At 47.4% G+C, this 461,373-nt stretch carries 422 protein-coding genes, 2 tRNA genes, 2 other RNA genes, 14 pseudogenes, 1 CRISPR repeat array, 4 riboswitches and 2 other annotated features (2 of these 447 cut by a window edge); of the genes and pseudogenes, 368 read left to right on the forward strand and 72 right to left on the reverse strand.

What is annotated here, in order from left to right:
- Positions 1 to 899, forward strand: the 3' portion of a protein-coding gene (locus tag BQ7397_RS02670) for a catalase (RefSeq protein WP_077074642.1). 808 nt of this gene lie to the left of the window's left edge; 899 of the gene's 1,707 nt are visible here — the last part of the coding sequence; its start codon lies off the left edge, out of view; its stop codon occupies positions 897 to 899.
- Between the two features lie 65 nt (positions 900 to 964).
- Here BQ7397_RS02670 and BQ7397_RS02675 read toward each other — a convergent pair whose 3' ends face one another.
- Positions 965 to 1,846: an arginine deiminase-related protein gene (locus BQ7397_RS02675; protein ID WP_077074643.1), complete on the reverse strand. Its 882-nt coding sequence runs from the start codon at positions 1,844 to 1,846 to the stop codon at positions 965 to 967.
- Between the two features lie 58 nt (positions 1,847 to 1,904).
- Between BQ7397_RS02675 and BQ7397_RS02680 the strand changes: the two genes are divergently transcribed.
- The 4 genes from BQ7397_RS02680 to BQ7397_RS08970 all read left to right on the forward strand — a co-directional run bounded on the left by BQ7397_RS02680 (position 1,905) and on the right by BQ7397_RS08970 (position 5,833).
- Positions 1,905 to 2,174 carry a hypothetical protein gene (locus BQ7397_RS02680; protein WP_077074644.1) on the forward strand — a complete coding sequence of 90 codons (270 nt, stop codon included), beginning with the start codon at positions 1,905 to 1,907 and terminating at the stop codon, positions 2,172 to 2,174.
- A gap of 103 nt (positions 2,175 to 2,277) precedes the next feature.
- Complete coding sequence (gene gdhA, locus BQ7397_RS02685; protein ID WP_077074645.1) at positions 2,278 to 3,624, forward strand: NADP-specific glutamate dehydrogenase; 1,347 nt, start codon at positions 2,278 to 2,280, stop codon at positions 3,622 to 3,624.
- Positions 3,625 to 3,749: 125 nt separating this feature from the next.
- Positions 3,750 to 4,334 carry a hydrolase gene (locus BQ7397_RS02690; RefSeq protein WP_077074646.1) on the forward strand — a complete coding sequence of 195 codons (585 nt, stop codon included), beginning with the start codon at positions 3,750 to 3,752 and terminating at the stop codon, positions 4,332 to 4,334.
- 72 nt (positions 4,335 to 4,406) lie between these two features.
- Positions 4,407 to 5,833 (forward strand): IS3 family transposase gene (locus BQ7397_RS08970; RefSeq protein WP_417874995.1). Its coding sequence is split into 2 segments (ribosomal slippage): positions 4,407 to 4,977 and positions 4,977 to 5,833, totalling 1,428 coding nucleotides; the frame shifts between segments, so codons are not numbered across the junction.
- A 104-nt stretch (positions 5,834 to 5,937) separates the two neighbouring features.
- On the opposite strand, the gene BQ7397_RS02705 is transcribed toward BQ7397_RS08970, so the two are convergent.
- Positions 5,938 to 6,882 (reverse strand): AEC family transporter, encoded by a 945-nt coding sequence (locus BQ7397_RS02705; protein ID WP_077074647.1) that lies wholly within the window; start codon positions 6,880 to 6,882, stop codon positions 5,938 to 5,940.
- Positions 6,883 to 7,002: 120 nt separating this feature from the next.
- On the opposite strand from BQ7397_RS02705, the gene BQ7397_RS02710 reads away from it, so the two are divergent.
- The 13 genes from BQ7397_RS02710 to cas2 all read left to right on the forward strand — a co-directional run bounded on the left by BQ7397_RS02710 (position 7,003) and on the right by cas2 (position 20,049).
- Positions 7,003 to 8,226 (forward strand): MFS transporter, encoded by a 1,224-nt coding sequence (locus BQ7397_RS02710; RefSeq protein WP_083703390.1) that lies wholly within the window; start codon positions 7,003 to 7,005, stop codon positions 8,224 to 8,226.
- Positions 8,227 to 8,272: 46 nt separating this feature from the next.
- Complete coding sequence (locus tag BQ7397_RS02715; RefSeq protein WP_077074649.1) at positions 8,273 to 8,740, forward strand: PaaI family thioesterase; 468 nt, start codon at positions 8,273 to 8,275, stop codon at positions 8,738 to 8,740.
- Positions 8,741 to 8,752: 12 nt separating this feature from the next.
- A complete protein-coding gene (locus BQ7397_RS02720) occupies positions 8,753 to 9,319 on the forward strand; it encodes an isochorismatase family protein (protein ID WP_077074650.1) in 567 nt (188 codons plus the stop codon).
- On the forward strand, positions 9,316 to 9,732 hold the full coding sequence (locus BQ7397_RS02725) for a 2-thiouracil desulfurase family protein (RefSeq protein WP_077074651.1): 417 nt from the start codon (positions 9,316 to 9,318) through the stop codon (positions 9,730 to 9,732). The genes BQ7397_RS02720 and BQ7397_RS02725 overlap by 4 nt, the downstream gene beginning before the upstream one ends.
- A gap of 166 nt (positions 9,733 to 9,898) precedes the next feature.
- Positions 9,899 to 11,140, forward strand: coding sequence for a DUF819 family protein (locus BQ7397_RS02730; RefSeq protein WP_077074652.1), 1,242 nt, complete (start codon positions 9,899 to 9,901; stop codon positions 11,138 to 11,140).
- 14 nt (positions 11,141 to 11,154) lie between these two features.
- Entirely contained in the window at positions 11,155 to 11,862 is a 708-nt protein-coding gene (locus BQ7397_RS02735; protein WP_077074653.1) for a M15 family metallopeptidase, read from the forward strand.
- Positions 11,863 to 11,999: 137 nt separating this feature from the next.
- A complete protein-coding gene (locus BQ7397_RS02740) occupies positions 12,000 to 14,540 on the forward strand; it encodes a CRISPR-associated helicase/endonuclease Cas3 (protein ID WP_077074654.1) in 2,541 nt (846 codons plus the stop codon).
- A 69-nt stretch (positions 14,541 to 14,609) separates the two neighbouring features.
- Positions 14,610 to 15,314: a type I-C CRISPR-associated protein Cas5c gene (gene cas5c / locus BQ7397_RS02745; RefSeq protein WP_077074655.1), complete on the forward strand. Its 705-nt coding sequence runs from the start codon at positions 14,610 to 14,612 to the stop codon at positions 15,312 to 15,314.
- Between the two features lie 12 nt (positions 15,315 to 15,326).
- Positions 15,327 to 17,225: a type I-C CRISPR-associated protein Cas8c/Csd1 gene (gene cas8c, locus BQ7397_RS02750; protein WP_077074656.1), complete on the forward strand. Its 1,899-nt coding sequence runs from the start codon at positions 15,327 to 15,329 to the stop codon at positions 17,223 to 17,225.
- Positions 17,218 to 18,072 (forward strand): type I-C CRISPR-associated protein Cas7/Csd2, encoded by an 855-nt coding sequence (gene cas7c / locus BQ7397_RS02755; protein WP_077074657.1) that lies wholly within the window; start codon positions 17,218 to 17,220, stop codon positions 18,070 to 18,072. The genes cas8c and cas7c overlap by 8 nt, the downstream gene beginning before the upstream one ends.
- Position 18,073: 1 nt before the next feature.
- Entirely contained in the window at positions 18,074 to 18,727 is a 654-nt protein-coding gene (gene cas4, locus BQ7397_RS02760) for a CRISPR-associated protein Cas4 (protein WP_077074658.1), read from the forward strand.
- Positions 18,724 to 19,755, forward strand: coding sequence for a type I-C CRISPR-associated endonuclease Cas1c (gene cas1c, locus BQ7397_RS02765; protein ID WP_077074659.1), 1,032 nt, complete (start codon positions 18,724 to 18,726; stop codon positions 19,753 to 19,755). The genes cas4 and cas1c overlap by 4 nt, the downstream gene beginning before the upstream one ends.
- Entirely contained in the window at positions 19,756 to 20,049 is a 294-nt protein-coding gene (gene cas2 / locus BQ7397_RS02770) for a CRISPR-associated endonuclease Cas2 (RefSeq protein WP_077074660.1), read from the forward strand. It abuts the gene before it with no gap.
- A 122-nt stretch (positions 20,050 to 20,171) separates the two neighbouring features.
- Positions 20,172 to 27,565: a CRISPR direct-repeat array (repeat unit 32 nt; unit sequence GTCGCACCCCTCGCGGGTGCGTGGATTGAAAT).
- A 227-nt stretch (positions 27,566 to 27,792) separates the two neighbouring features.
- Here the strand turns inward: cas2 and BQ7397_RS02775 are convergent.
- The 3 genes from BQ7397_RS02775 to BQ7397_RS02785 all read right to left on the reverse strand — a co-directional run bounded on the left by BQ7397_RS02775 (position 27,793) and on the right by BQ7397_RS02785 (position 30,393).
- Entirely contained in the window at positions 27,793 to 28,041 is a 249-nt protein-coding gene (locus BQ7397_RS02775; RefSeq protein ID WP_077074661.1) for a hypothetical protein, read from the reverse strand.
- 132 nt (positions 28,042 to 28,173) lie between these two features.
- Positions 28,174 to 28,452 carry a hypothetical protein gene (locus BQ7397_RS02780; RefSeq protein ID WP_077074662.1) on the reverse strand — a complete coding sequence of 93 codons (279 nt, stop codon included), beginning with the start codon at positions 28,450 to 28,452 and terminating at the stop codon, positions 28,174 to 28,176.
- 36 nt (positions 28,453 to 28,488) lie between these two features.
- Positions 28,489 to 30,393 carry an ABC-F family ATP-binding cassette domain-containing protein gene (locus BQ7397_RS02785; protein WP_077074663.1) on the reverse strand — a complete coding sequence of 635 codons (1,905 nt, stop codon included), beginning with the start codon at positions 30,391 to 30,393 and terminating at the stop codon, positions 28,489 to 28,491.
- A 171-nt stretch (positions 30,394 to 30,564) separates the two neighbouring features.
- Between BQ7397_RS02785 and BQ7397_RS02790 the strand changes: the two genes are divergently transcribed.
- From BQ7397_RS02790 to BQ7397_RS02800, 3 genes are read left to right on the forward strand one after another with little or no spacing between them, the layout of a single operon-like run.
- Entirely contained in the window at positions 30,565 to 31,206 is a 642-nt protein-coding gene (locus BQ7397_RS02790; RefSeq protein ID WP_417875080.1) for a redox-sensing transcriptional repressor Rex, read from the forward strand.
- Positions 31,207 to 31,260: 54 nt separating this feature from the next.
- A complete protein-coding gene (locus BQ7397_RS02795) occupies positions 31,261 to 32,040 on the forward strand; it encodes a DNA-3-methyladenine glycosylase family protein (RefSeq protein WP_077074665.1) in 780 nt (259 codons plus the stop codon).
- The gene (locus BQ7397_RS02800) at positions 32,037 to 32,732 is read left to right on the forward strand and encodes a DUF554 domain-containing protein (protein WP_077074666.1); all 696 of its coding nucleotides are present in this window, start codon (positions 32,037 to 32,039) and stop codon (positions 32,730 to 32,732) included. The genes BQ7397_RS02795 and BQ7397_RS02800 overlap by 4 nt, the downstream gene beginning before the upstream one ends.
- Before the next feature lie 16 nt (positions 32,733 to 32,748).
- Here the strand turns inward: BQ7397_RS02800 and nrdG are convergent, their stop codons facing one another.
- Both nrdG and nrdD read right to left on the reverse strand, forming a co-directional pair.
- On the reverse strand, positions 32,749 to 33,255 hold the full coding sequence (gene nrdG / locus BQ7397_RS02805; protein ID WP_077074667.1) for an anaerobic ribonucleoside-triphosphate reductase activating protein: 507 nt from the start codon (positions 33,253 to 33,255) through the stop codon (positions 32,749 to 32,751).
- 1 nt (position 33,256) lies between these two features.
- Positions 33,257 to 35,416: an anaerobic ribonucleoside-triphosphate reductase gene (gene nrdD, locus BQ7397_RS02810; RefSeq protein ID WP_077074668.1), complete on the reverse strand. Its 2,160-nt coding sequence runs from the start codon at positions 35,414 to 35,416 to the stop codon at positions 33,257 to 33,259.
- Positions 35,417 to 35,723: 307 nt separating this feature from the next.
- On the opposite strand from nrdD, the gene BQ7397_RS02815 reads away from it, so the two are divergent.
- From BQ7397_RS02815 to BQ7397_RS02825, 3 genes are all read left to right on the forward strand, one after another.
- Entirely contained in the window at positions 35,724 to 36,005 is a 282-nt protein-coding gene (locus tag BQ7397_RS02815; protein ID WP_077074669.1) for a co-chaperone GroES, read from the forward strand.
- Between the two features lie 31 nt (positions 36,006 to 36,036).
- Positions 36,037 to 37,665, forward strand: coding sequence for a chaperonin GroEL (gene groL / locus BQ7397_RS02820; RefSeq protein ID WP_077074670.1), 1,629 nt, complete (start codon positions 36,037 to 36,039; stop codon positions 37,663 to 37,665).
- A 169-nt stretch (positions 37,666 to 37,834) separates the two neighbouring features.
- On the forward strand, positions 37,835 to 38,566 hold the full coding sequence (locus BQ7397_RS02825) for a TraX family protein (RefSeq protein ID WP_077074671.1): 732 nt from the start codon (positions 37,835 to 37,837) through the stop codon (positions 38,564 to 38,566).
- 13 nt (positions 38,567 to 38,579) lie between these two features.
- Here the strand turns inward: BQ7397_RS02825 and BQ7397_RS02830 are convergent, their stop codons facing one another.
- Positions 38,580 to 38,825, reverse strand: a complete 246-nt coding sequence (locus BQ7397_RS02830) for a type II toxin-antitoxin system Phd/YefM family antitoxin (protein ID WP_234970560.1) — start codon at positions 38,823 to 38,825, stop codon at positions 38,580 to 38,582.
- A gap of 115 nt (positions 38,826 to 38,940) precedes the next feature.
- Here BQ7397_RS02830 and BQ7397_RS02835 point away from each other — a divergent pair, with 115 nt between their 5' ends.
- The 11 genes from BQ7397_RS02835 (at position 38,941) to BQ7397_RS02885 (ending at position 49,404) form a co-directional block, all read left to right on the forward strand.
- The gene (locus BQ7397_RS02835) at positions 38,941 to 39,210 is read left to right on the forward strand and encodes a type II toxin-antitoxin system Phd/YefM family antitoxin (protein ID WP_077074672.1); all 270 of its coding nucleotides are present in this window, start codon (positions 38,941 to 38,943) and stop codon (positions 39,208 to 39,210) included.
- Positions 39,197 to 39,505 carry a type II toxin-antitoxin system RelE/ParE family toxin gene (locus BQ7397_RS02840; protein ID WP_077074673.1) on the forward strand — a complete coding sequence of 103 codons (309 nt, stop codon included), beginning with the start codon at positions 39,197 to 39,199 and terminating at the stop codon, positions 39,503 to 39,505. Before BQ7397_RS02835 ends, BQ7397_RS02840 begins: the two co-directional genes overlap by 14 nt.
- A 145-nt stretch (positions 39,506 to 39,650) precedes the next feature.
- Positions 39,651 to 39,810: riboswitch (cobalamin riboswitch) on the forward strand.
- A gap of 40 nt (positions 39,811 to 39,850) precedes the next feature.
- Positions 39,851 to 40,858 (forward strand): ABC transporter substrate-binding protein, encoded by a 1,008-nt coding sequence (locus BQ7397_RS02845; RefSeq protein ID WP_077074674.1) that lies wholly within the window; start codon positions 39,851 to 39,853, stop codon positions 40,856 to 40,858.
- Complete coding sequence (locus BQ7397_RS02850; RefSeq protein ID WP_077074675.1) at positions 40,855 to 41,871, forward strand: FecCD family ABC transporter permease; 1,017 nt, start codon at positions 40,855 to 40,857, stop codon at positions 41,869 to 41,871. Before BQ7397_RS02845 ends, BQ7397_RS02850 begins: the two co-directional genes overlap by 4 nt.
- Complete coding sequence (locus BQ7397_RS02855) at positions 41,868 to 42,617, forward strand: ABC transporter ATP-binding protein (protein ID WP_083703393.1); 750 nt, start codon at positions 41,868 to 41,870, stop codon at positions 42,615 to 42,617. The genes BQ7397_RS02850 and BQ7397_RS02855 overlap by 4 nt, the downstream gene beginning before the upstream one ends.
- Positions 42,618 to 42,726: 109 nt before the next feature.
- Entirely contained in the window at positions 42,727 to 43,089 is a 363-nt protein-coding gene (locus tag BQ7397_RS02860; RefSeq protein ID WP_077074677.1) for a hypothetical protein, read from the forward strand.
- 239 nt (positions 43,090 to 43,328) lie between these two features.
- Positions 43,329 to 45,116 carry an aminopeptidase P family protein gene (locus BQ7397_RS02865; protein WP_077074678.1) on the forward strand — a complete coding sequence of 596 codons (1,788 nt, stop codon included), beginning with the start codon at positions 43,329 to 43,331 and terminating at the stop codon, positions 45,114 to 45,116.
- A gap of 9 nt (positions 45,117 to 45,125) precedes the next feature.
- Positions 45,126 to 46,463 carry a peptide MFS transporter gene (locus BQ7397_RS02870; RefSeq protein ID WP_068455670.1) on the forward strand — a complete coding sequence of 446 codons (1,338 nt, stop codon included), beginning with the start codon at positions 45,126 to 45,128 and terminating at the stop codon, positions 46,461 to 46,463.
- A gap of 57 nt (positions 46,464 to 46,520) precedes the next feature.
- On the forward strand, positions 46,521 to 47,606 hold the full coding sequence (locus BQ7397_RS02875; protein WP_077074679.1) for a M24 family metallopeptidase: 1,086 nt from the start codon (positions 46,521 to 46,523) through the stop codon (positions 47,604 to 47,606).
- A gap of 1 nt (position 47,607) precedes the next feature.
- Complete coding sequence (pepI, locus tag BQ7397_RS02880; protein ID WP_077074680.1) at positions 47,608 to 48,495, forward strand: proline iminopeptidase; 888 nt, start codon at positions 47,608 to 47,610, stop codon at positions 48,493 to 48,495.
- A gap of 99 nt (positions 48,496 to 48,594) precedes the next feature.
- Positions 48,595 to 49,404: a hypothetical protein gene (locus tag BQ7397_RS02885; protein ID WP_077074681.1), complete on the forward strand. Its 810-nt coding sequence runs from the start codon at positions 48,595 to 48,597 to the stop codon at positions 49,402 to 49,404.
- Positions 49,405 to 49,459: 55 nt separating this feature from the next.
- On the opposite strand, the gene BQ7397_RS02890 is transcribed toward BQ7397_RS02885, so the two are convergent.
- The 4 genes from BQ7397_RS02890 to BQ7397_RS02905 form a co-directional block, all read right to left on the reverse strand.
- On the reverse strand, positions 49,460 to 50,662 hold the full coding sequence (locus BQ7397_RS02890) for an S-layer homology domain-containing protein (RefSeq protein ID WP_077074682.1): 1,203 nt from the start codon (positions 50,660 to 50,662) through the stop codon (positions 49,460 to 49,462).
- Positions 50,663 to 50,821: 159 nt separating this feature from the next.
- A complete protein-coding gene (locus tag BQ7397_RS02895) occupies positions 50,822 to 52,921 on the reverse strand; it encodes a stalk domain-containing protein (RefSeq protein WP_077074683.1) in 2,100 nt (699 codons plus the stop codon).
- Positions 52,922 to 52,984: 63 nt separating this feature from the next.
- Entirely contained in the window at positions 52,985 to 53,539 is a 555-nt protein-coding gene (locus BQ7397_RS02900) for an ImmA/IrrE family metallo-endopeptidase (protein WP_077074684.1), read from the reverse strand.
- Positions 53,523 to 53,936: a helix-turn-helix domain-containing protein gene (locus BQ7397_RS02905; protein ID WP_077074685.1), complete on the reverse strand. Its 414-nt coding sequence runs from the start codon at positions 53,934 to 53,936 to the stop codon at positions 53,523 to 53,525. The genes BQ7397_RS02900 and BQ7397_RS02905 overlap by 17 nt, the downstream gene beginning before the upstream one ends.
- Before the next feature lie 147 nt (positions 53,937 to 54,083).
- Here BQ7397_RS02905 and BQ7397_RS02910 point away from each other — a divergent pair, with 147 nt between their 5' ends.
- The 15 genes from BQ7397_RS02910 (at position 54,084) to BQ7397_RS02980 (ending at position 67,553) form a co-directional block, all read left to right on the forward strand.
- Positions 54,084 to 55,322, forward strand: a complete 1,239-nt coding sequence (locus BQ7397_RS02910) for a DNA polymerase Y family protein (RefSeq protein ID WP_077075025.1) — start codon at positions 54,084 to 54,086, stop codon at positions 55,320 to 55,322.
- Positions 55,323 to 55,415: 93 nt separating this feature from the next.
- Positions 55,416 to 55,616 (forward strand): AtpZ/AtpI family protein, encoded by a 201-nt coding sequence (locus BQ7397_RS02915; protein ID WP_234970561.1) that lies wholly within the window; start codon positions 55,416 to 55,418, stop codon positions 55,614 to 55,616.
- The gene (locus tag BQ7397_RS02920) at positions 55,613 to 55,999 is read left to right on the forward strand and encodes an ATP synthase subunit I (protein ID WP_077074687.1); all 387 of its coding nucleotides are present in this window, start codon (positions 55,613 to 55,615) and stop codon (positions 55,997 to 55,999) included. Before BQ7397_RS02915 ends, BQ7397_RS02920 begins: the two co-directional genes overlap by 4 nt.
- Entirely contained in the window at positions 55,996 to 56,721 is a 726-nt protein-coding gene (atpB, locus tag BQ7397_RS02925; RefSeq protein ID WP_234970562.1) for a F0F1 ATP synthase subunit A, read from the forward strand. The genes BQ7397_RS02920 and atpB overlap by 4 nt, the downstream gene beginning before the upstream one ends.
- Before the next feature lie 30 nt (positions 56,722 to 56,751).
- Positions 56,752 to 57,009 carry an ATP synthase F0 subunit C gene (atpE, locus tag BQ7397_RS02930; RefSeq protein ID WP_077074688.1) on the forward strand — a complete coding sequence of 86 codons (258 nt, stop codon included), beginning with the start codon at positions 56,752 to 56,754 and terminating at the stop codon, positions 57,007 to 57,009.
- A 33-nt stretch (positions 57,010 to 57,042) separates the two neighbouring features.
- On the forward strand, positions 57,043 to 57,543 hold the full coding sequence (gene atpF / locus BQ7397_RS02935; RefSeq protein WP_077074689.1) for a F0F1 ATP synthase subunit B: 501 nt from the start codon (positions 57,043 to 57,045) through the stop codon (positions 57,541 to 57,543).
- A complete protein-coding gene (gene atpH, locus BQ7397_RS02940) occupies positions 57,536 to 58,057 on the forward strand; it encodes an ATP synthase F1 subunit delta (protein WP_077074690.1) in 522 nt (173 codons plus the stop codon). The genes atpF and atpH overlap by 8 nt, the downstream gene beginning before the upstream one ends.
- A gap of 19 nt (positions 58,058 to 58,076) precedes the next feature.
- Entirely contained in the window at positions 58,077 to 59,576 is a 1,500-nt protein-coding gene (atpA, locus tag BQ7397_RS02945) for a F0F1 ATP synthase subunit alpha (RefSeq protein ID WP_077074691.1), read from the forward strand.
- A gap of 9 nt (positions 59,577 to 59,585) precedes the next feature.
- Positions 59,586 to 60,443, forward strand: coding sequence for an ATP synthase F1 subunit gamma (gene atpG / locus BQ7397_RS02950; protein WP_077074692.1), 858 nt, complete (start codon positions 59,586 to 59,588; stop codon positions 60,441 to 60,443).
- A gap of 14 nt (positions 60,444 to 60,457) precedes the next feature.
- Complete coding sequence (gene atpD / locus BQ7397_RS02955; protein ID WP_083703394.1) at positions 60,458 to 61,942, forward strand: F0F1 ATP synthase subunit beta; 1,485 nt, start codon at positions 60,458 to 60,460, stop codon at positions 61,940 to 61,942.
- On the forward strand, positions 61,939 to 62,346 hold the full coding sequence (gene atpC / locus BQ7397_RS02960) for an ATP synthase F1 subunit epsilon (protein WP_077074693.1): 408 nt from the start codon (positions 61,939 to 61,941) through the stop codon (positions 62,344 to 62,346). The genes atpD and atpC overlap by 4 nt, the downstream gene beginning before the upstream one ends.
- A gap of 122 nt (positions 62,347 to 62,468) precedes the next feature.
- Positions 62,469 to 63,323 (forward strand): copper amine oxidase N-terminal domain-containing protein, encoded by an 855-nt coding sequence (locus tag BQ7397_RS02965; RefSeq protein ID WP_077074694.1) that lies wholly within the window; start codon positions 62,469 to 62,471, stop codon positions 63,321 to 63,323.
- A gap of 135 nt (positions 63,324 to 63,458) precedes the next feature.
- Positions 63,459 to 65,051: a phospholipase D-like domain-containing protein gene (locus BQ7397_RS02970; protein ID WP_083703396.1), complete on the forward strand. Its 1,593-nt coding sequence runs from the start codon at positions 63,459 to 63,461 to the stop codon at positions 65,049 to 65,051.
- 9 nt (positions 65,052 to 65,060) lie between these two features.
- Positions 65,061 to 66,803 carry a DUF4153 domain-containing protein gene (locus tag BQ7397_RS02975; RefSeq protein ID WP_077074695.1) on the forward strand — a complete coding sequence of 581 codons (1,743 nt, stop codon included), beginning with the start codon at positions 65,061 to 65,063 and terminating at the stop codon, positions 66,801 to 66,803.
- Between the two features lie 30 nt (positions 66,804 to 66,833).
- Positions 66,834 to 67,553 carry a TMEM165/GDT1 family protein gene (locus tag BQ7397_RS02980; RefSeq protein WP_077074696.1) on the forward strand — a complete coding sequence of 240 codons (720 nt, stop codon included), beginning with the start codon at positions 66,834 to 66,836 and terminating at the stop codon, positions 67,551 to 67,553.
- A 106-nt stretch (positions 67,554 to 67,659) separates the two neighbouring features.
- Here the strand turns inward: BQ7397_RS02980 and BQ7397_RS08975 are convergent, their stop codons facing one another.
- Positions 67,660 to 72,609 carry an S-layer homology domain-containing protein gene (locus tag BQ7397_RS08975; protein ID WP_083703397.1) on the reverse strand — a complete coding sequence of 1,650 codons (4,950 nt, stop codon included), beginning with the start codon at positions 72,607 to 72,609 and terminating at the stop codon, positions 67,660 to 67,662.
- A 297-nt stretch (positions 72,610 to 72,906) separates the two neighbouring features.
- Here BQ7397_RS08975 and BQ7397_RS02990 point away from each other — a divergent pair, with 297 nt between their 5' ends.
- Genes BQ7397_RS02990 through BQ7397_RS03005 form a run of 4 tightly spaced genes read left to right on the forward strand, consistent with a single transcriptional unit; the run spans position 72,907 to position 77,159 of the window.
- Positions 72,907 to 73,575: a tRNA1(Val) (adenine(37)-N6)-methyltransferase gene (locus BQ7397_RS02990; protein ID WP_077074698.1), complete on the forward strand. Its 669-nt coding sequence runs from the start codon at positions 72,907 to 72,909 to the stop codon at positions 73,573 to 73,575.
- Complete coding sequence (gene rsmI / locus BQ7397_RS02995; RefSeq protein ID WP_077074699.1) at positions 73,565 to 74,377, forward strand: 16S rRNA (cytidine(1402)-2'-O)-methyltransferase; 813 nt, start codon at positions 73,565 to 73,567, stop codon at positions 74,375 to 74,377. The genes BQ7397_RS02990 and rsmI overlap by 11 nt, the downstream gene beginning before the upstream one ends.
- A complete protein-coding gene (locus BQ7397_RS03000; protein ID WP_083703398.1) occupies positions 74,374 to 75,324 on the forward strand; it encodes a DNA double-strand break repair nuclease NurA in 951 nt (316 codons plus the stop codon). The genes rsmI and BQ7397_RS03000 overlap by 4 nt, the downstream gene beginning before the upstream one ends.
- Positions 75,324 to 77,159: an ATP-binding protein gene (locus tag BQ7397_RS03005; RefSeq protein WP_144019958.1), complete on the forward strand. Its 1,836-nt coding sequence runs from the start codon at positions 75,324 to 75,326 to the stop codon at positions 77,157 to 77,159. Before BQ7397_RS03000 ends, BQ7397_RS03005 begins: the two co-directional genes overlap by 1 nt.
- An 89-nt stretch (positions 77,160 to 77,248) precedes the next feature.
- Here BQ7397_RS03005 and BQ7397_RS03010 read toward each other — a convergent pair whose 3' ends face one another.
- A complete protein-coding gene (locus BQ7397_RS03010) occupies positions 77,249 to 78,208 on the reverse strand; it encodes an L-lactate dehydrogenase (protein ID WP_083703421.1) in 960 nt (319 codons plus the stop codon).
- A gap of 560 nt (positions 78,209 to 78,768) precedes the next feature.
- Between BQ7397_RS03010 and BQ7397_RS03015 the strand changes: the two genes are divergently transcribed.
- On the forward strand, positions 78,769 to 80,700 hold the full coding sequence (locus tag BQ7397_RS03015) for an acyl-CoA dehydrogenase family protein (protein ID WP_077074701.1): 1,932 nt from the start codon (positions 78,769 to 78,771) through the stop codon (positions 80,698 to 80,700).
- Between the two features lie 17 nt (positions 80,701 to 80,717).
- The gene (locus tag BQ7397_RS03020) at positions 80,718 to 81,953 is read left to right on the forward strand and encodes an FprA family A-type flavoprotein (protein WP_077074702.1); all 1,236 of its coding nucleotides are present in this window, start codon (positions 80,718 to 80,720) and stop codon (positions 81,951 to 81,953) included.
- An 89-nt stretch (positions 81,954 to 82,042) separates the two neighbouring features.
- On the opposite strand, the gene BQ7397_RS03025 is transcribed toward BQ7397_RS03020, so the two are convergent.
- Entirely contained in the window at positions 82,043 to 82,534 is a 492-nt protein-coding gene (locus BQ7397_RS03025) for a hypothetical protein (protein WP_077074703.1), read from the reverse strand.
- A gap of 212 nt (positions 82,535 to 82,746) precedes the next feature.
- Between BQ7397_RS03025 and BQ7397_RS03030 the strand changes: the two genes are divergently transcribed.
- The 9 genes from BQ7397_RS03030 to BQ7397_RS03070 all read left to right on the forward strand — a co-directional run bounded on the left by BQ7397_RS03030 (position 82,747) and on the right by BQ7397_RS03070 (position 99,158).
- On the forward strand, positions 82,747 to 84,378 hold the full coding sequence (locus BQ7397_RS03030) for a putative manganese-dependent inorganic diphosphatase (protein WP_077074704.1): 1,632 nt from the start codon (positions 82,747 to 82,749) through the stop codon (positions 84,376 to 84,378).
- A 16-nt stretch (positions 84,379 to 84,394) separates the two neighbouring features.
- On the forward strand, positions 84,395 to 84,964 hold the full coding sequence (locus BQ7397_RS03035) for a TetR/AcrR family transcriptional regulator (RefSeq protein WP_144019959.1): 570 nt from the start codon (positions 84,395 to 84,397) through the stop codon (positions 84,962 to 84,964).
- Between the two features lie 119 nt (positions 84,965 to 85,083).
- Positions 85,084 to 85,623, forward strand: coding sequence for an HdeD family acid-resistance protein (locus BQ7397_RS03040; protein WP_077074706.1), 540 nt, complete (start codon positions 85,084 to 85,086; stop codon positions 85,621 to 85,623).
- A gap of 4 nt (positions 85,624 to 85,627) precedes the next feature.
- Positions 85,628 to 86,992: a radical SAM/SPASM domain-containing protein gene (locus tag BQ7397_RS03045; protein WP_077074707.1), complete on the forward strand. Its 1,365-nt coding sequence runs from the start codon at positions 85,628 to 85,630 to the stop codon at positions 86,990 to 86,992.
- 76 nt (positions 86,993 to 87,068) lie between these two features.
- The gene (locus BQ7397_RS09290; protein ID WP_234970563.1) at positions 87,069 to 87,413 is read left to right on the forward strand and encodes a hypothetical protein; all 345 of its coding nucleotides are present in this window, start codon (positions 87,069 to 87,071) and stop codon (positions 87,411 to 87,413) included.
- Positions 87,414 to 87,434: 21 nt separating this feature from the next.
- Positions 87,435 to 88,133: a TVP38/TMEM64 family protein gene (locus BQ7397_RS03055; RefSeq protein ID WP_077074708.1), complete on the forward strand. Its 699-nt coding sequence runs from the start codon at positions 87,435 to 87,437 to the stop codon at positions 88,131 to 88,133.
- Positions 88,134 to 88,153: 20 nt separating this feature from the next.
- On the forward strand, positions 88,154 to 89,023 hold the full coding sequence (locus tag BQ7397_RS03060) for a DegV family protein (protein ID WP_077074709.1): 870 nt from the start codon (positions 88,154 to 88,156) through the stop codon (positions 89,021 to 89,023).
- 122 nt (positions 89,024 to 89,145) lie between these two features.
- Entirely contained in the window at positions 89,146 to 93,390 is a 4,245-nt protein-coding gene (locus BQ7397_RS03065) for a 2-hydroxyacyl-CoA dehydratase (protein ID WP_077074710.1), read from the forward strand.
- A gap of 152 nt (positions 93,391 to 93,542) precedes the next feature.
- Entirely contained in the window at positions 93,543 to 99,158 is a 5,616-nt protein-coding gene (locus BQ7397_RS03070) for an S-layer homology domain-containing protein (protein WP_077074711.1), read from the forward strand.
- Between the two features lie 74 nt (positions 99,159 to 99,232).
- Here BQ7397_RS03070 and pdxS read toward each other — a convergent pair whose 3' ends face one another.
- Positions 99,233 to 100,090 (reverse strand): pyridoxal 5'-phosphate synthase lyase subunit PdxS, encoded by an 858-nt coding sequence (gene pdxS / locus BQ7397_RS03075; RefSeq protein WP_077074712.1) that lies wholly within the window; start codon positions 100,088 to 100,090, stop codon positions 99,233 to 99,235.
- 99 nt (positions 100,091 to 100,189) lie between these two features.
- Between pdxS and pdxR the strand changes: the two genes are divergently transcribed.
- Positions 100,190 to 101,572, forward strand: a complete 1,383-nt coding sequence (gene pdxR / locus BQ7397_RS03080) for a MocR-like pyridoxine biosynthesis transcription factor PdxR (RefSeq protein WP_077074713.1) — start codon at positions 100,190 to 100,192, stop codon at positions 101,570 to 101,572.
- Positions 101,573 to 101,621: 49 nt separating this feature from the next.
- Here pdxR and BQ7397_RS03085 read toward each other — a convergent pair whose 3' ends face one another.
- Positions 101,622 to 102,356 carry a hypothetical protein gene (locus BQ7397_RS03085; RefSeq protein ID WP_077074714.1) on the reverse strand — a complete coding sequence of 245 codons (735 nt, stop codon included), beginning with the start codon at positions 102,354 to 102,356 and terminating at the stop codon, positions 101,622 to 101,624.
- Positions 102,357 to 102,459: 103 nt separating this feature from the next.
- On the opposite strand from BQ7397_RS03085, the gene BQ7397_RS03090 reads away from it, so the two are divergent.
- From BQ7397_RS03090 to BQ7397_RS03150, 12 genes are all read left to right on the forward strand, one after another.
- Positions 102,460 to 103,821, forward strand: a complete 1,362-nt coding sequence (locus BQ7397_RS03090) for a CCA tRNA nucleotidyltransferase (protein WP_077074715.1) — start codon at positions 102,460 to 102,462, stop codon at positions 103,819 to 103,821.
- Positions 103,818 to 105,164 (forward strand): phosphoglucosamine mutase, encoded by a 1,347-nt coding sequence (gene glmM, locus BQ7397_RS03095; RefSeq protein ID WP_077074716.1) that lies wholly within the window; start codon positions 103,818 to 103,820, stop codon positions 105,162 to 105,164. Before BQ7397_RS03090 ends, glmM begins: the two co-directional genes overlap by 4 nt.
- Complete coding sequence (locus BQ7397_RS03100) at positions 105,161 to 106,003, forward strand: DegV family protein (protein ID WP_077074717.1); 843 nt, start codon at positions 105,161 to 105,163, stop codon at positions 106,001 to 106,003. The genes glmM and BQ7397_RS03100 overlap by 4 nt, the downstream gene beginning before the upstream one ends.
- 70 nt (positions 106,004 to 106,073) lie before the next feature.
- Entirely contained in the window at positions 106,074 to 107,267 is a 1,194-nt protein-coding gene (gene tuf, locus BQ7397_RS03105; RefSeq protein ID WP_077074718.1) for an elongation factor Tu, read from the forward strand.
- A 1,048-nt stretch (positions 107,268 to 108,315) separates the two neighbouring features.
- Positions 108,316 to 109,512 (forward strand): 3-phosphoshikimate 1-carboxyvinyltransferase, encoded by a 1,197-nt coding sequence (locus BQ7397_RS03110; protein WP_077074719.1) that lies wholly within the window; start codon positions 108,316 to 108,318, stop codon positions 109,510 to 109,512.
- 11 nt (positions 109,513 to 109,523) lie between these two features.
- Positions 109,524 to 110,537, forward strand: a complete 1,014-nt coding sequence (locus BQ7397_RS03115) for a chorismate synthase (protein WP_077074720.1) — start codon at positions 109,524 to 109,526, stop codon at positions 110,535 to 110,537.
- Positions 110,534 to 111,022: a shikimate kinase gene (locus BQ7397_RS03120; protein ID WP_077074721.1), complete on the forward strand. Its 489-nt coding sequence runs from the start codon at positions 110,534 to 110,536 to the stop codon at positions 111,020 to 111,022. Before BQ7397_RS03115 ends, BQ7397_RS03120 begins: the two co-directional genes overlap by 4 nt.
- A 219-nt stretch (positions 111,023 to 111,241) precedes the next feature.
- Positions 111,242 to 113,623 (forward strand): hypothetical protein, encoded by a 2,382-nt coding sequence (locus tag BQ7397_RS03125; protein ID WP_077074722.1) that lies wholly within the window; start codon positions 111,242 to 111,244, stop codon positions 113,621 to 113,623.
- 261 nt (positions 113,624 to 113,884) lie between these two features.
- The gene (locus BQ7397_RS03130) at positions 113,885 to 114,091 is read left to right on the forward strand and encodes a DUF1659 domain-containing protein (protein WP_077074723.1); all 207 of its coding nucleotides are present in this window, start codon (positions 113,885 to 113,887) and stop codon (positions 114,089 to 114,091) included.
- Between the two features lie 11 nt (positions 114,092 to 114,102).
- Positions 114,103 to 114,321, forward strand: a complete 219-nt coding sequence (locus tag BQ7397_RS03135) for a DUF2922 family protein (protein WP_077074724.1) — start codon at positions 114,103 to 114,105, stop codon at positions 114,319 to 114,321.
- Positions 114,322 to 114,330: 9 nt separating this feature from the next.
- The gene (locus BQ7397_RS03140; RefSeq protein ID WP_234970564.1) at positions 114,331 to 114,483 is read left to right on the forward strand and encodes a YvrJ family protein; all 153 of its coding nucleotides are present in this window, start codon (positions 114,331 to 114,333) and stop codon (positions 114,481 to 114,483) included.
- 286 nt (positions 114,484 to 114,769) lie between these two features.
- A protein-coding gene (locus BQ7397_RS03150; protein ID WP_144019960.1) for an IS3 family transposase occupies positions 114,770 to 115,923 on the forward strand; the annotation gives its coding sequence in 2 pieces (ribosomal slippage) (positions 114,770 to 115,051 and positions 115,054 to 115,923; 1,152 coding nt in all).
- 458 nt (positions 115,924 to 116,381) lie between these two features.
- Here BQ7397_RS03150 and BQ7397_RS09175 read toward each other — a convergent pair.
- A complete protein-coding gene (locus BQ7397_RS09175) occupies positions 116,382 to 116,558 on the reverse strand; it encodes a hypothetical protein (protein WP_159435155.1) in 177 nt (58 codons plus the stop codon).
- Positions 116,559 to 116,727: 169 nt separating this feature from the next.
- The gene (locus BQ7397_RS03155; protein WP_083703422.1) at positions 116,728 to 117,537 is read right to left on the reverse strand and encodes an Abi family protein; all 810 of its coding nucleotides are present in this window, start codon (positions 117,535 to 117,537) and stop codon (positions 116,728 to 116,730) included.
- Between the two features lie 411 nt (positions 117,538 to 117,948).
- Between BQ7397_RS03155 and BQ7397_RS03160 the strand changes: the two genes are divergently transcribed.
- The 3 genes from BQ7397_RS03160 to BQ7397_RS03170 all read left to right on the forward strand — a co-directional run bounded on the left by BQ7397_RS03160 (position 117,949) and on the right by BQ7397_RS03170 (position 120,591).
- Positions 117,949 to 119,280: an IS3 family transposase gene (locus BQ7397_RS03160; protein WP_077074726.1), complete on the forward strand. Its 1,332-nt coding sequence runs from the start codon at positions 117,949 to 117,951 to the stop codon at positions 119,278 to 119,280.
- Positions 119,281 to 119,591: 311 nt separating this feature from the next.
- Complete coding sequence (locus BQ7397_RS03165) at positions 119,592 to 120,149, forward strand: RNA polymerase sigma factor (protein WP_077074727.1); 558 nt, start codon at positions 119,592 to 119,594, stop codon at positions 120,147 to 120,149.
- Positions 120,118 to 120,591 (forward strand): peptidoglycan recognition protein family protein, encoded by a 474-nt coding sequence (locus tag BQ7397_RS03170; protein WP_077074728.1) that lies wholly within the window; start codon positions 120,118 to 120,120, stop codon positions 120,589 to 120,591. Before BQ7397_RS03165 ends, BQ7397_RS03170 begins: the two co-directional genes overlap by 32 nt.
- A 73-nt stretch (positions 120,592 to 120,664) precedes the next feature.
- Here BQ7397_RS03170 and BQ7397_RS03175 read toward each other — a convergent pair whose 3' ends face one another.
- Complete coding sequence (locus BQ7397_RS03175; RefSeq protein WP_144019961.1) at positions 120,665 to 121,111, reverse strand: C-GCAxxG-C-C family (seleno)protein; 447 nt, start codon at positions 121,109 to 121,111, stop codon at positions 120,665 to 120,667.
- Between the two features lie 167 nt (positions 121,112 to 121,278).
- Here BQ7397_RS03175 and BQ7397_RS03180 point away from each other — a divergent pair, with 167 nt between their 5' ends.
- The 3 genes from BQ7397_RS03180 (at position 121,279) to BQ7397_RS03190 (ending at position 124,133) form a co-directional block, all read left to right on the forward strand.
- Positions 121,279 to 122,358 carry an alpha/beta hydrolase family protein gene (locus tag BQ7397_RS03180; RefSeq protein WP_077074729.1) on the forward strand — a complete coding sequence of 360 codons (1,080 nt, stop codon included), beginning with the start codon at positions 121,279 to 121,281 and terminating at the stop codon, positions 122,356 to 122,358.
- Positions 122,359 to 122,422: 64 nt separating this feature from the next.
- Complete coding sequence (locus tag BQ7397_RS03185) at positions 122,423 to 123,535, forward strand: alpha/beta fold hydrolase (RefSeq protein WP_077074730.1); 1,113 nt, start codon at positions 122,423 to 122,425, stop codon at positions 123,533 to 123,535.
- 97 nt (positions 123,536 to 123,632) lie between these two features.
- On the forward strand, positions 123,633 to 124,133 hold the full coding sequence (locus BQ7397_RS03190; protein ID WP_077074731.1) for an ECF transporter S component: 501 nt from the start codon (positions 123,633 to 123,635) through the stop codon (positions 124,131 to 124,133).
- A gap of 61 nt (positions 124,134 to 124,194) precedes the next feature.
- Here the strand turns inward: BQ7397_RS03190 and yedF are convergent, their stop codons facing one another.
- The 3 genes from yedF to BQ7397_RS03205 all read right to left on the reverse strand — a co-directional run bounded on the left by yedF (position 124,195) and on the right by BQ7397_RS03205 (position 126,817).
- Positions 124,195 to 124,782 carry a sulfurtransferase-like selenium metabolism protein YedF gene (gene yedF, locus BQ7397_RS03195; protein WP_077074732.1) on the reverse strand — a complete coding sequence of 196 codons (588 nt, stop codon included), beginning with the start codon at positions 124,780 to 124,782 and terminating at the stop codon, positions 124,195 to 124,197.
- A 5-nt stretch (positions 124,783 to 124,787) separates the two neighbouring features.
- Positions 124,788 to 125,795: a selenide, water dikinase SelD gene (selD, locus tag BQ7397_RS03200; protein WP_077074733.1), complete on the reverse strand. Its 1,008-nt coding sequence runs from the start codon at positions 125,793 to 125,795 to the stop codon at positions 124,788 to 124,790.
- A 158-nt stretch (positions 125,796 to 125,953) separates the two neighbouring features.
- Positions 125,954 to 126,817 (reverse strand): ATP-grasp domain-containing protein, encoded by an 864-nt coding sequence (locus BQ7397_RS03205; protein ID WP_077074734.1) that lies wholly within the window; start codon positions 126,815 to 126,817, stop codon positions 125,954 to 125,956.
- Between the two features lie 18 nt (positions 126,818 to 126,835).
- Here BQ7397_RS03205 and BQ7397_RS03210 point away from each other — a divergent pair, with 18 nt between their 5' ends.
- From BQ7397_RS03210 to BQ7397_RS03235, 6 genes are all read left to right on the forward strand, one after another.
- Entirely contained in the window at positions 126,836 to 127,084 is a 249-nt protein-coding gene (locus BQ7397_RS03210) for a chorismate mutase (RefSeq protein ID WP_077074735.1), read from the forward strand.
- Positions 127,085 to 127,144: 60 nt separating this feature from the next.
- Positions 127,145 to 127,828 (forward strand): response regulator, encoded by a 684-nt coding sequence (locus BQ7397_RS03215; RefSeq protein ID WP_077074736.1) that lies wholly within the window; start codon positions 127,145 to 127,147, stop codon positions 127,826 to 127,828.
- The gene (locus tag BQ7397_RS03220; RefSeq protein WP_077074737.1) at positions 127,818 to 129,623 is read left to right on the forward strand and encodes an ATP-binding protein; all 1,806 of its coding nucleotides are present in this window, start codon (positions 127,818 to 127,820) and stop codon (positions 129,621 to 129,623) included. Before BQ7397_RS03215 ends, BQ7397_RS03220 begins: the two co-directional genes overlap by 11 nt.
- Entirely contained in the window at positions 129,620 to 130,957 is a 1,338-nt protein-coding gene (locus BQ7397_RS03225) for a hypothetical protein (RefSeq protein ID WP_077074738.1), read from the forward strand. The genes BQ7397_RS03220 and BQ7397_RS03225 overlap by 4 nt, the downstream gene beginning before the upstream one ends.
- Complete coding sequence (locus BQ7397_RS03230; protein WP_077074739.1) at positions 130,954 to 131,793, forward strand: two-component system regulatory protein YycI; 840 nt, start codon at positions 130,954 to 130,956, stop codon at positions 131,791 to 131,793. Before BQ7397_RS03225 ends, BQ7397_RS03230 begins: the two co-directional genes overlap by 4 nt.
- A gap of 156 nt (positions 131,794 to 131,949) precedes the next feature.
- Entirely contained in the window at positions 131,950 to 132,522 is a 573-nt protein-coding gene (locus BQ7397_RS03235; protein WP_077074740.1) for a hypothetical protein, read from the forward strand.
- An 80-nt stretch (positions 132,523 to 132,602) separates the two neighbouring features.
- Here the strand turns inward: BQ7397_RS03235 and BQ7397_RS03240 are convergent, their stop codons facing one another.
- The 3 genes from BQ7397_RS03240 to BQ7397_RS03250 all read right to left on the reverse strand — a co-directional run bounded on the left by BQ7397_RS03240 (position 132,603) and on the right by BQ7397_RS03250 (position 135,638).
- A complete protein-coding gene (locus BQ7397_RS03240) occupies positions 132,603 to 133,610 on the reverse strand; it encodes a uroporphyrinogen decarboxylase family protein (RefSeq protein WP_077074741.1) in 1,008 nt (335 codons plus the stop codon).
- A gap of 139 nt (positions 133,611 to 133,749) precedes the next feature.
- Positions 133,750 to 134,961, reverse strand: coding sequence for a carboxylate--amine ligase (locus BQ7397_RS03245; RefSeq protein WP_077074742.1), 1,212 nt, complete (start codon positions 134,959 to 134,961; stop codon positions 133,750 to 133,752).
- Positions 134,961 to 135,638, reverse strand: coding sequence for an aspartate/glutamate racemase family protein (locus tag BQ7397_RS03250; protein ID WP_077074743.1), 678 nt, complete (start codon positions 135,636 to 135,638; stop codon positions 134,961 to 134,963). Before BQ7397_RS03250 ends, BQ7397_RS03245 begins: the two co-directional genes overlap by 1 nt.
- Before the next feature lie 205 nt (positions 135,639 to 135,843).
- Between BQ7397_RS03250 and BQ7397_RS03255 the strand changes: the two genes are divergently transcribed.
- Positions 135,844 to 139,545, forward strand: coding sequence for a leucine-rich repeat protein (locus tag BQ7397_RS03255; protein WP_077074744.1), 3,702 nt, complete (start codon positions 135,844 to 135,846; stop codon positions 139,543 to 139,545).
- Positions 139,546 to 139,630: 85 nt separating this feature from the next.
- On the opposite strand, the gene BQ7397_RS03260 is transcribed toward BQ7397_RS03255, so the two are convergent.
- The gene (locus BQ7397_RS03260) at positions 139,631 to 141,031 is read right to left on the reverse strand and encodes a protein adenylyltransferase SelO (RefSeq protein WP_077074745.1); all 1,401 of its coding nucleotides are present in this window, start codon (positions 141,029 to 141,031) and stop codon (positions 139,631 to 139,633) included.
- An 81-nt stretch (positions 141,032 to 141,112) separates the two neighbouring features.
- On the opposite strand from BQ7397_RS03260, the gene rlmD reads away from it, so the two are divergent.
- From rlmD to BQ7397_RS03380, 25 genes and pseudogenes are all read left to right on the forward strand, one after another.
- Positions 141,113 to 142,720, forward strand: a complete 1,608-nt coding sequence (gene rlmD / locus BQ7397_RS03265; RefSeq protein WP_077074746.1) for a 23S rRNA (uracil(1939)-C(5))-methyltransferase RlmD — start codon at positions 141,113 to 141,115, stop codon at positions 142,718 to 142,720.
- Positions 142,721 to 142,736: 16 nt separating this feature from the next.
- Positions 142,737 to 143,018 (forward strand): CD1845 family protein, encoded by a 282-nt coding sequence (locus BQ7397_RS03270; protein WP_001267686.1) that lies wholly within the window; start codon positions 142,737 to 142,739, stop codon positions 143,016 to 143,018.
- A gap of 83 nt (positions 143,019 to 143,101) precedes the next feature.
- The gene (locus BQ7397_RS03275; protein ID WP_010247004.1) at positions 143,102 to 143,881 is read left to right on the forward strand and encodes a replication initiator protein A; all 780 of its coding nucleotides are present in this window, start codon (positions 143,102 to 143,104) and stop codon (positions 143,879 to 143,881) included.
- Positions 143,878 to 144,729: an ATP-binding protein gene (locus tag BQ7397_RS03280; protein WP_000817919.1), complete on the forward strand. Its 852-nt coding sequence runs from the start codon at positions 143,878 to 143,880 to the stop codon at positions 144,727 to 144,729. Before BQ7397_RS03275 ends, BQ7397_RS03280 begins: the two co-directional genes overlap by 4 nt.
- The gene (locus tag BQ7397_RS03285) at positions 144,726 to 145,211 is read left to right on the forward strand and encodes a PcfB family protein (RefSeq protein WP_000606570.1); all 486 of its coding nucleotides are present in this window, start codon (positions 144,726 to 144,728) and stop codon (positions 145,209 to 145,211) included. Before BQ7397_RS03280 ends, BQ7397_RS03285 begins: the two co-directional genes overlap by 4 nt.
- Positions 145,208 to 146,251 (forward strand): VirD4-like conjugal transfer protein, CD1115 family, encoded by a 1,044-nt coding sequence (locus BQ7397_RS03290; RefSeq protein ID WP_000570499.1) that lies wholly within the window; start codon positions 145,208 to 145,210, stop codon positions 146,249 to 146,251. The genes BQ7397_RS03285 and BQ7397_RS03290 overlap by 4 nt, the downstream gene beginning before the upstream one ends.
- A 39-nt stretch (positions 146,252 to 146,290) precedes the next feature.
- Complete coding sequence (locus BQ7397_RS03295) at positions 146,291 to 148,141, forward strand: recombinase family protein (protein ID WP_004825289.1); 1,851 nt, start codon at positions 146,291 to 146,293, stop codon at positions 148,139 to 148,141.
- Positions 148,142 to 148,271: 130 nt separating this feature from the next.
- Positions 148,272 to 148,547 (forward strand): autorepressor SdpR family transcription factor, encoded by a 276-nt coding sequence (locus BQ7397_RS03300; protein ID WP_004825167.1) that lies wholly within the window; start codon positions 148,272 to 148,274, stop codon positions 148,545 to 148,547.
- Positions 148,537 to 149,136 carry an SdpI family protein gene (locus tag BQ7397_RS03305; protein ID WP_004825214.1) on the forward strand — a complete coding sequence of 200 codons (600 nt, stop codon included), beginning with the start codon at positions 148,537 to 148,539 and terminating at the stop codon, positions 149,134 to 149,136. The genes BQ7397_RS03300 and BQ7397_RS03305 overlap by 11 nt, the downstream gene beginning before the upstream one ends.
- Entirely contained in the window at positions 149,117 to 149,425 is a 309-nt protein-coding gene (locus tag BQ7397_RS03310; protein WP_004825228.1) for a DUF1648 domain-containing protein, read from the forward strand. The genes BQ7397_RS03305 and BQ7397_RS03310 overlap by 20 nt, the downstream gene beginning before the upstream one ends.
- A 66-nt stretch (positions 149,426 to 149,491) precedes the next feature.
- Complete coding sequence (locus BQ7397_RS03315; RefSeq protein WP_004825159.1) at positions 149,492 to 150,202, forward strand: ABC transporter ATP-binding protein; 711 nt, start codon at positions 149,492 to 149,494, stop codon at positions 150,200 to 150,202.
- Positions 150,199 to 151,746, forward strand: coding sequence for a hypothetical protein (locus BQ7397_RS03320; protein WP_004825254.1), 1,548 nt, complete (start codon positions 150,199 to 150,201; stop codon positions 151,744 to 151,746). The genes BQ7397_RS03315 and BQ7397_RS03320 overlap by 4 nt, the downstream gene beginning before the upstream one ends.
- Positions 151,747 to 151,826: 80 nt before the next feature.
- Positions 151,827 to 152,075 carry a hypothetical protein gene (locus tag BQ7397_RS03325; RefSeq protein ID WP_438873585.1) on the forward strand — a complete coding sequence of 83 codons (249 nt, stop codon included), beginning with the start codon at positions 151,827 to 151,829 and terminating at the stop codon, positions 152,073 to 152,075.
- Between the two features lie 115 nt (positions 152,076 to 152,190).
- Positions 152,191 to 152,520: a DUF3847 domain-containing protein gene (locus BQ7397_RS03330; protein ID WP_004825205.1), complete on the forward strand. Its 330-nt coding sequence runs from the start codon at positions 152,191 to 152,193 to the stop codon at positions 152,518 to 152,520.
- 246 nt (positions 152,521 to 152,766) lie between these two features.
- A complete protein-coding gene (gene mobQ / locus BQ7397_RS03335) occupies positions 152,767 to 154,419 on the forward strand; it encodes a MobQ family relaxase (protein ID WP_077074747.1) in 1,653 nt (550 codons plus the stop codon).
- A gap of 2 nt (positions 154,420 to 154,421) precedes the next feature.
- Positions 154,422 to 155,174: pseudogene (locus BQ7397_RS03340) on the forward strand (phage replisome organizer N-terminal domain-containing protein).
- 173 nt (positions 155,175 to 155,347) lie between these two features.
- On the forward strand, positions 155,348 to 155,671 hold the full coding sequence (locus BQ7397_RS03345) for a hypothetical protein (protein ID WP_001222546.1): 324 nt from the start codon (positions 155,348 to 155,350) through the stop codon (positions 155,669 to 155,671).
- A 21-nt stretch (positions 155,672 to 155,692) separates the two neighbouring features.
- Positions 155,693 to 156,700 (forward strand): ORF6N domain-containing protein, encoded by a 1,008-nt coding sequence (locus tag BQ7397_RS03350; protein ID WP_000797006.1) that lies wholly within the window; start codon positions 155,693 to 155,695, stop codon positions 156,698 to 156,700.
- 103 nt (positions 156,701 to 156,803) lie between these two features.
- On the forward strand, positions 156,804 to 156,989 hold the full coding sequence (locus tag BQ7397_RS09295) for a transposon-encoded TnpW family protein (RefSeq protein ID WP_000545052.1): 186 nt from the start codon (positions 156,804 to 156,806) through the stop codon (positions 156,987 to 156,989).
- Between the two features lie 11 nt (positions 156,990 to 157,000).
- A pseudogene (locus tag BQ7397_RS03360) lies at positions 157,001 to 157,813 on the forward strand (VirD4-like conjugal transfer protein, CD1115 family); the annotation flags it as partial.
- A 53-nt stretch (positions 157,814 to 157,866) separates the two neighbouring features.
- Complete coding sequence (locus BQ7397_RS09435) at positions 157,867 to 157,998, forward strand: hypothetical protein (protein ID WP_019034762.1); 132 nt, start codon at positions 157,867 to 157,869, stop codon at positions 157,996 to 157,998.
- The gene (locus BQ7397_RS03365; RefSeq protein WP_000807037.1) at positions 157,979 to 158,290 is read left to right on the forward strand and encodes a hypothetical protein; all 312 of its coding nucleotides are present in this window, start codon (positions 157,979 to 157,981) and stop codon (positions 158,288 to 158,290) included. The genes BQ7397_RS09435 and BQ7397_RS03365 overlap by 20 nt, the downstream gene beginning before the upstream one ends.
- Positions 158,291 to 158,293: 3 nt before the next feature.
- Positions 158,294 to 158,452, forward strand: coding sequence for a Maff2 family mobile element protein (locus BQ7397_RS03370; RefSeq protein WP_004830098.1), 159 nt, complete (start codon positions 158,294 to 158,296; stop codon positions 158,450 to 158,452).
- 117 nt (positions 158,453 to 158,569) lie between these two features.
- Positions 158,570 to 158,797: a helix-turn-helix domain-containing protein gene (locus tag BQ7397_RS03375; protein WP_072469057.1), complete on the forward strand. Its 228-nt coding sequence runs from the start codon at positions 158,570 to 158,572 to the stop codon at positions 158,795 to 158,797.
- 27 nt (positions 158,798 to 158,824) lie between these two features.
- The gene (locus BQ7397_RS03380; protein ID WP_234970565.1) at positions 158,825 to 158,980 is read left to right on the forward strand and encodes a TetR/AcrR family transcriptional regulator; all 156 of its coding nucleotides are present in this window, start codon (positions 158,825 to 158,827) and stop codon (positions 158,978 to 158,980) included.
- 60 nt (positions 158,981 to 159,040) lie between these two features.
- Here the strand turns inward: BQ7397_RS03380 and BQ7397_RS08980 are convergent, their stop codons facing one another.
- Both BQ7397_RS08980 and BQ7397_RS09300 read right to left on the reverse strand, forming a co-directional pair.
- Positions 159,041 to 159,973, reverse strand: a complete 933-nt coding sequence (locus BQ7397_RS08980) for an IS3 family transposase (RefSeq protein WP_234970557.1) — start codon at positions 159,971 to 159,973, stop codon at positions 159,041 to 159,043.
- The gene (locus BQ7397_RS09300; protein WP_077074540.1) at positions 159,883 to 160,467 is read right to left on the reverse strand and encodes a helix-turn-helix domain-containing protein; all 585 of its coding nucleotides are present in this window, start codon (positions 160,465 to 160,467) and stop codon (positions 159,883 to 159,885) included. Before BQ7397_RS09300 ends, BQ7397_RS08980 begins: the two co-directional genes overlap by 91 nt.
- Before the next feature lie 99 nt (positions 160,468 to 160,566).
- On the opposite strand from BQ7397_RS09300, the gene BQ7397_RS03395 reads away from it, so the two are divergent.
- From BQ7397_RS03395 to BQ7397_RS03535, 31 genes are all read left to right on the forward strand, one after another.
- Positions 160,567 to 161,010: a TetR/AcrR family transcriptional regulator gene (locus BQ7397_RS03395; RefSeq protein WP_234970566.1), complete on the forward strand. Its 444-nt coding sequence runs from the start codon at positions 160,567 to 160,569 to the stop codon at positions 161,008 to 161,010.
- A gap of 83 nt (positions 161,011 to 161,093) precedes the next feature.
- On the forward strand, positions 161,094 to 161,975 hold the full coding sequence (locus tag BQ7397_RS03400; protein ID WP_000129976.1) for an ABC transporter ATP-binding protein: 882 nt from the start codon (positions 161,094 to 161,096) through the stop codon (positions 161,973 to 161,975).
- A gap of 25 nt (positions 161,976 to 162,000) precedes the next feature.
- The gene (locus tag BQ7397_RS03405) at positions 162,001 to 163,614 is read left to right on the forward strand and encodes an ABC transporter permease (protein WP_025194366.1); all 1,614 of its coding nucleotides are present in this window, start codon (positions 162,001 to 162,003) and stop codon (positions 163,612 to 163,614) included.
- Between the two features lie 616 nt (positions 163,615 to 164,230).
- Positions 164,231 to 164,290 (forward strand): erythromycin resistance leader peptide, encoded by a 60-nt coding sequence (locus BQ7397_RS09525; RefSeq protein ID WP_407816966.1) that lies wholly within the window; start codon positions 164,231 to 164,233, stop codon positions 164,288 to 164,290.
- A 57-nt stretch (positions 164,291 to 164,347) separates the two neighbouring features.
- Entirely contained in the window at positions 164,348 to 165,079 is a 732-nt protein-coding gene (gene erm(A) / locus BQ7397_RS03410) for a 23S rRNA (adenine(2058)-N(6))-methyltransferase Erm(A) (protein ID WP_000810833.1), read from the forward strand.
- 216 nt (positions 165,080 to 165,295) lie between these two features.
- Positions 165,296 to 165,820: a phosphotransferase gene (locus BQ7397_RS03415; RefSeq protein WP_001176020.1), complete on the forward strand. Its 525-nt coding sequence runs from the start codon at positions 165,296 to 165,298 to the stop codon at positions 165,818 to 165,820.
- A 619-nt stretch (positions 165,821 to 166,439) separates the two neighbouring features.
- The gene (locus BQ7397_RS03420; RefSeq protein WP_034544980.1) at positions 166,440 to 166,652 is read left to right on the forward strand and encodes a helix-turn-helix domain-containing protein; all 213 of its coding nucleotides are present in this window, start codon (positions 166,440 to 166,442) and stop codon (positions 166,650 to 166,652) included.
- A 3-nt stretch (positions 166,653 to 166,655) separates the two neighbouring features.
- Positions 166,656 to 167,165, forward strand: a complete 510-nt coding sequence (locus BQ7397_RS03425) for an RDD family protein (RefSeq protein ID WP_034544982.1) — start codon at positions 166,656 to 166,658, stop codon at positions 167,163 to 167,165.
- 107 nt (positions 167,166 to 167,272) lie between these two features.
- Positions 167,273 to 167,587, forward strand: a complete 315-nt coding sequence (locus tag BQ7397_RS03430; protein WP_034544984.1) for a hypothetical protein — start codon at positions 167,273 to 167,275, stop codon at positions 167,585 to 167,587.
- Between the two features lie 120 nt (positions 167,588 to 167,707).
- Positions 167,708 to 168,145, forward strand: coding sequence for a hypothetical protein (locus BQ7397_RS03435; RefSeq protein WP_034544985.1), 438 nt, complete (start codon positions 167,708 to 167,710; stop codon positions 168,143 to 168,145).
- A 103-nt stretch (positions 168,146 to 168,248) separates the two neighbouring features.
- Positions 168,249 to 168,539, forward strand: a complete 291-nt coding sequence (locus BQ7397_RS03440) for a DUF3847 domain-containing protein (RefSeq protein ID WP_034544987.1) — start codon at positions 168,249 to 168,251, stop codon at positions 168,537 to 168,539.
- A 332-nt stretch (positions 168,540 to 168,871) separates the two neighbouring features.
- On the forward strand, positions 168,872 to 170,512 hold the full coding sequence (gene mobQ, locus BQ7397_RS03445) for a MobQ family relaxase (RefSeq protein ID WP_077074748.1): 1,641 nt from the start codon (positions 168,872 to 168,874) through the stop codon (positions 170,510 to 170,512).
- Positions 170,513 to 170,585: 73 nt separating this feature from the next.
- Positions 170,586 to 170,759 (forward strand): hypothetical protein, encoded by a 174-nt coding sequence (locus BQ7397_RS09235; RefSeq protein WP_180371929.1) that lies wholly within the window; start codon positions 170,586 to 170,588, stop codon positions 170,757 to 170,759.
- A 184-nt stretch (positions 170,760 to 170,943) separates the two neighbouring features.
- A complete protein-coding gene (locus tag BQ7397_RS03450; protein ID WP_077074749.1) occupies positions 170,944 to 171,471 on the forward strand; it encodes a PcfB family protein in 528 nt (175 codons plus the stop codon).
- 431 nt (positions 171,472 to 171,902) lie between these two features.
- Positions 171,903 to 172,898, forward strand: a complete 996-nt coding sequence (locus tag BQ7397_RS03455) for an ORF6N domain-containing protein (protein WP_072469066.1) — start codon at positions 171,903 to 171,905, stop codon at positions 172,896 to 172,898.
- A gap of 87 nt (positions 172,899 to 172,985) precedes the next feature.
- Positions 172,986 to 173,687 carry a replisome organizer gene (locus BQ7397_RS03460; RefSeq protein ID WP_072469062.1) on the forward strand — a complete coding sequence of 234 codons (702 nt, stop codon included), beginning with the start codon at positions 172,986 to 172,988 and terminating at the stop codon, positions 173,685 to 173,687.
- A 153-nt stretch (positions 173,688 to 173,840) separates the two neighbouring features.
- On the forward strand, positions 173,841 to 174,065 hold the full coding sequence (locus BQ7397_RS03465; RefSeq protein ID WP_072469067.1) for a hypothetical protein: 225 nt from the start codon (positions 173,841 to 173,843) through the stop codon (positions 174,063 to 174,065).
- A 3-nt stretch (positions 174,066 to 174,068) separates the two neighbouring features.
- Positions 174,069 to 175,715, forward strand: coding sequence for a recombinase family protein (locus tag BQ7397_RS03470; RefSeq protein ID WP_072469621.1), 1,647 nt, complete (start codon positions 174,069 to 174,071; stop codon positions 175,713 to 175,715).
- A gap of 6 nt (positions 175,716 to 175,721) precedes the next feature.
- Positions 175,722 to 175,802, forward strand: coding sequence for a Maff2 family mobile element protein (locus BQ7397_RS03475; RefSeq protein WP_202947905.1), 81 nt, complete (start codon positions 175,722 to 175,724; stop codon positions 175,800 to 175,802).
- Positions 175,803 to 175,821: 19 nt separating this feature from the next.
- Positions 175,822 to 176,685: a VirB6/TrbL-like conjugal transfer protein, CD1112 family gene (locus tag BQ7397_RS03480; RefSeq protein WP_000466907.1), complete on the forward strand. Its 864-nt coding sequence runs from the start codon at positions 175,822 to 175,824 to the stop codon at positions 176,683 to 176,685.
- A 17-nt stretch (positions 176,686 to 176,702) separates the two neighbouring features.
- On the forward strand, positions 176,703 to 176,966 hold the full coding sequence (locus tag BQ7397_RS03485) for a hypothetical protein (RefSeq protein WP_000595841.1): 264 nt from the start codon (positions 176,703 to 176,705) through the stop codon (positions 176,964 to 176,966).
- Positions 176,967 to 176,969: 3 nt separating this feature from the next.
- Positions 176,970 to 177,359: a PrgI family protein gene (locus tag BQ7397_RS03490; RefSeq protein WP_000332203.1), complete on the forward strand. Its 390-nt coding sequence runs from the start codon at positions 176,970 to 176,972 to the stop codon at positions 177,357 to 177,359.
- Positions 177,271 to 179,700 carry a VirB4-like conjugal transfer ATPase, CD1110 family gene (locus BQ7397_RS03495; protein WP_000653488.1) on the forward strand — a complete coding sequence of 810 codons (2,430 nt, stop codon included), beginning with the start codon at positions 177,271 to 177,273 and terminating at the stop codon, positions 179,698 to 179,700. The genes BQ7397_RS03490 and BQ7397_RS03495 overlap by 89 nt, the downstream gene beginning before the upstream one ends.
- Positions 179,701 to 179,703: 3 nt before the next feature.
- Positions 179,704 to 181,836: a CHAP domain-containing protein gene (locus tag BQ7397_RS03500; protein WP_000516790.1), complete on the forward strand. Its 2,133-nt coding sequence runs from the start codon at positions 179,704 to 179,706 to the stop codon at positions 181,834 to 181,836.
- Positions 181,837 to 181,847: 11 nt separating this feature from the next.
- On the forward strand, positions 181,848 to 182,087 hold the full coding sequence (locus tag BQ7397_RS03505; protein ID WP_000817944.1) for a hypothetical protein: 240 nt from the start codon (positions 181,848 to 181,850) through the stop codon (positions 182,085 to 182,087).
- Complete coding sequence (locus BQ7397_RS03510) at positions 182,062 to 183,606, forward strand: CD1107 family mobile element protein (RefSeq protein ID WP_000858450.1); 1,545 nt, start codon at positions 182,062 to 182,064, stop codon at positions 183,604 to 183,606. The genes BQ7397_RS03505 and BQ7397_RS03510 overlap by 26 nt, the downstream gene beginning before the upstream one ends.
- A gap of 94 nt (positions 183,607 to 183,700) precedes the next feature.
- Positions 183,701 to 185,413, forward strand: a complete 1,713-nt coding sequence (locus BQ7397_RS03515; RefSeq protein WP_007391818.1) for a DNA topoisomerase 3 — start codon at positions 183,701 to 183,703, stop codon at positions 185,411 to 185,413.
- An 80-nt stretch (positions 185,414 to 185,493) separates the two neighbouring features.
- Positions 185,494 to 185,673 (forward strand): AbrB/MazE/SpoVT family DNA-binding domain-containing protein, encoded by a 180-nt coding sequence (locus BQ7397_RS03520; protein ID WP_000389423.1) that lies wholly within the window; start codon positions 185,494 to 185,496, stop codon positions 185,671 to 185,673.
- A 28-nt stretch (positions 185,674 to 185,701) separates the two neighbouring features.
- A complete protein-coding gene (locus BQ7397_RS03525; RefSeq protein ID WP_001030694.1) occupies positions 185,702 to 186,733 on the forward strand; it encodes a PDDEXK nuclease domain-containing protein in 1,032 nt (343 codons plus the stop codon).
- 81 nt (positions 186,734 to 186,814) lie between these two features.
- Positions 186,815 to 195,532, forward strand: coding sequence for a helicase-related protein (locus BQ7397_RS03530; protein ID WP_077074750.1), 8,718 nt, complete (start codon positions 186,815 to 186,817; stop codon positions 195,530 to 195,532).
- Between the two features lie 40 nt (positions 195,533 to 195,572).
- A complete protein-coding gene (locus BQ7397_RS03535) occupies positions 195,573 to 196,232 on the forward strand; it encodes a single-stranded DNA-binding protein (protein ID WP_000384996.1) in 660 nt (219 codons plus the stop codon).
- Between the two features lie 68 nt (positions 196,233 to 196,300).
- Here BQ7397_RS03535 and BQ7397_RS03540 read toward each other — a convergent pair whose 3' ends face one another.
- Positions 196,301 to 197,632 (reverse strand): relaxase/mobilization nuclease domain-containing protein, encoded by a 1,332-nt coding sequence (locus tag BQ7397_RS03540; RefSeq protein ID WP_077074751.1) that lies wholly within the window; start codon positions 197,630 to 197,632, stop codon positions 196,301 to 196,303.
- 2 nt (positions 197,633 to 197,634) lie between these two features.
- A pseudogene (locus BQ7397_RS03545) lies at positions 197,635 to 197,992 on the reverse strand (plasmid mobilization protein).
- 268 nt (positions 197,993 to 198,260) lie between these two features.
- Between BQ7397_RS03545 and BQ7397_RS03550 the strand changes: the two are divergent.
- The 11 genes and pseudogenes from BQ7397_RS03550 to BQ7397_RS03605 all read left to right on the forward strand — a co-directional run bounded on the left by BQ7397_RS03550 (position 198,261) and on the right by BQ7397_RS03605 (position 207,854).
- Positions 198,261 to 198,878, forward strand: coding sequence for a TetR/AcrR family transcriptional regulator (locus BQ7397_RS03550; RefSeq protein ID WP_077074752.1), 618 nt, complete (start codon positions 198,261 to 198,263; stop codon positions 198,876 to 198,878).
- A gap of 111 nt (positions 198,879 to 198,989) precedes the next feature.
- Complete coding sequence (locus BQ7397_RS03555; protein ID WP_077074753.1) at positions 198,990 to 199,718, forward strand: ABC transporter ATP-binding protein; 729 nt, start codon at positions 198,990 to 198,992, stop codon at positions 199,716 to 199,718.
- Positions 199,693 to 201,249, forward strand: a complete 1,557-nt coding sequence (locus tag BQ7397_RS03560) for a hypothetical protein (protein WP_077074754.1) — start codon at positions 199,693 to 199,695, stop codon at positions 201,247 to 201,249. Before BQ7397_RS03555 ends, BQ7397_RS03560 begins: the two co-directional genes overlap by 26 nt.
- A 19-nt stretch (positions 201,250 to 201,268) precedes the next feature.
- Positions 201,269 to 201,487, forward strand: a complete 219-nt coding sequence (locus tag BQ7397_RS03565) for a DUF1648 domain-containing protein (protein ID WP_050137118.1) — start codon at positions 201,269 to 201,271, stop codon at positions 201,485 to 201,487.
- 37 nt (positions 201,488 to 201,524) lie between these two features.
- Positions 201,525 to 201,836 carry a GntR family transcriptional regulator gene (locus BQ7397_RS03570; protein ID WP_234970567.1) on the forward strand — a complete coding sequence of 104 codons (312 nt, stop codon included), beginning with the start codon at positions 201,525 to 201,527 and terminating at the stop codon, positions 201,834 to 201,836.
- 309 nt (positions 201,837 to 202,145) lie between these two features.
- Positions 202,146 to 202,226: pseudogene (locus tag BQ7397_RS09085) on the forward strand (sigma-70 family RNA polymerase sigma factor); the annotation flags it as partial.
- 524 nt (positions 202,227 to 202,750) lie between these two features.
- Positions 202,751 to 203,338: a type IV toxin-antitoxin system AbiEi family antitoxin domain-containing protein gene (locus BQ7397_RS03585; protein WP_077074756.1), complete on the forward strand. Its 588-nt coding sequence runs from the start codon at positions 202,751 to 202,753 to the stop codon at positions 203,336 to 203,338.
- Positions 203,339 to 203,484: 146 nt separating this feature from the next.
- On the forward strand, positions 203,485 to 204,333 hold the full coding sequence (locus BQ7397_RS03590) for an AraC family transcriptional regulator (protein WP_077074757.1): 849 nt from the start codon (positions 203,485 to 203,487) through the stop codon (positions 204,331 to 204,333).
- A 75-nt stretch (positions 204,334 to 204,408) separates the two neighbouring features.
- Positions 204,409 to 204,864, forward strand: a pseudogene (locus tag BQ7397_RS03595) (nucleotidyl transferase AbiEii/AbiGii toxin family protein); the annotation flags it as partial.
- A 418-nt stretch (positions 204,865 to 205,282) separates the two neighbouring features.
- Complete coding sequence (locus BQ7397_RS03600; RefSeq protein WP_077074759.1) at positions 205,283 to 207,556, forward strand: ATP-binding cassette domain-containing protein; 2,274 nt, start codon at positions 205,283 to 205,285, stop codon at positions 207,554 to 207,556.
- A complete protein-coding gene (locus tag BQ7397_RS03605; protein WP_077074760.1) occupies positions 207,549 to 207,854 on the forward strand; it encodes a hypothetical protein in 306 nt (101 codons plus the stop codon). Before BQ7397_RS03600 ends, BQ7397_RS03605 begins: the two co-directional genes overlap by 8 nt.
- Before the next feature lie 117 nt (positions 207,855 to 207,971).
- Here BQ7397_RS03605 and BQ7397_RS09240 read toward each other — a convergent pair.
- A pseudogene (locus tag BQ7397_RS09240) lies at positions 207,972 to 208,181 on the reverse strand (relaxase/mobilization nuclease domain-containing protein); the annotation flags it as partial.
- Position 208,182: 1 nt separating this feature from the next.
- Positions 208,183 to 208,538: pseudogene (locus tag BQ7397_RS03610) on the reverse strand (plasmid mobilization protein).
- A gap of 549 nt (positions 208,539 to 209,087) precedes the next feature.
- On the opposite strand from BQ7397_RS03610, the pseudogene BQ7397_RS09530 reads away from it, so the two are divergent.
- The 13 genes and pseudogenes from BQ7397_RS09530 to BQ7397_RS03665 all read left to right on the forward strand — a co-directional run.
- Positions 209,088 to 209,210: pseudogene (locus BQ7397_RS09530) on the forward strand (TetR/AcrR family transcriptional regulator); the annotation flags it as partial.
- A gap of 60 nt (positions 209,211 to 209,270) precedes the next feature.
- Positions 209,271 to 209,669 carry a hypothetical protein gene (locus BQ7397_RS03620; RefSeq protein ID WP_223420581.1) on the forward strand — a complete coding sequence of 133 codons (399 nt, stop codon included), beginning with the start codon at positions 209,271 to 209,273 and terminating at the stop codon, positions 209,667 to 209,669.
- A gap of 171 nt (positions 209,670 to 209,840) precedes the next feature.
- The gene (locus tag BQ7397_RS03625; protein WP_077074763.1) at positions 209,841 to 210,434 is read left to right on the forward strand and encodes an MptD family putative ECF transporter S component; all 594 of its coding nucleotides are present in this window, start codon (positions 209,841 to 209,843) and stop codon (positions 210,432 to 210,434) included.
- Positions 210,435 to 211,121, forward strand: a complete 687-nt coding sequence (locus tag BQ7397_RS03630; protein WP_077074764.1) for an energy-coupling factor transporter transmembrane component T family protein — start codon at positions 210,435 to 210,437, stop codon at positions 211,119 to 211,121. It begins immediately after the preceding gene.
- Positions 211,122 to 211,133: 12 nt separating this feature from the next.
- Complete coding sequence (locus BQ7397_RS03635; RefSeq protein WP_077074765.1) at positions 211,134 to 212,549, forward strand: ABC transporter ATP-binding protein; 1,416 nt, start codon at positions 211,134 to 211,136, stop codon at positions 212,547 to 212,549.
- A gap of 3 nt (positions 212,550 to 212,552) precedes the next feature.
- A complete protein-coding gene (locus BQ7397_RS03640) occupies positions 212,553 to 214,265 on the forward strand; it encodes an ABC transporter ATP-binding protein (protein WP_077074766.1) in 1,713 nt (570 codons plus the stop codon).
- A 1-nt stretch (position 214,266) separates the two neighbouring features.
- On the forward strand, positions 214,267 to 216,009 hold the full coding sequence (locus BQ7397_RS03645) for an ABC transporter ATP-binding protein (protein WP_077074767.1): 1,743 nt from the start codon (positions 214,267 to 214,269) through the stop codon (positions 216,007 to 216,009).
- 592 nt (positions 216,010 to 216,601) lie between these two features.
- On the forward strand, positions 216,602 to 216,811 hold the full coding sequence (locus BQ7397_RS03650; protein WP_077074768.1) for an SHOCT domain-containing protein: 210 nt from the start codon (positions 216,602 to 216,604) through the stop codon (positions 216,809 to 216,811).
- A gap of 59 nt (positions 216,812 to 216,870) precedes the next feature.
- On the forward strand, positions 216,871 to 217,566 hold the full coding sequence (locus BQ7397_RS09585; RefSeq protein ID WP_234970568.1) for a recombinase family protein: 696 nt from the start codon (positions 216,871 to 216,873) through the stop codon (positions 217,564 to 217,566).
- Positions 217,524 to 217,919, forward strand: a pseudogene (locus BQ7397_RS09590) (recombinase family protein); the annotation flags it as partial. The gene BQ7397_RS09585 and the pseudogene BQ7397_RS09590, both read left to right, overlap by 43 nt.
- A gap of 9 nt (positions 217,920 to 217,928) precedes the next feature.
- On the forward strand, positions 217,929 to 218,432 hold the full coding sequence (locus BQ7397_RS09595; RefSeq protein ID WP_234970569.1) for a hypothetical protein: 504 nt from the start codon (positions 217,929 to 217,931) through the stop codon (positions 218,430 to 218,432).
- Positions 218,425 to 218,841: a recombinase family protein gene (locus BQ7397_RS03660; RefSeq protein ID WP_077074769.1), complete on the forward strand. Its 417-nt coding sequence runs from the start codon at positions 218,425 to 218,427 to the stop codon at positions 218,839 to 218,841. The genes BQ7397_RS09595 and BQ7397_RS03660 overlap by 8 nt, the downstream gene beginning before the upstream one ends.
- Positions 218,834 to 220,396, forward strand: a complete 1,563-nt coding sequence (locus BQ7397_RS03665) for a recombinase family protein (protein WP_077074770.1) — start codon at positions 218,834 to 218,836, stop codon at positions 220,394 to 220,396. The genes BQ7397_RS03660 and BQ7397_RS03665 overlap by 8 nt, the downstream gene beginning before the upstream one ends.
- A 180-nt stretch (positions 220,397 to 220,576) precedes the next feature.
- Here the strand turns inward: BQ7397_RS03665 and BQ7397_RS03670 are convergent, their stop codons facing one another.
- Positions 220,577 to 221,521 carry an Abi family protein gene (locus BQ7397_RS03670; protein WP_077074771.1) on the reverse strand — a complete coding sequence of 315 codons (945 nt, stop codon included), beginning with the start codon at positions 221,519 to 221,521 and terminating at the stop codon, positions 220,577 to 220,579.
- Between the two features lie 417 nt (positions 221,522 to 221,938).
- Between BQ7397_RS03670 and BQ7397_RS03675 the strand changes: the two genes are divergently transcribed.
- The 17 genes and pseudogenes from BQ7397_RS03675 to BQ7397_RS03745 all read left to right on the forward strand — a co-directional run bounded on the left by BQ7397_RS03675 (position 221,939) and on the right by BQ7397_RS03745 (position 235,846).
- Complete coding sequence (locus BQ7397_RS03675) at positions 221,939 to 222,589, forward strand: response regulator transcription factor (RefSeq protein WP_077074772.1); 651 nt, start codon at positions 221,939 to 221,941, stop codon at positions 222,587 to 222,589.
- Position 222,590: 1 nt separating this feature from the next.
- A complete protein-coding gene (locus tag BQ7397_RS03680; RefSeq protein ID WP_077074773.1) occupies positions 222,591 to 223,451 on the forward strand; it encodes a sensor histidine kinase in 861 nt (286 codons plus the stop codon).
- A gap of 52 nt (positions 223,452 to 223,503) precedes the next feature.
- Complete coding sequence (locus tag BQ7397_RS03685; protein WP_077074774.1) at positions 223,504 to 224,184, forward strand: ABC transporter ATP-binding protein; 681 nt, start codon at positions 223,504 to 223,506, stop codon at positions 224,182 to 224,184.
- On the forward strand, positions 224,177 to 226,645 hold the full coding sequence (locus tag BQ7397_RS03690; protein ID WP_077074775.1) for an ABC transporter permease: 2,469 nt from the start codon (positions 224,177 to 224,179) through the stop codon (positions 226,643 to 226,645). The genes BQ7397_RS03685 and BQ7397_RS03690 overlap by 8 nt, the downstream gene beginning before the upstream one ends.
- A gap of 16 nt (positions 226,646 to 226,661) precedes the next feature.
- Positions 226,662 to 226,808: pseudogene (locus BQ7397_RS09540) on the forward strand (sensor histidine kinase); the annotation flags it as partial.
- Positions 226,809 to 226,814: 6 nt separating this feature from the next.
- A pseudogene (locus BQ7397_RS09545) lies at positions 226,815 to 227,033 on the forward strand (hypothetical protein); the annotation flags it as partial.
- A gap of 20 nt (positions 227,034 to 227,053) precedes the next feature.
- Positions 227,054 to 227,311 carry a hypothetical protein gene (locus BQ7397_RS09335; RefSeq protein WP_077074776.1) on the forward strand — a complete coding sequence of 86 codons (258 nt, stop codon included), beginning with the start codon at positions 227,054 to 227,056 and terminating at the stop codon, positions 227,309 to 227,311.
- A gap of 188 nt (positions 227,312 to 227,499) precedes the next feature.
- The gene (locus BQ7397_RS03700; RefSeq protein WP_234970570.1) at positions 227,500 to 227,799 is read left to right on the forward strand and encodes a 23S rRNA methyltransferase; all 300 of its coding nucleotides are present in this window, start codon (positions 227,500 to 227,502) and stop codon (positions 227,797 to 227,799) included.
- A gap of 108 nt (positions 227,800 to 227,907) precedes the next feature.
- Positions 227,908 to 228,978 carry an HNH endonuclease signature motif containing protein gene (locus BQ7397_RS03705; RefSeq protein ID WP_077074777.1) on the forward strand — a complete coding sequence of 357 codons (1,071 nt, stop codon included), beginning with the start codon at positions 227,908 to 227,910 and terminating at the stop codon, positions 228,976 to 228,978.
- Entirely contained in the window at positions 228,965 to 229,267 is a 303-nt protein-coding gene (locus BQ7397_RS03710; RefSeq protein WP_083703400.1) for a hypothetical protein, read from the forward strand. The genes BQ7397_RS03705 and BQ7397_RS03710 overlap by 14 nt, the downstream gene beginning before the upstream one ends.
- A gap of 96 nt (positions 229,268 to 229,363) precedes the next feature.
- A complete protein-coding gene (locus BQ7397_RS03715) occupies positions 229,364 to 230,308 on the forward strand; it encodes a 2-keto-3-deoxygluconate permease (protein ID WP_077074779.1) in 945 nt (314 codons plus the stop codon).
- A gap of 16 nt (positions 230,309 to 230,324) precedes the next feature.
- Positions 230,325 to 231,494 (forward strand): M20 metallopeptidase family protein, encoded by a 1,170-nt coding sequence (locus BQ7397_RS03720; RefSeq protein WP_077074780.1) that lies wholly within the window; start codon positions 230,325 to 230,327, stop codon positions 231,492 to 231,494.
- 371 nt (positions 231,495 to 231,865) lie between these two features.
- Positions 231,866 to 232,207 carry a cyclic nucleotide-binding domain-containing protein gene (locus tag BQ7397_RS03725; protein WP_077074781.1) on the forward strand — a complete coding sequence of 114 codons (342 nt, stop codon included), beginning with the start codon at positions 231,866 to 231,868 and terminating at the stop codon, positions 232,205 to 232,207.
- 114 nt (positions 232,208 to 232,321) lie between these two features.
- Positions 232,322 to 232,531, forward strand: a complete 210-nt coding sequence (locus tag BQ7397_RS03730; protein WP_268801906.1) for a Crp/Fnr family transcriptional regulator — start codon at positions 232,322 to 232,324, stop codon at positions 232,529 to 232,531.
- Positions 232,532 to 232,739: 208 nt separating this feature from the next.
- Positions 232,740 to 233,483: an isochorismatase family protein gene (locus BQ7397_RS03735; RefSeq protein WP_077074783.1), complete on the forward strand. Its 744-nt coding sequence runs from the start codon at positions 232,740 to 232,742 to the stop codon at positions 233,481 to 233,483.
- Between the two features lie 86 nt (positions 233,484 to 233,569).
- Positions 233,570 to 234,973, forward strand: a complete 1,404-nt coding sequence (hydA, locus tag BQ7397_RS03740) for a dihydropyrimidinase (protein ID WP_077074784.1) — start codon at positions 233,570 to 233,572, stop codon at positions 234,971 to 234,973.
- 348 nt (positions 234,974 to 235,321) lie between these two features.
- The gene (locus BQ7397_RS03745; RefSeq protein WP_077074785.1) at positions 235,322 to 235,846 is read left to right on the forward strand and encodes a GNAT family N-acetyltransferase; all 525 of its coding nucleotides are present in this window, start codon (positions 235,322 to 235,324) and stop codon (positions 235,844 to 235,846) included.
- 48 nt (positions 235,847 to 235,894) lie between these two features.
- Here BQ7397_RS03745 and BQ7397_RS03750 read toward each other — a convergent pair whose 3' ends face one another.
- Positions 235,895 to 237,382, reverse strand: a complete 1,488-nt coding sequence (locus tag BQ7397_RS03750; protein WP_077074786.1) for a helicase HerA-like domain-containing protein — start codon at positions 237,380 to 237,382, stop codon at positions 235,895 to 235,897.
- 384 nt (positions 237,383 to 237,766) lie between these two features.
- Between BQ7397_RS03750 and BQ7397_RS03755 the strand changes: the two genes are divergently transcribed.
- From BQ7397_RS03755 to BQ7397_RS03795, 9 genes are all read left to right on the forward strand, one after another.
- Complete coding sequence (locus tag BQ7397_RS03755) at positions 237,767 to 238,459, forward strand: MgtC/SapB family protein (RefSeq protein ID WP_077074787.1); 693 nt, start codon at positions 237,767 to 237,769, stop codon at positions 238,457 to 238,459.
- Positions 238,460 to 238,823: 364 nt separating this feature from the next.
- A complete protein-coding gene (locus BQ7397_RS03760; protein ID WP_077074788.1) occupies positions 238,824 to 239,471 on the forward strand; it encodes a helix-turn-helix domain-containing protein in 648 nt (215 codons plus the stop codon).
- A 121-nt stretch (positions 239,472 to 239,592) separates the two neighbouring features.
- Positions 239,593 to 239,949, forward strand: coding sequence for a hypothetical protein (locus tag BQ7397_RS03765; RefSeq protein ID WP_077074789.1), 357 nt, complete (start codon positions 239,593 to 239,595; stop codon positions 239,947 to 239,949).
- 348 nt (positions 239,950 to 240,297) lie between these two features.
- A complete protein-coding gene (locus BQ7397_RS03770; RefSeq protein ID WP_077074790.1) occupies positions 240,298 to 240,936 on the forward strand; it encodes a DUF6796 family protein in 639 nt (212 codons plus the stop codon).
- Between the two features lie 51 nt (positions 240,937 to 240,987).
- On the forward strand, positions 240,988 to 241,815 hold the full coding sequence (locus BQ7397_RS03775; protein ID WP_077074791.1) for a class I SAM-dependent methyltransferase: 828 nt from the start codon (positions 240,988 to 240,990) through the stop codon (positions 241,813 to 241,815).
- A gap of 45 nt (positions 241,816 to 241,860) precedes the next feature.
- Complete coding sequence (locus BQ7397_RS03780) at positions 241,861 to 242,487, forward strand: L-2-amino-thiazoline-4-carboxylic acid hydrolase (protein WP_077074792.1); 627 nt, start codon at positions 241,861 to 241,863, stop codon at positions 242,485 to 242,487.
- Between the two features lie 48 nt (positions 242,488 to 242,535).
- Positions 242,536 to 243,471: an alpha/beta hydrolase gene (locus BQ7397_RS03785; protein ID WP_077074793.1), complete on the forward strand. Its 936-nt coding sequence runs from the start codon at positions 242,536 to 242,538 to the stop codon at positions 243,469 to 243,471.
- Between the two features lie 61 nt (positions 243,472 to 243,532).
- Positions 243,533 to 243,808 (forward strand): hypothetical protein, encoded by a 276-nt coding sequence (locus BQ7397_RS03790; RefSeq protein WP_077074794.1) that lies wholly within the window; start codon positions 243,533 to 243,535, stop codon positions 243,806 to 243,808.
- A gap of 77 nt (positions 243,809 to 243,885) precedes the next feature.
- Positions 243,886 to 245,376, forward strand: a complete 1,491-nt coding sequence (locus tag BQ7397_RS03795; protein ID WP_077074795.1) for a DUF438 domain-containing protein — start codon at positions 243,886 to 243,888, stop codon at positions 245,374 to 245,376.
- Between the two features lie 130 nt (positions 245,377 to 245,506).
- Here the strand turns inward: BQ7397_RS03795 and BQ7397_RS03800 are convergent, their stop codons facing one another.
- Positions 245,507 to 246,178 carry a Crp/Fnr family transcriptional regulator gene (locus tag BQ7397_RS03800; RefSeq protein WP_077074796.1) on the reverse strand — a complete coding sequence of 224 codons (672 nt, stop codon included), beginning with the start codon at positions 246,176 to 246,178 and terminating at the stop codon, positions 245,507 to 245,509.
- Positions 246,179 to 246,267: 89 nt separating this feature from the next.
- Here BQ7397_RS03800 and BQ7397_RS03805 point away from each other — a divergent pair, with 89 nt between their 5' ends.
- The 13 genes and pseudogenes from BQ7397_RS03805 to mcrC all read left to right on the forward strand — a co-directional run bounded on the left by BQ7397_RS03805 (position 246,268) and on the right by mcrC (position 260,240).
- Positions 246,268 to 246,939, forward strand: a complete 672-nt coding sequence (locus tag BQ7397_RS03805) for a cupin domain-containing protein (RefSeq protein WP_234970571.1) — start codon at positions 246,268 to 246,270, stop codon at positions 246,937 to 246,939.
- 22 nt (positions 246,940 to 246,961) lie between these two features.
- Entirely contained in the window at positions 246,962 to 248,173 is a 1,212-nt protein-coding gene (locus BQ7397_RS03810; RefSeq protein ID WP_077074797.1) for an oxygen-binding di-iron domain-containing protein, read from the forward strand.
- A 180-nt stretch (positions 248,174 to 248,353) separates the two neighbouring features.
- Positions 248,354 to 248,680 (forward strand): cupin domain-containing protein, encoded by a 327-nt coding sequence (locus BQ7397_RS03815; RefSeq protein WP_234970572.1) that lies wholly within the window; start codon positions 248,354 to 248,356, stop codon positions 248,678 to 248,680.
- Between the two features lie 70 nt (positions 248,681 to 248,750).
- Entirely contained in the window at positions 248,751 to 249,125 is a 375-nt protein-coding gene (locus BQ7397_RS03820; RefSeq protein WP_268801907.1) for an IS30 family transposase, read from the forward strand.
- 403 nt (positions 249,126 to 249,528) lie between these two features.
- Complete coding sequence (locus tag BQ7397_RS03825) at positions 249,529 to 249,915, forward strand: demethoxyubiquinone hydroxylase family protein (RefSeq protein ID WP_077074798.1); 387 nt, start codon at positions 249,529 to 249,531, stop codon at positions 249,913 to 249,915.
- A gap of 80 nt (positions 249,916 to 249,995) precedes the next feature.
- Entirely contained in the window at positions 249,996 to 250,127 is a 132-nt protein-coding gene (locus BQ7397_RS09445; protein ID WP_268801902.1) for a hypothetical protein, read from the forward strand.
- Positions 250,128 to 250,405: 278 nt separating this feature from the next.
- Complete coding sequence (locus tag BQ7397_RS03830) at positions 250,406 to 251,854, forward strand: hypothetical protein (protein WP_077074799.1); 1,449 nt, start codon at positions 250,406 to 250,408, stop codon at positions 251,852 to 251,854.
- Positions 251,855 to 252,147: 293 nt separating this feature from the next.
- The gene (locus BQ7397_RS03835) at positions 252,148 to 253,062 is read left to right on the forward strand and encodes a DMT family transporter (protein ID WP_077074800.1); all 915 of its coding nucleotides are present in this window, start codon (positions 252,148 to 252,150) and stop codon (positions 253,060 to 253,062) included.
- 190 nt (positions 253,063 to 253,252) lie between these two features.
- Positions 253,253 to 255,037: a serine hydrolase domain-containing protein gene (locus BQ7397_RS03840; RefSeq protein WP_077074801.1), complete on the forward strand. Its 1,785-nt coding sequence runs from the start codon at positions 253,253 to 253,255 to the stop codon at positions 255,035 to 255,037.
- Positions 255,038 to 255,118: 81 nt separating this feature from the next.
- Complete coding sequence (locus BQ7397_RS03845) at positions 255,119 to 255,703, forward strand: hypothetical protein (protein WP_077074802.1); 585 nt, start codon at positions 255,119 to 255,121, stop codon at positions 255,701 to 255,703.
- Between the two features lie 73 nt (positions 255,704 to 255,776).
- Positions 255,777 to 256,502, forward strand: coding sequence for a CPBP family intramembrane glutamic endopeptidase (locus BQ7397_RS03850; protein ID WP_077074803.1), 726 nt, complete (start codon positions 255,777 to 255,779; stop codon positions 256,500 to 256,502).
- 190 nt (positions 256,503 to 256,692) lie between these two features.
- On the forward strand, positions 256,693 to 259,194 hold the full coding sequence (locus BQ7397_RS03855) for an AAA family ATPase (RefSeq protein ID WP_077074804.1): 2,502 nt from the start codon (positions 256,693 to 256,695) through the stop codon (positions 259,192 to 259,194).
- Positions 259,191 to 260,240: pseudogene (gene mcrC, locus BQ7397_RS03860) on the forward strand (5-methylcytosine-specific restriction endonuclease system specificity protein McrC). Before BQ7397_RS03855 ends, mcrC begins: the two are co-directional and overlap by 4 nt.
- A gap of 45 nt (positions 260,241 to 260,285) precedes the next feature.
- On the opposite strand, the gene BQ7397_RS09550 reads toward mcrC, so the two are convergent.
- The gene (locus tag BQ7397_RS09550; RefSeq protein ID WP_144019964.1) at positions 260,286 to 260,489 is read right to left on the reverse strand and encodes a helix-turn-helix domain-containing protein; all 204 of its coding nucleotides are present in this window, start codon (positions 260,487 to 260,489) and stop codon (positions 260,286 to 260,288) included.
- 469 nt (positions 260,490 to 260,958) lie between these two features.
- Between BQ7397_RS09550 and BQ7397_RS03870 the strand changes: the two genes are divergently transcribed.
- The 7 genes from BQ7397_RS03870 (at position 260,959) to BQ7397_RS03905 (ending at position 266,397) form a co-directional block, all read left to right on the forward strand.
- Positions 260,959 to 262,602 (forward strand): DNA/RNA helicase domain-containing protein, encoded by a 1,644-nt coding sequence (locus tag BQ7397_RS03870; RefSeq protein ID WP_077074806.1) that lies wholly within the window; start codon positions 260,959 to 260,961, stop codon positions 262,600 to 262,602.
- Between the two features lie 350 nt (positions 262,603 to 262,952).
- The gene (locus BQ7397_RS03875) at positions 262,953 to 263,384 is read left to right on the forward strand and encodes a hypothetical protein (RefSeq protein ID WP_077074807.1); all 432 of its coding nucleotides are present in this window, start codon (positions 262,953 to 262,955) and stop codon (positions 263,382 to 263,384) included.
- 750 nt (positions 263,385 to 264,134) lie between these two features.
- Positions 264,135 to 264,347, forward strand: coding sequence for a helix-turn-helix transcriptional regulator (locus BQ7397_RS03885; RefSeq protein WP_077074808.1), 213 nt, complete (start codon positions 264,135 to 264,137; stop codon positions 264,345 to 264,347).
- Positions 264,337 to 264,777 carry a hypothetical protein gene (locus BQ7397_RS03890; protein ID WP_077074809.1) on the forward strand — a complete coding sequence of 147 codons (441 nt, stop codon included), beginning with the start codon at positions 264,337 to 264,339 and terminating at the stop codon, positions 264,775 to 264,777. Before BQ7397_RS03885 ends, BQ7397_RS03890 begins: the two co-directional genes overlap by 11 nt.
- A gap of 17 nt (positions 264,778 to 264,794) precedes the next feature.
- Positions 264,795 to 264,986 (forward strand): DUF1648 domain-containing protein, encoded by a 192-nt coding sequence (locus tag BQ7397_RS03895; RefSeq protein WP_234970573.1) that lies wholly within the window; start codon positions 264,795 to 264,797, stop codon positions 264,984 to 264,986.
- A 206-nt stretch (positions 264,987 to 265,192) separates the two neighbouring features.
- The gene (locus BQ7397_RS03900) at positions 265,193 to 265,999 is read left to right on the forward strand and encodes a hypothetical protein (RefSeq protein WP_077074810.1); all 807 of its coding nucleotides are present in this window, start codon (positions 265,193 to 265,195) and stop codon (positions 265,997 to 265,999) included.
- Positions 265,996 to 266,397: an HIRAN domain-containing protein gene (locus BQ7397_RS03905; protein WP_077074811.1), complete on the forward strand. Its 402-nt coding sequence runs from the start codon at positions 265,996 to 265,998 to the stop codon at positions 266,395 to 266,397. The genes BQ7397_RS03900 and BQ7397_RS03905 overlap by 4 nt, the downstream gene beginning before the upstream one ends.
- An 88-nt stretch (positions 266,398 to 266,485) precedes the next feature.
- Here the strand turns inward: BQ7397_RS03905 and BQ7397_RS03910 are convergent, their stop codons facing one another.
- Positions 266,486 to 267,499, reverse strand: coding sequence for a potassium channel family protein (locus BQ7397_RS03910; protein WP_077074812.1), 1,014 nt, complete (start codon positions 267,497 to 267,499; stop codon positions 266,486 to 266,488).
- 228 nt (positions 267,500 to 267,727) lie between these two features.
- Between BQ7397_RS03910 and BQ7397_RS03915 the strand changes: the two genes are divergently transcribed.
- Complete coding sequence (locus tag BQ7397_RS03915) at positions 267,728 to 268,018, forward strand: terminase TerL endonuclease subunit (RefSeq protein ID WP_083703401.1); 291 nt, start codon at positions 267,728 to 267,730, stop codon at positions 268,016 to 268,018.
- 86 nt (positions 268,019 to 268,104) lie between these two features.
- Positions 268,105 to 268,716: a class I SAM-dependent methyltransferase gene (locus BQ7397_RS03920; protein WP_077074813.1), complete on the forward strand. Its 612-nt coding sequence runs from the start codon at positions 268,105 to 268,107 to the stop codon at positions 268,714 to 268,716.
- A gap of 486 nt (positions 268,717 to 269,202) precedes the next feature.
- Here BQ7397_RS03920 and BQ7397_RS03930 read toward each other — a convergent pair whose 3' ends face one another.
- Positions 269,203 to 269,796, reverse strand: a complete 594-nt coding sequence (locus BQ7397_RS03930) for a Crp/Fnr family transcriptional regulator (RefSeq protein ID WP_077075036.1) — start codon at positions 269,794 to 269,796, stop codon at positions 269,203 to 269,205.
- Between the two features lie 95 nt (positions 269,797 to 269,891).
- Here BQ7397_RS03930 and BQ7397_RS03935 point away from each other — a divergent pair, with 95 nt between their 5' ends.
- The 6 genes from BQ7397_RS03935 to BQ7397_RS09340 all read left to right on the forward strand — a co-directional run bounded on the left by BQ7397_RS03935 (position 269,892) and on the right by BQ7397_RS09340 (position 274,310).
- Entirely contained in the window at positions 269,892 to 270,650 is a 759-nt protein-coding gene (locus BQ7397_RS03935) for a class I SAM-dependent methyltransferase (protein ID WP_077074814.1), read from the forward strand.
- Positions 270,651 to 270,916: 266 nt separating this feature from the next.
- Entirely contained in the window at positions 270,917 to 271,690 is a 774-nt protein-coding gene (locus tag BQ7397_RS03940; protein ID WP_234970574.1) for an ABC transporter substrate-binding protein, read from the forward strand.
- 125 nt (positions 271,691 to 271,815) lie between these two features.
- Positions 271,816 to 272,280 (forward strand): iron chelate uptake ABC transporter family permease subunit, encoded by a 465-nt coding sequence (locus tag BQ7397_RS03945; protein WP_077074815.1) that lies wholly within the window; start codon positions 271,816 to 271,818, stop codon positions 272,278 to 272,280.
- Positions 272,267 to 273,070, forward strand: coding sequence for an ABC transporter ATP-binding protein (locus tag BQ7397_RS03950; RefSeq protein ID WP_077074816.1), 804 nt, complete (start codon positions 272,267 to 272,269; stop codon positions 273,068 to 273,070). The genes BQ7397_RS03945 and BQ7397_RS03950 overlap by 14 nt, the downstream gene beginning before the upstream one ends.
- A gap of 1 nt (position 273,071) precedes the next feature.
- Positions 273,072 to 273,719, forward strand: a complete 648-nt coding sequence (locus tag BQ7397_RS03955; RefSeq protein ID WP_077074817.1) for a cupin domain-containing protein — start codon at positions 273,072 to 273,074, stop codon at positions 273,717 to 273,719.
- Between the two features lie 276 nt (positions 273,720 to 273,995).
- Complete coding sequence (locus BQ7397_RS09340) at positions 273,996 to 274,310, forward strand: hypothetical protein (RefSeq protein ID WP_234970575.1); 315 nt, start codon at positions 273,996 to 273,998, stop codon at positions 274,308 to 274,310.
- Between the two features lie 397 nt (positions 274,311 to 274,707).
- On the opposite strand, the gene BQ7397_RS03965 is transcribed toward BQ7397_RS09340, so the two are convergent.
- The gene (locus BQ7397_RS03965; RefSeq protein WP_077074818.1) at positions 274,708 to 275,604 is read right to left on the reverse strand and encodes a glycyl-radical enzyme activating protein; all 897 of its coding nucleotides are present in this window, start codon (positions 275,602 to 275,604) and stop codon (positions 274,708 to 274,710) included.
- A complete protein-coding gene (locus BQ7397_RS03970) occupies positions 275,604 to 277,976 on the reverse strand; it encodes a glycyl radical protein (RefSeq protein ID WP_077074819.1) in 2,373 nt (790 codons plus the stop codon). Before BQ7397_RS03970 ends, BQ7397_RS03965 begins: the two co-directional genes overlap by 1 nt.
- 254 nt (positions 277,977 to 278,230) lie before the next feature.
- On the opposite strand from BQ7397_RS03970, the gene BQ7397_RS03975 reads away from it, so the two are divergent.
- From BQ7397_RS03975 to BQ7397_RS03990, 5 genes are all read left to right on the forward strand, one after another.
- Complete coding sequence (locus BQ7397_RS03975) at positions 278,231 to 278,794, forward strand: helix-turn-helix domain-containing protein (protein ID WP_077074820.1); 564 nt, start codon at positions 278,231 to 278,233, stop codon at positions 278,792 to 278,794.
- 208 nt (positions 278,795 to 279,002) lie between these two features.
- Positions 279,003 to 280,316, forward strand: coding sequence for a DUF2254 family protein (locus BQ7397_RS03980; RefSeq protein WP_077074821.1), 1,314 nt, complete (start codon positions 279,003 to 279,005; stop codon positions 280,314 to 280,316).
- Positions 280,317 to 280,434: 118 nt separating this feature from the next.
- Positions 280,435 to 280,563: an LDCC motif putative metal-binding protein gene (locus BQ7397_RS09450; protein WP_268801903.1), complete on the forward strand. Its 129-nt coding sequence runs from the start codon at positions 280,435 to 280,437 to the stop codon at positions 280,561 to 280,563.
- Between the two features lie 144 nt (positions 280,564 to 280,707).
- The gene (locus tag BQ7397_RS03985) at positions 280,708 to 281,874 is read left to right on the forward strand and encodes an MFS transporter (RefSeq protein WP_200801197.1); all 1,167 of its coding nucleotides are present in this window, start codon (positions 280,708 to 280,710) and stop codon (positions 281,872 to 281,874) included.
- Positions 281,875 to 281,885: 11 nt separating this feature from the next.
- Positions 281,886 to 282,233, forward strand: coding sequence for an arsenate reductase family protein (locus tag BQ7397_RS03990; RefSeq protein WP_077074823.1), 348 nt, complete (start codon positions 281,886 to 281,888; stop codon positions 282,231 to 282,233).
- 838 nt (positions 282,234 to 283,071) lie between these two features.
- On the opposite strand, the gene BQ7397_RS03995 is transcribed toward BQ7397_RS03990, so the two are convergent.
- Positions 283,072 to 284,517, reverse strand: a complete 1,446-nt coding sequence (locus BQ7397_RS03995) for a nicotinate phosphoribosyltransferase (RefSeq protein WP_077074824.1) — start codon at positions 284,515 to 284,517, stop codon at positions 283,072 to 283,074.
- A 145-nt stretch (positions 284,518 to 284,662) separates the two neighbouring features.
- Here BQ7397_RS03995 and BQ7397_RS04000 point away from each other — a divergent pair, with 145 nt between their 5' ends.
- From BQ7397_RS04000 to BQ7397_RS04025, 6 genes are all read left to right on the forward strand, one after another.
- Positions 284,663 to 286,273: an ABC-F family ATP-binding cassette domain-containing protein gene (locus BQ7397_RS04000; RefSeq protein WP_077074825.1), complete on the forward strand. Its 1,611-nt coding sequence runs from the start codon at positions 284,663 to 284,665 to the stop codon at positions 286,271 to 286,273.
- Between the two features lie 47 nt (positions 286,274 to 286,320).
- A complete protein-coding gene (locus tag BQ7397_RS04005; protein WP_077074826.1) occupies positions 286,321 to 287,226 on the forward strand; it encodes a Ppx/GppA phosphatase family protein in 906 nt (301 codons plus the stop codon).
- Between the two features lie 2 nt (positions 287,227 to 287,228).
- Positions 287,229 to 289,373: a polyphosphate kinase 1 gene (gene ppk1, locus BQ7397_RS04010; RefSeq protein ID WP_077074827.1), complete on the forward strand. Its 2,145-nt coding sequence runs from the start codon at positions 287,229 to 287,231 to the stop codon at positions 289,371 to 289,373.
- Between the two features lie 119 nt (positions 289,374 to 289,492).
- The gene (locus BQ7397_RS04015; RefSeq protein ID WP_077074828.1) at positions 289,493 to 289,966 is read left to right on the forward strand and encodes a methylated-DNA--[protein]-cysteine S-methyltransferase; all 474 of its coding nucleotides are present in this window, start codon (positions 289,493 to 289,495) and stop codon (positions 289,964 to 289,966) included.
- Positions 289,963 to 291,597, forward strand: coding sequence for a potassium/proton antiporter (locus BQ7397_RS04020; protein WP_234970576.1), 1,635 nt, complete (start codon positions 289,963 to 289,965; stop codon positions 291,595 to 291,597). The genes BQ7397_RS04015 and BQ7397_RS04020 overlap by 4 nt, the downstream gene beginning before the upstream one ends.
- A gap of 76 nt (positions 291,598 to 291,673) precedes the next feature.
- Positions 291,674 to 291,749 (forward strand) — tRNA-Thr (locus BQ7397_RS04025).
- Between the two features lie 102 nt (positions 291,750 to 291,851).
- On the opposite strand, the gene BQ7397_RS04030 is transcribed toward BQ7397_RS04025, so the two are convergent.
- Entirely contained in the window at positions 291,852 to 292,571 is a 720-nt protein-coding gene (locus BQ7397_RS04030; protein WP_077074829.1) for an RDD family protein, read from the reverse strand.
- Entirely contained in the window at positions 292,571 to 293,584 is a 1,014-nt protein-coding gene (gene sppA, locus BQ7397_RS04035; RefSeq protein ID WP_200801198.1) for a signal peptide peptidase SppA, read from the reverse strand. Before sppA ends, BQ7397_RS04030 begins: the two co-directional genes overlap by 1 nt.
- A gap of 93 nt (positions 293,585 to 293,677) precedes the next feature.
- Between sppA and BQ7397_RS04040 the strand changes: the two genes are divergently transcribed.
- The 6 genes from BQ7397_RS04040 (at position 293,678) to ssrA (ending at position 299,678) form a co-directional block, all read left to right on the forward strand.
- A complete protein-coding gene (locus BQ7397_RS04040) occupies positions 293,678 to 294,235 on the forward strand; it encodes a DUF2140 family protein (RefSeq protein WP_077074830.1) in 558 nt (185 codons plus the stop codon).
- Positions 294,236 to 295,486, forward strand: coding sequence for a hemolysin family protein (locus BQ7397_RS04045; protein WP_077074831.1), 1,251 nt, complete (start codon positions 294,236 to 294,238; stop codon positions 295,484 to 295,486).
- A gap of 11 nt (positions 295,487 to 295,497) precedes the next feature.
- Positions 295,498 to 296,679, forward strand: a complete 1,182-nt coding sequence (locus tag BQ7397_RS04050; RefSeq protein ID WP_077074832.1) for a cation diffusion facilitator family transporter — start codon at positions 295,498 to 295,500, stop codon at positions 296,677 to 296,679.
- Positions 296,672 to 297,466: a TraX family protein gene (locus BQ7397_RS04055; RefSeq protein ID WP_077074833.1), complete on the forward strand. Its 795-nt coding sequence runs from the start codon at positions 296,672 to 296,674 to the stop codon at positions 297,464 to 297,466. The genes BQ7397_RS04050 and BQ7397_RS04055 overlap by 8 nt, the downstream gene beginning before the upstream one ends.
- Before the next feature lie 16 nt (positions 297,467 to 297,482).
- Complete coding sequence (locus tag BQ7397_RS04060) at positions 297,483 to 299,243, forward strand: ABC transporter ATP-binding protein (RefSeq protein ID WP_077074834.1); 1,761 nt, start codon at positions 297,483 to 297,485, stop codon at positions 299,241 to 299,243.
- Between the two features lie 83 nt (positions 299,244 to 299,326).
- Positions 299,327 to 299,678, forward strand: a transfer-messenger RNA (tmRNA) gene (gene ssrA, locus BQ7397_RS04065).
- Between the two features lie 303 nt (positions 299,679 to 299,981).
- On the opposite strand, the gene BQ7397_RS04070 is transcribed toward ssrA, so the two are convergent.
- The gene (locus tag BQ7397_RS04070) at positions 299,982 to 304,211 is read right to left on the reverse strand and encodes an S-layer homology domain-containing protein (protein ID WP_077074835.1); all 4,230 of its coding nucleotides are present in this window, start codon (positions 304,209 to 304,211) and stop codon (positions 299,982 to 299,984) included.
- 277 nt (positions 304,212 to 304,488) lie between these two features.
- Here BQ7397_RS04070 and serC point away from each other — a divergent pair, with 277 nt between their 5' ends.
- Genes serC through BQ7397_RS04085 form a run of 3 tightly spaced genes read left to right on the forward strand, consistent with a single transcriptional unit; the run spans position 304,489 to position 307,984 of the window.
- The gene (serC, locus tag BQ7397_RS04075; protein WP_077074836.1) at positions 304,489 to 305,574 is read left to right on the forward strand and encodes a 3-phosphoserine/phosphohydroxythreonine transaminase; all 1,086 of its coding nucleotides are present in this window, start codon (positions 304,489 to 304,491) and stop codon (positions 305,572 to 305,574) included.
- Positions 305,567 to 306,745, forward strand: a complete 1,179-nt coding sequence (locus BQ7397_RS04080) for a phosphoglycerate dehydrogenase (RefSeq protein ID WP_077074837.1) — start codon at positions 305,567 to 305,569, stop codon at positions 306,743 to 306,745. Before serC ends, BQ7397_RS04080 begins: the two co-directional genes overlap by 8 nt.
- A 9-nt stretch (positions 306,746 to 306,754) precedes the next feature.
- The gene (locus tag BQ7397_RS04085) at positions 306,755 to 307,984 is read left to right on the forward strand and encodes a DUF1015 domain-containing protein (RefSeq protein WP_077074838.1); all 1,230 of its coding nucleotides are present in this window, start codon (positions 306,755 to 306,757) and stop codon (positions 307,982 to 307,984) included.
- 76 nt (positions 307,985 to 308,060) lie between these two features.
- Here the strand turns inward: BQ7397_RS04085 and BQ7397_RS04090 are convergent, their stop codons facing one another.
- From BQ7397_RS04090 to BQ7397_RS04120, 7 genes are all read right to left on the reverse strand, one after another.
- Positions 308,061 to 308,813: a zinc-ribbon domain-containing protein gene (locus BQ7397_RS04090; RefSeq protein ID WP_077074839.1), complete on the reverse strand. Its 753-nt coding sequence runs from the start codon at positions 308,811 to 308,813 to the stop codon at positions 308,061 to 308,063.
- Between the two features lie 15 nt (positions 308,814 to 308,828).
- A complete protein-coding gene (locus BQ7397_RS04095) occupies positions 308,829 to 309,917 on the reverse strand; it encodes an AI-2E family transporter (RefSeq protein WP_077074840.1) in 1,089 nt (362 codons plus the stop codon).
- Positions 309,904 to 310,746 (reverse strand): hydrolase, encoded by an 843-nt coding sequence (locus BQ7397_RS04100; RefSeq protein WP_077074841.1) that lies wholly within the window; start codon positions 310,744 to 310,746, stop codon positions 309,904 to 309,906. Before BQ7397_RS04100 ends, BQ7397_RS04095 begins: the two co-directional genes overlap by 14 nt.
- Positions 310,747 to 310,867: 121 nt before the next feature.
- A complete protein-coding gene (locus BQ7397_RS04105; RefSeq protein WP_077074842.1) occupies positions 310,868 to 311,746 on the reverse strand; it encodes a MetQ/NlpA family ABC transporter substrate-binding protein in 879 nt (292 codons plus the stop codon).
- 162 nt (positions 311,747 to 311,908) lie between these two features.
- The gene (locus tag BQ7397_RS04110; RefSeq protein WP_077074843.1) at positions 311,909 to 312,832 is read right to left on the reverse strand and encodes a MetQ/NlpA family ABC transporter substrate-binding protein; all 924 of its coding nucleotides are present in this window, start codon (positions 312,830 to 312,832) and stop codon (positions 311,909 to 311,911) included.
- Positions 312,833 to 312,863: 31 nt separating this feature from the next.
- A complete protein-coding gene (locus BQ7397_RS04115) occupies positions 312,864 to 313,529 on the reverse strand; it encodes a methionine ABC transporter permease (RefSeq protein WP_077074844.1) in 666 nt (221 codons plus the stop codon).
- Complete coding sequence (locus BQ7397_RS04120) at positions 313,529 to 314,569, reverse strand: methionine ABC transporter ATP-binding protein (RefSeq protein WP_077074845.1); 1,041 nt, start codon at positions 314,567 to 314,569, stop codon at positions 313,529 to 313,531. The genes BQ7397_RS04115 and BQ7397_RS04120 overlap by 1 nt, the downstream gene beginning before the upstream one ends.
- A 54-nt stretch (positions 314,570 to 314,623) precedes the next feature.
- Positions 314,624 to 314,855 (reverse strand) — a binding site (T-box leader).
- A gap of 109 nt (positions 314,856 to 314,964) precedes the next feature.
- On the opposite strand from BQ7397_RS04120, the gene murB reads away from it, so the two are divergent.
- From murB to BQ7397_RS04190, 14 genes are all read left to right on the forward strand, one after another.
- Positions 314,965 to 315,852: a UDP-N-acetylmuramate dehydrogenase gene (murB, locus tag BQ7397_RS04125; protein ID WP_077074846.1), complete on the forward strand. Its 888-nt coding sequence runs from the start codon at positions 314,965 to 314,967 to the stop codon at positions 315,850 to 315,852.
- Entirely contained in the window at positions 315,849 to 316,685 is an 837-nt protein-coding gene (rapZ, locus tag BQ7397_RS04130; protein ID WP_077074847.1) for an RNase adapter RapZ, read from the forward strand. Before murB ends, rapZ begins: the two co-directional genes overlap by 4 nt.
- A 1-nt stretch (position 316,686) precedes the next feature.
- Positions 316,687 to 317,682 carry a gluconeogenesis factor YvcK family protein gene (locus BQ7397_RS04135; RefSeq protein ID WP_077074848.1) on the forward strand — a complete coding sequence of 332 codons (996 nt, stop codon included), beginning with the start codon at positions 316,687 to 316,689 and terminating at the stop codon, positions 317,680 to 317,682.
- Positions 317,683 to 317,724: 42 nt separating this feature from the next.
- Positions 317,725 to 318,669 carry a DNA-binding protein WhiA gene (gene whiA, locus BQ7397_RS04140; RefSeq protein ID WP_077074849.1) on the forward strand — a complete coding sequence of 315 codons (945 nt, stop codon included), beginning with the start codon at positions 317,725 to 317,727 and terminating at the stop codon, positions 318,667 to 318,669.
- Between the two features lies 1 nt (position 318,670).
- On the forward strand, positions 318,671 to 318,928 hold the full coding sequence (locus BQ7397_RS04145; RefSeq protein ID WP_077074850.1) for an HPr family phosphocarrier protein: 258 nt from the start codon (positions 318,671 to 318,673) through the stop codon (positions 318,926 to 318,928).
- A gap of 51 nt (positions 318,929 to 318,979) precedes the next feature.
- Entirely contained in the window at positions 318,980 to 322,414 is a 3,435-nt protein-coding gene (locus BQ7397_RS04150) for a DNA polymerase III subunit alpha (RefSeq protein ID WP_077074851.1), read from the forward strand.
- A gap of 4 nt (positions 322,415 to 322,418) precedes the next feature.
- On the forward strand, positions 322,419 to 323,378 hold the full coding sequence (locus BQ7397_RS04155) for an ATP-dependent 6-phosphofructokinase (RefSeq protein WP_144019966.1): 960 nt from the start codon (positions 322,419 to 322,421) through the stop codon (positions 323,376 to 323,378).
- Between the two features lie 8 nt (positions 323,379 to 323,386).
- Positions 323,387 to 325,132, forward strand: coding sequence for a pyruvate kinase (pyk, locus tag BQ7397_RS04160; protein WP_077074853.1), 1,746 nt, complete (start codon positions 323,387 to 323,389; stop codon positions 325,130 to 325,132).
- A 44-nt stretch (positions 325,133 to 325,176) separates the two neighbouring features.
- Positions 325,177 to 325,272: riboswitch (THF riboswitch) on the forward strand.
- 28 nt (positions 325,273 to 325,300) lie between these two features.
- Positions 325,301 to 325,813, forward strand: a complete 513-nt coding sequence (locus tag BQ7397_RS04165; protein ID WP_077074854.1) for a folate family ECF transporter S component — start codon at positions 325,301 to 325,303, stop codon at positions 325,811 to 325,813.
- 119 nt (positions 325,814 to 325,932) lie between these two features.
- Positions 325,933 to 326,730 carry a zinc transporter ZupT gene (zupT, locus tag BQ7397_RS04170; protein WP_077074855.1) on the forward strand — a complete coding sequence of 266 codons (798 nt, stop codon included), beginning with the start codon at positions 325,933 to 325,935 and terminating at the stop codon, positions 326,728 to 326,730.
- Positions 326,731 to 326,794: 64 nt separating this feature from the next.
- Positions 326,795 to 326,966: riboswitch (Lysine riboswitch) on the forward strand.
- 88 nt (positions 326,967 to 327,054) lie between these two features.
- A complete protein-coding gene (locus BQ7397_RS04175) occupies positions 327,055 to 328,668 on the forward strand; it encodes a Na+/H+ antiporter NhaC family protein (RefSeq protein ID WP_077074856.1) in 1,614 nt (537 codons plus the stop codon).
- A 130-nt stretch (positions 328,669 to 328,798) separates the two neighbouring features.
- Positions 328,799 to 329,164, forward strand: coding sequence for a metallopeptidase family protein (locus BQ7397_RS04180; RefSeq protein WP_077074857.1), 366 nt, complete (start codon positions 328,799 to 328,801; stop codon positions 329,162 to 329,164).
- Positions 329,157 to 329,948, forward strand: coding sequence for a J domain-containing protein (locus BQ7397_RS04185; RefSeq protein ID WP_077074858.1), 792 nt, complete (start codon positions 329,157 to 329,159; stop codon positions 329,946 to 329,948). The genes BQ7397_RS04180 and BQ7397_RS04185 overlap by 8 nt, the downstream gene beginning before the upstream one ends.
- A gap of 8 nt (positions 329,949 to 329,956) precedes the next feature.
- Positions 329,957 to 331,180 (forward strand): glycosyltransferase family 4 protein, encoded by a 1,224-nt coding sequence (locus BQ7397_RS04190; RefSeq protein WP_077074859.1) that lies wholly within the window; start codon positions 329,957 to 329,959, stop codon positions 331,178 to 331,180.
- Positions 331,181 to 331,234: 54 nt separating this feature from the next.
- On the opposite strand, the gene BQ7397_RS04195 is transcribed toward BQ7397_RS04190, so the two are convergent.
- Complete coding sequence (locus BQ7397_RS04195) at positions 331,235 to 332,035, reverse strand: NAD(+)/NADH kinase (protein WP_077074860.1); 801 nt, start codon at positions 332,033 to 332,035, stop codon at positions 331,235 to 331,237.
- A gap of 57 nt (positions 332,036 to 332,092) precedes the next feature.
- On the opposite strand from BQ7397_RS04195, the gene BQ7397_RS04200 reads away from it, so the two are divergent.
- The 24 genes from BQ7397_RS04200 to BQ7397_RS04315 all read left to right on the forward strand — a co-directional run bounded on the left by BQ7397_RS04200 (position 332,093) and on the right by BQ7397_RS04315 (position 355,282).
- On the forward strand, positions 332,093 to 332,950 hold the full coding sequence (locus tag BQ7397_RS04200; protein WP_077074861.1) for an RluA family pseudouridine synthase: 858 nt from the start codon (positions 332,093 to 332,095) through the stop codon (positions 332,948 to 332,950).
- A 257-nt stretch (positions 332,951 to 333,207) separates the two neighbouring features.
- Entirely contained in the window at positions 333,208 to 334,335 is a 1,128-nt protein-coding gene (locus tag BQ7397_RS04205; protein WP_077074862.1) for an acyl-CoA dehydrogenase family protein, read from the forward strand.
- A 324-nt stretch (positions 334,336 to 334,659) separates the two neighbouring features.
- On the forward strand, positions 334,660 to 335,787 hold the full coding sequence (locus BQ7397_RS04210; RefSeq protein WP_077074863.1) for an acyl-CoA dehydrogenase family protein: 1,128 nt from the start codon (positions 334,660 to 334,662) through the stop codon (positions 335,785 to 335,787).
- A 66-nt stretch (positions 335,788 to 335,853) separates the two neighbouring features.
- Positions 335,854 to 336,672, forward strand: a complete 819-nt coding sequence (locus tag BQ7397_RS04215) for a phosphate/phosphite/phosphonate ABC transporter substrate-binding protein (protein WP_077074864.1) — start codon at positions 335,854 to 335,856, stop codon at positions 336,670 to 336,672.
- Between the two features lie 92 nt (positions 336,673 to 336,764).
- Complete coding sequence (locus tag BQ7397_RS04220) at positions 336,765 to 337,928, forward strand: cobalamin-independent methionine synthase II family protein (protein ID WP_077074865.1); 1,164 nt, start codon at positions 336,765 to 336,767, stop codon at positions 337,926 to 337,928.
- On the forward strand, positions 337,921 to 338,433 hold the full coding sequence (locus BQ7397_RS04225) for an OsmC family protein (RefSeq protein ID WP_077074866.1): 513 nt from the start codon (positions 337,921 to 337,923) through the stop codon (positions 338,431 to 338,433). The genes BQ7397_RS04220 and BQ7397_RS04225 overlap by 8 nt, the downstream gene beginning before the upstream one ends.
- 55 nt (positions 338,434 to 338,488) lie before the next feature.
- A non-coding RNA gene (ssrS, locus tag BQ7397_RS04230) (6S RNA) lies at positions 338,489 to 338,668 on the forward strand.
- A gap of 215 nt (positions 338,669 to 338,883) precedes the next feature.
- On the forward strand, positions 338,884 to 339,543 hold the full coding sequence (locus BQ7397_RS04235) for a hypothetical protein (protein WP_077074867.1): 660 nt from the start codon (positions 338,884 to 338,886) through the stop codon (positions 339,541 to 339,543).
- Between the two features lie 220 nt (positions 339,544 to 339,763).
- Positions 339,764 to 340,684 (forward strand): aspartate carbamoyltransferase, encoded by a 921-nt coding sequence (pyrB, locus tag BQ7397_RS04240; RefSeq protein WP_077074868.1) that lies wholly within the window; start codon positions 339,764 to 339,766, stop codon positions 340,682 to 340,684.
- Entirely contained in the window at positions 340,668 to 341,345 is a 678-nt protein-coding gene (locus BQ7397_RS04245) for an iron-sulfur cluster-binding protein (RefSeq protein ID WP_077074869.1), read from the forward strand. Before pyrB ends, BQ7397_RS04245 begins: the two co-directional genes overlap by 17 nt.
- Positions 341,338 to 342,234: a dihydroorotate dehydrogenase gene (locus BQ7397_RS04250; RefSeq protein WP_077074870.1), complete on the forward strand. Its 897-nt coding sequence runs from the start codon at positions 341,338 to 341,340 to the stop codon at positions 342,232 to 342,234. Before BQ7397_RS04245 ends, BQ7397_RS04250 begins: the two co-directional genes overlap by 8 nt.
- Positions 342,235 to 342,244: 10 nt before the next feature.
- Complete coding sequence (locus BQ7397_RS04255; RefSeq protein WP_077074871.1) at positions 342,245 to 343,285, forward strand: carbamoyl phosphate synthase small subunit; 1,041 nt, start codon at positions 342,245 to 342,247, stop codon at positions 343,283 to 343,285.
- 8 nt (positions 343,286 to 343,293) lie between these two features.
- Positions 343,294 to 346,515 carry a carbamoyl-phosphate synthase large subunit gene (gene carB / locus BQ7397_RS04260; protein WP_077074872.1) on the forward strand — a complete coding sequence of 1,074 codons (3,222 nt, stop codon included), beginning with the start codon at positions 343,294 to 343,296 and terminating at the stop codon, positions 346,513 to 346,515.
- Positions 346,516 to 346,559: 44 nt separating this feature from the next.
- The gene (locus BQ7397_RS04265) at positions 346,560 to 347,897 is read left to right on the forward strand and encodes a D-alanine--D-alanine ligase family protein (protein ID WP_077074873.1); all 1,338 of its coding nucleotides are present in this window, start codon (positions 346,560 to 346,562) and stop codon (positions 347,895 to 347,897) included.
- Between the two features lie 54 nt (positions 347,898 to 347,951).
- Positions 347,952 to 348,188 (forward strand): glutaredoxin domain-containing protein, encoded by a 237-nt coding sequence (locus tag BQ7397_RS04270; protein ID WP_077074874.1) that lies wholly within the window; start codon positions 347,952 to 347,954, stop codon positions 348,186 to 348,188.
- Positions 348,189 to 348,265: 77 nt separating this feature from the next.
- Positions 348,266 to 348,494: a binding site (T-box leader), on the forward strand.
- Positions 348,495 to 348,533: 39 nt separating this feature from the next.
- Positions 348,534 to 349,040, forward strand: coding sequence for a tryptophan transporter (locus tag BQ7397_RS04275; protein WP_077074875.1), 507 nt, complete (start codon positions 348,534 to 348,536; stop codon positions 349,038 to 349,040).
- 99 nt (positions 349,041 to 349,139) lie between these two features.
- Positions 349,140 to 349,973, forward strand: a complete 834-nt coding sequence (locus BQ7397_RS04280) for an energy-coupling factor transporter ATPase (protein WP_077074876.1) — start codon at positions 349,140 to 349,142, stop codon at positions 349,971 to 349,973.
- Positions 349,946 to 350,806, forward strand: a complete 861-nt coding sequence (locus tag BQ7397_RS04285) for an energy-coupling factor transporter ATPase (protein ID WP_077074877.1) — start codon at positions 349,946 to 349,948, stop codon at positions 350,804 to 350,806. Before BQ7397_RS04280 ends, BQ7397_RS04285 begins: the two co-directional genes overlap by 28 nt.
- Positions 350,799 to 351,611 (forward strand): energy-coupling factor transporter transmembrane component T family protein, encoded by an 813-nt coding sequence (locus BQ7397_RS04290; protein ID WP_077074878.1) that lies wholly within the window; start codon positions 350,799 to 350,801, stop codon positions 351,609 to 351,611. Before BQ7397_RS04285 ends, BQ7397_RS04290 begins: the two co-directional genes overlap by 8 nt.
- Positions 351,608 to 352,351 carry a tRNA pseudouridine(38-40) synthase TruA gene (truA, locus tag BQ7397_RS04295; protein ID WP_077074879.1) on the forward strand — a complete coding sequence of 248 codons (744 nt, stop codon included), beginning with the start codon at positions 351,608 to 351,610 and terminating at the stop codon, positions 352,349 to 352,351. Before BQ7397_RS04290 ends, truA begins: the two co-directional genes overlap by 4 nt.
- Positions 352,352 to 352,431: 80 nt before the next feature.
- Positions 352,432 to 353,292 (forward strand): EamA family transporter RarD, encoded by an 861-nt coding sequence (gene rarD, locus BQ7397_RS04300; protein WP_077074880.1) that lies wholly within the window; start codon positions 352,432 to 352,434, stop codon positions 353,290 to 353,292.
- Positions 353,293 to 353,398: 106 nt separating this feature from the next.
- On the forward strand, positions 353,399 to 353,773 hold the full coding sequence (locus BQ7397_RS04305) for a GntR family transcriptional regulator (RefSeq protein ID WP_077074881.1): 375 nt from the start codon (positions 353,399 to 353,401) through the stop codon (positions 353,771 to 353,773).
- A complete protein-coding gene (locus tag BQ7397_RS04310; RefSeq protein ID WP_083703406.1) occupies positions 353,773 to 354,627 on the forward strand; it encodes an ABC transporter ATP-binding protein in 855 nt (284 codons plus the stop codon). The genes BQ7397_RS04305 and BQ7397_RS04310 overlap by 1 nt, the downstream gene beginning before the upstream one ends.
- Complete coding sequence (locus BQ7397_RS04315) at positions 354,620 to 355,282, forward strand: ABC-2 transporter permease (RefSeq protein ID WP_077074883.1); 663 nt, start codon at positions 354,620 to 354,622, stop codon at positions 355,280 to 355,282. Before BQ7397_RS04310 ends, BQ7397_RS04315 begins: the two co-directional genes overlap by 8 nt.
- Before the next feature lie 48 nt (positions 355,283 to 355,330).
- Here the strand turns inward: BQ7397_RS04315 and BQ7397_RS04320 are convergent.
- Positions 355,331 to 355,406: transfer RNA gene (locus tag BQ7397_RS04320), tRNA-Thr, on the reverse strand.
- Positions 355,407 to 355,573: 167 nt separating this feature from the next.
- Here BQ7397_RS04320 and BQ7397_RS04325 point away from each other — a divergent pair.
- The 3 genes from BQ7397_RS04325 (at position 355,574) to BQ7397_RS04335 (ending at position 358,438) form a co-directional block, all read left to right on the forward strand.
- Entirely contained in the window at positions 355,574 to 356,392 is an 819-nt protein-coding gene (locus BQ7397_RS04325) for a tRNA 2-thiocytidine biosynthesis TtcA family protein (protein WP_077074884.1), read from the forward strand.
- A gap of 1 nt (position 356,393) precedes the next feature.
- A complete protein-coding gene (locus tag BQ7397_RS04330; RefSeq protein ID WP_077074885.1) occupies positions 356,394 to 357,149 on the forward strand; it encodes an exodeoxyribonuclease III in 756 nt (251 codons plus the stop codon).
- A gap of 80 nt (positions 357,150 to 357,229) precedes the next feature.
- The gene (locus tag BQ7397_RS04335) at positions 357,230 to 358,438 is read left to right on the forward strand and encodes an FprA family A-type flavoprotein (RefSeq protein ID WP_077074886.1); all 1,209 of its coding nucleotides are present in this window, start codon (positions 357,230 to 357,232) and stop codon (positions 358,436 to 358,438) included.
- Between the two features lie 122 nt (positions 358,439 to 358,560).
- On the opposite strand, the gene BQ7397_RS09555 is transcribed toward BQ7397_RS04335, so the two are convergent.
- The 3 genes from BQ7397_RS09555 to BQ7397_RS04350 are packed head-to-tail and all read right to left on the reverse strand — an operon-like array spanning position 358,561 to position 359,531.
- Positions 358,561 to 358,671: a transposase gene (locus BQ7397_RS09555; protein WP_144019967.1), complete on the reverse strand. Its 111-nt coding sequence runs from the start codon at positions 358,669 to 358,671 to the stop codon at positions 358,561 to 358,563.
- Positions 358,638 to 359,057, reverse strand: coding sequence for a transposase (locus BQ7397_RS04345; protein WP_077074887.1), 420 nt, complete (start codon positions 359,055 to 359,057; stop codon positions 358,638 to 358,640). The genes BQ7397_RS09555 and BQ7397_RS04345 overlap by 34 nt, the downstream gene beginning before the upstream one ends.
- Before the next feature lie 21 nt (positions 359,058 to 359,078).
- Positions 359,079 to 359,531: a transposase family protein gene (locus BQ7397_RS04350; RefSeq protein ID WP_077074888.1), complete on the reverse strand. Its 453-nt coding sequence runs from the start codon at positions 359,529 to 359,531 to the stop codon at positions 359,079 to 359,081.
- A gap of 300 nt (positions 359,532 to 359,831) precedes the next feature.
- Here BQ7397_RS04350 and BQ7397_RS04355 point away from each other — a divergent pair, with 300 nt between their 5' ends.
- A complete protein-coding gene (locus BQ7397_RS04355) occupies positions 359,832 to 360,035 on the forward strand; it encodes a hypothetical protein (protein ID WP_077074889.1) in 204 nt (67 codons plus the stop codon).
- 247 nt (positions 360,036 to 360,282) lie between these two features.
- Entirely contained in the window at positions 360,283 to 361,062 is a 780-nt protein-coding gene (locus BQ7397_RS04360) for a copper amine oxidase N-terminal domain-containing protein (protein WP_077074890.1), read from the forward strand.
- A gap of 103 nt (positions 361,063 to 361,165) precedes the next feature.
- Here BQ7397_RS04360 and BQ7397_RS09560 read toward each other — a convergent pair whose 3' ends face one another.
- Positions 361,166 to 361,252 carry a hypothetical protein gene (locus tag BQ7397_RS09560; RefSeq protein WP_417875227.1) on the reverse strand — a complete coding sequence of 29 codons (87 nt, stop codon included), beginning with the start codon at positions 361,250 to 361,252 and terminating at the stop codon, positions 361,166 to 361,168.
- Positions 361,253 to 361,371: 119 nt separating this feature from the next.
- On the opposite strand from BQ7397_RS09560, the gene BQ7397_RS04370 reads away from it, so the two are divergent.
- The 16 genes and pseudogenes from BQ7397_RS04370 (at position 361,372) to BQ7397_RS04445 (ending at position 373,983) form a co-directional block, all read left to right on the forward strand.
- Positions 361,372 to 362,055, forward strand: a complete 684-nt coding sequence (locus BQ7397_RS04370) for a hypothetical protein (RefSeq protein ID WP_144019968.1) — start codon at positions 361,372 to 361,374, stop codon at positions 362,053 to 362,055.
- Between the two features lie 15 nt (positions 362,056 to 362,070).
- Positions 362,071 to 363,024, forward strand: a complete 954-nt coding sequence (locus tag BQ7397_RS04375) for a hypothetical protein (protein ID WP_077074892.1) — start codon at positions 362,071 to 362,073, stop codon at positions 363,022 to 363,024.
- Between the two features lie 108 nt (positions 363,025 to 363,132).
- Positions 363,133 to 363,402, forward strand: a complete 270-nt coding sequence (locus BQ7397_RS04380) for a hypothetical protein (RefSeq protein WP_077074893.1) — start codon at positions 363,133 to 363,135, stop codon at positions 363,400 to 363,402.
- A pseudogene (locus BQ7397_RS04385) lies at positions 363,353 to 363,832 on the forward strand (lysine--tRNA ligase); the annotation flags it as partial. The gene BQ7397_RS04380 and the pseudogene BQ7397_RS04385, both read left to right, overlap by 50 nt.
- Positions 363,833 to 363,895: 63 nt before the next feature.
- Positions 363,896 to 364,177, forward strand: a complete 282-nt coding sequence (locus tag BQ7397_RS04390) for a CD1845 family protein (RefSeq protein WP_077074895.1) — start codon at positions 363,896 to 363,898, stop codon at positions 364,175 to 364,177.
- 82 nt (positions 364,178 to 364,259) lie between these two features.
- A pseudogene (locus BQ7397_RS04395) lies at positions 364,260 to 364,364 on the forward strand (replication initiator protein A); the annotation flags it as partial.
- A gap of 293 nt (positions 364,365 to 364,657) precedes the next feature.
- Complete coding sequence (locus BQ7397_RS04400) at positions 364,658 to 365,053, forward strand: DUF4418 family protein (protein ID WP_077074897.1); 396 nt, start codon at positions 364,658 to 364,660, stop codon at positions 365,051 to 365,053.
- A complete protein-coding gene (locus tag BQ7397_RS04405) occupies positions 365,053 to 365,730 on the forward strand; it encodes an ABC transporter ATP-binding protein (protein WP_077074898.1) in 678 nt (225 codons plus the stop codon). The genes BQ7397_RS04400 and BQ7397_RS04405 overlap by 1 nt, the downstream gene beginning before the upstream one ends.
- A gap of 2 nt (positions 365,731 to 365,732) precedes the next feature.
- Positions 365,733 to 367,070 carry an FTR1 family iron permease gene (locus BQ7397_RS04410; protein WP_077074899.1) on the forward strand — a complete coding sequence of 446 codons (1,338 nt, stop codon included), beginning with the start codon at positions 365,733 to 365,735 and terminating at the stop codon, positions 367,068 to 367,070.
- 141 nt (positions 367,071 to 367,211) lie between these two features.
- A complete protein-coding gene (locus tag BQ7397_RS04415; RefSeq protein ID WP_077074900.1) occupies positions 367,212 to 367,877 on the forward strand; it encodes an iron transporter in 666 nt (221 codons plus the stop codon).
- 97 nt (positions 367,878 to 367,974) lie between these two features.
- On the forward strand, positions 367,975 to 369,198 hold the full coding sequence (locus BQ7397_RS04420) for a Fe-S-containing protein (protein WP_077075039.1): 1,224 nt from the start codon (positions 367,975 to 367,977) through the stop codon (positions 369,196 to 369,198).
- Positions 369,199 to 369,206: 8 nt separating this feature from the next.
- Positions 369,207 to 370,490, forward strand: coding sequence for an ABC transporter permease (locus BQ7397_RS04425; protein WP_077074901.1), 1,284 nt, complete (start codon positions 369,207 to 369,209; stop codon positions 370,488 to 370,490).
- On the forward strand, positions 370,480 to 371,628 hold the full coding sequence (locus BQ7397_RS04430) for an ABC transporter permease (RefSeq protein ID WP_077074902.1): 1,149 nt from the start codon (positions 370,480 to 370,482) through the stop codon (positions 371,626 to 371,628). Before BQ7397_RS04425 ends, BQ7397_RS04430 begins: the two co-directional genes overlap by 11 nt.
- An 11-nt stretch (positions 371,629 to 371,639) precedes the next feature.
- The gene (locus BQ7397_RS04435) at positions 371,640 to 372,359 is read left to right on the forward strand and encodes an ABC transporter ATP-binding protein (protein WP_002840489.1); all 720 of its coding nucleotides are present in this window, start codon (positions 371,640 to 371,642) and stop codon (positions 372,357 to 372,359) included.
- The gene (locus BQ7397_RS04440; RefSeq protein ID WP_077074903.1) at positions 372,356 to 372,781 is read left to right on the forward strand and encodes an FMN-binding protein; all 426 of its coding nucleotides are present in this window, start codon (positions 372,356 to 372,358) and stop codon (positions 372,779 to 372,781) included. The genes BQ7397_RS04435 and BQ7397_RS04440 overlap by 4 nt, the downstream gene beginning before the upstream one ends.
- Positions 372,781 to 373,983: an ABC transporter permease gene (locus BQ7397_RS04445; protein ID WP_077074904.1), complete on the forward strand. Its 1,203-nt coding sequence runs from the start codon at positions 372,781 to 372,783 to the stop codon at positions 373,981 to 373,983. The genes BQ7397_RS04440 and BQ7397_RS04445 overlap by 1 nt, the downstream gene beginning before the upstream one ends.
- Before the next feature lie 182 nt (positions 373,984 to 374,165).
- Here BQ7397_RS04445 and BQ7397_RS04450 read toward each other — a convergent pair whose 3' ends face one another.
- Complete coding sequence (locus BQ7397_RS04450; RefSeq protein WP_234970578.1) at positions 374,166 to 374,708, reverse strand: lantibiotic immunity ABC transporter MutE/EpiE family permease subunit; 543 nt, start codon at positions 374,706 to 374,708, stop codon at positions 374,166 to 374,168.
- Here BQ7397_RS04450 and BQ7397_RS09115 point away from each other — a divergent pair.
- A complete protein-coding gene (locus BQ7397_RS09115) occupies positions 374,593 to 374,841 on the forward strand; it encodes a zinc-ribbon domain-containing protein (RefSeq protein ID WP_077074905.1) in 249 nt (82 codons plus the stop codon). The genes BQ7397_RS04450 and BQ7397_RS09115 overlap by 116 nt on opposite strands.
- A 64-nt stretch (positions 374,842 to 374,905) precedes the next feature.
- Here the strand turns inward: BQ7397_RS09115 and BQ7397_RS09565 are convergent, their stop codons facing one another.
- Positions 374,906 to 374,992, reverse strand: coding sequence for a hypothetical protein (locus BQ7397_RS09565; RefSeq protein ID WP_417875227.1), 87 nt, complete (start codon positions 374,990 to 374,992; stop codon positions 374,906 to 374,908).
- A 288-nt stretch (positions 374,993 to 375,280) separates the two neighbouring features.
- On the opposite strand from BQ7397_RS09565, the gene BQ7397_RS04465 reads away from it, so the two are divergent.
- The 5 genes from BQ7397_RS04465 to BQ7397_RS04485 are packed head-to-tail and all read left to right on the forward strand — an operon-like array spanning position 375,281 to position 378,394.
- Positions 375,281 to 375,685, forward strand: coding sequence for a hypothetical protein (locus BQ7397_RS04465; protein ID WP_144019969.1), 405 nt, complete (start codon positions 375,281 to 375,283; stop codon positions 375,683 to 375,685).
- Between the two features lie 58 nt (positions 375,686 to 375,743).
- Entirely contained in the window at positions 375,744 to 376,520 is a 777-nt protein-coding gene (locus tag BQ7397_RS04470) for a hypothetical protein (protein WP_077074907.1), read from the forward strand.
- On the forward strand, positions 376,504 to 377,217 hold the full coding sequence (locus BQ7397_RS04475; protein ID WP_077074908.1) for a hypothetical protein: 714 nt from the start codon (positions 376,504 to 376,506) through the stop codon (positions 377,215 to 377,217). Before BQ7397_RS04470 ends, BQ7397_RS04475 begins: the two co-directional genes overlap by 17 nt.
- A 9-nt stretch (positions 377,218 to 377,226) precedes the next feature.
- Positions 377,227 to 377,865 carry an ATP-binding cassette domain-containing protein gene (locus tag BQ7397_RS04480; protein ID WP_077074909.1) on the forward strand — a complete coding sequence of 213 codons (639 nt, stop codon included), beginning with the start codon at positions 377,227 to 377,229 and terminating at the stop codon, positions 377,863 to 377,865.
- The gene (locus BQ7397_RS04485) at positions 377,849 to 378,394 is read left to right on the forward strand and encodes a hypothetical protein (RefSeq protein WP_077074910.1); all 546 of its coding nucleotides are present in this window, start codon (positions 377,849 to 377,851) and stop codon (positions 378,392 to 378,394) included. Before BQ7397_RS04480 ends, BQ7397_RS04485 begins: the two co-directional genes overlap by 17 nt.
- Positions 378,395 to 378,443: 49 nt before the next feature.
- Here BQ7397_RS04485 and gorA read toward each other — a convergent pair whose 3' ends face one another.
- Together gorA and BQ7397_RS04495 are read right to left on the reverse strand one after the other, a co-directional pair.
- Positions 378,444 to 379,793, reverse strand: a complete 1,350-nt coding sequence (gene gorA, locus BQ7397_RS04490) for a glutathione-disulfide reductase (protein ID WP_077074911.1) — start codon at positions 379,791 to 379,793, stop codon at positions 378,444 to 378,446.
- A 72-nt stretch (positions 379,794 to 379,865) separates the two neighbouring features.
- Positions 379,866 to 380,879 carry a YeiH family protein gene (locus BQ7397_RS04495; RefSeq protein ID WP_083703409.1) on the reverse strand — a complete coding sequence of 338 codons (1,014 nt, stop codon included), beginning with the start codon at positions 380,877 to 380,879 and terminating at the stop codon, positions 379,866 to 379,868.
- Positions 380,880 to 380,979: 100 nt separating this feature from the next.
- Between BQ7397_RS04495 and BQ7397_RS04500 the strand changes: the two genes are divergently transcribed.
- A complete protein-coding gene (locus BQ7397_RS04500) occupies positions 380,980 to 381,837 on the forward strand; it encodes a LysR family transcriptional regulator (protein ID WP_083703410.1) in 858 nt (285 codons plus the stop codon).
- 116 nt (positions 381,838 to 381,953) lie between these two features.
- Here BQ7397_RS04500 and BQ7397_RS04505 read toward each other — a convergent pair whose 3' ends face one another.
- Positions 381,954 to 383,336, reverse strand: a complete 1,383-nt coding sequence (locus tag BQ7397_RS04505; RefSeq protein WP_077074913.1) for an alanine/glycine:cation symporter family protein — start codon at positions 383,334 to 383,336, stop codon at positions 381,954 to 381,956.
- Between the two features lie 616 nt (positions 383,337 to 383,952).
- On the opposite strand from BQ7397_RS04505, the gene thiS reads away from it, so the two are divergent.
- The 12 genes from thiS (at position 383,953) to BQ7397_RS04570 (ending at position 393,191) form a co-directional block, all read left to right on the forward strand.
- A complete protein-coding gene (gene thiS, locus BQ7397_RS04515) occupies positions 383,953 to 384,147 on the forward strand; it encodes a sulfur carrier protein ThiS (RefSeq protein WP_077074915.1) in 195 nt (64 codons plus the stop codon).
- A complete protein-coding gene (locus BQ7397_RS04520; protein ID WP_159435157.1) occupies positions 384,137 to 384,736 on the forward strand; it encodes a ThiF family adenylyltransferase in 600 nt (199 codons plus the stop codon). Before thiS ends, BQ7397_RS04520 begins: the two co-directional genes overlap by 11 nt.
- On the forward strand, positions 384,727 to 385,497 hold the full coding sequence (locus BQ7397_RS04525; protein ID WP_417875229.1) for a thiazole synthase: 771 nt from the start codon (positions 384,727 to 384,729) through the stop codon (positions 385,495 to 385,497). The genes BQ7397_RS04520 and BQ7397_RS04525 overlap by 10 nt, the downstream gene beginning before the upstream one ends.
- 10 nt (positions 385,498 to 385,507) lie before the next feature.
- Complete coding sequence (gene thiH / locus BQ7397_RS04530) at positions 385,508 to 386,665, forward strand: 2-iminoacetate synthase ThiH (protein ID WP_077074918.1); 1,158 nt, start codon at positions 385,508 to 385,510, stop codon at positions 386,663 to 386,665.
- Positions 386,662 to 387,276, forward strand: a complete 615-nt coding sequence (gene thiE / locus BQ7397_RS04535) for a thiamine phosphate synthase (RefSeq protein WP_077074919.1) — start codon at positions 386,662 to 386,664, stop codon at positions 387,274 to 387,276. Before thiH ends, thiE begins: the two co-directional genes overlap by 4 nt.
- A gap of 30 nt (positions 387,277 to 387,306) precedes the next feature.
- A complete protein-coding gene (locus BQ7397_RS04540; RefSeq protein ID WP_077074920.1) occupies positions 387,307 to 388,071 on the forward strand; it encodes an EFR1 family ferrodoxin in 765 nt (254 codons plus the stop codon).
- Positions 388,049 to 388,528 carry a pyridoxamine 5'-phosphate oxidase family protein gene (locus BQ7397_RS04545; protein WP_077074921.1) on the forward strand — a complete coding sequence of 160 codons (480 nt, stop codon included), beginning with the start codon at positions 388,049 to 388,051 and terminating at the stop codon, positions 388,526 to 388,528. The genes BQ7397_RS04540 and BQ7397_RS04545 overlap by 23 nt, the downstream gene beginning before the upstream one ends.
- 292 nt (positions 388,529 to 388,820) lie before the next feature.
- Positions 388,821 to 389,636, forward strand: a complete 816-nt coding sequence (gene thiM, locus BQ7397_RS04550) for a hydroxyethylthiazole kinase (protein WP_077074922.1) — start codon at positions 388,821 to 388,823, stop codon at positions 389,634 to 389,636.
- The gene (locus BQ7397_RS04555) at positions 389,637 to 390,323 is read left to right on the forward strand and encodes a thiamine phosphate synthase (RefSeq protein ID WP_077074923.1); all 687 of its coding nucleotides are present in this window, start codon (positions 389,637 to 389,639) and stop codon (positions 390,321 to 390,323) included.
- Positions 390,320 to 391,099, forward strand: a complete 780-nt coding sequence (gene thiD / locus BQ7397_RS04560) for a bifunctional hydroxymethylpyrimidine kinase/phosphomethylpyrimidine kinase (RefSeq protein ID WP_077074924.1) — start codon at positions 390,320 to 390,322, stop codon at positions 391,097 to 391,099. Before BQ7397_RS04555 ends, thiD begins: the two co-directional genes overlap by 4 nt.
- Positions 391,099 to 392,400, forward strand: coding sequence for a phosphomethylpyrimidine synthase ThiC (thiC, locus tag BQ7397_RS04565; protein WP_077074925.1), 1,302 nt, complete (start codon positions 391,099 to 391,101; stop codon positions 392,398 to 392,400). Before thiD ends, thiC begins: the two co-directional genes overlap by 1 nt.
- 56 nt (positions 392,401 to 392,456) lie before the next feature.
- A complete protein-coding gene (locus BQ7397_RS04570) occupies positions 392,457 to 393,191 on the forward strand; it encodes a cyclase family protein (protein WP_200801199.1) in 735 nt (244 codons plus the stop codon).
- Between the two features lie 60 nt (positions 393,192 to 393,251).
- Here the strand turns inward: BQ7397_RS04570 and BQ7397_RS04575 are convergent, their stop codons facing one another.
- Positions 393,252 to 395,675, reverse strand: coding sequence for a transglycosylase domain-containing protein (locus BQ7397_RS04575; RefSeq protein WP_077074927.1), 2,424 nt, complete (start codon positions 395,673 to 395,675; stop codon positions 393,252 to 393,254).
- Positions 395,676 to 395,843: 168 nt separating this feature from the next.
- Between BQ7397_RS04575 and BQ7397_RS04580 the strand changes: the two genes are divergently transcribed.
- From BQ7397_RS04580 to lysS, 6 genes are all read left to right on the forward strand, one after another.
- Positions 395,844 to 396,761, forward strand: a complete 918-nt coding sequence (locus tag BQ7397_RS04580) for a P1 family peptidase (protein WP_077074928.1) — start codon at positions 395,844 to 395,846, stop codon at positions 396,759 to 396,761.
- A 52-nt stretch (positions 396,762 to 396,813) separates the two neighbouring features.
- Positions 396,814 to 397,575 carry an ECF transporter S component gene (locus BQ7397_RS04585; protein WP_077074929.1) on the forward strand — a complete coding sequence of 254 codons (762 nt, stop codon included), beginning with the start codon at positions 396,814 to 396,816 and terminating at the stop codon, positions 397,573 to 397,575.
- A 17-nt stretch (positions 397,576 to 397,592) separates the two neighbouring features.
- Complete coding sequence (locus BQ7397_RS04590) at positions 397,593 to 398,366, forward strand: type III pantothenate kinase (protein ID WP_077074930.1); 774 nt, start codon at positions 397,593 to 397,595, stop codon at positions 398,364 to 398,366.
- Complete coding sequence (dusB, locus tag BQ7397_RS04595) at positions 398,366 to 399,310, forward strand: tRNA dihydrouridine synthase DusB (protein WP_077074931.1); 945 nt, start codon at positions 398,366 to 398,368, stop codon at positions 399,308 to 399,310. Before BQ7397_RS04590 ends, dusB begins: the two co-directional genes overlap by 1 nt.
- A 105-nt stretch (positions 399,311 to 399,415) precedes the next feature.
- A complete protein-coding gene (gene greA, locus BQ7397_RS04600) occupies positions 399,416 to 399,895 on the forward strand; it encodes a transcription elongation factor GreA (RefSeq protein WP_077074932.1) in 480 nt (159 codons plus the stop codon).
- Positions 399,896 to 399,907: 12 nt separating this feature from the next.
- Positions 399,908 to 401,407 carry a lysine--tRNA ligase gene (gene lysS, locus BQ7397_RS04605; RefSeq protein ID WP_077074933.1) on the forward strand — a complete coding sequence of 500 codons (1,500 nt, stop codon included), beginning with the start codon at positions 399,908 to 399,910 and terminating at the stop codon, positions 401,405 to 401,407.
- An 82-nt stretch (positions 401,408 to 401,489) separates the two neighbouring features.
- Here lysS and BQ7397_RS04610 read toward each other — a convergent pair whose 3' ends face one another.
- Positions 401,490 to 402,413: a GTP-binding protein gene (locus tag BQ7397_RS04610; protein ID WP_077074934.1), complete on the reverse strand. Its 924-nt coding sequence runs from the start codon at positions 402,411 to 402,413 to the stop codon at positions 401,490 to 401,492.
- Positions 402,413 to 403,468 (reverse strand): NAD(P)-dependent alcohol dehydrogenase, encoded by a 1,056-nt coding sequence (locus BQ7397_RS04615; RefSeq protein WP_077074935.1) that lies wholly within the window; start codon positions 403,466 to 403,468, stop codon positions 402,413 to 402,415. Before BQ7397_RS04615 ends, BQ7397_RS04610 begins: the two co-directional genes overlap by 1 nt.
- Positions 403,469 to 403,902: 434 nt before the next feature.
- Here BQ7397_RS04615 and BQ7397_RS04620 point away from each other — a divergent pair, with 434 nt between their 5' ends.
- From BQ7397_RS04620 to BQ7397_RS04645, 6 genes are all read left to right on the forward strand, one after another.
- Positions 403,903 to 406,287 carry an S-layer homology domain-containing protein gene (locus tag BQ7397_RS04620; protein WP_077074936.1) on the forward strand — a complete coding sequence of 795 codons (2,385 nt, stop codon included), beginning with the start codon at positions 403,903 to 403,905 and terminating at the stop codon, positions 406,285 to 406,287.
- 169 nt (positions 406,288 to 406,456) lie between these two features.
- Entirely contained in the window at positions 406,457 to 407,797 is a 1,341-nt protein-coding gene (locus BQ7397_RS04625) for a butyryl-CoA:acetate CoA-transferase (protein ID WP_077074937.1), read from the forward strand.
- Between the two features lie 44 nt (positions 407,798 to 407,841).
- Positions 407,842 to 409,155 carry an acetyl-CoA hydrolase/transferase family protein gene (locus BQ7397_RS04630; RefSeq protein ID WP_077074938.1) on the forward strand — a complete coding sequence of 438 codons (1,314 nt, stop codon included), beginning with the start codon at positions 407,842 to 407,844 and terminating at the stop codon, positions 409,153 to 409,155.
- A gap of 49 nt (positions 409,156 to 409,204) precedes the next feature.
- A riboswitch (SAM riboswitch) is annotated at positions 409,205 to 409,302 on the forward strand.
- A gap of 52 nt (positions 409,303 to 409,354) precedes the next feature.
- A complete protein-coding gene (gene metK / locus BQ7397_RS04635) occupies positions 409,355 to 410,539 on the forward strand; it encodes a methionine adenosyltransferase (protein WP_077074939.1) in 1,185 nt (394 codons plus the stop codon).
- A gap of 7 nt (positions 410,540 to 410,546) precedes the next feature.
- Positions 410,547 to 412,733 carry an SF1B family DNA helicase RecD2 gene (recD2, locus tag BQ7397_RS04640; protein ID WP_077074940.1) on the forward strand — a complete coding sequence of 729 codons (2,187 nt, stop codon included), beginning with the start codon at positions 410,547 to 410,549 and terminating at the stop codon, positions 412,731 to 412,733.
- Positions 412,727 to 413,356 (forward strand): ComF family protein, encoded by a 630-nt coding sequence (locus BQ7397_RS04645; RefSeq protein ID WP_077074941.1) that lies wholly within the window; start codon positions 412,727 to 412,729, stop codon positions 413,354 to 413,356. The genes recD2 and BQ7397_RS04645 overlap by 7 nt, the downstream gene beginning before the upstream one ends.
- A 50-nt stretch (positions 413,357 to 413,406) precedes the next feature.
- Here the strand turns inward: BQ7397_RS04645 and BQ7397_RS04650 are convergent, their stop codons facing one another.
- Together BQ7397_RS04650 and BQ7397_RS04655 are read right to left on the reverse strand one after the other, a co-directional pair.
- Positions 413,407 to 414,183: a PhzF family phenazine biosynthesis protein gene (locus BQ7397_RS04650; RefSeq protein WP_077074942.1), complete on the reverse strand. Its 777-nt coding sequence runs from the start codon at positions 414,181 to 414,183 to the stop codon at positions 413,407 to 413,409.
- Positions 414,184 to 414,203: 20 nt separating this feature from the next.
- A complete protein-coding gene (locus BQ7397_RS04655) occupies positions 414,204 to 415,136 on the reverse strand; it encodes a YihY/virulence factor BrkB family protein (protein WP_077074943.1) in 933 nt (310 codons plus the stop codon).
- 72 nt (positions 415,137 to 415,208) lie between these two features.
- Here BQ7397_RS04655 and BQ7397_RS04660 point away from each other — a divergent pair, with 72 nt between their 5' ends.
- Both BQ7397_RS04660 and BQ7397_RS04665 read left to right on the forward strand, forming a co-directional pair.
- Complete coding sequence (locus tag BQ7397_RS04660) at positions 415,209 to 415,904, forward strand: response regulator transcription factor (RefSeq protein ID WP_077074944.1); 696 nt, start codon at positions 415,209 to 415,211, stop codon at positions 415,902 to 415,904.
- Positions 415,904 to 417,175: a sensor histidine kinase gene (locus tag BQ7397_RS04665; protein ID WP_077074945.1), complete on the forward strand. Its 1,272-nt coding sequence runs from the start codon at positions 415,904 to 415,906 to the stop codon at positions 417,173 to 417,175. Before BQ7397_RS04660 ends, BQ7397_RS04665 begins: the two co-directional genes overlap by 1 nt.
- A 42-nt stretch (positions 417,176 to 417,217) precedes the next feature.
- Here BQ7397_RS04665 and hpf read toward each other — a convergent pair whose 3' ends face one another.
- Entirely contained in the window at positions 417,218 to 417,757 is a 540-nt protein-coding gene (gene hpf, locus BQ7397_RS04670) for a ribosome hibernation-promoting factor, HPF/YfiA family (protein ID WP_077074946.1), read from the reverse strand.
- 127 nt (positions 417,758 to 417,884) lie between these two features.
- Between hpf and BQ7397_RS04675 the strand changes: the two genes are divergently transcribed.
- The 8 genes from BQ7397_RS04675 (at position 417,885) to serS (ending at position 428,748) form a co-directional block, all read left to right on the forward strand.
- A complete protein-coding gene (locus tag BQ7397_RS04675) occupies positions 417,885 to 418,805 on the forward strand; it encodes an FUSC family protein (RefSeq protein ID WP_077074947.1) in 921 nt (306 codons plus the stop codon).
- On the forward strand, positions 418,798 to 420,468 hold the full coding sequence (locus BQ7397_RS04680) for a hypothetical protein (RefSeq protein WP_077074948.1): 1,671 nt from the start codon (positions 418,798 to 418,800) through the stop codon (positions 420,466 to 420,468). The genes BQ7397_RS04675 and BQ7397_RS04680 overlap by 8 nt, the downstream gene beginning before the upstream one ends.
- Before the next feature lie 71 nt (positions 420,469 to 420,539).
- The gene (locus BQ7397_RS04685) at positions 420,540 to 421,934 is read left to right on the forward strand and encodes a hypothetical protein (protein ID WP_077074949.1); all 1,395 of its coding nucleotides are present in this window, start codon (positions 420,540 to 420,542) and stop codon (positions 421,932 to 421,934) included.
- A gap of 9 nt (positions 421,935 to 421,943) precedes the next feature.
- Entirely contained in the window at positions 421,944 to 422,960 is a 1,017-nt protein-coding gene (locus BQ7397_RS04690) for a polysaccharide deacetylase family protein (RefSeq protein WP_077074950.1), read from the forward strand.
- A 6-nt stretch (positions 422,961 to 422,966) separates the two neighbouring features.
- Positions 422,967 to 424,484, forward strand: coding sequence for a murein biosynthesis integral membrane protein MurJ (gene murJ / locus BQ7397_RS04695; protein ID WP_077074951.1), 1,518 nt, complete (start codon positions 422,967 to 422,969; stop codon positions 424,482 to 424,484).
- A gap of 63 nt (positions 424,485 to 424,547) precedes the next feature.
- Positions 424,548 to 425,456 (forward strand): AAA family ATPase, encoded by a 909-nt coding sequence (locus BQ7397_RS04700; protein ID WP_077075041.1) that lies wholly within the window; start codon positions 424,548 to 424,550, stop codon positions 425,454 to 425,456.
- A complete protein-coding gene (locus BQ7397_RS04705; protein WP_077074952.1) occupies positions 425,453 to 427,183 on the forward strand; it encodes a vWA domain-containing protein in 1,731 nt (576 codons plus the stop codon). The genes BQ7397_RS04700 and BQ7397_RS04705 overlap by 4 nt, the downstream gene beginning before the upstream one ends.
- A 272-nt stretch (positions 427,184 to 427,455) precedes the next feature.
- A complete protein-coding gene (gene serS / locus BQ7397_RS04710; RefSeq protein ID WP_077074953.1) occupies positions 427,456 to 428,748 on the forward strand; it encodes a serine--tRNA ligase in 1,293 nt (430 codons plus the stop codon).
- A 52-nt stretch (positions 428,749 to 428,800) separates the two neighbouring features.
- On the opposite strand, the gene BQ7397_RS04715 is transcribed toward serS, so the two are convergent.
- Positions 428,801 to 429,934, reverse strand: a complete 1,134-nt coding sequence (locus BQ7397_RS04715) for a stalk domain-containing protein (protein WP_077074954.1) — start codon at positions 429,932 to 429,934, stop codon at positions 428,801 to 428,803.
- A 298-nt stretch (positions 429,935 to 430,232) separates the two neighbouring features.
- Between BQ7397_RS04715 and BQ7397_RS04720 the strand changes: the two genes are divergently transcribed.
- The 8 genes from BQ7397_RS04720 (at position 430,233) to trxB (ending at position 441,329) form a co-directional block, all read left to right on the forward strand.
- On the forward strand, positions 430,233 to 432,953 hold the full coding sequence (locus tag BQ7397_RS04720) for a cation-translocating P-type ATPase (RefSeq protein WP_077074955.1): 2,721 nt from the start codon (positions 430,233 to 430,235) through the stop codon (positions 432,951 to 432,953).
- 361 nt (positions 432,954 to 433,314) lie between these two features.
- Complete coding sequence (locus BQ7397_RS04725; protein WP_077074956.1) at positions 433,315 to 433,968, forward strand: type I restriction-modification system subunit M N-terminal domain-containing protein; 654 nt, start codon at positions 433,315 to 433,317, stop codon at positions 433,966 to 433,968.
- 248 nt (positions 433,969 to 434,216) lie between these two features.
- Positions 434,217 to 434,873: a TetR/AcrR family transcriptional regulator gene (locus BQ7397_RS04730; RefSeq protein ID WP_200801200.1), complete on the forward strand. Its 657-nt coding sequence runs from the start codon at positions 434,217 to 434,219 to the stop codon at positions 434,871 to 434,873.
- A gap of 73 nt (positions 434,874 to 434,946) precedes the next feature.
- Entirely contained in the window at positions 434,947 to 436,665 is a 1,719-nt protein-coding gene (locus tag BQ7397_RS04735; RefSeq protein ID WP_077074957.1) for an ABC transporter ATP-binding protein, read from the forward strand.
- Positions 436,658 to 438,394 carry an ABC transporter ATP-binding protein gene (locus BQ7397_RS04740; RefSeq protein WP_077074958.1) on the forward strand — a complete coding sequence of 579 codons (1,737 nt, stop codon included), beginning with the start codon at positions 436,658 to 436,660 and terminating at the stop codon, positions 438,392 to 438,394. The genes BQ7397_RS04735 and BQ7397_RS04740 overlap by 8 nt, the downstream gene beginning before the upstream one ends.
- Before the next feature lie 64 nt (positions 438,395 to 438,458).
- Complete coding sequence (locus BQ7397_RS04745) at positions 438,459 to 439,067, forward strand: MptD family putative ECF transporter S component (protein ID WP_077074959.1); 609 nt, start codon at positions 438,459 to 438,461, stop codon at positions 439,065 to 439,067.
- Between the two features lie 312 nt (positions 439,068 to 439,379).
- On the forward strand, positions 439,380 to 440,396 hold the full coding sequence (fni, locus tag BQ7397_RS04755) for a type 2 isopentenyl-diphosphate Delta-isomerase (RefSeq protein ID WP_077074960.1): 1,017 nt from the start codon (positions 439,380 to 439,382) through the stop codon (positions 440,394 to 440,396).
- A 9-nt stretch (positions 440,397 to 440,405) separates the two neighbouring features.
- Positions 440,406 to 441,329 carry a thioredoxin-disulfide reductase gene (gene trxB / locus BQ7397_RS04760; RefSeq protein ID WP_077074961.1) on the forward strand — a complete coding sequence of 308 codons (924 nt, stop codon included), beginning with the start codon at positions 440,406 to 440,408 and terminating at the stop codon, positions 441,327 to 441,329.
- Between the two features lie 57 nt (positions 441,330 to 441,386).
- Here the strand turns inward: trxB and BQ7397_RS04765 are convergent, their stop codons facing one another.
- Positions 441,387 to 442,076, reverse strand: coding sequence for an endolytic transglycosylase MltG (locus BQ7397_RS04765; RefSeq protein WP_083703414.1), 690 nt, complete (start codon positions 442,074 to 442,076; stop codon positions 441,387 to 441,389).
- An 83-nt stretch (positions 442,077 to 442,159) separates the two neighbouring features.
- Between BQ7397_RS04765 and BQ7397_RS04775 the strand changes: the two genes are divergently transcribed.
- The 13 genes from BQ7397_RS04775 (at position 442,160) to BQ7397_RS04835 (ending at position 460,135) form a co-directional block, all read left to right on the forward strand.
- Entirely contained in the window at positions 442,160 to 443,095 is a 936-nt protein-coding gene (locus BQ7397_RS04775; protein WP_083703415.1) for an RluA family pseudouridine synthase, read from the forward strand.
- A gap of 57 nt (positions 443,096 to 443,152) precedes the next feature.
- On the forward strand, positions 443,153 to 445,594 hold the full coding sequence (locus BQ7397_RS04780) for a PD-(D/E)XK nuclease family protein (protein ID WP_077074964.1): 2,442 nt from the start codon (positions 443,153 to 443,155) through the stop codon (positions 445,592 to 445,594).
- Complete coding sequence (locus tag BQ7397_RS04785; RefSeq protein ID WP_077074965.1) at positions 445,581 to 448,397, forward strand: UvrD-helicase domain-containing protein; 2,817 nt, start codon at positions 445,581 to 445,583, stop codon at positions 448,395 to 448,397. The genes BQ7397_RS04780 and BQ7397_RS04785 overlap by 14 nt, the downstream gene beginning before the upstream one ends.
- 65 nt (positions 448,398 to 448,462) lie before the next feature.
- A complete protein-coding gene (locus BQ7397_RS04790; RefSeq protein WP_077074966.1) occupies positions 448,463 to 451,033 on the forward strand; it encodes a heavy metal translocating P-type ATPase in 2,571 nt (856 codons plus the stop codon).
- A gap of 40 nt (positions 451,034 to 451,073) precedes the next feature.
- Positions 451,074 to 451,283, forward strand: a complete 210-nt coding sequence (locus tag BQ7397_RS04795; RefSeq protein ID WP_077074967.1) for a YdbC family protein — start codon at positions 451,074 to 451,076, stop codon at positions 451,281 to 451,283.
- An 11-nt stretch (positions 451,284 to 451,294) separates the two neighbouring features.
- Positions 451,295 to 452,209: a lactate/malate family dehydrogenase gene (locus BQ7397_RS04800; RefSeq protein ID WP_077074968.1), complete on the forward strand. Its 915-nt coding sequence runs from the start codon at positions 451,295 to 451,297 to the stop codon at positions 452,207 to 452,209.
- Positions 452,206 to 452,598 (forward strand): hypothetical protein, encoded by a 393-nt coding sequence (locus tag BQ7397_RS04805; RefSeq protein WP_083703416.1) that lies wholly within the window; start codon positions 452,206 to 452,208, stop codon positions 452,596 to 452,598. Before BQ7397_RS04800 ends, BQ7397_RS04805 begins: the two co-directional genes overlap by 4 nt.
- A gap of 110 nt (positions 452,599 to 452,708) precedes the next feature.
- Positions 452,709 to 454,040 carry a trigger factor gene (gene tig, locus BQ7397_RS04810; protein ID WP_077074969.1) on the forward strand — a complete coding sequence of 444 codons (1,332 nt, stop codon included), beginning with the start codon at positions 452,709 to 452,711 and terminating at the stop codon, positions 454,038 to 454,040.
- Between the two features lie 35 nt (positions 454,041 to 454,075).
- Positions 454,076 to 454,660, forward strand: coding sequence for an ATP-dependent Clp endopeptidase proteolytic subunit ClpP (clpP, locus tag BQ7397_RS04815; protein WP_077074970.1), 585 nt, complete (start codon positions 454,076 to 454,078; stop codon positions 454,658 to 454,660).
- An 11-nt stretch (positions 454,661 to 454,671) separates the two neighbouring features.
- On the forward strand, positions 454,672 to 455,928 hold the full coding sequence (clpX, locus tag BQ7397_RS04820) for an ATP-dependent Clp protease ATP-binding subunit ClpX (protein WP_077074971.1): 1,257 nt from the start codon (positions 454,672 to 454,674) through the stop codon (positions 455,926 to 455,928).
- Positions 455,929 to 455,972: 44 nt separating this feature from the next.
- Positions 455,973 to 458,303 carry an endopeptidase La gene (gene lon, locus BQ7397_RS04825; protein ID WP_077074972.1) on the forward strand — a complete coding sequence of 777 codons (2,331 nt, stop codon included), beginning with the start codon at positions 455,973 to 455,975 and terminating at the stop codon, positions 458,301 to 458,303.
- Positions 458,284 to 458,886: a ribosome biogenesis GTP-binding protein YihA/YsxC gene (gene yihA, locus BQ7397_RS04830; protein ID WP_077074973.1), complete on the forward strand. Its 603-nt coding sequence runs from the start codon at positions 458,284 to 458,286 to the stop codon at positions 458,884 to 458,886. Before lon ends, yihA begins: the two co-directional genes overlap by 20 nt.
- Positions 458,887 to 458,977: 91 nt before the next feature.
- Complete coding sequence (locus BQ7397_RS04835) at positions 458,978 to 460,135, forward strand: cation diffusion facilitator family transporter (protein ID WP_077074974.1); 1,158 nt, start codon at positions 458,978 to 458,980, stop codon at positions 460,133 to 460,135.
- Positions 460,136 to 460,174: 39 nt separating this feature from the next.
- Here BQ7397_RS04835 and rd read toward each other — a convergent pair whose 3' ends face one another.
- Positions 460,175 to 460,336 carry a rubredoxin gene (gene rd / locus BQ7397_RS04840; protein WP_077074975.1) on the reverse strand — a complete coding sequence of 54 codons (162 nt, stop codon included), beginning with the start codon at positions 460,334 to 460,336 and terminating at the stop codon, positions 460,175 to 460,177.
- A 177-nt stretch (positions 460,337 to 460,513) separates the two neighbouring features.
- Here rd and BQ7397_RS04845 point away from each other — a divergent pair, with 177 nt between their 5' ends.
- Positions 460,514 to 460,909 (forward strand): ATP-binding protein, encoded by a 396-nt coding sequence (locus tag BQ7397_RS04845; protein ID WP_077074976.1) that lies wholly within the window; start codon positions 460,514 to 460,516, stop codon positions 460,907 to 460,909.
- 111 nt (positions 460,910 to 461,020) lie between these two features.
- Positions 461,021 to 461,373: the 5' end (the start) of a translational GTPase TypA gene (typA, locus tag BQ7397_RS04850; RefSeq protein ID WP_077074977.1), read on the forward strand. The gene runs 1,468 nt beyond the window's last position; 353 of the gene's 1,821 nt are visible here — the first part of the coding sequence; its start codon is at positions 461,021 to 461,023; its stop codon lies off the right edge, out of view.

Consider the following 461,373-nt stretch of genomic DNA (forward strand, 5'->3'; position numbering starts at 1 on the left):
AAAAAGGCGAATACCCGAAGTGGAAGATGTACATTCAAGTCATGACCGAAGAGCAGGCGAAAAACCATCCGCAGGATCCCTTCGACCTGACGAAAATGTGGCTGAAGGAAGACTATCCTTTGATTCCCGTGGGCGAATATGTCCTCAATAAAAACGCGGACAACTACTTCCAAGATGTGGAACAGGTGGCCTTCTCCCCGGCAAACATCGTGCCCGGTGTGGCCCTATCGCCCGACCGCATGCTTCAAGCCCGCACCTTCTTCTATTCCGACGCACAGCGCTACCGCCTGGGCGTCAACCATAATCAAATCCCCGTGAACTCACCGTTGGGCGTAGAACATCCCCACGACTTCCACCGCGACGGTCAAATGCGCGTAGACGGCAACAAGGGCTCGGAGCTGCACTACGGCCCCAACTCCTACGGCGCGTGGAAAGACGATCCTTCCCTTGAAATTCCCCACGACGAAGGCGGCGAAACCGCCCGCTACGATTACCGGGAAGATGACCACGACTACTACACCCAACCGGGCATGCTCTTTAACCGCATGACGCCGGAGCAACAACTGGTGCTCTTTGAAAACACGGCGCGGAACATGGGCGATTCCACCATGCAAATCAAGCATCGCAACATTCGCAACTGCTACGCCGCCGATCCCGCATACGGCGAAGGCGTGGCCGAGGCCATGGGCATCGACATCAAGGATGTGGATCTTGCGCCCAACGAATCCAAGTCCCGGGAAGAATGGGAAAAGGATCGGGCCAAGGATAAAGATTTGGACGTCCCCACGAAACCGGCGGAACCGGAATCGGCAAAGGATCTGCCGCCGGAAGGCCGCGACACCAACGTAGCTGATCCGAAAACTCTTTCCGATCCGGAAGACGACCCCTATTTACTTTAATGAAATACCTCGCTCGTATGAGGGCAAAAAAGCCCTCGCCGCTATAACAGCCGCGAGGGTTTTTCTCAGCAGAAATTTTCTGCGATCATACAGCGGGCGCTGCCGCCGCCTAATTGAGAGATCACGGGAAGGGGCACGTGGACGATCTTATCGTGCTTTTCGATCCGCGCGATTTTTTCCGGTGCCAAATGCTCGTAGGCCTCCTCGCTCATGACGAGAATCGGCTCACGGCCAATCAGCTCCAAGCAATTGCCGCAGAAGTGATCCACCTCGTCGGCGCTCAGGGGAATGATCTCCTTCCCCGTGGCCTTCAGGCGGGCGAGGACATCGTCCTTTCCTTCCACGATGAGCTCCTCGGCGATGAGGGCGAAGCGCTCCGCCACAGTCATGATCACATTGGTGTGATAGACCGCCGCCTCGTGGTGACGGGCGCGGAAGGGAACGGGCGCAAGGCCGTAGGCGTCGCAAAAGCGCATGAGCAGCTCTTCGTCGCAGCGGGCGGAGAGGGCGGCGTAGCAAATATCGTGGAAGCGGTCCAAGACCATGGCGCCGGTGCCCTCCAAGGCGGCGGGCTCATGGGAAAAGTCCAGGACCTCGAGCCGCGACAGATCAAGGAGCGCGTCGTATTGGGGCCGCAGCTTGGGAAATTCCTTTTTTCGATTGGCGCTGTACATGGGACAGATAAAAAGCTTTCCGGGAAAGGTGACGAAGGTATTGTTGGGGAAAATCGAATCCGGCGTGTCGTCTCCTTTATCCTGCAAAACCTCCACCACGACGCCGGCTTCTCTCAAGGCATTTACCAGGCCGGAAAATTCCTCCGCTGCCCGGGCCTGCACCTCGTCGAGGGAGAGACTGCGGTCGTTCACTTGATAGGCATTGTCCGCCGCGGTCTCCGCATTAAAGCGAAAGGCCGAGGGACGCACCATAATAATTTTTTCGGCGATCATATTGACTCCTTTAAGGTAATTTATTTCTTCACGCCTATTTTACAACAGGGGAAGGAAAATGCACAGCCTTGCAAAGCGGGAAAACGACGTAGCCCGGGAGGATGCGTGGCGCGCGGCGGGCTTCGACTTGCGCTTTTTGCTCCGCGGCAAAAAATCCGCGGCAAGAACGGTTAAAAAACGAGGAAGAAACGATTTATATTGTCTACGACGCTCTAAAGCCGTTGAAATTACAGGAGTTGAGGCAGAAGACGGAAATAAATTTTTAAAATCCACGTGGAAATTTCAATGCCTATGTGGTATGATGAATGCGTTGGAGCTGAGGCGTTAACACGCGGCGCAAGACGCGGCGTTTTTTATTTCCCGAAGGGGAAAGCCTTTGCTCTTTTAGTGAGGCTTTTAGCCAACTCATGTTCTTTAAGGAGGAATATTGTATGAGCTATCTTGAAAGTGTAATCGAAAGCGTAAAAGAAAGACACGCCAGCGAACCGGAATTTTGCCAAACCGTTGAAGAAGTCTTAAGTTCTTTAAAACCGGTTATCGACCAACATCCGGAATATGAACACGTCGACCTGTTGGGCCGCATGGTTGAACCGGAACGTTTATTCAGCTTCCGCGTCGTATGGCAAGATGACGAAGGTCAATTCCACACCAACATTGGTTACCGTGTACAATTTAACGGAGCCCTCGGGCCGTACAAGGGCGGCATTCGCTTCCACCCCACCGTAAACCAATCCGTTATTAAATTCCTCGGTTTCGAACAATGCTTCAAGAACTCCATGACCGGCCTCCCCATCGGCGGCGGCAAGGGCGGCAGTGACTTCGACCCCCGCGGAAAGAGCGACGACGAAATCATGCGTTTCTGCCAATCCTTTATCAGCACCCTTTACCACTACATCGGGCCCGACACCGACGTTCCCGCAGGTGACATGGGCGTAGGCGCAAGAGAAGTCGGCTTTATGTATGGTCAATATCGCCACTTAAAAGCTAAATTCGAAAACGGCACCTTCACCGGCAAGGGCTTCAGCTTCGGCGGATCCCGCGTACGTCCCGAAGCTACCGGCTACGGCGCAGTTTACTACCTCTTAAACGTATTGGAACACTTCGGCGAAGACATCAAAGACAAGAAGATCGCCGTTTCCGGTTTCGGTAACGTTGCTTGGGGTATCTGCAAGAAGGTTCAACAACTCGGCGGTAAAGTTGTTACCATCGCCGGTCCCGACGGATACATCTACGACAAAGACGGTATCAACACCGAAGAAAAGGTTGAATACATGCTCGAAATGCGTGCTTCCGGCCGCGACAAGGTTCAAGACTACGCAGACAAATTCGGCGTAGACTTCTTCCCCGGTGAAAAACCCTGGATCAACGCAGACTACGACATCGCTATGCCGGCTGCTTACCAAAACGAAATCACCATCGAAGAAGCAAAAGCCATGGTTGAAAAGGGCGTAGAATACTACATCGAAGTAGCTAACATGCCTACCACCAACGAAGCTTTGAACTACCTCATCGAAAACGTCAAGGTCGTTGCTCCCTCCAAGGCAGTTAACGCCGGCGGCGTTGCAGGCTCCGCTCTCGAAATGAGCCAAAACAGCGCTCGCTTGAGCTGGCCCGCAGAAGAAGTTGACAAACAACTTCACATGATCATGGACAACATCTACAAGATGTCCGTCGAAGCAGCTGAAAAATACGGCTTAGGCTACAACCTGGTAGCAGGCGCCAACATTGCCGGCTTCGTTCGCTTGGCAGATGCCATGATGGCACAAGGTGTATTCTAGAAATAAAGAGAAGCTCTCTTTTCGAAAAGAATAAAATGACTTTAAAAGACCGCATACGCTTGTATGTGGTCTTTTTTATTTGCAAAACCCTCCCGTGGGTATAATAAGGAAAAAGGAGGAAGAGTATGAACACGATAAATGAAAAAGACGCATTGGATTTACTGTTGAAATACAATTCCGACCGCTTTCACCTGCGCCACGCCATGACGGTGAAACACGTTATGGCGCACTTCGCCCGGGATCTCGGCTTTGAAGACGAGGCGGACTTTTGGGGATTAGTCGGGCTCCTGCACGACGTGGACTGGGAAAAGTATCCGGACGAGCACTGCCTGAAGGCGCCGGAGCTTTTGGCGGAAATCGACGCCCCCGACGAGCTCACACACGCCGTCGCAAGCCACGGCTGGGAGATCTGTTGCGACGTGGAGCCGGAGCACATGATGGAGAAGGTGCTTTACGCCACCGACGAGCTTACCGGCCTCATCTACGCCTACTCTCTCATGCGGCCCTCGGGTTCGGTACAGGACATGAAGCTCAAAAGCCTGAAGAAAAAATACAAGGACAAGAAATTTGCCGCCGGCGTCAACCGCGACATCGTCGAGCGAGGCGCCGCCATGCTCGACTGGGATATGGACACCCTCCTTACCCGCACCATGGAAGCCATGGCGGAAACGGAAGATGCCGTGGAAGAAGAACTGGCAGCTCTGGCGTAAAAAAAGAAGGCCCTTCGTATGCACTGACCCCCAAAAGTTGGACCAAGAAATCCAACCTTTGGGGGTTTTTTAATGGCAAAATACAGTTATGAATTGAAGAGGGAAATTATTGAGGAATATTTGAATGGACACGCAGGTCATAAAATCCTGGCTAAGAAATACCAAATAGGCGTCTCACAAATTGAACGCTGGGTCAACAATTACAAACATTTTGGCGATGAAGGCTTAATGCGCTCTAGAAATAAACGTGAGTACAGTGTAGAGTTTAAGTTAGAAGCCATTACACGCTACGAAACGAGCGAATGCAGCTACCAACAACTGGCCCTTGAACTCGGTTTGACGAATCCGTCCATCATCGCCAAATGGCGCAGTCAGTATCGAGAGGATGGTATTGAGGGGCTGCAATCACATAAGCGAGGGAGACCTGTGACGAAGAAAGACGCCTGCAATCAACCACCGAAGTCTGCAACTAAGAAGGAGCCCCTTGATGTATCTACACGGGAGGCATTGGAAAATCGCATCAAAGAATTAGAAGCGGAGAATGAAATACTCACCATTCAAAAGCTATACCTGGAGGAGCTAAGGAGTTTGGCGAGGGAAGAAGCAATGAACAAAAGGCGAGGATCGTCGCCAAACTCCGAGAACAATTCCAACTAAAAAAGATTCTTGCCGCCATCAACTTCCCAAAATCCACCTTCATGTATTGGCAAAAAAAATGGAGCGAAGAAGACAAGGACCAAGCGTTAAAAGATGAAATCTTGGCCATCCGGCGCGAACACAAAGACTATGGCTACCGAAGGATCCATCTGGAGCTGAAGAATCGGGAGTGGGTGGTGAACAAAAAGAAAGTTCAGCGACTGATTCAAGACATGGGCCTTCAAGTCCGCGCCTATGGCAGAAAGTACAAGAAGTACAACTCGTACAAAGGCGTCGTCGGGAAAATCAAGAAAAATCGAATCAACCGCCGATTCAACACCTGTATCCCCTACCAAAAAATTACTACCGACACCACGGAATTCAAATACTACATCGAAGATCAAACTGGGAAACTTCAAACAAAGAAACTCTACCTCGATCCGTACATGGACATGTACAATCTGGAAATCATCAGCTACGTCCTCTCCGACCAACCCAACGGCGTCACCATGCTACGAGGCTTAGAAGAAGCCATCGAGCGAACCAACGGCTGTCCCTACCGGCGCACCTTCCACTCCGATCGCGGTTGGGGATACCAAATGACCGCCTATCAAGCCATGCTGAAAAAACATCACATCTTCCAAAGCATGTCCAGAAAAGGCAACTGCTACGACAACGCACCCATGGAAAACTTCTTCAGTGTGCTGAAAAGAGAAATCTACGACGGCTACGTCTACCGAAGCCGGCAAGAACTTGTGCGGGCCATCGAACACTTTATACGCTACTACAACAACGATCGAATCAAAGAAAAGTTAGGAGGCATGAGTCCGAAGCAATACCGTGAACGAATGAACGCAGCATAGAAGGAATGCTATGTAAAACAAAATCGAGCAAGCGAAATGCTTACTCGATTAAGTCCAACTTTATGGGGTCACTCTAGTAGGAGGGGCCTTTTTGTGTGCAATTTTTACAGCAGTCCCGTGGCTTTCATCCAGCCTATGCCCACGGGGTAGGTGAGGATGGCGAGAAGGAAGCTCGCCGTAATGATCTTCGATGCCAGGCGGTAGTCCGAGCCCATTTCCCGCGTAAAGATAAAGCAGTTCACTGCACAGGGCGTGGCCCAAAAGACGTAGGCGATGCCCAGCTCCACCTTGCCCATGCCCATGGCCATGCCGAGAGGGATGAGGAGAAGGGGCACGACGATGTTTTTAATGCAGGCGGCGGAAAGGATCAGGGGCAGGTCGTCCTTCAGTGACGAAAAGTCCAGGCTGGCGCCGATGAGGATAAGGGACAGGGGCGTGGAGAGGCGGGCGAGGAGCTCCATACCGTCGGTGATGCCGCCATAGACGGGGACGCATAGGAAATGAAAGGCGAGGCCCGCCAGGATGCCGACGATCATGGGATTTTTCAGCACCTTAATGGCGATGGCCACAGGATCGATGCGGGTGCTGTTATCTTCGCCGTAGTATGTAAGGATGAAGATGGCCAAAATATTGTAGAGGGTGAGGCCGAAGGCGGTGACGATCATCACGTGCTCCGCCGACGGGGTACCGAAGAGGGCATCCAGAATGGGAAAGCCCACGTAGACGAAATTGGAGCGGTAGGCGCAGTGGACGAAGGCGGAAAGCTTTTTGCGGTCTTTAATAAAGAAGCGGGCGAAAAACCAGGTGCCGAAAAAGATGATGCAGATCCCCGAGAGGATGTAGATCACATAGGGCAGGTGCAGGGTGTGGATGTCCGCCGTGCGCATGTCGTTAAAGAGTTTGAAGGGCAGGGCGATGTAGAAGACGAGCCAGGTGGCCTTTTTCACGAAGGCGTCGTCTAAAAAGCCCTTTTCTTTGGCCGCGTAGCCTGCGAAAAGGACGAAGAATATGGGAAAGATAATGTTGATGCCGAGTAGTAAATGTGTCATAAGAACCCCCTTTCGATTATAGGAGAATCCCGGGGAAATGTAAAATCCCGGGGCACACCCTTGTTCCTCCCGGGGCCTTGTTCTATGATAGATGAAAGATCAGAGAAGGAAGGGTTTATTTTGAAAAAAAGTCGCAGGCTTTCGCCGGCCATGGTGTTCATTTTGATGTTCGGCATGGTCAGTTTGTTTTCGGACATGACACACGAGGGCGCCGCCAGTATGCGGGGGGCCTATCTCTCGTTTCTCGGGGCGTCGGCGGCCACCATCGGCTTCGTGTCGGGCCTGGGCGAGCTGGTGGGCTATGCCATGCGCTACGTCTTCGGCGCCCTTACGGACAGGACGGGGAAGTATTGGCCCATGGTGATGATCGGCTATGTGCTGGACATTCTCGCGGTGCCCGCCCTGGCCCTCGTCGGCGAGCACGGCTGGGTGGCGGCATCGGCGCTACTCATCGTGCAGCGCATGGGCAAGGCCATTAAAAAGCCGGCGAAGGATACGATCATGTCTTTTGCCGCGAGTCGTGAAGGGGCGGGGAAGAGCTTCGCCATTCAGGAGGCGCTGGATCAAATCGGGGCCTTCCTGGGGCCGGTGCTGCTCTTTGCCGTCATGAGCGCGAGGTCGGACATGCCCCGGGCCCGGCTTTATTCCGCGGCCTTCGCCGTTTTGGCCGTGCCCGGCGCCGTGACCTTGATTTTGCTTTTTGCCACGAAGCGCAAATTCCCCAATCCGGAAGAATTCGAAGGGGGCAAGACGGTTTACGAGCCCATAAAGATGAAGCGCTCCTTTAAAATTTACATGGCGGGGATCAGCCTTTTCGCTTTCGGCTTTATGGACTACGCTTTGATTCTGATGCACGTGACGAAGCACATGGGCCTTTACGGCGGCGCCATGACCACGGGCACCCTGCCCCTCATTTACGCCGGAGCCATGCTGGTGGATGCCGTATCGGCCCTCGTCTTCGGGAGTCTCTTCGACAAGAGGGGCGTGGGGGCCTTGGTGGTCGCCACGGTGGCGGCGTCGCCCTTCGCCGTCCTCGTCTTCTACGCGAACAGCCTGCCCGTGCTTTTAATCGGCGTCGCCCTTTGGGGCGTGGGCATGGGGGCCCAAGAATCGGTGCTGAAGGCCGCCGTGGCCACCATGGTGGACAAGTCCGCCCGGGCCACGGGCTACGGCCTCTTTGAATGTTCCTTTGGGATCTTTTGGTTTATGGGCAGCTGGCTCTTAGGCAGCCTCTACGACGTGAACCTGGAGCTGATGATCGCCGTTTCCGTGGCGGCTCAGCTGGCCGCCGCGCCCCTCTTTTATTTGGCCGGAAAAGCGATGGAACCTTCGGCGAAGGGGTAAAAAACAATAGATAAGGCAAAAAATTGCGAAGTGAAGGAGCGTAAATATGAATAAATTGGCCATTCAGGATACTTACGGCGAGCGGTTTCAACACTGCTGGGGTTGCGGCCCGAAAAACGACGCAGGTCTGCACTTGAAATCTTATCCCGCGGGGGAGGAGTGCATCTGCACCTTGACGCCGGATAAGGCATACACCGGCGGCGTGCCCCAAAATCTTTTCGGCGGCATGATCGCCATGCTCTTCGACTGCCACGGCACGGCATCGGCGGCGTACTTTAAGCATCGTGACAAGGGGCTGGAGCTCACGAAAGACACGGTCATCGGCCGCTTCATTACGGCGCATTTGGAGATCGACTTTAAAAAGCCCGTGCCTATGGAAAGCCCCGTCACCATTCGCGCCACGGCGGAGGAAATCGGCGAGCGGAAGGTGGTCGTGGCCATGGAAATGGAAGCGGCGGGAGAAGTCCGTGCCAAGGCGAAAATGGTGGCCGTGGCCGTGAAGGACAATATGTAAAGGGGACGAAGCATGAAAACATTGATTATCGTAGACGCACAGGTGGATTTTATTTCGGGCTCTCTGGCCTGCAAGGGGAGCGACGAGGCCCTCGCGCATTTAGTGGAGCTGGTGGAATCCGATCCTGAGATGAAGGTGGTTTACACGGCGGACTGGCACGGCCCCGCCAACGGAAGCTTTGAAAAAAACGGCGGCATCTGGCCCGTGCACTGCGTGGAAAATACGGAGGGCGCCAGTCTTTACGAGGGCTTCTATAAGCTTTCCCGAGAAGACGCCCGCCCGAACGGCACCAATGTCTTTAAAAAGGGCAAGCGGGACGATGTGGAAGAATACTCCGGTTGCAAGGGCACCAACGATGCCGGCGACGTGCTGGAAGATGCCGTGGACGGGGAGCTTTACGTGGCGGGCTTCGCCAGCGAATACTGCGTTCGGGAAACCTTGCTGGGCCTTCTGGAAAAGGGACACAAGGCCGCCCTCTACCTGCCCGGCGTCGCCTATGTGGACGAAAAAGACCACGAGAAAAACATCGCGGATTTAAGAGATAAGGGAATTGAAATCGCGGAAGGACGCGCCCTGTGATCATCGCCGTCAGCGCCTGTTTGCTGGGCGAAAATTGCAAGTACAATGGCGGAAACAATTATTCCGAAGCATTGCATGAATTTTTAAAGGGCCACACCGTGGTGCCCGTTTGCCCGGAAGTCATGGGCGGCCTACCCACGCCGCGGGATCCCGCCGAAATCGTAGACGGCGCGGTGCGGCAGAAAAGCGGCCGCTCCGTGGACGAGGCATTCAGAAAAGGCGCCCGGGCGGCCCTGAAAAAAGTGAAGGATGCCGGCGCGGAGCTCGTGATCCTTCAGTCCCGCAGCCCCTCTTGCGGCGTCAATGAAATCTACGACGGCACCTTCACGGGCAGGCGAGTGAAGGGAAAAGGCGTCTTCGCCCGGATGCTGGAAGAAGAAGGCATCAGGGCCGTGGATGTGGAAGATATATAATTTTGCGAATAAGACCTCCCGAGGCGGGACAAAAATTCCGTCTGCGGGAGGTTTATGTATATTGACGACAACTTACACTAGTGGTATTCTTATTTAAAGAGATAAAGTGTAGATGCATTGTTTTCACACCGAATCCTTTGAATCTAATAGAAAAGGAGAACGTCTTATGTTTAGCAGTTATTTTGAATCGACTCTGGGCAGAGCGAGCCTGATATCTCCCGAAGATGCCTGGTCTTTGCTATTTGTTCTGCTCGTGTCCGTCAGCGCGGCAATCTTTCTGGAACAAAAATACCACTGGGCTTCTAAAATTTCGGGAGCGATCATCGCCCTGATCATCGCCCTGGTTCTTTCCAATCTTGCCATTCTCCCTACGAATAGCGTCCTCTACGATGATATTATTTGGGGCTATGCGGTTCCCCTCGGGATCCCCCTCCTGCTCCTGCAATGTAATATGACCAAGATTTGGCGCGAAACGGGCCGCATGTTAGTGGTCTTTTTAATCGGCGCCGTGGGAACGGTAGTCGGGGCTCTCTTGGCCTTCACCTTATTGAAAGATGTGGTACCCGATGCCGCCGGCGTGGCGGCCATGATGACCGGTTCTTATATCGGCGGGGGCGTCAACTTTGCCGCCTTGGCAGGTCAATTCGACGTGCCTTCCCAAACCATCGGCGCCACCACCGTGGCCGACAACCTTTTGATGGCCATCTACTTCTTCGTCTTAATCAGCATTGCGGGCCTCGCCGTATTCCGCAGAAATTTTCCCCACCCCTATATTGAAAAGGTGGAATCCCAAGGTTTAGGCGATGCGCAAACACAGGCCTCGGCCTACTGGTCTCGCAAGGACATTTCCCTGAAAGACATTGCCATGAACCTGGCCTACTCCGTATCCGTGGTCTTTTTCTCCAAGCTCATCGGCGCGGGTCTGGGACACATTATTCCCACGGGCTCCTCGGCTCTCGGCATGCTTAACACCTTCCTTTCCTCGGAATATGTTTGGATTACGACCATCTCCATGTTGGTGGCCACCTATGCGGAAGACAAGGTACAAAAATTAAACGGCGCCCAAGAAATCGGCACCTACTTTATCTATCTCTTCCTCTTCGTCATCGGGGTACCCGCTTCCGTCATGCAAATCATCACCGAAGCGCCCGCCCTGTTCCTCTTTACCGCCCTTATGGTACTGGTCAATATGATCTTCTGCTTCCTCGGCGGCAAACTGTTGAAATTTGACTTGGAAGACTGCATCCTGGCATCCAACGCCAATATCGGCGGGCCGACCACGGCAGCCGGCATGGCCATCTCCCAAGGCTGGGCGGACCTCGTCGGCCCCACCATGCTCGTGGGCTCCTTGGGCTATGTGATCGGAACCTATGCCGGTGTTATTATCGGAAGTATCCTGGGCGCTTAGGAAAGAGGTAAAAAATGGAAAAATGGATCAATAAAAAAATCCCCGTCATCGACGATCCGCCGGTTTACGAGGAAAGAGACTTTATCGATTCCCCCCTGGTGGAAGTAAAAGCGGGAGAAAAGATCAAAATCGCCATGCAATATCCGGAGCTGGGCTTTAAAAACGGCGAAGCCCGCTGCTACTTGCGCAAAGAAGCGGCACAAAAGCTGCAAGAAGCGGCGGCCCTTTTGCCCGATGGCTACGCCTTTTGCGTGTGGGACGCCTGGCGCCCCTTCGCCCTTCAGGAAGAACTCTACTATGCCTATAGAGAACAAATCATCGAAGAATTTAATCTGAAGGATCTGCCTGAAGCGGAAAGAGAAGCGGCCATCGGCGCCTATGTGGCCAATCCCATCCCCAATCGTGACGTGCCCCCCTATCACACCACGGGTGGCGCCATCGACCTAACCGTCATCGATCCCAAAGGAGAGCTCTTGGAAATGGGTACGGGCTTCGACGATTTTACCGACAAGACCCGCACCACCTACTTCGAAGACGAAGAAGGCGATGAGGAAGAAACCATCCGCAACAATCGCCGCCTGCTCTACCACATCATGACCTCCGTGGGCTTCTGTAACCTTCCTTCGGAATGGTGGCACTACTCCTACGGCGATCGCTCCTGGGGCTACCAAAACAAGGTGCCGGCACAGTACAGAGGCATCTTCTCCCTGGACGAACAATAAAAAGAATAAAGCCTAAAAGGCGCGAAAGGACCCTGAATTTTCGGGGTTCTTTTTTTGAAAAAAATAAAACGAATGTATGTTTGGAAATAGGAATTGGGTGTATATATTGAATGCAGGAAAAATTCCGAGGAGGTCTTATGTTTAAGGATCTATATGCCCACATCGACCAAAAGGATCGGTCGAGAAAACAGACCCTTCACGATCATTTGTACCACACGTCAGTCCAGTGCAGCTCCATGGGCAAGGACGTGGCACTGGAAAAAATGCTTTTTTACGTGGGGCTGCTACACGATTGCGGAAAAATAAAGAGCTCTTTTCAGCAGAAAATTTTGACCGATTCCAATGAGCGCGTGGATCATTCCACTTACGGCGGGCTGCTGACTTTGTGCTTTTTAGACGAAGTGTATGATGGTCTCGATGGCGATGGAGACGAGGCATTTTCACCTATTTTGGAGAAGATTAACGAGGATGCCAATGTCCTTATCTACCTCAACGACTACGTTCATCTTCTGGTCTACGCCATTATGTCCCATCACGGCCCTTACGACATGGTGCGGCAAAACGAGGACAATCGCTACGTCTACACGTCCTTTGAACGGGCGGAAAGAGAAAAAGCCGGGGCTGAATTTAAAGACGATTTCGAGATCTTTTTAGCCCACTGGCAAAGCAGGGGCGTCGATTTAAAGCGGCTGTTTGTCGAAGGCTTTGATGAATACATAAAAGTCGCGGAAAAACTGGAAGTCCTCGCCCGGCGTACCAGTGACGACCGGAACGAAGCCATGTGCTTCTATCAAGGCATGCTCATGCGCTTGGTGGTGAGTATTTTAAAATCCGCCGACATTAAAGATACGATCAATTCCTATGAAACCGTCATCGAAGAGGAAGACGAGGCGACTCTGCGCGCTCTCGTCGACGATTTTGAAAAGCGGGTGCTCGCCACCTACGCAGGCTACGGCCCGCCGAAGGACGCCCTCGGCCGGGGGCGGGCTGCCATTGCCGATGCTATTTTGGTGCGGTCGAAAACCGACGACGGCGGGATCTATACTTTGGATTTGCCTACCGGCGCCGGCAAAACCCTGCTTTCTCTGCGCTACGGCGTGAACCAAATGAAATATAAAAAGAAGCGCCGCTTTTTCTACATCACCTCCTATCTTTCCATCTTGGAACAAAATGCGGCGACGATGAAAGGCATTCTTGGTCATGAGGATCAGGTGCTGGAGCACCATTCCAATGTGGTGGAGGATGAAGGAGGGGAGTCCTCCCGAGGTGGGACCGACGAAAAGCAGGACTCGATGGCTGCGGTGCAGCGCCAATTTTTACTGGGCGATTGGACCTCGCCGGTGGTACTTACCACCATGGTGCAATTTTTCAACACGCTGTTTAAGGGAAAATCCGCCAATATCACCCGCTTTAAATCCTTCGTAGACGCCGTCATCGTACTGGACGAATTGCAGTCCTTGCCGACGGATGTGCTCTACATGATGAATCTTGCATTGAATTTCATGAAGACGGTCATGAACACCACCGTGGTTTTGTCTACGGCGACTCAGCCCACCTACGGTTCCGCGAGCTTGAAACATCGACTGGATTACGGCGACGGAGATCAAAAAAATACCGCCATGGTGACGGTGACGGAGGAAGATAAGAAAAGTTTTGAGCGGGCGAAAGTGGCTCTCTTAGGAAAAATCGACGAGGAGCAGTCCCTCGACGACTTGGCGGCTTTCGTTCTTTCGAAAGAGGAGCAGTCTCGGCTGGTGATTTTAAATACCAAGGCGGCGGTGCGGGGGCTATACGATCGCCTCGCCGATTTCGTTCCGGAGAAGGATCTCTACTATCTTACGACGAACTTAACGGCGGCGGATCGCCTGGCGCGAATCGCCGAGATAAAGCATCGCCTTGAGACGGACGATCCCATTTGCGTCGTGAGCACCCAGCTCATCGAAGCGGGGGTGGACGCCGACTTTGCTCTGGTGGTTCGTTCCCTTACGGGCATCGACTCCATCGTGCAGGCCAGGGGCCGCTGCAATCGGGAGGGCAAGCGCAAAGATGCCTATACCTATGTGGTGAATATGGATCGCCGGGAAGAAAATATCGCGCCACTGAAAGGCATGGGTGAAAGAAAGCTGGCGAGCCGCTTGATATTAAGAAATGAAGAAGGAGAAATCGCCATTGAAGACTTTATTTCTCCCTACTTCGAAAAGCTCTATGCCAATTTAAAAGAGGACGGTCTGTCTCCCGTCTTCGATCTGCTTTCGAAGAATCCGTCGAAGAAAGATATATTGTTGAAATCCACGGGCGCGAGGCCGTTAAATGGCGGTATGCTACTGGAAGACGGCCGGGTCTTAAATTCCTTCCAATCCTTTAAAGAAGCTTACGAAGAATTTCAGCTCATCGACGACCGACAGGAAGTGGCCGTGGTTTTATGTGATCAAACGGAAGCGGCCATCAATCGGTTGCGGGACATGGAGCTAAGCTCCGCGCGCTTCGATCCCCAGGCGTTAAAAGAAGCCCGCTACCTGATTCGTTCCTTCGCTCGCCACACGGTGCCCGTATCGAAAAAAGCTGCAGATGTTTGCGAGTCGATTTTAGACGGCATGGTGCAGGTGCTGCCTAAGGAATTTTACGACAAGCGCTTCGGATTAAATTTGGAATATGAGGGGGGAATTATGATGAAATAAAAAAGACACTAATGACCCCATAGAATCGATACCTTAATGCAAGATGACGAAATTGAAAGGAGGTGACTTATGAATCAATCAAAGTTTTTCTACGCAAAAATCTATGGCGATCGAGCGTTAATCACATCCCCTGAAAGCAAATCAGGTGGCGAAAAGTTTACTTACGACATCCCCACGCGGGAAATGCTTCGGGGGATCGTCGATGCCAATTACTTTAAGCCCGTTTTAAAAAACGTCGTGGACGAAGTGCGCATTATGAACAAGATCGAGTCCTATACCCAAGGCACGCGGCTGTTGTTAAAAAACTACGATAGCGATCTGAGTGCGTACACCTATCTCCAAGATGTGTGTTACTACATCAAATTTCACTTCGAGTGGAATGACGCACGAGACGATTTAAAGGGCGATCGCAACTATAATAAACACGAAGCCATTACGGAACGCTCCCTGAAGCGAGGCGGCAGACGCCCGGTCTTTCTCGGCACCAGCGAGTGCGCCGGCTATATCGATGAGCTGACGGAAGAGCAATACGAAAACGACCCGGGTTACTACGACGACAAGACCCTGGGCTTCGGGCTCATGTTCAACGAATTTATCTATCCCGCCGAACCGGGAGATATGCTTCAAGCCGTTTACGCACCCATCAACATGGTTCGCGGTCGAATCGACTACGCGGCACTGGAAGACAAGGGCATTCTGCGGGAGGTCCGAAATTACGACTTTAAGGTGCCGACGCTGACAAAGACCGTAGACGAAGAATTGGAAGACTATTAAAGGAGGTGAGACATGAGTTTATTGACAGCTTTACTGGACTCCTACGATTACGCCTTAGAACACGACATGGTGGGAAAGCCGGATCACTTCGGTCACATTCTCTTGCCCATGTACTACAATTCCATGAAATCTAATGGTAAAAACATCATCGAGCTTCTCTTAAGTAAAGATAGCAAGCTTCTGGAAGCGCACTTACTCCCGGAAGGAGAAACGATTCAGTTTCCCGTCACGGAAGATTCCGTGGCAAGGAGCAGTGGCGTAGCACCGCACCCTTTAGTGGACTCCGCTTCCTACGTGATTCAAGACGAAGGAAAGCGAAGCGCCGCTTACATGGAACAGATGGAAAACTGGTTGACCTACGACGACAACGATTTTGTGCGGATCATTCACGATTTTTTAATCCAACCGGGTATTCTCGATGCCGTTATGCAGAAGGTGAAGGACTCGGAAGAGGATGAGGCGGAAAAGCAAAAAAAGAACGCGGTCACCATTGATTTCGAAAAAGTGTTTTTTACCTTTTCCGTTGAAAATTACGACGGTCTGAAAAATATCAGCGTCAGCGAAAATAGCGATCTACAGGCGAGGTACAAGGCTTATGTGGAACACCTAAACGCCAATGATCCTTCGAAGGAAAAGATTACTTGCAACTTAAGCGGCAAGCAGGATTACCTGTGTATCAAGCATCAACCGCTCATGGGGACGGCCCGTTTGGTCTCGCAAATTACAGCCAATGACGAAAACTGGAGAGGCCGCTTTACCATGGCGGATCAGAACATCAAGCTCGGCATGGAGACGAGTCAAAAGATTCACCTCATGGCTAAGTATTTGCTTTCAGGCGAAGAGACGCGGCGTTGGTTGGGTGAGCAGGCCAATATGGTGAGCTGGTTTTCCGACGACCTTTCCAATGCAGTGGCATTCGATCCGTCGAAGTCGGCGGAAATGCCGGCGGGAATTTTTGAAAAATTACTGGCCGAGCAAAAAGAAAAGAGCGATGCGCCCGCTATTTCCGACGAAATGACGGAGAACATCGTCAAGTCATTTACCAACGGCAAGCGACTGTTTTCCGACGACGCCACTTATTACATCGCCATTTTCGACAAGATAAGCAACGGCCGCGTGGCGACGAAATATTTCCGGACTTTGAGTGCCTCCCGTTTAAAAGAAAATTTAGTGGCGTGGCAGGAGAAATACCATTGGCGCGGCTACAGCAAAGAGAATCGGGACAAAGTATTTACGCCGAGCCCGAGGCGACTGGTCTTGGCCGCCTACGGTGTGGAGCGCGACGGTTTTCTGGAAATATCTAAAAAGGACTTCTTAAAAAATCAATACCAAAACATTTTAACTGCCTTGGTAGAAGGACGAAACATCCCCGAAAACTTTGAAAAAGCCTTGACCATGAACATTCGCCATCGTCAAAATTACGATAACACGTGGATGGAAGTGAAGTTTTGCGCCTTGGCCGTGTTAAAAGATAAAGGAGGGTTTAAAGACGCTATGTTAAATCGAGAAAACACCGATCGATCGTACTTATTCGGTCGCCTGCTGGCTTTGTTTGAGCGCATGGAGGCCGGCACATTCGGCGAAAAAGAAGAGCGAAGCACCAATGCCGAAAAAATGTGGACCAGCTACACCAATCATCCGGCGACCATGATGATGCGCTTGAGGAACTTGCTAAAGCCCTATGAGCGGAAAATGGCAACGAGCGAGCAAAACCGCGGACTTTACTTTAAACTGAGTCGTGACATTAGCGAAGTCACCAATATGCTTCACAATAATTACGACATGGATTCGGCGGAAGTGAACCGACCTTTGGATTACGGATTCATTTTCGGCTACGAAGCGCAAATGCGGGACATTTTTACGAAGAGAAATAAAGAAACGGAAGAAGCCAAGGAGGAAGACCATGATTAATCATAAAGTCGATTTTATCTTTACCATTGAAGTGGAAGGCGCCAATCCAAACGGCGACCCCTTGACGGGAAACATGCCTCGCATCGACGGCAGGGGCTTCGGTGAAATCAGCGATGTATGCCTGAAGCGCAAAATCAGAAACCGCATGCAGGATATGGGACACGATATTTTTGTCAAGGCGGCGGAACGAAGCGACGACGGATTCAATTCATTGGAAGGCCGTTTTAATGCAAGCTTCGACAAAGAAGTTTCCGATGAGGATGCGGCACAACAGGCCAATGAAAAATGGATGGACATTCGCTCCTTCGGCCAAGTATTCACCTATCAAAAACGCGCCTTGGGAATTCGCGGTCCCGTCAGCATTTCCATAGGAAAATCCGTGGATCCCGTAGAAACGACCACCATGCAGATCACCAAAAGCGTCAGCGGCATGGAGCCGAAGCCGGGCAAAAGCCGCAGCGCCGACACCATGGGGAGCAAGCACTATGTGGATTGGGGCGTGTACGTGGTCAACGGCAGCGTGAACTGCTACCTGGCTGAAAAGACCGGATTCGACGAAGAAGACTTAAAGGTGCTGAAAGAATGTATCCGCACCCTTTTCGTCAACGACGTGTCCGCGGCGCGGCCGGACGGTTCCATGGAAGTGAAGGATATTTACTGGTTCAACCATTCGTCGAAAGTCGGCGATATTTCCAGCGGCAAGATCAAAGATTTGCTTTTACACGACGAGCTGAGCGTAGGCACCATGAAGCCCCGCTACGAAGACTACCACTTTCGATTGGACGAAGAAAAATTAAAAGCCTATGAAGGGGAAGGATTGAGCGTCGAACACTTAAAGGGGCTCTAAAATGATCGGGGAAGACGACTTTCTCATGTTGAGCGGCATTCAACACTTTTTATTCTGCAAGCGCCAGTGGGCCTTGATCCACGTGGAGCAGGTGTGGAGCGAAAACAGCTACACGGCTCAGGGGCAGCTGATTCACGAGAAAGTCGATCAGCCTTTTATCAAAGAGAAGCGAAAAGACCTGATTATCTCCAGAGCCATGGATGTGAGCTCGAAGACCCTTGGACTTTCCGGGCGATTGGACGCCATTGAATTTCGCCGGGGAGAAGAAGGCATCGCTTTAAAGGGACGCAAAGGGATGTGGGTGCCCACCGTCGTGGAGTACAAGCGGGGCAAAAAGAAAAAAGACGATTACGACGAGGCTCAGCTTATGGCGCAGGCCATATGTATCGAAGAAACCCTGAATGTGTCCATGGACTACGGCTATATCTATTACCACGAGACGGACACCCGGGAAAGAGTCGATTTTACTCCCGAGCTGCGAGCGTTGGTCGTGGAAACGGCCCGCGCCATGCACGAATGCTACGACGCCCGCATCGTTCCAAAGGCGGAATATTTTAAAAACTGCACTCTGTGCTCCCTTTACGATGCCTGTCGCCCGCGGCTGACCAAGAAGGGAAAGAACGTTCATCGATACATTTACGAGGCGGAACTATGAAAAAACTTCTGAACGTATTGTACGTGACCAATCCGGACTACTACCTGCGCAAAGAAGGGCTCAATGTGGCGGTGACTCTGGAAGGGAAGCGAGTGGGGCGCTTTCCGATCCATATCTTGCGTCAAATCGTCTGCTTCAACTACATGGGCGCGAGCCCCGACCTTATGAAACTCTGCATGGAAGAAAATGTGCCCATCACCTTCTTTACGCCTTATGGCAAGTATTGCGGACGGGTCGTGAGCGCCTCCTTCGGCAATATTTACACCCGAAAGAAGCAATACCGCCTGGCGGAATCCGAAGAATCCCTTGAAGTGGCGAGAAACATGATCTATGCCAAAGCCTATAATTCGCGAAAAATATTGATCCGGGGGCGATTGGATCACAAAGAAACCCTGGATTCGGCTCGAGTGCAGGAAGCCATCAACTCCATGAAGACCTGGATGGAAGAGATCAAGACCTGCAAGGACAAAGACAGCCTTCGCGGCATGGAAGGGGTCATCGCCCGCCTCTACTTTTCCGTCTTGGACGAACTCATCGTGAAACAGCGGGAAGACTTTTACTTTATCGAGCGAAGTAAACGTCCGCCTATGGATCGATTCAACGCCTTACTTTCCTTCTTCTATGCCATCCTCGCAAACGAAACAGCGGCGGCACTGGAAGGCGTCGGCATCGACTCCTACGCCGGGTTCTTTCACACAGATCGACCGGGGCGAGTGAGCATGGCATTGGATTTGATCGAGGAAATGCGCGCCTTCCTCGTGGATAAATTCTGCCTTTCCCTGGTCAATTTAAATCGCATCGACAAGCGTCATTTCGAAATAAAAGAAAACGGCGCCTGCCTTTTAAACGATAAAGGCCGGGAGATCGCTTTAGAACAATGGAATAAAAAAGAACAGGAAGAAATCGTTCATCCCTTTATCGACGAAAAAATCAAACTGGGGCTTTTGCCTCATGTGCAGGCACAGCTGTTAAATGCCTACATGCGAGGCGATATAGAAGCCTACCCGCCCTTTATGATGGGAGGATAAATGCAAATACTACTTACCTATGATGTGGAAACCGTGACGCCACAGGGACGCAAGCGCCTAAGACAAGTGGCAAAAGTCTGCACGGATTACGGCCAACGGGTACAAAACTCGGTTTTTGAACTAAATCTGGATCCCGCGGGACTGGTGACCATAAAAGCCAAATTAAATGATATAATCGATCCGAAGAAAGACTCCATCCGAATCTATAATTTGGGCAAAAATTGGGAACGTCGAATCGAAACCATGGGTTTGGACGATAGCTACAACCCGGAATCGGATCTATTAATACTTTGAGAAGGGGAGCTGCACAGAAAAGTCCCGGAGCTATCTCATAAAAAAGCGAGAAAAAAAGCGACAAAACGCTTAAAAATGACTTAGCTGTATGGAAAAAGCCCACAAAAGGGCTTAAAAATACAGTCGCACCCCTCGCGGGTGCGTGGATTGAAATGGATAAGTGCAAAAAGTAAAAAGCATACATAAGACGTCGCACCCCTCGCGGGTGCGTGGATTGAAATCAACTCAAGATCAAGATGGAGAATATCATCAATAGTCGCACCCCTCGCGGGTGCGTGGATTGAAATATCTTTGCAGACCGTCGCTTGTCGATACAGTTTTCTAGTCGCACCCCTCGCGGGTGCGTGGATTGAAATTCTTGCTCCTCGTCCACGACGAGAGCATACTCCGCGTCGCACCCCTCGCGGGTGCGTGGATTGAAATATTGGTTATCCCCGTCAGCTCGACGATGAAATCGGTCGCACCCCTCGCGGGTGCGTGGATTGAAATCAGATACCATTTAGAAACATCAGGGAATTCAAGTGTCGCACCCCTCGCGGGTGCGTGGATTGAAATGCCAAAATCACTCTGCCAGCTCCTCGAATTAAAAAGTCGCACCCCTCGCGGGTGCGTGGATTGAAATCAACTCAAGATCAAGATGGAGAATATCATCAATAAGTCGCACCCCTCGCGGGTGCGTGGATTGAAATGTATTCTAAGAGATTAATTTTCTTATCAAAACATAAGTCGCACCCCTCGCGGGTGCGTGGATTGAAATAAGTTTTAAGAACCATGCGTCGAAGCGCTTCAAGAAGTCGCACCCCTCGCGGGTGCGTGGATTGAAATGTCTTCTCCCCGGCCACCCTTTCCCCAACCGGAGGTCGCACCCCTCGCGGGTGCGTGGATTGAAATAACGCAAATGCTCGGCTTAATAAATAAGACGGATGTCGCACCCCTCGCGGGTGCGTGGATTGAAATGGTGATTCTTAATAAAAACGCAAGTATCGCATGGGTCGCACCCCTCGCGGGTGCGTGGATTGAAATATTCGTGCCGGGTCTCATGAGATGCTCACAGATTTGTCGCACCCCTCGCGGGTGCGTGGATTGAAATCCGCTGATTAAACTTCGTCATCCTCTACCCCCATTTGTCGCACCCCTCGCGGGTGCGTGGATTGAAATTCACCGATGGCCAGCCGCTGCTTGGTCAATATATCGTCGCACCCCTCGCGGGTGCGTGGATTGAAATCCGAAGGAATACCCTCGCCCGGTGGTGTCGTGGAGTCGCACCCCTCGCGGGTGCGTGGATTGAAATGATCCAGCTTCGGGCGGAAAACCCGTCATTTAAAGTCGCACCCCTCGCGGGTGCGTGGATTGAAATTTGAACAAAAGTATCAAAAGCCGCCTTAATTTCCGTCGCACCCCTCGCGGGTGCGTGGATTGAAATATCATTTCGCCTCAATTCAATTTCCGACGTATACGTCGCACCCCTCGCGGGTGCGTGGATTGAAATTTGATAGATATGTTGATTTATTCGCCGAAGCTTAAGTCGCACCCCTCGCGGGTGCGTGGATTGAAATCACTTGCCTGACGACGTGCGGCCAGTCTTGCTTCTGTCGCACCCCTCGCGGGTGCGTGGATTGAAATTCCTCTTCCATCAGTTCGCGGCATAGGCCTTGTATGTCGCACCCCTCGCGGGTGCGTGGATTGAAATTCCAAGACGTAAGACAAGTTTATTTTTAGTCGTTAGTCGCACCCCTCGCGGGTGCGTGGATTGAAATCTTCGCCAACATATCAAACTCACCTTTTAGCAATTGTCGCACCCCTCGCGGGTGCGTGGATTGAAATTCCACCTCTGTAAACTCGGCATAGGGCTTGCCGATGTCGCACCCCTCGCGGGTGCGTGGATTGAAATTATGATATATGCTTTTGCTCTTGATCGGGCGGCAGTCGCACCCCTCGCGGGTGCGTGGATTGAAATTTTATTTAAATTTAAAGCAAATTGTTTCATCTTCTGGTCGCACCCCTCGCGGGTGCGTGGATTGAAATACTGAAAAGCACATTACGGTTAGTCTTAACAAGTGTCGCACCCCTCGCGGGTGCGTGGATTGAAATAAAGCGTCCATCACGGCCTCGTCGTCGTACGTCCATTGTCGCACCCCTCGCGGGTGCGTGGATTGAAATCGAATCTATATAACGACCAAATAAAACCATATAATGTCGCACCCCTCGCGGGTGCGTGGATTGAAATCACAAAAGGCAACTGTTCAATCAGCGTTTCCTTGGAGTCGCACCCCTCGCGGGTGCGTGGATTGAAATACCGCCAATCTTCTGAGACGTCTGTCAATAATATCCGTCGCACCCCTCGCGGGTGCGTGGATTGAAATTTCTTTAACTAGCTCGACGCTGTATTTTTTAATAATGTCGCACCCCTCGCGGGTGCGTGGATTGAAATCTCCATGCGCTTTTCTCGGGCGCGATCCAGGCGCTGTCGCACCCCTCGCGGGTGCGTGGATTGAAATAGTCCACGAACAAATTTTCGTTCTTTGACGTTGGGTCGCACCCCTCGCGGGTGCGTGGATTGAAATTTTTTCAAAATCGTTGTGCACTTTGCGCCGTATGGGTCGCACCCCTCGCGGGTGCGTGGATTGAAATTATGTCCGACCAATATTTAATGCTTAACGCCAATGTCGCACCCCTCGCGGGTGCGTGGATTGAAATTCCACCTCTGTAAACTCGGCATAGGGCTTGCCGATGTCGCACCCCTCGCGGGTGCGTGGATTGAAATTATGATATATGCTTTTGCTCTTGATCGGGCGGCAGTCGCACCCCTCGCGGGTGCGTGGATTGAAATTTTATTTAAATTTAAAGCAAATTGTTTCATCTTCTGGTCGCACCCCTCGCGGGTGCGTGGATTGAAATACTGAAAAGCACATTACGGTTAGTCTTAACAAGTGTCGCACCCCTCGCGGGTGCGTGGATTGAAATAAAGCGTCCATCACGGCCTCGTCGTCGTACGTCCATTGTCGCACCCCTCGCGGGTGCGTGGATTGAAATCGAATCTATATAACGACCAAATAAAACCATATAATGTCGCACCCCTCGCGGGTGCGTGGATTGAAATCACAAAAGGCAACTGTTCAATCAGCGTTTCCTTGGAGTCGCACCCCTCGCGGGTGCGTGGATTGAAATACCGCCAATCTTCTGAGACGTCTGTCAATAATATCCGTCGCACCCCTCGCGGGTGCGTGGATTGAAATTTCTTTAACTAGCTCGACGCTGTATTTTTTAATAATGTCGCACCCCTCGCGGGTGCGTGGATTGAAATCTCCATGCGCTTTTCTCGGGCGCGATCCAGGCGCTGTCGCACCCCTCGCGGGTGCGTGGATTGAAATAGTCCACGAACAAATTTTCGTTCTTTGACGTTGGGTCGCACCCCTCGCGGGTGCGTGGATTGAAATAATAGCTGCGCCGAAGGGGAAAACGCCTTGCTGCGTCGCACCCCTCGCGGGTGCGTGGATTGAAATACGTTTCTTGAACTATCTTTAGTTTACACCCCTTGGTCGCACCCCTCGCGGGTGCGTGGATTGAAATCCGCCCGACGTCAAATATGTTGATCTCTTTAGGTCGTCGCACCCCTCGCGGGTGCGTGGATTGAAATTGTAAATGTGGGGCGGCGGCCCACTACAAAGAATAGTCGCACCCCTCGCGGGTGCGTGGATTGAAATAATTGCAGAACTAACAATAGTAGCACCGCCGCCGCGTCGCACCCCTCGCGGGTGCGTGGATTGAAATTACTTGCGACGGGCGTCCGAATTGGAGAGGCGTGCGTCGCACCCCTCGCGGGTGCGTGGATTGAAATGGCTTTTTCGGCAGGGCGACAAACTCGGCGTAATGTCGCACCCCTCGCGGGTGCGTGGATTGAAATGAAATCCCGGGACATGAGCACTCGGTAAGAATCGAGTCGCACCCCTCGCGGGTGCGTGGATTGAAATGATGATTCGGGCCACGTCTGCGTCGGTGATCTCTAGTCGCACCCCTCGCGGGTGCGTGGATTGAAATCCCGGCCTTAAAGCAATATACCTGCCCGTGCACGTGTCGCACCCCTCGCGGGTGCGTGGATTGAAATTGCGAGTACGCCTACGACTTTTACGCGAACAAACTTGTCGCACCCCTCGCGGGTGCGTGGATTGAAATGAAGCCATTAACGAGATTAAGCCGGCGCACTTGGGGTCGCACCCCTCGCGGGTGCGTGGATTGAAATATCTATATCTACCTCCACCGTCACATGGGCCTGTGTCGCACCCCTCGCGGGTGCGTGGATTGAAATATAAAACTTATGAAGATGTATCACTGAAAGCCAAGTCGCACCCCTCGCGGGTGCGTGGATTGAAATAATAGCAGAACTTACAATAGTTGCACCGCCGGTGCTGTCGCACCCCTCGCGGGTGCGTGGATTGAAATATGAAACATGAACAACAGAAAGGCGGTATCAATGAAGTCGCACCCCTCGCGGGTGCGTGGATTGAAATAATCCGCAGGGCCGAGACCCTGACAACGGGTTTCGTCGCACCCCTCGCGGGTGCGTGGATTGAAATCAACTCTATGGGCATATCTTGGCGGTGGCAGTAGGTCGCACCCCTCGCGGGTGCGTGGATTGAAATAATAGCAGAACTTACAATAGTTGCACCGCCGGTGCTGTCGCACCCCTCGCGGGTGCGTGGATTGAAATATGAAACATGAACAACAGAAAGGCGGTATCAATGAAGTCGCACCCCTCGCGGGTGCGTGGATTGAAATAATCCGCAGGGCCGAGACCCTGACAACGGGTTTCGTCGCACCCCTCGCGGGTGCGTGGATTGAAATCAACTCTATGGGCATATCTTGGCGGTGGCAGTAGGTCGCACCCCTCGCGGGTGCGTGGATTGAAATAATAGCAGAACTTACAATAGTTGCACCGCCGGTGCTGTCGCACCCCTCGCGGGTGCGTGGATTGAAATATGAAACATGAACAACAGAAAGGCGGTATCAATGAAGTCGCACCCCTCGCGGGTGCGTGGATTGAAATAATCCGCAGGGCCGAGACCCTGACAACGGGTTTCGTCGCACCCCTCGCGGGTGCGTGGATTGAAATCAACTCTATGGGCATATCTTGGCGGTGGCAGTAGGTCGCACCCCTCGCGGGTGCGTGGATTGAAATGTCGTATTCGATCGCTCCGATTTCTTCGAGGTGGTCGTCGCACCCCTCGCGGGTGCGTGGATTGAAATCATTCCATCCGACCCAAGTGCCAAGAGTCCACGGGCGTCGCACCCCTCGCGGGTGCGTGGATTGAAATACCACGTCCAAGATCCCCGGCACATCCAGCACCCGGTCGCACCCCTCGCGGGTGCGTGGATTGAAATGGAGAGTACCTCGGCGGCCTTGGTCCAAAACCTTAGTCGCACCCCTCGCGGGTGCGTGGATTGAAATTTGCAATCTCTCAGCCGTCGTCGGACCGTAGGTGTGTCGCACCCCTCGCGGGTGCGTGGATTGAAATAAACAGAACACAGCGTAGAGGCAAGCCGGGACAGTGTCGCACCCCTCGCGGGTGCGTGGATTGAAATTGTCGTTGGCTTCATCGGCCCACGCTTTAGGTACGTCGCACCCCTCGCGGGCGCGTGGATTGAAATCTAAGTCGCCGCTCGTTATGATGCTTTGCACCTCGGTCGCACCCCTCGCGGGTGCGTGGATTGAAATGATGGTCTCAAAGTCTACATACAAGTTTTTTCCCAGTCGCACCCCTCGCGGGTGCGTGGATTGAAATGTCTTGCTTGCTTTCGATGTACGGAAGAATTTAAGTCGCACCCCTCGCGGGTGCGTGGATTGAAATATGTTTTCCCCCTCTCTCTACATGGGCGCGTATTGTCGCACCCCTCGCGGGTGCGTGGATTGAAATAAGCCTTTTGAAAAATTTCTCAAAAAAATTTGAAGTCGCACCCCTCGCGGGTGCGTGGATTGAAATTGTTTCATCTTCGATTTTTTCGTGTAGCGTTATATAGTCGCACCCCTCGCGGGTGCGTGGATTGAAATTGTTTCATCTTCGATTTTTTCGTGTAGCGTTATATAGTCGCACCCCTCGCGGGTGCGTGGATTGAAATACGCTTATAGCAAAGCATAAATATCGTGTCTTGAAGTCGCACCCCTCGCGGGTGCGTGGATTGAAATTACGCCACTCGAAGAAAGAGGTGATGAAACAAAAGTCGCACCCCTCGCGGGTGCGTGGATTGAAATAAAAGCACCTCCAATGCCATATACATAGCTGTTCGTCGCACCCCTCGCGGGTGCGTGGATTGAAATGGTGTATAGTAACACCGAACGACAGTCCCATGGGTGTCGCACCCCTCGCGGGTGCGTGGATTGAAATCATAATCGACTGTGGTGATAAGTCCACCCCACCATGTCGCACCCCTCGCGGGTGCGTGGATTGAAATAGTTCGTCGCCGCGCAATACGCCCGAGCCCATGGCTGTCGCACCCCTCGCGGGTGCGTGGATTGAAATTGCTCTCCCTCCACGCCCCGCTCGATGGTAAAGCGTCGCACCCCTCGCGGGTGCGTGGATTGAAATGATTTTAATTATTCCGGAATCATCAGCCCCGGCGGAGTCGCACCCCTCGCGGGTGCGTGGATTGAAATCCTTTTTAATTCTGAGTTTAGGCGGATGGTGCCTGTCGCACCCCTCGCGGGTGCGTGGATTGAAATTGGATTATGTGAAAATACCATGATGTACGCCGAAGGTCGCACCCCTCGCGGGTGCGTGGATTGAAATGCTTGCTCCACCGTTTGAGGCGCAGCGATTGAAGGTCGCACCCCTCGCGGGTGCGTGGATTGAAATCCGTTTATCGTGGTTTTGGTGTCAGTATACTTAGGGTCGCACCCCTCGCGGGTGCGTGGATTGAAATCATATTCGGACGCATAAAGAGTGCCTAAGCCAGAAAGTCGCACCCCTCGCGGGTGCGTGGATTGAAATCTTTTGCACTAAAAACGCCAGAATCAATGACATTTGTCGCACCCCTCGCGGGTGCGTGGATTGAAATAAGTTACGTGAAGATACCAGTCGTCGGAAAAATTGTCGCACCCCTCGCGGGTGCGTGGATTGAAATCTCCTCACCGTCATAGGTATAGGTAAATCCAGTAAGTCGCACCCCTCGCGGGTGCGTGGATTGAAATATGTTCGATAAAGCCCGTATCGGTAGTCATTAACCCGTCGCACCCCTCGCGGGTGCGTGGATTGAAATCGCAAGGCTACGAATTTGACGGTCAAGCATACGAGTCGCACCCCTCGCGGGTGCGTGGATTGAAATGGTGTTAATGAGGACGACGAGAAGGTAGTCAATATGTCGCACCCCTCGCGGGTGCGTGGATTGAAATCTTTAGAGTTTTATCTCTCTTACTTGTTTTATGTGTCGCACCCCTCGCGGGTGCGTGGATTGAAATTGCTCTCCCTCCACGCCCCGCTCGATGGTAAAGCGTCGCACCCCTCGCGGGTGCGTGGATTGAAATGACACTCGCGCAAACGTCTTGAGACCGCTCATGTTGTCGCACCTGTGCAGTTATGTAAACTAAAGTATATGCAGGTTCAAATCCTGTCATCTCAACCAAAGTCGCACTTGTGGACAGGAATTTTCATCGCCTATTTTTCACGGCCCTGACGCATCAAAAAAGCTTCTATCTTTCGGTAGATGCTTTTTGCGTATGTTAAAGTAGTTGTCTGTAAATAAAAGCCGGCCTTATTCGCGACACATTGAAATTGCTTTTTTCAATGTGTCGATTATTTTGGTATCCATTGCTGAAGTGCCGTCATAATCAACGTCAATGTCAAAAAATGACTCGTTTAAAAGCTCCAATATAGGTCTATTCTCTTTGATTCTTTCAAGCCTTTCATAATCTTCTGCAAATTCGATTGCGAAGTACTCATTGATATAGTAAGGCGATTTTGATGTTAGGGACAACAGGATTTCTTTTAACGTTTTCTCCAATATTTTCTCACCTTATCTTTTCTCAATGGAAGATATTTTTTTGTCTTTAACAATAGAATGGCTTTCATTCCGTCTGTCTGCGTGTCACATCTTTCTTTCGATAAAAATCGGCACAGCTTGTGCCGTTTGCCTTTATCTCGCCCGCTCAATATAACGGGCTAGAATTCCATAGGGGTCGTCCAGGTAAAAAAATTGGCCACCTAAATCATTGGGCGCGTTAAGATTATACAAATAATCTTCGTCCGTATCGTCGACGACTTTTAGATCTCTATTTTTATCGCGAACGATGGTGTAGACCTTACCGTCTGTAAAGCTGAGGGGATCGTCTTTGCCAATATATTGCATCGTTCCTATGTATTCCATGGGAATCCATTGATTGATTTCCGACTGATACACGTCGACCGTTTCCATTTATTCTCTCCTTTGAATACCATGTATAGGCAAGTTTTATTCATCCTCTTCTAAAAGGGCGAACCATTTTTCGTAGAGGGTGTTTAGTTTTTCCTGGGCCTCGTCTCGCTTCTGCGACAGTTCCAGGGCCACGGTGTGGTCGTCGTAGGTGGCGGGATCGGCCAGGGTCGCATCCATTTCTTCGATTTCAGCTTCCAGTTCGTGGATCTCGGCCTCGGTTTCACGCAGGTCTTTTTTGCGCCTGCGGGCTTCTTTTTGTTCTTCCCGGGTTTTTTTCTTTTCTTTGACGATTTGGGTCTTGGTGATTTCCTCCTCGTCCTCCTCCACGGTGTGGGCGTCCTCCCATTTTTTCAGGAAGTAGCTGTAGTCGCCGTCCACCATAAAGGTGCCTTCGTCGGAGAGGCAGACGATTTTCGTCGCCACCCGGTCCAGGAAGTAGCGGTCGTGGCTAATGGTAAGGATGGTGCCGCTGTAGTCCTTCAGCGCCGCTTCCAGGGATTCCTTGCTTTCGATGTCCAGGTGGTTGGTGGGCTCGTCCAAGAGAAGGAAGTTGGCGCCGCTCAGCATGACGATAAGCAGCGACAACCGCCCCTTTTCGCCGCCGGAAAGGTCGCCGATGCGCTTGTCCAAGTCGTCGCCGGTAAAGAGGAAGCGGGCCAGGTAGGCGTGGATTTGGAAGCGGTCCAGCTTCGGGTAGCGGTCCCAGAGCTCGTCGGCCACGGTTTTGTTTTCGTCCAGGGTCTTCATTTCCTGATCGAAGTAGGCGATGGTGACGCCCTTGCCCAGCTGAATCTCCCCGGAGGTGGCGTCGATTTCCTTCATTATGATTTTAAAGAGGGTACTTTTGCCGATGCCGTTGGGGCCGATGAGCCCCACTCGCTCGCCCTTGTAGACGGGGAAGGTGACGTCGTCGAATAATTTTTTCGTCGGGAAGGCTTTGGACAGGTGCTCCACGGCGAGGACGTCGCGGCCGCTTTCCGTGGCGGGGGCGAAGGTGAGGTGCATGGACTTTTCGCCCCGCACATCCTCCAGTCGCTCCACCTTGTCCAGCTGCTTTTGCTTGCTTCTCGCGGCCCGCACGCTTTTTTCCCGGTTCCATGAGGCGTAGCGCTTGATCATTTCCTCCTGTCGCTTGATTTCCTTTTGCTGCATCAGGTAGGCGTGGCGCATGCGATCCTCTTCTTCTCGTCTGCGACGAATGAAGTTGGTGTAGTTGCCCTGATAGCTTTTCACGCCGCCGTCCTTCAGAAAGAGGATGCGGTCCACGATGGCGTCGAGGAAGTAGCGGTCGTGGCTGATGACCACTACGGCGCCTTTAAAGGCCTTTAAAAACTTTTCCAGCCAGGCGATGGAGTCCATGTCCAAGTGGTTGGTGGGTTCGTCTAAGAGAAGGAGGTCGGGCTCGTGGAGCAGGAGCTTGGCCAGAGCCAGACGGGATTTCTGTCCTCCGGAGAGGTTTTCCGCGGGCATGGCCATGTCCTCTTCGGAAAAGCCCAAGCCGCGCAGGGCGCCGGTGACGGCACTTTCACGGCTGTAGCCGCCGCTTTTTTCGTAGCGGTCCACCATGACTTGGTAGCGGGCGATGTGCTCTTCCAGTGCCTCGCCTTCGAGATGGGCCATCTCCACTTCCATGGCGCGAATTTTTTCTTCCAGCTCGATCACCGCCTGAAAGGATGCCATGCATTCCTCGTAAATGCTGGCGCCCTTGGTTACCGAGGCGTGTTGGGCCAAGTAGCCCACCTCCAGATCCTTGGTGGTGGCGATGCTGCCCCCGTCGGGGGTAAGCTCCCCGGCCAGCATGGCCATAAGGGTGGTCTTGCCGCTGCCGTTGTTGCCGATGAGCCCGATTTTTTCTCCGGCTTCGATTAAAAAGCCCACGTCCTTTAAAATCGGGTCGATGTAAAAAGTTTTTTCCAAGCCTTGCGCCGATACGATTGCCAAAAGCCTCTCCTCCTTGCTAAAAATATCATAGCAGAAAAGGGCGGGGAGAAAAAGTCGGCAAAATAGTGGAATTAGGCTTTTCAACATAAGAAAATTTCTGTATACTAAGACTAGGGTACTAGATAAATAAGTATCATACTTTCGCGGATGATACATTGAAAGGTGATAACATTGGCAATGAATAAAGGAAAAGTTTCGGAAACGGTAATTCGGAGACTTCCGAAATACCATAGATACCTGAGTGAATTGCAAGAAAAGGGCGAAGATCGCATCTCTTCTCAGGAGCTCAGCGACTTAACCGGCTTTACGGCATCGCAAATTCGCCAGGACTTAAATAATTTCGGCGGCTTCGGTCAACAGGGCTACGGCTACAAGGTGGCCGTGTTGAAGAAAGAGCTGGAAAATATTTTAGGGATTCCCAAAATTTATAAGACTATTTTAATCGGCGCCGGCCGTTTGGGTACGGTGGTATGCAACTACAAGGGCTTTTTAGACAGCGGCTTTGAGATCGTCGCCATGTTCGATAAAAGCGACAAGGTCATCGGCAAATCCGTGGGCAATCACGTGGTCCGTCCCGTGGACGAGCTGGAAGCTTTCATGAAGGAGCATGGGGAAGTGGAGGTTGCCATTTTAACCGTGCCGAAGGAAGGTGCCCAAGCCATCGCCGATCGCCTGGTGAATGCAGGCATTCGCGGCATTTGGAATTTTGCGCCGGAGGATTTGGAGGCGCCGGACAGCGTCGTCGTGGAAAATATCCGCCTGACCGACAGTCTGTTGACCTTAAGCTACTATCTGACGGAAAACAATCGCTAATGGATGAAACGAGGAGCGAGGAAACTCGCTCTTATTTTTTTTTAGGGAGGGGCCATGTTCGATCCGATGATGACGCTTGAAAGCGGCCAGTTCCATCACTGGGAGCGGCGAGGCGATTTGATCTGCGCCGTCAGCGGCGACGACGCCCTTTTTCTGAAAGACGGCGCCCTCGTTCGCGGCGACGACGAGCGGGCGGCGATTTTTTTCGACGAGGGCTACGACTACGACCGGGTGGCCGACGTGGTGATGGCCTCTGAGGATTTAAAGGATCTCGCGCCCTATTTGCCCCTTCGAATTTTAAAGCAGGATCCCTGGGAAGCCGTGGTGGGCTATATTTTTTCATCAAACAACAATTTGCTTCGCATACGAAAGAGCGTGCTTGAGCTGTCGCGGACCTACGGAAGAAAGCTCGCCGCCTATGAGGACCTTACAGCCTATGCCCTGCCCAAGCCCGAGGTGCTGTGTGCGCTTTCTCCCGATGCCATGCGCCTGCTGGGGGCGGGCTACAGGGATAAGTATTTAATCGAAACGGCCCGTCAGGTGGCGGCGGGGGAAGTGGATCTCGCCCGACCCTACGAGCTGGATTACGCCGAAGCGAAGAGCTATCTTATGAAGCTTTCCGGCGTGGGGCCCAAGGTGGCGGACTGCATTTTGCTTTTCGGCTACGGAAAAAAAGACGCCTTTCCCGTGGACGTGTGGATCGAACGTGCCATGGAGCGCTTCGGCGAGTTTCCCTCGAGGCAGGCGGCGTCGGATTATGCCATGGAGCGCTTCGGCGAGGACGCAGGATACATTCAGCAATTACTTTTTATGAACGAGCGGAGGAAGAAATGATCGGAGTATTAGCCAATACAGCGGCCGTGGTGCTGCTGTCTTTTCTCGGCGTCTACGTGGGCAACCGCATCCCGGAGCGGGTGCAGAACCAGATCCTGGTGGCTCTGGCCCTCTGCGCCTCTTTAATGGGGATTCAAATGGGCATGGAGGCCGACGAATTTATCGTGGTCATCGTCTCCTTGGCTTTGGGCACGGGCCTCGGCGCCGCGTGGGATATCGACGGCGGCCTTGCCCGCTTAGGCGAGAAGATCGACAGCCGCTTTGAAAAGCCGGGGGAAGACACCGGCGGGCCCATGGCCGCGGCCATTCAGGCGAGTTTGCTCTTTTGCGTGGGCTCCATGGCCATCGTAGGCTCCCTGCAGGCGGGGATTTCGGGCAACAACGACACCCTCTTTGTGAAAAGCGTTCTAGACGGGCTCACCGCCCTGGTCATGGCGGCGGCACTGGGCATCGGCGTCGGCTTTTCCGCCCTGCCCCTTTTGCTCTACCAAGGGGCGCTGGTCCTATTGGCCGGCGCCATCGCCCCCTACATCTCCGACGCCCTGGTGGCGGATCTTACCTCGGCGGGCGGGATCATGGTCTTTGCCATCGGCCTGGGCATTATGGACATTAAAAAGATTCCCGTGGCCAATATGCTCCCCGCCTTTGTGGTAGTGATTGTGCTTAGGAGCGCGATGGGGCTGTTTATGTAATGCAAAAAAGAGAGACTTAATCGTCTCTCTCTTTTTTTATGGCTTTGTGGGCCTTCAGGCTTTTGGGGATGTCTAAGATGCGTTGGTTTTCGCTGCCGCGGAAGGCGAGTTTTAAATTTTTCTTCGCCTCCACAAAGGGGCCGTCGACGAGAACGTCGCAGGCCTCCAGCAGCTTCAGCTTCTCGGGATCGGCGAGGATCTCTTCGAAGGTGAAGCCGGAGTAAATCCACACGGAGGTCGGGATTTCTTTTTTTACATCCGCCAAAACCTTGTGTAGCCACGTGTTTTCCATAGGTTCGCCGCCTAAAAGGGTGAGGCCCGCGACCTCGGGGCGGCTTAAATATTCGATCAATGTCTTCGTCGTCTCCTCCGTCCAAGGATCGCCGTAGCTCGGGTCCTGGTAGGGCTCGTTGAAACAGTTTTTGCACTTGCGGCTGCAACCGGTGACGAAGACCGACACGCGAATGCCCGGGCCGTTGGCCACGTCCAGGGGCCGAATTTGTGCGTAGTTGCCGTAGTTCATCTTAAATGTGCAGGACGCGGGCGTTGATTTCCTTGGTGCGGCCTTCGTTCCAGAAGTTTTCTCCCAAATAGCCGCAGGTTCTGCGAATGACCGTGAGGCGGGCGCGGTCCTTGTTGCCGCATTGGGGACATTCCCAATCGCCGTCCTCATTGACGGTGATTTCGCCGTCGAAGCCGCATTCGTGGCAGTAGTCGGATTTCGTATTAAATTCCGCATAGGAGATGTGATCGTAAATGTAGCGCACCATGGTCATGACGGCGTCGATATTGTTGTTCATGTTGGGGATTTCCACGTAGCTGATGCAGCCGCCGGTAGAGATTTTTTGGAATTCGCTTTCGAAATCGAATTTGTCGAAGGCGTTGATCTCCTCCCGCACGTCCACGTGGTAGCTGTTGGTGTAGTAGCCCTTGTCCGTAATGTCTTCGATGTCGCCGAAGGTGGCCTTATCGATGGAGCAGAAGCGGTGGGTCAAAGATTCCGCCGGGGTGCCGTAAAGGGCGAAGCCCAAGCCGGATTCCGCCTTCCAGCGGTCCACGGCATCTCTCAGGGCGTGCATGACGCGCATGGCGAAGGCGTGACCCTCTTTCGTGGTGTGGGACGTGCCGATGACGCATTTCGTGGCCTCGTAAAGGCCGATGTAGCCCAGGGACAGGGTGGAGTAGCCGCCTTCCAAATAGTCGGCGATTTTTTCGCCGGGCTCCAGGCGGGCGATGGCGCCGTCTTGCCAGTGAATGGGGGAGACGTCGCTGGTCACATCCTTCAGGCGATTATAGCGAATCAACAGAGCCTTCTTTACCAGCTCCAGACGCTTGTTCAAGAGCTCGAAGTAGGCGTCTTCGTCGTGGCCGGCCAAAATGCCGATTTGGGCCAGGTTCACGCTGACCACGCCCATGTTAAAGCGGCCGTCGAATTTGTAATTGCCTTCGTCGTCCTTCCAGGGGGAAAGGAAGGAGCGGCAGCCCATGGGGGAGAAGACATTGCCCTCGTAGATTTCCTTCATCTTCTTGGCGGAAATATAGTCGGGATACATGCGCTTGGCCGTGCAGGTGGCGGCGAGGCGGGTGAGGTAGTAGTAGGGGCTGTCCTCGTGGATGTTGTGTTCGTCCAGGACGTAGATCAGCTTCGGGAAGGCCGGGGTGACCTTGACCCCTTGTTTGTTTTTAATGCCGTCGATTCGTTGGCGAAGAATTTCTTCCGTAATAAGGGAGGCCTCGTAGGCGTATTCGCTTTCGGGATCGAAGTACATAAACAGGGTGACGAAGGGCGCTTGACCGTTGGTGGTCATGAGGGTGTTGATTTGGTATTGAATGGTTTGTACGCCCGATTTAATTTCCCGCTTCGTGCGGTTCCATGCCACTTTTTCCGCCATGGCCATGTCGGCGGTTTTCATGCCGTAAATGTCCAACTGTTCGGAAATAGAGGCGCTTAAATATTTTTCGTAGCTTTTGCGCACGTAGGGGGCCAGGATGCGGTCGATGCCGTTAATGGATTGGCCGCCGAATTGGCCGGAAGCCACTTGAGCGATGATTTGCGTCGTAATGGTACATGCCGTTTGGAAGCTTTTCGGCGATTCGATCATTTTGCCGTTGACCACGGTACCGTTTTTAAGCATGTCTTCCAGATTGATCAAGCAGCAGTTAAACATGGGTTGAATGTAGTAGTCCATGTCGTGAACGTGAATGGCGCCGGAGTCGTGGGCGGTGACGATGTCCGTGGGCAGGATGCGGCGACGGGCGATGTCCTTGGAGACTTCCCCGGCGATGAGATCCCGTTGGGTGGAGACCACCACGGCGTTTTTGTTGGAGTTTTCATCCATTAGATCCGCGTCGGAATAAGTCAGCAGGCTTTCGATGGAGGAGTCCGTGGAGTTGTTTTCCCGCTTAAAGGATTGTACCGAGCGGTAGGACTCGTAGGCCTTTGCCGTGGCGATGTTGTTTTTTTCGATTAGCTTTTCGAAGACCCGCTTTTCCACTTGAAGCACGGTGGAAGGCAAGTCGTGATGTAAAATTTCGTCTTCGATTTCCTTCGCTACGAGGTCCGCCTGATTTTCCACGAAGTAGCCCGTAGGCGAGTCCATGGCCTTTTCAATGGCGACGACGATTTTCGACCCGTCGAAATCGACGGTCTCGCCGTTTCTCTTAATAATACGTAAGTTGCTCATCTCATCCTCCAAAAAAATATTTCATCTATCACACCCCGAAGGGATACTTCCTAAAGAAATCGAAGCCGGCGCTTCGAACGAGATGATTATACTACATCTTGGTAAAAAATGGAAGAAGATCTTAAAAAATATCTATATGTAGTGGCGCGGCAGGAAAGGCTTGTTTCAGCGGCCGGGTGACGGGTGAGGGCTTTCGTCGGAAATATTGCGGCGAAGGAGTTTACAAGTGGGGAAAGTGTGGTATCATATTAAGGAGAGCTGGCACTCGTTGAGTGCAAGTGCTAATAAAAATTTCAGGAGGCACATCATGAGCATTAAACCATTAGGTGAACGTGTTGTTATTCAAAAAATAGAGAAAGAAAATGTCACGGCCAGCGGCATCGTCTTGCCGGATTCCGCCAAGGAAGAATCCAATGTGGCCACGGTTCTCGCCGTCAGCGAAGAGCTGAAACATTCCGACGAAATCCACTGCGACGTGGCGGAAGGCGACAAAGTTATTTACAGTAAATACGCAGGCAACGAAGTGGAAGTGGACGGGGAAAAAGTCATCGTCTTAAAATACCAAGACCTGCTCGCTAAATTAAACTAAGTTTTACTAATAATAGAAAGTAGGAGATACTATGGCAAAAGATTTAAAATTCAGCGCAGACGCCCGGGAAGGTCTCGTCGGCGGCATTAACAAATTGGCAGACACGGTCAAGGTAACCCTGGGACCCAAGGGCAGAAACGTCGTCCTGGACAAGGAATTCGGCGCACCCCTCATTACCAACGACGGCGTCACCATCGCCCGTGAAATCGAATTGGAAGACCGCTTCGAAAACATGGGTGCTCAACTGGTGAAGGAAGTGGCCACGAAGACCAACGACGTGGCCGGCGACGGCACCACCACCGCCACCCTTCTCGCCCAAGCTATTATTCGCGAAGGCTTAAAGAACCTGGCAGCCGGCGCCAATCCCATGGTCCTTCAAAAGGGCATTAAAAAAGCCGTGGACGCCATTGTGGAGGAATTAAAGAAATTTTCCGTCCCCGTGGATAATTCCGCCGCCATCGCCAATGTAGCGGCTATTTCCGCCGCCGACGAACGTATCGGCGAGCTCATCGCCGAAGCCATGGAAAAAGTGGGCAAAGACGGCGTCATCACCGTAGAAGAAAGCCGCTCCATGGGCACCCAATTAGATGTCGTGGAAGGGATGCAATTCGACCGCGGCTACCTGAGCCCCTACATGATCACCGATACGGAAAAGCGCGTGGCCGAACTGGAAGATCCCTACATCTTAATTACGGATAAAAAGATTACCAATATTCAAGACATTCTTCCCGTCCTGGAACAAGTGCTTCAAGAATCCCGCCCCGTCCTCTTAATCGCAGACGACATCGAAGGAGAAGCCTTGGCGACCCTCGTCGTCAATAAACTTCGCGGCACCTTAAACGTCGTCGGCGTCAAGGCTCCGGGCTACGGTGACAGAAGAAAAGACATGCTCCAAGACATCGCCATTTTAACCGGCGGCACGGTGATCACCGAAGACTTAGGCTTGGACATTAAAGAAGCTACCGTGGATATGCTGGGCCGGGCACAAAAGGTCCGCGTGGAAAAAGACAAGACCGTCATCGTCAGCGGCGCCGGCGAACGGGATGCCATCGACGAACGCATCGGCCAAATCCGCGCCCAAGCGGAAGAAACGGAAAGCGAATTCGACCGCGAAAAATTACAAGAACGCCTGGCGAAACTTTCCGGCGGCGTTGCCGTCATCCAAGTCGGTGCGGCTACGGAAGTTGAATTAAAAGAACGGAAGCTCCGCATCGAAGATGCCCTGGCAGCCACTCGCGCAGCCGTTGAAGAAGGCATCGTCCCCGGCGGCGGCGTGGTCCTCGTGGACTGCATCGACTGCGTCAAAGCTCTGGCCGATAAAGGCGAAGGCGACGAAAAGACCGGCATGATGATTATTCTCCGCGCACTGGAAGAACCCCTCCGTCAAATCGCGGAAAACGCCGGTGCCGAAGGCTCCGTCATCGTGGAACACGTCAAGGGCGAAAAACCCGGCGTGGGCTACGACGCTTACAACGGCAAGTACGTGAATATGATCGAAGCCGGCATCGTGGATCCCACCAAGGTCACGAGAAGCGCCCTGCAAAACGCAGCCAGCGTGGCAAGCATGCTTCTCACCACCGAAGCCGCCGTGGCCACCATTAAAGAAGACACCCCCGATCTCGGCGCAGCCGGCATGGGCGGCGGCATGGGCATGATGTAATAAAAAAATCCCCTTGAAAACAAAGGGATAGAAATAATCAAAGGAATCGAGTGAGCTCCGCTTGCTCGATTTTCTTTTACATAAAAACTTTTTCGGGTAAAAATATAGACAGATCTCCGCACCTCCTGTAAAATAAAACCTTCCGAAATAGAAAGTAAAGGAGAATTTTATGGAAGCAATCAAAAAAGGGCAGCCGCCGAAGCGCTGGCAGGTGTTTAACGGCGCCCAATTAAAATATATAGCCTTTCTGTCTATGCTCTTGGATCACGTGAACAACGCCATGATCACGCCCTATTTAGACGGCAAAGGCCTCCTGCTCCATGTAAGCAATGTGCTGAGCATTTTAGGTCGCGTGGCCTTTCCCTTATTTATGTTTTTCCTCGTGGAAGGCTTTTTCAAGACACGCTCCCGAAAAAAATACCTGATCAATCTGTTGATCTTCGCCATTTTGTCGGAGGTGCCCTTCGATCTCTTTACCTCACGGGAGCTTTTCAACAACAACTGGAACAATATGATGTTCACCCTGGCCCTGTCCTTGGCCACTATTTGGATCGTGGACGAAATGAAGGGCCGCCTGGCGAAAAAATCCAAGACCCTGTGGTACGGAGCATCCGTCCTCGTCGTGGCCGTGATGTGCGCCGTGGCCATGTTTTTCAGCCTGGACTACGACTACCACGCCATTATCGTCGCCTATCTGTTTTATCTTTTCTATGAAAAGCCCCTTTACGGCGCGGCACTGGGCTATCTGTCCATTATAAAAGAGCTCTATTCCGTGCTTGGCTTTGCCGCCACCCTCACCTACAACGGCGAGCGGGGCAAGCAGTACAAGTGGTTGAACTACGCCTTTTACCCGGTGCACATTTTGATCCTGGGCCTCCTTCGCGTGGCGCTGAAGATTTAAGGGGGAGGCGAGACTATTTAGCCAGCTCCTCGTAAGCGTGACGGTTTTTCTTTATCAGTCTTTCCGAAACGGCATCGATGCTTTCGTCGTCGGCCGTGGCCGCGCTTTCAAAGTCTTCATACTTCATGAGGACATAGGTGGGGCGATTGTTTTTTAAGATTAGAGCCGAGCCCGCCTCGTCGACGAGTCGAGTTACTTTCGAAAAGTTTTGATTGGCCTCTGTCATTGAAATCAGATTTTTTGCATTGATCATCATCATAATCCCTCCTAATGAAATTATACCATGGTATAGGATGAATTTATCCTAGACGAAAGATAAATCATTGATACGGTGAGCAAATAATGATAAAATTACGCCACAAGGAGGTCTTGCTATGATTACCATACGCCCCGTTTCCGATTTGCGGAATCGTTTTACAGAAATCGAAAAGATTGTACAAAACGGCAATCCCGTTTATTTAACTAAGAATGGTTACGGCACCATGGTTGTGCTGAGCATGGAGGAGTATGCGGCCCTATCTGAAGATGTAGAAAAGAAATTGGACGAGGCGGATAGAGTGGCGAAGGAGACGACGGCTCGCTACGACGCCGAGGAGGTCTTCGGACGGGTAAAGGCGAGGATTCGCGATAATGAAAGATTATAAGTTGACTTTTCTTCCTTTGTTCGAAGAGGATCTTAATCAAATCGTCGACTATATAAGCTTGCAATTACTAAACCCGAAAGCGGCCGAAGATCTGGTGGATGAAGTCTACAAGAGTATTATGGAGCGGCTGCCTTTTGCGGAAAATTTCGAAGTGTATCCGAGGAAAAAGGCCGGGGACCTTCCCTATTACAGAATCTACGTAAAGAATTACGTGGTGTTTTACGTGGTGAAAGGTTCTACGATGGAAGTTCGCCGTCTACTTTATAGTCGTCGGAGTCGGACGGAACTATTATAAGCGATTATCACGGCATGATTTTAAACACAGTAAAAACAGACAAGCAATCCGTAAAATTTCAAAACGTCCACCATCCCAAGCACGTCTTGGGATTTTTTTATTCCTTAAAATCCTTCTATTCTTCACTGCTTTTCTCCGCTCAAGCGGTTATAATGGTGGCATAGGTTCTTCGGATTAAAAGGGAAGTTGCTTGCGGCACGCGGTCCCGCCACTGTAAAGGCCGAGACGCCCATTCACTTCACGGGAAGGATGGAGCGTCGCTCGAGGTCAGAAGCCAGGATACCTGCCTATGGAAAAAATTTCTTCACGAGGTATGGAGTGGTCCATACAAGATAGGAGGTCTTTATGAAAAAGATTCTGCAGGTCTTGTTGCTCGCGGCATTAATGCTATTAACCGCCTGTGGCGGAGGAGACAATGTCGCCAAAAACGAAAACAATCAGGCTGCGGCCAATACCAATGCTGCGGCGGAAACGAAGGACGATTACTATCCCGTCACCATCGACACGGTGGATGCCAAGGGCAATCCCATTCAGGAAACCTTTGAAAAGGAACCGGAGCGGGTGGTGGCCGTGTATCAATCGGCCATCGAAAATATGTTGGCTCTCGGACTCGGGGACAAAATGGTTCTCGCCGCTCAATTGGACATCGACGTCAAGGACGAATACAAGGATGCCTTCAGCAAGGTGGAATACGTGAAAGACGCGCCGTCGAAGGAAGCGGTGATCGCTGCCAAGCCGGACTTTATTATTTCCTGGTCCTCTTACTTCGGCGATAAAACCTTGGGCGATGTGAAAGAGTGGCAGGACAAGGGCGTCAACACCTTTATTCTGAAAAATAGCGGCGCCGTCAAGGTGGACAGCTTGGAAAATGAATACGACGATCTTATGAATCTGGGTAAGATCTTCAATAAAGAAAAAGAAGCGGAAGCCATCGTTCAGTCCATGAAGGATCGCCTGGCTGAAACGGAAAAACTTCGGGAAGGCAAGGAGCCGGTGAAGGCGGCGATTTTGGAAATCGAAGACGACAATCTCTTCAGAAACTACGGCGCGAAAACCGTGGGCGGCGAAATCGCCGAAAAAGCCGGCGCCAAGCTGGTTATGGAAGAAGATCGCTTCGGCTCCGAAGCCCTGCTCGCCAAGGATCCCGACGTGATCTTCGTGGTTTACTACGGTGAAGATAAGATCAGGGATCAGGAATTGAATCGCTTTAAATCCCTCCCCGCCTTAAAGGGTCTTTCCGCCATTAAAAACGATCGGGTCTATCCCATCAGCTTGTCGGAAGTTTACGCCTCCGGCGTGCGCACCGCCGACGGCATCGAAACTATTATTAAGGGCCTCTATCCCGAATCATGAAGCGATCGGTGATTTACGGAGGGCTCATTCTCTTTTTCGCCGCATCGATTATCGGCGGCCTGTACTTGGGCTATGCGGACCTGAGCCTCGGTGACATCCTCGGCGCATTATCCCGCGGCCTGGCCGGCAGGGGTGGGGACGACGTGGCCTATGCCATCGTCATGGACATCCGCCTGCCCCGGGTGCTTCTCGCCATCTTAACCGGCGTGGCTCTCGCCGTCTCCGGGCTCATTATGCAGGCGGTGGTGGGCAATCCCATTGCCGATCCCTATATTTTGGGGATCTCCTCGGGAGCGTCACTGGGCGCCACCTTGGCCATCGTCACCGGCGTGATGAGCGCCTTGGGCTCTGTGGCCGTGGGGCTCAGCGCCTTTCTCTTCGCCCTGTTAACTTCCGTGGGCGTCATGATCCTTTCCCGCCTCGGCGGCCGCGCCACATCGGAGCGGCTCATCCTTTCGGGCCTGGCCCTTTCCGCCGCCACATCCAGTATCGCCACCCTCTTGGTCTACACGGCGAAAAACCGCGACGCCATTCGGGAGGTGAACTTCTGGCTTATGGGCTCTTTATCCGGGGCGAAGATGAGCCAGATCGCAGTGGTCGGGCCGATTATTATCGCCCTCTGCCTCTTTCTTTCCGTGCAGAGCCGCAATTTAAATCTGCTCCTCTTGGGCGACGAGGTGGCATACACCTTGGGAAAGGACTTGGCCAAGCTGAGGAGCGTCTATATTGTGGTGGTGTCTCTCCTCGTGGGCCTCGTGGTTTACACCTCGGGCACCATCGGCTTCGTGGGGCTCATCGTGCCTCACATGGCCCGCTTTCTCTTGGGCACCAATCACCGCCATTTGATCCCCGGCACCGTCCTCTTGGGGGCGAGTCTGCTCCTCTGGGCCGACGTGGCGGCCAGGAACGCCCTCCCCGCCGGGGAGCTGCCCACCGGCGTCGTCGTATCCGTGGTGGGGGCGCCTCTTTTCGTCTACCTCATCGTGAAAAACAGCAGGGAGGCGAGATCATGATCCGCGCGGAAAACCTCTCCGTCACCTACGGCAAGAAAGAGGTGGTGCGGGAGCTGTCCCTCACCGTCGCCGACGGGGAACTGGTGGCGCTTATCGGGCCCAACGGCTCGGGCAAGAGCAGTTTCTTAAAAGCCCTGGCGCGAGTTCTGCCCTACGAGGGGAAAATTTTTCTCGACGGCAAAGACATTCACGCCATGCATCGAAGGGACTACGCCAAGCGCCTGGCCATGGTGGGCCAGTTTAACGACATGGCCTTTGACATGACCGTCATGGACATGGTGCTTATGGGCCGCACGCCCTATAAATCCCTGCTGGAAAGGGACACGAAGGAAGACCGGGCCATGGCCATGGAAGCTCTCGCCTCCGTGGGCATGGAAAGCTACGCTCCCCGCTCCCTACGGGAGCTGTCCGGCGGCGAAAAGCAGCGGGCGGTGCTGGCACGGGCCCTGGTGCAGAAGACCGACCACCTGCTCTTAGACGAAGCCACCAATCACCTGGACATTTACTACCAGCTCAAGCTCCTCTCCACGGTAAAAGACACGAGGCTCACCGCGGTGGCGGCCCTTCACGACATGAACCTGGCCCTGGCCTACGGCGACCGCATCGTGGCGCTGAAGGAGGGGCGGATTCTCTTCGACGCGGCGCCGGAAAATGTGACTCCCGCCATGATCGAAGCCCTTTACGATACGCCCTGCACCATTCACCGAGCCGACGGCCGGCCCGTGGCGGTGTTTAAAAAGCCGTAAATTATTTTTTTTAGAGTGTATTGTATTTTTCAGGGGGGGGGTATAATAAAGGCAAGAAAAGTTTTATCACAGAACATATCGACGCAGCACTCTGCGAAAGGGAGGAAGTATGAACAAACAAGCCAATATGAAAATGGCGGCCTACGCCCTGATCGTGGGCGTGGTGGCGGCCCTGCTCAGAAATTTTATGAAGCCGACCATTCCCGACAACATCTCCCTGATCATCGGGGGCGTCCTCGTGGTCATCGCCCTGGGCATCGCCATGCTTGAGGTAAAAAACAAAACCGGCCTCTTTTACGCCTACGGAGAAAACTGGAAGGGCGATTTTCTCGCCAACAGCGGCTCCATCGCAGGCGTCGCCTGTTTCTTTTTACACACGGCGAAGCTAAACGGCTTTGTCTGCGCCCTCGTCTTGGCGGCGGTGCTCTTTGCCCTTCGTCAAATTTTCGGAAAATCCCTTAGCCACAGTTGATGCGGCAAGTCATAAGAACTCGGAGAACCCGGGTTCTTTTTTTGTGCCCTTTATGCCGAAAGGTTTTCACGCAGGGAAAGGCGCACTCTCGACGGGCGTGGGAAGGGGTAGGCATCATAGAATATTTTTGACTTAATAAGGGCCGTTAAAAAAGCCGCGGAAAGTGTTTGTTTGTTTACATTGCAGACACTAGGTTATATAATGGTCTCTGCAAGAGAAGGTACTATCGAAAGGAGTTTATGGTGCGACATCAAGCTGAACAATTACTTTCCTTAATGAAGGAACGCGGGATAGACGTTTACATCGTACCGTCCGAGGATTTTCACCAAAGTGAATACGTGGGCGAATACTTTAAGGCACGGGGCTTTGTGTCCGGCTTCACGGGAAGCGCAGGCACGGTCGTGGCTACCGCCGACGAAGTTTGCCTCTGGACCGACGGACGCTACTTCCTCCAAGGCGAGGCGCAGTTAAAGGGCAGCGGCATTAAGCTGCAAAAAATGTTCCAACCCGGCGTGCCTTCCGTAGAGGAATACATCGAAGCGAAGCTTCCCGAAGGCGGCACCCTGGGCTTTGACGGCAGAACCATTTCCGTTTCCGACGGCGCCGGCTACGAAGCGATTTGCGAAAAGAAAAGCGCCTCCATCGTCTACAATATGGACCTGGTCGACGAATTCTGGACCGATCGTCCGCCGCTTTCCGAAAAGCCCGCCTTTAAATTAGACGAAGCCATTACCGGCGAAAGCGCCGAATCGAAGCTTAAACGCATTCGCAAGGTCATGAAGGAAAAGGGCTGTGACACACACATCATCGCCTCCTTAGACGACGTATGCTGGACGCTGAATTTGCGCGGCGACGACATTTTATTCTCGCCCATTCTTTTGAGCTACGCCATCATTACCTTAGACGGCGTGACCCTCTTTATGGACGAAGGAAAGCTAAACGACGAAATTAAGGCCGATCTGAAGGCACTGAACGTTACCCTGCGTCCCTACAATGCCATTTACGAAGACGTGAAGAAGCTCGAGGGCAAGCACATCCTTCTGGATCCCACGAAGATGAACTACGCCCTTTACGAAAATATTCCCGACAGCAACGAGCTGGTGGAAGCACCGAATCCTTCCATTTTAATGAAGGCCATGAAAAACGATGTGGAAGTCAAGAACATGGCCATCGCCCACGTCAAGGACGGCATCGCCTGGACCAAATTTATGCACTGGCTGAAGAAAAACATCGGCAAGGAAAAAATTACCGAAATCGGCGCCTCGGATAAATTGGAAGACTTCCGCAAGGAACAAGAAGGCTATATGTGGCCCTCCTTCGCTCCCATCAGCGGCTACGGCGAACACGCCGCCATCGTCCACTACGAAGCCGACGAAGAAAGCGACATCCCCTTGGAAGCCAAGGGCCTCTACCTTTCCGACACGGGCTCGAACTTTAAAGAAGGCTCCACCGACATTACCCGCACCGTGGCATTAGGCGAATTGACCGACGAAGAAATCTATCACTTCACCTTGGTCTTAAAGAGCCACCTGGCCCTGGCCATGGCAAAATTCCCCTACGGCGCCCACGGCTACTCCCTGGACTATGCCGCAAGAAAGCCCTTCTGGGACGAACACCTGGACTTTAACCACGGCACCGGTCACGGTATCGGCCAATTATTAAACATTCACGAAGGCCCCACGGGCTTCCGCTATAAAATCAATATTGCGAAAAACGAACACCATCAAATCGAACCCGGCATGATCATCACCGACGAGCCCGGCATCTACATCGCCGGCAAACACGGCATCCGTTTGGAAAACTGCTTGCTCGTCAAGGAAGCGGAAGAAAACGAATACGGCAAATGGCTGTATATGGAACCCCTTACCCTGGTTCCCTTTGATATCGACGCCGTGGACTTCTCCCTCTTAGACAGCAAGGAAATCTTGTACCTGAACGAGTACAACAAGCTTGTTTTCAAGACCATTTCTCCTCACTTGACCGATGAGGAAGTTGAATGGCTGAAAAAATATACAAAGGAAATTTAGGAGGAAATTATGGAAGCTAAAAACAAAATGCCTTTCGGTTTTTACATCGTCTCCCTCGGTTTCTCCATGGAACGTTTTGCGTTTTATTCCGCAAAATGGTTGATGACGGTTATGGTTGCAGCCGCCGTCGTCGATGGAGGCCTTGGTTTGAGTGATGCCGATGCGGCAAAAATCAGTGCGAACTTAGTCGCTATGACTTACATCGCACCTTTAATCGGATCGATTATCTCCGACCGTTTCATCGGTGCAAGATACTTGATCCCCGTAGGGATGGCCCTTATGGGCGCCGGTTACTTAATCGGATGGAAAGCCGACAATGTGGCAATGATCAATATGATGATTCTCGTCGTCTCCATCGGTACCGGTTTATTTAAACCCCAATCCAACGCCATTACCGGCCGTCTCTTCGACGACCCGAAGATTTTGGATACGGCCTTCTCGACGCAATACTCATTCGTTAATATCGGCTCATTTATCGGGACGACGATTATCGGCGTTCTGGCACTGAGCAAAGGCTATTCCTTCTGCTTCTTGGTTTGCGGCATTATCATGTTCGTTAACGCCATTTGGTTTATCTGGGGCTGGCGCTTCTTAGGCGACGCCGGTAAGAAACCCTTCAAGGTCGACGAACGGAAAGCCCTCGGCGAAGAAGCTGAAAAGAAAGAAGAAAAACGTCCCTTAACCAGCATCGAAAAGAAACGTGTCGGCGCGATTATTCTCGTCTCCGCTTTCTCCACCATCTTCTGGTTATTCTGGTACCTGGCTTACATGCCCGTTTACTTCCACTGGGCCGGCGACAACCCGGCAGCCAACTGGATGATCGGCAACTTCGAAGTGCCTACCGCATGGTTCGACTCTCTGAACGCCCTGTGCTGTATCACCATGGGTCCCCTCTTAGGTATGTTCTGGGCTAAACGCGCCAGAAGCCCCAAGGGCGACTTCAATATGTTCCAAAAGACATCCTTCGGTATGTTGCTGTTAGGCCTCGCCTACATCATCTTTGCCGTCGCCGATATCGCTCGCGGCGAAAGCCTCGCCAGCTTAGGCTGGTTAGTTGCCTTCGGCATTACCCTGTCCTTAGGCGAAATGGTCTTCTCGCCCCTCGGAAACTCCTTTATCTCTAAGTTTGCTCCGGCACGTCTTCTTTCGGTCATGATGAGTGTTTGGACCTTGGCGATCTTCGTTTCCGCAAAAACCTACGGCAACCTTTACGAATTCACTTTGCAATTCGACTTTGCAAAAACCTACTTCATCATCGCCGGCATCGCTATTGCCTGCGGCATCATCCTCTTTGCACTGAGCCCGAAATTAAACGGCCTCGTCGCAGAAGATGCAGAAGAAGAATAAGCACGCTGTACCCTTTAAATAATGCACGCCATCCCTATTAGTTGAAAGGAGCCCCACATGAATCAAGAACGTATCGATCGAGTCATTAAAGGCATGAAAGATAATGGGCTCGAGCACATTATCATTTCCGACCCGGTAGCCATTTTCTACCTGCTCGGAAGAAAGATCGTCCCCGGCGAAAGAATGCTCGTCCTCTACCTACACGTAGACGGCACGGCCAAGCTCGTCATTAACGAGCTCTTCCCCCAAGACGGCGATGTCGGCGTAGACCTGGTATGGTACAACGACATCGACGACGGCGTAAAGATTCTTTCCGACCACATGGTATCGGGTAAAGTCATCGGCATCGACAAGAACTGGCCCAGCCACTTCCTGCTTCGCCTGCAAGAGCTTCATCCTGAAATGAAATACGTCAACGGTTCCATTATCGTAGACGACGTACGTCGGATTAAGGATGAAGAAGAAAAACAAATTATGCGCGAATCCTCCAAGATTTGCGACCAAGTCATGGAAGAGCTGATTCCCTGGGTCGTTAAGGGCCTCACGGAAAAAGAACTCAACGCCAAGACCCAAGAGCTCTTCGCCAAACACGGCGTTATGGAAATGTCCTTCGACCCCATCACGGCTTACGGCCGCGGCGGCGCCGACCCTCACCACGTTACCGACGACTCCAAGGGTAAACGGGGCGATTCCGTCGTCTTAGACATCGGCGGCTTCTACAAGAGCTACGCTTCCGACATGACCCGCACCGTCTTTATCGGCGAAGTATCCGATAAAGCTCGCGAGGTCTACGAAATCGTTAAAGAAGCCAACCTGCGCGGTATCGCCGCCGCAAAACCGGGCAATCGCATGTGCGACGTCGACCTGGCTTGCCGCGACTACATCGAATCCAAAGGCTACGGCGAATACTTTACCCACCGTACCGGTCACTCCATCGGTTTGGAAGACCACGAAGTGGGCGACGTTTCTTCCGTTAACGAAGCCATCATCAAACCGGGACAAATCTTCTCCGTCGAACCGGGCATCTACCTGTTAGACGAAGGCATCGGCGTCCGCGTCGAAGATTTAGTCCTCATTACCGAAGACGGCTGTGAAGTTTTAAACCACGTAACAAAGGATCTTATCGTCGTAGAGGAGGAATAAGATGGTAGCCATAAAAGAAGGACGCATGCCCTTTAATGGATTTGAAACCTACTACCGTATTACCAATCCTGAAGGAAAGAAAGCCCCCCTCGTCCTCCTCCACGGCGGACCGGGGAGCACCCACAACTACTTCGAGGGCTTTGACAAATTGGCCGAAGCCATCGATCGTCCCATCGTCATGTACGACCAAATCGGTTGCGGCGAATCCGCCACACCGGGTCACACCGAGCTATACAACGCCGACGTATGGATGGACGAACTCCAAGCCTTAAGAGATCATCTGGGCATGGACAAGGTCCACCTCCTGGGTCAATCCTGGGGCGGCATGCTCGCCATCTACTACATGATGGAACGGGAGCCGGAAGGCGTCCTCTCTATTGTCCTGGCATCCACCCTCCACTCCGCCATTTTGTGGCGTGAAGAACAGTGGCGTCGGATCTATCGCTTTATGTCCAAAGAAGAACAGGACATCTTCAACAAAGCCGAAGCGTCGGACAAGTACGACGACCCGGCTTACCTGAAAGCCCTGGATCATTTCATGGACATGTACTGCGGCCCCACCATCGACGCCGGCAGCCCGGAATATTTGAAACGGGAAAAGAAAAACGGCGGCGAGGTCTATATGACCGGCTGGGGAGCCAATGAATTCGGTCCCACCGGCACCTTGGCCGACTACGACTACCGCGGCAAGCTCGGTAAAATTACCGTGCCCACCATGGTCACCAACGGCCAAATGGATTTGTGCAGCTGCTTCATCGCTAAAAGCATGTACGACGAGCTGCCCAATTCCCGCTGGGAACTCTTCCGCTACTCCCGCCACATGGCCTTTGTAGAAGAAGAGGAAAGATACTTTGAAGTCATGAAAGACTGGCTGAAAGATTTCGATTAAAACAAAACGCCTTCGGGCGCGGCGAGGTCCCTTCGGGGGCCTCGCTTTTTTGTGCCCCGAGGACCTTCTTGCTATAATAAGGGTGAGAGGAGGTGCGTCATGGGAAATATTATCGAGCTGCCCCGGGCGAAGGAGCTGGAAGAGGCCGTCTGCGCGTTGCGGCGGGCCGCGGCCGAGGCGATTTGCGCCAACATCAGCCTCGTTTACGTCGAGGGCAAGGCCATCGAAATGAACTACCGCCTGGCCTTCGGTCCGTTGGAAATAGAAATTTTCGAAACCTATTGCCGCACCTTGCGTCTGAGGCGAAGGAGAGAAGCGATTCGAGGAAAGCTTACGCAGCAGAAGCCCCGTTTCTTGAAAATTTCAGAGGCGCAGCTGGACGAGGAGCTGGCCCGCTACGAAGGCGAGCTGGCGCGGAAAAAGCGGCTGGTGAAGGAAGCCGGTCGGTGGGCGAAAAATCCCCGAGGCAATGTAAAGGAGGGCGCCATGAAGGCGCAGCTCACCGCCGTCATCCTCGCCCTGCACCCGGACATTCGCCCGGAAAAAAGAACCTCGCGCACCTTAAACGAGGCCATGGACGCCTACATCGACGGCGACGCAGAGAAGCTGCGCCGCCTGCGAAAGGACGTGCCCGCAGATGCCGACGACGATTTGCCCCTGGGCGGCTTAATCGACGAAGAAAAGCGGCTGAGGGATCTGATCCGCGCCTTGGAGGCGGAAAACGGCGCCGTCCGAATCCGCGCTCCCTTTACCATGCGGGCCAATGTGGAAGAGGAAGAGGCACACAGAGCCTGGCGGGAACAGTTGGAAGGGGAGCTCGAAAGCCATCGCCGCCGCTTGGCGGAAGAAGAGGTGGCCCTGGCCAATCTACTGAAGCTGGCGAGGCGATTGGAAAACAAAAGGCCCTGAAGAAAATTGAATCGATTGCACAAAAAAACGAGCTGCCCATGCAGCTCATTTTTATTTATCGATACTCGCCTCGGAAGTGGGTACTTCCCACGAAAAGCACGGCGTAGCGCCCCGGCCCGGCGTCTCTCGACAGATCGGAGGCTCGGGTTTGGACATTGATGTAGCGATAGCGGGGGTACATCATATTTTCCCTATGAGAGGGCGAATCCCACCAAAGCTTGTAATAGGTGCGTGCCAGTTGCTTGCCGTCGGTCAACAGGGGGCGACTGTTCTTCCCGATCCGCGCCGAGGAGATATTGCAGATTTCAAGCAAATTTTCCCCGCGGGCCGTGGTGAAAAGTTGGGGCTCTAAATAGTTGAAGGCCGAGTCCCACTTTCTGCCGTCGGTGCGCACGTGGTCCCGTCCCCCGACGGAAATGGATCCGTAGGCGGCCAGCTCCTCGCAGCGGACGATGCCACCACGCTCCAAATCGTCGGCCCACTCTACGGGCGCGAGGCCCAGTCTGTTGCGATCTTCATTGATCAGGCGCAAAAATTCATTTCGAAAGGCGGCCTCGTCGTAGCTTTGACCTTTATTGAAGGCGGCGATAAGACTGTTTCCGGAAAGAAAAGGAGATTTTGGCGTCGGTTGCGACGGTTGTGCCGGTCGGGCAGGTCGCGGGGCGGAAGGCGCCTTTGCCGTGCCGTTAAAAAGCATGACGAAGACATCGCCTCGGGTGGCGGGGGCGTCGGGGCTCAATCCGCCGATGCCCGTTCCGTCGCCGACGATTCCCGCCTTACGGGCGCGGGCGACCCAGCCGTCGGGCCAGGGCGTTTGCGCCGCTTGGGCGGGGGTCAGGCTGCCGTCTGCGACGACGACGGCGATCTTCATCATTTCAGCATTGAAAATATATTTTTCCGGGCCGAAGGTGCCGTTGGGATAGCCGACAATGGTCCTCACGCCGCCCTTCCCCTTGATGTGGCTCGCCACATTAATGTAGCCGTTGGCCCAATGGTTCATGGGGACATCCGGGTAAACCTCCGTCTTTCGATAGGTGTACGCCTCGGCTCGGGCGATTTTCACCAAAAGGGTGGCCACTTCCGAACGCTTAATGGGTTGATCCAAGCCCAGAGAGCCGTCGGGATAGCCGGTGACGATGCCCTTATCCTGCAAGACGGCAATCTTTTCCTCCCGCGTCATGGCGTAAGCCTTGCTCGCCGGCAAAAGCGCGGCTAAGGCGAGAAGAAACAGGGCCAGTTTTTTTACCGATCTTTTCATAATACCTCCGAGTTTTGTTTAAATCTGTCCTTCAATTCTGTCCTTCAATTCTGTTACTCCATTCTACCATGCAATTCCTTTCATTGTCTCGAAACCGAAATTTATCTCATAGAGAAAAGCACCCGCGCGGGTGCTTTTTGCTTGCCTTCGTAGGCGCTCTTAGTTGATTTTTTGGAAGATGGAGATGGAGCGGTCGGAATCTTCGTAGTAGACTTCCATGCCCATTTTTTCCACGATGAAGCGCAGGGGCACCATGGTGCGATTGTTTTGGATGGTGGCGCCCACGTCCAGGGGGACGGTGTTGCCGTCGATGACGGCCAGGTTTTTGTCCGCGGGCAGGGCGATGGTGTGGCCCTTGTATTGAACCACGGCGGTGCGTTCGGGGGCGTTCCAGCCCACCTCGGCGCCGTAGGATTCCATTAAGAAGCGCAGGGGCACGAGGGTGCGGTTGTTTTTAATCACCGGTGTCGTGTCCATGGTGCGGGCCTGTCCCGCGGCGGTAAAGTTTTTCTTGCCCACGGTCATGAGCACCTTCGCATAGCCCGGGGATTCCTTTACATAGCTTGCGCTGTTGCCGCCGAATCTCGCCTTGTAGGCGATATAGGCGCCGTTCACTTTTTGTTGGGTGAAGACGGCGGTAGGCTCTTTCACACCGCCCGCTTTCCAGCTATTGGTGTCGCCCTTTGCCGCACCGTTTTCCACGGTCCAATTGATTTGAGCGGGGTCGATGGCGATGCTTCTGCCCGCCTTGGTCACGCCCTTCGGCGCCAGGGTAACGGTATTGCCGCCCTCTTTGGCCGTCAGGGTAAAGCTCTTAAGGGCGGCGGGGCTTTGGATGTCTACGGGCAGGGTGACGGTGAGGCCTGTTTTCGTGGTCAAGAGGATGTTGGTCTTGCCTTGCTTCGGCGAAAGGAAGCGGCTGTAGAGCCAGGCGTTTTTGCCGAAGGTGCTGTCCGTCAGGCTGTAGCCGATGTCGTTTACCTTCATGGGGTGGTAGTTGCTGTCCCAAGCCTTGGCCAGATTGTAGGTGGCCACTTCGCCTAAGACCAGGTGGCGAGGCCCGCCGATGGAGCCGCCGGCGAGAGCGGTCCTGGGGGCCTTGTTCATGACGCCGATGCCGTTGACGATGCGCCGCTCGGAGCCGTTTCGTTCCGGCCGGGTGATTTTCGTGTTTTTAAAATCTCCGTGGCCCCGAGCCACCAAGGTGGTGGAGCCACCGCCGTCTAAGTTAATGGCTTTTTCCACGCCTAAGGCGGCGACGGTGGCCGCCCATTCGTTCAGCTTCATGCCGCGGCTTCTGGAGGTGCGGCCTTCTGTGGCGACGAGGTAGACGGTCTTGCGGTCTCTGGAAATGGCCGCGGCGCTCCTGGCCCGGTAGCCGTCGATGGAGGCGGCGTCCATAATATAGGGCTGTGCCAGGCCGCCGTTAACCAAGAGGGCGTGGCCGCCGATTAAAAAGCGCCAGTTTCTGTTGGGGCTCACATTGTAATTCAGGCGCAGCCGTTGGCCCACTCTGACGTTTTGGCGAATAAAGTCTTTCGCCCGGCCGTTGACCTGCAAAATATACTTGCCTTTTGGGGTGACCATGGGCAGGGGACGGTCCAGGGAAATTCTTTCCACGACGAAGTTGCCGTTCACCAGCACTTCGCCGCTGCCCCTGAGTCCCCGGGAGACGGAGGTCCAAAAGTCGTTGTACAATTGGATGCTGTCTTTGTGAGAGGGGACTTGGGTGTGGTTAATAATGTAGTCGGTTTTGTTTAAGCCGCTGATCCTGTAGTGCGCGCCGTTTTGTGCGGTGGCGGTACCGTTAAAGGTAAAGTTTTCGATGTAGGCGTTTTTGTTGTTGTCGATGCCGAAGGCGTACAGGCCGATGGATTCCAAAGGCGAGGACTGAAGCTTGCCGCCGATGACGGAAGGGCCGAAGGGCGCGCCCTGTTTCGACATATTAAAGAAGTCGCCGTTAATGCCGGCGTAGGCGTCGGTGCGATCGGCCATGTGGCTCACCGTGTCTTTGCGGGTGTAGCTCCCCGCTCCGGCCATGACCTGAAGATCCGCCGCGGGATTGTTCAGATCCACCTGAATCACGTCGACCTTGTGGTTTCTGCCGCCGATGGTTGCGGAAAGCTCCCTGCGAATGACGCCGGGGGAGACGGTAATCCGTCCGTTTTCTTTTAAAGAGACGGCCTCGGCACCCTTGGGCAGAAGAAGCACCAGGGCCAAGACCCATAAAAATACGACTTGCCTTTTTAATAGATTCAAATCAAACACCTCTTTCTACTTTCATTGTACTGGAAAAGGAATGCCTCTTGCGTGTTATTCCCGTTACAAATCCCGGGGGAGTTTGCGGCCGTCGATCTTTCTGAAAAAGTCGTTGTCCGCCGCCTCCAGTGCCGGAAGATCGTAGCCCATGCGCTGCATTTCGTTGAGCTTAAAGATCATCAGGTTCACGTCCACGGAAAAAGCCCGGGCCATGTCCATATAGGAGTAGCCCGCCCGCGCCATGGCATAGACCGCCTCCTCGTCCAAGAGGAAGTGGGCGGAGAAGATATTCGCCTCAAGCTCCATGGCGTCGGTTAAGTGAAAGAGGGTGTATTCGATGAGTTCTTTCTTCTCGGCGTGGTTGCGGTGGTAGAGATGGTGGCCCAGCTCGTGGGCCAGGACCATGCGCTGAATCGGCGCCGGCATGCGGTCGTTGTAAAAGACGAAGGGCTTGTTCAAAATAATTTTGTACATGCCCAAAAGCTTCGTGGATGCGGCCATGGGAATCAGGTCCACCTTCATGGCCTCCAGGGCCTTTTTCGGATCGCCGTCGTAGCGCTCACGGAGGCAGGCGGCGTCGTCGTAGAGGTGGCGGTGGCGGCTAGTCGTCTTGTTCATGGGATCCGCCCGCCTTCTTTGATTCACTTTCCAGTTTCGCCCGGAAGTAGGCTTCCTGAATGGCCTCAAACACCGCCTGCTTGTCCTCCTCGTCTAATTTGCCGCCGGCGAAGAGGCCGATGACTCCGTCCACCAGCTCCCGGGCATCGGCGGCGCCACGCGTGCCCCAGCGGGCCTGAGCCGCCATAATAAAGGCGTCTTCCTCCGTAAAGAAATAGGCCTTGGGCACGTGAAAGAGCTCGGCCAGGGCGTCGTAGGTGGCGTCGTGGCGGGGACGCAGGCCGCCGGTTTCGTAATTGGATATGGTGCGCAGCGACAGGTCCAGCGCCTCGGCCAAATCTTTCTGTGTCATGCCCCGGTCTTTCCTGAGGGCTTTTATTTTTTCTCCGAATGTCATGATTCACCTCGATATGCAATTTAATTGCGTATAAAAAAGAAAAGCATCTTGAAAAGCGCAAGTTGATTTCGTATTATGGAAGCAAATAGGAAATCGAGTTGCGTAAATCATAGAATGAATTGCGCCTTTTGTCAAGAAAGGATCGCCATGAAACGGGTTATTTTACATTCGGACATGAACAATTGCTACGCCTCCATCGAAATTCAGCGCAACCCCTCCCTTCGAGGGAAGGCCCTGGTGGTGGGAGGCTCCGTGGAAGACCGCCACGGCATCGTCCTGGCCAAGTCCATGGAGGCCAAGGCCATGGGCATTCAAACCGGCGAGGCCTTGTGGCAGGCGAGAAATAAATGCCCGAACCTTATCGTGGTGGAGCCCCACTACGAGGTGTATCTGGATTTTTCCAGAAGGGCCCGGGCCATTTACTACGACTACACCAATCAGGTGGAGCCCTTCGGCCTGGACGAGTGCTGGCTCGATGTGACGGGAAGCACGCACCTCTTCGGCTCCGGCGAGGCCATGGCCCACGCCATTCGCCGGCGCATGAAAGAGGAGCTGGGCATTACGGTGTCCATCGGCGTGAGCTTTACAAAGACTTTCGCGAAGTTGGGAAGCGATATGAAAAAGCCCGACGCCGTCACAGTCATCGCCGAGGAGGACGTGGCGAGGAAAGTCTACCCCCTTCCCGCCGACGCCATGATCGGCATCGGACGAAAGACGAGGGAAAAGCTGCGGGCCGTGGGGATCGATACCTTGGGAGATCTGGCCGCGGCCGATGTGGCCCTTTTAAAAAGCCGCCTGGGCATCAACGGGGTGAAGCTTTGGAAAAAGGCCCGGGGCATGGAGGAGGATCCCGTGCGGGACCGAGACGATCTGCTTCCCGTCAAGAGCGTGGGCAACGGCATAACCCTGCGGGAGGATTTAAAAAATCCCGTGGAGGTGCGGCGGATTTTTCAGATCCTCGCCATAAAAGTGGCGAAGCGGCTCAGGGAAGGGGAGCTCATGGCCCGGGGGATCGAAATCCATTTGCGGGATAAGGATTTAAGAGGCGCCTCCTTTCAGTGCAAGCTGCCCTACGACGGGGCCTCCTCTTTTCTTTTAAGGGATTCGGCCTTCGATTTGTATTTAAAAAAGATGGATCCCGCCCGTCCCCTTCGGGCCGTCACCCTTCGCGCCACGGATCTCGTGCCGCAAAAGGCGGCGGTGCAATTGGATTTATTTTCCGATTACGAAAAAAAGAAGCGGGAAGATGCCTTGGACGAGGCCATATATAAGATTCGCCGGCGCTACGGCGAGGGCGCCCTCACTTTTTTAGGCCTCTTAAACGACACGAAAATGCCCCTTCACACCACCGATGTCGTCACCCTTCCCCATCCCGTCTTGCGATAGGCGTTATTTTAGCGTACAAAAGGGATAAATAGATTGAATGGAACATGGAGATTGGATAAAATAGAAGAGTAGACAGAAGGGGAGGTGATGTCCGTGAAAAAATCGCCTTACACCGGCTTGGCGCTCATTACCCAAGTGGGACTCAATGTACTGATTCCTATTTTGGGATGCATGCTCCTCGGTGCGTGGCTGGATAAAAAGACGGGCGGAAGCGGTTTGTTTCTTCTGCTTCTTACCCTTTTGGGCATCGCCGCCGGCGTTATGAACATTCTTCGCTTGGGAAAGAAGCTATGAAGGATCGCTTCACCAACGAATACATCGCCCTGACCGCAGGCCTTGCCCTCGTGGTATCGGGCGTGCTTCTCGTTGCGTTGAGGCATCCGAAGCCCGCCGTCCTGGGCTGGATTTTCGGATGTCTGATCGCCATGGCCATGTTTAAGCTTATGTACCTTACCTTGCTCCGCGCCTTGGATAAACCCGAGGCGCAGGCGGCGCGCTATACGGGCATTCATTACCTGTTGCGCTTTGCCATTTATGCCGTCGTGTTAATCGTGGCGGCCAAGGCGGAGTACTTAAGTTTGGTCGGGACGTTTTTCGGTCTATTATCCGTCAAGTACGTGATACTTTTTAGAAACATGTTCGACTATCTTCGCAGTAAGAAAGGAGGGGGCTTTTGAAACGAGGCATCGTCTTTCACGCAGGTGATAAGACCATATGGCTCCACGAATCCTTGTTCACGACCTTTGTCATCGTCGCGACACTTGCGATTCTAAGCTTGTATATTCACTCGAAAATCAAAAAAGCCGACCCAAGGGAAAAGCCGACGGGATTTTTGCATATCGTCGAGATTCTCGTCGAGGCGGTCAACAATTTGACCGTGCAGACCATGGGCGAGCACAACAAAGGCTTTGCGCCTTACATGCTTTCTCTGGGCGCATTCTTAGCTTGCGCCAACTTATCCGGGCTTTTGGGCTTTGTGCCGCCGACCAGCGACTACAATGTCACGTTGGCACTGGCTTTAATTACCTTTGCCATGATCCACTTCTTCTCCGTGAAGACCAAGGGGATCGGAGGCTATTTAAAGCAATACACCGAGCCCATCGCCATTCTGACGCCCATTAATATTTTGGGAGAGTTGGCCAATCCCGTCTCCCTCAGCTTCCGTTTGTTCGGAAATATATTAAGCGGCATGTTAATTATGAGTCTGGTCTATCAGGGACTGGGGTTGATTTCGAAATTTATCATTCCCCTGGTCGCGTGGCCCTTACACGGCTACTTCGACGTGTTCAGCGGCATGTTGCAAACCTTTATCTTCCTCATGCTGTCCATGACCTACATTAACTCCGACATGGCATCTCCGGAAGAAATCGCAGAGAGAAAAGCAAAAAAGCAGTCGTAACCATATAAAGTGTATAGGGAGGAAAACATTATGCAAATCACCAGTGAAGCGTTCATCTTAGGTTGCTCGGCCATTGGCGCCGGCTTGGCAGTTATTGCAGGGATCGGCCCCGGTATCGGTCAAGGTTATGCGGCCGGTCAAGCGGCAGCGGCCGTAGGACGGCAACCGGAAGCCAAGGCGGACATCGTTCAAACCATGCTCCTCGGTCAAGCTGTTGCGGAAACCACGGGTATTTACGGCCTGGTTATCGCCATTATCTTATTATTCGTCAAACCTTTACTAGGCTGATAAAGGCGCAGAGAACCGAAAGGAGTTGTCCCTATGGAAATTTTTGTCGTGCCGGACATGTGGAATGTGTTGGCACAATGGGGCGCCACACTTATCCTGTTTCTCGTCATCCGCCACTTTGTCTATAAGCCGATGAACGAATTTTTGACAAAAAGGCAAAACGCCGTCGTCTCGGAAATCGAAGAGGCGGAGGATCTTTTGCGTGAAGCGGAAGATCTTCGCGAAGAATACAGAGACAAAATTCAAAAGGCCCGCAAAGAGGGGGCGGACATTATCGAAGCTTCCAGAGAACGGGGCCGTGATTTGGAAAAATCCGCCATGGAAGAAGCCAAGGCCCACGCGGCATCGATGATCGAAAAGGCTGAAAAGGACATTGCCAGTCAAAAGGCTCAGGCCTTAAAAGAGGTGCGCAATGAAACCGCCGATCTCGCCGTGATGATCGCAGAAAAGCTGCTGAAAGACAATATTGACGTGAAAAATCAAGACGCATTGGTAGACGGCCTCATCGAAGACTTGGAGAAGAACCATGTATGATGCAGGTCTGAGCAAATACAGTATCGCTCTCTATGATGTAGCGAAAGAGTCGGACGATTTTATGCTGGACAAGCTGGAAGAGGTGCGGGAGGCCTACAAGGATCCTGAGCTGCTTCTGGCCATGTCCCATCCGAAGCTTCGCCCGGAGGCAAGGCGTGCCGTTATAAAAGGCGTATTTGGCGACGATTTGCCCGAGCCCTTGTTAAATTTGCTCTTGATCGTGGCCGATAACGGACGCTCGTACGCGATAGACCGAATCATCCAATCCTACGAGGATTTGTGCTTTGAAGATCAACGCATCGAGCGCATCCGCATCGTCACGCCCATGCCCATATCCGAAGAAAAGGTCGAGGCCATTCGCGCCGCCTACGCAAAAAACCGAAGCGGCGATGTGAAGGCCGAGGCGGAGGTCGATCCCTCCTTAATCGGCGGCGTAAAAATCGTCACCGACGAAGGCGTCATCGACTACAGCCTGTCGAGACAGCTGGCGGATTTGGAGCACAGCTTGAGATAAAACCATAGAGAGGTGAGACATGAATCTAAGATCAAAAGAGATCGGCGCCGTGATACGGGAGCAGATCAAAAATTATAATGTAGATTTGGTCATGGAAGAAGTGGGCACCGTCATCGAAGTCGGCGACGGCATCGCCCGCATTTGGGGCTTGGAGCAAGCCAAGGCCGGCGAGCTGATCGAATTCCCCGGCGGCGTCTACGGCATGGTCCAAAACCTGGAACTGAACAATGTCGGCGTCGTCTTGCTGGGCGACGGCGATATTAAAGAAGGGGACGAAGTCAAGGCCACGGGCAAAGTGGTTCAGGTTCCCGTCGGCGAAGGCCTGCTGGGCCGCGTGGTCAACGCTCTGGGCGCACCCATCGACGGCAAAGGCGACTACGCCTACGACAAAACCATGCCCATCGAAAAAATCGCCCCGGGGGTTATTACCAGACAATCCGTCAATGAACCCCTGCAAACGGGCACCAAGGCCATCGACGCCCTATTCCCCATCGGCCGCGGCCAACGGGAGCTGATTATCGGCGACAGGCAAACGGGAAAGACCGCCATTGCCATCGACGCCATCATCAATCAAAAGGACACGGACGTCATTTGTATTTACGTAGCCATCGGTCAAAAGACCTCCACGGTGGCACAAATTGTGGATACCCTGGAACAACACGGCGCCATGGATCACACCATCGTCGTGGCGGCGACGGCGGCGGAGCTTTCGCCGATTCAATACATCGCCCCCTACGCCGGGGTCACCATGGCGGAAGAATTTATGGCACAGGGAAAAGACGTGCTCATCGTCTACGACGACTTGACCAAGCACGCCGTGGCCTACCGGACCATGAGTCTTCTTTTACGCAGACCGCCGGGACGGGAAGCCTTCCCCGGCGACGTCTTCTACCTCCACTCCAGACTGCTGGAGCGGGCGGCTCGTATGAGCGACGAATTCGGCGGCGGATCCATTACGGCCCTGCCCATTATCGAAACCCAAGCGGGAGACATTTCCGCCTACATTCCCACCAATGTCATTTCCATTACCGACGGCCAAATCTTTTTGGAAACGGACCTGTTCTTTGCGGGACAGCGGCCGGCCATCAACACCGGGCTTTCCGTCTCCCGTGTCGGGGGCGCCGCCCAAACCAAGGCCATCAAGAAAGTATCCTCTACGATGAAGCTGGATTTGGCACAGTACAGAGACCTGGCATCCTTCGCCCAATTCGGTAGCGAGCTGGACAAGGAAACCCAACGGACCCTGGCTCAAGGGGAGCGGATGATGCGGATTTTGCGTCAACCTCAATACCGCCCCATGAAGCTGGAGCATCAGGTGCTGGTCCTCTATGCCGTGACCAAGGGCTATCTCTTAGATGTGGACGTGGACGATGTGTTGAATTTCGAAGAAGAGTATCTGCTCTATGTGGAAAATCACCATCCCGACCTCATCAAAGATTTGCGTGAGCAAAAAGAAATGACCGATGCCATCGAAGACGCCATCAAGGCGAGCCTCGTCGAATTTAAACAGACGCGATAGGAGGTTTTTATGGCATCAACGAGAGAAATCAAACGGCGCATTCGAGGCATTAACAGTATTTTGCAAATTACCAAGGCCATGGAGCTGGTCTCTACGGCCAAGCTTCGCCGCGCCCGCATTCGACTTGCCAAAACCAAACCCTATTACCAAACCGTGGTCGACGACATTCGGGAAATTTTATCCGTCGTCGACGAAAATCATTCCCTGTTGGTGCGCGAGAAAAAAGACGCCGTTCTCTACATCGTGCTGACCTCGGACAAGGGACTCGCCGGCGGATACAACGCCAATGTTCTGCGCCTGACGGAAAAGACGATTAAGGAAGACGGCTGTCCCTCGAAGCTTTTGGTGGTGGGCACCAAGGCCAGGGACTATTTCGAGCGTCGCAATTACGACATCGCCGAGTCCTACACGGGACTTAGCGAGGATCCCGAATACTCCGACGCCAGGGAATTGGCCGCTGTGGCCATGGATTTGTACAAAAAAGGGAAAGTGGACGCCATTCGAATCATCTACACCCGGTTTATTTCCACCATCAGCTACGACGCGCAGGTGGTTTCCATTCTGCCTTCCGACGAATTGAAGGCCGAGGAGGACCTCCCGGCTGTGCGTTCGCAAATCGAATTTGAACCTTCGCCCATGGCGGTGTTGGACTATTTGATTCCCATGTACGTGGCGACTGCCATATTCGGTTCCCTTATCGAAGCGGCCGCTTCGGAACAGGGCTCCAGGCGGGTGGCCATGGAAAATGCATCGGACAACGCCCACGACATGATCGACGAACTGCAAACCAACTACAACCGTGCCCGTCAAGCGGCGATTACCAATGAAATCACCGAAATCGTCTCGGCGGCGGATGCAGTGCAATAGGAAGAGGTATCGGTATGAATGAGAATATAGGAACTATCTGCCAGGTCATCGGACCTGTGGTAGACATCCAATTCGAGCAGGATTACCTGCCGGATTTATTAAACGCCATTAAAATAGAAAACGGCGAGGAAACCCTCACCGTGGAAGTGGCTCAACACATCGGCGACGACGTGGTGCGCTGCATCGCTTTAGGTGCCACCGACGGCTTGAAGCGGGGGATGGACGCCGTCAACACCGGTGCGGCCATCTCCGTGCCCGTAGGGAATCAAACCCTGGGCCGTATGTTCAATGTCTTGGGCGAGCCCATCGACGGCAAAGAGGCCTTAAAGGGCGAGGAAATCATGCCCATTCATAGAAAGGCCCCCACCTTCGAAGATCAGGACACCTCCAATGAGGTCTACGAAACGGGGATCAAGGTCATCGACCTGCTGTGTCCCTACGCCAAGGGCGGCAAGGTCGGCCTCTTCGGCGGGGCCGGCGTAGGCAAGACCGTTTTGATTCAGGAATTGATTCACAACATCGCCCAGGAACACGGCGGCATTTCCGTCTTTACCGGCGTCGGCGAGCGCACCCGCGAAGGGAACGACCTGTACTACGAAATGATCGACTCCGGCGTTATCGACAAGACCGCCCTGGTCTTCGGTCAAATGAACGAGCCGCCGGGAAGCCGGATGCGCGTCGCCTTAACGGGGCTCACCATGGCGGAATACTTCCGTGACCAAGCGGGCCAAGACGTGCTCTTATTTATCGACAATATCTACCGCTTTACCCAAGCGGGGAGTGAGGTTTCCGCCCTCTTGGGCCGCATGCCTTCCGCCGTCGGCTACCAACCGACATTGGCGACGGAAATGGGTGCCCTTCAAGAGCGGATCACATCGACGAAAAAAGGCTCCATCACATCGGTACAGGCCGTCTACGTTCCCGCCGACGACTTAACCGACCCGGCGCCTGCCACCACCTTTAACCACTTGGACGCCACCACCGTCTTGTCGAGAAACATCGCCGGCATGGGCTTATATCCCGCCGTGGATCCCCTGGACTCCACCAGCCGGATACTCGACCCCAATGTGGTGGGCAAGGAACACTACGCCGTCGCCCGCGAGGTACAAGAGGTGCTTCAAGAGTACAAGGACCTGCAGGACATTATCGCCGTTTTGGGCTTGGAAGAATTGTCCGAAGCGCAACGGACCACCGTGGCCCGGGCGCGGAAGGTGCAACGGTTCCTGTCGCAGCCCTTTAGCGTCGCCAGCCAATTTACCGGCATCGACGGCAAGTATGTGCCCATCGAAGAAACGGTGCGGGGCTTTAAGGAAATCTTAGAAGGCAAGCACGACGACGTGCCCGAATCCGCCTTCCTCTTTGTCGGCGGCATCGACGAGGTCTTGGAAAAGGCCGCGACCGCCAAGGAAGAAGAGAATGCGTCGGCGTCCGAAAAAGAAGAAGCAGCCGCGCCTGAAGAAGACGACGAAGACGAAGGGAAAGAAGGAGACGAGCAATGATCGACCTGCGTTTGGTGACCCCTCACGCCGACGGCTTTGAAAAGCAGGTGGACAAAGTCATCGTTCGCGGCGTTTTAGGCGATTTAATGTTTATGAAAAACACGGCGCCCATCGTCACGCCCTTAGGCTACGGAATCATGTATATCTATGAGGAAGGCAAGCGTAGCGTCGGCCTCGTTCACGGGGGCTACGCCTCCATGAAAGACAATGTGGTCACCATTGCCACCGACGCCTTCGAATGGACCTACGACATCGACGTGACCCGGGCGCAAAAGGCCAAGGAACGAGCCGAGGCTCGCCTGAAGGAGGCCCACGACACCGGGGAAGAACACAGCGGAAGCATCGAAGAAACCAAGCTGGCACTGTTGCGTGCCGTCAATCGGTTAAAGCATGCGGATGATTAAAAATGAGCCGTCGGAATCTCCGGCGGCCTTTTTGTGCAAAAGGACGCGATAAAGAGAAGCAAAATTTCCTGTCGTTGCTTTGTGCCGCCCCTATGGTAAAATCAAAGAAAAGGAGGTTGTTTATGAACAGAAGATGTGTCAAAACTATTCGAAAGCTGCTCTTGGCTTTGGTCCTCGTCAGCGTGGTAAGCGTCAAGGCCCATGCCTATACTTTCGACATCCCCGTCGTTTTAAACGGCACCGCCGTCAACAATGGCGACGAAAAAATGAAAGGCTTTATCTCTGGCGATCGCACCTACCTGCCGCTGCGCTTTGTCAGTGAAAGCTTGGGCTATGAAGTGACCTACGATCATTCGACGCGCGCCATCGGCATTACGAGCAAGGGCCGATCCGTGCAAATGAACGTACGCAGCCGAAGCTTCACGGTCAACGGCGAGGCGCGGACCATGGACGTCATGCCCATTCTCTACAAGGACCGCACCTACATTCCCGTTCGCTATGTCGCCGAATCTTTTAATCTGCCCGTGGATTGGGACGGCGCGAGCCGCACCGTCTATTTGGGCCGTGGCGTGAAGCCGCAGCCGAGCAAAGGGCAAGTGAAGTCCGATGCCGGCTATCAGCTGTTTACCTTCGGCAATCCCAAGGCCACGATAAAGGTTCCCAAGAGCCTGATGAAGGACATTATTGTAAAGAAAGAGGACGGCGGCTACGGCATTTACAATAAAAAGACCGTTCAGGAAGGGGACCCTCGCTTCGGAGGTGCGTTCGTCTTCTTCAGCCAATACAGAGTAGAGCCTGGAGACTATGAAGATTTCGACGAGATGTATATGTTCGTTCATAAGCGCGGCCTCATTCGCACCGTCGGAGAAATGCCGCGGGATCTTCAATACAACTACCCTAATAAGGCGAAGAGAAAGCAATTCGAAGATGTGGAAAGGCGCGTGAAAAAAGAAATTACCTGTACCGTCGCCGAATAAGTCAAAGGCCCTGTCAACAGCAGGGTCTTTTTTATGTGAAAAGGCGCGCGCCGTGTTCTAGTATGGCTTTCTTCTCCGTGCTATAATAATTCCATAGTACGGCTCGCTTCGGCATGGGTTAGAGATGGAGACGACATGAAAGATTTTACGGACATTAAAAATTTTCAGGACCTTAAGAATAAATTCAGAATAAAAAATTCGCTGCCCGGGGTACTCACCACCCTGTTTCTCTACGGCTTACTGTTTTTCGTGCAGTTCGCCCTGATCTACGCCGTGGGGCATTATTTAAAAGAGCACGAGGACATTTTTCAATGGGCTCTTTTCGTCGTGGACCTGGCCGTCGGGCTTCACATCGTCAACGACAAACGGAACGACCCGGTGTATAAGGTCGCCTTTCTCTTTACCATGATCGTTCTGCCCTTCTTCGGCGCCTTTCTCTATATTTTGAGCAAATGGGACATTATGCGCCGCTGGTTTTCGGAAAAATTTGAAAATACCAAGAAGAAAAATTTCACCTACTACCGCCAAGACCCGGAGATTATGGAAGAGACCCGTCTCATGGATCCTTTGTTTTACAACACGGCCCGCTTTCTGTGGAATCAGGAGGATTTTCCCCTGTACCGAAACGGGGAATGCGACTACTATCCCCTGGGGGAAGCGTATTGGGAGCGCATGTTGGAAGAGCTGGAGAAGGCGAAGAAGTTTATTTTTATGGAATACTTCATCGTCGAACAGGGGGATATGTGGGACAGCATTTTAGATATTTTAAAGCGCAAGGTAGAAGAGGGCGTGGAAGTGCGCCTTATGTACGACGGCACGGCGGTGCTGACGAAGTTGCCCATTAACTATCCCCAAGCCATGGAAGAGCTGGGCATTAAGACCAAGGTCTTTAAGCCCATCGTGCCGGTGCTGAGTTTGTATCAAAACCACCGGGACCACCGAAAGATTTTGGTCATCGACAACAAGGTGGCCTTTACCGGCGGCATTAACCTGGCCGACGAGTACGTGAACCTAAAGGCCCCCTTCGGCCACTGGAAGGACACCGGCGTCACGATCTACGGCGCGGCGGTGCGCAGCTTTACCAATATGTTTCTGGGCATGTGGGATGTCAACGCCGACGATCCGGAAAGCTTCAGACCCTATATTATGCCGCCGGAAGAGGAGTACAAGGGCAAGCACAGCGGCTATGTGATTCCCTTTGGCGACGACCCCTACGGCAAGAACCGTGTGGGGAAGGAGGTCTACAACGACATCGTGAATCAGGCGGTGAATTACCTCCACATTATGACGCCCTATTTGATCCTGGACGACGAAACGAAGAGCGACTTGATCCACCTGGCTCACACGGGCACCGACGTGAAGATCATTACGCCGCACATTCCCGACAAGAAAATCGTCTTTCGCGTGACCCGCAGCTATTACAAAGAGCTGATCCGAAACGGCGTGGAAATTTACGAGTACACCCCGGGCTTTGTTCACGCGAAGAGCTTCGTCTCCGACGACAAAAAGGCCGTGGTGGGCACCATTAACTGCGACTACCGCTCCCTCTTTTTGCACTTCGAATGTGCCGCCTACTTCTTCGACAAGGCCATGGCCCGAAAGGTGGAGGAAGATTTCCAAGAGACATTAAAGGAATGCACGCCCTTTACCATGGATATGTGTATGGAGTTCAACTACTTCCAACGGGCCGCGGGCCGCGTGCTCCGTATCTTCGCCCCGATTATGTAGGAGGCTGTGATGAAACTGTTGCACTTAATTGCCGAAGAGCTCAGACAGGGGAAGGAAGCCTTTCGCCGCTTCCCCCTGTCCATGGCCTTCGCCATACTGGCGGCGATCTTTCAATGCCTGTGGCTACATAAAAACGACGCCGCCGTCTTTAATACCTCGCCCTATCTTCTTGCCGTCCTGGCGGTCATCGGCTTTTTTACCACCACGGCGGCCTATTTGTTTTTAGAAGGGGCGGCAGATAAGGAAAACTTCCACTCCGTCCTCTTGGGCACCTGGATGGGCGTTTTGCTCTTCCTCGTATTCAGCGGTTTTCGCCTGTCCGCCATGGGAAAAGAAGGGGTGGACGTTTACTTTGCCATGCCCACCCTGATTCTCTTCGCCGCATCGGGGCTCATGGTCTTTTGCGGCGGAAAAATTCACGACGAGCGGCGCTTTCCCGCCTATGTCCTCGTACTTATCATCGAAATCGCCGTGGCCTATCTCTACGCCTTCGTCCTCTTCGGGGCTCTCTGCCTCTTAGTCGTCGGAGCCGACGTGCTCTTCGGCATCGTGGATTTTTCCAAGACGGTCACCTACCTCGCCACCCTCTGCTTTATGCCCTTTATGGCGACGATCTTTCTTTCCCGCCTGGGCGCCGTGGAAAGCGGCCATAGCCCCTACGGCGCGGGGATCCACGTCATCAACAATCTGTTCAACAATATTTTGGCGCCGGTCTTGGGCCTTTACGTCCTGCTCCTCTATGTCTATCTGGCGAAGATCATCGCTTTGCGCCAGCTGCCCACCACCAGCGTCGTAAAACTCATCCTTTGGCCCATGGCCCTCGCCGTCTTCGTCCTCTTTATGGTGGACCACAACCGGGACCGCACCGCCGCCTACTACTTCCGCAAGCTGATGCCCTCGGCGGCCCTGCCCCTCATAGGCCTTATGTACTACGCCTGGTTTTTGCGGGTGCACCAATACGGCCTCACTGAAAATCGCTACATGATCTTCGCCCTGGGCCTGTGGGTGGCCTTCGCCATGATCCACTTTATCGTCCAGAAGCGAGAGCTGCACATGATCCTGCCCATGACCTTGGTGGCCGTGCTTCTGGTTTCCGTCTTCGGCGGGCCAATCGGCGCCGACGGCGTGGCCTTCCGCTCCCAGAAAAATCGGCTGGACCGCATCCTCACCGCCAATCACATGCTAAAGGGCGGCGAGGTGGTGCCGTCAAACAATCTCTCCGTGAAAGAGAAGCGGGAGATACAGGAAATCGTCGAATACCTCACCCAACACCACGACGTGTCCCACGTGGCCTATTTGCGCGATGCCAATTCGTCGGAAGCCATGGAGCGAATCTACGGCTTTACTCCCGACGACGGCGGACCGGTGACGGATCTGAATTACTCCATGGACATGGCGAAGGGCATGGACATTACCGGCTACGACAAGCTTTACTTCATCGACTCCTACGGGGAAGGGGATCCGGAAGCTTCGGAAGGCTTAAAGACCGAGCGCAGCGGCGGCCGCCTGATGATTTATCTCGACGACAAACATGCGATCACCCTGGACTTAAAAGACATTCGCGAAAAGATCCGCATCTTGCGCGAAACCAAGGAAGAGCTCGAGCCCGAGGACCTGACCATGGAAGGGGAAGAGGGCGGCTATGCTTACAAGATCTATATTACGAGCACGGTGTTTTTCTCCGCCCAAGGGGAGGTGGATCCGGACGCCGGAATCTCCCTCTCTATCTTAGTGCGGGGGCAAGGAAAGTAAGAATCGGAAATAGGGAAGGAAGTCATCGCTTTGCGCGAATTTATCGAAGCCTTTGTCATGGTGTTTATGGGGGAAATGGGAGACAAGTCGCAATTTTTGGCCCTGGCCTTCGCCACCTGCTATCCTATGAGGACGGTGCTGGGCGGCGTGAGCCTGGGCATCGGCTTGAATCACGGCCTGGCCATCATCGCCGCTCTTTTAATCGTCGGCATCTTTAAGGACATGACCTTTTTGCAGATCGCGGCGGGCTTTTTGTTTCTCTTCTTCGGTCTTTCCACCTTAAAAGCGGATGATGAGGATGAGGAAGAGGAGGTAAAGACCTGCTCCAAAGGGTCCATGCTCACCGTGGCCACGGCCTTTTTCGTCGGCGAGCTGGGGGACAAGACCCAGCTTATGGCCATGACCCTGGCCATGAACAGCGAGCGGCCGGCGGTGATTTTTCTCGCCACCGTCTCTTCCATGATCCTCGTCTCCCTTTTCGGGATCTTCGTGGGGCGGAGCTTGGGAAAGAAAATTCCCCACAGGGCACTGAGCTATCTGGCGGCCTTTCTCTTTCTCCTCTTCGGCACCCTGAAGCTTTACGGCGCCGTGGACGACGGCTTTAAGACGCCTGCTTGGATCGGCATCTACGCCGCCGTGCTGGCGAGCCTCGTCATCTATATCTTGGTCCAAAACAAAAGGGCGAGAAGAGAGCACGAGGCCCATCGAGCTATCGAAGGCGAAAAGCGAAGGGAAACAAAAGACGAATAGCTGTGAAATCGGGCGGAGACGCCCTTTTTTTCTTGCACTAGGGCATAAAAAAGAAGGCTGATAATTCAGCCTTCTTTTTATATCGCGAGATAAGCTTGTCGTTTTCTTAATTCGCCATGCCCGAAGGAGCGATGGGGAAGGTGAAGCGCTTGCCGTTTAACAGGATCCAGGTTTCGTTCTTCCCGTCTGCCTGTCTGTAGTAATCGTGGCCGTTCATGGCTTCTACCGCGGCCCCGTATGCCCAGTGGCTTTCGTCCATATCCCGCATAGGCGCAAGCTCCGTCTTGTGCGCCTTAGCAAAGGCGAGGTCGGCGTAGCGGTTTAGCATGCGATTGGTGGTGGAGACCACTTCGGCGCGGGTAATCTTGTTTTCCGGCTTAAAGCTTCCGTCGGGATAACCGTTGACCCAGCCCTTATTGGCAGCCGAGGCGATGACGTCATAGGCCCAGTGACCTTTTGCCACATCGTTAAAGGGTAGGCTCAAGCCGGGCTTCAATTGATCGAAGCGCGAGGCGATGGCGGCAAATTCCGCCCGGCTGATGGGGCTGTTCGGTTTAAAGGTACCGTCGGGATAACCCATAATCAGCTTGTTTTCCGTCATATAAGAGACGGCATAGGCATACCAGTCAGCCTTCGTCACATCGGAGTAGGGCATGGCGTAAACCTTGTTCGCTTCCGGACGATCCTTTAAGAGGCGGGCAAACATCATAGTGACTTCCGCCCGAGTCATGTTGCGGTCCGGCCCGAAGGTCAGGTCGGGATAGCCCTTCATATAGGCCAAGTGATCGACGAGATTCAGCTTGCTGTCTGCCGGGCTGCTCGGCGTCACGGTCCAACCGGGGGTCGAGGGCGTCGGTTCGGGGGTCGGTTCGGGGGTCGGTTTCGGTTCGCGATTAACCACAACCGTGTATTGAATCGATTCACTGTCCGTTCCTTTTAAGATGAAGTCTCGTCCGTCAGGTGTTTGTTTGCCAATCCATTTAAAATGGTAGTTTTGCATTTTGCCGCTATCCGATGCAGCTGTGCCTTCAAAGTTACCTTCGACATGCCCGAGGACCGTCTTCTTCGTTCCGTCGACTAAGCTGTCTTTTACCTTAATGCCCGGAACCTTTAAGTCCAAAGTATTAGGCACGGCGTTTACATCTTTCCATAAGTTGTCAAATTTACTGTAGGCCTTCTTCAAGGTCATTTTTACAACGATTTGATTGCCATCTCTATAGACGTCGCCGTTTTTGATTTCAAACAAATCATTGTTTGTTAAGGTTGCCGTGGGAGTACTGGGAATTTCGAGACCTTCGGGAATTTCCAATTTGGCGATGAAGGTACTCTTCACATTGTCGGTCTTGATTTTTGAAGTATCTTGTCCGTAGCTTGATTTGAGTAAGTTAATTTTGTCCTTAATACTCGTCACGTCAAGTCTTCCCGTAAATTCCAAGAGCTCGCCCGGTTTTACCTTGTGCAATGCATCGTGTTCCGTGTCTTCTCCGATGAGGATGTCGCCGGGCAAGTCGAATTGTTCCGGTAAAGCAAGGGTCAACTGAATAGTAGTGTTATCGTCTTCGCTTTGTCTCACGTCCTTGCCATCAGGCGTTTGTTGGGCTTTCCAAGCAAAATTGAATACTCTTGTCGTTTTTTCTTTCTTTGCTATTCCAAAGAAGCTTCCTTCTACCTGTCCTTTGGCGACGAATTTTTTTCCGGAAGTGTTATCTTTTACGATGATGCCGGGAATTTCAACATTTAATATGCTTTCATCTCCGCCGGCGGCATTGACATCTTTTTTCAGATCGTCGAATTTCGTGTAGGACTTCTTTAAATCCATCCTTACGGTAATAACATTTCCCGCCTTGCTTACATCGGTCACTTCAAATAAGTCATTTTCCGTCAATGTAGCTTGGACTTTATCGGGAATTTCAAGGCCTTGGGGAATTTCTATCTTGGCAACGAAACCACTTTTTACTTTCTCTAAGTCGATTTTGTCAGTAGAGCTTTGGCCATCAGCCAAAAGATTGATTTGATTTTTAATGGGCGAAACATCCAATTGTCCCTTAAAGGTCAAGGTGTCGCTTTCATCGATGGGATAGATGGCCAGGTGTGTTGTGTCGTAGCCTTCTTGACCTTTCTTCACTAAAAGGTCGCCGGGCAAATTGAATTCCGTCGGCTTCGACATCATCAACGTGTATTGAATGCCTTCACTCGTCGCCGCTTCGTCTTTACCCTCCGGTGTTTGTTGTCCCTTCCAGGTAAAGGAGAATCTCTTTAAGGTGGCATTATCTTTTGCCAGAGCGGAGAAGGTGCCGTCGACAGCGCCTGTGACGGTGACCTTTTGTCCGTCGGCAACGCCATCTTTCAGCTTTAACCCGTCGATTTTTACCGAAATAAGGGAATTATTTGTTCTGTCTTCCGAGACTTGTCCCGTGGAGAAGACGGCATCTTTTAACTTTTTGTAATCGGCCATCCCCGGTTTCAGGGTAAAGGGAATGGTGACCTTTTGGCCTTTCACTTCTGCTTTTCCTAAGTCGAAGCAATTACCCAGGCCCTTTGCCGTAACCGTGGGATTTTCGGGAATGATCACATCGTCAGGCATGGTCAATGTGGCCTTAAAGGTGGAGCTTACATTCGATAAGGCAATACTTGAGAATTCAGCGTCGGTATGCTTGTCAAATACCGTTTCAATCCCTTGCATCTTATCTTTAATCGATTTCGCATTAATTTCACCGGTTAAGCTGAAGGCTTCGCCGGGAGTGACAACCTGAACCTTCGGGCTGCTTGCCCGGTCTTGACCCCAAATATCGGCACCTAAGGCTTCATCAGATCTGATGGTGGCAACATTCGGGTCATCTTGCCAAGTCATGTAGTAGGTTGTATCAGCAGTTATTTGCGGATTTTCACCTTTCATAGAAAAACCGAAAAAACTATAATCGTCAAATCTTATTGCCTTTCCGCCAGTTTCTGCTGTAGTTGACCAGTAATCCTTATTTCTAATAATAAAACCAGTTTTTGTTGCATTTGTATCTGGTTTTAGTTGGTTATGGTCAAGTCCGTTTAATAAATCAAATAACTTATCATTATATTTAGCCCTTATCTTTAATACTGCAACTTCTCCACCATTTGCATCTTTTTCAATTGTAAAGACACCTGGGTTTTTCTTAAAGATTGAATTTTCGCTAAAAGTTCCGCCATTTGCTGAAAAAGAAACTTTATATTCATTATCAGTGTATTTTGCGTAGAAATCTATTTGACTTTTGCCTTCAGTAAAGTTTATTTTTTCTTTTGCCTTATAAACTTTTCCGCTTCCATCAGGAGCTGTTGTCCAGCCTACAAATTTTTTACCTACTACATTAAAGTCAGCTTTTTCTTTTACTATATCTTCAAAAGATAAAACTTCTATATTTTCTGCATCTTCGCCTGCAGAAGATATATAGTCTTTGCCAGCTCCATTGTGATAAATTACTGTTTTTCTTTCCCATTTTGCATAAGCTTCTGTGTCAGTAGTTAATCTTTCATCCCAATCAAATGCTTTTTCTTCACCATTATCTGTCTTGTAGAACCAGCCTAAAAATTTAACGCCGTTTTTATCAGTTGGCTCACCAGGATTAACATTTCCTACAACATCATCAAGTTTATAACCTCTTATTGTCTTAACTTCTTTGTCTGCATTAGTATTATCGGCAAAACTTGCATCATTATTATTTAATTTAAATGTTACTTTAGCTGCGGGGACAAAAACGTGTTTTTTATTATCCTTTGACGCATTAGCTACCGGATAAATATATTCTACACCATTTTTATTTATTGGTTTTAATTCATTTATAGTGCCGTCTTTAAGAGTAAAATAAGATAAATATTCATCTCCATTTTCTTTACCATTTGTTGGAGTTGTAACATCATAATTATAAGTAGGATCATAGGCTACTAAATATGATCCACCTTTTACTACATAGGTACTTCCAGTTCCGCGATTTGCTCCACCACAATCAGCAGTTCTATCTTTTGCGTCTGTATTTACAACAGAATTTCCTTTAAAAGTTAAATAACAAGGTCCACTTGTTCTGCCTGTTCCATAAGATGGTATCCCTTGCATATTTGTAGTTTCAAAAGTTGAATTTTCAAAAATAACTTCTCCCGGCTTATAATTAATATTAAGTCCCCCATCGGTGCTATTTTTTATTACAAATTTTGAATCTTTAACAAGTAATTTTTCTGAAACCGTAACTCTTGAGCCATCTGCTGTTACTGTCGAGTTGTTTTTTATTTCTGATGGTCCTAAAAGTGCAAATGAATTTTTATATCCTCGAACTCCTTTTGCTTTATATACATAAAATTCAGAATTATCTAAATGTAATCCTCCTTTTAATGTTCCATCCTTTTGTTTACATGGATCAAAATAATACCACACATCTTTAGTTGTAAGAGAAGCATCTTTCATATAAAGTCCTGAATATTGCTCACTTGATCCAAGTTTACCTTCAACATAAACTGTACAACCAATAAACCAAGAATCAGAAGAATAAGAAAATCCTCTGCCTGTTTGTTCTTTAGCAGAAATTTGTAAGTTATCTTTAGATGTACCATTAATTTTAGCTCCGTCAGCCAAACTAAAAGCTATTTCATTTTTATCTAAAACATAATTTCCGTCGTTTATCTCTGCTCCTTTTTTAACATTAATTGCTGTTTTATAGCCTGACATTGTTAGTGTTTTTCCATCAGCAACAGTTAAACGGCTTCCTTCTGCTAATTCAATTCCCGTTCCAGTTCCTTGCATAGTTGCATCGTTAAGAAATTTTAATGTTACTTTTTTATTAACTGTTATATTTGTTTCAGCTAAGCTAAGAACATTTAGAGTTTCCCCATCATTGATTATTTTCATTGCCTTAGCAAAGGTTTTAACCGGTTTTTCTTGTGATCCGTCATTGCTGTCGTCGCCGTTCGTGCCGTCGAGCCATATGGCACTCGTCGAGGAGGGGGGAGCGGCATAAGCGATGTTGCCTAGGGAAGGGGCGATGATACCGACCACCATGACCATGGCAACGATGAGGGATAAAAATTTTCTTTTCATCGTCAGATACTTCCTTTCTTTCTTGAATAAGTAAAAACGGACGGGTTTGCAGGGCCGAGCTTTATTGACAGAGGTCGATAAAGAAACAGTTGCTGCTACTTTTATTTTACCACTGTTTAGATAAAAGGAATTAAGTATTATGCATTCGGGAAGGAAATTGTCTGTTTTTTTCTTTTTTTCTTTTTTTCTAAGGGCTTGAAGCTCCGATTTTTTTTAAACCGGGAGCTTTTGGAAAAGGGCGTCGGCTTTTTTAGTGCGCGGACTGTCCTTCGGGTATAATATTTATGAGGAGGGCTTATGGGCAGTGATTATATTCCCGCAAACGGGATGCGTATTTTTCAAAGGAAGGGCGTCTTTTCCTTCAGCATGGATTCGGTGCTTCTGGCCGCATACGGCGAGAGCCGGGGTCGCGTGTTGGATCTGGGCTGCGGCAGCGGCTACCTGGCCTTAATGGCAACGAAGGATGCCGACGAGGTGGTGGCGTTGGACCGCTTGCAGGAAGCCGTGGACTTGGTGGAAAAAAGCGCCGCGGCCAACGGCGTCACCATTCACACGGCGGTGGGGGATTTCAGAGAATTGGATCTTCCGCCTTTCGATGTGATTTTTACGAACCCACCCTTTTACAGAGACAGCATGACGAACGACGACCCGTCCATTTCCGCGGCGAAGCATTTGGATCCGGACATGCGCTGGTTTTACGAGGCCGCCCGCTTTTTAAAGCCCGGGGGAAGGCTCTACGGCATCGTGGATGTGGCCCGCTTTCAGGAGGTCATGGCGGATCTCACCGCGGCCAAGGTGGCGATAAAGCGCATGCGGCCCGTCTATTGGAAGCGGGGCGAGGCGGCCCGTCGCATTCTCTTCGAAGGAGTGTCGGGCGGCGGTTGTTTTATGGTTCTGGAGCCCGCCCTTTATGTTTACGAGGACGGCGCCTACAGCGAGGAGGTAGCAGGCTATTATGGCAGGTAAGGTGTATTTTTGTCCCACGCCCATCGGCAATTTGGAAGATATTACATTGAGGACGCTCAGGGTGCTGAAGGAAGTCGACGTTATATTGGCGGAGGACACCCGCCACTCCCGGCCTCTTTTGAATCACTACGCCATTGCCACGCCTATGGAAAGCTACCACAAGTTTAACGAGGCGGAAAAAATAGCCGCCATTTTGGCGCGGCTGGATACCGGGGAAGACGTGGCAGTCATATCCGACGCCGGGATGCCCGGAGTGTCCGATCCCGGGGCCGTGCTTATGACAGCGCTGTTAAAGGAAGGCAGGCCCTACGAGGTGCTCCCCGGGGCCTGCGCCCACGTGAACGCGTCGGTGATCGCCAATTTGGAAGAGGGCCGCTACCTCTTCTGGGGCTTTTTGCCGCAAAAACACGGCGCACGTGTGGCGACGCTGAAAAGCCTGAAGGACTTGCCCGTGCCCGTGATTTTTTACGAAGCGCCTCATCGCATCGAGAAGTTCGCTCAAGACGTGGTGGAGGCCATGGGGGATCGGGTGCTGATTTTTGTGCGGGAGATTTCCAAGCTGTACGAGGAGCGTATCGAAACCACCGCCGAGGATTTCCTCACCCACATGGAGGACTACACCATCAAGGGGGAATTCGCCGTGGTGCTTATGCCCCAACAGGAGGAGAAAACCGTGGACATTCTCTCGGCTCTCAGGGAAAAGGTCGAAGAGGGCATGAGCCCTTCCAAGGCGGCGAAGGAAGTGGCCAAGGAGTGGAATTTGCCGAAGAATGTGGTGTATAAGGAGAGTTTGAAGCTTTGAATCAAGAAGATCTGCTGGCCTTTCGCCGGGAAATCGGCGAGCTGAACGAAGCCTTAAAGACGAAGTACGATCCCCTGTTTCAAAAAACGGGACGGGATTTTAAAAAGGCCCTCACAAAAGAGGTGGGCACCATTCACAAGCTGGAGTCCCTGAGCGAGGCGGAGCTGCGCCGGGTGGGATCCGTCGCCGGGGTGGACGGCTCGGTGATTCGCCAGGGCGGCGCCTATCCCCACTATGTGGAATTTTATCAGGGCCTGGCTCTTAGCATGCAGAAGAAGGAGCGGCGCATTCGCCGCATCTACACGCCCCTTCTCGCCGGGGACGACGCCGTGAGCGCGGAAAAGCTCCACGACCGCAACCTGGCCGAGGTGGAGTTGGAAGCGGCCATGGCCTTGGTGGATGACGAAGACGTGGCGGTCCTCATCATGGACGGGGGCCTCTTGCGCTACGCCATTAACTCCCCCGCCAAGTGGGAGGAGCTGAGAGGGCTCTGCCTGGCGAAGGACACCCTCCTCGTCGGCGCCATTAAAGACATAAAGACCAGAGACATTGCCCGCCGCATGGACCGGGGGCGGGATTTCTACGACCGGGAGTACTTAGCCGGCAAGTTGGACGTGGGCGAGCTCCTGATCCTCGCAGACGATAGAGACGAGGAAGAAGAGGGTAAGACCGCCGCGGGCCTCGTGGGGGCCTTCTACCGCCCCACCCGCCACTGGGAAGTGGTGGGCATGGACGTCCTCGCCGAGCAGAAGGACGCGTTGGATTTCCTCGCCCGTCTGCTCTACACCCTGACGCCGAAAAACGGCCGCGGCGTGCCCTTCTGGATCGACATCGTGGACAAGGAAGTGAAGGTCAAACAGAAAGAAGTGCGCCTTATTTTGGAAGAGGCCATGGACCGAGATATGCTGGAACGATTTTTTGTATCGGAAAGAGATCGGAGAGTGTGATGCAAATAAAAGTAGTGGGATTGACCAATCCCAGAGAGGTCGCCGTGGGAAGTCGGGACCACAATTTTCGCGTGGCGGAATTTTTAATGATCGAAGACCCGGTGCAGGGGCCCATCCTCGGCGAGGTGGTGGAGGCACAGACCTACAACCGCTTCATCCCCATGGACGTGGGCGGCGATTTCGTCGACGACGGCGTGTTGGCCTCTTTGCGGCAATTGGGCTACGACATTCACAACGAAACCATTTACGTGGCCAAGGTGCGCTTTTTGCACGAGACCCCGTACCCGCCTCTCACGGGCTCCGACGCCCGCAGACCGGAATTTTCGGAAATCCGCGGCCTTCTCGTGCCCACGGGCCCGGGTGAAGGGCTGGTGCTCGGCGCCATTCGCCACACGGATTATTTGTACGATGCCATGGAAGACAATCTCAAGGGGCTCTTTGAGCTTTACGAAGAGGGAAGCCACACGCCTCAAAAAGACGTGCCCTATGTATTGGATCTGCGGGCCATGCACCAATACCCCCACATGGGGATCTTCGGCGGCAGCGGCAGCGGCAAGTCCTTCGGCATGCGCGTCCTCTTGGAAGAGCTTATGGAGAAAAACGTCCCCGGCGTGGTTCTGGACCCCCACTACGAAATGGACTTTTCCAATGCAGCGGAAGGGGGCAAGAGCTACGAGAAAAATCACCGGCGCTTTCAAATCGGCGTGGACATCGGCATCGACTTTTCCTCCATCTCCGCCGGCGATTTAAAAACCATTTTAAACGCCGTGTCGGAGCTGTCCGAGGCCATGAATAGCACCGTGGATCTTCTCTTCCAAAGCAAGAGCAGCTTCTCCACCTTTTCCGGGCGGCTCATCGATTTAATCGAGGGCCACGAGGCCGGCGGCACGGATAAAATTCGGGAAATGACCATGGATCCCTCGGCGGATCAGAAAAAATGGCAGCGGGTGCAAAATTTGTATGAACGCTTCGGCAAGTCCACCAACATTTCCTCCCTGCGGGGAATATTATGGCGGCTCAACAGCCTGGAGCGGGACGGCCTCTTTGCCGGCGATTCCAAGCCCGTGGAAGATACCATTTTCGAAGGCAAGCTCGCCGTGATCCAAGGCTCGGTGAAGCTCATTCAAATGTATGCCACCTACATCATTCGCAATCTCTACAAAAAGCGCCGGGACTACAAGGACGCCCAATTCGTACAGCCCGCAGGCGGCGATTACTTCCCGCCCTTCTTCGTCGTCACCGACGAAAGCCACACCTTCGCCCCCAAGGGCCTCCCCGCTCCGTCGAAGACCGTGCTTCGTGAGATCGCTCAGGAAGGGCGAAAGTACGGCGCATTTTTAATCCTCGCCACCCAGCGGCCCACCCTCTTAGACGACACCATCACCGCCCAGCTCAACTGCAAAATGATCTACCGCACCGTGCGGGCACAGGACATCGACACCATTCAGGGCGAGACGGACATCAGCGTGGAGGAATCCCGCCGCCTGCCCTACCTGCAAACCGGCGACGTGTTTATCTCCTCCTCCCACCTAGGCCGCACCACCTTCGCCCGCATACGCATGGCGAGAACCACCTCCCCCCACACGGAAAATCCCTTCGACGAGCTGAAGAAGGTGAAGACCGCCTCCCAGGACCGGCTTTTGAAAGCGGCGGAGGAACTCTTCCCCATCTCCACGGCCAATGACATCCTCGCCGTGCTGCCGGAGCTGGAAAAGCGCGGCCTCTCCTTTACCAGAGAAGGCCTCATCAGCGCCCTGGATCAACTGGCGGAAGAGGGAAAAATCCAACGCAGCGTGGACTTTTTAGGCAACAGCAAATACGAGATACCGGAATAAAATGGGAAGATAAAATTTCATCCGACAAAAAAAGCGCCCCGCGGGACGCTTTTTTTATGAGGAATGTTTTTTGAGAAATGTTTTTTCGATTAAAGGCCGAGTCTTTCCATGCCTTGTTCTTGAACTTCCTTCAATGCCTTGTAGGAAATTTGCATTTGTTCCTTTTCCTTGTCGTTCAAGGGAACTTCGATGACCTTTTGGATGCCGTTGCGGCTCAGGACGACGGGGGTGCCCATGTAAATGTCCTTGCAGCCGTATTCGCCGTCCAGGTAGGCGCCCACGGTAATGATGGAGTGGGAGTCTTCGATGATGATGCGGCAAATTTTCGCAAGGACGGTGGCTACGCCGTAGTAGGTAGCGCCCTTGGCGTCGATGATGCGGTAGGCCTTGTCGCGAACGTCGGTGTAGATTTTTTCTTTGGCGGCGTCGATGTCGTCGGTCTTTTCGGCGAGCCATTCGTCTATGTGGCGGCCGCCGATGGATGCTTCGCTCCATACGGGGAAGGAGGTGTCGCCGTGTTCGCCCATGATGCTGGCGGATACGTCGCGAGCATCCAGCTCAAGGTAGCGGGAGATTTCGTCGCAGAAGCGGGCGGAGTCCAAGGACGTGCCGGAAGAGATGACCCGTTCTTTCGGGAAGCCGGAGATCTTTAAGACGGCGTAGGTTAAGATGTCCACCGGATTGGCAGCTACGAGGAAGATGCCGTTAAAGCCGGAATCCATAATTTGTTCGACGACGTCTTTGACGATGGCCAGGTTTTTGTGCACCAGGTCTAAGCGGCTTTCGCCGGGCTTTTGAGGTGCGCCGGCGGTAATGACGACGATGTCCGCATCGGCACAGTCGCTGTATTCGGCGGCGTAGATGGTCTTTGCGGAGTTATAGGTCAGAGCGGCGGTCAAGTCCATGGCATCGCCTTGGGCCTTGCGCGTGTTGACGTCGATAATGCCCAGCTCGCGGCCCAAGCCCTTTAAGGTCATGGCGTAAGCGAAGGAGGATCCGACGGATCCGTCGCCGACGAGGATTACTTTTGCGTTGGGGTTTTTGATCATATTGGTCATTGTTTGCCTCCTGTATCGTTATTATCTTTTCAATCAACCTAATTATAGTTGCTGAAAGGCAAAAAGGGAAGAGGAAAAGCAGAAATAGTTGCGTTTTGAAAGAAATAATAAGGTCGACAAAATAATAAATAAAAAATGGGAAAAACACGTAAAAAACACGTAAATGGGAGGATAAAGGAAGTGGAGGATTTTGTGCTGCTTCCTTTTTTTTAATGGAGGCAAAAAACAGAAAAGTGCAATAAATGTGAAAGATATGAAAGGCTTTGTATGAAATAGTTTTCTCGGGAAGCTAAAAACATTTGATATTTTTTACAAAAAAACAGCATAAATAAATTTCCAAGGGGTAAATTCCTAATGTATGAAGTGAGAGCGGGCGAAAAAAGTCGAGAAATATTGCATTTTTTCGAAAAAACAAAAGCTCGAACGGCTTTACAACGGAAAAAGCCTGTGCTATAGTAAAACTATACACAAGCGGTACGGTTTGTTGTTCCGGCTTCACACCGGCCACTCACATGCATTGTAGTCTGTGACATTGATTGCAAGGAGGAAATATGTTATTCAAAACAAACGAAGCGCACGAAGCGCTGAGAAAGAAAGTTCGCGAGTTCGCGGAAACCGTTGTCGCACCGGTCGCTTTCGAGCTCGACCGTGAAAACAAATACCCTGAAGACATCGTAGCGCAAATGGCGGATCTGGGCATCATGGGCCTTCCCACTGCCGAAGAATACGGCGGCGCAGGAGCCGACGTGATCTCTTATGCCATTGCCGTTGAAGAACTTTCCCGCGTCGATGGTGGCGTCGGCGTTATTTTATCCGCTCACACCTCCTTGGGTACTTATCCCATCGATCACTTCGGAACGGAAGAACAAAAACAAAAATACCTGATTCCCTTGGCTAAGGGCGAAAAAGTCGGCGCATTCGGCTTAACTGAAACCAATGCCGGCTCCGACGCAGGTGAAACGGAAACCACCGCCGTATTGGAAGGGGATCACTACATTCTAAACGGACAAAAGATTTTCATCACCAACGCACCGGCCGCCGACACTTACGTCGTCTTCGCCGTGACCACACCGGACATCGGCACCCACGGCATCAGTGCCTTTATCGTAGAAAAAGATTTCGAAGGCTTCACCTTCTCCGATCACTACGACAAATTGGGCATCCGTTCCTCCACCACGGCGGAACTGCACTTTAACAATGTCCGCGTCCCGAAGGAAAACCTCCTGGGCAAAGAAGGCAAGGGCTTTAACATCGCCATGGCCACCTTGGACGGCGGCCGTATCGGTATCGCAGCACAAGCATTAGGTATCGCTCAAGGCGCTTACGAACACGCCCTGGCTTATTCCAAGGAACGGATTCAATTCGGTCAACCCTTGGCAGCCAACCAAGGCATTTCCTTTAAGCTCGCCGATATGTACACCAAGATCGACGCCGCTCGTATGCTCATCTACCGCGCAGCTGAAATGAAGACCAACGGCGAACGTTACGGTCTGCAAGCAGCTGAAGCAAAAATGTTCGCATCCGACATGGCTCTTGAAGTGGTCAACGACGCTCTGCAAATTTACGGCGGCAGCGGCTTCATGAAGGGCATGGAAGTTGAACGCGCCTACAGAGACGCTAAGATTACCACCATTTACGAAGGTACCAACGAAATTCAACGTGTCGTCATTGCCGCTAATATTATCGGCAAGGCTGCCCGCTCCGCAGGCGGCGGCGGCAAGAAGAAAGCGGGTAAAGGCCCCATCACCGGCATCCGCAAGAAAGAAATCTTCGACAGCGACAATCAAGAAGAAAACGTCAAGAACTTAATCGCCGCTCTTCAAAAAGACGGCTACGACTTCGGCGTCGGCATCGATCTGATGACGCCCATCGTCGATGCGGAACGCGTGGTCTCCATGGGTAAAGGCTTTAACGGCAACAAGGATTTGGCAGAAGACTTGGCGCGTGCCTTCGGCGCCGCCATCGGTTCCTCCCGTCCCGTCGCCGAAACCGACAAGGTTCTCCCCATCGAACGCTACGTCGGTATGTCCGGTCAAAAATTCCGCGGCAACCTCTATGTAGCCTGCGGTATCTCCGGTGCCGGCCAACACTTGAAGGGCATTAAGGATGCGGCCACCATCGTCGCCATCAACAACGCCCCCAACGCCATGATCTTCAAGAACTGCGACTACGGTATTGTCGGCGACATCGAAGAAGTGGCACCCCTGATCATCGAAGCATTAGGTACGGAAGGCAAGGGCGAAGCACCTGAAATGGTCAAGATGAAACGCTCCAAACCGAGAAAGACCGCACCGAAGGACGATATCTACGTCTGCCAAGGCTGCGGCTACGAATACAATCCCGAACGGGGCGACGAAGAAAGCGAAATCGAAGAAGGAACGCCCTTCGACAAGCTGCCCGATGAATACATCTGCCCGAAATGCGGCGAAGAAAAAGATAATTTCATCAAAGTCGATTTCCCCGAAGATCGTACCTTTAAATAAGGATTAGGAGGTAAGCAATGTATACCGTTAGAAAAGTCACCGACGATTTATACTGGGTGGGCGCCAACGAACACCGCCTGCACCTGTTTGAAAATATTCACCCGATTCCCCGTGGCGTCAGCTACAACTCCTATCTGCTTATGGACGAAAAAACCGTCCTCTTCGATACGGTTGACTGGGCTGTATGCCGGGAATTCTTAAACAATGTGGAACACGTCTTGGACGGCAGAGATCTGGACTACGTGATCATCAATCACTTGGAACCCGACCACGCCGCATCCTTAGACGAAGTCTTGATTCGCTACCCCAATGCCAAGGTCATTTCCAACGAACGGGCCTTTATGATGATGCGTCAATTCGGCTTTAATGTCGACGGCAAAGAAATTCAAGTAGCCGAAGGCGACGCTATGAGCTTCGGCAAACACGAAATCACCTGGGTCGCAGCACCTATGGTTCACTGGCCCGAAGCCATGGTCAGCTTTGATGTGACCAACGGCGTCCTCTTCTCCGCCGACGCCTTCGGCACCTTCGGCGCATTGGACGGCAAGCTTTTCGCAGACGAAGTCAACTTCGACCGCGACTGGCTCGACGACGCTCGCCGCTACCTGACCAACATCGTCGGCAAGTACGGCCCCCACGTTCAAGACCTTCTGAAGAAGGCCGGCACCATCGACATTAAGATCATCTGCCCCTTACACGGACCGGTCTGGAGAGAAGATCTGGGCTACTTCATCGAAAAATACGACAAATGGTCTCGCTACGAACCGGAAGAAGACGGCGTGCTCTTGGTTTACGCCTCCATGTACGGCAACACGGAATACGCCGCACAATGCTTGGCCACCAAACTTTGCGAACGGGGCATGACCAATGTCCACATGTACGACGTATCCAAAACTCACGTCAGCTACCTGGTTTCCGAAGCCTTCCGCCTGAGCCACATCGTGCTGGCATCGGTTACCTATAACCTGGAAATCTATCCCGTCATGCACCAATTCCTCAACGAAATTCGCATGCTGAACCTGCAAAACCGCACCGTCGGCATTATCGAAAACGGAACCTGGGCACCGCAAGCGGGCACCTTGATGGAAGAATTCTTAGACAAGAACATGAAGCTCATGGATACCCTGGGCGGCGAAGTCACCGTTTCCTCCTCTTTAACCGACTCTACGGAAAAAGAATTGGACGGCCTGGCCGATTCCATCGTCGAATCCTTCGCAAAGATCAAGGAAGAAAAAGAAAAAGCACAAGCTTAAGCCTTAGAATAAAAAGTCCGATCCTTCGGGGTCGGGCTTTTTTCGTGTGCCTTTCCATGAAAAAAACCACCGGATGTCGGTGGTTCTGATTATTTATCCTTATATAGTACCCCTTCATTTTCTGCGCCGGAGATCGTCCAGGTCTTATAGCCGTCGATATTGTCGGGGTTTTCATCGCATCTGTACGTCTTATTGTATCGACTGTCAATCAAGTAATCGTAATTATTTCCCTCTTTATCTTTGTCGCAATAAATGTACAACTCAAAGCCGGAGGGCCGAGCTCCGCCCCAATATTTATCGCCGATTTTTTGCATAAATTCCACATCGACCAATGCCTTAAAATCTTCCATGAGGGAAATCAGCTTTTCTCTTTCCAAGGGACCCTCATAGACCATCTCCGCTCTCAAGTCGGGCCTTCGAAAATAGAACTTTAATTCTTTTATATGTTCGTCGGAACGGCACATGGTCTTTGTGAATTGCCTGACCTCTTTCATGCGCACTCGTTTATTTGGATTAGTTTCCACGAGGATCAATAAGACGGCGGAAAGAATGACGCCGGCAAGAAAAATCTTTTTTTTCATCGTAAACCTCCGAATGATGTAAGATAAAAGATCGGTGAAACGCAACATTTAACGGGTGATGTCGGATCTTCCGATTCGATTTTACCATATGGGCGAATGGAGGTGTAATGCGATCACGCGCCCGTGCCGTCGGCATTTGCATCGCAGAGGCCGCTCGGCGTCCTTCGTCCGCCCCTGAAAATATGTTATAATGGCATATATTTGGAGGGATTATGAAGAACAAGATTTACATCACCGGTCACAAAAATCCGGATACCGACAGCATCTGCTCGGCTATGGCCTTGGCGGAGCTGAAAAATAAAACGGGAGACGACGCCGAGGCCATTCGTCTGGGAGAAATCAATCGGGAGACGGAATTCGTTCTGAATTATTTCGGCGCGGAGAAGCCTCGCTTAAAGACGTCCATTATGCCGCAAATCCGCGATTTGGATATGGACGGGGCCTACTGTGTGAGCCCCGATCTTTCCATGGCCGGGGCCATGGAGATTATGCAGAAAAATAATATAACCTCCCTGCCCGTCATCGACGGCAAAGAAAATCTCATCGGCATCATCAGCCTGTCCAATATCGCCGCCACCTACATGGAAGTATGGGACGATACCATTATGGGCCGCTCCGACGCGAGCCTTGAAAATATTAAAGACGTCTTAAAGGGCCAATGGATTCACCTGCCGGAGGCGCCCCGCCCCATTACGGGGAAAATGGCGATTAAGGCCATTAAAAACAAAAACCTCATCGAAGAAGGGGACGTGGTCATCGTCGGCGACGACGTGGAAGATCAGGAAGCCACCATTCTAAAAGACGTGGCCCTCTTGATCCTTACCATCTCCACCACATTGGACGAGCGACTCTTGAAGCTCGCCGAGGAGCGCCATGTGGCCGTCATCTCCACGGGCCTGTCCACCTTTATGGTGGCGCGCCTTTTGCCCCAAGCCGTGCCCATCGGCCACATTATGACCAAAGACGAGCTGGTGGTCTTTCACAAGGACGATTTAATCGACGAGGTGCGGGAGAAGATGAAGGAATCCCGCTTCCGCGCCTACCCCGTGCTGGACGAAAAGGACCGGGTGATTGGCAGCATCTCCCGCTACCATCTGATCACGGATCTGAAGAAAAAGATCATCCTCGTGGATCACAACGAGCGCAATCAATCCATCGACGATTTGGACAGCGCGGAGATTTTACAGATCGTGGACCATCACCGGGTGGCCAATGTGGCCACGTCGTCGCCGATTTTTTTCAGAAACGAACCCGTGGGCTCCACGGCGACGATCGTCTCCAAAATGTTTTTCGAAAACGGCATTATGCCTTCCACAAAAGTGGCCGGGCTCTTGTGCGCCGCCATGATCTCCGACACCCTTCTCTTCCGCTCACCCACGTCCACGGCCACGGACCGCTACATTTTAAATAAAATGAGCAAGATCGCCGGCATCGACGTGGAAGACTTCGCTATGAAGATGTTTAAGGCGGGGACGAGTCTGGAAGGGAAGAAGCCGGAAGAGCTTTTAAACACCGACGTGAAAAATTTCGTCTTCGACGGCGACACCGTGCGCATCTGCCAGATCTTTACCATGGATCCCGACAGCATCGCCGCCGTGGAAGAGAGCCTGAAAGAAGCCATGGAAGATTACGTGAAAAAAGAAGCCGTGGCGAGCTTTATTTTAATGATCACGGACATTTTCAGAGAAGTGTCCGACATCATCGTCGTAGGCGGGTTTAAAGAGGCCTTGGCCCGCCAGTTCGGAAAAGAGATTCGAGGCGACAAATTTTCCGCCGAAGGCCTTCTGTCCCGCAAGAAACAATTGGTGCCCAAAGTGGGCGCCGCCGTAGACGAGAGCCGATAGGAGAGGGGGTGACCCGTTGAGCAAGCATACGCAGCAGGCGATGATCGATGTCTTTATGGCGCTGTTGAAAGAAAAATCCTTCGACAAAATCACGGTGAAGGAAATCATCGAAGGGGCGGAAGTGAACCGCAACACCTTTTACTACCACTTTCTGGACATCAACGATCTGTTGGAGGCCGCCTTTCAGCGGGAGTCCGTCAAATTCCGGGAAGAGAGCCGCGCCGAAAACGACTTCGGCGAGGAATACCTGCGCACGGTGAATTTTCTCCTGGAGCATCGGGACGCCATTATCCACATCTACGAATCCAAGAGCCGACGGGTCGTCATCAGCTACGTGGAATCCGCCGTCAGCTACTTTATCGGCCGCTTCGTGGAAGAGGAAGCCGTGGGCACGTGCCTTTCCGAAAAGGGAAAGGAAAACATCACCTATTTTTACAGCGATGCCGTCTTAGCCGCCACCCTTCGTTGGGTGGAAGGGAAGATGGAGGCTTCGCAGGAAGATTTAATGGAAACCGTCGAGCGCGCTTTTTACGCCACCATCCATCCCATGATCGATGCCTACATCGAGGGCCACGGCGACAAATAGAAAAATCAAATTTCATTAGACAAAAGAAGCAAAGTGTCTGGAATTCAGATACTTTGCTTTTTTTGTCCGTTGGAATACCCCCGGAGCGGGATTACACTGTAGTTAAGCGAGGTGAGAATATGGACCGTTTAATAAAAATAAAAAGGATGTACAGTATCTTTTCCGTCGGTCTTATCGCCCTCGGCGCTCTGTTTTTATTTAAACCGACTATGACCGCCGAGGTGTTTTGCAAAATCGGTGGGGTGTTTATGCTCTTCTTCGGCGCAGTGAAGCTCTACAGCTATTTTTCGAAAGATCTACTGCAGCTGGCCTTTCAATTCGATTTCGCCATGGGCATCTTATCGGCGCTGTTGGGCATCGTGATGCTCAGCCAAACGACGAAATTTCTCGATCTCATCGTCGTCTGCATGGGCCTGTTTATGCTGGTGGACGCCTTGCTCCGAATGCAGACGGCCATGGACGCATGGCGCATCGGCGTCAAGCGTTGGCGAATGATCTTGGTTTTTGCACTGCTCGTGGCACTGGCAGGGGCCATGCTCTTTTTAAGACCCTATGAAGGCCGCACCGCCATCATCATGTTAATGGGAATTAATTTAATCATCGACGGCGTTTTGAATCTCTATGTGGTACAGAACACGGTATCGATTTTGAGGAGGTAGTATCATGGCAAAATTGACACATCGATCCGCGCGAAAAGCGGCGAGTTTAGGCATCGACGTTTTACTTAAGAAGGTCAACAAAAACGACCGGGAAGAAGAAATGCTCAAGCTCGTGGATATTATGGAAAAATTCATGGAAGGCGACGAGATGGCCCTGGATTACGATTGGATCCGCGGCCTGGTGGGCAGCAAGGAAACCGCCTTGAACCGCTACCTAAACAAGGCATTGGACGAATTGGATCCGGTTGTCATCAAGACTACGGTACTGAACTTGGGTTTCGAGGCCATGCTCTCCGGCACCAAGACCATGCACGCCCTGCGCAAGGAACACGGCTGCAATATTCCCTGGGTCATTCTTATGGACCCGACCAGCGCCTGCAATCTTCACTGCACCGGCTGCTGGGCGGCGGAATACGGCAACAAACTGAATCTAACTTACGATGAAATGTCCGACATCGTCAAACAAGGCAAAGAGCTGGGCATCCACTTCTATATGTTCACCGGCGGCGAACCCCTGGTGCGCAAAGACGACATCATCAAGCTCTGCGAAGAACACAACGACTGCCAATTCCTCGCCTTTACCAACGGCACCTTGGTGGATCAGGCCTTCTGCGACGAAATGAAGCGGGTGGGCAATTTTGCCTTGGCCATCAGCCTGGAAGGCTCCCCGGAAGTCAACGACCTGCGCCGCGGCGACGGGGTATATGAGCGGGTCATGACCGCCATGGATCTCTTAAGGGAAAACGGCCTGATCTTCGGCACATCCATTTGCTACACGTCGAAAAACTGTGAGTCGGTGACGAGCAAAGAATTTGTAGAACTCATGATCGAAAAAGGTTGCCGCTACGCCCTCTACTTCCACTACATGCCCGTGGGCAACGACGCCTCCGTAGAACTTCTGCCCACGCCCGAGCAACGTGTGGCGACGAAAAACCGCATCCGCGCCATTCGCAATCTGGATCACGGGGAAGGGCTCTTTACCATGGACTTCCAAAACGACGGGGAATACATGGACGGCTGCATCGCCGGGGGACGAAATTACTTCCACATCAACGCCAACGGCGATGCGGAACCCTGCGTCTTCATCCACTACTCCGACTCCAATATCAGAGACCACGCCCTGTTGGAAATTTTGAAGCGGCCTCTCTTTATGGCTTATCACGACAATCAACCCTTTAACGAAAACCACCTGCGGCCCTGCCCCATGTTGGAAAATCCGGAAATTCTCCAACGCATCGTCCACGAAACCGGCGTCCACTCCACCGACCTGCAATCGCCGGAGGCGGTGGAACACCTTTGCGGCAAGTGCAAACCCTATGCCGCAAGCTGGAAACCCCGCGCCGACGAAGAGTGGTACGACGTAAGATAATTCTAAAAAACGGAGCGATAAGCAATAAGGTGCGGCCTTATTGCTTATTGTTTGTAAAAGAGAAACAGGTGACACCATGGAATTTGAAGACATTCAAAACCGGCTGACCGCCCGCCTTCCGGAACAGTTGGAAAATCAAAAAATTTCCGATCTGTTGAGAAAATCCATTCAACCCTACAAGGAGCTCATGAGCTATTATCGCTGCGCCATGATGGAAGTGGAAGTGCAGCTTAGGACCATTTCCATGGATTGGTGGGCCAGTTTGGAACACAAGATACGCTACAAAAAAGGCCTGCCCCATTCGGAATACATCGAAAGGGAGCTGAACGAGTGCGCGGAAATGAGCGCCGCCTTGGACGAGCGCATGGAACGCCTCTACATCATGGCGTCGGAACGCATGGAGGACGAGGTGGCGGAGTAGAAAAAGAGAGGAGGAGACGGAATGAAGGAGCGTGACAAAAAGAAAACGACGCTGCAAAAACAGCTCAAGCGCATTCAGATCATCGCCCTTCTATCCTTCGGCATCGCCCTTATCGCCATTTATCTGATGACGAAAGAGCATATGACCGTTGAGAGCATATTGTCAGGCGTGGGAGCGAATACCCCGCGAGCCACCTTGATGCTCCTCCTTCTCTTCGGCATCAAAAGCCTTTCCATCGTCATCCCCCTGCCCTCCCTCTATCTTGCAAGCGGCCTGCTTTACTCTCCCGTAAAAGCCGTGGCCGTCAGCTACCTGGGCCTGGCCATTGCCCTGAGCATCCCCTACATCCTCGGTCGCTGGGCAGGGGGCGCGGGCATCGACTACGTCATGGACCGCTACCCGAAAATGGAGAAGGTCATCGCCATGCAGAAGAAAAACGAATTTTTCTCTAATTTCATCGTGCGGATCATCGGCTGGTTCCCTTGTGATATACTAAATTTTTACTTCGGCGCCACGGCCACGCCCTATCCCGTTTACCTCGGGGCATCCCTCTTGGGCTCATCCATCGGCGTCATTACCAACACCCTTTTAGGCGATGTGATTTTAAATCCCCTTTCGCCGCAATTTGCCATCATGATCGCCATTAAAATCGCCGTCTCCGCGGCGGCCTTTGGTGTGGCCTATCGTTTGAATAAAAAAGAAAATCAGAACGGAGAATAGAAATAAAGAAGGAGCGAAAGATGAAAGTTGCCATTTTAACCGACACCAACAGCGGCATTTTTACCCCCGATGAAAATGCCGGCCTTTTCGTGCTCCCCATGCCTATCGTCATCGGCGACAGCACTTATTATGAAGGGGAGAATTTAAGCGAAAAGGAACTCTGCCAATTTATGGAGCAGGGTGAAAAAGTCACCACCTCTCAGCCGCCCATCGGCCTGTTGATGGACAAGCTCGACACCATTTTGGCGGATGGCTTTGAAGAAGTGGTCTATATACCCATGTCTTCCAGCTTGAGCAGCTCTTGCCACACGGCGCAAATGGTGGCGAAGGAATACGGAGGGAAGGTGCACGTGGTGGACAATCGCCGCATTTCCGTCACCCAAAAGGATTCCGTCATGGACGCCCTTCGCCTGGCACAGAAAAAAGTCGGGGGAAAGAAAATTACCCGCATCTTGGAAGAAGACAGCGCCAACAGCACGATTTATCTTTCCGTCTCGTCCCTGGAGCAGCTGAAAAAAGGCGGGCGGATCAGCTCGTCGGCGGCGGCCATTGCCACCGTATTAAGCATTAAGCCCGTGCTCACCTTCCGCGGTGAAAAGTTTGATGCATACGAGAAGGTGCGGGGGAGCATGTACCGGGCCCAACTGAAAATGATCGACGCTCTGCACAAAGACGTGGACCGCCGGTATTCCAAAGTGGATCCCGGGCGCATTCGCATCGGCGTGGCGGGCTTCGGCATCGACGAGGGGGAAAAAGAGCGCTGGCTCGAACTGGCGGCCAACGCCTTTCCCCTGGCGGATGTGCGCTACGACCCTCTTCCCGCCAGCGTCGGCGCTCACACGGGCGCGGGGGCCTACGGCATCGGCATCACCGTGGAAGGAAAGGTGTAAAGGTAGAGCGGAAAAAGAAAGTGGACCGAGATCAAATTGATTACTGCCTTTTTATTTGAAAGATGTTATAATCTATGGCAACGGTAAGAGCAAACAACATATATAAGAAAGAAGGTAGTTAAATGTTGCTGCACATGGGCTTGGACGTGGGTTCTACCACGGTAAAACTTGTGGCGCTCAACGATAAGAAGGAGATCTTGTATTCCACTTATCGACGACATTTTTCCGATATGAAAAAAACCGTCGCGGACATTTTGACGACGGTCTACCATAAATTTTCTGACGATGAAACCACCATCAACGTCACCGGCTCCGGAGGGATCGCCGTGGCGGAATTTTTGCGCGTGCCCTTTATCCAGGAAGTGGTGGCGGGCACCGCCGCCATCGAAGCCTACCTCCCCGAAACGGACGTGGCCATCGAACTGGGCGGAGAGGATTCCAAGATCACCTACCTTCGCGGCAGTTTGGAACAGCGCATGAACAGCATCTGCGCCGGAGGCACCGGGGCCTTTATCGACCAAATGGCCTCCCTCTTAAAGACCGACGCCGCCGGCTTAAACGCCTTGGCCAAGGAACATACGAAGATCTATCCCATCGCATCCCGTTGCGGCGTCTTTGCCAAAACCGACGTGCAGGCCCTCTTAAACCAAGGGGCGACGAAAGCGGACATCGCCGTGTCCGTCTTTCAATCCGTGGTGAATCAGACCATTTCCAATTTGGCCTGCGGCCGTGCCATTCGAGGCAAGGTCGCCTTTTTAGGCGGCCCTCTTACCTTTTTAGATGAACTGAAAAAGCGTTTTATCGAAACCCTGGGCCTCACGGAGGACGAAATTTTGGCGCCTGAAAACGGCCAGATCTTCGTGGCCTTGGGGGCGGCATTAAAGACCGTGGGTCAAGTGCCGGTGAAGGTGAAAGCCCTCTACGACCGCCTGAGTACCACGGAAGACGTCCACGTGGATGCCGACGCCCTCTTGGAGCCTCTCTTCAAAGACGAGGCGGAGCTTCAGGCCTTTCGCGCCCGCCACGCCGGCTGCGATTTGCCCCGCCGGGATCTGGATTCCTACGCCGGCCCTCTCTACGTAGGCATCGACGCCGGCAGCACCACGACGAAAATGGTGGCCCTCTCCGACCAAGGCGAGGTGCTTTACGAGGCCTACGGCCCAAATAACGGCTCGCCCCTGGACCGGGCGAGGTCTTACCTTATGGATCTCTACGACCGCATGGGCGCCGACGCCTACGTGGCCTCATCGGGGGTCACCGGCTATGGCGAGGACTTTATTAAGGCGGCTCTCAAGGTGGACCGCGGAGAAGTGGAAACCATCGCCCACTTCCGCGCCGCCCGCTACTTCGAGCCCGAGGTGGATTTCATTTTAGATATCGGCGGCCAGGACATGAAGGCCATGAAGGTCAATGGCGATGTCATCGAGTCCATCCTCTTAAACGAAGCCTGCTCCTCGGGCTGCGGCTCCTTCCTTCAAACCTTTGCCGGCGGCGTAGACTACACGGTACAGGAATTTGCCGCCGTGGCCCTGGAAAGCGACGCCCCGGTGGATCTGGGCAGCCGCTGCACCGTCTTTATGAATTCCAAGGTGAAGCAGGCCCAAAAAGAAGGGGCGAGCGTGGCGGATATTTCCGCGGGCCTCGCCTATTCCGTCATACGAAACGCCATTCAAAAGGTCATTAAGATTCGCGACCCGAAAAAACTGGGCGAGCACATCGTGGTTCAAGGCGGCACCTTCTACAGCGACGCCGTGCTCCGCGCCTTCGAAAAGATTACGGGCAGGGAAGTGGTGCGCCCGAAAATGAGCGGCACCATGGGCGCCATCGGCATGGCCCTCATCGCCATGGAAGAGGGCGGCGAAGAGAGCACCCTTCTGTCCCGGGAAGAGCTGGACGAATTTACCTACACCACGAAACACGCCCGCTGCGGCCAATGCGCCAACAACTGCGCGCTCTCCGTGCATATCTTTAAAGACGGCAGCCGCTACATTACCGGCAACCGCTGCGAGCGGGGAGCGGGCATCGTCCGCGGAGAAGACGACGTGCTTCCCAATCTCTACGCCTATAAATTAAAGCGCGTCTTCGATTACGAAAGCCTCCCGGAAGGGGCGCCTACCATAGGCATTCCCCGGGTGCTGAACATCTACGAAAACTACCCCTTCTGGCACACCTTCCTTACGAAGCTGGGCTACCGCGTCGTCCTCTCCGACATGTCCTCCCGCGCCCTCTACGAAAAGGGGCTGGAGTCCATTACCTCGGAAACCGCCTGCTACCCGGCAAAAATCGCCCACGGCCACGTGGAAAACCTCGTGGAAAAAGGCGTGGACAGAATTTTTTACCCGGCCATCTTCTACGAAGAAAAGAAAATGGACCGGGCGGACAACACGCTGAACTGCCCGGTGGTGGCCGGCTACAGCGAAGTCATTAAAAACAATGTGGAGAGCATCGAAAAAAGCGGCATCGAATATTTAAATCCCTTCCTCTCCTTCGACAACAGGCAAAAGCTGGTCGAGCGCCTCGCCGAAGTCTTTCCCGAACACGACAAAAAGGCCGTGAAAGACGCCGTGGCCGCCGCTTACGAGGAGCAGACCCGCTACCGCGACGACGTTCGCGCCGCCGGCAAGCGCGCCCTGGACTTTCTCGAGGAGACGGACAGCGTGGGCATCGTCCTCGCCGGCCGCCCCTACCACGTGGATCCCGAAATCAATCACGGCATGGCGGAAATGATTACGGGCCTGGGCCTGCCCGTCCTGTCGGAGGACAGCATCGTGGAAGAGGAAAACATCGACGGCAAGCTCCGGGTGCTGGATCAGTGGAACTACCACTCCCGCCTCTATCGGGCGGCGAAAATCGTCGGGGAGAGCGAGCATCTGGAAATGGTGCAGCTCAACTCCTTCGGCTGCGGCCTGGACGCCGTCACCACGGATCAGGTCAACGAAATTCTGGAGGCCTACCACAAGATCTACACCGTTTTAAAAATCGACGAGGTCAACAATTTAGGGGCGGCGAAAATTCGCCTGCGCTCCTTGATCCAAGCCGTAGAAAATCGCGCCTTGGATAAGGAAGCCGAGTCCATATACAAGAATCCCGTCCTCTTTACGGAAGAGATGCGCAAGACCCACACCATCCTCATTCCGCAAATGGCGCCCATCCACTTCCGCCTACTCGAGCCCATGCTCAGAGGCGAAGGCTTTAATGTGGAAGTGCTCCCCGATCTGTCCACCCACGTGGTGGACAAGGGCCTGCAGTACGTCAACAACGACGCCTGCTACCCCTCCATCTTCGTCGTGGGCCAATTTATGGAAGCGGTGAAAAGCGGTCGCTACGACACCGACAACCTCACCCTGCTTATGACTCAAACCGGCGGCGCCTGCCGGGCAAGCAACTACGTGGGCTTTATCAGGAAGGCGCTGAAGGACGCGGGCTACGGCCACGTCCCCGTCCTCGGTCTTTCCCTTCAGGGCATCGAGCTGCACCCGGGCATCGATCTGACCCGAACGCAAATGGTCCGCATCGGGAAAAAAGCCGTGCAGAATCTGCTCTACGGCGACCTCATCATGCGCCTTTCAAATGCGACACGGCCCTACGAGGTGGAAGCCGGCGCGGCGAAAGCCCTGGCGGATAAGTGGCTTGAAAAATTAAACGCAAAGGATCGCCGCTACTCCCGAAAAGAATTCAGGGAAAATGTCCGCCGCATGATCGCCGATTACACCGCCGTGGAAACACGGGACGAGGTGCGGCCGAAGGTAGGCATCGTCGGCGAAATCCTCGTGAAGTATCTCCCCGAGGCCAACAACCACGTCCAACGCCAACTGGAAGCGGAGGGCGCGGAGGTGGTGGTGCCCGACCTTACGGACTTTATGATCTACTCCTTTAAAAATGCGAGCATCAAGAAAAATCGCTACGGCACGTCGAAAAAAGGCAGCTTCCTCGCGGAAATCATGATCCGCTACGTGGAAAGCTATCGCCGCGTCATCCGTGACGCCCTGAAAGCTTCCCCCTTCGACGCCCCGGAAACCGTGGAAACCCTTATGGCCTACGCCGAGGAATTCGTGGACCTGGGGAATCAATACGGCGAAGGCTGGCTGCTCACGGCGGAAATGGTGGAACTCATTCGCGCCGGCGCCGGCAACATTGTCTGCGTCCAGCCCTTCGGCTGTCTGCCCAATCACATTACGGGCAAAGGCGTGATCAAATCCGTGCGGGAAGCCTACCCCACGGCCAACATCATCCCCATCGACTACGACGCCTCCGCCTCGGCGGTGAACCAAACCAATCGCATCAAGCTCATGATGGCACAGGCGGAGAAAAACAAATTCGTCAATCATAAAATGGCAAAAGAACACAAACGCGCTGCGGACAATTAAGGGATAAAAGAAAAGCGGATTTCCGAAAAAGGAGATCCGCTTTTTTGATGCACTTAGATTGTAAATTCAAGCTGAAAAAAATATTTGTGTCCGAGAAAAGACATTGCTATAATAGAACAATAATCAGTATCAATTAAAAAGGAGGTATTTGAATGATGAAACGATTGGGAGCATTGCTCCTAAGTATGCTGATGATCTTTAACGGATCAGCGGCCTTTGCCATGACTGCCGAGACGGCCGGTCTGCAGCTACAATTGGAAAATACGACGAAGGATTACATAGAGATTGCCGTCGAGCCTAAGGAAGAGGCCGAAAATATCATCGGCGTCACCACGGATTCCGTTTTTAAACACGACAAAATCGGAAGCAAGTATCAAATCGGATGGGTGCAGGGAAAGCAGTTTTCAGTTGAGAACGGAAAGCTTGCAATCAATCCTCTGAAAAACAAACATACCTTGAGCCTGCAGTTCAAGGACAAGACCCTCCATTACATTTTCAAGGACGGAAAGTTTGAGCCCATCGACGTGGCCCATCCGCCCAAGGGAAAAATCCACGTTAAGCTGGAAGGCTATTTCGAAGGGGCCTTGGTGGGCCAGAGAAAATACGACGCCACCAGCGGCGCCACCGGTTCCGTGACGGATAATAAAAATTCCGACATTAAAGTCTACGCCCAAGTGACGGAAGAGGGAGAAGAGCCCAAAGCCTCGGCGTGGAAAGAACTGTCGAAGTCCGATGTGGAAGTGGACAAGGGCAAGACGAGAATTACCCTGGACCCGAAGTCGGGCATGAAGGCGTCCTTTAATGCCTCGGATTCATCCATCACCTTGGCAGGCACGCCGGATGCGGTGGGCGAATATCCGGTGCGCGTGGAACTGGTGGACATTTACGGACGAAAAGCCACCAGCAACGAGGCGTGGTTCTCCGTTTCGGATATCGAATCGGTCTATCTGGATTCGATTATGAAAAATGTAAACACGCGGCTGAAGACTACGGCCAACGGGAAGGTGCTCTTTAATCAAGAGCCCTGGTACATCGCCTACTTTAACGAGAAGAATCGCGGCGCCGGCCAGTCCTATACGGTGCCTAAAAATATTAATTTATGGCAAGGCTCCCACGAAAGCGGGACCTACGGTCAATTGGGCCTGGTCCTTCCCGTAAAGGATAGCCCCAATCGACAAAAGCACGAGTATAGACCTAACGAAGACCGCCTGCCCATTCAGGATCTCGTTTTAAACGAAGGCACGAATCTGACCCTGGTCAATATGAAGGTCTTTTCCGGCGTGAACATCGTCGTCAACAAAGGAGCCACCCTCACCGTTCATGATTCTTCGATATACGGAAAAATTACCGTAAACGGCGGGCGACTGCGCATCAATTACGACCCCGAGGGAAAAATGATCGGCGAATTTAAAAAGCCCACGGGAGAAAAAGTGGTCTCCGGCTCGTCGATACAAGGGCAAATCATTTTAAATGATGACGCCGTCATGGAAGACTCTTACATCTATTCCAACACCAACAACCTAACCGACGCCGGTCGCGCCATACAAAACACGCGACCCGTGGTTCTCGTCAAGGGCCACGCCTTTATTAAAGGCAACGTCTTCGTCAAAGGTGATGAATCGCCGACGGGCAATGAAGCCGACGGCAAGCCTTATCGCGGGCAAAACGCCATGACGATCGACGGCGGCTCCCTGACTGTTTTGGATGGCTCCGCCCTCTACCTCTATGGCGGGGGCACCTCGGCCACCACCTCTCGCGGGGGCCACGCCCTCACCCTGGCAAACGACGGAAAGGTCCTCGGCAAAGGCAAGCTCGTCGCCCTGGGTGGCAGCGGCCATACCCGCGAAGGCGGCATGGCCGTCTCGGGCAAAGGACTTATTTCCCCTGCCGTCGCTTATTTAAGAGGCGGAAACGGCGCCGGCGAAACCCCAGCAAAGGACGGGGGCGTCGCCATCGCCAACAATGTGGTGGGAAAAGCCATCGACGGCGGCCAAGGCGACTATCCCGAGTATTGGAAGCATTCCTCCATTCCGAAAAAATTAGACAAAAAAACCATAGGCACTCAGCGAATCGATCCCGCCGGCGCCGCGCCGGAAGAAGGCAGACCGTCGCCTCTGCCTAACGAAGGGAAGCCCGAAGACAAAATCAAGCGGGTCGAGTTCGTAACCAATCAATTCCACCGCTGCTCCATACAAGTGGACGGCAAGAGCGACGATTCGAAGCTGTGGCTCGAAAAGCTGAAACAGGGCCACGGCACCGTTACGGTCAAAGGCGAAGCCTTAAAGCCCGTCGCCGACGAAAGCAAGGGTTATAAAGTCGAAGGAACCACCCTTTACATTTACGGGCTCAATGTCGGGGATGAAGCGGACATAAAAGTCGAGGGCTTTGTTCCGGTGAAGCTAAAAGCCGTAGCCTCGGACAATCCGCAAGTGCCCTATCGCTTGGAAAAGGCGGGGGCCAAAGAAGAAGACAAGCCCTATGTCCCCGAGGACGAAAAAGAAATCACCGAAGCCCGCGTGGAGGCGGCAAAAAAATTCATAAGCGAACTGACCCTGGACGAAAGCGCCTTGGCTGCCCCCGGCGTCAACACAGCTCGCAACTCAGCCACTATTCGTGCATTTAGAAATGCCGTAAAGGATGCCAAGGCCCTGGCCGCGAAAGGGGATCTGACCCCGGTGGAGAAGAATGCCTTGGTCAAGCTCGCCGAAAGCAAATTCAGAGACAAGACCAAAAATATATTAGTCGACATGAAGCTGGAGTCGCCGAAAACAGTGGCCAATCGCCACGACGCCACGCGCCTCCACGCCGTCCTCAAAAACGGAGAAGTCGTCTATACCTCCGCCTTGGAAAATCTATCGAAAGCGGGCAATCCCAAGGTCAAGCTCTATCGCATCGACAAAGAAAAATACGAAGCCGATGCCCAAACCGGCGCCACGCCGAAATTTGAAGAAGCGCCCTTGGATGAAAAGTATTACGACGTGAAAAAGGCGGAGGGCCGTTACCGGATTTCCGTAAAGGAAAAGGAACTGAAGAAAGCTTTTCCGAACACGGCCCTGGTAAAAGTCGTCTTTTCCATGGAAGTGGCCGATGGCGTGGCCGTGGAAAACGCGGACTTCGTCTTCCTGTCCGACGGCAAAGAAACCAACAAGCCCGAGAAAAAAGACAAGGATTTGGTCGGCGAACAGGATCCGAAACGGAAAGATCCCCGGCCGGGACAGAAGGACCCCGAGCAAAAAGACAAGCCCAAGGGCCATTACGAATACCGCTTGACCAAGCGTCCCGTTTCCTATCGCAAGAAGGGCGAAAGAACCGTCGCCCCCCAACGCTTTGTGGAAGGCTATCCCGACGGAAGCTTTAAGCCGTCGGCATGGGTGACGCGGGCGGAATCGGCGCAAATGGTGTTTAAGATGGAAGCCGGGTCCGCATCGAAGGATCGGCCGGCCTTTAAGGACGCAAAGGACACGTGGTACAACGAAGCCATTAACTTCGCCGTAAAGAAGGACATGCTCCTTTCGAAAAACGGCGCCATTCGCCCCGACGAGCCCATGACTCGCGGCGAATTCGCCCGCATGCTAGCCCCGATTCTTCCGAAAAAAGAGGGCAAGCATTCCTTTGCCGACGCGGCGAAGCATCCCTATGAGGCGGCCATCGAGCAAGCTTATCTTAACGGCATCGTCGTCGGCTATCCCGACAAGAGCTTTAAGCCCGAAAACAAAATCACGAGGGCCGAAGCCGTCGCCATGATGAATCGCCTCTACAAACACTACCTGACCCGAGGCGAGCTGGCGGCACACAGAGAAAAAATCAAAAGCTTCCGCGACGTGCCCGAAAGCCATTGGGCTTATTTGGAAATCATGTCCGCCGTCAACTATCCCGACGTGAAAAAGCGAGTGCAAACCTTCGATTGGACAGAGACCCGCTACGAAAGTCAATGGGACAGAGTGTGGGTGGAAGACAAAAAGGCCCCCGAAAGAAAGCCGGACGCGAAAAAAGAATTTACCTTGCAGTCCATCGAAGGTAAAGACGCAAAGATTTCTCTAAAGGGAAAATTGACCAAAGGCGCCCGTCTGGAAATCACGAACAAGGCGAAGATAAAAGACGGCGTGCTACAAATCACCGTTGCCGAAAGCATTTTGAAAGACTACAACAAACTGACGCCGCCGGAAGGCAAATTCTACGACCTCGTCGCCTCCTACGACGTAAAGCTCATAGGCGAGTCCGAGGGCGAGCTGGAATTAAGCCTGCCCGTGGATGCCGCCTTTAATGGCCGCCTCGCCTTAATCAAGCACTTGACGGCGGAAGGGGTAAAGACCTATGAGGCCAAAGTAGAGGGCGGCCGGGTGACGTGCAAAGTAAACGGCCTTTCCCCCTTTGCGGTGATTGTCGAAAGAGATAAGGTGGACGAAGCCCTGCTTCAATTGCAGGAGGCCATCGCCGAAAGCATAAAAGAAGGCGAGGCCGTGGATGCCTCCGCCTACACGAAAAGCAGCGTCGACGCGTTGAATCGCGCTCTAAGCGAGGCGAAGGCGAAGCAAAAATCAAAGGACAAGGCGGAGCTGAAAAAGGCATTGGAGGCGCTGAAGTCGGCGATGAAAAAGCTCTCGCCTAAGGGCGACGGAGCAGCGCTGAAGGCAAAAATCGCCGAAGCCAAGGCGAAGGCTGCCGATGATCGCTACACCGATGAAAGCAAAGAGGCTCTGCTGAAGGTCTTGAAAGACTACGAAAGCTACGACTACGCCGACGCCACGAAGGAAGCTCTGGAAGCGGCATCCCGAGCCGTGGACGAGGCCGTGAAGGGACTCAAGCTTATTGAAGTTACCGTAAGCGTTCATAACGGCAGTGCCGTGGACACGCTGAAAGCGACCATAGGAGATAAGCTGGGCCAATTGAAAAAAGGCGATCGTGCCTACGTCTTTGCCGATCCGGTCGTGGAAAATAAAGAATTTCTGGGCTGGAAGATCAACGGCAAAGGCGATCTCGTAAAAACTGCGGACTTAAAAGAAACGGTGATTACGAAGGCCGTTGTAGGCGAAGGCAATCGCCTGAAGATCGAAGCCTGCTTTAAAGATAAGATTATTTTGAAGAAAGTGCGGGTCACGGAAATCCAAGGCAACAAAATGCGCATCGACGCCAAGGATCCCGACAGCAAGCTGTGGATGGAAGGCTTTATAGAAAAGGGAACCATTCAAAAGAAACAGGGAGCGAAGCTCGCGGCTATGAACAAAAATTCAGTCCGCATCTACAACAAAGCTTCGACGAAGTCCCTCACCTTCACGGGTTTAAAGGCGGGAGACAAGGTAAAGATTTCCGTCCCGGGCTTTGAAGATCTGTACCTGAAGGCGGAGGCCGCCGGAGGGAACGGATTCAAGCTCGTGCAAATCAAAAGCTTCTCAGAATCCGAAGCACCGGTTCCTCAAGAGAAGCCCATGCCGAAACTGGGCACGCCCTTTAACGGACAGGCCAATGTCTTAAACAATGTTTCTCCCGACGCCAACACCCTTTCCTGGTACAAGGCCTTGTACGAAAAAGGCGTCGTTAAGGCAAACGGCGAAGTGCTTCTGCGCAAGGATAAACTCAGCGGCGACGAGCGGGGTTACTATTTGGAAAATCCCGAGTCCTATTTGCGCGTGACCTTCAGACATTTAAAACTGAACGAAGTCATTACCTTTGAAGTGGAAGGATGGCCGGTCCTGCGCTTTAAAGTGGTGGACTTAAAACCCATATCCGGTCCGAACAGCGAAAAAGAAGCGGTATTTAAAGCACTTTAATTCAAAAAAGACAAACCTCGAAAGCGGGGTTTGTCTTTTTTGTATCTTCGTGTAATAGAGAGGAGATTTTCGTCTTACCTTTCCGCCATAATGGTTTCGATTTCGTCGGGATTGATGCCCACCATGGCGTCGCCGATGTCTTCGCTCACCTCGGCGATGACGCTGTCGTCCATGTAATTTTCCACGGCTCTCACGATGGCCTTGGCCCGCTTTTCGGGATTGTTGGATTTAAAGATCCCGCTGCCCACAAAGACCCCTTCGGCACCGAGGCGGCGCATGAGGGCGGCATCGGCGGGAGTGGCTACGCCGCCGGCGGAGAAATTGGCCACGGGGAGCTTGCCATTTTCGTGAACGTAGAGGAGCAGCTCGTAGCTTACGCCCATGTCCTTTGCCAGGGTGTAGAGCTCGTCGCTCTTCGCGCTTTTGACGTAGGCGATTTCGCCCATAATGGCGCGCATGTGATCCACGGCCTGAGACACGTCGCCGGTGCCGGCTTCGCCCTTGGTGCGGATCATGGCCGCCCCCTCTTGAATCCGGCGCAGGGCCTCGGAAAGATTCCGCGCGCCGCAGACGAAGGGGGTGTTGTATTTTTTCTTATCGATGTGGTGGCTATTGTCCGCCGGGGTCAAAACCTCCGATTCGTCGATGTAGTCGATGCCGATGGCCTCCAGGACCGAGGCTTCCACAATGTGGCCGATGCACACCTTGGCCATGACGGGGATCTTCACCGTCCTTTGGATTTCCTTAATCATCTTCGGATCGCTCATGCGGCTCACGCCGCCGGCGGCGCGAATGTCCGCGGGAATCCGTTCAAGGGCCATGACGGCCACGGCGCCGGCTTCCTCGGCAATCTTTGCCTGCTCGGGGCTGGTGACGTCCATAATGACGCCGCCTTTAAGGGAATCGGTCAGTTTAACAAATGCTTCGTTCATTTCTTCCTCCTTGTGATTTATGTAAGCTTTACAGTGACATTGTAGGACGAATTTGGTATCATCAAAAGGATCAAATAAATAAAATTTGGAGGAACCAGATTGTTTACCATCCATTTCAAGGAGGGCACAACCCTTTACGAGGCCCTCTACGATTACATTAAAGACGCCGTGGTCACGGGCGCCATGAAGGAAGGGGAGAAGCTGCCGTCGAAGCGGGAGCTTGCCCATCACCTGGGCCTTTCCGTGAACACCGTCACCGCCGCCTACGACCAGCTCGCCGACGAGGGCTACCTTATCGCCAAGGAACGTGTGGGCTTTTTCGTGGCGGAGATCGAAAATCTCCACAAAAAAATCGCCCCTCGGGCGACGACACCGGCCAAGGAAGCCCCGGCCTACGATTACGATTTCGACCTAAACAAAAATGCCGACTACCGCTTCCCCGACAACCACTTTAAGAAATGCCTGCAGTGGGCGGCGGAGGAGGAAGAGCCCCTGAATCGCCGGGAGAACGAGGGCCTTGCCGAGCTAAGAAGCGCCGTCGCCGATTACCTCCGCGCCTCTCGCGGCGTGGACGTGCAGGCGGAGGACATTATCCTCAGCGCCGGCATGGAGTATCTGCTCCTCAGCCTCTTCGCCATCTTGCCCAAGGATGCCACCTATCGGCTGGAAAACCCGGGCTACATCGGCATGAAAAAAATCTTCGAGCAACACCGCAGGCCCTACGCCTTTATGGACGTGGACGACGCCGGCGTGGATCCCGAGACATTGCCCAAGGACAAGAGCATCTATCTCGTGACCCCCTCCCATCAATTTCCCACGGGAAGCATACTGCGGGTGGATCGGCGCACCAAGCTTTTAAATCACGTGAAGGCTACGGACAGCTACATCATCGAGGACGATTACGACAGCGAATTTAAATACTACGGCAGGCCCATTCCCGCCTTAAAGAGTTTGGACGCCGTGGACCGGGTCATCTATCTCTCCAACTTTTCCAAATCCCTGTCGCCCACCCTGCGGGTCTCCTTTATGGTGCTGCCCCGCCCTCTCATGGAGCGCTTCCGCCGCATGCAGCCCGTCATGAACTGTCCCAGCCCCAATTTGGTGCAGCTGGCCCTCGCCCGGTACATGCGCGAGGGCCACTTCGAACGCAGGCTCAATCGCCGGCGCAAGACCTACGACCTGCGCAGAAAAATCGCCGTGGATGCCTTTTTAGGCGACGAGCTCTTTGAGGTAAACGACAAGCGGGCGGGCATGCACTTCCTTCTGACCTGCAAAATTCCCGCGAAGGAGAAAGAGCTCCTGGAGCACCTGCACCACAGCCGCATCTACATCAAGGGCCTGTCGGACTATTCCGTCAAGGCATCGGAGGACTACCCGAGCCTTATCGTCGGCTACGGCAACATGAGCTTGGAAACATTACAGGAAGGGGTCAAGGTACTGAAAGAGAAGGTCAAAGAGCTGGCCCCGCCGAAGGAAAAATAAAAGTGGACACAAAAAAACAGCCTCGCGCCGAGGCTGTTTGCTCTTTGTATCATTCTTCGGAGGAAGCTTTCTTCGACGATTTTTTCGAATCGGACGAGCTCTTCGATTGGCTCGAAGATTTTTTCGTATCCGACGAGCTCTTCGTCGATTCCTTCGAAGAAGAGGATGTTTTCGAAGAAGACTTTTTCGAAGAAGTCGATTTTTCGGAAGACGAATCCTTTGACGAGCTATAGCTGTCCTCGTCATAGGCGTCGGCGTCCTTTTTCGATTTCACCGAAGACGTATCCTCTTCCTCATCCAAGTCGCCGTAAGTCCGTTCCATGTGGCGCAGGAGCGGGTCGTCGCTTCCGTCCACGGCGTAATAGCCGTAGGTGGGATGCACCGGGCCCACCACGCCGTCGGCACCGTCGCGGTAGAAGATAATGTATTCCTGATTCGGCGTCATGCCCTTGGGAACGGGCAGCTCCACCGTGCTCAGCATGCCCTTGTAATTTTTAATAAAGTCCAGCTCCATTTTGCCGTTGGCGTTGGTGGAAAGCTCCACCAGGGCGATGTAGTCGCTGGCATCCTCCAAGGCGGCGTTGCGCTTGTCCTCGTTGTCGCTTTCGAAAAGGGCCTTTTCAGCGGCGACCTTGTCCTTTTCAGGCTCGTAAGCCTCGTCCTTATTCGTCGTAGCGGCAGCCTTGGCGGCCTTCTCATCCGTCTTAGGCGCCTCCGACTTCTTGCCGCAGCCGGCGAGACATAAGCAAAGGGCCAAAGCGATAGCCGAGTAATTCCGTTTCATACAGTACCTCCCAACACATTCCGTCTTTTTTACGATTATATCACGTAGGGGAGAAAACGCCTACGGAAAAGAAAAAAACCACGGGAAGTGTTATAATAACCCTATGAAATTACCTGCAAGCATCCAAGGAATTTTTCGCCGCTTTCGCGAAAAAGACATACCCATCTACGTCGTCGGCGGCGCCGTGCGCGACAGCCTCATGGGCATCGAGCCCCACGACTACGATCTCACCACCCCGGCGAGGCCGGAAGAGATCCTCGCCCTCATGGAAGGCGAGAGGACCTTTCGCGAGGGGGAAAAATTCGGCACCATCGGCGTCATGACCGCCACGGGCCCCGTGGAGATCACCACCTTTCGCATCGACGGCACCTATAGCGACAATCGCAAGCCCGACACCGTGACCTTTACGGCGGATTTAAAGGAAGATTTGGCCCGCCGCGACTTCACCGTCAACGCCATGGCCTATAGCGAGGAAACGGGCATCGTGGATCCCTTCGGCGGCAGAGAGGATCTTCAAAATAAAATACTCCGCGCCGTCGGCGATCCCGCCCGGCGCTTTTCGGAAGACGCCCTGCGCATCCTGCGGGCCTTTCGCTTTATGGGCCAGCTGAACATGAGCCTCGAGCCCGAGCTCCTCGCCGCGGCAAAAAAAGAAGCCTATCGCATGGAAAGCCTCTCCGCCGAGCGAGTGGCGGAGGAAATGGGCAAGATCCTTCTTCAGGACAGGCCCTCCCGCGTCCTCTACGCCATGGAAGAGGCCGGCGTCCTCGATAAGCTCTTTCCCGAGCTCACCCCCACCGTGGGCTACGATCAGCGCAATCCCCATCACGACAAGACCCTCTTCGACCACATCCTCTGCGTCGTGGATCACACGCCGAAAAAGCTGCCCCTGCGCTACGCCGCCCTCTTTCACGACGTGAACAAGCCCGACACCCTGACGGTGGACGATACGGGCAAGGGCCACTTCTTCGGCCACGACACCATGGGCGCCGAGACGGCGAAGGAAATCCTCGCCCGGTTGAAGAGCCAAAAGGCCCTGATCCGCGAGGTGGACGTGCTTATAAGAGAGCACATGAAGGTCCACGACACCATGACCGACAAAGCCCTGCGCCGCCAGATCAGGCGGGTAGGGGAGGAATACATCCTCGACCTCTACGATCTCATGGCGGCGGACATGGCCTGCACCTGGGGCCACCGAGATATTTCCTTTATACTCAATCGCAAGGAGCGCATCCGCGCCCTTATGGACGAAGGCATCGTCAGCCGAAAGACCCTGGCCATAAACGGCAACGACCTCATGGCCCTGGGCATGACACCCGGCCCCGCCATGGGCGCGCTGTTAAAGGAAATCGAAGACAAAACCGTCGACGATCCTACATTAAACGAGAAAGAAACCCTCTTGGCCTACGCCAAGGAGCGCATGAAGCATAGAACACGAGACACATCCCCGGAGGAGACACCATGAAACTATTCGGAACCGACGGCATTCGCGGCGTCGCAAACACAGACCTAACACCGGAGCTGGCCATGAAATTGGGCAGAGTCCTGGCCGAGCGCATCAGAGAAACGGGCGCGGAAAAGCCCTTTGTCCTCATCGGCAGAGACACGAGGCGATCCGGCGCCATGCTGGCCATGGCCATCTCCTCGGGACTTATGGCGGGAGGCGTCGACTGCGTGGAGCTCCACGTCATCCCCACCCCGGGCGTCGCCTACCTGACGCGAAAATACGGCGCCGCCATGGGCATCGTCATCTCCGCATCCCACAACCCCTTCGAATACAACGGCATCAAGATTTTTTCCGATAAGGGCCTCAAGCTCCCCGACGCCGTGGAAGAAGAAATCGAAGAAAAGCTCCTGGATCCCCACTACGCCCCGGCGGCCCTTACGGGAAGAGACCTGGGCATCGAGCGGAGCGACTTCCCCGGCATCGCCGACTACGAAGACTACCTCGTGAGCCTCGTGGACCGAGACCTGGCCGGCACAAAAATCGCCATCGATACGGGCAACGGCGCCTTAAGCGAGCTGGCGGAAAAAGTCCTCGCGCGCCTCGGCGCCGAGGTCACCGCCATTAACACCGCCCCCGACGGCGCCAATATCAACGCCCAATGCGGCTCCACCGCCCCGGAAAAAATACAGGCCCTGGTGAAAGAAATCGGCGCCCGCGTCGGCTTCTCCTTCGACGGCGACGCGGACCGCATCATCGCCGTAGACGAGAAGGGCGACATCATCGACGGCGACCACATCCTCGCCATCTGCGCCAAAAGCCTGAAGGCCAAAGGCGAGCTGGATAACGACACCGTCGTCGGCACCATCATGACCAATATCGGCCTGGACCGCTTCCTGAAGCAGGAAGGCATCGCCCTGGTCAAGACCAAGGTCGGCGACCGCTACGTGCTGGAAGAAATGCTGGAAAAAACCTACGTCCTCGGCGGCGAACAATCGGGCCACATCATCTTCAGCCGCTACAACACCACCGGCGACGGACTGGCCACCGGCCTCCACCTGCTGGAGGTCATGGCGGAAACGGACAAGCCCATGAGCGAGCTCAACGCCCTCATGACATCCTATCCCCAAGTCCTGGTCAACGCCAAGGTGGCGAAAGAGAAAAAACACGCCTACGCGGATCACGACGGCATACAGGAAAAAATCCGCGCCCTGGAAGAAAAATTCCAAGACGAAGGCCGCGTCGTCATCCGCCCCTCCGGCACCGAGCCCCTGGTTCGCGTCATGATCGAAGGCAAAGATCAGGCGGTGCTTGAAGAAGAAGCGGAAAAACTGGCCCGCTATATAGAAGAGGTGCTTCAATGAACAAAATAAAAATCGTCAGCGACACGGCCGCCGACTTCACCAAAGAAGAAGAAAAAGCCATGGGCATTACCTACGTCCCCTTCACCATCGACGCGGGAGATAACACCTACATCGACGACGACGATCTGGATCTAAACGCCCTTTACGCCGACATGGAGAAGAGCCCCGAGCCCACTCGCACCGGCTGCCCCTCGCCCTACAACTACAAAGAGGCCATCTTAAAAACAGGCTCCGACGAGGTCTTCGTCGTCACCATCTCCTCCAAGCTCTCCGGCAGTCACAACGCCGCCCAAAGCGCCGTGGCGGAAGTCCTGCGGGAACATCCCGAGAAAAAAATCGCTCTCATCGATTCCAAATCCGCCGCCGCCGGCAGCGCCAACGTGGTGGAAATGATCTATACCTGGGCGGAAGAAGGAAAAGACTTCGACACCGTCAAAAAAGACATCGAAGCCTACGCCGACAAGCAATCCACCTTCTTCATCCTGGAATCCATGGACAACCTCATTAAAAACGGCCGCATCCCCAAATTGGCGGGAAAAGCCGTCAACGTCCTGAACATGAAGCCCATTATGCGAGGCGAAGACGGCGCCGTCGGCCTTTTCCAAATCAACCGCGGCTTCAAAAAAAGCCTGGCGAAGCTGGCGAAAGAAGTCATCAAAATCAACGCGGAAAAAGGCGTGCGCCTCATCACCATCAGCCATTCCCAAGCGGAAGAAAAGGCAAAACTCTTTAAAGACTACATTCAAGACGAATTTCAAAACGTGCGTATCCGCATCGTTCAGACCAAAGGACTCTCAAGCGTCTACGCCGAACGAGGCGGCATCGTCGTCGCCCTGTAAAACCTTGCAATTTTAAAAGAATTGGGGTAACATAGGCTTATATATTGTGCGAAAATTTAGGAGGACAATTATGGCAAAAGGAAAATTTGAAAGAACCAAACCCCACGTCAACGTCGGCACCATCGGCCACGTCGACCACGGCAAGACCACCCTTACGGCGGCAATCACCCTCGTATTGAACAAACGCTACGGCAGCGGCGAATTCGTCGACTACGCAAACATCGACAAAGCCCCCGAAGAAAGAGAACGTGGTATCACCATCTCCACCTCTCACGTCGAATACGAAACCGAAAAGCGTCACTACGCACACGTCGACTGCCCCGGTCACGCCGACTACGTTAAAAACATGATCACCGGTGCAGCCCAAATGGACGGCGCCATCCTCGTCGTATCCGCAGCAGACGGCCCCATGCCCCAAACTCGCGAACACATCCTCTTGGCCCGCCAAGTCGGTGTACCGAAAATCGTCGTTTTCCTGAACAAACAAGACCAAGTCGATGACGACGAACTCATCGAACTCGTCGAAATGGAAGTCAGAGACCTCTTAAGCGAATACGAATTCGACGGCGACAACACCCCCATCACCGTGGGCAGCGCCTTAAAAGCATTGGAAGATCCCGACGGAGAATGGGGCGACAAAATCGTCGAACTCATGAACACCGTCGACGAATGGATCGACGATCCCGTTCGTGACATCGACCACCCCTTCCTCATGCCCGTGGAAGACATCTTCTCCATCACCGGCCGCGGCACCGTCGCCACCGGTCGTGTTGAACGCGGAACCGTCAAAGTCAACGACAACGTCGAAATCGTCGGCTTAACCACCGAAAAGAGAACCGTCGTCGTCACCGGCGTCGAAATGTTCAGAAAACAACTCGACCAAGCCGAAGCAGGCGACAACGTCGGCCTCCTCCTTCGTGGCGTCCAAAGAGACGACATCGAACGCGGCCAAGTCCTCGCAGCCCCCGGCAGCATCCATCCCCACACCAAATTCGAAGCCGAAGTCTACGTCCTGAGCAAAGAAGAAGGCGGACGCCACACCCCGTTCTTTAACGGCTACCGTCCCCAATTCTACTTCAGAACCACCGACGTAACCGGCGACATCACCTTAGCAGACGGTGTCGAAATGGTCATGCCCGGCGACAATGCCACCTTTAAAGTAGAACTCATCACCCCCGTCGCCATGGACGAAGGCCTACGCTTCGCCATCAGAGAAGGCGGCCGCACCGTCGCCTCCGGGGTCGTATCCAAAATTGTAGAATAAAAAGCAAAACAAATAGAGAAAAGGACGTGGAAACACGTCCTTTCTCTATTTAAAAATACATATTTCTTCCATAACTGCGTAGCCTGTTTTTTGGAATCAAGTTACTTTTATCGCGTAAATTTCCATTTTGACATGGCTCTTAAACCAGGGGAAGGGCCCAGGGCGTTGCGATTCGCCCTCTGGCCCTTCCCCTGGACCCCATCCCCTTCGACCCTAACGCTTTTCTAATGTGCGAAACCCTGACGGGTTTCGATTCCTATTGGGATGTGTTGCGTAGGGAAGAAAGTGAGTTCGTTTTTTATTGGTGAGGTGGAATTATTTTTCCCGCCTCGGGGCCCTCATGACCTATCCCGACGAGGGTCGCGAGTCGTAGGAAGGTCAGATGCAGTCTTACACCGTTTCGGGGAGGCGAAGCCTTCACGAAACGGATGTATAGTTGTACCACCCCTTTTTTGGCCGCGTGTGATTGGTAAGAAAATGCCTGCGGCATTTTCTACATATTTCCCTTTTCGTCGTCGCGATAGGTAGCCTATGTCACAAAAGCTAGGCGGCACTAAGCAAATGACTGGCCTCACTGGTATCCCGCTGCCCCTGTTTCTTCGAGCGATCACATTCCATTTTTTGCCCGCTCAATGACGACCAACGCACTTCATTGACTTAACTGACCAATTACCCGATTCAGTTTCTTCCTTCCGCGACACAGCCTAACAGGAATCAAATGCCGATAGGCATTTGCACTGCTAAAAGGCGTTTGTGGGTGGAAGGGGATGGGGCCCCGGGGAAGGGGCAGAGGGCGAATCGCAACGCCCTAGCCCCTTCCCCGGGTTTAGGAGCCGTGTAAGAACGAAAATTTGAGCGATAAAAGTAACTTGATTCTATTACACCAGCTACGCAATTTTCATCAGGGTCGACGGGCTTTCCCCGTCTTCGGAAACAGGAAAGAATGAATGTTAGCTATGAGAAGATAAAATAAACCGCTAAAAACATACATAAGCATCCTTCCGCAAGAACATAAAGGAAAGAAAGAAAACAAAAAAGGAAAAAGCCCATGCAAATCACATTACCGGCGGGAGCTCGGGAGGGCAGCCTAGCCCTCCCGCCCTCCAAATCCATTGCCCACAGAAAAATAATCCTCTCCGCCCTCGCGCCCCTTGGGGGAGAAGTGCGCCTGTCTGAAATCTCCAACGACATTCGCGCCACTCTCGACCTCGTCGAAGCTCTCGGCGGCAGCATAAGTATTAAACAATTTAATCAAATACATCACATAAAAATCGCCCCGCTCCCGAAAAAAATAATCAAGCCCGTTCGCATCCACGTGGACGAAAGTGCCACCACCATGCGCATCGCCCTCATCCTGGCACCGACCATAGCAGAGAGCGTCATCTTCACAGCAGGGGAGCAGCTCCGCCCACGGCCCATGGACGAAGGCATCGCCTTCCTGCAAGAAAACGGCGTGGAGGTAAAAGGCCCCTGGCCCATCGAGACACATGGCCGCCTTACATTTAAAGAAGCAAACATAAGTGCCCGCGCCACCGGCCAATTCGTCACCGCCGCCCTCCTGGCGAGCCTGACCCAGCGCCGCCCGGTCACCGTCGCCGCAAAGAATCCCCCCTCCGCCCCCTACATCCGCATGACCGCGCGAATCATGTCGGAAGCGGGAATAAATATAGAAGAAAAAAACGGCACCTACATCATAAAACCCGGCGATATCACCCACATCGCCCCGGTTGTGGAAGGCGACTACAGCCACGCCGCCTACGCCATCGTCGCCAACGCCATGGGCAGCAACATCAGCCTCACAAACTTGCCGCACCACAGCATCCAAGGCGACCAAAAAATCCTGGAGCACATCGAAACCATGAAAGCCCACATGCCCGTGGACCTCACCCACACCCCCGACCTTCTCATGCCCCTCGCCGTCCTCGCCACGAAAACCGGCGCCACCTTCACCGGCATCCGCCGCCTGCGCACCAAAGAAAGTGACCGCATCGCCGCCACCGCCGCCATGCTCAAAAATCTGGGTATAGATACCACGACAACAGACGAAAGCCTTACCGTCGCCCCGGGGCAAATTACAGCGGGCACCGTAAACAGCTGCGGCGATCACCGCATCGCCTTCGCCGCCGCATTGGCGGCCACCGTCGCCACGGGCCCCGTCACCGTCGCGGGAGCCGAAGCCGTAAACAAAAGCTGGCCCGGCTTCTTTGAAAGCTTCGCCGCACTGAAAATCATCGAAGACAAATAGAAAGGAACACCATGGGAAAAAACATCTCCGTCACCCTCTTCGGCGAAAGCCACGGCAAAGGCGTCGGCGCCCTCATCACCGGCATGCCGCCCCACGTCCCCGTGGATGAAGCCGCCATCGAGCGCGCCCTCGCCCGCAGGAGACCACAAGGCGACTACGCCACCCCGCGCAGAGAGCCCGACCCCTGGGACATCCTCTCCGGCACCTACATGGGCAAAACCACCGGCGATCCCATCGCCATCTGGATCCCGAACAAAGACGTCAAAAGCGAAGACTACGATAACATGCCCTACCGCCCCGGCCACGGCGACTACACCGCCCACGTGAAAAGCTTCGGCGCAGACGATCCCCGCGGAGGCGGCTACAGAAGCGGCCGCCTCACCGCCCCCCTCGTCGTCGCCGGCGCCCTGGCAAATTCCCTACTGGAAAAACAAAACATATCCATCACATCGAAGATCACAGAAATCGGGGGAGAGACCGATCCGATGATGCAAAAAAAAGCATTAGAGCAGGCGAAAAAAGAAGGGGACAGCCTCGGCGGCATGGTCCACATCACCATTGCCGGCGTCCCCGCAGGCATGGGCGGCCCCCGAGAGGCCTCCGCCCAAAGCGCCCTGGCCCACGCCCTCTACGCCGTCGGCGCCGTGAAAAGCGTGGCCTTCGGCGTGGGAGAAGAGGCGGCCCGATTAAAAGGCTCCGAAAACAACGACCCTTATATAGAAGAAAAGGGAAACATTCACACCGAGACCAACAATGCCGGCGGCACCCTAAGCGGCATCACCACCGGCGATGCCATCGAAATCACCGTCGCCGTCAAGCCCACCCCGTCCATATCAAAGCCCCAACACACCGTGGACAGAGAAGGCAAAAACACCGCCCTTGAAATTGCAGGCCGCCACGACACCGCCATCGTGGGCCGCATCCCCGTGGTCCTGGAATCCGCCGCCGCCCTCACGATCCTGGATCTGTGGATGGAAAGGCAAAAAGAAATCGCCCTCCGGGAAAAAACAGGAGAGAGAATATGAAGGACAAAAACATCGTCATCATCGGCATGCCCGGCGTGGGCAAAACCTCCGTGGCGGAAGCCGTGGCGGAAAAGCTCGGCAGAAAATGCATCGACATCGACACCGAAATCGTGAAAGCCCACGGCGACATCCCCAAAATCTTCGAAAGAGAAGGAGAGAAAGCCTTTCGCGCCTACGAAAAAGAGGCGGTAGTAAAAGCCGCAGAACAGACCCCCGTCGTCATCGCCACCGGCGGCGGCAGCCTGCTGGATCCGGAAAATACCCGGGCCCTCAAGGCCACCGGCACCCTTTATTGGATCACCCGCCCCCTTGAAAGCTTGGCTACCGACGGCCGCCCCCTGTCCAAAGGCGGCATCGAAACCCTGAGAAAGCTATACGAAGAAAGAAAAGACATCTACGCCGCCGCAGCCGACGAAACCTTGGAAAACAAAACCATCGACACCGCCGCCGAGGAAATCCTCCGGCGAAACGTAACAAAAAAGTGAAAGCCTTTCCGCCTGTCATACAACTGTAATTTTACTACTCGCGGGACTCGTGTATAATGAAGCTACATAGAAATGTCGAGGGTTGAATCGGCATTTTATGGCAACGAGTCGATTTAGCTTTTCACTTGATGGAAGCGCGACTCGATGGTATAATGTAGTAAGATTCACAGGAATATGCCTGGAAGAATCTGAAAATTCATAAGGAGGTCGAAAGACAAGATGAACAAGAAATTTCTTAGCCTTGTACTCGCACTAGTCATGGTACTCGGCACCTTCAGCTCTGTCTTTGCGGCAGCACCTGCTAAAAAAGAGGAAGCTAAAAAAGCTCCCAAGGCAACTGAAACAGTTGTCCCCAAAAAAGTAGGTAAAGCCGAAAAGATTAAATGGCTGCAAGACAACAACATCGTATTAGGACGTAAGGTCAACGAAGATCCCAAAAACAATGATCTCGCACTTGACAAGAACGTTCGCCGTGCAGAAGTTAGTAAGCTTCTCGTCTATGCTATCGGTTTAGACAAGAAGGCTGATTCCTTACAAGGCGCTTACAAACTCTACAGCGACGTAGACTTAACCCACTGGGCTAACGGCTACATCAACGTAGGTAGCACCGAACCTTCCAAGGCAAACAACCTTCCCTTCTTAATCGGTTATCCGGGCAATGTATTCAAACCCGCTAAAGACGTAACCTATGCCGAATTGGCAAAAATGTTGGTTACCTTAACCAAAAAAGATCTGACCAAAGACATGCACGACCAAGCCAACAAAGAATGGCCTGTTAAGTGGATGGCATGGGCATACGACCTCGGTATCTTTGAAGATGTAACCGTTGCAGACGCTAACAAAGCAGTAAACCGTGAAGATGCCTTCACCATGATTTACAACGCAATGTATAAATTGAACTACATCAAGAAGATGCCCGTAAACGAAGTGAGAGGTATTCTCTCTCAAATTAAGAACGGTGAAATCACCATCAACCAAGGTGACAAGGCTAAAACTTTGAAGTTTACCCCCAACACCACCTTCGTTCTCTATCAACGTAACCAATCGGCTTACGACGTAAACGTTAATCCGCACCACACTAATCCGGCTCAAATCGTATTTGCCGGCGCAGTATCCAATCCCCAATACTACTACGGCTCCTTCGTTAGAGTTCTCGCTAACGACAAGGGCGAAGTTACCCACGTATTGGAATTAGGTAACCCGGCTGACTTAGCAATCGGCAGCAGCAACAACGACCAAGACAACGCTCGTTGGGCTGATGTTGCAGATCGTACTCTTGAAACTGTTTTAGGCCGTGTCATTGATTTCGGTGGCAACCGTTATGGTTCCGTAGATTCTATCTTAGCTAAAATCAATTACAACAATGGCGATCCCAAGTCCATCACTTTCCAAGGCGGACGCTTCATGTCCCCCGCAAAGAACGTAACTGATGCACAATCCGTTACCAATTGGGTATATCAAGCTGCTGGACGTACTAATGACTGGTCCAGAACTCTTAAGTTAACCTCTAAGACCAAATATTACGTTGCTGACGTCGTTAAGAACCAATTAACGGAAGTTAACAGCGTTGACGAAGCTCTTCGTATCTTAGGCAACACCGCAGCAAGCAACTGGTTCGACAATGTTTACGCAGGCTACAATGTAACCTCCCCCGCAAACAAACAAGAAACTTCCAGACCCGCTGCTATCCAAGGCTACAACGAAGCCACCGTTGTCGTATTCAACAGAGTACAAAAAGACAACAACGGAACACAAATGCTCCGCGTTACCAACGAAGCTACCAGAGATTACAACCTCACTTTCGAAAACACCGCCGGTGACAAGATCGTGAAGAACGTTGGATCCTATCGCTTCCACTTACCCTTCAACTTTAACGACGGCAAGCTCAACGTTGTAAACTACAGCGTAAACGCTGCTCTCGGCATCAAGGTTGATCTGTTGATCAAACACAAGGATACCGTAAAATATCCTATCGTCGAAGTTGTTAAATATGACGGTAACAAATTAATCGTTAAAGACGAAAGAGGCAACACCGCCAGATTATTCACCACCGGCGTAGATGCTAACATCTTCTGCGATGGTCAATTAAAGGCAGGTAAATTGATTCAATTCCGTACCTTAGCAGGTAATGTTGTTAAGGATGCAGAAGGCAGATTTATCGATTCTACCCGCACGAACACCGTAGACATCGTATCCGTAATGCCTGATGGCATTGCAAAAGCAGGCGTTCTGCAAAACGTTGTTTACAACAACCAAAAGAATCAAGGATACGCTGCTGGCGTTAAAGCAACTGACCTTACTAAATATGGTTTGTTAAACGGCTACAAGAAGTGGATTCTCAGCGATGCTAACAACATCTATGACGAAGATGCTGGCGTATACGTTGACTACTTCGTAGTAAACGACACGGAAGCATACGGTATGACAGAAGCGATTAAAGCTGGTCACGCTGACTTCCGCTACAAATTCAAGAAATTCAATGCAGGCGACGAAAAAGAAGCTTATGACTTTGAATTCTATGATGAAGCAGCCGGCGTTTGGAAATTAGTCAGAGAGGTATATCCGATGCCCGCAGCACTGCAACCGGGAGATGCTGTGTAATCTGATTAAGACCAACTAAGCATTCGCTTACAAAAAACTCGCGTGGAAACACGCGGGTTTTTTTGTGCGCAAAATTCATAAACCATGCCTTAAATGCATAGGACAATAAGACGACACGAATATAAAAGAGCCCTTTATCGGGCTCTTCTACATAGTTAAAATAGTAAAAGAATTGTGTCTTTAAAAAATCCCCGGTTTTTTTCGAAACCATAGGTAAAAATTCCTCTCTTTTTCTATCTGATAAGTGAAGGAGGTGATCACATGGACGAAAAAAAGAAATCTCTGCGCATCGTCTATAACGGAGGCACCGATGAAGCCGGCAAGACCATTGCCAAGAGTCAAACCTATTCCGGTCTCATCGCCGAAGCCACCGACGAAAACATGAATGCTGCGGCCAAGGCCCTCGCCGGTCTCTGCACCAATCCCATCATGTATGCCGAAGTCAGCACCGTTCAACGATTAAAATAAGGAGGTAAGAAATGGAAAGAACCTATGTATCCGTCACCTTTCAGGACGAGTCGGGAAAAACCGGCTTGATCCGAGTCAACGACGCGAAAAAAGATCTGGACGCCGGCACGGTGAAGGCCGCCGCCCAAGCCGTCGTCGGCGCCGGCGTCTTTCGCGCCAAAGGCAAATTCACTGCTGCAAAAAAAGCCGATCTGGTTACCGTCTCTTCCACTCAGCTTTTCAGTGAGTAAGGTTTCGCCATGAACTTGGACGACATCCTGTCCCTCATCGCCAACACCGGCTTCCCCATCGTCGTCGCCAGCTACTTCATCATCCGCATGGAAGAAAAGCTCGACAAATTGGCGGAAACCATCGCCGAGCTGGGACACACCATTGAAAGCAAAATGCAATGAAAAAGGGACCCTTTGGTCCCTTTTTCATTGCAAAAAAACATAGTTTTCCGAATATAAAATTTTTGTTCTCTTTTTTCTTTTTGCTCTTACTCAAACGATGCTCTTCTTTTTAAATTGCATAGCCCACTGAATAAAATCCGGTTTTCTATTTCGCTAAAGATTTATTCTAAAATGGCTCTTAGACCAGGGGAAGGGCCCAGGGCGTTGCGATTCGCCCTGGATAGGCTACAATAATTAGGACAGTTTCCTTAAGGTGTGGTATCTTATGATCAACAAGGAGGATCAAATGGATAAAGCACCTAGAAAAAGAAGAGCCTTTTCAGACGAGTTCAAGCAGCACGTGGTGGATCTTTACGAAGAAGGCATGAGCCGACAAGAAATCATTCAGAAATATTCATTAACCCCATCAGCCTTTGACCGCTGGGTTAGCCAATTCCGTACCACCGGTACCTTCAAAGAGACGGTGTCGTTAAGTGAATCGGACCAGGAGAAGATTGCCTTACGTAAAGAGATTCAACGGCTCAAGATGGAGAATGATATTTTAAAGCAGGCCGCGCTGATACTTGCGGAGAAAAACGATACATCATCGATCGTTTGAAACACAAATACCCGGTATCAGCGCTTTGTAGAGTACTAGGCATCAGCCGTTCCGCTTATTACTACCGGCCGAAAGCTCTCTCCGATGATGCGATCGATCTGGAGATCAAGGTCCGTGCCATCTTTCGTGCAAGTCGCAACGTCTATGGCGCACGCAAGATAAAAAGTGAATTAGAAGCGGAAAACATCGTCGCTTCCAGGCGACGAATTCGCAGCATTATGAAGAAGCTACATTTGGTTTCCGTTTACACCAAAGCAAAGTACAGACATCATCCGTCAAAGAAAAACGAAGAGCAAATACACAATGCGCTCAACCGCGAATTCAGTCAACGTCAGCCGTTGGAAGTCATCGTCTCTGATTTGACCTATGTTCGCATCCATCAGCGCTGGGCCTACGTTTGTGCCATCACTGATCTTTTCAATCGCGAAGTCATCGGCTACTCCTGCGGCTTACGTCGCGACTCTGCCCTCATACAACAAGCATTCGACACCATCCCCTATCCGTTAGAAGCTATCGGCTGCTTTCACACCGACCGAGGGAAAGAATTCGATAACAACCATATACGCACCCTTTTAAAAGCCAACCACATTAAACGCTCGCTGAGTCGCCCCGGCAATCCCTACGACAACGCCGTGGCAGAGAACATATTTAAGAGTTTTAAAACAGAATTTTTAGAGAGAGAAACCTTTCAAAGCCTGAATGATCTAAGGGAGAAACTCAGCAGTTATATTCAATGGTGGAACAGCGAGCGAAGACATACAAGCCTTGAAAACATGACCCCTCTGGCATACCGAGAAAGAGAGGGGATAAAAAGCAAGCCCGTTATTCGAGCGACACCTTAACAAAAGTGTCCAAAAAACTGTTGCCATTCCAGCCCTCTGGCCCTTCCCCTGGACCCTCATGACCTATCCCGACGAGCGAAGCGAGTCGTCGGAAGGTCAGATGCAGTCTTACACCGTTTCGGGGAGGCGAAGCCTTCACGAAACGGATGTATAGTTGTACATCCCCTTTAACCCACAAACGCCCTCAACCCGACTTTGAATTGCGTAGCTGACGTAATAAAATCAATTTACTTTATTACTTAAGAAACCATTCCTACATGGCTCCTAAACTAGGGGAAGGGCCCAGGGCGTTGCGATTCGCCCTCTGGCCCTTCCCCTGGACCCCATCCCACTCGACCCTAACGCTTTTCTAATGTGCAAATGCCTGACGGCATTTGATTCCTATTGGGCCGTGTCGCGGAAAGGGCGTTGTGTGTCGGGCAGACGTAATTGGGCAGGGGAGAAGTAAACGGTAAGTGTTAGTTTTTATTGAGTTCCGAAAGAGCGTCTTCTACGTCGGCATAGTAGATGGTACGGGGGTCGTCGATCATTTCGTCGGCTTCAATCAATGCACGCCGCGTCACGTCATTGGGCTTGTGACGGTTCATATCGTCGTCGGCATCCGGTCGCCGATCCATATTAGTATAGTCAGCCATAGCAACCTCCTTTTTTAGAAGTGTAAAACGTCCGCCATGGAAAGTCAAGAACCGAGGGCGTAAAAAAAGAATGATCACGATTGAACTTCGAAAGAATAAAAAAATCGGGTGACGCATAAATGCATCACCCGCAAAACTTTCGTTTTCAGTTCGTGTATCTATTGTAATCTTAATTACAGAGGTTGTCAATTACATTTTTGCAAAACTCATACATTTGATTTATAGCAGGAGATGATTTATACAAATAAGCATCTCGAGGCATTCTTTCGCCAAAAAGTTTTTTCAAGTTTTTAAAGTATAGATTCTTCAGATCGTTACTTTTTATAACGATGTCGATTGCAAAAAGCAACGAAACGAAATCTTGAACTGAATTGTTTTTCAGTCTGTTCTGAATGGTTCGTCTTTTTGTATTAGGTAATAATATGTCCAGTATATTCACCAAGTCCTGATTATAAAATCCACTTTTATTACCCAGATCATGAATAACACAAATATTGTGGGCTGAAGCATTACGTATGTCTCTCACCTTGTATAACAACTCTTCTTGAAACGCGTCATACGTATATTCGCTGCAATAGTATTTATAGAAGTTTACAAACTCTCCAAAAGGGATCACTTCAAGAAAGACCCATATGGGGTAATGAGGATGCTTATATTTGCCTAAAAGATTTTTAACATAAGGCTTGTTTCTTCTTGATTTAATTTCGTCTAGAATCTTAGGGTACTTGTCAAGATAGTGCTCAACGATATTAAAGTCATCAACACCTTTTTCTTCCATGTCCTTTAAGAGGTTTACTTTAAGAGAATGTTCTACGCTGAGGCTCGCACTCAAGATCCATTGCTTAAGATGCATATCTATTGTTGATAGGTCTTCTAGTGCCATAAAATCGAGTCCAACATATTTATTGTCATGTTTAAAAAAGTTTGTTTTATATGCAGTAACTTTAACGTAGTAATTGTGCTCATTTAAAAACTTCATTGCGTCGGTTTCATTGCAGAGATCAAATGTAATTCCCTTGTCTTTTAATTTTGTAATTAGGTCGCTTGTTTTAAGAATAATGAACACTTCCTTTTTGTTTATATTTAAATAAATTATACCATAAAGAGAAGATGTAAAGTGACCGGACGAGAGCGTCCGTTGCCTACCAGAGACTAAAGTTGCGAAAGTATATTAAGTCAAACTTCACATCCTCAATAAAAATCCAACTCACATTCTTTCGTCGGCGAAACGGCCCAACAGGAATCAAATGCCGATAGGCATTTGAACTGCTAAAAGGCGTTTGTGGGTGGAAGGGGATGGGGCCCCGGGGAAGGGGCAGTAACCCGGTCCCCAAGATTTGGACATTCCCCCTACCTTAAATCGTGTATAATTCAATTAAGGAGGGAAACCATGGGACGAGGAAAACTAACTGCTGAAGAGCAAGGCATCTTACGCACCAATCCAAATGTCAAATCAGTCAACGATCAATGCATTTTCTATACGGCCGAATTTAAAAAACACTTCATTGAAGCGCTAACCAAGGGCAAGCGGCCTAAACAAATCTTCGTTGAAGCCGGCTTTGACCTGGAAATCTTAGGCGACAAACGCATCGAACGAGCCACCGCGCGATGGAAAGAACGCCACATTCGGGACACCATTCTCGAATCAATTGACCAAGAAGCCGCAAAAGAAGCCCTGCAGGCCATCGATGCCATCGACGACATGAAAAAAGCCAAAGACAAACTGGCAAAGCAAGAAAAAACCATACAACAACAAGCCGCGGAGATCGAAGCATTAAAAAAAGCTGGCTGGCTAGGAGGGAGGCGATGCGACAAGAAGGCCTATGGAACGACTGATCTCTGTAAAATCATCGAAGAAACCGTCGAAACCTACGGGAAAGCCATTAACATCAAAGCCCTTTGCGAAAATCTTCAACTGCCTCGAAGCACCTATTACTACTATAAAGCCAGCAAAGAAAACCGGCAACGAAGAGAAGAAGCAGATCGAGAAGCCCTGTACTTCATACAAAAAGCCTATGACCATAGCGGCAAATACTACCACAAAGGCAGCCGTTCCCTTCGCATGATCCTGAAAAACGACTACGACATCATCTACAACCGCAAAAAAATCCAACGCATCATGCGGAAATACCAACTCAAATGCCCCGTAAAAAAAGCACGCCCCTACGACAAACGGAAAAACGACGGCCAAGAAAGCAAAATCGCCCCCAACCGCGTCAAACGCGCCTTCAAACCCGGCGAAGCCAGAAAACTCTTCCTCACCGACATCACCTACATCAAACACCAAGGCCACTTCTCCTACGTCTCCGTCATCATTGACGCCCAAACCAACGAACCCGTCGCCTACAAAACCAGCACAAGCTACAGCCTCGACTTCGTCCTCGAGACCCTCGAGCAACTCAGCGCCTGCGGATACAGTCAAAACGCCATCATCCACTCCGATCAAGGCGTTCACTACACAGCAAAAAAATTCCGCGACACCGTCCAATCCATGGGCCTCATCCAATCCATGTCAAGAAAAGGCAACTGCTGGGACAACGCGCCCTGCGAATCCTTCTTCGGTAAAATGAAACAAGAAGTCCCATTCGACGAAAACGCCGACGACCAAGAGATCGAAGCCGCCGTCGCCGACTACATAAACTACTACCGTTACCGCCGATACCAAGAAGGCCTCGGCGATATGACGCCATACGAATACGGCTCCACACTGCTCCACGCATAGGGGTTGACGTGTCCAAAGAACCGGGTCCGCCTTAGCAGAGGGCGAATCGCAACGCCCTAGCCCCTTCCCCGGGTCTAAGAGCCATGTAAGAATGAAAATTTATACGAGAAAAGTAGCGTGATTCCATTACGTCAGCTATGCTATTTAATTCGGGGTTCGAGGGCTTCCCCCTCTTTCCCGGGATAGAAGGGTGAGATAACATCTCGCCCTTTCTATCCACCACTCATTGAACGTATGTTCTATAAGTGGTAAAATATTCTCACAGAAAAAAACATCTGTTCGATTATATGTGAAAGGAGTCTTTAATCTTTATGGAAGGTCAACTGATACGTGCCGCCAAGTCTCGGGATCCCGAGGCCTTGGCGCAGCTACTGGTGGATCTGTCGCCGCTCACCCGGGCGACGATCCGCAGGATCCAGCCCTATGCGGCGGATCCGGAAAATTTATCGGGTGAAGCCAATGTTATTTTGCTCGAAGCCCTCGACGATTTCGACGAGGATCGGGGCGTGCCCTTTTATTTGTTTTATCGCAAGCGTCTGGCGTATTTTTTAATGGACGATTTAAAGCGCAGGATAAAGCACAACGACGTCCCTCTTAACGATGAGGTCGTGGCCTATCTCGCGGCGGAGGAGGACACGGAGGGGGATCTGGTGGCGCGTGAGCGGGCCCGCGAGCTTCATGTGGCGGTGAATGATCTGCCGGATCGGGAGCGGGCGGTGATCGCCATGTATTTTTTTCTCGATCTGTCGCTCTCTGAAATCGGGGGCAAGCTCAATTTGTCTTATCAAACCGTGGCCAATACGAAGGTGCGGGCCATGAAGCGTTTAAGGAGGTTTTATGCTCATCAACAAGAAGCTGATTCATTATAATTTTTCGCCCAGGGGCGGGACGCGCATCGCCTATATCGTGGTGCACGACACGGGCAATCCCGCTCCCGGTGCCGACGCCTTGGCCCACTACCGTTATTTCGGCGGCGGGAACCGGCGGGCGAGCGCCCATTACTTTGTAGACGATCAGGTTGTGGTGCAGATTATCGAGGACGCTTATGCGGCCTGGCACTGCGGCGACGGCCGGGGGAAGCGGGGGATTACGAACCGCAATTCCATCGGCGTGGAGATTTGCATCAATCGCGGCGTGGACCGCAGGGCGGCTCTCGCCCATGCCCGTGAGCTGGTGCGGGAGCTTATGGCTTTTTACCGCATCCCCAAGGATCACGTGGTGCGCCACTTCGATGCATCCGGCAAGATTTGTCCCGGCACCATGGCCGCCAATAATTGGGCGGAGTGGTGGGGCTTTTGGGAAAGTCTGTAAGCCCACCTTCCGCCCCATAAAGATTCCTTCCACTAAAAAAAGAGCTTCGCGGCTCTTTTTTTTATGCCTGTATTTATTTCGCCTCTTCCTCCGCCACCATGGTCAGCAGATCGGTGACGGTGTTGTCCACGATTTTGGCGCATTTGCATTTTCTGTCGGGATCGTCGTTGTCGTAGCCGTGGGTGAGGGCGCGGCAGCAGGTGGCGCCGTTTTTATCCCGGAAGGCGTCGTGCATTTTTTTGCTCATTTCGAAGCAGTGATTGATCTTGGGATCGCCGGGCTCGGTGCGTCCGTAGAGGTAGCCCAGGCACATGGTGGCGCCGGCCAGGGCGCCGCAGATGCATCCGCCGCCGCCCAGTCCCCAGGGAAAGCCGCTGCTCATGGCGATGGCTTCGTCGGGAATGTCCAGCTCCAATGTTTTTCTGAAGGTGTCGATGACGGCCTCGGAGCAGGCGTAGCCGGAGTGGAAGACGTCGTCGGCATAGGCTCTGGCTTTTTCCATATCAAAATCTTTTTTCACGTGATACCCCTTTCTGCGTGCAGCTGTTTCTTTTTATTTATTTTATCACGGTTTCTCCTTTGCACCAAATCCTTCGCCCCCTTTGTAAAATTCGTCGCCAACGGTTTACGGGAAGCGGGCGCAGGCGTATATATAAATTGAAGATGGATTTAGAAAGGGGGAGGGCGATGTCTCTTTGGATCGGCGTTTTTGTCGCCGCGGTATGGCTTTTGGTTTTTACGGCGCGGCGGCGGTTTTCTCATAAGGGAGTCAAGGCGGCGGCTGTCGTCTTTGAAATCTGTCTCTGCCTCTATGTGGGCTTTCGGGTATTTTTTCCCGTGCTCCCCGCCCCGGCTGCCACGGGCCCCAAGGCGGTGAAGGAAGATATGGTCTATTACAAACATAAAACGGCCTATCCCGCTATGGCCACGGAGGGCGAGGAGCGTGAGATTCCCGTGCACGTCTACGCGCCGGAAAATTTGCAGAAGGGCACCCGGCCCCTCTTTCTCTTTTCTCACGGGGCATTCGGCGTCGGCGCTTCCAATGAAACGCTGTTTCGCGAGCTGGCGTCCCGGGGCTATGTGGTTATGTCTTTGGACCATCCCCATCATACTTTTTTCAGCAAGCTCTCAGACGGCAAGACGGTGTTTGTCGACAGGGCCTTTCTCAACGAGGTCATGGCGTCTCAGGGTTTCGAGGATTTAAAGGCCACCTTGGCCGATCTGAATCGTTGGACGGATCCGAGGATCGAAGACATTGATTTCGTCTTGGACGAGCTTTTAGACGACAAGGCCGACAATGAGTATGAAAGGATGATCGACAAGGATGAGGTGATTCTCTCGGGCCACTCGTTAGGCGGCGGGGCGATGTTGGCCGTGGGAAGGGAGCGACCCGAGGATGTGAAGGCCCTGGTGGTTTTGGAAGCGCCCTTTGTCAAAGACATGGAAGGCGTGAAGGGCGACCGCTATGTGTTGACCGCGGCGCCTTACCCGCGGCCGATTCTGCATATTTATTCCGACGCCCTGTGGGGGAAGACGGGCACCATCCCCACCTACGCCCGTAACGAGGAGCTGATTCAGGCGAAGGATCCGAAATTTGTCAATCGCCACGTGAAGGGCGTGGGCCATATCGGTCTCACGGACATGGGGCGGATATCCCCTTTTTTGACGAATCGAATCGACGGAAGCTTGGATAAGCGCAAGCCGCAGGAGGCCCTAAGTGAAATCAACGGCGACGTGTTGGATTTTCTGAATGCCTTGGATAATTGATTTCGGGAAGATGGACTTCGCCGCTGAGACAAATGAATAGAGGCGATGAGAAAGGAGGCGTATCGTGTTTGTATTGCTCGCGGCGGCGCTGCTTTTAACGGCCTTCGCCTATAGAAATACGCACGTGGATTACTTCCACGACAATTTTATGAAAAAGACCGGGAGAAAACTTGGCTTTGAAGAAAAAACCTATCACGTCCCGGGCGGCGGCAGCATCGCCTATTTGGAAGGGCCGAGCCGCGGGGAGCCTTTGCTGTTGATCCACGGGCAAATGGCGTCGAAGGAGGATTACGCCGAGGTGCTTCCCGCTTTAGCCGAGGTCTTTCACGTCTTTGCCGTGGACTGCTACGGCCACGGTCGTTCGTCGAAAGATCCGGACAAGTATAAGATTCGCTCTATATCCCGCGATCTGATCGGCTTTATGAATGAGGTCGTCGGCGAAAAGGCCTTTGTAAGCGGTCATTCCTCCGGGGCGTTGATCGCCGCAAAAATCGCCGCGGACAATAAAGAGCATATCTCGGGGCTTCTCCTGGAAGACGGTCCCTTTTTTTCGACGGAACCGAATCGGGCGGAGAAGACCTTCGCCTATTCGGAATTTAAAACCATGAACGATTTTCTCGCCCAAGACGAGGTGAAAAATTTCACTGCCTATTACCTGGTTCATTCCTCCATGAAGGCGCAGTTCAACAAGGACGGTCGCGACAACTGGCATCGCCTGGTGGAAGGACCTTTTCTAAAGCGCTTGAAGGAAGGCTCCCATCGCGTGCCGGCGGTTTGGTATTATCCGCCGAAGACCAAATTAAACGAGCTGGTCTGCAGGACGCGGAATCTGCAGGATCGCACCGGCAATTACGATTTGCGTTTCGGACGAGCCTTTTACAATTTTTTGTGGTTTGAGGGCTTCGATCAGGAAGAGACTTTAAGAGCCGTCGCCTGTCCCGCCTTGATTCTTCACGCGGCGCCATCAAAGGCCACCGCGCCCTCTTATTACGACGAAAACGGTCTGCTCCTTTCCGCCATGGATGAAAAAGACGCAGAAAGGGTGAATCGATTGATTCGGGGAAGTGTCCTTAAATCCGGCTATCGATGCGGCCACGACATCCACGACGAGCTGCCCAATGCTTTTGTGGATGCGACGGCGGAATTAAAGACCATGGCCGAGGCGCGGAAGGAATAAAAGGCAGACGAGCCTCCCCTGGTACCACGAGAAAAGCTGAGACTGTTACTTATGGTGGCTTCACTTTTGGTTTATAATGGTGGGAAGAGGTGAAGACATGAAAAATATTTCTACAAAGAAGCTGACCATGATCGCCATGTTTATGGCCCTGACCACGGTGGCGACCATGATTATTCAAATTCCCATTCCCGCCACCAAGGGCTATCTCAACGTGGGGGACACGGTGGTGATCGCATCGGCGCTCTTAATGGGCAAAATGGCCGGCGGGCTAATCGGCGGCATCGGTTCGGCTCTGGCGGATCTCTTGTCGGGCTACGCTTTTTACGCGCCCATCACCTTAGTGGTGAAGGGTCTGGAAGGCTTTGTGGCGGGCTATCTCCACGAAAAGACCCGCATGAGCTTTGTGCTTTGCGGCTTGGCAGGGGGCCTTGTCATGGCGGTAGGCTATTTACTCGCTGAAGGAATCATTCTTTATAATTTTCCCACGGCCATCGCCAGCTTCGTTCCCAACATTTTTCAAGGGGTCGGCGGCGCCCTCTTGGCGGATATTCTCTATCCCCTTCTGCGCCGCGCCTTAAGCGACGAACGTTTGGCATAAGTTTCCCCATTAAAAAAACATCCTTTGCTCGAGGCAGAGGATGTTTTTTTATTGCGTAAGTTTAACAGGGCTTGACGACCTTGTATTGGATCATGAGCTCGCAGATGCGATACATATTGGTGACTTCGCCCACCTGCAGTTTTTCCTTCAGGTCGTATTGACCGAGGCAGAGGCCGCAGGAGAGGACCTGTGTGCCCCGTTCTTCCAATGCCTTTAAGTCGCCGATGACCTTTTCGTTGATGCTGGGAAGGGTGACGCCCATATTGTAGAAGACGACGTATTTCGGCGCCACGTCTTGTTCGGTTAGGGCGTAGACAAAGCCTTCCAGTAGGTTTTTGGAGAAGGCTTCGTCGCCGGTGCCCATGTGGTCGGAGGAGATAACGACGATGTATTCGCTGCTGTCCTCTTCAAACATAAGCTCGCATTGAGCGTCGCCGGTTTTTTTCAGGTAGACCTCGTAATCGGTTTTGGAATTGGTTTTGACTTCGGCACTAAAGCCTAATTGCTTGCCCATTTTCGTCAGATTTTCCGTGGCGATTTCGTTGTCCACCTTGACGGTGACCTCGTCCAGGTTTTCCTCGCGAATGGCTTTTTTCGTTAAAATAACCGGTCTCGGACAGGCGAGACCCATGGCATCGATAATTTTCATTTCTATCACCTCACGTAAATTGCTTTGTCGCCGGGCTCGATCATTTCGCCGATGCAGGCGACGTCGATGCCGGCGGTTTTCATTTCTTCCGCCATCTTTGCTCCGTCCTTGCCGTCGACGCTGATTAAGAGGCCGCCGGAGGTTTGGGGATCGTAGAGGACCTCTTCCAGGGCGAAGTCGTCGATTTCAAAGGCGATTTTGTCGCCGTAGGCCTTGCGATTGCGTTGGCCGCCGGCGGTGAAGAGGAAGCCTTCCGCCGCTTCCTTGGCGCCGGGGAGAATGTTCAACTGATCGGATAAGACGACGGCGCTTGCGCCTTCCGCCATTTCGCACAGGTGGCCCAAGAGGCCGAAGCCCGTGACGTCGGTGAGGGCGTGGACGTCGTATTTTCTCAGGATTTCGTAGGCGCCCTTGTTGAGGCGGCACATGGAATCCACGGCCCGTTGGTAATCCTCCTTGGAAACCTCGTCTACCTGGTAGCCGCTCATTAAGAGGGACACGCCCAGGGGCTTGGTCAAATACAGGGCGTCGCCGACCTTCGGCGTGTTGTTGCGCAGCACCTCGCTGAGCTTTAATTTGCCGATGACGCTGAGGCCGTATTTAATTCTCGGGTCGTGAATGGAGTGGCCGCCGGTTAACGTGGCCCCCGCTTCCTCACAAACCTCGGCGCCCCCTTGCAGGATGGCGTCTAAAATGGCCATGTCTTCTTCCTCGGGGAAGGCCACGATGTTCATGGCGCTCACCGGTTCCGCGCCCATGGCGTAGAGATCGCTCAGGGAGTTGGCTGCGGCGATTTTACCGAAGGCGTAGGCGTCTTCCACCATAGGCGGAAAGAAGTCCACAGAGGTGACCACGGCCAAGTCGTCGGAGACCTGGATAATGGCGCCGTCTTCGTTGCCTTCAAAGCCCGCGATAATATCGTCGCGCTTGTGAATGGGTAATTTCTTTAAAATTTTCGTCAGGTCGCCGGCGCCGATTTTGGCGTTGCAACCTCCACATACGTCTAGATGCATAGTATCCCTCCATAATTGAATTATAACATAGGAAAGAGCGAGGGAATGGACCTCGGGTTATAGAATTACGTCATAGGAATCGGCGGCTATAGATTTTTTAAATAGGCCACCGAATTGTCTCTATGGAATAAACGTGCTACACTGATCCCATAAAGGCATCAGGCTCTTTTTGCGGCCATGTTAACGTAAGCCAACAGCTTCCTCGACACGTCGATCCCCGTGGCTTCCTGAAAGCCCAGGTAGCTCATATTGGAATTTATTTCCACCAGGAGCGGACCCTTTTCGGACTCGATCAGGTCGATGCCGGAAAAGGCGAGGCGGGCCCTTTTGTGGGCGGCGAGGGCGATGGTTTTTTCTTCCTCGGTGAGCTCGATGGGACGGGCGACGGAGCCCGCGGCGATATTGGCGCGGAAGTCCCGTTCGTTTCTGCGCTCGATGGCGCCGACGATTTCACCTCCGATAAGGAGCACCCGCCTGTCTACGCCGGCGGATTCGGCGATAAAGGGCTGAAAGAGAAAATCATCCCCCGCCATGGTCTCGGCGATGGCCTGTGCCTCGTCGCGATTTTTCGCCAGATAGACCTGCTCGCCGAAGGAGCCCTTGGCGGCCTTGATTACCATGGGATAGTCGAAGCGCGTTTCTACATAATCGAGGAAATTTTCCTTCAGTGCTTCCCTTCGGTAGTGGAAGGGGGCGGGCACCGTGTCGACCATGGGTAAGAAAGGCGCCAGGGCGGTGTAGGTGGAAATTTTGTCGTCGGCCAAGGCGATGGCCTCCGCCGAATTAAAGACGGGGCGTTTTTTTTCAAGCGCCTTCGCCAGGCGCACGTCCTTGTCGAAAAACAAATAGGCGTCGGGGGCGGGATCCCTTTTTAAATCCCGGGCGACGATGCCGTTTTTATCCGCCTCCAGGATATAGTCCGTGTGGGGCTTGGCGAGAACGCCCCTGCCTTTATTGATTAAATCCTGCACCACCCTGTGGATGGCGAAGGAAAAGTAGCCGTGGTAAATAATGTGAATCATAGAACCTCCGGAGGTATTATGTCTATCGAATCTATACGAAAAGAAATCGACGCCGTGGACGACGAGCTGGTGGCCCTTCTAAAGGCACGCTTCGAGCTGTCTCGGGCCATCGGCGAGGAGAAGAAGAGAAAGAGCCTGCCCGTCTACGATCCCGAGCGTGAGGGGTTGCTCCTATCCCGACTGGAGCAGCAGGCGGCGCCTTACGGCGGCGAAGTGCGGGCGCTTTATGAAAAAATCATGGAACTTTCGCGAAAGCTTCAGCGCTAAGACTTCCCCTTGATTATAACCGATTTGACCTGTGATATAATCAAAGTAGGAGGCGATCCCATGAAAATTTTAATTACTGAAGACGAAGCGGCTATTGCCGAAATTATCGCATACAATTTATCCAACGAGGGCTACGAAACCGCCACGGCCAAGGACGGGGTGGAATGTCTGGAAACCTTCGACGCCTGGGCGCCGGATCTGGTGCTTTTAGATGTGATGATGCCGCGCATGAACGGCTTTGAGACTCTGCGGGAGATTCGCAAGAGGAGCCGGGTGCCGGTGATTATGCTCACGGCGAAGGATGCCGAGGGCGACCGCATCCGGGGCCTGGAGCTGGGCGCCGACGATTACGTGGTGAAGCCCTTCAGCATGGGGGAATTGATCGCCCGGGTGAAGGCCAACTTCCGCCGCCAGGATTTCGAAAACGAAGGCTATTTGCCCGACGAGGTCATCGAGGAAGCGGATCTGAACATCGATCCCGTGAAGTACGAGGTGACCAAGCGGGGCAAGGTGGTGGATCTGACGCTGCGGGAGTTTGAGCTGTTGAAGTACTTAGCCCAGTCGCCGGGCACGGTGTTCAGCCGGGAGACCCTTTTGGAAGAGGTCTGGGGCTACGAATACTACGGCGACATTCGCACCGTGGACGTGACGGTGCGCCGTTTGAGAGAAAAGATCGAGGATGCCGGCGAAGATTTTCGCTATATTTTAACGAAGCGAGGAGTGGGCTATTACTTTGGAGGATAAGCATTATTCCAGCATTAAGTGGCGATTTATCTTTATCTACGTCCTTCTCGTGTTGGTGGTTATGGCCATTATCGGGGCCTTTATCGTCAACCGCTTGGAAGATGCCCAGCTGGAGAAGGTGCAGACGGATATGGAGCAGACCCTAAGCTCCATCGCCAATTCATCGCCTTATTTAACGGAGACGCCTTGGGACGAGGTTCACGGCCGCATTCAAAACACGCTGAATGCCTGGCGAATCGGAAGCGACGAGGCCATTTACGTCATCGGCCCCGGGGAGGTGCCGAAGGTCATCGCCACCACCAACAATTCCGGTGAGCTGACGGCGGGACAAAACGCCCTCGGGGAGTCGGAGCTGTCGCCGAAGCTGATCTTAGACGGCTTTCGCGGCGAGGGCTCGTCGATTATTCGAGAAGACGCCAAGACAAAGGTACGCTACGCCCATTACACCATGCCCGTCTTTGCAAAAGACGGCAGCGTCATGGGCTTATTTTACATGGTCGCCGATCTAAGCAGCCTTTACGGCGTGGTGGGCGATGCCCGGGTCATTATGACCTATGCCATGGTGGTGGCCATGGGCATTACCACCCTCCTCGCCTATATTCTCGCCCGCTCCATTACCCTGCCTATTCGGGACGTGACGCGGCAGGCGCGGGAAATGGCGGAGGGCAATTTCAATCAAAAGGTCGACGTGAAGAGCAACGACGAAATCGGCCGACTGGGGAGCATGTTTAATTACCTCACCGGCGAATTGGAAGAGACCATCTCCCGCATGGACTCCGAAAGGTCCAAGCTGGACACCATGTTCCACTACATGTCCGAGGGGATTATCGCCGTGGATTCCATGGGCAAGCTGGTCCACGTGAACCCGGTGGCTCGGGAGATTTTGGATCTGGCCGACGATGCCGTCGGCGGCTCCTTCGACGTGAAGCGGCTGAACATCGCCAAGCTCAATTACTTCGAGACGGGCTCCTTAACCGGGCTCAGTCAGGTGGAAATTAAAAACAAGTACTATAATATTCGCTACGCCCCCTATAAGGGCGAGAGCAAAAGACCCCAGGGGATCATCGCCGTGCTTCAGGACATTACGGAGGAGCACAATTTGGACGTGCTCAGGAAGGATTTCGTCGCCAATGTGGGCCACGAGCTGAAGACCCCCATTACCACCATTAAATCCTACACGGAGACTTTAATGAAGGCGTCCTTGGATCGGGAGGCTCAGCTGCGCTTTTTAGGCATTATCGACCGGGAAAGCGACCGCATGACCCACCTGGTTACCGACCTTTTGCAGCTGTCCAATATGGATGCGAAGCGCACCAATTGGGAGCCCGTGTCCATGGACGCCTACGAGGTGGTAACGGCGATTTTGGAATCGTTGCAGCCCATGATCAAGGAGCGGCACCACAAGGTGTATTTGGACATTCCCGTGGACATACGGCCCTTTTTGGCGGACAAGCACGGGGCGTATCAAGTCATTACCAATATTTTGACCAATGCCTTTAAGTACACCACCTACGCGGGAAAAATCGAAATCATCGGCAGAAATTTCGGCTCCCGTGTGCACATTCAGATCAAGGACAACGGCATCGGCATCGCCCGCCGGGATTTGGACCGGATCTTTGAACGCTTTTACCGCGTGGAAAAAGGGCGGAGCCGCGCCATGGGCGGCAGCGGCCTGGGCCTTTCCATCGCCAAGGACATTATGGAAAACATGGGGGGCAGAATCCGCATTAAGAGCGAGCTCAATGTGGGCACCGAGGTCCTCCTGAGCTTTCCCATGGATCAGGAGGAAGCATGAAGGCGCGTTTAAAATCTATCGTTATCGGCGTGCTCCTGTTTTTGACCTTGGGACTGGCGCAGCAGATTTGGCTGGCGCCGCCTCCCACGGGCAACAAATTGATTCCCGTGTCGGACCCGAAGCTCACCGACGCCGTCGTGGGGCGCATGATGCCCGCGGCCATGGTGGTGAATTTCGGCGGCGGCATGCACACGAAGACGGTGCAGCTGAAAAACCTGTGGCCCTTTTACCGCAATGTGCTGAAGCAGACCTTCGTCGGCAAGGACGATTTTCAGTGGGAAAAAATGGCCTACAAGGATTATTTAAAATGCCACGACACGCCCTCCGTGGTCTTTGAGGTGGCCAAGGGCACCTACTCCGAGCTCTTTAAAAACGTGTACCACCTGGAATCTCTGCCCGGGGAAATTTTGTCCGTCTACTTTTCCGAATCGGAAGGGATTATTTTCGAGACGGAAGAGGGCGTTATGAAGCCCGACTTCGCCGTGAACCTGTCGGACATTACGAAATACATTCGCTCTTTGGAAAAGGAAGACAATCCTTCCTACAGTTCCCTTTGGGAGCGCTACGGCATTCAGCGGGCCCTCTATCTTTCCGACGAAAAGCCCGTCTTTGAAGGGGACGTCATCTACAAAAACGACCTGGCCCATATGGAAAGCGCCTATAAAAACGACCTCTTGCGCCGCCTGTTAAAGGCGAGTATCGACGATATGCACGAAATCGACGAGGAGGACTCCACCCTCTACGTCAACGGCCAGCGCACGGTGCGGCTTTACAAAAACGGCATTCTGGATTACAAGGATCAGTCGGAGGTAGCGAAGAAGGTCATGGACCCCGCCGGCGCCGTGGAGCGCGCCTTTGAATTTGTGGCGAAAAGCACCGGCAATATCGACGACGTGTATTTGGAAAAGCTGGAGCCCGTGACCAGTGGCGGCATTCGCGGCTTTCGCGTGGTCATGGACCATTCGGAAAAGGGCCTCCCCGTCTTGCCCATGCGGGAGGAAAAGGGCGACTACATCGTGGTGGAGCTCTTTAACAATCAGGTGAGGCGCATGACCTATCTCTACAGAAACAAGGCGGAGGACCGGGGCGAAAACGACAAGGTGGAAGGCATGGCCTTTACCGACGTGGTGGCCATGCATCCGGAAATATTCGGCGCCAAGACCGACGGCTACGATCAGTTATTAAAGCCACTGCGCCGGGTGAGCCTCTGCTACCTGGACCGGGCCGGAGAGGAAAAGGCGGCCCTTTTGCCGGGCTACTACGTCCTCTACGGCGACGCCTTTTATCTCTTCGACGCCCTTAGCGGGCAATTAGTAGGCGGTGATCCATCGTGAATTGGGAAAAAGCAAAAACCGTTTTAATCGTCGCCCTACTCATCACCGACGTCTTTCTCGCCGGCGTTCTCTACATGGACCGCAGGCGGGTGGAGCCACAGGAAAACGCCGCGGCCTTTCATCGGGAGACCAAGGAGATGCTGGCCGATGCCGGAATCAAGGTAGAGGCGGAGATCCCCAAGGACGGGGAGACCCTGCCCGTCTTGGACGTGGCCTTTGAAACGGAGACGCCGGAGGATTTAAACGAGCGCTTCTTTCACGGCAAGGGCGAGATCGATGACAGAGGCGACGACGAGGCGGTGATCGCCACGGCTCGTGCCAAATTAAAGGTGCTGGACAACCGCCGCTTTATCTACGAAGCCGACGGCACCTCCAACGCCTTTTTGGAAAAGGACGAGGCGGAGGAAAAGGCCCTGGCCTTTTTAAAGGAGCGGGGCTTCGCCACCGACGACATGCACCTCTACTACAGCGAGACCGCGGGCAACCGCAGGCGTCTCGTCTTTACGAAGACCTACAAGAAAAACTACGTGGAGTCGGCCTACACGGAAGTGAAGATGATCGGCGACAGGGTGATCTACATGGACCGCATGTGGATCGACGTCTTGGACGAAACCCGGGAGCGTGAGGCGCTGCCTATGGCGACCCAATCCCTCCTCAGACTTCTGTCTCACAAAAGCTTAAAGGGCAGGACCATTAAAAAAATCGACCCCTGTTACTACTTCAATCCCAAGGAACAGGGCGCCGTGGAAAATCTCTCCCACGGCACCCGGGGCTATGCCACAGTAGCCTGGCGCATGGAATTGGACGGCGGGGAAGAGCTGGTTCTTCTGCATTAAAAAAATCACCCGAAGGTATCTTAAGGCCTTCGGGTTTTTTCTTGGAAAAAATTTTTAAAAAATTTCTTCATCTCACTCTTTCGGGCGATGTGGAAGGGCTCATCCGGTGGTAATCTGTAGTCAAGAAAAATCCAATGGATTAAAAGGAGGATGACTATGAGAAAGAAACTACTGTGGATCGCCCTGGCACTGATGATGCTCGTGGCCCTTCCCGCCTGCAACAAAAAATCCGACACGGATATGGCGAAGGAATCCATCGAAGGCTTTATGACCGCCATTCAAAAGCTGGATGTGGACGAGGCGCAAAAACACGTCTTGGATAAGGACAAGGGCGCCATGAAAGATGACGATTTTATGAAGGATATGGACAATCCGGAAAACAAATTGGTCGCGGACATTCTTAAAAGCGCCAAGTTCGAATTTAAATCCGGCGAAATCAAGGACGGCGCCGAGGACGGAACCATGACCTATACCATTACGTCGAAGGACTTCATGGGCATTATGACTCAATCCATGGACGACATTATGGCCGGTAAGTCCGACGAAGAAATTATGGCCGGCATCGACGTGAGCAAGCTGGAGGACAAGACCAAGGACGTGGAAATCGCCGTGAAGAAGGAAGGCGACACGTGGAAGGTTGCCGATCCGGAAACCATTATGATGGAAATGGCCGGCATGGGCGATATGGCCGGCATGGCTGAAGGCGCAGCAGAAGCAGAAGGCGAATAATCGGCTTTCTTATATGAAAAAACCGAGGACATCCTCGGTTTTTTTTGTGTGTATGAAAAAGCCCCCGCAGGGGCTTTCATTCATCGGGAATATTTTTCCGCCACTTCGCGAACGAAGGCCAGTCGATTTAAGTCGATGTCCGCGGGCACGGCGCAGTCGGCGCCGATGATCAGGCCGCGTTTGCCGGTTTTTTCGATAAGGTCTTTGACGAAGGCTTCCACTTCTTCGTCGGTGCCGTCTTCCAACACGGTGTGGGGCTTGTAGTCGAACCCGCCGATGACGGCGGCGTTAAAGAGCTCCTTGCCTTCTTTCAATGAGAAGTTGTCGGTGTGAACGGCCCAGTTGTAAGCCTTGGCCTTGTATTTTTTATAGAAGGGAATGTCGTTGTGGTAGCCGGCGATGCCGCAAATGTGGATGAGGTTGTTGTCCCACAGCTCGTTGGCCGCATCCAGCACCTGCAGATCCGAAGGAACCACGTATTTATCGTGGAAGGCTTCGTCGGCCTTTTCGTTTTGAATGGTTTGCACGCTGTAGTAGATACCGTCGATAGCCGTCTCTTCCTTCAACGCTTCCATGAGGGCGATGGTGTCGTCGCCGATGATCTTTGCCGCGGCGGCCATGTCTTCCGGGTGGTTCATAATCAAATCCTGGAAGGCGTCTACGTCGGAGAAGATGTATTCGATGTACATGCGCATGGATTGCATGGGGGCGAAAATATTGTAAAAGACCATGACCTCGCCTTCCATGTATTCCATGGCTTTTTTCGTCAATGCCACCTGTTCACGAATCCAGGGATGGTCTTTGCCGATGGGTTTGATCTTCTTCAAATCTTCCACGGTGCGAATATCGTTTTCCACGACGCCGGGGTGGGAGAAATAGCCGTCGGTCATGAGCTTCACGAAATCCGGCTTCAGTATGTCGTAGGTTTCCTTTTGCTTCTTTACCACCGTGTCGAAAATTCCCGGATCCTGAAGGCCTGCGGAGTGTTTGTCTTTGGGCACGAAATGCCACCAAAAACCGATAGGGACGCGAGGGGCATCTTCCATATTCAATACTTTTTGAACCAATGCACGTTTGTCTTCTGCCATAGGAACCTCCTTATGTTGTGTTGAGTCATTATCGTTCTAAGGCTATTATACGCAGGAAAGGAGGAGCCGAGGATTGTGTTTTTCCATGGAAGATTTCTTCAATCGACAAAAGCAATAAAAGAGCCCCCGGGCGGGGGCATCAGTCATTTTGTCGTTGGGGTTCGTAGTGGGGATAGTATTTCCGCGTGGAGATGCGGCGGCGCATGTAGTCGAGCCAGCGGGGCAGGGAGCGGTCTTTCTCGTACCATTGGGTGAAGGTGAAGCCTTCTCTTAAGGATGCTTCGATTAAGTCCTTATCCTGCGGACTGCCGAATTTTCTCAGCACGGCGGGATCCACAAAGAGCCACAGGCCCCGCTCGTCGTGGTAGTGGCAGGGCGTTGATTCGCCGATAATCAAATCCTGCACGGGATAAGTCATAAAATTGCAGCCGCCGGCGGTCATGTAGTAGGACGAGCGGCCCTGGCGAATGTTGATTTCGAAGACCTTGTAGGTTTTATCCCGCACGTCGTATTTCAAATCGAAATTGGCGAAGCCCCGGTAGTCGATGGCCTTTAAAAAGGCCTCGTATTGATGGTAAAGGGCCTGATCCCCCATGGTCAAAAGGGCGTTGTAATTGCCGATTTCATAGGGCAGGCATTCGTCCAAGAGGCATTTGCCCAAGCACATCATGGTCACCTCGCCGCGGGTGTCCACATAGGCGTTGAGGACGTACATGGCGGAGGAGTTGCCGGGAATAAAGTCCTGGGCGATGAGATCTCCCTTGTAGCCGGCGGCGTAAATGTCGTCCACTACGCGGGCGAGCTCCTCGGCGTCTTCGATTTTATAAAACTTCTTCTTGCCCTCGAAGTGCAGATGGACAAAGGCGATGCTGTCGTTGGCTTTGAGGCCCACGGGATAGGTGAGGCCCAGGTCCAAGTCGTGCTTGTTTTCTTCCGTAATGATGACGGTCTTGGGATAGTCCAGGCCGTATTCCTCGCAAATGGCGTAGAAGTCCTCTTTGTTTTCCAGCTTTTGCTGAAGCTCGTAGTCGATGTAATTAAAGCGGAAGCGATCCTTGAGCTCCTCCTTGTACTTGGCGATCAGGGCGGTGTAGCCGTCGGAGCAGGAGGTGAGGAGCAGGGGCAGGTTTTGATCCTTGAAGCGCTCGTAAATGGCGTTCATGACGGGCATAAAGCCCTCCTCCGTGTCGAAGCCGTCGTGGATTTCCACGTCCACGATTTTCGATTTCCGCGTAAAGCGCAAGGGCTTCACCCCGTAGGCGTAGGAATGCACGCCGTAGGCCTCGTGAAGGGAACGGGCCACGCCGTAGGCATTGTTGTCCGTACCTAAAACAATTGAAATAAAATCCATTATACCCTCTTTCTGCCGCAGCGGGCGATGATCACATCTCCCAGGACTTGGGTGGTGTCCACCACCTTCTCGTGGTCGATGCCGATGGTGGAAAGCTCCGTACAGGCGAGGATCACCACGGCGTCCTTCGTGTACTTGTCGATCAACTCGTCCATGACGGGGAAGCGGGTCTTGCCCAATTCCTTCACGTCGTAAATCACCCGACTGATGGCGGCCTGCTCCTCGGCGTCGGGATAGACCACGGCCAGGTCGTGGGCCTTAGCGTAGCGGTCGTAGGACTTGGCGGCGCGGGTGCCTTCCGTGGCAAAGACCGCCACCTTATCGGCGCCCATGGATTTGCAGCGGGCCAGGGTCTCGTCGATCATATTGATGATTTCCCCGTCGGCCATGGCTTCCATGGCTTCGAAAAAATAGTGGCCCGTGTTGCAGGGAAAGGCGATGAGAGGCACCTTGAGCATATTCAGAATTTCGTAGTCGCCCTTCACGGCGTCGAGAAAATCCTCATCCTCGCCGTGGAGGATGACCTCCGTGCGGTCGGGCAGCGTGGCGTGATTTAGAATCAAAGCGTTAATGTGGTCTTGGTCTTTATGGGCGGCGGTGTGGCGGACGATGTAGTCGAAGAGAACGGAAGTGGCCAAAGGGCCCATGCCGCCGACGATGCCTAGTTCATAATTCATAGTGTCAGATCCTTTATGGTGTTTTCTTTATTGTACCATAATGACCGAATGGACGGCGAGGCGAAGCGCTGGGGGAGAGGGAAGTGTCATAGAAAAAGGAAATACAAAAGTACTTGTATAGGCATATCCACTAATTGTTGAAAGCCTTCTTATATATAGATATAAATAAGATAGATAGTTTTTTATTTAAGTGAAAGGAGAATCAATGATAAAACGAAAACCATTGATCTACTTGTTGTCACTACTTATGATTCTGACTTGCTTGCCTCTGAACTTGGTTCATGCCAATTCAAAATTGGATATTTTGCAAGAAAAGAAGATCGTCGTAGGTAGAGACGGCGGAGATCTGAAACTGGACGCCTATCTCACCCGGGCGGAAGCTATGAAACTTATCGTTCACGGTTCCGACCTGGAAGGAAAGATGAAAGAGATCAATTGGGCATCTCAAAGCTTTAAGGACGTTCCCAAGAGCCACTGGGCCCACGATTACATCGAATTTCTGAGAGCCGCCGGCGTGGCCAAGGGCATGCCCGACGGAAATTTCTATCCGGAAAAACCGGTCACCTATCAGGAAATGATCACCTTTATCGTGCGCCTGGACAAAGGGTTTAAAGAAGGCGCCCCCATCACGGGAAAAGACTGGGCCAAGCCCTATCTTCAATACGCCGCGGCAAAAGGCTTGCTGTCCGGCGTAGATATCAAAGACTTTAACGCCCCGGCCGTCCGTCGAGATATTTTCGACATCGTCTACAACGGCCTGCCCATGCTGGAAGAAAACAATCGCCTGCGGGATAAAGTTGCAGGCAAGGACAACAGCACCTGGCTTCCCCCCGACTCGGGTAATAGCGGCAAGTCGAATACCGGCAATTCCAACGGCGGAAGCACGCCCACGCCGGATCCGAAACCGAATCCGGACCCGAAGCCGAATCCGGACCCGAAGCCCGATCCGAATCCCGGCAAAAACGACACGCCTGAAATGAAAGATGCCCGCCGCATTCTGGGCGAATTCATCGCCAAGGCCAAGAGCCTTCTCGCAGGCCTGACCCCAAGCGACGAAACGGATCCCAAGAAGATCGAAGAAGGGGAAGTCGTAGCCAAACAAGCGGACATCGACGCATTAAAGGCACAAATCAAAGTCGCCGAAGCGGAATTTAACAATCCCAAGGCCACCCTGGCATCTTTGGAAAAGGAAAAAGCCGATATGGAACAAGCCACCATCGACTTTAAAACCGTGGAAGGCGAAAAACCCGCTACCGTCGACCCCTATGTGAAGGAAGATTTCATCATCGAAGGCAATGCCATTAAAGGCTTGACGGAACAAGGCAAGGCTAAGCTTGAAAAGAACAAAAACAACCTGGTCATTCCAGCCATTGCCGGCGTGGATGAAATCGCGGACAACGCCTTTGCCACGCAGCCGATCAAAGTATTGACCATCGACGGCTCCATGAAGACCGTCGGCGTCAACGCCTTCCTCAAATGCGGCATCGCCAAATTAAATTTGAAGGACGGCATCGAACACGTCAAGGCCCGCGCATTTTCCAAGAATAATATCAAAACTCTGTCCGTTCCCGGCACTCTGAATCATATTGAGCCCAACGGCTTTAGCGATAGCAATATCGTGAATTTAACCTTTGAAGAAGGCGTGACCTATATCGGCGATTCCGCCTTTTCATCTGACGCCCTTACCACGATTAAATTCCCCTCCACGTTGAAGGAAATCGACCTGGGCGCCTTTAAGTCGAATTTGGTTCAAACGGTTAATTTCCCCGACGGATTGGAAACCATTGCGCCGAAGATTTTCTGCCGCAACAAGATCACGGAAGTCACCGTGCCCAATTCCCTCAAGGTATTCTGCGGCAACTCCTTCCGCTTCAACCCGGGCTTTGAAGGCGACAATATCTTTAAAATTTATCTGAAGGATCCCGTGGCAATCACGTCCCTGGCCGGAAAGACCGTGGAAGAAAAATTAAGCGAAGTCGTTCAATTACGTCCCTATATCTTCAAGGGTCAAATCAAAGACGAAAAGACGGCCCTGGGCATCGACAGCTGGGAACTTCTGGGCAGAGAAGGCGATATTTCCACCTACAGCGCGAAATTCGAACAAATTTCCGACGAAAAGCTGAACAGCCTCTTAGGCCCCAACAAAACAGACGGGACCTCCAACGAAACCGTACAGGAAAATCTGAAGAAGATTCGCCTCATCGTCAAGGTAAAAATTGCCAAAGATACACTGGGCGTTTGGGACGAAGATGACTTTACCGTGGAAGGTAACAAAATTACCGGCTTCAGCGATAAAGGCAAGGAACGGGTCGCCACGGATAAGAACCTGATCATCCCCGCAATAAACGGCGTCGATACCATCTCCAAGAGTGCATTTAAAAACCCAACCAGGGCCCCGAAATATGATTTGGCATCGGTGGAAATTCCCAAAAATATCAAGACCATCGAAATGGGAGCTTTTGCAGGAAATCCCTTGGAAAAAGTGCGCTTCAACGAAGGCCTGGAAACCATCGACAAACAAGCCTTCCTGGCCCATCATATTAAAGAACTGCAATTCCCCGACTCCCTGAAGTCTATCGGCGATATGGCATTCAGGGGCCTTCCGAGTCAAAAGACACTTGAAAAAGTCACTCTGGGCAAAAACCTTGAATCCATCGGGCGCAATGCCTTTATGAATGGGAAGCTGACAGAGCTTACATGCAACGAAAATCTGAAGAAAATCGACGTCAATGCTTTTTCGGGCAATGATCTGACATCGGTAAAATTCAACAAAGCATTGGAAGAAGTGGCATGCTCCGCCTTTGGAAACAATCAATTGACCAAAGTGAATTTGCCCTTCGGCCTGAAGAAGATCTGTGAAAACGCCTTTAGCGGCAACACCGGCATCGAAGTCATTCTCGGCAACCGCCTGGGCGTCAAAGGCATGACACCGGATGAAGTTAAAGCATTGTTAAATGAAAAGATCACGACCCAAGTCGGCTACGGAAAAAACGGCGCCGGCTTGGCCAAGGCGGTTGATTGGGAAATCAACGGCGATACGGCGAAACCTGTGTTTGCCGAGGAAGTAAAAAGTCAACTTGCAGGGACCCCCTTTGTCGTGAAACTGGATGCCCTCATCGACAGCGGCACCGACCAAGACATCGACGACGACTACACCGGCGTGCCCTGGACACCGGAAGACTTCGTCGTTGAAGGCGGCACTCTCACCGGCATTTCCGATAGTGCGAAAGATAAACTTGCCACCAGCAACAGAGTGACCATTCCGGCCCATGATGCGGCAGGCAATCCCATTACAAAGATCGCACCGAGTCTATTCGGTAGAGATGCTTCCGACCCGGACGACAACAAGATTAAAGAGCTGGTCATCGAAGACGGCATTGAAGAAATCGGAGGAGGAGCCTTTAGAAACAACCTCATCGAAGAAGTGGTGATCCCCGACAGCGTGAAGACCATCGGTGGCGGTGCTTTTTCGAATTGCACACACTTAAAGAAAGTCACCTTATCCAATAGCCTCACCGAAATCGCGGGCTCCGTCTTTTACGGTTGCCCCATTCAGGAATTGACCATTCCCGAAGGCGTGACCACCATCGGAATGCGCTCCTTCCAAAATGCGGACATTAGAAATCTGACCATCCCCGCATCGGTCACCGACATCAAGTCGAATGCATTTAGCGGCAATAAAAATCTCCAAGACCTGGTGATCCCCGGCACGGTCAAGAAAATCGGCAACAGTGCCTTCAATGCTTGCGGCTTGATCAATCTGACTTTGGAAGAAGGCATCGAAACCATCGATAAAAAAGCTTTTGCTTACAATAATATTGTGAAAGTCACCATTCCCGCATCGGTTACAAAATTAGCTGACAACGCTTTTGAAAATAATATCGGCATCGAAATCACTAAAAAATAACGGACCCCTTATGGGAAAAGATGAAAGCCACCTCGCGGTGGCTTTTTTCTTTCTTCTATTCTCTTTTATCATCGGGATCGCACCATCACGTGCCGCAAAAGGTTTTGTAGCCGTCAATGGCGGGGGCGTCTCGCAGGGCCATTTGTTCCGGCGTGTGGGCATAGGGATCTTCCAACAGCTCCATAAAGTTCAGAAGAAAGCTCTTGTCCCCGAGCTCCGCCTCCTGTATGGCCCGCTCTACCAGATAATTGCGGGGGAATATGGCGGGATTGTTTGCGCGGCGAATGGCATCGCCCCCGTCGCCCGCGGCGGTAATAATTTTTGTGTAGAGGGCGGCAAAGTTATCGGACCAATCATCCCGCCTGTCGCCGTGGGTGAGGCGCAGGAAGGATTCGTTGTAATCGAGCTTCTCCTCTAAAAGCAGATTGAGCCATTGATTAATCAGCTCGCAGACGGCGTCAGTCGCATCCTTAAAGCCCAGGCGACGGGCCAAGAGGCGGAAGTAGGACGTGCGAAAGGCGTCGGCGTAGGCATTGAGGGCGGCGTTTATTTTTTCCTCCCGGGCCTTTTCATCGCCGAGGACGCTCCCCAGGGCCTCGCCCAATTTCGTGAGATTGTATGCGCCGATCTGCGCTTGATTTTCGAAGCGGTAGCGGCCCAATTGGTCGATGGAGCTGAACACGGTCTTGGGACTGAAAGTATCCAAAAAGGCACAGGGGCCGTAGTCGATGGTTTCGCCTGATATGGTCATATTGTCCGTGTTCATGACGCCGTGGACGAAGCCCAGGGCCATCCAGCGGGCGATAAGCTCCCCTTGCCGTGCCGCCACACGGGCGAGCCAGCGGGCTGCGCGGTCGTCGGCGCCGAGGAGATCCGGGTCGTGGCGCTTGATGGCGTAGTCCAGGAGGACATTGATGTCGCCGCCGGATTGCGCCACCCACTCGAAGGTGCCCACGCGCAAATGGCTCTTGGCTACGCGGGTTAGGACGGCGCCTTCTACCCTTTGGTTGCGAAAAACGGTCTGGCCAGTGGTCACCACGGCCAGGGCCCGGGTGGTGGGCACGCCTAAATGGTGCATGGCCTCGCTTAAAATATATTCGCGAAGCATGGGGCCCAGGGCCGCCCTGCCGTCGCCCATGCGGGAAAAGGGCGTCTGCCCCGCCCCCTTAAGCTGAATGTCCATGCGCTCCCCGGCGGGCGTGACCTGCTCGCCGAGAAGAATGGCCCGCCCGTCGCCTAAAATGGCCGGGTAGCCGAACTGATGGCCCATATAGGCCATGGCAATGGACGACGCGCCATCGGGAAGGGCGTTGCCGCTCAGCACCTCTAAACCCTCCTCCGAAAAAAGCGCATGGGGATTGAGCCCGAGCTCTTCGGCGAGGAGAGGGTTGGTTATAAAAAAAGAAGGCTGCGCCACCGGCGTGGGCTCCACCTTGCGGAAAAAAGCGCCGGGCAGCCTTTCGTAAGAATTGTCAAAATTAAACATAGTATCACCGATATCTATATACCCAAAGGCGGGAGGTTTACGGGGGTGTGGTATAATGCCTTAGACAGAAAAGGAGGCATTATGGCGAAGAAATATGTAGAAGGCGAGATTACCCGGCGGCATTTCCCCAACAAATCCGTGGTGGAAACGGAAGACGGCGTGCGGGTTGTGGTGAAAGGCGGCCTGCCCGGGCAAAAGGTGGGCGTACGCATTACCAGGAATCGCAAGGACAATAAAAAGGGAAAGATCGTGGAGCTTTTGGCCTCATCTCCCATGGAAGAGGCGCCCGATTGCCCACACGCGGCCATTTGCGGCGGCTGCACCTACCAGAGCCTGAGCTACGAAAAGGAATCGGCCCTGAAAAAAGCCATGATCGACGACCTCTACGGCCGGGACGTGCCCTACACCCCGGCGCCCAGGGCCTATCACTACCGCAACAAAATGGAATACACTTTTGGCGATGCGGAAAAGGGCGGCCCCCTCACTCTGGGCCTGCACCACAAAAAGGGCTTTTACGACATCGTCTCCACCACGGGTTGCCTCCTGGTGCCGGAAGACATGGAGGCCATTCGCGCCGCCGTGGAAGGCTATTTCCGCGAGCTGAACACGCCCTTTTATCACCGCATGAAGCACGAGGGCACCCTGCGCTTTCTCGTCGTGCGCTACGCCCGGGCCACGGACAGCTACTTGGTGAACCTGGTGACCTCGTCGGACGAGGTGGACGAGGCGGCCTTCGTGGAATTTTTGCGCGGCCTGAAGCTCAAGGGCAATATCGCGAGCATTTACCGCACCATCACCGACGACTGGGCCGACGCCATTAAGCCCGAGGAAGTGCGCCATCTCTTTGGCGACGAGGTCATCGGCGAAAATCTTTTGGACCTCCACTTCGACATCGGGCCCTTTTCCTTCTTTCAGCCCAATCCCGATACGGCCACGCTGATCTACGAAAAGGCCCGGGCGTTGGCGGCGGAAGAAAAAGGCGTCGTCTTCGATCTCTATTCCGGCACGGGCACCATCGGCCAGGTGCTGGCCAAGGCGGCGAAGAAAGTGGTGGGCATCGAAATCGTGGAATCCGCCGTGGAAGATGCCAATCGCTCCGCCGAGCGAAACGGTATCGACAACGCCCGCTTTATCGCCGGTGACGTGCTGGAGATGATCGACACCGTGGAGGAAACCTGCGACCTCCTCGTCGTGGATCCGCCCCGTGACGGCATCCACCCGAAAGCCATCGACAAGCTCGCTGCCCTCGGCGCGGGACGCATCCTCTACATCAGTTGCAACCCCGTGACCCAAGTAAGAGACATCGAGATACTGGAAGCGAAGGGCTATAAAGTGGAACACCTCGAAGCCGTGGACCAATTCCCGAGAACGGCACATGTGGAGACGGTAGCACTTTTGTCCAAACTTGATGTCGATAAGCATATAAATATTGAAATTGAGCTGGATGAGCTTGATTTGACAAGTGCTGAAAGTAAGGCAACATATGCTCAAATCAAAGAATATGTTTGGAATAAATTTGAATTAAAAGTTCCGACATTATATATTGCACAGATAAAAAGGAAATGTGGAATAGAATTACGAGAACATTACAACAAGTCTAAAAAGGAGAAACAAATTATTCCACAGTGTACACCTGAAAAAGAAGAAGCTATCATGGATGCCTTGAGACACTTCAAAATGATTGAATAGAAAGGGAAGATATTTTATGAGATGGACAATAAAAATAATCTTTTTCCCAATCAGCTTCCTGCTTAGTATTCTCACTGCATTTCTGACATTCTTACTCGGAATAGGAACGGCACTGCTATATTTGCTGATGATGTTTTGCATATTTGGAGCAATAGCATCTTTCTTACAAAAAGAAGTTACCATCGGAATCGAAGCATTGATTATCGGATTTTTAGTTAGTCCATACGGCGTACCGATGATTGGAGCAACCGTTATAGCATTCTTTCAGGGAATCAATGAAGAGATAAAATCAATTTAAAAAATTTCATCAAAATGGTAACCAAAGGCGATAGAAAAACTATCGTCTTTTTCTTTGCAAATTTTAAGAGAGGAGGTGAAGCGATGGACTTTGACTATTTCTATAACAGAGAAGCAGAGCGATTTAACTTTTTGAAAGTGCCTGAAATATTAGTAGATGGAGAAGAATTTAAGGGGTTATCGGCAGAAGCAATTATCCTATACTCTATGCTTCTAAAGCGTACAGGAATGTCCTTTAAAAATAAATGGATAGACAAGGAAGGCAGAGTATTTATCTATTTTACCGTCGAAGAAATTATGAGAAGAAGAAATATCTCAAAGCCAACAGCCATAAAAACATTGGATGAGTTAGACAGTAAAAAAGGAATCGGACTGATTGAAAGAGTAAGGCTTGGACTTGGAAAACCTAATATCATTTATGTAAAAGACTTTATGAGTGTATTTCAAGCAAAAGGAAATGACTTTCAGAAGTCAAAAAACTTTACTTCAGAAGTAAAAGATGTTGACCTCAGAAGTAAAGAAAATGAACTTCAGGAAGTTAAAAATGTTAACTCTAACTATATAGAGAATAATAAGAGTAAGTATAGTAAGAGAGAATATAGTTTTTGCGAAAACGGACTTGGAACATTTCAAAATGTATTTTTAACTGATGAAGATATTTCTGATTTACAAATCAAACTAAATGCACAGCTTGATAATTACATTGAACGCTTATCTGCATATATCAAGAGTACCGGAAAGATCTATAAAGACCATAAAGCGACGATCCTTTCTTGGTTTTATAAAGATCAGGGCAAAAGCAAGCAGCCGAAAACATCAAATGTCCCGACATGGGAAGAATATAACAAAGGAGAACATTTATGAAAAGAGAATTGGGAAAAATAATGATAGAGGATGTAGAATTTGCCTATGATTCTGAAAAAGAGTATATCAAAGATGGACACGCCTATTGTAAAGTCTGCCACGAAAGAAAAGACGGTGATGTAATGGAATTTTTCGGGAATAAAATGATATTAAGGGTAGCTTGTAAATGCGATAGAGAAATAGAGCAACAAAAGAAACGAAGAGAAAAACAGATGGAAATTGAAAGGTTAAAAAGAACCTGCTTCAATTCCATGAGGGAGTGGTCATATACCTTTGAAAATTATCAGGGAGAAGAAAATCAAAGCCTCATGATTGCAAAGAATTTTGTAGAAGATTATGAGAAAATGAAAAAAGAAAATATCGGACTTCTCTTTTATGGCTCTGTAGGAAGCGGAAAGACCTATCTTGCCTGCTCCATTGCAAATAGCCTTATTGAACAGTATCAAATAAGTGTTAAGATTAGAAATTTCGCACAGATTATCAATGAACTTCAAAAAAGCAGCTTTGACTTTGATAAAAACGCATATATTGAATCCCTTGTAAATACTTCCGTTCTTATTTTAGATGACTTGGGAATTGAAAGGGATACAAGCTATGCTAAAGAGCAGGTATATAACATTGTCAATAGCAGGTACTTAAAACAGAAACCAACAATTTTCACAACAAATCTTTCCTACGACACAATTCAAAACTGCAAGGACAGTGTTGAATATCAAAGAATCTATTCAAGAATTATTGAAATGTGTATTCCCGTTATGGTTGTAGGCGAGGATTTCAGAAAGTTTATTCAAAGAGATAAGCTAACTCGTAATAAAGATAGATTACTGAACGGAGGTGAAAGGACTTGATCAATGAAGAAATTGCAAGAAAAACGCTCAACATGGAAGTGAGAGCCGGCAAAGTAACAAGCAAGATACTTTTGGATTTGATAAGGAAGTTACTGAAAGAATCAGAAAAAATCGGTGGACTTGAAAAGCTCGTTGGGAGTAAAGGGAATGAAGTAAAACTAAAAGATATGGTTAAAAAGGGACAGCTTGAAGAGATACCAGTAGAAGAAACAGAATTGAAGGAACTGAAAAAAGAACTGAACAGATATGGAGTTAAGTTTTCGGTAATGAAAGATAAAGAATCAGGTAAATACTCAGTGTTCTTTCAAGCAAAAGATATGAAAGTGATGGACAAAGCATTTAAGCACGCCCTTTCAGAATCAGAAAAGAAAACGGAAAGGAAAGAATCTATTCATAAAAACATTGAGAAGTTTAAGGAGATGGCTAAAAATTCTGTTTCTAAAGATAAAATCAAGAACAAGCAAAAGGAGCAGAGCCTATGATAGAGAAAATACTAAAGGACATCAAAGGCTTGTTTAAGGTGCAGGATAAGGCAAAGTTTCTAAAGCAGAACATTCCCTACCTTGCATTTTTCTATGTTGGCAATATCTTCTCTCACCATGTACGAGCTTATACTGGTGGCGATGTAATAGACAAAATCTTTCAAGGGATATTAGAGCTTAACACCATGAGCTTTCTTCCAAGTATTCATCCTACGGATATTTTAATTGGTGCAGGAGTAGCAGCTTTAATTAAATTCATTGTCTACAGCAAAGGCAAAAATGCAAAAAAGTTCAGACAGGGAAAAGAGTATGGTTCAGCAAGATGGGGAACGAGAAAAGATATAGAACCGTATATGGATGAAAAGTTCCAGAACAATATCTTACTTACACAAACAGAACGATTAACTATGAACGGCAGACCAGCTAATCCAAAGTATGCAAGAAATAAAAATGTTTTGGTTATAGGTGGTTCAGGCTCCGGAAAGACAAGATTTTATGTAAAACCGAACTTAATGCAAATGCACAGTAGCTATTGTGTAACCGATCCTAAAGGAACAATAGTCCTTGAGTGTGGCAAGATGCTTGAAGATAATGGCTATGAGATTAAAATTCTAAATACCATAAACTTCAAAAAGTCTATGAAGTACAATCCATTCGCATATATTCGTTCTGAAAAAGATATTCTAAAGCTTGTTCAGACAATTATCGCAAACACGAAGGGCGAGGGAGAAAAAGCAGGTGAGGATTTTTGGGTGAAAGCTGAAAAACTCTACTATACAGCACTTATCGGATATATCTGGTATGAAGCTCCAAGAGAAGAAAAGAACTTTGCAACACTACTTGATATGATAGACGCTTCAGAGGTAAGAGAAGATGATGAAACCTACATGAATCCGATTGATAGACTCTTTGAAGCATTGGAAAAGAAAGAACCGACACACTTTGCGGTGAAGCAATATAAAAAGTACAAATTGGCTGCTGGAGTAATAGAATTAAGGAGAACACTTAATCACTATTTTAGTGAAATATGTACTTCTTAATTCTTTTTTTATTGAAAAATTAAGAGAAAGGGGGTAAAAATGAGGAATTTTGAAAAGATAACAGCACTCTATGAAAGATTAAGTCGTGATGATGAACTGCAAGGAGAGAGTAACTCTATCATCAATCAGAAAAAAATATTGGAAGAATACGCAAGCAAAAATAATTTGTCAAACATCATTCACTTTACAGATGATGGAATCAGCGGAACACAGTTTGACAGACCGGGATTTATGGCAATGATGAACGGAGTCAATCAAGGAAATATCGGTTGTATCATCGTAAAAGATATGAGCAGACTTGGCAGAGATTATCTCAAAGTCGGTCAATGTATGGAGATACTAAGACAAAAGGGCGTAAGACTAATCGCTATCAATGACAATGTAGATAGTTTTTACAGAGAAGATGATTTTACCCCTTTTAGAAATATTATGAACGAATGGTATGCAAGAGATACATCAAGAAAAATCCAATCGACTTTCAGATCAAAAGGCGAAAGTGGAAAACATACGGCAAGTACACCACCTTATGGCTATATCAAAGATGAAAAAGATAAAAACAAATGGATAGTAGATGAAAAAGCAGCAGAGATAGTAAGGCGAATATTCAATATGACCATGCAAGGCAATGGTCCGTATCGAATAGCAAAGATATTGGAGAGTGAAAAAGTAGATATACCCGCCTACCATCAACAAAAATTAGGCTATGGGCTATATCAAAGCAAAAACTTTGAACACCCATATCGTTGGTGTAGTTCCACAATAGCAAGTATTCTAAAGAAACAGGAATACTTAGGACATACAGTCAATTTCAAAACAAGAAAACACTTCAAGGATAAGAAAAGTAAATATGTATCCGAGGATAACTGGCTTATTTTTGAAAATACACACGAGCCAATCATAGACCAAGAAACCTTTGATAATGTGCAAAGGATAAGAGGAAATGTAAAAAGGTATCCTGACGGTTGGGGCGAATATCACCCACTCACAGGACTGATGTATTGTGCAGATTGTGGGAGCAAGATGTATGTTCATAGAACAAGCAACTACAAGAATGTCCCATACTATGTTTGCAGCAATTACAAGAAAGTACCTTGCGGCACACTTTGTCCATCAGCACACAGAATAAAAGCAGAAGCAGTTTTAAATCTTATTAGGGAAACACTGAAAGACATTAAAAAAAACCTTGATGAAGATAATGAAGACTTTATCCGTTCTATTCAAAATGAAATGGAAGAAAAAGAAAAAATAGAGATAGAAAAGAAAAAGATAAGATTAACGGAAAGCCAAAATAGACTTCAGGAACTTGAACGACTGATGTGCAGAATTTACGAAGATATGATCCTTAACAAAATACCAAATAGCAGATATGAAATACTAAATAACCAATATGAAACGGAACAGATAACTTTAAGCAAAGAGATTAAAGCTTTAGAGCTTGAAATATCAAGATATGAAAAAGAAACAGACAGAGCTAAGAAATTTATATCTCTTATCAGTCGTTATGAAAACTTTGATGAACTTACAACTACAATGATAAATGAGTTTGTAGAAAAAATTATCGTACATGAAAGAGATAGAAAAGGAAGTCAGACATCAAAGCAAAAGATAGAAATTTACTTTAATTTCATAGGCAATTATGAACTGCCACAGGCGGAGTTAAGTGAGGAAGAAAAACAAAAACTTGAGGAAGAAGAAAGAAAAATCAAGGAAAGAAAGGACAAGTTACATCAAAATTATCTTAAGAGAAAAGCAAGCGGAAAACAGAAAGAGTATGAAGATAAATATAAGGCAAGAAGAGAGCAGAAGAAACAGGAGAAATTAAAGATTCTAAAAAGAGTGGGTATACCAATTACTGAATATATGTGTACCCATAAAACAGATTGCAAATAATTTAATTGAAAAATAATTCGAATATTTTCGAAATAGAGTTGACATACATTCTGTAAAAAAGTATAATCTATTTAGAAATATATCGAAATAGAATTTTGAAGTTTAAAATAGATTAGACGAGGTAATTTTAGTGGGATTCCCGAATACATTTAAAGCATTAGCAGATCCTGTAAGGCGTGATATTTTACTTTCCTTGAAGCAAAAATCACTTACAGCAGGAGAAATTGCTGAAAAATATGATTTATCTAATTCAACCATTTCTTATCATTTATCCTTGCTAAAAAAAGCAGAATTAGTAACGGAGAGGAAGTATAAGAATTTTATATACTATGACATAAATATATCCGTATTTGAGGAAATGATAATTTGGTTATCACAGTTTCAAGGAGTGGAAAATGAAGAATAAAAAATGGTATGTGGTAATAATACTACTTAGTTTTTCAGCAAGTATATACCTATTAACTAACGGAAATGGAGAAATTAGTTTCTATAAGTTGTATATACTACCAATGATAATTTCGGTATTTAGCATAGGCTTAGATATAATTGGTGGGATGCTGGCGAAAAGAGATAGATTGCCACATAAATTAGTATTGCCTATTGCAATGAGTGTTCCTGTGTTATTTTCTATATCACAATATGGAAAGTATGTTTTTAATCAAGCGAATGAAAACTATACTCAGAAAATAATACATGTTTTAGTAGCTTTAACCATTATTGCAGTTGGGAATTATTTGCCAAAAACAAAACCAAGTAGATTTGTAGGACTGAAATTTTTCTGGTTATTAGATAGACCGGTACTATGGTTTAAAGTGCATAGGTTGGCGGGATATTTATGGATTATATCTGGCATTTTGATACTATCCGTTGGTCTTTCAAATAAATGGTTTTGGATGATTAGTTATGCAATGCTGCTATATGTCATTCCATTGATATATTCCATTGTGTTATTAAAAAAAGAAAAGGAGGAGAAAAATGAAATCATCAAAGATTAAGCACCTAATTATTAGTAGTATTTTATGCTTAGCTACAGTTGGCATTTTCTTGGTATTTGGTAAGAATTTACCAGATATAGTACCAGTACATTGGGATTCATCTGGAAATGTTAATGGTACTATCGCCAAAACCTACTTAACTTACGGAGCACCATTTGCATATTTGCTTATTAACTTTATTGCATTTGCAAAGTTTCAAGGAAGTGAAAAAGCAACATGGAAATACTATCTTGTACCATTAAGTGTAATAGCAATTAGTTTCTTGGTAATATTTTTAGCTTTGAGATAAGAACATAGTGCAGAGTAAAATAGCTCCAGACAGATTATTCTGCTGGGGCTATTTTTAGGAGGAATTATGCTGAAAATAAATAATTTTTCGAAAACCTATAGTAATGGTCATGTTGCAATTGCTAACTTAAATTTAACGGTAGAAGCAGGTGATATATATGCGTTTATTGGTTCTAATGGTTCAGGTAAGACATCAACTATAAAGGCTATCGTGGGAATACATGATTTTGATGGTGAAATCATTGTTAATGGTAAAAAAGTAAGCAGAAAAAATGAAACTTATAAAAAAGATATTGCTTATATACCGGATAATCCTGATGTATATGAAAATTTGACAGGCTTTCAATATGTCAATTTTGTATCTGATTTATACGAAGTCGCAAAAAATGTAAGAGAGGAAAAGTTAGATTATTTCTCAAACTTGTTTGAAATGAAATCCTTTCTAAACAATACAATTTCATCCTATTCACATGGTATGAAACAAAAAATTGTGATTATCTCAGCATTGATTCATTCCCCTAAGTTATTAGTAATGGATGAGCCTTTCGTGGGATTAGATCCCAAATCATCATATTTGCTAAAAGAAGAAATGAGAAAGTTAGCGAGAAATGGTGGAGCAATTTTCTTTTCAACACATGTTTTAGAAGTTGCAGAAAAGCTTTGTAATAAAATTGCCATGATAGATAATGGACATTTGATTTTTGAGGGTAAAACAACAGAAATATTAAAAACCTCTGATGGATTAGAGCAATATTTTATGGAGATGATTAAAAAATGAAGAATACTGTCATACTTGTAAAAAATCAAGTGATCAATCTCCTTAATATCGGTAATGGAGAGAAAAACAAAAAAGAAACATTGATATATACTTCATTGAGTCTATTTTCTGTATTTATGTTGGTTTGCTTGTACAATTTCTTTTCAATAAAATCAATTATAGAAATTGGGTTATATAAGTATGCTGTATCGTATGGAGTTTCCATATCGTTTTTCTTTGTGGTTTTAGCAACGATTTTTAGAAGTAATTCTATTTTCTTTTATAACAAAGATTTTGAAATGCTTAGTTCTTTTCCGGTAAAAAAATCTGAAATCATTGCAAGTAAGTTTTTTCTATTATATTTAATAGACTTAATTATATGTGAAAGCGTACTGCTGCCAGATGTAATTTTATTATTATTAAAACAATACATTTCAATTGAACTATTTTTGATTTTTTTAGTAGCAAGCATAATTATCCCTATTATTCCTATGTGTGTGGCTTCCGGCTTGGCGATTTTAATTGAGATGTTAGGTAGTTTATGTAAAAGAAAAAATATTGTGAACATCACATTATCATTTTTGCTTTTCATGGGATATTTTATAGTTATATTAATAAATCGTGAGGCGAAATATTCAGCGTTAGAAAAAATTATTGAGAATAAACTTATAAAAATATTTCCTTTTGCAAAGCTATTTTATATCGGAGAAAGTTTACAAATTAGACTTGTTATTTTCTTGTTTATTTCAGTTGCGATATTTAGCTTGTATTTCACTTTCTCAATGAAAAATTACGATAAAATACATCTATTTCTAAATAGAAGTTTTCAAGGGAAAAGAGATGCTAACTTAACTATTAAGATAAAGACACCATTTAGAGCATTGTTTGAGAAAGAATTGAGACGATATTTAGGCTCAAGCAGTTATGTAATAAATACTTCTTTGGGCATTATGATTTTGTGTTTTGTATCATGTGGATGTATTATATTTGGAATCTCTAATATAGAAAATCTGTTAGGAATAAGCTCATTGGAACCAATACTTACTCAATATGGTTCATTGTTTATTGCTTCATTTTTAATAATGTCCTGCACTACATCATCGTCCATATCATTGGAAGGCAATAATCTATGGATATTACAATCATCACCAGTGTCTACAAGGAAAATCATAAATAGTAAAATAGCGGTTAATGTTTTAATACACTTTGTTGGATATGTACTTGCAGTAATGATGATTCTTTTGAAAACTAAATTGAATTTGCTTCAAATGAGTTTTGTATTGATTGTTCCGATATGTTATTCATTATTTATTTCTGTTGTAGGTCTTTATCTAAACATGCGATACATGAAACTTAAATGGAATGATGAGATAAGTGTAGTTAAGCATAGTACAGCAGCCATACTAACCAATCTTATTGCAATCTTGATGATTGCAGTTCCTGTTATAATGATGATTTTCTTGCATTTGTCATATCAAGTAACAATGCTTATAATATGCACCTTAATGCTTATTGTTTGTCAAAAATTATATAGAGTTAGTCTATCTATAAATTTTTGCAAGTAATGTGAAGAAAATACTAATGAACTAATAATAAAATTAAATATAGAGATAAATGAATGAAAATTTATGAGAGGATGAGATTTTTGAAAAATTTAACTTTTAATAGGCAAATAACAATTGGAATTATTTGTATGTTTTTAGGGTTTATTATAAGCAGTGTTACAGATGTTAAATGGTTTTCTAATATTGGAGCATGTCTTTTTGGATTGTTTTTTGTTTTAAATCCAGTAGAACCTGAAAACTATAAAGGATATTCTAATTTAAAAATTTGGATTAGAATGACCGGGATATTAATAATGGTGTTAGGTGCTATTACTCATTTTAATTGGTAGTTAACTATCAGTTTGTTTAACTAATAATTAAATAATGGCTAACGAGAAAAGCAGTAGATCAAAAAGGTTTACTGTTTTTTCTTTGCTCAAAATTAGAAAGAGAGGAAAATAGAAAATGAAAAAAGAAAAAACATTACAAGAAGTACAAATAGAAATTGCAGAGCTTGAGGAAGAAAAAGAAAGCTATGAAATTCAGTTACGACAACTAAAGAATAGAGAAAAAATGTTAGTCAAGTTAGCAAATCAAAAAGAGAGAACAAGAAGAAATCATAGGCTTATTCAAAGAGGCTTGATAGTAGAAAAGGTAATTAAAAATCCTCTTATGTTTACCAATGAGGATATAGAAAAGCTGTTAAATATTTCTACTCACACAGAAGAATACAGACAAGCCTATGAAGAAATGATAAATGGGAAAGATATGGAAGATGAAACAGACATCGAGTAGACAGAATAAAAGACCTTAGTTTTTTCAGAAGCTCCCTGCAAGGGCAAAAAGCTCCGCAGGACGCAAAGCACCCTTTAGGGTGTATAATTGCGCCCTTAGTAAACTAAGGGATTTTAGCAAGTCTTTAAACACACAAAACTTAATAAAAATATACGGATAAAGCAGATAGGAAAAGATAGAAAAAATAACCTGTCTGCTTTTTTCTTTATATGAAAAATAAACAAAAAATGAAAGGAGCTTATACCGATGGCAGAAACATTTCACTTTAATATTTCCATGATAAGCAGAGGAAAAAGTAAATCGGCAGTTGCAAGTGCAGCATATATCTCTTGCGAGAAAATCAAAAATGAATGGGATGGAGAAGTTCATGACTATCATAATAAAAAAGGACTTTTACATTCAGAAATCTTCTTGCCAGAGAATGTCCCCATAGCATTAAAAGATAGAACTACTTTATGGAATAGCGTTGAACTAAATGAGAAAGCAAGCAATGCACAGCTTGCAAGAAACTTCATTATCGCCTTACCGAAAGAATTATCTTTTGAAGAAAACAAGAAACTCATTATCGACTTCATACAAGAAAATTTTGTATCAAAAGGAATGATAGCAGACCTTGCAATCCATGATGAAAGTGATGAAGAAAATAACAATATCCATGCTCATATTATGACTACCCTTAGACCAATCAATGAAAAAGGAGAGTGGCAGGCAAAAAGCAAAAAAGAATATGTTCTTGATGAAAACGGAGAAAAGATAAAACTAAAAAGCGGAAACTACAAAACAAGAAAAGTAGAGCTGACAGACTGGAACGATAAAGGCAACGCAGAGAAATGGAGAAAGAATTTTGCAAGACTTTGTAATCAGTATTTAGAAGAAAATCATCAAGAAAAGAGAGTGGATCATCGTTCCTACAAAAGACAAGGAATAGAAGAAATCCCAACCATTCACATGGGAGCAAGTGCCAGTGCCTTAGAGAAAAAAGGAATCGAAACCGACAAAGGAAACATCAACAGAGAAATAAAAAAACATAACTCTTTAGTAAAAGCTATCAAGAACAAGATAAAAGAAATCACTTCTTGGATAGACTCTTTACTTGGAAATCTGCAAGCAAAATACGATGAGTATAAACAGACCAAGAAAGATGAACTGGAGAACAAAGCAGAACTCTTTAACCTCTATGAATATATTTCTATCTACAACGAAATACAGGGAGAAAAAACAAAAAATCTATCCTACTATGGACAGATAAAAAAGGGAAATGCAGACCTAAAGAGATTTGTAAAAGCAATCTACTATTTGAAAGATAATCATCTTCAAACCATAGCAGACCTACAAGAAAAAGTCTTTGAACTGGCAAAGCAAAGTAAAAAAATAAGTGGTGATATTCAAGATAAAACACAAAGAATAAAAGACCTAAATCAATGTGTAAGTTGCATAGACTCTATCAAAGAAAATAAAGAAGTCTATCAGGAATACAAAAGCAAAACCATATTCAAAGACAGCTTTTACAATTCTCATAAAAAGGAAATAGATAAGTACCAAAGAGCAAGAAAGATTATAGAAAAGTTTACCGGGACATCAGCTATAAAATTAAATGATTGGCAAAAAGAAATATCAAGCCTTGAAAAAGAGATACAAGACTTAACCAAAGATAAAGCTAAAGTACAAGATGAATTTAAGCAGATAGACCACATCAAATATGCAGTAAAGATTGTTAATGACGAGTATGGAATAGACCTATCCATAGAAATAGATAAGGCAATTAAGAGAGGAGATAAACCAAGTGTAATTGCACAACTGAAAAAATTCCAAGAGCAAGAGGAAAGAAAGGAGCAGTACAAACAAAAAGCAAAAGAAAAGGCTAAAGAAAATTATAAAAATAAAGGGGAGGAAAGATAAAAATGGCAGACAACAGAAGATACTATTGGTTAAAATTGAAAGAAGATTTTTTTACAGATAAGAGAATCAAAAGGCTAAGAAAAATATCAGGAGGAGATACCTATACAATCATTTACCTCAAATTGCTTTTACTTAGCTTAAAAGATAGTGGGAAGCTGTATTATGACGGAGTAGAAACAGACTTTATCAAGGAGCTTGCATTAACGATTGATGAAACGGAAGATGATGTAATGGTTACAGTAAATTATCTTGTAGCACAAGGATTGATGGAGATAATCACAGAAAATGACGAGTATTTTTTAACAGAAATCCCAAGTCTTATAGGTTCAGAAACAGCTTCTACAAGGCGTTCAAGAAAATCGAGAGGACAAAAAGCGTTGCAATGCAACACCAGTGCAACACCTTGCAACCTTTTGCAACAAAACTGCAACGGAGATATAGAGATAGATAAAGAGATAGATATAGAGTTAGAGAAAGAGGGGGAGATAGAAAAAATATCCCCCTCCCTTTAAGGAGAATATAAAAATGTTTCCTTAACTGATGAAGAATATGGAAAATTAAAGGATAAAATGCAAGGTCATAGGGATAAAATGATAGAGAAGCTGTCAACCTATATGCAAAGCACAGGAAGAAACTATAAAGATCATTATGCGACCTTAGTTCATTGGTACGAACAAGACAAAGGGAAATTAAAGGAGAGCAGTAAATCAAAAGTATATACCTTTGAAGATTATGACAAGGGGGAACACTTGTAGACCTCGTATAAGACGGTGGAAAGGTGTTTTTAGAGCGTTAATGATAAAACAGGTATCAGACTATTGCTAAGTGTAAAATGGAGCTTAAAATTGCAGTATGGAAAAAATATCGTATTTATGATAAAATGATAATGATATGGTAATAAACTCAGTTATAAGGAGAGGATATATAAATGCGAATTCAATTTACTGTAACCGATGAAGAACTTGAAATTTTAACTAAAAAAGCAATAGAGGGAGGTTTCCCAAGCGTTACTGAATATTGTAAGTGTAGCAGTTTACAAGAAAATACAAGCTATGTTGACCTATATACTACCTTATTAAACAAAATTAGCTCTTTACCGAAAGGCAAAGAATTTGTTTTGAGAGAGTTAATCGCAACACCGCCGGCATTGATTGGCAGATGGTTTTATGAAAATGTAAATAAGGGACTTGTAAAAAATGTAGAACACATCGGAAAAGCTGAAGGCGGAGTAGAAAAATATAAAAGAATTTAGATAATGTTGGAGGTGCATTTCATGGCAGAAGAAAATAAAGAGATAGTTATTGTAGATGATAAAACTATACAAGAAAAAATATATCTTATTCGTGGGCAAAAAGTAATGCTTGATGCAGATTTAGCTGAAATATATGGTTATGAAACAAAAAACTTTAATAGACAGGTGAAAAACAACGCAGAAAAATTTGAAGGTGAAGACTTCATGTTCCAATTAACGGACGAAGAAATGGTAGAACTTTCAAGGTGCAAAAATTTCACCTTGAACAGAGGGACTGGTAGAGGAAGTAATATTAAATACAATCCTTATGCATTTACAGAACAAGGAATCTATATGCTCATGACTGTACTAAGAGGTGAACTTGCTGTTAGGCAAAGTAGAGCTTTAGTTAGAACATTTAAGCAAATGAAAGATTTTATCATAGAAAACCAAGATTTTATCGGTTCAAAAGAATTAGTTCAAATAGCAGTACAGACAAATCAAAATACAAAGGATATAGCTGAAATAAAGTCGCAAATGGCTACAAAAGAAGATTTGAAAAAGGTTATGGATAATTTTATAGATCCGGACACATACAAGCATTTCCTTTTAATGAACGGAGATAAGATTGAAGCAGATGTTGCCTATACCAAAATATATAAGTCTGCAAAGAAAAGTATTTATGTGATAGACAACTATATAGGCTTGAAAACCTTAGAATTATTAAGAGCTGCAAAAGACAATGTTGAAATTATAGTCTTTAGCGACAATATGAAAAACAAGGATATGCTGACAAAAAATATCCTAAACGATTTTAGAAAAGATTACCCTAATATCAATCTTAAGATGAAAATTGCAGGGAAAAAGTATCACGATAGATATATTGCCATCGACTATGGAGCAGACAGTGAAGCCTTTTATCTTTGCGGAGCGTCATCAAAGGACGCAGGAAATAAAATATCAACGATTTCAAAGATAGAGGAATCCTCTAAGGATATGTATCATACAATGTTTGGCGGAATGCTGAGCAATAAGGATTTGAAAATTTAATATGTAAATGCTCAAGCGTTATTCAATGTATAAGACTTGCAAAAGGCGGTAGAAATAAAACTCTATCGTCTTTTTTAATTGCAACTAATAGGAGGAAAATAATATGCACGAAAACAGAAATGAACAAAATATTGGAACAAAGACCATAAAGAAGATTGGAAAGGCAACTTATGAGGTTGTTGTCCATTTTAATGAAAATGCAACGGAAACCATGCAAGATAAATTGAAAAGGATAATGCTTAGGGAAATGGAGCAAAAAAAAGACAAAAAAACCCATAAAAATGATTAGAAAGTCATTGACAAGTTGTTACAGGAAAAACTGCCAAGTCAATTCTAATATCTTGTGGAGCAAGACTTGCACCTTTTGACATAAGAGAGCTAAGAGAACTAATGAGTGAAGATGAACTTGAGCTTGATACACTGGGAGATAGAAAGACAGCACTCTTTGTTATCATCTCCGATACAGATGATACTTTTAACTTTGTGGTATCTATTATGTATTCTCAGCTATTTAACTTGTTATGTGATAAGGCAGATGATGTGTATGGAGGAAGATTACCTGTTCATGTAAGATGCCTACTTGACGAGTTTGCAAACATCGGCTTAATTCCAAAGTTTGAAAAACTGATAGCGACAATCCGTTCCAGAGAAATATCAGCGAGTATAATTCTTCAAGCACAATCTCAGCTAAAGGCAATCTATAAAGATAATGCTGACACAATCGTGGGCAACTGTGATAGCACTTTATTTCTTGGTGGAAAGGAGAAAACAACACTTAAAGAGCTTTCTGAAACGCTTGGTAAAGAAACCATTGACCTTTACAACACATCGGAAACAAGGAGTAATCAAAAGAGTTTTGGACTTAATTATCAAAAGACAGGTAAGGAGCTTATGAGCCAAGATGAAATTACGGTCATGGACGGCGGTAAATGTATTTTTCAGCTTCGTGGTGTCAGACCTTTTCTATCAGATAAATTCGATATTACAAAACACAAGAACTATAAGCTGCTTGAGGACTATGACAAGAAAAATTTGTTTGACATAGAAAGCTATATGAAGCGAAAAGGAAAAGCAAAGCTGAATAGGGAAACAGTTATTACAAGAGTGCAGTAAGTCTAAAGAACATAGATTTGCTGCTTTTTTATTACTCAAAGCCAGGAGGTAAGATGATAAGAATACGAAGTCCCACTAAGAAAAAAGTAAATAGGATGAGCATTAGCGATTGGAAAAGAAAAAACTCCAATCGCTTTTTTATTGAAAGAAAAGGAGAAATTTTTAATGAAGCAAGAAATGATTAACATCAATGCCAATTTATTGGCAGAGCCCACTTTCTCAAATTTTGACAAAGAGGGAGAAACTGTTGAGGTTGCAAACTTCACGCTTGTAAAAAAGTACGGGAAAGGCAAGGAGTATATCAACTGTGCCGCCTATGGAGAAAAATCGGAGAAAGCAAAGGACTTTGAAAAAGGCGATTTGATTCATATCTTTGGTTACTTTAAGAAGCGTGAAAAAGAGGGAAAGACTTACAAAAACTTTGTAGTGAAGTCATATAACAAGATTGAAAAGAAAGAAGAAAGCGAGGAGGAATAAATTATGGAATTTTTTACACAGGCAGTTAATGTATTAAAGATTTTGGTAATGGCAGTAGGTGCAGGACTTGGAGCATGGGGTGTTATCAACCTGATGGAAGGTTATGGGAATGACAATCCGGGTGCAAAATCTCAAGGTATTAAGCAATTTATGGCAAAATAAGGACGGGATAACACAACAAATTCTCTAAAACAAAACACTAAACCAATGTAAGATTGAATGAAATCAATATTTATGCTATAATTAAATAAATCTAATGAACAGAAAAAGAGGGATATTATGGCACTTAACTATAAACCATTATGGATACAGTTAGCAAAAAAAGGACTAAAGAAAACAGATGTAATAGCTATGGCAGGACTTACAACAAATGTTATGGCACAAATGGGCAAGGATAAACCAATTACATTTAAAAATTTAGAAAGAATATGTAAGGCTCTATCTTGCACCCCTAATGATATTATTAGTTTTGAAGACAATTTTAGTGAAGAGGAAATGACCAGTTAGGTCATCGGTTTATAAAGAAAGGTGGTTTTGATCATTTATTCAAAATTTAATAACTTAAAACCAGAAAAACAAAAGCAAATTATTAACGCAGCTATAAAAGAATTTGTTCGAAATGGTTTTGAAAAAGCATCTACTAACGAAATTGTAAAAAGAGCTAATATTTCAAATAGAGTGACCCCATAAAGTTGGACTTAATCGAGTAAGCATTTCGCTTGCTCGATTTTGTTTTACATAACATTCGTTCTATGCGGATTTCATTCGTTCACGGTATTGCTTCGGACTCAAGCCACCCAACTTTTCTTTGATTCGATCGTTGTTGTAGTAGCGGATAAAACGTTCGATCGCCCGCACGAGTTCTTGCCGGCTTCGGTAGACGTAACCGTCGTAGATTTCTCTTTTCAGCACACTAAAGAAGTTTTCCATGGGTGCGTTGTCGTAGCAGTTGCCTTTTCTCGACATGCTCTGGAAGATGTGATGCTTTTTCAGCATGGCTTGATAGGCGGTCATTTGGTAGCCCCAACCACGATCGGAGTGGAAGGTGCGCCGGTAGGGGCAACCGTTGGTTCGTTCGATGGCTTCTTCTAAGCCTCGTAGCATGGTGACGCCGTTGGGTTGGTCGGAGAGGACGTAGCTGATGATTTCCAGATTGTACATGTCCATATATGGATCGAGATAGAGTTTCTTTGTTTGAAGTTTCCCGGTTTGATCTTCGATGTAGTATTTGAATTCTGTGGTGTCGGTGGTAATTTTTTGGTAGGGGATACAGGTGTTGAAGCGTCGATTGATTCGATTCTTCTTAATTTTGCCGACGACGCCTTTGTAGGAGTTGTACTTCTTGTATTTCCTACCGTAGGCGTGGACTTGAAGGCCCATGTCTTGAACCAGTCGTTGAACTTTCTTTTTGTTTACCACTTGGCCCCGGTTCTTCAGCTCCAGATGGATCCGGCGGTAGCCGTAGTCTTTGTGTTCGCGCCGAATGGCGAGGATCTCGTCTTTTAACGCTTGGTCTTTGTCTTCTTCGCTCCACTTTTTCTGCCAATACATAAAGGTGGATTTGGGAAAGTTGATGGCAGCGAGTATCTCTGTTAGTTGGAATTGTTCTCGGAGTTTGGCGACGATCCTCGCCTTTTTCTCATTTTTTCTTCCCTCACCAAACTCCTTAGCTCCTCCAGATATATCTTTTGAATGGTGAGCCTCCGATTCTCCGCTTCTAATTCTTTGATGCGGTTTTCCAATGCCTCACGTGAGCTTGCATCAAGAGGCTCCTTCTTAGTTGCAGACTTCGGTGGTTGATTGCAGGCGTCTTTCTTCGTCACAGGTCTCCCTCGCTTATGTGATTGCAGCCCCTCAATGCCCTCCTTTCGATACTGACTGTGCCATTTGGCGATCATGGACGGATTCGTCAAACCGAGTTCAAGGGCCAATTGTTGGTAACTACATTCGCTCGTTTCGTAACGTGTAATGGCTTCTAACTTAAACTCTACACTGTACGAGCGTTTATTTCTAGAGCGTATTAAGCCTTCATCGCCAAAATGTTTGTAATTGTTGACCCAGCGTCTGATCTGCGATTCGCCAATCTGATATTTATCTTCTAAGACGAGATAGCTTGTCTTCCCTGACAAGTATTCTTCGACGATTTTCCTCTTCAATTCATAACTGTATTTTGCCATTAAAAGACCCCCAAAGGTTGGATTTCTTGGTCCAACTTTTGGGGGTCAGTGCAAAAAGGCTCGCTGTTTAACTATTTTAACAGTAAAAAGGATCTTTACTTGTACTTGATTGAGTATAGTAGTAAAGCAATCGTGAATCTAAATGAAGAAATTGATTTGTCTGAAACTGATTTATTTAAAAGAATCGAAAGAGTTGCTTTACAAAAGTTCTATGTTCAACAAAAGTACCCACAGGCATTTGAATTCTTGGCATCAACTAAACAAGAGGAGTCTGTAGAAGTAAAGGATATCATTAAACAAAGGCTCAATCCAATCTATAATCAAGCCATAAATAAATTATATAAAGACATTGATTACTCTAAATTCAGGGAAGGAGTTGATATTGAAAAAGCAATTGAGATTTTGAATTGGACGATGTTTGGTGTAGGAGAGAAAGGACTAAAGGAATTGTTTACCTTTGATGATATTGGTAGATTTGGAGAGAAATATCTAGAAGAGTGGAACGTTTATGCCGAATTACTGAAATACAGCTTTTATAAATAAAACTAAATTAAAGGTGTATTGAAATGAAAATATAATAGCTTTAGATTTTTATCTAAAAAATTTTAAAGGAGTGTGTCTATATTATGACCGATATAGTAAAAGTACAAGGATTACAAAAAAAGTTTGGTAAATTTCAAGCATTGCGTGACGTTTCGTTCACGATAAAATCGGGGGAAGTGGTTGGGTTTATTGGTCCTAATGGTGCTGGGAAATCTACAACTATTCGTGCCCTATTAGGAATTATAAAACGTGATGCTGGTATTGCCGAGATATTCGGTAAGGATGTTTGGAAGGATAGCCTTGAAATTCATAAGCGAATTTCTTATGTCCCTGGAGATGTTGCCCTTTGGGAATCTTTAACGGGAGGAGAAATTATCGATCTCTTCATTAAATTACATGGTAGTGGAGATAAAGAAAAGCGCGATTATTTAATTAAACGTTTTGAATTAGACCCTAAGAAAAAAGCCAAAGGATATTCAAAAGGAAATCGTCAAAAAGTTGGATTGATTGCAGCATTATCTGTTGATTCTGATTTATATATTTTTGATGAACCAACATCTGGCCTTGATCCTCTAATGGAACAAGTTTTCCAAGAAGAAGTTAAAAAAATTAAAGCATCTGGTAAAGCTATTTTATTGTCCTCCCATATTTTAAGTGAGGTAGAACGATTAACAGATAAGGTTGTAATTATACGCCAAGGTGAAATTGTTGAAACTGGAACCCTTGATGAATTACGACATTTAACTAGGTCTACTGTCACTTTAGTGACAAGTGGAGACGTATCAAAAATGGCTTTTGTAGATGGAGTACATGATTTTGTTCAAAATGATAGCCAAGCAACATTCTCTGTCGATAATCAATATCTCAATAGTATTTTAATTGAAGCTAGCAAATTAGGTGTCACAAGGTTTGAATCTATACCGCCAACACTTGAAGATTTGTTTATGCGTCATTATGAAAGCTAAACCGTGGGAAGGTGGAAAAATTATTATGAAAGAAAAATTTGCTCGTTGGAACATATTGTTTTTACAGTATTTAAAACGAGATTGGAAAAAAATTATTATATGGGTATTGGGACTTGGCATGTTTTCGGCTGGATTTGTTCCAGCTTTCAAAGAAATAGCAAAAGGGCAAGGTTTAGTCGGCATGTTCGAAACTTTGCAAAACCCTGCAATGATATCTATGGTAGGGCCGACCCCAGTTGAAACAGGAGCTGATTATACCTTAGGAGCAATGTATGCACATGAAATGTTGTTGTTTTGTGGTTTGTTTGCGATGATAATGTCTATTTTACACGTGATAGGTCATACTCGTAAAGAAGAAGATCTTGGCCTTACTGAGCTACTGCGTTCCTTTCAAATAGGTCGTCAGGCAAATTCTCTTGCAGCAATAGCAGAGATAGTCTTTATCAATGGTATACTAGCACTTTTTATTGCAGTAGTAATGATAAGTTTCGGTGCCGATACGATTTCTATTTTTGGTTCCGTGTTATACGGGGCATCAATTGGAATGGCAGGGATTATTGGTGCTGGGATTGCTCTAATAATGGCACAAATTATGCCCACGTCATCGGCTGCAACAGGATCATCATTAGGAATTGTAGGCTTACTATACATTGTTCGTGCTGGAACAGATGTCTCCAATGTTGACTTATCTATGATGAATCCTTTGGGCTGGACATATTTAACTTTTCCTTTTACAGATAATAATTGGTTTCCACTTATTTTTGCTTTAATTTTCAGTATAATAGTGGTGTTCATAGCTTTTTCACTTGAAGGTGGCCGCGATATGGGGGCTGGATATTTACCGCAAAGAGAAGGGCGTGAAAGTGCAAAGCAGTCTTTGCTGTCCGTCCGAGGATTATTTATAAATATTAATAAAGGTGTCATTATTAGTTGGTTAATCGCATATGTTGTTATGGGTGCTGCCTATGGTTCGATTTATGGAGATATGCAGACATTCCTAGAAAGTAATGAAATGATGAAACAAATGTTTTCTCATACAGGATTTTCTATTGAAGAATCATTCACAGGCACAGTTATGATGGTTTTGATTGGTTTAGTTTCCATTCTACCAATTGCGATTGTAAATAAACTCTTTTCTGAAGAAAGACGATTACACTTAAGTCAGATTTATGCAACAAAAGTAACCCGCAGTCAATTATATTGGACTAGTATAGGGTTATCGATATTAAGCGGATTATTAGGAGTTTTATTAGCAGCAGGTAGTCTTGGAGGTACTGCTATCTCTGCGATGGGGAATAGCGGAGAGATGGATATAGTTGACTTTTTTGCTGCTGGCTTTAACCTTTTCCCTACTGTTTTATTCTTTATAGGTCTGGCAGCGTTAGCTCTTGGATGGGCACCGAAACTAGGTAAAATAGTGTATATTTATCTTACATTCTCTTTTTTATTAAATTATTTTAGCGGCTTAATAGACCTCCCGGAATGGTTTTTAAATACTGCTATACAAAGTTGGATGCCTCAAATGCCAATGGATGATTTTGAAGCATCAGTTTTTCTTACAGTTACTATAATTAGCATTGCTTTAATAGTAATAGGTTTCTTGGGGTATAGTAGAAGGGATATGAATGAAGGAGCTTAAATTGATTGAATAGTAAATAGTGTAATCTAATGATTTAAATTCTTGTGTTGTAGGTTTTAACATTAGTCGATGAAAGCAATTAAATTTTATTATTACAGTTTCATATATTTGATAAGGATAGAAGTATTCTAAACTAGAATTATATTTCGATTCTTTTGGCGACCATTAGAAAGCTAGTCGTTATGTTCCCACGAACGTACAAATTAGTCGATATGTTCCCATATACAACAGTTTCGCTAAAAATCATAAATACATCAATTCTATCAACTCGTCCCACGTTGAAGCAGCAATTCTGATGACGTATTGTGGTTTGGACAAGGAATAATAGGAGTCAACCACAACATGTAGTGGTTTGAGTACGAAAATTGGGTCAAAAACAGGCTAAAAAATACCGTTTTTTGACCCTTTTAAATAGGGCATTTGACAGATGACATTTGATGTTTCGGGATTAAAAATCCATAGGGTGAGGTAGATTAGCACAGAACTTTATTGAATAGAGAAATTAAAAGTGATATAATCAGTTGCATAAGGAGGAGTTAAATATGTGTACATGTATTGCAGTAGTAGATATTACTTTATCTCATTTATAATGAAAAAAATTAAAGGAGGTAAAGGTATGGGTATGTTTTCTATATTTGTTATTGAGAGATTTCATTATCCACCAAACCAAAAATAATTGGTTATAATGAGCTCTTAAGATTAGTTCATTATAACCGGCAAGGAGAAGGTTATAATGAAACAGAAAAACCCGAAAAATACGCAAAATTTCATTACATCTAAAAAGCATGTAAAGGAAATATTAAAATATACGAATATCAATAAACAAGATAAAATAATAGAAATTGGGTCAGGAAAAGGACATTTTACCAAGGAACTTGTGGAAATGAGTCAACGGGTGAATGCTATAGAGATTGATGAAGGTTTATGTCATGCCACGAAAAAAGCAGTTGAACCTTTTCAGAATATAAAAGTTATTCATGAGGATATTTTGAAGTTTAGCTTTCCTAAAAATACAGACTATAAAATATTTGGTAATATTCCCTACAATATTAGTACTGATATTGTAAAAAAGATTGCTTTTGATAGTCAAGCGAAATATAGCTACCTTATTGTAGAGAGGGGATTTGCTAAAAGGTTGCAAAATACCCAACGAGCTTTAGGTTTGCTGTTAATGGTGGAAATGGATATAAAAATTCTTAAAAAAGTGCCACGAGCATATTTTCACCCTAAGCCTAATGTAGATTCTGTATTGATTGTACTTGAAAGGCATAAACCATTTATTTTAAAGAAGGACTACAAAAAGTATAGATTTTTCGTTTATAAATGGGTAAACAGGGAATATCATGTTCTTTTTACTAAAAATCAATTAAGACAGGTGCTGAAGCATGCGAATGTTACTGATCTTGATAAATTATCCAATGAACAATTTTTGTCTGTTTTCAATAGTTACAAATTATTTCAATAAATTAAAAATAATTAAGCGTTCTCTAACTTTAAGAGAACGCTTAATCTTATTACATTGAAAAATGCATTCTATTATTTTCAATTATTATGATATAACATAACTATCATTTTACTTATTTGCATATTTGCACGAAAATATAGTTATCGACGACTATTCTGATAATAGCAACTAATATAGTCAATGATAACTCAAAATTTATTGATATAGTAGGTATATGTGCAACTAATTAGGGAAGATTTTAGCTTGCCATTTCTGAAACAGCTAAAACAAGTATTGCGTAAAGAATGCGCCAGTCTTCCCATGGACTTAAAATGCTTGCTTGGGGCACACATAAAACCCCTTGAACAATCTATTGACAGAGTTGAAGGACTGTCGGAGATTCTAAGACGAAGTAATCCTAAAATGGCCCTATGCCATACAGATATTCATAATTGGAACTTGATGCAACGGGATGAGCAGTTAGTTCTAATTGACTGGGAAGGCTTGAAATTGGCTCCAGTAAAAGCTGATCTCATGTTTTTTGTTGATAAGCCATATTATGATGTATTTATGAACATATACCTGAAATTACACAAAGATTTTTTAATCAATACGGATGCTTTGTTATTCTATCATATTAGACGTAAACTAGAAGATATATGGGAGTTTATTGAACAACTTTTATATGACAATCAAGAGGATAAGGAAAGAAATGAAACTATAAAAGTTCTTGATGGTGAACTGAATAACTTAGTGTTTTGAAAAAAGAATAACGTATTATTAAGCTAAATAATATTGGAGAAGAAAATGAATAAACAAGAATTATATCAAATTGCTTTCAGTATAATTAATCATAAAAAGTTACGGAACTTTGGAACTTCAGGGCATGTGGAGACGGTGGTATTGATGTCAAGGAAAATAAGATAATAGGCTATAAAAGTGTTGAAATTAATGGTTTTTGGGGTTTTAGAAGAAATCCTAAAAGCCATTTTTCTATTTAGATAAATATCTTAATTATAATTAAAGAATAAATTGAGGATCAAGAACCTCAATATTATATAGAAAATAGCCACGAAGCGATCATATCAAAAGAAATCTTCATGCAAGTCTAAGAAGAAATGGATAGACGAGCTAATATGGTAAGTGGCAAAGGGAAAAGAAGAATCTATTCCAGTAAATACGCCCTTTCAAGTATTGTCTACTGCTCTATATGTGGGGATATTTACAGGAGAATAGCATGGAATAATAGAGGAAAGAAAAAAACAAGGACTATCTCAATAAATACTAACGCAAGCACAAGTATAAAATAGGCTAAAGTGACTTATCAGCCTATTTATGATATAATATAAATTAATGAATAAAACGGATAAGGGGTAATAATATGGCAATTTCTTATAAACCATTATGGCATTTATTGGTAGAAAGAGAAATGAACAAAGAAGACTTAAAAAGAGCAGCAAACATAACAAGTAACATAGTTTCAAGAATGAGCAAAAACTCTTATGTGAACTTAGAGTCATTAGAAAAGATTTGCCTGGCATTGGATTGCAGAATTGAAGATGTTATAGAAATTCATAGAAATGAGGATAAATAAATTATGTTTATGAATAATAATCCAATATCATTAAAAAAACGAATAAAAGAATTGTTTTTTGATTATCTACTTATTCTTTTGTATTTAGCATTGTTATTTGGAGTAAGCATGGCAGTTTATCATCTGTTTTTTAAAGGGATTCCGAAAATGAACGAACTACAGTCACAACTAATTGCTTTATTAACATCAGTTATTCCGATTGTTTTGATTTTTGCTTATTTGGATTATTCAAAAGATGGGAGTTTTGGTAAACGCAAAGCGGGGTTAAAACTTGTTTATAAACATAAATCTTTAAAAGCAAGCTTTATAAGAAACGTAATCAAATTTTTACCATGGCAAATAGGACATATGAGTACGATTCATGGAATTTATACTGACTTTGATGTATGGGCTATCGTCATGTTTTTTATAGGCATGGGATTTGCTGTACTGCTATTATTAATGGGTCTAATACGTAATGATAAAAGACATTTGGGTGATTTGTTGGCAAATACCCAAGTACAGAATAAATAGGAATATTTTTGCTATAATACTACTATGCAACCAATAGACTAAGAATAGAAAATGAAAAAACCGGGTATAATAATATGAACAATTTGATTACTTTTAAGGAGATTATTATGAAAAGTTTAAAGTGGTATACCATAGCTGCATGTATATGGATATTTATATTTCCTATAACAGGAATAACTGGGTGGGCTTTTATGATTAGTGGTCCAATTGTTATAGTTGGAAGCATCGTGAAATTTGTGTTCAAATTATTTAGAATAGACCTGTATTGGTTAACTAAACCTAGCTTTGGTTTAGGAGTTTTACCAGACCTAATTATTTCTGTAATTGTTGGATTTTTACTAACTATTATTGGGATAGGGTTATGGAGAATTACTAAGAGATTATATCAATGGTTAGTCTTAATAAAGCCTGAGAATTGTTAGATTTAATTATGAAGAACATTTTAATTCATGGGTTGGGTCAAGATGATAAAAGTTGATATTTAAATGAGAGTTACTTTTAATGAAAAATAATGAAGGTAACTATTAAACTGGAGGTTCAAAATGAGAAGAAGATTTGCATTTATGACTATTGTTTTTGTTTTTTTAATAGTTCTCACTTCTTGTAAGAGCAAGAAAAAAGAAGACAAGATTGAAATATTTGATTCTAACGATATAAAAATTGCTGAAATAGAAAAACAAGATGAGTTAGATTATTTTAGTGATTTTATAGAAATGAGTGTAGAAAATGTTAATGATAAAAAATTCGAAAATTTTTTTAAAGAAATACCTGACGATGCAATAAAATCTTATCATTTTATATTTACCAACGGCAATGAAGGTACAAAGATAGATTTTTATATTTATGAAAATTACCCTTATATTACAATGGAGGGAGTGCCTATGATTACAACTCCATTGACATGGGAACTTTCTAAAGAAGATTTAAAAGAATTTAATGATATAGTACAAGAATTGAAAGACATGGATAATAAAAGATAAAGCGAAAATTTTAGGATTGTGTAAATAGAATAATTAAAAGTAGCCTAGGCGATAGAAATTAAAAACTCTATCGTCTTTTTTTAATACAAGAAAGGAGTTTTTTATGAAAAAATTAGAACAACTAAGACAAGAGTCAAAAGAAATAAAAGATAAAATTGACCATACAGAAGAAAGATTAAGGCAACTAAAAAATCAAGAAAAGAAGATATTAAAACAAGACATAGTGAAAAAAAGAAAAGAAAGAACACGTAGGCTCATAACAAGAGGAGCAATCTTAGAAAGCCTTATAGAAAATTCAGAAGAACTAACAGATAAAGAAATAAAAATCCTACTAGAAGAAGCAACAAAGACAAAAGAATTTAAAGAAACACTAAAAATAATAAGAGAAAATTAGGGGAAATATAATAATCAAATCTCCCTTAGATTTTCTAAGGGCGCAATTATACACCCTAAAGGGTGCTTGCGTCCTGCGGAGCCAAACCCTTGCAGGGAGCAACAATCATTCGCTTTTTAAAAGTCAAGGGTAAATAAACTCGCTAAGGCTCGCCCTTGACTTTTAAAATTTGAAATGAACAAAACAATTAAGCCGACATACTGAAACAACAAAAATAAATTCAGTAGTCGGCTTTTTCTATTCTATCATTTCAAAACGCTCATTCACAAAGTGGCTATAAAAATCTATTAAGCCTCCACCTAAAACAACAAAAAAGAAAGGAAGTGATAAAAATGGCAGACAGTTTTCATTTTTCAATAAACATAATATCAAGAGGAAAAGGGAAAAGTGCAGTAGCAAGTGCAGCATATATAAGTGGAGAAAAAATAAAAAATGAATGGGACGGAGTAACCCATGACTACACAAGAAAAGAAAAAGTATTAGTAAAAAATATAATATTGCCTGATCATATACCAAAAGAATTTAATGATAGGTCTACCTTATGGAATAAAGTAGAAATGGCAGAAAAAAATTCTAATGCACAACTAGCAAGACAATTCATAATAGGACTACCAAAAGAATTATCTTTAAGTGAAAATAAAAACCTAGTTGAAAGATTTATAAAAGAAAATCTAACATCACAAGGAATGATAGTAGATTATGCAATCCATGATGAGAGTCAAGATAAAAATGGAAATATTCATTGTCATATCATGACCATAATGCGACCCATAAACGAAAAAGGAGAGTTCTTAGCAAAGTCAAAAAAAGAATATATCCTAGATGAAAAAGGAGAAAAAGTATTAAACAAAAATGGAAAACCAAAGACAAGAAAAGTAGAACTAACAACCTGGAACGATAAAGGCAATGTAGAAAAATGGAGAGAAAATTTTTCAGACCTTTGCAATGAATATCTAGCAAAAAACAAGATAGAAAAAAGAGTAGACCATAGGAGTTTTAAAAGACAAAATTCAGATTATCTACCGACAATCCATTTAGGATCAGCAGCAAGTGCAATGGAGAGAAAGGGAATAGAAACTGACAAGGGAAACTATAATAGAGAAATAAGAAAATATAATGAACTTGTAAAAACAATAAAAGAAGAGATAAAGACATTAAAGGGTTGGATAGGAAATCTATTAGGTAACCTATCTACTGCTTATGAAAAATTTAAGGATATAGAAAGAGATAAGGTAATAGACAACCCTAAACTTTTCAATCTAACAAATTATCTATTAACTTATTCAGAAATTCAAAAAGAAAAAAGCAAATATCTAAAAGGATATGCCAAAACTAATAAAGAAAAGTATGACTTCAAAAAGCTAACAAGTGCATATAGTTATTTAAGAAAAAATGACATAGAAACCATAGGTCAGTTACAAACAAAAATAGAAAGTTTAAAGTCTAATAGTTATAAGCTAAATAAAAAAGCAAAGACAATCCATAAAGAAATGGAAGATGTAGAAAAGAAAATTCTATACTATGAAATCTACAAAGCCAAAAAAGAAGTTTATGAAGAATATCAAAAGAAAAATTTATTCACCAAAGACACATTCTATAATAAACATAAGAAGGATATAGACCAATATAAAGTAGTAAGCGAGAAATTAAAAAAACTCCTATCAGATAAGGAAAAACTAAGTCCTAAAAAATGGAATGAAGAAAAAAATCTTTTAATGGCAAATCTTGAAGAAATAAATAAAGAAAAAGACAAGATAAAAGATGAATACCAGGAAATTAATCATATAAAATATTCAGTAGATTTTGTAAACAAAGAACTTGGCATAGATTTATCCATAGAAATAGATAAGTTAATAAAACAAGGTGAAAAACCAAGTGTAATAGCACAGATTAAAAAATTCCAAGACCAAGTTAATAAAGATAATGAATATAGAGAAAGTATGAAAAACAAGAAAATGAATCAAGAAAGATAAGACCTGGTAAAAATATCTTATCCAAGCTATAATATGACCAAGAAAATAAAGGCAGAACTAGGAGGTAATAGAGATGAATAAAAGGCAAGAGCTAATAGATGAACTCATAAAAGCAGATCAAGATGGAAAATACAAAACCTATAAAAGCACAGAAGAAATAAAAGCAATGAACAATGAGGAAATACAGATTATATATTCCAACATGAAAAACTATCTATCAGACAAAAGAACACATATAAACTACTAAAGGTGGAAAAGCAAAATAAGAGCAGAAAAACAAGAAAAGGTACAAATGCCTAAGTAAGCAATAAAAACATCAAAATAAAACATTCCACCACCAAGAACAACCAAATAAAAACAAGCAAAGGGAAGTATAGAAAAATTAAAGCCTATACTTCCCTTTTTTTAATTCAAACAAAGGAGATAAAAGCATGATAAACGAAGAAATAAGCAAAGAAGCAGGTCAAGCAGCACAAACCATAATAACATACACAATAAAGGCAGCAAAAGAAACAATCAACTTAGACAAAGAAATAAGAAAAAAGATGAATGATACTTTAGAAAAAGCAAACGGAAACCTCAAAAGTCTTATGGGCGATGAAATGAAAATAAAAGACCTCTACAAGAAAGGACAACTAGAAAATATAAGTATAGATCAAAGCGACCTCAAAGACTTAAAAAAAGAACTAAACAAACTTGGAGTAAGTTTCTCAGTAATGAAAAACAAAGAAAGCCAAAACTATGAAATATTCTTCCAAGCCAAAGACATAAAAGTAATGGAATATGCCTTTAAACAAGTCATAGTCAAAGAAAATAAAAAAGAAAAAGAAAGTATCCTAAAACAAATAAAGAAATACAAAGACCTATCCAAGAACAAGGATAAGACAAAAGAGAAAGTCAAAAGGAAAGTAAAAGAAAAAGTAAAACCAAGTAAAAAAGATATGACCAGAGAAATCTAAGGGAGTAACGAAAAGTTACACCCTTAAATAACCATAATAACTAGACTTCCGAAAAGCAGAAGTCCAGAATTTCGAAAATCGGAAATCAAGAATTTCGATTATCGAAAATCAAGAAAGGAGCAGATATGGCAACAAACAAAATATATTATTGGATAAAATTGAAAGAAGAATTTTTCACAGACAAAATAAACAGAGGACATTGTCCTTAATGAGTCCAACCCATGTCCGACAAGAGATAGAGATAGAGAAAGATATAGAGATAGATAAAGAGAGAGAGGGAGAGATAGAAAAGATTTAACATTTTTGGTATAATTATAGAAATTAGACTTTGAAAATATTATGGATAATTGGCTTAAGAGCTGTAAACTAAATGAAATAAAGAGAAAATGGCTACAAGTTGTAGCCCCAAAAATATATAGGAGGTGAATTTTGTGGCAGAACAAAACAAGGAAATTGTAGTTATAGATGAAACTACAATTAAAAGTAAGATTTACTATATAAGAAATCAAAAGGTTATGCTTGATTTTGAGCTTGCTGAAATCTATGGATATACAACGACAAGATTTAACGAGCAAGTAAAAAACAATTCGGAGAAATTTGATGATGATTTTATGTTTCAGTTGACGAAATCAGAGTTTGAAAACTTGATATCGAAAAAATCGACATCAAGTTGGGGCGGTCGTAGAAAACTACCTTATGCTTTTACAGAGCAGGGTATTTATATGCTTATGACTGTATTAAGAGGAGAACTTGCCGTTAGACAGAGCAAGGCTTTAATACGAATGTTTAAGCAGATGAAAGACTTCATCATTAAAAATCAAGATTTTATCAGCTCAAAGGAATTAGTTCAAATAGCAATTCAAACAAATCAAAACACAAATGATATTGCAAGGATAGATAGTAAGATTAACACATTGGCTACTAAAGAAGATTTAAAAAAGGTAATGGATAATTTTATAGACCCGGAAACATATAAACATTTCCTCTTGATGAATGGAGATAAGATAGAAGCTGATGTTGCCTATACAAAAATATATAAATCAGCAAAGAAAAGCATTTATGTAATAGATAACTATATCGGACTTAAAACATTAGAACTTTTAAGAGCTGCAAGAGATAAGACTCAAATCGTAGTCTTTAGTGATAATGTCAAGAACAAGGATATGCTTACAAAAAATATCTTAGATGATTTTAGAAAAGACTATCCTAATATAGACCTGAAACTGAAGATAGCAGGTAAAAAATATCACGATAGATATATAGCAATAGACTTTGGAACAGAAAATGAAGCCTTTTATCTTTGCGGAGCTTCGTCAAAGGATGCGGGAAATAAAATATCAAGTATTACCAAGATAGAAGAATCTTCTAAAGATATGTACCATGATATGTTTAGTAAGATGTTAAATAATAAAGACTTAAAAATTTAATATATAATTATGTTAAATCATAGCAATACACAAGGCGGTAGAATTAAAAACTATCGTCTTTTTTTATTTGAAGAAAGGTAGGAGAGCATGGCAGATAAAAGAATGTTTTCACTAAAGATAGTGGATAGCGACTTATTTTTGGATATGCCACTAAGTAGTCAATGTCTGTATTTTCATTTATCAATGAGGGCAGATGATGATGGTTTTGTAAATAATCCTAAGAAAATCATCAAAATTATCGGGGCTAATGAAGATGACCTGAAAATACTTATTGCCAAAGGCTTTGTGATAGTCTTTGATCAGGGAATAATCGTCATTACTCATTGGAAGATAAATAACTATATTAGAAAAGACAGATATAAGCCAACAATGTATATAGAGCAGAAACAACAGCTTTATCAAACGGAAAATGGAGCATATATTTTAGAAGAAAAAGATGGTTGTCATCTGGTTAACCAAAGGTTGTCAAGTGGTCAACCCAGTATAGATAAGGGTAGATTAGATAAGGTTAGTATAGATAAGGGGAGAGAAGAACAGTCCACCCCCATCTTTTATGGAGAATTCAAAAATGTAAGGTTAAGCAAAGAAGAATATAAGAATCTTAAAGAAAAATTAAACTCACACACAGAAATAATGATAAATAAACTATCAAGATACATGGAAAGCAGTGGTAAGACCTATCAAAACCACTATGCGACAATCTTAAAATGGTATGAAGAAGATAAAGAAAAACTAACACAGAAAGGTTTAAATAAAAAAATGAACTATGATGTAGGAGAATCTTTATAGATAAAAAGAGGTGGAAAGCCATTATTAAAGACTTTAAGTCTAAAAAGGTATCAAAGTATGCCAGATATAATAAAAAGATAAATATGACACTTAAAAGGCGATTAGAAAATTAAAAATCTAATCGCCTTTTTTTATTGCATGAAAGGATAAGCTATGACAAAAAGACAAACAAAATACATTGTAAAAAGAAATTATGATAACAGAAGAACAGATACAGAAGCTTTTCTAAGACTAATAAAAAAATCAAGCAAATTAAGTAAGGACAATGAAATTGAGTATAACAAATATAATATTGATAGTAATAAAAAAGAGTGCTATAATAAAAATAGTTTTAGAGAAAGTTGTGTTATTTCTGAAAACTCAAACAAGGAGGAATAGGAAATGATACAAACAAATTCAAATCAATTTTCATTCAAAGCTGCAATTTATTGCAGACTATCTAAAGATGATGAGCAGAAAGGAGAGAGTGCCAGCATACAAAACCAAAAGGAACTTTTAGAAAACTATGTAAAATCAAGAGGTTGGAGTATTTACGATGTATATATAGATGATGGATATACTGGATTAAATACAAATAGACCATCATTTCAAAGACTAATTAGAGATATTGAAAATAAGAAAGTGGATATAGTCATCACTAAGGACTTATCAAGGCTTGGAAGAAACTATTTGCAGACTGGATACTATACAGAAAATTTCTTCCCAAAGAACAATGTCAGATATATAGCTTTAAATGATGGAGTAGATACCTTTCAAGAAAACAATGAAATAGTTCCTTTTAAAAATGTTTTAAACGAGTTTTATTCAAGAGATGTTTCCAAAAAGATGAAATCTGCCTATATGACAAGGGCAAGGCAAGGAAAATTTATTGGTTGTCTTGCTCCAATAGGATATAGGAAAGACAATGATGATCCACATAAATTAGTAATCGATGATGAAACTTCATGGATTGTTGAAAAAATTTTTGATCTTGCTTTTAGTGGTTATGGAGTACAAGCAATTAGGAGAAGACTTTTTGAAGAAAAAATACCTACACCTACCTGGTGGAATAGAAAAAAAGGACTTAGAAATAAAAAAACTAAGTTAGAAATGACCGTAGATGGTGGAGAGTATTGGTGGGACTGCACAACCCTAAAAGAAATTATTGAAAACCCAGTTTATATTGGTCATATTGCTAGTCAAAAAGTTAATTATAAATTCAAAGTAGGTTGGTTATCCGATAAACCTAAAGAGGAATGGATAATAGTAGAAAATACACACGAACCAATAATTTCTGAAGATATTTATAATATAGCAAATGAAAAATTAAAGAGCAGGAGAAGACCATTTAAAAATGGAGAAGAAAGCATATTTGCAGGCATTGTGAAATGTCCCGATTGTGGAAAATCTTTAAATCTTGGAAGAAACAAATCGAAAAAAAGAGAAAAGTTACTCACTTGTAACACTTATAGAAGATACGGAAAGTCATTATGTAGTCAACATAGAATTTATTACGATACTCTTTATGAGATAGTGCTTAAAGATATTAGAAATAATGCAGAAATAGCATTAAAAGACGAAAAAGAAATTATAAAAGCACTTGAAAAATCACGAGAAATTGATAATGAAGAAGAACAAAAATTTATCATGGATAAGATTTACGAAGATCAGATAAGAGTAGAAGACTTAACTAAAAAGATTGAAAGACTATATGATGACTGGCTAGATAACAAGATAAGTGAAAGCAACTTCCAAAAAATTCTTGAAAAATCACAAAACGAACAAGACTATCTAAACCAAAGAATAGAAGATAATCAAAAATTGATTGTTAAAGAAGATCTTGAAGATATTAATGTCAAAAAATGGATTGAACTCATAAAAAAACATAGGGATATAAAGAAGCTGGACAAAGAAACCTTAAACGAACTCATCTCAAAAATCTATGTTCACGAAAAAGAAGTAGTGAATGGAGAAATCACCCAAACAATTGATATTTACTACAATTTCATAGGAAATACAGACACACTACAAGTATTTTACAATCTCTAATTAGGCATAAAGCAGCTTATGGCAGGAGGCGGTATTGTCCTTATCGGACTTAAGCTGATTCCGCTACTTGCCAATGTACTCAAGTAAGAAGAAAAGGAGAGCTTAGATGTTTGGAATATTCGACAAGATAGAAGAATTTTTTAAGGAACTTCTACTGGGCGGTATCCAAGCAAACTTAGAGTCCATGTTTCTTGACATCAACGATAAAGTTGGTGCAGTTGCAACAGATGTAGGAAAAACTCCCATGGGGTGGAACGGAGATGTATTTGCCTTTATCAAAAGCATTAACGATTCCGTCATTATTCCCATAGCGGGACTAATCATCACAGCAGTCCTTTGTATTGAGCTTATCAATATGGTAATGCAAAAGAACAATATGCACGATACAGATACCTTTGAATTTTTTAAGTACATCATCAAGATGTGGATTGCTGTATGGTTAGTATCTCATGCTTTTGAGTTTTCAATGGCAGTCTTTGATGTGGCACAACATATGGTAAATAAGGCGGCAGGGGTGATAAATACCTCTGCCACCGTTTCCGGAGATCAGATAGTGGCAATGATGGATACCTTAAAAGAAAAGGGGCTTGGAGAGCTTGTCATGATTCTCTTTGAAACCTCACTCATAAAGGTTGCCATAGAGGTAATTTCCATTGTAATCATGCTTGTGGTTTACGGAAGAATGTTTGAGATTTATGTTTACTCATCGGTTTCAGCCATTCCATTTGCCACAATGGGAAACAAAGAGTGGGGACAAATTGGAACAAACTATATCAAAGGACTATTTGCACTTGGGCTACAAGGACTCTTTTTAATGGTTTGTCTTGGAATATACGCAGTATTAGTTAAGACAATACAGATAACAGATATACACACAAGTACCATGACGATACTTGGATATGCGGTTTTGCTGGGGTTAATGATGCTAAAGAGCGGAACTCTGGCCAAAAGCGTATTAAATGCACACTAACAGAAAGGAAGGATAGGATGATCAAAAGAAAAACAGTATTTACATCAGTAGTAATCGGAGCAGGTGTTATAGCGGTGATTGATAGAATCAAACTTTTTAGCAAGATTAATGACTTGGAAGAAAGAACAAAAGACATCGGTCGCTGCCATAATGACTTTTGTATTTTGCAGGAAAGATATAACAAAAATACAGATAAACAGATAGAAAGCATTCAGGAAGAAATCGGCTCTGTATATGAACACATGGCGGAGCTTTCAAAAGAAAAAGAAGATGGGAGGTAAGTTATGGCGTATGTACCAATCCCAAAAGACCTAAAGAAGGTAAAAACAAAGGTAGCTTTTAACTTAACCAAAAGGCAGATGATAGGTTTCACACTCGCAGGACTGGTAGGACTACCAGTCTATTTATTTATGCGAAAGGTTGTTCCAAATGATATAGCCGTCATATTTCTCATTGTGTCCACACTCCCTATATTTTTCATCACTCTTTTTGAAAAGGACGGACTGACATTTGAGAAATATTTTAAATATATTTACCTTCATAAGTTTTATCAACCACAAAAAAGAGTGAGAAAGGAGGTTTACCTTGAAAGACAAAAGAAAGATTCAGCAGGTAAAGTTAGAACAAAACAAAAAGATGTTAAGAAGTCAAAGACAGGACTTAAAGCAAAATAAGGGAAAATCTAAAAAAGATAAAGGCGGGCTACTTGACCTTATTTTTAGAAAAGAACCAAAAAGATATACTGTCGAAGATACCATTCCCTATCATAGACTCTTAAAAAGTGGTATATGTCAGCTTGACGAAAAGCACTTTAGTAAAAGCATAGCCTTTCAGGATATTAACTACCAACTTGCTTTAGATGAAGATAGGGATCTTATTTTTAATCAGTTTGCAAATTTTCTAAACTCCTTTGATCCAAGTATCAGTATTGAGTTTTCATATATCAATCAACTTGGACGAAACGAAGAAATGAAGTCGGCAATTCAGATACCAGATAAAAAGGACGGTTTTGACGATATACGTCTTGAGTTTAGAGAGATGCTTAAAAGTCAGATTGTAAAGGGAAATAATGGACTGAAAAAATCAAAGTATGTAACCTTTACAGTAGAAGCGGATAATTTAGAGCAGGCAACATCAAAACTTGAAAGACTGGAGATAGATATATTATCTAATCTAAAGAGTATGGGAGTTCGTGCGGAAAGTTTAAGTGGGGAAGAAAGACTCAAGATTCTTCACGATATATTAAATCCCAATAAGACCTTTGAGTTTTCATACAAAAATTTGAGGAAAAGGGAAAGCACTAAAACATACATTGTACCTGATGAATTTAACTTCACGCCTTCAAGGTACTTTAAGTTTGGAAAATTTATCGGGGCAGTCAGCCATTTTCAAATTCTTGCCAGCGAGCTTTCAGACCGTATGCTTGCCGAGTTTTTGGATATTGATGATAACATCAATATTTCCTTTCATATTAAGGCAATCGACCAATCGGAAGCTATTAAAATGGTAAAGAGAAAAAATACCGATATTGACAAGATGAAAATTGAGGAAAATAAGAAAGCGGTAAGAAGCGGTTATGATATGGACATTCTTCCATCGGACTTAATCACCTATGGAGAAGATGTAAAGAGTCTCTTAAAAGATTTGCAGACAAGAGATGAACGAATGTTTGTGGTAAGTATCGTCTTTATGAACTTTGCAAAAACGGTGCAAAAGCTTGATAACACAATCTCTCAGATAAGTTCCATTGCAAATAAGCATAACTGCAAGCTGAAAAGACTTGACCATACGCAAGAACAAGGACTTATCAGCGTGCTACCTCTTGGCGTAAACAAGATTGAGATAGATAGAGGACTAACCTCATCATCTACGGCAGTTTTTATGCCCTTTACCACAGAGGAGCTTTTTATCAATTCAAGTAACAGTCTTTATTACGGACTAAATGCCTTAAGCCATAACCTGATTATGGCAGATAGGAAAAAACTCAAAAATCCAAACGGTCTAATCCTCGGAACTCCTGGAAGTGGTAAATCCTTTAGTGCTAAAAGAGAAATGGCAAATGCAATTTTAGTAACGGACGATGATGTGATTATCTGCGATCCAGAAGGAGAGTATGGAAACCTTGTAAGACAATTTAATGGAGAAGTCATTAAAGTCAGCAGTAAGTCCAAAGATTACCTGAATCCCCTTGATATAAATATGAACTATGGCGATGGGGATGCGCCACTGAAAGACAAAGCAAACTTCATTATGAGTATGCTGGAGCTTGTAGTAGGCGGCAGTGGTCTTACGGCAGAAGAAAAGTCCGTTATAGACAGGTGCTTACCTAAGATTTACGAAAAGTATTTTGATAATCCAACTCCTGACAATATGCCAATACTGCAAGACCTATACGATATGTTAAAAGGACAGGAAGAAAAGGTCGGTAAAAAGCTGGCAACGGAGATGGAAATCTATGTATCAGGTTCCCTTAATGTTTTTAATCACAGGTCAAATGTGGACTTAAATAAGAAACTCCTGTGCTTTGATATTAAAGAGCTTGGAAGTCAGCTAAAGAAAATAGGAATGCTTGTTATACAGGATCAGGTGTGGAATAAAGTATCTCAAAATAGAGGAAGCAAGGCTACAAGGTACTATATCGACGAGTTCCACTTGCTGCTAAAAGATGAACAGACAGCATCGTATTCGGTAGAGATTTGGAAAAGATTTCGTAAGTGGGGAGGTATCCCTACGGGTATTACGCAAAATGTCAAAGACCTACTTATGAGTAAGGAAATTGAAAATATCTTTGATAATACCGACTTTGTCTTAATGCTAAATCAAGCGTCAGGAGACAGAGAAATTTTAGCAAGAAAACTTAAAATCTCACTTCCTCAGCTTAGATATGTTACCAACTCAAATGAGGGCGAGGGATTACTGTTCTTTGGAAATACCATTGTTCCTTTCCTTGATAAGTTCCCGAAAGATACAATTCTCTATCAGAAGATGACTACCAAGCCTGAAGAAGTGAGGTAGCCTATGGGGAAAAAGCTGAAAAAGGATTTTAGGGAAAGGCATAAGGCAAGTCTTGAAAGAGAAATGATCCATAGTGAAACATTCACTACATCTGAAGAAAGTAAGCTAAAGCACAACGATGATTACAGAGGAAAAATCGTCCATGACAAAGACAGATTTCAGGACAAGGTTCATAAGAAAATAAACAAGGTAAGTTCTGATAATGAAAAGGCTTATGGAACATCCAAGAGAAATGCAAGATATAGAGCTTCTGATAAGGATAGTATAGCTGCTGTAAGTGAAACAGGAAGATCGGATTATATTACGGAGGTAAAGGATGGAAAAATCTATGATCCTTTAGGAAAAGACCTTGATAATGACGGGATTATAGACAGATACGATAATGACTTTAGGGACAGCGACTACTTTGAATCGACCTATGATGTGGATGATAATCTCCATAAAAAAGATGAGTTTTTTGGAAGTTCCTCTATAACTCATGAGGCTAAAAAGAGAAAGTATAAGAGGAAAAACTACACCGAAAGCCTTTATACAAGAAAAAAAGAAGATGTGTCAAAGGGAAATAAATCTGAAGGTAAAAAGACTGGAAAAGATGCTGCAAGCGAAAAAGTTTATAGTAGCCTTTCTAAAGAGCAGAGGAAAAAGCTAAAGAAAGATATGGTAAAGGTATCTGCCCTTTCAGGACTTGCCAAAGGAAGTGAAACCGTAAGGGATTATCTTTCTCATGGAAGTGATGAAAATAAAGGGGTAGAGGCAGGAGAAAAGACAGCGGACGCAAGCTCGAAACTCATTCATGGCATAAAGAAATATTCTGATAAGAAAAAGGCGAAGAAAGGATACGATCTTACAAATAAGGATTATAAAATCAGGAAGCGAAAATCGAAGCTTGAATTTCGTGATGCCAAAGAGAACCTGAAAAAGACGAATGAATATAAAAGAGCAAATGCCTATAAAAGATTTCAAAAGAAAAATCAGGTAAAGGCAGCCATTCGTCGTGAGAATAAGTCAAGGCTCAGAGATCGGATTAAAGAAAACCTCATTGGCTCGTTGAAAGGCTCAAAGAGATTTATATTAAGAAAAGCAAAGGGACTTATGATTATTTTCATAGGTCTTATTATTTTGGGAACTTTCTTTATCAACTTTGCAGGAACGGGAATGACAGGCTTTATGAACTCCACAAGTTCTATTCTTACAACAAGCTATTTGTCAAAGCCAAATGTCCTAAATGAAATCAATCAGAGCTTTTCTGCTATGGAGAGTGAGCTTCAAAATGAGGTTGATCATGTCAAAAATAACTATCCCGGCTATGACGAGTACATCTTAAATAATACAGAGTATATTGGTCATAATGTCCATGAGCTTTTATCCTATATTACATCAAGATGTGGAGAGGTAAAGAGTGTATCGGAAGTAGAATCCATATTAAAAGAATTGTTTGAGTCCATGTATGACCTTGAATATAGGGAAGAAGTTGAAATCAGATACAGGACAGTTACAGACACCTATACCGATGAAGATGGCAACGAATATACCGAAAGTCATGAAGAACCTTATGAGTATAAAAAGCTCATTGTAACGCTGCATAAAAAAGAGATGGACAGCATTATCCGAAAGGTCTTTGCTGATTATCCCGATAACTTAAAGCACTATGAAGCCTTATTCCTTGCACAAGGAAATATGGGAGAAGCCTTTGGAAATTCTGACCTTATCAGTGCAAATGGTGGCGTAGGTGGTGGAGTTGAGTATGAAGCATCAAGTGAAGTTCAAAAGAAGATTGTTAATGCTGCATACATCACGCCATCTCCGGGTGCAGGCTGGTGTGCCATGTGGGTTTCACAGGTCTATCAAAATGCAGGTCTTGGATATATTGGCGGAAATGCCTGCGATATGTACAGAAACTATACTTTTACATCAGACAGGTCAAAACTCAAGGTGGGAATGCTTGTAGCGGTGGAAAGCAGTAGTAGTGGAAGCACAGCAGGACTTACCTATGGTCATGTAGGAATTTATATTGGAGATGGTAAAGTTATGGATAATATTGGACGAATAAGAGTAACCACTTTAGACAATTGGATTGCGTCTTTCTGCAAGCATCATCCCGTAGGATTTGGATTCCCACCAAACGTAAAGAAATAGGAGGTAACAATGTGAAACGAGAATTAACGGTAGTGAAAAACAAAATAAAGAAGTTGAAGGATAAAAAGGCTTTGATTGATGAAGAATTGGAGCCTTTATTTATTCGTGAAGAAGAACTTGAAAACGAAGAAATCATTGCCATTTGCAGAAAGAACAACATTACAATCAGTGATTTGATGGCAAAGGTAAACAGACAAAGAGTAGAAATGAAAAAGGAGAAGTCAAATGAAAACCAGTTGGAAAAAGAATAAGAAGTTTTGGACAGCAGCACTTGCAGTCGTTGTAAGTATAAGCTGCCTTTTGGGTCTTTGGACAGTTGTTTATGCTCATGAGCAAAGCTTAACGGAAGCACCTACAAGCGATAAAGCTGTCCAAACACAAGTGGAAGTAAATGTAAAGTATATCTTTGAAGATGAAAAAGTTTATAAGGAAGAAAAGATAAAGGCTGAGAAAGGACAGCTTCTTGACAGCGGTGATCTGCCGATGCTCCCTGATAATATGAAATTTATTGATGAGTTTCTATTTTATGAAGTAAAAGGCGATGGAAATGATGAAATTATCCGAAAGGTAGCAAAGACTGAGGCTAAAGATAAAGAGACTCAGACAGAAGAAGAAAAGCCGAAACAGGATGAAAGCTCGCAGACGAAAACTCCAAAGACGGAAGATAAATCAACGCAGACAGAGCTTTCTAAAAATGATATTTTCAAAATGGAAAAAGATGCTAAGGAGCTTCAGGAAAAACTTGATAAGTTAAATAGCGAAATGAAGGATAAAGACAAATTAAGCGATAATCAGAAAGAAAAAATCAAAGAACTTGAAGCCCAGATTGAAAGCTTGAAAGAAAAAATGAAAAAAGATAAGGAAAATAGGGACTTATCAGAAGAAATGAAGAAGGAAATGGATAAGCTGAATAAAAAGATTAAAGAGCTTGAGGAAAAGGCAAATGAAGCAAACAAGGCTCCCGTAATATCTAATCCGCCTGCACTGAACAGTCCTATTTCCGGAATTAAGAAAAACTCAGGCATTTCAAATCAAACACCTGTAAACAATACAGGAAAAAGCACAACTACACAGGCGAGTTCAGAAAATACTGTAAAAGATACAAGTAATTCTGAAACGAAAGAGAAAGATATTCGCTATCCTAATAAGCTGACACCGAAAGCTCCTGCCAATAACAATCAGGATTCATCTATGGACGGGACAAGTAAGACTGTAAATACCAATAAGGGAGTAGCTTCTGCTCCGTCAAAGGCAAGAGGAACCGTTACGGAAAATAAGGACAATGCGAATAAGGACTATCCAATTCATCACGGGGATAGCGGTGATAACAAAGAAACAGATCTGTATTCTGCTGATGCAAGACAGTTTATTACCTTTCAAACGAAAAACGGTAAGACCTTCCATCTCATCATCAACCACGATGAGACACAAGAAAATGTAATGCTTTTAACGGAAGTATCTGAAGATGATCTTCTAAATATGGTTGAAAAGAAAGAAGCTCCGAAGCAGGAGATTAGCAAAGAGGAGCCAACTAAGGAAGAAGTAAAGCCTGAGAAAAAAGAAGAAAAGAGTAATTTAGGAACATATATTATTCTGCTTCTTGTTATAGGCGGAGCATTAGGAGCAGGTTATTACTTTAAGGTCGTAAAAAAGAAAGAGGATAAGGAGCTTGAATCATTAGAGGAAGAAGATGATGATTTCTTTTCGGAAGCAGAAAGTGAGCAAGAAATAGGAGAAGCAGAAGAAACAGAAGCTTATGATGAAGAATAAATGCATCTTAAAATATATTGTTATGGGTGCAAACGCAGGGCGGGAGAGTAAAATCTTTCGCCCTTTTACAATGAAAGCAGGAGGAAAAATATACATGGAACATATACTTGTGATAGCAGAAAAACCGAGTGTAGCTATATCAATTGCAAAGGTAATAGGAGCTACAAAAAAGAAAGATGGATACTATGAGGGAAATGGATATAAGGTATCTTGGTGCGTAGGCCATCTAATTCAGATGGCAAATCCGGACGCTTATGATGAAAAATACGCTAAGTGGAATATATCGGATTTGCCGATTATTCCGAAGCAGTACAAATTTGAAGTGGCAAAGGCTACAAAAAAGCAGTTTAATATCCTTAAAAAACTGATGAATGATAAGGAGATTGATACAGTTATCAATGCGTGCGATGCGGGAAGAGAAGGAGAAAGTATTTTTCGACTGGTATATAACGAAGCTAAATGCAAAAAGAAAATGCAGCGTCTTTGGATTTCGTCAATGGAAGATAGTGCTATCAAAGAGGGATTTTCCAATCTAAAGAATGGCAAAGATTACGATAAGCTCTTTGAATCGGCACAGGCAAGAGCTATTGCAGACTGGCTTGTCGGAATGAATATCAGTAGGCTATATTCTTGCCTGTATAAGCAAAATTACAGTGTCGGGAGAGTGCAAACCCCAACGCTTTACATGATTGTAAAAAGAGATGAAGAAATAAATAATTTTAAGAAAGAAAAATACTACACCGTAGAGCTTTCTATGAACGGCTTTACATTATCGACAGACAAAATTGGTGATGAAATAACCGCAGAGCAGCTTATTAATTTAATAGGCGATAATATTGAAATAACTGATGTCATTCAAAAAGAAAAGATTACAAAGCCGGATTTACCCTTTGATCTAACAACACTTCAAAGAGAGTGTAATAAATATTTTGGATATTCAGCAAAGCAGACGCTTGATTATGCTCAAAGCCTGTATGAAAAGAAACTAATTACCTATCCAAGAACAGACAGCAGATGCTTAACGGAAGATATGATTGTAAGTACGGTCAATAACATTTTAGGAAAAAATGATTTTGATACAGAGCGTATCAAGACGGTATTTAACTCAAAAAATGTTACGGATCATCACGCTATTATTCCGACAGTAAGCTCGTTAAGTGAAGATTTATCGAGTATCCCTGATAGTGAAGCGAAGGTATATAGGCTTATTTCTAATAAGCTTCACGCAAGTGTAGGCTATCCATTAGTCGAAAACACAACAAAGATTGTAGCTGAATTTGACGGATTTGAATTTACAAGTTCAGGAAGGGTAATTAGAGACGAGGGCTTTAGCAAATACCTTAAAGAATACAAGTCCAAGAAGAATGAGTTCATAGAGCTTCCTGATGTAAGTATCGGTGATGTTTTAAGTATTGAAAATAAAGAGATTAAAGAAAAATTTACTCAACCACCGAAACACTTCACTGAAGATACGCTTCTAAAGTCTATGGAGATTGCAGGAAATGAAGCCTTAGAAAAAGGTGTAGAAGTGGAAAGAAAGGGACTTGGAACACCTGCAACAAGGGCAGGAATTATTGAAAACTTAATCTATAAGGGTTTTGTCGAAAGAGATAAGAAAAATTTGATTGCCACGCATAAGGGGATCAGCCTTGTAACAATAGTATCCGATACCTTTAAGTCAGCGGAAACAACTGCAAAGTGGGAAATGGAATTAGCGGATATTGCCAAAGGGAAATCTTCAAAGGAAGAATTTTTAGAAGCAATTGAAAATGAAATAAAAGAGGTTGTTCTGACATATAGTAAGTAAGAGATAACTAATTCAGAGTGGAAAAAATACTCCAAAAGTGCTATAATTTTGTAGGAAAAGTAGGGCGAAAGGAAGTAAATATGGAAGATATATTTATGGATACTGCAAAAGTTATGGCAAAAGGACAGGTTACTATTCCGAAAAGGATAAGGGAACTTTTAAATTTAGAAAATGGAGATTATGTTACTTTTGTAGTTAATAAAGATAAAGTGCAAATTCAAAATTCTAAGGCTTTTATTGAAGAAAACATTAAAAAATAACAGCACGTTTTTAGAGGTAGGTGAAACAATGAATAAGGATAAGATGGTATTGCAGAATACAGATATTGGAAAAGATAATCATCAGTTTGATGATATTGTTAAGATTGTCGAAAGTGCAAAGGATCGTGCTTATAGAAAAGTCAATGAAGAATTGATTTTGATGTATCAGGAAGTGGGAAAGTATATAAGTGAGAAAAGTAAAGAAGCAGGTTATGGGTCAAATTTTGTGGAAAATGTTGCCGATTTTTTCTCTGAAAATTATCCTGATTTAAAAGGATTTACCCGTAGGGGGCTTTATAGAATGAGGCAATTCTATGAGCTATATAAGGATGATGAAAAAGTGTCAACGTTGTTGACACAATTGAGCTGGTCTAATCATTTGAAAATAATGTCAGGATCTAAAAGTAAAGAAGAAAGAGAATTCTACATTAACTTAGCAATTAAGGAGAATCTAACTCACCGAGAGTTGGTAAGGCAGATGGACAGTGGCTATTATGAACGTTATATGCTTTCAAATAGTAACGATTTGCCTGCTATACAAAGGGCAAAACAAGAGACGCATAATTTGTTTATGGACAGTTATGTTTTAGAATTTCTTGATGCTCCCAAGATTGGAAATGAAAGAGAATTTCAGAAGTCAATTCTCCAGAATCTGAAGAACTTTATTTTAGAGATTGGGAAAGATTTTTCCTTTATAGGTAATGAGTATAGGGTACAGGTTGGCAATCATGATTACTATGTAGATTTGTTGTTCTATCATAGGGGACTATCTTGTTTAGTTGCATTTGAATTAAAAATTGGAGAGTTTAAGCCGGAATATATCGGAAAAATGAACCTGTATTTAGAAGCACTGGATAGAGAAGTAAAGAAACAAACTGAAAATCCAAGCGTAGGAGTAATCCTTTGTGCTTCAAAAGATGATGAGGTAGTAGAATTTGCATTAAGTAGAAGTCTTTCGCCTACAATGGTATCGGAGTATACATTAAAACTGATAGATAAGAATTTGTTGCAACGAAAATTAAAAGAATATGTAGATATTGCGGAAGAAACAAACGAATAAAATTTAATAATATAATGCGTAAAAGGTGATTAGAGTAAAATCTAACCGCCTTTTTTGTTTGGAAAAACGAAGGAGGTAAAAATGCGAATAAATGATTTTCATAACATTTTGGAGCTTATAAAACAAGATGTGCTTCATAGTGAAGCAGAGTATCTGAAGCTCTTAAAGGTTGTCGGAAACAATCAAAGATATGACTTTAGAAGTCAATTAAGTATCTATGATAAAAATCCTGAAGCAATAGCTTGTGCCAAGTTTGACTACTGGAGGGAACGTTTTAATAGAACAGTAATGCGAGGACAGAAAGGTATCCCCATTTTAGAGGACTATGGCACATTCAAGAAAGTGGACTATATTTTTGATATAGGTCAGACAGTTTCAAGAAACAGAGATGTCAACGAAGTAAATCTTTGGAAGTTTGACAAAGAAAATCATCAAGATGTGTTAAAGGAAATGATAAAAAGCGAGGGCTATGAGGAAAGTAAAAGCACACTTGAAAACATCTTTTCTTTAAGCAGACTCTACGGTGATGAAAAAATAGATACCTTAATGAATGAACTTAGAATAGCGGATGAGGATAGAATATCCTTTACAAAGTTTGTAAGGGACTCGGTAAGCTATGCGGTAGCATCAAGATTTAAGTTAGATTATTCGATAGATTATGAGCTTTTAAGAGAGAATTTTCAAAGACTTGACAGCATATCTCTAATGAGTCTTGGTGAAAGCGTATCGGATATTAGCGGAAAGATTATTGATGCGACCATTCAAAAAAGCAAAGAACTTGAGCTGCAAAAAGAAGTTTTAAGAGGAAAAGAAGCGGGATATAATAAGATTAAAGAAGAATTGGAGGAGGTAGAAGAATATGTACTTCGACGAGATGATCAGGGAAGAAATGAAAACGGGCGAGTTCTCCGAAATGGAGAGTACAGACGAGATAATAGAGAAAATCAGGGAGAATACGCTAAACAGCTTGGAGGAAGAGACGGACTTCATAAGGAAGTATCCAAATCCGACCTACGCAGTGATGAGGCTGGAGTTTCTTTCACAGAGCGAGGAGCAGAGCAACTTCGAGATGTTAGTAGATCTATACAAGGAGAAGAAGTTGACAGGACACCTGATGGACATTCAGAAACAGGCGATAGAGTTTATGAGAAGAGAGAAGCCGAAGCTGATGGCAGCTTGGAAGATAGAGGGAGAGAGCAATCCACAGTACAAAGCAATGATTTCAGCTTTGAAAGAGATGACGATCAAGGAAATAGTAGAAGGTTAAGAGAAAATATTGATGTAGAGATAAGAGAAGCTGAAAAGGCTTCTTTTTCTTTACCAGAAAACTCCTATGGACAGACACGCCTTACGATTCCGCTAACTGAGAATGATATAGATACCGTCCTTATTAACGGAGGAAATCACGATGGCGGCAGACTTCCTGTTATTGCTGAGTTTTCCAAAGAAAAAACAGTAGAAGAATTGGGAGAATACCTCAAAGATACCTTTAAAGGCGGAAACGGGTTTTACATTGATGAAAGAGAAGTATCTTCCTGGTATTCGGATAAAGGCATTCATTTAGCCTATGGAACTTCTGCAAGAGAAGATGATACGCAGGTCTTAAACTGGAATGATGCTGCAAAGAGGATAAATGAACTTCTTAATAGTGGGGAATTTGCTACAAATGTAGAGCTTTTTGAAGCTCTTGATTATGAAAGAGATCGGATTTCAGAATCTCTATGGTATCTATCTCATGATTTAAGTGAAGAAGGAAAAGAGCAAGGATATTTTGAACTTTTTGAAAGAGGTGGGGGCTTTTCGGAAGAAACAAAAAGATTATCTGAAGCATTAAAAAATCCTGAGTATCTGAAAGAAACAATCAGAGAATATGACAGATTTATAGCAGGATATAAAGAAAATAGGAATGTACTAAGGTTTCACTATCACAAGGTAGATAGCCTTTATCAGAAATTACAGGAACTTGAGCTGCCACGAAAGGAATATAGCACCAATTTGACAGAACTTCCGAAGGTAAAGTCCTTTATTACAGAAGATGAAGTCCTTGAAAGTCTTTCAAGAGGAAGTGGCGTTGATAGAGGAAAAGAACGAATCACCAAGTTTTTTAAAGAAAATCATACGCTTCAGGAAAAAGCGAATTTCTTAAAAGACGAATATGGAATTGGAGGACATTCCCATGCTGTTTCCGGAGCAATGGGAAGTGATGAATGGCACGATGCTAAGGGACTTAAATCACAGAAAAATGATTGTAATGATGTGTTTCTTACTTGGACAAGTGTTGCAAAGCATATCGACGAGCTGTTTTCTAAAAATCTTTATCCTGAAGAAAAGGAAACAGAAAACAAGTCAAAGATTGAAGAACCACAATATTATTCCAAAGATGCTCCTGAAAACTTAATGACCGATGAAATGCTTGAAAGAGTGCCGGAGCTTTACGCACAGGAGGATGTAGCATTAGCGGATAAAGAGGTTCATGCTGCATATATCATTCCTTTCCGTTCTAATTGGACTTGGTATATGACGGAATATGACAGGGAAAGTGGCGATGCCTTTGGACTGGTACTTGGGATTGAACCTGAATGGGGATATTTTAATCTTGAAGAACTAAAGGAATTAAATGCCCAAAGGCTTATTTTAGAAGATTTTCCAAAGACCTTTAGAGAGCTGAAAGATACAGAACTTAAAAAGCAGATGGATGAGCAGGAGCTTCAGTCTGTCTTTAATGGAGAACTTAGCTTTGTAGAAGAAGAACTTGAAGCACCTGAAGAAACAGAAGAAGTTAGAAGGGCTGACACAGTTCAAGCTACCTTATTTGATTACCTCAAAGAAAGAGAAGAAGTAGAACTGAATAAAAAAGAGGAAATCCCTTTAGAGGATTTTGCAGTTAAAGCAGGTGATACCGTCTACTTTCATCATGAAGAATACAAAGTCAGAGAAATTTCTAAAAATGAAATCACAGGAAAAAATGACTTGTGGCTTGATCCTGTAAGGCAAGGCAATCATCAAATTCCGATTGTAGCCTTTACAGATAATGAGGATCTTATGAAGCAGATAAGCCTTGAAAGACCGAACTTTATTGTCGGAGATGAAGTCAAATACAAGGATAAAGACTATACCATCACACGCTTTGATGATATGGGAAATAACCTAAAGACGGTAACGGTTAAGGACAATACAGAATATCTTGGCGGTATGATAACAGGCTCCGATGTGATTCCTTATCGTCTGGAAGGCGACCTTGAGAGGGTATTTCAAAATCAAACATATAAACATCCAGAGCAGACTACTGAAGAAGTAGAAATAAAGAAAGCAGAAGCTCATAACTTCAAAATTAAAGAAGAAACGCTACCTGACAAGTTATCTCCAAGTGAGAGATTAAACAATAACCTTGAAGCAATCTCGATGTTAAATCGAATTGAAAGAGGTGAGAGAGATTTAGATATTACCGCTCAGAAAGTTTTAGCAAGGTATGTTGGCTGGGGAGGACTTGCTGATGTATTCGATGAAGAAAAAGGCGGACAGTGGAAAGAAGTAAGGAGCTTTCTAAAAGAGAACTTATCGCAGGCAGAATATGAAGCTGCAAGAGAATCTACTTTAACGAGCTTTTACACACCGAAAACAGTGATTGACGGAGTGTATAAGACACTTTTGGATATGGGATTTAAACAGAGAAACATTTTAGAGCCAAGTATGGGAATAGGGAACTTTATAGGCAATATCCCTGATGAAATGAACAAGTCTAAGTTTTATGGTGTAGAGCTTGACTCAGTAAGCGGTCGAATTGGAAAACTCTTATACCCTGAAAGTGATATACAGATTAAGGGGCTTGAAGAAACTTCCTTTTCAAATAACTTCTTTGATGCGATTATCGGCAATGTACCCTTTGGAGAATATAAGGTAAATGACAGGGAGTATAACAAAAATAACTTCCTTATCCATGATTATTTCTTTGCCAAGTCCATTGATAAAGTAAGAAACGGAGGTATTATTGCCTTTATTACATCAAGCGGAACGATGGATAAAAAGGACGAAAGTGTAAGACGCTACCTTGCAGCAAGAGCAGAGTTTTTAGGAGCGATAAGACTTCCGAACGATACCTTTAAGGGCGTAGCAGGAACAGAAGTAACCTCAGATATTATCTTCCTAAAGAAAAGGGACAGTATCAGAGAAAGGGATGAGGATTGGATTCACCTTGCTGAAGATGAAAACGGGCTTTTATATAACAAATACTTTGTTGATCATCCTGAACAGGTGCTTGGTTCTATGGAAGAAATATCCGGAAGATTTGGGAATACAATAGCTTGCCTGCCAAAAGAAAACACAGACTTAAAGGAGCTACTGACAAAAGCAAGCGAAGAAATCGCTAAAAATGCTAATTATGAAGAAATAGAGCTACTTGATGATGAAATCAGTACAATACCCGCAACGGACGATGTCAAGAATTTCTCCTACACCATTATTGATGATGAAGTTTATTACAGAGAAAACTCCCTGTTTGTAAAGAAAGAAGTAACGGATAAAAACAAGGAAAAGATTAAGGACTATCTTGAGTTAAATGCTGCCTTAAAGGACGTTATTTACAAACAGAAAGAAGATTTTTCAGATGATGAAGTAAAGAAAGCTCAGGAAAAACTAAATGAAATTTATGACAGCTTTTCTAAGAAGCATGGATATGTCAACAACCTTTCTAATACCAGAGCCTTAAAAGAGGATAGCAACTTCCCGCTTGTTTCTTCCATTGAAATCCTTGATGAAGAAGAAAACTTCAAAGCAAAGGGAGATATTTTCTCCAAGCGAACAATCACAAAGGCGAAGGTTATCGACCATGTAGACACTTCCCTTGAAGCTCTTGTTTTATCGGTATCAGAAAAAGGATATGTGGATTTTGAGTATATGGGAAGCCTTACAGGAAAAGACAGACCGACTTTGATAGAAGAACTTAGAGGGGAAATCTATCTAAACATCAGAGAAGAACAAAACTTTTATAGACCATTGTCTTTTAACCTTGAAGATGGAGATTTACCTTTTGCCTGTGCAAACGGCAGTAATTCATATAAGTACGGCTATGTAACAAAGAATGAGTACCTAAGCGGAAATATCAGAGATAAGATTGCTATTGTAGACAGCTATCTTGCAAAGCTAAGACAAACGGAAAGAGAGTTGCCTCATCTTGGCTATGCGGAAGATGGCAAAGAAAAAGAGCTGATAAGCTATGAGATGAACCGTTTGGAATACCAAAAGGCAGAGCTAATAAAAGTTCTTCCAAAAGAGCTTGAAGCAAGTGAAATCAATGTAAGACTCGGAGCTACTTGGATACCGATTAAGGATATTGAAAAATTCATCTTTGAAACGCTTAAAACTCCGGGATATGCCAAATGGGATATTAAGGTTAAATTTTCAAATCTGACAAGCGAATGGAATGTAGAAGGAAAGAGCAGGGATAGAGGAAATGACCTTGCAGAGATGACTTACGGCACCTCAAGGGTAAATGCCTATAAGCTGATTGAAGATGCTCTAAATTTAAAAGAAACAAAGGTATTTGATCAGATTGTAAATCCGGACGGCTCGAAAACTTCTGTATTAAATAAAAAGGAAACGCTTCTTGCAGGGCAGAAACAGGAGCTTCTAAAAGAAGAATTTAAGAACTGGATATTTAACGATCAGGAAAGAAGAAACCGTCTTGTAAAGATATATAACGAGCGTTTTAACTCTATCCGTAACAGAGAATATGACGGCAGCAAGCTCTCCCTTGAGGGAATGACCACAGAAATTGATTTAAGATCTCATCAAAGAAATGCCATAGCAAGAAGCCTTTATGGAGGAAATACCTTGCTTGCCCATGTGGTAGGTAGTGGTAAGACCTTTGAAATGGTGGCGTCTGCGATGGAAAGTAAAAGGCTTGGAATGTGCAGTAAGTCCTTGTTTGTTGTCCCCAATCACTTAACAGGTCAAATCGGTCGTGAGTTTATGCAGCTATATCCGTCAGCTAACATTATGGTTGCAGATAAGAAAGATTTTGAGCCGAAAAATAGAAAAAGATTTATCGGAAGAATTGCCACAGGAGAGTATGATGCCGTTGTAATCGGGCATACGCAGTTTGAAAAAATTCCGATGAGTAAGGAATATCAGGAAAAGCATATTCAGGATCAGATTGATGAAATTATAAACTATGTAGAAGAATATAAGCATGACAGAAACCAAAACTTTACGGTAAAACAGCTTGAAAAGACAAAGAAGAAACTTGAAACAAGGCTTGAAAAGTTAAACGATGATTTTAAGAAGGATGATGTCATTACCTTTGAAGAATTAGGTGTAGATAAGCTCTTTATTGACGAGGCACATAATTACAAAAATCTATACCTTTACACAAAAATGAGGAATGTAGCAGGTATTGGACAGTCTGAAGCCTTTAAGTCCTCCGATATGTTTATGAAGTGCAGATACATGGATGAAATGACAGGTGGAAAAGGAATTGTCTTTGCCACAGGAACGCCTGTCAGTAACTCGATGACAGAGCTTTATACTATGCAGCGTTATCTTCAGTATGAAAGCCTTAAAAAGAATAATTTGGAGCATTTTGATAGCTGGGCTTCTACTTTTGGTGAAACGCAGTCAGCTTTTGAATTGTCTCCGGAGGGAACAGGGTATAGAGTAAAGACAAGATTTTCCAAGTTCTATAACCTTCCTGAACTAATGTCTATGTTTAAAGAAGTTGCGGATATTCAGACAGCAGATATGCTAAATCTTCCAACACCTGAAGCACACTATGAAGTTATTAAAACTTTGCCAAGTGAGGAGCAAAAGGTAATCCTAAAGAGCTTATCGGAAAGAGCTGATGATGTGAGAAACAGGGTAGTAGAGCCTGACGAAGATAATATGCTGAAGATTACTAATGACGGCAAGAAACTCGCCTTAGATCAGCGTTTAATCAATCCACTGCTTCCGGATAATCCTGACAGCAAGGTCAATGTGTGCGTGAAAAATGTCTTTTCCATTTGGGATAAGACAAAAGAAAATAAGTCCACACAGCTTCTTTTCTCCGATATGTCAACTCCAAAAGGAGATGGAGCGTTTAATATTTACGATGATATTAGAGAAAAACTTGTGGCAATGGGAATACCGAAAGAAGAAATAGCCTTTATCCATGAAGCAAATTCCGATAAGCAAAAGGATGAACTCTTTGCAAAGGTAAGAAAAGGCGAAATTCGTATTTTGATGGGTTCTACACAGAAAATGGGAGCCGGAACGAATGTGCAAAACAAGCTGATTGCACTTCATGATTTAGATGTCCCATGGCGTCCTGCCGACCTTGAGCAGCGTGCGGGCAGAATTGTAAGACAGGGAAATGAAAACAAAGAAGTCAGCATATACAGATATGTAACGGAGAATACCTTTGATGCGTACCTTTGGCAGACCATCGAGAATAAACAGAAGTTCATTTCTCAGATTATGACAAGTAAAACACCTGTCAGAGTGGCGGAAGATGTGGACGAAAGCAGCTTAAACTATGCAGAGATTAAAGCCCTTGCTACAGGTGATCCGAAGATTAAGGAAAAGATGGATTTGGATAATGAGGTTACAAAACTTAAAATGCTTGAAGCAAACTATAAGTCCAACCGTTACAGATTAGAGGATAAGGTTGCTAAAAACTATCCGGAAGAAATTGCAAGGACAGAAAAACTCATTGAGGCTGTAAAGAAAGATATTAAAGATGTAGAAGCAAAAGCTGAAGGAGAGGAAAAGTTTACTTCTATTACTATCGGTGGTGAGAAGATATTAGATAAAAAGTTAGCCGGAGAAAAGTTGCTTGAAGCTATTTCTAAAGTGAAAATCAATGAAAGCAAGGTTATCGGTAAGTATAGAAACATGGACTTAGAGGTAAGCTACAACTTCTTCACCAATGAGCATAACTTCAGCTTAAACGGTGCTGCAAAGCATTCAGGAGAGCTTGGAACGAGTGCGGACGGTAATATTACAAGGTTTGATAATGCTCTTGAGAAAATGCCTGAGAAATTAAAGAGGCTTGAAGAAAAGCTCCTCGGCACAAAAGAACAGCTTGAAAATGCCAAAGAGGAATTACAAAAGCCTTTTGAAAAAGCTGATGAACTAAAGGATAATGTGCTTCGCTTGGCAGAACTGAATAAGCTCCTTGATATGGGAGAAGTGGAAGAAAAGAGAAATGATAATCCCCTTGTAGAAGATGTAAAACGAGCCATCATTGACTTCTGCAACAGAGAGTATGAAGAAAATCATAGTTATGATGAGTTTGATACTCTATATCCTGATCTAAAGCACATCGGCATCGCCTATACCAATACACCTGACGAAAGACACAGCATCCAATATGAGCTTAACTTAGAGGATAAGACATGGACACAGTATATTGAAGATATACCGATTAAAACGGAGAGTTTTGATTATGAAAACAAAGGAGAAAATGAAGCTCTAAGGAATATGAAAAATGAAATAGAGCTATCCTCTTTTGAAGATTTAGTCTATGTGGATTCCGAGGACTTAAAGGCAGCTCTGGGACTGGACATTGATGATGAAGGTAACTTCTATGATCCACTTTCTAAAGACCTTGATAATGATGGAATTGCTGACAGATACGACAATGACTTTAAGGACAGCGATTATTTTGAGTCAACCTATGATGTTGAAGATAATTTGCATACCAAAGAGGAAGCCACACAGAAAACGGGTGATAAACCATCTATCTTAGGACAGATAAGAGCCTATCAGGAAGAAAGTAAAACAGAAGAAAAACAAACTGCAAAAGAACAGGAATATGTACGATAAGGGAGGGAAACCTCCCTTTTACCATGAAAGGAGATAAAACATGGATTACAAAACAATGAGAAATCAGATAGAAGATATGGTAAGTGATAATCACAAGGACTTTGTTAAGGCGGTTATCAGCATGGAAAAAGGTATCAACGATGAAAGTGCTTTGGATAAGCTCTATGAGGCTTATATGGACAATGACACCGTTAATCTACTGCATGAGGAATTTGATTACATGATTGAAGATTTAAGAGAACAGGGGCAGATTAAAAATCTTCCTTATGTTCAAGAGGAGAAAGATAATCTTGTCAATATCGTTGGAAATATTGTAGGAAAGATCGATGTAGTTGAAAGGGAAAATAAGAACGGCGAAGCCTTTCAAGTAGTAAACTTCTCTGTGGCATCTAAAGATGATGAGGGCAATAAGGTATATCATAATTGCTCCGCATACGGAGAAAAGGGTGATATTCCAAAAGACTTTAAGCAGGGAGATTTTGTAAAACTCTTTGGACAGATCAGAACTTCCGTTGACGATAACGGCAAGGAACATACTAACATCAGGATACTTTCTTCAAAGCTTTTAAAGGCAAAAGAACAGATGAAAGGTCGAGATGAAAAGAAAGAGTCTGTGCTTGGAGCTATCAAAAAATATCAGGCTGAAGATAAGGAAAAGCCTAAAGAAAAGAAAGAAACATCAAAAGAAGCTGAGAGATAAATTTATGGTCGGTGTGGTCTTGGGACTGCACCGACTCTTTTTTTATTTGCGAAAAAAGGAGATAAAGATTATCTCTCCATCTCCTTACCCATGTAGATTCCGTAATTTTTTCGTATCTTATAAAGCTCGTCCATAGTGGATTTTGAGGAAGAATACTCTTGCATAAGGGTGTTCTTTTTTTCTTGTAATTTATCAAGTTCAGCTAAAATATCCTTTGAATTTGGGAGTTTGGAATAGGATTTTTTAAGCTCTGAGAGAGCATTTTCATATAGGGTAATCTGAGCTTTGTACTCTTCAAAAAATGCCTTGTCAGACGGATTAGCAGTATATTCCTTGTAGCACGCTCTGTATTTTTTAACGGTATGAACTTGCTCCATAGTGGTGGAAAGCTTCTGCATTTCCTTATCAATAGACTTGATTTTCTCTTGTATATTTTGCCTTTCATCAGCTGCTTTTTGAATATACTCGTCAAGCTGTTTAACGGATTTAATGCCATGTTCTCTGATATAAATAACAGACTCAGCCATTGTATGAAGGTTATGTTTGGTTGCCCAATATTCGTAGCCTTTGCTTTCCTTTACCTTTGCATTGGTGTTCATGTCAATAACATTGCTGATGCGTTTTTTGACGGCAGGAGTCTTGATAAACTTTCTTTCTGCAATGCGGTCTTTTAATCTTTCTTCGGTATAATCTTCTCCGATTGTTTTAGTCCTTGTAAATCTTGCCTTATCTTTTGGCTTAAAAGCAATGTGCTTACCGTATTTGATTTCATAGCCAAGATCAGCCATCTTCTTTAAAAATTCGTCCCAGTCCTTTGACTGTTTTATCATTCTGTCAATGTCAAATTGAAGTCTGCTTTTCCAAGAAGTGCCATGCTTTGCCTGTTCGTTTCCATACCAAGATTTACCGTTAATCTTATATTTTTTCTTATAGCTTTCGTAAAACTCGTCAATGACAGATAGGCTATTTTCTTTGCAGAGTTTATCACTCTGATAACGGATTTGGTGGTAGCTTTTCTTGTTAGACTGGTAGCACCTACCTGTTACCATATTTACATTATTGAAGATGATGTGATTGTGGATATGCCCCTTATCTACGTGAGTAGATAAGACAAATTCGTACTCATCTTTGAGTATCTTTTTACACAGCTCCATACCAATCTGGTGAGCCAATTCAGGACTTGTTTCTCCCGGTAAAAATGATTGAATGAGATGTCTTGCAAGAACGGTTCCTTTTGTTCCTGCGTCATTTCGTGTCCTTAAAAACTGAGTGTGAGCAGTTGATTCGTGGCATTTATGGGTGCTTACTAAAAGCTGCTCGTCTGTTTTATCTCCATTTACAATGTAGTCGATAGCAAGATTAAGAGTCGATTCTATTGGGTGTATTTTTGTAATAGCCATTATTATTCACCTTCCGTTTCAGATGTTCTTTTCAGAAGTAGTGAATGAATTTGCCACAGCTCTTTTGAGAAATGTTCAATCTCTTTTTTTTATATCATCGATGTCCTCTTTGTAGATTACACCTGTCGAATTTACTCGTTTTGCAATCTGATTGATGTTGTTTGTTGCATTAGAAAGTAAGCCTTGTAAATCTCTGAAAGGCTCTAAATCCACTTGATAAATTTCCTTTTCCAAAACGCATTTGCGGATGAAATGGCTCATGTTTCTACACTTCGCAAGTCTTTTTTTCTCTTCAAAAAGAGCCTTTTCTTCTTCAGTTAGTTTAATTTCAAGTCTTTCATTTCGTATTCTATTTGCCATAGTTAGTTTCTCCTTTGAGTGTATATTGGGGTCTTAGGGTTCTCCCTAACAAGCTAAAAATTGATAAAAAAAGAAGCAGATCCCCAAGGGCTGCTTCGTCAATTTTCCGTAAGTGTCCGTACACTTACTGTGCTTGCTACAAAAGTCAAGCAAGCATTAAGCATTTTTCTAAAATTGTAAATATATTATACCATAATATCAAGAGAAATGAGAAAACGCAATTGACAAAATGTCAGTTGCGTGATATCCTTTAAATAGGAGGGATAAAATGCGAGATGTGAAAGAATCTGAAATACGACGTGCAGAGATTATGGATGCTGCAATGATACTCTTTATGGAGAAAGGATATACTAATACAACAACTCAGGATATAGTTGATAAAGTAAATATATCAAGAGGGTTGTTATATTATCACTTTAAGAATAAAGAGGATATCTTATATTGTCTTGTAGAACAATATTCAGATAGACTACTGAAAGATATTTATATTATTGCTTATGATGAAGATAAAACTGCCATAGAAAAAATCAGATCTTTTATAGATGTCACAATTATATCTTCGGAAAATATTTCAGCAGAGGGTACAGTGCTACAAAAAACTGTTGACCTTAAAGAAAATCAATATATGATAGATAAGTTATCTCATAAACTTGTCGAAAAACTAACAATATATTTTGAAAAGATTATAAATCAAGGAATAACAGAAAAAGTTTTTTCTGTGAAATATCCATTAGAAACAGCAGAATTTCTTATGACAGCTTATGTTTTTGTTTCAAATAACATAAGTATAAGATATCTAAAGAAAGAACCTGTTAATAGTTACTTAAATGCATTTAAGATAATGCTTGAACAAAGCTTAAATACGAAAAAGCTCTTTAGTAATTAAAAAAAGAATAGAATGTTTGCAAGGAGAATAATTTGCCGATAGCTACTGATACACAAGTTATCGGTTTTATTTCAAAGAATAACTGACAAAATGTCAATGGAGGCGGAAATTATGTTAGAGATAAAGAATCTTAGTAAATTCTATGGAAACAAAAAGGCTGTTGAAAACTTATCCATTTCAGTACAGTCTGGAGATATTTATGGATTCATTGGTGCAAATGGAGCCGGAAAAACTACAACGATAAAAGCGATAGTTGGAATTCATGATTTTGAGAATGGAAGTATAACGATTGACGGGCATTCTATTAAAGAAGAGCCTGTTATTTGTAAGAAAATAATGGCATACATTCCGGATAATCCGGATTTATATGAACATCTGACAGGATTTCAGTACATCAATTTTATTGCAGATTTATTTGAAGTTTCTACTGAAATACGCAGAGAAAGAATTCAGAGATACGGCGATTTATTTGAAATGACGAAACATCTTTCGGGAATGATATCTTCGTATTCACATGGCATGAAGCAAAGAACGGCGATTATTTCTGCACTGGTGCATTCTCCAAAGTTACTAATTTTAGATGAACCTTTTGTTGGACTTGATCCGAAAGCAACTTTTCTACTAAAGAAAATAATGCACGAATGCGTATCAGATGGAGGAGCTATTTTCTTTTCAACACATGTATTGGATGTTGCAGAAAAATTATGTAATAAAATTGCAATTATAAAAAATGGAAAGTTAATTGCGAGCGGAAATACAGAAGAAGTCAAAGGCAATAAATCTTTGGAAACTTTTTTCATGGAGGTGCAGGATAATGAGCAAAATTTGGATACTAATTAGAGCACAATTGATAAATTTCTTTCCGATCAACGAAATGAAAGAGCCGGGAAATAAAAAACAAAGTTCAATTGTTATTGCAAGTTTTGGAATAATAACTCTTGCCATATTTTTCTTTTTTTATAACATCATAACAGCTAAAACATTGGTACAAGTGGGACAGCAGGAATTGATACCGGCATATATGGTGTCGGTATCAAGCTTTGCAATATTATTTTTGACAATATTTTATTCGAATGGGATTTTATTTGGCAGTCGTGATATGGAAAATCTTTTGTCGTTGCCTGTAAAAAGTTCGGATATTATAAGCAGCAAGTTTATGTTTATGTATTTATTGAATTTTTTAATAGGATTGATGTTTATGCTTCCGGGAGGAATTGTTTGGGTGTTAAACGGAAGTTTAAATGTATTACAGATTATATTGTATTTTACTTCCATAATTTTTGTTCCGTTGATACCTATGTGTATAGCAGCATGTATGGGAATCGTTATTGTTGTTGCTTCATCTTTCTTTAAGAGAAAAAATGTTATTGCTTTAATTTTTTCATTTGCAATGATAGGGATAATTGGATATATTGCAGTGTTAGCTATGAAATCAGGTAATGAAAATAGTATTGGGATTATGCTTTCTAAGCAAATTACCGGATTGTACCCACTATCTAAGCTATTTATGGAATACTATAATTTTCCAATGTACATTGGAGTAGGATTATTTATTGTTCTCTCAATAGTATTTTTTTATATATTTGCCAAAATGGTTTCATTGAAGTATGGATTGCTTAATACTCTTGCTAAAACAACAACAAGATATTCCGACAACAAAAATTCGAATAATAGAAAATCAGTATTTTTTGCCCTATATAAAAAAGAAATGGGACTGTTTCTAAACTCATATATGGCAGTGTTGAATGCAGGTCTTGGTGTAATACTTTTATGTGTTTTTAGTATATTTCTTCTTTTTAATTCTTTACAACAAATAGGGGAATATTCGGGAATCGAAAATATTAATGAATATCTTTCGAATTTTGCTCCAATGTGTATTGCTTCAATGTTTTTACTTAGTTGTCCGGCAGCGTTTTCCATATCTTTAGAAGGTAAAAATGTTTGGATTTTGCAAAGTTCTCCTATTTCAATAAAAACGATTTTAAATTCTAAGATTGCAGTAAATCTTACGCTTCATTTAATTGGATATATTGTTTCTGTGTTTATATTTTTGCTAAAGCTTGATATGGACATTATTCAAACCATCAGCTTAATAATTGTTCCTATTTGTTATTCCGTTTTTATAACAGTGATTGGAATTTCTTTGAATAAAAAATTTCCCAACTTTGAATGGGAAAGTGAGATGATGATAGTAAAACAGAGTATGCCTGTTATTGTGTCTGCAATTATTGGAATGGCTGCGTTAGTTATACCAATTCTTCTCCATTGGTTTTTGCATTTTCCTATATTATTAACATTGTTAGGAGTAGCATTTATTTTGCTTATTATTGCAGGTGGTGTTTATATAAAAACTTGTAAATTAAATTTTTAGTTTAAGGAGGAGATGTTCTATGAAAAAAAGATTTTTAAAAGATGTATTGGTGTTGATAGGGATAATGTTTGTAATATTTATTGTTTGCATATTTCTCCCAGAGAAAATTCCTGTTCATTTCAATGCAAAAGGAATCCCCGATATGTTTGCTAATAAATATTATCTTCTATTTGCTGCGGTTATTCCATATTCTGCATATTGGAAATTCGTACGAGGAAGAAAAAATAAAAATAAATGAATGTATATCTATATTTGCAAATTGCTCAGCGTTAAGAGTGTCTATTTTAAGAGGCGATTATGTTCCGGGACAACAGATGCCACCTATAAGGGCTTTAGTACAGAGGGAGGGATGTAATCCTGCAACAGTTCAAAAAGCTTTAAAAGTTCTTGAGAAACAGGGACTAATTGTTAGTCGTGGAAGTAAAGGATATTTTGTTATTGAAAGTGAGAAGAAAATAATTGAGTTAAGAAATCAGCATTTGAACAGGCTAACAAAAATATTGTTTGAAAAACTATATGTCCTAGGATTTTCTGATTCTGAGATTATCAAACTATTTGATAGAATAGAAACTAAAAAAAATGAATAAAAATCAATTATGTATGAAGAAGATAAAAATACTGACTATTTAGATTATTGATAAAATGGAGGAAACAAATATGAAAGAATCTAAACATCTAATGTTAGAAATACCAAAGAAACAAAACATTCCTCTTTTCAATAATCTCTATAGTAGATTATTGTTTCAGATACAAGCTGAAACACGTAAGTGTAGCTAAAGAAGTATTCTTATTCTTATTCTTATTCTTCCGTTTTAGAGGACTTCGTATGCCTAAGAGCAGAAGTCCTCCTTTTTTTTGTCTAAAAACGCAGACAAAAAAGAAATGGAGGAAACTTTATGGCAAAAGAGTATTACCTTTATGTCAGAGGGCAAGAGATAAAAGTCAGTGAAGATATTTATAAAGTCTACTGGCGAGACCATAGCGTTGATACAAAAGATGTAAATTTAGAAATCCTGCATTTTAAGCAGTTTTATAAGCATTTTGTATTTGAAAAAGATGAAGAAGGATACGTCAAAAAGACTCAAAAAAACTACATGGATGTAAGAGTTGTTTTGAGACTAGTATGAGGAAACACAAAAAATATATTTAACTCATTTTGTACTTTCTACAAGAGTAGCTTAAAAGGCTGCTCTTTTTTTCTAAAAAGTTGGTACATATAAATTTTAAATATTACGAATAATACAAAATCTAATTTCCGAAAAGCAGAAGTCCAGACTTCCGAAAATCGGAACTCAAGAACTCCGAATAATGGATTTCTAGAAATCCGAAAATCGGAGAGTAACTATAATAATATTAGTAATATTGAGTTAAGAAAGAATAATTTTAGAAAGGGAGTAAGGATTCCTTACATCCTTTTTAAAAATAGAAAACACTCACAAGATAACTTTGCATATTCGCTTTTATAACATATAATAAAAGCGAATATGAGAGGAGGTAGACTATGAATACACTTAAAGATTATATACAAGAAAATTTAGTAATAACTAACAAAGAAGCAGAAGAACTTGGATATACTAGGCATAATTTATCAGAATTAACCAAAATCGGACAATTAGAAAGATTAAGACCAGGACTATATCAATTAAAAGGAAAAGTAATAGACGATTTTGTTTTAATATCATCCAATAGTAACCGAATAATATTTTCCAATCAAACAGCCCTCTACCTCCACGACCTATCCGACAGAACCCCAAATGTATTTCATATATCTGTACCCCAAGGCTATAATGCAAGCCATATTAAAAAGAGGTACGAAGATCTACAAGTACACTATGTAAAAAAAGATTTATACGAAATAGGAAAGACAGAAATAAAATCACCACAAGATAGCCTAATTCCGGTTTACGATATAGATCGAACAATTTGCGATATCATAATCGACAGAGAAAAAATAGATAAACAGATTTTTACAGAAGCCTTAAAAAGATACTTTAAATCACCAAATAAAAATCTAAGACGACTCATAAAATACAGTAGACTATTTAAAACTGAAGATGAAATTAGAAAATATATGGAGGTATTATCGTGATTAATATCGAGAGTATAAAGGGCAAGATAAGAAGTCTTGCAGAGAAGAAAAATAGTATAAACATGTGATGCTATAATATTTGTATTAGCATTATCGGGTATAATTTAATAAATCCTTGTACAATTTAAATGAAAGGTGGTGGAAAGATGGATATAATGAAATCATTTAACTTAGCAATTGACTATATTGAAGATAACTTAACTGATGAACTTGATGAAAAAGAAATAACACGGATAACAGGATATTCATTTCCAATGTTTTCAAGAATATTTTCAATAATATCAGGATATTCATTATCTGAATATATAAGGTTAAGAAAGATGACAAATGCTGCAATTGATTTAAAAAATTCAGATAAAAGAATTATAGATATCGCAATAAAATATGGTTATAATTCTCAGGATTCTTTTGCCTTAGCTTTTAAAAGTTTTCATAAGCTAACTCCAGGTCAAGTAAAAAAAGGAGAAAAGTATCAATATTTCCCAAGAATCTACTTTTCAATTTCAGTTCAAGGAGGAAATCAAATGGATATTAAGATTGAGAAAAAGAAAGCGTTTAAAGTAGCTGGTATTAAATCAGATGTAACTAAAAGTTCAAATTTCCCAAAAGTTTGGGATAGACTGGTTGAAAAAGTACCAAGAGAAAAATTTGAAGAGTTTGGTAATGGTCAAATCTTTGGCGTAGGATATGACTATGTAATGGATGAAGAAGATTCATTTATATATTTAGCTGGTTTTGATTTAACGGATGAAGTAAAAGCTAAGAAGTTAGGTTTGGATACGCTTAGCATTCCTGAAAAAGAGTATGCTATTGTAAGCTTAGAAGGTCCTATACCAAAGTGCATTCACGAAGGATGGAAGTATATTATTTCATATTTCTTCCCAAAAGAGGGATATAGACATGATGAAAGCCCCGATTTTGAAGTATATGGAGATGGAGACCCTAATTCAGAAGATTATAAAATGGAATTATGGGTTCCTATAGTAAAAGAATAATTTAAATTTGTTTAACGGCATCTATCTAAATGGTAGGTGCTTTTTGATTGCTATTAGTAAAAATAGGAATGAGTAAAAAGTCCTATGAAACTTGACCTTACAACAGGTGATGCAATAACACCAAGGGAAATAGAATACACCTATCCCTGTATCTTTAGCAAAGAAGCTATAAAAATAATGGCATATCCATTAGAAACAATTTTAGCTGAAAAATACGAAACAATAATCAGAAGAAATATAGCAACAACACGAATGAGAGACTTCTACGACCTATACACTCTCTACAAGCTGAAAAAAGACCAGATAGACTATGAAATTTTAAAAGAAGCAATAGAGAGAACCTCAAACAAAAGAGGAAGCCAGGATATAATGCAAGACTATGAGGAAATAATCGAGGACATAAAAGAAGATTCATACCTAAGATCCTTATGGGAAGTATATCTCAGTGAAAATAAGTATATTGGAGATCTGAAGTTTGATAAGGTTGTTGGTGTAGTGAGAATTATTTCAAATAGAATTAATGAGATGTAATTTAACAGACACTGTCTGGCAAATTGTAGACAAGAAAATATTAAGTATTAGAGAAGTGGAATTATTCTACTTCTTTTTTTAAAAACTTAAATGCATTTAATGAGAACGTTTTTATATTAAACCGACATTTAATGGTATAATACAATAAATATTAGTTTTCAATGTAGGGCATATAGAGAATTTTTAGTTATAAAAGATTATTCAAAAACTAATAGAATTAATATTACAAAAAGAACTTGATGAAAATAGCAAAATTTGTAAAAGTTTATTTTATAAAATTAAGAATAGAAAAAATGTAACTAAGGATGAATTTGTGATTTTTTGGTTGTGATATTAAGGGAATATTAGAGTGCATGAATATATAACATGTAAATGTTTATGAGAAAAATTATGATAGATTTATGAAGGGATAATATATATGAAATTTGATTTACATATTCACTCTATTGATAGTAAATATAAAGAGAGTGAAGGTATTGTTGATAATTCAACCATTGATAATACAAGTGTTTTATTAGAGAAGTTAGAGGAAAACGAAGTAGGATTATTTTCTATCACTGATCACAACAGATTTAATGTTGAGTTATATAATAAATTAGACAGTGAAATAAAAACTGGGAAGTATGAGTATGTAAAAGGTATTGTTGCAGGTGTTGAATTTGATGTTCAAATAGATAGTGATATGGGTAAATGCCATATCATTACAATTTTTGATGCAAAAAGTAGAGAGGATAATTATAAAAAAATAAAAGAATGTATTGATGAAAATAAACTAGAGAAAAAAGAAGATTATTATACAAGAGATAAATTTGAGTCTATTCTAAAAAAAATTGGTCTTGATGTGATATTGATTGCCTGTCAAAGAAACAGTTTAGATAAACACGACGGTAAACATAATTCATTGAGTGAATCAACTAAGGATTCAGAGGATTTAATTATGACTGGCTATATAAATGCTTTAGAGTTTCAAAGACCTAATGTAGAAGGTATATTAAAAAATAATTTGAGAGGTATTCCTATAAATCTTGGATTAGTAATGGGGAGTGATTGCCATGATTGGAACGAGTATCCCAATCACGACAAGAAAAATGTAAATAATCAGTTCGCTCATTCTCGTGCTAAAATTTTACCAACATTCAAAGGATTATTGATGGCTATCACATCTCCTGAGACCAGGATTAATCAACAAAATAGTAAAAATTTAGACTATATTGAAGAATTTAGAATAGGAGAAGATAAAGTTAAACTTGTAAATGGAATAAATGCAATAATTGGAGAAAACGGATCAGGAAAATCTACATTGCTAAACCTCTTGAATAATAAAGTCAGTACACCTAAGTATGTAAAAAATCTAGTTGAAACCAATCAATTATATTGTGAAAATAAATATTCAGCAAAAAAACTATTTATCGGGCAAGGAGAAATTGTTCAGATGTTTGATAATAGCACACTATTCCCTAAAGATAACTTTTTACAGGTTTCACATGATTCTTTTAGGGATGCTTATTCAAATTATGCCGAAGATATATTATCATACATTAAAAAAAATATAAAAAAAGAAGAAGCAATAAATGGATTAAGAAAAAATTATTTAGAATATAGTGAATTAAACAATATAGCTACTTACTTTATTCAAATTGAATGTGATAAAGATTTTTCTAATATAGATAATATTCATAATTCACCAAGAAAAGAGCTTTCAAGTATTATAGATAAATTAGAAACAGCAATAGGTAAGGAGTATTTTAAAGCATATGCAATTAAAATTAAGGAAGCTATTGAGCTATTAAAGTCAATATTTGATGAGATAGATAAAAATTACAATATTATAGAAATGGAAGAAAAGTTGAAAAATATAATAGCTTCGGAGCTTTCAAAATATAATTTGAAAATAGAAGAAGCAGCTTCAACTCAAGAAAAGGATCAAAGAGACTTTAGCTTAAGAAAAGCTGATTTTGTTGCAAACATTATAGAGGCAATAAAGAAAGACAATGAAGAAATAGAATTTCCTCAAAAACCAAATATATTTGAGGGATGTAGTAAAAAACCTAGTTGTGGATTCAGTTTTAATTCGGAATCTAACTATAACGGAAAAGATGTACATGACGAATTTCTATCTAAGATGTTTAACCAAAATTATGCTGACATAGATAAGTTAAAGACGATAAAAGATACGGAAACCTTAATAACGGCTATAACCAGTTGTACATCCTTTGATCATATAGAAACTTCTTATAGTAACAATTTAAATAAATTTTTAGATAAGATGTGTGAATGTAAAAATTACATTGTAGATATATCTAATGAAGAGAAATCTTTGGGAAGTACTCTAGGAGAACAATCTTTAGCATATTTTAAATATATAACCGAATATGAAAATGAAAAATGTATTTTTTTGGTAGATCAACCAGAAGATCATATTTCAAATAATAACATTAGTAAAAAGCTCATAAAATATTTAAACTCGATTAGGAATAAGAAACAGGTAATCATTGTAACACATAATCCATTACTAGTAGTAAATCAAGATGTTGAGCAAGTGATTTATGTTGAAAAAAACAATAATAAAATAAACATAACTTCAGGGTGTTTAGAATTTGAAGATGATAGTGTTAATATGCTTGAACTTATTGCAGAAAATATGGATGGTGGTAAGGATTCTATTGAAAAGAGGTTAAAAGTATATGGATAAAATAATAAAACTTGAAATGAATACAAACAAAGATATTGAGATTAGTGTCAATGACATTAAAAAAATAACAATTAAAAAAGATAATAGAAAAATTCAAGCAAATGAAATATTTGAACTTTTCAGTTATACTAATGGTGATAATTTTAAATTTGAGATAGTGAACGATAAAGATTATGATGTTCCTGTTTTAGAGTTTTTTTATGAATTACTAAATGAAATTGTAATCAAATTAAATAAAGATGAAACTCAAGATATCGAAGATGATTTCGGCATAACAAAAAGTGAATGCCCTTTTTAAATGTATTAATATAAAATTCATAAATTTTTATTACTTTATAAATCTATTATATGTTTGATATTAACTTAGAGCACTCTTAAATGAGAGTGCTCTTTTTCTGTTTATATTTTCTTATTTTGGTAGAAGAAGTTGAATTAAATGTCTAGCCAAAACTGTACCTTTAGTATCATTGTCTTCTCGTGTTTTCATAAATTGAATATGGGCAGTAGATGGATGACATTTGAATGAAGATACTAAGATTTTTTCATCAGTTTTTTCACTCTTAGTAATGTAGTCTATTGCCAAATTTAGGGTTGATTTTATAGGATGTATTTTTGTAATTGCCATACTAATCACCAGAACTTTATTTGATTTATTAAGAAGTAGGGAATGGATCTGCCATATTTCTTTTGATAATTTTTCTATCTGTTTAATCATTGACTCGATTTCATTTTTGTAAATAACACCAGTTGCATTAGTAGCTTTTGCAATCTGGTTTATATTATTTGTTGCATTCGAAAGTAGCCATTGTAGGTTTCTAAATGGTTCTAAATCTACTACATAAATTTCCTTTTTTAATACACATTTTCTAAGAAAGTGGGACATAGTTTTGCAATTAGCAAGTATCATTTTCTTTTCAAAAATTTCCTTTTCTTCTTTAGTTAGTTTTATTTCTATTCTTTCATTTCTAAATCTATTTGCCATTTTATTCTCCTTTATAAAATATATTTCGGGGTCTTAGGGTTCTCCCTAACAAGGTAAAAATTAAAAAATGGAGCATTCCGTAAAGGTCTGCTCCATTAATTTTTTCGTAAGTGTCCGTACACTTACTGTGCTTGCTATTAAAGTTATAAGCATAAGCGTGTATTAAGTTATGATCAATTATACCGCACTTATCGAAGCTAATAAACAACATAGAATAGATTTCAAGGAATATTTCAATATTAACCATATATTCTAAAAATGACAATTGTTTACTCGGAGAATCAGTAATGGAATCAGCTAAGTTGTATAAATCTAAAATTGTTGTTTTGACAATGTGTGTCATGATTGTATGCTTGATCCAGAATGGAAATTAGTAGCGGACCTAACAAGAGAATTTATAGATAATTAAATAATATGTTATCATAAAAAAATGTACTTGATAGTGATTATTGACTTTATTAGCTTCTTTATGCTAAAATATAGTAAACGGTGTTATCTTAATTTGGGAGGTGAAACTTACTGAGAGACAAAGATGTTACAATAAAGAAAATATTAAAAAGTGCAAAAAGTGAGTTTACAGAACATGGATTCGAAGAGGCTTCTATTCGTACTATTGCTAGAAACGCAGGAATTACACCTGGTGCAATATATAAACATTTTAAGTCTAAAGAAGATATTTTTAAGGTACTTGTAAGTCCTACACTTAATCACTTATACAGAAGAAGTAAAGAATTGACAAATCAAGCGATTGAAGAAATTAAAGTAAATGGTTTACAAGCCTTTGGAGAAAAATCTGATGATAGTAATAGAGAATTATTGGAATTTATTTACCAAAATGATCCTATAGTTAATCTTCTGTTTAACTGTTCTCAGGGTACGGAATTTGAATCAATTCGTCATGATTTAGTGAATCTTGAAGTGCAGGGTGCTAAGAAATTGATCGAGGTTCTTAAGGAAAAAAAGATTGAAGTAAATGATTTGAATGATGATGAACTTCATGTTCTTTATACAATGGCATGTACACCTTTATTTGAGGTAATCACACATAGGTATCCATATAATGAAGCCTTAAATTTTATCGATATGATGGAGGCAGCAATGAATTTTGGTTGGAGGAGGATTATTAAATGAAAACATAATATAAAATTAAAAAATAATAAATTTTGAAATCGGGTTAATCCCGATTTTCTGCGTTTTATGGAAAGTAAACAAAAATAAGAAAAATTTACCAGTAAAGATTTTTTTGAATCAATCATATTGTAACTGGTAAATAAATATAAAAATTTAAATGGAGGTATTCAAATGAATGAAACAAAATTAAAAACAAAAGATTTAGTTAACATCGGTATTTTTTCAGTGATTTATATGGCGTTATCCATGGCGGTAATGATTATTCCAATACTTTCACCGATACTTTGGTTATTATGGCCAGCAATGACAGGCATAATATGTAATTTTATTTACATGTTGTTAGTCTCTAAGGTGCCAAAACCAGGAACGGCTTTACTTTTGATAGCAATTACAGGGATTATATATTTTGCTATAGGAGAATGCACTTTTACAATTGTTATAACTTGCGTTATTGCAGGGGTTTTAGCAGAAATTACTAGAAAAATTTTGGGATATAAAAGTCAAAAAAGCGTAATAGTATCTTCAGGATTGATTTGCATTGGGTTGATTGGCTCACCATTACCTATGTGGTTGTTCCAAGAATCTTATATGAAATCTATTATTAAAATGGGAATGAGTCCAGAATATGTAAATAAATTACAAACTTTAATTTCAATTCCAACACTTATCGGGATGATCATTACTGCATTTATTGGAGGCGTTATTGGTGCATATGTAGGTAAAGCAATGTTCAAAAAACGTTTTGAGAAAGCTGGAATTATGTAAATGGAGGGTATTGTTAGAGGCATTATAAAGCTAAATCCACTAACTGAAATCATTTTTTTGATTTCAGTTAGTATTATTAGCTTTGCAAATAATAGCTTAAAATTAGATGTTTTTATTCTTTTAATAGCTGCTATTATAGCCTTATTTATGGGACTTGTTAAAATATCTTTAAAGGCATTATCTATGTTTGTATTATTACAGGGATTGAAATATTTTGTTTTGCCGATTCTACCAGATGTCATCTCAGCACATTTTGGATTATTGGTGATTCATGCTCCTAAGTTAATACCGATTTTTTTAGTTGGTCAAATTCTTGTAAAAACTAATCCTATACGAAATATTATGTATGCCTTGAAAATGATGCATTTTCCAAAAAGCCTAATTATTTCTCTAGCAATAGGCATCAGATATTTTCCATCTTTAAGAGAAGAAAAAGTATTAATCTCAGATGCAATAAAAATAAGAGGCGTGACTGGATTTAAAAAGATACAATTAGGACTAATATCTTTAATAGTTACAGCTTCTAATACCGCAGATGAATTAGCTCAGGCTATTACAGTAAGAGGGATAGAAAATCCTGCAAGAAAGACTTTTATGGATGATGCAGGATTTAACATTTGGGATCTAATAATTATTCTATTATGTATTCTGATGTTCTTTAATGTAAAGTTCAAGTTATTTTTATAAGAGGTACAAAACATGATTAATATAAATGAAGCTTCATATTCCTACAAGAGAAGCTTAGAAGACCAGTTAAAGAAAATTTCAATAAAGATTAATCAAGGAGAAGTTATCTTATTATGTGGAAAATCTGGTTCTGGAAAAACGACTATAACAAAATTAATCAATGGATTGATCCCTCATTTTTTAGAGGGAAATTTATTAGGAAATATTTTTATAAATGGGATAAACACAAAACAAATGAAGATATATGAAATTTCTGAAAAAGTGGGAACAATTTTTCAAAACCCTAAAACACAGTTTTTTAATTTAGATTCAGACAGTGAACTAACATTTGGATTAGAAAATTTAGGTGAAAATCCTGATAAAATAAAAAGACAAGTTTTTAAAGTAGTATGTGATCTGGGAATTGAAAGATTAAAAAACAGAAATGTTTTTATGATGTCAGGTGGAGAAAAGCAACTACTCGCTATTGCATCTATTTATGCTACCAGTCCAGATGTATATGTGTTTGATGAACCTTCTGCAAATATTGATGAGTATGGCATTGAAAGAATAAGAGAGATGCTTATAAATCTTAAAGCTCAGGGCAAGACAATTATTATTTCTGAACATAGACTCTATTATTTAATGGATTTAATTGATAGAGCTATTTATTTACAAGACGGAAAAATAAAATATGTTTTTTCAAATGTGGAATTTTCTTCAATTACTGACGACTCACGAAAGAAACTGGGACTTAGAACTTTTGTAAGAAAGAAAAATGATGATTTTGCAAATCCTGTCACATTTTGTGAATCTGATGACTTTGTAGCTTCAAATTTAGAATATGAAAATAAGAAACAAAAAATTTTAGATAAGATAAATATTTCCGGAAACAAGGGAGATATTATTGCAATAACCGGTAAAAATGGTCAAGGAAAAACAACATTAATGAGAATTTTATGTGGACTGTTGAAAGAAAACGAAGGGAAAATAAGCTATAAAGGAAGTCCCATAAAATATAAAAAACGAAGAAAACTTTGTTATATGGTTATGCAAGATGTAATTCATCAGTTTTTTTCTGAATCTGTAAGAGATGAATTTAGTTTATTTGATTCTAAAATAGATGAAAAGCAAATAGATAATATTCTAGAAAAATTAGATCTTAAAAAATTAGATAATCGTCATCCTATGTGCTTATCAGGAGGTCAAATGCAGAGACTTTCTGTAGCATTGGGGATGTTAATTGATAGAGAAATTATTATTTTGGACGAACCAACGAGTGGACTTGATTATACAAATATGCTCGAAATAAGCAAAGCCATTAAAGAATCTTCAAATAATAAAATTATATTTATTGTTACGCATGATAATGAATTGATTGATAGTACATGTAATAAATTATTGGAGATTTGCGATGGCAGAATAAAAAGATTTTATGAAAGAAGGTAAAAGATGGATATCTTAAAGGGACATAAAAGCAAGGTTTTCGCAGCTGTATTCATTGCGATAATAGGAGTAGGATTTGGTGTAATACCTTATTTTTCTGTAGCAGCCATTATTAATAACTTGGTTGCAAAAAATGCAAATTTAAATAATTATTATCCATATATTTTTGCTGTATTTCTGGGATTTATGGCAAGTATATTATTTCATGAAATATCTACTATTATTTCTCATAATCTTGCCTACAGGATTATTGAAGATAAAAGAAAGTTATTAGCTGACAAATTAAGTAAAATTTCTATGGGAGAAGTTGAAAGAAAAAGCAGCGGACAGTGGTCTCAATTTATGGTGGAAACACTTGATAAAATGGAAAAACCGATTGCTCATGTGATTCCAGAAGTTATTGCTAATATATTCATTCCTATAGTATTGGTCATAACAATTTTTATAATGGACTGGAGAATAGGAATTGCAAATTTACTTACAATTCCATTGGGATTATTGTTTTCAATGTTAATGATGCGAGGTTATGAAGAAAAATCTAAAAGATACCAAGAAGCAGCTAAAGCTATGAATACGACAATGGTTGAATATGTAAATGGTATTAAAGTTATAAAAGCATTTAATAAATCAGCATCATCATTTGGGAAATTTAGAAAGACTGTTGAAGAAAATAAGAACGCAATGCTTGATTGGTACTTGAGTGTTTGTTTTTCAATGACAGCAACTATGGAAACTATCCCGTCAACTATGGTATTCGTTTTACCAGCTTCCTTGTATTTCTTTATGAAGGGTAGTGTTGAAGTAGGGACTCTTATCATGTGTATATTGCTATCATATGCTTCATATAAACCATTAATAAAAGCTATGAGTCATATGGAAACAATAGCAAATATAAAAGTTGTGTTTGAAGAAATAAAAAAGATAATGGAAATTCCTAACTTAAAAAGAGGAGAAGAAGTAAGAGATATAAAATCTTATGATGTAGAGTTTAAAGATGTAACATTTGCATATGAAGAGTCAAAGAATGTATTAAATAATATTTCGTTTAGAGCAAATGAAAATGAGTTAACTGCAATCGTTGGAAATTCAGGTGGTGGAAAGTCTACTATTACAAAACTAATCGCAGGTTTTTGGAATGTTTCTAATGGAGAAATTTTAATTGGAAAAACAAATTTGAACGAATTGCCATTAAAACAGAATATGGAGCTTGTTAGCTATGTGTCGCAAGAAAACTTTCTTTTTAATAAAACAATATTAGAAAATTTAAAGATGGCGAAGGAAGATGCGAGTATGGATGAAATTAAAGAGGCTTGTGAAAAAGCGAGTTGCTATAATTTTATAAAGGGCCTGCCAAATGGATATGAAACTATTGTAGGGAAGGGAGGAGCAAATCTTTCTGGAGGAGAAAAGCAAAGAATTGCAATAGCTAGGTGTTTTTTAAAGAATAGTCCTATTGTACTACTTGATGAAGCAACAGCATATTCTGATCCTGACAATGAATCAGTTATTCAACAGTCTATTGATAAGTTAATTAAAGATAAAACAGTGATTATGGTAGCTCACAGGTTATCTACAATTGTAAATGCAAATAAAATAATTGTGGTGGATAATGGAGAAGTAATTGAAGAAGGCACTCATAAACAATTACTCGAGTTAAATGGGAGATACAAAAAAATGTGGGATGTATATACAGAATCTAAAGAAATCGAGGTGATATAAAGTGAGAGAATTGATAAAAACTTTATATGAGGTGTCAGGGTCATATTCAAATAAAATAACAAAAATGCTTATTTTTGATGTATTTAAGGGAGTATTTGAAGGAGTTTCTTTAGGTGCAATTCTATTATGTTTGACCAAAATTTGTGAAAATATATTCACGAACCAAAGCATTTTAATAAAAGATGTGTATATTGTTTTTATTATTGCAGCTATAAGCGTGGTGGGAAAAATTATATTTGGATATCTGGCTGATAAAAACAAATATATTGCTTCGTACAATTTAGGAGCAGAAAATAGATTATATATTGGTGATCGTTTAAAAAATGTAAACATGGGATATTTCAGCACAAATTCTTTAGGGAATATAGCAGGAGCGTTGTCAACTGTTATAGGTGAACTTGAAACAATAGGAGTTTTTATTATTGAACAAATGCTTGTAGGTACAATACAGACACTAATTATGGTTATTTTCATACTACCTTATGATTTTGCAACAGCTATAATTATATTGTTGACTTTGATTGTTGGAACCTTAGTAAACTTATTCACACAAAAAAGCACAGATCAACTAACAGAGAGATTGTTAGGACTTAAATTGGATTTAAGTGAAAAAATGCTTGAGTATGTAAATGGGATAGGAATAACTAAAGCATTTGGAAAAGATCAAAATACAGTTAAGGAACTAAACGAAAGTATTACAAAAAGTCGCAAAGGTTTCCTTGCTGTAGAAAAAATTTTAGTTCCAACACAGTTTTTATTCTTGTTAGTATTTAAACTTGGTATTTGTGTGATAATTTTTAGTTCTATAATAAGATATTTATCAGGGGATATTGAAGTTACTAAAGCTATTATATTAATTGTTATGAGTTTTGTTGTTTTTTCTGGATTTGAATTAGCAGGAAGTATGCAGAGTATTAAGGGTGTTGCTGTACGAAATCTTAATACTGTTATAAATTTAAGAAATTTGCCTGTAATTGAAGAAGGTGAAATGACAGAAGTAGATAAAGCAGAAATATCAATGAACAATATTTCATTTTCTTATGGAAAAGAAAATCTTTTCAATAATCTAAGTATGCTTGTTCCAGATGGAAAAACTACCGCTCTTGTTGGATTTTCAGGAAGTGGTAAAACAACACTTTGCAATTTAATGGCGAGGTTTTGGGATGTAAATTCTGGCGAAGTAAAAGTTGGAAATCTAAATATTAAACAGTACAAGTATGATGAATTGCTTTCAAATTTTAGCTTTGTTTTTCAAGACGTGTATCTTTTTGATGATACCATAAAAAACAATATTAAGTTTGGTAATCCAAATGCAACAGATGAAGAAATGATAGATATTGCCAAAAAAGCTCAGTGCCATGATTTTATTATGAAATTGCCACAAGCTTATGAAACTGTTTTGCAAGAAGGGGGTTCAAATCTATCGGGTGGTGAGCGTCAACGAATTTCTATTGCAAGAGCCATGTTAAAACCGAGTAGGTTTGTAGTTCTTGATGAGGCAACTTCGAGCGTAGATCCAGAGAATGAAAAAGAATTATTGATTGCTTTGAAAAACTTATTAAAAGGAAAAACTGTTATTGTAATTGCACACAAGCTTTCTACTGTAAAAAATGCAGATCAGATAGTTGTTTTAAAAGATGGTGTTATAAAACAAGTAGGAACACATAGTGAACTTGCATCTAAACATGGAATATATAAGGATTTTATTGAAATCAGAAAACAATCTGAAAAGTGGAAGATTTAAGAAGGGACAGTTTTTGAATAAGATATTGGAGAATAATTTGTTTTTAACTTATGCTTTTTGAATCTTAGAAAATTCAATTGCAAATAAAATAGATTTGATATAAGAAAAAGTTTTGTTATTTTAGAGGATTATATGCTATGCATAGAGTCCTCTTTTTTTGTTCCTTGAACTTATAAGCATACATGAAGACTGAAAAACAGAAAACCTTATAGTAAAAGAATACTCATCTGATATTGGTAGATAAAAATCAATATTTTACATACCTTTTAACACTTTTAAAAAAGGATGTGCAAAATCATAAAAATTCATTCTAAAAATAAAGCATTAAATTGTATCCAAATAGAGAAAGTTTGAGACGCATCATAGAGGGCCGAATTAATACTAATTAATTAAATAAATATATTCAACCTATTGACATTCGTACTGTAATATCGGTAGGCTTTTTTATTCCTAATATACTGATTTTTTCACTTATGTTACAAATTATAAATTTTACTCAAAAAAACTCCATTTGTCCTATGGAATATAGAGGAAAGAAAATTAGGGTTAAAAATAGACCTGATTTCTTTGCCTGTGATATAGGAGGTGGAGTATGAGAGTAGAAAAGTTTGAAGGTAGACAAGAAATTATAAAAACTGAATACACTGAAAGGGATTTAAAGGCAGAGCTTAATTTCTATCTATCAGATAAGTTCATCCAGGATCTCTTTCTTTTAGATGAAATTAGCCTTGAAGAATATAGAAAAATTAGAAGAGAAAACATTAAAAAATTCAGACCTATTCTTTCAGAATTATTGCTATAAGACTTGATAAATACTCACTTGTACGGGAATATAGCACTAAAAGAAAGAGAGGTGAGACGATGGAAAAGATTACAAAAATAGAAGCAAATCAAAAAGAAGAATCTATATTAAGAGTCGCTGCCTATGCAAGAGTATCGACAGACGAGGACGCTCAGCTAGTAAGTCTTAAAACACAAAAGGCACACTATGAAAAGATTATATCTGAGAATAAATCATATACTTTTGCAGGCCTGTATTTTGACGAAGGCATCACTGGAACCAAGAAAGAATGCAGGGATGGACTTCTAAAAATGCTAAAAGACTGTGAAGACGGAAATATAGACTTTATCCTAACTAAATCCATCTCAAGGCTTGCAAGAAACACAACAGATTGTTTGGAAATCGTAAGAAGACTCCTTGATTTAAACATTGGTATCTATTTTGAAAAAGAAAACATTGATACAAGAACCATGGAAAGCGAGTTGATGTTATCAATACTTTCATCCCTTGCAGAAAGTGAGTCCAGGTCTATATCAGAAAATAACAAATGGTCCATAAAGAAAAGATTTCAAAGTGGAACGTTTATTATATCAAGCCCACCCTATGGCTATGAGAATATAGACGGAAAGATGGTAGTGAATGAAGAAGAAGGAAAAATCATAAAAGAAATATTTGAACAGTATCTTTCAGGTAAGGAAACACATAAAATTGCAGAAGATTTAATAAAAGAAAGATTAAAGGACAAAGGGGAGCAAACTGGCATGGATCAACTATAAACGGAATCTTAAAAAATGAAAAATATACAGGGGATGTCATCTACCATAAGACTTATACAGATGAAAATTATAATAGACATAAAAATAATGGGGAAGAAGACCAGTATAAGATAATAGATAACCATGAAGCCATTGTAAGTCGAGAGGATTTTGAAAAAGTACAAGACCTAATAGAGATAAGGGCTATAGCAAAGGGAAATGGAGAAAACACAAAAAAATACCAAAATAGATATAGCCTATCAGGGAAAATAAAGTGTGGCGAGTGTGGTTCAAGCTTTAAAAGAAGGCATCACTATAATGGCAAAGATAAATATATAGCCTGGACTTGTAGTGAGCACCTAAGAGATATTCATAAGTGTTCCATGAAGTTTATTAAAGACAAGGACATAAAACTAGCCTTTGTAACTTTAATAAACAAGCTTATCTTTGGAAAAGATAGTATCCTTACACCACTCTTAGAATCCTTAAATAGAGTGGATAGCAAGGAAGAAGTCGAGAAGATAAATAAAATAGAAGAAAGCTTACAAAAAATAAAGGAAAGAAAAGAAGTTCTAAACAAACTAATAACTTCAGGCGTTTTAGATGCAAGTATTTACGCAAAAGAAAGCAGTGAAATTTCAAGTGAAGAAAGTTATCTACTCAAAGAAAAGGAAAGAAGTAAAAAAGCCATCCTTGGAAATGATGAAGAAATAAGAGAACTTGAAAAATTAATAGGAATCTTAGATAAAAGCAAAATGTTAGATCACTTTGAAGATGACTTGTTTGAAGAAATCATTGATCACATTCAAGTTGTCAATAGAGAGACCCTTGTTTTTCATTTAAAGTGTGGACTTGTATTAAGAGAGGAAGTGAAAGAAGATGTCTAGGTTATGCTATGGCTATACCATAAGAGACGGAAGATTAGAAGTTCAAGAAAAAGAAGCGGAAAATATAAGAAAAATCTTTAAAAACTATCTTGCGGGCAATGCCCTTATAAAGTCAGCAGACCTTGCAGGCTTAAAGAAAAACAGCTCAAGTGTAAAAAGGATCTTAACCAATAAAAAGTACTTAGGAAATGAGATCTACCCCAAGATAATAGATAGAGAAAGTTTTAAAAAGGCAGGCCAAATGTTAAAAGAAAGGGCAGTGGCCATGGGACGAGTTTGGGAAAAGGAAGAAGAGAGCATTAGAGTTCCATGCAAGTTTAGATATAAAAGTGAAGAAGTTCTACCACTAGATCCCTTTGAACGAGCGAGTTGTAAGTATAGGTTAATCGAGGTGATAGATAATGAATAGTAAGGTCATAGTCATACCGGCGAAGAAGAAAAAGGGAAACTCCATCAAGGAATCAGAAAAGAAGAAACTAAGAGTAGCCGCCTATGCAAGGGTATCAACAGATAGCGATGAACAAGCGACTTCTTATGACACTCAAGTAGACCACTACACAAACTATATTAAGAAAAATCCAGACTGGGAATTTGCAGGAGTATTTTCTGATGAAGGAATCAGCGGAACATATACCAAGAAAAGAGCGGGCTTTAATAAAATGATTGAAGAAGCCATGGAAGGAAATATCGACTACATCATTACAAAGTCAATATCGAGGTTTGCTAGAAATACACTAGACTGCTTAAAGTATATTAGAAAACTAAAAAAGAATAACATCCCAGTTTACTTTGAAAAAGAAAACATCAACACTATGGATGCCAAGGGAGAAGTCCTCCTTACCATTATGGCATCTCTTGCTCAACAGGAAAGTCAGTCTTTATCACAAAATGTGAAGTTAGGATTTCAATACAGATTTCAACAAGGGCAAGTGCAAGTAAATCATAATAGGTTTTTAGGCTACACAAAAGATGAAGACGGAAAGCTTGTCATAGTTCCTGAAGAAGCAAAAATTATAAAAAGGATCTACAGAGAATACTTGGAAGGAGCAAGCCTACGAGATATAAAAGAAGGGCTTGAAAAAGATAAGATATTAAATGGAGCAGGAAATAAGAAGTGGCATGTATCAAACATCAATCAAATATTAACTAATGAGAAATATATGGGGGATGCCCTCTTACAGAAAACATACACTGTAGATTTTCTAAACAAGAAAAGAGTAAAGAATGATGGAATTGCGCCTCAATATTATGTAGAAAATAGCCACGAAGCCATCATACCAAAAGAAATCTTCATGCGAGTCCAAGAAGAAATGGATAGACGAGCTAACATGGTGAGCGGCAAAGGAAAAAGAAGAATTTATTCCAGTAAATATGCCCTTTCAAGTATTGTCTATTGCTCTAAATGCGGGGATATTTACAGGAGAATAGCATGGAATAATAGAGGAAAGAAATATACTGTTTGGAGATGTTGTACAAGAGTAACACATGGACCAGAAGCATGTGAAGCAAGAACCATAAGAGAAGAAGACCTACAAGAAGCAGTTGTGGAAGCCATCAATCAGCTTATAACTGAAAGCAGTGAATTAAAAGAAATAATAAAAGAGAATATAGAAAAAGCCATCACAGGTAATGGAAGTAGCAGAATCAAAGAAATAGACAAAGAAATGTTGAAAGTGCAAGAAGAGCTTTTAGAAGTAGCTAATGCCAAGAAAGACTACACAGACCTTGCAGACAGGGTGGAAGAATTAAGAAATGAAAAAGAAAAGATACTCCTAGAAATGGCGGAAGAGAAGAATGAACAAAGCAGGCTAAAGGAATTAGAAGAGTTTTTAGACAATCAAGAATTAGAAATAGAAAGCTATGATGAAGATTTGGTAAGAAAACTTATAGATAAGATAGTGGTTTATGATGAAAGTCTTAAAGTGATATTCAAATCAGGACTTGAAGTTGAAATAGAAAATTGACAGGTATTAAAAGTAAATATACAATAAAAATAACAGTACCCGACACGCTTCTTAGTATGAAGCGGACCTAGTCGGGTCTTTTGATTTTACTTAATAGACTTAATATAATTGGTATAATATTATCATAAGCAATTGAGGATAATCGTGCTCAAATAAAAAAATAAGTAGTTAAGTTAATAACTACTTATTAGGAAATCCTGAAATTGCAAATATGGCATCAATTGATATACTAGTAAATTTATCTTCATATTTATTTTTGATGGAGCTAATTGATGAGATTAAAGATTGGTATTCTTTTTCGGGAATAACTAGTTTAAGGACCAGTATTAAATCATGTAAATTTTTGCCAGTATAATTCTCATCAAAAAACTTTTCAAAAATAGCAGTTTGACCAGCTTTATTCAATGAGAATGAATACATGACTTCATCATGGGCACAAACATTTCTGAAAAAATTACAGATTTTAATTATATCTATAAGTTCAGTCTTACTAATTTTTTCTTTAGACTGGTAACTCTCTTTATATCTCTCACCAAAATCTCTAGCAATATTATTTTGAAGAGATTCATCTAGGGAATTATAAAAATAAGATATATTTCCTAAAGTAAGGAAATTTACAAGAACCCAAAGAGGGATGTGGTCATGCTTTTTTATATAATGCTTAATAGGTTTCTTGCCATTTGAATTTTTATTTTCTCTACTTATGGCATTGGATAATGTCCCTATATTTTTCAAAACATAATTTAGCTGATGCTTTGATGCAGAATAATTTTCAATTTGTAAGTAAGGATATAGTCCATCTCTGTATAAGTCTGAAAAATGATAAGCACAGGATGTTTTTAGAAGTTTCTCAAAACGGAGCAGAGAAGAAAAAATCACTTCTTTTAATTTACGATCCATTTCATGAAGAGCATAAATTTCTTCAAAACTACTACCAGCTTTATATACATCTTCTACCTCATTAGAAGATGTATTGTCTAAAAATGGAGTTTTATAGCCATTGATAAGGTTATAATAATTAACTTGTGATAAAATAATCTTAGCATATTCAGGATTATTAATGTCTAAACCTCTATTTGAGAGTATTTCAATTTGTTCATCATAAGTTTTAAACGGTTTACTCATATATACACCTCATAAAAAAAACGCCCCGCCACGTATGGCAAGGGCTTGTTCCTTACTTATATTATAGCAGAAAGTTCTATTAATTCAAGGTCTTACAGAAATAAAATTGGTAAGCATGGAAACTATAAAGATACCTAGAAAGGTTTATAATTAATTAGTGGACATATTTCCACATACGAGGCTTTTGAGAAATTTCAAATTTTATCCATACTGACCACTCAAGCCATGTGGAATCAGTTTCTCTTCTTGAGAAAATAAAATAAATATTTAAAAGCAAGCAGATCCGTAAAGGATCTGCTTTTAATATAAATGATAATGGTATACTATAAGTGTAATTATTGGTTAGTAGCATCAAATTGCTTATAGACAAATGATACAGAACAAATTAATTTAATAGATTTCAAAGAGAGGGTTAAAATGAAAAGTGTTTTGATTATAGAGGATAATAAAGAAATTGCCTTACAAATGGAAAAGTATTTAGTTAATAATGGTTATGAAGTAGAGATTGCATCATCTTTTTACGAAACAAGCTATAAGATGAATGTAGACATGGATGTGGCACTATTGGACATAAATCTACCAGATAAAGACGGTCAACATTTGATTCAAAAGTTAAAAGATAAGAACATCAGAGTTATAGTTACTACTGTAAAAAATGATGAAGATTTTATAATTGCTGCCTTAGATCAAGGAGCAGACGATTACTTAACAAAGCCATTTTCCCTTGCAATATTAAGGGCAAGAATTGATGCGGTTTTAAGAACAATACCTCTAAGTCAAGACAAAATAATTACTTACAAGGATATCAAAATAGATTTAAATGATTCAAAAGTTTATTTTAAAGGTAAGCAAATAGAACTAACTCCACTTGAGTATGAAATCCTAGTCTTATTTACTAAAAATCCTCACCGAGTTTATACAAGAGGCCAGCTGTTAGAAAGGTTTTGGGAAGATAGAGATAGATTTGTAAATGATAATACACTCACATCTACTATTAAGAGAATCCGAGAAAAGCTCGATAGGGAAGTTATCACTACTGTCAGAGGAATTGGTTATAGGATGGATTGAGATGCTATATGTATTTTGGATAATAAGTCTGGGACTTCTTTATTATTTTTTAGAATCAAGAAAGAAAAATAGAATAAATGAGCTTATAGATCTGATAGAGAATATGAAAAATCAGAACTATAAAATCCCTATGAAGCAAGATGATTTTTCAATTTTGGAAGATAAATTTTACAAGCTTTTTATTGAAATAGTGGAAGCCAAAGAGACAAGTAGAAAAAATAGCGAAAAGCAAATAGAATACCTAGAAGACATCGCTCATCAAATAAAAACTCCAATTACTTCTATGCTTTTTTCTATAGAAAATTTGGAGATGGACTTTCCAGCTAATGAAGATATAGAAATTTTAAAAAGACAAACTATTAGATTAAACTCTCTATCAGATATTTTGCTCAAACTATCAAGCCTTGATGCCAACAAAGATCTTATGAAAAAAGAAGAAATTCGTTTAGATGAATTAGTGGCTTATGCTTTAGATAGTTTAGATTTAAGGAGATCTACTAATGTAGAAGTAGCAGAAAGTTTAAAGAAAAATAGTATTTATGGAGATTTTTATTGGCTGGCAGAAGCTCTCATTAATATTGTAAAAAATGCTGATAATAGACCGACTTGTGATAAAATCGTGGTTTCATCATACAAAACCCCCATCTATACATGCTTAATCATTGAAGACAATGGCGGAGGAATTGCAAAAGATAATATCAAAAAAATCTTTAAACGCTTTTATAAAACGCCTGACTCAAATGGTTTTGGCATAGGACTTGCTATGGCAAAGACAATTGTCGAAAAAAACAACGGGGAAATCTCTGTTTCAAATATTGATGGTGGAGCAAGATTTGAAATTAAATTTTACAATGTCACCTAAAAGTCACTTTACTTTCATATGCTTACCTTGACACAAGAAAAAGGAGGCAGTTATGGAAATATTAAAAGTAGAAAATCTAAGAAAAGAATACGGCGAGGGTAATTCTAAGGTCATTGCCTTAGACGGTGTTAACCTTGAAATTGAAAGAGGAGAATTTGTTGCCATTGTAGGGCCGAGTGGATCTGGTAAATCAACCCTCCTACATATCATAGGAGGAGTAGATAGCCCAGATGATGGTAAGGTTTATATAGATGGTAACGACATCTCAAAGTATTCTACAAAAGAATTGGCATACTTTAGAAGAAGAAAAGTTGGACTAATTTATCAATTTTATAATTTGGTTCCAAATTTAACAGTCAGACATAACATAGAACTTCCTCTAAAGCTTGATAAAAGGAAAATCAATGAGGAAACCTTATTAGATACAGTTAGGAAACTTGGTATAGAAAGTAAACTCGACTCTTTCCCAAGTGAACTTTCAGGAGGTCAGCAGCAAAGAGTTGCCATAGCAAGGAGTCTTATCTATTCTCCGTCTCTTGTACTCGCTGATGAACCAACGGGAAACCTAGACAGGGAGAATTCAAGAGAAATAATTGAAATATTAAAATATTTTAACAGGACTTTAAAACAGACAATTATAGTAATCACCCATGATGAGTCTATAGCCCTAGAGGCAGAAAGGGTAATAACAATTGTCGATGGGAAAATAGTGGGAGATGAGAATAATGAATAAGAAGAATCTCTCAATCTCACTTTCACTTTTTATAACTGCAATTTTCTTTACATTTTGTGTTTACTTTGGATATGTAAATAATAAGTTCGATTATGAATATTTTAGGAACAGATCAATTTATGATGCTAAAATTATGCCTGATACAGTTTCTGGTGACTCAAGTAAATTAAAAGAAATAAAAAACATTAAAGAAGTGGGAGAAGTTGCAGTAGAAAATGATTCTGCCAAGCTATCTCAAAATGTCTTAGTGATAAATTATACAGACCAAGCTTTTAACAAGATGTTAGAAGATAATATGTTAAAAGAGGGAAGTTTTGCTACAAAAGATAACGAAATTACCATACCTAAAAGTCTTGCAGAAAAAGAAAATTTAAAAATTGGCGATAAGGTAAAAGTAGAATTTGGGAATAGATTAGTTGATGGAAAAATTATAAAGCCAGTTTCAAGTGTTACTAAGGATGAAGAATTTGCAAGAAAAAATAGCAAAGAATATGTAATAAGTGGTATCACAAGAAATCTTTACAATGAGAATATGAAGATTTTTTATGCTTCTACTGTCATTGGAAAGGATGCAAAGACCAATAGCTTTGTAAGATTCCATAATTTTAGAAAAGCCTACAATAATAAAGATAATTTAGAAAAAGATCTTGCATCTGCCTTGAATAAAGATAAAGTAGAACTAGAATTTAGCGAAATAATGAAAGATTACTATAATGTTGATGGAAGTCTTTTACAACAAAATAGGCAGGTGATTGTAGACTCTATTTTAATATTTGCTACAATACTTATTTTTATATTTTTTGTAAAAAATATTTTTACAGTTTGGGGTCTAAGAAAGATAAGAGAAATTTCAATGTACAAGTCCATTGGTTCAACAAATTACCAAATTTATAAATTGCTTTTAAAAGATGGATTAAAAATTTCGCTTCTACCAATAGTTATGGGACATGTTTTCGGATATGGAGGAATCAACCTCCTCAATCTTGGTATTCAAAGGATTGTAGAGGAAGAGGAAAAGTACAAGTATATAGAATTTTCGCCAAGGCTTGCACTTGTAGTTTTGTTAATTTGCTTTTTTATAATTTTAATAGCAATACTTGCTCCAGCTAAAAAAATCGCAAAGATAAATATAATTGATGGTATAAAGGGCAATTTTAATGACAAAAATATAAAACTAAAGAAGAATAAAAATATTTGGAAGGAATTAAAGATAAATAATTTAAAAACTATTTCCTCTCAGAGATATATTTCTGCAATTGGAATGATAATTGTATCAATTTTTTTGATAGTTTTCTCTATGGCAAAGTACAATAGGGTGAAAAATACTTACACTTACAATACGAATATTAATATATCAATTCATTCAAATGAAGCTGAAGTTCCAAATATATTAAAAGATATAATGAAGACTACAGAAAATCACAGAGCCTTCCTTTCAACTGAAAAATATATTTCCCTTAGTAAGGATCAAAATTATTCAGATGAGTTTAGGTCTCTTGATTTAGATGAAACAATCCGCAAATATTATGATAATGGCGAAGATTTTTATCTCGATGGAATTATAACAGCCTTAGATGATGAAACTTTTGAAAAGATAGGTGGCAAAAAGGGAGAGGCTTTGCTATTAAATAAAGTCCAAGTCAATCCAAATGCACCAATTGATGGATCAGAAACAACAAAATATTTTAAAAATATGGATAGTTTAAATTACTCCATAACAGAAGATGAAAATTATAATTATTCAATCAAAGTAGATAAATTAATTGATGACACAAAGGACTTTAGGCAAAGAAGACTACCTTTTTATGTGAATTTATATGTTGACTTTGACACATACTTTAAACTTTTAGAAGAATGGAATAAATTTTATTTAAAAAACAACAATGACTTGAGAAGAAACACCTACGAACTCTCAATGAAAGTTGATGAAAATAAGTTAGACGATATAAAGAATGAAGTTAAAGAGAGATTAGATTCTTCCATTGCCTACAATGAAACTTATAATTTAACTACAAGCAAAGATGTAGAAGCAAATCGCATGAAAGACGTAAAAACTTTTGGACTTATGATAATTTTTATTGCAAGCATAATTTTTATTTTAAATATAACTAATGGATATTCTTCTATTAATTTAAGTTTAATGGCAAGGAAAAAAGAAATTGGATCTTTAGTGTCTTGTGGAATAGATGAGGAAGAACTGAAAAACAAATATACAAGAGATTTTATATTAGAAGAAATTAAATCACTGGCAATAGTTTTAATAGTAAGTTTTGCTGCTTTATTTGCAATTGCAAAAATATCTCCAACATTGGATATGAAAATTTTGTTGTCTTATTTTGAATATAAATATTTCCTTGCTTTTGGAATTTTGATTTATGGTATAAATATTTTAATTTACAAGACAACTTTACAAAATATTTTAAAGATCGATCCCATTGATTTGATAAGAGGATTTGACTAGGAGGGACTTATGAGTAAGAATATTAGTAAGATTTTATAAAAGTCCTGACTCTAAGGGCTTTGGCATAGGACTTGCCATGGCAAAATCAATTGTTGAGGCAAACAATGGAGATATATCTGTAAAAAATGGAAAAGATGGTGCGATTTTTAAAATTAAATTTTACTTTGAAAAGTCGGTTACAATTTCTATTATAACAAGTTTAGGAGTTATGTTTATAATATCGATAATCGCTTCTAATTTAAGAATGAGTACTTTAATAAAATATTATGACTATAAAAGTTTCTTAGGATTTTCATAAGTCGTCTATGGTATTAATCTAATCATCTATCATTTTTCTTTAAAGAGAATTTTAAACAGACCGACTACAGATTTAATTCGAACAATATAATTTCAAAGAAAGAGAATAGTATGAAGAAAAATATCAGTAAAAAATTATTTCTACTTGGACTCACGATTTTTGTGATTTCCTACCTACTTCCAGTAGATATATTTCAAAGCTATACAAGTCTAAGACCAACTGGACTGACATCAATGTTTGTCTGCCCAATTATTGGACTAATAGGTTTAATATTTGGGATAAAGGACAAAGATAAGTTGTTTATAATATTGAATCTACTTTTAATCTTATTACTGCCTATAGCAATGTTTGTAGATCATCTAGTATAAGTAATGCGACTATAACAAGAAAATAATAATCTAAACAGCTCTTTTGTAGGGCTGTTTTTTCTTTCTTTGATCCAGAATGATATAATGTATTATAAGATACATATTGATTAATATATTCTCACATACGAGGCTTTTTAAAAAAATTAAATTTTATCCATACTGACCACTCAAGCCATGTTGAGACAATCGTGTTGCTTTCCAGACTAGATTCAAAGAAATATATTAGTGTAGAACTTCCGATGGATGATATGGATTTAACAAGTGCTGAGAGTAAGGCTACCTATAAGCAAATTCAAAACTATGTTTTGGAAAAGTTTGGGTTTAAGGTATCTACACTTTATATTGCACAAGTGAAGAGAAAATATGGTTTAGACATTAGGGAACACTACAATATATCAAACAACGAGAGTCGGAAAATCCCACAGTGCCCAATTGAAAAGGAAGAGGCTATTTTTGATGCGTTGAAGTATTTTCATATGATTAAATAAATTTTGGCGACAAATTTCCATATAAATAAACGGAGGTTAGAAAATGAATAGAAAAGCAATTGCTGAAAATGTAAACGTAGATTATGGGCAGAATCTATGGGAAGATGTATGAATCCAGATTGTCGAGCAGAATTATTTATAAAGAATAGTGATATTATGGAAAAAGCACATATCGGTGCATATTATGAAACAGAAGATAATTCATATGAAAACTTGATAGTCTTATGCCCTAATTGTCATAAGAAATTTGATAAAACTGGTTTTATAGATGAAAACATTGTTAAGCAATGGAAAGAGATTAGAAGAAATGAATTAGAAAAATTTTTTTCTGTAGAACTGAGCTCTTTTGATCAACTTAAAGAAAAAGTTGTTCCTTTTTTGAGAGAGAACTATAGCATATATAAAAGTTACTACCTGAGTGGTAATAAGTCTTTATGGGATAAATTTGAGCCTCAAATATTATCAAATAATGAAAAGCTAAAATTATTATTTGAAAATAATCGTACTTTATTTCAGCAGCATTCGTATAAGGAATATTCAAATTTAGAATTGATTCAAAAGTTTATAACTCATGTTGATGAATTTAAAATTACCAGAGATGATGGAGAAAAGTTGAGAGAGGTGCTTTTTCCACAGGAAATTAACTCTATTTTTGGAATCATGCCAGTAACCGATTATATTCTTCCATCCACAGAGTCGATGGAAGAACTGATAAAAGTATTGAGAAAAGAAAATTTGATAGACGAAGTTATGCTAGGGATAGATAGACCATATATATTACTGAAAAATAGAGAAAAAATATTTATGGATGATACTCCTAGAGTAAGGCAGCTATATTATGATAACAGTTGTTTTAGAAAAACGGGTGTTAGATTAGAAAGTTTAAATTTTGCTTTGAAATATTTAAGATCTCGAAATATAAATTTTACATATGTTAACCAAGATTCATTAAGAGAAATTAAAGTGAATGACATTAACATAGTTTTTGTTTATGAATATTGCTTAAGTAGGACATTTTTATCTAGCATGTCGCCAAAACCTAATTATGTAATTGTAAATTTACATAATTGGAATGGGTCACGCTGTATATCAAGAGAAGCATTAAACTTAGCTGATAATTTTGAAGTTAAATTACTTACAATGGATGAGTTTTATGGATATATCAATGAAATTAAATAAAATAGAAGCAATTAATTTAATTAAAAATAATATAGATTTGTTTTGCTTTTTTGACAAGTCTTATATTTTTGGTTCTATATTGAAACCAGATAAATATTCAGAAGATATTGATGTTTTGCTATTATATTCAACCTTCTCTTATGATATTCAAAAAAGTGTAAATGAAATTATAGAATTCATAGAGCAAAATACGTTTTATCCTGCAGATATAACTGCTCTAAGTTTTGAAGAAGAAAAAGAGATGGGATTTATAGATAAGTTAGATAAGAAGTATATCTGTATAAAGTAATTATCAAATGACTAATGATGATTGGGGTTTCCTTTAATATCATGTTTAATAACTTATCGTGTTAACTGGGTATCTATTAAATGCGGAGGTGCTTTTATGTTAAAATTCATGAGAAAAATTCCCGGTGGCATGCTTTTAATTCCCATGTTAATCAGCGCATTATTTGCTACATTTTTGCCGGATATTTTTAAGATAGGCGGGATGACGGAAGCATTCTTCACCACGAAAGGTATTAACTACATAGTTGCCCTGGTTTGCTTTTGCTCGTCGGCAGCCCTGGATTTAGAAAAAATCAAAAAAGTTTTAAAGAAACAGGGTTCGATTTTGCTGGTAAAAGTTATCCTTTGTTTTGTTTTTTCAATTCTATTCTTCCGTTTCTTTGGAATGGAAGGCATTTGGGGAATTTCAGCCATTGCCTTTACTACGACGATTTGTTCAATCAATCCATCCCTGTACCTTGCTCTTGTTAGCGACTACGGGAGCGAAAGCGATGAAGCGGCATTTGGACTTACCGGTCTACTATGTGTGCCGGCTTTCCCAATGTTAGTCTACAGCGTGTCCAAAGCATCTAATGTTGACTGGATGCCGGTTATTTCAGTATTAATTCCGATTTCAGCGGGAGTAATCATCGGCAACTTGGACAAAGACCTGGGCAAATTTTTCTCAGCAGCTGTTCCTATTCTAAACCCATTTATGGGCTGGGCATTCGGTGCCGGAATCAACTTGATCTCAGCATTTCAAGCCGGATTTAAGGGAATCATTTTAACTGTCATTTTCTATGTTATTTGTTTTCCGCTCATTTGGCTTTTCGAAACAAGGGTTTTAAAAGAAGATGGAATGACAACCTTCGGAATCACATCCATCGCAGGTTTGTCGGTTTCCGTGCCTACGATAATGGCTGCAGGTAACCCGAATGTAACTGAAATGGCAGAGGTTGCGGTTGCACAAATTGCATTTGGCGTGGTGCTGACGAGCATTATCACTCCAATATTAGCTAAAAAATATGCAAAGAAACGCAATATTCAAAAGAGAGAAGTTTAACACGTAAGGAGGAATTATGACTAATTATTTTAAAGAAGCTCTAAAATACAAAGATGAGCTAATTGAAAAAAGAAGAGCCTTGCACCAAATTCCGGAAGTCGGACTGGATTTACCGAAAACAAAGGCATATGTAAAGGGTGAACTTGAAGGACTTGGCCTTGAAGTAAAAGAATATGGTACATCCGGTTTATCTACCGTCATTCAAGGTGAAAAAGGCGAAGGAAAATGCATTATGATCAGGGCAGATATGGATGCCCTTCCAATGAATGAAGATAATGGCTTGCCCTTTGCTTCAACCGGAGATACTGCCCACACTTGCGGCCACGATCTTCATTCTGCTATTGGCCTAACTGCTGCAAAAGTTCTATTAAAAGAAAAGGCAAATTTCAAAGGCACAGTTAAATTTATGTTCCAACCTGCCGAAGAAATTTTTGCAGGATCTAAAATGATGATTGAAAATGGAATATTAGAAAATCCTCAAGTGGATCGGGCTCTTGCACTTCACACGGCGCTTGACAGAGAAACAGGTTCAATTTGTTACAATAAAGGCTATGTCGCTACAAGCTCAGATAACTTTAAAATTATAATTAAAGGGAAAGGCGGCCATGGCGCATATCCGCACACGACCATTGACCCGATCAATGTGGCTGTCAATATTTACACAAATTTCTTAGAGCTAATCGCCCGCGAATGTCCACCTCAAGAAACGAGCACATTGACCTTTGGCATGCTGAGTGCCGGCTCAAACTCGAATATTATTCCGGATCTTGCAGAAATGCAAGGAACCCTTCGTGCATACAATCCGGAAGTTAGAAACAAATTAAAAACAAGGATGCTGGAAATTATTGAAGGATTAAAGATTTCAACAAAAGCTGAAATCGATTTCGACTTCTTCACCGGAGTTCCAAGCCTTTATTCCGACCCGGAATTCACAAGAGAAATTGTGGGCTATATAAAAAACAGTGACTTTGATGGCGAACTCATTCCGGACTCACGAATCATGGCCAGCGAAGATATGGCTCTTGTGGCTGAAAAAGTTCCAACCGCCTATTTCAATGTAGACTGCAAATTGCCGGGCAACAACTTTAGCCACCACAATCCCGGAGTGGATTTTGACGAGAATATGATGCCGATTGGGCTGGGGCTCATGCTTACAGCCGCTGTCAACTGGCTGAATAACAACTAGTTTACATTAAAAAATGCACTGCCCCCCAAAAGTCGGATCAAGAAATCAAACTTTGGGGGGGTCTTTTAATGGCAAAATACAGTTAAGGGGTCACTCAAAAAATGCTTTTAGAAGATTACAGAAAATTCTAAGAGCATTTTTTTATTTTTGCCAAAGCTAACTTTTTCATATTTCGAGCATGAGCAGGTTCAACTATTGTAGAAATTGTTCAAATTATATTTAAACAGCCTCTTTTAAACATCGATGTTTGGCGAAAAAATTTCTGCGAATTGATGATTGGAAAAGTCAGCGTTTATCATGGTTACAATAGTGAAAATCCTTTGTATTTTTTAATTTCTTTTTATAAAATTATGGTATAGGAGGCCATAAGGATGAATACTTCTGACTTAAAATCAATTTTTATTTTTGAAGGCTTGGAAGATAAAGTTTTAAAGAAAATCTGTAAATTAGATATAGAACAGGCTCATTTAATGCCGGGAGATATGGTCGCATGCGAAGGGGAAGAGATAGACGAGCTTGTTGCCATCAAATCCGGTCTGCTTAAACAGACGAAGTTCCTGGAAGACGGTTCGGAAAGAACAAGCGCCTATTATTATGAGAATGAAGTTTATCCCTTGCATCTATTGTATGCAGGATTTAAATTTTGGCCCTACGATATCTATGCTGCGTTTGAAAGTGAGATTTTTTACATACCCTGGAATCAATTAAAATAGGTCATCGCTTCTGAAAAGAGTCTTGTAAACAATATCCTCCTTTTTAATGCCAACTGCACGTGCCATACGAAGATCGTATTAAATGCCACAAGGTACAAAAAGGTTCAAGAAAGAATTGCCTATTGGCTCATTATGAAGAAGTATATCAATTATTGTAAGATACCGGTTACGCAAAAAATGCTATCGGACACCTTAAGGATTACCAGGCCGAGTATGAATCAAGAGCTGAAGAAGCTTGAGTCTCTGGGGGTTATTAAGATTGAAAGAAATAATATTGAAGTGTTGGATGAAGATTATTTAAAAAAAATCATTGAAGATGTTTAGAAAACATTTGCAAATGTTCGTATGCGAACTTGATACAGTAAGAACTACTTGTTAATATATAGTCAGGAAGCAAAGCTCGAGATTTAACAACATCATTGTGTAGACACTTAAGGGTTTTAAGCTTTATCTCATTTCTTCATTCCGAGCTCAAATGAGGATTACGAAAAGAAAATGAAAACGTTACTTCAAAAAAGTAAAGGAGATTATCATGACCAAAAAAATGAACCCGGAATTTAAATTTGTTGACCATTACGGTTTTGACGAAGACATCCTTAAGGAAGCTTTTGCTGAAGCAAGAAAGATTTATAGAGAACGTGGATTCATGAGAAACATGGGTCAAGGAAAAGCACCGGCTATCACGACCGTTGATATGGCGAAGGCTTGGATGAGTGAAGGTCACCCGTTTACTTGTGATAAATCTGAAGAAGTTTGTGCAAACGCACTGAAGGTTCTCGAAGCGGGAAGAAAAGCAGGCGTTCCGATTTTCCACACGACGACAGGATACGTTGGTAAGGAACAATGGGACCTTCCGAGATGGGATGAAAAAATTCCGATGCACACGCTCGACATCGACAGTGAGTGGATGGAAATTGACCCGAAGCTTAAACCGCGTCCCGAAGAGCCGGTTATTCACAAGAAATACGCTTCTAACTTCTTCGGTACGCACTTAGCTCACATCCTTACCTTCCTCGGCGTTGACACGCTCATCGTCATGGGAGCGACCTCCTGTGCATGTGTAAGACACACCGTCATGGACTCCACTGGTTACGGATTCAAGACGCTTATTCCCGAAGGAACCGTAGGAGACAGGGTGCCGGGCGTTGTTGAATGGAATATGTTCGACATGGAAGCGAAATTCGCTGACGTTCTTCCGGTAGACGAAGTTGTTAAATACCTGGAAAGCATCGACAATTCCGTTTATACCAAACACGAAAGACAATTCGACAAATAAAATTACTTTTTAAGTAAAATGAAGACGCTGAGGCATTTTGGGGCATGACGCTATAAATGCCCGGCGTTTTTTTATAAGGAGTTGCTATGAAACTTTTAATTAAGAACGGCACGATTATTTCCGCTTCTTCCGAATATGTTGCCGACATATTAGTTGAAGATGAAAAGATAAAAGAGATCGGCATCAACCTTCCTGAAGACGGTTGTGAAGTGATCGATGCGACGGGCAAGTACGTCTTCCCCGGCGGAGTCGATGAGCACGTGCACATGGGGCCCTTCGGTTCTTACTCATTCGAGACGTCTCACGCAGCGCTGGTGGGCGGAACGACGACGATCGTAGACTTCGCTCCGCAATTCAAAGGCAAGACCCTGATCGAATCTTTACAAGAGCACGAAAAAGAAAATGCCATAGGCAAGGCATCTTGTGACTATTCGTTCCACTCCATGGTCATGGACAACGATCCGGATCTTTTGATGAGAAGTATTCCGGAGCTTGCTGAAAACGGCGTTGCAAACATCAAATTCTTCATGGCATACAAGGGCACCCCTTTCTATGCAAATGATGAGCTGATTATCCAAGGGATGACAGAGGCGAAGAAATACGGCTTAACATCCATGCTTCACTGTGAAAACGGAGACTTTATCGAAGCTTTAGCCAAGAAATATAAGGCGGAAGGAGTTAAAGATCCTATCGGCCACTCCCTATCCAGACCGCCGATCGTGGAAGACGAGGCGACATTCAGAGGAATTGAAATGGCGAAGATTGCCGACTGCCCTCTCTTTGTAGTACACGTATCCACCAAGAATGCAATGAAATTTGTAAAGCAAGCCAGAGAAGAAGGATACAGCGTCTATGGAGAAACATGTACCCATTACCTGACTCTTGACGAATCCAATTTCTTAAAACCCAACTTCGAAGGCGGAAAGTATGTATGTGCACCGGCACTTCGGACGAAAGACCACTTAGAAGCACTATGGGACGGAGTGGACAAGGGATACTTGATGGCTGTCGGATCCGACAACGCGGCAGTGAAGGGTGGGTTCGAATCAAAGAAAAAAGGAATCGACGATTTCACGAAGATTCCCAACGGATGTCCGGGCATGCAAAACAGACTTTACATGATGTGGACCCAAGGCGTAACGAAGAATAGAATTACGAGACAAAAATTCGTTGAACTGACGGCGACGAACCCTGCAAAGGTATGTGGCTTCTATCCTCAAAAGGGAGCGATCCTTCCGGGATCGGACGCCGACATCGTCATCTATAATCCCGAGGTCAAGGGAACCATCACCTTCGAAGATAATTACGAAGGCAGTGACTACGAAACCTATGAAGGCTTCGAACGATCCGGCATATGTGAAAAAGTCTTTTTAAGAGGAAAGCTAATGGCTGAAAACGGAAAATTCGTAGGCGACAAGGGCACGGGCAGATACATTAAACAAAAAGCCTACGCACTTCCTTACGACAGATACGTTCCGAGGGAAAAATAATTATTTAAAATTAAAAGGAGAGCTCGACTCTCCTTTTTTTGTTGCGGCTTCTGTCTAATCCGATGAAAGGATTGGCGTTTAATCGTCGTCTTCATTTATTTTTAAAGCTTTATTCTTGTTAATGGCGGTAGTAAATTCTATAATTTAATTAGATAGAGAATTAAATTATAGGGGAGATAAAATGGACAAAAAGAACTTATGGCTGATATTAACGATTATCGCGTTTATTGCACTTATAGCTTCAATCTACATGTCATATAAAACCGGAAGAACGGAGTACGCGTGGATCATCGGCTCCATGCTTTTCGGCATCGGATGCGGAAGTCATTACAAAGAGGAAAAGATAAAATGAATATCAGAAAAGCAAATGCCAATGATATCGACGCTGTGGAGAGAATATACAATGCAATTCATCTGGCGGAAAAGGCCGGCGAAGCGCATGTCGGTTGGGAAGCGGGCGTGTATCCCGTCCGCCAAACGGCCGAGGACGCGCTGAAAAGAGAGGATCTTTTCGTACTTGAAGAGGATGGACTTATTATCGGCAGCGGAATCATTAACCAAAACCAAGTGGATGTTTATGAAAAGGCCCATTGGCGATATAAAGCAGATTCGTCTGAGGTCATGGTGTTTCACACGCTGGTAATCGATCCCGGCAAAAAGGGAAAAGGCTACGGCAAAGCTTTTATGAAATTTTATGAAGACTATGCCTTGAAAAATAATTGCAAGTATTTGCGCATCGACACCAATGAAAAAAACAAAGTTGCCAGAAGAATCTACAAATCCTTGGGCTATGAAGAAATCGACATCGTTCCCTGTGTTTTTAACGGGCTTGAAGGCGTAAATTTAGTCCTAATTGAAAAAGCTTTAAAATAAAATTTAAACGAAGAAAGAAAGACCGGATTCATTTCCGGTCTTTTTGTTTTATCTTCTTTTTTTCATGGAGCCCAGGAGGCCTCTTGCGATTTCACGACCGACGGTTCTCGTAATGGTGCCGAGCATGGAGTCGATGCCCTTATCGATGTACGTCTTTTGGCTGCGGCGGGACTTTTCTGCTCGTTCGAATTCCTTTCGTTGAGCTTCGAGCTCTTTCTGTCTTTCAGCTTCTAATTTTTCTTGTTCGGCCTCCGACTTTTCTCTTTCGATTCTTTTTAAAAGAACCTCGTAGGCGGATTCCCTGTCGATTGGGTCCCTGTACTTGGCATAGTGAGGCGAAGAATCGACCAAGGCTTTATACTCATCGTCGCTTAATGTCGCAAAGGATGAGTGGGGCGGAAGGATGAGTGCCTTGTCCGCCACGGTGGGCGCGCCGCTTTCATCGGCAAATGAAACCAATGCTTCTCCGGTCCTGAGACCGATGATTTCTTCCTTTATATCCATGGATTCGTCCTGTCTGAATGTGCCTGCCACAGCGTTGATCGCCTTGAGCTCCTTGGGAGAGTAAGCCCGTAGCTGATGGACGATTCTGTTGGAAAGCTGTGACGAAACGGATTCCGGCACGTCGAGAGGATTTTGAGTGATAAAGAATACGCCCACCCCTTTGCTGCGCACGAGACGAACGACTTGGATGATCTTGTCCTGTAACACCTTGGGCGTGTTGTTAAACAGTAAATGGGCTTCGTCAAAGAAGAACACAAGCTTCGGCTTGTCCAAATCGCCAACCTCCGGGAAGCTTTCATAGATTTCCGAAAGCAGGTACAGAAGAAGCATGGAGTAGAGAAGCGGATTTGAAATCAATTTCGTGGCATTTAAAATATTTACTACACCTTTGCCGCTTGCATCTGTTCGAATAAGGTCGCCGATATCGATGGCAGGCTCTGAGAAGAACAGGTCGCCGCCGGCGTCTTCAATAAACAAAAGCTTTCTGGAAATGGCAGAGAGGCTTTGACCGGCCACATTTCCGTAGGTCTTACTAATTTCGTCTCTATTTTCGCCGACGAAATTGATCACCTGCTTAAGATCCTTTAAATCGATTAACAGTAGGCCCTCGCTGTCGGCAACCTTGAAAATAATATTTAAAACCCCGGTCTGCGTATCGTTTAGTTCCAAAATATTTGCGAGCATCAGAGGACCCATTTCCGAAACAGTCACCCGAAGCGGAATTCCTTTTTCGCCGTAAATATCCCACATATTGACAGGGTAATTTTTAAAATCAAAATCAGAAATACCGAGCTCTTCAAGCCTTGAATTTAATTTGTCGTTCATCTCGCCGGGCTTTGAAATATTGGCGAGATCGCCCTTCACATCGGCAAGAATGGTCGCAACGCCGGCGTCGGAGAGGCCCTCCGTCAGCACCTTTAGAGTGACGGTTTTGCCGGTGCCGGTCGCGCCGCTGATGAGTCCGTGTCTGTTAATTTTATTTAGAAGAATATAATTTTCCGTTTTCCCCTTGCCAATTAAAATTTTGTCCATGAGAACCTCCTTAAATATCTGATTTGATTATAACAAATTAATATATAGAGAAAGACCTGTATCAGAAAAATATCGTGAAAAAACGGAAGAGCTTTTATTTCACGGAAGGCATCATTTCCCCAAAACGCCTTCCGGGCTTTCAAGGCACCGAAAGAGCGCCATTTCTGAAACGGCGTTTACTGCGATTGATCATTTTATCATCATCGACTTGTGATAAAATAATTTTAACCTGTTCCGGATTCTCAATGCCCAAGCTGCCGTACGAAACAGCTTCCGGAAGATAACGGCCGTTGACTTGCTGCAAAGGAGCTTAGGCACTTCGAAAGAAAAGGATGAAACCACTGAATTAAAACGCTTATGGAATAGAATGCAAGGGGGCAGAGGATGAACTTAACAGTCGTTGCGGTCAGAATAATTGTCGCAGCTTTATTAGGGGCGATTATCGGCATTGAGAGGGAAACGAAACACAAGGCGGCCGGCTTCAGAACCCATATTATCGTCAGCGTCGGCGCATGTTTAGTTATGCTCACAGGCATCGACGGCGTCAGCAAACTTTCCGGCAGCGAGGGATGGGACGCCTTACGGATTCCCGCCCAGGTTGTAAGCGGAATCGGCTTCTTAGGTGCGGGCACCATACTCCAAACGAAAGGCAGGGTATCCGGCCTCACCACGGCCGCCACCTTATGGCTATCTGCGGCCATCGGGCTTGCATCAGGCGTCGGATATTATGAAGGAGCAATCATTGCAACGGTTATTTGCCTGATCACCTTGGTATCACTCATGGGAGTCAGTGATTTTATTAATAAGAGGATGACGAAGTCTTATATCATGGTATTTGACACAGATAATTTTGATGAGGATGGTTTTCTGGATTTTGCCTCGAAAGAGGGTGTGCAGGTAAGAAAATTAGATGTCATCGATGAGCATATAGAGAATGAATCAATTATTGAATCAACTTTATCCTTTCATAAAAATGCGAAGCCCGGTATTTTTTTCAAGAAGCTACAATCAGATTACCATTTGACATCGGTAAAAGTGAGCAATAGAAGACACAAATTGACGGAACTGGGTTTTTAGAATAGGGCGAGAGGCTGCATCGGGTAACCGATGATTTACCTCTGCTCACCGCCTGCGGTCCTGATCATGGGCAGGATCTTAAAGAGAAGCGCCCGATAAGGCCGCTTCCATTGGGAATATTTGACGGTGAAGCGGTTTGTTGCCTAGATAGAGTCGATATGTGAAGTTGGTAATTTAGATATCGTGGCGTTGTATTGCGAGATAGCTGTTTGAATACTGATTAAAATTCTATATTTTCATCACTATGACATCAGAGAATTGCAGTAATGTCGGCATCCGTTGACAAATCTCCATGTCTAATTGATGGCGTTTTCACGCGGACTTCAGTACGATTGAACCATCAAAACATTATGGAGGTGACAGTATGAAGATAGCAGAAAGAATACAGAACTTGCGTAAAGTAAAAGGTATTTCGCAGGAGGAGCTTGCGGATAAGATCGGTGTCTCTAGGCAGACAATCTCAAAATGGGAAAGCGAACAGTCTACACCTGACATAGATAAAGTTGTTCTGATGAGCGATTATTTCGGTGTGACAACGGACTACCTGCTCAAAGGAATTGAGGAGGCGGATCACAAGGATGGGAAGATTGATGCAAAAATATTTTCAATAGTAGGATTGCTGATTTGCGGTGCCGGATTATTTGTCTCGACATCAGTATGGATTGAATATCAGACATCCGTTGCAGTCGCATTTGCTCTGGTTACGGATTTGGCAGGAATTGCCATATTTATGATTGGTCAGTATATTGGAGTTAATAGAGAAAAAGCAAAAATGATCTTCTGGCTAATAGGAATCTGGCCGATTGTTTTTGTCCCATATTCATGTCTGTTTAATTTTTTACAGGGATTGATTTTTAGTTACTCGTTGACATTTAAACCATATCCTGAAATAGTAGGGAACTCAATTGTGGTGGGCGTAATAGGATGGATTTTATATTTTGGTATTTGCATACTCTTTGATTATGTTTATTTTTCTAAAATGACGAAAAACGAAGCAGAACCCGGCAGGTAAAGAACGTTGACTTGGTGTAAGGGAGATAGAATATGAGCGAAGCGAGAAAGCCCGGAATAATAAAAATAGAGATTACGTCAAATAATATCTGTTACGGCCCTTGCCCGAACCGGAAGATGAGGTGGAACAGGAGCTGTCCATTGAAAGAAATGGGCAGGTCGTTCTTTCGAGATACGCCTATGGTTTGGGCGACAACAGACCCATGGGCCACGATCGATTTTCCATCGATCGGGAGAAGGCGGAGGCGATCTTCGATGCCATTCGCCGCTGTTTTTACGACGATTACGAAGCCTACATGATCACGGATGTGGGACATTGGGAGTTGACCGTCTTCGATGACGATGGGAATAGGGACAAATTTTCCGGGCCCCTTGTCGAGTGGAATCACAGCAATGCCGCCGGTGAAAGTGTTTCAGACATCATCAGAACAAACTTGGGAAGAAAGGACTTGTTTGTTTTTGACGGCAATCGGCTATGATCGATGGGGTGGAAGTTTCTACCATTCCGCGACAAAGATTGTGCCCGAATGGAAACCGAACGATGCCGAGAAAATAAGATAACAGATTATAAATGCGTTGAAATAATGGCTTTTGGGATTTCAAAAGAAGTCCCGGAGGCCATTTTTTTGTTCAACAGCCTAAAGGGGACATGGTATAAACATGTGATGAACGGTATCTGCCGGAGGAAGAAATGCCGAAGCGTTTTTTAGAAAATATGATGTGAAGAACAAGTCAGTTGTCGCCGATATTTTTATAGATTTCAGCAAAATCAGGTGGTACAATTAAGCTGATAATAGATATCACAAAAGCGAAAGGAGGTGTTTATTGTGACATTATACGAGAGTATCTTGATCGGTCTTTTGGGTTCGTTTCTCACGTTTTTGGGAGATATGACTTTATATTACGATTCCAATGATTACGACGGCAAGGACACCATCAATCATATTACCGCCATCATGAAAAACGTCAGCATAAAAAGATTATACATTGGCGGTCTTTTAGGTCCCATCGGTGCCTTTATCTATTGCATTGGCTTTTATCACATTGTCTTGGCCATGCAGGAAAAGTATTTAAGCATCGGTTGGTTTGTATTTTTCATCAATTGCTTCGGCATGATACTGGGAGGCGCCTATCACATTCAATGTGCCTACCTCGGTCTTTTATCAAGGCACGAAGACAAAGGAGCTTTTGATGAATTTTTAAAATTTTTAACACTCCAAACAAGAATTGTTTTTGGAGTCATGGCTTTGGCAAATATAGCAATGGCATGGATCATTTTATTTGGATTCACCGTATTTCCAAGGTGGCAAGCCTTCTTTACACCGATATTTCTAATGATTTTTACTCCCATTGCCGAGAGATTGCCAAAGGGGCTCCATATGATTATTCGCGGAGGTTGGTTCAACTTTATTTATTTTATTTACTACCTATCTTTATTGATACACTGCACGAATATGAATTTATAAGATGATGAAGCCGGGAATTAAAATGATTAATAGGAGATAAAGAGGAATTTTATGAAGCAATTACATTTGTCCGATGACAAGAAAATACAACCTGACTACAAAAACTGGATTCCTAAAAGATTATTGAAGGCTAAGATTGGCGAAACTCTGGTTTGCCTTATCTTATTCATCTTATTTGGTGCAAGTGATGCAATTCTTCAAGGAAGGCCGAGGATCATTTGCGGCCTTATCTTAGGGATAGGATGTTTAATACTCCTATTAATAACTGCCTGGCTTGCCATCTTATACAGAACCTTTGATTACAAGGGTAAAAGAAAGCTCGCGAAAGTCATCGTCGAAGGGACTGCCGACTATGTAAAGATCCCGGACGGTGGCGTGGGCTTAGATGTGGGCTGCGGCAGTGGAGCTCTGACCATAGCCTGTGCTAAGAAAAATCCGGGAGCGATGATGGTGGGTTGTGACATATGGACCGGGGGATACAAGAGTGAATTTTCAGAGAAGCTTTGCCGGGACAATGCCGGGGCTGAGGGAGTAGGAAATGTGCGCTTTGAAAGTGGCAATGCAGTGAAGCTTCCCTTTGCAGATGAAAGCTTTGATGCAGTGGTAAGCAACTATGTCTATCACAATATTTTTGGGAAAAATAAACAAAAACTTTTACTGGAAACATTGCGTGTACTTAAAAAAGGGGGCGTTTTTGTTATTCACGATTTGATGGATAAGCCAAGATATGGAGATATGAATAAATTTATCGAAAAGCTGGAAAAAGACGGCTATGAAGATGTGCAATTCATCGATACGACAAAGGGTCTTTTTATGGGTCACAAAGAAGCTATGTTGCTGGGACTTTCCGGCTCGAGGCTTCTTATCGGGAGAAAATAATAAAATACATACAAATCAGCATAAAAAACGGATGGGGTATGCGAGATGAAATATAAAGGTATTTATTTCTTATTATTTAAGAGTCCGATGAAGAAAGTTCTTATAGAAAAGTATGATAAAGCATATGCGTCAGAAATTATCAGAAAGAGCAAAAAAGTTTATCGGGAACTTGTAGAAAATATGGACGATATCGGCGAGGATAATCCCATGGCCTACAATGAGATATTTGCCCTCGTTTTTGTCGCCCCCTACTTAGCAAGCGAGAAAAAGATTCCGCCTGAAATCGTGCAGGAGATGATGCGTCGATCCCTTTATTTTGTCGGTCCGTATTTTTCCCTGATCGACCTCAATACGAAGTGGGGAAAGGCGGCCAACAAGAAAAACATCCTGAAGTATGTCAAATGGTATACGCCGGAAAGAGAAAAGCGCTACCCCACGTCGTTCAAAGTGGATTTTGTGGGCGAACCCTATGAGGGCGCCTGCTACTACAGAATCACTCGTTGCCCGATTTGTGCCTACACCGAGAAGCTCGGGGTCGCTGAATTAATGCCCCTGTTTTGCGAGCTGGATGATGTGATGATCAGCCTTCAACACGGCGTACTCCACAGAAAAGACACCATAGCAAATGGAGCGGATTGTTGCGATTATTTTATTACAGGGGATAGAGAATGAACCGCAGGGCCAAACAGCATTCGGAAAATGATCTTTAAGGAGGGGAAAATGAGTTTAACTTATAAGCTCGCATCGGCCATCGTAAGACTTCTCGGGGTCAAAAAAATTTTTTTGAAAAACAAAGAAGACATACTTGCCTACGCAAAGAAACAGAATGCAAAAACAGTCTTTGATTTGGACAAGGCAATGAAGCGGGCCGAGAGAAAAAACTATTATCTTTTCGACAGAGAGGTCATGGGATACAGGCTGCTTTCGTATCAAAAAAACCAAAGCCCCGCCGACGGGGCGGTCCTCTATCTCTTCGGCGGCGGCATGATTACGCAGCCGGACAGATTGGATTTTTCTTTGGCTGAACGAATCATGGATAGAACGGGTAAAGATGTTTGGTTTTTGTTCTATCCCCTCTGCTCCGAAGAGGTAAAGGTGGATAAGACCTATGACGTTTGCTTTGAAACCTATCGGCTGATGACGGAAACTTATAAGGCAGAAAATATCGGCGTCCTTGGATTTTCGTCCGGGGCCGGCCTTTCTCTCGGGCTGTTTTTACACAATAATGCCTTGGGCAGGCCCCTTCCCATGCCCGGAAAAATTATTTCCGTTTCGCCCGGGGGTGTTCCCGACGTCAATCTCGATGAAAATAAAGAAATATGGGAAAGAGTCAATGAGCTTAACCATAAAGACGTCATGATTGAGCCGACTTATTTTAAGACGGCGAGAGAGATCTTAAAGGGAGATAAAGATCTGCCCGAATATATGTTAGACGAAACGGTGGGGGATTTTACCGACTTCCCGAAGACGTATTTTTATTACGGAGAAAATGAATGCCTCTACGCCTATGCGGAAGAATTTCAAAAAGCCATGGAGAAATACCATGTTCCATATGAAATCACCGTGGGGAAGGGCATGTGCCACTGCTATCCCTTGGTGCGGTTTTTCATAGAAGGCAGACAGGCACAAGATGAAATCATCGAGCGCCTAAAGTAATCGCCGAGTACGGAAGGTAAAATCACAGGAATGAATTGCCTGTCTTCGGCGTCGAGATGCAATGAAAATGCAGGCCACATACGACGGCCTGCTATTCAAGTGGGGAAAATTCCTGAATGCAGATAAGATGGTAGAAACCTACGGCGTCGTTCCCGGCGAATTTATGAACACCGGATTCTTGACCCTTAAACCCATTTCCCTCATGGTCAATAAATACGTCGACTTAATCAACGACCCGGATGAACCGGACAGTATGTCGAACTTTATTACTATTTTTGTTTTCCTAAAAGCCATTGCTTACCGGATTTTAGAACATAAGAATGTCCTATTCACATAAAATGTTGGCGAGACAACATACATAGACGCCTTTTGCGATTACAATAAAGAAAAAGAAAAATGAAAGGAGTTATCGACATGGCAAAGAAACTTGATTTGAATAAAACGGTCTTCGAGCTGACAGAGGAATATCCGGAGCTCGTGGATATTATGGCGGGTCTGGGTTTTACGGAAATTACGAAAAAGCCCATCTTGCATTCCGTGGGGAAGATGATGACCATCCCGAAGGGTGCGAAGATGAAGAACATCTCTATGATGGATGTGATGACCGCACTGATGAGCCATGGGTTTGAGCCGGTGGGAGATATGCCGGATATGGCTTCCGCTATGAGCGCGCAAGGGCGGGAAGAAGATACAAGCCATCCTTCCACGGAGCGCAGGGAGCAATTGAAAACTTTTCTGAAAAGACTCGGCGACGGAGAAGCGCTGGAAGATGTGAGGGCGGATTTCGTCCGCGATTTCGGAGAAGTGGAGGCCTCCGAGATTATGGAAGCGGAGCAGGAGCTTTTGAAGGAAGGCACACCCCTCAGCGAGGTTCAGCGCTTGTGCGACGTACACTCGGCGCTGTTTCACGGATCCACCACGGAAGAGAAGATCGCCCATGCCGAAAGGGAAGTGGAGGCATCGGTCTTAAGGAAAAAAGCACAGCAGGTAAAGCAAGATAAAAATGCCAAGGCCGCGGCGCTGGAAGAAATCCCGGGCCATCCCCTTTCCACCTTTAAGAAAGAAAACGAAGCATTGTCGGAGCTGCTCGCCAAATTTAAAGAGAGCAGAGATGAATCCCTCCTTCCCCAAATTCGCGAACTTTCGATTCATTATGCCAAGAAGGGCGATCTCCTCTATCCCTTGCTAAAAGTTCACTACGGAATCTCCGGCCCTTCCGATGTCATGTGGACGGTAGACGATGAAATTCGGGATACGCTCTCTTCCCTTGCGAAAAAAGAAGAACGCGGTGAAGATTGGAATACCGAACTCGACGCCGCGCTCATCCGTGCGGAGGAGATGGTTTATAAAGAAGAGAACATTCTGTTTCCTATCTGTGCGGTTAATTTTTCGGAAGAGGAATGGCACGGCATCTATCGTGATGCTAAAGATTACGCCGCCTGCTTCGGTGTAGAAGAGGAGACTTGGGAAGCTGCGGAAAAGGCGACGCAGGCCGTGGCTGAAGCTGCGGAAGGGGAGATCGTCATGCCCGGCGGCCGCCTTACTATCGAGCAGCTGACCGCCCTTTTGAACACGATCCCCATGGAGATCACCTTTGTCGATGCAGACAATATCAATCGCTTCTTCGACGAAGGGCCGAAGGTATTTAAACGCCCCCTCATGGCGCTGAACCGCGAGGTGTTTTCTTGCCATCCGCCGAAGATCGAACCCATGGTGCGTCATATTATCGACGATTTCAGACAGGGCCGTCGCGACCTCGTGGAGGTATGGATGGAAAAAGGCGGGCGCACCATGCTGGTGAAATACATGGCCGTGCGGGACAGGGCCGGCAAGTATCTCGGCACCCTGGAGTTGGTACAGGACATGGAGTTTGCAAAAGAGCATTTTCTCGGGAAGCAAGCCTGATTTTGCGCAACAAAAAAGATTCTTCGACTATGGCCGGAGAATCTTTTTTTGTGGAATAGTTGCAGACCGTCTGCGAAAACACGAAGCAGTTCGTTTCTAGAGAAAGCCCGCAGCCTCCTCTCATCGCCATTTATTCATCCCGTGCGGCTTCATTCAAGATAAATTCATTTTTGCGAAACGTAATGAGCCCTTCCTCCTGCATTTTAGAAAGCTCATTGGACATGGCGCTGCGGTTGACGGCGAGGTAGTCGGCCAGCTGCTGCCGGTTAAAGGGAATGGTGAAGTGCGCGCTTCCCCGTTCCAAGGCCTGTTCGGAAAAGTAAGACAGGAGCCTTTCCCTTAGAGATTTGGAAGCGGTATGCATCATGCGGGAAGACATGTTCAAATTTTTTTGGGCGGAGATGCGAAGCATATTCTGAATGATGCGGTTGTGATAGGCGCATCCTTTTCGGCAGGTCGTCATCACACTCTGCATTTTCAGAAAGAGGACGCGGGTATCCTCGCAAGCGACGACGTCGCATAGGAGCTCTTTTCCGGGAACGGCCGCGTAGTTTTCCGAAAAGACCTCTCCCTTGCCCACATGGCCGAAAATAATACTGTTGCCCCAATAGAGATTCACCACGATATTGACGCTGCCGGATAGCACCAGCCCGAACTCGTCCACAGGCGATCCGGCACGGAAGATGACGTCGACCTTTTGAAATTTGCGCTCATGTGCCCCCAGGCAGAGGAGGAGCTCCTCTATTTCACTTTCGCTGATGCCGCGAAAAAGCTGCGTGTTCGCGAGAAAAAAAGTATTCATAAAATCCTCCGGTTGGTTGTTATAACAACATACGTGTTGTCACGATTGTACTATAATACAGGTAGAAAATCGAGGGAGGAGGAAAAATCATGAACGACATGGAGGTCAACGAAAAGAAAACCCCCGGCAAAGTTTTTTCCATCGGGGAGGAGAATCCGCCGATTCCGGGGTGCACCGTCTCGAAAGCCTTCGGCGGCGATAGCGGGATCACGTATTTTTCCCTAGCCGAGGATACCGACATCAGCGCGGAAATCTATCCCTATCATAAATTATTGATCGTGGCGGAGGGAAGCGTGGAGGTTTACGGAAACGACGGTTTTAGGAAAAAGCTGCGCGCCGGAGAATGCATCTTCACATGGACCGACGTCCCCGTGGGCATGCGGACGACAGAAGGCAGTGTGTATACGGAAGTGTGTATAGAAAAGGAGAGCACGATGAACGAAATCATTAAAGCAGGAGAAATTTTCAAGCTGGAAGACTTGGTTCCCTATGGGGAAGGGCAGATCGTCAACATGGACGTGGTGCATAACGACAAAATGAAGCTTGTCGTCATGGCTTTCGACGAAGGCACGAGCCTTTCGGAACATGCCGCTCCCGGCGAGGCAATTATTTTTGCCTTAGACGGCGAGGCGGTCATCGGATACGAGGGGACAGATCATACCATTCGCGCCGGCGAAAACTTTCACTTCGCGAAGGGCGGTCTGCACGCGGTAAAAGCGACGAAGAAGTTTAAAATGGCCCTTCTTCTTACCTTGGAATAAAAAGAAAGGGAGATGAAAAATCATGAAAAAACAAATCAAGAACAATGTATATTGGGTCGGAAAAATTGACTGGGAACTTCAGGAATTTCACGGAACAGAATACTCCGTGCACAATGGATCCAGCCAAAATGCTTATTTGATCAAAGAAGAAAAGACGGTATTAATTGACACTGTATGGACTCCTCATAAAGAAGAGTTTGTAAAGAATCTTAAGAGTGAAATCGAGTTGAAGGAAATTGACTATATCGTTATTAACCATGGAGAGCCCGATCATTCAGGGTCTTTATTAGAAATTATGGAGGAAATTCCAAATACTCCGATTTTCTGTACAGCCAATGGTAAAAAATCGCTCGTTGGGCAATATCATCACCCGGAATGGGACTATAGGGTTGTAAAAACCGGGGATTCTGTGGATATAGGAAACGGAAAGCAATTAGTGTTTGTAGAAATGAGAATGCTTCACTGGCCGGATTCAATGGCAACTTATTTGACCGGAGACAATATCTTATTTTCCAATGATGCCTTCGGTCAGCACTATGCCCTAAGTGAACTCTTCAACGACAAGGCAGACCCGACCATTCTATGGAATGAAGCGATGAAGTACTATGCGAACATTTTAACGCCTTTTTCGTCTTTTGCTAAAAAGAAGATTGAGGAGATTGTAGCTATGAACCTGCCTATAGACATTATTGCAACAAGTCATGGTAGTATTTGGAGAGAGAATGCCCTTGAAATAGTAGAAAAATATGCTGAATGGGCAGATGCTTATAAGGAAGATCAAGTCACAATTATCTACGACTCAATGTGGGGAGCAACCAAAAAAATTGCCCACAAAATTGCAGATGATATAAGAGAACTCTCCCCGTCCACCAGGACAAAGGTTCTGTCTGTGGCAGAAATGGACAGAAATGACATAATGACTGAAGTTTTTAAATCGAAGGCCATCGCTGTAGGCTCTCCCACAGTCGGACAATCTGCAATTACCACGATTTCGGGCTGGTTACACTTCCTTCAAGAACTTAAATTTAAAGACAAAGTAGCAGGAGTTTTCGGTTCCTACGGATGGTCGGGAGAAGGGAACAAAGTTTTACGAGAAGAACTCGAAAAGGCAGGTTTTAAACTTATAGACGAAGAATTAAAGGCTTCTTGGATGCCGGACGATGAGTTTTTAAAAGGAACTGAAAAGTTTGCTAAGTCTCTACTGGATGCCTCGACTTTTGAAAAGAAAAATTAATAAGAGCGAATGTGCTATTTTTTCAATAAAAGTTGTTAATGTCCAATTGACAGAAAGATCTTATTTTTGCAAGTGGTGCAAGTTGGAGACGGCATCGTCACATTGGCGGGCACCCTTATGGGCATGGGAACAACAGAGGGCAGTGTCTATACGGAAGTTTGCATAGGAAAGGAGAGCAGGATGAACGAAATCATTAAAGCAGGAGAAATTTTTAAGTTGGAAGACCTGGTCCCCTATGGGGAAGGGCAGATCGTCAACATGGACGTGGTGCATAATGACAAGATGAAGCTTGTCGTCATGGCCTTCGACGAAGGCACGGGCCTTTCGGAACATGCCGCTCCCGGCGAGGCAATTATTTTTGCCTTGGACGGCGAGGCGGTCATCGGATACGAGGGGCAAGATCATGCCATTCGCGCCGGCGAAAACTTTCACTTCGCGAAGGGCGGTCTGCACGCGGTAAAAGCGACAAAGAAGTTTAAGATGGCGCTTCTTCTTACCTTGGAATAAAAAGAAAGGGAGAAGAAAGATGAAGTATAGGGTCAATGAACAATGCATCTGATGCGGTCTTTGCGCCGGGATATGTCCGGAAGTATTTTCCATGACCGATGAAGGCGTGGCCACGGCCATAGAAACGGAAGTTCCCGCGGAAAATGAACCCCTTCAAAGCATTACTCCCGATAGAGGGAAAGAATTTTCACAACATCCTGAAGTCTCACAGCAACTGTCTCTTGTTGAATTCTCTTTTCCGTTGCCTCATCATCCATGGCAAAGAGGTACCAACGAAAATACAAATGGTCTATTAAGAGAATACTTTCCAAAAACGAAAGATATTGACCAATCAGATAGCTATATCGAAGCGGAAATAGAAGAGATCAATCACCGACCACGTAAATGCTTAAACCGGAAAACGCCTTATGAAGTTTACCGTTCAGTAGAGTTGCACTTGGCTTGACAATTTAAGATATTAAATTCGGCGCGTCTCGAATAAGGATTGGCTTTTGCGAAATAAATTATTTAAATCGGCACGAGGCGGGATAGAAGGAGGCAAGGAATGAATGTATTATTAGTGGCAGGCAGAATTTTTCTGGCGGCTTTTTAGGGGCGATTATCGGCTTCGAGAAAAAACTGCAATCGGTAAAATTGAGGAACAAAGAAAATAAAATCAATAGTAAATGAAGCGTGAAAAAGGATGGCCTTTAAGAGTTTAAATCTTAAGGCCTTTTTCTACGCCGAAGGAGCTATGGATATAGAGTAGCATCGGATCGTATTCACGTTTCGATATTTGGTATTTATAATGAAGGAAGAGGGTATCTTTTAAAGTAGGTACAAATCCATGCGATTGAAAGGAAAATGAAATGAATAGAAGTGACAACGATAGGAAAATATTATTAAAATCCCAGCAAGGAGAATTGGATGCGGTCCGTATGTATCAAGCCCTTGCAGAGGTAGTGAAAGATACAAAGGACGCAGACACCTTTCGAAAGCTGGCTGCAGAAGAAGGTCACCACGCGGCCGTATTTCACGGACTTACAAACGAAAATTTAAAGCCAAAGAAAACCTTGGCCATCCTCATGCCCATCCTTTATAAGATAATCGGAAAAAAGAGGCTCTACCCGCTTATCGCAAAGGGAGAATACGCCGCCGCCGAAAACTACGCGCCGGTTGCGGAAAAATTTCCCGTGATTGAGAGCGTGAAAAAGGACGAAACTCGACACGGCGATACTGTCGCCAGTCTGCTTTAAGATTCATAGAGGATGAAAGAGCGAAGCACTTCAACGGATGAATGGGATCCAAGTATAATCCAGTGTATGAGGAGGATAAAATGAAAACAATTCGATTACTCTATCCGGATTATATTAGCGGGGGATTGGACACCAATTATTTCGGGGCGAAACTTCTTCAACATATTCTGCCCCAAAAGGAGAACCGGCCTTTAATTGAAGCGGACATTTAGCCTCCCTTCAAAGCGTGGTGTTTCCGTAAGGAATGTCACAACCATGGATGTCTTTTGAGTGTAGATAAATTATAGGGGAAGGGGGATTTTTTACATCACATGAAAGTGTGAGGTTTTAAAAAGAATTTAAGAAATAGTTCAAACTGAATCGCATCATTTTCCACGGTCCATTTAAATAAAAAGGGACCTTTAAATTTTCTTGCATAACAATCTGCCTGTGCTAATTTTGTATTATAATAAAGTAAAATGGAGGTATTTTTTTCAAAGGAGGCGATAGTATGAAAAGAAATTCTAAGGCATTGATGCTCTTTTTGGCGGCGGTGCTCCTCGCAGGATGCGTCAATGGCTCCGCCGAGTCGGAAAAGGAAAGTGCCGATCGCGGAAATGCGGCGACGAATGATACCGCTTCAAAGGCTGTGGCCAAACTAAATTCCTTGAAAGGGGCGACGATCGGATCCGTTTCTTATTATGTGGAAGACAGAAAGGTGTGGAAGGATTTCGTCGACGAGAAATACGCGGGCTCTGCGAAGCGGGAGGATCGCGGCCTCCACGTGCCGCGGATTCTATTGGATTCCGAGGACGCGGCTCAAGCCAACAAGCAGATCGACGACATGGTGAACGCCATGAAGGCCACTTACGCCAAGTATGAAAATGAAATAGAAGGCAACGATCTTGGAATCTACGCCGCTTTTTCCGCCTATCAAGACGAGGACGTGCTAAGCGTCATGATCGAAACTTCCGATCTTTGGGAACAGGGGCCGGCTCATTACACCGTGTTTAATTTCTCCCTTCCCGACGGCAAGTTCATCGACGACGATGCCCTTATGAAGCATTTCGGCGTGGCGAAGGGCGAGCTGTTGGGACTCATTGAAAACAGCCTGGTCGAAGCGCAGGCTAAAGAAACGAGCATTTATTATCGAGATAGCACCGATTCGTCCTATTTCTACAATCCGAACCACTACACCGGTTTGGTGCTAAACAATCTCTGGGACAAAGGCAAGGCTCCGGATCAACGAATCTATATCGACGAAGTGGGCGCACCTATGTTTGTCTGCGCCCAATCCATTGACCCGGACGCGGGACTGTGCCCGTCCCTTTTAAAACTGAGGGCCGACAAATTTGACAAAGATCCCATGTCCGATGTTTATGTAAGAATGGCGAGAAAACTCGGTGTCGATCCGGCCGATGAAAACCACAAGGCCTTCATCATCCACCTGGGCGCCGCCTTCGACGAAGGGAGCTTGAAAGAGACCCTGGCGAAATTACACGTTTGGACAGGCGTGTTCACGAATTGGGAAGATCCGAACATGCTTCTTTCCGTGAAAGAGAGCGAGGGCGGCGACAGGCCCTATCTCAATGGAGAGGAATGCTACCTGGTGATTCCCAAGTACAAGAACGCCTCTGTTTGCCTCAAGGAACTTGCGGTTTCAGAGGGCGGAAAGCTGAAGGAAGAGGGCAATCCCTCCTTGGATACCCTTGGAACCACCGGCAGCACCTTTATTTGCCAAAACATCAGCGACATTGCCCCAAACGGCAAGATCACCATTCGCTACAGAGACGATATCACGGCATTTTCTCCCTCCATCAGCTTGAAGGACGGAAGCATGATGCTCCCAGATGAAGTCACCGATGCAGAGGCCGTGCTCAATTGGAAGGATCTCGTCGAAAAAGACAACTATTCCAATATGATGTTTGAACGAATCATGTCCGTCATGGGCAAGGGCTAATTTAATTTTTTATAGGGACCCGGGAAGAATAACGAAAAGCTAATGCGTCCGTATTTGTTCATGACCCGCGCACACTTGTGTTATGATAAAGGCAGTGAAGCAATCACAAGCGGGTCGAAGCAGTAGGGTGTTCCTTCATGGAAAGCACGGCTACGGCAATAAACATGAAAAAAATAAATCCCGACATGGCAGCTCGTGCGCTTCCGTGTCGGGATTTTTGATTCGTCAGAAAAACATTTTCGGCTCCTTTCCTGAAGGGCAGTTGTAAATAGAAATGTAGTACGGAGGACAATTTGCTAGCAAAAAAGAGAAATGCCATAATTTTAAGTATCCTTGCCATGCTTTTATGGGGGAGCGCCATCCCCTTAATTAAATCCACCTTTGTGGAGCTGGGAATCGGCAATACGGATTCGGGATTAAAAATACTGGTGGCGGGGATCCGTTTTTTATTTGCCGGGTTCTTGACCCTCATCTATTTTAAAATCAGCGAAAAGGGGCGGCGGATTGCCTTTAAAAAAGTCAACTGGAAATTTGTCGTGATCCTGGCTTTGATTCAAACGTCCCTGCAATACATTTTTTATTACATCGGCCTTTCCCACGTGGCGGGTGTGAAATCGTCGATTATCCAGTCCACCAACGCCTTTCTCGTGGTGTTGATCTCGGCGATTTTGATCCCTAACGAAAAGGTGAACCCGAATATCCTCATCGCCCTCGTGCTGGGGACTGCGGGCATCATTATTTCCAATGGCCCGGCGGAGGCCACCGGCGGCGTGCACGTTGTGGGGGAAGGCTTCGTGCTTATGGCCACCACCCTAAACGCCCTGGCCTCGGTCATGATTCGACGATACGGAAAGGGCGTCAATTCCTTTATCCTTACGTCCTTTCAATTTATTATCGGCGCCGCGGTGCTCATCGTCCTCGGGCTTTCCGTCGCCGGCAGGCCCTTGGCCCTTACGGCGAAGGGCTGCCTCATGATTTTATACGGATCCTTTATTTCGGCGACCTCCTTTTCCATCTGGACCTCGGTGCTGCAGCGCTACCATGCCAACGAATTCGGCGTCTATAAATTGTTTATACCGATCTTCGGATCCCTGCTCTCGGTGTTGGTCCTGGGCGAGCCCTTTACCCTCAATATGGCCATCGGACTGGCCCTCGTGCTCCTCGGTTCCTTTATCTTAAACAAGAAAAAAATAAAACTTGGAAAATAGAAAACGAATCGATAAAAAAATACCGGCGTCAGATTTTATGCTGACGTCGGTATTTTTATGTACCCTCAGGATAGAACCGCATTTCCCCCTCGGCAAATAGGAAGCCGTTCTAAAATTGACAAGGGGTTTACGTCGTCATAACATAAACAGTAGACATGAAAGGTAGAATGGGACCAAGGAGGGGAGTCGGATGAAAAAATCTCGCAGCATGGCTTTGGTGTTCAGCCTGGCTTTTTTTTTCATCGTTTCACCGGTATGTTCTGTAAACGCAGCCGGAAAAATGCTTCCTTCGGGTTTGGCGTATGGCGATCTTCCTGCGGCAATCGAAGCATACGTCAGTAATCACGAGAAAACTACTTGTGGTCTGAACGTGATTGTTTACGATCGCGACGAAACGATCTACGAGAATTCCTTCGGCTACGCCAACAAAGAAAGCAATCTTTTGTCGAATGCGAATACGGTGTACGAATGGGGTTCCATTTCCAAACTTATGGTATGGGTCAGTGTCATGCAACTTTACGAAGAAGGGAAACTCGATTTAAAGGCAGACATTCAAAATTACTTGCCTGAGGGCTTTCTTACAAATTTGCGATTTGACAAGCCCATTACCATGATCGATTTGATGAATCATCAGGCCGGTTTTCAAGATACATATTTTATTCAAACAGCGGATATTTTCGAGTTGACTTCTCTTGAAGAGGCTTTGAGGACAAGGCAGCCGAAGCAGGTTTATGCGCCGGGAGAGCACACGGCCTATTCAAATTGGGGAGCAGCCTTGGCGGCTTACATCGTTCAGCGGATTTCCGGCATGGATTATGTAAACTATGTTCACGAGCATATCTTTGAGCCCCTTCATATGGAGCATACCTCTATCAGCCCCACTTACGGCGACAATGAATGGGTGCATGATCATCGATTGAAATTGAAATGCTACGATGCCGACGGCGAACCCCTTGGCGGCGCCGGACTTTACTATATATTACTCTACCCGGCAGGCAGCGCAGCGGGTACCGTCGGTGACCTTGCGAAATTCGCCCGGGCGCTTACCCCCGATGAGAAGCATCCTTCTCCATTATTTAAAAAGCAGGCGACGTTAAAAGAAATGGAAACGCCGACGGGTTTTTACGGATCGACAGATGTGGAAAAAAATCTCCATGGATTATTTGCAAGCTATTACGGCATTGAGACCCTCGGCCACGGCGGAAACACCTTCGGCTGCTCCGCCATGCTGCAGTTCGACCCAACAAGCGGCGTGGGCATGGTGCTTGTGACCAATCAAGCCCATGAAACCGTTTATAATGACGACATGTATGAGCTGATTTACGGAAAATTTGCCGACTCGCCCCTCGCCCAAATGAAGAAAGAGGTGCCGAAGGGCCTCTTGCTCAACACCCGCGGAATCATCGAAGGGCCCCTGTCTTTTTTGAGAGCCGTGAGCGTGGTCACCTACGATGAAAAAGATCCCGGCAATTGGTGGTACGAAAAAGGCAAAATGGTGGAAACGCCCTTTTCAGACTTTACTCTGTCCACGGTAAAGGTCGTGGCCAATCTGTCGAGCATGGCCTTATTCATCCTTGCGGGGTTCTGCGGATTGGCGAAAATCGTCGGAGGATTTATCGTGGATCCCTTAAGAAAGAAGAAAGACCCCCTTCCCGCCGCTTCGCTACGAAACTACACCTATGCTCTGTCGAGCCTTATGGCCATTGCCCTCGTAAACCTCGTCATTCTTTTTGCGCGACTGAGCATCGGATACAGGACGGGCGACATCGGCAGCCCGGAATCCTACATGATACAAAGCGCGCTCTTCGGCGTCTTGCTTTTGCTGCTGGCGATCACTCTGCTCACGGCGATAAAAAATGCGTACAAAGAGGCGGCCGAGAAAGAACGAAGGAAATTTCTCATCACCGTGCTATTGGCCATGGTCCAATGCATGGTCATCGTCAACCTTGAAATGTATAAATTTTGGGCGATCTAAATGGGTAGGTTTGATATTTGTAAAGAAGCTATGATTTACGGAAAATAAAGAAGCTAATTCTCACGACTTAAGAGGGGACGCATGAAAAAAAGAGCGAACAATTCTATTGCAAGAAAAGCGGCATTTGGTATTTTATTCTTTATACTTTTGTTATCGGCCGTCGCGTCCCTTTACCTGATCCTAAGTCACGGTGCCGGATACTATCAAGAAGGCGTGATCGGTTTTATTTGCGATTTTGTGCTTCGAATATTTTCTATCCTTATTGCCGCCATTGTATTGGCAGCGGGTTATTTTATAAAAGAAAGAAAAAAGTCCGTCGTGATTTGGTGGATCTGTGCGATATTTTTTCCGATTGGCGTATTTTGTTTATTAAAAGCGCCAATCCTCGATTTGCCCTATATCAATTCACCTGCATCGATGCGACTTAATAACGTCACCTTCGAAAGAGATAATAATTATGAATACTCCACCATGTACAGACTTTTCGGATATACGGATACAGATGCGATCGAAATATTCGAGATAAATTTTCAAACTTATGATCGCGAAAAAGAAAAATGGCAAACCGATGAAAATGTATTGGCCGATGTAAGCTATCTGCCGCATACAAGCATATTAATGGAGCTGAATACGGCAAAGGGCGATGGCATGGGAAGCGACAACTGATGTGGACCATGAATCGCAACTTAGAGGAAAGGATATAAACTACAGACATTCGATGTCGATGAGGAGAAGTGACATGCACGACCTGTACAAGAAAAACGAATTGGCCTTTGCCCTGCTGTGGATCGCCGTCTATTGCGCGGTGACCATGACCCTTCGCGGGCAATTCGGCGACGAAAGCATCTACCTGCTCCTTTCCCTTGCCGCCATGGCTGCGGTAATCGGCCTGTGGATGAAAAAATACGATTTACAGGGAAAATACGGGCTGAATACATGGCCGAAAGGAGGCAAAAAATACCTCTACTTTCTCCCCATGTGCTTCCTGGCCACGGGCAATCTGTGGAACGGCATCGCCCCCGCCTATGGCGGCCTCGCCCAACTGTGGGCGTGCTTGTCCATGCTCCTCATCGGCTTCGTCGAGGAAGTGGTTTTCCGCGGCTTCCTCTTTAAAGCCCTGGTGCCGCGAGACGGCCTTCGGAAATCCATTGTCATCGTGGCCGTCACCTTCGGCATGGGCCACATCATCAACCTGCTTACGGGACAAGGCGGGCCCGAGACCGTGGCACAGATCATCTTTGCCGTGGCATGGGGCTTTATGTTCACCATCGTTTTTTATAAGAGCAAGAGCCTTTGGCCATGCATCCTGATTCACGGCTTCATCAACGCAAGCTCGAAATACGGCATAGAGACCACGAACATTTTGTGGATCTACATCATCGCCACGGCGGCTATAGCCGCGGCCTACTGCACTTATCTGCTGAAGCTGAAAGACGAAACCGAGCCGAACGAGGATAGGGACTGAGAAAGCCGAGAAAAATCACGACGAACCACTTGCCTATAAAAGTCTTCCATATAAAAGAGAGAACCGACGAGGAGACTCTCAAACACAGCCCTTACGAGGGCTTTTTTGTTGCGGCGAAGCAACAGGGCAGTAGATAAAGGTTTAAATTGAAGGTAGAATGGATTAAAGGAATTCATTCTTGGAGGGAATCATGAAGGAACAAAATCAATACGACTGGGTGGATTTTTACAGGGAATTCGCTTCAATACTTTTAGATTATAAAAACAGAAGAGACGAACTCATAGAGAAGGTCAATGCGATCTACGCCATGACGGGTATCAGCATGCCCACATTGGAAAGGGATAATGAACTCGTCGACATCGATCCCTTTACGGTCTTCGGCCTTTTTAATAAGAAGCTGACGGATGAAAACCGTATTAATGTTCTGACAGCCATTGCCAAACTGTTTGATGTAAAGACGGCGGTGCCAACGTCCTTTGACAGTTTGCCGGTGCTCGATCCTCGGAATGCAACCTTCTATAACTTTGTCGATCAGCGTGGCGCCGAGGACATCGACGACTTGTGGAGCCTGTATGCATCTGCCATGGCCTATGCACAATCGTCGACGGCGGAAAACCGGAATGCCATGTCCCGTGATTTCGATTTGGTAATGAACAAAAAGGGCAGCGGCAACAGCAAGATTACCATGGCCCTGTACTGGATCGCTCCGGACGTATTTTTAAATTTAGACAGTCGTAACGAATGGTATATTTACAAATCGGGGAAAATGTCGACCGATTTTGTAAAACGACTTCCTAAAATCAAGTCTAAGATATCCGCAGCAAAGTACTTTGAAATTACCGAGGCAATGAGAAGCTATTTGCAGAGCGACGAAAGCCCTTTAAAGGACTTTAAGGAACTGTCTTTTGAAGCCTGGGTCTATTCGGAACAGGTGAACAAGGAGAAATCGGAGAAGAAGGAAAATAAATTTTCCAATGCCTCAATTCTCCAATGGTTTGCTCCGTTAATTCAGGCTCTTCGTGATTTGGGCGGCTCGGCTACCCCGGCTGAAGCGAGGGCAAAAATAATAGAGAATGAAAATTTAACAGAAGAGGAAATCAGTGTTACCAGAGGAAAAAACAATGTAAACAAATTTGAAAATGAAGTGGCTTTTGCCCGCAGTTATCTGGTAAATGCAGGATACATCGATAAGAGCGTTTATGGTGTATGGACTTTAACAGAAGCAGGTATGATCGTAGACATGACGAGAGAGCTGGCCTCCGACATATTTAAAAGTGTTTTTTCTTCCGGCTCAGTTAAGTCGGATAAAAAAAACGCTGCACTTGCGGACGAGGATGTTCAAACGAAGCGCTATTGGATCTACTCCCCGGGAGAAGGCTCCTGCATGTGGGATGAATTTTACGATTCCGGCATCATGGCCATCGGCTGGGGCGGAATCGGCGATTTGACCGCCTACGACAGCAAGGATGCCATGAAGGTAGCCATGAAGGAAACTTTCGACGAGAGTCTGACCTATAGAAATGCGGCCCATTTAACTTGGCAATTTGCCAATGAAATGAAAATCGGCGATGTCGTATTCGTAAAAAAAGGCATGCACAGGCTGATCGGCCGCGGCATCGTCATGTCGGATTACGAATTCGACGACTCGAGAACCGATGAGTTTAAGCATATACGTCAAGTCGATTGGACCCACCGTGGCGACTGGCCCCATCCGGGACAAGCGGTTATGAAGACGCTGACAGATATTACGCCTTATACGGATTACGTAGAAAAGCTCAAGGCCATTTTTGAAGAGGAATCCGAAGAAGACGTCGAAGAAGTGGAAAAGAGCTATCCGATTTACACAAAGGACGATTTCCTGTCTGACGTCTATATGTCGGAAGAGGAGTATGAGAAGCTGGCCGGCGTTTTGCGGGTCAAGAAGAATATTGTTTTACAGGGCGCGCCGGGCGTCGGGAAGACTTTTGCCGCCAAGCGGCTGGCCTTTTCGATGATGGGCGTGAAAGATGTGGAAAGGGTCATGATGATTCAATTCCATCAAAGCTATTCCTATGAGGATTTCATTATGGGCTTCAGGCCTTCCTCCGACGGATTCGAGCTGCGGCGCGGCGCCTTCTATAACTTTTGTAAAAAAGCGGAAATCGACGGGGATAAGGACTATTTCTTTATCATCGATGAAATCAATCGGGGGAATTTAAGCAAGATATTCGGCGAGCTCTTTATGCTGATAGAAAACGACAAGCGGGGCGTGTCCCTGCAGCTCTTGTATTCCGACGAAAAGTTTGCCGTGCCGAAAAATATTTACATCATCGGCATGATGAACACGGCGGATCGCAGTTTAGCCATGCTGGATTACGCCTTGAGAAGGCGGTTTGCCTTTTTCGAAATCAAGCCGGGCTTCGGGACGGAGGGCTTTGAAAAATACAAGCAGGGCTTGGAAAATGAAAAATTTGATCGACTGATCGCCTGCGTGGAAGATCTGAACAACGCTATTTCCGCGGACGAGACTTTAGGCGAAGGCTTCTGCATCGGTCACAGTTATTTCTGCAACCTGTCGCCGGATTCAATCGACGAGCAAATCTTATCCGGCATTGTGGAATACGAGCTGATTCCGCTCTTGAAGGAGTATTGGTTCGATGAACCGGCAAAGGTGGAAAATTGGATCGGCAGATTAAGGAGCGCGATTCAGTGATCCCGGTACGAAACATTTATTACATGCTGTCCTATGCCTTTCAGGCCCTGAACCGGCAGGGGTTCAAAAAGATCGCCACGGAAGAATTTAACAACACGGCAGAGCTGATGGCGGCGATTTTGGCCAAGGGCATCACTTTTCAGTTGAAGCGCGGGCTGGGAAAAGAATACCTTTCTCTCACCGAGGAGCGCGCTTGTATTCGAGGGAAGATCGACATGGGAGAGTCGCTTAAGACAAACAGTCTGCTAAGGAAGCGATTGACCTGCACATACGACGATTTTTCCGTCAACACCTCGATGAATCGAATCATTAAGTCCACGGTGGCGCTGCTCCTTCAAGGGGACATTTCCAAAAGCAGGAAGAAAGAGCTGCGCAAGCTCATGGTGTTTTTTGCCGACGTCACGCCTATTAATTTGTATACGGTGAACTGGGATCTGCAATACAATCGATACAACCAGACCTATCAGATGCTGATCTCCATCTGTTATTTTGTCGTAAAGGGCCTGCTCCACACCAATGCCGATGGCACGACGAAGGTTATGGATTATTTCGACGAGCAGAGAATGAGTCGTCTCTACGAGAAGTTTATTTTGGAATATTATAAAAAGCATTATCCCGAGCTGTCCGCCTCCGCTTCCCAAATCCCTTAGTCACTGGACGACGGCTACGGCGACATGCTCCCCATGATGCAGAGCGACATTCATCTCGAAAGAGAAAACAATGTGCTGATTATTGACGCGAAATACTATGCAAATACGACCCAGGTTCGATTCGATAAACACACGGTTCATTCGAACAATCTCTACCAAATATTTACCTATGTAAAAAATCGCGAATACCAATTCGGCGAAACGGAGAGTACCGTTTCGGGCATGGTGCTTTATGCCAGAACAGAAGCTTTGATACAGCCCGATCAGGTGTATCACATGCACGGAAATCGGATAAGTGTGAAGACCTTGAATTTGGATCTTCCCTTTGAGCAAATCGCCGATCAATTGGATAAAATAGCGGAAACACATTTTCCGGGAACCCGACGCATCTCTTAAGTTGGCGTCGGGTTATTTGTTTGAATTGTCAAGTCAAGTACAACTCTACTGAAGGGTAAACTTCATAAGGAGGGCATCGTCTAACTTCTTTTGAGGGCGACATTCTTTTCTTCTAGTGGCATAAAGTGTCTGTGCGTCACAAGACAAATAACTTCCGTGCAAGGAGTTTCTCTTTAATTCACGGCAAATTGACGATTTGTTGCGTCCTAACTTTGTTGCTATTTCAGATTGATTTAAGCCAATATCCATAGAATGCTTTAGCAACTCACGCTCTTTTAGTGTAAAATAAAAAAATGATTCATCGTTCCTCCTGGTTGATTGATTTTCGTCGACCCGATTTTGGCAGAAAACGGTGAATCATTTTTTGTTGCACTTAGATTGTAAAGTCAAGCTAATGCAAAAGGAGCCCAGTTTTCACTCGACTCCTTAATGGTTGACATAGATCCTAAATTATTGGGGATTTATTGAAGAATGAGAAAGTATTCTTTTATGATTATAGAATAACTTTAAAATAGAATTGAGCAAGCGAAACAATCAATCGATTTATGGGATTACTGTAGTTAAGTCTGTTTTTTATTTTGATATTATGTATAATTTAAATGATATCTTCTTAAGAAGTAGATAAGAGAATCGAATACTGTGTATCAACTTTAGCCAAGAAACGTGAAAAAGAATTCACAAGCGATAGTATGAATAAGTTTCAGATGAGGTGGTAAAAATGAGCAGAAGTATTAATTTAGAGTCTTTATACCAAGTTATAAATAACCCTACTATCTATAAAAATGAAAATATAATGAAAAATTTTTTAGCAACGCTAGATGATGATGTCCCAATTATTACAAATATTCAGGTAAAGTATAAGGAACTAGATACATTTAAATCGTTATATGAAAAAATAAATAGTAAATTAAAACCCGAACAAAAAGAAGCTTTTTATTATGGTTACAAAAACAGCAAAGCTATCAATCAGGAATTTGATTTATTAAGATTTACTAAGGATACAACTTTAAATATTGAATTGAAGTCGGAATATCCAAATGGAGGTAAGGAAAAAATAGAAGATACTTTGAGAAGACAAAATCATATTTTATTAAATTGCACAGAGAGTGTAATTAACTATGCATATGTTTTAAGCGATGAAAAATTGTATATGCTAGTTCCAATTAAGGATTGCTCAAGTGAAGAGTATAAATTGTCAGAAGTAGATTTTTCCAAATTAATACAAGATATATCAAGTGACTATATTGAATGCAATAAGCTTGAAATGATAAAACCAGAGGATTTAATAATATCACCCTATAGTGAGCCTGAAAAATTTGTAAAGAACTCTTACTACTTAAATCAAGAACAAAGGGAAGTAGTTGACAAAATATTAAAATCTGAATCGAGAGATCATAGTATTTCAGGTGGAGCGGGTACTGGGAAATCGCTTGTACTATTTGATTTAGCTGCACAATTTATAAAACAAGGTAAAAATGTAATTCTAGTTTTTTGTGGTAAACTAGAAAAATGCAGAGAATTAAGTAGAATTCATAACTTTGATATTTCTGATATAAAGTCAATAAGTAATGATTTTTCACTGCTTAGAAAGTATGATGTTGTTTTATTTGATGAATTTCAAAGGGTCAGGGAAGAACAGTATGATATTTTAATAAATTTAGATGTAGAACGGATCGTTTATAGTGTTGATAAAAAACAAACGCTACATCCTACTGAGAAAACATTGAATATAGAAGATAAACTGAACAAAGAAGCAATAATTACTAATTATTGCCTAGGTGATAAGATTAGACAGAATAATGAGATGTCGTGGTTTATTAGAAAACTATTGCAACCTACGGATAGAGAGAGTCAACCAGCCGATTATAAAAAAGTAACTGTTAAATACTTTGATAACAGAGCAAGAGCATCAAGTTATATCGAGCATAAGCATCATCATGATCAATTTATACCTATTGAATTGACGGAATATAAAACAAAAATGACAGGAAAGAAGCAAAGGGAAAACTTGTTATTTAATTCAAAAAACATCCATGATGTTATAGGAAAAGAATATAACAATGTCATCGTAATTTTTGACGAGTATATTTTTTATGATAAGGAAACTGCTAGGCTAACATCTAATTATAAAAAAAGTGATGATTATAGCAACTATCCATACGATGAGTTTAGCTGTTATTTTGAGGCGTTAACTAGAGTTAGAGATAGATTAGAAATAGTCATTATTGATAATCCGAATTTGTATGAAGTAGTATTAGAGATACTAAATTGGTGGAAAGATTCAAATAATAATATTAATGAAGTGCTAAAAAAAGAAAATGAGCAATTGAAAGAAGAAATTAGAAAATTAAAATCAGAGTAATTTCACACAAAATTAAAATATGAATGTAGTAATAGTAATTAATGCAGGTAGTTAATATCAAGAAGAAAAATACAGATATCATAAAAAAGTTTAGTGAAGATGTTCCTATGTGTGAGGTTTTTATTTTTAAAAGCACCTTTTTATGATAGAAAATAGCCCATAGTATTATCAGGTATTAATATGGAAGAGGGCTCGTCTTCATTCTTAGACCTTTTAAGCACGAGTTGTCTAAAAATTGTAGATAGGGATATATTTTTTATTGTTAAAGATTGATTCGGCAGAGCGTACGAATTAGTATTGGAATTAGACCAACTAAAATGCTGTTTAAAATACGAAAAGAGAGAATGTTTATGTTGATGGATGCGATGAAGTTCAATGATGTAGAAGTTTTGTTAAGGGAAAGAGGTGAATTGGAGAAGTTTGAAAAAGAGTCCGGAGAAATATTGGGAAGAGCGATGGTTACATTTGGTGAAGTTCCTGAGGATTTAAAAGATGATGTTTTAAAAGGGTATAACGAAGAAGATGTATATGTTTTTAACTGTTCCTTTGATTTTTTTGATTCTTATTTAGGGATAGCAATGGATAAACAAAGCTTAAGACCCGTAGGCAATATCTGGGCAACAGAACAAATGGAGGGTTCAGATAAACCGACTCAAGATTGGATTGAGTTTTTTGTAAGAATATTGGTGGAATATGTGGTCGAAAACAAAGATGGATCCGGCATTCCGCTTTATATTTTTTTAAATAACGATGCGGAACTGGTCATAGAACCTACGATATAGGAAATGATTACGGTACTGTCATGACGACCAAACTCTTGAATGAAAAGTCGCCAAGGAAAGGGCGATGTGTAAATTTGGCGGTTACGTAAAAATTAGTAAATAATCGGAGGTTCAATCTTATGAAATCATATCAAGAGATATAAGGAAACCATCGACATATGGGTGGAAGAAGGTTGGAAATGGGGAAAACCGACTTCCCACGATGAATACGTGGATGCGAGAAAAGGGAAGTGGGAAGGCTCCACGAATTAAACATCAAGACATACATTGCAACCAGATCAATGAAGTGATTCATTTCGAGGGTCTCGATTGGTTTAAAGGAAATAGGAAGAACAAAGCGCCTCGGGCTAGAACGATGCTCTAATCCGGAGCGCTTTGTTGTGCTTTCGTATGAATCAATCACCGGCTATGTTGGCTATAGGGCTAAAAAGCGTTAGTTTCAAGTAAAAAACCTCCCATGATAAAATATTGTGTTATCGGCAATAAAATATCAAGGAGGCATCCATATGGATAAAAATAGCTTAGCACATATAAGCTGGAATTAAAAGCATTCAATCGCGTTTACGCTAAAACATAGGCGACAGATCATAGACGAAAAATTAAAACAAGACATAGAAAAAATGTTAAGAGACCTATGAGAAAAAGGAAATCATAAGCATAAAAGAAGAATGTAAAGTAAGCTTGACATTAGCGGAAGAATGTATTATCCTGAATGTAAAGCAAGCTTGTCATCGGCGGAGGTGATTTCATCTGAAGAACAGACTTGAGGAGATAAGAAAGGAATACGGAATCACGCAAGCGGAACTCGCGAATATTCTCGAAGTGTCCAGGCAGACTATCGGCTCTTTAGAAAATGGAAGATACAATCCTTCCATTCTTTTAGCTTTTAAAATTGCGGCGTATTTCAATTTGAGTATTGAAGAAATTTTTATCTATGAAGAGGGGGAGGAAGATGGGAAGTAATGGCACGGTTTTAAAGAACTCGGCTTTTGCATTTTTGGGACTGGGATTGATTGTGCTCGGTTTTTTCGGACACACCATGGTGACGAGCACCAATCGTGGGATTGCCGCCATGCCCTATTTGCTTATCGGCCTCGGTTGCGGGATTTTTGGTCATTATACGGGAAACCTTATTAGTTATTTCTCCACAAGAAACAATGAGGAATTGAAGAGACAAATTAAGATCCAAAAAAACGATGAAAGAAATAGATTGATCGCGGATAAATCCAAGTCGAAAGCCTATGATCTTATGATCTATCTATTTGCCGCCATGCTCATCATGTTTTCGTTGATGGGCGTTGAAAAATTACAGATCATCATCGTCGTAGCCATTTATTTGTCCATACAAATTTACGCTTTGTATTGGCGCTCGAAATTCGAAAACATAATGTAGATAGAGAGGAAAAGAAAATGAACAAGAGAATGGTGCTAGGGGTCATGATAGTCGCGACCATTGTACTGGGTATTTATGGTTACAGGGTCTTGCCGGAGATGGTGACCGTGCAAGTCAATCTATCGGGCAATCCATCCAACACCTATCCAAAAGTATTGGCCATCGCTTCCCAATCCGTTCTGTCAATCGGAGGCGGCATCGGATATTAGTTTTCCAAAAAGAAAGAAAGAAGTTATTTGATTCTCGCCATCGTCGGGCTCATGGTTTCTATTATTACGCTGGTGTATAACATCTGAACGTCGAATCGAAGCCAAGTGCAGGAGAACGGATGAAGGCTTTGCCGTACCGAAGTCGATAAAACAATTGCGAGAGACGTGCGGAATAAATAATGAATTCATGAAAGGAGGGTAAAGTGATGGGGCAGATTGTAGAGTTCCCCGACGTGAAGGAGTCGAAAGAAAAAATTCGCAGGCTGAAAAAAGAGCTGGAGGAGCTTCTTCTCGAAAAGGAACACCTTCAGCGCGTCTTTTGTCAGAACATTCGAACGGCCTACACTCTGACATTTGGCGATTTGGAATACAAGCTTTACAAGGCCTCTTGCGATTACCTTCGCTTGCGTAGGAAAAAAGAATTGATCCAGTCGAAAAAGAATCGTCAGGAGAAGATAAATATCGAAGCCATCGAGGGGCAGTTGGACGATGAATTTGTCGAATACAAGAAAAAGCTGGACGAAAAAATCGCCGAAGTGAATCGGGCGCTGAAGCGATCGGCCATGGAGCAGTTGTCGGGCGAAGAGACGAAAGAGATCAAGAAGTTGTACAAAAACATCGTAAAGCGGCTGCACCCGGATCTGCACCCGAGCCTATCCGAGGCGGAAAAAGAATTGTTTTACCGTGCCACGGAAGCCTACGAGCACGGCGATTTGGCGGCTCTGAAATTGATCGAGGCCATGGTGGACAGCGGGGAGGCGGAAGAGGCCCTGCCTTCATCGGTCGCATCCTTGGAGAAGGAAGCGGAGCGGCTGGAGGATTTAATCGAAGGGGTACAAAAGGCAATCGAAGTAATTAAATCGACGCCGCCCTACACCTGGCGGATTTATTTGGAAGACGAGGAGAAAAAGGCCGAGAAGCTAAGTCAGCTAAAGCGGGATCTGGCTAATTTTGAAACCGCCATTCGAACTCAGGAAGAGGCGATTTGGGAATTAATGAGGCATGAAGCATGAATTCATTGGCAAAGATCGATCAGAACGAGCTCATTCAATATCTTTTAAAGGGCGAAAACGGAATCACCCTGCCCACGCCCTTCGAGCGGGACATTTATCTCTTCGACACCTATGTGGCGGGCACCACCCATGTGGAGGGGATCGAAGCCATGGCAGAGACCCTCGGCGAAGGAGACCGGCTGGTGTTTTATCGCGAGCCGGATAATCCCCACGATCCTCAGGCGATTCGCATCGAAACCCTGAAGAAAGAAAAAATCGGCTACGTCCCGCGGAAGGATAATGTGGTATTTTCGCGACTTATGGACGCGGGGAAAGTTCTTTTTGCGAAGATCTCCGAAAAAGAAATGCAAGGGAACTGGCTCAAGATACAGATAAAAATTTACCTGCACGAAAGTTAATGGAAACGGCGACTTCTCCGTCTTTATGAAATAAGAGCCGAAGAACAGCCCTTTAAACAGCAACAGCCCCCGATGCCGGGGGCTATTTTCATGCATTTTTTATTTCGTCGCCTAAATGTTTCAGCTTGTCCACCTGTTCCTCCCGTCCCAGGACGATGAGGATGTCGCCGATTTTAAAGGTGTAGTCGATAGGCGGGTTGAAGAGCATTTTTCCGTCTTCGATTTTTTTTATGGCGAGGACGGTGAGCCCGGTTTTTCGCGGGATCTGTGCCTCGATGAGGTTTTTGTCTTCCAGGTAGGAGCCCTTCTTGACGACGATCTCTTCCAGATCCAACTCCACGTCGCCGATTCGGGTGACGACGTCGAGGAAGTTAATGATGTTCGGTTTAATCATCAAAGAGGCCATGCGCTTGCCGCTGATTTCCATGGCAGACAGGGTTTTGTCGGCGCCGACCTTTAATAATTTGTCATTGCCCGATTTGCTCACGGAATTGGCGATAATGTAAATGTCTTTATTCATGTTCCGCGCCGTGAGCACGGTGACGATATTGTCCACCTCGTTGTCCAGCGTCGCTAAAAGCCCCTTGGCCCGCGCGATGCCGGCGCGTTCCAACACGCTCTCTTCCGTGGACTGGCCTTCCACGACTAAGATATCGTGGTGACTGTAGTCGTCCAAGTCTTCCCGCTTGTCGGTGATGACGACGAAATCCAATTCTTCGCGAATAAACTTATTGATGATGACCTCGGCCAATTCGCCGGAGCCGCAGATAATGTAGTGATTATTGAGTGCGGAAATTTTTCTGTTCATTTTACTTCCCTTCCACAAATCTCTAACTTTCCCTTCGACGAACACGGCCACCACCGTGGAAAAGGCATAGCCCACGATACCCACGCCTAAAAAAATCATGAGGACCGAAAACAATTCGGAGGCATTGCTGGTGGTGCCGATCTCGCCGAAGCCTACCGTGGAAATGGTGATCACGGTCATGTAAAAGGCGTCGATGAAATCCACATTCAGCAGAAATTTGTAGCCGATCATGCCGAAGATGAGCAAAAACGCAAAGGAGTAAAAGGTGAATTTGAGTTTTCTTTTTTCGTCCATAGGCCCCTCCTTGTGGCTACGATTATAATATAATTCGCTGAAAAAATCCCGGCTATTTCCTTTTTTGTCAGTATGGAGAAGGAATAATTGCCGGAGATAAACAGACAGATGAAAAGTAAGGTCTAAGGCAAAGACGTCTTTAGGAATAACGGTATCAATAAAAAGAGTAAGACAAGCTTGTGGATCAGCTAAGTAAAATCCAACTGAAGAAAGTGACTTTAGACAGTTATGATTACATCTGGACAAAATTTTAAAGATAGGTCTGCAACAACAAAAGAATTAATGAAACTGATCCTTGACAGAAGAATAGCCCAGGGAGGTCATCCGGCTCTAAGGTGGATGATGGATAATATTTTAATGCGGACAGAACCTGCTGGAAACATCAAGGCAGACAAGGAAAAACCTACAGAGAAGATAGATGGTGTTATCGCCACAATAATGGCACTTGATAGGGCAATAAGTTGTGGGAATGATATAAGTGAATCGGATTATGATGATAGAGGGCTAATAGTATTCTAATAGAGGGATTTATTTAAAAATACTTTACATGGTAGTAAGTAAATGATATGATTGTAATGAAACTTATTATCAATAGGAGTATGAGAATGCTAAAAAGTTTTTTTGAGAATGTAATAAAGCCAAAGGATAATTTTGGTGGTCGCTTTATGGTTAAGGGCATGAATATTGGTCATGAGAAGTTAGCAAAGTGGGGCAGATCATTTTTAAACATTAGACAGACTGATACTTTATTGGACCTTGGTTGTGGTGGAGGTAGAAATATCCAATATTTTTTAACTAAGGCTAACAAGGTATATGGAATGGATTATTCAAAAGCTAGTGTAGATATTTCTAAATCATTAAACAGTGAAGCCATAAAAGATGGAAGGTGCAAAATAATTGAAGGAGATGTATCAAAAATACCTTTTGAAGATCAATCAATAAATATTGTAACTGCATTTGAAACTATCTATTTTTGGAGTGACTTAGAAACAAGCTTTAAAGAAATCTATCGTGTTCTAAAAAAAGGTGGACAATTTTTAATATGTAATGAAGGGGCATTTAGAGATCATAAAAACGTAAAAAAATGGGCTGATATGCTTAAATTTAAAGTATACTCACCAGAATATTTAACTAGAACCTTAACAAAACTTGGTTTTAAGTGTGAGTATCATTTAGATAAAAAAGATCAGATTGTCTTTATAGCTATAAAACAATAATTTATATTAGTGCATCTACAAAAGTAGGTGCTTTTTTCATGCCAAAATAGAGGTGGGAATATAGGACTTCTAAATAAACTATTTAACAGTAAGGGTACAAGCAAATCAGGAGACATATCTAAAGAAAGGGAGAGGGTATCTTCGTCGTATTTTTTCTTTGGAAGAACAACAGCTGGCAGAAATGTCAATGAATCTACTACCCTGTAGATAATAGCAGCTTATTCATGTGTGAGATTTTTAGCTGAAACCTTAGTAGGACTTCCCGTTTATTTATATAAAACAGGTTTATCATTTGAAGTAGATAGAATACTAAAGGATGGAAATTTTCAAGGGTAAAAATCTAGGATAAAAGAACCTAATTCAATATGGAGATTTGTTTTTGAAGAGTTAAAGATATCATTTGAGTTTAAAATGAGATCCATATTCTCTTAAGACTGATTTTTTGTAATTTTTGTTTATATTTGGTCAGTTCTATGAGTAATACTTTTATATTAATCCCTCTTTTTTCATAAGAGATAACTCTCTTGAAAGGGCAGGCCGATTACAAGCTAAAAATTTCGCTAAATCCTCTCTGGATAGTTTATTAGAAAATAAGGAGTCTTCACCATATTTATCTATATATTTATTAATTTTCTTCCTAATCGTAGGTTTAGAATATACATCTAATTTGTAGGTTAAGTATGAAATTTGCTCATTATACAATTTTATAATATTTTCCATAAAAATCGACCTGCTTGAACAAGACTTTTTATTTTTTTCAAAGACTTTGCTAACATCAAGGGCTAAAACTTTAGAATCTTTTTTTGCAACCATAAATCTATCAGTTAGGGTGGAAAAATTTAGAGAAAAAGAATCTGACGCCTCATAAATTCTATCTATAATTTCCTTATCATCATCTATTGTAGATAAATCAATTCTTCCCTTCAAAACTATACCTGCCTTAAAGCCCTTAGAGAAATCATATAGATATTCGCCTTTACTATAAATTAAGGTTTTATGATCAATACAAGAAAGTATATGGTGTATAGTACTTTCGTCTAAACTATAAAATAATTTACTTTTAAAAATGATCTTTTCCATAAAATCCCCCATTTGTTGCTTCTGCAACTGCAACAAAAATTAGCTCTGGTATAATTATAAATGTAATGATAACTATTATCAAGGAGGAAGAGAAAATGGAAAAAAGTAAAATTATTTTTGGACATGATTTTTTAAAGATGCTTGGAAGAACAAGACTCAGACCAGGCGGCGGTCTTATGACCGATTGGTTACTTGATCAGGTACAGATTGATAAAGATATGCAAGTTTTGGAAGTTGCTTGCAATAGAGGAGATAACCTAATAAGAGTTTATACTAAATATAAATGCAAAATAATAGGCATAGATAATGACCAATTCGTCATAGATCAAGCTTTGGAGAATATAAAGCTTTTAGGTCTAGACAAAGAAATTGAAGTTATGAATATGGATGCCTTAAAGTTGGATTTCGAGGATGAAACATTTGATTTAATAATTAATGAAGCAATGCTTACCATGCTTCCAAATGAAGAAAAAGCAAAGGCTCTTAAAAATTATCACAGGGTTTTAAAAAAAGGCGGCTATCTCTTAACTCATGATGTGGCAGTGGAAAAAGAAAGTGAAGATATAAGAAGGCAACTTTCAAGATTTACAAACATGGACGTGTATCCTCTAACCGTAGAAAATTGGAACAAACTGTTTGTTGAAAATTCTATTAGACCTTTTTCACAAAGGACTGGTAGGATGATTCTCTTAGACAGGGATACAATCATAAAAGATGAGGGACCAGCAGGGGCTGCAAATTTTTATAAAAATGCTTATTCAGAAGAAAATAGGGATAGATTTGTAAAAATGTTAGAGAGGTCTAAAAATTCAAGCATTTATTATATAGTTTTAGCAAGTAAAAAGGAGGATTAGATGGAAGCTATTAAAAAATATCATTAATTTTATGTCTGACAGTGCTTGCCTTAACAGGCATGACTGTTTGTAGCAATACAAAAACTGAATAAAATTCAGAAAGTAAGGAAGTAGCTCAAACTGAGAAAAAGGAAGAAAAGCCAGAAGAACCTAAGGATGAAAATAAAAAAGTTAGAACAATCACAGACCATGCAGGTAACACGGTAGAGGTTCCTGAGAAAATTGAAAGAATAGTAATAGATCAGATTCCTATCTTATCTACTTATATGGCTTATCACCATGGAAAGGCCCCATATATAGTAGGATATGCTGGTTCTCTTAAGCAGGTAATTTCAAATACAGTTTTAAAGGATATTGCTCCAGAGCTTCTTGATAGCCAAAATACAGTTCAAGCTCAATCTGACATTAATATTGAGGAAATAATGAAGCTTAAACCAGATGTTATTTTTTACAATGCTTCAAATAAAGAACACTATGAAGTCCTTAAAAAGACAGGGATTCCTTGTGTAGGATTTGCAACAGTTGGCACAAATGGACCAGCTGACCCAATAGATAGGTACACACAATGGTTAAAGCTCTTAGAAGATGTATTTGGCGAAAGCGGAAAGACAGATGATTTTATAAAAGCTGGTCAAGAAATTGTAAAAGATGTTGAAGAAAGAATTTCAAAAATAGATGATAGTAAAAAACCAAGTGGTGTGATTTTATGGAAGTATGTTGAAGGAGTACCAATGGTTGCTGGTAAGGGTGTTTTTGGGGATTTCTGGCTAAAGAGAATTGGTGTTAAAAATTTAGCGGATGAAACAAAAGGCTTTGCCAAAGTTTCTATTGAACAATTTTATCAATGGGATCCAGATATACTTTATCTTGATGGACCTGGTCTTCTTGATATTACAACAAAAGATGTATTTGAAAATTCAGTAGAAGGTATCAATTTTTCAAATATGAAAGCTGTTAAGGATAAAAAAGTTTATAACACTAAGCTTGGTATCTGGAATTGGTTTACACCAAATCCAGATGCTCCATTAGTTCTTGCTTAGCTTGCAAAATCAACCTACCCAGAAGAATTTAAAGACTACAATCTAAAAGCAATGATTAAAGATTACTATAAAACATGGTATGATTATGAATTAACAAATGAACAAATTGAGGATATGTTTGATATATGATTAAAAAAATCTTTATCAAAGATAAAAAAATAAAATTAAGCTCATATATAATCCTCATAAGTCTACCCATATTAATTAGTATTTTGGCACTTGCCATAGGTAGGATGCCTCTTAGTATAGGACAGATTATTGAATTTTTTAATGCTTATCTAGGAGGAGGAGACTTTGATCCTATGCTTGAATCAGTAATAATAAATGTAAGATTACCAAGGATTATTACTGGTCTAATAGTGGGAGTTGGTCTTTCCGCAGCAGGTCTTGCCTTTCAAGGGGTTTTTTCAAACCCCTTGGCAACTCCTGATATACTAGGTGTAAGCTCTGCTGCAAGTCTTATGGTACTAATAGAAGCTTTATCAAGAACGGTTTCTGTAATAGAACTACCTATTTCAGTTCTTACGGCAATAATTGGAGCTCCAATTTTTATAAGCCTAATTAGAAAAACTGGGGGTGGTTTCAATTAAGTTAGAAGTAAAAGATGCAGGATTTTATTTTGACGAAAATCACATCTTATTTAAAAATTTGTCATTTGTCCTTAGACAAGGTGAAGTTTTATCTATCCTGGGTCCTAATGGAGTTGGCAAAACAAGCCTTATAAGATGTATATGTGATTTTGAAAAATGGAAGTTAGGCAAGAGTTTTATGGATGGGAAAGATGTTTCAAGTTATAGGAGAAGGGAATTATGGTCTAACATATCCTATGTTCCACAAAAAAGGTCATTTTCTTTTGAATATTCTGGAATAGACATGGTGGTGTTAGGGCTTGCTAGTAAGCTTGGACCATTTGCAAAACCCGGTGTGAAAGAATATGAAAAGGCAGAAAATCTTATGAAAAGCTTAGCTATAGAAAATCTTAAAGATAAGTCGTGTTCTGTGATGAGTGGGGGAGAACTTCAGATGGTTCTAATAGCTAGAGCTTTAATTTCAGATCCAAGCTTAATTATATTAGATGAGCCAGAAAGTGGTCTTGATTTTAAAAATCAACTTAAAATAATTTCATTAATCAAAAAACTATCCAAAATAGAAAATATCAGTGTTATTATAAATACTCATTACCCAGCCCATGCTCTTGAAATAGCGGATAAATGCTTGATGCTAATGGAAAATGCTAGACATAAAATAGGCAAAACATCGGATATTATCTGCAAGGAAAATATGAAAGAAGCATTTGGCGTAGAGGTTATACTTGAAAAAGTAAAAAAATCTGAAAAAGAATATGAGGCTGTAATACCAATTAGGATTGTAGGAGATTAAAATGAAAAATATTAGCAAGGGAAAAATAATGACACCAGAAGAGGTTATACCTATAAAAGACCAGCAAACCATAAGTAAGAAATTTGTAGACTTATCTGAGCTTCACATCCTACTTATGAGTCTGGACCAAGATACCAGCATTTCCCCTGAATTTTATGAAGAAGAAAGAATATATCTCGTCTTAAAAGGGGACCTTAAATTTAATAATGAAAAACTTACCAGCCAGGAGCTAATACTTTTTGAAAAAGACAAGCTTTTTGGCATAGGAGCAAGGAAAAAAAGTATATTTTTAGAAATCGCAGTTGACTTAAAGGAGGAAGAAATGAAAAACATTGACAAGGGAAAGAAAATTAAATTAGTTGACTATTTAGATTATGTAGAAGGAGGAATCGCAAACATTGACCTTGTATCAAAAGATGGGTTTAGGCTTGTTTTAATGGCCTTTGATGCAGGGGAGGGGCTAAAACCACACAAGGCTCCTGGAGATGCTCTGGTCCTAGCACTTGAGGGTAAGGCAAGGCTTCTTGTTGGAGACAAGGAAGTGGAGATAGAATCTGGAGACCAAATAGTATTTCCAGCAAATGTAACTCACAATGTAACTGCAATTAAAAGATTTAAAATGTTATTAATCTTATCTGTAGATAAATAAAAAAGATCTTGAATGATTTTTCAATCATAAATCTGAAATCTAAAAATTAGACTAATACCAGAGTTGGAATTAAAGCTTACTCTGGTATTTATTTGTTATAAACATGGGTTTGTTTGCACATTAGATTCTTGAAAGTATTTGAAAATGTAACTTGCAAGTACAACTTTTGATTTTAATAAAGAAAACAATGTTTATTACCATGATACTGGCAGAGGCTATAGCCCATATGCTTATTTAGGACTTTATAAACAAAAGAGCTTAAGATTAATAGGCAAGGTGTGTGCAATAATTGCCGCTGTAGAAAAAGATGGAGAAATTGAATATGAGGCTGAATTAGGTGATGTAACAAACGAACGTAAGGATACTATTGTTAAAGCAATGGAAGATGCTCTTTCCTATGGTTATGATTTAAAAAGCTACAAGCATAAATATTTCTTCGTTGATAAATTTTATGAAACAGACTTTAGAAAGGTGTCAAAGAGAGCACCAATGGGAGTAAAGATATTTGATTTAACTGAAATATTAAATACAGATAAGTTACCAGAAGTTGATCAAATGGCTAAAATTTTAAAAGAAAAGACATGGGAATAATCAATTGGCATCTACACTAGTAGGTGCTTTTCTTTTGCGTAATTTTAGGAGGTGGTAATAGAAACATTTTAATTTTAATATTTAGGTCAAGAGACAAACCTAAAGACTGGGAGAGGACATCGTCATCGTCTTTTTATCTGGGAGAACAATAGCATGAAGGAACGTAAACGAGTTTATTGCCGTGCAGATGACAGCAGCACGAAAAATAGGTTATGCAAAAATAAAATCGAGCAAGCGCCATGCTTACTCGATTAAGTCCAACTTTATGGGGTCACTCTAGATTGACTTCTCCTTTTATTTATTGATGTTCTTTCGTGGATTTGAAGTACAGGACCGCCGATGCCCATTTTGATCCAATCGCCGCCAGGCGTCCATAATCCGTTATTCAAAAACATATTTAGCGAAAATCGGCGAGAGAGACGCTCTCTTCTCGGACGGTTCTTCGTAGCCGATCCATTTTTTCATCCGAGGGGCGATAAAAGGCGCTTTGGTCGAAGGCGGCGCCGATGGCCTCGTACTTAATCATGCCGAAGGGATGATAGGGCAAAAGCTCCATCTCAGCTTTCGGCACTTTTTCGCGAACGAAGCGGGCGGCCCTTCGAATGATCGCTTCCTCGTCGTTGACGCCGCCGATGACGGGAATGCGGATCACCACATCGCCGTTCAGTTCCTGCAGCCTCGCCATGTTCTCCAGAATCCTTTCGTTAGAGACACCGGTGTATTCTTTATGAAGGGCGGGGTCCACATGTTTCAGGTCCATAAAAATCATGTCCATGCGCTCGAGAGACGGCTTCACCGCGTCGAAATCGAAGTGGCCGCTGGTTTCTATGGCCAGGGAATAGCCCAGGTCGTAAATTTCCTTCGTAACTTCGTTTAGAAAATCGGGCTGTGCCGTGGGCTCACCGCCGGAAAAGGTCACGCCTCCGCCGCTCATGGCATAGAAGAGGCGATCCTTTTTTAGGGCTTCGACGATATCGTCGGAATCGACTTTGCGCACCATGTAAGCCCGCGCCCCGGTGGGGCAGACCTCGGTGCAGCGGCCGCAGGCGATGCAGCGGTCGCGCTCTTTGTTTAAATCGATGCCGATGTCCTTTGGGCACGCCTCGACGCATTTTCCGCAGCCGATGCATTTGCGCTCGTACCAGCCGATCTTGATTTGATTTTCCAGCCCTTCCGGATTGGCGCACCACTGGCAGCGCAAGGGGCAACCGGCCATAAAGACGGTGGTGCGAATGCCGTCGCCGTCGTTGACGCTAAAGGGCTGTAGCTGCATGACATAGCCGGCGGTGCCCATTAAAAGGCCTCGTGGACGTTTCTCGCCATAATGGAATCTTGCATCTCTTTGGAAAGATTGGTGAATTGAGCGGAATAGCCGGCGACGCGAACCAAGAGGCTCTTATACTTCTCGGGATTTTTCTGCGCGTCACGAAGCACGTCGTTGGAAATGCAGTTGAATTGAACGTGGAATCCGCCGATGGCGAAATAAGATTGAAGCATGGCGCCGAGATTGGAGCGGCCTCTCTTGGTCTTTACCAAATCTTGATTCAGCCGCAGGTTCAACAGAGTGCCGCCGCTGTGGATGTCGTGTTCCATCTTTGCCGCACTGCGCAGAGCGGCCAGGCAAGTGGAAGTGTCCGTGCCGGTGTAGGGGGAGACGCCTTCGCTGATGGGATCTTTTGCGTGGCGTCCGTCCGGCGTGGCACCCAAGACCTTGCCCGTGGGCAAGTAGTTGGAGATGCCCATAAAGGCGGTGACAAAGCGGTTGCCGTAAATGTCTTTGTATTTCGTCACTTCATCGTAGAAGAAGGATTCAAGCATTTTGGCGATGGTATCCACGTACTCGTCGTCGTTGCCGTATTTCGGGCAGGCGATGGCTTCTTGCCGCAGTTCCTCATAGCCCTCCCAGTCGGCATTAATGGCGTCGATGATGTCCGAAAGGCTGTACTTGCCTTGTTCAAAGACTAATTTTTTGATCACGGCCAGGGAGTTGGCGGTAACGGAAAGGCCGACGCCTGTGAATACGGGGCCGATATTGTATTTCGCGCCGCCGTCCACCAGGTCTTGCCCCTTTTCAAGACAGGATTCGTTGCAGGCGGACATAAAGGGTCGGTGGCCGATTTCTTTATGAATTTCCTGTGCGGTCATCAAAGAAATCACGCCTTGCTTGACCATGTACTTAAATTGCTTTTTCCAGGCTTCCACAATCTGTTCAAAGGAGGTAAAAGATTTCGGATCCATTTCGTGAACCGACACGGACTGGCCGGAAAGGCGGCTCTTGCCTTCGTTTAATGCAAATTCCAGAGCCGCGGCGAAGCTGATGCTTGCGGCGGAGGTCCATTGGAAGGTTTTTCTCGAGTGGGGCACGACGCAGCCGCAGTTATTCCAATCCTTGGCATCTTCCGGCTCGTAGTTTAGATTCGAAAGCATTTGGTAGCCCGTGCGGTCGCCGTGAATGGCGGGGAAGCCGCAGCCGGTGGATACCAGCTCCGTCACCGCCTCCATAAATTCCGGGGGACATTCCGGATGAATACGGCAGCTGAGGGTGGGCTGATGGGTCATGCAGTCTCTCGTCGCCTGGATGGCCATGTAGGAAATGGCATTGGTGGCGTCTGAGCCGTCCACCTTGGTTCCGCCGATGGTGAGGTTTTCGAAATTGGTGTAGCCGGCAAAGAAGCTCGCCGTGTTTTTGGAAATGGTCCACGCCCATTCCGAATACTTCAGCCAGAGGCACTGTACGTATTCCAACGCCGTGTCGTAGTCGATGGTGCCGGCCTTTAAATCGGCTTCGTAATAGGGATACATGTATTGATCAAAGCGACCCGGGTTCCACGCCAGGGGATTTTCGGAAAGGATGCCGCCTAATTGCACGAACCAGACAAATTGAATGGCCTCGCGGAAATTTTTCGGCGGATTCGCCGGGACTTGGGTACAAATTTCGGCGATCTCTTCCAATTCCTTTTGCCGCAGGGGATCCGTTTCCGCGGCCGCCATCTCACGGGCCTTTTCCGCATAGCGTCTGCCCAAAGTCATCATGCCCTCGGCAATAAGGACGATGGATTTATAAAAATCGATCTTCTTTTTATCTTCCGACAGAGCTTCGTCCAGTTGCGCCAAATGCATTTCGGCATCTTTTTTAATGCCCGCATAGCCCTTGGGAAGGAGCACGTCGATGTAATCGGGAGAAATTTCGCCGATGCCGTTTCGCCATTTCGAGTCCGTATCTAAAAAGCCCGTGTCCACGCCGATTTTTTTGGTTTCCTCGGAGGTGCGGGCGAGGAAGGCTTCCTCCACGGATTTTCCCTTCCAGTAAGGAAAAATATTTTCCCTGATAAATTGAACTTGCTCCGGCGTCACATCGTAGGGATCCTGCTCCCGCTCGGGGAAGGTATCGATCTCTTCGTCGATCCATTGCCAACCGAACTCCGGCGTCAAAATGGCGGTCTTGCGAAATTCGCCGCTGGTGCCGACGATGAGCTCGCCCTCCCAAATATTGACGGAAATTTCCTCGCAGGTGGCCTTAAAGGCCTTGCCGACGCGAAGAATGTGGGGGAGCCCTTCGCTCTCTTTGAAAGACTTCGTCCAGCTCCAGGCGTGTTCATAAGAAATATGGGGCTTCGTGTTGACGTAATTGTCGCGGATTTTTTCGATACGTTTCGTCATGGTCATTTTTTAATCCTCCTAGCAGGTAGTAAAGAAAGCGGAGACGGCGGATAATATATAGAACTATAAGAACATTATATTGCACAACCTAAGTATATGGGCTTATTTCTGTTTTGTCAATCCATGGAAGGATTTTTTCGGTTTCTTTTTTAAAAGCGAGGCCCGGAATGAATCTATGCTAAAATAAAGTTGACGAAGCCATCGCCAAATAACAATCGGGTGCCGCAGCATGGCGAAGTGCCCGCGAAAAGGAGCCGCAAATGAAAAACGAAACGGACTTTATCTGCAAAACCATTGCGAAAAATATAAAAAAAATTCGGGAAGATCAAAAGCTGAGCATGGACCAGCTGGCGTCCATGTCCGGCGTCAGCAAAAGCATGATCGGACAAATCGAGCGCGCCGAAACCAATTCTTCCATCTCCACCCTTTGGAAGCTCGCCTCGGGCCTGCACGTGCCCTTCACGGCCTTAATCGAACAGAGCAAAGAGCATGTCATGCGCGTGGATAAGGAATCGGTGAACATCGTCAAAAATGAAGACGGCCTGTTTCGCATGTATCCCTATTTTCCCATTGACGAGAACCGCAACTTCGAGATTCTTTATATCGAGCTGGATCCCGGCGCCTGTAGCCATTCCGAGCCCCACGCCACGGGCACGGAAGAATACATTATTGTCTTCGGCAGCACCTTGGAACTGACCATCGGCGAGGAGACCCACGAAATTCACAGCGGCGATGCCATCTATTTCACGGCAAACGAGCCCCATAGCTATCGGAACAACACGGAAGAGCCCCTGACCATGATTAATATTATTTCCTATGCTTAGGGGATGATGATCGTAAGGATAAGGTGACGAATAAGTCTTTTGTCAAGGACGAGCAAAAAAGAAGCGACTCGCCTTGTGCGAATCGCTTTTGCTTTATGGGGTTCATTTATAATAAAAAAATTTATTTGGCGGAGATTCCCCGTGCGTCGGCCCGGTCATGTTACACTATTTAACAAGTAGATCAATGCTGTTTGAGAAAGGATGGTTCATGGTAGATCGAATTAAATTATGGTTTATTAACGAAAAGAATTTAATGAAGATGGCGAAGTTCGTCCTTCTGACGATCTCTCTTCTGATACTGACATGGATTTTCGATCATGGGTTCCCCGAACTGAAGGATCATGTGCCGGATCAATTGCTTTTGTCCGTGGATGTGTCCACGGATTTTCTCTCGAATATTTCCGGCGTCTTTTTGACCATCAGCATTTTTTCTTTTACCACCATCGTCACGGTGCTGAATAAATACAGCAGCAGCGTGTCGCCTCGCATGCTTCAAACCTTTATCGACCGCACCGACGTCCTGGGCCTCTTCGGCATTTTTATCAGCGGCTTTTTCTATTCGGTCATCAGCATTCTCTTGCTTCAAGATGTGAGAGCGAATGAAGACGTGGTGGCGGGGAGTTTTGCCATCGCCTATGCCATTGTGGCCATGATCGGTTTTATCGTCTTTGCCAAGCGGGTGCTTGAGAACATTAAGATTTCCAACATTATCGAAGGCGTGTACAACGATTGCGACGCGTTGATCGATGAGGAGGTGGAGCTTCGGGAAAAGGCGAAGCGCTACGAGGATGAAAAGGATGCGAAGGAATTTCCCGTGTTGGCTACGACGACGGGGTATCTTTTCAATGTTCAGGCCGATGGGATTTTAAAGGCCTTGGACGGAGTCAAGGCCGAGTTCACCATTAAGAAACGACTGGGGGAATACACCACGGAAGGGGAATCCGTAGGGGTATTGAAGCTTTTCGGCGGAAAAAATCTCAGCGGGGAAGAGATCGAAAAGCTGATCGATACCATCGGGCGCGCCATGGTGATTAATATTTTTAAAAACACGCAAGACGACTACCATCACGGCCTGGTGAATCTCACGGAGATCGCCGCCATGGCCCTGAGTCCGGGGACCAACGACCCGAACACGGCGGTGATGTGCGTGAATAAAATTTCCTCTCTTTTAGGAAAGCTTCTCTCCACGGCCAATCAATTTATCGTCTTGAAAGAGGACGGGGACACGAAGATCATTTACCAAGGCTATTCCGTGGAAGACGAGCTCTATTTGGTTTTCAGCCAGATCATTACCTATTCCGGCGGCGATCCGCTGGTGACCCGGGCCATCCTGCAGGGACTCTACTTTATTTACATGAAGGCCGGGGAGAGCGCGAAGCCCGGCGTAAAAAATTACTTTGACTCCTCCTACGAGCTGCTCATGGCGAATTTCAGCCACGAGGTGCATCTGATGCGATTCGAGAAGATTCGAAAGAATATGGAAGAGCGCGTGAGCATAAAAGAAGAGCGCCACTTGGCTTAGATTATGCTGCGAAAATTTTGTACGGACTTATCCTCCCACATGTGATTAGAATCTGCGTCGATTAGGTATAGATAAAATGTAAGAAAGAAACAGTGGATTCGTCGAGGAGGCGAAACAAATGAAATTTACCGAAGCGATTAAGATCAAATGGAAACACTTTTTGGATAAATTGGCCGGCGAAAATAAAAAAGCCTTCGGAGATGCGCCCTTGGATTGCTGCTCTCTGAATAAACAAGAAAATCACTAAAAAAGGTCCTGCGGGGCCTTTTTTTAACGCATGGGGGAAAGTTTTCCATGCGACTTTTATTCGCCGCGAAAGAAATGCGGGAAAAAATTCCGTCTGCACTGATCTTTTGATAAAATAAGGCAGATAAAGATTTTGGAGGTCGTTTTGGAAAACACAAGAAACAGTAAAAAGAACGCGCCCTTATTGCTCCTCATGTCCACGGTGACCTTGCTCGCCATTCTCTGCGAGCTGGTGCCCTCGGGGGTCCTGCCGCAAATGAGCGAGGCCTTCGGCGTAAGCATCGCCAAGGCCGGGGGCTTGGTAGGGTCTTACGCCATCGCCTCGGCGATTTTCGGGCTGCCTCTCGTGGCCTACACAGTGACGTGGCAGAGGAGGCGGCTGCTCTTTATTCTCTTAATGGGCTTTGCCGCCGCTAACGCCGTGGTGAGCTTCGCGCCGAGTTACGAGATCGCCATGGCGGGCCGCTTTATGGGCGGTATCTGCGCCGGCACTCTGTGGCCCATGATCACCGCCTACGGCATGGCCTTGGTGGATGAGAAGGATCAGGGACGGGCCGTGGCCATTATTATGTCGGGGATAACCGTGGGCATGAGCCTGGGGCTTCCTCTCATGACCTGGATCGGCACGACGTACACCTACCACGCGTCCTTTCTCGTACTGGCGGTGGCACCGGCGATCATCGCCCTTGCCTGTCGCATGACTCTTCCCGACGTGCCCGGCGAGGCGCGGAGCAAGGGCAATTCGCCCCTGGCCATGCTGAACAACCGGGGCGTGCTCCTGGTGATCTGCCTCACCTTTCTCGCCGTGGGGGCCAATTACGGGGTCTATACCTATGTCAGCAATCTGGTGACGGAGATCGGCTATCCCGGCGTCGCCGTGGCGCAACTTTTCTTCGGCGCGGGCTCCATCGTGGCGGTGATTCTTTCCATGCTCTTTATCGACCGCCATTTGCGCGGCATGTTCGTCGCCCTCTATGTATCGGGAGCGGCGACCATGGCGCTGTTTTATTTCACCGGGAGCATCGTTTTGTTTCACGGAGCCTTCGTCCTTTGGGGCATGGGCTTCGGCGCCATGAGCAGCATGTTTCAAACGGCCACGGCCCGGCAGGTCACCGAAGGCGTGGCCGTAGCCAACGCCGTGCAGTCCATGGCCTTTAACTTCGCCATTATGGTGGGCTCCACGGGCGCCGGCATTTTGTTGGAAAGAGAAGGCACCCGTCCCATCCTCCTCGTCGCCATGGCCGTGCTGCTCGTGGGCCTGGGCATTGTGGTATGTAATAAAAAACGATTCGAAAGACCGACGGCCAAGTGAAAGGAGATTCCATGTTATTTATTCACTATCCCAAATGTTCCACCTGCAAGAAAGCGAAGAAGTGGCTCGACGATCGGGGCCTCGACTACACCGATCGCCACATCGTGGAAGACAATCCCACGGCAAAAGAACTGAAAGCCTGGCACGAAAAAAGCAGCCTGCCACTGAAACGCTTCTTCAACACCAGCGGCATGAAGTATCGAGAGCTCGGGCTGAAGGATAAATTGAAAGACATGAGCGAGGAAGAACAATATGAGCTACTGTCTACCGACGGGATGCTGGTGAAGCGGCCGATTCTTGTTTATGATGACGGGGTGCTGGTCGGTTTTAAAGAGAAGGAATGGGAAGAAACGTTATAAAATTATTTTTTTCTTTTTCTCGCACACCGTTTTTCTCGTTCTATAATTATATCTTCGTGATTCTTTCCGGGGGCGGGAAAAAGGGCGTTAACTATGTGGGAGTAGATTTATTAAGCGTAGCCGAGGCAATAAAATTAAGTTACTCTTTCGCTTAAATTTCATTCTTACATGGCTCTGAGACCTGGGGAAGGGCCTAGGGCGTTGCGATTCGCCCTCTGGCCCTTCCCCAGGGCCCCATCCCCCTCCACCCTAACGCTTTTTATATGTGCGAAGCCCTGCGGGCTTCGATTCCTACCGGGCTTCTTTGCCGACCCAAGACAATGAACAGGGTGAGCTATCGTCGCTTTTTCAAAAAGGACATCCTGACTCACAGTTTTTCTTCGGCGACGCGGCCCAACAGGAATCGGAACCCGTTAGGGTTCCGCTCTGCTGGAAAGCGTTAGGGATAAAGGGGATGTACAACTATACATCCGTTTCGAAAAGGATTCGCCTTCCCGAAACGGTGTAAGACTGCATCTGACCTTCCTACGACTCGCTTCGCTCGTCGGGATAGGTCATGAGGGTCCGGGGGAGGGATAAGGGCGAATCGCAACGCCCTTTTTCCCTCCCCCGGAAATCGAAAGTAGAAGATGGAGTAGGTAAGAATAAAGAGTTTAAGCGAATTATCTTCATTTCGAATACAAAAACAAGTCTCTTATTAATACACCGAATTAAAGAATATTTATAGAGAAGAAGCCCAATAGAAAAAAGGGCCCTCCCTCCGTCCATTTTGAAAAGCGGCGCTTTTCCCAATGAAAAAGAAGGCACATCGGTGCCTTCTTTTTCATTGGAGATGTGTTTAGTTGGAGTTGTGTTTTTTGAGTAAGTCGTCTTTGATCTTCCAAAGATCGGGGCTCAAGTCCACGATGTATTCCTGCGGGGTGTTGAGTCGTTTGACTTCGTCCCAAAGGCTGTTCAGCTCTCGCTGTACTTTTTCGCGGATTTCTTCCAGGCTCGGGCTTTCGTAAACCAGCTTGCCGCCGATGTAGATGTCTTCCAAGAGGGAGCGCACTTCGTAGTTTTTCAATGTCTTGCGCTTCCAGGTGAAGAGGGGGTGGAAGATTTCGTAATTGTCCTCGGGCATTTCTTCGCCGCGTACGGCCAGGACGTCGGCAATGGCCTTGCCTTGCTCTTTGTCGTAGAAGCGGAAGATGTCTTTCACGCCGGGGGTGGTGATTTTCGACACGTTTTCGGAAATTTTAATGGTGGGTACGATCTCGCCGTCGTCTTCCTTGGCGACGAGTTTGTAGACGCCGCCGAAGACGGGATGGCTTTTCGATGTGATCAGCCGCTCGCCGACGCCGAAGGAGTCCACTTGGGCGCCTTGCTTCAGTAAATCTTCGATGACGTATTCGTCCAGGGAGTTGGATGCCATAATGGTGACGTCGGGAAAGCCCGCTTCGTCCAACATTTTGCGGCATTGCTTGCTCAAATAGGCGATGTCGCCGGAGTCGATGCGCACGCCGCGGCCTTCGTGGCCGGCTTCTCTCAGCTCTTTAAAGACTTGAATGGCGTTGGGCAGGCCTTGGTCCAGGACGTCGTAGGTGTCAATTAAGAGGAAGCAGCTGTCGGGATAGACCTTGGCGTAGGCTCTGAAGGCGTCGATTTCTTCGTCGAACATTTGCACCCAGCTGTGGGCCATGGTGCCCAGGGCGGGCACGCCGTAAAGCTGTTCCGCCAAGGTGTTGGCGCTTCCGTTGCATCCGCCGATGTAGGCGGCCCGCGCGCCTAAATTGGCGCCGCTGTAGCCCTGGGCGCGGCGGGAGCCGAATTCGGTGACGGCCCGTCCGCCGGCGGCCTTGCAGATGCGGTTGGCTTTGGTGGTGATCAGGGTTTGGTGGTTGATGGTAAGTAGGACCATGGTTTCGATGAGCTGGGCCTGAATGGCCGGGCCTCTGACGGTGACCAGGGGCTCCGAGGGAAAGACCACGGTGCCTTCGGGGATGGCCCGCACGTCGCAGGCGAATTCGAAGTTCGCCAAATAATCAAGGAAGGCTTCGCTGAAGATGCCCTTGGACCGCAAAAAGGCGATGTCTTCTTCGTCGAAGGTCAAGCTTTCAAGGTACTCGATGAGTTGCTCCAGGCCGCTTAAAATGACGTAGCTGGCTTCGTCAGGCGCGGAGCGAAAAAACATGTCGAAGTGCACGATTTCGTCTTGCATGCCGTTTTCGAAGTAGCCGTTGCCCATGGTGAATTCGTAAAAATCCGCCAAGAGGGTGTAGTTGTTATTATCTGTAAATTTCATAGCACTCACTTTCTTGTATAACGTCTTTTTTCTCATTATAGCACAAGTAGCTGAGTCGGGCGTCCATAAGGGTTTATCGTGGCGGCCGTGAGGTGCCTTTCGTGATACAATAAGAGCACCAAATAAAAAAATGAGAAGGTGAGCTATGTTACAAGTAACTGATGTAAGCGTGTTGTTTCCCGATAAAAAATTATTCGACGACGTGAATTTGCTCTTTCAACAGGGCAATTGCTACGGCGTCATCGGCGCCAACGGCGCGGGAAAATCCACGTTTTTAAAAATTTTATCCGGCGAGAAGGAGCCCTCCACGGGCCAGGTGTCCAAGGGCAAGAATGAGCGGCTGTCGAAATTAAAGCAGGACCACTTTGCCTTTGAGGATTTCACGGTGATGGACACGGTGATTCAAGGCAACGAAGAGCTTTACGCCATTCAAAAGGAAAAGGACGCTATTTACTTGAAGCCGGATTTCTCCGACGAGGACGGCATTCGCGCCGGGGAGCTGGAGGCGCGCTTTGCGGAAATGAACGGCTACGAGGCCGAGGCCGACGCCTCCCGCCTCCTGCAGGGGCTGGGCATCGGCTTGGAAAAGCACGAGCAGATGATGTATGAGCTTCCTGAGGCGGAAAAGGTGAAGGTGCTTTTGGCACAGGCGCTTTTCGGAAATCCCGAGATCCTCTTGTTGGACGAGCCCACCAACGGCTTGGATGTGCGTGCGGTGCTGTGGCTGGAGGATTTCCTCGCAGATTTCGAAGGCATCGTCATTATCGTGAGCCACGACCGCTACTTCCTGAACAACGTCTGCACCCACATGGTGGACATCGACTTCGGCAAGATCAATATGGTCACCGGGAACTACGACTTCTGGTACGAATCCGGCCAGCTGGCGGCGCGACTGATCAAGGAACAAAACAAGAAGAAGGAAGAAAAGATTAAAGAGCTGCAAAGCTTTATCGCCCGCTTCAGCGCCAACAAGTCCAAGTCGCGCCAGGCCACCAGCCGCAAGAAGCTCTTGGATAAAATCGACCTGACGGAGATTCGCCCCTCGTCTCGGCGCTATCCCTTCGTGGGCTTTACTCTGTCGAGGGAAGTGGGCAATGAAATTCTTACCGTGGAAAATCTTTCCTCGGAGCTGGACGGCAGTCTGCTCTTTAAAGACCTTTCCTTCCGCCTGGACAAGGACGACAAGGTGGCCTTTATCGGAAACGAGGTGGCCATTACCCGCCTCTTTGAAATTTTAACGGGCCACAGTGAAGACTTCACCGGCGAATTTAAATGGGGACAGACCATTACCGTGCGCTACTTCCCCAGGGACAACAACGCCTTCTTCGACGGTGTGGACAAGAATTTAATCGACTGGCTCAGGGACTACAGCGAGGACCAATCGGAAATCGTCATGCGCTCCCTCTTGGGTCGCATGCTCTTTTCCGGCGACGAGGCCCTGAAAAAAGCCGACGTCCTCTCCGGGGGCGAGCGGGTGCGGATGATGTTTTCAAAAATGATGATCGATCCCGCCAACGTGCTGATCTTCGACCAGCCCACCAATCACCTGGATTTGGAAAGTATCGAAGCGGTGAACAACGGCCTCATGGACTTTAAGGGGAATTTGCTCTTTACCTCCCACGACCATCAATTTATTTCATCCATCGCCAATCGCATCATCGAAATACGAGACGACGGCAGCTTCCGCGACGCCAAAATGAATTACGAGGACTACATCGCCCGCTTCATCGTCGAAGGCGACGAAGACTTAAACTAAATTTTACAAAGATATAACATTTGACGATTAAAATAAAAAGGAGGTGTATGATGCACGGAGTCATCGACATCGGTTCCAATACCGTGCGCCTGTCGGTCTTTCGCGTGGAAGACGGCGTGGCGCAAAATCTATTCAATGAAAAGCAAACCCTGGGTCTGGCCGGCTACCGAAAAGACGGGAGCCTGACGGATGAGGGTATCGTCGCCTTAATCGAGACCTTAGGTCACTTCAATTTTATCCTGAATCAATTAGACGCCATTAACCACACCCACGCCATTGCCACGGCGTCCATTCGTAACGTCAACAATTCCGACGAGGTCCTTCGTCGGGTGAAAGAGGCGCTGGGTATCGACATCGAAATTTTAAGCGGGGAAGAAGAGGCGCGCCTGGCCTTCGTCGGCGCGGCGGGCACGGTTCAGGGGCACGCGGACGGCGTCCTCACCGACATCGGCGGCGGCTCCACGGAGTTGGTGCTCTTTCAAAACCACGAGGTGGTGGACTCGGCGTCCTTGGACATCGGATCCCTCTCCGTCTTTCGGGATTACGTCGACGGCCTGTTTATCACCAACGACGAGCGCAAGACCATGGACGAGCGGCTGAAATTTCTCTTAAACGCCCAGGCCATGGCGGGGAATCGCTACCCCATCCTCTGTGCCGTGGGAGGAAGTGCCCGGGCGACGCTGAAGATGTACAACACTCTTTTCGGCGAAGACCACGACAACGACGAAATGAGGACCGACGATTTAAAGACCCTGATGAAGCATTTGCTGGACATTGAAGATAAAGAAAAAATGGAAATCATTTTAAAGGTAAAAGCAGACCGTATTCATACGTTGCTTCCCGGCCTGTCGATTCTTTATCGAATCGCCAAGTATTTTCACGTGGATAAAATTGCCGTCGCCCAGACGGGAATTCGGGAGGGGTACGTTATCAGCCGAATCATAGGGGGCTAATAATGGACGACATTTCTTTCACTCAAAATCGAGAATTATCCTGGCTGCGCTTTAACGAGCGGGTCTTAGACGAAGCGCAGGACGGCCAAGTGCCGCTGCTGGAGCGCTTGAAATTTTTATCCATCTTCGATTCCAATCTGGACGAATTTTTCATGGTGCGGGTCGGCTCCTTAACGGACCTGTCCATGCTCCACAAGCGCGTCATCGACAACAAGTCCCTGATGGATCAGGACGAGCAGCTGGCCGCTATTATGGAGCAGGTCAGGGGCTTGTACCAAAAGAAGGACTACGTTTACGAGGATCTCAGGGATCAGTGCCGGGCCAAGGGCTTTTACGCCATAGAAAGTGCGGAAATGACGGAGCGTGAGGAAAAAATCATGCAATCCTATTTCGAAAACACGGTGAGCCCCTACTTAAGCTACCAAATCGTGGACTTGACCCACCCCTTTCCCCACATTCCCAATTTGGGCATCGTCATCATCTATCGCCTGGTAAAAAAAGGCGACGATCATACGAGCTGCATGGGGATCATTCATGTGCCGCTGAATTTAAATCGAACCGTTCGTCTGGACAACAACAAATACATACTTTTGGAAAATGTCATCGAACGATACGGCGCGGCCCTCTTTGAATCCTACGAGGTCAAAGAAAGCTACAAGATGAGCGTCACGAGAAACGCCGACATCGATTGGGACGACGAGGACTACGAATTCGCCGAGGACTACCGTTCTCACATGAAGAAGATGTTGAAGAAGAGAAAGCGCCTCGTGCCCGTTCGCTTGGAGCTGGACCACATGCCGACCCAGGATCTGTTGGACTGGCTGCTCGCCAAGCTTTCCTTAGACGAAAGCCGGGTCTTTGTGACACAGAGCCCGGCGCGAATGGGCTATCTCTTCGGTTTGGTGGATGAGCTTGCGCCCATGATGGGACCCGAGAGCGTGGATCCGCCCTTTGAGCCACAGAACAGCCGCTACGTGGACGAGCACAAGCCCATGATGGCCCAGGTGGAGGCGGGGGACATCTTTCTGTCCTATCCCTACGAGTCCATGGACCCGATCATCCGCCTTTTGGACGAGGCGGCCAATGATCCCGACGTGGTTTCCATTAAGATTACCCTGTACCGTATCGCGAAAAATTCCATGGTGGCGGAAAAGCTCATGGAGGCGGCGGAAAACGGCAAGGACGTGTTGGTTTTAATGGAGCTTAGGGCCCGCTTCGACGAGGAGAACAACATCCTTTGGTCGGCGAATTTGGAAAAGGCCGGCTGCCGCGTGATCTACGGCTTCAACAAATTTAAGTGCCACTCCAAGGTGCTGCTCATTACCCGGGTCGTCGGCGGCAAGCCCAAGTACATGAGTCAAATCGCCACGGGCAATTACAACGAAAAGACGGCGAAGCTGTATTCGGACTTCGCCCTCATCACCGCCCATCAAGGCATCGGCCGAGACGTGAATCGCCTCTTCGACAATTTCCTTATCGGGGAATTAAACGGCAGCTACGATTACCTGTGGGTGAGCCCCAAGACCTTGCCCGAAGGGGTGGAGGCCGCCATCGACCGGGAAATCGAAAAGGTCAAGGCCGGGGGAGAGGGCTACGTGCGGCTGAAGATGAACTCCATTTCCGACAGACAAATGATCGACAAGATTTCCGAAGCATCCAATGCCGGCGTCACCGTGGACATGCTGGTGCGTGGAATCACCTGCATTGTGCCCAAGGTTCCCGAGCGCACGGAAAACCTCTCCGTCTATTCCCTCGTCGGCCGCTTTTTGGAACACCACCGCATCTACCAATTCGGCCGAGGCACAGGCGCAGAGGTGTACATTTCCTCGGCGGATTTTATGACCCGGAACCTACGTAAGCGGGTGGAGGTGGCATGCCCCATACTGGATCCCGAAATCAAAAAGCGAATTCTGGATTTTATGGACATGATGTTTAAGGACGATGTGAAGCGCAGAGAGCTTTTGCCCTCGAAACGCTACGCCCACGTGGAAAACAAGGAAAATTTCATCGCCCAGGATTACTTTATGGACGAGGCCACTCGCTTCGCAAAGAAAGAAGGCGAAGAGAAGGTGGCGGTGATCCGAAGCGAAAGGAAAGAGACCGGGGGATTTTTCGCCCGCCTCATAAAAAAGCTGTTCGGTCGTTAAAAGGAGAATCGGCGGGGAGACCTGCCGATTTTTTATTGCAATGATTGTCGTGGCCTTCGCCCATTCTTTTTGTAAATTTTTGATATAATGGCTTCCATGAAAGGGGACGGGCGACGGAAATGAAGAAAAAAGAACAACGCCTTTACGCGTCGGTAATTGAAACGCCGGTGGGCAGAATAAAAATCACGGCCGACGATGAGGTGATCCTTTCCATGGATTTCGCGGATGATGCCCCCGCCGCTACAGGCAATGCCTTGTGCCGCCGGGCGGAAAGGGAGCTTCGGGAGTATTTTTCCGGTAAGCGAACGACCTTTGACCTGCCTCTGAAAAAGGCGCCCTCTGATTTTGCCCAAAGGGTCTACGACGAGGCGATAAAGATTCCCTACGGCGAGACCGCAAGCTACGGCGAGCTGGCCCGAGCCGCGGGATCACCCGGCGGTGCCCGGGCCGTGGGAAGCGCCCTGTCGAAAAATCCCCACATCATCGTCGTGCCTTGCCACCGCGTCGTCTATGCAAGCGGCGAGCCGGGCCATTACACCGGCGGCGACGAAAAAAAGCTCGCCCTCTTAGCATTTGAAGGAGTTGTATCGTGAATCAACTCTTGCTTTTTATCTCTATCGTCTTTATCCTGGCTCTCTTTGCCATTCGCATCTCCCATAAATACGGTATCCCCGCCCTGCTTTTATTTTTTATTCTCGGCATCGGCGCCGCCTCACTGGGCCTGGACTTTCAAAATTTCGACTTTATGGAGCGCTACGCCTCCTTCGCCCTGTTCATCATCATGTTTTACGGGGGCTACGGCACCAAGCTTGAAATGGGCCTGCCCGTCCTGAAGCCCGCCGTCATATTAAGCTGCCTGGGCGTCGTGGTCACCGCACTGGTCACCGGGCTCTTCGTCCACTACGTCCTGCACTTTTCCATGATCGAATCCATGCTCTTCGGCTCCGTCGTCGGCTCCACGGACTACGCCTCGGTCTCCTCGGTGCTGCAGAGCAAAAATCTGAACTTAAAGTATCGCTCGGCGCCCCTTCTGGAACTGGAGAGCGGCTCCAACGACCCGACGGCCTACACCATGACCATGATCTTCTTGAGCATTCTCTTAGGCTCGGACATTTCCATTCCCCTCTTGGTGGCGAAACAAATCGGCTTTGCCCTCGTCATCGGCTTTCTCATGACCCGCATCTTCTTTTTTATTACGGAGCATGTGAACTTTCGCAAGGAAGGGCTGTTTACCATTTACGTCTTCGCCATGGCCCTGGGCACCTACGCCCTCACCGGCGTCTTGGACGGAAACGGCTATTTGGCCGTCTACCTCTTCGGGATTATTATCGGCAATCGGGAGTACATGGGCAAGCGGGAGGTGGTATTTTTCTTCGACGGCCTGACGGAAATTATGCAGATCAGTCTGTTCTTCCTCATCGGCTTTCTTTCAGACCTTCCCACCCTTCTCCACTGGATGCCTGTAGGTCTTGTCGTCACATTATTTATGATCTTTGTGGCCCGTCCCGTGGCCGTCTTCGGCGTCATGGCCTTTTTCAAATCCACGGTGAAGCAAAATGTGGTGCTCTGTTGGGCCGGCCTTCGGGGGGCGGCGGCCATCGCCTTTGCCATTATGGTCATCAACAGCGGCGCGCCTCTGGAAGGGGATCTCTTTCACGCCGTCTTTGCCCTGTGTATCATCTCCAGTTTGATTCAAGGCTCTCTACTCCCTTGGGTGGTGAAGAAGATGGACATGTTGGATCCCAACGACACGGTACTCAAGACCTTTAACTACTACCAAGACCGAAGCGACATCGGCTTTTTGGAAACCCATATTCACGACGAAGACCTCATCGGCACATCGGTGAAGGATTTAAACCTGACCTTCGACTTTATCGTGGCGAAACTGGTACGAAACGGCAAGACCATCGTGCCCCACGGAAACACGGTGCTGGAAAAAGACGACGTGGCCGTCATCGGCGGCAAGAGCCACTTCGACGAGGTGGGGGGCAATCTGGAAGAGTTCACCATTCGCAAGCACCACCCTTGGGAGGGCAAGCGAATTATGGACCTCGACTTTAAGCCCTCGGAGCTGATCCTCATCGTGCAGCGGGATCAAAACATTCTCGTGCCCTCGGGCCAAACCGTGCTCTGCGCCGGAGACAAGATCGTCTTTACGGACAACAAGGACGAAATTTTCGACGAAGAGGGCAACGACATTTCCGCCGAGGGGAAGGGCGAGTAAAAATAAAATGAACGGAATGTAAATTCTCCCTTGACAGTATCGGATCTCTCACCTATAATTGTATAGGTATTGAGATGCTATCGTAGCTCAGCCGGTAGAGCACTACATTGGTAATGTAGAGGTCGCAGGTTCAAGTCCCGTCGATAGCTCCACAAAGAAGATCGCCGAATGGCGGTCTTTTTTTCATGCCCTTTTGCAGAAGAGGGCACAAAAAAACTGCGGCTTCACTGTCCGCAGTTTTTTCGTGTCGCGATTTAATTTTCGTAGGCGTAAAAGAGATCGCCTTCGTCTTTCTCCACGAGGTAGAGGGCGTCTTTCACGACGAAGGTGTCACAGAGAAAGTCGCCGAGGTTTTGTTTCCTTTCGGAGAAGGCGGTTATGATATAGAGCAGAAGGAAGGTGGTTTGAATAAAGCGGCAGAAGCCTTCCCGCACGATGACCGTGGTCAGGGAGAGGCGCGGCTCGTCGGGATGAATGACCCGAATCCCCGCAATCATTTTTCCCAAGGTCTGACCGTTGGTGAGATAGGTGGAAAGGACGAAGTACAGGTAGAAAAAGAAACCGCTGAAGGCTTTGGCCACGAGGCTCCCGTCGGTGAGAAAGAGGGCGGTGATCGGTGAGGCGAAGATCGACGCAAAGGCCGCGGCGACGGCGGCGTCCATTATAAAGGCCACCGTGCGAATCCAAAAGCCCGCCGAGACCATGGCGGAGATGGGATACTTGCGCCGGCGCAGAGGCGCCTTGGCAGAAGGAACCGCCTGTGTATCGCCTTCTGAAGTTTTTTCTTCGAAGGGATTTTCTTCCGCCCTTTCGATGATCGGCTCGGAAATTTTTTCATCCGCCCTCTCGATAATCGGCTCGGATATTTTTTCGGCCCCTTCGTCATTTACGCGGATTTCTTTTTCGTCGGTCTCTTTTTTATGAAAGAGGCCTTTTTTCTTTTCGGAAAAAGGATCGTAGTGTTGGTCTTTCATTATTCACCTCCGTAGAGGTACATGGGCCGGTCGTTGTCGGCGAGGGCTTTCAACACGAGAGTGGCCGCCGCTTCGTTTTGCGAGGCCTTTTGGCTGAAGAGGGAAGAGAAGAAGCTATCTCCCAGGCCCGTGGTGTAGTTAAAGACTTCGGGCTCGTCCACCTTAATGGCTTTTTTCAGGGCCGCCAAGGCGTCTTCCGAATAGCCCAGCTCGTCTACCAGGCCCTGGGCCTTGGCCTGCTTGCCCGTAAAGACTCTGCCGTCGGCCAGGGGGCGCAGCTTTGCCATGTCCATGTGGCGGCCTTGGGAGACCACGTTTAAAAATTCCCCGTAGAGATCGTCCACGACGCTTTGCAAAATGGCACGCTCTTCCTCGGTCATGGGGCGGGTGTTGCTGCCGATGTCCTTGTGGGCGGCGCTCTTAATGGTCTGATCGGCAATGCCGAATTTTTCCATGAGGCCGGAAATATTGGTTCCTCCCATAATGACGCCGATGGAGCCGGTGAGGGTGGAGGGGGCGGCGAAAATTTTCGTCGCCGGGGCGGAAATATAATAGCCGCCGCTGGCCGCCGTATCGCCCATGGACACGTAGACGGGCTTTTTCGCATCGACGATGGCCTTCACGCGCTTGTGCAGCTCGGCGCTTTCGTAGACGCCGCCGCCGGGGGAGTTCACCTTCAGGAGCACGCCCTTAATGGTGTCGTCCTCCAAGACATTGTCCAAGGCGTTTAAAGTGGCCTGATGATCGTAGGACTCGGTGAGGAAGGAGGCCTGGGGCACATTCATAATGGCACCTTCCACGGTGATGACGGCGATGCGCTTGTCCGTATCTCCCTCCTCAACCACCTCCTCGTTCATGCCGGTCACGGCATCCTTCAGGGAATCCTCGAGCTTTTTCATGCGGGCCTCGCGATTGAAATTTTCGCTGATGCCGCTTGATATGGCGCTGATCCCCAGGATCAACACGGCGATGCCCACGGCGATCCACCGCCTCGTGTTCATTTTTTCAAGCATAAATCCTCCTTACTGCTACAATTGTTTTTCATATTATAGTATGATATCTCTAGTACCAATGCGTACAAAAAAATCATAACACAGGAGCGTATCATGCACAATTCCTCGTGGAAAATTGCTTTTCTTTTACTCTTGGCCGTGAACATTATCGTTCTCGCGGGCCTGTATATTTTGTCTCGCCCCAAGGACCGGCCGGAAGAAGAAGAGATCGAGATAAATGAAAAATCCAATTACGAAGTGAGCCTGACGAAAGAAGCCTTGGAAAGCGCCATGCGTGAAGGCTTGGAAAGAAGCGGAAGCGATATTCGCTTTTCCGTCGCCGACGGCTTTTATTTCCGCATACCCGTGGAGGCTTACGGCATGCGGAGTGAACTGGTCTTAAAGACGAATCCCATAGCCTATAAAGACGGCACGGTGCACATGAAGGTGGAGCGTTTAAATTTGGGAAGCCTTTTGCTCCCCGAAGGAGCGGCCCTTTCTCTGGCCCAAGCCGCCGTGGACGTGGAGGGGCTCAAGCTTTTGCCGGCGCAAAAGGAAATCGTTCTGGATCCCAACGCCTTTATGCCCGAGCATATGGGCACCTTGCGGGCCAAGGTATTGGATGTAAAGAATGATCGCTACGTATTTGAAGGAAATTTGGGAGCGAAGTAAATGGAAGATATTTGGCAATATATACCGCTGGTCATCATTTTAATCGCCTTGTCCGGCTTTTTCTCTTCGTCGGAGACGGCCCTCATCTCGGTGAATCAAATTCGCCTGCGTCAGCGCGCCGCCGACGGGGACAATAAAAGTTTGACCGTGTTAAAACTTTTGGAAAAGCCTCAGGACGTGCTGTCCAGTATTTTAATCGGCAACAATGTCGTCAACATCGCCTCCTCGGCGGTGGCCACGGTGTTTTTCACCCAACTCTTCGGCGCCAGCGGCCCGGTGGTGGCCACGGTGGTCATGACCATTTTGGTCCTGATCTTCGGCGAAGTGCTGCCGAAAACCGCCGCCCAACAGCAGCCGGAAATGATCAGCCGCAAAGTGGCGAAGCCCATTAGCCGGCTCACCACCCTCTTTACGCCCCTGGTCTTTCTCCTCTCGGCCTTTACCAATTTCATCACCAAGCTGCTTTTTTCCAATGTGGACGATTCCCCCACCATTACCGAGGAAGAATTCAAGACCCTGGTGGAGGTGGGCGAAGAGGAAGGCGTGCTGCAGAGGGAAGAACGGGCTTATATCGATAATGTGCTGGACTTTTCCTCCGCCACGGCATCGGACATGATGAAGCCGCGCACTTCCGTGGTGGCACTGGATGTGGAGGCCACGGAAGAGGAAATTTTTGAGCTCCTGAAGGACAATCGCTACAGCCGCATTCCCGTCTACGAGGATTCCATCGACCACATTATCGGCATTTTGTACATGAAAGACGTGGTGCGCCTTTTGGCTCAAGGGGAGGCGATTCACCTGAGAGAAATTCTGCGCGACGCCTACTTTATCGGTGAAAGCGCCGTGGCCGACCGAATTTTCCGCGAAATGAAGGCGAGAAATCTCTCCATCGCTGTGGTGGTGGACGAATACGCCGGCACCAGCGGCATTATTACCATGGAAGATATTTTGGAAGAGCTCGTGGGCAATATCGACGACGAGTACGATTTGGAAAGCACCGACGTGATCCTTCTCGAAAACGGCGTCTATCTCGTGGATCCGGAGCTCAGGATCGATGAGATCAACGACTACTTCCACATGAATTTGGAAAGCGAAAAATCCGACTCCATCGGCGGCTTCGTCATCGAACTCTTGGACCGCATTCCCAAGCAGGGAGAAGTGGTGCGCTACGGCGACATTCTCTTTACGGTGAACGAAATGCAGGGCCTGAAGATGACGAAGTTAAAGATGGACTTAAGAACCGACGCTTAGGCGAGGGAACTATGCTGGATAAACTGATTCAAAAAAAATTGCCCGATCCCAAGGATCAGGTGCGGCGCACCGCCATGGGGAGAGAAGCGGCGGTATTGGGCATCGTATTAAACTTTATCTTTGCCCTGTCGAAAATCGTCTTAGGCACCTTGGCCGGCGCCATCTCCATGATCGCCGACGGCCTGAACAATGTCATGGACCTGATGAGCTCCGTCATCGCCCTGGGGGGCTTTCATCTGGCCGCCGTGCCGGCGGACAAAAACCATCCCTACGGCCACGCCCGAATGGAGTATCTGGCCTCTTTTCTCGTGAGCCTGATCATTATATGGACCGGGCTCAGTTTGTTGTGGGAATCGGGGAAAACCATCATTCACCCCGACGTCATGGAAACCTCGGCCCTCGCCGTGGGGGCCTTGGTCTTTGCCATGGAGGGCAAAGTATTTTTGTATCGCTACAATGTGACCTTAGGCGAGGCCATGGATTCAGAGCTCCTCGTGGCCACGGGCTACGATGCGAGGGGCGACGTCTTCGCCACGGCGGCGGTGCTATTGTCCCTCATGGTTTATCACTTTTTTTCCCTGAACATCGACGGATGGATGGGCCTTCTCGTGGCGGGGATCATCTTAAAAAGCGGCTGGGAGAGCTTAATGGAGACCGTAGATTCCCTTCTGGGTCGTAATACCGATCCCGAGCTGATCCGCGCCATTATGAAGGATATTAAGCGCTTCCCCGTGGCCCTGGGCGTTCACGATATGATGTATCACGACTACGGCGCCGACAATCAATTCCTAACACTCCACGTGGAGGTCAACAGCGAAGACGATGTCATGAAAATTCATCAGGACATCGACGAAATCGAGCGGTACATTTCAGCCAAGTACCATATGGACGCGACGATCCACATCGATCCCATTCGCATCGACGATCCCCGGAGCAACGCCCTCTACGATTACGTAAAGAAGAAGCTCAGGGAAATAGATTCCCGCCTGGATCTCCACGATTTTCGCATCGTCGGGCGCAAGGACGGCTTGAATTTAATTTTCGACGTGCTCATGCCCATGGATTTAGAGGGCAAGGCAAAGCACATCGACGCCGAATTAAAGTGGAAGGTGGAAAAGGACCATCCCGAATACGCCCTTATCGCCACCTACGACATGGACTATCAGGATCTCTTGGAGGCGAAGGATGAATAGACTCCTGACGCCGGAGGCAAGGGAAAGCCTTCTGGCCGCATGGCACAGGGAGAATGGTCTTTCAGGCAACGCCCTGAAGATCATCGCCTGTTTGCTCATGTTTTTCGACCATTTGAGCCAGGGCGTGGCATTAAACAGCCTGGGCTTTACGCCGAGCTATATAGCCAACGATTGGGGGATTCCCATTCTGTCGGGACTGCCGAAAGCGGAGCTTCTCGCTATGTTGGCCACCATGGCCGGGCGCATCGCCTTTCCCATATTTTGCTTCTTCCTCGTTCAAGGCGTGTTGCTGAGCGGGGACTTTAAAAAACAAATTCAGCGGCTCTCCCTCTTCGCCCTAATTTCCGAAGTGCCCTTCGACTTGGGGCTCTTCGGTCAAGCTTTTTATTGGGACCATCAAAATGTATTCTTTGAACTGGCCCTAGGGGCCGCCACCATCGCGGCCATGAAAAAAATTCTCGACGGAGACAGTAAGTGGAAGCGATTGGTCGCCCCATGTATCTTTATCGTCACGGCCATTCTCGCGGAATTTTTAAGATTCGACTACGGCGCCAGCGGCATTATCGCCATGGTCTTGTTTTATTTGGTCTGTAGTGACCGCCGCCGCACCATGCTTATGGGTCTTATCGCCTATTTCTTCGAGGCGCCCCTTTACGGCACGGTCTATCTGTCCCTGCCCTTGATCTATCAGTACAACGGCAAGCGGGGAAGAGGCGGGCGCTGGTTCTTCTATATTTTCTATCCCGCCCATCTCTTGGCCCTGTACCTGCTGTCCCTTTGGATATAACGAAAGGAGTTTATACTTGTTTAAAAAGTTTGACGTGGTCAAACCCTATTTTGCAAATTACAAAGGCATATTATTTACCGACCTGCTCTGCGCGGGCTTCACCACCGTCACGGAAATCGTCCTGCCGGTGATTTTGCGCCACATGACCAATTTAGGTTCGAAAGATATTCACCTCATCACTCCGGGTCTCATCGGGCGGCTGGCTATATTGTTTTTCGCCATTAAGGCCGTGGAAATCGTGGCGGCCTATTACATGACCAATATCGGTCACATGATGGGGGCGAAGATCGAAAAAGACATGCGCCGGGACGTGTACAATCACCTGCAGACCCTGAGCGCGTCCTTCTACAACGACACCCAGGTGGGGCAGATCATGAGCCGCATCACCAACGACCTCTTCGATATTACGGAATTTTCCCACCACGCCCCGGAGGAATACTTTATCTTCCTGGTGAAAGTGACGGCGACCTTCCTGATTCTGGCGTCGGTTCATTTGAAGCTCACCCTCATCCTCTATCTCATGATTCCCCTTATGCTCATCGCGGCGCGAAAATTCCGCCTGCGCATGCTCGCCGCACAGCGGAAGCAGCGGGCCATGATGGGGGATTTAAACGCCACCATCGAAGATTCCATCTCCGGCATACGGGTGACGAAATCCTTCGCCAACGAAGACATGGAGAAGGAACGCTTCGAAAACGAAAACCAACGCTTCTTGGAAACCAAGCGGGAATACTACAAAGCCATGGCGGGCTTTAACGCCGTGACCCGCAATTTCGACGGGCTCATGTACCTCATCGTCATCATTGCAGGCGGCCGCTGTATGATGGCGGGGGAAATTCTTCCGGGGGACATGATCGTCTATATTATGTATGTCACCACCATGGTGGCCTCGGTGCGGCGCATCATCGACTTCACGGAAACCTTCCAAAAGGGCACCACGGGCATCGAGCGCTTCCGTGACATTATGTCCATCGAAAGCGAAATCAAGGACAAGAAAGACGCCGTGGAATTGAAAAATCCCGAAGGGGACATCCTCTTCGATTCCGTGGACTTCGCCTACGAGGGCAAGACCCAAGTTCTGAAAGATTTCAGCCTCCACGTCGCCTCAGGCGAAAACGTGGCCCTGGTCGGCCCCTCCGGCGCCGGCAAGACCACCATCTGCAATCTCATCCCCCGCTTCTACGACGTGGATCGGGGCGCGGTGAAGGTGGACGGCAACGACGTGCGGGATCTCACTTTGGAAAGCCTGCGCAATCATATCGGCATGGTGCAACAGGACGTCTACCTCTTTAACACGAACATCATGGAAAATATTCGCTACGGCCGCCCCGACGCCACCGACGCCGAGGTTATGGAGGCGGCGAAGCTGGCCAATGCCTACGACTTTATCATGGCACTGGAAAAGGGCTTTAAGACCCACGTAGGGGAGAAGGGCGTGAAGCTTTCCGGCGGACAGAAACAGCGGATCTCCATCGCCCGGGTCTTTTTGAAAAATCCGGCCATTCTGATTTTGGACGAGGCCACCTCGGCTTTGGACAACGAAAGCGAAATGATCATCCAAAACTCCCTGGACGAGCTGACCAAAGGGCGCACCACCATCACCATCGCCCACCGCCTCTCCACCGTGGAAGCGGCGGACACCATCCTCGTCATGGAAAAGGACAAAGGCATTGTGGAACAGGGCGATCACCGCGCCCTTATGGCGAAGAAAGGCCTGTACTACTACCTTTACACCAAGGGCGGCGACTTGGTGGAAAATTTCGAATCGGCAGAATAAGCAAAGACTCGGCATCCGCCGGGTCTTTTTTGCCGATAGAATTGACATTAGGCGCCAAAAACGATAGGCTAGAAGATACCCATGGGGACGAAATGGCTTCGACGGGGATTCGGAACCCGAGGTAGCAAGCCGTTGATGAGTCAGGCAACGTAAAAATGGCTCAAAAAAATTAAATGCTAACGAAAACAATTTAGCACTGGCAGCGTAAACTACGCTACCCACGGAACTAAGAGGACCACGGCTTAGGGAAGTGTCAAATCAGTGGTGAAACGTCGTCGGTCAAGCTTTGCCCCGACGCCGGAATTAATGAAGCTACCTTTTAGCGGCCTTTTGTTTTTCTTTTCGCTCTAAGGGAAATTTAAAGAAAAACTGAGCTTGGAGAAACCTCGGTGGAAGAGTTCTCGGACGCGGGTTCGACCCCCGCCGTCTCCACCAAAACAGCCGGATTGCATCTGCAGTCCGGTTTTTTCTATGCCCTGAAAAAATGCAATAACCTTTTGACGAAGAATCCTTAAATTAAAAAAACGAGATAATCGAAAAATAGGGGCGGAATTTCGAATTGTAATTTGCGAAAAGGGCCGTTTTTTAAAATTACAGCCGCGGTTAGTGCCTCCTTTTTTCAAAAAAGCGGCGTTTTTTAAAATTACAGACGCAGATTGCGCCTCCTTTTTTTCAAAAAAGCGGCGTTTTTTGCAAGAAAAAAGGGAGTACATCGTGTACTCCCTAAAAAATTATTTTTTATTTGTTGCTTACGGCCGTGAGGATGTCGTTATAAGCCCAGTGGTCGGGGCTGATGTCCGTAAAGGGATTGTCGACGACGGTTTTTTGTAAGCGGAAGGTACGGTTTGCCATGGCGACGGCTTCGGCGCGGCTGACAAGTGCGTCGGGGCGGAAGCTGTTGTCTCCGTAACCTTTAATAATGCCTTGTGCGTAGGCTTTGTCGATGGCATCCTTCGCCCAGTGGCCGGCCGTATCCTTAAAGGGATTGGGGGCGGTGGTGTCTTTTAAGACGTGGGAGAGGATGGCGGCAAATTCCGCGCGGGTAATGGGTTGATCGGGCTTAAAGGATCCGTCGGGATAGCCTTTCATATAGCCGGCCTTGACGACGTCGTTGATGGCGGCGTTGTACCAGCCGTCGGCGTCCTTAAAGTCGGGCTTGGTGCTGTCCATACCGGTGAGCTTGCAAAGTCTCGCCAAAATGGCGGCGGCTTCGGCGCGGGTCATGGACTTGGCGGGACGGAAGGTGTGGTCCGGGTAACCGGCGATGTAGCCCTTTGTGAGAGTCGTGCTTGTTTCCTTCTTGGGAGCCGGCTTTTCTTCCGGTTTCACTACCTTGTTCGCAGGAGCCGAAGGCAGAACGACATGGCCGCTGCCGGAACCCTTATCCGAAGGAGAATCGGGCTTGCTCGGCGTCGACGGATTCGACGGATTCGAGGGATTGGTCGGATCGGAGGGGTTGGAAGGATCCACCGGTTTTTCCGCCTTTCCATATACCAATACGATTTCACCCTTGCTGTTTTTAAGCTCTTTAACGGTTTTGCCGTCGTAATAGGCGGAGCCGTAGTGGTTGGGGCCTTCCATGCCCTTGACGATTTCATCGGTGTCGGCAACCTTGTAGCCTTCGAAATCTTTTTTGAAGCCGTCTTTGTCTCTTAAGGGCAAGAGCTTTTGAAGGTCGCAGGGATGCAGGTGGTTGTAGGCTTTAACTTTTTCCGCAGGCACGATGTCCTTGCCGTCTTTGTCCACGTGGCGGACGGTGACATCAGTGAGGAGCGGCGTCAGATCTTTCTTGGAGTCTTCGCCGTCGAAGCGAACGGTGGCGGTGACGGTGACTTCGCTGTCGAAGTGCACGCCGTCGGGGGCGACTTCGTATTTAAAGGTGGTACCTTCTTCGTAGCCCGGCCATTTGTCCGGTTGATAGCCGCGGGGCAGGATGACTTCCATAAGCATATTGTTGCCCTTGCCCGTCATGCCCGGGGTACCGCCGTTGATGCCGTCCAGCATGGTCATTAGGATGCGGGTGCCGCTGTCTTGGGTGGCGTCGTAAATGGGGGACCAGTAGACGCCGTTTTTGTCGATGAGACGCAGGCGAGTGTGGTCGGCATTTAAATTGGTGCCGTAAATCCAGACCAAGGTCTTCTTGGATTCTTGTCCCGTGGGCAAATTGGTGTGAGTAGTATCGCCGTCGTCCGCATTGCCGTAGGATTGAATTTGCATAAAGTCGATTTGCGGCGCGTCGGCCTCTGCGTCTTTCGGCAGAACCGATACCACCATGCGGCGGAAGCGGTTTTGCATATTGGAAACTTCCGACGAGTATTGGACGCCGTCGGTGGAAACGAGGACGCTGTAGCTTTGTACGCGATCCGTCGTGTTGGCCGGAGCGGTAAAGGTAATGGTTCTTTCGTTGGGGCTGCCTGTAATTTCGGGCGTCACGTTGAGTGGCGTCTTTTCCTTATCGTTTTCCAGAATCTTTACCTTCAAATCCTCGGGAAGGTTGTAGCCTTTAAGCTTCAGGACGACTTTTCCGCCTGTGGATTCAAGCTTGTAGCCCTGTTCAAATTTGGCGTCTTCGATATAAGGACCGTCTTTTTGAATGATGGATTCAAAGGCTTTGTTTTCTTTCTCTCTGTTTTCCTTTTCGTTGAAGAGCTTAAAGGTACGGGCGTCGACGACCAGTTTATAAGTTTTTACATCCTTAAAGATCGGATCTTTAAATTTGATCTGTAAAGTGTTGCCGTCGAAGGTGACCTTGTCGTCCGGGCCAATATTGACGGTGTCGCTTCCGGCGAGGATATGCACATTCTTCATAATGGCATTTGCGCGGGCTTCTTGCACCGGTTCGTGGAAGTCGACGACGAGGGTGTTGTCAAGAATGGTAAATACCTTTTTAGGTTCCAGGGCTTCCGTTTCGCGATTGGAGCCTTCCGATGTTTGGTGAATGGCCTTTTCGACGAAAGTATTGCCACCGTCCACGGAAGCCTTAAAGACGAATTTCGTATCCTTGTTCACTTCAGGGAAGGTGAAGGGAGCGGATTGGACGTTATCGCGTCCTTGGAAGTTGCCGGTCATGTAGTCGGCGAGCTTGACTTCCTTTTCCACGCCGTCTTCCACTTTATACAGCTTCGTGACGAGCTTTGCCTTGTCCAGATCTGTGCCCTTAATGGTGATGGTGGTATTCCCGCCGGCCAGGGGCAGTTGGTCGTTGGTGGCGGATACGTCACTGATACTTGCATTGACCGCTTCCCCGGCGGCTTGAGTAAAGGTGGCTACCGGATCGTCTTGGAAGACGGATTCGCTTCCCGTGGCGTTAAAGGTAATCTTGTAAACGACGGGAGAGGCTTTTTTATTTTCGGGGAAGGTGATGGTGACGGTTTTTTTCGATTTAGCTCCTGTGACCGTGTAGGGAAGGATTACGTCCTTTCCATTTGCCGTGATGTGCAGTTTCACATTCTTGGCATCGGTGTTGGGCGTGGCAATAACGGGGAATGTCTTTTCAGAAGATGCGGCGTCTATTTTTTCGTTGACATCGGTCATCATCATGATTTTTGAGTCTTGCACGACCGGAGGCGTCGTCGCCTTTTTTGCCACGGTAATCCTTGCCGGCTTCCATTGTGCGTCATTTGCCGCTTTGGCTTCTACGGTGTAAGTGACGTCGTTTGCCGTATCGTTTTTCGGCAGGGCGAGGGTGAAGTTACGGTCGTCTTTTGCGTCGGGCGTAAGGTCAGATACAGGTTTACCGTCTTTTTTTACCGTCCATTGAATATCACTTGCCTTGGCATTTTCCGCCTTGACGGTTAAAGCGACATTTCCGCCTGTAGTCGGTAGGCTTACGGGATCTGCAATTAAGCCTTTGACTGTCGGCACGGCAGGTGCGACCGGTCCTTCATTTGTCGTAACGGTGACATTTTTAAAGACATTTTTAGTCGTGTCACTTTTTAATAAAAACTTAATTGAGTATTTTTGTTCGGCACCCGAAGTATTCTCCGGAATCGTTAAGGTGGTTTTCAAACCTTCCGGAACTTCTGTCCATTTAATGGGAAAATTTTTTCGACCTCCGCGAATGAGAACGATAATAGGTTCGATATCCGTCGGCTCTAAGTTCTCGCCTTGTAGCGTTATTTCCACATCACCGCCGGTTCTAGGAAGACTTTCCGGTTTGATCGTCATGCCCGTTAAGGTCTTTTCGGTGGATGCTGCGCCAGATTTTGCCTTTACCGTAATTTTCACGGTTTGACTCGAGTCGTTTGCCGTAGAGAAAGTGGTGGTGTAGACGATGTCCTTATCTTCCGGCGCGGCCGGCATTGGTGCCGATGCCATAAAATCGTCACCAATTGAAATAAAGTTCCAATCAATATCGTCGGTGACTGCGCCGTCTTTTTTGGTGACGGTCTTAACGACATCACCGGAGAGATTGTATCCCGTAAAGTTCAAGGTGATATAACGTGAAGGAGAATCCGGCTCCAAGACAATTTCGGTTCGATTGACTCCCGTAATCGTCGGTTCAGCCGTATTTTTCGCCTTTACCGTAATGGTAATGACGTTCTTTTCGTCATATTTTGTGTCTGCTTTCTCCTTAATATAGAACTTATAGACCACATCCTTGGTCGTGTCGTTTTGCGGCAGCTTGCCGGAAAACTGTACGCCGGAATATTGAGAATCATCGGGATGGGCGATAGGGGTGTTAAACGGAGAGCTTGTAAGAGCTTTTCCATCTTTAAGTACGACGACTTCCATTTCGTTAGCCTTAACACCTTTCGATGCATAACGAATATTAATGGCGCCGCCATTTGAAGGCAGTGTACCTTCTTTTCCGTTTTCAACTGTCGGGTTCGGTGCTTCCAAAATTGTTTGGTGTTTTGCCTCTCCGCCCGTTTCCGGCACATCGCCTTGGGCAAAGACTTTTGCCGTGGGAGCGGAGCTGGTCAGAAAGAGCAGTAGGGCCATCAATAGGGCCAGTGTTCGTTTCATAAATCCTCCATTTCTTTTGCCGAGGTCTCGGCGAGTGATTTTCCTAAAATCTATTATACGGATTGAAAAGCACCATTCTATCGCAATCTTCGACCTATAGAAAAATATTTTTCGTTCGGGGGGGGTATCGGAAAATTCGATTGTCGAAGGGTCTTCGCCATCCATATACTTTATTTTTATCGCCGCCATATTGTTTCTTTCTCTCTGAAGGCGTATAATAAGGCAATATTCATAAAGCTTTAGTGCTTTACAGTGTTTTATTAGTAGGAGGTTTGTAATGGAAAGAGTATTTAATTTTTCCGCCGGCCCCTCCACCTTACCGGTGGAGGTTTTGGAGCAGGCATCGAAGGATATGTTGAACTACAAGGGCTGCGGCATGTCGGTCATGGAAATGAGTCACCGCTCTGGCGAGTACGGTGCCATTCACGCAGCAGCAAAGGAAGCTCTTCGATCTCTCCTGTCTCTCGACGAGGATCACGAGGTGCTCTTTTTGCAAGGGGGCGGGTCTCTCCAATTTACCATGATCCCCATGAATCTTTTGTCCGAGGGCGAAACGGCTTCCTACGTGATCTCCGGCTCTTGGGCAAAGAAGGCCTATAAGGAAGCGGCCATGCTTTATCCCGTAAAGGCCATCGCATCCTCCGAGGAGGACAATTTTTCCTATTACCCCGACCCGGATCAATCCAAGGCCGATAAAAACAGCGTCTATACCTACGCCTGTGTCAACAATACGATTTACGGCACCCGTCTCGCCCCGGATCGCCTGGCGGCCTTAAAGGGCACGGTGGTGGCGGATATGTCGTCCAATATTTTAACCGAGGTCTACGACGTGAATCGCTGCGGCCTGGTCTTTGCCGGTGCGCAAAAAAATCTGGGGCCCAGCGGCGTCACCGTAGTCATCGTGAAGAAGGATCTCTTGAAAAAGGAAAAGGGCGAGCTGCCCACCATGTTGGATTACAAGACCCATTTAGAAAAGGATTCCTTGTTTAACACCCCGCCTTGCTACAATATTTATATTTGCGGCATGGTGCTGGATTGGGTGAAGAAAATGGGCGGCGTGAAGGCCATGGAAGCCCGGAACAGGGAAAAGGCGGCGCTTTTATATGATGCCATCGACAACAGCGCTCTCTTTAAAAATAATATTCCCGCAAAGGATCGCTCCCTGACCAATGCGGTCTTCGTGACCGGGGACAAGGATCTGGACGCCGATTTCGTCGCCGGGGCCAAGGCCAAGGGCCTGTTTAATGTCAAGGGCCACCGCAGCGTCGGCGGCATGCGGGCGAGCCTGTATAACGCCATGGAAATCGACGGCGTGAAGGCTCTGGTTGATTACATGAAAGAATTCGAGGTGCAACGTGGCTAATGACGAACGACGGGTCTATAAGATTAAGACCTTAAACAATATTTCCAAGGAAGGGCTGAAGCTTTTGCCGGCGAATTTTATCGCCTCGCCGGATGTGGAGGATCCCGACGCCATTTTGGTGCGCAGCGCGGATCTTCACGATTACGAATTCGGCCCCAATGTGCGATTTATCGGCCGCGCCGGTGCCGGCGTGAACAATATTCCCATCGACCGCTGCTCGGAAAAGGGCATCGTGGTCACCAAGGCGCCGGGGGCCAATGCCAACGGCGTGAAGGAGCTGGTGCTTCTGGCTCTGCTCATGTCTTCGAGAGACGTCCTCGGCGGCATCGACTGGGTAAGAAGCTATAAGGGCGATGCCATCGGCAAGGATGTGGAAGCGGCGAAGAAGCGCTTCGCCGGCCCCGAGCTCATGGGCAAGACCCTGGGCGTCATCGGCCTGGGGGCTACGGGCCGCCGTGTGGCAAAAATGGGCATCGACATGGGCATGAATGTTATCGGCTACGATCCCTTCCTCTCCATCGGTAATGCCTTGAATCTGGATACCCGCGTGGACGTGGTGGAGGATCCCAAAGCCCTTTTTAACAAGGCGGATTACGTCACCCTCCACATTCCCTACACGCCGGATACGAAGAATTTCGTCGGCGAAGAGCTGCTCTCCATCGCCAAGCCGGGGATGCGCCTCATCAACATCGCCCGCGGCGGCTTGGTGGATGTCAAGGCCCTGAAGAAATTTATGGACGCCGGCGTCGTGGTGAACTACGTGGTGGACTTCCCCGATCCGGAAACCGTGAAGCTGCCCCATACCATCAACATTCCCCACTTAGGCGCCTCCACGCCGGAAAGCGAAGAAAATTCCGCCGTGATGGTGGTGCGCCAGCTGGTGGATTATCTGGATCACGGCAACATTCGCCACTCGGTGAACTTCCCCGATTCCAATATGGGCGTCTGCAACAGCATGGGCCGGCTTACGGTAAATCACCGCAACATTCCCAATATGCTGGGGCAAATCACCAAGGTTTTGGCCGACGAGGAAATTAATATCGCCAATCTTTTGAACCGCCACCGGGTGGACTGGGCCTACACCATGATCGACATCGACTCGCCGGTCCACGAAGGCCTTCGCGAAAAGATTTTAAACATCGACGGCGTGGTTCGCGTGCGGTTTTTCTAGAGGTGCCCCATGGTTACCATTAAAGACTTTAAGGCCCTGCGCCCGAAAAAAGACTTGGCCCACGAGGTGGCGGCCCTGCCCTACGACGTGTACTCCGTAAAGGAAGCGGCGGAGGAGATTAAAAAACACCCCCGCTCCTTTTTGCAGGTGGATCTGCCCGCCGCCACGGTAGATACCTACGACGGGCCCATTAACGAGGTGGCGGTGAAAAATTTCGAAGCCATGAAGGCCGAGGGGATTTTTTACCGCGACGATAATCGGAATATGTACGTCTACGAGCTGGACGACGGCAAGGTGCGCCAGCGGGGACTTATGTGCCTCGCATCCGTAGACGATTACGTGGAGGACCGCATTAAGAAGCACGAAAAGACCCGCCGCGAAAAGGAAGAGGATCGGGTGGATCACATCGACCGCCTAAACGCGCAAACGGGCCCGATCTTTCTTACCTACAGAAATAAACCCGCCATTGCCGATCTCATCGCAAAGGGCACGGCACAGGCGCCGGAGCTGGAATTTACCACAGACGACAACATTACCCACCGGGTATGGACCCTGAGCGATCGAGCCGTCGTGGACGGGCTTATGAATGCCTTTAAAGAGCAAGAGGCCCTCTACATCGCCGACGGCCATCACCGCTCCGCATCGGCGGTGCGCGTGGCGAAGAAGCGACGGGAACAATTCGGCTCGGGGGACGATGCCACGGAGTACAATTACTTTATGGCCATTTTCTATCCCGCCGATCAGCTCCACGTCTACGACTACAATCGGGTGGTAACGGACTTAAAGGGCATGAGTGAAGAGGAATTTCTCGAAAGGCTCGAGGAAAAATTTGCCGTCGAAGAAAAGGATGATGCCGTGCGACCCGACGAGAAGGGCATCTTCGGCATGTATCTGAAGGATCGTTGGTACCGCCTGGAATTTAAGGGCCACGTACCCGACGATGTCATCGAGGCACTGGACGTATCCATCTTACAGAACAATCTCCTCGCCCCCGTCTTGGGCATCGAGGATCCCAGAAGCGATACGCGCATCGACTTCGTCGGCGGCGTGCGCGGCTTAAAGGAATTGGAGCGGCGGGTGCACGAGGATATGGCCGTGGCCTTTTCCATGTATCCCACGGCCCTCGACGAGCTCATGGCCGTGGCCGACGGGGGCAAGGTTATGCCGCCGAAGTCCACATGGTTTGAGCCGAAGCCGAGAAGCGGACTCTTTATCCACGAGCTGGATGAAATAAAATAATAGACATCGGGTAAGCACGACGCTTGCCCGATTTTTTTGCGCAAGAAAAAGCCCTCGCCGTAGCGAGGGCGGGGGATCAATATTTCAGATCGCCGTTAAAATTTTTGTGTGAGGTCCAGCCGTCGCCGGTGTCGAGCCAAATAATATTGCCTTCGATGACCGTGTCGTAGACGTGGATAGTGGAGCCTTTTTCCAAGGCGTAGGCAATGGGGGCGTTAATAGACGGCTCCGTGCGCACATTGGCGTGAAGGGCCGTGGAGATGATGTCCTTGTCTTTCAGATTGGCTGCCACCTTGCTGAGCTTGCTGCCGTTGGAGGAAGTCTGCTTCGGCGGAGCCTGCTCTTTTTTCGGCGCGGGCTTTTTCTCCGGCTTCGGCGCCGGCTTTGCCCCATCTTTCTTCCGCTGCTCTTTCTGAGGAGCCGGCTGTTGCGGTGCGGGCGCTTCGCCTTGGCCCGCCGCAAACAGGCGCGCCTCTTCCCGCAGCCGGGTGGAGCGATCCAAATACTGCCTGTCGCCGGTTAAGTTGTAGAGCTCTCTGGCGACGAGAAGGGCTTGGTCGTAGTCGCCTTCAAAGGCGGCATCGTTCATGTCCTGAGTCATCCGGCTGATCTGCATATTCTTTTTCACCATGGAGCCGAGAAAGACGGCGAGGACGAGAAGCAGAGTGCAGGTCAGGACGATAAACGCGGTCTTCTTTCCGGATCGGGGGCGTTCATAGGGCGGGGCCTCCGCCTGCCTTTCATAGCGGATCGGCGTCATGGGTGCGCCGCAAGCGTTGCAATACGAGGCGCCGGGTTTTTGCTCCGAGCCGCAGCGAGGACATTTCATCGAATCACCTTCCTTTTAAGACTCGTGCTCTTCTTCGGGAATGGCGCAGAGGTTTTTGTTGCCGAAGCGTTCGTTTCGAATGCCCTTAATGATGATCTTCAGGCACATATACAGAGGCGATGCGATTAAAGCGCCTAAGACGCCGAAGAGATTGGCGCAGATCATGACGGCCACGATGACCACGAAGGGGTGAATGTCTAATTTATTGCCCATAATGTTGGGAGTGATGACATTGCCTTCCAGCTGTTGCACCACGATGCTGACGACGATGACCTTAAACACCATGCCGCCGCCCATGGTAAGCCCCACGAGGACCGCAGGCGCGGCGCCGAGGAAGGGGCCGATAAAGGGAATGAAGTTAAAGACCAGGGCGATGGCGGCGAGGGAGAGCTTGTACTTCAGGCCGATGACGGTGTAGCCGATAAACATGAGCACGCCCAAGACGCAGGCGACGAGAATCTGTCCGGAAATATAGGTTTCCAAAGTCTTGTGGATTTCGCTCAGGACTTCCATAATGCGGTCGTAATACTTGCCACGGGCCAAATAGTGAATGGCCTCCACGGCGTCGTCTTCGTCTTTTAACAGATAGAAGAGCCCCAGGACCATTAAGAGGATGAGGCTGCCCACGGCGCCGATATTGGACAGGCCGCTGGCCAAGAGGCGGGGAATGTCCCCGGCAAAGCCTTGGAGCCAGCCTTCGAATTTATCCACGTAATTGTTCAAAGGCACGTACTCGTTGATCTGCTTGTAAAGATCCGATTGGGTGTAGCGCACCAGGGCGTTTAAATCGAAGTCCTTAATAAAGCTTGAAGCCTGTTCGTAGATCATGGTAAAGGTAATGTAAAACAGACCCGCGGTTATGGCGATAAATAAAAGAAAAGTGAGCACGGCGGAAAGGCCGGGCTTTTTCGTCCATTGGGTGAGCTTGTCGCGAATGGGCCGAAAGGCGTAGAAAATATAAATCGCCAGAATCAAAGGCACGATCAACGACATGATCACGCTGTAAAGGGGGCTTAGAAATTTTCGCGTCACGCTGAAAAGCAGAATGATGAGAAAAATTAATGCGATGGTGATGAGGGATTCGATTAGTTTACTTCTTTTCATCTGAAAACTCCGGTTTAATTAATTCGATGGAATCGGCGGGGAAGACCAGGTCACGCTGGAATTCTTCCACGTGGAGCGTCGTCGGGTCGTTCTTCCCGGTATTGGAAGCTTCGCTTTTTTCTCTGTAATCTTCCATCATGGTCTTGAACAGTTCCGATGAAGAGGGCGGCGTGTAGGTAATGGCGTTGGCACCCGCCTCGGCGGTGGCGTGAATACTTTCTTCGTTTGCACCGCCGGTGGCGATAATGGGAAATTCGTTGCCGATAATGCTTCGTACATAGGCCACGAGCTCCGCGGTCTTCCTTCCGCCGGAAATATTTAAAATCCGTGCGCCGGCGTTGATCTTGCCGACGAAGTCGTCGTGCTTGGAGACCACGGTGGCGATAATGGGAATGTCCAAGACCTCGTACATATCCCGAATGACCTCGTTTTTCATGGGCGCATTGACCACCACGCCGTAGGCGCCTAAAAGCTCACATTCCAAGGCGATGGACACGCTGCGGGGGCCGGAGGTGGTGCCGCCGCCGACGCCGGCGAAGACGGGAATGGAAGAGCCCTGAATAATGGACTGCACGATGGCCAGCTGGGGCGTAAAGGGATAGACGGCAAAGACCGCCTGGGCGTTGGAATTTCGAATCACGGCGATGTCCGTGGAAAAAATCAGGGACTTAATCCGCGTGCCCTGAATGCGAATGCCGCTGGCATTGTAAATGGCATTGGGCATAAGCACCGGCTTCTTTCGAAGAGACGATTCGATTTCCGGAACGTACTTGTCTTTAATGATGCGAAACTCGCCCTTGGGGAGCTTGGATTTTTTAGAAATACTCAATGGGCACCTCTTTCTAAATTTCAGTGCGATGTGCTGAAGCCATTATATCATCGAGGGGGGCTCTTCACCACGATGGACACAAAAAAAGCCCCGAAGGGCTTTTTCAAGGAGGATGTGAAATTTATTTGCCCGGTCGATAGGCGGGATCGGCGGTGTTGCCGGCATCGGGGATGTCCAGCTCCCAAGCCATGAGTTGGGTCTTTTCGTACAGGCTGTCGTTTAATTCCTTCACTTCCGGGGTGCGGTAGTAGGAAGCGACTTTCTTGTACAGCTCGTTGTCTTTGTCTTCTCCCCGCGCCACCACGTAGTTAATATAGGGGGCGGAGTTTTCGTTGACCGGTTCCATAAAGATGGCATCGTCTTTCGGGGAGAGGCCGGCGTCGATGGCGAGGTTGGTGTTGATGACCGCGGCATCCACGTCGGGTAGGGTGCGGGCCACTTGGGCGGCATCCAGCTCGTCGATGGTGATGTTCTTCGGGTTTTCGACGATGTCCGCCTTGGTGGGGCTCACGCCGACGTCGTCCTTCAGCTTAATGAGGCCTGCCGCTTCCAAGAGAAAGAGGGCGCGTCCGCCGTTGGTGGTGTCGTTGGGAATGGAGACCTTGCCGTTTTGGGGCACGTCCTTTAAATCCTTGAGCTTGTCGGAGTAGGCGCCGATGGGGGAGATAAAGGTGCGCCCGATGGGTACGAGATCGGTGTTTTTCGACGCGTTGTAGGCGTCTAAGAAGGCCTTGTGTTGGAAGGCGTTTAAGTCGACGTCGCCGTTTACCAGGGCGTCGTTGGGGGTGTTGTAGTCGGAGAAGTGGACGAGCTCGATTTTGATGCCGTCTTTTGCAGCCAGCTCCGCGGCCTTTTCCCAGAGCCTTTGATCGTCGCCGACTACGCCCAGCTTGACTGTTTCTTTAATATTGGCGTCCTCTTTTTTTCCGCAGGCGGTGGCGGTTAAAAGTAAACCGGCACATAAGAGGACGGCGGTAACGGATTTTAAAATGTGTTTCATGTTTTTGTTTCCTTTTCTAATGATGTCTCGATTGATTCCGGGTGTTCAAAGTTTTTCCGTCCACGCCCGGGACCGCTCCATTAGAGTCGATCCCCTCGTAAGCGGCTGGACGGATAGAGCATTCGTGCCTTCCGTTTCATACTCGGCCCTTCTTTCTTCAGCTTATTTCGCTTCTTCGGTTTGACCTAAGTTTTTCAGATCCAATTTCCAGGCGGCGTATTGGCTGCCCTTGTAGAGTTCTTGCAGCAGTTCGTCGACATTGTCTTGTTGGTAGTAGCCGACGACTTTTTTGTAAAGCTCGTTGTCCTTGTCTTCTTCACGAGCGACGACGTAGTTAATATAGGGTGCGATGCTTTCGCCTAATTCTTCCACGAAGATCGGGTCTTTTCTCGGATCCAATCCGGCGTCGACAGCCATGTTGCCGTTGATGACGGCGGCGTCCACATCGGGGAGGGAGCGTGCCACTTGGGCGGCGTCCAATTCGTCGATTTGTACGTTTTTCGGATTGTCTTTAATGTCTTTCACCGTGGGGGTGAGGCCGGCATCGTCCTTTAAGGTAATGACGCCCGCTTGTTGCAATACGATGAGAGCGCGTCCGCCGTTGGTGGCGTCGTTGGGGATGGCGACCTTGGCGCCGTCGGTGAGTTCCTTTAAGTCCTTAACCTTTTTGGAATAGACGCCGATGGGGGAGAGGTAGGTCATGCCGATGGGCACGAGGTTTTGTTTTTTCGCCTTGTTGTAATCGTCCAGGAAGGCCTTGTGTTGGAAGGCATTTAAGTCGATGTCGCCGTTGACCAGGGCGTCGTTGGGGGTGTTGTAGTCGTTAAAGACCACGATGTCCAAGGTGACGCCGTCTTTTTCGGCATTTTCTTTTGCCTTTTCCCAGAGGCGTTGGTCGTCGCCGACGACGCCGATTTTGACGACCTTGCCGTCGGTTTTTTCGTCGGCCTTGGCCGCTTGCGCGTTGTTGTTTTTCGCCGCGTCGTTGTTTTCTTTTGCCGCGTTGTTTGCGCCGCCGCCGCAACCGGTGAGAACCAGCGCCGACAGGAGGGCGATAGAGGTGACTTTCTTCAGTATTTGCTTCATGATAGGCTCCTTTCGTTTTGCAATGTGCTTACTAATGTTGTACTTTCTTTACCCACAGGTTAAAGATGCCCTGTGTAATAAATACCAAAATTAAAATGAGGACGGTGGAAACGATGATTATATCGTTTTGATAGCGGTTGTAGCCGCGGGTAATAGCTAGGTTGCCCAGGCCGCCGGCGCCGACGGCACCTGCCATGGCGGTGAGGCCGATGAGGCTGATTATGGTCATGGCGCTGGCCCGCAGGATGGCGGGTAGGCCTTCCTTTAAATAGACGCCGAAGACGATGTTCGACGGGGAATCGCCCATGGACTTTGCCGCTTCGATAATGCCGCCGTCCACCTCGGCCAGGGCGTTTTCAATTTGCCGCGCGTAAAAGGGGGCGCTCCCCACGACCAGGGGGACGATGGCGGCGGTGTTGCCGATGGTGGTGTTGACGATGGCGCGGGTCACCGGGGAGATCAGGGCCAGTAGAATAATGAAGGGAATGGAGCGGAAGATGTTGACCACCTTATCCAAAAGCCAGTAGACCTTTTGATTTTCCCACAGGCCGCCCTCTTGCGTGAGAGTCAGGGCCAGGCCGCCCAGCATGCCGAGGATGCCGGCGATAATGGAGGTGACCACCACCATGTAGACGGTGGCACCGGTCTCCGTTATAAAATCTTGCTTCGATGCGATTACATTGGCAAAAAAGTTCATCAGATCACCTCCTTATCGACGACGTTCAGTTCCACGTCGTTGTCGATCATGTATTGCTTCGCCTGTGCGATGGACTCCGGCGTGCCTTCAAAGAGCACCACCAGATTGCCGAAGGGCACGTCCTCCAAAAATTCGATGGAGCCGGATAAGATGTTGGTCTTCACACCGAATTTCGTGAACACGTCGTTTAAGACGGGGTTGGTAGCCGATGCGCCGATGTAGCGCAGGTGGATGAGCTCGCTGGTGGGATCCTCGGCGTCGAAGTAGCCGTGGTCCTTGAGCTTGTCGATGGTTTCGTCCCAGTGGCTCGCCGTGTTAACAAACTGCCGGGTGATTTCCTTTTGCGGATTGGCGAAAATGTCGATGAGGGAGCCGGATTCAACCACCCGGCCCGATTCCATGACGGCCACCCTGTTGCAAATCTCCTTCACCGCCTGCATTTCGTGGGTGATGAGGACGATGGTCAGGTTCATTTCTTTATTGAGCCGCTTCAAGAGGTGCAGAATGGAGGTAGTGGTCCTTGGGTCCAGTGCCGAGGTGGCCTCGTCGCAAAGGAGGATCTTCGGATCGTTGGCGAGAGCTCTGGCGATGGCCACCCGTTGCTTTTGTCCGCCGGAGAGCTCTCGGGGATAGCTGTCCGCCTTTTCCTCGATGCCTACCAGATGCAAAAGGTCCATGGCCTTTTTCTTTTTCTCCGCGTCGGAGAGGGGGCTGTCCTTTAAGGGATAGAGCACATTGCCCAAAATGGTGCGGGCATTCATGAGATTGAAGTGCTGAAAAATCATGCCGATTTTTTTGCGCCGTGCCCGCAGCTCCTTTACGGGAAGCTTGGTTAAGTCTTCGCCGCTCACGATCACCTCGCCTGCCGTGGGGGGCTGGAGCAGATTAATGGTGCGAACCAGGGTGGATTTTCCCGCCCCGGAGTAGCCGACGATGCCGAAGACGTCGCCGGGGTTCACGTGGATGGACACGTCGTCCACCGCCGTAAACTGCCTATGGTCCTTTTCAAAGACCACGGAGATATTCTTTAAGTCGATCACAATGAACCTCCTCGTTCAAAATGAAATAAAAAAAACGTCCTTCTTCCCACAGGGAAAAAGGACGATTGAAATCGTGTTACCACCTTTATTTATGTAAACCTCACGATTTACACCTCAGCGAGTACCATCATACTCCGGCGCTGTAACAGGCGCACCTGTAAGAATCTAGTATCGACCCTTAAAGTCAGAGGCCATGTTCTCCCGAAAACCAAAACGCTTCTCTCACCAAATGAAGCTTCTCTGTAGTTCGATCCCTTCGAGATACTCTCCTCGTCAAACTCGATGAATCGATTCTAACAGGGAGCTGTGAGAAATGTCAAGGCTTTTTTTGAACTTTCTTTGAATTTCTTTGGTACAATAGACTCATCAACATGAAAATAAAGGAGATAGGATATATGGACGGATGGATTAAGGACCACGTGATCGAAGATTACCCGATGAAAGAGGTGACCAGCTTTCAAATCGGCGGGCCGGTGGATTATTTTATCGAGCCGAGAGGCGAGGAGGAGCTCAAAGACGTCATCGTATCCGTGGAGAGGGACGAGATGCCATGGATGATTATGGGCAAGGGCACCAATATGGTGGTCTCCGACAAAGGCATTCGCGGCGCGGTGATTCGCCTGGAAAATTATTTTTCCGACGTTCGCGTCGATGGGACGCGCGTCGTCGCCCAAAGCGGCGCTTCCATGAAGAAGGTGGCGGAGGCGGCACGGGACGCTTCCCTTACGGGCCTGGAATTTGCCCACGGCATTCCCGGCGCCGTGGGAGGCGCCATGACCATGAACGCCGGCGCCTACGGCGGTGAAATGAAGGACGTGGTGGAATCGGTGAAGGTCATGCACCACGACGGCACCACAGAGGTGATCCCCGGGGATCAAATGAATTTTCGCTACAGAAACAGCCGGGTCTACGACGAAAAGCTGGTGGTCCTGGAAGCCACCTTCCTCCTTCAGCCGGGAGAGCAGACCGCCATTCAAAGTCAGATGGACGACCTGTGGAACCGCCGCGTGTCCAAGCAGCCCTTGGAGTATCCCTCGGCGGGCAGCACCTTTAAGCGGCCGGTGGGCTATTATGCGGGCCAGCTTATCGATCAGGCGGGCTTACGAGGCCTCAAACACGGCGGCGCTCAAGTGTCTCAGAAGCACTGCGGCTTCGTCATCAACTGCGGCGACGCCACCTGCAAGGACGTGGTGGAGCTGATCCGCATGGTACAGGAAGCGGTTTACGAAAAACACGGCGTGGAGCTGGAGACGGAAGTCAAGGTATTGGGAGAGACGGAATGAAGCTTTTAGTTTTAACGGGGCTTTCTGGCGCCGGCAAGAGCCAGGCACTGAAGGCGGCGGAGGATTTGGGCTACTACTGCGTGGACAATTTGCCGCCGGCCCTGTTCCCGAAATTTATCGACATGGTGGAAGAGGCCGACATGCCCTTGGTGGCACTGGTCTTGGACATTCGAAGCGGCCTGTTTTTTAAGGAGCTGGACGTGGCCATTCGCACCCTGGACGAGCGGGTCGACGATGTGACGGTGATCTATTTGGAAGCGGATCCCCACGTGCTCATTCAGCGGTTTAAGGCCCTGCGCCGGCCCCATCCCCTGAGCTCATCCATCGCCCGGGGCATCGAGGAAGAAAAGCGACGCATGCAGCCTTTAAGGGACCGTGCGGATCACATTATCGACACGTCGAAAATGACTAATTACAATTTAAAAATTCGCCTGAAAAGTATTTTAATCGAGGAGCGGGGCAGGCTCGGCGTCTCCGTCATCTCCTTCGGCTATAAAAACGGCATTTTGGAAGAGGCGGATCTGATTTTCGACATGCGCTTTCTCCCCAATCCCTATTACGTCAGCGAGCTGAAAAAGAAAAACGGATTGAATCCGGAGACCCGGGACTATGTCTTCGGAAACGAAAAGGCGGAGGCCTTCGTCAGCTATTTGGTGAATTACCTGAAGACCTTCGGCGAGGACTACGTCGCCGAGGGGAAGGAGCATCTGACCATCGGCATCGGCTGCACCGGCGGCTTTCATCGTTCCGTGGCCATGGCGGAGCGGCTGTCCGAGGCTTTAAAGGAAGCGGGCTATTCCGTCATTCTCGGCCACCGGGATTTAGGCGAGTAATATGAGCGATCCGAAATTTGTCGTCCTCGGCGGCGGCACGGGAATATCCGCCCTTCTGCGGGGCTTAAAGCGCTTCAGCGAAGACATTACCGCCATCGTCACCATGGCAGACGACGGCGGCAACAGCGGCATGCTCAGAAGGGAATACGGCATGCTCCCGCCGGGAGACGTGCGCAACTGCCTGGTGGCTCTCGCCAATGCGGAGCCCTCCTTGAAAAACCTCCTTCAGTACCGATTTAAGGAAGGGGAGCTCAAGGGCCAGAACATGGGCAATTTAATTATCACCGCCTTAACCGACGTCTACGGCGGCTTTGCCGAAGGGGTGCGGGAAGCGGCTGAGGTATTAAAGATCACGGGAAGGGTGCTTCCCGTGACGGAGGAATCCATCGCCCTCATCGCCCACTACGCCGACGGCAACAGCATCCGCGGCGAGTCGGCCATCCCCACCTATGCCTACGAGCACGACGTGGCCATTACCTCCATGGAGCTGGCGCCTCGGGCGCCGAAGGCCAACGGCGACTGCATCGACGAAATTTTGGCGGCGGATCTGTTGGTCATCGGCCCGGGAAGCTTATACACCTCATTAATCCCCAATCTTCTCGTGCCGGAGGTGGCCCGGGCATTAAACGACGCCCGCGCTCCCTTGGTTTATGTGGCCAATATTATGGAGCAGCGAGGCGAAACCGAGGGCATGACCCTCACCGACCATCTCGAGGCCTTAAGAGCCCACGGCCTGAAGCGACCCGTGCGGTCCATTATCGTCAACGACGGACAAATGGACGAGGCCCTCTTGGAAAAGTATGCCGAGGAAGAAGGGGTCCGACCCATTTATTTAAGGGACGAGGAGAAGGCGTCGCTGAATGCATCGGGCATCGACCTGGAGACCGGCGCCTTTATGGCGGAAAAGGACGGACTCATTCGCCACGACGGCCTGAGCGTGGCGCAACGGCTTTTAAGCTTGTGCGATCGTTATCGGGAAATCCATTGCAAGGGATGAAGAACTGCTCTATAATAGAGAGGTAGTAGAATCGAGGAAGCTGTGAGTTTTTCAAAGGATGTAAAAAATGAATTGGCCCGCGTGCCCATGGAAGACGTGGCGATTCTTTACGCGGAGCTGGCGGCTTTCGTGCGCACCTGCGGCGTGATCCGCCTGCGTGAAGGGCTTAAAATAGACCTGTCCTTCCACACGGAGAATGCCTCCGTGGCCCGACGGATCCTGTCCGCCATCAAACGCCTCATCGGCAGCGATGTGGAAGTGACGGCGACGCAGAACATGTATCTGAAGAAGAACAAGCAGTATCGAATCCGTATGACCGACGAAGGAGCGGTTCGCTCTCTCTTATTGGATAGCGATTTCCTTCGTCCCGACAATGTTTTTCAAATGCATTATGCCGTAGACCCGTCTCTCCTAAGGGACACGGAGTCCATCCGCGCCTATATCCGCGCTTCCTTTTTGGGGGCGGGGTCCGTGACCAGTCCGTCGAAGAGGTACCATCTGGAGATGATCTCCCACGACAAGACCCACGGCGAGGACATCATCAAGTGGTTAAGGCGCGCGGGCTTTTCGGTTAAGGGCGTTTACAGAAAAGATGATTACATTATTTATTTAAAAGAGGCGGAAAAAATTTCCGATCTCTTGGCGTTTATGGGAGCGAATCGCTCCGTTTTGGAATTCGAATCCACTCGCGTGGTGAAGGATGTCCGAAACAATGTGAACCGTCTGGTGAATTGCGAGACGGCGAATCTGTCCAAGACCGTGAACGCGGCGGCGAGACAGCGCCGAGATTTGGAGCTGATCGAAAGGACCGTGGGTTTTTCGGCATTGGACGAGGAGCTGTTGCCCGTGGCCCGTGCCCGCATGAAGCATCCCGAGGCGAGCTTGGCGGAGATCGGCGAAATGCTGGAGCCGAAAATGTCCAGAAGCGGCGTCAATCACCGGCTGAAAAAAATACACGAGCTGGCGGAAAAGCTGAGAGGAGTTTAAATTGAAAGAGTCCAAGGTTATAATTAATAACGAAGAAGGTCTGCACGCCAGACCGGCGGCTATGTTTGTCAGAGCAGCCAATCAATACTTATCGGACATCACCATCGTTCGCGACGGCGAAGAAGTCAACGGCAAGAGCATTATCGGCATCATGAGCCTGGGCATTTTCTCCGGTCAAGAGATTACCTTACAGGCCGAAGGCAGCGACGAGGAAAAAGCCATCGAGGGCTTGGTGAAATTTATCGAAAACGAATTATAGTAAAAGAGCCGGCCTGTTCGACGGCTCTTTTTTTATTTAGAGAGGACGACTATGGGATCTTTCGTACATTTGCATTTACACTCGGAGTATTCTCTGCTCGACGGCTTTACGAAAGTCGCCGACCTCCCCGAGCGGGTCAAGGCCATGGGAATGGACGCCGTGGCCTTGACGGATCACGGAAATATGTACGGCATGGTGGCCTTTTATAAGGCGGCCAAGGCGGCGGGAGTGAAGCCGATTTTAGGCTGCGAGGTCTACGTCACGAAACAGGATAAATCCGTGACGGACAAGAGCAATCGGCGCTACCACTTGATTCTTCTCGCGGAAAATCAGGTGGGCTGGGAAAATTTAATGTCCATCGTCTCCATCGGCTACGTGGACGGCTTTTACTACAAGCCCCGGGTGGACATGGAGGATTTGAAAAAGCACAGCGAGGGCATTATCGCCACCTCCGCCTGCTTAGGCGGCGAGGTGCAGCAGGAGCTCTTGCAGGGCAACGACGAGGGGGCGAAGGAAGCGGCCCTGCGCTACCGGGAAATTTTCGGCGAGGACAATTTCTTTTTAGAGCTTCAGGACCACGGCATGCGGGAGCAGAAGGAAGTAAATCGAAAGCTTCTGCGCCTGTCGGAGGAGACGGGGATCGAGCTTATCGCCACCAACGACTGCCACTACTTAAATAAAGAAGACGCCGACGCCCACGACGCCCTCTTGTGCATTCAAACGGCATCGATTTTGGAAGAGGAGAGCCGCATGCGCTTCCCCTCCGACGAATTTTACGTCAAGAGCCCGGAGGAAATGTCGGAGCTTTTCCCCTACGCACCCCAGGCCTTGGAGAACACGGCGAAAATCGCCGCCCGTTGCAATGTGGAGCTGGAGTTTCACCATCTCCACCTGCCCCATTTCGAGCTGCCCGAGGGCTACACCAACGAAGCCTACCTCCGGGAGCTGGTGGAGAAGGGCCTGGTGAAGCGCTACGGCGAGGTAAGTGACGCCGTGCGCAGCCGCGTGGAATTTGAGCTGAACACGATTTTTTCCATGGGCTATACGGATTACTTTCTCATCGTCTGGGATTTTATTCGCTTCGCCCGCTCCGCCGGCATCGAAGTGGGCCCCGGGCGTGGCTCGGCGGCGGGGAGCGTGGTTTCCTACGCTCTCGAGATCATCGACGTGGATCCTTTAAAGTTCGGCCTGCTCTTCGAGCGGTTTTTAAATCCCGAGCGGGTGAGTATGCCGGATATCGACGTGGATTTCTGCTACGAGCGCAGGGAAGAGGTCATCGACTACGTCATCGACAAGTACGGGGAAGATCACGTGGCGCAAATCGTCACCTTCGGTACCCTGGGTGCTCGCGCCGCCATTCGTGACGTGGGCCGGGTTATGGACCTGCCCTACGGCCGGGTGGACTTCGTGGCGAAGCAGGTGCCCAATGAATTAAACATTACCCTGAACCGGGCGTTGGAAATTTCTCCCACCTTAAAAAAATCCTACGAGGAAGACGAGGAGGTGCATCGTCTCTTGGATTTGGCCCGCCGACTGGAAGGCGTGCCGCGGCATACCTCCACCCACGCCGCCGGCGTGGTCATCAGCCAAAACCCCATGACGGACTACGTGCCCCTCACGCGAAACGGGGAGATCATCTCCACTCAATTTAATATGATCGAGCTGGAGGAGCTGGGCCTGTTGAAAATGGATTTCTTAGGCTTAAGGACCCTGACGGTGATTCGCGACGCCCTGCAATTTATCGAGCGGGACGAGGGAAAGACCATCGACTTCGACAGCATGGACTACGACGATCCCGAGGTGCTGGAAATGTTTCAGCGGGCGGAGACCTTGGGCGTGTTTCAATTTGAAAGCGGCGGCATGCGGGCCTTCTTGAAGGAACTAAAGCCCACGAAATTTGCGGACCTCGCCGCCGCCAACGCCCTCTTCCGACCGGGACCCATGAATCAAATTCCGAAGTTCGTGGAATCGAAGCACGATCCTTCGAAGATCAGCTATCCCCACGAGGCATTGAAGGATATTTTGGAAGAGACCTACGGTTGCATCGTCTATCAGGAACAGGTCATGGAAATCGTGCGCCGGGTCGGGGGCTATTCCCTGGGCCGTGCGGATTTGGTGCGCCGCGCCATGAGCAAAAAGAAAATGGCGGTCATGGAACAGGAGCGGCAAAACTTTATTTACGGCAGCTTGAAGGACGACGGAGAAGTGGACGTGGCGGGGGCTTTGCGCAACGGCGTCGACGAGGCCAGCGCCAACAATATTTACGACCTCATGATCGACTTCGCCAACTACGCCTTTAATAAATCCCACTCCGTGGCCTATGCCGTGGTGGCTTACCGCACGGCGTGGCTGAAGCATTACTATCCCGCCCAATTTATGGCGGCCCAGATCACCTCCTTTATGTCCAATGCCGATCACATGCGCATGTATATCGAGGAAGTGAAGCGGCTGAACATTCCCCTCCTGCCTCCCAATGTGAACAGGAGCTATTTAAAATTTAATGTGGAAGACGGCGCCATTCGCTTCGGCCTAAAGGGCATTAAAAATGTCGGCGCCAATTTCGTCCGCGCCATCGAAAAGGCACGGGAGGACGGCCCCTTTACCTCCATGACGGAATTTATTCGCCGGGTAGACAAGGTGGCCCCCGGCGCCATGAACAAGCGCAGCATGGAAGCCTTGATCAAGGCCGGCGCCTTCGACACCCTGGGCGGCAACAGGCCTCAGTACCTGGCGGTCTACGACAAGCTAATGGATCAGATCCAGGGCGAAAACAAGCGCAACATCCCCGGACAGGTGAGCCTGTTTCAACAGGCACAGACCACCATGGAAGAGGATCTGCCCAGGCTGAAGGACTACGATCAAAAACAGAAACTGGAGTACGAGCGGGAGGTGCTGGGCATCTACGTCTCGGGCCATCCATTGGAATCCTACACGAAAAGCTTGCTGAGCCAAACCGACGGCGACACGGCCGGCGTAAAGGAAGCGCTGCAAACCACCGATGTCCTGTTTAATCGCACTCTGGGCGGAATGCTGAGAGAGACCCGCACCCTGGTGACCAAGAAAAATCAAATGATGGCCTTCGGCGTCCTGGAGGATCTCTACGGCACCATCGAGCTCGTGGTCTTTCCCAAGGTCTACGCCTCTCTGCCGCCGGGACTTTTCGAAGAGGGCAAGCTCATTACGGTCACCGGCCGCATCGAAGGCAGCGAGGTGGAAGAGGGGAAGATGCTGGTGGAATCCATTCGTGCCTTGGACGACGAGGACGACTGGGGGACGCTATTTATCCGCCTTCCCAATCGATCGATTCAAAAAGACATTGAAGGGATTTTGAAGCTGCACCGGGGATCCGTTCCCGTGGTATTATATTTTACCGACGACGAAAAAGCTCTGGGCCTGCCCAAGGCCATGGCCGTGGCCTGCGACGACGGGCTGTACCATGAATTAAGTCGCTACATCGACCCCGACGAAGACGTCATTAGAAAGTGAGGCAATCATGGCCATAGGATTATTGACCAGCGGCGGCGACGCCCCGGGCATGAACGCCGCCATACGGGCGGTGGTGCGCTCGGCCGTTTACGAAAACAAAGAAGTGGTGGGCATACGCAACGGCTTTGCCGGCATTTTCGACGAGGACGCCTATGTCATGGACCTGTCCTCCGTGGCGGATATTATTCACAGAGGCGGCACCATCTTAGGCACCTCCCGCTCGGAAAAGATGCGGGAGGACGCGGGTCCTGCGGAAGCGAAAAAGCATTTGGACGCCATGAGCATCGAGCATTTGGTGGTCATCGGCGGCGACGGCTCCATGCGCGGGGCCCTGGCCCTGTCCGATGAGGGGCAATCGGTGATCACCATTCCCGCCACCATCGACAACGACCTGGGTTACCAACACGGGAGCATCGGCTTTTACACCGCCATAGAAACCATATTGGATGCCATCGGCAAGATCCGCGACACCTCAAGTGCCCACAAGCGGGCCAATATCGTGGAGGTCATGGGACGACATTGCGGCGACCTGGCCCTCTATGCGGGGATCGCCGGCGGGGCGGAGAGCGTGATTTTGCCCGAGGTGGATTTCGATTTCGACGAGGTGAAGAAGAAAATGTTGGCGGGCAAGCTTCGCGGCAAGCGCCACCACATTATCCTTCTCACGGAAGACAAGCTTTCCGCCTACGCCCTGGCACGGGATTTGGAAGAGGCCACGGCCATCGAAACCCGGGTCACCATATTGGGCTATGTGCAGCGAGGCGGCATCCCCACGGGCACCGATCGCATCAACGCCTCCCGCTTGGGATCCGAGGCGGTGAATTACTGCTTCGGCGAAAAGAAATCTTTGGCCCTGGGCCTAAAGGGCGGAAAGATGCTTGCCTTGGACCTGAAGGAGGCCCTGGCAGTAGAAAAAACCTTCGATCGGGATCTCTACCACTTGGTGGATAAAATTTCCATATAGGAGCAATGATGAAAAAGACAAAAATCGTGGCCACCATCGGGCCGGCCTCTTGGGACGAGGCCACGCTGCGGGAACTTTTTTCCGCCGGCGTCAATGTATGCCGCTTAAATTTTTCCCACGGCGATTATAAAAGCCACAAACAGACCATGGACCGGATCAAAAAGGTGCGGGAGGATATGAAGCTGCCCATCGCCATTATGTTGGACACCAAGGGGCCGGAGATCCGCACCGTCACCTTTAAAGGCGGCGAGGCCACCTTGCAGGAAGGGGCGTCCTTCGCCCTCTACGCCCATGAGCGGGAAGGGGACGAGGCCGGCGTCGCCATTACCTACGGCGAGCTTTACAAGGACGTGGCGCCGGGACAAATGATTTTAATGGACGACGGCCTCTTGGCCCTGGAGGTGGAAGCTGTTGAAGGCACTACCATTCACACCAAGGTCTTAAACGGCGGTCTGATCAAGGACCACAAGGGCATTAACGTGCCCGGGGCCTCCATTCAGCTGCCGGCCCTTACGGAAAAAGACGTGGCGGACATTCGTTTCGGCATCGAAGAAGGGGTGGACTTTATCGCAGCTTCTTTTATTCGCAAGAAGGACGACCTTCTCGCCATTCGCGACGTGCTGGAAAGCCACGGCGGCGAGGGCGTGAAGGTCATCGCGAAAATCGAAAACAAAGAAGGCATCGACAATATGGATGCCATCGCCTCCTTCGCCGACGGCATCATGGTGGCGAGAGGGGACATGGGCGTGGAAATCGAGACGGAGCGGGTGCCTCTGGTGCAAAAGCAGCTTATCGAACGTGCCATCGACGAGGGCATTCCCGTCATTACCGCCACGCAAATGCTGGACTCCATGATACGCAATCCCCGCCCCACCCGTGCCGAGGTGGGGGATGTGGCCAATGCCATTATCGACGGCACCAGCGCCGTCATGCTTTCAGGAGAAACCGCCGGCGGGAAGTATCCCGTGGAGGCGGTGAAGACCATGGCCAAGGTCTGCGCCGTCACCGAGGCGGCGTTGGACTACGAGCATATTTTAAGCAGGAGCGCAAAGTTTAGGCACAACACCACCAATGTCATCGTGCGCCACGCCGTGGAAATGGCGGAGGAGCTTTCCGCCGACGCCATCGTCATCGCCACGTCCACGGGCTTCAGCTCGAGAAATCTGGCGAAGTTTCGACCGGAGATGGATACCTTCGCCGTCACCGACGACGACCGCGTCCTCAGGCAAATGAGCCTGCAGTGGGGCGTCACCGGCGTCAAGGGCAAGAGCCGCGGCAGGGAAATTTTCGAGAGCACGGCGAAGGTGGTGAAGCGGGCCGGCTACATTAAGGAGGGGGATTTAATCGTCATGGTGGCGGGGATCCCCCAAGGCGTGGCGGGCAGCACCAATGTGGTGAAGGTCCATCAGGTGGCATCCACCTTGCACAAGGGCGTGGGCATCGTCGGTGGCCACAGGACGGCCCGGGTGCGCATCGTCACAGACGACGGCGCCTTTATGCGGGACTTTACCGACGGGGATATTATCGTGGCGAAAAGCTACGATAAAGCTCTCGCGCCCTACCTGGCCCGCTGCGGCGGTTTTATTTCCGAGGAGGAGGGGCTTACATCGCCTTCGGCCATCGCAGGCCTTTCCGTATCCAAGCCCACCATCGTCGGCTGCGCCGGCATCACCGGCGGCCTCATGCAAGGGGACGTTATCACCATGAATGCCGACACCGGGGAAATCTTTTTGGGCAATGTGCGCACGAGGTAATTCGCCTTGCGTGAGAAATAGATTATGCTTATAATTGTTTCGTAAGTAGAGTAGGCAGAAGGCGTTAAGTGTTGAGAGATGGGAAGTTGCTCTCAAACGAAGAGTGAAGAGGCTCGCTATCTTCTGTCGCATCCGCTGCTGTCCTCTTAAGCAGCTTAAGGAGGAAAAATGAAACAATTAAATACGAAGAAACTGGCCTTTTTGGCGGTGATGGTGGCGCTTCAAATCGTCTTTACCCGCACCTTGGGAATCGATTTGGGCAATGTGCAAAGGATCAGCTTTTCCTTTATTCCCGTCACTTTGGCATCGGCGGTGGCAGGGCCCATCCCCTCGGGGATCGCGGCGGCTGTAGCCGACATTATCGGGTTCTTTACCAAGCCTACGGGCCCTTATTTTCCGGGATTTACTTTTAATGCCTTTTTAGGCGCCGTGATCTACGGCTTCTTCTACTACAAGAAGGAATTGACCTTAAAGCGCATCGTCCTGGCCAATGTGGTGGCCACGGTGGTGGTCAATATTTGCCTGGGCACCGTGTGGGTGCACATGCTGACGGGCAGCCCCTACGGCCCGCTGTTTACGGCAAAGCTTCCCTTCCAAGGCCTGATGCTGGTCATTAAAATCGTGGTGCAAGCCTTGATTTTAAAACGGCTGACCAACGAAGCCGTCCGGCTCTTTCGTTAAATAAAATCGCCTCCCTGAGCTTCCCTCGGGAGGCGTTTTTTATTGCCTCAAAAGTATGATAAAATGGTGTACTGTTAAGTCGTTATCGCCGGTATCGGCATAGAAATAGAGGAGGCACCATGTCCAATGTCGCCGTTGCATTTGTAAGTACCGCCCTGGCCGGTCTCGCCACCATGCTCGGTGCGCTGATCGTATTTTTATCCAAGTCCGACAACAAAAAATTTCTCTCGGCGGCTCTGGGCTTTTCCGCCGGCGTCATGATTTTTATTTCCTTTATGGAAATGATGCCCATGGCCCAAGAAAATTTTCTGAAGACCATGTCCGACGCCAAGGCCCAATGGATGGCGCTGGCATCCTTCTTCGGCTCCATGGCGATCTTCGGCCTGATCTCCCACCTGGTGCCCGAAGCCGACGAGCCCCACGACATAAAGACCAACGGGGAAATGATGGAAGAGAAGAGCAAGGAGCAGGCTCTGGAGCAAGTGGGGCTGAAGAGCGCCTTGGCCATCGGAATCCACAACTTTCCCGAGGGGATGGTCACCTTTATGACCAGTCTTCTGGACCCGGCCATGGGCATCTCCATCGCCGTGGCCATCGCCATGCACAATATTCCCGAGGGCATTGGCGTGGCGGCTCCTATTTACTTCGCCACGAAAGACAAGAAGCGGGCCCTGTGGCTCACCTTTTTAAGCGGCGTGTCCGAGCCCATCGGCGCCATTTTGGCCTATCTCTTGCTTCGTCCCTTCCTGACGCCCACCCTGTTCGGCGTGGTCTTCGGCGCCATATCAGGAATCATGGTGCTGATCTCCTTCGACGAGCTCTTGCCCGCCTCCCGGGCCTACGGCGAGACCCACCTGTCCCTTCTGGGCCTTATCTTCGGCATGATGGTCATGGGAGCGAGCTTAGTCGTTTTATAAAAAATTTAAATCTTTTCCTTGACATTTTATATCGGTCTGCTATACTCATATTCAACAATCGAATCCACATGATAGAGGCGCACTTCACATCAGTAACGGAAATCCCCGGTCAATGGATGTCCGCGAAAGGGTGCGGTGCCGAGGGTCGGATGCTTGTGTCCACGGGTATCCTTCACCGGGACGTCGGAGAATATCCTGCGTACTGTCGTTCTACGGAACGGAGAGCTATCGTGCCTTTTGTGTTTTTATTTTCGTATGAAAAAACAAGAGTCATGATAGTATCATGGCTCTTTTTTCGATTTAAAAACAAGAAAGGAAGATTCTATGAACAATCAACGCAATCTGATCATCGCATTAATCCTCGGCATCGTCGCCATCGGCGGCAGCTTTGCCGTAGCGGCATCGGGCATGACCACCGAGGCTACAGCCTGGTCCCTTCTTCCGCCTATCGTAGCCATTACACTGGCTTTGATCACCAAGGAAGTGTTCCCCTCTCTCTTTACGGGGATTTTCGTCGGCGCGGTCTTAGCCGGCGGCGGCTCCTTTACTACCACCATGGACCACGTCATTAACGACGGCCTTATCAACGCCGTCTCCGGCACGGCGGGGATTTTCCTCTTCCTCGTCCTTTTGGGCATGCTCGTCGCCCTCATCAATCGCAGCGGCGGCACCAAGGCCTTCGGCGAGTGGGCGTCCCAGCACATTACATCAAGACGGGGCGCGCAAACGGCGGCCTTCTTCCTCGGCATTTTAATTTTCATCGACGATTACTTTAACTGCCTTACCGTGGGCAGCGTCATGCGACCGGTCACCGACCGCTTCAAGATCTCCCACGCCAAGTTGGCCTACATCATCGACGCCACGGCGGCACCGATCTGTATGATCGCCCCCATATCCTCCTGGGCGGCAGCCGTGTCGGGTTATGCGGAAGGCACGGGCATGAGCGGCATCACCATGTTCGTCCGTGCCATACCCTATAACTTTTACTCTCTTCTGACCCTGGCCTTCGTCATCGTCTTAATCTGGAGACGGGACGATTACGGCCCCATGCTTCGCTACGAAGAATCGGTTCTTCAGGGAGAAGACATTTCCGCATTGGAACAAGAAGTGCACACCGTGGAAACCTCGGATCGCGCCAGCCTCTTTGACCTGGTGATCCCCATTATCTTCCTTATCGTCACATCGGTCATGGCCCTGATTTACGTCGGCGGCTTTTTCGACCCCGCCTCGGGCTTTGCCGGCGACTTCGTCGGCGCCTTCGGCAACACCGATGCCACCGTGGCTCTTCCCTGGGGCGCCACCATTACTTTGTTCTTTACCATTACCTATTTGATGATCCGCCGCGTCATCAGCTTCAACACATCCATGAACTGCTTGACGGAAGGATTTAACTCCATGGTGGCCGCCATTATGATCTTAACCATGGCGACGGCATTGAAGAATATTTCCAACGATCTTTTAGGCAGCGCCGAATTCGTCGGCAATTCCATGAGCAATGTAGCCGGCGGCTTGCAAATGTTCCTTCCCGTAGTTATCTTTATCGTGGCATCCCTCTTGGCATTTGCCACCGGCACCAGCTGGGGCACCTTCGGGATTCTGATCCCCATCGTGGTCAGCATGTTCAGCGTGGAAGATCATCTCTTTTTCATCGGCCTCAGTGCCTGCCTGGCAGGCGCCGTCTGCGGCGATCACTGCTCGCCCATTAGCGACACCACCATTATGTCCTCGGCGGGGGCCCAATGCAATCACGTCATCCACGTATCCACCCAACTGCCCTACGCCCTAACCGTGGCAGGGGTGAGTGCCGTCTGCTACATCGTGGCGGGCTTCATCCAAGATCCCTACGTTCCCCTTATCGTCGGCGTGCTTTTGATCGTCGGCATCCTGAGCTTTGTGGGACGCCACAACAAACACCCGGAACTGAGAAAGCAACTGTAAACAAATGGCGAGGCTTCGGCTTCGCCTTTTTTAATGGAGAAATTTCGAAAAGCGAAGAGAAGTCGAAGATTTTTACCGACCCTTTATAATTTGCCGCCAATCCCATATAATGAAAGTTCAGGAGGTGGGTATGGACGATCGATTTGACGAAATGGCGTCGATTTTAGACGACCTGGTGGACGAGCTGCCACGGGAATATTTTCGCGGCTTAAACGGCGGCGTGATTTTTTCCAGAGATGAAATGCACGACGAGACCTATCCGGAGCTGTACGTCATGGGCCACTATAAATCCGAGCCCATGGGCAAGAGCATCGTCTTGTACTACGGCTCCTTTATGGCCCTGTACAGCTATTATTCTCACGAGGAAATCACGGAGCAATTAAAGGACACCCTTTACCACGAGCTTACCCACCATTTAGAAACCTTGGCCGGCGAAAACGACCTGGTCCTGGAGGATCTGGCTTTTATGGAACGGCACAGGAGGGAACATGAATAAATTTTACGGCAACCTTTTTAAATACGTGGGCACGGCCATCGACTACGTGCTGGAATTTTTTATCGGGCTGTTCAGTCTATTGACGGAGCTGTCCCGCTCCTTTCGCAGCCTGCTTTTGTCGGTATTATTTTTCGGGGGCTGCCTTTTCTTCTTTATCTTTTTAATTCCCATGAGCTATTCCTCCCGAGGGGGGATGCCCTGGGGGAGCATCGTGCTTTTGATTTTAATTTTCCCCGTCATCGGCTCCTTTGCCGTAAGCCGGCTCAAGTACCTGCAGTACATGGCGACGGAATATTTTTACGAGCGGGCGGACTACTACCTTTTGGGAAAAGACGTGACCTATGAAACCATGGGGGACTACGGCAGACGCTACGAACGAAAAATCGAAGCGGAGCGCCGCCGTCAACAGGAAGAGCGGGCTCGCATGGAGGAGGAAATGTTTCGCCGCCAGTTCGAGGCCTTCTTTAATCAGGGCAATTTCGGCGGCTATAATCAGGGAAGCTACGGCGATTTCGGCGGCGGCAATAATCAGGAAAGCTACGGCGCCTACGACGGGGGCTTTAAGGAAAAATACGAAGCCGCCGTGCACCGCTTAGGCGTCGACGTGAATGCCGACAAGTACGAAATTCGCCTGGCTTATAAAAAGCTCGCCAAAAAATATCACCCGGACCTGAATCCCGAGGAAGACACGACGAAGCTTTTTCAGGAAATCAATGCGGCCAACGACTTTTTAAACGACGAAAACATCGCCCGTTACAAATCCATGTACGGCAAGAAACAGTAGGAGGGGACATGAGAGTATTACACACCTTGGCGCAGCTGCCCACACGAACGGGAAGCGGCATCTATTATTCGAATCTGGTCAACGGACTGGAGAAGAAGGGAGTGGAAAACGCCTTGGTCTACGGCACTCAATCGCCCTACCATTTCGATTTTCACCAAAAGCAATACCCGGTTGCCTTTAACACCGACGACGTGCCCTTTCCCATCGCCGGCATGAGCGACGAAATGCCCTACGACAACACGGTCTATTCCCAAATGGATGCGAGGAAAGTGGAAATCTGGCGCCGGGCCTTTCGCAAGCGGCTGGAGGCGGCCAAGGAGGAGTTTAAGCCGGATCTGATCATCGCTCACCACCTGTGGTATCTGACGGACATGGTGCTGGAAATTTTCGAGGACGTGCCCGTCATCGGCGTCTGCCACGGCACGGATCTGCGTCAGGGCGAAAAGCACGAGGATTTACTGGAAGCCTACACGAGTAATATGGACAAGCTGCGCCACGTCTTCGCCCTTTCGAAAAAAGACAAGGCCGCCATCGCCAGGATGTTTGCCATCGACGAATCCAAGATCACGGTCATGGGCGGCGGCTACAACGAAGCCGTCTTTAACGATCAGGGCATTTGGCGCCACGACGACCGCATCAAAATCATTTACGCCGGCAAGCTGTCCCGGGCCAAGGGCGTCTACGAGCTGGCCAAGGCCTATCCCAATTTGAAGCGGAAGTATCCCGAGGTGGACATGGAGCTTATCGGCGAAGAGAGCCTGGACCGCAAGGACCGCATCTTCGAATGTGCCCACTACAAGGAAGGCTTTAAGATTCACAATGTCATCGACCAAAAGGCCCTGGGCGCCCACATGAAGACCTGCGATATCTTCGTGTTGCCCAGCTATTACGAGGGCCTGGGCCTCATCGCCATCGAAGCCTTGGCTTGCCGCATGCGCTTGGTGACATCGGAGCTCGACGGTTTGATGGAGCTCTTAGGCGACGAGGTTTTGGCAAGTGACGTGGTGGAAGTGGTAAAGCTGCCACAGCTTTATAACACGGATCAGCCCCACAAACTGGAAATCGACGACTACGTTCAGGGCCTGGAGGCGGCGCTGGAAAAACAAGTGCTGGCGGTGAGAGAAGACAGAGCGTTTCCCGATGCTGTCTACGAACAAATCAAGCGCTTTGCCTGGAGCGAAATCATCGAATCGGAATACCGCGTCATGCTGGATGTGATGAAAGAGAAATAAAGAGCCGCGGGGCTCTTTTTTCGTGGCAATAAAAAAAGCCCCGCGGGGCTTCCTTTAAAGAAATTTGCTCTTAATATTTTCCCAGTAATTATTTTCGACGACCAGCTTTTGAATCCGCTTGTTCGAGAAGCGAATGTTGATCCGCTTCAGCTGGCTGTAGCTGTGCTCCCTGCCGTCGACGAGAATGAGATTGCTGTTGGCGTAGCGCCGCTCGGGGACGAGAGAGATCACGTGCTCGCCGGGAATGACCAGGGACGTCTTTAAGGAGCGATAGCTTTGGGAAGAAATTCCCGCCATGGGCGTCAGGACCATGGCCTCCACCTGGGGATGGATCATGCTGCCGCCGAGGGACAGATTGTAGCCGCTGGAGCCCGAAGGCGTAGCCACGAGCATGCCGTCGCCGGAAAATTTTTCCAAATGGTTTCGGTCGACGAAGACATTCATGTGAATGACCTTGGAATTCTGCGCCTTTAAGACCACCTCGTTTATGGCCTGAATGGAATACTTTTTCTGATTGGTATACACTTCCCCGTTTAAAATGGGCAGGGCCTCGATGTGGTAATTTTTATTTTTATAATCGTCGATAAAGGCGTCCAACTGTTCCGGGCTGATTTCCTGATAAAAACCCAAGTGGCCCGTGTTAATGCCCACGATGGGCGTGGAAGAAAAGTTCGTGCGATTCACCGCCTTAATAAAGGCGCCGTCGCCGCCGACGGTAATGGTCAGCTCCGCATTGGGGGAGAGATTGGTGGTGGGCATAAATTGATGCTGCTTCAATTTTTGAATGAGCCGCTTGGTGGTTTTTCGACTTTCAAAATTGGAATTCGAAATAATATTAATGATGGGGTTGGTCATCAGATCACCTCCTTTATAAAAAGTCCTTCACTTATATGGTAAAGCAAAAGGAGAAAAATGAAAAGTACAGAGGCCATGAAATTTATAACACAGGCGCCGGTGAAGCGGGCGGATACTTTTTTAAGAGGCGTGGGCTTCTCAAACGGCCACCTGCGGCGGGCCTTTCTCGCGGGCCTGGTGCGGCGAGAGGGCGAGGTGATTTTTAAATCCACGCCCCTGGATGCCGGAGATGCGATCGCCGTGTCCTTTAAAGATGAGGCCACGGATCTGGTGCCCGCACCTTTTACGCAGAAGATCGTTTACGAAGACGAGGACCTCCTCGTCATCGACAAGGGCGTGATCCCCGCCATGCCCTGCAGAATGTATCCCGATCACACCCTGGCCAACGAAATCGCCGGCTACTTTACATCCATCGACCTGAAGAGGAAGGTGCGCATGTTGGGGCGACTGGACAAGGAGACCACGGGGCTGGTCATCGCAGCGAAAAATCCCTACGCCTACGGCCGGCTGGTAAAAAATCACACGAAGAACAAGCGCTACCTGGCACTGGTGAAGGGAGAGGTGAAGGAAGGGGGCACTATCGACGGGCCTATCGGCTGCGGCGAGGCTTCCCTCGTGCGGGTGGTTCGCCCCGACGGGCAAAGGGCCCTGACGCGCTATAGGACGCTGGTATCGGGGGAGGTAAGCCTCTTGGAGCTGCAGCTGGAAACGGGACGCACCCATCAAATACGCTGCCACATGGCCCATATCGGCCATCCCGTCTTAGGCGACGAGCTTTACGGCGGCGGCAAGGGGCAAGTGCATCTCCACGTCTGTGAGCTGTCCTTTATCCATCCGCGGACGAAAAAATTTATGACCCTGACCTCGCCCATGCCCGAGGCGTGGAAGAAAATTTTAGAGGAAGCCGCAGAATAAGGGGAGCGGGCGAGAGCGAAAAGAAAAAGAAATTTTAATCTATAGAAAAACGGAATAGTTCAATTCAAACATTGAAAATTAAAATTTGACCGGGCTGATGGGGCGTGTTAGAAATAGAGTATACGGGCTGTGTATGCATTTGTTCCATAGCCGCGCCGAAAACATTTTCGGATGCGGATTCGCCCTGTGGCGAATGACGTGCTACGGGCCCCTATCGTCGGAATGTGAACCTGTACTTAAAAAAGAAAGAGGTTAAAATGGACTATTACGTAAAGGCCAGCGAGTTTGCGGAAAAATACGTGGCTCCCGTAGGAAGAGAAATCGACGAAACGAAAGAATTCCCGAAAGACATCTTCGAAAAATTGTATGCTGAAGGATTCTTAAAGCTGATCATTCCCGAATCGGAAGGCGGCCTCGGCGGCGACATTTTCGATCACGCTGAAATCATTCGCGCCCTGGCAAAAGAATCGGCTACCGTCGGTCTCTGCTACATGATGCACAATGTGGCATTAAACGTCATCTTAAACGCAGCGAAAGACGAATTAAAGAAAAAAATCATCGGCGAAGTCATTAACGAAGGCAAGATCCTGGCTTTGGCTTATTCCGAATCCGGCTCCGGCGTTAACTTCTACTATCCCGAAACCACCGCCAAGAGAGACGGCGAAGGCTGGGTAATCAACGGCTCCAAGAGCATGGTTACCTCCGCTGAATACGCATCCTACTACATGGTCATTGCAAAAACCGGCGAAGGCCGCGCCGACACCGACAACTTCTGTGTCCCTGTGGACTCCAAGAACCTTTCCTTCCGCATGGATCGCTGGAACGGCATCGGCTTAAAGGGCAATGTATCCTGCCCCATGTACATGGATAACATGCCTATCGATGAACTGCACCGCGTTGGCACCGAAGGCAGCGGCATGGAACAAATCCTGACCTTGGTTGCACCCCTCTTCGTACAAGGCCTCGCAGCCGTCTACAGCGGCTTAAACGAAGCCATTGCAAGAGAAGCCATTATGCACGCCATGGACAGAAAATTCCCCGACGGATCCACCTTGGCCAATGTGGACACCATTAAGCTTCACATCTCCAAGATCTACAACTACGCCAACGCCGGCGTATCCGCTTGCCGCGCAGCCGCTTTGGCAGCACGTAACGGCGACGAAGACGCTTTGGCAAAAATTCTTTCCGCCCGCGTCATCGCCATCGAAAACGTCGTCGACGCCGGTCGCTTAGGTATGTTAATCGGCGGCGGCCGCGCATACAGCCAATACAGGAACTTCGCTCGCTACTTGGCAGACGGCCTCGCAGGTCAAGTCATGGCACCGAGTGTAGACATTCTTCATCAATGGATCGGTTCCGTCTTAACGGGCCAAATGATTCCGTAAAAATGAGCATAATAACGGGCGAAGGCATTTGCATCGCCCGTTTTTTTTAATTAAATCTGCGAAATATTGGAAGCGGGAGAGAGGACAAAGTGAAAGATTTTTTAATCTATAGAAAAAGCAAATAGTTCATTTTTTGCATTGAAAATTAAAATTTGACCGGGCTCCCGGAGCGTGATAGTAATAGAGTGTACGGGGTGCGTATGCATTTGACACTTTGTCCCGCCGAAAATATTTTTTCGGAGGCGTATCCGCCGCGCGGCGATGTCGTGCAATGCCCCTGATCGTCGGATGTGAACATAAGCTTAAAAAAGGAGAAAGGTTAAAATGGACTACTACTTAAAGGCCAGCGAGTTTGCGGAAAAATACGTGGCTCCCGTTGCAAAGAAAATCGACGAAACCAAAGAGTTCCCGAAAGACATCTTCGAAAAATTATATGCCGAAGGATTCTTAAAGCTGATCATCCCCGAATCCGAAGGCGGCCTCGGCGGCGACATTTACGACCACGCCGAAGTCGTTCGCGCCCTTGCTAAAGAATCGGCCACCGTCGGTCTCTGCTACATGATGCATAATGTAGGATTAAACGTCGTCTTAAACGCAGGAAAAGACGAATTAAAGAAAAAAATCATCGACGAAGTCATTAACGAAGGCAAGATCTTTGGTTTGGCTTATTCCGAATCCGGCTCCGGCGTCTACTTCCATTTACCTGATACCACCGCAAAAAGAGACGGCGAAGACTGGGTAATCAACGGTTCTAAGAGCATGGTTACCTCCGCTGAATACGCGTCCTACTACATTCTTAATGCCAAGACCGGCGAAGGTCGCGCCGACACGGACCACTTCTGCATCCCTGTGGACGCCAAGGGCCTGACTTTCCGCATGGATCGCTGGAACGGCATCGGCTTAAAGGGCAATGTATCCTGCCCCATGTACATGGAAGACATGCGTATTGATGAAATGAATCGAATTGGCGAAATTGGTGCCGGATTGGAACAAATGTTCGCTTTTGCCGCTCCTCTGTTCATTCAAGGCCTTGCAGCCGTCTACAGCGGCTTAAACGAAGCCATTGCAAGAGAAGCCATTATGCACGCCATGGACAGAAAGTTCCCCGACGGCTCCACCTTGGCCAATGTGGATACCATTAAGCTTCACATCTCCAAGATCTACAACAACGCCAACGCCGGCGTATCCGCTTGCCGCGCATCGGCATTGGCAGCACGTAACGGCGACGAAGACGCTTTGGTAAAAATTCTTTCCGCCCGCGTCATCGCCATCGAAAACGTCGTGGAATCCGGTCGCTTAGGTATGTTAATCGGCGGTGGCCGTGCATACAGCCAATACAGAAACTTTGCTCGCTACCTGGTAGACAGCCTCGCAGGTCAAGTCATGGCACCGAGTGTCGACGTTCTCCATCAATGGATCGGCTCCGTCTTAACGGGCCAAATGATTCCGTAAGAATTGGGTATAAAAACGGGCGAAGGCTTATGCATCGCTCGTTTTGTTTTGAGAAAGGATGAGACAATGACGAAAACATTAAAAGTAGGCGCAGTTATTTACGATCCCAAGGTCACGGTTATCTGGGACATGATTCGCCAATTCATCGAAGACCAAGGCCACGATATTTCAATCGAGCCGGTCTTTTTCGACGACTACAGAAACCAAGTGAAGGCTCTGATGAACAAGGAAATCGACATCGCTTGGAACTCCCCCTTGGCCAATCGGGAAGCGGAAATTCGCATGGAAGGCAAGGTAAAATACGGCCTCATGCGTGACACGGACAGAGATCTGCACACGGTGCTCGTGGCAAAAAAAGACAGCGGCATTCAATCCGTGGAAGATGTTCGCGGCAAGAAAGTGGCATTCGGTGCCATCGACTCGCCTCAAGCCCGTTTGATTCCCATTCAATACCTCCGTGAAAACGGCATGGAATTCGGCAAAGACTACGAAGAAGTGCGCTACGACATCGGCGTAGGCCTTGACGGCGACCACACCGGCGGCGAATTGGACGCCATTAAATCCGTGGAAGCCGGCGAAAACGTGGCGGGCTTTGCCATCGAAGGCAACTACAAAGCATGGACCGCCGACGGCACCGTGGACGGCAATCAATTGGAAGTCATCGGCAAAACCAACGGCTTCGACCACTGCATCTTCACTGCTCACGAAGGCGTGGCAGACGAAGACATCGAAGCCTTCAACGCCGTGTTAAAGACCATGGACTACAGCAAGAAACGGGACAAGGAAATCTTGGATCTGGAAGGCTTAAAGAAATGGGTGGACGGCCGCACCACGAATTTCACCGAAATCAGAAAAGCCGTCGACTACATGAACTTCTTTGAATAAGAAGGACGGCAAGATATAAAATCAAGACAGACGGGAGGCGAAGAGCATCAAATCTCCGCCTCCTGAGTCTGTCTTTTTTTAAAGGAGGATTTATGTTTGAAGTATCCTTAATGGGCTCCATGCCCAGAGGCAACGCTCTCTTAAAGGCCGCTCGCGACCTGTCCAAGGGGCGTTTGGACAGGGAAAGCTACGAAGCCATGGTGGCGGCGGGCACGGAAAAAGTCGTGCGCCTGCAAGAGGCCTACGACGTGGACTACATTACCTCGGGGGAACAGGGCAGAGACAATTACGTATCCTTTATCGCCGGCGCCTTGGACGGCGTAGAGATGATGAGCATGAGCGACATGCTTCCCTACATCGAAGATAAAAAAGCCTACGAGGACATGTTGAGCATTTTGGACGTGCCGGCCAACAGCATTAAAAACGCCATCTGCCAAGGCAAGATCAAGCGCAGCCGCTCCCTGGTCGGCGGCGAGCTGGAGGCCATGAAAAAACTCACGGACCGCAAGATCAAAATCACCCTGCCCGGTCCTTACCTCGTCACTCGCTCCATGTGGCTCAAAGGACTTTCCGACAACTTCTACGATTCCAAGGAAGCCTTGGGAGAAGACGTGATCCGCGTCTTTAAAGAAGAGATCGAAGAGCTGCAGGCCATGGGCGTGGACATCATTCAATTCGACGAGCCCGTGCTCACGGAAGTGGTCTTTTCACCCGCCCACACCCGCACCTTTATGTGCGCGTCCCTGTCGGAAAAGAAAGACCCCACGGAAGAGCTGGCCTTCGCCACCCACTTGATTCAATCGGTCTTTAAGACCATCGACCGGAGCAAATCCAAAGTGGGCCTCCACGTCTGCCGGGGCAATTGGAGCAAGGACGAAACCATTCTTCTGACGGGCCCCTACACGCCCCTTTTGGATCTATTCGAAGCCGTGAAGGCGGACATCTACTTCCTGGAATTTTCCACGGACCGCGCCGGGAGCATCGGATCCCTCTTCGAAGGCCACGACATTTTCAAAGAAGCCACCTTGGGCCTCGGCGTCATGAATCCCCGCAGCGACGAAGCGGAGCCGGCGGAAAAAATTATCGCCCGGGTGGAAGAAGTCATGGAATATCTGCCCAAGGAGCGGATCATGCTCAATCCCGACTGCGGCTTTGCCACCTTCGCGAAAAAGCCCGTAAACGAGCTGGAACACATCGAAGAAAAACTCGCCGTGCTGGAATCGGTGAAAGAAAAATTGAGGGCGCGCTATGCGTAACTTTTCCGGCGAAATAAAATCTTCGGCGGCGAAGCGGGTGGACAAACCCGAAGAAGCCCACGTCTTCGAAATGAGCATGCGGGGCACCTGTCAGGACCTAAAGGAAGTGCGCCTCTACACGGACCGTAAAGAGCTCACCGTGGGCTGCACCATGAGCTTCGACAACGAATACGACGGCGTTACCGCCATGAGCTACTTTCTCGGGAGCCTGCTCTCTTCCATGATTCACACTGCCATTAAGGAATTTAAACAGGCGGGGATCGTCATGGATGAAATTGAAGGCATCCTTCACGCCCGGCTGAAAAATCCCCTGCGCATGGTTCCCGTGCGGGGCTACGACGATCCGCCGGACATCGAGTCCATTCACGTGAAGCTCTTTTACTACGCCGACGGCGACGAAGAGGAGCTGAACGCCCTCCTGATCAAAACCCAAGAGGTCAACCCCATTTACCGGCTGGTGAGCCGCTCCGTTGACGTGAAGCTCGACGCGGAGTGGGTGCTTTAGGCCGCGCCATTCTTGAATAAGAAGGGGCATCGTAGTATAATATATATAAATTAAATAACCCCTGCGCGGTTCGATACCTTCTATTAATTCAACCGACAAATCAGACACGGGAAATTGTGTCTAGTTACCTATAACAAGCCTCCACTGAGTGGAAGTTAGACGTAGTTAGCAAATTACCCACCTTTAATTTAAGGGCGGGTCTGAATTAAACGAAGCCCGGCCCTGTGGGGGATCCAAAGATCCGGCCCCGCCGGGTCTTTTTTTGTCCTCAAAATGATTTTGACCTTCTTTCTTTGACAAAACATTATTTTCCACTCATCTTTTTGTAACCTCCCGTGGCGGGAAGCGGCGTATATTAAAATCAGATAGCGGCAGCCAAAAAAGCGTCGAATGCCTTTATAAAGCAGACGTCGGCACCGTACATAGAAAAAGCACAGAAGGAGGATAAAGATGAAGAAGTTACTTCTATTCGGCGGCGGTCTGGCTCTCGTGGCCCTTGCGGCGGCCTTTTGCATCGGGCCCTACAGCTCCTTCGCGAAGAGCGATGGTAGCGAATGGAAGGAGCCTTGCTTAAAGACGGCGCGGAATTTTATTCTAAACGACTTTAGCGATTTCGCTCAGGACGAGGAAATCAGCACGAACAATTTAAGTAAGGACGCGCAGAAGCTTCAACAGTTCATAAAAGATAAGCGGGCCATGAATTTATATCGTTGTGAGGTGGTGGGGCGAAAGGACGTCCTTGAAAAGGCGACCTTCGAGGATGAAGAATTTATCGACAACGGCGACGGCAGCTACGACGTCACCATGTTCGTGGATTTTTCCTTCTACGACGGCAAGGAACACGCCTCCGTGAACTACCCCTACAAAATCCATCTCGTCATCGAAGAGGGCGTGCCCAAGGTTCTGGCGGCCATGACCAGCGACACGGGAGCCTCTTGGTTAATCGACGGGGCCTATGGAAACAAGGTCCACAAATTGGACTACGACTGGCAGCTTCCGGGAAAGAAGAATAAGAAGGCCGATGCGCCCTACGATTTGGAAAAGGCGAAACAAGAATTGAAAGCCGATCTCGAAGCACCGCCGTGGCCGGGAGGAAAAGAGGAAGTATGAAACCATGCTCGAAGGACATCAAGTGCCTTCGGGCTTTTTTATTTCTCTCGTCATTTTTCCTTGACGAACGGCCGCCGGGGGCGTAGACTATTTGTAGCGAAGATACTTTAATTTAGTGCGAGACACTAAAAAGGTCGCAAAACAGAATACACCTGTCCCTAGGGACGGGTCTCTCTTTGTGCCTTTTACCTGTGTAAAAGCTTTTTTTATAGGAGGCCATATGCTGAAACATTTCATAGAACCGGATGATATGACAGAAAGAGAGTACGACGATTTATTTAGACTGGCGCAAGCAATTGCATCGGATCCCGGACGTTTCGCCCACGCGTGCGACGGAAAGATCCTGGCCAGTCTTTTTTTTGAGCCTTCCACGAGAACCCGCATGTCCTTCGACGCTGCCATGTACCGCTTAGGCGGTCAGGTGCTTCACTTAGGCGACGTGAAGGGATCCAGTCTGGCCAAGGGGGAAAGCGAGCGGGATACCCTGCACATTGTGGATCAGTACGCGGACATTTGCGTCATGCGCCATCCCTGCGCCTACACCCAGCACAAGGCCGTGGACGTCCTCCGGAACATGCCCCTCATTAACGCCGGCGACGGCGACCACGCCCACCCGACGCAGACTTTGGCGGATATTTTCACCATTCGCAAGCATAAGAAAAGCTGGGCGGGCTTAAAGATCGGCTTTTGCGGCGACTTGCGCTTCGGCCGCGCCGTCCACTCCCTGTTTCAGTTTTTAAATCGCTACGACAACGAATTCGTCTTTATTTCCCCCGAAGGCCTGAACATGCCCGAAGAATATTTAAAAACCGCCCGCTGCCCCTATGTGGAAGTGGACGATTTAAAGGCCGCCATCGGAGACTTGGACGTGCTCTACATGACCCGGGTGCAAAAGGAACGCTTCATCAGCGAAGAAGAGGCGAAGCGCTACGAGGGCTCTTACTTATTGAACGCCGACGTGCTGGAAGCGGCGACCGAGGATTTAATCGTGCTCCATCCCCTGCCTCGCGTAGACGAAATCGATCCGGAAATCGACACCGACCCTCGGGCCCTTTACTTCGAGCAGGCGCAAAACGGCATGTACATGCGCATGGCTTTGATCCTGACCTTGTTGGAGGCAAAAAATGATGGTAATCGGTAATGTGGACTTGGGCGGCGGCCTCTTCGTCCTCACCCTGGCTTACGACGGGGACGCCTCGCCGGGGCAATTTTTCATGGTGAAGCCCAGAGACCGGGCGAAGCTTTTGGGGAGGCCCATATCCGTCTTCTCTTTAAAAGACGGCGCCCTGTCCTTCCTTATAAAAAAAGTCGGCGGCGGCACCGACGACCTGGCGCGGCTCTTGCCCGGGGAGGAGATCGTGGCGGAAGGGCCCTTCGGCCGCGGCTTTCCCGAAATAAAAGAGAAGACCCTCTTTATCGGCGGAGGCACGGGCATCGCCCCCTCTCTCCATTTGTTGGAAGGGGACAGAAACAATCAGCTCTCCGTGGCCATCGGCCTGCGGGAGCCCAACGAGGGCCTTCAGGCCATCTACGCCCCCTACGGCGATCGGGTGAAATTTTACCTCGGCGCCAATATTTTCGACGAGCTTGAAATCGCAGACGAGGTCATCTACACCTGCGGCCCCGATCCCATGATGCGGGAGGCCGTGAAGCGGGCGAAAAATAAAATCTACGTCTCCATGGAAAAACACATGGGCTGCGGCTTCGGCGCCTGCTTGGCATGTACCTGCGAAAAAGAGGGCCGGCGGGTGCGGGTCTGCAAGGACGGCCCGGTCTTTGAAGGGAGGTCCATCTATGCTTAAGACGGAGCTTTTAGGCAACACCATGAAGAACCCGTTGATCGGCGCCTCGGGCACCTACGGCTTCGGCGAAGAATACGCCCCCTTTTACGATCCGGCCATCATCGGCGGCATTTCATCCAAGGGGCTCACGCTCAATCCCCGGCCGGGGAACACAGGGCAGCGGGTTTACGAAACGCCTTCGGGGATTATGAACTCCATCGGCCTGGAAAACCCCGGCGTGGAGCATTTCATCAAAGAAATCTTGCCCCAGATGCGAAAGATCGACACGGTGATCCTCGCCAATCTCGGCGGCCACAGCGTGGAGGATTACTTAATCGCCGCGGAGATGTTAAACGAGGCGGACATCGACATGATCGAGTTGAACATCTCTTGTCCCAATGTGGCCTCGGGGGGCATGGCCTTCGGCCTGCACTGTCAGGATGCGGCGGCCATTACGGCCAAGGTCAAGGAAGTGAGCCACCACAAAATCCTGGTAAAGCTTTCTCCTAACGGCGACAATCCGGCGGAGCTGGCCAAGGCTTGCGAAGCGGCGGGAGCCGACGGCATCAGTCTGGTGAACACCTTCCAGGCCATGGCCGTGGATGTAAAAAATCGCCGCGCCGTTTTCGACAATGTCTATGCCGGCCTTTCGGGGCCCGGGATCTTTCCCATCGCCCTGAGAATGGTGCGAGACACCGCCCGGGCGGTGAAGATTCCCGTCGTGGGCATGGGCGGCATTCGCTCGGCGGAGGATGTCATCGCCATGATTATGGTGGGGGCCCGTGCCGTGGAAATCGGCACCATGAATTTAGTGGAGCCCCACATCGTGCCCCGGCTCATCGCCGATTTAAAAACATATATGGAAGAAGAGAACATCGGATCCCTGGACGAGATTCGCGGGATGATTTAAAGGAGCGACTATGTATATTCAATTAGAAGACGGCACCGTCTTTACGGGCAAGCAGTTCAGCGGCAAGCGGCGCAGAGTGGGCGGCCGCTTTACCGTACACGGCACCATGATCGGCCACGAGGAGGTCATGACCGACCCCGCCAATTTAGATCGCATTTTACTCTTTACCTATCCCTTGGTCGGGGGCTACGGCATGAATTTCGAAGACAATCAGTCCGACGGACCGACGATCGCCGCCTTCCTTTGCCGCCGCGCCATGGAAAACGCCACGAACTTCCGCAGCGAAATGGATCTGAAGGCTTACTTAAATTACTACGACGTGGTGGGCCTCGAAGATGTGGACACTCGCGGCCTCATTCGCCACTTAAAGGAAACGGGCATGCAAAAAGGCGTCATCACCGACCGTCTCATGACGCCCTCTGAAATGGACGAATACTTCGCCGAGCAAAATCCCAACACCATCGAAGAGGTGAGCACCATCGAGGTCACGGAAATCGAAGGAGACGGCCCCACCGTCGCCCTTTGGGACTTCGGCGTCAAGGACGGCATCTTGGAAGCATTAAACGACGCGGGCTACCGCCTCATCGTCTATCCCGCCATGACCAATTTCGAAGCGATTTTAGACGACGAGCCGGATCTCTTGTTCCTAAGCTCCGGCCCCGGCGTCGCCGCCAACTATCTGGACCTGGTACACGACATCGGACAGATGATCGGCAAACTTCCCATTTACGGCATGGGCCTCGGGGCACAGTTTTTGGGCCTGGCCTTAGGCGGCGATCTCGAAAAACTCGCTTCGCCGCACGCCGGTGCCTCCATTCCCGTGAAGGGAGAAGAGGAGCGGGTCTATATGACGAGCCAAAACAGAGAATACGGCATCGATCACCTGCCCGAGTCCGTGAAGATCGATTACAGAAACGTGGCCGACCATACAGTGGAAGGCTTCACAGACGAAAAGAACAAAGCCGTCGGCGTGCTCTTCGATCCCTTCGGCCTGCCCGGCGCACGGGATCTGTTAAGCGCACAACTGTCCGTCATCAGCGAATTAGCCTAGGAGGAATTATGTCCCGCAACAAAGATATTAAAAAAGTACTCGTTATCGGCAGCGGCCCCATCGTCATCGGTCAGGCGGCGGAATTCGACTACTCAGGCACCCAAGCCTGTGAATCCCTTCGTGAAGAAGGGGTGGAAGTCGTCCTCGTCAACTCCAACCCGGCCACCATTATGACCGACAGGGAAGTGGCGGACAAGGTCTATATCGAACCCTTGACCACGGAGGTCATCGAAAAGATCATCGCAAAGGAACGCCCCGATGCCCTCATCGCCGGCATGGGCGGGCAAACGGGCCTGAACCTTTCCATCGAGCTCTACGACTCCGGCGTCTTGGACAAATACGGCGTGGAAATTATCGGCACCTCCATTCCCTCCATTAAGAAGGGCGAAGACCGGGAAGAATTCCGTCAACTCATGGAAGAAATCGGCGAGCCCATTATCGAATCGAAGACCGTGGAAACCGTGAAAGACGCCGTGGCCTATGCAAAGATCCTCGGCTATCCCGTGGTGGTGCGCCCGGCCTTTACCTTAGGCGGCACCGGCGGCGGTATCTGCGAAACGGAAGCGGAGCTCAAGACCATCGCCCACGCTGGCATCCACCTCTCCCGCGTCGGCCAAGTCTTAATCGAAAAATGCATTACGGGCTGGAAAGAAATCGAATACGAAGTGATTCGCGACTCCAAGGGCAGCTGCATCTGCGTCTGCAATATGGAAAACATCGACCCGGTCGGCGTTCACACCGGCGACTCCATGGTGGTGGCGCCGACCCAAACCCTGACGGATTTGGAACACGGCATGCTTCGTGAAGCGGCCTTCCGCATCATCGAAGGCGTGGGCATCGAAGGGGGCTGCAATGTGCAGTTCGCCGTGGAACCCAACAGCCTGCAATACGCCGTCATCGAAATCAATCCCCGGGTCAGCCGCTCATCGGCCCTGGCATCGAAAGCCACGGGCTATCCCATCGCTAGGGTAGCGGCAAAGATCGCCCTGGGCTTGGGCTTAGATGAAATCGAAAACAAGATTACCGTCACCCGATCCATGGCCTTCGAGCCCTCCATCGACTACGTGGTCGTGAAGATTCCCAAGTGGCCCTTCGACAAATTCTTCAACGCCGATCGCAATCTGGGCACGAAGATGATGGCCACCGGCGAAGTCATGGCCATTGGCCCCACCTTCGAAGTGGCGCTCTTAAAAGGCCTGCGCTCTTTGGAAATCGGCGCCTTCAGCCTGCTCCATCCCCGCTTTAAAACCATGGACATCGCCACCTTAAAGGAAAATGTGAAGCGGCCCAACGACGAGCGCCTCTTCTATCTGGCGGCTCTTTTAAACACGGGCTACGACATCAGTCGCCTCTCCAGAGAGACGGGGATGGACGCCTACTTCCTCCGCATCATTAAGCGCATCGTCGGCGTGGAAGCGGAACTGGAAGCCATGAAGAAGGAAGACCTGACGGAAGACAAGCTCCGCGAAATGAAGCGCCTGGGCTTCAGCGACGAAATCATCGCCAATCGCTTAAACGTCAGCGAAAAATTCATCCGTGAGCTGAGAAAGCTCTTCGGCATCGAAGCCAAGTACAGAAAAGTGGACACCCAAGGGGGCCTCGCCGACGCCAAGGCCAACTACCTCTACTCCCTCTACGAAGGGGAAGACGAATCGCCGGTCCACGAAGACAAGCGCCGCATTATCGTCATCGGCAGCGGCCCCATTCGCATCGGCCAAGGGGTGGAATTCGACTACGCTTCCGTTCACTGCGTCAAAACCCTGCGCAAGGAAGGCTACGAAACCATCATCATTAACAACAATCCCGAAACCGTCTCCACGGACTTCGACATCTCCGACAAGCTTTACTTCGAGCCCCTGACGGCGGAAGATACATTAAACATTATCGAAAAGGAAAAACCGGAAGGGGTCATCCTCCAGTTCGGCGGCCAAACCGCCATTAAGCTGGCCGGCGTCTTTAAAGAAGAAGGCATCCCCATCCTGGGTACGGATCCCACGGCCATCGACCGGGCGGAAGACCGGGAAAAATTCGACGCCATGCTGGAAGAGCTCAAGCTCGTTCGCCCGAAAGGCGTCGGCGTTCACGGCGTGGAAGAGGGCATGGAAAAGGCGGAAAGCCTGGGCTATCCCGTCCTCGTTCGCCCCTCCTACGTCCTCGGCGGCCAAGGCATGGAAATTTGTACCGCCGACGAGGATCTGCGCTACTACCTGGAAGAATCCTTCGCCATGGATCCCAAGCGCACGGTCTTAATCGACCAATACATTCAAGGCATGGAATGTGAAGTGGATGCCATCTGCGACGGCACCGACGTCTTCCTGCCGGGGATTATGGAACACTTGGAGCGGGCCGGCGTCCACAGCGGCGACTCCATCAGCATCTACCCCAGTCGAAACATTTCGAAGAAAATGGACGAGGCCATCTTAGACGCCACGAAGAAAGTGGCCCTGGAGCTGGGCGTCAACGGCATGATAAATATTCAGTTCATCATTAAAGACGACACCCTCTTCATGATCGAAGTGAACCCGAGAAGCTCCCGCACCGTGCCCTATCTCTCCAAGGTTACGGGCATGAACATTACGGAAATCGCGACGAAGGTCATGCTCGGCGACAGCTTAAAATCCATGGGCTACGGCACGGGCATCGGCCCCGTCTCTCCCACCACCTGCGTAAAGATTCCCGTCTTCAGTACGGAAAAACTCCACCGGGTGGAAGCATCCCTCGGCCCCGAAATGCGTTCCACCGGCGAGGTCTTAGGCGTTGGTCGCACGGAAGAAGAGGCCATGGCCAAGGGCTTTTTAGCCGCCGGCACGGACATCGCGCCCAAGAGCCGCCGCGCCCTTTGCACCATTCGCGACCGCGACAAAGAGGAATTCTTGCCCATCGCCCAATCTCTGGCGGAAGACGGCGTCACCTTCTACGCCACCAAGGGCACCAAGGCCTTCTTAAATAAAAACGGCATCGAAGCAGAAGAGGTGCGCCGCATCGGCGAAGAAGCACCTACCATGATCGACCTGATCCAAGAAGGGAAGATCGACCTCGTCTTCAACACGCCCACCAAGGGCAACGACTCCAAGCGCGACGGCTTCTTGATTCGTCGAAACGCCATCGAATGCGACGTGGAACTCTTCACCAATTTGGACAAGGCCAAGGTCTTCGCCCAAACCCTGAAGAACAATCCCTTAAAAGACGATTTGACTATTTACGAAATCGGCGACTACAACAACGATTGATAATGAGGCGATTCGGGTAATACTTCATAAAGGAGTGTGAGGATATGGGAATCGGAATTACCATCGACTTATTAAATAAACCTGAAAAAAACAAGGCGGACCGCAGAGAAGCGGTACTCGCCGCGCGAAAAGACGCCGACGACTTGGCGGCGGTCTTAAATAAAAAAGCCGACGTGGCCCAGTACGTGATCCACGAATCCTTAATCGCTAAATTAAAATGGGACAAGATCGATTTGGTCTTCCCCCTGGTAAAAGATAGAGACGAAAGGAAGTCCCTGGCATCCCTTTTAACCGGCGAAGGCATTCCCTTCGTCGGTGCCGGGGTCATGGGCCTGGGCATCGGCGAGGATCCCCTCTTGGCCGCGGGCATTTTGAAGCAACAGAACCTGCCCTATCGGCGGGTCTATATGGCATCCGGCGTCGTGGATCTGGCGAAGATCGACGCCGAGTATCCCTTGATCTTGACGGCGGAAGATGATGCGGTCTTCGTGGAAGACGAAGAGGCCCTCTACGAAAAAGCCAAAGCCCTTTTCGACGTGGCGCCGACTATCTACGTTCGCGAACCCTTGAAGGGCAAGAAGGTTCACGTAGCCGTCGTAGGCAACGGCGACGATGTAAAAATTATGGCCGCCTCCGATGAGGATCTAAGCGAAAATGAATCGGCGGAAGTCGCCTCCCTCGCGAAAAAAGTTTTCGAGCTCTTTCAATTCAGAGACATGGGCTATTTCGAAATGGAAGTGGCGGATGACGCCGCCTACATTGTGGACTCTGTTGCCTTTCCCGAGCTTTCCGCTGAAGGCGACTTTATGGCCGCAGCAAGGGCCCGGGGCATGTCTCGTGACGATGTCATCTTCTCTATCGTCGATGCCGCCCTGGCGCGGACCGGCGCGGAATTAAAAGACCGCAGCGACGGCTTTTTGGCCACGGCGAAGACCCGGCTGAAAGATATGGACGGTCTCTTGAAGGAAGAGGAAGAGCGTCTCTCGGAATTTTACAGCCGCGAGGCCAAGGAACGCATCGACCGCTTCCAAGAAGAAGCCAAGGAAATGCGCCATCATTTAGATGAAAGCATGGAAGGGGCGGATGAGGGAGCGAAAGAAGCGCAGCTCGCCGCCAATGCGGCCATGGATCAAGCTAAAGACGCCGCCAAGGAGCGGCTGCAACGGGTAGGTGAAGGCGCCCGCGAGACCATATACAAGGCCAAGCGCTACGCCAAAGAGCGCATGGACGAAGCCCAAGCGGACGCCAAGGCGGAAACGGCGGCGGCCGCAGAAGCTTACGGCGAGGAGTCGGACATTCGCGAGTTGAAGAGGCGCTACGCCGCTTTGGAACGACGGGTCTACGCTTTGGAAGAGCGGATTCGCTTCTTGGAAAATCGTTGATAAGAGAATAAAAACAAAGCCGGCAGTGAATGCCGGTTTTTTGTAGGAGGAGCTATGAAAATTTACGGCACGGATCTTTGCCCCGACTGCGTGGAAGCAAAAAGGAAATTGGACGAGAAAAACATCCCCTACGACTACGTGGACATTACGGCGAGCATCGGCAATTTAAAGGCCTTTATGAAAATGCGTGACGAAGAGCCCGCCTTCGACGAGGCAAAGAAAGCGGGGGCCGTCGGCGTGCCCGCCTTTGTCCTCGACGATGGCGACATTTGTCTCGAGCTCGAGATTTAGAAAAAAATTCCGCCGATTGCGGAAAAACAATTGCTTTTTCGCTTTTTTCTGCTATACTATTAGTAATCCTAACAAATATGAAAGCGTCGAGCAGAAGCAAGTAGCTTCAGGTGCCCTTCTCAGAGAGTCGGTGGTTGGTGCGAACCGATGAAGTAGCCTGTCGTGAATGGGTCTGTGAGTGCGAGGTGAAATAAAGTAGCCGAGCCGGTTCTCCCGTTACAGAGATAGGATATGTTAGTATCTAAATGAGATGCGTCCTTTGGGCGCAACTAGGATGGCACCGCGAATTCACCATTTGCTCCTACACGAGCAAGTGGTTTTTTTGTGCCGAGAAAAGGAGTTATTATGAACACGAAAACTTTAGTACAGGGAGCTATTTTCATCGCATTGGGCACCATTTTACACACCGTGGTCCCGGGATTTTTTAACGGCATGAAGCCCGACTTTATGCTTTTCTGTTTAATCGCTTACATTATTTTAAACCCGAAGCCCTTGCCCACCTTGGCCATGGGCGTGGCCACCGGCGTTATGGCGGCATTGACCACCCAATTCCCCGGCGGTCAGCTTCCGAACATCTGCGATAAAATCGTCGCCGCATTTTCCGTCCTGCTTATGATTCGCGCAATTCCCGGCGACGGCACCGTAAAAAAAGCCATTATTTACTTCGTCGCCACCATTATCAGCGGCTCCGTGTTCTTGGGAACGGCCATGCTCCTCGTGGGTCTGCCCGGCGATGCGGCCTTTACCGCCATGTTCGTCGCCGTCGTCCTTCCCACGGCAGCCATGACGGCGGTATTAGGCGTCATTTACGAAAGAGTCATCGCCGTCAACTACAAACGGAATCGAGCCTAGGTCAAGAGCGAGTGCACTCGCTCTTTTTCCATGTCCCTTTCAATGAGGCCTATGGTATAATACACAAGTTAAGGCAGTATTTGGAGCAAAGGAGCACTTATGATCGAAATAAAAAATCTGGTCTATGAATACGAAGAGGCCGATCATCCGGCGGTGGGCGGCGTGGACCTCACCATCGAAAAGGGCGAATTCGTCGCCGTCTTGGGCCACAACGGCAGCGGCAAGTCCACCATGGCCAAGTGCTTAAACGGCTTGTTCCAACCGACACGTGGCGATGTCGTCATCGACGGCATGAACACCAAAGTGGAAGAGGACATTTGGAAGATTCGCGCCCGTGCCGGCATGGTGTTTCAAAATCCCGACAATCAAATCGTTGCCACCATCGTGGAAGAAGACGTGGCATTCGGCGCGGAAAACCTGGCTGTGGAGCAAGGGGAGCTGCGCCGCCGCGTAGACGAGGCCCTGGCGGCGGTGGAAATGACCGAGTACAAAGACGATCAGCCCCACAAACTTTCCGGTGGCCAGAAACAGCGGGTGGCCATTGCGGGCATTCTCGCCATGAATCCCGACTACATTATTTTAGACGAGCCCACGGCCATGCTGGACCCCAGAGGCCGGGAGGAAGTCATGAAGACGATTCTGCGGCTGAATAAGGAAGAGGGCAAGACCATTATCCTCATCACCCACTTTATGTCGGAAGCCGTTCAGGCGGATCGGGTGGCGGTCATGGAAGAGGGCAAGCTCGTGTTGGAGGGCCCGCCACGGGAAGTCTTTAATCAAGTGGACACCATGAAGTCCCTGGGCTTGGACGTGCCTCAGGTTACGGAGCTCGCCGCCCGTTTAAAGGCCGCAGGCGTGCCCCTGCCCGACGGAATTTTAGATAGAGAGGAGTTTGTCGACGCCTTATGCCGAGCATCAGCATCCGAAATGTAAGCTATATTTATAATCAGGGCCTGCCCTTCGAAAAGCGGGCGCTGAATCAAGTGAATCTGGACATTCATGCCGGCGAATTTATCGCCTTGGTGGGCCACACGGGCAGCGGCAAATCCACCTTGGTTCAACATTTAAACGGCCTCATGGAACCGACGGAAGGGAAGATCCTCTACGAAGGCACCAATTTTCGCGACAAGGGAAACATCGCCACTCTGCGCCAAAAGGTGGGCCTGGTGTTTCAATACCCGGAGTACCAGCTCTTTGAAGAGACCATCGCCAAAGACATCGCCTACGGGCCGAAGAATCTGGGCCTCACCGACGACGAGGTGGAGGACCGCGTGCGCCGCGCCATGGCGAGAGTGGGCCTGGACTACGACGAGAAAGGGGAGAAGAGCCCCTTCGCCCTTTCCGGCGGGCAAAAGCGGCGGGTGGCTATTGCCGGCATTCTGGCTATGGAGCCCGAGGTGCTGGTCTTGGACGAGCCCACGGCGGGACTGGATCCCCGGGGCAGTCGCGAAATCCTGGAAGAGATTCACGAGATTTATGAGTCCACCGGCACCACCATCGTCTTGGTGTCCCACAGCATGGAAGAAGTGGCCCGTCTCGCCACCCGCATGATCGTCATGGACCGAGGCGAAGTGTGCATGGACGGCACGCCCCGTGAAATTTTTGCGCGAGCGGAAGAGCTCCGCGCCATCGGTCTCGACGTGCCCCAGGTGCGCCACACCATGACCGATCTAAAGGGCGCGGGCATTCCCATAAAGGAAGACTGTATTACCGTCGACGAAGCTTTCGACGAATTAAAGACATGGTGGGAGGGAAGACATGCTTAAAGACATAACCATCGGCCAGTATTTTCCCGCCAAGTCCCCGGTCCACTCCCTGGACCCCCGATACAAAATCCTCATTATGACGATTTTTATCGTGAGCCTGTTTTTCATTCAATCCTTTTGGCCTTATATCTTCGTCTTCGCGTGGCTCTTTTTAACCATTGTGGCGGCGAAAATTCCCGTGAACATGGTGCTAAAGGGACTGAAGCCCCTGCGGCTGATCTTGATCTTTACCTTTGTCATGAATCTGTTTTTCATTCCCGGGGAAGAAATTTTCCGCTGGGGCTTTCTGTCCATCTCCCGTGAAGGGCTGGTGCAGGCCGTCTTTATGGCCATACGCCTCGTGCTTTTAGTCGTGGGGACCAGCCTCCTCACCTTGACCACCTCGCCTCTCGCCCTCACCGAAGGCTTTGAAAAGCTCATGAGCCCCCTGAAGCGGGTGGGCTTTCCCGCCCACGCCATCGCCATGATGATTACCATCGCCCTGCGCTTCATTCCCACCTTAATCGACGAGGCGGATAAAATTATGAAGGCGCAAATGGCCCGCGGCGCCGATTTTGAATCGGGGAATGTGTTGAATCGGGCGAAGAATCTGGTGCCTCTTTTGGTGCCCTTGATCTTAAACGCCCTTCGCCGGGCGGAAGAGCTGGCCACCGCCATGGAAAGCCGCTGCTACCGCGGCGACGAACACCGCACGAAATTAAATCCCCTGCGCATCACCGGGAAGGATCACTTGTATTTCGCCCTGAACATGATCTTCTTCATCGCCGTCTGTGCCTCCCGCTGGATGCCCGTGCCCCTGCCATGAAAAATATATTGATCACCGTGGCCTACGACGGCACGAACTTTCACGGCTATCAGGATCAGGGGCCGAAAAAGCTTCGCACCGTGGAGACCCTGCTGCGGAGCGCTCTTGAAAAAACCGTGCATCACCCCGTGGCGCTGCAGTCCGCGGGCCGCACGGACAAAGGCGTTCACGCCCTGGGGCAAAAGGCGAACTTCCTCTCGGACACCACCATCGACCTGGGCAATTTCCCCCGAGTGGTCAATTACCACCTGCCCCGGGATCTGAGCATTACCGAGGCCGTGGAAGTGCCCGAGGATTTTCATGCCCGCTACGGCGCCAAGAGAAAGCACTACAAGTACCGCATCTATAATGCCAAGCACCGAAGCGGCATGTTGGATCGCTACGCCGTCCACGCCCCCTTCCCCCTGGATGTGGAGCGCATGGAAAGGGCCCTGAAGAAAATCGAGGGCTTCCACGACTACTCCGCCTTTATCGGCCGCTACGCATCGCCGGCCAATCCCAAGCGAGCCATCGACGAAATCACCGTGACCCGGGCGGGAGAGCTCATCGAAGTGGATTTTTACGGCAAAAGCTTTTTGAAAAACCAAATCCGCATCATTATGGGCTGCGCCATGGAAATCGGCCGCGGCCTCATGCCGGAAGATCAGCTGCTCAAGGCCACGAAGACATTGGACCGCAAGGATTTAGGCCCCACGGCCCCCGCCAACGGATTGATCCTTATGTCCATCGATTACAAATAGCACGCGCCGCGTGCTGTTTTTTTGTTTGAAAACAAATTCGATATGTTAGAATAGAGACAATATATAGAAAGAGGTGTTCTATGCGCGGTAGCTTTAAAGTATTGGCCTGTTACCTTATGTGGGCTTTTCTCGTCTTATATTGGCCCATCTTCGGTGCCATGGATCCTTTGGCGGTCCTGTCCTTTCGCATCGTCTTTTCAATGATCTTTTGTCTGATCATCATGCTTATTCTGGGACAGGGCCCCGCCATCCTCGCCCTCATGAAAGACAAAAGGCAGATGCTCTTTTTGCTCTTGGCGGGCATCACCATTACCATTAACTGGGGCGGCTACATCATCGCCGTGATGACCGGCCGTGTCCTGGACGCCTCATTGGCCTATTATATGTATCCCATCTTTTCCATCGTTCTCGGCTTTGTTATTTACAAAGAAAAGCTGCGGCCCATGCAGTGGGTGGCCTTCGCTCTCGCCATTATGGGCGTTACCGTCCCCATCGTCGCCTACGGTCAAGTGCCGATCTTTGCCATTATGATCGGCGTCAGCTTTTCCATTTACGGTGCCTTTAAAAAGCAAGTGACCGCCACGGCAATGGAAAGCATTTTTATGGAAACTCTGCTGGTGACGCCACTGGCCATGATTTATCTGTTGGCCTTCAGTCACTTGGACGGACTCTCTGCAAGAGACATTATCCTGCTCCCCACCATGGGCATCGCAACCACCGTGCCCTTGATCTTCTTTGCATCGGGGATGAAAGACACGGATCTTTCCGTGGCAGGCGTCTTAATGTACATTAATCCCACCATTCAACTCCTCCTCGGCGTCTTCTGCATGGGTGAAGAATTTACCACCATCCACGCCTGGATGTTCGCCTTCGTGTGGGCCGGTGTGGCCCTGTTTTTGACGGACACCTTCCGGCAAAAGAAGAAAAAGGTCGTGGAGTAAAAATAAAATAAGAGACAGGTCAAGACCCTCGAGAAAAATCGAGGGCCTTTTTTTATTGACAAGTGTTCACTGCTGTTATACACTGTTATAGAAATGAGGGATAGCCATGGACATCATCATTGACAATTCCGCTTCTCTGCCCATCTATGAGCAGCTGCGGAATCAAATTCGCGATCAAATTATAAACGACGTGCTGGCATACGACGAGCAGCTTCCTTCCATTCGCGTCCTCGCCAAGGATCTTTCCATCAGCATTATGACGGTAAAAAAAGCCTATGATGCGCTGGAAGAAGAAGGCTTTATCGTGACGCGGCAGGGGAAGGGATCTTTTGTCGCCGAGAAAAACGAGAATGTGGCGCGGGAAATCCTGCAAAAGGAAATCGAAGCACATATGGAAGCCGTCGTCGCCATTGCACAGGATCACGGCATCGACAAGAAAGAGATTGTCGCCATGCTGGATATTTTCTTCGGAGGTGAATAATGGATCGAGTCGCTTTAAAAAATATTCGGAAGGAATACAGCGCCTTTACCCTGGACGGGGTCAGTTTTCCCGTGAAAGAGGGATTTATTACGGGCTTTATCGGTCCCAACGGCTCGGGCAAGACGACCACCATTCGCGCTATTTTAAATCTTAATCATTTAAACGGAGGCGAGGTGCTTTACCGCGGCGCGCCGCCGGAAGACAACGACTACCTGCAGGATGTAGGCATCGTCCTCGATGAATCCTATTTTCCGAAAGACTGGTCCGTGGGAGACGTGAACAAAGTCTTGTCCGTGGGCTATAAAAATTGGAACGGCACGGAATTTTCGAAGCGGGTGGCGGGATACGGCATCGACGAAAAATTAAATGTGAAGGGCCTTTCCCGGGGCATGACGACGAAGCTTATGCTCGCCGCCGCTCTGTCCCACGGCGCCAAGACCTTGATCTTGGACGAGCCCACCAGCGGGCTGGATCCCCGCTCCCGCGATGAATTTCGCGACACCATTCAACGCTACATGGCGGAGGATGAGGAAAACACGGTGCTCTTTTCCACCCACATTACGGAGGATTTGGAGGCCATTGCCGATTACATCGCCTTTATAATGGATGGCGTGATGATTTTTTACGGCACGAAAGACGATTTTTTGGAGGCTTACCGCATCGTAAAGTGCAGTGAGGCGGATTTGAAAGCCGTCGATCCAAAAAAAATTCTCGGCAAGAAAAAAACCTCCACCCACGTGGAAGTATTGGTGGCGACGGATGGGGCTCATGCTTTCGGCGAAAACGCCGTGGTGGAGAAGCCTTCCATCGACCGCATTATGACTTTTTACCATCGAGGTGATGAAGATGCTTAAAACCTGCAAAATGGATTTTTTGGGCATTCGCCCTTATATGACTTGGAAGCCTATTGCATTTTTCATCCTGTTTTCCGTGGGATTTACCTACATTGGAGATTATTCCGTCTTTCCCATGGTCTTCGCCATGATCGTGTCCTTAATGATCATGACCTACCCCTTCGTGACCGGCGAAGATTCCGGGACGGAGCGGCTCTACCGTATGATCGGCATGGAAGATGAGGATACGGTTAAGGGCCGTTACCTTTATTCTTTCGTGGTATTTCTCGTCGCAATCCTCGCCGCCCTCGTCATTATGAATGGCGTGAATCTGGTGAAAAACGGCGAACTGTTAATCGGTGAAAGCTTGATGAGCGGCGGGCTCTATCTCGCCGTGTCCATCCTATTTATGGACATCAATGTGCCGATCTTCTTTGCCGTGGGCCACAAAAGAGCTAAGGCGGTGGCCGGGGGAGCCATCATCGCCGCGACATTAATCGTCGTCGGCATATCTGGCTTTGCCGCCTCGGCTTTTCCCGATGAAGCCAAGGGCCTTTACCTGTGGGCGACGAGCCACGTGGCGCTCATCGCGCTTTTCGGCATCGCGTTCTTGGTGCTGATGACCATGCTATCTTATGGCATAGCCCTGAAAAAATTTAAGAAGAGAGATTTATAATACGTTTCGAAAAAAAGAGCATAAAAAAAGACGCCCGTAGGCGTCATTTGGAGCTAACGAGGGGACTTGAACCCCTGACCTGCTGATTACGAATCAGCTGCTCTACCAACTGAGCCACGTTAGCGAATACTCCTATTATTTTAGGTCATGTAAGCGGAAAATGCAAGGGCCATGTAAAAATTCTTTCATGAAGGCGGGCGGCGATTGAAACGGCCCGCCTTTTATAGTACCATAGAAGCGATATGGTATGTCCCGGGGAGCCGGGATTTTTTAAATAGAGAGGACGAGCACGTGTCCATAGCGGAAATTGAACGAAGCATTATAAAAAAATATCGGAAGACCATTTGGCGCCGCTTTATTAAGGGCATCAACGACTACGACCTAATCGAAGACGGGGATGTCATCGCCGTGGCCATTAGCGGCGGCAAGGACTCCCTGCTTCTGGCGAAGCTGTTGCAGGAATTGAAGCGCCACGGCAAGAAACAGTTTGAGCTCTTGTTTTTAACCATGGATCCCGGCTACCTGCCCTCCATTCGCAAGCAGGTGGAGGAAACGGCGAAGGCCATGGGGATTCCCCTGCAGATCTACGACAGCAATGTCTTTGAAGTGGCGGAGGACATGGGCGGGGAGAAGCCCTGCTACATGTGTGCCCGCATGAGGCGGGGGAGCCTTTACGACAAGGCCAAGTCCCTGGGGGCGAATAAGCTGGCCCTGGGCCACCACTTCGACGATGTCATCGAGACGGTGATGATGAATGTGCTCTTCGGCGGCAGCTACAAGACCATGATGCCCAAGCTTCACTCCACGAATTTCGAGGGCATGGAGCTGATTCGGCCCATGATTTTTATTCGGGAGTCGGACATTCGCCAGTGGGTGAAGTATAACGACCTCACCCCCATCGACTGCGCCTGCACGGTGACGGCCAAGGAAAATTTCGGCGCCCGTGCCTATGTGAAGAACCTCATCGAAACCATTGCAGAGGAAAATCCAAACGTGGCCATGTCCATTTATCGCTCGGCGGAAAATGTGGAGCTCGGGGCGATTTTAGGTTATAAAGACAGCGAGGGAGAGAAGCACAGCTTTTTAGAACATTACGAGAAGGGAGAATAGTATGCGACTGATTTCATGGAATGTCAACGGCATTCGCGCCGCCTTAAAGAAGGGCTTTATGGATTTTTTCGAGGACGTGGACGCGGATATTTTCTGTCTGCAGGAGACCAAGCTTTCCGCGGGCCAGTTGGATTTGGAGCTTGTAGGCTACCATCAATACTGGAACTACGCCGAGAAAAAAGGCTACAGCGGCACGGCGGTCTTTACGAAGGAAGAGCCCATTCACGTGTCCTACGGCATCGACATGGAAGCGCACGACAAGGAAGGGCGGGTCATTACCTGCGAGTACGAAGATTTCTTCCTGGTAACCTGCTACACCCCCAATTCCCAGCGTGGCCTGGCCCGCTTGGACTACCGCATGGAGTGGGAAGAGGATTTTCGCAAGTACCTGAATATGTTGGATCAGGTGAAACCCGTCGTGCTTTGCGGGGATTTAAACGTGGCCCACAAGGAAATCGACCTGAAAAATCCCGCGGCCAATCGTAAAAACGCCGGCTTCTCCGACGAAGAGCGCAGCCAATTTCAAAACCTGCTGGACGCCGGCTACACGGACACCTTCCGCCACCTCTATCCCGATGCGGAGGACCGCTACAGCTGGTGGAGCTATATTACCAAGGCCCGGGAAAGAAACGCCGGTTGGCGCATCGACTACTTCGTCGTCAGCGAACGGCTGGCGGAAGATATCGTCGAAGCCGACATTCGCGACGACATTATGGGCAGCGACCATTGTCCCGTTTATTTGGAGCTGGAAGTTTAGGGAATGGATTGAAATCTTGAAGAAAAGTCGGTAAAATTTAATGAGGTATAAGAATTAAATTTTAAAAGAAAGGTGAGACAATGGCAGCAACGCGATTTATCAGAATCAACGATCATTTACACTACATCGGCGTAAACGATCGCTACACCCATCTCTTCGAAAGCATGTGGCCCTTGCCCGACGGCATCAGCTACAACTCCTATCTGTTCGACGGTGGATCTAAAACCTGTCTTTTGGACTGTGTGCGCATCGATTCCGTGTCGGAATTTTTTGAAAAGCTGGAAGATTCCCTGGACGGCAGGGGACTGGACTACATCGTAGTCAACCACATGGAGCCGGACCACACATCCTCTTTAAAGAGCGTCATGGAGCGCTACCCGGACTGCAAGGTCATTACCAATAAAAAAGCCGTCACCATGATGAACAACTTCTACGACATCGGCGACGAGCGGGCAATTGTCGTAGCCGACGGCGAAACCGTGGACATCGGCGAGCGGAAGCTGACCTTCTACACCACCCCCATGGTTCACTGGCCCGAATCCATGGTCTGCTTCGAAGAAGAAACGGGCATCCTCTTCAGTCAAGACGCCTTCGGCGGCTTCGGCACCTTAGACGGCGCCATCTTCGACGACCAAGTGGCATGGGACAAGTACCGTGAAGAAACCATTCGCTACTACACCAACATCGTTGGCAAATACAGCGTGCAAGTCATTCGCGCCCTGAAAAAATTAGAAGGCCTGGACATTCAAATGATCTGTCCCGACCACGGCCCCATTTGGCGCGACAATATCGAACGCATCGTGGGACTCTACAGCGATTTAAGCGAACAAAAAACCGAAGACGGCGTGCTCATCGTCTACGGCTCCATGTACGGCAATACGGAGCAAGTGGCGGAAGCCATCGCCCGTTCCCTCTCCGCCGAAGGAGTACACAACATTCGCATTCGCGACGTGTCCAAGACCCACCTGAGCTATTTAATCAGTGAAACCTGGAACTACAAGGGCATCATCCTCGGCTGCCCCACCTACAATGTGGGCCTGTTCCCGCCCATGGCCACCTTGGTCGACGTGCTGAAGAAACAAAAGATGAAGAACCACATCTTAGGCACCTTTACCAACGCCAGCTGGGGCGGCGGCGCGGAAAAAGTATTCGCCGCCTTCGCCGAAGAAAGCAAATGGGAAGTGCTCTCCACCACCGTGGATGTTATGGGCGCTCCCGAGCAGGAAGATTTAGACAAATGTGCCCAAATGGCCAAGGAAATGGCCGAAGCCTTAAAGGCGAGCAAGTAAAGAGAGAAGCGTCGGCATGCCGGCGCTTTTTTTGTATGGAAGGAAAAAATTCTGGTTCTATGTTAATCATTGGGGAGTCTAGTGAAAACTAGGCTCCTTTTTATTTTCCTAAAAGCCATTCATTACCGATCTTTTGAACAAACGAAAAGCAGTTTCGTTCGAAAATGATGAAAGTTTTGCATCACAAAGGTGACACGCTTCACGGTCTTGATCTTGTTGTGCGTTCCTTCCACGTCGCCGTTACTCCAAGGCTAATCAAAGCTGCTGGTGATCTCCTCGAACCAGTTGTTGTAAGCGCGCAAGCAGTTGCGCCACTCCTTTCGCCCGCTTTTCTTAGCCTCTTTCGTCCGGTTTGTGGAAAGAAGGCTTCTTTTACGCTTTTATAGGTACCGCACATATCGCTGACAAAGATTTCAACGCCGCGCCTTTCCGTGCGATCGATGGAGGGGAAATACCTAGCTAAATCCTCGCCGTAGCACGTGGGAAGAATGTCGATGATTTCCTTCGCTTCCCCATCGGCCAAGGTGGTTTGGTACATGCTTCCGCCGCTGTCTCCCTTAAACTCGTCGATACAAAAGACGCGGGGCAGCCGTTGACGGGGCACAAACAAACAAGCCACGATGCGGAAAATGCTCGTCGATCAAATGCCCACTTCCCGTGCCAGCTCCGACATCGAACGGATATCTCGAAAAGCATCCACCACATAAGCGATTAAACGCTTTATCATCTGTTTACCCTTGGCGGCAAAGGAAAGGGGAGCTTCAAAGCGCGCCCCGCAATCCTTGCAATCATAGCGCGTCTTCCTAACGCGAAAAACCACGTGCTTACGCCGCATCGGTGCGTCTCGAAGCAATTGCTCCCGGTGATCGTGAACCCAGGCATGGGTCGATCCACAGTGAGGACAAACCCGATCATGAACGGGTTTACAATCAATGGTAATCAGATGTCTTTCTTCTGACACACCGGTAACCTCGGCATCTTGTATTCCTAAAAGTAATGTGGCAATATTTTTTTGCACTCGTTTGACCCCCTTTATTTTATTGTGGTGATTTAATTTTAGGCGATAGGGAAAACAAGTGCTATCTTTTTGCATAAAAAATATCCATTGAGGAGGTCACTCTACCCCAATGGATATTATAAAGCCTGTTTTTTTGTGGAAATGTATGGCAAACTATACTTAACCAAATGAAAGAAGGCTAAATAATGAAAAATAGAATTGAAGAATATAGAAAACCGTTAGGGTTATCTCAATACAGACTGGGGAAGAAGATTGGAATATCAATAACTGTGGGATTAAAATATACTAGGACTTATTTTCATAAAGATGGTTACTATGTATATGGATGGTCTCCAACTAGTTTGTCGGTGAGAAGTTATTAAAAGGGTAGTAAAAATGAGTAATAAATCAAAGCTATTTTTATCTATACTGCAAATAATAGCAGGAGTACTCGCTGCTGTGGTTTTTGTTAAGAGTATTATTAATGGCGGAAGTATGGAGATGATAATAATATCATTTATGGCGATGATATTGGGCATAACAAATGGTGTTAAAAATTTACGTGATAAAAATAAAGATAAGAATGGGCTAAATGTTTAGTCCATTTACGGTACAAGTTGTTTTTACTTGGAAGGAAAAAATTTCATCAGCTTACAGTCGTCTGTGGCCTATAAAAGCATTGAAAAATCCTTGGGGGGGGGGTATAATAAAGTACAGAGAAGCACAAATTCTTCCGCTGCATCCATTGATTAAAGATGATTTTTTGTAAATCCGCAGTGGAACAAAGAGATGACGTGAAGTGTACGGTAAATTGCAATCATCTACGGATGATCGAAGGAGGTTTTTTATGAAAAAGTTGGCCACATTATTAATCTGCTTGCTGCTCCTTCCCTCGGCGGTGCTGGCGAAGGGAGCCGATCCCATCGCGGTTTACGTCAACGGCCGGGAGCTCTTGGACGAAGAGACGATGCCCGTCATTCGCCACGACCGCACCTTCCTGCCCGTGCGCGCGGTGACCGAAGAGCTGGGCTACACCGTGGCGTGGAACGGAGATAAAAAAGAAGTCACCTTGACTAAGGGCGACGCTTCCGTGGTCATGACCATCGGAAAGAAAACCTATCGCCTGGGCGACAAGACGGCGTCCATGGACGTGGCACCTTATCTGGAAAAAAATCGCACCTTTATTCCCGCTCGCTACTTAGGCGAGGCCACGGGCCTTCCCGTCAAGTGGATGCCGAAGGTGCGCGTCGTCACCGTGGGAAGCTATCCCCAAAAGGATGCGCCGGCCGGTGAGCGCATCTACGTGAAAGACGTGAACATGTCCTTTGTACTGCCCAAGGATGTGGAGATCTCCTACAAGCTCGAAGGCAAATGCCTCCACTTCTACGAAAAGTCCAATGACGATGCGGGCAGCGACGGCTTCCTCTTCTCCCTGAGCCGGGTGCATAATCCGAAGTGGGATTGGTACAATTGGCCCGTCATCCTCGCCTACAAAGACGGCGTCTACTACGGCGCGGACTTCAGGGGCGATCCGGCGATGATTCAAGACAAGACGCTGAAGGCAAAATTCGAAAAGGCCCACGACCGCATCGACGACATCCTGATGACGGTCCGCGTAGGAAAATAAAAAAGAGATAGAAGGAATCCCGTCGGCGAAAGTGCCGGCGGGATTTTCTTTTGCTCAAAATAAAAACGCCTCTGCCGTGACGGGTAGAAGCGTTTTTGAATCATTATCTCATCGTGACCATTTCTTCGGCACTGGTGGGGTGAATGGCCACGGTGGCGTCGAAGTCGGCCTTGGTGGCGCCCATTTTCACGGCGACGCCGAAGTCTTAAAGGCAAGCAAGTAAAGAAAAGCGTCGGGAAGCCGGCGCTTTTTTGTATGCGCAATGCACTTTTTTTGCCAAAGCTGAGAATCATTGGAAATTTCGATATAATGAAATCGTACATAAAAGAGAGTAAGAGTTTATTATATTACATAGCCGATGAGTTCGATGAAGAATTTGATGCCAATTCCAATACGAATCAAGTGACGGCTTCGGAAACCGCCGACGCCTCGGCACAGGGAGAGGGCAGAGTGTCCGACACCGTTCGCATCGTCGTCGACGGCAATGTGCTTTTGGAAGATTACCGGCCGAAGAAGCGAGGAGACACCCTCTTGTTTCCCGCCATGGCCATTACCCGGGCAGGAAATGGGGCCGTCATGGCAGAATTCGACGACGACGTTCCGAGCCGCGGGTATACTCGTGTGAGTAATGATTTCGACACTCCGTGTTACACCATGAACCGCCTGGATTACTTTCCCGAATACGGCATTATGGAAGAAAATCACGAGCAGTTCAATCCCTGTTATCGTCTGAAGACTCAGCCTATTGTGAAAGATGGGGAGGTCTATGTGGATTTGGAGACGATTCGTGTGATTACCGCCATGGACTGCAATTACGACGAGGCGGCTGGCGTATTGAACCTTACTTATAATACCACCAATGCTGATAAGATTTACAACGATATGTTCGGTGGGAGTGATACGGATCTTTGGATTTACATTCCCTATCCCGACGGGGGCGATTCCATGGATTCGGCGAGCTATTTCGGCTACATCAAGCAGTACGTCAATTAAGAAAAGGGGGATCCTGTGAAGAGAGTTTCGATTTTTCTATTAAGCCTCGTCATGGCACTGGCGTTGGCCCGTCCTGCCATTGCATTGGTGGACGGGGCGGATTTGGATTTCAACGCCTACAACAAAAAGGTAAACGCAGGTCCCGGCGCCTTCTATCCTTTGATTAAAAGCACCTTTTACGACGGGAACGGCAATTTGAGGCAGACCTATGGCGGCGACTATTCCGGCGACGACGTATCGGAAGAGCTGCCGGGAAAGACACCGGTGGAATTTATTTCTGCCTACGATATGGAAAACGACAGGGAATTTTTGGGCTATTGCTATCGTGAAAACGGCAGCGAATACTACGACATTTACGCCCGCATCGGCGGCAAGGCCAAGCGCATTTTGCATTACGAACACACCGATTACGTGAATCCCTTCCGCTCCTCTCTGGAATGCGTCATCACCCAAAGCGGAAGCAAAAACTACATCGCCTTTACCTCCCGGAACAATTTTCCCGCCGACGAGTTTGACGACGCATACGCCGCTGCTGCCGACGCCTCCGGCATGACGGAATCCTACGTTTTCGACGGCAATTGGAATCTGTCGAAAATTGGCGACATCAAAGGGGAACAGATCAGCGAAAATGAATTGCCCTTCTACGAAGACAAGCAGATGGTGGCCAATTGCTACGATCTTTTGGTGGGCTACGAGCGCATGAAGGCGAAGCCCACAGAAGGCTACGAGCATTTCTTCGGCGACGCGAGCCCGGAGGCTGTAAAGGAATTTGAGCTGGCCCTGGCGCCCCTAATCGCCGGGGGCAAGAAAGAGGGCAAGGTAGACGCACAGTTTCTGCCCGGCTTAATCGCCGTCGCCACTTATTTCGGCAATAGCGAGGAGGGCTTCGCAGGCGATGCCGACGCCAAGAAAGTTTACGGCGATGTGGCGGAGACGGTGAAGGGCATCGAAAAAGGGGATCCCAACTAGGCGAATCTGGAGCTCGAGCCATATGCGGATTTCTATAAAAAATATTACGATGCTGGAATCAGCTACGGTTCCGAGGGGGCGGAAGATATTTTCAACGGCCCGGCGAAGATGAGCTTCGAGGCCGACAAGCTTCACTACCAAGTCGAGGGCTTTTCTGACGCCGAGCCCGTGGCGGTTCATATCGGCGAAGTGAACGCCTATTATGACTACGCCATCGTCACCGTGGACTATGTCACCTACAATCGCGTCTTCGGCACGGACATCGCCGCGGGCAATTACTGCCGCCGCAATGTGCTGGTAAAGAAGGAGCGGGGAGAGGACGGCATCCGTTTTATTCCCCACGATGAAGCCAATAGGCTTAGAAAAGGCAGAAAATAAGGATTCGTCAAAAGAAACTTACGAAACTTACGACAAACTTACGACAGAAAAAATCGACTTTTCAAAAGTGAAAGTAGAACCACTATTTGAAGATATGGTTGATTTTGATACTTTCTTAAAGTCTGATTTTAGGGCTGTAAAAGTTAAGAACTGCGAAGAAGTTCCTAAGTCAAAAAAACTTTTGAAATTTACATTAGATGATGGTTCTGAAAAAGAAAGAGTTATTTTATCTGGTATTAAGGACTATTACAGCGCAGAGAGCTTAATTGTAAAGACACTGCTTGCAATTTGTAATCTTCCTCCTCGTAAGATGATGGGAATCGACTCAGAAGGTATGATAATATCTGCAATTTGTGAGTATGACGGAGAAGAAAAACTTAACTTAATAATGTTGGATAATAATATTCCAGCAGGATCAAAATTATATTAAAGAACACGCTAATTATGAAACTGGGGTTTGTTATGAGTCCCAGTTTAATTTTTAGGGGTATGTATGAGATGGATAATTAGAATAATTTTATTACCGATAAAATTAGTGTTGAGTTTGCTCATAGCTTTTTTAACCTTCATATTAAGTTTGAGTACTGCGTTGTTAAGCGTAGTTTCTACTTTAATTTTTATAATTGGATTAGCTAGCATATTTCAAGGAGATAATCAAATTGTAATTGAAGCACTAATCTTAGCATTTTTATTTAGCCCATTTGGATTACCTAAATTAGGCATATATGTTATTGGATTATTAGAATTATTAAACTACACAATAAAATCTATTTAAAGAAAAATAAATATTAGACAATCGCAGACGATGGAAATCAATAATTCTGTCGTCTTCTTTATTTCAAAGAAAGGAGGTAGGGATGAATTTTGATTATTTTTATAATAGGCAATCTGAAATGTATAACTTCATTAGGTTACCTATGGTATTGCAGGAAGATGGGATTTTTGAGAGCATTTCTATTAAATAAATTATTTTGAGAATAAGTTTTACTTATAAAATTACTAAAAATTACTATCTAACAAAAAATAAACGAGCCTTTTTATTAAAGTTCTTCTATTATATAGGCCAATAAAAAAGAAAATTATAATATACAAGGCAACATAAGAAAGATAAATTAAAAATATTCTCAATTTTAAAAATATGCCCTTAAAAAAACTGGAAAATTGATTTGAATTTTCAATTTCCCATGTTATAATAATTATGGAAGTGATAATCAAATTCAAAGATTAATAAAGATAAGTAGAAAGGATGATTAAAATGGGTAGAAAGAAGATTTTAGGATATATTTCTGCTATTATAGGTCTCTTGTTAGCGCTTGCACCAAAATTTATAACACCCGTTTGTCCTCCTATGGAAAATGGGATGTTCATGAAATGCCATTGGATGGGAAATATGACCATGGGTATGGGCGCAGTCATTTTAGTATTAGCAATCATTTTTATTGTAGTTAAAGATTCAAAAATATCTTTAGGATTATCTATTTCAAATATAGCAATTGGTATTTTAGAGATACTTAACACTCATGTGCTTATTGGTGGATGCATGAAAGCCGATATGGCTTGCAGAGCAAAAACCATTCCGTTTTGCACATTGTTGGCAGGCATATTGGTTTTAGTTAATATTTATTATTGTATGAAAGAAAGACATTCATAATGGAATCAATAATTGAAACTGAAAATTTAAGCAAGAGTTTCAAAAGAGGTTCTAATACACTTTTTGCTGTTAAAAATGTAAACTTTACCCTGAAGGAGGGAGATTTTGTCAATATAATTGGCAGAAGTGGTTCTGGAAAGTCAACTTTTTTAAATCTTTTGTCTGGTTTATTAAAACCGACTGAAGGTAAAATTTTTGCTAAGGGCAAAAATATAAGTGATTTTTCTGATAGAGAAATTAGTAAATATAGGAATGAAATCATAGGTTTTGTGCCACAAAGTCTAGGAACACTTCCAAATTTAAATGTTTTAGAGAATGTGTCTCTTCCTTATTATCTATTTAAAAGAGATGAATCTGCTTATGAAAAAGCAGCTATGCTCCTTGATTTGATGGGAATTTTGCATTTGAAAGATGATTTTCCTAAAAATTTATCTGGAGGAGAGCTAAAAAGAGTGCTGATAGCCAGATCTATGATTAATTCGCCGGAGCTTTTGATTTTAGATGAGCCTACAAGTGATTTGGATAAAAATACTACTATGGAGATAATGGATTTATTAAAAAAAATAAATTCTAAAGGTACTGCGCTTATTATAGTTACTCATGAGCTTGATATTTTAAAATACGGCAATACACTTTACCAAATGGAAGATGGAAGTTTAATAAAGGAGGGGGGATAGAGATGAATTTATTAAAGAAAATGACTAGCATTTTTGCAATGATGGTAATCATGATTAGCCTAACTTTAACGCCTGTTTTTGCAGCAGAAACAAATTACGGTAACTGGGTTGAAGTCGCTGATGCTATGTCAGAACATTTACAAAAAGCTGTGGAAGTTTACAAGCCTGGAGATAAGGATGCTAAAAAAGCAGCCACAGATGCAGTTAATGTAGCTTACTTTAAATTCTATGAAAAAATTGGATTTGAAAAAACAACTATGACTGCAATTTCAGGCGAAAGAGGTTCAATGGTTGAACATCAATTTTACAGAGCAAAAAATTCTATCAAAGAAGATGCAGACCCAAAAGAAGTTAAAGATGAAATTGATGCACTTATAACTTATCTTCATGAAGATGCCCATACTCTTGATGGAACCTCTGGAGATTCTAAGTCCAGTGGTCAAAGTCAAGAAGATGTAAATAGCCTTTCAACAGGTCAATTGTTGGGAGAGGTGCTAAAAAGATTTGGTACATTTTTTGCAGTTCTTGGACTTACACTTCGTGAAGGGCTTGAAGCCATTTTAGTTGTAGCTGCCATTGCTGCATATTTATCAAAGACTAATAATAGAATTTACTTAAAAGGTGTATATATTGGAGCCTTGCTAGGCATTGTTTTTTCAGCAGTCCTAGCTGGAGTATTTAATATCATCGCCAATACAGTGGGAGAAGTTGAGTCTGGAATGGGACAAGAAATATTCGAAGGAATTGCGATGTTTCTTGCCGTTATCGTACTATTTTATGTATCCAATTGGATGCTTTCTAAATCTGAAGTTGAAGTTTGGAATAGATACATTAAAAACAAGGTTGAACAATCTGTTTCCAAGGGTAATTATTTTGCCTTATCTTTCACTGCATTCTTAGCAGTAGCAAGAGAGGGTGCAGAACTCATTTTGTTTTTCCAAGGTATGAGAACAGGCATTTCTGATAATCCAATGCATATGTGGATTGGACTTTTAGTTGCCGCCATAATACTTGCAATTGTATATTACTTAATTGCTAAAGTTTCTGTAAGGCTACCATTAAAACCATTCTTTACATTTACTTCTTGGCTAATGTTTATACTTTGCTTGTCTTTCTTAGGAAAGGGCATAGGAGAATTACAAGAAGCAGATGTAATTGGCAGAACTATAGTTCCTTGGATGAATGGATGGTCTGCTGAAGTTATAGGAATATACGATAGGTATGAAAATCTCATTCCACAAATTATTCTATTAGTAGTAACCATTGCTTCTGTTATTTATCAAAATAATAGAAACAAAAAAATTAGAGCTGAGCTTGAAGCCAGCCAAGAAAAAGAATAGGAGGATATATAGGCATGAAAATCTCATTCCACAAATTATTCTATTAGTAGTAACCATTGTTTCTGTTATCTATCAAAATAATAGAAACAAAAAAATCAGAGCTGAGCTTGAAGTCAGCCAAGAAAAAAATAGGAGGATATTATGTTAAAAAAGAAAAATTTATTTCTTGTTGTTATGACGCTTGTGTGTGCATTAATGTTTACAGCTTGTGGTAAAAAAGAAGATACAAAAGCTAATAATACAGCTAAAACTTCTACAGAAGAAAAAGCACCAGCTGAAGGAAACAAGAAAGAAGCAGGAGATGCAAAAGCTGCAGCTCCAGGAGAAGATAAAGGATTTGAAGAATTTCCAATTGGCGATGACCAAACTAAAGGACCTTTAGTAATCTCTGGTGTATATTTCCAACCGGTTGATATGGAACCAGCAGGAAACTCAATTCCTAAAGAAGAAGCTGACTGCCATATTGAAGCTGACATTACAGCATCACAAGAAGGTTCAACATTAGGTTATGGTGTTGGTGATTTTGTTCCATGGTTAAAAGTAAAAGCTTATTTACAAAAGAAAGGTTCAGACCATGTTCAAGAAGTTTCTTTCATGCCAATGAACGCATCTGATGGTCCACACTATGGTGCAAATGTTAAATTTGACGAAGGTGTTGGCGTTTATGATGTAAAATTTGAAGTTACTGCACCAGGCAATGACTACTTACTACACGTAGATAAAGAAACTGGTGTAACAGGTAGATTCTGGACAGAACCACTTGTTGCAGAATGGACTGACTTCGAATGGAACGGACCACAATGGTAAAGTTTTAAAAATTCATAATGTTTATAAGGGGAATTCACGTTCCCCTTATATGCATTTATGGGGGGGTGAAATTATGTTAAAAATTTTTATTCAAGTTATGGAGGCGGGAATAGCCTTTTCTCTAATGATTTCTTTAATACTTGCCTATTATACAACTAAAGAGAGCAAATATAAAAAGCATGTTATTATAATTTCTTTAGTTTTAGGGGTAATTGCAGCAATTGTTTCAATAATTATAAGAAATATACCTAATTTTATTAATAGAACAGAATTGAATTTCTGGTCTATGGTACCCATAGTTATCTCAGTATTTTTAATATTAATTTTTATGATATTTGAAGATAAGATAAATGCTAAAATTTATGATAATTTCATTTCATCATCGGTTGTTGTTTATCTTGTAGGAATTTGTTTTTATTATTTACCGTATGTATTTAACCAATCAAACAAATTTGTATATTATGGCGAAAGTGCTGTTTCAACTATTGTACTTTTTAGGATTTTAGGCTTTGTTTTTGGGATAATCATGATGATTTTATCAGGGCTTGCCATATACAAGTCCTCAGTTAAACTTGAAGGTAAAAACTTAAAGATTGTAGTTTTTTTTAGCTTGATATGCTCGAGTATCAGCCAATTTAATATCATAATTCAAAGGTTTTATTCTAAAGGGATTATTCCTAGAAATGTTAACTTTTTTAGAGTTATTGCATTTATAGCTAATCACGAAAATGTGTTTTTATATGCAACAATGTTAATTATGATAGCTATTCCAGTAATTTTATATAAGCAAAATATTAAAGTTAATGAAGATTATAGCAATAGGGCTCAGTTAAGAAAAATAAAGTATAGTATGAAGAATAAAAGACATTGGGCAATTTTTTTCCTTGTCGTTCTATTTATTAATACTTTTTCATTAACGGTTGGAAAGGCATATGCTAATAAGGAACAGGCCCTTTCACCACCTGAAGATTATCAAACTGAAAATGGAATGATTGTTATTCCTTTAAGTAGCTTAGAGGATATGCATTTGCACAGATATTTGTATAAGGCAGAGGATGGTGCACAAATGAGATTTTTCTGCATTAAAAAATCAGAAGGTTCCTATGGAGTTGTACTTGATGCCTGCGAGATATGTGGTCCATCTGGATATTTTGAAAGAGGCGATGATGTTATTTGTAAGTTGTGCGACGTTGTAATGAATAGGGGTACAATAGGTTTTAAGGGTGGATGTAACCCGATACCTTTCCCATACATTGTCCATGATGAAAAGATAAAGATTGCGCCAAAAGATCTTGAGGCATTGTCTTATGTATTTAAGTAGGAGGGCTTATGTTTTGGAGAATAGTTAAAGGAGCGCTTTTTAGACAAAAGGGAAAGATGGCTCTTATTGCATTTACAGTTGCCCTCGGAGCTTCTCTTGCCACTTCAATGTTAAATACCATGCTCGGTGTTGGGGATAAAGTTAATCAAGAATTAAAGACCTATGGAGCAAATATTAATGTATTGCCTAAGGAAGCTTCCCTTCTTGATGATTTGTATGGCATGCAAGAAAAAGAGGGGCAGGTTCAAAAATATTTAAAGGAGTCAGAACTTCCTAACATTAAAACTATTTTTTGGGCTTACAATATTGTAGACTATACGCCATATCTTAACACTTGGGTTTCTTGTAATAATGATTCTAAACATACTAAGATGGTAGGAACATGGTTTAATAATCATATGAATTTGCCTACTGGAGAATCAGTTGATACTGGTATGATTAGACTTAAAAACTGGTGGGAAGTTCAAGGCGAGTGGTTATCAGAAAATGATAGCGATTCAGTTATGCTTGGAAAGATTTTTGCAGACAGAAATGGATTTAAAGTTGGTGATGAAATCCAACTAAAAAGCAATAATTTAGACAAAAAATTAAAAGTTAAGGGTATTTTCTCATCAGGTTCTGATGAAGATGCGTTTATATATTCTACTTTAAAAACAGCACAAGAATTTGCTGGAGTTACTGGAGTTGTAAATAAAGTTGAAGTATCAGCTCTTACTACACCAGACAATGACTTAGCAAGAAAGGCTGCCAAAAACCCACTATCTTTAACTATTAAGGAACGGGAAGTATGGTATTGTACAGCTTATGTTTCTGCTATTTGTTATCAAATAACAGAAGTAATGACTGATTCTGTAGCTAAGCCAATTCGCCAAGTTGCAGAAAGTGAAGGAGATATTTTAAATAAGACTACTCTTCTTATGGTTTTAATTACAGTATTAACTTTGATTGGTTCAGGCTTTGGTATTTCTAATCTTATTACAGCATCTGTAATGGAAAGATCTAATGAAATTGGACTTCAAAAAGCTATAGGGGCGTCAAATGGAAGGATAATTGGCATAATTCTTGTGGAAATAATTTTGACAGCGATATTTGGAACAGTTATAGGTTACGGTGTTGGTCTGCTACTTACTCAGATTATTGGTCTAACAGTTTTTGGCTCAGCAATAGCTCCAACAGCTATGGTAGTTCCTATTGTAGCAATACTTATTATTCTTGTTACAATATTGGGTTCAATACCAGCTATAAGATACCTTTTGAATTTAAATCCAACGGAGGTACTACATGGCAGATAAACAAAGTAAATATAAATTTCACTTAAAAATGATAGTGACTTCCTTGGCAAGGAGACGTGCAAGAATGTTAACAGCACTACTTGCTATAGCTATGGGAGCAACAATTATTTCAGGACTTGTTACCATTTACTATGATATTCCTAGACAAATGGGTAAGGAGTTTAGGTCTTATGGTGCAAATATGTTGGTAATTCCCACTAACCCTGATAAAAAAATCACCAATGAACAGTTAGATGAAGTTAAATCGTTAATTCCTTCAGGAAAGCTTGTCGGTCAGGCACCCTATATTTATACAAATGCAAAAATTAATGAACAACCTTATATGCTTGCAGGTACAGATTTAAAGGGAGCGAAAGAAAATTCTCCATACTGGCTTATTGACGGTTCATGGCCTGAAAAATCGAGAGAAGTTTTAATAGGTAATGAAGTTTCAAAGGCTTTGGAATTAAAAGAGGGAGATAAAATTATTATAAATACTCCCAAAGTTAATGGAGAAGGTTCTATAGATACTAATTTTGTTGTTTCAGGAGTTGTAACAACAGGTGGTAAAGAAGAAGAACTTATTTTTATGAGTATTGATGATATTTCACAGCTTGTTAAAGACAAAAATTTTGATGTCGTAGAATATTCAATAGAAGCTGAACAAAATGAACTTTCAAAAATAGTATCAAATATTTCACAAAAGGATGGATCTCTAACTCCACAAATGGTAAAAAGAGTTACCGCCTCACAAGATATAGTTTTGAATAAATTACAAGCTCTTGTCTTCATTGTAACGATAATAGTATTATTCATAATGATGATATGTGTATCCACAACAATGATGGCAGTTGTAACTGAAAGGCGTAAAGAAATAGGTCTTAAGAAAGCTTTGGGCGCCACAAATTCGTCAGTAATCGTTGACTTTTTAGGTGAAGGAGCATTTTTGGGGGTTTTTGGTGGACTTTTAGGTGTTGTATTAGGATATATATTTGCCAATAGAGTAAGTATTTCGGTATTTGCTAGAAAGGTAAGTTTCTTGCCTCTTTTAGTACCTATGACAATTATTGTCTGTATAATAATAACTATAGTTGCATCTTTAATACCAGTATCTAAAACTGTTGATATTGATCCAGCTTTAGTGCTTCGTGGAGAATAGAAAGGAATTTTATGGATATATTAAAACTCGTTGATGTTTCAAAAATTTATGGTGAACTTAAAGCCCTTGACAAAATCAATTTAAGTGTAGAAAAGGGCGAATGGATTTCTATAATGGGTCCATCAGGTTCTGGTAAAACAACAATGATGAATATTATTGGTGCCATGGATAAACCTTCACTTGGCGAAGTTATTTTGGATGGTGAAGATATAGCAAAAAAATCACCTAAGGAACTAACAGTTATTAGAAGGGATAAGATAGGACTTATTTTCCAACAATTTCATTTAGTTAATTATTTAAGTGCTTTGGAAAATGTAATGATGTCACAATATTATCATTCTATGCCAGATGCACAAGAAGCAATGGAAGCTTTGGCTGCAGTAGGTCTTGCTGATAGAGCCAAGCACTTACCCAACCAATTATCAGGTGGGGAACAACAAAGAGTATGCATTGCTAGAGCTCTTATTAATCATCCTACAATACTTTTAGCCGATGAACCCACAGGAAATTTGGATGAAAAGAATGAATATATAGTTCTTGACATATTTGAAAAACTTCACAATGCAGGATCAACAATTATTGTTGTAACTCACGACCCTGAAGTCGGTGAAGAATCTGAAAGAATGATAACTCTTGAACATGGTAAAATTTCAAAAGAAGAAAAAATGAAAAGAAAAAGACCAGTTCTTGATTCTGTAAAAAAAGATGAAAAACTTAAGGAGTTTATATGAGAAAATTTTTGAATGTATTAATAATTTTTTCTTTGGGGCTTGTCCTAGTTGCTTGTGGAGGAGATAAAAAAGAAGAAGCTCCAAGCGTAAGCTATAAAGACGGCACATATCATGGAGAATCTGCCAAAGATGAAAGAGGCGGACTTGTAAAGGTGGATATAAGTGTTAAAGACAATAAGATTGAATCTTGTACAATGCAAAACATTGATGGAGATGGAAAAGAAAAGGATGAATCTTATTGTCAAAGCCAAAATGAAGGACTATATAAGATAGCCCAACAAGCTATAAATCTTGCAAAGTCATACCCAGATAGATTAGTGGAAACAGGAAATCCTGAAGGAGTGGACGTTATTTCGGGGGCAACAGAAACTTACAAGCAATTTATAGAAGCTTGCAATAATGCTCTTGATGGTGCAAAATAATGAAAGATTTATACACAATTAATTTAGCAAAAAAGAATATAGAAAATAAAAAGGCAAGGTCAATTACCTTGATTTTACTTGTAGGAATTTTAACTTTTATTTTATTCATGTCATCATTTATAATTTTTTCTCTTAAAAACGGCATGAAATCTCTATCAGATAGGATGGGAGCAGACATTATAGTAGTCCCAGAAGGTTATGATTCCAAAATTACAGGTGCAATATTAAGGGGAGAACCTAATACATTCTTTTTTGACAAGGATATATTAAATAGAGTAAAAAAAGTACCAGGAGTTGAAAAAGCGTGTGGTCAAGTTTATCTAGCTACACTTTCTGCTGGATGCTGTTCTTTTCCCATTCAAGTTATAGGAATTGACTTTTCTGATGACTTTAGCGTTAAACCTTGGCTTGAAAAACAGATTAAAACTCCAATTAAAGCTGGGCAAGTTGTTGTAGGTGCTAACATTGTGGGGACTATTAATCATAAGGTTAAATTTTTTAATCAAGAATTTGAGATAAGAGGTAGGCTTGCAAAAACTGGCATGGGTTTTGATAATTCAGTTTTTATGACAATAGAAGAAACTCATAGATTAGCCAAGGAATATGAAAAGATAATTAATCATCCGGTGGCAAAAAAAGATGATATATCTTCTATTTTAGTAAAAGTTGAAAAAAACAAAGATCCAAAAACAATTCAAAAACTTATTAAAGAAGAATTTAAAAAAGAAAAAGTGTATCCTTTATTGCCAAGAAAAATAATGACAGAAGTTTCAGATTCAGCAAAAAACATGCTTGTATATGTGTATATATTGATAGCTTTGATTTGGATACTAGCTTTCTTTATTTTAAGTCTTGTAAATACCTTATCAGTTAAGGAAAGGAAAAGAGAATTTGCAACCATAAGGATATTAGGAGCAACAAAGAAAAAACTCAGTGAAGTAGTTCTCGTTGAATCTATGCTAATTAATGGAACAGGTGCAGTCATAGGTTCTGTGCTTTCCTTTGTTTTAAGTATAACTTTCAATAATATATTTTCATCACTTTTGAATATGCCTTTTTTAAGACCGAATATATTCCTTATGATTTTAATGTTAATAATAGTAATAATTTTGGGAACCTTGTTAGGCCCAATATCTTCAATTATTGCTATTAATAAAATAAATAAAGTAGAATTATTATTGATGCAAAGAGATAATGATTAAAATAGGCTATTTGTCAAATTTTGGGGAGACTTGTTAACTCGAGTCTCTCTTTTTATTTAAAAATCAATACTTAAACGCTAATAAAAGATCAAAACTAAAATAACTAAAAAACCATTAAAAATAAACATAGCAAACAAGACTCCTAGGGGTTTTGCGAAATTTTCCCATTTTCTTATCCCTACTTACAAGCAATATGGTTTTAGTGCTAAAAATACACCTGAAAAAGAAATAGCTAAATTGACCAATACCGAAAAGATCACCCCTAATTTTTTTGAAATTATAAAACTAAAAGGGATTTGCCACATGGTTGTAACAAACACGACTATAATCCCTAAAAATATTGAAGCAATACTTAATTGCTTAATTTGATTAATTCCAAACAAACTAAAAATAAATGGTATACAAACCACAGCAACACTTAATAGAAAACAGGAAAGAAGAGCATATCCTAATACAACCAAAAGTTTAGAGCTCCATATTTTTCCTTGAGAAACTGGTAGACAACGGATTGCACGAAGTCCGTGCTTTCCGTTATCTATATTAACAGCTGTTGCACTGATTAATGCGAATGTGGCAGGTAAAAAAACTACATAGTACCAGTTGAATAAAATGAAAGAGGAGGCAAAGAAAGCGGAAGAAGAGAAGGCCCGTAAAGAAGCGGAAGAAAAAGCTCGTAAAGAGGCTGAAGAAAAAGCTCGCAAAGAGGCGGAGGAAGCCGCCCTCATCGAAGAAGGGAAAGGCGAAGAGCGGAGCGAACCGGATGCTGCCGTCGAAGCGGATAAATTCTGTCCCCGCTGCGGCAGCAAGCGGGAAGCGGGCGCTCTGTTCTGCGGAAAATGCGGCCGCAGCTTCAACTAAAAGTGAAAATAAATTCATTCGGACAAAGAAAAATCCTCTACCTATGTGGGTAGAGGATTTATTTTTATCTCATAGTGACCATTTCCTCGGCACTGGTGGGGTGGATGGCCACGGTGGCGTCGAAGTCGGCCTTGGTGGCGCCCATTTTCACGGCGACGCCGAAGCCTTAAAGGCGAGCAAGTAAAGAGAAAAGCGTCGAGATGCCGGCGCTTTTTTGTATGTGCATGAAGTTTAGTACCATCTTCCCGTTCATGAGAAAAAGATCTGTTACGGGAAAGAAACAAAGAATCGATATCAATTATATTGACGGAGAAAAAGTCAGCAGATACAATGAATAATATAGAGGTGGAGGCGGTGACGAGTTAGTGTAAAGAGGGAAATAAAACCAGGTAGAAAGTTAGGATATGTCGCCTTGCTTAGTGTAATGATGATGCCTCATATGGCACAAGCGGCAGCGTTTAGCGAAGCATTTGTTTCAAATGATTTTGTAAAAGCGGAGACGCCGGTTTATGATACGCATGCGGCCGGTGGGAATACCAAAGATACAGCATGGAGTTTTACATTGCGATCCGGCAGCACGAACTCCTATACGGCGGCACGAAAAAAGACCAATAAAACGGCAGCTTATGTACGCGTGAAAAGCTGTGGAAGACCTTCCGTGGGAATCAGGATTTGGATTCCCGGTACCAATTGTAGAAAATACAGAGTATCCAACGGCGATATTAAATATTTGAGTAATGATGCGCCGGTTGGCAGTATGATTCAATTGGCCGTTGAAAGCGGTGATGGGGGTCAAATGTCCGCCACCGGCGTTTGGAGTCCCAATAACACCTCCGGATATTAGTAAGGTTAAATACATTTAATTAGGGCAAAGGATTTAGCATTTTTTTTCGGAGGATCTTATGAATAAATCGTACATACACAATCAACTCTCTCGCTGTTTAAAAGATAAGCGTATTATCATTGTCTTTTTATATACTGCCGTCTTATTCGCAATTCAAATTACAGCAAAGAGTGATGAGGGTCTATACGACGACAATCTGTCCAACAATCTTATGCTTCTAAATTATTTCGGCGTGGGGGCAAGCATATACTATACATTTTTGATTTTTTTCGCTCCCTTTACGGCATCTGCCATCTACAGCGATGATCGGAGAAAAAACATGGACAGCATATTGATCAGTCGCATGGGCAGAAAATCATACATAAAAAATACTGTTGCGGTCACCGTCATTTTGGGTGTTCTGACCGGGCTCTTCCCCCTCGTTTTTCACGACCTGCTAATGGCTCTCGTCTATCCCTTTCGTTATGCTCAGGATATTTATTTTCACGCCATAAGCTATCGTAGCGGGTTTCTCTATACGTCCAATCCCTATGTGATTAATCTGCTGTTTTATTTCTTGTATGCGCTCTGGTGTACTTTCTTTTCTCTCCTGACCCTCGCCGTAAGCATGGTCAGTCGCAGGCGTTATTTTGAAAACATTCTTCCTTTTGCTGCTTTTTTCTTGCTCTGGACTGTAAATATGCGACTTGCAGATAAAATTTACAATATCTCTATGTTTTTTCCTACAGTCTTTATGACGGAACAAACTTTTATTTTCAGCTTGATTTTTCTGTGTCTCTCCATACCTGTTTGCCTACTTTTCATAAGGAGTCGGAATCGTGAAGACAGCATTTAATGAATTGCGGCGAAACGGTAGAGGGAATAAGATCTTCTTAATGGCTATCTACTTGATCTTCGTGGCTTTTTTAGGGCGGCAGTTTTTTACCGATTTTGAAGGTGGCGGTCTCTATGCATTGGAAGACTATAAGAAAGTAGCAGGAGAGATCGGGACTTTCTTTTTGGTAAGTAGCCTTTTTCTCGCTTATGAATACAACATTTTGACAGCGGTTCGCTACAAGAGTCGGTGCGTGATTTTGCAGTATCATCTTTTGAAAATTTTCTTGCCGGCGTTTCTTGTGAGCGTCACATCCGTCCTTCTTTTTATGGTAGCGGGCTATGTGCAGGGCTTTTTTAACGGACATTATGTTTCCGCCGCTCTCTTCGGGTTGATGCTGGCGGTGCAATTGATTTTGAGTCTTTCGGCTATCGGCTTGTTGGGCTGTTTGTTTAACGTATGGGTGAGAAACGAATTTTTAGGCACGATTTTCGTCTTGGCTTTCTTTACCTTTAACAGCTATCGTACCTCGGTATTAACCCGCGTTGTCGGGCTGTTTACTTACAATTATCATCAATTTTATTTATTGAAATTTTTACTTATACCGGGTGGGGCGATGACCTACACAACGATAAAAAGCTGCGGATTGTTATTTGCCATTGGGATGCTTTCTTTTCTTGTGAGTCTGCGGGTGAAGAAGATAGATTTTTTGGATTAGGAGAGACCTATGATCGTATCGTTACAAAATGTCAGTAAAAGAATCAAAGGGAAGATTATTTTAGAGAATATTTCTCTGGAACTGGAGCGGGGAAAAATCTACGGAATTTACGGTGTAAACGGGTCAGGAAAAACCATGCTCTTGCGTGCTATCGCCGGACTGATGGACGTGGATTCGGGTGTCATTTTCGTGAATGGGGAGAAGCGCGTCTACGGCAAAGCACCGGGTATCAACATTGGTGTCGTTATCGAAAAAGTAGACTTTTACGGAAATTTGGCGGGTTGGGAGAACCTCCGTCTATTAGGAGAGGTTCGTGGCCCTTTTGATGACAGCGAGGCAAAAAGGCTAATTGATTACTTCGACATGGATCATTACATAGACAACGAAGTAAACACCTATTCCTTGGGGATGAACCAAAAACTTGCCATCGTTCAAGCCCTTATGGAGAAGCAGCCGCTTATTTTGTTGGACGAGCCTACCAATGCCTTGGATGAGGACTCCGTGGAACGCCTTTACGCCCTTTTAAGTGAATTAAAGAGGGCGGGGCGAACGGTGGTCGTGGTATCTCACAAGAAGGAAGACTTGCGTCAACTGTGTGACATGCGTTTTAAAATGAGCGAAGGGAGATTGTATGGGGAAGAAGAATAGTGCGAATGGAATAAAAATTGCCCTGCTCCTGCTTGCACTTTTGGCTGTAGTGCGGATCGTCTACATGAATTTACCCGTCAATGTGCCGAAGGAGAATTCCATATACACCATGCACAAAATAGGCGAATCCATAGATTTAGGGGAGGGCAAGTTTTTCACTTTACTAAACTGCGAGCCAACGCAGGACGCCAAGTATTTAGAAGATAGCGGGCTGGATCCAAATGAAAACGTGCTGATTAAGATGACAGTACAAACCAACGTAAGCGATTTGGCAACGGCCTATCGTTTTAAGCTTTACGATCAGTACATCGGCATGTGTTATTTTTCTGATCCCTACGATATAAAGGGAGATATCGCGACATTCGACCTTGTTTTACACATAGAAAAAGATATGATTCAATTTCTTCGTGAGCACAATCGCCCGAGGGACCTGTACGCATTCGTGAGTCCCGATCTTAATATTCATAAGAAAGAAACCATTAGCTGTATAAAAATGGATTTAGACGATATTTTAAAAAACAACAAATAAAAAACATGGAGAGAGGAAGCGTCCTTTCTCCATGTTTTTGTTTGACGAGTTAGCGCATGGTGACCATTTCCTCGGCGCTGGTGGGGTGAATGGCCACGGTGGCGTCGAAGTCGGCCTTGGTGGCGCCCATTTTCACGGCGACGCCGAAGCCTTGCATCATTTCGTCTACGCCGTAGCCCATGGCGTGGGCGCCGACGATTTTTTCCTCATCGCCTGCGCAGACGAGGAGCATTTTACATTGATGGGGATGGCCCGATACGGAGGAGCGCATGTCGGTAAAAGAAGAGGTGTAGGTCTTAATGGCGTCCTTGCCGTATTTTTCCTCCGCGTCCTTTGCCGTGAGGCCCACGGTGCCCATGGGCGGGTGGCTGAAGACCACCGTGGGTACATTGGCGTAGTCCATGTGGGCGTCTTTCTTGCCGCCGAAGAGGCGATCGGCGAGGCGGCGGCCTGCGGCGATGGCCACGGGGGTGAGATCCAATTTGCCGGTGACATCGCCGATGGCGTAAATGCCCTCTTCCGTGGTGCATTCATAGGTGTCGCTTACGATGCGGCCCTTCTCGTCCACTTCCACCTTGGTGTTTTCCAGGGCCAGGCCTTCGATATTCGGGGTGACACCGGCCACCCAAAGGACTTTTTCAAAGACGGCGGTGCTGTCGTCTTGGAAGGTGATTTCGATGCCGCCCTCTACTTTTTTAAAGCTTTTCGACGAGGTCTCGAAGTGAATGTTCACGCCGCCCTTTTCCAGCTCTTCCGTGACGGCGTCGGTAATAAAGGGATCAAATTTTCTGAGGATTCGATTTTTTCTCACGAGGAGATGGGTTTCCACGCCCATGCCGGCTAAAAATCCGGAAAGCTCCGTGCCGATGTAGCCGCCGCCGACAATGGCGATGGTCTTTGGCAGCACGTCCCAGGTAAAGAAATCGTCGGAATAGTCTACCAGCTCCGCGCCGGGAAGCTTGCAGGGGTTCGGGTGGGCGCCGGTGGCGATGGTTATGTGATCGGCGGTATATTCTTCGCCGTCGATGACGACGGTGTGCGCGTCTTTAAACCGGGCCTTGCCGAAGAGCTTGGTAACGCCGTTGTTTTCCAGACCGGATTCGAAGCTGCTCCGCGCACGGCTGACATAGCCCATTTGGGATTCCCGCAATTTTTTAAAATCAAAATCCCAGTCGCCGACCTTGTAGCCGTAACTAGCCGATTCCTTTTCCAGGGTTCTGCGAATGCCCGAGGCATACCAAAAGATTTTTTTCGGCACGCAGCCCCGGTTCACGCAGGTGCCGCCGTAGTCTTTTTCTTCCACAATGGCGACTTTGGCGCCGTATTGTGCCGCCCGATTGGCCGTGGCGCTTCCGCCGCTGCCGCCGCCGATGACGATATAATCAAATCTATGAGACATAATAGCTCCTTTCACAGATAAAAACGCGTATTAAAAAAGAGGATACGATGATCCTCTTTAACTATACCCATTTTATACGAGGCCCATGAAATATTCAACGCCGATGGCCACGACGACCACCAGGGCGGAAATCACAAAGCCGTGGAGCATGGGGCCGGTGCCGGAATTTTTCATGTCCTTTAAGGACGTCTTCAGGCCGATGCCGGCGAGGGCCATGACCATAAGGAATTTGCTGATGTGCTTAAAGTTTTGGCCTACGGCTTCGGGAATAAAGCCGGCGGTGTTAATAATCGTGAGAGCCAAGAAGCCCAGGATGAACCAGGGAATGACGTGAGTCAGGGAGAACTTCGCCTTTTCGTGCTTGTGTTCCTCTTTGGATTTTAAATGGGCGCTGATCAGAGCGAAGGTAATGACCGTGGGGATGATGACCAAAGTACGTGTCAGCTTCACCATGGTGGCGAAGTCCCCGGCGCCGTCGGAAAAGGCGTAGCCCGCAGCCACAACCGACGAGGTGTCGTTGACTGCCGTGCCCGCCCACAGGCCGTAGGCCATGTCGGAAAGGCCGAGAGCGTGACCCATAAGGGGAAAGGCGACGATCATGACCATGTCGAAAATAAAGGTGGCGCTCATGGCATAGGCGATGTCCAAATCGTCGGCTTCAATGACCGGGGCGATGGATGCGATGGCGCTGCCGCCGCAAATCCCCGTGCCGGCGGAAATGAGGTTGGACATCTTCCAGTTCAGTCCGAAGAACTTGCCGGAGAAGTGGCCCAAACCGAAACAGGTCAGCAGGGTAAAGACCATGACGGACAGGGACAGGCGGCCCACTTGAAAGACCGTGGCCATGTTCAGAGAGGCCCCCAGTAAAATAATGCCCAGCTTCAATAATTTTTTCGAAGCGAAGGTGGCGCCCTTGGTCACGGGATTTTCCGATTGCAGGAAATGATTGATGATCATGCCGATAAACAGGGCGATGACCGACGCGCTGATCAAAGGCATAGGTAGTTGACTTTCGATAAATTTCGAGGCGGCGGCGATGGCCACAGTTAAAAGCACCCCGGGAATAATTGCTTGGATGGATTTCAAATGATTGCTCCTTTCTTCGTGTATTGATCATCTCATAAATCTAAGATAAAATAAAATTATAATTCATTATAGAGCAATAACGAAACGATATGGAGGAGCCGTGGACATTCGATTGACTACCTTTTTGGAAGTACTGCAAACGGAAAATTATACGAAGGCGGCGGAAAATTTGCACATCACCCAACCGGCGGTGACCAAACACATTCGCTCATTGGAAGAGGAATTCGGCGGCGTGTTTTTTCGCTACGACGGCAAGAAAATGATCCCCACCGACGACGCCCGACTCCTGGAGCACTACGCCCGCAGCCAGCAGAAGAGCTATCGAGACACGCGGGACGCCCTGCAGAAAGAAAAGGCCCGCACTGTGCGCATCGGCCTCACGAAAACACTGGGGGAATATGCCTATACAACAAGCCTGGTGGACTTTCTTCGGGGCCGGGCCAACGACTTCGTCTTCACCGTGGACAACACCGAGGCTCTCTTGGACCTGCTACGCAACGCCCGCTTGGATTTTCTCATGGTGGAGGGGCAGTTTGCGAAAAACGAATTCGACTTCGCCGTCTTAAAGGAAGAAACCTTCACGGGGATCTGCAACGCCCATCATCCCTATGCCGGCCGCAGCCTTTGTGTGGAAGAAGCGGCGGAGGGCTGCCTGGTGGTGCGGGAGAGGGGAAGCGGCTCCCGGGAAATTTTAGAAGACAAGCTGCGCTACAAGGGCTACGAGGTGCGGGACTTTAAGCGGCTCATTACCTCGTCGAGCCTGACCCTGATCTCCAATTTCGTGGCGGCGGGGGTGGGCATCTCCTTCGGCTACGAAAGCCTGGCGAAAAATAATCCCCGCCTGGCGACCTTCGATGTGGAAAGCATTACGGACCGCCACGAATTTTCCCTCGTCGCCTTAAAGGGCACCGGCGGCATGGAGCTCTACCGGCGCCTGAAGGAAGGAGAGGTGCTGTAAATCGACGAGATCAAAACGAATCGAGAGAGCGGGGCTTTCTCGATTTTTTATGTCCTTCCTTAAAAGGGCAAAAAGAAAACCCCCGGCCGCGCCGAGGGTTTCTTTAGCAGTATGAATTATTTTAAGTTCAATAAGTGTTCGTATTCTTCAGGACCCGTCCGTTTGCGGTCGTCGCGGAAGAAGTCTTTTTCCAATGCGACGACGACGCCGGAAAGTCCGATGAGGCCGATCAAGTTCGGGATTGCCATTAATGCGTTTAAGATATTGGCAACGGTCCATGCCAGGTCTAGGTTCATAACGCAACCGACGAAGATCATGATGATATAAACGAGCTTGTAAGGTTTGCCGATGCCTGCGCCCAAGAGGTAGCGGGCAGAGGTTTCACCGTAGTATTCCCAACCGAGGATGGTGGAGAATGCGAAGAGCAATAAGCCTAAGGATACGATGTAGCGACCGATAGCCAAGTGCATATCGAATGCCGTAGCGACGAGAGCCGATGCATCGGTAATGCCTTCATCCAAAACGCCGGATGTAATAATAACCAAAGCGGTAATGGAGCAGACGACGAAGGTATCCAGGAAGACTTCCGTAACGCCCCACATCCCTTGACGGGTGGGGTGGTCGGTGGATGCCGTAGCGTGGGCGATAGGCGAAGAACCTAAGCCGGCTTCGTTCGTGAAGACGCCGCGGCTGACGCCGTTGCGCATAGCCAGCATAATGGTGTAACCGATGACGCCGCCGCCGACTGCCGACGGATTAAATGCGCCGACGAAGATAGCACGGATAGCGAAGGGAATCATGTGGGCGTTGGAAATAATGATGATTAAACCGCCGACAATGTAGAAAGCTGCCATAAAGGGAACGAGCTTTTCGGTTACCTTCGAAATGGATTGGATCCCGCCGACGATAACGATGGCGGCGAGAACGGTAATGACCACTGCGGTGATCATGGGGGGAACGTTAAAGGACGATTTCAGCGTACCGGCGATGGCGTTGGATTGAACGGAGCAACCGATACCGAAGCAGGCGACGCCTGCCAAGAAAGCGAAGCATTTGCCGAGCCAGGGTTTTTTCAAACCGCGGTCTAAGTAGTACATGGGGCCGCCGGCGTAGCCGTCCGGGGTTTTAATACGATAGGCCACGGACAAGTTAACTTCCGAGAACTTCGTACACATACCGAAGAATGCGGCAACCCACATCCAGAATACGGCGCCGGGACCGCCGCCTAAAATAGCGACCGACACGCCGACGATATTACCGGTACCGACTGTCGCGGCCAATGCCGTGGACAGTGCTTGGAAAGGAGTAATGGCTCCTTCTTCAAGGTCGTGCTTTTCAAACATTTTACCCATGGTATTTTTCAGGATATACCCGAAATGTCTTGCTTGGACAAAGCCGGTACGTACAGATAAGATAATGCCTGCGCCGACGAGCAAAACCATAAGGGGAACGCCCCATAAAAACGCATCAATCTTGCCTAATACATCTGCAAAACTCATAAGTCACCTCCGAAATAAGTATAAATAACTGCTTATAAATACATTATACACGGATTTTTAAAAAATTAAAGGCTCTTTTTGCAAAAAGCCCGCTTTTCCAAAAAATATTTTTTTGTCAAAGCGCAACGGTTATAAAAATATCGTGGACAGCGGATTGTTTCGTATTAAAATTTTTCTTAAAGAGGACTCCGGACCGATGGGTTTAATTCGAGAAACGGTTTCAAAAAAACGCGGGCGAAAGGGGATTATAAGGGGGATGATATGCCGATCATGTCAACATAATGAATGAGCTTTCGGTTATTTCGCCGAAAAATTCGAGTGTTTGCCTTTTCGTTTTTCCTTTTTTAAAGAAACGGCAGCTTTTTGCCGAGAAAGCTCGCCTCGAAGAATGGACAGGAAAAATTTTTTCAGCGAAAGAAAGTGTCGTACATCAGTCCGTCGCCGCTTTTATAAAGGGGCTCTGCCGAAAAATTGTTGAGAGGGAGTTTAATTTTTGCACTTCACTGCCTTGTCACGCAAGGAGGGGTGTGTTATACTTTTACCAGAGTGCGAGGCACGAAGGGGCACACCACCGCGGGTGTGATTTCTTCGTGCCTTTTTTTATCGGGAGGTGACTGTGAAGATTAACGGCAAGGTCGTGAAATTAAACGGCCCGGAACCTTTAGTGGACGTCTTGATTTCCGCAGGTTACGACGCTGACCGCGTGGCGCTTGAAATAAACGGCGCTTTGGTGAAGCGGGCGGACATGGCGAAGACCATGGTTCACGACGAGGATGTGTTGGAGGTGTTTTCTTTTACCGGTGGAGGTTAAACGATCAGATGCCCTGGCCCGCCAGCTGCCGGAAATAAATGAAGCCGCAGGGGATGTGACCGTCGCCGTATTAGGCTGCGGCGGTTTGGGATCCCAGGTGGCGTGGATCTTGGCACGACTGGGCGTGGGAAAATTAATTTTGTATGATTTCGACGTGGTGGAGGCGTCTAATTTAAACCGCCAAAACTACGGCGTTTCGGATATAGGAAGAAAGAAGGCGAAGGTCACGGCGGAGCGAATCACCGATTGGCTCCCCTACGCCGAAGTGGAGGCCCGCGATGCATTCGTGGACGCCTCTCTGCTCGACGCCATTGCGGCGGAGGCCGACATCGTGGTGGAGGCATACGACGGCGTAGCATCGAAAATAGAGGCCTTTGATTTCTTTCAGGACCATGACACGCCCTATGTATGTACGACGGGTGTGGCGGGGCCTGTGGGCGCCCTGGGGCGCAAAGATTTCGGCCACATCCACATGGTGGGTGACTTTCACGGCGAGGACCGCAAGGATTGCTACCTGCCCAAGGTCATGACCATCGCCGCCATGGAGTGTCAGGTTGTTTTAGAACTGATTTTAGGAGGATTGAAGTGAAAGATACGTGGACATTAGGGGACAAGACCTTTGAATCCCGCTTTATTTTAGGATCCGGCAAGTACGCGCCGGAATTAATCGACGCCGCCATTACCCACGCCGGCGCCGAAATGATTACCGTGGCCCTTCGCCGGGCCAACACGGCGGATGTGACGAATATTTTGGAATTCATTCCGAAAAACATCACTCTGATCCCCAACACCAGCGGCGCCCGCAATGCCGACGAGGCCGTTCGTATCGCCCGCCTGGCAAAGGAAATGGGCTGCGGCAATTTCGTCAAGATCGAAATTATGCGGGACTCGAAATACTTACTGCCGGACAACGAACAGACCCTGGAGGCCACGAAAATTTTGGCCGACGAAGGCTTTGTCGTCATGCCCTATATGTATCCCGACCTGAACTACGCCCGGGACATGGCAAGTGCCGGTGCCGCCGCCATTATGCCTTTGGCCTCGCCTATCGGCAGCAATAAGGGATTGGCAACGAAGGCCTTCATTCAAATTTTAATCGACGAAATCGATTTGCCCATTATCGTCGATGCGGGCATCGGCCGCCCCTCGCAAGCCGCCGAAGCTATGGAAATGGGCGCCGCCGCCATTATGGCCAACACGGGCATCGCCACGGCGGGAGACATTCCCATGATGGCAAGGGCCTTCAAGCTGGCCATCGAAGCGGGCCGCATGGGTCATTTGGCTAAGCCGGGCCGCATTTTGGACAAGGGCGCCGATCCCTCCTCTCCCTTGAGAGACTTCTTCGATTGAGGTGAGCGCCATGATTAAAACGGTTTTCGATTACGCCCCGGGCATGGATCAAATCTCCGAAGCCATTCCCAAGGAAATTGCATCGACCTACGAACGCGAAAAGGAACGCACCGTCACCGGCGCCGACGTGGCGGAGGTCTTGCGCAAGGATCGGCTGACGCCGGATGATTATTACACCCTCCTTTCTCCCGCGGCGGAGCCTTACCTGGAGCTGATGATGGAAAAGGCCCGTGGCCTGCGCCGCCAATATTTCGGCGACAATGTCTATTCCTTCTCGCCCCTCTATATCGCCAATTACTGCGAAAACGGCTGTCGCTACTGCGGCTTTAACGCCAAGAGCGACATTAAGCGGGCGGCGCTGAATGCCGATGAAATTGAAGTGGAAATGCGGGCTTTGGCCAAGGAAGGCATCGAAGACGTGCTGATTTTAACCGGGGAAAGCACCCATTATTCTCCCGTCGAATACATCGAAGAAGCGGTGAAGCTGGCGAGAAAGTATTTCCGCGTCGTGAGCCTCGAAATCTATCCCGCCAATGTGGCGGACTACGAACGGTTGCAAAAGGCCGGCGCCGATTTCGTCACCGTCTTTCAGGAAAGCTACGATCCCGAGACCTACGATTATTACCATCCCCGGGGCAACAAGCGCAGCATGATCTACCGCATGGGCACCCAGGAACGGGCGGCCATGGGCGGCATGCGTGGCGTGGGTTTCGGCGTGCTCTTCGGCCTGGCCGATCCCGTAGCCGACGCCTTCCGATTGGGCCTTCACGCCTATTTGGTTCAACGGAAATACCCCCATGTGGAAATCGCCATTTCCTTCCCGCGGATTCGTCCTACCCACGGCGCGGAAGATGTGGACAACACCAATCGCATCGGCGAGCGGAAGCTCATGCAATTTATTACGGCCATGCGCATCTTCCTGCCCTTTGCCTCCATCACCATTTCCACTCGGGAGCGGAAGGAATTCAGAGACCAGGCCATGCTCTACGGGGCGACGAAAATTTCCGCCTCCGTGGACACGGGCATCGGCCGCCGGGGCGAGGAGCCGGAAGAAGACGAAGGGGAAGAACAATTCGTCATCGCCGACACCCGCACCTTGGATGAAATCGAAAAGGATCTGAAAAAAGAAGGCCTCTACGTCCTGAGAAACGACTACATTCGCCTATGAAGAAGCTTTATTTTATTACGGACTCCACGAAGTATGACGGCGAAGAATCCTTTTTTGCAGACGTCTTCGCCGCATTAAAGGGCGGCGTGGACATGATTCAGCTGCGGGAAAAGGAGCTCTCCGACGATGAGGTCTACGAGCGGGCGCTTAAGATAAAAAAAGAAGCGGACAAGTACGCCACGCCTTTGATTATCGACGACCGCATTGACGTGGCCAAGGAGCTTGGCGTCGGCGTCCACCTGGGAGAGGAGGACATGGCGGTGAAGGATGCCCGTGCCATTTTAGGCGACGATGCCATCATCGGCGCATCGGTAAAGACCGTGGAGCGGGCCTACGAGGCGGAGGCGGAAGGGGCGAGCTACTTCGGTACCGGCGCCCTCTTTCCCACGCAAACCAAGGTCATTACCCGCCACACCTCTTTAGAAACCTTCCGCGCCGTGAAAAAAAGCGTGGCCCTGCCGGTCTATGCCATCGGCGGCATCAATGAAAGGACCCTCCCCGAGCTGGCGGGCGAGGACCTCGACGGCATCTGCGTGGTCTCCGCCATTCAATACGCCGAAGATCCCGAGGCGGCGGTAAAAAAGCTTCGCGCCATCTTGAACCGCCTGTAATATGCTATACTGCTCCTATAGGAGGGGTTTATGATTTATTTTTACAGCGGCACGGGCAACAGCGCCTATGTGGCGCGGAGGCTGGCGGAAAAATTGCAGACAGAGGCCGTGGATCTCGGCGAGCGTATAAAAAACGGGGTCATGGATGCCATCGAGGACGATACCGTGGTTCTGGTGACGCCCACCTACTGCTGGCGAGTGCCCCGGGTAGTTGAAAGCTACTGGGAGCAGCTGGAGGTTCGGGCAGAGAAGCTCTATCTGGTCATGACCTGCGGCTCCGGCATCGGCGGCGCGGCTGCCTACGAAGAGAGGCTGGCGAAGGACAAAGGCATGGCCTACGGCGGCACCTTCCACGTGATTATGCCGGAAAACTACATCGCCATGTTCGACGTGCCCGGCAGGGATGAGGCGCGGCGCGTCGTGGCCAAGGCCGATAAGGCGATCTCGAGAATTGCCGCCGCCATCGCATCAAACGGTGCGGGGGAAAAGAAGGCGGGACTCTTGGGCCGCTTGCTCACCTCCGTTAACGGCGGCTACTACGCCCTCTTCGTCAAGGCCCGGCCATTTTACGCCAAGGACAACTGCATCTCCTGTGGCCAATGCGAAAAGCGCTGCGCCCTGGGCAATGTGAAGATGGAAGAGGGGCGGCCGGTGTGGTACGACCGCTGCACCCACTGCATGGCCTGCATCAATTACTGCCCCGTGGAGGCCATCGAATACGGAAAGAAGACGGCGGGAAAATTCCGCTACACATTGGAAAAGGTGGTGGATGATGTTTCGCCCCGTGAAGCGTGAAAAGCAAAGCTTGAGCCCGGATGAAACCGAGGCCCTGCTCTTGAGAAATAATTGGGGCGTCCTGTCCCTTTACGGCAGAGAAGGCTATCCCTACGGCGTGCCCGTGAACTACGCCTATGTTGACGGCGCCATCGTCTTTCACAGTGCGAAAAGCGGCCACAAATGGGAAGCCATCGAGGCCAATGACAAGGCCTCCTTTACTGTGGTGGACGCATCGGACGTCGTGGAAGAAGAGTACACCACGGCCTACAAATCGGTCATCGCCTTCGGCTCCGTCAAGCGATTGGAAGGGGAGGCGCGGCTTCGTGCCTTTCGGCAAATGACCGACGCCCTGGCGCCCCACGTGAGCCGTGAAGTGAACGAGAAAACGGTGAAGCATTGCGACGGCGCGGATGTGTTTCAGCTCGTCGTTCATCACCTTTCGGGAAAAGCGGGAAGGCTTACTCCTCGTCCGTAAGAATTGACAAAGAAAATATGAAAATCACGCCGAATAAGCTGCCTGTCGACCTTTAAGGAGAATGGGACGGCTTATTCGTCATGGCTTTTATTTGACAAAGACCTTGCCTAGTGGTAAGGTCTTTTTAAATGAATAACGCAAGGGGAACTTTGTAGTTGAGAAGGTAAAACCTGACCCTTTGAACCTGTGAGCTAACACTCGCGTAGGAATGCACGACGCCTCATAAGAGGCGGTCTTAAAGAGGTATCTTCTCACGGGAGGATACCTTTTTTTAATCCGGAAAGGAAATGAAATGAAGGATTTAAAAAGCGCCTTGAAGCGCGCTCAGGAGGACGTCCGCAGGCTTTGCCCCATGGCGCCTTCCATCACCAATTTCGTCACCATCGACTTCGTCGCCAACGCGCAAATCGCCGTAGGCGGCTCGGCTGCCATGGTCTATATGCCCGACGAAGGACGCACCATGGCGGAAATCGCAAAATGCATTTACATCAACGTGGGCACCTTGATTCCCGTTCACGCCGAAACCATTCCCGTTGCGGCGCAGGTAGCCCACGAAAAAAGCGCCTACGTGCTGGATCCCGTGGCGGCGGGCATGGGCGAGTTGAGGACGACGCTCTTGACGGATATGAAAAATTATCCCCCAGCCATCGTCCGCGCCAACGCGTCGGAGGTGATTACTCTCGCGAAGCTGTGGGGCTTGATCGACACCGACGAGGGCAAGGTCCGCGGCGTGGATTCCACGGAGAGCGTGGAATCGGCGAGGGATGCGGCAGAAGCAATGGCCCGATTTATTAAAGGCGCCGTCTGCGTATCCGGAAAAGAGGATTTGATTACCGACGGCCAGCGCACGGTCCTGTCCTACGGCGGCAGCGAATACTTCGCCCGCATTACGGGAAGCGGCTGCTCCTTAGGCGGCGTCTGTGCTGTCTATCATTCGGTTGCCGATCCCTTTACGGCGGCGGTGGCTGCCACCAACGCCTACAATGTGGCGGGAGCTATTGCCGAGAAAAAAGCCGAGGGCACGGCGAGCTTTAAGGTGGCCTTTTTAGACGCCCTGTCCAATATCACGGGAGACGATTTGGCCGCCTGTCCCATGAAGGAGCTTTAAATGAAATTCAGCATTGAAAAATACTTCGTCGTCGGCCCGGAAAACACGTGGAGCCGACCGGTGGTGCCCATCGTCAAGGACGCCATCGAAGCGGGCTTTACCTGCATTCAGCTGCGCTCGAAGACCGCCTCGGCGAGGGAAATGATCGACCTGGCCCTGGAGACGAGCGAGCTCATCGCCTCCATGAAAAAAGAAAATGACGTCACCCTTCTCATTAACGACCGCCTGGACGTGGCTCTGGCGGCCAGGGAAGCGGGGGCAAAGGTGGACGGCATCCACGTGGGCCAAACGGACATCCCCGTCGCCGTCTGCCGAAAATACTTAGGACCCGACGCGGTCATCGGCCTCTCCGCGCCCACGGGAGATTTGACCCGCTACGTGCAGGAGGGAAATTTTAAGGACGTGGATTACTTCGGCGCCGGGCCCCTTCACGAAACGGAGACGAAGAAGGACTGCGGCTTAGACGAGGAAGGCAATATTATCTATCGCACCCTGGACGAAATCAAAAGGCTGGTGGCCATTTCGCCCCTGCCCATTACTATCGGCGGCGGCGTGAAGGCCGAGGACATGGAGGCATTGGCCGAAACCGGCGTGGACGGCTTTTTCGTCGTCTCCGCCATCGCCTCGGCGGAAGATCCCAAGGCGGCGGCGAAAGAATTAGTAGAGAAATGGGAGGCGGCCAAATGAAGACCATGATGACCGTCGCCGGAAGCGACTCCTCCGGCGGCGCGGGGATTCAGGCGGATATAAAAACCGCCACGGCCCTGGGGGTCTTCGCCACCTCGGCCATTACATCCATTACGGCACAAAACACCACCGGCGTGCAGGCCATATTCGATTTGGACGCTGAAGTCGTAAGAGAAGAGATCCGCTCCATCCTGTCGGACATTCCTCCCAATGCCGTGAAGATCGGCATGGTGTCGGCACCGGAGATTATAAAGACCATCGCCGAAGAGCTTAAAGGCTACGAGGGGCCCGTGGTGCTGGATCCCGTTATGGTGTCCACCTCGGGATCGCCTCTTTTGAAGGAAGAGGCCGTGGACAGCCTGAAGTCCCTCCTCTTTCCGGTAGCCACATTGCTCACGCCCAACATTCCCGAAGCGGAGCTATTGACGGGCAAGAGGATTACATCGGTGGCGGATCAGGAAGAGGCAGCCAAGGCCCTGTATGATGCTTACGGCCCGTCGGCTCTGGTGAAAGGGGGCCACGGCACGGGACGTGCGGTGGACGTCTTTTACGACGGAAAGCTCCATCACTACGAAAAGCCCATGTTGGACAATCCCAACACCCACGGCACGGGCTGCACCCTGTCTTCCGCCATCGCCTCATATTTGGCACTGGGACTTGAGGAAGCGAGTGCCGTGGAGGAAGCAAAAAATTACGTATACGACGCAATTAAAGACGGTCTCGACCTGGGAAGGGGACGGGGGCCGATCAATCATATGGTTAGGAGAAATAAATAATGGCATACGCAACACAAATGGACGCCGCACGTCAAGGAATTATTACGAAGGAAATGAAGATCGTCGCCGAAAAGGAACACCGCTCGGAGGAGGAGATCCGGCAATGGGTGGCGGAAGGCAAGGTGGCTATTCCCGCCAACATTAATCACAAGAGCCTGGATCCCACGGGCATCGGCTCCATGTTAAAGACCAAGATCAATGTGAATCTTGGCGTGTCCAAGGACGTGGAAAATTTAGACGAAGAGTTGGAAAAGGTGAATCACGCCGTACGACTTGGCGGCGACGCCATCATGGATTTGTCCACCCACGGCGACACGAAAATTTTCAGACGGAAGCTCACCTCGGAATGCCCGGCCATGATCGGCACCGTGCCCATTTACGACTCCGTTATCTATCACCAAAAGGATCTGGGCCAATTGACGGCACAAGATTTTCTGGAAGTCATTCGCGCCCACGGGGAAGACGGCGTGGACTTCGTCACCCTGCACTGCGGTCTCACCCGCCGCACCGTGGAGCAGCTGAAGCGCTTCGGCCGCACTACCAATATCGTCAGCCGCGGCGGCTCCCTGGTCTTCGCCTGGATGAGCATGACCGGCAATGAAAACCCCTTCTACGAATACTACGACGAAATTTTGGACATCTGCCGCGAATACGACATCACCATCTCCCTCGGCGACGGCGCTCGCCCCGGTTGCCTGGCCGATGCCGGCGACCTACTTCAAATCGAAGAGCTGGTTCGTTTGGGTGAGCTGACCCAACGGGCTTGGGATAAGGACGTTCAGGTCATGGTGGAAGGCCCCGGTCACGTGCCCTTGAATCAAGTGAAGGCCAATATGGAAATTCAACAAAGCCTGTGCAAGGGCGCGCCCTTCTACGTCCTCGGGCCCCTGGTCACCGACATCGCCCCGGGCTACGACCACATTACCGCCGCCATCGGCGGAGCCGTGGCAGCCATGAGCGGCGCCGCCTTCCTCTGCTACGTCACTCCGGCGGAACACCTGGCTCTGCCCAACGCCGACGACGTAAAGGAAGGGATTATGGCATCGAAAATCGCCGCCCACGCCGCCGACATCGCCAAGGGAATTCCCGGCGCCAGAGACGCCGACGATCGCATGGGCAAGGCCCGTCGCGAACTGGATTGGGACGCCATGTTTAAAGAAGCCATGGATCCCGAACATGCCAAGGCCGTTCGCGACGACCGCTCCCCGGAAGTGGAAGAGACTTGCTCCATGTGCGGTAAATTCTGCGCCGTACGGAGCATGAACAAAGCCCTGGCCGGCGAAGAAGTGGACATCCTGTAAAACAAATCACCTCTTCATTTTCTATGTTACAATAGAGAGGAAGAGGTGATTTTATTATGAGTAAATTATGGGAAGAACTGAAAGATTTTAAATCTCGCGTGGAAATGGTGGAACTGTCCCACCCGGTGAGCCCAAAGACGCCTCACTGGGCAGGCTTTTCCCCGTTGGAATCGGAAGAGATCTATAACTTTAAAGAACACAATTTCACCGCCAGACGCTACCACATCGTGAGCCAATACGGCACCCACATCGACGCACCGGGCCACTTCACCGAAGGGGGCCGCATGCTGGATAAGCTGGATCCGAAGGACACGATCCTGCCCTTGGTGGTTATCGACGTGGTGGACAAGGTGAAAGCCGATGCCGATTACGTGGTGACGGAAAAAGACATTCTCGCCCACGAAAAAATCCACGGCACCATTCCCGAAGGCTGCTTCGTGGCCCTGAGAACCGATTGGTCCAAGCGCACGGAAAACTTCGACAATATCGACGATGAAGGCGTGAGCCATTACCCGGGCTGGTCCATTCCCGCCTGCGAGTTTTTGATTAAAGAGCGGAAGGTCAAGGCCATCGGCCATGAAACCTCGGACACCGACGCCTCGATTATTTCCAACGAAGCCGGCGCCCTTCCCGTGGAAACCTACGTCCTGGCACAGGACATCTATCAAATCGAGCTCATGCGGAATTTGGACAAAATGCCCGCCACCGGCGGCGTCATTTCCGTGGGCTATCCCAATGTGGTGGACGGCCCCGGATTTTCCGCCCGCTGCTTCGGTTTTTACGAAAAATAAATCACGACGAGCATATAAAAAGAGCAAGACCCATGCATGGCCTTGCTCTTTTTGCTTGCTTTAGTTTCCGCCGTTTCCGCCTTGTTTGCCTCTGCTGCCGCCTTGGCTTTTGCTGCCGCCTTGGCCTTTGCCGCCTTGTGAGGCTTTGGAGTTGCCGGAATTACCGTTTTGATTGCCGTTTTTGTCCTTATCCTTATCTTCATCCTCTTCGGTTTTCTTTGGCTTCGGAGGAATGTTGCGATAGAGATTTTTCAGGCCCTTTGGCGATGTGCCTTCGGCAAAGATTTCCGAATAGCCCGAAACGGGGATGTACTTCTTGTACAGACCGTCTTCCGGTTCCTCGAAATCCTTGTTATCCAGATCCTTGTGGACGTCGCGCATAATGGAGCGCCACAGATTGGCCGCCATACGGGAGTAGTCCCACAGAGGCGTGTTGTCGTCGTTGCCGATCCAAACGGCGCCGGTGTAGTAGGGCGTGAAGCCGACAAACCAGCTGTCCCGCTTGCGGTTGGTGGTCCCGGTCTTGCCCGCGATGTGCATGCCGCTGAAATTAGCGTAGGTACCGGTACCGCTCTTGACCACGGATTCCAACATGGAGGTCATAATATAGGCGTTTTGCGGGGAAGTGATTTCCACCTCTTCCTTGGGATTTTCGTAAATCACCTTGCCGCTCTTGTCCGTAATCTTGTCGATAAAGGTTGGCTCGATGAACTTGCCTTGGTTGGGGAAGGTGCTGAATGCCCCCGCCATTTCCAGAGGACTGATGCCTCGGGTCATGCCCCCTAGGGTGAGGGCGGCCAGGTTCACGTCGTTGTATTTCGCCGTATCGATGTTGGGATATTTTTCCTGATCGCCGGGAAGGACGAGACTCGAGATCTTCATCTTTTCCAGATTGTCGATCATCATTTGTGCCGCCTCATCCTCGCCGGGAGCCAGGCTCTTGCCGACGAGATAGGCGCCGACGTTGGAGGAGTTGCGAATCAGATTGCGCACCGTGGCCCAGCCTTGGTAGCCCGTGGAGTTTTTCGGCCAGCCCCCCGGTTGGGGAAGGTCGCGATAGACGTCGCCGGCCGTGCCGCCCTTGTTTAAGAGAGCGAGATAGGGGCCGATGGGCTTAATGGACGAGCCCGGTTGACGGGGATTTTTCGCCCGGTTCAAAATGTTGTTGCCGCCGATGCCGCGGCCGCCGACGATGGCCACCACCTCGCCGGTGTGGTGATCCATAATGGTAATGCCCACCTGCGGCTGAATAATGCCTTTTTCGTCGGTGTGACGACCGGGGAAGAAGCTGTTTTGAGACACCTTTTCTTCCAAAATCTTTTGAATGTTCAGGTCGAGAGGCGTTTCGATGACGAGGCCGCCGTTGTAGAGAATGTTTTGGGCTTCGTCCGTCTTGTAGCCTTTTTCCTTTAAGATGTCCAGAACCTCGTCCTTCACCGCATCCACGTAATAGGACGAAATGCCCTTGGTGGTGTGGGAACCCAGGTCCAGATGAATTTCTTCGTTAATGGCGTCTTTCATCGTGGATTCGTCGATCATGCCCAGCTCGTTCATCTTGTGAAGAATGAGCTCTTGGCGCTTCTTGCTGGCGGGATTGGCCACGGCCTTTCTCACGACGAGATTCCCCAATTCGATTTGGCTGTGCTCGAAGGGATCGATTAAATCCTTTTCCGCTAAAGCGTCGCCCAATTCCTTGTCCTCATCGGTGACCTTCGCGCCGATGGAATCGGCGGGGATGAGACTGAACTCGAGATTGTCCAAATCGTCGTTTGCTTCGATGGGAACGGCGTTAAAGGGCGTGTATTCCGACGGGCGATTGGTAATGCCCACGATCATGGCGGCTTCCGCCAAGGTGAGATCCTTTACGTCCTTGTCAAAAAATGTTTTGGACGCGGCCTCCACGCCCTTGGTCCCTTTAGAGAAGGCGGCGGAGTTTAAATAAGCTTCCAAAATTTGTTTCTTGCTTAAATTGCTTTCCAATTGGAAGGCGTAGTAGATGTCCTGGAACTTTCTCGCGTAGCTCTTTACCGGCGAGGTATACAGGTTCTTTGCCACCTGCATGGTAATGGTGGAGCCCCCTTGGCTGAAGTCCATGCTTTGCAGATTGCGCAAAGTGGCGGAGACCAGGCGGCGGAAATCCACGCCGTGGTGCTCGTAGAACCGTTGGTCTTCAATGGCCACGGCGGCATCGAGCAAGTAATCGGGCATGCGCTTAATGGGCACCCACTCGCTGAATTCATTTTGTACCAATTGCTCGACGGCGTCGCCGTTTTTGTCCTTTACCACCGACGTTTCCGAAATAGCCGAGCGAATGTTTTTCGGATCGATGGCGGGGGATTGGCTGATGGCCGTCACGGCATAGGCCACGGCGATGCCCGCCAAGGTAATGCCGGCGATGACGATTAATAAGAATAGGATTTTAAAGGCGGAGCTCCAGCGCAGGGAACTTCCCTCGCGCCGGTTCCTGCCGGATCTGTTACCCATAGAAACCTCCTTCATATTTGTCTATTATATCAAATGCAATCCCCTAAGGGACAGGAATTCCGTGAATTTCACCATCTTAACAAAAAGCTTGATTTTCGCCCGAATAAAAGTCGATCAGGGGAAGGGGGCAAGTTGTGGTATAATCGTTTCATTAAAAAAGGAGGGACTATGTATTCGGGACATTTAAATGATGTTAGAGGCATGGCCGTCGGTCATCGTGAGGACGGGTTAAAGGGAACCGGCGTGACGGTGATCTTGCCCCCCGAGGGAAGCACCGCCGGCGTGGACGTCAGAGGCGGCGCGCCCGGCACCCGCGAGTGCATCCTGCTTCAGCCCACCTATGCCGTGGATCAGGTACACGCCCTGGTATTAAGCGGCGGATCCGCCTTCGGCCTCGACAGCGCCACGGGCGTCATGGAAGGCTTAAGAGACGACGGCGTGGGCTTCGATGTGGGCGTCGGCGTGGTGCCCATCGTTCCCGCCGCCGTGTTGTTTGATTTAGCTTATAAAGCGAAGGACGCCTGGCCGGACAAGGCCATGGGACGCGCCGCCTATGAAGCCGCAAGCCCTTCCGATAGGCGTCAGGGCTCCTTGGGAGCCGGATGCGGTGCGACGGTGGCGAAGACCATGGGATTTTCCTACGCGAAGAAATCCGGCATCGGAAGCGCATCCATCGCCGTCGGCGACGTGGTTTTTTCCGCCATGGTGGCCGTCAATGCCTTCGGCCACATTTGTGATGCGGAAACAGGCGACGTGTTGGCGGCACCGGAAGTGAAGGGCCGCACGCTTTCCGTGGAAGAAGCTCTGCTAAAGGGCGCCGTGGATTTTGAAAAGGGCAAGCATCAAAACACGACCTTAGGCGTCGTGGCAACCAACGGCCGCTTCACAAAGACCGAGCTTTGCAAGCTGGCCTCCACGGCTCACAACGGCTATGCAAAAAGCATTACGCCGGTGCACACGGGCTTGGACGGGGACACGATTTTTTCCCTGGCGACCAATGAGGTGGACTGCTCCATGCAGCTCGCCGAATATTATTTTCCCAAGGTCGTGGCCCGAGCCGTGGCCAACAGCATCTACAGTTTATAGTTTCCTATTGTAAAAACAGACCGGCATCCTCGCGAGCCGGATCGGAGGTTTTATGAAAAAAGAAAATAAAAAGCCCTTGCTCACCACACGGCAAATCGTCATCGTGGGCATTTTGGGCGCCATCACCGCCGTTTTGGCCCTGACGCCCCTGGGCTTTGTGCCCATCGGCCCCTTAAACGCTACCACCATGCACATCCCCGTCCTCATCGCCGCCTTTATCGAAGGGCCGGTGGTCGGAGGCTTTGTGGGACTGATCTTCGGCTTGAGCTCGCTCTTTAATGCCGTCACCCGTCCCACGCCCATCTCATTCGTCTTTTACAATCCCCTCATTTCCATATTGCCGCGAATACTTTTAGGCGTGATCTCCGCCTACATCTTCCGATTTTTTAAATCCGTGGACGGCAAGAAGCTGGGGGCATTGGGTCTCGTGGCATGGATCGGCGTGGTGATCTTTTTGGCCTACGGGCTGTACAAAAATTTGGCCGCGAAAACCTATGGCGCATCCGCCTTGTTAAACGGCGTCTTTTTAATCGGCTCCGTGGTCCTTCTCATTTGGATTCGCCGCAGACAGGTACAGGGAAGTGCCGTGGCCCTTTCCGCCTTTTTCTCCACGATTTTACACTCCGCCATGGTTATGAGCGGCATTTATGTTTTCTTCGCCGAAGACTTCGTCCGCGCCATGGGGGCGCCGCAGGCCTTGGTGAGCACGGTTATATTCGGTACGATTATTACATCGGGCGTGCCCGAGGGGATCCTCGCCGGCATCGTCGCGACCGGTGTCGTCACGGCTTGGACGGCGAGCAAGAATAAATAGAATCGGGCAGGTGCATTATGTTATTAGCAATCGATGTAGGCAATACAAATATCGTCTTCGGAGCCTTTAAGGGAAAGGAATTGATCCACGACTGGCGCATTTCCTCGGACAAGGAGAAGACCAGCGACGAATTCGGCATGCTGGTCACGGAAATGCTGAGCAATGTTCAGCTGAAGCCGGTGAATTTTGAAGCGGTGATCCTTTCCTCCGTGGTGCCCAATATTATGCACACCATGCAGAACATGATCGTCAAATACTTTCATCAATACCCCCTCGTCGTCGGCGCGGGCATGAAGACGGGAATCAACATTCGCTACGACAATCCCAAGGAGGTGGGGGCGGACCGCATCGTCAACGCCGTGGCCGCCGTGGAAAAATACGGCGGGCCCTGCGTCATCATCGACCTGGGCACGGCCATTACCTTTTGCGTCGTGGACGCCAAGAAAAATTACCTGGGCGGTTTGATCCTGCCGGGCATTTCCATTTCCGCCGACGCCTTGGTCTCCCGCACGTCGAAGCTGCCGAAGATCGAAATCATTAAGCCCGAGAGGGTCATCGGCAAGAGCACGGTGACCAGCATGCAAAACGGCTTGTACTACGGCTTCTCGTCCATGATCGACGGCATCGTCCAACACATTTGCGACGAGCTGGGTATGGATGCCCGGGAGTTGAATATCATCGCCACGGGTGGCTTTTCCAATTTGCTGGTTTCCGACAGCGCGTACGATATTATGATCGATCGGGATCTGACCATGGACGGGCTCCGGATCCTGTACGAGATGAACAACTAATGGCCTTTACCATTGCCCTGGCCCCCATGGCGGGCTATACGGATCAAAGCTTTCGCCGCATTTGCACGGCATACGGCATGGACTATGCCACCACGGAAATGGTGAGCACCAAGGCTCTGTATTATAAGGATAAAAAAACCCGGCGGCTCATGGCCGTGGCTCCCGATGAGGGACCGGTGAGTCTGCAGCTTTTCGGCGACGATGCCGACATCTTTCGGCGGGTCGTGGAGGACTTAGGCGAGGAGCTTGCGGCCTATCGCGCCCTGGACATTAACATGGGCTGCCCGGCGCCGAAGATCGTAAAGACCGGGGCGGGAAGCGCCCTCTTAAAGACGCCGGAAAAAGCCCGGGCCATTATCGAGGCCTGCGTCCAGGCCTCGCCCATTCCCGTCACCGTCAAAATCCGCAAGGGCTTTGACGAGGGCGCGGAGGAGGGAATGGAAATCGCAAAAATCGCCGAAGCTGCCGGCGCAAGTGAAATCACCGTCCACGGCAGAACCCGGGAAGCCTACTACAGCGGGACGGCGGACTGGGATTTTATTTTGCGCGTGGCAGGTGCCGTGTCGGTCCCTGTGATCGGAAACGGCGACATCCTCAAGGCGGAGGATATTTTGAAGCACAGAGCCGACACCCTGGCAGGCGTGGCCGTGGGCCGAGGCGCCGTGGGCCATCCCTTTATCTTCAGAGAAATCAGGCAGGTCCTTGGCGGCGAAAGGGTACAGCTGCCGTCGAAGGACGAAATCATCGCCACGGCGAAAAAGCATTTGGCCTTAAGCGTCGCCGAAAAGGGCGAGCACTTAGGCGTCATCGAAATGCGCAAGCACTTTATCGGCTACCTAAAGGGCTTCGAGCAGGCGAAGAAGCACCGAAACGAAATCCTCACCCTGAAACGAGAGGAAGACATCATTCGATATCTCGACCACCTGGCGAAGGAAAGCCGATAATTGACAGACGGACAAATTTTTATTATAATAGAGCGACTTGATTACATGGACCCGGCGTCGGGTCCTTTCTTCATAAACGATGACTGACAATTAGGGAGTGATACCATGGTAGATAATGAAGTACTAATAACAGAAGAAGGCTTAGAGAAAATCGAAAACGAAATCGATTACTTAAAAACCGTCCGCAGAAAAGAAGTGGCCGAGCGCATTAAGGTCGCCTTAGGCTACGGCGACCTGTCGGAAAACTCCGAGTACGACGAGGCAAAAAACGAACAGGGTCAAGTGGAAGAGCGCATCGCCAAGCTGGAATACATGGCGCGAAACGCGAAGGTGGTCAAGGAAAATGATCTAAGCGACCGCATCGTCAATGTGGGCTCCAGCGTCACCGTCGTAGACGAGGACACGGATGAAGAGGACATCTATCGCATCGTCGGTAGCGCCGAAGCTGATCCCCTGGAAGGAAAAATTTCCAACGAAAGCCCCATCGGTGCCGGACTCATGGGCATGGGCATCGGCGACGTCGCCGAAATCGACGTGCCCCAAGGCAAAGTCAGACTCAAGGTATTAAAGATTTCCATAGCATAAGGGAGGTAGACCATGGCGAAGGCACAAAAGAGCAGCGAAGTAAGAGACCAAAAGCTGAAGAAGGTTCAAAATTTAATCGACGAGGGCAATAGCCCCTATCTCGTCGAAAAATACGATGTGGACACCTACACCAAGGCCATCGTGGACAATTTCGACGCCATGGAAGGCAAGACCGTTTCCGTGGCCGGCCGCATCGTCAGCAAGCGTCGCCACGGCAAGATCGCCTTTTTAGACGTACAGGACACCTACGGCCAAATCCAAATTTTCGCCAAGAAAAATATTTTGGAGGACGCCTACGAGGTTGTGAAGGCCGCCGATGTCGGCGACTTCTTCGGCGTCAAGGGCGTGGTCATTAAGACCGAAGCCGGCGCCATTTCCGTGGAAGCCCGTGAAGTGGCCCTTCTCTCCAAGAGCATTCAAGTCCTGCCGGAAAAATTCCACGGCTTAAAGGACATGGACCTGAGATATCGCCAACGCTACGTAGACCTTATCGTCAACCCCGAAGTGAAGGAAGTGTTCTTTAAACGCTCCGCCATTATCAAAGCCATTCGAGAATTTTTAGACGACAAGGGCTTCTTGGAAGTGGAAACGCCCATCCTGGGCAATGTGGCAGGCGGCGCCAACGCCCGCCCCTTCCTCACCCATCACAACGCCCTGGACATCGATCTTCAAATGCGCATCGCCAACGAGCTTTTCCTGAAGCGCCTCATCGTCGGCGGCTTCGACAAGGTCTACGAAATGGGCAAAATGTTCAGAAACGAAGGCATGGACACCCGTCACAATCCGGAATTTACCAATATCGAGCTGTACCAAGCTTATGTGGACATGGACGAAATGATGCGCATAACCGAGCACATGTTTGCCTACGCGGCTGAAAAAGTGCTGGGCTCCGCCGTCATCAACTACCAAGGCACGGAAATCGACCTGACGCCGCCGTGGAACCGCGTGGCCATGGAGGATGCCGTAAAGGAATATGCCGGCGTAGACTTTTCCACCGTAAAAACCGACGAAGAAGCCCTGGCCATCGCCAAGGAAAAGGGCCTGGACGTTCAACCCTTCTGGACTCGCGGCCACGTCATCAGCGAGCTCTTTGAAGAATATTGCGAAGAAAAATTAGTACAGCCCACCTTCGTCACCGGCCACCCGGTAGAAGTGAGTCCCTTGGCCAAGCGAGATCCCGAGGATCCCCGCATCACCCGCCGCTTCGAAGCCTTCATCAATACCTGGGAATTTGCCAACGCCTTTAGCGAGTTAAACGACCCCATCGACCAACGGGCTCGTTTCGAAGAGCAAGTGGCGGATCAGGAAAAAGGCGACGACGAAGCCCACCCCATGGACTACGACTTCATCAACGCCATCGAAGTAGGGCTGCCCCCCACCGGCGGCTTGGGCATCGGCGTAGACCGCATGATCATGCTCCTAACCGACCAATCCAGCATTCGCGACGTGCTCTTCTTCCCAACCATGAAACCCCTAGGCGAAGACGAAAGCGAATCCTGGGACGAAGAATAAAAATAGACCTTGCCGGAGCAAGGCCACATAGAAGAGAAAGAGGATCAGCCACAGCGGCCGGTCCTCTTTTTTGATTTGTGATTTAATTTTTCTCCAAAAAAGCCCGAAGGGCAGCTTCGTTTATCTCCGCGCCTATAAAAATCATCTTCCCATCGGATTTTTCAAAGCCGCCGATGACGTAGTCGCCTTCGACCAATTCAAATCGAAACTGATTTTCGCCGTATTTGAAAATACCCTTGCTCCTGAGAATATCGCCGTAAGCGTGGCGAATGACCTGTTCCAAAAACAGAGCCATTTCGCCGGGATGAATGTCCCTTCCGTCCGTCACGGATAAAGACCGCAAGGTTTCCGTCTTCGACGGCGGAGCACCTTCTTCCACGGCAATTTCGATTTCGTCGTCGGGGCGAATGACCAGGCGGTCATTTAAAATGTGCTCGATAGCCTCGTCGCTCAACTCGCTGTAGTGAGTAGTGAGAAAGTGCTCCGATTCGATTTCTAAATCATTTTTAACCTTGTTAAAATCTTCCAAAGTGTAATTTTCCGACTTCGAAACAAACACGCGGGAGATGGCCAGAAGATCCTTGCCGTAAAGATCGGAAAATTCGTCGAAGGCCCTTCGGTAATTCTTTCCGTCGACGATAAGAATTGGAACCAGAAGACCGATTCGATCGTAAAGAATTTTTGAAAGATCGTCGATAATTTTTTTCGGCCGCGCCACGCCGCTGGGCTCGACGATGAGATAGTCCGGGTCCAGAGTGTTAGCCACCGTCATCACCGAATGGGCGAAAGACAGATTCATAGAACAGCATATACAGCCATCAGAGATGGACATTATGTCCATCTCTGATGCGTTTTTGTCTTCACTTTTTAAAATATTCGAATCGACATCTTCATCGGCAAACTCATTTTCAATAATAACAAACTTTTTCTTTGTTCTTTCGCTGAGGTATTTTATAAAGCTTGTTTTGCCCGCTCCTAAAAATCCGCTGACCAAAAGAATCTTCATTACAAAACCACAACCGGCTTAATTAAATCTTTCGGTTTATCCTTCATGAGATACAATGCGTCTTCGATCTTGTCCATGCCGTTGAATCGATGGGTGATCAGATGAGTGACATCCAACTTACCCAGTTCGACCAGTTTGGCCAATTTTTCCATTCTTAATCTGCCGCCGGGCATCAGGCCGCCGATAATTTGCTTATGGCCCATGCCGACGCCCCATTCGACTCGGGGGATGGAAATGTATTCTCCGGCGCCGAGGTAGTTGACGTTTCCGATCTTCCCGCCGGGTTTCAGAGCCTTGACGGCCGGCTCAAAGGTTTCGACGCCGCCGCCTGCGATGACGACACGGTCGACGCCTTTGCCGTCGGTGAGGGCAAGGGCCTGTTCCGCAATGTCACCGTCCTTGTAAGAGATAATATCCGTAGCGCCGTAGAACTTCGCCGCTTCAACACAATTCGGGCGAGTACCGACGGCGATAATTTGCGAAGCGCCGCGCAAATTTGAACCGGCCACGGCCATTAAGCCGACCGGTCCGATGCCGATACATAAAACCGTGTCGCCGAACTTAATGTCCGCCAACTCGACGCCGTGGAAACCCGTGGGCACCATGTCGGACAACATACAAGCTTCTTCCGGGCTGATGGAGTCGGGAAGATGGGCGAGATTAGCATCGGCGTCATTGACGTGGAAATATTCGCCAAATACACCGTCTTTGAAATTCGAAAACTTCCATCCCGCCAACATGCCGCCGGAGTGCATGGGGAAACCGGCTTGTGCTTCCAAAGAGCTCCAGTCCGGTGTAATCGCCGCGACCATGACGCGATCGCCGGGTTTAAAATCTTCTACGAATTCTCCGACTTCATCCACGATGCCGCAGCCTTCGTGACCTAAAATCATATTATGTCTTTGGCCGATGGCGCCTTCCCAAACGGTGTGCACATCCGATGAACAGGGAGAAACAGCCAGGGGTTTGATGATGGCATCTCTCGGTCCGCAAACCGGACGTTCTTTTTCAATCCAACCGGTTTTTCCGATTTCTAACATGGCATAACCTTTCATAGGATGCCTCCTTTCATAAATGAGTGGTCGATGTAAAATAATTATATTCCTTTTCGCGACGATGGTAAATACAATATAGAAAACACTTAAAATCGAAATTTTTTCATAATTAAAAGAGGGGAGAGGAACGGGCGGAGAAAACAAAAAGTCTAAAAAATAATCGACGAAGACGAAGAAGAATAAAGACCTTTTACGAACAAGGCACATATAACAAAAAGAGGATCAGCCACAGCGGCCGGTCCTCTTTTTTTGTCGGCTGCGAAGGACAACAATCCGATTTTAACGATGGGGCAAGGAAATTTATTTTAATAAGTAGGAATTATCTGGTATCGAAAAATTCTATAAAAATCGGAAAATTTCTATTTGATTTAAAAAAAACACATCGGTTAAAATATGACGAGTAAATTTCGAAAACAAATCCTAAAGGAGGAAAGATGAAAAAAATATTAGCACTTATGCTGGCAGTGGTGATGCTGCTCGGCAATGTACCCGTCGCCTTGGCGCAGTCGGGTGGACAGATGAAAGAACCGTTAATGGTAATGCTCTCGAAAGATGGCGTTCCGATTCAAGAAAATGTAACTTTTGAAATTTTAGACGGAGACAGTGTCGTCGACGAAGTAACTTTAGAAAACGGCATGGGTGCCGTCACCAATTACGAAGTGGGCAAAACCTATACCGTACGTGTGACGAGTCCCGCGAAGTATGAAGCGGAAACCACGCTGATGAAGGTAGCAGGCTCGGAGGAGATGGCAGGTGCACATTTTCTTAAGACTGCAAACGAAGAAGCTTCCATGGAAAATGCAGCTGTCTTAAAGGTAAAAGAGAAAGAAGAAAAAGTTCAACCGAAAGAACCGGCGATCGCTTCTCTGGCAGAAGGTAAAGGTCCTGTAACGACCCCTGAATCGATTGAGGTTTTAGATAACGGTAAGGTCGTCGACACCATCGACTTTAATCAAGGCATGGGTGCCGTGACAGCTTACGAGTACAACAAAGTGTACGCCCTGCGCGTAAAAGGCGACAGCAAATACGAGCTCGTAACCAAGTATATGACCGTTGTATCCCACGACGGCAGTGCCGCAGCGCACTTCCTGAAGACCGCCGACGAAGCAGCTACAGGTGACAATGCAATCCACCTGTATGTTAAAGCCAAATCCGCCGATAAGCCCCAAGTATCGGAAGGTCTGGATCAATTGAACATTAAAGTAAAAATTGACGGCGAACCTAAAGAAGGCATCGGCTTCAGAATCAACTACTGGGACGGAATTGTTCCCTCGATCATCAGCCAACCCAAGACGGATGCCAACGGCAACTATGTGTTAAAAAACCTGAAGCCCAATTCGAAGTACACGGTTGTTATGTATAATTCCGTTTACAACTTCAGTCAAGACACCTTTGAGGTGCTTACCGACAAGAATGGTAAAATCATTTCCGTCGCCGGTCGTCCCGCATCGGAATTTAAAAACGGCTTGACCGTCGAAGGGGTCGATCGATCCAATACGGCGATGGATAATGTGGTCGTCGAATTAAAGACAGTGGACAAGGCAACCGGCCAACCGAAAAAAGGCGTGGAAGTAACGGCCAACATTATTACGCCGAGACTTCGTTCCTACAAGGACGTCACTTCCGATGAAAACGGCGTGGTTCGTTTCAAATTGTCCGGCAACGACGAAGGTAAGGTATATGCCATGACCGTTTCGAAGAACCATCAATTCTTCTGGGACTTCGAGCCCGAGTTGATCGAAGTCAAGGTCTTTAAAGATCGTTACGAAATTTTAAAGACCAAAGACAATCTCAATGCTGAAGACGTCATGAGGATTACGCCTAACGACCGCAGCTATTTAAGAGACGATTTAAGAACGCTGGTTAAAAAAGCCCAAGACATGCTGGAAAGCGGCAAATACACCGATGCCTCTATCAAGGAATTGAAGACGGCCGTTCAAGGCGGCGTCGCCGAATTGGCAAAGGCTGAAACGATTCCCTACTATGTAGAGGGCCATATCAAAAATATTAATAAAGCCATGGAAAAATTGGTTTTGAAAAAGGAAACGAAACCGAATCCTTCGAAGCCGGAAACGAAGCCCAATCCTTCCAAGCCGGAAACGAAGCCGAATACCGTTCCTTCCGCGCCGAAGGCAAAGGACGAAGGTCGCTATCCTGTTTTACCGATCGCACCCGCTGCAACTGAAAAGAAAAATGCGCCTGCAACGGAAAAGAAAGCAAGCACTGTGGCTAAGAATAAAATTTCCGTACCCTACCGCAATTTCCCCGTGACCTTGACAGATATTCCCGCCAATGCAGCTGGGGATGCCATTCGTGCCATGGTCGCAAGAGGCATTTTAATCGGCATGGGCAACAACAAGTTTATGCCGGAAACGACGATTTCCAGAGCCATGGTGACGGAAGTGTTTATGCGCATCTCCATGGACCAAACGATTAAAAGCTCCGCCTTCTTTACCGACGTAAAGGACAAGGCATGGTACGAACGCTCCGTTAAATGGGCGTCGACCAACGGCTTGATCAAGGGCTATGGAGACGGCTCCTTTAAGCCGGACAAAAAAGTTTCCTACGAAGAGTTTGCCGTGATGCTGGACAATTTGTTAAAGGAATACAAATTGGATCTGCCCAAGGTGAAGACCGTGAACAAGGCAGACTTCAACAACGTCAGCGACTGGAGCCGCGACAGTGTCGTTCGCATGATCGAGCTCGGTCTGATGAAAACCGACGACAACGGCAAGGTTCAACCTAAAGCGGAATTTTCCAGAGCCGATCTCGCCGAAACACTAAATCAACTGATTCAATTTTCGGACAATAATAAGTAAAGACGAAAAGCCTTCTTGCCCTCGGCAAGGGGGCTTTTTTCTTTGCCCTGCCGTCATAATTTGTTAAAAAATAATTGAATGGGGCGAATTGGAAATTGAAAACTAATAATATATCGTGTATATTATTAATCAGACAAGCAGTTTTAATGAACAAACGTGGAGGATTCACATGGACTTTTCGAAGAAATACAGTGAAAAATTAGTTTCCGCCAAGGAAGCCGCCGGAGTGATTAAATCCGGCGACCGCGTGGAAATGGGATGGGCAGCCGGCGTCAGCAAGGCCGTGGACAAGGAATTGGCCAAGCGCGTAGACGAGCTGGACGATGTAATATTTTACGGGGGCTTGGCCTTCGAAACGCCGGAGGTTATGAAGGCGGATCCGGAAGGTAAGCACTTTACTTGGAACACCTGGCACGCCGGGGGACCGGAAAGAAAGGCGGTCAATGCCGGTGCCGGTGCCTTCTATATTCCCCTTCGCTATTCGGAGCTGCCGAAGTATTACAGAGACGAAGTGGATATCGACGTGGCCGTCGTCATGACCACGCCTATGGACAAGCACGGCTATTTTAATTTCGGTTTAAATGCATCGCACCAAATGGCGATTTTGGAAAAGGCCAAGACGGTCATCGTGGAAGTCAACGACGCCTTCCCCTATTGCTACGGCAAATGTGAATCGGAAATTCACATCGACAATGTGGACTACATTGTCGAAGCGGGCGCCATCTCTCCCTTCGAAATTCCCGTGTCGGGCTTCGGCGACGTGGACAAAAAAGTGGCCGAATTCATCGTGGATGAAATTCCCGATGGCGCCACCCTGCAATTAGGGATCGGCGGCATGCCCAACGCCGTCGGCGCATTGATCGCAGACAGCGACTTAAAGGACCTGGGGATTCACTCGGAAATGTATGTGGATGCCTTCGTTCAAATGAGCAAGAAGGGCAAGGTCAACGGTTCGAAAAAGACCATCGACAAGTATCGTCAGGTTTACGCCTTTGCCGCAGGCAGCAAGGAGCTGTATGAATTCCTGGACCAAAATCCGGAATGTATGGCCGCACCGGTGGACTACACCAACAGTGCCGACGTAGTCAAGGAAATCGACAATTTCATTTCCATTAACAACGCGCTGAACGTGGACCTGTGGGGCCAAGTGTCCTCCGAATCCACGGGCCTTCGCCACATTTCCGGCGCCGGCGGACAACTGGACTTCGCCTTGGGCGCATACCTGGCCAAGGGCGGCAAGAGCATTATCTGCCTCAGCTCCACCTTTACCAACAAACAAGGCGAAACCGTCTCCCGGATTCTCCCTAATTTCCAAACAGGCTCGGCCATTACCGTGGCTCGCCCCAACACCCATATGATTTGCACGGAATACGGCCTCTTTAACGCCAAGGGTCGCAGCACCTGGGAAAGAGCCGAAGGCATCATCAACCTGGCTCATCCCGACTTCAGAGACGAACTCATTAAAAATGCAGAAGAAATGGGTATTTGGCGCAGAAGCAATAAAAGATAAGAAAGAGCCGACGACGGTCGGCTTTTTTCATGAGGAATTTTACTATGTACGAGACCATTTACAGAGAAAAATTAATGACGAAGGAAGAAGCGGCGGCCCTGGTAAGAGACGGCGACGAAATCGAAATCGGCTTCGGCGCGGATTTTCCCGTGGCCTTCGACGAGGCCCTGGCGGCTCGCGCTCATGAGCTCACCCACGTGGCCGTGCGAAACGGCGTGCTCTTCGACCGCTCGAGGCTTTTATTGCAGGGCGCGCCCTTCGAGTGGCTGAGCTGGCACGCCACAGGGGATGTGCGCCGGGCCATGGACGGGGGCAAGGCCATTCACGTTCCCGTGCGCTACTCCGAGCTCATTCGCTACGTCACGGAAAACAGACACACGGACATGCTGGTCTTTTCCGCGGCGCCCATGGACGCTCACGGCTATTTTAATTTCGGCATCGAGGGCAGCCACTTTTTGCGTCTCGCGAAAAAGGCGAAGACGGTGATCGTGGAGGTCAACGAAAAGCAGCCGTACGTTTACGGCCGGGGCGAGAGCGAGATCCACATCGATGAGGTGGACGGCATCATCGAGGCCGAGGCTCATCCCTTGGCCGTGCTTCCCAATCGCCCCTACGACGACACGGACCGCAGGATCGCCGAGGCCGTGGTGGAGCGCATGGAAGACGGCGCCACGGTGCAGCTGGGGATCGGCGCCTTGCCCAATGCCGTCGGCGATGTCATCGCTCAGAGCAGCTTAAAGGATTTAGGCGTGCACACGGAAATGTATGTGGACAGCTTTATGAAGATGACCTTGGCGGGAAAGATTACCGGGGCGAAAAAAACCTTGGACCGGGGCCGTCAGGTCACCGTGTTTTTGGCGGGGACGGAAGCCCTATACGACTTCGTCGACGACAATCCGTCGATTATGGTAGGCCCCGTGGATTACGTCAACGGCGCCTCCACCATCGCCGCCCAGCACAAAATGACCAGCATTAACACGGCAATTCAGGTGAACCTCCGGGGAGAGGTGAGCTCGGAAAGCGCGGGGATGCGTCAAATCTCAGGCGCCGGCGGGCAGTTCGATTTCGCCGTGGGCAGCTATTTGGCACCGGAGGGCAAGGGCTTTATCTGCCTGCGCTCCTCTCGCGTGGACAAAAACGGCATTCGCCACTCCAACATCGTCCCCGATTTTTCCACGGGCACCATCGTCACTCTGCCCGCCCCGGTGACTCAATACGTGGTCACCGAATACGGCATCTGTAATTTAAAGGGCAAGAGCACGTACGAGCGGGCCAAGGCGTTAATCGCCATCGCCCATCCCGAATTCAGAGACGAGCTGGTGCGGGCCGCCATGAAAAAAGGTGTTTGGAAAAATTAGCCTTGCATTTTTATTCCTCGTCGACTATAATATAAACACTGTTTTGACATTCTTATTAAGAGTGGTGGAGTGACTAGGCACTGTGAAACCCGGCAACCTGTTAAAGGTGCTAAATCCTACAGACGCGACAGGTCTGAAAGATAAGAATGAAGCCTGCCGCGCGCAGGCTTTTTTTATGAATTTTTTTGAGGAGGTATTTATGGATAAATGGTTATTTTCTTCGGAATCGGTAACCGAAGGTCACCCGGACAAGGTGTGCGACCAAATTTCCGACGGCATTTTAGATGCGATTTTAGCAAAAGACAAAAACGCCCGCGTGGCGTGTGAAAGCTTAGTTTCCACGGGCATGGTAGTCATTACCGGTGAAATTTCCACCGACGCTTACGTGGACTTCACCCAGGTGGTACGCCAAACGTTGAAGGACATCGGCTACGTGCAAGGCGTGCAAGCGGGCTTTGAAGCGGACTCCGTTGCGGTTATTTCCGCCATTAAGGAACAAAGCCCGGACATCGCCATGGGCGTGGACCGCTTTAAGGAAGCGGGCACCGAGGAATTAGACGCATTCGGCGCCGGGGACCAAGGCATTATGTTCGGCTATGCCTGCAACGAAACCAAGGAACGCATGCCCTTGCCGATTTCTTTGGCCCACAGATTGTCGAAGAAGCTTTCCGAGGTGCGCAAGGACGGCACACTGACCTATCTTCGTCCCGACGGAAAGACCCAAGTCACGGTGGAATACCGAGACGGCGAGCCGGTGCGTCTGGAAAACATCGTAGTGAGCACCCAACACGACGAGGACGTTGATTTGGACACCATTCGTAAGGACATCGAAAAATACGTCATAGATCCCGTGGTCGCCGACAAGTGGCTGGACGATGACACGAAGATCTATATCAATCCCACGGGACGCTTCGTCGAAGGCGGCCCCGTCGCCGATGCGGGCCTCACGGGCCGCAAGATCATCGTGGATACCTACGGCGGATACGCCCGTCACGGCGGCGGCTGCTTCAGCGGCAAGGACCCGACAAAAGTGGACCGCTCCGCCGCTTACGCCGCACGCTACGTGGCAAAGAACTTGGTGGCGGCAGGCGTCTGCGACAAATGCGAAATCGGTTTGAGCTACGCCATCGGCATCGCCAAGCCTCTGTCCGTTTACGTGGAAAGCTTCGGCACATCGGAGCTTACCGATAACGAAATCGAAGATTTGGTCCACGAGGTATTCGACCTGCGTCCCGCCGCTATTATTCGCGATTTGGATCTCCTCCGTCCCATTTATAAGGACGTGGCCGCCTACGGTCACTTCGGACGGGAAGACGTGAAGGTGCCGTGGGAAGAAACGAACAAGGTGGATGAAATTCGCGAGGCATTAAAAAACAGAAAGTAGGGACTTTGTGATCATCGAAGGCGTTTTGGATCATATTATTTTTCGAAACGAGAGCAATGGCTATACCGTCGCCCAATTTATTACGGCGGATTCGGATATCGTCATTGTGGGGACCTCCATCGCCTTCCATGAAAAAGAACATTTACGCCTGGAAGGGGAACTGATTTACCATCCCAAGTACGGGGAGCAGTTCGCCTTTGAACGGGCGGAAAAAATAAGGCCGCGGGGAAAGGAAGCGATGACGGCTTACCTTTCCGGCGGCCTTATTCCCCATGTGGGGAAAGTGACGGCGAAGAGAATCGTGGACACTTTCGGCGAAGACACGATCAATGTCATCGAAGAGACGCCGGAGCGCTTAAGGGAAGTGGAGGGCATCGGCAAGAAGAAGCTCGCCGTGATCCTCGACGCTTTAAACGAGCAAAAGGACATGCGTGAGTTTCTCCTGGACGCGGCGTCCTTTGATCTCACCAACAAACAGGCCATGGCCGTCTACAAGGTCTTCGGCAAGGACGCCCCGGCCATGATCGAGAAGGATCCCTACGCCCTGGCGGGAAAGGTGCGTGGCTTCGGCTTTTTAAAGGCCGATGCCATTGCGAGGAAGGTAGGCATCGAGGAAGACGATCCGAAGCGCGTCGTCGCCGCCATGAAATACGTCCTCACCAACGGGGTCCTGGACGGAAACTGCTACCTGCCCAAGGATCTGTTAATGGAAGAGGCGGCCCGGGTGTTGAATCTGGATGTGGATTTCGTCGGGGAATTTCTGCAGACGCTGGCCGTGGATCCGGAGATTTATCTGGCGCAGCGGGAAGGCATGCTGAAGATCTACTTCCTCAATTACTTCCGCGCCGAGCAATTGGTGGCGAGGGAGATTAAAAAGCGGGGCAAGGTGGATCTCGCCGAGCACATGGCCGAGGACATGGTCACCGCCGTCTGCGAAAAGCTGGACATGACCTTGGCGGCGAAACAAAAAGAGGCCCTCATGCGGGCTGTGGATTCCCATCTCCTCGTCATTACAGGCGGTCCCGGCACGGGGAAGACCACCACCCTTCGCGCCATCGTCGAGGCCATGGAGCGGCTCAATCTGTCCATCGCCTTGGCGGCGCCTACGGGCCGTGCAGCGAAGCGCATGGAGGAGGCCACGGGCAAAAGCGCCTCCACCATTCACCGCCTCTTAAAATACGATTACATCGACGAAGACGGCACGGGTTCCATCGTTTCCGGCGACGACATCGACGCCGACGTGTTGATTATCGACGAGGCCAGCATGATCGATCTGCTTTTGATGCGGGACGTGCTCACGTCCTTAAAGGACACGACGCGGCTCATTCTCGTCGGCGACGTGGATCAGCTGCCGCCCGTGGGGGCGGGCAATGTCCTGAAGGATATTTTGGATTCCGGGGAAGTGCCCTCGGTGCAGCTGGACGAGGTGTTTCGCCAGGCGGAGACCTCTTACATCGTAAAAAACGCCCACCGCATCAATCACGGCGAGCTGCCTCGGGTCAATGAAAAGGGCACGGACTTCTTTTTTATGGAAGAGAGCGATCCGAGCAAGGCCATGGCGCTGATTTGCGATTTGGTGAAAAATCGCCTCCCCGATTACTACGGCGTGGACGCCATGGAAGACATTCAGGTGCTGGCGCCGATGAAAAAGGGCATCTGCGGCATCGAAAATTTAAACGAGGCATTGCAAAGGACGTTGAACCCGGGGAAGAAGGGCCTGGACAGCCGCGGCTTCACCTACTGCGTCGGGGACAAAGTGATGCAGACGAAAAACAATTACCAAATGCCCTGGAAGTCGCAAAACAAGGTCTTCGACAACGAGGGAGAGGGCGTCTTTAACGGGGACTTGGGCCGCGTCACGGCGGTGGATCCCGCCGGGGAGTGGATCAAGGTCCTCTACGATGACAAGCTCTGCACCTACACGAGCGAATACCTGCCGGAGCTTATGCCCGCCTATGCCAGCACCGTGCACAAGTCCCAGGGCTCGGAGTTTCCCGTGGTGGTCATGCCCATCTTAAGCGGCCCACCCATGCTCTATACGCGGAATCTCCTCTACACCGGCGTGACTCGGGCGCGGAAACTGGTGGTCATCGTCGGGAGCTTTCAGGCCCTGGAGCGCATGGTGCAAAACAATCGCATCCGCTGGCGCTATTCCGATCTGGATAGGATTTTAAAGGAGAAGAGAGAATGGTAAAGGGCTTTTTTTCCTACGACGGTTGTCCCCTCTGCAAGAGGGAGCCGGCGGCGCGGTTCGGGCTCTGCGAAAGCTGTTTGGACAATCTCGCCTTTTCCGGGGAAGAGATTTTTTCCGAAAAGGCCTTTCCCGTTTACGCCCTGCTCAGGGAAAACAAGCTGTCCTCCTTTATGATCCACGGATTAAAATTTCGCGAGGAGCGCTTTTGGGCCAAGGTCTTCGGCGAGATGGCGGCGGATTTTTATGACCACATGGGCCTCGGTCCCTTCGACGCCGTCGTCTGCGTGCCCACCTCGGCGAAGAAGCGGCGCATCCGCGGCTACAATCCGCCGGAGCTCATTGCAAGGGAGCTGGCCGGCCGGATCGGTGTGCCCTATGAAGACGCCCTGGCCTTTAAGCGAAGGGTGCGGGATCAAATCGGCCTCGGGGCGCGGGAGCGGGCGCGAAACGTGCGAGATGCCTTCATCGCCCATCAAGTCATGGGGAAGCACCTCCTCTTAATCGACGACACCTACACCACCGGCGCCACCATGAAGGCCTGCGAGGAGGCCCTTATGGAGGCAGGCGCGGCATCGGTGACGGGCATCATCTGTATTAAGGCCCGGGATGTAAATATAAATTAGCAAAAAAAATAAGCGGCCACTCCATGGTGAGTGACCGCTTTTTTCGCGGATTAAATATGAATGTCCCCTCGATAAAAGAGCACGGCATGGCCCGATAAGTTCACGTGGCCCGGCATGACGCGGGTTTCTAAAATGCCGCCGCGGCGGCTGGCCTGATAGGCGAGAATGTCCGCCTTGTTTAATTTCTCCGCCCAATAGACGCAGATGTGGCAGTGGCCGGAGCCGCTGACCGGATCTTCCACCACGCCCAGCTTCGGTGCAAAGGAGCGGGAGATGCAGTCGTAGTCGCCCTCGCCGGCCTTGGTCATGTGGAGCATGGTCCCTTCCAGGGCCTTGATCTTCAAGACGTCGGGCTCGTAATTCTTTATGTCGAAGTCGTCTTCCATGACCAGGAGCAGGTCCCTGCCCATATAGGCTTCCTTGGGGCGGGCGCCCACGGTCTGAATCATGGCCTCGGTCACGGGAACCTCCTCGAGCTCAAAGGCGGGCAGGTCCATGGTAAAGAGCTCGCCCTTTCGCGTGACGGAGAGAGTGCCGATTTTCGTGTCGAAATGAATGGTGTCCTTCACCCGTTCCAAAATGAGAAAGACGATGTAGGCCGCGGCAAAAGTGGCGTGGCCGCAAAATTCCACTTCCCCCGCCGGCGTAAAGGAGCGCAGATTGTAATTGTCGCCGTCCTTCGCGACGAAGACCGTCTCCGAAAGATTATTTTCATCGGCAATGGCAAGCATGAGCTCGTCGGTGAGAATGCGATCGGGGAGGCAAACCGCTGCAGGGTTGCCTTTAAAAACTTTTGTCGTAAAGGTATCGACGATAAATTGTTTCATATGGGACTCCTGTATAAGACTTATGATAAACGAGTGTGAGACGATACGAAAGAGCCGAAGAGGGTCTCCTTTCGGGGCCATTGAACGCCCTTGTTGTATAGAAGATAAAGGCTCGACTGAACGGCACTGCCGAAGAGCAGCATCAGACCGAAAAGATAGAGCCAGATCAAAAAGATAATCATCCCCGCCAGGGAACCGTAGGTGTTCGAGTAGTTTGAAAAATTCGCCACGTAGTAGCCGAACACCCCATTGGAAAGCAAAATGCCCACCGTAGAGAAAAGGGCGGCGGCCAGGTTGACATAGGCCGGCGGCTTGCCGCCCTCGGGCCATTTAGGCGAGAAGCGGTAGAGCCCGTAGGTGCTCAAAAACATATAGGCCAGGGGCACGAAGGTGGTGATCCGTCGAATAATGACGGAGGCCTCCTTGGGCAGCTGCAGAAAATCAAAAATAAATCGCAACAGATTGGTACCGATGACCTGGGTCACGAATAGCAAAATCACCAAAGCGAACAGGGCCACGGTAATGACGAGAGAGAGCGCCGTCAAAGCAAAGAAGCTTCGCCCCTCGGCAATATAGAGCCCGTCGTTTATGCTTTTGATCAGCTGCTTGATTCCCTTGCTCGCCACGTAAATGGACCCGATCAATGAAATAGACAAAAGGGCTGAGGACGAGTTCAGCTGCAAATCCCTGAAAAAGCCGGTGGCGATGGATTGAATCTCCGGCGGCAGGTTTTCTAAAATCCTCGCCATGCGCGGCAGATAGCTTCGGTTGACCACATTTAAAATATTTAACAGTGCGATAAAAAAGGGGAAGATGGCCAAGACGAAAAAGTAGGACAGGCTCGCCGCTTTTTGTATCAGATCGTTTTTTAAAATGTGGTACAAAAAGATGTCGACAAAAGCAAAAGGCTTTTTTGTAACGAAACCTTTGAGTTTCCTTTTCCACTTATTCATAGAATCCTTCTTCCCTCCTACAGCGATTATATCATAGTTATGATAGAATAGAATCGAGATGGAGGAGGATTTATGCAATACAACATTTTGGTTTGCGACGACGAAAAGGACATCGTCTCCGCAATAAAAATTTACTTAGAAGCGGAAGGCTACCGCGTCTTTCCCGCTTACGACGGCATGGAAGCATTAGAGATTATGAAAACCGAGGACATTCATTTGGTCCTGATGGATTTAATGATGCCCAATATGGACGGCATGTCCGCCATTTTAAAAATACGCGAGACCAGCAATATCCCCATCATTATCCTCAGCGCGAAAAGCGAAATCACCGACAAGATCATCGGCCTGAACATGGGCGCCGACGATTACATTATCAAGCCCTTTAACGCCGTCGAGCTCATCGCCCGGGTCAACTCCGGCATACGCCGCTACACCTCCCTGGGCGCGGCGGAAATCGACGACGGCAATTACACCGTGGGACGCATCAGCTTGGACGACAATGCCAAGGAAGTGCGGGTGGACGGAGAGGTGGCGAGCTTAACGCCTCACGAGTACAAAATTTTGCGCCTTCTTATGAAAAACAAGGGACGGGTTTTTTCCAGCGACGAAATTTACGAAATCGTCTGGGAGGAAGCGGCCCACGACGTGAAAAAGGTGATCTCCGTTCACATCTCCCATTTGCGGGACAAGGTGGAAATCAATCCGAGAAAGCCCGACTACATTAAATCCGTCTACGGCATGGGCTATAAATTCGAGGACGTGGACTGATGTCCGACAAGGGACGACTGTTTTTCGAAGGGCTCAAGGCTCGCGCCTACAAATACTGCCGGGGCAATTACCTGGAGATCATTTGGGTGGATCTGTGGTTCGTCATGGGCTGTGTGAATCTTTTCTCGTCACTTTTCGGAGGACACGTCTACGATCCGTCCCTATCCTTGCTCTACGCCCTCACGTCGGTGGCCCTGCTCATCGTCTTTTGGTGCATTAAGCTTTTTATGCGGGCGAAGACGAGGACCTGGCTCACCGTGAATCTGGCGAAGGAAATAAAAAAAGAAGCCATCTACGGCTTCTTTTGTGTCGTCAACAGCTTTCTGATTATTCATTTCCTCATGGTGCTCACGGGCTTTCCCATCCTCTACGGCATTTTGATGATGCCGGTCTTAAGGCTCATGCTCATGGGAGAGGACGAGGTGGTTCAAAACCGCATTCTTCGCGCCGCTATTTCGGAAACCCAGAGCTATGTGAACATTACCACCTTCTCGCCTATGATGAAGGAGTCCACCTACGAATCCCTCATGGACCTGACGCGAATTAAAGACAGTATGTATCAGGCGGCACAGGCTCAGGTGAAGTCCCAGAAAATGAAGACCGAGCTCATTACCAACATCAGCCACGACCTGAAGACGCCCTTGACCAGCATCATAAACTACGCCGATATTTTAAGCAAAAAAGACGTTATGGACGAAGAGGCGAAGAGCTACGTCCACATTTTGGGCCGCAATTCCGAACGGCTCAAGAGCATGATCATTAATTTAATCGAAGCCTCCAAGACGGGCAGCGGTAATGTGACCCTGGAGCCGGTGATCATCGACTTTAACGAGCTGATCGGCCAAATTTACGGCGACGTCGCTGCCGATTACGAATCGAGAAATTTAAATTTCGCCTACAAGTCCGATGCTGAGGACATTCCCATTTACACCGACGGCAATGTCTTGAGCCGCGTCATTCAAAATCTCTTCAGCAATTGCTACAAGTATGCGAAAGAGGGCACGACCGTCACCGCCCACACCTCGGTGGTGGGGGACAAGATCTTCTTCAATATGAAAAACCAATCGAAGAACAAGATCAGCCAGTCCACGGTGGAGCTTTCCAATCAATTTATTCGCGGCGACAAGAGCCGCACCACGGAGGGCAGCGGCCTGGGTCTTTACATCGCGAAGAACCTGGTGGAAATTTTAGGCGGCGAATTTCGCATGGTCATCGACGGAGACTACTTCCAGGTCTTTATCGAGCTGCCGAAGGAAATTGAATCGAAATAAAAAACCGGACACAGGGTCCGGTTTCTTTTTGCAAAGGAAGGATTAAATATCGAAGTCGATACGGCCGAAGTTGCCGTCGCGCCGTTTGTAGAGAAGGGCAGGTTGGTTATCTTTCCCGTCCAAGAAGACGAAGAAATTGTGATTCAGCAATTCCATTTGAAGCATGGCTTCCTCTTCGTGCATGGGCAGAAGCTTAAATTGCTTTCTCTTGGAAACAATCTTGCCTTGTTCGTCTTCTGCCTTTTCGGGAATGGCTTGTTCGAAATTTTCGAAGCGAATGGTATCGGAATTTTGGTGGCGCTTTTTCAGGCGGGTCTTGTACTTGCGGACCTGTCTTTCCAGTGCGTCCACGGCCAAATCAATAGAGGCGTACATGTCCTGTGTCGTTTCTTCCGCACGAATGATGCTACCCGGCAAGAACACCGTGATTTCAGTGGTGTGGTTGCCCTTGATGGAAGAAAAGTTGGCCTTTGCTTTAACCTCTTCGGTAAAGTACTTGTCCAGCTTCGACAGTTTCTTTTCCGCTTGATTTTTCAAAGCCGACGTCAGTTCAATGTTCTTTCCGTAAAATTCAATACGCATAGTCATGTCTCCTCTCACTAACTTTTTATAATCATACCCCGAATCGCGGAATTGAAACGACCTCCGCCCTTGCAGTTTTTTTTCAGTTTGCTATACTTTTGCTATAAGTGCTGGAAGGAGAGGAAAATTGGACATTCCGCCACTGAAAAATTATTTGCCTCACGTAGGCATGCGCACCTTTAAGACGGCCCTCGCCGTCGTTATCGGATTATTTTTATCGAATATATTAGGCCTTCATACGCCGCTGTTCGTGGCCATCGCCGCCATGACCACCATGCAACCGTCGGTTCACGAAACCCATAAGGCCGTCCGGCTCAGAATGTTTACCTGCGTCATGGGCGTGGTTCTGGGTTATGTTTTAGCGCTCATTACCGACAACATCTACCTGCGCCCATTGATCGCCGGCGTGGGCATCGTGATAATTATTTTGACCCTGCTGAAATTTAAAATGAACCGCTTCATTAATCTCACGAATATTATTTTCGTGGCGAGCTTTTCTTCTCAGCAGTCCCAATTAGCCTACGGCGTCAACCGCCTTATGGGGACCTTTCTCGGGATCTTCGTTTCCGTCGCCATCAATTACCTCATCGCCCGGCCCACGCCGAAAGCCGGCTTCGAATCTCTTTTGGAGCACACCTACGAGGATATCTTTCGCCTGTCCGAGTCGATTATTCTCGCCGACGAAAAGCCGAAGCTGGACGCCCTGCAAAAGGAATTGACACAGACACAGGATTCCTTTGAGCTGATTAAGAAAGAGATTTCCGAGCCCTTTGCCCGGGAATTGGACCTTAAAGGGGTGGACAGGCTATTGGACCTGTTTACCGAGACCTTTATCTCTCTAAGGGTTTTGTCCGAAATGAATATTATGGAAAGCAAATTAACTATGGAAAATAAATTATTTATACAGGACCTGTTTCACTACACGGAGCTGTTCGAAGGAATGGACAAAGTGATTCCCGATCCCGTCGTGAATTTTCACGTCCACGCGGTTTTGGAAAAGCTTGAGGCCATTCAAATTCTTTACGACGAAGGAGTAACCCATGTCTAACAGACAGATTTGGCTGAAAGCCCTGGACGACATCGTCTATATCGTGGATTCGGCGCGGCAAAGCATTCCCATGGACGAGCTGTTCAAGGACGAGGAAATGTACGAGCCCATGCGCCTGTCCATTCCCCATTTCGATCTGGCCTCCTGGCTCATGTTCGACACGGAAGAAAACCGCGCCACCACCGGCCAGTTGGTGACTCAGCTGTGGCATCATATTCATAAAATGCGCGGCGTGGCGCCCTATTTGGAACGGATCTTCGATTCCTATATGGCCATGTACCGGGTGAATTATATATCAGAGGACGGGATCTACGTACAAAGCATTTTATTTCCCGAGCCCGCCGTCACCATCTGTCCCGGTGAGGGCACGAAGAACTTAAAGGAGGGAGACATCTTCCTCGGCCGCATCCTCTGCACCAATGCGGGTTATTTTCTCTTTCACGAGCCCAATGTGGTGCCCGAGCATTTGCGGGAGGATTTCTACGCCAATGTCTTGGACCTGGGCAAGCGCCAGCCCATGATGCGTGAGAACACGAAGGTCTATCAGACCACGTTAAAAAACGGAAATCCCGAGGTCCTCTTTCTCTTCGCCATCGCCTACGCGCAGGCGGAGGAGGACGCCCGAGACGACGGACCCTTCCCCTTGGATGAGGAAGAGACCGTTTTTGATTTAGACGTAAGAGAAGACGGCATCCTGGCCCTGGCGCCCCAATTCGCCGAAGACGACGACGATGTGGTCTCCGATATGTATATTCTGGAGCAAATGGAATCCATGGTGCTTATGGTGGACGGCATGAATTTGGACAACAACCGCTTCACCCACTATGACGAGCTTATGGAAGCGGCGGCGGAGGAAGGAGATTTCGCCACCGACGAGCAGATGACGCGGATCTACGAGCTGCTGCGATATTGGTGTACCATTCAAAAAAACGACGCCGGTCGCGACTCCTTGGAGCCCGCCGCCGAAAAAATTTTGGACTACAAGCGCAGGCTCAGTGAATCGGTGACCGGCCTCTACCGTATAAAGAGCTTAGACGATGCTCGGGGCGAGCTTACCCGCCCGTCGAGCTGGATCAACCAATTCGACCGCTACCTGGAAATTTTGCTGGACGAAAACTTGGAGGTAACGAAAAGCGGCGCCATTAATGTCGAGAGCCTGATGCGGGTGCGGGAAAATGTGCCGACACTTATTCAAACGAGTGGGGCTAATCGAGAGAGCAGCTATCCGGAGCTGGTATTTTTCAGGAAGTTCGCCCTCTTAAAGAGCATGGTCCACGTAGAAGGAGGGATTTTGCTTCCCACCATTCGCATGGAGCAGTACCTGCAGCTGGACGACGAGGAAAAAGTGGTGCTCTGGGTCAGCACCCTGCTAAATAAAAAATTCAGCGCAGCGGATCCCTACTTTTCGCAGTGGCCCGTACAGGACGTCTTGCGGCAAATCACCGAGCCCGGCGCCTTGGACTATCTCTTGTCGAAAGAAAATTTGGAAAAGAAGGAAGAAAAAATTCGTTGGCGCATTTTGGAAATGGGTCGGGAGCTGGATCTCTACGACATCGCCCTGGAGCCGGGTCACAAATACCGGTTCATTCCCACCGCCTTCGGCGAAGCGGCCTTCAGCTACATGGGCCTGTTGGGGAAGGACAATGTGATCTCTCTTTTTTGAGGATAAGGATTGTCTAAATTTAGAAATTCGAGGCGAAAAGCTGTGGTAAAATAATAGGTGGAGGCGAGGAGATGAAGAGACGAAGCGCCCTTTGGGCATTAGGCATTTTTCTCGCCGTTTTTCTTATGGCGGCGGCGCCCTATCCACCGGAAAGCCATTTTTTTCGCGACATGAAAAAGGCAAAGCCGGAGGTGACCTCGCCTGAATCCGTTCCCGAAATTGTACGTTTTGATCCGTCGGAGGATCAGGCGGTGCCATTTTATTATACCTATCCCTTGAAAAAGGTGAACGGTCAGTGGGCCATGGCCTACAGAGATCTGCTTCATCTCGTGGGGGAAAAGCGCATCAGCTATCTGCCCGATGAAGGGATCATCACCATTAATCAAATCGATCGCATCTACATGGCCGTGGACAGGGCGGCTGTCATCGGCCAGTCCGGTTCCACGGAGGCTCGCGCCTATCCCACCCTTGTAGACGATGTGCTTTACGTGCCTTTGTTTTTTTGCTTGGAGCACATGGGCTACACCGCCAATTTAACCGACGACGGCTCCGGCCTTTTAATCGTGCCGCCGCCTGAGAAGGTGAAGGTCGTCCCCGAGCGCGCCGTGAAGGTGGGAAGCATTCATCCCTATCGGGACGGCACCATGGCCACTGCCATCCTCGACATGAACGGCACCGAGCTTTTGGGCTGGGGCGAAAAGGTGCCCCGGGGCATGGGGAGTCTGTTTCATCTGAACGAAAAACAGACCGTGGACTTTGTCGGCGACCTCGCCTTAGAAAGCCCTCGAGATTACGACGAGAAAACCAAGTCGGCCCTGGCGACGGACGGCCACAGAATTTATATTTATCCCTTGGAAAAAGGGCCGCGGCAAATTTTTACCATGCCCTACGCCATGAGAGAGGCGAAAAAATTCTGCTACGACGAGGGCGGCATCTACTTTCAAAGAGCCGACGGCATTGACGTCTTTTATCCCAAGACAAAGACATTGAAGCGCGTCGTGAATCGAGGGGTGGAGGATTTCGACGTACAGGGAGGTCGTGTGCTTTTTAAAGCCGACGGCCAATTGTTCCTGCAGGATAAAGGCGGCCTTCCCCGAAGCATGGATGCAAAAAGCGGCGTGAGCTTTAAGCTCAGCGACTCCTATATCGTCCTGGACGACGGACAGCTGGGCCTCGTGAGCATTTTATCGGCGGAGGATTTAAAGGTCCTGTGCTCTCTCGCCTATGACGCCGGCAAGAGCCACAGCGTGAAGCTGATGAACGACCGCTACCTGGCTCTCGGTCAGGGAAATACAATAAAGCTAAAGGATTTAGATTCCGATACCCACCGGGTGTTGGACATGGTCAATATCGACGATACATTAAGAGAACGCCGCGTACTGTGGCTATACAACGGCAATATTGTGAAGGGCTATGTCTACGGCGACGGCGTGAAAATCGCCCAAGGTGTGACGATACGTCCTTAAGGAGGATTTATGAACAGAGAAGAAATGGAAAGACAAAGGCGGCGAAGGATCGCCCGCATTAAAAAGAGAAAGCGCCGGGCCCGCATCAGGGGTCTCGTGCTTTTCGTCGCCATTATCGTCGTATTCGGCGGCGTCTTTCATAAATTAAAATCCATGGCCTCGAGTGGCGACGAGGTCGGCGGCAATCAAGTGGAATGGTTCGTCCTGAAAAATCTGGACGCCCTAAATCCCGCCCGCGCCTATACGCCGGAGGAAGTAGGCAATTTAACCAACAATATTATTAACGACCGCATCGACATTCATCTGGCCAAGGGACAAAACCACATTACCCGTGCGTCGAGCTATGCCTACGATGCCGGTGAAATTTCCGATATTATCGAAGGCAAGCGGGAGTATACGGGCGATAAAAAAATCGCCTTCCTAACCTTCGACGACGGCCCCAATCACAAGATCTCTCCTCAAATGTTGGATATTCTGAAAGAAAAAGAGGCCCACGCCACTTTCTTTGTCGTGGGAAGAAACGTGGGTGAAAAGACGCGAGACATTCTTCTTCGCGAGCTTACCGAAGGCCACGCCATCGCTCTGCACTCCTACAGCCACGATTACCACAAGCTCTATCCCGGACGCGTCGCCAATGCGGCGGCAGTGGAAGGGGAAGCTGCCAAGACGCAAAAAGCCCTGCAGGACGTTTTGGGTAAAAGCTTCCACTCCGGCGTGTGGCGCTACCCCGGCGGGCACATGAGCTGGAAGGGCCTGGATGCCTCTGACAAAAAATTAAAGGACATGGACATTTCCTGGATCGACTGGAACGCCCTGACAGGGGATGCGGAGCCGGCGAAGCGCCGCCCCACGACACCTGAAGGTCTGGCGGAATTTTTAAAGAAATCCATGCCGAAAAACGACGACGCGTCGGTCATCGTCATCCTAATGCACGATGCGGAAACAAAACAGCTTTCCGCCGACGCCTTGCCTCACGTCATCGACGCCCTGCGCGCCGACGGCTACAGCTTCGGTGTTTTAAAGTAGGTGGCCATGCAACACACATCCCTACTTTTAATGCTCATCACCATAGGGACCAAATTTTTTGGATTGGCTAGGGAAAAAGCCCTAGCCCATTTTTTTGGTACATCGGATGTGGCGAATATTTTTCTTATCGCCTTCACCCTGCCTATGGTCCTGTCCAATTTATTTTCGGGCTTTATCGCCGGGGGCTTTATTCCCGTCTACACGGAGCTCGCCCACCGAGAGGGAAGAGAAAAGGCCGACGGCTTTACCACCACTCTGTCCGTGGTCGTGGCGGCAGCGGCATTGGTATTAAGCCTTCTCGCCATCCTCTTTGCCCCGCAACTGGTGCATATGATGGCGCCGGGCTTTCACGGCGCGGTCTTCGAAAAGACCGTCTACATGAGTCGCATCACGGCGCTGAGCATGACGGTAACCGCCGTCTTTTCCATATTTAAAGCCTATCTGCAAATTTACGAGCACTTTATCGTGTCCATGTTCCACTCCGTGGTCATGAACTCCGTCTTAATCGCCGCCATGTTTTTCGGCCGGGCGGGCAATATGGGTCTCTTGGCATTGGGCATCCTCTTTGCCTTTTGCGTTCAATACGTAATCTTTCTGCCCTATTTGAAAAAAAGCGGCCTTCACCTGCGCCGCGGCTACGCCGTGAAAAGCGAGGCCATGAAAAAAATGTGGCTCCTGGTCCTGCCCATTTTGATTTCCACCTCGGTGCTGGAGATAAATAACATCGTCAGCAAGGCGTTGGCATCCACCATCGCCTCCACCGGCGTGGCGGTAATCAATTACGCCACAAAGATTCAAGGCTTCGTCACGGGCATCGTGGTGACCAGCATCGTCACCGTCACCTACCCTCGCATGGCGAAGCTGGTGGAAAGTAAAAACGCCGAGGAGCTCTCCGCGGTCTTGCGTGATAGCCTGTCACTTATGGCGGCCTTCGTCTTGCCCGCCACCGTCGGCGTCATGTGCTTTCACAGAGAAATCGTGCAGCTTTTATTTTTAAGCGGCGCCTTTTCCGCGGAGGACGTGCGGGCCACAGGGGAAGTGCTCTTATTTTACGCCCTGGGCCTGTTCGCCATCGGCATTCGGGAAATCGGCGTCAGGATTTTTTACAGCCGAAAGGACGCCCGAGTGCCCCTGATCAACGCCGCCTACATGGCCGTGGTCAATGTGGCCCTGAGCTTTCTCTTCGGCAAATACTTCGGCCTGCCGGGCCTCGCTCTCGGTACCTCCGTCTCTCTGTGGGTGGGGGCTGTGGGCATGCTGATCCACTTAAAGCGTGCCGCCATGGGACTGAAGCTTAGCAGCGGCATAAAGAACATGGCAAAGATCGCCCTGGCCTCCGTTCTTATGGGTGTGATCGCCAAAGGAGCGGAGAAGATCCTCCTCGGCCTTCTTTCCCCGAACCTGGCCCTACTGGTCGCCATGGCCGTGGCGGGGGCGAGCTATGTGCTCCTCGCCGTCATTATGAAATTTGACGAGATCGAACAAATAAAAAAATTGCTTTACGAAAAGAAAAATAAGGTATAAATTTATTCAAGACTAAAAATAAAACCATTGATATAGAGAAGGGAAGACATGAAGAGAGAAGAACTGGTCGATTTTTTACACAAGCAAACCATCGATGAAACCCTGTTAAAAGAAGTGGAGGACTTCGTTCGCGAGCATCCCGTGGATCCCGCCGTGGCGGACCGGGTGCCGGAATCCATTTACCGTTACTACGGCAAGAGCATTTGGGAAAAAGCCATTTACGCCATCCTCTCCGGCTACCACATTTTGCTTTCGGGACCCAAGGCCACGGGGAAAAACGTCTTTTCCGAAAACCTGGCCCAGCTTTTTAATCGCCCCATGTGGAATATGTCCTTAAACGTCAACGTGGACAGTGCCTCCTTAATCGGCGTGGACACCTTCCGTAACGGGGAAGTGGTTTTAAAGAAGGGTCCCGTCACCTTGGCGGCAGAAAAGGGCGGCTTCGCCATCTTCGACGAAATCAATATGGCGAAAAACGAATCCCTTTCCGTGGTGCACTCGGCGCTGGACTTTCGCCGCATGATCGACGTGGCGGGCTACGACCGCATTCCCTTAGACGACGCCACCCGCTTTATCGGCACCATGAACTACGGCTACATGGGCACCCGCGAGCTGAACGAAGCCCTCATCAGCCGCTTTATGGTTATCGACATGCCGATCCTTGAGGGGGAAGGGCTGAAACAGATTTTGCGGGAAGAGACCAACTTAAACGAAGAGGGCATGCTCCTCTTCGCCCGCCTCTTTACGGATCTGCAAAACAAAAGTCTGGAAGGGGAAATTTCCTCCAAGGCCGTGGACATGCGGGGCCTTTTCGGCGCCCTCACCATGATGGAGCGTGGCCTCGGCGTGAAGGACGCTCTGAACATGGGGATCGTGAACAAATCCTTCGACCGCTTCGAAAAGGAAGTGGTAGACGATGTCATCGACACCCTCTTTGCAAAGGACGTGACGAAGGGTGAACTGTTCCGATGAGCTGGACGGACAAGCGTCGGCAAAACGTGTACTGGACCGTCGGCGGCAATTACCAGCGTCGCTACGGCGGCGAAGGCGACGGCTTTGACGCGGCGGAATCGGGGATCATCGATCGGGCCTTTCCGAAAAATCGCCTGGCGAATTTCGTGGCGAAGAACACGGCCAATGTGTCCAACGGAAAAGATATGTCTACCGTGGCGCGGATTCTGGCTTTGCAATACACGAAGAATACCCTTTACAGCGAACGACCCGGCATCAAAGCCATGGCGAAGGGGGCCTACACCGGCCGCTTCCGCGCCCTGGACTTTTTAAACAAGCGGGATCTGGCTCAGGAAATGGAAATGCAATACGCCGCCTACCGCATGGGCAAGCCCATGAGCGCCGGCACCTTTCTTGAACCCTTAATGCGCAAATTGATCGCCGGGGATAAAATAAAAAACGAAGGGGAGTTTTACGACTACCTGGCCCGACTGTGGCGGGAGCATTTCCACGTGAACCCCACCCTGACCTTCGAGGTGGAAAAAAAGATCGAGGACAAGGACGCGCCGCCCCCGCCCGCAGATCAACCGGAGCCAAAGAAAAAGCACCGGAAAATCGTGGAAAAACAGGCGGCGCTTATCGAAGACAGCGAGACGGAAATCATCGAGTCGGCGGAATTTTCCGGCGTCATTCGCGACACCTCCAAGGTGGTGGAATCCGACGCCACCATATCCAAGGGCCGTGCCGACAACGAAGCCCGCATCCTGAGCCGAGTGCGCAAGCACTACGGCAAGGAAGCCCTGTCCCCGGCCAAGGCGAAAAAAATCGAAGCCGCCATCGCCACGGGCATGCACCAAGGCATGCGCCTTCACGTTACCAATGGCCGCTTCGAAAATGACATCGGGGCGAAGTTTTTCGAAGACCAAATCCTCGCCCAAAGGCAGGAAACGGAAGCCGTCTACGAGAAAGACCGCCACATCTACGAGCGGTCCGTCTTCGAGCTGAGAGAAATCATTCGAAAAAATCTGCTGGACGACTCATCTCAGGAATCGGTTCACGCCGCCAACGGCGCCATCGACACGAGTTTGCTCTGGCGCCACGTGATCCTCGGCGACGACCGCATCTTCAAGAAAAATTCCTTCGAGCAGGAAAATTCCTTTGCCGTGGATATTCTCTTAGATATGAGCGGCTCCCAACAGGATCGTCAGGCGGAAGTGGCCATCCAAGGCTTTTTAATCGCCGAAGCCCTCACCCAGCTTCGCATACCCACCCGGGTCATGGGCTTTTGCAATCTCTTTCACTACCAAATCATTCGCATCTTCCGCGACTACAAGGACGAGCCCAAGGAAAATCGCGAGATCTTTTCCTACAAGGCCGGCGGCTCCAATCGCGACGGCTTTGCCCTGCGCTACGTCTTTGAAACCATGGAGGACATCGAATCGGACACGAAGGTGCTCATCGTCCTTTCCGACGGCATGCCCAACGACCTGCTCTCCATCGGCCTCGACGCCAACAAAGGCGCCGTCGCAGACTACGAAGGGGAAGCGGCGGTGTACGATACGGCGGCGGAAGTGCTGCAGGGCAAGCTGAAGCAGCGAGCCGTCCTCGGCGTCTTTACCGGGGAAGACAAAGAGCTGGATCAGGAAAAACTCATCTTCGGCACCGACTTCGTGCGCATCAAAGATCTGGAACGCTTCTCCGTGGTGGTGGGAAAATATTTAAAGAGCGTGGTGGAACGCCTGCAATAAAAATCAGAGCCTGCGGGCTCTTTTTTATTTGCCCGCCTACCCTTTTTCCCGGAGCTGTGGTATACTACCACCAACAGCATAGGGCGACGATAAGAAGCAGTAAAAAATGTAACCCGACAGAGAGCCTGCGGATGGTGCGAGCAGGCGGGAGCAGTTTTTGAATCCGTCTTTGAGCCCGACAATGAAGTGAACCGGCAACGGTTAATTTGGGTGGCAACGCGGGTCCGTCTCGTCCCATAGGGGATGTGGCGGCTTTTTTTATGGAGGTAAAGATGTTAGACATTCGCATGATTCGTGAAAATCCCGAACTTGTAAAGGAAAATATTAAAAAGAAATTCCAGGACGACAAGCTCGCCCTCGTGGACGAGGTATTGGAGCTGGACGTGGCCAATCGCGCGGCAAAGACCGAAGGCGACGACCTTCGCGCCAAGCGCAACACCTTGTCGAAATCCATCGGTGGCCTGATGAAGGAAGGCAAGAAGGACGAAGCGGAAGAAGTGAAGGCCGAGGTGAAGGCCATTAACGACCGCATCGAGGAATTGGAAGAAGAAGAGGGCAAGAAGTCCGATCGCATTCGCGAAATCATGTTGGTGATTCCGCAAATTATGGACGACACCGTGCCCATTGGCAAAGACGACACGGAAAATGTGGAACTGGAACGCTTCGGCGAGCCCGTGGTTCCCGATTACGAGGTCCCCTATCACGTGGACATTATGGAAGCCGTGGCCGGCATCGATTTGGAAAGCTCGAGAAAGACCTCGGGTAGCGGCTTTTACTATCTGCGCGGCGACATCGCCCGTCTGCACTCCGCCATCCTTTCCTACGCCCGGGACTTCATGATCGACAAGGGCTATATCTATCACATTCCGCCCTTTATGATTCGCGGCGACGTGGTCAGCGGCGTCATGAGCTTCGCCGAAATGGAAAACATGATGTACAAAATCGAAGGAGAAGACCTGTACCTGATCGGCACCAGCGAACACTCCATGATCGGCAAGTACATCGACTCCATTACCGACGAAGCCACCCTGCCCCACAAGCTTACCAGCTATTCCCCCTGCTTCAGAAAAGAAGTGGGCGCCCACGGCATCGAAGAGCGCGGCGTCTATCGGATTCACCAATTCGAAAAGCAAGAGATGATCATCATCTGCAAGCCCGAAGACAGTAAAGACTTTTACAACGAGCTGTGGCAAAACACCGTGGAATTTTTCCGCACCATGGACATTCCCGTGCGCACCTTGGAATGCTGCTCCGGCGACTTGGCCGACCTCAAGGTCAAGAGCTGCGACGTGGAAGCCTGGTCTCCCCGTCAACAAAAATACTTCGAGGTGGGCAGCTGCTCCAATTTAGGCGACGCCCAAGCCCGCCGCTTAAACATTCGCATTCGCGGCGAAGACGGCAAGCTCTATTTGGCTCACACCCTGAACAACACCGTGGTAGCACCGCCCCGTATGCTCATCGCTTTCTTGGAAAACCACTACCGAGAAGACGGAAGCATCTTCATTCCCGAAGTGCTGCGCCCCTACATGGGCTTTAAGGAAAAAATTGAAGTTTCTAAAAAATAAAAGAGACGCCATCGTAAAGGTGGCGCCTTTTTTGGTGAAGATAGAAAAAACCTTACTCACCCATGGATAATAAAACCGAAAGATTTTTAGGGCGTAGCTGAAAAATATTCAAGTGGAAAAGGGTGGATTCATCTTTTGGTTTTTTATAAGACGCACTTTCCATTTGCAGGTTAAATTCCGCAGGCGTTTTATTCATGGGCATGATCCGGTAATGGTAGTTAATGTATTCTAGTCTGTTAACAGTAGACGTTTTTGTATCAAAAACGGGTTCTTGATCGGGATCGTAGGACTCGATGTCGAATCGGTAGACAATGTTATACTTCGTATTGACTCGATCTTCGTTAAAATAGACGTCGCTATCTTCTTCTTTAAAATCACCGGTCCAATGAAGTCCTACTGCCAGCTCTCTTAGAGGGATGTAATAATCGCCGTCAACGGTAAGGCTGCTGTTAACATATTCCATGCTCGTGTCTTGATCCAGATAGATGCCGTCACATTGGATGCCGCGTCCGTGAAAGACAACTTCACGTTTCGTTGCGGGTTCCGTTACAAGAACGCCGATTTCGGGAGGATTATCTCCGCCCCAAATGTAATTATTACGATCGATGCTGTAGATCCAGCCCATTCCTTTCGTAAAATCTTTTACTGATATCATGCGGCGATCGCCTATTTGAAAAGAGTGGACTTTAAACTCTTTTCCCTCGTAGTGAATCGACAGAAGCTTATGGTCACGAGGCGGATAGTAGGTCTTGCCGATAACTACCGTAGAATTGGCATTGTCCCAGCTAACAATTTCGCCGAAAGCCTCGGATATAAATCGAATAGGAACAAGGGTACGACCATTACTAATCTTAGCGGGCACATCCAATGTAATGTGCTTGGTCATGCCATTTTCTTTTACAGTGGCTTGGCGTCGATTGATTTGCAATTCAATAGTTGCATCGGTTCCTTTTTGGGTGAATCGTTTGAGAATGACTTTTTGTGTTGCGGGGACCCACTTAACTTTTGAGTCTAAGCTTTCCCCAATAAGGCGTAATGGAACGAGGACGCGGTCGTTTTCGATTGTCGGTGCCACGTCGCCGTAAATATAATCGCCTAATGTAAAGATCTTTACATTCCGTTGAGCAAAGCTTTTCGAGGGAATGAACAGTACGAAGACCAGAAGCAGAAGAGACCATCTTTTCATTTCATCATATCCTTTTCAATGTTTTTTAATCTTGCATTTATTATATTATTTTCCGATTGGAATTGCACGGAAAAACTGTATCTATAGAGGACGTTCGTCATTCTTTGTATCCTCTTTAATTTCCCCTATATCCATTGACCCCACCTGCTTCTTTTTGGTATACTACTTGTCGAAACAAAGGGGAGTAACTATTATTCTTTGGTCGTCAATCCGGCTTCGGCCCGGCCAAGGATCCTAAACAGGCTGTGAGACTTTTGTCCGTGGGACAGGAGTCTTTTTTTACAATGAGGAGGTATTTATGGATTGGTACAAAATGAGTGCCCGGGAAGTGTTGGAGGAACTGTCCGCCAACGACACCACGGGGCTCGCTCCGGAAGACGCGGAGAAGCGTCTGGAAAAGTACGGGGGCAATGAGCTGCAGGAAGAGGAAGGGAAGTCCTTCGCCAAAAAGCTGGCGGAACAATGCCTCGACCCCATGATCATTATCCTTTTAATCGCCGCGGTCATTTCCGGCTTCGTCGGCGAGATGGTAGACTCCATCATTATTCTCGCCATCGTCATCGTGAATGCCGTGTTAAGTATCGTACAGGAAGGCAAGGCGGAAGAAGCCATTGCCGCCTTAAAGAAAATGAGTTCCCCTACGGTGAAGGTGATTCGCGGGGGCCGTCCCGTGGAAATCGACTCCGTCTACGTGGTACCCGGGGACCTGGTGATTTTGGAAACCGGCGACATCGTGCCGGCGGACATGCGCCTGGTGGAAAGCACCAATTTAAAAATCGACGAGTCGTCTTTAACCGGCGAATCCGTTTCCGTTGAAAAGGACGCCGACACCACACTGGAAGAAGATGCGGGCATCGGCGACAGAGAAAATTACGCCTACTCCGCCTCCATCGTCACCTACGGTCGAGGCAAGGGCATCGTTACCGCCACGGGAGAAGAGACGGAAATCGGCAAAATCGCCACCACCCTCTCCACCATGGAAGAAGAGCAGACGCCGCTGCAAAAGAAGCTGGCGGGTCTGTCCAAGACCTTGGGCATTCTCGTCGTCGCCGTCTGCGCCGTGGTCTTTGCCGTCGGCAAGCTTTACGGCCACGACACCCTGCGCATGTTTATGACCTCGGTGTCCCTCGCCGTCGCCGCCATTCCCGAAGGCCTGCCCGCCATCGTCACCATCGTCCTTTCCATGGGCATGGGCAATATGGCGAAGCGCCACGCCATCGTGAAGCGGCTCTTGGCCGTGGAAACCTTGGGGACCACCACTTATATCTGCTCCGATAAGACGGGCACCTTGACTCAAAACGAAATGACCGTCACCAAGGTCTATCTCGACGGCAAGATTATGGACGTCTCCGGCACGGGTTATGCGCCGGAAGGGGAGCTGTCTTTGGACGGCAAGCCCATTACCTTTGACGACGTCAACGGGCTCAAGACCCTGTCTTCCATCGCCACCTTAACCAACGACGCCGACCTCATCGAAGAGGGCGGCACCCACAGCATTTTAGGCGACCCTACGGAAGGCGCACTCATTACTCTGGCGGGCAAACTGGGCATCAAGGAAGAAGAGCTGGAAGGAGAATTCCCCCGTATCGGCGAAATTCCCTTCGACTCCGATCGCAAGATGATGTCCACCTTCCACGAAAACTTTTTCGAAAACAAGGTGTCGTCCTTTACCAAGGGCGCGCCGGACGTGGTGTTGAAAAACTGCAAGTACCTGTTTAAAGACGGAAAGATCGTGGAGCTCACCGAAGGAGACAGAAAGGCCATACTGGAACAAAACAACGCCTTTGCCCAAGAGGCGCTCCGCGTGTTGGCCTTTGCCTTTAGAAATTACGATGCCATGCCCGAGGCGCCTTCCACGGAAGAAAACGAACGGGACATGGTCTTCGTCGGCCTCACCGGCATGATCGACCCGGCCCGCCCGGAAGTAAAGGCCGCCATTAAAGAATGCCGAAACGCCGGCATCGTTCCCGTCATGATTACCGGGGACTACCTTCTCACCGCCAAGGCCATCGCCGAAGAGCTGGGCATTTTGCGGGAAGGCGATAAGGCCATGATGGGGGAAGAGCTCAACGACAAGACCCCGGAAGAAATTCGAGAAATCGTCAAGACCACCCGGGTCTTCGCCCGCGTGTCCCCTGAAAATAAAGTACAGATCGTCACGGCCCTGAAGGAAAACGGCGAGATCGCCGCCATGACCGGCGACGGCGTCAACGACGCCCCCGCCATTAAAAAGGCGGACATCGGCATCGCCATGGGCATCACCGGCACCGACGTGGCAAAAAATACGGCGGACGTCATCTTAACCGACGACAACTTCGCCACCATCGTCAACGCCGTGGAAGAAGGGCGAATCATCTACGCCAATATTAAAAAATTCGTCACCTTCCTCTTGAGCTGTAACATCGGTGAAGTACTGGTGGTCTTCCTCTCCATTATCATGAACCTGCCCACGCCCTTCTTGCCCATCCAGCTCCTGTGGCTCAACCTGGTCACGGACTCCTTCCCGGCATTGGCCCTCGGCGTGGAAAAAGGCGAAGAGGAAACCATGTTCGAACCGCCGCGGGATCCCAAGGAACCGATTTTGGATAAGAACGTCACCATCACCTTGATCATTCAATCCCTGGCCATTACGGCGGCCACCCTGGGCGTCTACCACTACGCCCTCACCACCCACGGCATGGACGGCGACGGGCTCGTCTACTCCCGCACCATGGCCTTCTCCACCTTGGTCTTCAGCGAACTGTTCCGCTCTTTCTCCTCGAGAAGCATCGACGATACCCTCTTTAAAATGGGTTTCTTCACCAACAAGCGCTTGAACCAAGCCGTGTTCCTGTCATTGGCCATGGTCCTCGTGGTCCTCTACATTCCCTTCCTGGAAGAGCTGTTCCACATGACGGACCTGAACATGACCGACTGGGCCATCGTCCTCGTCTCCGCCCTGATCCCCTTGGTCATCGGCGAAGTACAAAAAATGATTCGCTTCAAACAAACCCACGTCGGGGATGTGAAGAACAAATAAGAAAAGCCGCCTTCGGGCGGTTTTTTAATGCTTATCTCCCGAACTCAAAACCATCTTTCATCCTGCGAAGATAGAGTTATAAAATTTGGCATAATACTGTCGAAGGACTGTACATAGTAGAAGAATCATTTGAGGTGGATGATGTCTTTCCAATGATAGATTATGGAAAAACAAAGGATGGAAAAAGAATAAACCGGACCTACAAAATGCCATAAATATAACTCTACATGTCATGACAAAGTAGGATGGGATGAGAGTATAGGCATAGAAGTACGGGGCAAAATTTGTAGGTAGTTTAAATGCGATGTACTGGAGATTTTGGAATATCGAGTACAGGGTAATTAATTAAAGGAGATGTAAAATGGCAAAAAATAAAGATAAAACAGAAGAACTATCCTTAGAATCAGTATTATGGAATTGCAGAGTATCATTAAGAGGATATGGAAGTACTGAAAAAAATAGAGACGCTGTAATAGGATTAGTTTTCTTAAAGTTTGCAGGAGATAAGTTTGAAACAAGAAGAAAACAAATTGAAGAAGAACATCCTGATTTATTCATGCTAAGAGAGATGCCGGCCACTTATCATGCTGACAATGTTTATTATCTAAATGAAACATCCAGATGGAGTTACATAGTTAAAAATGCATCGGCAGATGATATAGCTATAAAAATAGATACAGCAATGAAAGACATAGAGGAGGACAATCCTTCCCTAAAAGGAACTTTGCCTCAAAATTTGTACGCTACTTTAGGAGCTCCGGCAAGTAAAATCAAAAGTCTAATCGATGAGATAAATAAGATAAATGGAGATAGATTCCATGAAGAAGATTTGATCGGAAGAGTCTACGAATATTTTTTACAAATATATGCAGCATCAGGAACAAAGGAAGACGGTGAATTTTATACACCTTCAAGCGTTGTAAGACTATTGACTGAGCTAATCGAACCATATGACGGAGTTGTATATGAGAACAAAACACCATATACGATACATTTTAACGGCATCGCCGCTTAGGGTACGAACCTAATACTAAGGGGTACGAAAATTTAGTATGTGGTACGAAAATCAATAAGCTCACAGCGATGTTCATCCTAAAATTAAACTAAGAAGCATTACGCGTTACAAGAATCTTGTTCTATCTGGCAGGGTTCTTTTTTTATGCAACATTAGGTGAATTGCCATTACCGCATAAAATTCTTGACAAATAAGTTAGTCTATGGTAATTTCTCCTTACCGAGATTAATCTCGGTAAGGAGAGGAAAATGATGGTCAAGGAGAGGAAAATGATGGTCAAGGAGAGGAAAATGATGGTCAAGGAGAGGAAAATGATGGTCAGAGAACGATTAGATCCGGAAATGCGTAAAGAAGACATTCAAAAGGCTGCTATGGCACTCTTTTCTTCTAAGGGCTTTAACAATACGACGATGGATGATGTTCGTGAAAAATCCGGTTTATCAGCCGGCGGATTATACTACTACTACAAAAATACGGCAGAAATCCTCTACGACATTATGGACAGAGGAAGCAGGATGCGTGAAGCGATGGTAACAAACACGGTTCAACATATGGGGAACAAGCTTACACCACATATCTTGGCTGAAGTTGTCGTCGATAAAATGTTGGCGAATAATCCTTTTACGCCTATCTATGTCATGTTTCTTGGTGAGATTAAGAAAAATGAACAGCTTAACGCATTATATGAAAAACTCAAGAGGGATTCGATTACTTACTTTAAGCATTTTATGAATGGGTACGACTGCGGATTGCTTACTGATGATGACTATGAATTTGTAACGAATCTCATCAATGCAAGCTTGTTATCCTGTGAAATTTTAGATACGCGTGAAAATTTTCTAAAGAACAGACAGCACTTGGTATCCATGCTTGAAGGTTATTTTACTCGTTCGACTTCTCAGTAAGCGGAAGTTTCCGGACTCTAAAATCTTCCATCAATTTCCGCATTTCATTCATTTACTAAGGAGGTTTTTTGATATGAACTTATTGAAAAAGTACATCGCCAAAAATAAGACCGGCTACTTTTTCTCGGTCCTTTTTGCCGTTTTGGGTGTACTGGCAGGACTTTTTACCTATGTGCTCTTGAGCAAAATGATCATTGCCCTCATTGCAGGGAATACAGATTTTGCTTTTTATACTAAAGGAGTCCTCAGTATTCTCGCGCTGCTGTGCGCAAAAGAAGTTTTTATGGGTATTTCCACCACGATTTCTCATACGGCGACCTATGGTGCTTTGTGTGAAATCAGGCGAGATATCATGGACAAACTTTTCAAAATGCCGTTAGGAAACATTTTGAATTTAAGCACAGGAAAGCTAAAAGATGTCATCGTGAATCAAGTTGACAGCATGGAGACAACCCTGGCTCACCTGATTCCTGAAATGACCGCTAATATTGTTGGCCCGGTTTTACTTCTTGTTTACATGTTTGTACTCGATTGGCGCGTTTCGCTCTTGGCACTGGTTCCTCTTGTGATCGGCATGTTTTTTATGGCCGGCCCGATGAAGCGCATGCCTAAAATGTTTCCCAAAGCAGTCAAAATTGGTCAAGACATGAACAACTCAATTGTGGAATATATCAACGGCATCGAAGTCATTAAGTCTTTTAATCAAGGCGATACATCCTATAAAAAATACAGCGATAATGTTTATGCCAAAGCAGATTATTACTGCAAGTGGATGGGCTTGAACAACAACGACTATGCGGTGAGCATGTCGCTTGCACCGATGGGTATTTTAACCATCATTCCGTTTGGCCTTTTCTTCTGTATGCAAGGTAGCCTAAGCGGCGCTCATCTTTTGATGTTGATTATTTTATCGTTTGGCACAATCTCAAATATCATGCAGGTGATGTCTTATGAGGACGATATGGGTCGCATCAAAACCATTGCCGGTGAGATTGAAAAAGTTCTCAACTCAAAAGAGTTATCCCACGCAACCGGTACACAAAACATTTCACGCTATGACATCACTTTCGATCACGTGAATTTCTCTTACGATGACAACAAACAGGTTATCAAGGATGTCAATCTGTACATCAATGAAGGTAGCGTCAATGCACTCGTCGGGTATTCTGGCTCAGGGAAATCGACCGTTGCAAAGCTCCTCGCCGGATTTTGGGATACCGATAGTGGCACCATAACAATTGGTGGCATAGCTCTCAAGGATATGCTTTTAGAACAGCTTTCGGATGCTATTTCTTATGTATCTCAAGACAATTATTTGTTTGATATTTCCATCAAAGATAATATTCGCATCGGCAAAAAAAATGCAACGGATGAGGAAATTATAGAAATCGCTAAAAAATCGGGCTGCCACGATTTCATTATGAAGCTCTCACAAGGCTATGAAACGGTTGCCGGAGAAGGTGGCGGGCATCTCTCCGGCGGTGAGCGCCAACGCATCTCTATTGCACGCGCCATGCTCAAAGATGCACCGATTGTCATTTTGGATGAAGCCACTTCCTATATCGATCCAGAAAATGAAGCTATTTTGCAAGATGCCATCGCCACATTGGTAAAAGGCAAAACGCTCATTATTATCGCCCATCGACTGAAAACTATTGCAGATGTGGATCAAATATTTGTAATCCATGATGGATATGTTGAAAATCACGGAACACACGATGAACTATTAAAAGATTCTCCGGTTTACCAAGAATTGTGGAGTGCGGCCATGCGAGGTGAAGAAAATGATTAATACATTTAAGAAGTTATGGAAATTTGCAGAGCGTGAGCAAGGAATGATTCGCTCCTCGGTGATCTGGAGTTTTTTTGGCGCGATTTTTAACGTTTTTCAATTTATGGCCATCTATTTGGTCATTGCGGCGATTATAAAGCAGGAAATTACGTGGCAGACGATTGGTATGTGCAGCGCATTCTTATTGCTTTCCTTACTGGGCATCATTATTTCTAAGAAAAATTCCATGCTTAAGCAAACGCATGCCGGCTATTTTACAGCCGCAAATAAACGTATCGCTATGGGAGAAAAAATCAAAAAAGTGCCAATGGGCTTTTTCAATGATTTTAGCTTAGGAAATTTAACGGCCATTGCGACGACAAAGTTGGACAGTCTCGAAACTTGGGTGCCCACACTTTTTATTATGGTATTCGGCGGTCTGCTTGTAACCGTGGTATTTATCCTGTCCCTTTTTATGCTACATTGGAAAATTGCACTCATTGCTATCGCTGGGTCTTTGATTTTCTTGGCGGCGGCCGCTTTAATGCAGCAAAGATCTAAAAAGAGTTCGGATCGAGTTTCTGTTGTACAAAGCGATCTCACGAAAGAAGTGCTGGCAACCTTGCAAGGTATGCAGATCATCAAGTCCTATAACTTGGGCGGACAAAATAACAACAAGTTGGATCAAAGTTTTGAAGAAACAAAAAAATCGACGTTGAGCCTTGAAAAGGCCGTTACACCTTACACGGTACTGCTGAAAATCATCATTGCGATCACGATTTCGGTTATGATTGCCACAGCACTTTCATGCTACTTTTCGGGAGAGCTTGCTTTGGACTATACCATCATGACGCTGGTTGCCAGTTTTGTGATTTTTAACAGTTTATTGGCTTCTGGTAGTGCTATGGCCATGCTTAGAACCATTGACAACGCGATGGATTCTTATGATTACGTCAATCAAATGCAAGATATGCCGGAAGGTCATATCAATGATGCACTTCAGCAACACGATATTGAATTTAAAAATGTTTCCTTTGCCTATGGCGAAAAGCCAATCTTAAATAATGTGTCTTGCTATATCCCCGAAAGATCAATGACGGCTATCGTAGGGCCGTCTGGTTCAGGGAAAACAACTTTTTGCAATTTGATCTCTCGCTTTTGGGATGTCAATTCAGGAGAGATTCGCCTTGGAGGAAAGAACATAAAAGATTACTCCCTCGAAAATCTCATGAATCATATTTCGATGGTCTTCCAAGATGTCTATCTTTTTGCCGATACGATTGAAAACAACATTAAATTCGGATGCCCAAATGCCACCCGCGATGATGTGATTGCGGCGGCAAAAAAGGCTCAGTGCCATGACTTTATTTCCGCCTTGCCCGATGGCTATCAGAGCATGATCGGAGAAGGTGGAACAAGTCTTTCCGGCGGAGAAAAACAGCGCATTTCCATTGCCAGGGCAATGCTGAAAGATGCACCGATTATCATCTTTGATGAAGCTACTGCAAATGTTGATCCGGAAAACGAAGACAAGCTGAAAGCAGCTATTGAAGCCCTTACTCAAAACAAAACCGTCATCATGATCGCGCACCGCTTGAAGACGATCCGTAATGCAAACCGGATTTTGGTACTGAACAAAGCAGGGATTGAGCAGTGCGGTACACATGATGAATTGATGCTGCAAGGAGGTCTTTATCGAGATCTTATCGAATCGAGAAGCAAGGCGGAAAGCTGGAGATTCGCAAATTAAAGTTTGGAACTAACAACAACATCTTCGACAAAAAATGATTGTGCCTGATGTTGTCGAAAATTAAATGTTCAGAAAGGAATTTTATGATGAAAAACTAAAAAATATTGTACAGATCGCCGTATTGGCAGTAATTGGCTGTGTTGTCTCCTTTGGAATCAGTATGCTGACGGGACTTTTAGGCATGGCTGCCCTCTACATTTCAGCCGGGTTTGCCGCTTTTGTGATCGGACCGACCTTTGTGATTGCGGCTCGAAAAGTACAAAAGCGTGGCACAGCGCTTCTCTTTTGGGCTGTGCTTGGGTTGGTATATGCAATTTTAGGTTATGGGATCATGATTCCGATTACTCTGATTGCAGGGATTGTCTGCGAGCTGATTATCGGAAAGTACGATAATAGCAAACGCATCGCCATTGCTTTTAGTGTTGCCATGTTTACCGATTCGATGCACAGCATTCTTTTAACAAAAATTTTAGGCGTCGAAGGTTTAGTAAAATATATGTCATCTACCTTTTCTCCAGAACAAGCAGCACAAATGGTTGCCGCCTATACAAATGAAGTGATTTTGATAGCTGCTGCCGTTAATGTTGTGCTGTGCTTGTTAGCCGGATTTTTCGGAGTATTCATCAACAATAAGTTCTTTGAGAAAAGCACTCAGCAGAGCAAGCTCAAATAAGATGAGCCGATCATTTTCCCGCTTTATAAAAACGGATATCCTCCTCAATGGAGCGAAGAAATTTTTGATATGGTTTTAGAACAGGCAGAAAATTATAAAAATTAAATAAAAGGCTATGAGCACTCAAACTCATAGCCTTTTTCATTGTCTAAAGATTTTCTGAATCAGTTTTTCTAAACCGCCAATCCAAAGCCGCCTTCGGGTGGTTTTTTTTGTCGGGAATTTCAGCTGATAAATACTATAAATTTCTTTAGGCGGAGGCCGTTTGATGGTATGATAGATTTATCATAGTAAGTAAAGGCTGGGATGCACATGAGAAAATATAGAAAAAGAGAGCATGTAGAAAATTATTTAAAGACGGATTACCGCGGCGATCCGCTGTTTAACGATATGTATCTGCCCCATATTTCTCTGCCGGAGCTTTCGGTAGATGAAATCGACACCTCCACCACCTATTTGGGCAAGGAGGTTCACTTCCCCCTGATGATCAATGCCATTACCGGGGGCACGGAGTTTGCGGAAAATATAAATTCCGACTTGGCGGAGCTTGCCAAGCGTTTCGATCTGCCTATGGCCGTGGGGAGTGAAACCATCGCCATGGAAGACGACGAGGCCGTGGAGAGCTTTGAAGTGGTGCGGGAGATCATCGGCGAGAATGGCATCGTCCTCGGGAACATGAACGGCAATTTAACCGTGGACGAGGCAAAGAAGGCCGTGGATATTATTCGCGCCGACGCCTTGCAGATCCATTTGAATCCGGCGCAGGAGCTGGCCATGGAAGAGGGAGACCGGGACTTTCGCGGCACGGCGGAAAGGATCCGCGCCGTGAACGAGGCCCTGGACGTGCCCGTTCTGGTAAAGGAAGTGGGCTTCGGCATGGACGCTTCCGTGGTGGAGAAGCTTTACGACTTGGGCATTCGCCACGTGGACATTTCCGGCTACGGCGGCACGAATTTCTTCGAGGTGGAAAATCTTCGCTACTTTAATTCGGATATGACGGAGCTTTACGGCTGGGGGATTCCCACGGCCTACGCCCTTCACGAGGCCGTGGCGCTGGGCAAGAAGGACCTCCACATTACGGCATCCGGCGGCATTCGCAGCGGCCTGGACCTGGTGAAGTGCATGATCCTCGGCGCCGACATGTGCGCCATCAGCGGTGAAATTTTAAAATACATCGTTCACGGCGGCGTGGATTACGCCTCGGTCTATTTAAACGACCTGATCGAAAAGACGAAGATTGTCATGGTCCTCGTCGGTGCGAAAAATTTAGAGGAACTGAGACAGGTGAAGTGGAAAGCCACGGGCCGTCTCTTGGAATTATTGAAATAAGAGGGAATTATGTACGATCTCATGATTATCGGCGGCGGCCCGGCGGGGCTTACCGCCGCCATTTACGCGAGCCGCGCCCATTTAAGCACGGTGATCTTCGAGCCGGAGCTGGACGGCGGGCAAATGGCCCTCACCATGTCTCTGGAAAATTACCCCGGCGCCCTCACCGAGGACACGGGTATGGATATCGCCATGCGCATGGCGAAGCAGGCGGCGTCCTTCGGCGCGGTCACCATTCGCGAGCGGGTGATCGCCGTGGAAGATGAGGGCGAAAAGAAAATCGTGAAGACGGAGGCCGGAAGCTACGAGGGCAAGTATGTCATCGTGGCCACGGGCTCCAAGCCCAATCGCCTGGGCGTGCCCGGTGAAGAGGAATTCGTCTCCCGTGGCATCAGCTACTGCGCCACCTGCGACGGCGCCTTTTACCAAAACGGCGACGTCTATGTCATCGGCGGCGGCAATTCCGCCGTGGAAGAGGCCCTCTACCTCGCCAATTTAGGGGCGAAGGTGACCATCGTTCACCGCAGAGACAGCTTCCGCGCCGAAAGCTTCTTGGGGAAGAAGGCTTTGGCCCACGAAAATATTTCCGTGCTTTGGAACACGGAGCTGAAGGAAGTCGTGGGGGATGCCATGGCCGACGGCCTGGTCCTTTACAATAACAAGACCGACGAAACCTTTACGGTGAAAAAAGGCGACAGGCCTCTGGGCATTTTTATCTACGTCGGCGTGAAGCCCCAAACGAAATTTTTGGAAGGCCTTTTGAAATTGGACAGGGGCTATGTGAAGGTGGACGAAAACCAAATGTCCGCCGTGGACGGCGTCTATGCCGCCGGAGACATTGTGGCGAAAAATTTCCGCCAGGTCATTAACGCCTGCGGCGAAGGCTGCGTCGCCGCCATGGATGTGGCGAAGCGCATCGTCCAATACGATTAAATTTTCGGCATAAAAAGAGCCGCTCTTTGCAAGTGCAAGGGGCGGCTTTTTCGCGTGCTATTGTTGTTGTGCCGGGGGATTTTGATTTGCCTGATCGCTGTGTTTCATTAAGGTGTTCAAAAGCTCCGTGGCCGTAATGGGGGCGTGGATGGTGTAGCCGCCCGGTTTAATATAGGGAACGGCGCCGGCGTCGCGAATCATTTGAAGGAAGGTGGGACGGTCGGCGATTAAATCTTCTTTTAAAACGATATCGCAGATGACTTCGTCGGTGGCACCTTGGGGAATTTCGATTTTGACGGTGCGGGTGGCCTTTTGCAGTCCGTTTTCCGTGAGCATTTTCAAAATCGTTTCGGCGGTGGCGCCTTCGGGGATTTCGTAGCTGCCCGCCGTAATGTAGCGTGCCATGCCGGAGCGCTTGGCCATTTTGCTGAAGGCCGTGGCGTCGTTAATGAGGCCCTCTTCCTTTAAGCGCTTGGCGACGGAATCGGGATCCGTGGTTTCGATTTTAAGTAAGGTGGTTTTTTCCGAAGCGTCCTTGGCGGCGTCGGAAATTTTTCCGATTTGTTCCTTGGAGGACTGAATTTCCTCGGTAATGGTCGTGTCCTTGCTCTCTTCCGGTGTCATCATGGAGAATAAATGGTTCATCCGCCACTTAATGACGAAAAGCAGGACGAGGACCACCAGTATGACGACGACAAAGCGCAAAAGGTTGACGAAAACTTTCGAAGCTTTTCCGTTAAATTTCATTGTTTTCCCTTTCCTGTAGATTTCGATATAATCATTATGATGACCTATTATATCACAGCTGAGAGAAAGAAAGAGGGGCTCTCGTGATCTCTAACAAAATTGACACAAACGACGCCGGCATGCGCTTGGATCGCTATTTAAAAAAACTGCTTCCCAATGCCAAGGCGTCTCTGCTTTATAAATCCATTCGAAAGAAAAACATCACGGTAAACGGAAAAAGGGCCAAGCAAGAGGACGTTTTGGTCCTCGGCGACACGGTGGAGATTTATTTTTCCGACGAGACTCTGGCGAAGTTTTCCAAGGCGCCGAGGTCGGCGAAGGGAAAGTTCCCCGCCATCGTCTTTGAGTCGGCGGATTTCATTATTATGGACAAGCCCGTGGGCATATTGAGCCACGGCACGGGGAAGGCCTACGAGCGAAACATGGTGGACGATATGCTGGCCTATTTGATTCACACGAAGAGCTACAATCCCCGAGGCGAAAAGACTTTCGTCCCATCCATTTGCAATCGCCTGGACAGAAACACCAGCGGTTTGATCTTGGGGGCGAAGACCGCCGCCGGCCTGCGTGCGGCCAACGAGTGGATTCGCGATCGGGAGGTGGAAAAATATTACATGACCATTGTGGAAGGGGTCTTGGAGGGCGAGCGGAAGGTGGAAAATCGCCTGAAGAAAGAGGGAGACAAGAACCGCGTCGTGGAAGGAGACGAGGGCAAGGAGGCCCTGGGCATCTATCGGCCCCTGAAGTCGGCGGGCAATTACACCCTGGTGGAGGCGGAGCTGATTACGGGCCGCACCCATCAGATTCGCCAGCAGCTGGCATCCATCGGCCATCCCGTCGTCGGCGACAGAAAGTACGGCAGTCCCTCCCACGCCTTCAGGGATCTGCACCATCAACTGCTTCACGCCTACAAGCTGGTCTTTCCCGAAAGTGACGAATTTCCCGACGTGTCGGGACAGGTATTTATTTCCGAGCCCAAGGGAAAATTTCAGCGAATCAGAGAGAGCCTTCACTTTTGATTCAAAAGGGATTTAGATATCGGTACCGTCGTGTGCCCGGCGAGGAAAGGAGGGGCCGTGAAAATTATTTATAAACCCATGGGAAGCGGCGTGGAAGCTTTAAGAGATGATGTGGATTTAAACGCCGCCACCTTGATTATGCCCAATCGAAAGTGGATCGCGAGAAGCAAAGAGGCCCTTGCCGCCGGCGTGGGCTTTTTAGGCGTGAGCTTTTTTACCTTCGACGATCTTATGGAGGAGCTCGCCATGATGCGCCCCCGCAATCAGCGGCGGGCGGCCTACGCCTTTCGCAAGGCATTGGGGGAAGGGGACACGGCCTTTGCCCCGGTGCGTGATATGGAAAAAATTCGCCGCCTCTTCCAGTGGTGCGAGGACGTGAATGACCTGGGCGTCCAGGAAGAGGAGTTGCCCTATTCCTGGCGCAAGGACAGAGAAGCCCTTTTAGCCGCCTATAGTGACGCCGTAAGGGGTGCGGACTGCGTGACGAATGCCGCCGTCTTTGCCGAGGCCATGGCGGCGGAGGTGAGCCCGGAGCGGACGTATATCGTCGTGGGCTTTTCCCATTACAAGGAGCGCCACCGCCTGCTCCTTGAAAAATTAGATGCTGCTGCCCGGGTGGTGGAGGTCATTCCCTTCGACGAGAAAAAGGAAGCGAATGATATTTCCCTCTTTCAAACCGTGGATGGGGAGCGAGCCCTGCGTCACATGGCCGGGGAAATTGCCGCGGCTCTCGCCGAGAATCCCCTCATGAAAATCGGCGTGGTCATGAATGAGGAAGGGGACCGGGCGGCGATAAAGGCCCACCTTGCCTCAATGGGCATTCCCGCGGCGGGCTACAGCTATACCATGGGGGACGAAGCCCTCTGTCATCTGCGCCTCTTGTGGCGGCGGGGAGAAGATGTGGCGTCGGCCTGCGCCTTTTTGCGCAGTCCCCTGGCAAAGCCGGAGGACGGCAGGGCTCTTGCGGCGGCGCTGGAGGTGCTGCCCGCAAAGGATCTTGCGGACATTTTCGAAAAGCCTCTGCCCTATTACTTAAGGGACGAGAAAAAAGCCCTGCTTCTGAAATATAAAGAGCTGCTCCGCGGATGGTGGCGGGAAAAGGAAGGCAGCTGGGAAGATTTTGCCCGCCTGAGCACGGAGGCGGCGGAATTTTTCGGCGAAGAGGCGCAAAAAAATTTAGCCGACGCCTTGGCCGACGGTGCCGGGGACTACGGCAGAATTTCCGTCAGGGAGTTTGAGTCCATTCTCTGCGCCCATTTGGAAAAGGAAGGGACCTACGGCGTGGATATTCTCTCCTTAGACGAAGCCTACGGCGGCGATTACGACCGCCTCTTCGTCTCATCCCTGGACGGGAATTTTATGCCGACGAAGATAGAGGACAGCTTGATGAACCGCTCCGTCGCAAGAGCCGCCATGGACGTGGGCCTCTATCCCGATTTCTTTCAGGGGGAAGAGGTGACGGATCGGCTCTCTTATCTATTGGCTTCGTCGAAGAAATCTTATCTCTATAAAGTGGGAGACGGGGAAGAGGCAACTATCTTTTCCGCATTGAAAAAAGATTTTCCTGTAGAGGACCTGGACAAGGCCGGGGAAGTCTGCGAAGAGATGTGGGAGCTCGCTACGGAGGAGGACGATTTTTCCGCCGAAGCGGCCACTATTCTCGCCGACAAACTCAGGGAAAAGGGCCTGTCCCCCTCGGCGGTGGACGCTTATTTGCGCTGCCCCTTCCGCTACTACGCCGAGCGGGTGTTGAAGAGCGCGCCTGAGGAAGAGGACGGCCGACCCGCCATGGCCAAGGGCACCATTTATCACGAGGCCCTGGCCCGCTACTTCTCAGGCGGCCTGGAGGATCTGCCCGGCTTCGTCGCCGCCGCTTACGACGAAAAGATGAGTTACTTGCGGCCCGAATACCTTTGGGCGTGGGAAAAGAGGGACATGGCCCGCGCCCTCCTCGCCGCCATTCAGGCGGAGGAAGAGCGCCTGGCCGATGAAAAGAGAAATGCAGGCTTTCGCCCCACGGCCTTCGAGACCGACTTCACCTATCCCTTTAAGGACGTGGCCATTCACGGCGTCATCGATCGCATCGATCGAAACGAATCCGGCGATGAAATTTTAATCGACTACAAGTCCGGCGGCGTGCCCAAATACGACAAGGTGGCGGCCTATGAGGTGATGCAGCTTAGCCTTTACGCCCTGGCACGGCGAGACATGGGCAATCGCCCGGCGTCTCTGGAGTACGTCTCCGTGGAAGGCGCCAAGGCGTCGGTCATGGTGCGGGACACGACACGGGCCGGAAATTACAGCCGCCTGGGCAAGGAGAAAAAGTACGACGGCGAGGCCTTCGACATCTTTTTAAACGAGGCGGAGATCGCCTTGGATCGCGTCATCGCGTCCATAAAGAAAGGGGCCTTTCCCGCGGAGCCCACGGAGGAGGACGCGTGCAAATACTGTCCCTACGGCGATCTGTGCAGAAAGGAGGCGGCGGATGTTATTGGATAAACAACAACAGCGGGCAGTGGATTCCTACGACCGTTCCGTCTTTCTCACCGCCGGCGCCGGCGCGGGAAAGACCAAGGTATTGACCGAGCGGGTAAAGAAAATTTTGTCCGAAACCGAGGGCAGTGTCCTCGCCATTACCTTTACCAATCGGGCCGCCGAGGAAATGGCCGCCCGCATGGCGGCGAGCTTGACGGAAGAGGAGACGGACCGGCTGGTGGTCAAGACCATCGACGGCTTTTGCCGCTACCTGCTCTCCATTTATGCCGTGGAGGGGGACACCCTTGGCGGCATGGAGCAGCTTGACGAAGGCGAGGCCCGGGCTCTTTTGGAAAAGAGCTACGAGAAAGTGGCGGGGGATATTTTTTCCGACGAGGATTTTATTTCCTTTTTGGAAACCGCCGGCACCACGGCCAATCACTTTAAGAACGAGCTTTTGGGGGGCTATGAAGCCCTGCGCACTCGCGGCGCCCTCGAGGACTTTCGCCCGCGAGAGGTATGGGACGATGACGTATTAAGGGAATACATGGACTTTCTGCCTACGCTGCGGGGCGCCATGAAGAGTAAGGCATCGAAGCTGGCCAAATATTTGGACGAGGCGGATCTCGAGAAAATCAAGGCCGCGCCGGAAGAGGCGCAGCGTGCATTTCTCTTGGACATGCCCGACGGGTCGTCGCTTAAAATTGACGAAGACATAAAAAAACAAAACGAAGCATTGCGTTACCGCCTCTTTTTACGAGAAGAGGAGAAGAACCGCCCCTTTATCGAGGCGCTCGGCCGCGCCTTTCATCTCCTCGACGAGGCCTATAGGCGTGAAAAGTGGGCCATAGGCGTCCTGGACTTCAGCGATCTTTTGGAGCGGGCCACGGCGCTTTTGGAATCGGGGAAGATTTCCTGCAGCTACGACCACATTCTCGTCGACGAATTTCAGGACACGAACCCCCTGCAGATTCGCATGCTGAAAGCCTTGAGGGGCGAGGGGAAACTTTTCGTCGTCGGCGACAGAAAGCAATCCATCTACGCCTTCCGCGGCGCCGACGTGGCCGTAGGCGACGCTTTTCGCGGCCACATGCTCACGGAGGGCACGGAGCCCATGGCTCTCGTGAACAATTACCGCTCCCATAAGGATTTGGTGGCGGCCATCGGCCATTTGTTTTCGGAAAAAATTCCCGGCTACGAGCCCATTACCGGCCACGGGGAGGGGGACTGGGCCCTGAAGGGCGTGGACCTTAGCGGGGAGGACGATGCGGAGGATGCCATAAAAAAAGAAGCCCTTTGGATCGTGGAGGACATTCAAAAGCATCCCGCCGAATCCCGGGCCCTGTTGCTCTGGCGGAAGCAGTACATGAAAATTTACGAGGAGATCTTTCGCGACTACGGCATCAGCTATGTGAATCGCAGTGCCGAAGGCTTCTTTGCGGCGAGGGAAGTGCGGGATCTGATCCTTGCCATGGAGGCGAAGACAAAAGGCGAGCTCTCCCCGGCCTTTCTGCGCACGCCCTTTGTCGGGGCGAATCAGGAAGACGTCCTTCACATGATGAAGGGGGAAGCCTGCAGAAAAGAAATCGCCGAGCGCATGGAAGCCATGGAGAGATTTTTTGCCGAAAGGGCGGAACAATTCTCCGCCTACGAATTTCTGCTGGACCTCGTGGAAGCCAGCGGCTTTCGCGGCTACGCCTACAGGCAGGGCGGCGAGCAGGCCGCGGCCAATGTGGATCAGCTTCTCGCCATGGCGAAGGACTACGACTGCCGCGGCGCCCATATTGAGGGCTTTCTCTCTCGCCTTCGGGAGCTGGAGGAGCGGTCGGATCCGGGAGCGGCGCCACTGGGCGGCGATCACGCCGTGGAGATCCTCACCATGCACAAGGCCAAGGGCCTGGAGTACGAGCGGGTGTATCTTGGCCATCTCTTCGCGAAGGAGCGCGCAGATCGCAGCCTGTGGAACTACAGTCCCGAGCGTGGCGTGGGCATAAAAAATCCCGAAGCCCCGGCGATTTTCGAAATGAATCGGAGTGCCGCGGCGGAAAAGGCGAAGGAAGAAAATCTGCGTCTGCTCTACGTGGCCATGACCCGAGCGAAGCGCTACGTCTATGTGTTGAAATCAAAAGAGGGCGAAGCGGGCCTTCAGGCCTACTTGCAAGAGATGGCCTTTGAAGAAGCCATGGTCCGACCGGCGGAGCCTTCTTCGGAAGAAAAAACCTTGCCGCAGAAAAAAGCTGTCGCAGAAATTACCCCGGCGCGTCCCAAGCCCGTGGTATCCGCGAGCCGCCTCTTAAAGGGCAGAGCCATTTTTGACGATGGCAAAGAAGGCCCCAAGGGCGAGAAGGATTACCTGCAGCTGGGAATTTTATTTCACCACTACGCCCAGCGGGCGCGAAAGCCCGAGGCGGGTCTTCGCGAAAAACTGTTGGCGAGAGCAGAATCTTACGGCGTAGCCGATGAACTCTCCCGCGCCATTGAAAATTACGATGCCACCTTTACCGGCGGCAAGATTCTCGCAACGGAAGTGCCCTTCCGCGCGGAATTCGACGGCGTCGTCTTGGAAGGCTTTTACGATCAGCTGCGGCAATTGCCGGATGGCGTGGCCATTGTGGATTACAAGACCGGAGCGCGAGGCGTTCGCACCGGCGCCATGGCCACCTACCGATTGCAGCTGGGTCTTTACGGCACGGCCTACGAAAAAATCACCGGCACCTTCCCGAAGCTCTATCTCTTTACGACGGCGGACGGAATTTGGACTGAGGTCGAGCTCACGGCGGAGGAAGAAAAAAACATCGACGAGCTCCTTCGATCCGTCACGGGTTGACACAATCCGAGTAAATTAGTAAGATATAAAGAAACGGACATGTTTTGATTTAGAAAAGAGGCTCTATGGAACGAAAATATCGCGTAGAAGGCATGACCTGCTCCGCCTGTTCCGCCGCAGTGGAACGAGAGGTGGCGAAGGTCGACGGTGTAAAAAATGTCGCCGTGAACCTTCTTACCAACTCTATGAAGGTGACGGGGGAGGCGGGGATCGAACCCGCGGTCCTTCATGCCGTAGAAGCGGCGGGTTACAAAGGCTTTTTGGAAGGCGAGGAGAAAAAGAGCGCGCCGAAAGAGGCGGATCCTTTTTCCGACGAATTGGAATTAAAGCGCAGGCGCCTCGTGGTCTCGGCGATCTTTCTCCTTCCCCTCTTTTATATTTCCATGGGCGGTATGATGGGTGCGCCGGTGCCTTCTTTCTTGGAAGGTCACGAAAATCTACTCACCTTCGCCCTGGTACAATTTATGCTCACCACGGTGATTCTGTTTTTGAATCGCCACTACTATATTAACGGCGGAAAATCTCTGTGGCGCAGACATCCCAATATGGACGCCCTCGTCGCCATGGGATCCGGCGCCGCCTATATCTACGGCATCTATGTCATCTTCCAATTGACCTACGGCTTCGGCCACGGGGACATGGCGCGCATCGCCGCCTACGGCCACGAGCTCTACTTCGAGTCGGCGGCCACCATCGTCGTCTTAATCGACCTGGGAAAATTTTTGGAAGCCAAGGCCAAGCACAAGACCTCCGGCGCCATTCGATCCCTCATGGATCTCACGCCGGAAGTGGCCACGGTGATTAAAGACGGCGAAGAGAGAGAGATTCCCGTGGAAGCCATCGAAATCGGCGACAGAATTTTGCTGAAGCCCGGGGAAAATGTGCCCGTGGACGGCGTCGTCGTGGAAGGCATTTCTTCCATAGACGAATCCGCCCTTAGCGGCGAGCCCATTCCCGTGGAAAAAACGGCTGGGAGCGAAGTCATGGCCGCCACGACCAACGGCCAGGGCCGGTTGATTATGGAAGCGAAGCGGGTGGGTCAAGACACCACCATCGCAAAGATCATCGCCCTGGTGGACGATGCCAACGCCACGAAGGCGCCTATATCGAAAATCGCCGACAAGGTGGCGGGCGTCTTCGTCCCCGTGGTGATCCTTATCGCCCTGGCGACGGGAGCGACGTGGCTCGCCCTCGGTGCGGAGCCCGCCTTCGCACTGAAGCTCGCCATATCCGTTCTCGTCATCAGTTGTCCCTGCGCCCTGGGTCTCGCGACCCCTGTGGCCATTATGGTGGGCACGGGAAAGGGGGCCAAGGCGGGCGTGCTCTATAAGAGTGCCGAAAGCCTGGAGGTCCTGCACCATGTGGAGACGGTGATCTTTGACAAGACCGGCACCATTACTCGAGGCAAGCCCTACGTCACCGACGTGGTGGCGGCGGGGATGAAACCGGAGGAACTTTTCGCCACGGCCTACGCCCTTGAAAAATCGTCGGAACATCCCCTGGCGGAAGGCGTCATTCGCGCCTACGAAGAAAAATACGGCACGGAAAATAAATTTGACCTGGAGCACTTCGAGGCTATTCCCGGTCGCGGACTCAAGGCCGCATTAAACGGCGACATCTATTACGGCGGCAACGAAGCCCTTATGGAAAGCGTCGGCGCCGATCTGTCGGCTGTAAGAGAGCCCTTGGACGCCCTTCTCGCACAGGGCAAGACGCCATTGTTTTTCGCGCGGGAAAATGAGTTTATCGGCCTTATCGCCGCCAAGGATTTGGTGAAGGCCAATTCCGCGGCCGCCTTGAAGAGATTGCGCGCCGCCGGAATAAAACTGGTTATGCTCACCGGGGACAACGAAAAGACGGCCAAGGTCATCGCAGAGGACTTGGCCATCGACCGTGTCCACGCCGGCGTGCTTCCCGATGAAAAGGAAGCCTATGTGCGGCAGTATCAGGAAACGGGGAAAGTGGCCATGGTGGGCGACGGCATTAACGACGCCCCGGCCCTTGCCCGAAGCGACGTGGGCATCGCCATCGGCGCCGGTACGGACATCGCCATGGAAAGCGCCGACGTGGTCTTAATGCACAGCGACCTGATGGACGTGGTCAGCGCCATGGATCTGTCCAAGGCCACGATCCGAAACATTAAGGAAAATTTATTCTGGGCCTTTTTCTACAATGTCATCTGTATTCCCGTGGCCGCCGGTATCTTCTACAAGTCCTTCGGCCTGACCTTAAGCCCCATGATCGCGGCCCTGGCCATGAGCTTCAGCTCCGTCTTCGTGGTGACCAATGCCCTGCGGTTAAACTTCCTTAAGTTGGAAGGCGTCGTGCGGGAGACGGACGAGGCGATGGAAGAGTCCATTCAATTTGCGGAAATCCCTGCTGTTAAAAAGAGCTCGCAGGGGTATAATAAAAAAGAGGAGGCACAAAAGATGGATAAGATTATTTTGAAAATCGACGGCATGAGCTGCAACCATTGCGTTGGACGTGTCGACAAAGCGTTAAACGAACTGGCCGGCGTGAAGGCGTCGGTGACCCTGGAACCCCAGGAAGCCGTCGTCGAAGGTAAAGACCTGGACGCCGATCTGTTAAAGAAGACAGTGGAAGATGCAGGCTATACAGTCACAGCGGTCGAGTAGATGAAAGCGCCTACGGCGCTTTTTTCTGTTAGGAGGTTTTATGGCCGAGTTTAAATTTGAAATCGTGGAGCACTTAGGCGTGCTGTCCACCTCGCCCAACGGTTGGACGAAGGAATTAAATCGCGTCTCCTATAACGGTGCCGAACCCAAATTCGATTTACGCTCCTGGAGCGAAGACCACGAAAAAATGTCCAAGGGCATTACGCTGTCCGTAGACGAATTTGAAGCATTGCGAGAATTGATTAAATAGAGGAGAGACCAATGGCAAAATTAGGCATTATCGGCGCAGGCCACGTAGGCGAAATCGTCGCCTATACGGCGGCTCTGCGCGGCGGATTTTCACATATTACTCTGCACGACATTAACGAAAAAAGGCTGGACGGCGTAGTCAGCGACTTGGAAGACGCCACCCGCTTCTATCCACACAACACCCGCTTTATCGCCGGCGACGTGAAGGACGTGGCGGCAAGCGACATGATCGTCGTCTGCTCGGGACGCATTCCCGAAGACGCCCAACGGCGCAAGGAATACGACAACAATGAGGCCGACGTCAGCGATTACATTCCCAAAGTCATGGAGGCGGGCTTTAAAGGCATCTTCGTTGTGGTCACCAATCCCTGCGACGCCATCGCCTACCGCGTGTGGAAGCTTTCCGGTATGGATGCATCCCGCACCATCGGCAGCGGCACGGCATTGGATACGGAACGCAGCCGCACCATTATCGCTCGCATGCTGGACGTGAGCCCGGAAAATGTGGAAAGCATGATGTTGGGCGAACACGGGGACAGTCAATTCCTGCCCTACTCCCAAGTGCGCATCAACCATATTCCCTGGGATCGCTATTTAAAGGATCACGACCTCGCCTTTGACGAGGCGGAAGTGGAAAAATCCGTGGTCTATCGCGGCCACCGCGCCTTCTTTGGCAAAGGCTCCACCCAATACGGCATCGCCAACACGGTGAACGCCATTTTGGATGCCATCCTCTACGACGAAAAGAAGACCTTGCAAGTCTCCGCCCTGCATAAGGGGGAATACGGCGTGGACGATGTCTACGTCTCCACCCCCTGTGTCATCGGCAAGGACGGCATCGAAGAGGTCATCGAGTTGGAATTAACCGACGACGAGCGAAAGAAATACAAAGACAGCGCGGAAATTATTCGCAGCTATCAAAAATGAATGAAATAAAAAAAGCATGGCAGCGCTTCATGGCCAATCGCTACGGATGGGACGAGCTGAACACCTTTCTGTTCGCCGCATCCCTTCTCCTTCGCATGGCGGGCCGCTACTACGACAGCGGCTACTGGTCCGGGGGAGCGCTTCTGCTTCTGTTTATGGTTATTTATCGCGCCTATTCGAGAGAGCGGGGCAAGCGCCGCAAGGAAAACGGCAGCTTTTTAAACGCCATTCGCCCGGCGAAGCGAGGACTCAGGCGGCTGAAGGACGTGCGGCACTACCGTTACGTCCATTGCCCTTCCTGCAATCAAACCGCCCGCCTGCCCCGAGGCGCGGGAAAAGTAAAAGTCACATGTCCCACCTGCCATTTTGTCTATGAACGCAGAGTTTAGGGGGCAAAGGGCGGGAAATTCGGCGGATCACCCCGATTTTTTGCCCGTAACTGTAGATTTTAATGCCCTTATGGTATAATGCTTTAGATATAAATTATGGAGGGATAAGGATGACAGAGATTAAAAAGCAAGAAAAGAATAAAGTGTTTTTCGACTTAACGGTTCCCCACGAGGAAATCAAGGAAGCGGAGCTGAAGGTATATAAACGCAACAAAAGCTACTTCAACGTACCCGGCTTCCGCAAGGGCCATGCGCCGAAGAAGATCGTCGAACAATTCTACGGCGACGGCATTTTCTTTGAGGACGCTTTAAACGAAGTGCTTCCCAAGATTTACCAAGACGCCTTGAAGGAATTGGAACTCGACGTCATCGACCAACCGGAAATCGACTTGGACGAAGAAAACTTCGATCGCAGCAAGGACTTGGTCGTCGCGGTCAGCGTAGAAGTGAAGCCGGAAGTGGTTTTAGGCGAATACAAGGGCCTGGAAATCGAAGCCGTACCTACGGAAGTTTCCGACGAAATGATCGACAACGAAATCGACAAGCAACGCCACTTAAACGCCCGTCGCATTAATATCGACGACCGCGCCGCCGAAGAAGGCGACAAGGTCAACATCGACTTTGTAGGAAAAGTCGACGGCGTGGCATTCGACGGCGGCACCGCCGAAGACCAAGAGCTGGAACTGGGTAGCGGCAGCTTTATCCCCGGCTTTGAAGAAGGCATCGTCGGTCACGAAGTCGGCGAAGCATTCGACATCGAAGTCAGCTTCCCGGAAGACTACCATAGCGAAGAATTAAAGGGCAAAGACGCCGTCTTCAGCATCACCTTAAATTCCATCGCCGTGGAAGAGCTGCCGGAAGTGGACGACGAATTCATTAAAGACATTTCCGAATTCGACACCGTGGACGAATACAAGGAAGATCTGAAGAAGCAAAAGGCGGAAGAAGTGGAAGCCAATGCGAAAAACATTCGCATGGACCGCGTTCTCGAAGCCGCAGCTGCCAATGCAAAGGTGGACGTGCCGGAGGTTATGGTTAAAAACGCCATCGACGAACAAATCCGCAACATGGACAACAACATGCGCAGCCAAGGCATTCAACTGGAACAATACCTGCAAATGCTGGGCCAAAGCCTGGACGACTTTAAAGAATCCATGCGTCCCGATGCTGAACGGGAAGTATTGAAATCCTTGGTTCTCGAAGCCATTGTGGCTGCTGAAAAATTCGAAGTTTCCGACGACGAATTGGAAGCATACGCCAGAGAAATGTCCGAACGCTACTTTAAAGGCGACGAAGACAAGCTGGAAGAAATGGTCAAGACCATGATGGAAAGCAACAAAGAAGTCATGACCTCTGATCTGGAACGCAAAAAAGCCGTCGAGCTTCTCGTAGACAGTGCGAAAGAAGTGGAAGGCTTAAATAAAGAAGAGGAAGAAGCATAAGAGGCTGTCGAAGCCTCGAAAAAGGAGGCATAAGTATGGCACTGATACCCATGGTCGTGGAACAAACCAATCGCGGCGAGAGAAGCTACGATATCTATTCCCGACTTTTAAAAGACCGGATTATCTTTTTAACCGGCGAGATAAACGATCAGGTGGCGGATTTAGTCGTCGCCCAACTTTTGTTTTTGGAATCGGAAGATCCGGACAAGGACATTCAAATCTATATTAATTCCCCCGGCGGATCGGTGAGCGCGGGCTTTGCAATTTACGACACCATGCAATACATCAAGCCCCACGTCTCCACCATTTGTATGGGACTCGCCGCATCCATGGGAGCTTTCCTGCTCCTGGCCGGTGAAAAGGGCAAGCGCTACGCCCTGCCCAATGCGGACATTATGATCCACCAACCTTTGGGCGGCGCCCAAGGTCAGGCATCGGATATTCAAATTCACGCGGAAAAAATCATCAAGACGCGCAAGCAATTAAACGCCATTATCGCCGAGCGAACGGGCCAAACCTTGAAGAAGATTCAAAAAGACACGGACCGGGATTTCTTTATGTCGGCGGAAGAGGCGAAAGCTTACGGCATCATCGACGATGTCATCGTCAAACGTAAATAGTTAGGAGCATCATGACAGACGAAAGAAAAGATCAGCGCTGCTCGTTTTGCGGCAAGTCCAAGGATCAGGTACAAAAACTGATCAAGGGGCCCGACGCTTATATTTGCGACGAATGCATTCACTTGTGCGAAGATATTTTGCGTCAGGAAATGGCGCCGAAGGGTGCCCCCGCCATGGATCATCTGCCGACGCCGGCGGAGATCAAGGCATCTTTGGACGACTACGTCATTCGCCAGGAAGACGCCAAGCGCGCTCTGGCCGTAGCCGTTTACAATCACTACAAGCGCATTCGCACCCAGGAAGCCGGCGGGCGCGACGACAGTGTTGAAATTCAAAAGAGCAATATTTTAATGGTGGGTCCCACGGGAAGCGGCAAAACCCTTTTGGCGCAAACCATGGCCCGCATTTTAGACGTGCCCTTTGCCATCGCCGATGCCACCTCCTTAACCGAGGCGGGCTATGTCGGCGAAGACGTGGAAAATATTATTCTGAAGCTGATTCAGGCGGCGGATTACGATATTGAAGCGGCGGAAAAAGGCATTATCTACGTGGACGAAATCGACAAGATCGCCCGCAAATCGGAAAATGTCTCCATCACTCGAGACGTGAGCGGCGAAGGGGTGCAACAGGCCCTTCTGAAGCTCATCGAGGGCACGGAAGCCAATGTGCCGCCCCAAGGAGGCAGAAAGCATCCGAATCAGGAATTCATTCAAGTGGACACCTCCAACATCCTCTTTATCTTAGGCGGCGCCTTCGACTCTTTGGATAAGATTATCGAAGCCCGACTGGGAAAAGGCGGCATCGGCTTCGGCACGGAAATCAAGCGGAGCAAGCACGAAAAGGTCAATCTTCTGGAAGAACTGGAAGGGGAAGACCTGCTGAAGTACGGCTTGATTCCGGAATTTATCGGCCGTTTGCCCGTCACCGTCACCTTGGAAGAGTTGGACAAGGACGCCCTGGTTCACATTTTGACGGAACCGAAAAACGCCATTGTGAAACAGTACAAGGCCCTCTTTGCCATGGACGGCGTGGAACTGGATTTCGAGGAAGACGCCTTGGACGCCATTGCGGAAAAGGCCATTAAGAAGAAATCCGGCGCCCGCGGCCTGCGCGGCACCATCGAAGAAATTATGATGGACACCATGTTTGAAATTCCTTCCATGGACGATGTGAAACGCGTCGTCGTGACCAAGGCCAGCGTCGTAGGCGACGAGGACCCGATCATGGAAAGAGACGAGCCCTTGAAAAAGATCTCGTCGGATCAATAAGCGAAAGGCTCACCCAGGTGGGCCTTTTTATATAAGGAGAAACTATGGCAATAAAAACGGAAAACGGAACTTTTCCCCTTTTGGCCCTAAGGGATCTGGTGATCCTGCCTCACGTCATCACCCATTTCGACGCGGCGCGGAAGCAGTCCGTGGCGGCCATCGAGCGGGCGGACGGCTCAGACGGCTATCTCTTCGTGGTGACGCAGAGAGATCCCGAGCTGGAAGAGCCCGAGGCCGAAGACCTTTACGAGACTGGCACCATCTGCAAGATCAATCAGATCCTGCGTTTGCCCGGCGGCTTGGTGCGGGTCTTGGTCAAAGGCGTGGCCCGGGGCGTGATTCAATCCGTGGATACATCCGGCAAGTGGATGGAAGCGGAAGTGGAGCGCTACGAAGACGAGGAAGAGGATATCGAGGCGGAAATGGAAGCCCTCTTGCGCCTCACGGAAGACGATCTGGACGAGTACATCGAAAAGAACAACAAGATCTATCCCGGCCTCTTGGACTCCGTCATCAATTACGACACGCCGGCGGCCTTCGCAGACACCGTGGCGGGCTATGTGAATATGAAGGCGGAAGACGCACAAAGTATTTTGGACGCCTTGGATTTGAAAGAACGGCTCATGCGCCTGCATAGCATTTTGATGCGTGAGAACGAGCTCTTAAGCATTTCAAACGCCATCGACGACAAGGTGAAGCACACCATTAACGAAAACCAAAAGGAATTTTTCCTCAAAGAGCAGATGAAGGCCATTCAAAGGGAACTCACCGGCGAGGAAGAAGAGGAGGCGGCGGAGTATCGTCGCCGTTTGGAAGAAAAGGCCCTGCCCGATCACGTGCGGGACAAGGCGGAAAAGGAGCTGCAAAAGCTGGAGCGCATGAACGCCGCGTCGCCGGAGTATGCGGGGCTCACCAATTATCTGGATTGGATTTTGGATCTGCCCTGGTGCGACGAGGCCGAGGAGGAGCACAGCTTAAAGGAAGCCCGAAAGATTTTAGACGAGGGCCACTACGGCTTGAAGGATATTAAAGAGCGGATTTTGGAATTTATCGCCCTGAGAAAGAAATCTCCGGAAGCCAAGTCCCCCATCCTCTGCCTCGTGGGCCCGCCGGGAGTGGGCAAGACCAGCATCGCCGCCTCCGTGGCGGAAGCCCTGAACAAGCCCTATGTGCGCATGAGCCTGGGCGGCATGACCGACGAAAATGAAATTCGCGGCCACCGCAGAACCTATGTGGGAGCCATGCCCGGTCGGGTGATCACTCTGATGAAAGAGGCGAAGAAAAACAATCCCCTCTTTCTCTTAGACGAGATCGACAAAGTGGGCAACGACTACCGAGGCGACCCGGCCTCCGGGCTCTTGGAAGTTTTGGATCCGGCGCAAAACAATACCTTTACCGACCGCTATATGGAAGTCCCCTTCGATCTGTCGAAGGTATTCTTCATTACGACGGCCAACACCACCAAGACCATTCCCGCTCCTCTATTGGACCGCATGGAAATTATTTCCATCGGCGGCTACACCCCGGAGGAGAAAAAAGAAATCGCCAAGCGCCACTTGTGGCCCAAGCATTTAAAGGACGTGGGCTATAAGGCGGATGACATGACCATATCGGATAATGCTATCGACACCATTATCGAAAACTACACCCAAGAGGCCGGCGTGCGCATGCTGGACAAGGAACTGGCGAAAATCGTGCGCAAGGTGAATCTGGAATTTTTGGAGACGAAAAAGACCAAGGCCCACATTACCAATCGCAATCTGAATAAATATTTAGGCGAAAAGAAAGCATTGGGTCAGGTCGTGGAAGAGGAAGATCTCATCGGCTACGTCAACGGCCTGGCGTGGACGGCGGTGGGCGGCGTGATCCTGGGTATCGAGGTGAATATCGTGCCGGGGAAAGGCAAGATTCAACTCACCGGCCAGCTGGGCAATGTGATGAAGGAATCGGCCCAGGCGGCTCTCACCTATATTTGGAGCATGGAAGATAAACTGGGCCTTCCCGAAGACTTCAAGGACAAGCACGACATTCACATCCACGTCCCCGACGGCGCCACGCCGAAAGACGGTCCATCGGCTGGGATCGCCATGACCACGGCCCTCTACTCCGCCATAGCGAAAGTCCCGGTCAGTCGTTTCGTCGCCATGACCGGTGAAGTGACCCTGAGGGGCAGGGTGCTGCCCATCGGCGGGCTCAAGGAAAAACTCTTGGCGGCTCAGCGGGGCGGCGTGAAGACCGTTCTCGTGCCCAAGGCCAATCTCAGAGATCTGAAGGACATGGACTCCCCCTCCATTAAAAAACTCCGCGTCATCGGCGTGGAGCATATGGACGAAGTATTGAAAGAGGCGATGGTACGTGAAGATACGTCAGTGTGAATTAGAAAAGGTCGCCGTGAAAAAGGATCAGTATCCGGCGGCGGACTTGCCCGAGTTCGCCTTTTGCGGCCGCTCCAATGTGGGCAAGAGCAGCTTTACCAATGCCATGTTGGGAAGAAAAAATCTCGCCCGCACCAGCGGCAAGCCGGGGAAGACCCGCACCATTAATTTTTACCGCATCAACGACGATCTGCGCCTCGTGGATCTGCCGGGCTACGGCTATGCCGTGGCGTCGAAGAAAGATCAGGATGCCTGGGCGAAGACCATTAACGAATACTTGGAGAGCCGGGACAATTTGGCGGAGCTCATCCTTCTCGTGGATATGCGCCACGAACCTTCGGCCAAGGACAAGGAAATGTACGCCTGGATTTTGGACAACGGCTTCGCCGGACTCGTCGTCGCCACCAAGGCGGACAAGCTGTCGAAGAACCAAAGGCAGAAGGCTTATTCTGTTATAAAAAAAGCCCTCCACGTCCCCTACGACGACCTCATCGTGCCCTATAGCGCCGTGACGAAAGAAAACGTGGACGAGCTGTGGGATATTATCGAGGACATGGTCGCCTATTACAAGAAAAAGGCGTAAGGGAATCCATTGGGCGTAGGCTCAATGGATTTTCTGTGTATTCAGGCGTGATAGAATAAGATAAACAATAAGAAGATTAAAAGAGGTGCTTATGAAACACGACGATTCGAATTTGGTTATTGCGACCGCAGATCGAGAAAAAGTCATCGTTAAGACCAGTATCGTCGGCATACTGGCCAATGTATTATTAGCGGCATTTAAAGTCGTCGTGGGTGCGGCATCCCACTCCATTGCCGTTATTTTGGATGCGGTAAATAATTTAACCGACGCCCTATCTTCCGTGGTGACCATTGTCGGGGCCAAGCTCGGTGCCAAGGCGCCGAATAAGAAACACCCCTTGGGTTACGGTCGCATTGAGTATTTAAGCGCCATGATCGTCGCGGCCTTGGTGCTCTACGCCGGGATTACCTCCTTAGTGGAGTCGGTGAAAAAAATTCTGCACCCGAGTGCATCTTCTTACAGCATCGTGTCCTTAATCATCATTGCCGTAGCCATTGGGACAAAGCTGATTTTGGGACGTTATGTAAAGAAAAAAGGCGAGGCGGTGAACTCCGGGGCCCTGGTCGCTTCGGGAGCTGATGCCTCCTTTGACGCCATCCTTTCCGCCTCTGTCTTGCTATCGGCGCTTTTGAATCGATTTTTAGGCTTGTCCCTCGAAGCTTATGTAGGCGTATTGCTCTCCGCATTCATTATCAAGGCAGGCTTCGACATGATGTCCGATACATTGGACGATTTAATCGGCCATCGATCTGACCCTGCCATGGTGGCCCGGGTAAAAAAAGTGTTAAACGAAGCGGAAGAAGTTAACGGGGCCTACGACCTCTTCCTCTTTAATTACGGACCTGATAAATACTACGGCACGGCCCATGTGGAGTTGCCGGACACCATGACAGTAGATGAAGTGGACCTTTTGATTCGCCGTCTGCAATTTGAAATTTATAAAAAAACCGGCGTCATTATGACGGGCATCGGCGTCTATTCCTACAACACCTCCGACAAAGAAGCGGCTCGCATGCAAAATGCCATTCACCACGCGGTCATGAGCCACGACTGGGCGCTGCAGATGCACGGATTTTATGTAGACAAGGAGCGGATGATCATTCATCTGGATGTAGTTTTGAGCTTCGATGTAGAAGCGCAGGAAGCGCTGAAAATTTTGTACGAGGAGATCAACGGCCTCTATCCCCAATACGATTTGCAAATCGTTCCCGATGTGGACGTCAGCGACTCATATAAAATCAAGCAATAAAAAAGGCGCGGCACAGGCCGCGTCTTTTGTATTTAATTATTATTCGACTTTTTCGAAGTCGTCTTTGCTTGCGCCACAGAGGGGGCATTCCCAATCAGCGGGAAGGTCTTTAAAAGCGGTGCCGGCTTTTACGCCGTTGTCCGGATCGCCTTCAGCGGGATCGTAGATGTAACCACATAATTGGCATTCGTATTTGTCCATGTGTTGAACTCCTTTCAATAGTTAACTTGTCAACGTGGTTATATTATACCCGGGACGAGAGAAAAGTAACAGATTGAAATGAAAATTTCCCCTTGAAGAAAATGACTGTGATAAAATTGCGCGCCCTTGTTTTCGCGCCCGGTTCTTGGGTAATAAGAAGCTATAGGGGTGAAAGAAATGAGACAAGTACGTACCTTCCAGGGGTCCGTTGCCAGTGATATGGTGTCCTTGCGCGGCTTTATCGCAGAAGCCATGGCAGAGATCGCATCGTACATTCCCGACAGGGATTTACAATATGATATTCGCCTGATCATCGACGAGCTCATGGTCAACGGCGCCGATCACGGAAACGCGTGGAATCGAAACAAGCGGGTCCACTTGCGCATCGACATGGAGCCTACTTTTATGCGCATCGCCGTGAGAGACGAAGGCGACGGCTTTTACTATTCGTCGAAGGATTTTTCATGCACCTCCGACAGCTGCTGCGGGCGGGGGCTGTTTATCGTGGAATCTATTTGCCGCTCCGTGGAGTACAAGGGCAATGTGATTCGCTGTTTAATGGATTTGGTATAAATCGCGGCAATAGCCTTTCTTGAAAGGGAGAAATGCTGTATAATAGATTAGTTGAAGGATTGGGCAAACCGATCCTATTTTTATGGCGGCTTTTGCCGAGAAAGGAAGTTTATGGAACAAAGAGATATTCGAAATATAGCCATTATTGCCCACGTCGACCACGGGAAGACCACCTTGGTCGATGTCCTGCTCAGGCAATCCGGCGTGTTCCGTGACAATCAAGTGGTAGCGGATCGGATCATGGACTCCGGCGACATCGAAAAAGAACGGGGCATTACCATTCTGTCGAAAAATACCGCGATTCAATACGGGGATACGAAGATCAATATTATCGACACGCCGGGTCACGCCGATTTCGGCGGCGAAGTGGAACGGGTGCTTAAAATGGTCTCCGGCGTCGTCCTCTTGGTGGACGCCTTCGAAGGCCCCATGCCTCAAACGAAATTCGTCTTAAAGAAAGCCTT

It is taken from the genome of Aedoeadaptatus urinae (assembly GCF_900155585.1).
GTDB lineage: Bacteria > Bacillota > Clostridia > Tissierellales > Peptoniphilaceae > Aedoeadaptatus > Aedoeadaptatus urinae.

Bases quoted from the DNA above. Each gene is read 5' to 3' on its own strand.
- BQ7397_RS02675 (WP_077074643.1), bottom strand. From the start codon at position 1,846: ATGATCGCCGAAAAAATTATTATGGTGCGTCCCTCGGCCTTTCGCTTT.
- BQ7397_RS02680 (WP_077074644.1), top strand. From the start codon at position 1,905: ATGCACAGCCTTGCAAAGCGGGAAAACGACGTAGCCCGGGAGGATGCG.
- gdhA (WP_077074645.1), top strand. From the start codon at position 2,278: ATGAGCTATCTTGAAAGTGTAATCGAAAGCGTAAAAGAAAGACACGCC.
- BQ7397_RS02690 (WP_077074646.1), top strand. From the start codon at position 3,750: ATGAACACGATAAATGAAAAAGACGCATTGGATTTACTGTTGAAATAC.
- BQ7397_RS02705 (WP_077074647.1), bottom strand. From the start codon at position 6,882: ATGACACATTTACTACTCGGCATCAACATTATCTTTCCCATATTCTTC.
- BQ7397_RS02715 (WP_077074649.1), top strand. From the start codon at position 8,273: ATGAATAAATTGGCCATTCAGGATACTTACGGCGAGCGGTTTCAACAC.
- BQ7397_RS02720 (WP_077074650.1), top strand. From the start codon at position 8,753: ATGAAAACATTGATTATCGTAGACGCACAGGTGGATTTTATTTCGGGC.
- BQ7397_RS02730 (WP_077074652.1), top strand. From the start codon at position 9,899: ATGTTTAGCAGTTATTTTGAATCGACTCTGGGCAGAGCGAGCCTGATA.
- BQ7397_RS02735 (WP_077074653.1), top strand. From the start codon at position 11,155: ATGGAAAAATGGATCAATAAAAAAATCCCCGTCATCGACGATCCGCCG.
- BQ7397_RS02740 (WP_077074654.1), top strand. From the start codon at position 12,000: ATGTTTAAGGATCTATATGCCCACATCGACCAAAAGGATCGGTCGAGA.
- cas5c (WP_077074655.1), top strand. From the start codon at position 14,610: ATGAATCAATCAAAGTTTTTCTACGCAAAAATCTATGGCGATCGAGCG.
- cas8c (WP_077074656.1), top strand. From the start codon at position 15,327: ATGAGTTTATTGACAGCTTTACTGGACTCCTACGATTACGCCTTAGAA.
- cas7c (WP_077074657.1), top strand. From the start codon at position 17,218: ATGATTAATCATAAAGTCGATTTTATCTTTACCATTGAAGTGGAAGGC.
- cas4 (WP_077074658.1), top strand. From the start codon at position 18,074: ATGATCGGGGAAGACGACTTTCTCATGTTGAGCGGCATTCAACACTTT.
- cas1c (WP_077074659.1), top strand. From the start codon at position 18,724: ATGAAAAAACTTCTGAACGTATTGTACGTGACCAATCCGGACTACTAC.
- cas2 (WP_077074660.1), top strand. From the start codon at position 19,756: ATGCAAATACTACTTACCTATGATGTGGAAACCGTGACGCCACAGGGA.
- BQ7397_RS02780 (WP_077074662.1), bottom strand. From the start codon at position 28,452: ATGGAAACGGTCGACGTGTATCAGTCGGAAATCAATCAATGGATTCCC.
- BQ7397_RS02795 (WP_077074665.1), top strand. From the start codon at position 31,261: ATGTTCGATCCGATGATGACGCTTGAAAGCGGCCAGTTCCATCACTGG.
- BQ7397_RS02800 (WP_077074666.1), top strand. From the start codon at position 32,037: ATGATCGGAGTATTAGCCAATACAGCGGCCGTGGTGCTGCTGTCTTTT.
- nrdG (WP_077074667.1), bottom strand. From the start codon at position 33,255: ATGAACTACGGCAACTACGCACAAATTCGGCCCCTGGACGTGGCCAAC.
- nrdD (WP_077074668.1), bottom strand. From the start codon at position 35,416: ATGAGCAACTTACGTATTATTAAGAGAAACGGCGAGACCGTCGATTTC.
- BQ7397_RS02815 (WP_077074669.1), top strand. From the start codon at position 35,724: ATGAGCATTAAACCATTAGGTGAACGTGTTGTTATTCAAAAAATAGAG.
- groL (WP_077074670.1), top strand. From the start codon at position 36,037: ATGGCAAAAGATTTAAAATTCAGCGCAGACGCCCGGGAAGGTCTCGTC.
- BQ7397_RS02825 (WP_077074671.1), top strand. From the start codon at position 37,835: ATGGAAGCAATCAAAAAAGGGCAGCCGCCGAAGCGCTGGCAGGTGTTT.
- BQ7397_RS02830 (WP_234970560.1), bottom strand. From the start codon at position 38,825: ATGATGATGATCAATGCAAAAAATCTGATTTCAATGACAGAGGCCAAT.
- BQ7397_RS02835 (WP_077074672.1), top strand. From the start codon at position 38,941: ATGATTACCATACGCCCCGTTTCCGATTTGCGGAATCGTTTTACAGAA.
- BQ7397_RS02840 (WP_077074673.1), top strand. From the start codon at position 39,197: ATGAAAGATTATAAGTTGACTTTTCTTCCTTTGTTCGAAGAGGATCTT.
- BQ7397_RS02845 (WP_077074674.1), top strand. From the start codon at position 39,851: ATGAAAAAGATTCTGCAGGTCTTGTTGCTCGCGGCATTAATGCTATTA.
- BQ7397_RS02850 (WP_077074675.1), top strand. From the start codon at position 40,855: ATGAAGCGATCGGTGATTTACGGAGGGCTCATTCTCTTTTTCGCCGCA.
- BQ7397_RS02855 (WP_083703393.1), top strand. From the start codon at position 41,868: ATGATCCGCGCGGAAAACCTCTCCGTCACCTACGGCAAGAAAGAGGTG.
- BQ7397_RS02860 (WP_077074677.1), top strand. From the start codon at position 42,727: ATGAACAAACAAGCCAATATGAAAATGGCGGCCTACGCCCTGATCGTG.
- BQ7397_RS02865 (WP_077074678.1), top strand. From the start codon at position 43,329: ATGGTGCGACATCAAGCTGAACAATTACTTTCCTTAATGAAGGAACGC.
- BQ7397_RS02870 (WP_068455670.1), top strand. From the start codon at position 45,126: ATGGAAGCTAAAAACAAAATGCCTTTCGGTTTTTACATCGTCTCCCTC.
- BQ7397_RS02875 (WP_077074679.1), top strand. From the start codon at position 46,521: ATGAATCAAGAACGTATCGATCGAGTCATTAAAGGCATGAAAGATAAT.
- pepI (WP_077074680.1), top strand. From the start codon at position 47,608: ATGGTAGCCATAAAAGAAGGACGCATGCCCTTTAATGGATTTGAAACC.
- BQ7397_RS02885 (WP_077074681.1), top strand. From the start codon at position 48,595: ATGGGAAATATTATCGAGCTGCCCCGGGCGAAGGAGCTGGAAGAGGCC.
- BQ7397_RS02890 (WP_077074682.1), bottom strand. From the start codon at position 50,662: ATGAAAAGATCGGTAAAAAAACTGGCCCTGTTTCTTCTCGCCTTAGCC.
- BQ7397_RS02900 (WP_077074684.1), bottom strand. From the start codon at position 53,539: ATGAACAAGACGACTAGCCGCCACCGCCACCTCTACGACGACGCCGCC.
- BQ7397_RS02905 (WP_077074685.1), bottom strand. From the start codon at position 53,936: ATGACATTCGGAGAAAAAATAAAAGCCCTCAGGAAAGACCGGGGCATG.
- BQ7397_RS02910 (WP_077075025.1), top strand. From the start codon at position 54,084: ATGAAACGGGTTATTTTACATTCGGACATGAACAATTGCTACGCCTCC.
- BQ7397_RS02920 (WP_077074687.1), top strand. From the start codon at position 55,613: ATGAAGGATCGCTTCACCAACGAATACATCGCCCTGACCGCAGGCCTT.
- atpE (WP_077074688.1), top strand. From the start codon at position 56,752: ATGCAAATCACCAGTGAAGCGTTCATCTTAGGTTGCTCGGCCATTGGC.
- atpF (WP_077074689.1), top strand. From the start codon at position 57,043: ATGGAAATTTTTGTCGTGCCGGACATGTGGAATGTGTTGGCACAATGG.
- atpH (WP_077074690.1), top strand. From the start codon at position 57,536: ATGTATGATGCAGGTCTGAGCAAATACAGTATCGCTCTCTATGATGTA.
- atpA (WP_077074691.1), top strand. From the start codon at position 58,077: ATGAATCTAAGATCAAAAGAGATCGGCGCCGTGATACGGGAGCAGATC.
- atpG (WP_077074692.1), top strand. From the start codon at position 59,586: ATGGCATCAACGAGAGAAATCAAACGGCGCATTCGAGGCATTAACAGT.
- atpD (WP_083703394.1), top strand. From the start codon at position 60,458: ATGAATGAGAATATAGGAACTATCTGCCAGGTCATCGGACCTGTGGTA.
- atpC (WP_077074693.1), top strand. From the start codon at position 61,939: ATGATCGACCTGCGTTTGGTGACCCCTCACGCCGACGGCTTTGAAAAG.
- BQ7397_RS02965 (WP_077074694.1), top strand. From the start codon at position 62,469: ATGAACAGAAGATGTGTCAAAACTATTCGAAAGCTGCTCTTGGCTTTG.
- BQ7397_RS02970 (WP_083703396.1), top strand. From the start codon at position 63,459: ATGAAAGATTTTACGGACATTAAAAATTTTCAGGACCTTAAGAATAAA.
- BQ7397_RS02975 (WP_077074695.1), top strand. From the start codon at position 65,061: ATGAAACTGTTGCACTTAATTGCCGAAGAGCTCAGACAGGGGAAGGAA.
- BQ7397_RS08975 (WP_083703397.1), bottom strand. From the start codon at position 72,609: ATGAAAAGAAAATTTTTATCCCTCATCGTTGCCATGGTCATGGTGGTC.
- BQ7397_RS02990 (WP_077074698.1), top strand. From the start codon at position 72,907: ATGGGCAGTGATTATATTCCCGCAAACGGGATGCGTATTTTTCAAAGG.
- rsmI (WP_077074699.1), top strand. From the start codon at position 73,565: ATGGCAGGTAAGGTGTATTTTTGTCCCACGCCCATCGGCAATTTGGAA.
- BQ7397_RS03005 (WP_144019958.1), top strand. From the start codon at position 75,324: ATGCAAATAAAAGTAGTGGGATTGACCAATCCCAGAGAGGTCGCCGTG.
- BQ7397_RS03010 (WP_083703421.1), bottom strand. From the start codon at position 78,208: ATGATCAAAAACCCCAACGCAAAAGTAATCCTCGTCGGCGACGGATCC.
- BQ7397_RS03015 (WP_077074701.1), top strand. From the start codon at position 78,769: ATGTTATTCAAAACAAACGAAGCGCACGAAGCGCTGAGAAAGAAAGTT.
- BQ7397_RS03020 (WP_077074702.1), top strand. From the start codon at position 80,718: ATGTATACCGTTAGAAAAGTCACCGACGATTTATACTGGGTGGGCGCC.
- BQ7397_RS03025 (WP_077074703.1), bottom strand. From the start codon at position 82,534: ATGAAAAAAAAGATTTTTCTTGCCGGCGTCATTCTTTCCGCCGTCTTA.
- BQ7397_RS03030 (WP_077074704.1), top strand. From the start codon at position 82,747: ATGAAGAACAAGATTTACATCACCGGTCACAAAAATCCGGATACCGAC.
- BQ7397_RS03040 (WP_077074706.1), top strand. From the start codon at position 85,084: ATGGACCGTTTAATAAAAATAAAAAGGATGTACAGTATCTTTTCCGTC.
- BQ7397_RS03045 (WP_077074707.1), top strand. From the start codon at position 85,628: ATGGCAAAATTGACACATCGATCCGCGCGAAAAGCGGCGAGTTTAGGC.
- BQ7397_RS09290 (WP_234970563.1), top strand. From the start codon at position 87,069: ATGGAATTTGAAGACATTCAAAACCGGCTGACCGCCCGCCTTCCGGAA.
- BQ7397_RS03055 (WP_077074708.1), top strand. From the start codon at position 87,435: ATGAAGGAGCGTGACAAAAAGAAAACGACGCTGCAAAAACAGCTCAAG.
- BQ7397_RS03060 (WP_077074709.1), top strand. From the start codon at position 88,154: ATGAAAGTTGCCATTTTAACCGACACCAACAGCGGCATTTTTACCCCC.
- BQ7397_RS03065 (WP_077074710.1), top strand. From the start codon at position 89,146: ATGTTGCTGCACATGGGCTTGGACGTGGGTTCTACCACGGTAAAACTT.
- BQ7397_RS03070 (WP_077074711.1), top strand. From the start codon at position 93,543: ATGATGAAACGATTGGGAGCATTGCTCCTAAGTATGCTGATGATCTTT.
- pdxS (WP_077074712.1), bottom strand. From the start codon at position 100,090: ATGAACGAAGCATTTGTTAAACTGACCGATTCCCTTAAAGGCGGCGTC.
- BQ7397_RS03085 (WP_077074714.1), bottom strand. From the start codon at position 102,356: ATGAAACGGAATTACTCGGCTATCGCTTTGGCCCTTTGCTTATGTCTC.
- BQ7397_RS03090 (WP_077074715.1), top strand. From the start codon at position 102,460: ATGAAATTACCTGCAAGCATCCAAGGAATTTTTCGCCGCTTTCGCGAA.
- glmM (WP_077074716.1), top strand. From the start codon at position 103,818: ATGAAACTATTCGGAACCGACGGCATTCGCGGCGTCGCAAACACAGAC.
- BQ7397_RS03100 (WP_077074717.1), top strand. From the start codon at position 105,161: ATGAACAAAATAAAAATCGTCAGCGACACGGCCGCCGACTTCACCAAA.
- tuf (WP_077074718.1), top strand. From the start codon at position 106,074: ATGGCAAAAGGAAAATTTGAAAGAACCAAACCCCACGTCAACGTCGGC.
- BQ7397_RS03110 (WP_077074719.1), top strand. From the start codon at position 108,316: ATGCAAATCACATTACCGGCGGGAGCTCGGGAGGGCAGCCTAGCCCTC.
- BQ7397_RS03115 (WP_077074720.1), top strand. From the start codon at position 109,524: ATGGGAAAAAACATCTCCGTCACCCTCTTCGGCGAAAGCCACGGCAAA.
- BQ7397_RS03120 (WP_077074721.1), top strand. From the start codon at position 110,534: ATGAAGGACAAAAACATCGTCATCATCGGCATGCCCGGCGTGGGCAAA.
- BQ7397_RS03125 (WP_077074722.1), top strand. From the start codon at position 111,242: ATGAACAAGAAATTTCTTAGCCTTGTACTCGCACTAGTCATGGTACTC.
- BQ7397_RS03130 (WP_077074723.1), top strand. From the start codon at position 113,885: ATGGACGAAAAAAAGAAATCTCTGCGCATCGTCTATAACGGAGGCACC.
- BQ7397_RS03135 (WP_077074724.1), top strand. From the start codon at position 114,103: ATGGAAAGAACCTATGTATCCGTCACCTTTCAGGACGAGTCGGGAAAA.
- BQ7397_RS03140 (WP_234970564.1), top strand. From the start codon at position 114,331: ATGAACTTGGACGACATCCTGTCCCTCATCGCCAACACCGGCTTCCCC.
- BQ7397_RS09175 (WP_159435155.1), bottom strand. From the start codon at position 116,558: ATGGCTGACTATACTAATATGGATCGGCGACCGGATGCCGACGACGAT.
- BQ7397_RS03155 (WP_083703422.1), bottom strand. From the start codon at position 117,537: ATGAAGTTTTTAAATGAGCACAATTACTACGTTAAAGTTACTGCATAT.
- BQ7397_RS03160 (WP_077074726.1), top strand. From the start codon at position 117,949: ATGGGACGAGGAAAACTAACTGCTGAAGAGCAAGGCATCTTACGCACC.
- BQ7397_RS03165 (WP_077074727.1), top strand. From the start codon at position 119,592: ATGGAAGGTCAACTGATACGTGCCGCCAAGTCTCGGGATCCCGAGGCC.
- BQ7397_RS03170 (WP_077074728.1), top strand. From the start codon at position 120,118: ATGCTCATCAACAAGAAGCTGATTCATTATAATTTTTCGCCCAGGGGC.
- BQ7397_RS03180 (WP_077074729.1), top strand. From the start codon at position 121,279: ATGTCTCTTTGGATCGGCGTTTTTGTCGCCGCGGTATGGCTTTTGGTT.
- BQ7397_RS03190 (WP_077074731.1), top strand. From the start codon at position 123,633: ATGAAAAATATTTCTACAAAGAAGCTGACCATGATCGCCATGTTTATG.
- yedF (WP_077074732.1), bottom strand. From the start codon at position 124,782: ATGAAAATTATCGATGCCATGGGTCTCGCCTGTCCGAGACCGGTTATT.
- selD (WP_077074733.1), bottom strand. From the start codon at position 125,795: ATGCATCTAGACGTATGTGGAGGTTGCAACGCCAAAATCGGCGCCGGC.
- BQ7397_RS03205 (WP_077074734.1), bottom strand. From the start codon at position 126,817: ATGATTCACATTATTTACCACGGCTACTTTTCCTTCGCCATCCACAGG.
- BQ7397_RS03210 (WP_077074735.1), top strand. From the start codon at position 126,836: ATGTCTATCGAATCTATACGAAAAGAAATCGACGCCGTGGACGACGAG.
- BQ7397_RS03215 (WP_077074736.1), top strand. From the start codon at position 127,145: ATGAAAATTTTAATTACTGAAGACGAAGCGGCTATTGCCGAAATTATC.
- BQ7397_RS03225 (WP_077074738.1), top strand. From the start codon at position 129,620: ATGAAGGCGCGTTTAAAATCTATCGTTATCGGCGTGCTCCTGTTTTTG.
- BQ7397_RS03235 (WP_077074740.1), top strand. From the start codon at position 131,950: ATGAGAAAGAAACTACTGTGGATCGCCCTGGCACTGATGATGCTCGTG.
- BQ7397_RS03240 (WP_077074741.1), bottom strand. From the start codon at position 133,610: ATGGCAGAAGACAAACGTGCATTGGTTCAAAAAGTATTGAATATGGAA.
- BQ7397_RS03245 (WP_077074742.1), bottom strand. From the start codon at position 134,961: ATGGATTTTATTTCAATTGTTTTAGGTACGGACAACAATGCCTACGGC.
- BQ7397_RS03250 (WP_077074743.1), bottom strand. From the start codon at position 135,638: ATGAATTATGAACTAGGCATCGTCGGCGGCATGGGCCCTTTGGCCACT.
- BQ7397_RS03255 (WP_077074744.1), top strand. From the start codon at position 135,844: ATGATAAAACGAAAACCATTGATCTACTTGTTGTCACTACTTATGATT.
- BQ7397_RS03260 (WP_077074745.1), bottom strand. From the start codon at position 141,031: ATGTTTAATTTTGACAATTCTTACGAAAGGCTGCCCGGCGCTTTTTTC.
- rlmD (WP_077074746.1), top strand. From the start codon at position 141,113: ATGGCGAAGAAATATGTAGAAGGCGAGATTACCCGGCGGCATTTCCCC.
- BQ7397_RS03270 (WP_001267686.1), top strand. From the start codon at position 142,737: ATGAGATGGACAATAAAAATAATCTTTTTCCCAATCAGCTTCCTGCTT.
- BQ7397_RS03275 (WP_010247004.1), top strand. From the start codon at position 143,102: ATGGACTTTGACTATTTCTATAACAGAGAAGCAGAGCGATTTAACTTT.
- BQ7397_RS03280 (WP_000817919.1), top strand. From the start codon at position 143,878: ATGAAAAGAGAATTGGGAAAAATAATGATAGAGGATGTAGAATTTGCC.
- BQ7397_RS03290 (WP_000570499.1), top strand. From the start codon at position 145,208: ATGATAGAGAAAATACTAAAGGACATCAAAGGCTTGTTTAAGGTGCAG.
- BQ7397_RS03295 (WP_004825289.1), top strand. From the start codon at position 146,291: ATGAGGAATTTTGAAAAGATAACAGCACTCTATGAAAGATTAAGTCGT.
- BQ7397_RS03305 (WP_004825214.1), top strand. From the start codon at position 148,537: ATGAAGAATAAAAAATGGTATGTGGTAATAATACTACTTAGTTTTTCA.
- BQ7397_RS03310 (WP_004825228.1), top strand. From the start codon at position 149,117: ATGAAATCATCAAAGATTAAGCACCTAATTATTAGTAGTATTTTATGC.
- BQ7397_RS03315 (WP_004825159.1), top strand. From the start codon at position 149,492: ATGCTGAAAATAAATAATTTTTCGAAAACCTATAGTAATGGTCATGTT.
- BQ7397_RS03320 (WP_004825254.1), top strand. From the start codon at position 150,199: ATGAAGAATACTGTCATACTTGTAAAAAATCAAGTGATCAATCTCCTT.
- BQ7397_RS03330 (WP_004825205.1), top strand. From the start codon at position 152,191: ATGAAAAAAGAAAAAACATTACAAGAAGTACAAATAGAAATTGCAGAG.
- mobQ (WP_077074747.1), top strand. From the start codon at position 152,767: ATGGCAGAAACATTTCACTTTAATATTTCCATGATAAGCAGAGGAAAA.
- BQ7397_RS03345 (WP_001222546.1), top strand. From the start codon at position 155,348: ATGCGAATTCAATTTACTGTAACCGATGAAGAACTTGAAATTTTAACT.
- BQ7397_RS03350 (WP_000797006.1), top strand. From the start codon at position 155,693: ATGGCAGAAGAAAATAAAGAGATAGTTATTGTAGATGATAAAACTATA.
- BQ7397_RS09295 (WP_000545052.1), top strand. From the start codon at position 156,804: ATGCACGAAAACAGAAATGAACAAAATATTGGAACAAAGACCATAAAG.
- BQ7397_RS09435 (WP_019034762.1), top strand. From the start codon at position 157,867: ATGATAAGAATACGAAGTCCCACTAAGAAAAAAGTAAATAGGATGAGC.
- BQ7397_RS03365 (WP_000807037.1), top strand. From the start codon at position 157,979: ATGAAGCAAGAAATGATTAACATCAATGCCAATTTATTGGCAGAGCCC.
- BQ7397_RS03370 (WP_004830098.1), top strand. From the start codon at position 158,294: ATGGAATTTTTTACACAGGCAGTTAATGTATTAAAGATTTTGGTAATG.
- BQ7397_RS03375 (WP_072469057.1), top strand. From the start codon at position 158,570: ATGGCACTTAACTATAAACCATTATGGATACAGTTAGCAAAAAAAGGA.
- BQ7397_RS09300 (WP_077074540.1), bottom strand. From the start codon at position 160,467: ATGGCAAAATACAGTTATGAATTGAAGAGGAAAATCGTCGAAGAATAC.
- BQ7397_RS03400 (WP_000129976.1), top strand. From the start codon at position 161,094: ATGACCGATATAGTAAAAGTACAAGGATTACAAAAAAAGTTTGGTAAA.
- BQ7397_RS03405 (WP_025194366.1), top strand. From the start codon at position 162,001: ATGAAAGAAAAATTTGCTCGTTGGAACATATTGTTTTTACAGTATTTA.
- BQ7397_RS03420 (WP_034544980.1), top strand. From the start codon at position 166,440: ATGGCAATTTCTTATAAACCATTATGGCATTTATTGGTAGAAAGAGAA.
- BQ7397_RS03425 (WP_034544982.1), top strand. From the start codon at position 166,656: ATGTTTATGAATAATAATCCAATATCATTAAAAAAACGAATAAAAGAA.
- BQ7397_RS03430 (WP_034544984.1), top strand. From the start codon at position 167,273: ATGAAAAGTTTAAAGTGGTATACCATAGCTGCATGTATATGGATATTT.
- BQ7397_RS03435 (WP_034544985.1), top strand. From the start codon at position 167,708: ATGAGAAGAAGATTTGCATTTATGACTATTGTTTTTGTTTTTTTAATA.
- BQ7397_RS03440 (WP_034544987.1), top strand. From the start codon at position 168,249: ATGAAAAAATTAGAACAACTAAGACAAGAGTCAAAAGAAATAAAAGAT.
- mobQ (WP_077074748.1), top strand. From the start codon at position 168,872: ATGGCAGACAGTTTTCATTTTTCAATAAACATAATATCAAGAGGAAAA.
- BQ7397_RS09235 (WP_180371929.1), top strand. From the start codon at position 170,586: ATGAATAAAAGGCAAGAGCTAATAGATGAACTCATAAAAGCAGATCAA.
- BQ7397_RS03450 (WP_077074749.1), top strand. From the start codon at position 170,944: ATGATAAACGAAGAAATAAGCAAAGAAGCAGGTCAAGCAGCACAAACC.
- BQ7397_RS03460 (WP_072469062.1), top strand. From the start codon at position 172,986: ATGGCAGATAAAAGAATGTTTTCACTAAAGATAGTGGATAGCGACTTA.
- BQ7397_RS03465 (WP_072469067.1), top strand. From the start codon at position 173,841: ATGACAAAAAGACAAACAAAATACATTGTAAAAAGAAATTATGATAAC.
- BQ7397_RS03470 (WP_072469621.1), top strand. From the start codon at position 174,069: ATGATACAAACAAATTCAAATCAATTTTCATTCAAAGCTGCAATTTAT.
- BQ7397_RS03480 (WP_000466907.1), top strand. From the start codon at position 175,822: ATGTTTGGAATATTCGACAAGATAGAAGAATTTTTTAAGGAACTTCTA.
- BQ7397_RS03485 (WP_000595841.1), top strand. From the start codon at position 176,703: ATGATCAAAAGAAAAACAGTATTTACATCAGTAGTAATCGGAGCAGGT.
- BQ7397_RS03490 (WP_000332203.1), top strand. From the start codon at position 176,970: ATGGCGTATGTACCAATCCCAAAAGACCTAAAGAAGGTAAAAACAAAG.
- BQ7397_RS03500 (WP_000516790.1), top strand. From the start codon at position 179,704: ATGGGGAAAAAGCTGAAAAAGGATTTTAGGGAAAGGCATAAGGCAAGT.
- BQ7397_RS03510 (WP_000858450.1), top strand. From the start codon at position 182,062: ATGAAAACCAGTTGGAAAAAGAATAAGAAGTTTTGGACAGCAGCACTT.
- BQ7397_RS03515 (WP_007391818.1), top strand. From the start codon at position 183,701: ATGGAACATATACTTGTGATAGCAGAAAAACCGAGTGTAGCTATATCA.
- BQ7397_RS03520 (WP_000389423.1), top strand. From the start codon at position 185,494: ATGGAAGATATATTTATGGATACTGCAAAAGTTATGGCAAAAGGACAG.
- BQ7397_RS03525 (WP_001030694.1), top strand. From the start codon at position 185,702: ATGAATAAGGATAAGATGGTATTGCAGAATACAGATATTGGAAAAGAT.
- BQ7397_RS03530 (WP_077074750.1), top strand. From the start codon at position 186,815: ATGCGAATAAATGATTTTCATAACATTTTGGAGCTTATAAAACAAGAT.
- BQ7397_RS03535 (WP_000384996.1), top strand. From the start codon at position 195,573: ATGGATTACAAAACAATGAGAAATCAGATAGAAGATATGGTAAGTGAT.
- BQ7397_RS03540 (WP_077074751.1), bottom strand. From the start codon at position 197,632: ATGGCTATTACAAAAATACACCCAATAGAATCGACTCTTAATCTTGCT.
- BQ7397_RS03550 (WP_077074752.1), top strand. From the start codon at position 198,261: ATGCGAGATGTGAAAGAATCTGAAATACGACGTGCAGAGATTATGGAT.
- BQ7397_RS03555 (WP_077074753.1), top strand. From the start codon at position 198,990: ATGTTAGAGATAAAGAATCTTAGTAAATTCTATGGAAACAAAAAGGCT.
- BQ7397_RS03560 (WP_077074754.1), top strand. From the start codon at position 199,693: ATGAGCAAAATTTGGATACTAATTAGAGCACAATTGATAAATTTCTTT.
- BQ7397_RS03565 (WP_050137118.1), top strand. From the start codon at position 201,269: ATGAAAAAAAGATTTTTAAAAGATGTATTGGTGTTGATAGGGATAATG.
- BQ7397_RS03585 (WP_077074756.1), top strand. From the start codon at position 202,751: ATGAATACACTTAAAGATTATATACAAGAAAATTTAGTAATAACTAAC.
- BQ7397_RS03590 (WP_077074757.1), top strand. From the start codon at position 203,485: ATGGATATAATGAAATCATTTAACTTAGCAATTGACTATATTGAAGAT.
- BQ7397_RS03600 (WP_077074759.1), top strand. From the start codon at position 205,283: ATGAAATTTGATTTACATATTCACTCTATTGATAGTAAATATAAAGAG.
- BQ7397_RS03605 (WP_077074760.1), top strand. From the start codon at position 207,549: ATGGATAAAATAATAAAACTTGAAATGAATACAAACAAAGATATTGAG.
- BQ7397_RS03625 (WP_077074763.1), top strand. From the start codon at position 209,841: ATGAATGAAACAAAATTAAAAACAAAAGATTTAGTTAACATCGGTATT.
- BQ7397_RS03630 (WP_077074764.1), top strand. From the start codon at position 210,435: ATGGAGGGTATTGTTAGAGGCATTATAAAGCTAAATCCACTAACTGAA.
- BQ7397_RS03635 (WP_077074765.1), top strand. From the start codon at position 211,134: ATGATTAATATAAATGAAGCTTCATATTCCTACAAGAGAAGCTTAGAA.
- BQ7397_RS03640 (WP_077074766.1), top strand. From the start codon at position 212,553: ATGGATATCTTAAAGGGACATAAAAGCAAGGTTTTCGCAGCTGTATTC.
- BQ7397_RS03650 (WP_077074768.1), top strand. From the start codon at position 216,602: ATGAGAGTAGAAAAGTTTGAAGGTAGACAAGAAATTATAAAAACTGAA.
- BQ7397_RS09585 (WP_234970568.1), top strand. From the start codon at position 216,871: ATGGAAAAGATTACAAAAATAGAAGCAAATCAAAAAGAAGAATCTATA.
- BQ7397_RS09595 (WP_234970569.1), top strand. From the start codon at position 217,929: ATGAAGTTTATTAAAGACAAGGACATAAAACTAGCCTTTGTAACTTTA.
- BQ7397_RS03660 (WP_077074769.1), top strand. From the start codon at position 218,425: ATGTCTAGGTTATGCTATGGCTATACCATAAGAGACGGAAGATTAGAA.
- BQ7397_RS03665 (WP_077074770.1), top strand. From the start codon at position 218,834: ATGAATAGTAAGGTCATAGTCATACCGGCGAAGAAGAAAAAGGGAAAC.
- BQ7397_RS03670 (WP_077074771.1), bottom strand. From the start codon at position 221,521: ATGAGTAAACCGTTTAAAACTTATGATGAACAAATTGAAATACTCTCA.
- BQ7397_RS03675 (WP_077074772.1), top strand. From the start codon at position 221,939: ATGAAAAGTGTTTTGATTATAGAGGATAATAAAGAAATTGCCTTACAA.
- BQ7397_RS03680 (WP_077074773.1), top strand. From the start codon at position 222,591: ATGCTATATGTATTTTGGATAATAAGTCTGGGACTTCTTTATTATTTT.
- BQ7397_RS03685 (WP_077074774.1), top strand. From the start codon at position 223,504: ATGGAAATATTAAAAGTAGAAAATCTAAGAAAAGAATACGGCGAGGGT.
- BQ7397_RS03690 (WP_077074775.1), top strand. From the start codon at position 224,177: ATGAATAAGAAGAATCTCTCAATCTCACTTTCACTTTTTATAACTGCA.
- BQ7397_RS09335 (WP_077074776.1), top strand. From the start codon at position 227,054: ATGAAGAAAAATATCAGTAAAAAATTATTTCTACTTGGACTCACGATT.
- BQ7397_RS03705 (WP_077074777.1), top strand. From the start codon at position 227,908: ATGAATCCAGATTGTCGAGCAGAATTATTTATAAAGAATAGTGATATT.
- BQ7397_RS03710 (WP_083703400.1), top strand. From the start codon at position 228,965: ATGAAATTAAATAAAATAGAAGCAATTAATTTAATTAAAAATAATATA.
- BQ7397_RS03715 (WP_077074779.1), top strand. From the start codon at position 229,364: ATGTTAAAATTCATGAGAAAAATTCCCGGTGGCATGCTTTTAATTCCC.
- BQ7397_RS03720 (WP_077074780.1), top strand. From the start codon at position 230,325: ATGACTAATTATTTTAAAGAAGCTCTAAAATACAAAGATGAGCTAATT.
- BQ7397_RS03725 (WP_077074781.1), top strand. From the start codon at position 231,866: ATGAATACTTCTGACTTAAAATCAATTTTTATTTTTGAAGGCTTGGAA.
- BQ7397_RS03735 (WP_077074783.1), top strand. From the start codon at position 232,740: ATGACCAAAAAAATGAACCCGGAATTTAAATTTGTTGACCATTACGGT.
- hydA (WP_077074784.1), top strand. From the start codon at position 233,570: ATGAAACTTTTAATTAAGAACGGCACGATTATTTCCGCTTCTTCCGAA.
- BQ7397_RS03745 (WP_077074785.1), top strand. From the start codon at position 235,322: ATGAATATCAGAAAAGCAAATGCCAATGATATCGACGCTGTGGAGAGA.
- BQ7397_RS03750 (WP_077074786.1), bottom strand. From the start codon at position 237,382: ATGGACAAAATTTTAATTGGCAAGGGGAAAACGGAAAATTATATTCTT.
- BQ7397_RS03755 (WP_077074787.1), top strand. From the start codon at position 237,767: ATGAACTTAACAGTCGTTGCGGTCAGAATAATTGTCGCAGCTTTATTA.
- BQ7397_RS03760 (WP_077074788.1), top strand. From the start codon at position 238,824: ATGAAGATAGCAGAAAGAATACAGAACTTGCGTAAAGTAAAAGGTATT.
- BQ7397_RS03775 (WP_077074791.1), top strand. From the start codon at position 240,988: ATGAAGCAATTACATTTGTCCGATGACAAGAAAATACAACCTGACTAC.
- BQ7397_RS03780 (WP_077074792.1), top strand. From the start codon at position 241,861: ATGAAATATAAAGGTATTTATTTCTTATTATTTAAGAGTCCGATGAAG.
- BQ7397_RS03785 (WP_077074793.1), top strand. From the start codon at position 242,536: ATGAGTTTAACTTATAAGCTCGCATCGGCCATCGTAAGACTTCTCGGG.
- BQ7397_RS03790 (WP_077074794.1), top strand. From the start codon at position 243,533: ATGAAAATGCAGGCCACATACGACGGCCTGCTATTCAAGTGGGGAAAA.
- BQ7397_RS03795 (WP_077074795.1), top strand. From the start codon at position 243,886: ATGGCAAAGAAACTTGATTTGAATAAAACGGTCTTCGAGCTGACAGAG.
- BQ7397_RS03800 (WP_077074796.1), bottom strand. From the start codon at position 246,178: ATGAATACTTTTTTTCTCGCGAACACGCAGCTTTTTCGCGGCATCAGC.
- BQ7397_RS03805 (WP_234970571.1), top strand. From the start codon at position 246,268: ATGAACGACATGGAGGTCAACGAAAAGAAAACCCCCGGCAAAGTTTTT.
- BQ7397_RS03810 (WP_077074797.1), top strand. From the start codon at position 246,962: ATGAAAAAACAAATCAAGAACAATGTATATTGGGTCGGAAAAATTGAC.
- BQ7397_RS03815 (WP_234970572.1), top strand. From the start codon at position 248,354: ATGAACGAAATCATTAAAGCAGGAGAAATTTTTAAGTTGGAAGACCTG.
- BQ7397_RS03825 (WP_077074798.1), top strand. From the start codon at position 249,529: ATGAATAGAAGTGACAACGATAGGAAAATATTATTAAAATCCCAGCAA.
- BQ7397_RS09445 (WP_268801902.1), top strand. From the start codon at position 249,996: ATGAAAACAATTCGATTACTCTATCCGGATTATATTAGCGGGGGATTG.
- BQ7397_RS03830 (WP_077074799.1), top strand. From the start codon at position 250,406: ATGAAAAGAAATTCTAAGGCATTGATGCTCTTTTTGGCGGCGGTGCTC.
- BQ7397_RS03840 (WP_077074801.1), top strand. From the start codon at position 253,253: ATGAAAAAATCTCGCAGCATGGCTTTGGTGTTCAGCCTGGCTTTTTTT.
- BQ7397_RS03845 (WP_077074802.1), top strand. From the start codon at position 255,119: ATGAAAAAAAGAGCGAACAATTCTATTGCAAGAAAAGCGGCATTTGGT.
- BQ7397_RS03850 (WP_077074803.1), top strand. From the start codon at position 255,777: ATGCACGACCTGTACAAGAAAAACGAATTGGCCTTTGCCCTGCTGTGG.
- BQ7397_RS03855 (WP_077074804.1), top strand. From the start codon at position 256,693: ATGAAGGAACAAAATCAATACGACTGGGTGGATTTTTACAGGGAATTC.
- BQ7397_RS09550 (WP_144019964.1), bottom strand. From the start codon at position 260,489: ATGGATATTGGCTTAAATCAATCTGAAATAGCAACAAAGTTAGGACGC.
- BQ7397_RS03870 (WP_077074806.1), top strand. From the start codon at position 260,959: ATGAGCAGAAGTATTAATTTAGAGTCTTTATACCAAGTTATAAATAAC.
- BQ7397_RS03875 (WP_077074807.1), top strand. From the start codon at position 262,953: ATGTTGATGGATGCGATGAAGTTCAATGATGTAGAAGTTTTGTTAAGG.
- BQ7397_RS03890 (WP_077074809.1), top strand. From the start codon at position 264,337: ATGGGAAGTAATGGCACGGTTTTAAAGAACTCGGCTTTTGCATTTTTG.
- BQ7397_RS03895 (WP_234970573.1), top strand. From the start codon at position 264,795: ATGAACAAGAGAATGGTGCTAGGGGTCATGATAGTCGCGACCATTGTA.
- BQ7397_RS03900 (WP_077074810.1), top strand. From the start codon at position 265,193: ATGGGGCAGATTGTAGAGTTCCCCGACGTGAAGGAGTCGAAAGAAAAA.
- BQ7397_RS03905 (WP_077074811.1), top strand. From the start codon at position 265,996: ATGAATTCATTGGCAAAGATCGATCAGAACGAGCTCATTCAATATCTT.
- BQ7397_RS03910 (WP_077074812.1), bottom strand. From the start codon at position 267,499: ATGGACGAAAAAAGAAAACTCAAATTCACCTTTTACTCCTTTGCGTTT.
- BQ7397_RS03915 (WP_083703401.1), top strand. From the start codon at position 267,728: ATGATTACATCTGGACAAAATTTTAAAGATAGGTCTGCAACAACAAAA.
- BQ7397_RS03920 (WP_077074813.1), top strand. From the start codon at position 268,105: ATGCTAAAAAGTTTTTTTGAGAATGTAATAAAGCCAAAGGATAATTTT.
- BQ7397_RS03930 (WP_077075036.1), bottom strand. From the start codon at position 269,796: ATGGAAAAGATCATTTTTAAAAGTAAATTATTTTATAGTTTAGACGAA.
- BQ7397_RS03935 (WP_077074814.1), top strand. From the start codon at position 269,892: ATGGAAAAAAGTAAAATTATTTTTGGACATGATTTTTTAAAGATGCTT.
- BQ7397_RS03940 (WP_234970574.1), top strand. From the start codon at position 270,917: ATGGCTTATCACCATGGAAAGGCCCCATATATAGTAGGATATGCTGGT.
- BQ7397_RS03945 (WP_077074815.1), top strand. From the start codon at position 271,816: ATGATTAAAAAAATCTTTATCAAAGATAAAAAAATAAAATTAAGCTCA.
- BQ7397_RS03955 (WP_077074817.1), top strand. From the start codon at position 273,072: ATGAAAAATATTAGCAAGGGAAAAATAATGACACCAGAAGAGGTTATA.
- BQ7397_RS03965 (WP_077074818.1), bottom strand. From the start codon at position 275,604: ATGGGCACCGCCGGCTATGTCATGCAGCTACAGCCCTTTAGCGTCAAC.
- BQ7397_RS03970 (WP_077074819.1), bottom strand. From the start codon at position 277,976: ATGACCATGACGAAACGTATCGAAAAAATCCGCGACAATTACGTCAAC.
- BQ7397_RS03975 (WP_077074820.1), top strand. From the start codon at position 278,231: ATGAAAAACGAAACGGACTTTATCTGCAAAACCATTGCGAAAAATATA.
- BQ7397_RS03980 (WP_077074821.1), top strand. From the start codon at position 279,003: ATGGTAGATCGAATTAAATTATGGTTTATTAACGAAAAGAATTTAATG.
- BQ7397_RS09450 (WP_268801903.1), top strand. From the start codon at position 280,435: ATGAAATTTACCGAAGCGATTAAGATCAAATGGAAACACTTTTTGGAT.
- BQ7397_RS03990 (WP_077074823.1), top strand. From the start codon at position 281,886: ATGTTATTTATTCACTATCCCAAATGTTCCACCTGCAAGAAAGCGAAG.
- BQ7397_RS03995 (WP_077074824.1), bottom strand. From the start codon at position 284,517: ATGAAATTTACAGATAATAACAACTACACCCTCTTGGCGGATTTTTAC.
- BQ7397_RS04000 (WP_077074825.1), top strand. From the start codon at position 284,663: ATGTTACAAGTAACTGATGTAAGCGTGTTGTTTCCCGATAAAAAATTA.
- BQ7397_RS04005 (WP_077074826.1), top strand. From the start codon at position 286,321: ATGATGCACGGAGTCATCGACATCGGTTCCAATACCGTGCGCCTGTCG.
- ppk1 (WP_077074827.1), top strand. From the start codon at position 287,229: ATGGACGACATTTCTTTCACTCAAAATCGAGAATTATCCTGGCTGCGC.
- BQ7397_RS04015 (WP_077074828.1), top strand. From the start codon at position 289,493: ATGAAGAAAAAAGAACAACGCCTTTACGCGTCGGTAATTGAAACGCCG.
- BQ7397_RS04030 (WP_077074829.1), bottom strand. From the start codon at position 292,571: ATGAAAGACCAACACTACGATCCTTTTTCCGAAAAGAAAAAAGGCCTC.
- sppA (WP_200801198.1), bottom strand. From the start codon at position 293,584: ATGCTTGAAAAAATGAACACGAGGCGGTGGATCGCCGTGGGCATCGCC.
- BQ7397_RS04040 (WP_077074830.1), top strand. From the start codon at position 293,678: ATGCACAATTCCTCGTGGAAAATTGCTTTTCTTTTACTCTTGGCCGTG.
- BQ7397_RS04045 (WP_077074831.1), top strand. From the start codon at position 294,236: ATGGAAGATATTTGGCAATATATACCGCTGGTCATCATTTTAATCGCC.
- BQ7397_RS04050 (WP_077074832.1), top strand. From the start codon at position 295,498: ATGCTGGATAAACTGATTCAAAAAAAATTGCCCGATCCCAAGGATCAG.
- BQ7397_RS04055 (WP_077074833.1), top strand. From the start codon at position 296,672: ATGAATAGACTCCTGACGCCGGAGGCAAGGGAAAGCCTTCTGGCCGCA.
- BQ7397_RS04070 (WP_077074835.1), bottom strand. From the start codon at position 304,211: ATGAAACGAACACTGGCCCTATTGATGGCCCTACTGCTCTTTCTGACC.
- serC (WP_077074836.1), top strand. From the start codon at position 304,489: ATGGAAAGAGTATTTAATTTTTCCGCCGGCCCCTCCACCTTACCGGTG.
- BQ7397_RS04085 (WP_077074838.1), top strand. From the start codon at position 306,755: ATGGTTACCATTAAAGACTTTAAGGCCCTGCGCCCGAAAAAAGACTTG.
- BQ7397_RS04090 (WP_077074839.1), bottom strand. From the start codon at position 308,813: ATGAAATGTCCTCGCTGCGGCTCGGAGCAAAAACCCGGCGCCTCGTAT.
- BQ7397_RS04095 (WP_077074840.1), bottom strand. From the start codon at position 309,917: ATGAAAAGAAGTAAACTAATCGAATCCCTCATCACCATCGCATTAATT.
- BQ7397_RS04105 (WP_077074842.1), bottom strand. From the start codon at position 311,746: ATGAAACACATTTTAAAATCCGTTACCGCCGTCCTCTTATGTGCCGGT.
- BQ7397_RS04110 (WP_077074843.1), bottom strand. From the start codon at position 312,832: ATGAAGCAAATACTGAAGAAAGTCACCTCTATCGCCCTCCTGTCGGCG.
- BQ7397_RS04115 (WP_077074844.1), bottom strand. From the start codon at position 313,529: ATGAACTTTTTTGCCAATGTAATCGCATCGAAGCAAGATTTTATAACG.
- murB (WP_077074846.1), top strand. From the start codon at position 314,965: ATGGACGGATGGATTAAGGACCACGTGATCGAAGATTACCCGATGAAA.
- rapZ (WP_077074847.1), top strand. From the start codon at position 315,849: ATGAAGCTTTTAGTTTTAACGGGGCTTTCTGGCGCCGGCAAGAGCCAG.
- BQ7397_RS04135 (WP_077074848.1), top strand. From the start codon at position 316,687: ATGAGCGATCCGAAATTTGTCGTCCTCGGCGGCGGCACGGGAATATCC.
- BQ7397_RS04150 (WP_077074851.1), top strand. From the start codon at position 318,980: ATGGGATCTTTCGTACATTTGCATTTACACTCGGAGTATTCTCTGCTC.
- pyk (WP_077074853.1), top strand. From the start codon at position 323,387: ATGAAAAAGACAAAAATCGTGGCCACCATCGGGCCGGCCTCTTGGGAC.
- BQ7397_RS04165 (WP_077074854.1), top strand. From the start codon at position 325,301: ATGAAACAATTAAATACGAAGAAACTGGCCTTTTTGGCGGTGATGGTG.
- zupT (WP_077074855.1), top strand. From the start codon at position 325,933: ATGTCCAATGTCGCCGTTGCATTTGTAAGTACCGCCCTGGCCGGTCTC.
- BQ7397_RS04175 (WP_077074856.1), top strand. From the start codon at position 327,055: ATGAACAATCAACGCAATCTGATCATCGCATTAATCCTCGGCATCGTC.
- BQ7397_RS04180 (WP_077074857.1), top strand. From the start codon at position 328,799: ATGGACGATCGATTTGACGAAATGGCGTCGATTTTAGACGACCTGGTG.
- BQ7397_RS04185 (WP_077074858.1), top strand. From the start codon at position 329,157: ATGAATAAATTTTACGGCAACCTTTTTAAATACGTGGGCACGGCCATC.
- BQ7397_RS04190 (WP_077074859.1), top strand. From the start codon at position 329,957: ATGAGAGTATTACACACCTTGGCGCAGCTGCCCACACGAACGGGAAGC.
- BQ7397_RS04195 (WP_077074860.1), bottom strand. From the start codon at position 332,035: ATGACCAACCCCATCATTAATATTATTTCGAATTCCAATTTTGAAAGT.
- BQ7397_RS04200 (WP_077074861.1), top strand. From the start codon at position 332,093: ATGAAAAGTACAGAGGCCATGAAATTTATAACACAGGCGCCGGTGAAG.
- BQ7397_RS04205 (WP_077074862.1), top strand. From the start codon at position 333,208: ATGGACTATTACGTAAAGGCCAGCGAGTTTGCGGAAAAATACGTGGCT.
- BQ7397_RS04210 (WP_077074863.1), top strand. From the start codon at position 334,660: ATGGACTACTACTTAAAGGCCAGCGAGTTTGCGGAAAAATACGTGGCT.
- BQ7397_RS04215 (WP_077074864.1), top strand. From the start codon at position 335,854: ATGACGAAAACATTAAAAGTAGGCGCAGTTATTTACGATCCCAAGGTC.
- BQ7397_RS04220 (WP_077074865.1), top strand. From the start codon at position 336,765: ATGTTTGAAGTATCCTTAATGGGCTCCATGCCCAGAGGCAACGCTCTC.
- BQ7397_RS04225 (WP_077074866.1), top strand. From the start codon at position 337,921: ATGCGTAACTTTTCCGGCGAAATAAAATCTTCGGCGGCGAAGCGGGTG.
- BQ7397_RS04235 (WP_077074867.1), top strand. From the start codon at position 338,884: ATGAAGAAGTTACTTCTATTCGGCGGCGGTCTGGCTCTCGTGGCCCTT.
- pyrB (WP_077074868.1), top strand. From the start codon at position 339,764: ATGCTGAAACATTTCATAGAACCGGATGATATGACAGAAAGAGAGTAC.
- BQ7397_RS04245 (WP_077074869.1), top strand. From the start codon at position 340,668: ATGATGGTAATCGGTAATGTGGACTTGGGCGGCGGCCTCTTCGTCCTC.
- BQ7397_RS04250 (WP_077074870.1), top strand. From the start codon at position 341,338: ATGCTTAAGACGGAGCTTTTAGGCAACACCATGAAGAACCCGTTGATC.
- BQ7397_RS04255 (WP_077074871.1), top strand. From the start codon at position 342,245: ATGTATATTCAATTAGAAGACGGCACCGTCTTTACGGGCAAGCAGTTC.
- carB (WP_077074872.1), top strand. From the start codon at position 343,294: ATGTCCCGCAACAAAGATATTAAAAAAGTACTCGTTATCGGCAGCGGC.
- BQ7397_RS04265 (WP_077074873.1), top strand. From the start codon at position 346,560: ATGGGAATCGGAATTACCATCGACTTATTAAATAAACCTGAAAAAAAC.
- BQ7397_RS04270 (WP_077074874.1), top strand. From the start codon at position 347,952: ATGAAAATTTACGGCACGGATCTTTGCCCCGACTGCGTGGAAGCAAAA.
- BQ7397_RS04275 (WP_077074875.1), top strand. From the start codon at position 348,534: ATGAACACGAAAACTTTAGTACAGGGAGCTATTTTCATCGCATTGGGC.
- BQ7397_RS04280 (WP_077074876.1), top strand. From the start codon at position 349,140: ATGATCGAAATAAAAAATCTGGTCTATGAATACGAAGAGGCCGATCAT.
- BQ7397_RS04285 (WP_077074877.1), top strand. From the start codon at position 349,946: ATGCCGAGCATCAGCATCCGAAATGTAAGCTATATTTATAATCAGGGC.
- BQ7397_RS04290 (WP_077074878.1), top strand. From the start codon at position 350,799: ATGCTTAAAGACATAACCATCGGCCAGTATTTTCCCGCCAAGTCCCCG.
- truA (WP_077074879.1), top strand. From the start codon at position 351,608: ATGAAAAATATATTGATCACCGTGGCCTACGACGGCACGAACTTTCAC.
- rarD (WP_077074880.1), top strand. From the start codon at position 352,432: ATGCGCGGTAGCTTTAAAGTATTGGCCTGTTACCTTATGTGGGCTTTT.
- BQ7397_RS04305 (WP_077074881.1), top strand. From the start codon at position 353,399: ATGGACATCATCATTGACAATTCCGCTTCTCTGCCCATCTATGAGCAG.
- BQ7397_RS04310 (WP_083703406.1), top strand. From the start codon at position 353,773: ATGGATCGAGTCGCTTTAAAAAATATTCGGAAGGAATACAGCGCCTTT.
- BQ7397_RS04315 (WP_077074883.1), top strand. From the start codon at position 354,620: ATGCTTAAAACCTGCAAAATGGATTTTTTGGGCATTCGCCCTTATATG.
- BQ7397_RS04330 (WP_077074885.1), top strand. From the start codon at position 356,394: ATGCGACTGATTTCATGGAATGTCAACGGCATTCGCGCCGCCTTAAAG.
- BQ7397_RS04335 (WP_077074886.1), top strand. From the start codon at position 357,230: ATGGCAGCAACGCGATTTATCAGAATCAACGATCATTTACACTACATC.
- BQ7397_RS04350 (WP_077074888.1), bottom strand. From the start codon at position 359,531: ATGCAAAAAGATAGCACTTGTTTTCCCTATCGCCTAAAATTAAATCAC.
- BQ7397_RS04355 (WP_077074889.1), top strand. From the start codon at position 359,832: ATGAGTAATAAATCAAAGCTATTTTTATCTATACTGCAAATAATAGCA.
- BQ7397_RS04360 (WP_077074890.1), top strand. From the start codon at position 360,283: ATGAAAAAGTTGGCCACATTATTAATCTGCTTGCTGCTCCTTCCCTCG.
- BQ7397_RS04370 (WP_144019968.1), top strand. From the start codon at position 361,372: ATGAAATCGTACATAAAAGAGAGTAAGAGTTTATTATATTACATAGCC.
- BQ7397_RS04380 (WP_077074893.1), top strand. From the start codon at position 363,133: ATGAGCTTCGAGGCCGACAAGCTTCACTACCAAGTCGAGGGCTTTTCT.
- BQ7397_RS04390 (WP_077074895.1), top strand. From the start codon at position 363,896: ATGAGATGGATAATTAGAATAATTTTATTACCGATAAAATTAGTGTTG.
- BQ7397_RS04400 (WP_077074897.1), top strand. From the start codon at position 364,658: ATGGGTAGAAAGAAGATTTTAGGATATATTTCTGCTATTATAGGTCTC.
- BQ7397_RS04405 (WP_077074898.1), top strand. From the start codon at position 365,053: ATGGAATCAATAATTGAAACTGAAAATTTAAGCAAGAGTTTCAAAAGA.
- BQ7397_RS04410 (WP_077074899.1), top strand. From the start codon at position 365,733: ATGAATTTATTAAAGAAAATGACTAGCATTTTTGCAATGATGGTAATC.
- BQ7397_RS04415 (WP_077074900.1), top strand. From the start codon at position 367,212: ATGTTAAAAAAGAAAAATTTATTTCTTGTTGTTATGACGCTTGTGTGT.
- BQ7397_RS04420 (WP_077075039.1), top strand. From the start codon at position 367,975: ATGGAGGCGGGAATAGCCTTTTCTCTAATGATTTCTTTAATACTTGCC.
- BQ7397_RS04425 (WP_077074901.1), top strand. From the start codon at position 369,207: ATGTTTTGGAGAATAGTTAAAGGAGCGCTTTTTAGACAAAAGGGAAAG.
- BQ7397_RS04430 (WP_077074902.1), top strand. From the start codon at position 370,480: ATGGCAGATAAACAAAGTAAATATAAATTTCACTTAAAAATGATAGTG.
- BQ7397_RS04435 (WP_002840489.1), top strand. From the start codon at position 371,640: ATGGATATATTAAAACTCGTTGATGTTTCAAAAATTTATGGTGAACTT.
- BQ7397_RS04440 (WP_077074903.1), top strand. From the start codon at position 372,356: ATGAGAAAATTTTTGAATGTATTAATAATTTTTTCTTTGGGGCTTGTC.
- BQ7397_RS04445 (WP_077074904.1), top strand. From the start codon at position 372,781: ATGAAAGATTTATACACAATTAATTTAGCAAAAAAGAATATAGAAAAT.
- BQ7397_RS09115 (WP_077074905.1), top strand. From the start codon at position 374,593: ATGAAAGAGGAGGCAAAGAAAGCGGAAGAAGAGAAGGCCCGTAAAGAA.
- BQ7397_RS04450 (WP_234970578.1), bottom strand. From the start codon at position 374,708: ATGAGGGCGGCTTCCTCCGCCTCTTTGCGAGCTTTTTCTTCAGCCTCT.
- BQ7397_RS04465 (WP_144019969.1), top strand. From the start codon at position 375,281: ATGGCACAAGCGGCAGCGTTTAGCGAAGCATTTGTTTCAAATGATTTT.
- BQ7397_RS04470 (WP_077074907.1), top strand. From the start codon at position 375,744: ATGAATAAATCGTACATACACAATCAACTCTCTCGCTGTTTAAAAGAT.
- BQ7397_RS04480 (WP_077074909.1), top strand. From the start codon at position 377,227: ATGATCGTATCGTTACAAAATGTCAGTAAAAGAATCAAAGGGAAGATT.
- BQ7397_RS04485 (WP_077074910.1), top strand. From the start codon at position 377,849: ATGGGGAAGAAGAATAGTGCGAATGGAATAAAAATTGCCCTGCTCCTG.
- gorA (WP_077074911.1), bottom strand. From the start codon at position 379,793: ATGTCTCATAGATTTGATTATATCGTCATCGGCGGCGGCAGCGGCGGA.
- BQ7397_RS04505 (WP_077074913.1), bottom strand. From the start codon at position 383,336: ATGAGTTTTGCAGATGTATTAGGCAAGATTGATGCGTTTTTATGGGGC.
- thiH (WP_077074918.1), top strand. From the start codon at position 385,508: ATGATTAAAACGGTTTTCGATTACGCCCCGGGCATGGATCAAATCTCC.
- thiE (WP_077074919.1), top strand. From the start codon at position 386,662: ATGAAGAAGCTTTATTTTATTACGGACTCCACGAAGTATGACGGCGAA.
- BQ7397_RS04540 (WP_077074920.1), top strand. From the start codon at position 387,307: ATGATTTATTTTTACAGCGGCACGGGCAACAGCGCCTATGTGGCGCGG.
- BQ7397_RS04545 (WP_077074921.1), top strand. From the start codon at position 388,049: ATGTTTCGCCCCGTGAAGCGTGAAAAGCAAAGCTTGAGCCCGGATGAA.
- thiM (WP_077074922.1), top strand. From the start codon at position 388,821: ATGAAGGATTTAAAAAGCGCCTTGAAGCGCGCTCAGGAGGACGTCCGC.
- BQ7397_RS04555 (WP_077074923.1), top strand. From the start codon at position 389,637: ATGAAATTCAGCATTGAAAAATACTTCGTCGTCGGCCCGGAAAACACG.
- thiD (WP_077074924.1), top strand. From the start codon at position 390,320: ATGAAGACCATGATGACCGTCGCCGGAAGCGACTCCTCCGGCGGCGCG.
- thiC (WP_077074925.1), top strand. From the start codon at position 391,099: ATGGCATACGCAACACAAATGGACGCCGCACGTCAAGGAATTATTACG.
- BQ7397_RS04570 (WP_200801199.1), top strand. From the start codon at position 392,457: ATGAGTAAATTATGGGAAGAACTGAAAGATTTTAAATCTCGCGTGGAA.
- BQ7397_RS04575 (WP_077074927.1), bottom strand. From the start codon at position 395,675: ATGGGTAACAGATCCGGCAGGAACCGGCGCGAGGGAAGTTCCCTGCGC.
- BQ7397_RS04580 (WP_077074928.1), top strand. From the start codon at position 395,844: ATGTATTCGGGACATTTAAATGATGTTAGAGGCATGGCCGTCGGTCAT.
- BQ7397_RS04585 (WP_077074929.1), top strand. From the start codon at position 396,814: ATGAAAAAAGAAAATAAAAAGCCCTTGCTCACCACACGGCAAATCGTC.
- BQ7397_RS04590 (WP_077074930.1), top strand. From the start codon at position 397,593: ATGTTATTAGCAATCGATGTAGGCAATACAAATATCGTCTTCGGAGCC.
- dusB (WP_077074931.1), top strand. From the start codon at position 398,366: ATGGCCTTTACCATTGCCCTGGCCCCCATGGCGGGCTATACGGATCAA.
- greA (WP_077074932.1), top strand. From the start codon at position 399,416: ATGGTAGATAATGAAGTACTAATAACAGAAGAAGGCTTAGAGAAAATC.
- lysS (WP_077074933.1), top strand. From the start codon at position 399,908: ATGGCGAAGGCACAAAAGAGCAGCGAAGTAAGAGACCAAAAGCTGAAG.
- BQ7397_RS04610 (WP_077074934.1), bottom strand. From the start codon at position 402,413: ATGAAGATTCTTTTGGTCAGCGGATTTTTAGGAGCGGGCAAAACAAGC.
- BQ7397_RS04615 (WP_077074935.1), bottom strand. From the start codon at position 403,468: ATGAAAGGTTATGCCATGTTAGAAATCGGAAAAACCGGTTGGATTGAA.
- BQ7397_RS04620 (WP_077074936.1), top strand. From the start codon at position 403,903: ATGAAAAAAATATTAGCACTTATGCTGGCAGTGGTGATGCTGCTCGGC.
- BQ7397_RS04625 (WP_077074937.1), top strand. From the start codon at position 406,457: ATGGACTTTTCGAAGAAATACAGTGAAAAATTAGTTTCCGCCAAGGAA.
- BQ7397_RS04630 (WP_077074938.1), top strand. From the start codon at position 407,842: ATGTACGAGACCATTTACAGAGAAAAATTAATGACGAAGGAAGAAGCG.
- metK (WP_077074939.1), top strand. From the start codon at position 409,355: ATGGATAAATGGTTATTTTCTTCGGAATCGGTAACCGAAGGTCACCCG.
- BQ7397_RS04645 (WP_077074941.1), top strand. From the start codon at position 412,727: ATGGTAAAGGGCTTTTTTTCCTACGACGGTTGTCCCCTCTGCAAGAGG.
- BQ7397_RS04650 (WP_077074942.1), bottom strand. From the start codon at position 414,183: ATGAAACAATTTATCGTCGATACCTTTACGACAAAAGTTTTTAAAGGC.
- BQ7397_RS04655 (WP_077074943.1), bottom strand. From the start codon at position 415,136: ATGAATAAGTGGAAAAGGAAACTCAAAGGTTTCGTTACAAAAAAGCCT.
- BQ7397_RS04660 (WP_077074944.1), top strand. From the start codon at position 415,209: ATGCAATACAACATTTTGGTTTGCGACGACGAAAAGGACATCGTCTCC.
- BQ7397_RS04665 (WP_077074945.1), top strand. From the start codon at position 415,904: ATGTCCGACAAGGGACGACTGTTTTTCGAAGGGCTCAAGGCTCGCGCC.
- hpf (WP_077074946.1), bottom strand. From the start codon at position 417,757: ATGCGTATTGAATTTTACGGAAAGAACATTGAACTGACGTCGGCTTTG.
- BQ7397_RS04680 (WP_077074948.1), top strand. From the start codon at position 418,798: ATGTCTAACAGACAGATTTGGCTGAAAGCCCTGGACGACATCGTCTAT.
- BQ7397_RS04685 (WP_077074949.1), top strand. From the start codon at position 420,540: ATGAAGAGACGAAGCGCCCTTTGGGCATTAGGCATTTTTCTCGCCGTT.
- BQ7397_RS04690 (WP_077074950.1), top strand. From the start codon at position 421,944: ATGAACAGAGAAGAAATGGAAAGACAAAGGCGGCGAAGGATCGCCCGC.
- murJ (WP_077074951.1), top strand. From the start codon at position 422,967: ATGCAACACACATCCCTACTTTTAATGCTCATCACCATAGGGACCAAA.
- BQ7397_RS04705 (WP_077074952.1), top strand. From the start codon at position 425,453: ATGAGCTGGACGGACAAGCGTCGGCAAAACGTGTACTGGACCGTCGGC.
- serS (WP_077074953.1), top strand. From the start codon at position 427,456: ATGTTAGACATTCGCATGATTCGTGAAAATCCCGAACTTGTAAAGGAA.
- BQ7397_RS04715 (WP_077074954.1), bottom strand. From the start codon at position 429,934: ATGAAAAGATGGTCTCTTCTGCTTCTGGTCTTCGTACTGTTCATTCCC.
- BQ7397_RS04720 (WP_077074955.1), top strand. From the start codon at position 430,233: ATGGATTGGTACAAAATGAGTGCCCGGGAAGTGTTGGAGGAACTGTCC.
- BQ7397_RS04725 (WP_077074956.1), top strand. From the start codon at position 433,315: ATGGCAAAAAATAAAGATAAAACAGAAGAACTATCCTTAGAATCAGTA.
- BQ7397_RS04730 (WP_200801200.1), top strand. From the start codon at position 434,217: ATGATGGTCAAGGAGAGGAAAATGATGGTCAAGGAGAGGAAAATGATG.
- BQ7397_RS04735 (WP_077074957.1), top strand. From the start codon at position 434,947: ATGAACTTATTGAAAAAGTACATCGCCAAAAATAAGACCGGCTACTTT.
- BQ7397_RS04740 (WP_077074958.1), top strand. From the start codon at position 436,658: ATGATTAATACATTTAAGAAGTTATGGAAATTTGCAGAGCGTGAGCAA.
- BQ7397_RS04745 (WP_077074959.1), top strand. From the start codon at position 438,459: ATGTTCAGAAAGGAATTTTATGATGAAAAACTAAAAAATATTGTACAG.
- fni (WP_077074960.1), top strand. From the start codon at position 439,380: ATGAGAAAATATAGAAAAAGAGAGCATGTAGAAAATTATTTAAAGACG.
- trxB (WP_077074961.1), top strand. From the start codon at position 440,406: ATGTACGATCTCATGATTATCGGCGGCGGCCCGGCGGGGCTTACCGCC.
- BQ7397_RS04765 (WP_083703414.1), bottom strand. From the start codon at position 442,076: ATGAAATTTAACGGAAAAGCTTCGAAAGTTTTCGTCAACCTTTTGCGC.
- BQ7397_RS04785 (WP_077074965.1), top strand. From the start codon at position 445,581: ATGTTATTGGATAAACAACAACAGCGGGCAGTGGATTCCTACGACCGT.
- BQ7397_RS04790 (WP_077074966.1), top strand. From the start codon at position 448,463: ATGGAACGAAAATATCGCGTAGAAGGCATGACCTGCTCCGCCTGTTCC.
- BQ7397_RS04795 (WP_077074967.1), top strand. From the start codon at position 451,074: ATGGCCGAGTTTAAATTTGAAATCGTGGAGCACTTAGGCGTGCTGTCC.
- BQ7397_RS04800 (WP_077074968.1), top strand. From the start codon at position 451,295: ATGGCAAAATTAGGCATTATCGGCGCAGGCCACGTAGGCGAAATCGTC.
- BQ7397_RS04805 (WP_083703416.1), top strand. From the start codon at position 452,206: ATGAATGAAATAAAAAAAGCATGGCAGCGCTTCATGGCCAATCGCTAC.
- tig (WP_077074969.1), top strand. From the start codon at position 452,709: ATGACAGAGATTAAAAAGCAAGAAAAGAATAAAGTGTTTTTCGACTTA.
- clpP (WP_077074970.1), top strand. From the start codon at position 454,076: ATGGCACTGATACCCATGGTCGTGGAACAAACCAATCGCGGCGAGAGA.
- clpX (WP_077074971.1), top strand. From the start codon at position 454,672: ATGACAGACGAAAGAAAAGATCAGCGCTGCTCGTTTTGCGGCAAGTCC.
- lon (WP_077074972.1), top strand. From the start codon at position 455,973: ATGGCAATAAAAACGGAAAACGGAACTTTTCCCCTTTTGGCCCTAAGG.
- BQ7397_RS04835 (WP_077074974.1), top strand. From the start codon at position 458,978: ATGAAACACGACGATTCGAATTTGGTTATTGCGACCGCAGATCGAGAA.
- rd (WP_077074975.1), bottom strand. From the start codon at position 460,336: ATGGACAAATACGAATGCCAATTATGTGGTTACATCTACGATCCCGCT.
- BQ7397_RS04845 (WP_077074976.1), top strand. From the start codon at position 460,514: ATGAGACAAGTACGTACCTTCCAGGGGTCCGTTGCCAGTGATATGGTG.